At 72.1% G+C, this 455,134-nt stretch carries 334 protein-coding genes, 1 tRNA gene, 14 pseudogenes and 2 riboswitches (1 of these 351 running past the window's edge); of the genes and pseudogenes, 160 read left to right on the top strand and 189 right to left on the bottom strand.

Going from position 1 to position 455,134, the window contains the following annotated elements:
* From ACIGYR_RS16345 to ACIGYR_RS16335, 3 genes are all read right to left on the bottom strand, one after another.
* On the bottom strand, positions 1-434 hold a 434-nt coding region (locus ACIGYR_RS16345), incomplete at its 3' end, for a tectonin domain-containing protein (protein WP_400014233.1).
* Positions 435-959: 525 nt separating this feature from the next.
* Positions 960-2,492, bottom strand: coding sequence for a hypothetical protein (locus ACIGYR_RS16340; protein WP_399599785.1), 1,533 nt, complete (start codon positions 2,490-2,492; stop codon positions 960-962).
* A 73-nt stretch (positions 2,493-2,565) separates the two neighbouring features.
* The gene (locus ACIGYR_RS16335) at positions 2,566-2,751 is read right to left on the bottom strand and encodes a hypothetical protein (protein ID WP_399599783.1); all 186 of its coding nucleotides are present in this window, start codon (positions 2,749-2,751) and stop codon (positions 2,566-2,568) included.
* Positions 2,752-2,962: 211 nt separating this feature from the next.
* On the opposite strand from ACIGYR_RS16335, the gene ACIGYR_RS16330 reads away from it, so the two are divergent.
* The 8 genes from ACIGYR_RS16330 to ACIGYR_RS16295 all read left to right on the top strand — a co-directional run bounded on the left by ACIGYR_RS16330 (position 2,963) and on the right by ACIGYR_RS16295 (position 17,009).
* A complete protein-coding gene (locus ACIGYR_RS16330) occupies positions 2,963-3,658 on the top strand; it encodes an O-methyltransferase (RefSeq protein WP_399599780.1) in 696 nt (231 codons plus the stop codon).
* A gap of 539 nt (positions 3,659-4,197) precedes the next feature.
* A complete protein-coding gene (locus tag ACIGYR_RS16325) occupies positions 4,198-5,286 on the top strand; it encodes a hypothetical protein (protein ID WP_399599777.1) in 1,089 nt (362 codons plus the stop codon).
* Between the two features lie 65 nt (positions 5,287-5,351).
* Entirely contained in the window at positions 5,352-8,108 is a 2,757-nt protein-coding gene (locus ACIGYR_RS16320; RefSeq protein WP_399599775.1) for a hypothetical protein, read from the top strand.
* Positions 8,105-11,644, top strand: a complete 3,540-nt coding sequence (locus ACIGYR_RS16315; RefSeq protein WP_399599773.1) for a hypothetical protein — start codon at positions 8,105-8,107, stop codon at positions 11,642-11,644. The genes ACIGYR_RS16320 and ACIGYR_RS16315 overlap by 4 nt, the downstream gene beginning before the upstream one ends.
* Positions 11,645-11,792: 148 nt before the next feature.
* Entirely contained in the window at positions 11,793-12,851 is a 1,059-nt protein-coding gene (locus ACIGYR_RS16310) for a hypothetical protein (RefSeq protein WP_399599770.1), read from the top strand.
* A gap of 100 nt (positions 12,852-12,951) precedes the next feature.
* Positions 12,952-13,911: a hypothetical protein gene (locus ACIGYR_RS16305; RefSeq protein WP_399599767.1), complete on the top strand. Its 960-nt coding sequence runs from the start codon at positions 12,952-12,954 to the stop codon at positions 13,909-13,911.
* A gap of 430 nt (positions 13,912-14,341) precedes the next feature.
* Positions 14,342-15,229: a prohibitin family protein gene (locus ACIGYR_RS16300; RefSeq protein WP_399599764.1), complete on the top strand. Its 888-nt coding sequence runs from the start codon at positions 14,342-14,344 to the stop codon at positions 15,227-15,229.
* 427 nt (positions 15,230-15,656) lie between these two features.
* Complete coding sequence (locus tag ACIGYR_RS16295) at positions 15,657-17,009, top strand: MFS transporter (protein WP_399599762.1); 1,353 nt, start codon at positions 15,657-15,659, stop codon at positions 17,007-17,009.
* A 49-nt stretch (positions 17,010-17,058) separates the two neighbouring features.
* Here the strand turns inward: ACIGYR_RS16295 and ACIGYR_RS16290 are convergent.
* The 3 genes and pseudogenes from ACIGYR_RS16290 to ACIGYR_RS16280 all read right to left on the bottom strand — a co-directional run.
* Positions 17,059-17,571 (bottom strand): annotated as a pseudogene (locus ACIGYR_RS16290) (Tn3 family transposase); the annotation flags it as partial.
* A gap of 203 nt (positions 17,572-17,774) precedes the next feature.
* On the bottom strand, positions 17,775-19,526 hold the full coding sequence (locus tag ACIGYR_RS16285; RefSeq protein WP_399599760.1) for a DEAD/DEAH box helicase: 1,752 nt from the start codon (positions 19,524-19,526) through the stop codon (positions 17,775-17,777).
* Between the two features lie 87 nt (positions 19,527-19,613).
* On the bottom strand, positions 19,614-19,817 hold the full coding sequence (locus ACIGYR_RS16280; protein ID WP_362566005.1) for a cold-shock protein: 204 nt from the start codon (positions 19,815-19,817) through the stop codon (positions 19,614-19,616).
* Positions 19,818-20,272: 455 nt separating this feature from the next.
* On the opposite strand from ACIGYR_RS16280, the gene ACIGYR_RS16275 reads away from it, so the two are divergent.
* Positions 20,273-23,080, top strand: a complete 2,808-nt coding sequence (locus ACIGYR_RS16275) for a hypothetical protein (RefSeq protein WP_399599756.1) — start codon at positions 20,273-20,275, stop codon at positions 23,078-23,080.
* A gap of 312 nt (positions 23,081-23,392) precedes the next feature.
* On the opposite strand, the gene ACIGYR_RS16270 is transcribed toward ACIGYR_RS16275, so the two are convergent.
* The gene (locus ACIGYR_RS16270; RefSeq protein WP_399599754.1) at positions 23,393-24,523 is read right to left on the bottom strand and encodes an FAD-dependent oxidoreductase; all 1,131 of its coding nucleotides are present in this window, start codon (positions 24,521-24,523) and stop codon (positions 23,393-23,395) included.
* Positions 24,524-24,963: 440 nt separating this feature from the next.
* On the opposite strand from ACIGYR_RS16270, the gene ACIGYR_RS16265 reads away from it, so the two are divergent.
* Entirely contained in the window at positions 24,964-25,590 is a 627-nt protein-coding gene (locus tag ACIGYR_RS16265) for a TetR/AcrR family transcriptional regulator (RefSeq protein WP_399599750.1), read from the top strand.
* Between the two features lie 259 nt (positions 25,591-25,849).
* Here the strand turns inward: ACIGYR_RS16265 and ACIGYR_RS16260 are convergent, their stop codons facing one another.
* Positions 25,850-26,140, bottom strand: a complete 291-nt coding sequence (locus ACIGYR_RS16260) for a hypothetical protein (RefSeq protein WP_391842428.1) — start codon at positions 26,138-26,140, stop codon at positions 25,850-25,852.
* 39 nt (positions 26,141-26,179) lie between these two features.
* On the bottom strand, positions 26,180-26,425 hold the full coding sequence (locus ACIGYR_RS16255; RefSeq protein WP_399599747.1) for a DUF5133 domain-containing protein: 246 nt from the start codon (positions 26,423-26,425) through the stop codon (positions 26,180-26,182).
* A gap of 362 nt (positions 26,426-26,787) precedes the next feature.
* Between ACIGYR_RS16255 and ACIGYR_RS16250 the strand changes: the two genes are divergently transcribed.
* Positions 26,788-27,423 (top strand): AAA family ATPase, encoded by a 636-nt coding sequence (locus ACIGYR_RS16250; protein WP_391842432.1) that lies wholly within the window; start codon positions 26,788-26,790, stop codon positions 27,421-27,423.
* Positions 27,420-27,644, top strand: coding sequence for a hypothetical protein (locus ACIGYR_RS16245; RefSeq protein ID WP_399599743.1), 225 nt, complete (start codon positions 27,420-27,422; stop codon positions 27,642-27,644). Before ACIGYR_RS16250 ends, ACIGYR_RS16245 begins: the two co-directional genes overlap by 4 nt.
* Positions 27,645-27,856: 212 nt before the next feature.
* On the opposite strand, the gene ACIGYR_RS16240 is transcribed toward ACIGYR_RS16245, so the two are convergent.
* The 8 genes from ACIGYR_RS16240 to ACIGYR_RS16205 all read right to left on the bottom strand — a co-directional run bounded on the left by ACIGYR_RS16240 (position 27,857) and on the right by ACIGYR_RS16205 (position 33,956).
* A complete protein-coding gene (locus tag ACIGYR_RS16240) occupies positions 27,857-28,090 on the bottom strand; it encodes a DUF6253 family protein (RefSeq protein WP_399599740.1) in 234 nt (77 codons plus the stop codon).
* Positions 28,087-28,896, bottom strand: coding sequence for a maleate cis-trans isomerase (locus ACIGYR_RS16235; RefSeq protein ID WP_399599737.1), 810 nt, complete (start codon positions 28,894-28,896; stop codon positions 28,087-28,089). The genes ACIGYR_RS16240 and ACIGYR_RS16235 overlap by 4 nt, the downstream gene beginning before the upstream one ends.
* A gap of 28 nt (positions 28,897-28,924) precedes the next feature.
* Complete coding sequence (locus ACIGYR_RS16230) at positions 28,925-29,611, bottom strand: transglutaminase family protein (protein ID WP_399599735.1); 687 nt, start codon at positions 29,609-29,611, stop codon at positions 28,925-28,927.
* 25 nt (positions 29,612-29,636) lie between these two features.
* On the bottom strand, positions 29,637-30,782 hold the full coding sequence (locus ACIGYR_RS16225) for an acyl-CoA dehydrogenase family protein (protein ID WP_399599733.1): 1,146 nt from the start codon (positions 30,780-30,782) through the stop codon (positions 29,637-29,639).
* Positions 30,783-30,861: 79 nt separating this feature from the next.
* Positions 30,862-31,236, bottom strand: a complete 375-nt coding sequence (locus ACIGYR_RS16220; RefSeq protein WP_399599731.1) for an ectoine synthase — start codon at positions 31,234-31,236, stop codon at positions 30,862-30,864.
* Positions 31,237-31,330: 94 nt separating this feature from the next.
* Positions 31,331-31,588, bottom strand: coding sequence for an acyl carrier protein (locus ACIGYR_RS16215; protein WP_399599729.1), 258 nt, complete (start codon positions 31,586-31,588; stop codon positions 31,331-31,333).
* Positions 31,585-33,063: an AMP-binding protein gene (locus ACIGYR_RS16210; RefSeq protein ID WP_399599726.1), complete on the bottom strand. Its 1,479-nt coding sequence runs from the start codon at positions 33,061-33,063 to the stop codon at positions 31,585-31,587. Before ACIGYR_RS16210 ends, ACIGYR_RS16215 begins: the two co-directional genes overlap by 4 nt.
* A 446-nt stretch (positions 33,064-33,509) precedes the next feature.
* Positions 33,510-33,956, bottom strand: a complete 447-nt coding sequence (locus ACIGYR_RS16205) for a MarR family winged helix-turn-helix transcriptional regulator (protein ID WP_399599724.1) — start codon at positions 33,954-33,956, stop codon at positions 33,510-33,512.
* Between the two features lie 309 nt (positions 33,957-34,265).
* Between ACIGYR_RS16205 and ACIGYR_RS16200 the strand changes: the two genes are divergently transcribed.
* From ACIGYR_RS16200 to ACIGYR_RS16180, 5 genes are all read left to right on the top strand, one after another.
* The gene (locus ACIGYR_RS16200) at positions 34,266-34,754 is read left to right on the top strand and encodes a nucleoside deaminase (protein ID WP_399599721.1); all 489 of its coding nucleotides are present in this window, start codon (positions 34,266-34,268) and stop codon (positions 34,752-34,754) included.
* Positions 34,751-35,407, top strand: coding sequence for a DsbA family protein (locus ACIGYR_RS16195; protein ID WP_399599718.1), 657 nt, complete (start codon positions 34,751-34,753; stop codon positions 35,405-35,407). Before ACIGYR_RS16200 ends, ACIGYR_RS16195 begins: the two co-directional genes overlap by 4 nt.
* Positions 35,408-35,737: 330 nt before the next feature.
* A complete protein-coding gene (locus tag ACIGYR_RS16190; protein ID WP_399599716.1) occupies positions 35,738-36,058 on the top strand; it encodes a DMT family transporter in 321 nt (106 codons plus the stop codon).
* Between the two features lie 46 nt (positions 36,059-36,104).
* Positions 36,105-36,536, top strand: a complete 432-nt coding sequence (locus tag ACIGYR_RS16185) for a DMT family transporter (RefSeq protein ID WP_399599714.1) — start codon at positions 36,105-36,107, stop codon at positions 36,534-36,536.
* A gap of 507 nt (positions 36,537-37,043) precedes the next feature.
* Positions 37,044-38,099 carry a phosphatidylinositol-specific phospholipase C domain-containing protein gene (locus ACIGYR_RS16180; RefSeq protein ID WP_399599712.1) on the top strand — a complete coding sequence of 352 codons (1,056 nt, stop codon included), beginning with the start codon at positions 37,044-37,046 and terminating at the stop codon, positions 38,097-38,099.
* 268 nt (positions 38,100-38,367) lie between these two features.
* Here ACIGYR_RS16180 and ACIGYR_RS16175 read toward each other — a convergent pair whose 3' ends face one another.
* The 4 genes from ACIGYR_RS16175 to ACIGYR_RS16160 form a co-directional block, all read right to left on the bottom strand.
* On the bottom strand, positions 38,368-38,913 hold the full coding sequence (locus tag ACIGYR_RS16175; RefSeq protein WP_399599709.1) for a PP2C family protein-serine/threonine phosphatase: 546 nt from the start codon (positions 38,911-38,913) through the stop codon (positions 38,368-38,370).
* A gap of 192 nt (positions 38,914-39,105) precedes the next feature.
* Positions 39,106-39,513, bottom strand: a complete 408-nt coding sequence (locus ACIGYR_RS16170) for an STAS domain-containing protein (RefSeq protein ID WP_399599706.1) — start codon at positions 39,511-39,513, stop codon at positions 39,106-39,108.
* A 119-nt stretch (positions 39,514-39,632) separates the two neighbouring features.
* Entirely contained in the window at positions 39,633-39,947 is a 315-nt protein-coding gene (locus tag ACIGYR_RS16165; RefSeq protein ID WP_391842452.1) for an STAS domain-containing protein, read from the bottom strand.
* On the bottom strand, positions 39,947-44,116 hold the full coding sequence (locus ACIGYR_RS16160; protein ID WP_399599703.1) for a SpoIIE family protein phosphatase: 4,170 nt from the start codon (positions 44,114-44,116) through the stop codon (positions 39,947-39,949). Before ACIGYR_RS16160 ends, ACIGYR_RS16165 begins: the two co-directional genes overlap by 1 nt.
* A 388-nt stretch (positions 44,117-44,504) precedes the next feature.
* Between ACIGYR_RS16160 and ACIGYR_RS16155 the strand changes: the two genes are divergently transcribed.
* The 4 genes from ACIGYR_RS16155 (at position 44,505) to ACIGYR_RS16140 (ending at position 47,791) form a co-directional block, all read left to right on the top strand.
* On the top strand, positions 44,505-44,870 hold the full coding sequence (locus ACIGYR_RS16155) for an STAS domain-containing protein (RefSeq protein ID WP_399599701.1): 366 nt from the start codon (positions 44,505-44,507) through the stop codon (positions 44,868-44,870).
* Positions 44,871-45,016: 146 nt separating this feature from the next.
* Positions 45,017-45,580: a Dps family protein gene (locus tag ACIGYR_RS16150; RefSeq protein WP_399599698.1), complete on the top strand. Its 564-nt coding sequence runs from the start codon at positions 45,017-45,019 to the stop codon at positions 45,578-45,580.
* 318 nt (positions 45,581-45,898) lie between these two features.
* Complete coding sequence (locus ACIGYR_RS16145) at positions 45,899-47,302, top strand: DUF4157 domain-containing protein (RefSeq protein WP_399599696.1); 1,404 nt, start codon at positions 45,899-45,901, stop codon at positions 47,300-47,302.
* Between the two features lie 135 nt (positions 47,303-47,437).
* Positions 47,438-47,791 (top strand): VOC family protein, encoded by a 354-nt coding sequence (locus tag ACIGYR_RS16140; RefSeq protein WP_399599694.1) that lies wholly within the window; start codon positions 47,438-47,440, stop codon positions 47,789-47,791.
* Positions 47,792-48,182: 391 nt separating this feature from the next.
* Here ACIGYR_RS16140 and ACIGYR_RS16135 read toward each other — a convergent pair whose 3' ends face one another.
* Entirely contained in the window at positions 48,183-48,566 is a 384-nt protein-coding gene (locus ACIGYR_RS16135) for a VOC family protein (RefSeq protein ID WP_391842463.1), read from the bottom strand.
* 162 nt (positions 48,567-48,728) lie between these two features.
* On the opposite strand from ACIGYR_RS16135, the gene ACIGYR_RS16130 reads away from it, so the two are divergent.
* Positions 48,729-49,517: an SAM-dependent methyltransferase gene (locus ACIGYR_RS16130; RefSeq protein WP_391842465.1), complete on the top strand. Its 789-nt coding sequence runs from the start codon at positions 48,729-48,731 to the stop codon at positions 49,515-49,517.
* 132 nt (positions 49,518-49,649) lie between these two features.
* On the opposite strand, the pseudogene ACIGYR_RS16125 reads toward ACIGYR_RS16130, so the two are convergent.
* Positions 49,650-49,940: pseudogene (locus tag ACIGYR_RS16125) on the bottom strand (DUF4232 domain-containing protein); the annotation flags it as partial.
* 36 nt (positions 49,941-49,976) lie between these two features.
* Positions 49,977-50,219 (bottom strand): hypothetical protein, encoded by a 243-nt coding sequence (locus tag ACIGYR_RS16120; RefSeq protein ID WP_391842468.1) that lies wholly within the window; start codon positions 50,217-50,219, stop codon positions 49,977-49,979.
* 7 nt (positions 50,220-50,226) lie between these two features.
* Here ACIGYR_RS16120 and ACIGYR_RS16115 point away from each other — a divergent pair, with 7 nt between their 5' ends.
* On the top strand, positions 50,227-50,499 hold the full coding sequence (locus ACIGYR_RS16115; RefSeq protein WP_391842470.1) for a hypothetical protein: 273 nt from the start codon (positions 50,227-50,229) through the stop codon (positions 50,497-50,499).
* 303 nt (positions 50,500-50,802) lie between these two features.
* Here the strand turns inward: ACIGYR_RS16115 and ACIGYR_RS16110 are convergent, their stop codons facing one another.
* From ACIGYR_RS16110 to ACIGYR_RS16100, 3 genes are all read right to left on the bottom strand, one after another.
* The gene (locus ACIGYR_RS16110; protein ID WP_399599689.1) at positions 50,803-52,641 is read right to left on the bottom strand and encodes an acyl-CoA dehydrogenase; all 1,839 of its coding nucleotides are present in this window, start codon (positions 52,639-52,641) and stop codon (positions 50,803-50,805) included.
* Between the two features lie 476 nt (positions 52,642-53,117).
* Complete coding sequence (locus tag ACIGYR_RS16105) at positions 53,118-53,567, bottom strand: hypothetical protein (RefSeq protein WP_399599687.1); 450 nt, start codon at positions 53,565-53,567, stop codon at positions 53,118-53,120.
* A 226-nt stretch (positions 53,568-53,793) separates the two neighbouring features.
* On the bottom strand, positions 53,794-54,537 hold the full coding sequence (locus ACIGYR_RS16100) for a class I SAM-dependent methyltransferase (RefSeq protein ID WP_399599685.1): 744 nt from the start codon (positions 54,535-54,537) through the stop codon (positions 53,794-53,796).
* Between the two features lie 292 nt (positions 54,538-54,829).
* Positions 54,830-54,897, top strand: a riboswitch (guanidine-III (ykkC-III) riboswitch).
* A gap of 11 nt (positions 54,898-54,908) precedes the next feature.
* Between ACIGYR_RS16100 and ACIGYR_RS16095 the strand changes: the two genes are divergently transcribed.
* Complete coding sequence (locus ACIGYR_RS16095) at positions 54,909-55,790, top strand: MBL fold metallo-hydrolase (RefSeq protein WP_399599683.1); 882 nt, start codon at positions 54,909-54,911, stop codon at positions 55,788-55,790.
* A gap of 47 nt (positions 55,791-55,837) precedes the next feature.
* On the opposite strand, the gene ACIGYR_RS16090 is transcribed toward ACIGYR_RS16095, so the two are convergent.
* The 7 genes from ACIGYR_RS16090 to ACIGYR_RS16060 are packed head-to-tail and all read right to left on the bottom strand — an operon-like array spanning position 55,838 to position 74,744.
* Positions 55,838-59,944 carry an alpha/beta fold hydrolase gene (locus ACIGYR_RS16090; protein ID WP_399599681.1) on the bottom strand — a complete coding sequence of 1,369 codons (4,107 nt, stop codon included), beginning with the start codon at positions 59,942-59,944 and terminating at the stop codon, positions 55,838-55,840.
* A complete protein-coding gene (locus ACIGYR_RS16085) occupies positions 59,941-66,903 on the bottom strand; it encodes an amino acid adenylation domain-containing protein (RefSeq protein ID WP_399599680.1) in 6,963 nt (2,320 codons plus the stop codon). The genes ACIGYR_RS16090 and ACIGYR_RS16085 overlap by 4 nt, the downstream gene beginning before the upstream one ends.
* A 13-nt stretch (positions 66,904-66,916) precedes the next feature.
* Positions 66,917-70,231 carry an amino acid adenylation domain-containing protein gene (locus ACIGYR_RS16080; RefSeq protein WP_399599677.1) on the bottom strand — a complete coding sequence of 1,105 codons (3,315 nt, stop codon included), beginning with the start codon at positions 70,229-70,231 and terminating at the stop codon, positions 66,917-66,919.
* A 49-nt stretch (positions 70,232-70,280) separates the two neighbouring features.
* The gene (locus ACIGYR_RS16075; RefSeq protein WP_399599675.1) at positions 70,281-70,553 is read right to left on the bottom strand and encodes an MbtH family protein; all 273 of its coding nucleotides are present in this window, start codon (positions 70,551-70,553) and stop codon (positions 70,281-70,283) included.
* Positions 70,531-71,853 (bottom strand): MFS transporter, encoded by a 1,323-nt coding sequence (locus ACIGYR_RS16070; protein WP_399599673.1) that lies wholly within the window; start codon positions 71,851-71,853, stop codon positions 70,531-70,533. Before ACIGYR_RS16070 ends, ACIGYR_RS16075 begins: the two co-directional genes overlap by 23 nt.
* A 27-nt stretch (positions 71,854-71,880) precedes the next feature.
* Entirely contained in the window at positions 71,881-72,822 is a 942-nt protein-coding gene (locus ACIGYR_RS16065; protein WP_399599670.1) for a TauD/TfdA family dioxygenase, read from the bottom strand.
* Positions 72,819-74,744 carry a RiPP maturation radical SAM C-methyltransferase gene (locus ACIGYR_RS16060; protein ID WP_399600244.1) on the bottom strand — a complete coding sequence of 642 codons (1,926 nt, stop codon included), beginning with the start codon at positions 74,742-74,744 and terminating at the stop codon, positions 72,819-72,821. The genes ACIGYR_RS16065 and ACIGYR_RS16060 overlap by 4 nt, the downstream gene beginning before the upstream one ends.
* A 360-nt stretch (positions 74,745-75,104) precedes the next feature.
* On the opposite strand from ACIGYR_RS16060, the gene ACIGYR_RS16055 reads away from it, so the two are divergent.
* On the top strand, positions 75,105-76,007 hold the full coding sequence (locus tag ACIGYR_RS16055) for an amidohydrolase family protein (RefSeq protein WP_399599667.1): 903 nt from the start codon (positions 75,105-75,107) through the stop codon (positions 76,005-76,007).
* Positions 76,008-76,144: 137 nt separating this feature from the next.
* On the opposite strand, the gene ACIGYR_RS16050 is transcribed toward ACIGYR_RS16055, so the two are convergent.
* Both ACIGYR_RS16050 and ACIGYR_RS16045 read right to left on the bottom strand, forming a co-directional pair.
* On the bottom strand, positions 76,145-77,260 hold the full coding sequence (locus ACIGYR_RS16050) for an FAD-dependent oxidoreductase (protein ID WP_399599666.1): 1,116 nt from the start codon (positions 77,258-77,260) through the stop codon (positions 76,145-76,147).
* 160 nt (positions 77,261-77,420) lie between these two features.
* Entirely contained in the window at positions 77,421-78,392 is a 972-nt protein-coding gene (locus tag ACIGYR_RS16045) for a Clp protease N-terminal domain-containing protein (protein ID WP_399599663.1), read from the bottom strand.
* 69 nt (positions 78,393-78,461) lie between these two features.
* Between ACIGYR_RS16045 and ACIGYR_RS16040 the strand changes: the two genes are divergently transcribed.
* Complete coding sequence (locus tag ACIGYR_RS16040; RefSeq protein WP_399599660.1) at positions 78,462-78,821, top strand: excisionase; 360 nt, start codon at positions 78,462-78,464, stop codon at positions 78,819-78,821.
* A gap of 566 nt (positions 78,822-79,387) precedes the next feature.
* Here ACIGYR_RS16040 and ACIGYR_RS16035 read toward each other — a convergent pair.
* Positions 79,388-80,035: a hypothetical protein gene (locus ACIGYR_RS16035; protein ID WP_399599658.1), complete on the bottom strand. Its 648-nt coding sequence runs from the start codon at positions 80,033-80,035 to the stop codon at positions 79,388-79,390.
* 376 nt (positions 80,036-80,411) lie between these two features.
* On the opposite strand from ACIGYR_RS16035, the gene ACIGYR_RS16030 reads away from it, so the two are divergent.
* From ACIGYR_RS16030 to ACIGYR_RS16020, 3 genes are all read left to right on the top strand, one after another.
* Positions 80,412-81,386, top strand: coding sequence for an alpha/beta hydrolase (locus tag ACIGYR_RS16030; protein WP_399599655.1), 975 nt, complete (start codon positions 80,412-80,414; stop codon positions 81,384-81,386).
* Between the two features lie 357 nt (positions 81,387-81,743).
* Positions 81,744-82,235 carry a DUF2975 domain-containing protein gene (locus ACIGYR_RS16025; RefSeq protein WP_399599653.1) on the top strand — a complete coding sequence of 164 codons (492 nt, stop codon included), beginning with the start codon at positions 81,744-81,746 and terminating at the stop codon, positions 82,233-82,235.
* Entirely contained in the window at positions 82,235-82,456 is a 222-nt protein-coding gene (locus tag ACIGYR_RS16020) for a helix-turn-helix domain-containing protein (RefSeq protein ID WP_391842508.1), read from the top strand. Before ACIGYR_RS16025 ends, ACIGYR_RS16020 begins: the two co-directional genes overlap by 1 nt.
* A 107-nt stretch (positions 82,457-82,563) precedes the next feature.
* On the opposite strand, the pseudogene ACIGYR_RS16015 reads toward ACIGYR_RS16020, so the two are convergent.
* Positions 82,564-83,034, bottom strand: a pseudogene (locus ACIGYR_RS16015) (IS5 family transposase); the annotation flags it as partial.
* Between the two features lie 35 nt (positions 83,035-83,069).
* The gene (locus ACIGYR_RS16010; protein WP_399599650.1) at positions 83,070-84,290 is read right to left on the bottom strand and encodes an FG-GAP-like repeat-containing protein; all 1,221 of its coding nucleotides are present in this window, start codon (positions 84,288-84,290) and stop codon (positions 83,070-83,072) included.
* A gap of 365 nt (positions 84,291-84,655) precedes the next feature.
* On the opposite strand from ACIGYR_RS16010, the gene ACIGYR_RS16005 reads away from it, so the two are divergent.
* From ACIGYR_RS16005 to ACIGYR_RS15990, 4 genes are all read left to right on the top strand, one after another.
* Positions 84,656-85,363: a DUF4253 domain-containing protein gene (locus tag ACIGYR_RS16005; RefSeq protein WP_399599647.1), complete on the top strand. Its 708-nt coding sequence runs from the start codon at positions 84,656-84,658 to the stop codon at positions 85,361-85,363.
* Between the two features lie 308 nt (positions 85,364-85,671).
* Positions 85,672-86,124, top strand: coding sequence for a hypothetical protein (locus ACIGYR_RS16000; protein WP_399599645.1), 453 nt, complete (start codon positions 85,672-85,674; stop codon positions 86,122-86,124).
* A 423-nt stretch (positions 86,125-86,547) separates the two neighbouring features.
* Positions 86,548-87,060 carry a hypothetical protein gene (locus ACIGYR_RS15995; RefSeq protein ID WP_399599643.1) on the top strand — a complete coding sequence of 171 codons (513 nt, stop codon included), beginning with the start codon at positions 86,548-86,550 and terminating at the stop codon, positions 87,058-87,060.
* 59 nt (positions 87,061-87,119) lie between these two features.
* On the top strand, positions 87,120-87,665 hold the full coding sequence (locus ACIGYR_RS15990; protein WP_399599640.1) for a hypothetical protein: 546 nt from the start codon (positions 87,120-87,122) through the stop codon (positions 87,663-87,665).
* 568 nt (positions 87,666-88,233) lie between these two features.
* Here the strand turns inward: ACIGYR_RS15990 and ACIGYR_RS15985 are convergent.
* From ACIGYR_RS15985 to ACIGYR_RS15970, 4 genes are all read right to left on the bottom strand, one after another.
* Positions 88,234-89,427 (bottom strand): DUF6424 family protein, encoded by a 1,194-nt coding sequence (locus ACIGYR_RS15985; RefSeq protein ID WP_399600241.1) that lies wholly within the window; start codon positions 89,425-89,427, stop codon positions 88,234-88,236.
* Positions 89,428-89,885: 458 nt separating this feature from the next.
* A complete protein-coding gene (locus ACIGYR_RS15980) occupies positions 89,886-90,551 on the bottom strand; it encodes a M23 family metallopeptidase (protein WP_391842525.1) in 666 nt (221 codons plus the stop codon).
* A 26-nt stretch (positions 90,552-90,577) separates the two neighbouring features.
* Positions 90,578-92,086, bottom strand: a complete 1,509-nt coding sequence (locus tag ACIGYR_RS15975) for an esterase/lipase family protein (RefSeq protein ID WP_391842527.1) — start codon at positions 92,084-92,086, stop codon at positions 90,578-90,580.
* A 64-nt stretch (positions 92,087-92,150) separates the two neighbouring features.
* A complete protein-coding gene (locus ACIGYR_RS15970) occupies positions 92,151-92,867 on the bottom strand; it encodes a BTAD domain-containing putative transcriptional regulator (protein WP_399599637.1) in 717 nt (238 codons plus the stop codon).
* Positions 92,868-93,638: 771 nt separating this feature from the next.
* On the opposite strand from ACIGYR_RS15970, the gene ACIGYR_RS15965 reads away from it, so the two are divergent.
* On the top strand, positions 93,639-96,671 hold the full coding sequence (locus ACIGYR_RS15965) for a hypothetical protein (RefSeq protein WP_400014229.1): 3,033 nt from the start codon (positions 93,639-93,641) through the stop codon (positions 96,669-96,671).
* Positions 96,672-96,676: 5 nt separating this feature from the next.
* Complete coding sequence (locus ACIGYR_RS15960) at positions 96,677-101,155, top strand: hypothetical protein (protein ID WP_399599631.1); 4,479 nt, start codon at positions 96,677-96,679, stop codon at positions 101,153-101,155.
* A gap of 211 nt (positions 101,156-101,366) precedes the next feature.
* Here the strand turns inward: ACIGYR_RS15960 and ACIGYR_RS15955 are convergent, their stop codons facing one another.
* From ACIGYR_RS15955 to ACIGYR_RS15945, 3 genes are read right to left on the bottom strand one after another with little or no spacing between them, the layout of a single operon-like run.
* A complete protein-coding gene (locus ACIGYR_RS15955) occupies positions 101,367-102,023 on the bottom strand; it encodes a class I SAM-dependent methyltransferase (protein WP_399599629.1) in 657 nt (218 codons plus the stop codon).
* Complete coding sequence (locus ACIGYR_RS15950; RefSeq protein ID WP_399600239.1) at positions 102,020-102,526, bottom strand: hypothetical protein; 507 nt, start codon at positions 102,524-102,526, stop codon at positions 102,020-102,022. Before ACIGYR_RS15950 ends, ACIGYR_RS15955 begins: the two co-directional genes overlap by 4 nt.
* Before the next feature lie 2 nt (positions 102,527-102,528).
* Entirely contained in the window at positions 102,529-103,794 is a 1,266-nt protein-coding gene (locus tag ACIGYR_RS15945; RefSeq protein ID WP_399599627.1) for a molybdopterin-dependent oxidoreductase, read from the bottom strand.
* Between the two features lie 384 nt (positions 103,795-104,178).
* Here ACIGYR_RS15945 and ACIGYR_RS15940 point away from each other — a divergent pair, with 384 nt between their 5' ends.
* Positions 104,179-104,622, top strand: coding sequence for a GtrA family protein (locus tag ACIGYR_RS15940; RefSeq protein WP_399599624.1), 444 nt, complete (start codon positions 104,179-104,181; stop codon positions 104,620-104,622).
* A 451-nt stretch (positions 104,623-105,073) separates the two neighbouring features.
* On the top strand, positions 105,074-105,421 hold the full coding sequence (locus tag ACIGYR_RS15935) for a hypothetical protein (RefSeq protein WP_391842540.1): 348 nt from the start codon (positions 105,074-105,076) through the stop codon (positions 105,419-105,421).
* 240 nt (positions 105,422-105,661) lie between these two features.
* Here the strand turns inward: ACIGYR_RS15935 and ACIGYR_RS15930 are convergent.
* Positions 105,662-106,753, bottom strand: a pseudogene (locus tag ACIGYR_RS15930) (FAD-dependent monooxygenase).
* A gap of 62 nt (positions 106,754-106,815) precedes the next feature.
* Positions 106,816-107,880 (bottom strand): annotated as a pseudogene (locus ACIGYR_RS15925) (cytochrome P450); the annotation flags it as partial.
* A 236-nt stretch (positions 107,881-108,116) separates the two neighbouring features.
* On the opposite strand from ACIGYR_RS15925, the gene ACIGYR_RS15920 reads away from it, so the two are divergent.
* Positions 108,117-108,773 (top strand): TetR/AcrR family transcriptional regulator, encoded by a 657-nt coding sequence (locus ACIGYR_RS15920; RefSeq protein WP_399599620.1) that lies wholly within the window; start codon positions 108,117-108,119, stop codon positions 108,771-108,773.
* A 61-nt stretch (positions 108,774-108,834) separates the two neighbouring features.
* On the opposite strand, the gene ACIGYR_RS15915 is transcribed toward ACIGYR_RS15920, so the two are convergent.
* The gene (locus ACIGYR_RS15915; RefSeq protein ID WP_399599618.1) at positions 108,835-109,356 is read right to left on the bottom strand and encodes a hypothetical protein; all 522 of its coding nucleotides are present in this window, start codon (positions 109,354-109,356) and stop codon (positions 108,835-108,837) included.
* A 462-nt stretch (positions 109,357-109,818) separates the two neighbouring features.
* Between ACIGYR_RS15915 and ACIGYR_RS15910 the strand changes: the two genes are divergently transcribed.
* The 5 genes from ACIGYR_RS15910 to ACIGYR_RS15890 all read left to right on the top strand — a co-directional run bounded on the left by ACIGYR_RS15910 (position 109,819) and on the right by ACIGYR_RS15890 (position 115,717).
* A complete protein-coding gene (locus tag ACIGYR_RS15910; protein WP_383095055.1) occupies positions 109,819-110,028 on the top strand; it encodes a ferredoxin in 210 nt (69 codons plus the stop codon).
* Entirely contained in the window at positions 110,018-111,385 is a 1,368-nt protein-coding gene (locus ACIGYR_RS15905) for an NAD(P)/FAD-dependent oxidoreductase (RefSeq protein WP_399599616.1), read from the top strand. Before ACIGYR_RS15910 ends, ACIGYR_RS15905 begins: the two co-directional genes overlap by 11 nt.
* Positions 111,386-111,411: 26 nt before the next feature.
* Entirely contained in the window at positions 111,412-112,596 is a 1,185-nt protein-coding gene (locus tag ACIGYR_RS15900) for a cytochrome P450 (protein ID WP_399599614.1), read from the top strand.
* A gap of 567 nt (positions 112,597-113,163) precedes the next feature.
* Positions 113,164-114,186, top strand: coding sequence for a LacI family DNA-binding transcriptional regulator (locus ACIGYR_RS15895; RefSeq protein ID WP_399599612.1), 1,023 nt, complete (start codon positions 113,164-113,166; stop codon positions 114,184-114,186).
* 418 nt (positions 114,187-114,604) lie between these two features.
* The gene (locus ACIGYR_RS15890) at positions 114,605-115,717 is read left to right on the top strand and encodes a cellulose binding domain-containing protein (RefSeq protein ID WP_399599609.1); all 1,113 of its coding nucleotides are present in this window, start codon (positions 114,605-114,607) and stop codon (positions 115,715-115,717) included.
* Between the two features lie 137 nt (positions 115,718-115,854).
* On the opposite strand, the gene ACIGYR_RS15885 is transcribed toward ACIGYR_RS15890, so the two are convergent.
* The 20 genes from ACIGYR_RS15885 to ACIGYR_RS15790 form a co-directional block, all read right to left on the bottom strand.
* The gene (locus ACIGYR_RS15885; protein WP_399599606.1) at positions 115,855-116,280 is read right to left on the bottom strand and encodes a DUF6003 family protein; all 426 of its coding nucleotides are present in this window, start codon (positions 116,278-116,280) and stop codon (positions 115,855-115,857) included.
* 239 nt (positions 116,281-116,519) lie between these two features.
* Complete coding sequence (locus ACIGYR_RS15880; protein WP_399599603.1) at positions 116,520-117,338, bottom strand: ABC transporter ATP-binding protein; 819 nt, start codon at positions 117,336-117,338, stop codon at positions 116,520-116,522.
* A gap of 4 nt (positions 117,339-117,342) precedes the next feature.
* A complete protein-coding gene (locus ACIGYR_RS15875) occupies positions 117,343-118,305 on the bottom strand; it encodes a FecCD family ABC transporter permease (protein WP_391843123.1) in 963 nt (320 codons plus the stop codon).
* A 65-nt stretch (positions 118,306-118,370) separates the two neighbouring features.
* Positions 118,371-119,408 carry an ABC transporter substrate-binding protein gene (locus ACIGYR_RS15870; RefSeq protein ID WP_399599600.1) on the bottom strand — a complete coding sequence of 346 codons (1,038 nt, stop codon included), beginning with the start codon at positions 119,406-119,408 and terminating at the stop codon, positions 118,371-118,373.
* Between the two features lie 83 nt (positions 119,409-119,491).
* Positions 119,492-123,874, bottom strand: coding sequence for an amino acid adenylation domain-containing protein (locus ACIGYR_RS15865; protein ID WP_399599598.1), 4,383 nt, complete (start codon positions 123,872-123,874; stop codon positions 119,492-119,494).
* Entirely contained in the window at positions 123,861-124,118 is a 258-nt protein-coding gene (locus tag ACIGYR_RS15860; RefSeq protein ID WP_399600236.1) for a phosphopantetheine-binding protein, read from the bottom strand. The genes ACIGYR_RS15865 and ACIGYR_RS15860 overlap by 14 nt, the downstream gene beginning before the upstream one ends.
* Positions 124,119-124,287: 169 nt before the next feature.
* Positions 124,288-125,820 carry a long-chain-fatty-acid--CoA ligase gene (locus ACIGYR_RS15855; protein ID WP_399599596.1) on the bottom strand — a complete coding sequence of 511 codons (1,533 nt, stop codon included), beginning with the start codon at positions 125,818-125,820 and terminating at the stop codon, positions 124,288-124,290.
* A 19-nt stretch (positions 125,821-125,839) separates the two neighbouring features.
* Positions 125,840-126,367 (bottom strand): FcoT family thioesterase, encoded by a 528-nt coding sequence (locus ACIGYR_RS15850; RefSeq protein WP_399599593.1) that lies wholly within the window; start codon positions 126,365-126,367, stop codon positions 125,840-125,842.
* A complete protein-coding gene (locus ACIGYR_RS15845) occupies positions 126,364-127,254 on the bottom strand; it encodes a TauD/TfdA dioxygenase family protein (protein ID WP_399599591.1) in 891 nt (296 codons plus the stop codon). Before ACIGYR_RS15845 ends, ACIGYR_RS15850 begins: the two co-directional genes overlap by 4 nt.
* Before the next feature lie 22 nt (positions 127,255-127,276).
* Positions 127,277-127,516, bottom strand: a complete 240-nt coding sequence (locus tag ACIGYR_RS15840; RefSeq protein ID WP_391842574.1) for an acyl carrier protein — start codon at positions 127,514-127,516, stop codon at positions 127,277-127,279.
* A complete protein-coding gene (locus tag ACIGYR_RS15835) occupies positions 127,513-128,571 on the bottom strand; it encodes a beta-ketoacyl-ACP synthase III (RefSeq protein ID WP_399599588.1) in 1,059 nt (352 codons plus the stop codon). The genes ACIGYR_RS15840 and ACIGYR_RS15835 overlap by 4 nt, the downstream gene beginning before the upstream one ends.
* A 157-nt stretch (positions 128,572-128,728) precedes the next feature.
* Complete coding sequence (locus ACIGYR_RS15830) at positions 128,729-130,099, bottom strand: MFS transporter (RefSeq protein WP_399599585.1); 1,371 nt, start codon at positions 130,097-130,099, stop codon at positions 128,729-128,731.
* Between the two features lie 58 nt (positions 130,100-130,157).
* Complete coding sequence (locus tag ACIGYR_RS15825) at positions 130,158-130,913, bottom strand: aspartyl/asparaginyl beta-hydroxylase domain-containing protein (RefSeq protein ID WP_399599582.1); 756 nt, start codon at positions 130,911-130,913, stop codon at positions 130,158-130,160.
* 247 nt (positions 130,914-131,160) lie between these two features.
* Complete coding sequence (locus ACIGYR_RS15820) at positions 131,161-131,814, bottom strand: sigma factor-like helix-turn-helix DNA-binding protein (RefSeq protein WP_399599580.1); 654 nt, start codon at positions 131,812-131,814, stop codon at positions 131,161-131,163.
* Positions 131,815-132,045: 231 nt separating this feature from the next.
* A complete protein-coding gene (locus ACIGYR_RS15815) occupies positions 132,046-132,771 on the bottom strand; it encodes a hypothetical protein (RefSeq protein ID WP_399599577.1) in 726 nt (241 codons plus the stop codon).
* Positions 132,772-132,961: 190 nt separating this feature from the next.
* Positions 132,962-133,498 carry a copper chaperone PCu(A)C gene (locus tag ACIGYR_RS15810; RefSeq protein ID WP_399599574.1) on the bottom strand — a complete coding sequence of 179 codons (537 nt, stop codon included), beginning with the start codon at positions 133,496-133,498 and terminating at the stop codon, positions 132,962-132,964.
* Positions 133,495-135,789, bottom strand: coding sequence for a heavy metal translocating P-type ATPase (locus tag ACIGYR_RS15805; RefSeq protein ID WP_399599572.1), 2,295 nt, complete (start codon positions 135,787-135,789; stop codon positions 133,495-133,497). The genes ACIGYR_RS15810 and ACIGYR_RS15805 overlap by 4 nt, the downstream gene beginning before the upstream one ends.
* A complete protein-coding gene (locus ACIGYR_RS15800) occupies positions 135,789-136,031 on the bottom strand; it encodes a hypothetical protein (protein ID WP_399599569.1) in 243 nt (80 codons plus the stop codon). Before ACIGYR_RS15800 ends, ACIGYR_RS15805 begins: the two co-directional genes overlap by 1 nt.
* Before the next feature lie 134 nt (positions 136,032-136,165).
* Positions 136,166-136,903: a YcnI family protein gene (locus ACIGYR_RS15795; protein WP_399599567.1), complete on the bottom strand. Its 738-nt coding sequence runs from the start codon at positions 136,901-136,903 to the stop codon at positions 136,166-136,168.
* Entirely contained in the window at positions 136,852-137,535 is a 684-nt protein-coding gene (locus ACIGYR_RS15790) for a hypothetical protein (RefSeq protein WP_399599565.1), read from the bottom strand. Before ACIGYR_RS15790 ends, ACIGYR_RS15795 begins: the two co-directional genes overlap by 52 nt.
* A gap of 248 nt (positions 137,536-137,783) precedes the next feature.
* Positions 137,784-137,990, top strand: a riboswitch (cobalamin riboswitch).
* A gap of 29 nt (positions 137,991-138,019) precedes the next feature.
* Between ACIGYR_RS15790 and ACIGYR_RS15785 the strand changes: the two genes are divergently transcribed.
* From ACIGYR_RS15785 to ACIGYR_RS15750, 8 genes are all read left to right on the top strand, one after another.
* Positions 138,020-138,721 carry an energy-coupling factor ABC transporter permease gene (locus ACIGYR_RS15785; RefSeq protein ID WP_399600233.1) on the top strand — a complete coding sequence of 234 codons (702 nt, stop codon included), beginning with the start codon at positions 138,020-138,022 and terminating at the stop codon, positions 138,719-138,721.
* Positions 138,718-139,086 (top strand): energy-coupling factor ABC transporter substrate-binding protein, encoded by a 369-nt coding sequence (locus ACIGYR_RS15780; protein WP_391842594.1) that lies wholly within the window; start codon positions 138,718-138,720, stop codon positions 139,084-139,086. Before ACIGYR_RS15785 ends, ACIGYR_RS15780 begins: the two co-directional genes overlap by 4 nt.
* A 6-nt stretch (positions 139,087-139,092) precedes the next feature.
* Entirely contained in the window at positions 139,093-139,842 is a 750-nt protein-coding gene (gene cbiQ / locus ACIGYR_RS15775; RefSeq protein ID WP_391842595.1) for a cobalt ECF transporter T component CbiQ, read from the top strand.
* Positions 139,839-140,699 carry an energy-coupling factor ABC transporter ATP-binding protein gene (locus tag ACIGYR_RS15770; RefSeq protein ID WP_399599561.1) on the top strand — a complete coding sequence of 287 codons (861 nt, stop codon included), beginning with the start codon at positions 139,839-139,841 and terminating at the stop codon, positions 140,697-140,699. Before cbiQ ends, ACIGYR_RS15770 begins: the two co-directional genes overlap by 4 nt.
* Positions 140,700-141,174: 475 nt before the next feature.
* Positions 141,175-141,933 carry an SDR family oxidoreductase gene (locus ACIGYR_RS15765; protein ID WP_399599559.1) on the top strand — a complete coding sequence of 253 codons (759 nt, stop codon included), beginning with the start codon at positions 141,175-141,177 and terminating at the stop codon, positions 141,931-141,933.
* Positions 141,934-141,994: 61 nt separating this feature from the next.
* Positions 141,995-142,324, top strand: a complete 330-nt coding sequence (locus ACIGYR_RS15760) for a putative quinol monooxygenase (protein ID WP_399599557.1) — start codon at positions 141,995-141,997, stop codon at positions 142,322-142,324.
* Positions 142,325-142,451: 127 nt separating this feature from the next.
* Entirely contained in the window at positions 142,452-143,327 is an 876-nt protein-coding gene (locus ACIGYR_RS15755) for a PhzF family phenazine biosynthesis protein (protein WP_399599554.1), read from the top strand.
* Between the two features lie 199 nt (positions 143,328-143,526).
* Entirely contained in the window at positions 143,527-144,312 is a 786-nt protein-coding gene (locus ACIGYR_RS15750) for a hypothetical protein (protein WP_399600260.1), read from the top strand.
* Positions 144,313-144,605: 293 nt separating this feature from the next.
* Here the strand turns inward: ACIGYR_RS15750 and ACIGYR_RS15745 are convergent, their stop codons facing one another.
* Positions 144,606-145,958 carry a hydrolytic protein gene (locus tag ACIGYR_RS15745; RefSeq protein WP_399599551.1) on the bottom strand — a complete coding sequence of 451 codons (1,353 nt, stop codon included), beginning with the start codon at positions 145,956-145,958 and terminating at the stop codon, positions 144,606-144,608.
* 226 nt (positions 145,959-146,184) lie between these two features.
* Between ACIGYR_RS15745 and ACIGYR_RS15740 the strand changes: the two genes are divergently transcribed.
* The 8 genes from ACIGYR_RS15740 (at position 146,185) to ACIGYR_RS15705 (ending at position 156,101) form a co-directional block, all read left to right on the top strand.
* Positions 146,185-146,919, top strand: a complete 735-nt coding sequence (locus tag ACIGYR_RS15740; RefSeq protein ID WP_399599548.1) for a LuxR C-terminal-related transcriptional regulator — start codon at positions 146,185-146,187, stop codon at positions 146,917-146,919.
* Between the two features lie 381 nt (positions 146,920-147,300).
* A complete protein-coding gene (locus ACIGYR_RS15735; protein ID WP_399599545.1) occupies positions 147,301-150,483 on the top strand; it encodes a hypothetical protein in 3,183 nt (1,060 codons plus the stop codon).
* A complete protein-coding gene (locus ACIGYR_RS15730) occupies positions 150,480-151,187 on the top strand; it encodes a DUF4255 domain-containing protein (RefSeq protein WP_399599543.1) in 708 nt (235 codons plus the stop codon). Before ACIGYR_RS15735 ends, ACIGYR_RS15730 begins: the two co-directional genes overlap by 4 nt.
* An 8-nt stretch (positions 151,188-151,195) precedes the next feature.
* A complete protein-coding gene (locus ACIGYR_RS15725; RefSeq protein ID WP_399600230.1) occupies positions 151,196-153,271 on the top strand; it encodes an AAA family ATPase in 2,076 nt (691 codons plus the stop codon).
* A 140-nt stretch (positions 153,272-153,411) separates the two neighbouring features.
* Positions 153,412-154,974, top strand: a complete 1,563-nt coding sequence (locus ACIGYR_RS15720; protein ID WP_399599540.1) for a phage tail sheath family protein — start codon at positions 153,412-153,414, stop codon at positions 154,972-154,974.
* A 25-nt stretch (positions 154,975-154,999) separates the two neighbouring features.
* Positions 155,000-155,440 carry a phage tail protein gene (locus ACIGYR_RS15715; protein WP_391842610.1) on the top strand — a complete coding sequence of 147 codons (441 nt, stop codon included), beginning with the start codon at positions 155,000-155,002 and terminating at the stop codon, positions 155,438-155,440.
* Positions 155,437-155,946 (top strand): hypothetical protein, encoded by a 510-nt coding sequence (locus ACIGYR_RS15710; protein ID WP_399599536.1) that lies wholly within the window; start codon positions 155,437-155,439, stop codon positions 155,944-155,946. Before ACIGYR_RS15715 ends, ACIGYR_RS15710 begins: the two co-directional genes overlap by 4 nt.
* The gene (locus tag ACIGYR_RS15705) at positions 155,943-156,101 is read left to right on the top strand and encodes a DUF6760 family protein (RefSeq protein ID WP_237538843.1); all 159 of its coding nucleotides are present in this window, start codon (positions 155,943-155,945) and stop codon (positions 156,099-156,101) included. The genes ACIGYR_RS15710 and ACIGYR_RS15705 overlap by 4 nt, the downstream gene beginning before the upstream one ends.
* An 838-nt stretch (positions 156,102-156,939) precedes the next feature.
* Here the strand turns inward: ACIGYR_RS15705 and ACIGYR_RS15700 are convergent.
* Both ACIGYR_RS15700 and ACIGYR_RS15695 read right to left on the bottom strand, forming a co-directional pair.
* Positions 156,940-157,101, bottom strand: coding sequence for a hypothetical protein (locus ACIGYR_RS15700; RefSeq protein ID WP_391842614.1), 162 nt, complete (start codon positions 157,099-157,101; stop codon positions 156,940-156,942).
* Positions 157,102-158,834: 1,733 nt separating this feature from the next.
* Positions 158,835-159,242, bottom strand: coding sequence for a hypothetical protein (locus tag ACIGYR_RS15695; protein WP_399599531.1), 408 nt, complete (start codon positions 159,240-159,242; stop codon positions 158,835-158,837).
* Positions 159,243-159,402: 160 nt separating this feature from the next.
* On the opposite strand from ACIGYR_RS15695, the gene ACIGYR_RS15690 reads away from it, so the two are divergent.
* From ACIGYR_RS15690 to ACIGYR_RS15645, 10 genes are all read left to right on the top strand, one after another.
* Positions 159,403-159,732 (top strand): hypothetical protein, encoded by a 330-nt coding sequence (locus tag ACIGYR_RS15690; RefSeq protein WP_399599528.1) that lies wholly within the window; start codon positions 159,403-159,405, stop codon positions 159,730-159,732.
* Positions 159,733-159,827: 95 nt separating this feature from the next.
* Positions 159,828-160,253, top strand: coding sequence for a phage tail protein (locus ACIGYR_RS15685; protein WP_391842618.1), 426 nt, complete (start codon positions 159,828-159,830; stop codon positions 160,251-160,253).
* A gap of 81 nt (positions 160,254-160,334) precedes the next feature.
* On the top strand, positions 160,335-161,057 hold the full coding sequence (locus tag ACIGYR_RS15680) for a LysM peptidoglycan-binding domain-containing protein (RefSeq protein WP_391842620.1): 723 nt from the start codon (positions 160,335-160,337) through the stop codon (positions 161,055-161,057).
* A complete protein-coding gene (locus ACIGYR_RS15675) occupies positions 161,054-162,877 on the top strand; it encodes a VgrG-related protein (protein ID WP_399599526.1) in 1,824 nt (607 codons plus the stop codon). Before ACIGYR_RS15680 ends, ACIGYR_RS15675 begins: the two co-directional genes overlap by 4 nt.
* Positions 162,878-162,962: 85 nt before the next feature.
* Positions 162,963-163,283: a PAAR domain-containing protein gene (locus ACIGYR_RS15670; RefSeq protein WP_391842623.1), complete on the top strand. Its 321-nt coding sequence runs from the start codon at positions 162,963-162,965 to the stop codon at positions 163,281-163,283.
* Complete coding sequence (locus ACIGYR_RS15665; RefSeq protein ID WP_399599522.1) at positions 163,280-163,702, top strand: GPW/gp25 family protein; 423 nt, start codon at positions 163,280-163,282, stop codon at positions 163,700-163,702. The genes ACIGYR_RS15670 and ACIGYR_RS15665 overlap by 4 nt, the downstream gene beginning before the upstream one ends.
* Complete coding sequence (locus ACIGYR_RS15660; protein ID WP_399599519.1) at positions 163,702-165,660, top strand: putative baseplate assembly protein; 1,959 nt, start codon at positions 163,702-163,704, stop codon at positions 165,658-165,660. The genes ACIGYR_RS15665 and ACIGYR_RS15660 overlap by 1 nt, the downstream gene beginning before the upstream one ends.
* Positions 165,657-166,220 (top strand): phage tail protein, encoded by a 564-nt coding sequence (locus ACIGYR_RS15655; protein WP_399599516.1) that lies wholly within the window; start codon positions 165,657-165,659, stop codon positions 166,218-166,220. The genes ACIGYR_RS15660 and ACIGYR_RS15655 overlap by 4 nt, the downstream gene beginning before the upstream one ends.
* Positions 166,221-167,238: 1,018 nt before the next feature.
* Positions 167,239-167,748 (top strand): NADase-type glycan-binding domain-containing protein, encoded by a 510-nt coding sequence (locus ACIGYR_RS15650; RefSeq protein ID WP_399599514.1) that lies wholly within the window; start codon positions 167,239-167,241, stop codon positions 167,746-167,748.
* Between the two features lie 223 nt (positions 167,749-167,971).
* Positions 167,972-168,358, top strand: a complete 387-nt coding sequence (locus ACIGYR_RS15645) for a hypothetical protein (protein WP_399599511.1) — start codon at positions 167,972-167,974, stop codon at positions 168,356-168,358.
* Positions 168,359-168,560: 202 nt separating this feature from the next.
* On the opposite strand, the gene ACIGYR_RS15640 is transcribed toward ACIGYR_RS15645, so the two are convergent.
* Both ACIGYR_RS15640 and ACIGYR_RS15635 read right to left on the bottom strand, forming a co-directional pair.
* Positions 168,561-169,925, bottom strand: coding sequence for an alkaline phosphatase (locus tag ACIGYR_RS15640; RefSeq protein WP_399599508.1), 1,365 nt, complete (start codon positions 169,923-169,925; stop codon positions 168,561-168,563).
* Positions 169,926-170,248: 323 nt separating this feature from the next.
* Positions 170,249-171,028, bottom strand: a complete 780-nt coding sequence (locus ACIGYR_RS15635; protein ID WP_399599506.1) for an SDR family NAD(P)-dependent oxidoreductase — start codon at positions 171,026-171,028, stop codon at positions 170,249-170,251.
* Between the two features lie 540 nt (positions 171,029-171,568).
* Here ACIGYR_RS15635 and ACIGYR_RS15630 point away from each other — a divergent pair.
* The gene (locus ACIGYR_RS15630; RefSeq protein ID WP_399599504.1) at positions 171,569-172,804 is read left to right on the top strand and encodes a glycosyltransferase; all 1,236 of its coding nucleotides are present in this window, start codon (positions 171,569-171,571) and stop codon (positions 172,802-172,804) included.
* Positions 172,805-173,112: 308 nt separating this feature from the next.
* Here ACIGYR_RS15630 and ACIGYR_RS15625 read toward each other — a convergent pair whose 3' ends face one another.
* The 6 genes and pseudogenes from ACIGYR_RS15625 to ACIGYR_RS15600 form a co-directional block, all read right to left on the bottom strand.
* Entirely contained in the window at positions 173,113-174,459 is a 1,347-nt protein-coding gene (locus ACIGYR_RS15625; protein WP_399599502.1) for a VWA-like domain-containing protein, read from the bottom strand.
* Positions 174,456-175,814: an AAA family ATPase gene (locus ACIGYR_RS15620; protein ID WP_399599499.1), complete on the bottom strand. Its 1,359-nt coding sequence runs from the start codon at positions 175,812-175,814 to the stop codon at positions 174,456-174,458. The genes ACIGYR_RS15625 and ACIGYR_RS15620 overlap by 4 nt, the downstream gene beginning before the upstream one ends.
* A gap of 128 nt (positions 175,815-175,942) precedes the next feature.
* Positions 175,943-177,436 carry a hypothetical protein gene (locus ACIGYR_RS15615; protein WP_399599497.1) on the bottom strand — a complete coding sequence of 498 codons (1,494 nt, stop codon included), beginning with the start codon at positions 177,434-177,436 and terminating at the stop codon, positions 175,943-175,945.
* A 208-nt stretch (positions 177,437-177,644) separates the two neighbouring features.
* Entirely contained in the window at positions 177,645-177,914 is a 270-nt protein-coding gene (locus tag ACIGYR_RS15610) for a DUF6199 family natural product biosynthesis protein (protein ID WP_399600228.1), read from the bottom strand.
* Positions 177,915-178,123: 209 nt separating this feature from the next.
* Positions 178,124-178,299 (bottom strand): annotated as a pseudogene (locus ACIGYR_RS15605) (transposase); the annotation flags it as partial.
* Between the two features lie 66 nt (positions 178,300-178,365).
* A complete protein-coding gene (locus ACIGYR_RS15600; protein ID WP_399599494.1) occupies positions 178,366-178,728 on the bottom strand; it encodes a winged helix-turn-helix transcriptional regulator in 363 nt (120 codons plus the stop codon).
* Between the two features lie 96 nt (positions 178,729-178,824).
* Between ACIGYR_RS15600 and ACIGYR_RS15595 the strand changes: the two genes are divergently transcribed.
* Positions 178,825-179,706: an NAD(P)-dependent oxidoreductase gene (locus ACIGYR_RS15595; protein ID WP_399599491.1), complete on the top strand. Its 882-nt coding sequence runs from the start codon at positions 178,825-178,827 to the stop codon at positions 179,704-179,706.
* A 58-nt stretch (positions 179,707-179,764) separates the two neighbouring features.
* Positions 179,765-180,112, top strand: coding sequence for a hypothetical protein (locus ACIGYR_RS15590; RefSeq protein ID WP_399599488.1), 348 nt, complete (start codon positions 179,765-179,767; stop codon positions 180,110-180,112).
* 38 nt (positions 180,113-180,150) lie between these two features.
* On the opposite strand, the gene ACIGYR_RS15585 is transcribed toward ACIGYR_RS15590, so the two are convergent.
* Both ACIGYR_RS15585 and ACIGYR_RS15580 read right to left on the bottom strand, forming a co-directional pair.
* Entirely contained in the window at positions 180,151-180,909 is a 759-nt protein-coding gene (locus tag ACIGYR_RS15585) for a DUF2182 domain-containing protein (protein ID WP_399599485.1), read from the bottom strand.
* On the bottom strand, positions 180,906-181,520 hold the full coding sequence (locus ACIGYR_RS15580; RefSeq protein WP_399599482.1) for a DUF1326 domain-containing protein: 615 nt from the start codon (positions 181,518-181,520) through the stop codon (positions 180,906-180,908). Before ACIGYR_RS15580 ends, ACIGYR_RS15585 begins: the two co-directional genes overlap by 4 nt.
* 252 nt (positions 181,521-181,772) lie before the next feature.
* Between ACIGYR_RS15580 and ACIGYR_RS15575 the strand changes: the two are divergent.
* Positions 181,773-182,001, top strand: a pseudogene (locus ACIGYR_RS15575) (dipeptidase); the annotation flags it as partial.
* 643 nt (positions 182,002-182,644) lie between these two features.
* Positions 182,645-182,854, top strand: a complete 210-nt coding sequence (locus ACIGYR_RS15570; RefSeq protein WP_399599480.1) for a hypothetical protein — start codon at positions 182,645-182,647, stop codon at positions 182,852-182,854.
* Between the two features lie 112 nt (positions 182,855-182,966).
* Here the strand turns inward: ACIGYR_RS15570 and ACIGYR_RS15565 are convergent, their stop codons facing one another.
* The 5 genes from ACIGYR_RS15565 to ACIGYR_RS15545 all read right to left on the bottom strand — a co-directional run bounded on the left by ACIGYR_RS15565 (position 182,967) and on the right by ACIGYR_RS15545 (position 187,547).
* Positions 182,967-183,533 (bottom strand): TetR/AcrR family transcriptional regulator, encoded by a 567-nt coding sequence (locus tag ACIGYR_RS15565; protein ID WP_399599477.1) that lies wholly within the window; start codon positions 183,531-183,533, stop codon positions 182,967-182,969.
* A 250-nt stretch (positions 183,534-183,783) separates the two neighbouring features.
* Entirely contained in the window at positions 183,784-184,662 is an 879-nt protein-coding gene (locus ACIGYR_RS15560) for an SDR family NAD(P)-dependent oxidoreductase (RefSeq protein ID WP_399599475.1), read from the bottom strand.
* A gap of 307 nt (positions 184,663-184,969) precedes the next feature.
* Entirely contained in the window at positions 184,970-185,095 is a 126-nt protein-coding gene (locus tag ACIGYR_RS15555) for a hypothetical protein (protein WP_399599473.1), read from the bottom strand.
* 139 nt (positions 185,096-185,234) lie between these two features.
* Positions 185,235-185,513: a hypothetical protein gene (locus ACIGYR_RS15550; protein WP_391842666.1), complete on the bottom strand. Its 279-nt coding sequence runs from the start codon at positions 185,511-185,513 to the stop codon at positions 185,235-185,237.
* Between the two features lie 396 nt (positions 185,514-185,909).
* Positions 185,910-187,547, bottom strand: coding sequence for a TlrC/CarA/OleB/SrmB family ABC-F type ribosomal protection protein (locus tag ACIGYR_RS15545; protein WP_399599470.1), 1,638 nt, complete (start codon positions 187,545-187,547; stop codon positions 185,910-185,912).
* Positions 187,548-188,035: 488 nt separating this feature from the next.
* Between ACIGYR_RS15545 and ACIGYR_RS15540 the strand changes: the two genes are divergently transcribed.
* Positions 188,036-189,322 (top strand): phosphatase PAP2 family protein, encoded by a 1,287-nt coding sequence (locus ACIGYR_RS15540; RefSeq protein ID WP_399599468.1) that lies wholly within the window; start codon positions 188,036-188,038, stop codon positions 189,320-189,322.
* Between the two features lie 16 nt (positions 189,323-189,338).
* Here ACIGYR_RS15540 and ACIGYR_RS15535 read toward each other — a convergent pair whose 3' ends face one another.
* From ACIGYR_RS15535 to ACIGYR_RS15510, 6 genes are all read right to left on the bottom strand, one after another.
* Positions 189,339-190,508 carry an anhydro-N-acetylmuramic acid kinase gene (locus ACIGYR_RS15535; RefSeq protein ID WP_399599465.1) on the bottom strand — a complete coding sequence of 390 codons (1,170 nt, stop codon included), beginning with the start codon at positions 190,506-190,508 and terminating at the stop codon, positions 189,339-189,341.
* Between the two features lie 466 nt (positions 190,509-190,974).
* A complete protein-coding gene (locus tag ACIGYR_RS15530; RefSeq protein ID WP_399599462.1) occupies positions 190,975-192,540 on the bottom strand; it encodes a sodium:solute symporter in 1,566 nt (521 codons plus the stop codon).
* Positions 192,541-192,616: 76 nt separating this feature from the next.
* Complete coding sequence (locus ACIGYR_RS15525; RefSeq protein ID WP_399599459.1) at positions 192,617-193,831, bottom strand: XdhC family protein; 1,215 nt, start codon at positions 193,829-193,831, stop codon at positions 192,617-192,619.
* A complete protein-coding gene (locus tag ACIGYR_RS15520) occupies positions 193,824-195,962 on the bottom strand; it encodes a xanthine dehydrogenase family protein molybdopterin-binding subunit (RefSeq protein ID WP_399599456.1) in 2,139 nt (712 codons plus the stop codon). The genes ACIGYR_RS15525 and ACIGYR_RS15520 overlap by 8 nt, the downstream gene beginning before the upstream one ends.
* A complete protein-coding gene (locus ACIGYR_RS15515) occupies positions 195,959-196,951 on the bottom strand; it encodes an FAD binding domain-containing protein (protein WP_399599453.1) in 993 nt (330 codons plus the stop codon). The genes ACIGYR_RS15520 and ACIGYR_RS15515 overlap by 4 nt, the downstream gene beginning before the upstream one ends.
* Entirely contained in the window at positions 196,948-197,529 is a 582-nt protein-coding gene (locus ACIGYR_RS15510) for a (2Fe-2S)-binding protein (RefSeq protein WP_399599451.1), read from the bottom strand. The genes ACIGYR_RS15515 and ACIGYR_RS15510 overlap by 4 nt, the downstream gene beginning before the upstream one ends.
* 265 nt (positions 197,530-197,794) lie before the next feature.
* On the opposite strand from ACIGYR_RS15510, the gene ACIGYR_RS15505 reads away from it, so the two are divergent.
* From ACIGYR_RS15505 to ACIGYR_RS15490, 4 genes are all read left to right on the top strand, one after another.
* The gene (locus tag ACIGYR_RS15505; RefSeq protein WP_399599449.1) at positions 197,795-198,373 is read left to right on the top strand and encodes a TetR/AcrR family transcriptional regulator; all 579 of its coding nucleotides are present in this window, start codon (positions 197,795-197,797) and stop codon (positions 198,371-198,373) included.
* Between the two features lie 201 nt (positions 198,374-198,574).
* Positions 198,575-199,075 carry a GNAT family N-acetyltransferase gene (locus tag ACIGYR_RS15500; protein WP_399599447.1) on the top strand — a complete coding sequence of 167 codons (501 nt, stop codon included), beginning with the start codon at positions 198,575-198,577 and terminating at the stop codon, positions 199,073-199,075.
* Between the two features lie 559 nt (positions 199,076-199,634).
* Entirely contained in the window at positions 199,635-200,036 is a 402-nt protein-coding gene (locus tag ACIGYR_RS15495) for a PPOX class F420-dependent oxidoreductase (protein ID WP_399599445.1), read from the top strand.
* Between the two features lie 139 nt (positions 200,037-200,175).
* Positions 200,176-201,408 carry a cytochrome P450 gene (locus ACIGYR_RS15490; RefSeq protein WP_399599444.1) on the top strand — a complete coding sequence of 411 codons (1,233 nt, stop codon included), beginning with the start codon at positions 200,176-200,178 and terminating at the stop codon, positions 201,406-201,408.
* Between the two features lie 33 nt (positions 201,409-201,441).
* Here the strand turns inward: ACIGYR_RS15490 and ACIGYR_RS15485 are convergent, their stop codons facing one another.
* Complete coding sequence (locus ACIGYR_RS15485) at positions 201,442-201,801, bottom strand: 5-carboxymethyl-2-hydroxymuconate Delta-isomerase (RefSeq protein ID WP_399599442.1); 360 nt, start codon at positions 201,799-201,801, stop codon at positions 201,442-201,444.
* Between the two features lie 127 nt (positions 201,802-201,928).
* Positions 201,929-202,291 (bottom strand): hypothetical protein, encoded by a 363-nt coding sequence (locus tag ACIGYR_RS15480; protein ID WP_399599440.1) that lies wholly within the window; start codon positions 202,289-202,291, stop codon positions 201,929-201,931.
* 161 nt (positions 202,292-202,452) lie between these two features.
* On the opposite strand from ACIGYR_RS15480, the gene ACIGYR_RS15475 reads away from it, so the two are divergent.
* The 5 genes from ACIGYR_RS15475 (at position 202,453) to ACIGYR_RS15455 (ending at position 206,775) form a co-directional block, all read left to right on the top strand.
* Complete coding sequence (locus ACIGYR_RS15475) at positions 202,453-203,070, top strand: SUKH-4 family immunity protein (RefSeq protein ID WP_399599438.1); 618 nt, start codon at positions 202,453-202,455, stop codon at positions 203,068-203,070.
* A 223-nt stretch (positions 203,071-203,293) separates the two neighbouring features.
* Positions 203,294-203,932, top strand: a complete 639-nt coding sequence (locus ACIGYR_RS15470) for a hypothetical protein (protein WP_399599435.1) — start codon at positions 203,294-203,296, stop codon at positions 203,930-203,932.
* Positions 203,933-204,103: 171 nt separating this feature from the next.
* On the top strand, positions 204,104-204,286 hold the full coding sequence (locus ACIGYR_RS15465; protein ID WP_399599432.1) for a hypothetical protein: 183 nt from the start codon (positions 204,104-204,106) through the stop codon (positions 204,284-204,286).
* A gap of 472 nt (positions 204,287-204,758) precedes the next feature.
* A complete protein-coding gene (locus ACIGYR_RS15460) occupies positions 204,759-206,186 on the top strand; it encodes an alkaline phosphatase family protein (RefSeq protein ID WP_399599429.1) in 1,428 nt (475 codons plus the stop codon).
* Positions 206,187-206,337: 151 nt separating this feature from the next.
* Positions 206,338-206,775 (top strand): hypothetical protein, encoded by a 438-nt coding sequence (locus ACIGYR_RS15455; RefSeq protein WP_399599426.1) that lies wholly within the window; start codon positions 206,338-206,340, stop codon positions 206,773-206,775.
* Between the two features lie 121 nt (positions 206,776-206,896).
* Here ACIGYR_RS15455 and ACIGYR_RS15450 read toward each other — a convergent pair whose 3' ends face one another.
* The gene (locus tag ACIGYR_RS15450; RefSeq protein ID WP_391842703.1) at positions 206,897-207,547 is read right to left on the bottom strand and encodes a TetR/AcrR family transcriptional regulator; all 651 of its coding nucleotides are present in this window, start codon (positions 207,545-207,547) and stop codon (positions 206,897-206,899) included.
* A 124-nt stretch (positions 207,548-207,671) separates the two neighbouring features.
* Here ACIGYR_RS15450 and ACIGYR_RS15445 point away from each other — a divergent pair, with 124 nt between their 5' ends.
* Complete coding sequence (locus tag ACIGYR_RS15445; protein ID WP_399599422.1) at positions 207,672-208,703, top strand: medium chain dehydrogenase/reductase family protein; 1,032 nt, start codon at positions 207,672-207,674, stop codon at positions 208,701-208,703.
* A 173-nt stretch (positions 208,704-208,876) separates the two neighbouring features.
* On the opposite strand, the gene ACIGYR_RS15440 is transcribed toward ACIGYR_RS15445, so the two are convergent.
* From ACIGYR_RS15440 to ACIGYR_RS15430, 3 genes are all read right to left on the bottom strand, one after another.
* Positions 208,877-209,791 (bottom strand): phenylalanine 4-monooxygenase, encoded by a 915-nt coding sequence (locus ACIGYR_RS15440; protein WP_399599419.1) that lies wholly within the window; start codon positions 209,789-209,791, stop codon positions 208,877-208,879.
* Positions 209,792-210,118: 327 nt separating this feature from the next.
* Positions 210,119-211,534 (bottom strand): amidohydrolase family protein, encoded by a 1,416-nt coding sequence (locus ACIGYR_RS15435; RefSeq protein ID WP_399599416.1) that lies wholly within the window; start codon positions 211,532-211,534, stop codon positions 210,119-210,121.
* Positions 211,535-211,670: 136 nt separating this feature from the next.
* On the bottom strand, positions 211,671-212,603 hold the full coding sequence (locus tag ACIGYR_RS15430) for a helix-turn-helix domain-containing protein (protein WP_399599414.1): 933 nt from the start codon (positions 212,601-212,603) through the stop codon (positions 211,671-211,673).
* Between the two features lie 183 nt (positions 212,604-212,786).
* On the opposite strand from ACIGYR_RS15430, the gene ACIGYR_RS15425 reads away from it, so the two are divergent.
* Both ACIGYR_RS15425 and ACIGYR_RS15420 read left to right on the top strand, forming a co-directional pair.
* Positions 212,787-212,990 (top strand): hypothetical protein, encoded by a 204-nt coding sequence (locus ACIGYR_RS15425; RefSeq protein ID WP_399599411.1) that lies wholly within the window; start codon positions 212,787-212,789, stop codon positions 212,988-212,990.
* A 277-nt stretch (positions 212,991-213,267) separates the two neighbouring features.
* Positions 213,268-214,419 (top strand): glutathione-independent formaldehyde dehydrogenase, encoded by a 1,152-nt coding sequence (locus tag ACIGYR_RS15420; protein ID WP_391842717.1) that lies wholly within the window; start codon positions 213,268-213,270, stop codon positions 214,417-214,419.
* Between the two features lie 307 nt (positions 214,420-214,726).
* Here the strand turns inward: ACIGYR_RS15420 and ACIGYR_RS15415 are convergent, their stop codons facing one another.
* The 3 genes from ACIGYR_RS15415 to ACIGYR_RS15405 all read right to left on the bottom strand — a co-directional run bounded on the left by ACIGYR_RS15415 (position 214,727) and on the right by ACIGYR_RS15405 (position 217,148).
* The gene (locus ACIGYR_RS15415; RefSeq protein ID WP_399599407.1) at positions 214,727-215,686 is read right to left on the bottom strand and encodes a RimK family alpha-L-glutamate ligase; all 960 of its coding nucleotides are present in this window, start codon (positions 215,684-215,686) and stop codon (positions 214,727-214,729) included.
* 141 nt (positions 215,687-215,827) lie between these two features.
* Positions 215,828-216,577: an alpha/beta fold hydrolase gene (locus ACIGYR_RS15410; RefSeq protein ID WP_399599404.1), complete on the bottom strand. Its 750-nt coding sequence runs from the start codon at positions 216,575-216,577 to the stop codon at positions 215,828-215,830.
* 55 nt (positions 216,578-216,632) lie between these two features.
* Entirely contained in the window at positions 216,633-217,148 is a 516-nt protein-coding gene (locus tag ACIGYR_RS15405) for a TetR/AcrR family transcriptional regulator C-terminal domain-containing protein (RefSeq protein WP_399599401.1), read from the bottom strand.
* Between the two features lie 669 nt (positions 217,149-217,817).
* Here ACIGYR_RS15405 and ACIGYR_RS15400 point away from each other — a divergent pair.
* From ACIGYR_RS15400 to ACIGYR_RS15385, 4 genes are all read left to right on the top strand, one after another.
* Positions 217,818-219,059, top strand: coding sequence for an MFS transporter (locus ACIGYR_RS15400; RefSeq protein ID WP_399599399.1), 1,242 nt, complete (start codon positions 217,818-217,820; stop codon positions 219,057-219,059).
* Positions 219,056-220,897 carry an alpha/beta hydrolase family protein gene (locus tag ACIGYR_RS15395; RefSeq protein WP_399599396.1) on the top strand — a complete coding sequence of 614 codons (1,842 nt, stop codon included), beginning with the start codon at positions 219,056-219,058 and terminating at the stop codon, positions 220,895-220,897. The genes ACIGYR_RS15400 and ACIGYR_RS15395 overlap by 4 nt, the downstream gene beginning before the upstream one ends.
* A gap of 141 nt (positions 220,898-221,038) precedes the next feature.
* Positions 221,039-222,946 (top strand): RiPP maturation radical SAM C-methyltransferase, encoded by a 1,908-nt coding sequence (locus ACIGYR_RS15390; protein WP_399599394.1) that lies wholly within the window; start codon positions 221,039-221,041, stop codon positions 222,944-222,946.
* A 25-nt stretch (positions 222,947-222,971) separates the two neighbouring features.
* Entirely contained in the window at positions 222,972-223,640 is a 669-nt protein-coding gene (locus ACIGYR_RS15385) for a DUF5825 family protein (protein WP_399599391.1), read from the top strand.
* Positions 223,641-223,756: 116 nt separating this feature from the next.
* Here the strand turns inward: ACIGYR_RS15385 and ACIGYR_RS15380 are convergent, their stop codons facing one another.
* Positions 223,757-224,047: a DUF6355 family natural product biosynthesis protein gene (locus ACIGYR_RS15380; RefSeq protein ID WP_399599388.1), complete on the bottom strand. Its 291-nt coding sequence runs from the start codon at positions 224,045-224,047 to the stop codon at positions 223,757-223,759.
* Positions 224,048-224,500: 453 nt separating this feature from the next.
* Here ACIGYR_RS15380 and ACIGYR_RS15375 point away from each other — a divergent pair, with 453 nt between their 5' ends.
* The 4 genes from ACIGYR_RS15375 to ACIGYR_RS15360 all read left to right on the top strand — a co-directional run bounded on the left by ACIGYR_RS15375 (position 224,501) and on the right by ACIGYR_RS15360 (position 229,286).
* Positions 224,501-225,055: a DoxX family protein gene (locus ACIGYR_RS15375; RefSeq protein ID WP_399599385.1), complete on the top strand. Its 555-nt coding sequence runs from the start codon at positions 224,501-224,503 to the stop codon at positions 225,053-225,055.
* A 426-nt stretch (positions 225,056-225,481) separates the two neighbouring features.
* On the top strand, positions 225,482-226,651 hold the full coding sequence (locus ACIGYR_RS15370; RefSeq protein WP_399599382.1) for a glutamate--cysteine ligase: 1,170 nt from the start codon (positions 225,482-225,484) through the stop codon (positions 226,649-226,651).
* 208 nt (positions 226,652-226,859) lie between these two features.
* Positions 226,860-228,152, top strand: a complete 1,293-nt coding sequence (locus tag ACIGYR_RS15365) for a ThuA domain-containing protein (RefSeq protein WP_399599380.1) — start codon at positions 226,860-226,862, stop codon at positions 228,150-228,152.
* Positions 228,153-228,473: 321 nt separating this feature from the next.
* Positions 228,474-229,286: a maleylpyruvate isomerase family mycothiol-dependent enzyme gene (locus tag ACIGYR_RS15360; protein ID WP_399599377.1), complete on the top strand. Its 813-nt coding sequence runs from the start codon at positions 228,474-228,476 to the stop codon at positions 229,284-229,286.
* A 70-nt stretch (positions 229,287-229,356) separates the two neighbouring features.
* On the opposite strand, the gene ACIGYR_RS15355 is transcribed toward ACIGYR_RS15360, so the two are convergent.
* On the bottom strand, positions 229,357-230,457 hold the full coding sequence (locus ACIGYR_RS15355; protein ID WP_399600226.1) for a PP2C family protein-serine/threonine phosphatase: 1,101 nt from the start codon (positions 230,455-230,457) through the stop codon (positions 229,357-229,359).
* Between the two features lie 265 nt (positions 230,458-230,722).
* Here ACIGYR_RS15355 and ACIGYR_RS15350 point away from each other — a divergent pair, with 265 nt between their 5' ends.
* From ACIGYR_RS15350 to ACIGYR_RS15335, 4 genes are all read left to right on the top strand, one after another.
* Complete coding sequence (locus tag ACIGYR_RS15350; protein ID WP_399599375.1) at positions 230,723-231,439, top strand: FadR/GntR family transcriptional regulator; 717 nt, start codon at positions 230,723-230,725, stop codon at positions 231,437-231,439.
* Positions 231,436-232,830 (top strand): hypothetical protein, encoded by a 1,395-nt coding sequence (locus tag ACIGYR_RS15345; protein ID WP_399599372.1) that lies wholly within the window; start codon positions 231,436-231,438, stop codon positions 232,828-232,830. Before ACIGYR_RS15350 ends, ACIGYR_RS15345 begins: the two co-directional genes overlap by 4 nt.
* Entirely contained in the window at positions 232,827-234,683 is a 1,857-nt protein-coding gene (locus ACIGYR_RS15340; protein ID WP_399599369.1) for a GMC family oxidoreductase N-terminal domain-containing protein, read from the top strand. Before ACIGYR_RS15345 ends, ACIGYR_RS15340 begins: the two co-directional genes overlap by 4 nt.
* Positions 234,684-234,960: 277 nt before the next feature.
* Positions 234,961-237,747, top strand: coding sequence for a SpoIIE family protein phosphatase (locus ACIGYR_RS15335; RefSeq protein ID WP_399599366.1), 2,787 nt, complete (start codon positions 234,961-234,963; stop codon positions 237,745-237,747).
* Positions 237,748-237,870: 123 nt separating this feature from the next.
* On the opposite strand, the gene ACIGYR_RS15330 is transcribed toward ACIGYR_RS15335, so the two are convergent.
* A complete protein-coding gene (locus ACIGYR_RS15330) occupies positions 237,871-238,515 on the bottom strand; it encodes a dihydrofolate reductase family protein (protein ID WP_399599364.1) in 645 nt (214 codons plus the stop codon).
* Positions 238,516-238,599: 84 nt separating this feature from the next.
* Between ACIGYR_RS15330 and ACIGYR_RS15325 the strand changes: the two are divergent.
* Positions 238,600-238,758, top strand: a pseudogene (locus ACIGYR_RS15325) (FAD-dependent oxidoreductase); the annotation flags it as partial.
* Positions 238,759-238,766: 8 nt separating this feature from the next.
* Here the strand turns inward: ACIGYR_RS15325 and ACIGYR_RS15320 are convergent.
* Positions 238,767-241,019 carry an FUSC family protein gene (locus ACIGYR_RS15320; RefSeq protein WP_399599361.1) on the bottom strand — a complete coding sequence of 751 codons (2,253 nt, stop codon included), beginning with the start codon at positions 241,017-241,019 and terminating at the stop codon, positions 238,767-238,769.
* 577 nt (positions 241,020-241,596) lie between these two features.
* Between ACIGYR_RS15320 and helR the strand changes: the two genes are divergently transcribed.
* Positions 241,597-243,747 carry an RNA polymerase recycling motor ATPase HelR gene (gene helR / locus ACIGYR_RS15315; protein ID WP_399599359.1) on the top strand — a complete coding sequence of 717 codons (2,151 nt, stop codon included), beginning with the start codon at positions 241,597-241,599 and terminating at the stop codon, positions 243,745-243,747.
* Positions 243,748-243,829: 82 nt separating this feature from the next.
* Here the strand turns inward: helR and ACIGYR_RS15310 are convergent, their stop codons facing one another.
* The 3 genes from ACIGYR_RS15310 to ACIGYR_RS15300 all read right to left on the bottom strand — a co-directional run bounded on the left by ACIGYR_RS15310 (position 243,830) and on the right by ACIGYR_RS15300 (position 249,256).
* Positions 243,830-244,699 (bottom strand): C40 family peptidase, encoded by an 870-nt coding sequence (locus tag ACIGYR_RS15310; RefSeq protein WP_399599356.1) that lies wholly within the window; start codon positions 244,697-244,699, stop codon positions 243,830-243,832.
* A gap of 164 nt (positions 244,700-244,863) precedes the next feature.
* Positions 244,864-248,712, bottom strand: coding sequence for a helix-turn-helix domain-containing protein (locus ACIGYR_RS15305; RefSeq protein ID WP_399599354.1), 3,849 nt, complete (start codon positions 248,710-248,712; stop codon positions 244,864-244,866).
* A 175-nt stretch (positions 248,713-248,887) separates the two neighbouring features.
* Positions 248,888-249,256 carry a hypothetical protein gene (locus tag ACIGYR_RS15300; protein WP_391842763.1) on the bottom strand — a complete coding sequence of 123 codons (369 nt, stop codon included), beginning with the start codon at positions 249,254-249,256 and terminating at the stop codon, positions 248,888-248,890.
* Between the two features lie 373 nt (positions 249,257-249,629).
* Between ACIGYR_RS15300 and ACIGYR_RS15295 the strand changes: the two genes are divergently transcribed.
* From ACIGYR_RS15295 to ACIGYR_RS15285, 3 genes are all read left to right on the top strand, one after another.
* Positions 249,630-251,489, top strand: a complete 1,860-nt coding sequence (locus tag ACIGYR_RS15295; protein ID WP_399599351.1) for an MOSC domain-containing protein — start codon at positions 249,630-249,632, stop codon at positions 251,487-251,489.
* A gap of 142 nt (positions 251,490-251,631) precedes the next feature.
* Entirely contained in the window at positions 251,632-252,426 is a 795-nt protein-coding gene (locus ACIGYR_RS15290; protein WP_399599349.1) for an SDR family NAD(P)-dependent oxidoreductase, read from the top strand.
* 666 nt (positions 252,427-253,092) lie between these two features.
* Positions 253,093-255,879: an AAA family ATPase gene (locus ACIGYR_RS15285; RefSeq protein ID WP_399599346.1), complete on the top strand. Its 2,787-nt coding sequence runs from the start codon at positions 253,093-253,095 to the stop codon at positions 255,877-255,879.
* Between the two features lie 395 nt (positions 255,880-256,274).
* On the opposite strand, the pseudogene ACIGYR_RS15280 reads toward ACIGYR_RS15285, so the two are convergent.
* The 10 genes and pseudogenes from ACIGYR_RS15280 to ACIGYR_RS15235 all read right to left on the bottom strand — a co-directional run.
* Positions 256,275-266,957, bottom strand: a pseudogene (locus ACIGYR_RS15280) (SDR family NAD(P)-dependent oxidoreductase); the annotation flags it as partial.
* 110 nt (positions 266,958-267,067) lie between these two features.
* Complete coding sequence (locus ACIGYR_RS15275; RefSeq protein WP_399599343.1) at positions 267,068-278,464, bottom strand: SDR family NAD(P)-dependent oxidoreductase; 11,397 nt, start codon at positions 278,462-278,464, stop codon at positions 267,068-267,070.
* Positions 278,465-278,529: 65 nt separating this feature from the next.
* Entirely contained in the window at positions 278,530-279,810 is a 1,281-nt protein-coding gene (locus tag ACIGYR_RS15270) for a methylaspartate mutase (RefSeq protein WP_399599341.1), read from the bottom strand.
* Positions 279,807-280,256: a cobalamin B12-binding domain-containing protein gene (locus ACIGYR_RS15265; protein ID WP_391842776.1), complete on the bottom strand. Its 450-nt coding sequence runs from the start codon at positions 280,254-280,256 to the stop codon at positions 279,807-279,809. Before ACIGYR_RS15265 ends, ACIGYR_RS15270 begins: the two co-directional genes overlap by 4 nt.
* Complete coding sequence (locus tag ACIGYR_RS15260; protein WP_399599338.1) at positions 280,256-281,494, bottom strand: type III PLP-dependent enzyme; 1,239 nt, start codon at positions 281,492-281,494, stop codon at positions 280,256-280,258. Before ACIGYR_RS15260 ends, ACIGYR_RS15265 begins: the two co-directional genes overlap by 1 nt.
* Positions 281,491-283,017, bottom strand: a complete 1,527-nt coding sequence (locus ACIGYR_RS15255; protein WP_399599335.1) for a class I adenylate-forming enzyme family protein — start codon at positions 283,015-283,017, stop codon at positions 281,491-281,493. Before ACIGYR_RS15255 ends, ACIGYR_RS15260 begins: the two co-directional genes overlap by 4 nt.
* Positions 283,014-284,576 carry an AMP-binding protein gene (locus ACIGYR_RS15250; RefSeq protein ID WP_399599332.1) on the bottom strand — a complete coding sequence of 521 codons (1,563 nt, stop codon included), beginning with the start codon at positions 284,574-284,576 and terminating at the stop codon, positions 283,014-283,016. Before ACIGYR_RS15250 ends, ACIGYR_RS15255 begins: the two co-directional genes overlap by 4 nt.
* 22 nt (positions 284,577-284,598) lie before the next feature.
* Positions 284,599-284,850: a phosphopantetheine-binding protein gene (locus ACIGYR_RS15245; protein WP_391842783.1), complete on the bottom strand. Its 252-nt coding sequence runs from the start codon at positions 284,848-284,850 to the stop codon at positions 284,599-284,601.
* A gap of 25 nt (positions 284,851-284,875) precedes the next feature.
* Positions 284,876-285,811, bottom strand: coding sequence for an ACP S-malonyltransferase (locus tag ACIGYR_RS15240; RefSeq protein ID WP_399599328.1), 936 nt, complete (start codon positions 285,809-285,811; stop codon positions 284,876-284,878).
* A 37-nt stretch (positions 285,812-285,848) separates the two neighbouring features.
* The gene (locus ACIGYR_RS15235) at positions 285,849-286,745 is read right to left on the bottom strand and encodes a proline iminopeptidase-family hydrolase (RefSeq protein WP_391842787.1); all 897 of its coding nucleotides are present in this window, start codon (positions 286,743-286,745) and stop codon (positions 285,849-285,851) included.
* Between the two features lie 429 nt (positions 286,746-287,174).
* On the opposite strand from ACIGYR_RS15235, the gene ACIGYR_RS15230 reads away from it, so the two are divergent.
* The 4 genes from ACIGYR_RS15230 (at position 287,175) to ACIGYR_RS15215 (ending at position 290,450) form a co-directional block, all read left to right on the top strand.
* A complete protein-coding gene (locus tag ACIGYR_RS15230) occupies positions 287,175-288,407 on the top strand; it encodes a cytochrome P450 (RefSeq protein WP_399600224.1) in 1,233 nt (410 codons plus the stop codon).
* A gap of 102 nt (positions 288,408-288,509) precedes the next feature.
* The gene (locus ACIGYR_RS15225; RefSeq protein ID WP_391842789.1) at positions 288,510-289,745 is read left to right on the top strand and encodes a cytochrome P450; all 1,236 of its coding nucleotides are present in this window, start codon (positions 288,510-288,512) and stop codon (positions 289,743-289,745) included.
* Between the two features lie 26 nt (positions 289,746-289,771).
* On the top strand, positions 289,772-289,963 hold the full coding sequence (locus ACIGYR_RS15220) for a ferredoxin (RefSeq protein WP_391842791.1): 192 nt from the start codon (positions 289,772-289,774) through the stop codon (positions 289,961-289,963).
* A 202-nt stretch (positions 289,964-290,165) separates the two neighbouring features.
* A complete protein-coding gene (locus ACIGYR_RS15215; RefSeq protein WP_399599324.1) occupies positions 290,166-290,450 on the top strand; it encodes a Tn3 family transposase in 285 nt (94 codons plus the stop codon).
* 392 nt (positions 290,451-290,842) lie between these two features.
* Here the strand turns inward: ACIGYR_RS15215 and ACIGYR_RS15210 are convergent, their stop codons facing one another.
* A complete protein-coding gene (locus ACIGYR_RS15210; protein ID WP_399599322.1) occupies positions 290,843-291,460 on the bottom strand; it encodes a TetR/AcrR family transcriptional regulator in 618 nt (205 codons plus the stop codon).
* Between the two features lie 70 nt (positions 291,461-291,530).
* Here ACIGYR_RS15210 and ACIGYR_RS15205 point away from each other — a divergent pair, with 70 nt between their 5' ends.
* On the top strand, positions 291,531-292,865 hold the full coding sequence (locus ACIGYR_RS15205; RefSeq protein ID WP_399599320.1) for an alpha/beta hydrolase: 1,335 nt from the start codon (positions 291,531-291,533) through the stop codon (positions 292,863-292,865).
* Positions 292,866-292,960: 95 nt separating this feature from the next.
* A complete protein-coding gene (locus tag ACIGYR_RS15200) occupies positions 292,961-293,407 on the top strand; it encodes a hypothetical protein (protein WP_399599317.1) in 447 nt (148 codons plus the stop codon).
* Between the two features lie 266 nt (positions 293,408-293,673).
* Here the strand turns inward: ACIGYR_RS15200 and ACIGYR_RS15195 are convergent, their stop codons facing one another.
* From ACIGYR_RS15195 to ACIGYR_RS15175, 5 genes are all read right to left on the bottom strand, one after another.
* On the bottom strand, positions 293,674-294,429 hold the full coding sequence (locus ACIGYR_RS15195) for a thioesterase II family protein (protein ID WP_399599314.1): 756 nt from the start codon (positions 294,427-294,429) through the stop codon (positions 293,674-293,676).
* 113 nt (positions 294,430-294,542) lie between these two features.
* Positions 294,543-295,187, bottom strand: a complete 645-nt coding sequence (locus ACIGYR_RS15190) for a response regulator (RefSeq protein ID WP_391842799.1) — start codon at positions 295,185-295,187, stop codon at positions 294,543-294,545.
* Complete coding sequence (locus ACIGYR_RS15185; protein WP_399599311.1) at positions 295,151-296,449, bottom strand: sensor domain-containing protein; 1,299 nt, start codon at positions 296,447-296,449, stop codon at positions 295,151-295,153. The genes ACIGYR_RS15190 and ACIGYR_RS15185 overlap by 37 nt, the downstream gene beginning before the upstream one ends.
* A gap of 86 nt (positions 296,450-296,535) precedes the next feature.
* Positions 296,536-299,046, bottom strand: coding sequence for an FtsX-like permease family protein (locus ACIGYR_RS15180; RefSeq protein ID WP_399599309.1), 2,511 nt, complete (start codon positions 299,044-299,046; stop codon positions 296,536-296,538).
* Complete coding sequence (locus tag ACIGYR_RS15175) at positions 299,046-299,849, bottom strand: ABC transporter ATP-binding protein (protein WP_391842805.1); 804 nt, start codon at positions 299,847-299,849, stop codon at positions 299,046-299,048. Before ACIGYR_RS15175 ends, ACIGYR_RS15180 begins: the two co-directional genes overlap by 1 nt.
* 314 nt (positions 299,850-300,163) lie before the next feature.
* Here ACIGYR_RS15175 and ACIGYR_RS15170 point away from each other — a divergent pair, with 314 nt between their 5' ends.
* Complete coding sequence (locus ACIGYR_RS15170) at positions 300,164-300,430, top strand: hypothetical protein (protein WP_399599305.1); 267 nt, start codon at positions 300,164-300,166, stop codon at positions 300,428-300,430.
* A 122-nt stretch (positions 300,431-300,552) separates the two neighbouring features.
* On the opposite strand, the gene ACIGYR_RS15165 is transcribed toward ACIGYR_RS15170, so the two are convergent.
* The 5 genes from ACIGYR_RS15165 to ACIGYR_RS15145 form a co-directional block, all read right to left on the bottom strand.
* Positions 300,553-304,422: a type I polyketide synthase gene (locus tag ACIGYR_RS15165; RefSeq protein WP_399599303.1), complete on the bottom strand. Its 3,870-nt coding sequence runs from the start codon at positions 304,420-304,422 to the stop codon at positions 300,553-300,555.
* A gap of 26 nt (positions 304,423-304,448) precedes the next feature.
* The gene (locus tag ACIGYR_RS15160; RefSeq protein WP_399599300.1) at positions 304,449-320,150 is read right to left on the bottom strand and encodes an SDR family NAD(P)-dependent oxidoreductase; all 15,702 of its coding nucleotides are present in this window, start codon (positions 320,148-320,150) and stop codon (positions 304,449-304,451) included.
* Positions 320,151-320,217: 67 nt separating this feature from the next.
* On the bottom strand, positions 320,218-324,975 hold the full coding sequence (locus ACIGYR_RS15155; RefSeq protein WP_399599297.1) for a type I polyketide synthase: 4,758 nt from the start codon (positions 324,973-324,975) through the stop codon (positions 320,218-320,220).
* The gene (locus ACIGYR_RS15150; RefSeq protein WP_399599293.1) at positions 324,972-330,521 is read right to left on the bottom strand and encodes an SDR family NAD(P)-dependent oxidoreductase; all 5,550 of its coding nucleotides are present in this window, start codon (positions 330,519-330,521) and stop codon (positions 324,972-324,974) included. The genes ACIGYR_RS15155 and ACIGYR_RS15150 overlap by 4 nt, the downstream gene beginning before the upstream one ends.
* 608 nt (positions 330,522-331,129) lie before the next feature.
* Positions 331,130-332,134: a 2-dehydropantoate 2-reductase gene (locus tag ACIGYR_RS15145; protein ID WP_399599291.1), complete on the bottom strand. Its 1,005-nt coding sequence runs from the start codon at positions 332,132-332,134 to the stop codon at positions 331,130-331,132.
* 604 nt (positions 332,135-332,738) lie between these two features.
* Here ACIGYR_RS15145 and ACIGYR_RS15140 point away from each other — a divergent pair.
* From ACIGYR_RS15140 to ACIGYR_RS15100, 9 genes are all read left to right on the top strand, one after another.
* Positions 332,739-334,733 (top strand): AMP-binding protein, encoded by a 1,995-nt coding sequence (locus tag ACIGYR_RS15140; protein ID WP_399599289.1) that lies wholly within the window; start codon positions 332,739-332,741, stop codon positions 334,731-334,733.
* A gap of 73 nt (positions 334,734-334,806) precedes the next feature.
* Positions 334,807-335,688, top strand: a complete 882-nt coding sequence (locus tag ACIGYR_RS15135; RefSeq protein ID WP_399599286.1) for a diiron oxygenase — start codon at positions 334,807-334,809, stop codon at positions 335,686-335,688.
* Entirely contained in the window at positions 335,688-335,954 is a 267-nt protein-coding gene (locus ACIGYR_RS15130; RefSeq protein ID WP_399599284.1) for an acyl carrier protein, read from the top strand. The genes ACIGYR_RS15135 and ACIGYR_RS15130 overlap by 1 nt, the downstream gene beginning before the upstream one ends.
* Positions 335,947-336,768, top strand: coding sequence for an aminoacyl--tRNA ligase-related protein (locus ACIGYR_RS15125; protein ID WP_391842824.1), 822 nt, complete (start codon positions 335,947-335,949; stop codon positions 336,766-336,768). Before ACIGYR_RS15130 ends, ACIGYR_RS15125 begins: the two co-directional genes overlap by 8 nt.
* A complete protein-coding gene (locus ACIGYR_RS15120) occupies positions 336,765-342,110 on the top strand; it encodes an amino acid adenylation domain-containing protein (protein WP_399599279.1) in 5,346 nt (1,781 codons plus the stop codon). The genes ACIGYR_RS15125 and ACIGYR_RS15120 overlap by 4 nt, the downstream gene beginning before the upstream one ends.
* Entirely contained in the window at positions 342,107-343,027 is a 921-nt protein-coding gene (locus ACIGYR_RS15115) for a DMT family transporter (protein ID WP_391842828.1), read from the top strand. Before ACIGYR_RS15120 ends, ACIGYR_RS15115 begins: the two co-directional genes overlap by 4 nt.
* Before the next feature lie 7 nt (positions 343,028-343,034).
* Complete coding sequence (locus ACIGYR_RS15110; RefSeq protein WP_399599276.1) at positions 343,035-343,799, top strand: 4'-phosphopantetheinyl transferase family protein; 765 nt, start codon at positions 343,035-343,037, stop codon at positions 343,797-343,799.
* Positions 343,796-344,851, top strand: a complete 1,056-nt coding sequence (locus ACIGYR_RS15105) for a methyltransferase (protein WP_399599274.1) — start codon at positions 343,796-343,798, stop codon at positions 344,849-344,851. The genes ACIGYR_RS15110 and ACIGYR_RS15105 overlap by 4 nt, the downstream gene beginning before the upstream one ends.
* Positions 344,848-346,062, top strand: a complete 1,215-nt coding sequence (locus ACIGYR_RS15100; RefSeq protein WP_399599272.1) for a M20 family metallopeptidase — start codon at positions 344,848-344,850, stop codon at positions 346,060-346,062. Before ACIGYR_RS15105 ends, ACIGYR_RS15100 begins: the two co-directional genes overlap by 4 nt.
* Before the next feature lie 58 nt (positions 346,063-346,120).
* Here the strand turns inward: ACIGYR_RS15100 and ACIGYR_RS15095 are convergent, their stop codons facing one another.
* Together ACIGYR_RS15095 and ACIGYR_RS15090 are read right to left on the bottom strand one after the other, a co-directional pair.
* The gene (locus ACIGYR_RS15095) at positions 346,121-346,852 is read right to left on the bottom strand and encodes a pyridoxamine 5'-phosphate oxidase family protein (RefSeq protein ID WP_399599269.1); all 732 of its coding nucleotides are present in this window, start codon (positions 346,850-346,852) and stop codon (positions 346,121-346,123) included.
* 76 nt (positions 346,853-346,928) lie between these two features.
* A complete protein-coding gene (locus ACIGYR_RS15090; RefSeq protein ID WP_399599266.1) occupies positions 346,929-348,158 on the bottom strand; it encodes a glycoside hydrolase family 88 protein in 1,230 nt (409 codons plus the stop codon).
* Between the two features lie 173 nt (positions 348,159-348,331).
* Between ACIGYR_RS15090 and ACIGYR_RS15085 the strand changes: the two genes are divergently transcribed.
* The 3 genes from ACIGYR_RS15085 (at position 348,332) to ACIGYR_RS15075 (ending at position 350,478) form a co-directional block, all read left to right on the top strand.
* Entirely contained in the window at positions 348,332-348,856 is a 525-nt protein-coding gene (locus tag ACIGYR_RS15085) for a GNAT family N-acetyltransferase (protein WP_399599263.1), read from the top strand.
* A 200-nt stretch (positions 348,857-349,056) separates the two neighbouring features.
* The gene (locus ACIGYR_RS15080; RefSeq protein ID WP_399599260.1) at positions 349,057-349,713 is read left to right on the top strand and encodes a maleylpyruvate isomerase N-terminal domain-containing protein; all 657 of its coding nucleotides are present in this window, start codon (positions 349,057-349,059) and stop codon (positions 349,711-349,713) included.
* A gap of 234 nt (positions 349,714-349,947) precedes the next feature.
* The gene (locus ACIGYR_RS15075; RefSeq protein WP_399599258.1) at positions 349,948-350,478 is read left to right on the top strand and encodes a hypothetical protein; all 531 of its coding nucleotides are present in this window, start codon (positions 349,948-349,950) and stop codon (positions 350,476-350,478) included.
* 126 nt (positions 350,479-350,604) lie between these two features.
* Here ACIGYR_RS15075 and ACIGYR_RS15070 read toward each other — a convergent pair whose 3' ends face one another.
* Positions 350,605-350,949, bottom strand: a complete 345-nt coding sequence (locus tag ACIGYR_RS15070) for an ArsR/SmtB family transcription factor (protein ID WP_391842843.1) — start codon at positions 350,947-350,949, stop codon at positions 350,605-350,607.
* Positions 350,950-351,083: 134 nt separating this feature from the next.
* On the opposite strand from ACIGYR_RS15070, the gene ACIGYR_RS15065 reads away from it, so the two are divergent.
* On the top strand, positions 351,084-352,061 hold the full coding sequence (locus tag ACIGYR_RS15065) for a zinc-binding alcohol dehydrogenase family protein (RefSeq protein ID WP_391843134.1): 978 nt from the start codon (positions 351,084-351,086) through the stop codon (positions 352,059-352,061).
* Positions 352,062-352,242: 181 nt separating this feature from the next.
* Here ACIGYR_RS15065 and ACIGYR_RS15060 read toward each other — a convergent pair whose 3' ends face one another.
* Positions 352,243-353,139, bottom strand: a complete 897-nt coding sequence (locus ACIGYR_RS15060) for an NAD(P)-dependent oxidoreductase (RefSeq protein ID WP_399599255.1) — start codon at positions 353,137-353,139, stop codon at positions 352,243-352,245.
* A 321-nt stretch (positions 353,140-353,460) separates the two neighbouring features.
* On the opposite strand from ACIGYR_RS15060, the gene cpt reads away from it, so the two are divergent.
* The gene (cpt, locus tag ACIGYR_RS15055) at positions 353,461-354,048 is read left to right on the top strand and encodes a chloramphenicol phosphotransferase CPT (RefSeq protein WP_399599252.1); all 588 of its coding nucleotides are present in this window, start codon (positions 353,461-353,463) and stop codon (positions 354,046-354,048) included.
* 181 nt (positions 354,049-354,229) lie between these two features.
* Here the strand turns inward: cpt and ACIGYR_RS15050 are convergent, their stop codons facing one another.
* Positions 354,230-355,411 carry a lysostaphin resistance A-like protein gene (locus ACIGYR_RS15050; protein ID WP_399599250.1) on the bottom strand — a complete coding sequence of 394 codons (1,182 nt, stop codon included), beginning with the start codon at positions 355,409-355,411 and terminating at the stop codon, positions 354,230-354,232.
* 180 nt (positions 355,412-355,591) lie between these two features.
* On the opposite strand from ACIGYR_RS15050, the gene ACIGYR_RS15045 reads away from it, so the two are divergent.
* Positions 355,592-356,341: an SDR family oxidoreductase gene (locus ACIGYR_RS15045; RefSeq protein ID WP_391842876.1), complete on the top strand. Its 750-nt coding sequence runs from the start codon at positions 355,592-355,594 to the stop codon at positions 356,339-356,341.
* Between the two features lie 21 nt (positions 356,342-356,362).
* Here ACIGYR_RS15045 and ACIGYR_RS15040 read toward each other — a convergent pair whose 3' ends face one another.
* The 4 genes from ACIGYR_RS15040 to ACIGYR_RS15025 all read right to left on the bottom strand — a co-directional run bounded on the left by ACIGYR_RS15040 (position 356,363) and on the right by ACIGYR_RS15025 (position 360,110).
* Positions 356,363-357,427 (bottom strand): YihY/virulence factor BrkB family protein, encoded by a 1,065-nt coding sequence (locus ACIGYR_RS15040; RefSeq protein ID WP_399599246.1) that lies wholly within the window; start codon positions 357,425-357,427, stop codon positions 356,363-356,365.
* A 47-nt stretch (positions 357,428-357,474) separates the two neighbouring features.
* Complete coding sequence (locus ACIGYR_RS15035) at positions 357,475-358,074, bottom strand: hypothetical protein (protein WP_399599243.1); 600 nt, start codon at positions 358,072-358,074, stop codon at positions 357,475-357,477.
* 129 nt (positions 358,075-358,203) lie between these two features.
* Positions 358,204-359,103 carry a TIGR03943 family putative permease subunit gene (locus tag ACIGYR_RS15030; RefSeq protein WP_399599240.1) on the bottom strand — a complete coding sequence of 300 codons (900 nt, stop codon included), beginning with the start codon at positions 359,101-359,103 and terminating at the stop codon, positions 358,204-358,206.
* Positions 359,100-360,110 carry a permease gene (locus ACIGYR_RS15025; RefSeq protein WP_399599238.1) on the bottom strand — a complete coding sequence of 337 codons (1,011 nt, stop codon included), beginning with the start codon at positions 360,108-360,110 and terminating at the stop codon, positions 359,100-359,102. Before ACIGYR_RS15025 ends, ACIGYR_RS15030 begins: the two co-directional genes overlap by 4 nt.
* 587 nt (positions 360,111-360,697) lie before the next feature.
* Here ACIGYR_RS15025 and ACIGYR_RS15020 point away from each other — a divergent pair.
* Together ACIGYR_RS15020 and ACIGYR_RS15015 are read left to right on the top strand one after the other, a co-directional pair.
* Positions 360,698-361,513: a serine hydrolase gene (locus tag ACIGYR_RS15020; protein WP_399599235.1), complete on the top strand. Its 816-nt coding sequence runs from the start codon at positions 360,698-360,700 to the stop codon at positions 361,511-361,513.
* A 170-nt stretch (positions 361,514-361,683) separates the two neighbouring features.
* Positions 361,684-361,914, top strand: coding sequence for a response regulator transcription factor (locus tag ACIGYR_RS15015; protein WP_399599234.1), 231 nt, complete (start codon positions 361,684-361,686; stop codon positions 361,912-361,914).
* Between the two features lie 54 nt (positions 361,915-361,968).
* Here ACIGYR_RS15015 and ACIGYR_RS15010 read toward each other — a convergent pair whose 3' ends face one another.
* Positions 361,969-363,507: a hypothetical protein gene (locus tag ACIGYR_RS15010; RefSeq protein WP_399600222.1), complete on the bottom strand. Its 1,539-nt coding sequence runs from the start codon at positions 363,505-363,507 to the stop codon at positions 361,969-361,971.
* A gap of 174 nt (positions 363,508-363,681) precedes the next feature.
* Between ACIGYR_RS15010 and ACIGYR_RS15005 the strand changes: the two genes are divergently transcribed.
* The 9 genes from ACIGYR_RS15005 (at position 363,682) to hypA (ending at position 370,714) form a co-directional block, all read left to right on the top strand.
* Positions 363,682-363,879: a hypothetical protein gene (locus tag ACIGYR_RS15005; RefSeq protein ID WP_399599232.1), complete on the top strand. Its 198-nt coding sequence runs from the start codon at positions 363,682-363,684 to the stop codon at positions 363,877-363,879.
* 330 nt (positions 363,880-364,209) lie between these two features.
* Positions 364,210-365,706 (top strand): hypothetical protein, encoded by a 1,497-nt coding sequence (locus ACIGYR_RS15000; RefSeq protein WP_399599229.1) that lies wholly within the window; start codon positions 364,210-364,212, stop codon positions 365,704-365,706.
* A gap of 121 nt (positions 365,707-365,827) precedes the next feature.
* Positions 365,828-366,916, top strand: a complete 1,089-nt coding sequence (locus tag ACIGYR_RS14995; protein ID WP_399599226.1) for a hydrogenase expression protein HypE — start codon at positions 365,828-365,830, stop codon at positions 366,914-366,916.
* A 76-nt stretch (positions 366,917-366,992) separates the two neighbouring features.
* Positions 366,993-368,786 (top strand): nickel-dependent hydrogenase large subunit, encoded by a 1,794-nt coding sequence (locus tag ACIGYR_RS14990; protein WP_399599224.1) that lies wholly within the window; start codon positions 366,993-366,995, stop codon positions 368,784-368,786.
* Positions 368,779-369,333, top strand: a complete 555-nt coding sequence (locus tag ACIGYR_RS14985) for a NifU family protein (RefSeq protein WP_399599221.1) — start codon at positions 368,779-368,781, stop codon at positions 369,331-369,333. The genes ACIGYR_RS14990 and ACIGYR_RS14985 overlap by 8 nt, the downstream gene beginning before the upstream one ends.
* Complete coding sequence (locus tag ACIGYR_RS14980) at positions 369,330-369,926, top strand: DUF5947 family protein (protein WP_391842897.1); 597 nt, start codon at positions 369,330-369,332, stop codon at positions 369,924-369,926. Before ACIGYR_RS14985 ends, ACIGYR_RS14980 begins: the two co-directional genes overlap by 4 nt.
* 21 nt (positions 369,927-369,947) lie before the next feature.
* Positions 369,948-370,154, top strand: a complete 207-nt coding sequence (locus tag ACIGYR_RS14975) for a hypothetical protein (protein ID WP_391842899.1) — start codon at positions 369,948-369,950, stop codon at positions 370,152-370,154.
* Between the two features lie 61 nt (positions 370,155-370,215).
* Positions 370,216-370,365 carry a hypothetical protein gene (locus ACIGYR_RS14970; protein ID WP_399599218.1) on the top strand — a complete coding sequence of 50 codons (150 nt, stop codon included), beginning with the start codon at positions 370,216-370,218 and terminating at the stop codon, positions 370,363-370,365.
* 7 nt (positions 370,366-370,372) lie between these two features.
* Positions 370,373-370,714: a hydrogenase maturation nickel metallochaperone HypA gene (gene hypA, locus ACIGYR_RS14965; RefSeq protein WP_399599215.1), complete on the top strand. Its 342-nt coding sequence runs from the start codon at positions 370,373-370,375 to the stop codon at positions 370,712-370,714.
* Positions 370,715-370,762: 48 nt separating this feature from the next.
* Here hypA and hypE read toward each other — a convergent pair whose 3' ends face one another.
* The 14 genes from hypE to ACIGYR_RS14895 all read right to left on the bottom strand — a co-directional run bounded on the left by hypE (position 370,763) and on the right by ACIGYR_RS14895 (position 387,470).
* A complete protein-coding gene (gene hypE / locus ACIGYR_RS14960) occupies positions 370,763-371,854 on the bottom strand; it encodes a hydrogenase expression/formation protein HypE (protein WP_391842905.1) in 1,092 nt (363 codons plus the stop codon).
* Positions 371,847-372,992, bottom strand: coding sequence for a hydrogenase formation protein HypD (gene hypD / locus ACIGYR_RS14955; protein WP_391842907.1), 1,146 nt, complete (start codon positions 372,990-372,992; stop codon positions 371,847-371,849). Before hypD ends, hypE begins: the two co-directional genes overlap by 8 nt.
* Complete coding sequence (hypC, locus tag ACIGYR_RS14950; RefSeq protein WP_391842909.1) at positions 372,989-373,279, bottom strand: HypC/HybG/HupF family hydrogenase formation chaperone; 291 nt, start codon at positions 373,277-373,279, stop codon at positions 372,989-372,991. Before hypC ends, hypD begins: the two co-directional genes overlap by 4 nt.
* Before the next feature lie 3 nt (positions 373,280-373,282).
* Positions 373,283-375,637, bottom strand: coding sequence for a carbamoyltransferase HypF (hypF, locus tag ACIGYR_RS14945; protein WP_399599211.1), 2,355 nt, complete (start codon positions 375,635-375,637; stop codon positions 373,283-373,285).
* Complete coding sequence (hypB, locus tag ACIGYR_RS14940; protein ID WP_399599209.1) at positions 375,634-376,359, bottom strand: hydrogenase nickel incorporation protein HypB; 726 nt, start codon at positions 376,357-376,359, stop codon at positions 375,634-375,636. The genes hypF and hypB overlap by 4 nt, the downstream gene beginning before the upstream one ends.
* A gap of 59 nt (positions 376,360-376,418) precedes the next feature.
* The gene (locus ACIGYR_RS14935; RefSeq protein WP_399599206.1) at positions 376,419-376,997 is read right to left on the bottom strand and encodes a hydrogenase maturation protease; all 579 of its coding nucleotides are present in this window, start codon (positions 376,995-376,997) and stop codon (positions 376,419-376,421) included.
* Positions 376,994-378,703 (bottom strand): enoyl-CoA hydratase-related protein, encoded by a 1,710-nt coding sequence (locus ACIGYR_RS14930; protein ID WP_399599204.1) that lies wholly within the window; start codon positions 378,701-378,703, stop codon positions 376,994-376,996. Before ACIGYR_RS14930 ends, ACIGYR_RS14935 begins: the two co-directional genes overlap by 4 nt.
* Positions 378,704-378,769: 66 nt before the next feature.
* Positions 378,770-379,141 carry a hypothetical protein gene (locus ACIGYR_RS14925; RefSeq protein ID WP_399599202.1) on the bottom strand — a complete coding sequence of 124 codons (372 nt, stop codon included), beginning with the start codon at positions 379,139-379,141 and terminating at the stop codon, positions 378,770-378,772.
* A gap of 110 nt (positions 379,142-379,251) precedes the next feature.
* The gene (locus ACIGYR_RS14920) at positions 379,252-379,779 is read right to left on the bottom strand and encodes a hypothetical protein (RefSeq protein WP_399599199.1); all 528 of its coding nucleotides are present in this window, start codon (positions 379,777-379,779) and stop codon (positions 379,252-379,254) included.
* Positions 379,780-379,960: 181 nt separating this feature from the next.
* A complete protein-coding gene (locus ACIGYR_RS14915) occupies positions 379,961-380,407 on the bottom strand; it encodes a hypothetical protein (protein ID WP_399599197.1) in 447 nt (148 codons plus the stop codon).
* Positions 380,408-380,560: 153 nt separating this feature from the next.
* Positions 380,561-381,877, bottom strand: coding sequence for a hypothetical protein (locus ACIGYR_RS14910; RefSeq protein WP_399599195.1), 1,317 nt, complete (start codon positions 381,875-381,877; stop codon positions 380,561-380,563).
* A 242-nt stretch (positions 381,878-382,119) separates the two neighbouring features.
* Positions 382,120-383,739: an ABC transporter substrate-binding protein gene (locus ACIGYR_RS14905; protein WP_399599194.1), complete on the bottom strand. Its 1,620-nt coding sequence runs from the start codon at positions 383,737-383,739 to the stop codon at positions 382,120-382,122.
* A 5-nt stretch (positions 383,740-383,744) separates the two neighbouring features.
* The gene (locus ACIGYR_RS14900; RefSeq protein ID WP_399599191.1) at positions 383,745-385,856 is read right to left on the bottom strand and encodes a hypothetical protein; all 2,112 of its coding nucleotides are present in this window, start codon (positions 385,854-385,856) and stop codon (positions 383,745-383,747) included.
* Between the two features lie 336 nt (positions 385,857-386,192).
* On the bottom strand, positions 386,193-387,470 hold the full coding sequence (locus ACIGYR_RS14895; protein WP_399599188.1) for an FAD-dependent oxidoreductase: 1,278 nt from the start codon (positions 387,468-387,470) through the stop codon (positions 386,193-386,195).
* A gap of 196 nt (positions 387,471-387,666) precedes the next feature.
* Here ACIGYR_RS14895 and ACIGYR_RS14890 point away from each other — a divergent pair, with 196 nt between their 5' ends.
* Positions 387,667-388,158 carry a DUF1360 domain-containing protein gene (locus ACIGYR_RS14890; protein WP_399599185.1) on the top strand — a complete coding sequence of 164 codons (492 nt, stop codon included), beginning with the start codon at positions 387,667-387,669 and terminating at the stop codon, positions 388,156-388,158.
* 153 nt (positions 388,159-388,311) lie between these two features.
* On the opposite strand, the pseudogene ACIGYR_RS14885 reads toward ACIGYR_RS14890, so the two are convergent.
* A pseudogene (locus tag ACIGYR_RS14885) lies at positions 388,312-388,611 on the bottom strand (MgtC/SapB family protein); the annotation flags it as partial.
* Positions 388,612-388,799: 188 nt separating this feature from the next.
* On the opposite strand from ACIGYR_RS14885, the gene ACIGYR_RS14880 reads away from it, so the two are divergent.
* The 4 genes from ACIGYR_RS14880 to ACIGYR_RS14865 all read left to right on the top strand — a co-directional run bounded on the left by ACIGYR_RS14880 (position 388,800) and on the right by ACIGYR_RS14865 (position 393,320).
* Complete coding sequence (locus ACIGYR_RS14880; protein ID WP_391842932.1) at positions 388,800-389,234, top strand: DUF2267 domain-containing protein; 435 nt, start codon at positions 388,800-388,802, stop codon at positions 389,232-389,234.
* Positions 389,235-389,507: 273 nt separating this feature from the next.
* Positions 389,508-389,969 carry an ANTAR domain-containing protein gene (locus tag ACIGYR_RS14875; protein ID WP_399599182.1) on the top strand — a complete coding sequence of 154 codons (462 nt, stop codon included), beginning with the start codon at positions 389,508-389,510 and terminating at the stop codon, positions 389,967-389,969.
* Positions 389,970-390,808: 839 nt separating this feature from the next.
* Positions 390,809-391,987: an AI-2E family transporter gene (locus ACIGYR_RS14870; protein ID WP_399599181.1), complete on the top strand. Its 1,179-nt coding sequence runs from the start codon at positions 390,809-390,811 to the stop codon at positions 391,985-391,987.
* Between the two features lie 202 nt (positions 391,988-392,189).
* Positions 392,190-393,320, top strand: coding sequence for an aromatic acid exporter family protein (locus tag ACIGYR_RS14865; protein WP_399599179.1), 1,131 nt, complete (start codon positions 392,190-392,192; stop codon positions 393,318-393,320).
* Between the two features lie 77 nt (positions 393,321-393,397).
* Here the strand turns inward: ACIGYR_RS14865 and ACIGYR_RS14860 are convergent, their stop codons facing one another.
* Positions 393,398-393,946: a molybdenum cofactor biosysynthesis protein gene (locus tag ACIGYR_RS14860; RefSeq protein ID WP_399599176.1), complete on the bottom strand. Its 549-nt coding sequence runs from the start codon at positions 393,944-393,946 to the stop codon at positions 393,398-393,400.
* A gap of 127 nt (positions 393,947-394,073) precedes the next feature.
* Positions 394,074-394,472: pseudogene (locus ACIGYR_RS14855) on the bottom strand (PP2C family protein-serine/threonine phosphatase); the annotation flags it as partial.
* Between the two features lie 61 nt (positions 394,473-394,533).
* Between ACIGYR_RS14855 and ACIGYR_RS14850 the strand changes: the two are divergent.
* Positions 394,534-394,701, top strand: coding sequence for a hypothetical protein (locus tag ACIGYR_RS14850; protein WP_399599173.1), 168 nt, complete (start codon positions 394,534-394,536; stop codon positions 394,699-394,701).
* Between the two features lie 137 nt (positions 394,702-394,838).
* On the opposite strand, the gene ACIGYR_RS14845 is transcribed toward ACIGYR_RS14850, so the two are convergent.
* Entirely contained in the window at positions 394,839-395,666 is an 828-nt protein-coding gene (locus ACIGYR_RS14845) for an alpha/beta fold hydrolase (protein ID WP_399599171.1), read from the bottom strand.
* Between the two features lie 57 nt (positions 395,667-395,723).
* On the opposite strand from ACIGYR_RS14845, the gene ACIGYR_RS14840 reads away from it, so the two are divergent.
* Positions 395,724-396,212: a MarR family winged helix-turn-helix transcriptional regulator gene (locus ACIGYR_RS14840; protein WP_391842947.1), complete on the top strand. Its 489-nt coding sequence runs from the start codon at positions 395,724-395,726 to the stop codon at positions 396,210-396,212.
* Positions 396,213-396,225: 13 nt separating this feature from the next.
* Here ACIGYR_RS14840 and ACIGYR_RS14835 read toward each other — a convergent pair whose 3' ends face one another.
* The 12 genes from ACIGYR_RS14835 to ACIGYR_RS14780 all read right to left on the bottom strand — a co-directional run bounded on the left by ACIGYR_RS14835 (position 396,226) and on the right by ACIGYR_RS14780 (position 411,471).
* A complete protein-coding gene (locus ACIGYR_RS14835) occupies positions 396,226-397,068 on the bottom strand; it encodes a lysozyme (RefSeq protein ID WP_399599167.1) in 843 nt (280 codons plus the stop codon).
* A 94-nt stretch (positions 397,069-397,162) separates the two neighbouring features.
* Positions 397,163-399,019, bottom strand: a complete 1,857-nt coding sequence (locus tag ACIGYR_RS14830; protein WP_399599165.1) for a M1 family aminopeptidase — start codon at positions 399,017-399,019, stop codon at positions 397,163-397,165.
* Between the two features lie 254 nt (positions 399,020-399,273).
* On the bottom strand, positions 399,274-399,927 hold the full coding sequence (locus ACIGYR_RS14825) for a 1,4-alpha-glucan branching protein (protein WP_399599162.1): 654 nt from the start codon (positions 399,925-399,927) through the stop codon (positions 399,274-399,276).
* 38 nt (positions 399,928-399,965) lie between these two features.
* Positions 399,966-400,637, bottom strand: coding sequence for a spherulation-specific family 4 protein (locus ACIGYR_RS14820; RefSeq protein ID WP_399599160.1), 672 nt, complete (start codon positions 400,635-400,637; stop codon positions 399,966-399,968).
* Positions 400,634-401,533: an NAD-dependent epimerase/dehydratase family protein gene (locus tag ACIGYR_RS14815; RefSeq protein WP_399599158.1), complete on the bottom strand. Its 900-nt coding sequence runs from the start codon at positions 401,531-401,533 to the stop codon at positions 400,634-400,636. The genes ACIGYR_RS14820 and ACIGYR_RS14815 overlap by 4 nt, the downstream gene beginning before the upstream one ends.
* Positions 401,534-401,540: 7 nt before the next feature.
* A complete protein-coding gene (locus ACIGYR_RS14810; protein WP_399599155.1) occupies positions 401,541-402,254 on the bottom strand; it encodes an NDP-sugar synthase in 714 nt (237 codons plus the stop codon).
* Positions 402,255-402,294: 40 nt separating this feature from the next.
* On the bottom strand, positions 402,295-403,296 hold the full coding sequence (locus ACIGYR_RS14805; protein ID WP_399599153.1) for a GDP-mannose 4,6-dehydratase: 1,002 nt from the start codon (positions 403,294-403,296) through the stop codon (positions 402,295-402,297).
* Positions 403,297-403,337: 41 nt separating this feature from the next.
* Positions 403,338-404,732, bottom strand: a complete 1,395-nt coding sequence (locus ACIGYR_RS14800) for a hypothetical protein (RefSeq protein ID WP_399599150.1) — start codon at positions 404,730-404,732, stop codon at positions 403,338-403,340.
* Positions 404,729-406,240 carry a GT4 family glycosyltransferase PelF gene (gene pelF / locus ACIGYR_RS14795; RefSeq protein ID WP_391842965.1) on the bottom strand — a complete coding sequence of 504 codons (1,512 nt, stop codon included), beginning with the start codon at positions 406,238-406,240 and terminating at the stop codon, positions 404,729-404,731. Before pelF ends, ACIGYR_RS14800 begins: the two co-directional genes overlap by 4 nt.
* A 140-nt stretch (positions 406,241-406,380) precedes the next feature.
* Positions 406,381-408,513, bottom strand: a complete 2,133-nt coding sequence (locus tag ACIGYR_RS14790) for a hypothetical protein (RefSeq protein WP_399599145.1) — start codon at positions 408,511-408,513, stop codon at positions 406,381-406,383.
* Positions 408,514-408,911: 398 nt separating this feature from the next.
* Positions 408,912-409,436, bottom strand: a complete 525-nt coding sequence (locus tag ACIGYR_RS14785) for a hypothetical protein (RefSeq protein WP_399599142.1) — start codon at positions 409,434-409,436, stop codon at positions 408,912-408,914.
* Between the two features lie 418 nt (positions 409,437-409,854).
* Positions 409,855-411,471 (bottom strand): adenosine deaminase, encoded by a 1,617-nt coding sequence (locus tag ACIGYR_RS14780; protein ID WP_399599140.1) that lies wholly within the window; start codon positions 411,469-411,471, stop codon positions 409,855-409,857.
* Between the two features lie 297 nt (positions 411,472-411,768).
* On the opposite strand from ACIGYR_RS14780, the gene ACIGYR_RS14775 reads away from it, so the two are divergent.
* On the top strand, positions 411,769-412,026 hold the full coding sequence (locus ACIGYR_RS14775; protein WP_399599137.1) for a DUF5133 domain-containing protein: 258 nt from the start codon (positions 411,769-411,771) through the stop codon (positions 412,024-412,026).
* Between the two features lie 166 nt (positions 412,027-412,192).
* Positions 412,193-413,110: an SGNH/GDSL hydrolase family protein gene (locus ACIGYR_RS14770; protein WP_399599134.1), complete on the top strand. Its 918-nt coding sequence runs from the start codon at positions 412,193-412,195 to the stop codon at positions 413,108-413,110.
* A 43-nt stretch (positions 413,111-413,153) separates the two neighbouring features.
* Here the strand turns inward: ACIGYR_RS14770 and pgm are convergent, their stop codons facing one another.
* From pgm to ACIGYR_RS14755, 3 genes are all read right to left on the bottom strand, one after another.
* Positions 413,154-414,794, bottom strand: coding sequence for a phosphoglucomutase (alpha-D-glucose-1,6-bisphosphate-dependent) (gene pgm, locus ACIGYR_RS14765; protein WP_399599132.1), 1,641 nt, complete (start codon positions 414,792-414,794; stop codon positions 413,154-413,156).
* Between the two features lie 337 nt (positions 414,795-415,131).
* Entirely contained in the window at positions 415,132-415,971 is an 840-nt protein-coding gene (locus ACIGYR_RS14760; RefSeq protein ID WP_399599129.1) for a chitosanase, read from the bottom strand.
* A 167-nt stretch (positions 415,972-416,138) separates the two neighbouring features.
* On the bottom strand, positions 416,139-417,674 hold the full coding sequence (locus tag ACIGYR_RS14755; RefSeq protein WP_399600220.1) for an MFS transporter: 1,536 nt from the start codon (positions 417,672-417,674) through the stop codon (positions 416,139-416,141).
* A 205-nt stretch (positions 417,675-417,879) separates the two neighbouring features.
* On the opposite strand from ACIGYR_RS14755, the gene mgrA reads away from it, so the two are divergent.
* From mgrA to ACIGYR_RS14735, 4 genes and pseudogenes are all read left to right on the top strand, one after another.
* Positions 417,880-418,923: an L-glyceraldehyde 3-phosphate reductase gene (mgrA, locus tag ACIGYR_RS14750; RefSeq protein ID WP_399599126.1), complete on the top strand. Its 1,044-nt coding sequence runs from the start codon at positions 417,880-417,882 to the stop codon at positions 418,921-418,923.
* A gap of 138 nt (positions 418,924-419,061) precedes the next feature.
* Positions 419,062-419,244: a hypothetical protein gene (locus ACIGYR_RS14745; protein WP_391842982.1), complete on the top strand. Its 183-nt coding sequence runs from the start codon at positions 419,062-419,064 to the stop codon at positions 419,242-419,244.
* A 184-nt stretch (positions 419,245-419,428) separates the two neighbouring features.
* On the top strand, positions 419,429-420,049 hold the full coding sequence (locus ACIGYR_RS14740) for a DedA family protein (RefSeq protein WP_399599123.1): 621 nt from the start codon (positions 419,429-419,431) through the stop codon (positions 420,047-420,049).
* Positions 420,050-420,075: 26 nt separating this feature from the next.
* Positions 420,076-420,381 (top strand): annotated as a pseudogene (locus ACIGYR_RS14735) (sphingomyelin phosphodiesterase); the annotation flags it as partial.
* Here ACIGYR_RS14735 and ACIGYR_RS14730 read toward each other — a convergent pair.
* The gene (locus ACIGYR_RS14730) at positions 420,378-422,027 is read right to left on the bottom strand and encodes an MFS transporter (RefSeq protein WP_399600218.1); all 1,650 of its coding nucleotides are present in this window, start codon (positions 422,025-422,027) and stop codon (positions 420,378-420,380) included. The pseudogene ACIGYR_RS14735 and the gene ACIGYR_RS14730 sit on opposite strands and share 4 nt — an antisense overlap.
* A 152-nt stretch (positions 422,028-422,179) precedes the next feature.
* Positions 422,180-422,602, bottom strand: a complete 423-nt coding sequence (locus ACIGYR_RS14725) for a MarR family winged helix-turn-helix transcriptional regulator (protein ID WP_399599120.1) — start codon at positions 422,600-422,602, stop codon at positions 422,180-422,182.
* A gap of 222 nt (positions 422,603-422,824) precedes the next feature.
* Here ACIGYR_RS14725 and ACIGYR_RS14720 point away from each other — a divergent pair, with 222 nt between their 5' ends.
* Both ACIGYR_RS14720 and ACIGYR_RS14715 read left to right on the top strand, forming a co-directional pair.
* Entirely contained in the window at positions 422,825-422,998 is a 174-nt protein-coding gene (locus tag ACIGYR_RS14720) for a CsbD family protein (protein WP_391842988.1), read from the top strand.
* Between the two features lie 478 nt (positions 422,999-423,476).
* Positions 423,477-423,926, top strand: a complete 450-nt coding sequence (locus tag ACIGYR_RS14715) for an ATP-binding protein (protein WP_399599117.1) — start codon at positions 423,477-423,479, stop codon at positions 423,924-423,926.
* Positions 423,927-423,944: 18 nt separating this feature from the next.
* Here the strand turns inward: ACIGYR_RS14715 and ACIGYR_RS14710 are convergent, their stop codons facing one another.
* Together ACIGYR_RS14710 and ACIGYR_RS14705 are read right to left on the bottom strand one after the other, a co-directional pair.
* Positions 423,945-426,428 (bottom strand): SpoIIE family protein phosphatase, encoded by a 2,484-nt coding sequence (locus ACIGYR_RS14710; protein WP_399600215.1) that lies wholly within the window; start codon positions 426,426-426,428, stop codon positions 423,945-423,947.
* 55 nt (positions 426,429-426,483) lie between these two features.
* Complete coding sequence (locus ACIGYR_RS14705) at positions 426,484-430,743, bottom strand: HAMP domain-containing protein (RefSeq protein WP_399599114.1); 4,260 nt, start codon at positions 430,741-430,743, stop codon at positions 426,484-426,486.
* Positions 430,744-431,318: 575 nt separating this feature from the next.
* On the opposite strand from ACIGYR_RS14705, the gene ACIGYR_RS14700 reads away from it, so the two are divergent.
* Positions 431,319-432,308, top strand: coding sequence for a 4Fe-4S dicluster domain-containing protein (locus tag ACIGYR_RS14700; protein ID WP_399599111.1), 990 nt, complete (start codon positions 431,319-431,321; stop codon positions 432,306-432,308).
* 239 nt (positions 432,309-432,547) lie between these two features.
* Positions 432,548-433,444: an NrfD/PsrC family molybdoenzyme membrane anchor subunit gene (gene nrfD, locus ACIGYR_RS14695; RefSeq protein WP_399600212.1), complete on the top strand. Its 897-nt coding sequence runs from the start codon at positions 432,548-432,550 to the stop codon at positions 433,442-433,444.
* A gap of 67 nt (positions 433,445-433,511) precedes the next feature.
* Here nrfD and ACIGYR_RS14690 read toward each other — a convergent pair whose 3' ends face one another.
* Positions 433,512-434,102 (bottom strand): DUF4232 domain-containing protein, encoded by a 591-nt coding sequence (locus tag ACIGYR_RS14690; protein WP_399599108.1) that lies wholly within the window; start codon positions 434,100-434,102, stop codon positions 433,512-433,514.
* 297 nt (positions 434,103-434,399) lie between these two features.
* Here ACIGYR_RS14690 and fdh point away from each other — a divergent pair, with 297 nt between their 5' ends.
* The gene (gene fdh / locus ACIGYR_RS14685) at positions 434,400-437,660 is read left to right on the top strand and encodes a formate dehydrogenase (protein WP_399599105.1); all 3,261 of its coding nucleotides are present in this window, start codon (positions 434,400-434,402) and stop codon (positions 437,658-437,660) included.
* A gap of 42 nt (positions 437,661-437,702) precedes the next feature.
* On the opposite strand, the gene selD is transcribed toward fdh, so the two are convergent.
* Positions 437,703-438,716, bottom strand: a complete 1,014-nt coding sequence (gene selD / locus ACIGYR_RS14680) for a selenide, water dikinase SelD (RefSeq protein WP_399599102.1) — start codon at positions 438,714-438,716, stop codon at positions 437,703-437,705.
* A 37-nt stretch (positions 438,717-438,753) separates the two neighbouring features.
* Here selD and ACIGYR_RS14675 point away from each other — a divergent pair.
* Positions 438,754-438,846 (top strand) — tRNA-Sec (locus ACIGYR_RS14675).
* An 83-nt stretch (positions 438,847-438,929) separates the two neighbouring features.
* On the opposite strand, the pseudogene ACIGYR_RS14670 reads toward ACIGYR_RS14675, so the two are convergent.
* Together ACIGYR_RS14670 and selA are read right to left on the bottom strand one after the other, a co-directional pair.
* A pseudogene (locus tag ACIGYR_RS14670) lies at positions 438,930-440,618 on the bottom strand (GTP-binding protein); the annotation flags it as partial.
* A 281-nt stretch (positions 440,619-440,899) separates the two neighbouring features.
* Positions 440,900-442,183: pseudogene (gene selA, locus ACIGYR_RS14665) on the bottom strand (L-seryl-tRNA(Sec) selenium transferase); the annotation flags it as partial.
* Positions 442,184-442,400: 217 nt separating this feature from the next.
* Here selA and ACIGYR_RS14660 point away from each other — a divergent pair.
* On the top strand, positions 442,401-442,670 hold the full coding sequence (locus tag ACIGYR_RS14660) for a hypothetical protein (protein WP_399599099.1): 270 nt from the start codon (positions 442,401-442,403) through the stop codon (positions 442,668-442,670).
* Between the two features lie 265 nt (positions 442,671-442,935).
* Here the strand turns inward: ACIGYR_RS14660 and ACIGYR_RS14655 are convergent, their stop codons facing one another.
* From ACIGYR_RS14655 to ACIGYR_RS14640, 4 genes are all read right to left on the bottom strand, one after another.
* Positions 442,936-443,952, bottom strand: a complete 1,017-nt coding sequence (locus tag ACIGYR_RS14655; protein ID WP_399600209.1) for an MASE1 domain-containing protein — start codon at positions 443,950-443,952, stop codon at positions 442,936-442,938.
* Positions 443,953-444,123: 171 nt separating this feature from the next.
* The gene (locus ACIGYR_RS14650) at positions 444,124-444,954 is read right to left on the bottom strand and encodes a PP2C family protein-serine/threonine phosphatase (RefSeq protein WP_399599096.1); all 831 of its coding nucleotides are present in this window, start codon (positions 444,952-444,954) and stop codon (positions 444,124-444,126) included.
* Positions 444,955-445,052: 98 nt separating this feature from the next.
* Positions 445,053-445,373: a hypothetical protein gene (locus tag ACIGYR_RS14645; RefSeq protein ID WP_399599093.1), complete on the bottom strand. Its 321-nt coding sequence runs from the start codon at positions 445,371-445,373 to the stop codon at positions 445,053-445,055.
* 305 nt (positions 445,374-445,678) lie between these two features.
* A complete protein-coding gene (locus ACIGYR_RS14640) occupies positions 445,679-446,371 on the bottom strand; it encodes an alpha/beta fold hydrolase (protein ID WP_399599091.1) in 693 nt (230 codons plus the stop codon).
* A 324-nt stretch (positions 446,372-446,695) separates the two neighbouring features.
* Between ACIGYR_RS14640 and ACIGYR_RS14635 the strand changes: the two genes are divergently transcribed.
* Positions 446,696-448,150, top strand: coding sequence for a glyceraldehyde-3-phosphate dehydrogenase (locus ACIGYR_RS14635; RefSeq protein WP_399599088.1), 1,455 nt, complete (start codon positions 446,696-446,698; stop codon positions 448,148-448,150).
* A 75-nt stretch (positions 448,151-448,225) separates the two neighbouring features.
* Here the strand turns inward: ACIGYR_RS14635 and ACIGYR_RS14630 are convergent, their stop codons facing one another.
* The 4 genes from ACIGYR_RS14630 to ACIGYR_RS14615 form a co-directional block, all read right to left on the bottom strand.
* Positions 448,226-450,172, bottom strand: a complete 1,947-nt coding sequence (locus ACIGYR_RS14630; protein WP_399599085.1) for a collagenase — start codon at positions 450,170-450,172, stop codon at positions 448,226-448,228.
* 193 nt (positions 450,173-450,365) lie between these two features.
* The gene (locus ACIGYR_RS14625) at positions 450,366-451,730 is read right to left on the bottom strand and encodes an alkaline phosphatase PhoX (RefSeq protein WP_399599082.1); all 1,365 of its coding nucleotides are present in this window, start codon (positions 451,728-451,730) and stop codon (positions 450,366-450,368) included.
* A 158-nt stretch (positions 451,731-451,888) separates the two neighbouring features.
* Positions 451,889-452,842: a LysR family transcriptional regulator gene (locus ACIGYR_RS14620; protein ID WP_399599080.1), complete on the bottom strand. Its 954-nt coding sequence runs from the start codon at positions 452,840-452,842 to the stop codon at positions 451,889-451,891.
* 379 nt (positions 452,843-453,221) lie between these two features.
* Positions 453,222-454,109 (bottom strand): NAD(P)-dependent oxidoreductase, encoded by an 888-nt coding sequence (locus tag ACIGYR_RS14615; protein ID WP_399599077.1) that lies wholly within the window; start codon positions 454,107-454,109, stop codon positions 453,222-453,224.
* Positions 454,110-454,187: 78 nt separating this feature from the next.
* On the opposite strand from ACIGYR_RS14615, the gene ACIGYR_RS14610 reads away from it, so the two are divergent.
* Together ACIGYR_RS14610 and ACIGYR_RS14605 are read left to right on the top strand one after the other, a co-directional pair.
* Positions 454,188-454,538: a winged helix-turn-helix transcriptional regulator gene (locus ACIGYR_RS14610; RefSeq protein WP_399599075.1), complete on the top strand. Its 351-nt coding sequence runs from the start codon at positions 454,188-454,190 to the stop codon at positions 454,536-454,538.
* Between the two features lie 367 nt (positions 454,539-454,905).
* Positions 454,906-455,134, top strand: partial view of a TetR/AcrR family transcriptional regulator gene (locus ACIGYR_RS14605; protein WP_391843022.1) — the 5' end (the start) only. Its footprint extends 344 nt past the window's final position; the window shows 229 of its 573 coding nt (coding positions 1-229); the start codon lies at positions 454,906-454,908; its stop codon lies beyond the right edge, outside the window.

Here is a 455,134-nt window from a genome sequence, read left to right as displayed (position 1 = left end):
TACCCGCCGGAGTTCACTCCCCACACCGTGCCGTCGGCACCCGCGCCGATGTCCGTCAGCGCGCCCGGGATCTGCACCCACGGGCTGGCGTCGTTGTTCGTGTAGCGGTAGATGTTCCCGGCTGCGTTGACCCCCCACACGTTCGTCCTGGACCCCGCCGAGATCCGCACCAGGGCGCCGGGGATCTGCTTCCAGTGGCCGCTGTCCTGGTCGCCGGTGTAGCGGTAGATGTTCCCGCCGGAGTTCACTCCCCACACCGTGCCGTCGGCACCCGCGCCGATGTCCGTCAGCGCGCCCGGGATCTGCACCCACGGGCTGGCGTCGTTGTTGGTGTAACGGTAGATGTTCTGGGCCGCGTTGACCCCCCACACGTTCGTCCTGGACCCCGCCGAGATCCGTTTGAGTGCACCGCTGATCTGCTTCCAGTCGGACATGACGCCGACGCCTTCCGTCAGAGGATGTTGACAGACAGCTCCTCCCCAAGCGGAACGATTCGCCGGACATATGAACTTCAAGCATGATCAGTAACTTTGTCGCGAAAACAGCGTTTTGCGGTGAGAGTGGGCAGATGGGCTGCAACGGGCCCACGGCCACGCCCGCGGGATTGACGAGATCCGAAGTCACCCTCGCGAGGTACCCTCAACCCGCTTACACACAAAGGCGGGTCGGCGTCCGCCAGACGGCTTCCTGCCGCGCCGGCGCGTTACGGGGGTGCCGGTCGGACGGCAACACCGTGGTGACTCCGGCTGGTTGACAGCCTGCCGGTCTACGGTGACATGCGCAGCGGCGTAGGCCGCGAGGCCCACGCGCTGCGCATCATCACCACCCCGACGGCTCTCGGCGACCGGACGACAGTGGCAGGACGACAACGGACCCGAGCCGTCCTGACCGGCAAACCGGACGGGCCGAGCCTGCCTCATGCACTGGTTGTGCCGCGGCGGGAACGGGCGGGCGATGCCTCACGAGGCAGTCGACGGGGCCGGTGCGACGGCCATCGCCAGTTCACGGCTGGAGGCTTCCACCATCTCCCGCACCATCTCGTCGGCTGAGCCCGCTCCCCCGCCACACAGCGGATCCAGGCTGTACCCGTTCGGCGCGAGCCGCAAAAGCGTCTCCGCGATATGCCGCCGCCGCTCCTCGAACGCCGCGATGTGATCACACACCGACCCCGCGACCGGCGCGGCAGCCGCCCCGTCGGCCTGATCCTGCGCACCCACCACGGCGAGGACCCCGCGGAAGGCGTCCGCCTCGGCCGCGGTGAGCCTTTGCACGGTGCTCGTCAGCTCGGCGGACGGCGCAGCTGTCCGCAACTTACGTGCTTCCTTCAGATACCGGTCCAGCAAGAGGTGCAACGACGCTCCTGCCGGAGCGGGCGCCGGGTCCATGGCGTCCAGCAGGGAACTCAGCCACCCGACCAAGTACCGGCCCCCGACTCCGAGTTCCTCCCAGCAACGGCCCCGCAGGCTCTCGCCCAGATACCGGGCCCGTTCGAAGGCCGTACGACTCGAAGTCATCGGTCGAGGTGCATCCAACGGCCCATAATCCACGCCGAGTCGAGGGACGAGCTGTTCCGATAGCGAGCAGAACAACGCCAGGTGCACATACACATGGAAGGCCGCCACGGCCCGGTGCGTGTTCCACTGGTTCGAGTCGTCCCGGCCCGGTGCGTTCCACAGGGAGACCACCGTCGGCACTTCGGACGGTGATCTTTCAGGGACCGCTTCGAGATCCCTGGCCAGCATGGAATGGGCGTGCCGGAAGTCGTACAGCTTCTGATGCAGGGCCTCGTGCAACAGGTGCTCCGCGACCCACCAGGGGTTCGTCAGCAGCCTGCGGTTGAGGAAGATGGCGCCTGTCACCGTGAACTGGGAGGTGGACGCCTTGCCTTTCCAAGCTCCAGTACCCGAAGTGATCCCGATCAGGTGAACGTGGCTCAGCGCACTACGGGACGTCAGCGGCAACACCTCGTCCAGGAGGCGCGCAGCCGTGCGCAGCGCGGCGAGGTCGGCATCCGTGGCCGCGCACAGACCGGCGTCGAACTGCCATTCCACCAGCCGGCTGAACGCTCGCCCGAAGATGTCGTCGCGTTGTCCGGGAGCCCAGACCCAAGGGGTGCGCGACGGGTCACCCAGCCATTGGGTGGCGTCGATGCCACCTTGCAGCGGGCCGGTGGCGGCACCGGACCGGACACGTTGCTCTGCCGCGTCGAGCACTTGCGCGCACAGCTCCGGGGGCAACTGCCGTCGCGCACCCACGACCTCCTGGATCACGATCTGCAGGATGGCTCGGCGCACCATCGGATCGCCAAGAACCCTGTACTCGGTCTGAGGATCCGCCTGCTGCAACGTCGTCAGGAGCCGGCGGGCGGCGGGGGTCGAGGTTTCGACGCTTGCGAGCCTGCGCTTGAAGGCGGCATGCATCTGCTCATGCAGATAGGCGCTGTCGCCGAACGGTCTACGGGAGAGCAACGTGTCGAAGTCGCTCAACTCCATGGTCCACTTCCCGCCTGTGCGGTACTGCGCGGTTCGCGCACCGATTCAAGGGCTCGCAAGTGCCGGCGTGTCACTACTCCGGCTCCTCCTCGGGCTCCGTCTCCTCGTCATCGTCGTCATGGTGGTGATGTCCCCCGGCGGTCTCCAGAAAGGCGTCGGTCGCGTTGTGCGCCGCCTGCATTTCCCTGACCTGTTCCTCCGTCACCTCACGGTCGAATTCGAGAATCACGCGCTGTCCGGGCTTTTTCGCCTCAGCCATTGTTGGGCTTCCTTGTCGATGGAAGAGAGAAGACCGGGACACCTATCCGAGCGCAGCCGTTCTCGAATGGCATCGCCGTTTGTCCCGTGTAAACATCATTTGTACCGGGTGAATGTTCCCTACCAAGGCTCGACACAGAGAGACCACCCGATTGGCGCCCGCCGCGTCCGGGCCCATGAACCTGGCGGGAACGACTGAGAAGGCGATCAGGATGGACCGATCGAACACGGTGGGGGCGACGGGCACGGAGTCTGTCGTCAGCCTCTGCTTCGAGAGAGAGATGCCGTCGGCCGAGGTGGAGCGGATCAAACAGCGGCTGGGCGCGCGGGCGGCGCTGGTGGTGCCCGCCACCGTCGGCGCCGCCTGGGACCGGGCGCGGCAGCTGGGCTTCAGCAAGTCCTCCCGACCCGAGGTGGGAGCGCTGATGGCCACGCTGGCTGCGGCCGTGCCGGCATCCGGGCGAATTCTCGAGCTGGGCACGGGAGTCGGCGTGGGCCTTGCCTGGGTGGTGCACGGACTGCACGACCGCGCCGATGTCGAGGTGGTCAGCGTTGAGGTCGACAGGGAGAAGTCGGACCTCGTGTCATGTGCGGGGTGGCCCGAGTGGGTGTCCTTGGTGGTGGGCGACGCCCGTGAGGTCCTGCCGGATCTGGGGACCTACGATCTGATCTTCCTGGACATTCCCGGCGCACTGAAGGAAGCCGTCGTCAACGGAGCCGTCAGCGCCTTGCGACCCGGCGGGCAGTTGCTCATTGACGACATGAACCCCTACTGGCAACGGCGCATGCCGGGTGAGCATCCTGTCGACAGGCGTGATCCCGACGGGCTGGTGGATGATCCCCGAGTGGTGTGTGCACTGCTCCGCTATTCGAGCGGGATGATTCTTGCCACGCGTAAGAGCGCCTGACGCCCAGCACAGCGAGTCGGTTGCCGCAGCATACCGATAGTCACCCAAAGGAGTGCGTGGGTGCCGTAACTCCACGGCTGTGGCACCGGCTTTGTCTCCGTCGGACCGAGGTGCGGTACCCCGAGGCGTTGCGGCCGTTCCCTCGGGATGCATCTCGGCAGAAGAAATACTATCGTTTGAGTCGACGTATTTTCGGTACGGTGAAGACCGGCCGAAACGTCCACATCTCAACCATTCGGTTTCCCGCTGCTCGCCCCTGACGGGCTTCCCACACCCTGGTCGAGGTCACGCTCAGGACCAGCCGGTGATCTCGCGCGACCGAGGCGCCCCTCGGTTCCTCGCCCTGCTGAGCCGCAGGAAAGAAGTCCGAGATGTCACATCGCAAGATGACTCTTCATGGAGCGGCGGCCGGTCAGAACTGGACCAACACGAGAATCCACCTCCGTCACCACTCCCGCGTCGTCCCTTGATCGAAGGGGCTTCCGCGAGGACGTCCACGCCGAAGTGACCGAACTCCTCGCAATGGAGATGACTGGAACATGGCGCCTCAATTCTTCACCGAAGTGGTGGACGGACTCAACTCTGCAAAAGGCCAGGTCTCGTTGACCGTGGACGAGACCAACACTCCCTGGATCGCCTACGCCACGGGTACCGGAAACGTCGTACTCGCCAGGCGCGAAGAGGACAAGTGGGCAACGGAGGAACTGCCGGCCGAACCGGCGGCGCGTGACGACTACCGTATCGGTCTCGCGATCGATTCCACCTTGCGCCCTCACGTCGCCTACCAGAGCAGGGCCACCGACCACCTGATCTACGGTGTGCGGGACACGCAATGGCATTTCGAAGAGGTCCCCACGGACGCGGGCATCTTCCCGAGCAGAGTCCGCTTCGCCTGTCTGAAACTCAATCCCGGGATTTTCAGCCTGCCCGCTTTCAAGGACACTCCGAACTTCTCCTATCAGTCCGGCCTGACCCTTTGGCATGCCGCCAAGCAACCACCGAGGGCCAACCCGAACAAGCCCCCGCAGTGGCGAAAGAACGTGCGCAAGGTCGACGAGGGCGACCTGGTGGAGAAGGGATGGTTCACGTCATTGGACTTCGACGCGGAGGAAACGCTGCGCATAGCCTCCTTCGACGACTTGGAGCCCGCCGGGCAGTCCGTCCGCCGACTCCGTGTGGCGACCCTGGAGCCCGAGGAGTTCCCCGGCCAGCCGGAGAGTTGGCGGGTCGAGGTGGTGCACGGCGGCCAGATACTCGGGGAGCTGCCCTCCATGGCCCACTCGATCACGGGCGAGAGCATCATCTCGTACTACGAGCGGAACGGGCGGACGCTCAACGTCTGCATCATGGGAAATTTCCCCGAGTCGCCCGCGATAGAAGTGGTGAGTGACGTCGTTGGCGGCGACGACGTGTACTCGGCTTGCGGAGTGAGCAACGAATCGCGGATCTGTGTCGCCTTCGGCTCCGGAGGCCGGCTGAGATTCGCGACGCGGACCGGCATCAAAACCTTCAGCATCGAGGACGTGGAGGCCGGCGGGGCCTGGAGCGACATGGTCTTCGACAGCGAGGGCAGCGCCCATATAGCGCACATCGCCGACAGTGCGCTGCGGTACGGCGTGACGTCATGAGTGGGGGCAACCGCAACGCCCAGCGGCGCCGATTCACGGGAAGCAGTCAAGGCTGGTGATGCGTCATGGCGGCGCCGACCTTTCTCATCGTACGCAGTGAGGACTTCGTCGTACTGGCCGTCGACTGGGCGGGGTTCGAGGTCCGAACGGGCACCGGTCCCGGCACCACGCAGTTGGTGGCGACCGGGCCGCACCCGACCGTAACGCTCACCTTTCCTCCGCAGGCGATCCTTGAGCAGACGACGCCGGCCGCGTTCTACACCGCCGGTTTCGTGCAGAGCGACTCGCGCCTGTCCGGACCCAGCCAACTCGTCTTCGCCGTGACATCCGGCACCGTGATCGAACTCAGCGCACAGGGCATTCTCAAGGCGCTCACCGCCCACACGCATACGCACGTCGACGACCAGACGTCCGCGATCGAGTTGCCGTGGGGGCTCACGGTGCGCCCGGTGGCCCGGTCCTCGACCGCGTCAGTGGTGTCGCACCATGCCGAACGGCCTGTGACGTCGGAGCATTCAGGCGCGGTGGCGATGTGGAGGGCGCGTCTGCAAGCAAGTGACGCAACCGCCACGGACGCCTTCCTGCTCGTACGGCCCACATCCTTCTCCGAGAGCGACATTCATCCGCAGGATCCGTTCGGCTCTCCACCGCTGACTCACTGGCGCGACCTGATCGTGTCGTCGAGCGCACAACACTCCCTGCCGGTCGCGACGCGACTCGAGCTGAGTGCGCTCGGAGGTTCCCTGTCGGCGGCCGCGAAGTGGCCCTCCGTCTCCTGGACTCACCTGATGGCTCTGGGGCGCGACGACCAGGTCGATGTCACCGCCACGGGCAAACTCTGGCCGTTCGGCATTCCCGTGGTGTACCAGGAGTTCACCAAGCGGAACTTCCTTCCCGTGCACAGCCCGACGTCTCTGGGCTGTGTCGCCGCACTGCTGAAACATCGTGTTCTGGTGGTGACCGTGCCCTTGCTGTCGGGTGTTAGGACCTCGACGTTTCCGTTCGACGAGGTCGAGATACTCGGCCGCGAGTTCTCCCTCTCCAACACCCCCGAACCCGCGAACCCGCGGATGTTCCTGCCAGGAGGCGCCTCCTCGCCGGTGGCGTTCCCGATCCGCTGCCGCTCCGGTACCACCGACGTGCAGTTCCGCATCCCGCTGATCTTCGTCGCCGACACCGAGACAGGCCCCACCCCCGCGATCCTGAACGACTGGCGGCCTCACGCCTCGGTGCAGGTCCCCGGCGTGGAGCTCGACATGGTGGGGGCGGAAGGCAAACCTGGGGACGTCCATGAAGTGCATTCCCTGACTTTCTCCGGCAAGGACGACAGCACGGGGCCCCATCCGGACCTCGCCTCGTTCGACGTCGTCCTCTCCGCCCTGCGTTCCCTCCTTCCTGGACCAGAGCACGCACAGCCACAGACTCTGAGATACGCGGCAGAAATGCGCAGTCTCTCCGACGCCGCGGACGGTTTCTTGCGGACCTCCGTGCCGGCAGTGCCCCTGATCTTCGACGCACCGAACGGCGTGCCGGTGAACTTCACCAAGAGCGCCGACCGCTCGGGGGGCCTGGTGGCACCCAAGTTCAGCGCCGACGGGATCTCCCGTGACCTCGGGCCTGTCGCGACGAGCGTGCTCCCGGACAAGCCCAACCTCTCGGCGGCACTGAACCGTGCCTTCAGCGGGGCGACGCTGTTCGGATTCCCCTTGTCCGCCCTCATCGACACCACGGGCAACCCCAAGCCGAGCCCACCCAAGATCGTACAGAGGAAGGAGGGCACGGACACCCGGGTGGAGATGAGGTGGGAAGGTCTACGACTCAAGGCACACAGTGCTTTCCAGCCCAGGACGGCGGGGCAGTCTCCACAGTTGGACCTGTTCATCGGCTGTGGGCCGACGGCCAGCGGTGCTGCGACCCCGGCAGCCGTGGCACCACCGCCCACCTGCGCGCTGAAGAATTTCGCCCTCGTGCTGCCACCGCCCCCGGCCACCACTCGGCTGCTGCGGCTGTCGTTCGAATCTGTGGCGTTCACCCAGAGCCCAGGTCGGCCGGCGAGCCTCGACCTCAACGGGTTGAAGATCGAATTCGAAGGTGCGCTGAAACTACTGGGACAGCTCCAGAAGAAGCTGGAGTCTTTCCTCGGCGGTCGCGGCTTCACCAGCAAGGTCTCGACCAGCGGGATCACCGTGGGCTACGAGTTCGGGATACCCAAGACGGCGGCCGGCGCGTTCGTGCTGCAGAACATCGCCGTGCGAGTGGCCGTGACCGTTCCCTTCGCGGAGGAGCCGGTGACCGTGGCGCTCGGCTTCGCCAGCCGGGAGCATCCCTTCAGCGTATCCGTCAGTGCGTTCGGCGGCGGAGGGTACGCCGTCGTCGAGATCGCCGGCGCGAACGAACCGAGGGTGGAGATCTGCCTGGAGTTCGGGGCGATGCTCGCCGTCGATTTCGTGGTCGCGAGCGCCGAGGTGCACGCTCTGGGTGGCGTGCGCTTCGTGCGCCTTGCCAACGGTGCCGTGGAGTTGGAGGCGTTCATACGGATCGGTGGCAGCGTTCGGCTGCTCGGCCTGGTGACGGTCTCGATCGAGCTCCGCGTCGCCCTCACCTACCAGGAGGGGCCACCGCGTCTCCTCGGCCGGGCGAGTCTCGTCGTGGAACTGGACCTGACGCTGTACGCCGAGTCGGTCACCATCGACAGCGGGACCTTCGAGCTCGTCGGCGGCACCGCTCCGCGGCGGACCGCCGCCGACCGCAAGGCCACCGGGAAGCGCTCCGTGGCCGCCGTCGAGACCTGGCAGCAGTACCGAAGGGCATTCGCGCCATGACCGATCTGTTGTGGATCCCCGTACCCGGCGGCTTTGCCGACGGCCGTCCGCTCCTGCGCGTCCTCATCGTCCCCCGGCTCGACGGCGGTCCACTGGACCGGCACGGAATGGCGGAGTGGCCGCCGACCGCCCTCACGGGAGGCACCGTCCACGCCGAGCTGTTCGGCGCCCACGCGGGGCTTCACGACCCCCCGGGCAGGCAGCTGGACATCGCGCCGGTCATTCCCTTCCAGCCCGGTGTCTGGAAGCGGATGCTGGCGGGGCTGGCCGTCGAGGACGCCACCCGGAGACAGGGGTTTGTGAGCGGTGCTGACCTCAAGGTGCACGCCACCTCCGCGGACGCCGACGCGGTGGCGCGCACGTTCCAGGAGGTGGCCAAGGCTGATGTGACCCCGGAACTCGGGCCCATGTCACCGGACTTCGACGCCAAAGTACGGCACACGTTGGACGGCGAGCACTGGCAGCAACCTGATCCGCCGGCGCCGTCCCCCGCGCCCCTTCCGCCGCCCTCGGGCCCGCCTGGTTTCCACCGGGCCCTGTCGCTACTACGGGAACACCCGGCCGTGTTGCGGGCGTTGGGGCTGATATTCGAGTTGAGGCTCGGCCCGCACGACGCCTCCGACTTCGCCGGCGGGACCGTGCGCGTCACCTGGCCCGGCCGTCCCGCGTCGCTGCCCCCTGTCGTGTCCCCGAGGACGGTCTTCGGGCCGGAGTTCCGTCCGGGCTCGACATCTCGGGTGAGCGCCGGAATGGTCACCCTGGACCAGACCGACGCGGACGGATCACCCCTGTGGCGCATCGCGACCGTCGATGTGGACATCGCCGCTCAACGACTGCGCGAAGCCGCTCGCGCCCTCGACGCACGGCCGTCCGAACGCCCGACCCTGCCCGCCCTGCGCTCTGACGGCCTCCAGCTCGTGCTGCGCGGCCGCGGCGGGGAGATGCGGGAGCGGCTGAACAGAGCGGCTCGCTTCCGGCAAGAGGTGCCGGACGTGCTCACGGCTGACGACCTGGTGCTCGGCTACCGCATCGACGTCCTGCCCGAACTGGGCGGTGAGCACTGGTTCTCACTCCATCGGCGCAGAGCCACCTACACGGTTCACGAGCACCCCCGGGACAGAAAACGGAGCGAGGATTCCGTTGTCGTCGGTGTCGCAGGGGCCCCCGAGGAGGGCCACATCAAGACCAACGCCGCGGTCAGCGACTGGACCGGACTGCACGCCGACGAGATCGTGGCCGGCTGGCGAGGCTGGAGCCTTGCTGTACCCCGGCCGCCGCTCGACGGGACACCGGCGCCGGCCCCTCCGACGGACCCCGGGCTGAACATCGCCATGTCGTTCGAGGTCGAACCCGGCTCACTGCCCCGGCTGCGTTTCGGACACCACTACACACTCCGGGCCCGCGTGGCGGACATGGCCGGCGGCGGACTCGGAATCGACGACGACGCGGCCCAGCAGCACTGGAAGGGCCCCGAGTTCTACGCCCGCCACGAACCGCTGCTGTCGCCCGACGTCACCTACACCACAGCCGGCGATCCCGGCCAGACATCATCACCCGGCGAGTCGGTCGCCCACGTCGTGGTGCGCAGTGATCCCATGTCAGGGCTTGATGTCGACGCGTTCGCCGGACGATACAGCTACGCTCTCAACGACAAACGGCTGCTCCTGCCGCCAGCGGGCACACTCGCCCTCGCCGAGCAGCACGGGATGTTCGATCTCGACGGCGACGAGGCCGTGGCCAGTCATGTGACCTGGGAGTGGGTCAAGCGTCTCCTCACCGCTGTGGAGGCCGAGGCACCCGCGCCCGGAGAACCGCCGCTGCCCGATCCGGCGGCCGGTGGCATCGTGGTCGAGCAGGTCGAGCCCCACGCACACACGGTGCTGACGCGATCCTGGGAGGGGCTGGACGAGTGGCCCGATCTGCTGGGAAAGACGCTCCGGGTGACCACCCCGCAGCCCGGACGTCCCGCCCTGGCATGGGAGGGCGAACAACTGGTCGTACGACTCGCACCGGCGGGTGAACTCACCCTGCGTATCTCATCGTTCCCTCGAGAGGGCATCATCGACGAGTTCGCGGTGCACGGGGCCGACCCGCCGGAGAACGCGGTGAAGGCGCTTCGTCAGGGCCGCCACCCGCTGGTCACCCCGGCCCGGACGCTCACGGTCGTCCATGCTGTCCAGCGTCCGTTGCGCGTCCCCGACACGGTCCTGACCGTAAACCGGGACCGGAACGCGACCGTTGCCGCGTTCACGCCGCAATCCGCCGTGTTCGATCCGCCGAGCACGGCAGAGGTGCACATCACCGCCCACTGGGAGGACCAGGTGGACACTGTGCGGCGGGAGGTCACGGACGCCCCCGTCGCCACCCTCACCGTCGACCCGGACGGACCCGCGCAGCCGGGCACGCTCTTCCGACATGAGTTCGGCGACACCAGGCATCGCAGCGTGACCTACACGCTCAAGGCGGTCAGCCGCTTCCGGCAGTACTTCCGCGACCCTGCCATGGTGGATGAGTTCACTGTCACCAAGGAACTGCCGCCGGTGGTGGTGCCCAGCGCGGCTCGTCCGGCACCCCCGGTCCTCCTCTCCGCCCGGCCCGCGTTCCGCTGGCAGGAGACGGGAAGCCTGCAGGCGCCTTCGAACGTCCTCAACAGAGAGCGCCTCGGAGGACGGATACGGCTCGCGCTTCAACCGCCGTGGTACGACACCGGCGCCGGTGAACAGCTCGCCGTGGTGGTGCGTCCGGAGGGCGCGAACCTGGAGGACGGCCTCTCCGCCTACGTGTCGCTGGCCGGGAGCGACCCCCTGTATCCCTCCAAGGGCCTTCCCATCGGGTCACCGTTCGCCCCGCATATCTCCAGTGCCACGGCCCCGGACCGGCGTGTGCCGCTGGAGGAGGCCGGCACCGACGTCGTCGTCAAACCACACCAGCCGGAGTATCACGAGGACGAGGCATGCTGGTTGTGCGACGTGGCCCTCACCGGCACGGACACCACGTCCTTCGACTTCGCCCTGGTCCAGCTGGCCGTCGCCCGTTATCAGCCCGACAGTCTTCCCGGCCTCTGGCTTTCACCAGTGGTCAGGACGGACACCGTGCCCCTTCTTCCCGACCGGGCCTTGCGTGTGACGCGGCTGCCCGATCGGTTCGAGGTGAAGCTGACCGGGCTGGTCTCACCGGCGCCCGCGGTCAACAGGGTCGACATGATTCTCGAGCGCTGCCGCACTCCAGGGGGAGCACCAGCGGACCAGGTCGATCTCATCGGGTTCGACACGAGCCCCGCCGACGTGCCGGCCTGGCATCGCGTGGACCTGCGCAGTCCGCCGCCGCAGCGGGTCGGCCTGTCGTCGCGCGTCAAGTCGTGGACGTCCGAGTTCCGCCCGCCGCCCGCACCAGGGGCACTCCGCGTACGCGTGCGTGAAGTCGAACTCATCCCCAACAACACGCCCCGCCCGGGAGCGCACCTTCAGTCGGCCACACCGGGCGAGATCACGGAGCGGACCGTGTTCACCGACACGGTTCTGCTCCCCGGACTGTGAGCCGACGAAGCCTCCCGAGACCATTCCAGGTCGAGAGGGCCCGCACCGGTGAAGTGAACCGCGACCCGGTTCACCGCTTGGCTCGGCGCCCTCGGGAGCAGGTTGCGGGGTCCGGTCGGATCCCGCCCGAAGACAGGAGAGAACCGTCATGTCCCTTTTCACGGGCTCCTATGTGAACCCGCTCGACTCGTCCTCCCATCCCGCGATGCAAGCCGCCCTGCAGGCCACCAGGCAGGCCCTGTCGCTGGCCGGCGCGCCCAATGCCGGCAATCTGTCCGTCATCGTCGTCGCGCTTTCCGGTGACGCAGGCTCGTTCAATCACCCCTGGGCCGCGCTCCGCGAGCATGAGGAGCACTATTCGGCCAGTCTGCTCAAGATCGCGGCGATGTACGCGGCCTTCGATCTGCGCTCCAGCGCAGATCAGTTGGCAGCCCAGAGCGGTCTGACCACATGGCCTCAGATCGAGGCGGCCCTGAAGTCCTCGTTCAACCCGGAGATAGACGCACACACGCCTTCGCTGATCAGCGGAGCGACATCGCTGACCGCGCAGGACAAGGTCCGGAAGCCCGACTACTCGGCCGTGCTCCAGCTCAGCAGTGGCGCCGACTTCGTCGTCGACTTCACCACGGCGCAGAACAAAGCCTTCGAGGACATGATGGTGAACCAGAACGACCCGGGGGCCACCACGACCATACACGGGCTCGGTTACCCATACCTGGCCGGAAAGATCGCGGATGACGGCTTCTTCGACGGCACCTCGAACGGGGTGTGGCTGGCCGGCGACTATGCTCACCAGTGGCCGGCCGTGCGCATTCCGTGCGTGAACGACGTGGACACCGCCCAGGGGACGACGTCGTGGCAACTCGCATCGCTGTTGACCCTACTGGCGGACGACAATCTCGTCGGCCCGACGAGCAGCCAGGACATGAAAGGCCTGATGGCGAGGGCCGGTAACTGGTTCCATGAAGGGACTCCGCCGATCTGGCCCTTGGACGGGCGATTCATAGCCACTCACGGCAAGGTCGGCTTCGGCCCGCTGAAGGCCCCCGGGAAGACGGTCTACTCGGAGGGCCTCATCGTCCGGGACACGGACCGTAAGTCGGAATTCGTCGCCGTATGGCAGAACGTGATCAGCACCGGCCAACCGAAACGGCAGCTGTTCCAGCCGGTGGCGACACTGATGGAAGCGGCCATGAACGCATTTTAGCTCCGGACAGGTCGGAGGAATCATGGAAATTCCACTCGAACTGGTCGCGGCGAAGAACGCTGTCGAACCAGAGCTGTTCGCATTGCCTGGAGTCACCGGTGTGGGCATCGGACTGCGGGAGGAGCGGGGTCGTCTCCTGGACGAACTCGCGATCCGCGTCCAGGTCGACGATTCCCGATCGATCGGTCCCGAGATCCCCGACGAGATCGCGGGACTCCCCGTGTGCGTCGTCGTCCGGCAGATCCAGCCGTGCGTGGCGCCCGACACGCTTCGCTATCTCGATCTGCGCGGCGGAATCAAGATCAAGAATCCACTCGTCGCCGTAGGAACCATGGGCCTCATCGTCGAGGACGTCGACACGGCCGAACTACTGGGCCTGACCTGCTACCACGTTGCCGGAGGTCCCGAGAACGACTTCCCGCACACGGTCTGGCAACCGGACAACCCGCCTCTGGTGGTAGGTCTTCCGCCGGCGGACACTGACAATCTGGGAGCGGTGGATCGCGTCGACTTCCCCCGCACGCCTCCCCTGCCGGGCTCTCCCCTCCTCACCGGGCTTGTCGATGCCGCCGCCTTCCACCTGGACGTGGCGACCTCGAACGGTCCAGCGGGCTTGCGCCCACGAACGCTCTCCCGAGGGATCGTGGGCCAAAGCCCCGGGGGAGCGAATCTCGTCGACAAGGTGACCGCGACGGCCCGTTCCTTCGTCACACAGCCCGTCCGCAAACGGGGCTATCAGACGCTCGTCACCTTCGGAACGGTCATCGCCAACTTCTGGACCGTCCAGTGGCCGGTAGGCGGAACGAACACCTGGCTGATCGAGCAGGCCGAGATCCTCGCCGAGGCATCGAACCCGGCCCAGGGCATCAATCCGGACGGAGTGTTCGCCCTCCCCGGCGATTCGGGGTCTCTGGTCCTCGACAAGACCCAGCCGACTGCCGTCGGCCTGCTGTGGGGTGCGAACATGCCCGGCGAATTCGGTCTGCCCGCCGGGACGTTCGGCATGATGTCCGAGATCGTCAACGTCGAGAGTCAGCTGGGCGTGAACGTATCGCTCTGAACTGGCCTTCCTCCGATGGCAATCAGAGGCGCTCGCAGGCCCTGAAGCTGATCGGGGCGGGCGGTGGTGCCGTCGGTGATCGCGTCGGCGACGGCGCGAACCCGCTGCTTCGCCGTCAGCGGGCCAGGTTCATCCCACGCCGCCGGCCAACGTTCCTTCGGCAATGGCATCGTCGGGCTCTCGTCTTCGCGTCGCTTCCACCACATCCGGTACCCCCACCCTGTCTGTGATCGCGAGCTTGCGCGGGCCCTCACTCGGCCCCGAGGCCGAGGGCCTCACTGGTACGGTCGCCACCTTGGCACGAGCGGCTGGACGGCTTCCGTCGCTTTCGATTCAGGCTCTGTACGGCCCACCCGAAACCAAAGATCGCTACCATGCGCCGGGGCCCGCGCCTTGGGTGGTGCGGGAACGTTTCAGGAGGGGGATTCCTGTGCTCGTGCTGTCCATTCTGCTGCTGATAGCCGCGGTGGCGCTCTTTCTCGTCGGCCGCAGCCGCACCGAGGCGGGCTGGAAACTGGGGGCGGTGCTCAGCGCCCTGGCGGGCGTGCTGGCGGGCATCTTCGCCTGTGTCCATGTCGTGAGCGCCTCCGAGGTCGGCGTGCCGGTGACCTTCGGCAAGATCGGCACGCCGCTGACCTCGGGCTTCCACTTCACCTCACCGTTCACCGACGTCACGTCCTTCTCCACCCGCCCGGTGGACCTTGACCTCAACGGCAAGGAGACGGTCGAGGTCCGCTCCTCACAGGGCGGCGTGCTCTACGCGGACGTCACGGTCAAGTGGGCCGTGGTGCCGGCCAAGGCGGTCGCGCTGTACCGGCTGGCGGGCAGCAAGGAAGCCGTCGAGGAGCGGCTGGTGCTGCCGGACAGCCGTGAGATCATCCGCAACGTCTTCGCGAAGCACACCAGCGAGGAGGGTTACGCCTCCGCCCGCGAACAGATCGGCTCGCAGATCGCCGACCTCGTCAGGGAACGTCTGGCACCACGCGGGATCGACGTCACCTCCGTCAACCTGCGGAACGTCAAGCCGTCGGAGAAGCTGCAGGACCAGATCGACAAGAAGATCCAGCAGGAACAGGCCACCGAACGGGCCACCGAGGCGGCGCGTACGGCCAAGGCGGAGGCGGAGCGCAAGCGGATAGAGGCGGAGGGCACCGCTCGCGCCAACAAGATCATCGCGCAGTCGCTGAGCGACAAGGTGCTGTACAACCAGTGCCTGGAGGCATACAAGGAAGCCGCGAAAGCCCACCCGGTGTACGCGGTGCCCTGCGGTACGGACTCGAACGGCACCCCGGTCATCGTGGACGGCAGCAAGAACTGAGCCGTCCGCCCCGGGCGACACCCGGGGCGTACGGCCATGCTGTCAGGGACGCTCAGCATGTCGAGCAGACCTGGACCTGGACGCGAGGACGGGGTTCGCCGTGATCTGATCGGCGAACCCCGTCCGTTCTGATGCGTACGCCCCAGGCCCCGGTCTCCTTTCTCTGACCCACGGTGCAAAGTAGTGCCGCGTCCCTGCCGATTCCGGCGACGCGCGGCGGGGTCGGTCTCCGCGACGTGCCGGGCGACCGTCGACGCCGGGGCGGGCGTACCGCTCCAGGGAGCGGACTGAGGCATGGCATCCGGTATTTACTGCGGCAGGTGAACACCATCCGCATCCCGCCTATTGCAACACTATTGCTATTGCAAGTAAGAAGCGGAAAGCTAGATCAGTCCTTACTGTCGACTCGGGATGCGGAGCCGCCCTTATGCCCCTGATGCCGGAACCCGGACCGCAGCGCGTCCTCGCCGCCTCGAACTTCATCTACACCATCGGCAGCGGCCTCTATCTGACCGCTGGAGTCCTCTACTTCACCGAGGCCGTCCGACTACCGGCAACCCAGGTGGGCCTCGGCCTCGGCATCGCCGGTGTCCTCTCGCTGGCCGTGGGCATCGCTGTCGGTCATCTCGCGGACCGTCACGGGGCACGTGGTGTCTATGCGATCACCCTCGTCGTTCAGGCGTTGGCCACTGCCGGCTTCTTACTGGCAGACAGCTTCTGGCTGTTCGCCCTCGCGGTAGGCACGGCCATGGGCGCCAAAGCGGCCGGACTGGCCGCACGCAGTCCACTCATCAGGCACTACGGAGGGGACCGGCCGCAGGCGTTCCGCGCCTATCTCCGCGCCGTGACCAACGTGGGGATCTCCCTCGGCGCCCTGTTGGCCGGCTGGGCCGTCCAGGTGGGCACCCTCCCCGCCTACCGACTCCTGGTCATCGGCAACGCGGTCGCCTTCACGGCTTCCGCAGCGATCCTGATCCACCTGCCGTCGGTCACACCTGTCCCCACCACCGGCGGCCCCCGCTGGATCGCCCTGCGGGACCGCCCCTACCTCCTGCTCACCGCACTCGACGGCATCATGGCCGTCCAGTTCAAGGTGCTCACGGTGGCCGTCCCACTCTGGCTGGTCACAGCCACCACCGCCCCACGCTGGCTCATCTCGGGCACCATGCTCACCAACACCGTCATCGTCATTGCGTTCCAGATACGAGCCAGCCGCAGCATCGATTCCCCAACGGCAGGCGGAGCCGCATACCGTCGAGCAGGCGTGGCCTTTCTCGTCTCCTGCTCGCTGATCTCCCTGTCCGCGGGGATACCGGCGTGGGCCGCCGCCGCGCTGCTCATGACCGCGATGGTGATCCACACGATCGGCGAGCTGTGGCACTCCGCCGCAGGCTTTGAAGTGTCCTTCGCCCTCGCCCCGCAGCACGCCACCGGTCAGTACCTCGGTGTGTTCGGCCTCGGCGCAGGACTGGCCGAAGCCCTCGGCCCGGCCCTGCTCATCTCACTCTGCATCACCTGGGGCCGCCCCGGATGGTACGTCGCCGGCGCGCTGTTCACCCTGACGGGCCTGGCATCACCACTCGCCGTTCGCTGGGCACAACGCCACCAGCACAATCGGCAGGCACACCCACAAGCCGTGTGGAAGGAAGCAGCCGCCCTGAACGGCTCCGGAGGACGTTCAGCATCGACGACTGCCACAGGACAGACGCCGAGGCCTGTCGGCGTTTCGAAGATTGGAAAGGCTGGGACGGAAGGCGAGACGATTGGGGCCACTGACTAACCGCCTCGATCGGGGAGAGCGGTCAGTGGGCTACCGCGGCGGCGGCTTCGTTCGCGCTGTTCCAGTTCTCCACGACCTGGAGACCGCCGTGGATCTCCCGGCGCAGGTCGGGGCTGGCGAGGTAGTCGCAGGCGAAGACCGTGCGTACGGCGCGGCCGAGTTCTTCGAGGGCCTGGTAGGTGGGGTGCTTGGGACCGCCGCGGGTGAAGCGCCGCAGTATCTGCTCGGCCTCGGCCGTTCCCAGGCGGAGCGCGGTGGCGTACTTGACCATCTGGTCGTACTGCTGCTCGATCAGGTCCCAGCGGATCGGCCGGGTCAGGGAGCCGCCGAGCGCCGGCCAGCCGGGCGGGGCGTCGTCGGGGCGGTACAGGCGGATGCTGCCGATGTTCTTCAGCCTCGGCAGCAGGCGGAAGTTGAGCAGCTCGGTGAAGGCGAACCCGACCGCCGAGGCGCCGTGGGCGTCGACGTAGTTGGCCTCGATCTCAGCGTCCGTGCAGTGCCTCAGCAGCCCCTCGATCATCGCCGCGGCCCCGGACGACGAACAGCTCTTCCCGGGAGACCAACGCCGTCGGGGATCGCCCGGGAGAGCAACACCGCCGGCGCTCTTCCCGGCAGGTCAACGCCCGCCAGTCGGCGCATCGGCGCGGTCGGGACCGGGGCCGGGGCGGGCGGAACAACGTGGAGATCGAACCACCTGGAGATCACCTGTGCCCCGGCCGACAGGTTCTGGCTGGACCGGTTGGAGACCCCGTTCGCCGCCCCGCGTCACTTCGCCTGGGTTCGGCGGCCTCCCCGGCGGTCGGAGCCGCGGCCACCGGTCGGGGCAGCGCCGCCCGTGGCCTGACCGGCAGCCGCCCGTCGACCGGACCCACGGCCGGCCTTGCCGGAAGCGGCACCGGCCGCCCCGGCCGCGGACTGGCGCTCGGAACCGCGGCCGCCCGCCGTACCGGCACCGGCGCCGCCCGGGGCCCCGCCGGATGCCGTGCGGCGGGCAGGACCGCGCCCGCCGGACGCGGAGGTGCCGCCTGACGCTGTCGTCCCGGCTGCGGACCGGCGTTCGGGGCCCCGGCCCCGCGCCCCGTCGACGGCGCCCGTACCGTTGGCGACGCCCGTCGCCGTTTCGGCCCCGCCGCCGTTTCGGCGTCGGCGGCCCGATCGCCTGCCGGGCTTGGTGCCGGCCTTCGCCTCCGGGCGGGACGCCGCGGGGGTCGCCGGCTGGGGAACCTCGATGGTGACGGCCACGCCGGACGGCTCCCGGGCGCCGGTGATGGTGGCGAGTTTCGCGTCGCTGGAGGTGATGCTGGCCGTCCGGGGGCGGATGCCCGCGTCCGTCATGAGCTGGGTGACGTCCCGCTTCTGGATGGGCAGGACCAGCGTGACCACGCTGCCGGAACCGCCGGCGCGGGCCGTGCGACCGCCCCGGTGAAGGTAGTCCTTGTGGTCGCTGGGGGGATCGACATTCACCACGAGGTCGAGGTCGTCGATGTGTATGCCCCGGGCCGCGACGTTCGTCGCCACCAGCGCGGTGACCTGGCCGTTCTTGAACTGTTCCAGTGTGCGATTGCGCTGCGGCTGGGAGCGGCCTCCGTGCAGTGCCGCCGCGCGGACACCGACGGCCAGGAGCCGCTTGGTGAGCCGGTCGGCGGACCGCTTGGTGTCGAGGAAGAGGATGACCCGGCCGTCACGGGCCGCGATGCGCGTGGTGACGGCCTTCTTGTCGGTCTCGTCCTGGACATGGAGCACGTGGTGCTCCATGGTGGCCACCGCCCCCGCGGACGGGTCCACGGAGTGCACCACGGGGTCGGTCAGGAACCGCTGCACCAGGCGGTCGATGTTGCGGTCCAGGGTGGCCGAGAAGAGCATGCGCTGTCCGTCGGGCCGTACCTGCTGGATCAGCTTGGTGATCTGCGGAAGGAAGCCCATGTCGGTCATCTGGTCGGCTTCGTCCAGGACCGTGATGCGTACGTCGTCGAGTACGCAGTCCCCGCGTTCCACGAGGTCGATGAGCCTGCCGGGGCTCGCCACGAGGACTTCCGCGCCGCCTCGGAGCGCAGCGGCCTGCTTGGTGATGGACAGCCCGCCCACCACGGTGGCCAGCCGAAGGTCCACCGCCGTCGCATACGGGGCCAGCGCGTCCGTCACCTGCTGGGCGAGCTCCCGGGTGGGCACCAGCACGAGGGCGAGCGGCGCCTTGGGCTGCGCACGCAGTCCGGCCGTACGGGCCAGGAGCGCGAGCCCGAACGCGAGGGTCTTGCCGGAGCCGGTACGTCCCCGTCCAAGCAGGTCACGGCCGGCGAGGGAGTTGGGCAGGGTGGCGGCCTGGATGGGGAAAGGGGTGGTCACGCCCTGCGCGGTGAGGGTCTTCAGCAATCCCGCGGGCATGTCCAGACCGGCGAAGTCCTCGACGGCGGGAAGTGCGGGGGTCGTGCTTTCCGGCATCCGGAATTCCGTCGGCGACGACGCGGCCGGCCGGGGTGACGAGGCGCGCCGGTTCGGCTTCTGGGGCCTGCGGGACATGCAGTTCTCTGCCTTCCTGGAAACAGCACTCACCGGGGTCCGCACCATGACGGTGCGGACCCCGGTGAGCGGATACGCGTCCTGCGATCAGGCGGGGACGATGTTCTCCGCCTGCGGGCCCTTCTGGCCCTGCGTGACGTCGAACGAGACTCGCTGGCCCTCCTGGAGCTCACGGAAGCCCTGGGCCGCGATGTTCGAGTAGTGAGCGAAGACGTCGGGGCCGCCGCCGTCCTGCTGGATGAAGCCGAAACCCTTTTCGGCGTTGAACCACTTCACGGTTCCCTGTGCCATGATTTTCTCCTTCTGTAGGCAGAGGCCCCATCCGGAGACGCCGGTAAAACAACTAATGCGCCTGCAGGAGAAAGATTCCCGTCAGGCGCACATAGGTTCATGGGTACCACAACTGCAACAGCAGCAGTCTAGCACAACTCGGCGGCCCGTGGTGGATCATCGCGGCCCCTGATTCCTCAGAGCCGTCCGAGGGTCGTGACGTCCGCCTGGCCGCCACGCCGACCGGGCCGCCGACGTTCATCCGGCCGTCGGCTGCGCACCCGGCGCGGGGCCCGAACCGACCGCCGGCGACACCGCCGGCGACTCGCCGCCCGCAGGGGCAGGAACGATCGCCTTGCCGTGGGCAGCCACTCAGGCACGGTGCCGTGTTCCAGCCAGGTCCACATGTCTGCCTGCTGTCCGGGTCCGAGCGGCGCTAGCATCCGCGAGCTGACAACCGGGGGAGAGGGAGACGGATGCTGCTGTCCATACAGAACAAGCCCTGGCTGCGTCCTGTGGTGCAGGCCGTCCGGCTCTTCGCGGCACCGGACCGAGACGCGGTCTACCAACGGTGCGTCGACACCGCGCTCGATGAGCCTTCGCGCGCACGGAAGCTGGACAAGAGGCCAGGGACCTCACGACGCGACGTCTTCCGCGAGATGCACCGCTCGATGTACCGCAACGCGGCCTACACCCAGGCTGACGGCCCCGAACGGAGCGCGTACGACAAAGCCGTCGTCGACCTGGAGCGCGCACGCGCAAAGCAGCGGGCCGCTGCGGACGAGTCCGAATGGAACTGGAAAGTCGTCTGCGGCCTGCTGGCCGTCACCACCCTGATCGTGGCTGTCTCCCTCGGCCTCTTGGCCCTGTTGACAGCGGTTTTCAGCGCCGCCGTGCTGATTTTCGTCCTGTTCTGGTGCGGCACCGCGGTGTGGTTCAACCTCCGGCACTGCCTGCATGCCGCCGTACTCGGCATCTCGTGCGCCGCCGCACGAGCCGAGCTCGGCTATCGCGCCATGCTCTGGGGTGTGGTCCTCTTCGACGACGGCGTCGTTCCTGTGATGGACGGCATGATCCGCCACCTCATGGGCGAAGACCCCGACTCTCTGTTCGTTCCGCAGGGTACGTCGAAGGGCCTGCGCGCACCGCGGGCGCCGGGGTTCGTCGTCCAGACTCAAGCCATGGAGCAGCTGCACCGCAAGCTCAACCACCTGGACGAGGGCACCATCGCGGTCTGCGGCCCACGCGGAGTGGGGAAGTCCACTTTGTTGGAGAGCGCCAAAGAACAGGCGGACTTCGGCATCCTGATCCAGGCGCCGGCCACCTACGCCCCGCACGACTTCCTGGTCTCCCTCTCGGTGCGTCTCTGTCAGGACTACATCCAGCACGAGGGCTTCCAAGCACCGGATTTCGCGCGCCTCTCGCCTTTCCACCGGATACTGAAAAGCGCGCGCCGCAGAATCAGGAGACTGGTCCGCTGGTCGTCATTCGCGTTGCCCGCGGCCGCCCTGCTCGTCCTGGGGGTCTCCTCGGCTGCCCGCTCGCTGTACGCCCGGTACGAAGCTTCAGCCGCTGACTACGCCCACACCAGGGCACGTACGATCCAGAACTGGGTCCAGGATGTGTGGAGAGGCCAAGCCGTCGTCACCAGCGTCACGATCAGCATCGTCGGCATCGCCTGGTGGCTCTCACGCCGCGACCCATGGCTGCCCCGCACACTGGGGCGGCTATGGACCAAATCGGGAGCAACGCTCGGCATAGCCCTGGCCCTCGGAAGCTTGGCCAGCGCCTGTTTCGATCCCCAACTACGCCAGCTCGCACGCGAAGTGCCCGGCGAGACCGTTCTTGTGGCCGCGATGATCACTGTTGGATGGTTCTACGCCTTCGCGGGAACCGCCGCCGTGGAGGCACGGCTGGAGGTCGGGCGATGGACGGTGTACGCCAGCGACATCTGCAAAGTTATCGCCACCGTCCTGGGGACCTGTCTCCTCTACTTCCTCATCCGTACGCCCCAGACCTACGCGCTCCTCGCAGACCCGCAGAATCCTCTCCGGCTCGCCGGCCTGGTGGCAGGAACCCTCCTCGCACGCGCTGCCGGCTGGCGTCCTACCCCTGCGGAACCCCATCTCGTCGCCCGCTGCCGCAACCACCTCTACCGGCTGCAGACCGTCCAGACGACGACGAACACCCTGACCAACGGCACCGCCCAGATCATGACGCTAGGCGGCTCCCACGCCACGTCCATCGCGACTGTTCCGCCCAACTTCCCCGCCCTGGTCGAGGAGTTCCGCAACCTCCTGACCAGCATCGCCGACGCGCTGGCAGCCAGAAGACAGCGCGTCCTCATCGCCATCGACGAGGTCGACCGCCTCGGCTCCGACGCGCAGGCTCTGGCCTTTCTCGCCGAGATCAAGGCCATCCTGGGGGTTCGCCACGTCTACTACCTGATCTCCGTCGCCGAGGACGTCGGTGCCGCATTCGTTCGCCGCGGCCTGCCCCACCGGGATGTCACCGACAGCTCACTCGACGACATCATCCACGTCGAGGCATGCACCCTGAAAGAAGCCAACGCCATCCTCGGTAAACGCTCAGAACACCACACCCCGCACACCGCACTTCTGGCCCACAGCCTCTCCGGCGGCCTCCTTCGCGACCTGCTGCGCTACAGCCTGCAGATCGAGGAGATACAAGCCAAGACCGAGGCACACGAACTCGCCCACATCTCACGCCACCTCATCCTCGAAGAACTCTCCGAGACACTGGCCGGATTTCGCACCCTGTTGGGCAAACAGCAGTGGACCCAAGACACCAGCGGCATCCTCAGCGACTTCCGTACGCTCTGCGGACACCTCAAAACCTCGCAGTGCGCCTGCTCCGACGGGCCGCTCTTCCACGCGCTCGAGCATTTCGCCCACCAACCCGCCGGCAGGCAGCCGACCTACGGCGACATCACCGACGCCGCCCGCCAACTCATCGACGAAGCCGCTGCCTACAGTTATTTCTCTCTCACCTTGCTGGAGATCTTCACCGCTCCAGGACTCGACCGGCGCAGCGAACACGCCGCCGCGCAGAGCACCTACGGTACTCATGAACGACTGGCCGAGTCCCGCCTCGAACTCGGCATCTCCCCGTACAGCGCACGCACCTTCATCACGCACATACGCAAGGCATGGTCACTCAACGACAGCCCCAGCAGCGACGTCGTCGCAACCGCCCTGCGCCAGCTCTCCTGCCCCCTGCACGGATCACGACCTGACGCATTTGGCCTGAGGAGGAGCGGTTGAGGTGTTTGTCGCGTGAGGCCGGTGCCACGATGTGATCGGCGTTTGCTTCTCTGTACACGTGTGCCGAAGTCCGGTAGATCGTTACCGGACTGTCAACGCGGCCGCGGTGTTGAGCCGGAGCGGCCTGACCAGCGCGTCAACCCGGGCCACCACTCCCCCGCAGCGTTCATGACTGCCACGCCCCGGCCGCATCGCGGTCGGCGCGGGCTCCGTGGCCCGTGCTCACACGGGCCACGGCCAAGACGAGTTGCCGGCGCGCAGGAGGCTGTCTCCCGGTGTGCGGCGCACCGGGTGATCCGGTGGGCCGGTTCGTCAGGGTTGGTCGGTGGCGAAGTCGGGCAGTTCCGTTGAGAGCAAGTCGGTTGCGGCACCGTCGAGCAGGCGGGCCATCTCTGCTGAGCGGGGCAGCATGGTCTTCTCGTAGGTTCGGACGGCGTCGGCGATGGTGTCGGTGTTCGCCAGAGCGAGTGCCAGCTCGCAGGCGTCGAGCATGGCGAGGTTGACTCCGACACCCAGCGGGGGCATGAGGTGGGCGGCGTCGCCGAGCAGGGTGACGGTGGGACTGTGGTCCCAGGTGTGCGGGACGGGCAGGGCGTGGATGGGCCGGTCGACGTAGGGGCCGTCGTTGTCGGTGATCAGCCGGCGCATGCGTGGTGACCAGGCGGCGTAGCGCTGCAGCAGTATGCGGCGGATGCCGTCGGTGTCCGCGGGCGTCAGGCCGTCTGCGGACAGCCAGTCGGCGGGGACACGCTGGATGATGTAGACGCGAATGCGATTTCCGCTGTTGCGCTGGGCGAACAGGCCGCGTTCGCCGTCGGCTGCCGCGGTGCCGCCCTGGCCGACCAGTTCGGCGATGTCGGGATGCCGGTTGTCGACGTCGTCGAACCAAGCCTCGAGGAAGCTCACGCCGCTGTACTCGGGAGCGGCCGAGGAAATGGCTCGGCGGACCTTGGACCAGGCCCCGTCGGCACCGATGACGAGGTCGGCTTCAGCCGTGACTCCATGGGCGAAGTGCAGGGTCCGAGGTCCGTCGGCGGGTCCGCCGACTTCCTTGAGGGCATGGCCCCATCGCACCGTGCCCGGGTGCAGGGAATCGAGCAGCAGATCACGCAGGTGGCCCCGGTCGATCTCCGGCTTGAAGCGCTCGCCCTCCTCCGGAACGTGGTGGAAGAGGAGCCTGCCGGACGGATCCATCTGGCGCATTTCCTGCCCCTCGGGGCGGGCCAACCGGAAGAACTCCTCGAGCAGCCCGGCTTCGCGAAGGGCGATCTGACCGTTGTCGGCGTGCAGGTCGAGGGTGCCTCCCTGATCACGGGCGGCGGGACCGGCGTCACGGTCGTGGACGACGACGGTGACGCCGTGCTGCTGGAGGATGCGAGCGCAGGTCAGACCGCCTGGGCCCGCGCCGATGATGGCGATGCGAGGTGCGTGGGTGGTGCCCATGGTGGTGCTCCGTTCATGACGTGCAGCCGTGCTGCGGACGCTGGTTCGGCTTGTGAAGTTCGTTGGTCGTGGTGAGCCAGGAAGTTGGTCGTGGTGAGCCAGGGAAGAAGTTGGTCATGGTGAGCCAGGAAGAAGGGCCGACCGTGAGTGGACGGGCCGGCTCTGCTCGGTGGGATCGCCGTGGCCGAAAGGGCGGCCGGGAAAGGTGACAACGGCGGGGGCGCCGGCGGGACCGGCCTGGCGGGGCGGCGCTGACGGGACCGGTCCGCCGGAGGGCGCTGGTGAGCGTGGACCGGCGGAAGGCGCTGGGGAGAGTGGTCCGGCGACAGCCGCCGGTCCGGGTGGTGCCCCGTCACCGCACCGCAAGAAAAGCACATCGACTCAATAAGTGCAACGACTCAACTTTTGAAGTTGAGCAACCCTGAAGGTAGGGTTCGGGTATGTCCGAGACCCCCACCGACGCCCAGACGGCCGCTTCGCCGGCGCCCCCGGGGCGCCGCGAGCGCAAGAAGGCCGCCACCCGCCAGGCCATCGCGGACGCCGCGCTGCGCCTGTTCCTTCAGCGCGGATACGACGACGTCGGCATCCGGGAGATCGCGGATGCCGCCGACGTTTCCACCACCACGCTGTTCAAGCACTTCCCGGTGAAGGAGGCCCTCGTCTTCGACGAGGAGGCCGACCAGGAAGCCGCCCTGCTCACCGCGGTGCGCGAGCGTCCGGAGGGCCGGTCCATCCCCGCGGCACTGCGCGAGCACGCACTGCGCTCCCGCGTCACCGCCACGGACGGAGACCCCCGCTTCGCCGCGTTCCTCCGCCTGGTGAACGACACTCCCGCCCTGCGCGACTACCTCCAGAAGATGTGGCTGCGGCACACGGCAGCTCTGGCTCAGGTCATCGCCGAAGAGAGCGGACTCGCCGCGGACGATCCCGCATGTACCGCTCTCGCCCACTTCGCCCTCGAAGCGCCCCGCGCGGCGCAGGGGCATGACAACCCACGTCAAGCCGTCACCCGCGCCTTCGAGTTGCTGGAGAGGGGCTGGTCCGCGCTGCCGCCCGGCCACACATGACCGTCCTCGGCGAGTGACACGGTCGCTCGCCCGGTGTGGTCGGAAATGCCGTGCCGCCTAAGGACGTTGAGCTGCCCACGGCCGTTGAGCCGCAGCCGCCTACGACCGCTGAACCGTCTACGGCCGTGGAGACCCCTGCGGCCGTGGGCCTGCGTGGCCCGGGCCGTCTACCGCTATTACGCCTGATCAACTCCTCGGCGAGCGCCAGCCGTGGAGGACGAGGCGGAAGAATACGGGGGGTCTGGCGGTGAAAGCCGTTTCACTCGTCCGGGTTGAGTTCCGCGTACACCAGATCGACCAACTCGTCAGCCTCAGGCGTTCGGGAGTCGTCGGCAATCTCGTAGTACCCGCCGAGAGTCGAGATCACATTCTTCTGAGAGCTGTCGTACTCGTGTCGGCGGTCTTTCCGCTCGTGGGCGGTCTCAGGATCGGGTACCTGCCACCACCACACCTTGTTCCGGATCTCGTCCTTCGACAAGGGCCCGTTCAGGACTATGTCCCTGCCCTGGACCTTGCCCGTGATTCTGCGGGAGTTCGCATCGGCAGCCATGTGCTGTCTCTCCTTTCACCGAGAGGACACTCGTTCAGGTCAGGCAGCCAAGAGCTGGGTCCCTTTGGCGCCGGCAAGGCGGTCCGTTCGAAGCTGGTCCAGGAGGGCGTCGGCAGCGGTGAGGGCCTGGTCCACCGACTGGGTGCCGGTCATCACGCACAGCGTGTAGGTGGCGTCTTCCAGTTCCCGGCCTGACCGAGGAGTGGGCTGCAGGTCGTGGCGGAACCGGGCTTCGGCGAAGCGGGCCAGCACAGCGCGCAGGTTCTTCTCCGCAGGCAGCAACACAGCGACAACCTCTCTCGGAAGGCGGGCCGTCAGACCGGGCCCGCGTCATCGGCGAGCGCCCACCCGCCAGGTGGCCCAGTTGGAGCGGAGCAGCTAGCTGCTCCGGCGAGTCGTCTGCCCCGGCGAGGCCACCGTATGCAGGTACGCCACCGCCCGGTCCGGCGTGTTTCCCAGCCGGGGCGGGGCCGCAGGCCGGCGCTCCGGCGCGACCGGCACCTGCGGCGGCTACGGCCGCCGGCCAAGGGCTCGGGCGGAGCGGTCCTGGGCCATGGGAGTGATTCACCGGCTCCCCGGGGTGAACCGGGCAGGACGGCTCCGCGCCGAGGGCAGTCGGCCGCTCGCGTCCGTTAGCGTCGGCTCCTGTGTCGCTGAGCTATGCCTTCGTGAACCTCAAACCCGGCGTGGGAAAGACGACCAGCGCCGTCTGGTTGGCCCACGCACTGCACGCTTCGGGCTTCTCACCGTTGCTCGTGGACAGTGACCCCGCCTCTTCCGCGCTGCGTTGGAGCGAGCTCGCGGGTGGTTTCCCGTTCCCCGTGTTCGCCCTTCCGGTGGGCGACGTACACCTGCGCGTGAACGACTTCCTCGGCAATCGGCAGGCCGTGGTGTTCGACGCCCCGCAGATGGAGGACCACGCCCACATCACCCGGAGCATCATGAAGTACGCCAGTGAGTGGATCGTGCCCGTGACCCCGGCCCCGATCGAGCTCGACCGTATGGCGCCCATCGACCGCGAAATGGACGACATGCAGTCCCTGCGCCTCCAGCCGGCTCGCGCCGCCGTTCTGCTGAACCGCACGAACCGGCCCGATGCCACGCGTACCGGTCCCGACGCCGATGCCCGTGAGGCCCTCACCGAGCGGGGTTTCGACGTGCTGTCCACGCACATTCCGCGGCTCGACCTGTACGCCCAGTCGTTCGGCAGCTCCGTCGAGGTGAAGGGCACGGCATACATGGATCTCGCGGAGGAACTCATCAAGCGTCAGGACACGGTGTGAACCAGCGCAAGGACATGTACCGGGCCGCGCTGCAACGTCGGCCGGACACCGCCGCGGCTTCGTCCACCAAAGTCACGCCGCTGGACACCCGATACGTCAAAGTGGTCATCGAAGTCGATCCCGCCGTGCCGCGCGAGATCACCCGCTGGGTCGGACAGCCCGTGTCCGCACTCCTGCGGGTGGGTGCGGCGGTACTACGGCCGCTGCGGCAAGGACAGTGAGCAGGAAGCGCCCCTGACACCGACACCCGGGAACCCGACGGATCACGCAGACGTTCAGCCCGCCAGTTCCCCGGAGGGACGGGATTCCCTACCCGCCCGGAAGAGCGACGGCGCCGACGTCCCCGGTCTCACGGACACCGGGGGCGTCGGCGGACGTAGGCCCGCGCCGGTCACCGCCACGGTGGAACCGCGACGGCGCGTGACACGGGCGCCTATGAGGAGCGGGAGGGCGCGTCCGCGCGGCGCACGGGTGTGTCGTCCTCCAGGGGATGGGCGTAACGGCGGAAGCCGGGGACGTGCTCGGCCCGGTGCAGCGCGCCCCGGTACAGGACCATCCCGTGCACAGTGGTCCCGTCGTCGCGCCAGCACACCAGGGGCAGCCGACGGGCGTCCCCGTCGTCGGTGACGAACAGGGCCACATGCCCGTCGGCCGCCAGCAGGCTCATGCCGCTCCGCCCGGGGGTTCGGTGCCGAACAGCCGGCCGTACCCGGTGATCCCGCGGGCCGCTTCGGACGATCCGGCCAGGTACAGGGCGTGCCAGAACAGGACCTGGTTGGCGGTCAGGACCGCGAAGCCGAGTTCCTGTTCCAGGGCGTCGATGACGCCCACGGCGCGGATGCCGTTGCCGGCCACCAGGACGGCGTCGGGCCGGTGCCCGGCGACCGTGGCGCGGATCCACTCGGACAGCGCCTCGGGGGTGATCAGCTTCTGGTTGCTCGGCAGTCCGCACGGGCCGTGGTGGACGACCTCGAAGCCGTGTTCGGTGAAGTAGTCGGCGCCGAGACCGGAGAGCCGGTCGTCGAACCACGGCGGGTTGACGAGGGCGATCCGCCGGGCGCCCAGCGCCGTGAAGCCGGCCACGGCCGCCGTGGTGGTGCCGGTGAGCGGCAGGCCCCGCGTGTACCGCGCGAGCCGGTCGAACAGCTCCTTCTCGCCGCTCGCTCCGAGGACGTAGGCGGAGCTGGTGAAGCCGAGCGCGATCGCGTCGAGCGGGGAGGCCGCCAGCAGCTCCACCGCGTCGTCGATGTGCGGTGGCTCCACGAAGGCCCGCACCGGGTCGTGCGGGATCTTCGGGTCCATCTCGCCGCCGGCCCGCATCGCGCCGAAGTGGACGCGTGAGCCGTGCACGAACACGTCGTCGGGCGCGATCGCCTGGAACTCCGACTCCGGGCCGACGTCCGCGTGGGGTACGACCACGCCGATACGCGCCCGCGCCTCCCAGCCGTCCTTCTGCGCTCGGATGGTGCTCATCTCGGTGTCTCCTCGTCGTCGGGCGGAGTCAGGCGGACGCCTCGGCGGCCAGCGAGCCGCCGCGGACCGTGCCGGTGCCGGTGTCGTTCAGGAACCCGGGGTGCTTGCGGCGCATGTTCGCCATCACGAACTCATAGGGAACGTCGTCGAAGCCGCCGTGATCGGCCAGGAACTCCATGCTCTGGCGGCCCTGGTCGTCGAAGGGGTGATGCAGGCTGTCGGCGGTGCCGTCGAACTCCAGCGGCTGCATCCCGTACAGCCGGCACAGGATCTTGTTGAAGACCGGGGTGGCCTTGACCCACCTGCCTTCAAGATGGACGGAGTTGAGGCCGTGGAAGAAGACGTCCCCGCCGATGTGGGCGCGCAGCCGGTCGGAGGCGAGGTGGTTGCGTACGTCGCCGTAGTGGACCCGGGCGGGAATGCCCACGGCCCGGCAGGCCGCCGCGTACAGCGCCGACTTGTGCAGGCAGAAGCCCTTGCGGGTGGACGCGGTGTGGCTGGCCCGCAGCCCCTGGGGGGACAGGTCGGCCCCGTACACCTCGTAGAAGACGTCGTCGCGGACGGCGTAGTACAGCTCGACGGCCAGGCGGCGCTGGTCCGCGCCGCGGTCGGAGACCGCCTCGTCGACGAAGGACTGGACGCTGTCGCTGTCGTGATCGAGGAAGTCGGTGGGCGCGGTGAGCCGTCGGAGGTCGTCCGGCGTGAGTGCGTTCATGGTGACCCTTTCGTCAGCTCCCGGCTCACAGGCCCAGAAGGGAGGCGATGCGGTTGCGCTGGATCTCGCTGGTGCCGGAGTAGATGGTTCCGCCGACCGCGTTGCGGATGTCCCGCTCGATGCCGGTGGCGGTGAGATAGCCCTGGCCGCCGAAGATCTGGACGGCGTCGAGCGCGGTGCGCTTGTTGGCCTCGCTGACCACGGTCTTGGTCGCGGCGACGTCGATCGCGGCGTCCTGCCCGGCCTCCACCTTGGCGCCGGTGTCGGTGAGCCACTTACGGGCGGTCTCCACCGCGATCTTCATGTCCGCGACCTTGTGCGCCACGCCCTGGAAGGCGCCGATGGGTTCGCCGAACTGGCGGCGGGACTTGGCGTACCGGAGCACGCGCTCCAGCCGGTGCTCCATCTCGCCGAGCGTGAGGGAGAAGGAGAAGAGGATCTCCCGCTTCATCACGTGGTCGAGGATCAGGAAGCCGGCGCCTTCCTGGCCGATGCGACGGGCGGCGGGCACGCGCAGTCCCTCGAAGGTCACCTCGCTCAGCGGGGAGGTGCGCAGCCCCATCTTGCCGAGCGGCTCGCCGACCCGGAGACCGGGGGTGTCCCGCTCGACCAGGAAGACGCTCAGGCCGAACGGACCCGGCTTGCCGGTGCGTACGTAGAGCAGGAAGAGATCCGCGATCGGGGCGTTGGTGATGAACATCTTGCCGCCGTCGATGACGTAGTCGTCACCGTCCCGGGTGGCGGTGGTGGCGATGTTCAGGGCGTCGGAGCCGTTGCCCGGCTCGGTGATGGCGTGCGCGGTGATCAGATCGCCCGTGACGATCCCGGGCAGGAAGCGCGACTTGAGTTCCTCGGAGCCGAACGCCTGCAACGGCACGCCGACGCTGACGATCTGCGTGGAGGCGGAGAAGCCGAGGCCGGCGTCGCGGCAGGTGTGCCCGAGCCCCTCGAGGGCGCGCATCGTGTCGGTCAGGGTGCCGCCACGGCCGCCGTACGGTGTCTCGAACGGTACGGCGAGCAGTCCCGAGCGCTGGATCGTCTTCCACTTCTCCCAGGGGAACTCCTCGCGGGCGTCCCACCCCTCGACGTCGTGGTTGAGTTCGTCGGCCCAGGGGGCGGCGATGGCGTACGGGTCCGGGCCGGTGCCTGCGGTAGGCGGTGCGAGTGTCATACGTGTGCTGCCTTCCGGTACGTCGCTGGTCGGGGCCGGGGCCCGAGCCCGTGTCGGCAGGGGCCCCGGATCGCGGAACTCAGTACTGGGAGAAGCCGTCTGAAGACAGCGAGTGCTTCTCGTCGCCGCGCAGGGCCGGACTGAACACGGAGACCAATCTGAGGTCCTCGTAGTCGGAGGCTATGAGGTAGTGGGCGTCGTTCTCGTTGAGGGCGTACATGGTGCCCTCGGTGATCTTGTAGCGTTCACCGGAGGCGGTGACGACCTCGCCGGAGCCGCCCGTGCAGTAGCAGGCTTCGAGGTGACGGCGGTACTGCAGGGCGCTCGTGGTGCCCTTGCGGACCAGGGTCTCGCACACGGTGAAGCCCATGCCGTCGGCCTCGGTGAGCAGGCGGTGGCTGGTGCCGTTGCCCCACTCGACGGGGGCGAGTTCGCTGGTGCTGCGGACGATCATGGCAGTCTCCTTGTGTGAATGGGTTCTTCCGGGCGTTCTTTTGGAAGCGCTCCGGGAGGTGCTTCCGGCCTTCTTCGGTGATCCGGACGCCGGCTCAGACGGTGGTCTTCGTCGCGTCCTCGACGAACGCGGAAATGGCGCCGATGCTGCGGAAGTTGTCCGGGGTCAGTGGAATGTCGTCGATCGGGATCGCGTAGGTCCGGGAGAGGTGCGAGACGATCCGCACCACGCCCAGGCTGTCGACGACGCCGTTGTCGATGAGGTCGAAGTCGGCGGTCAGGTCCGCCGTGTCCTCTCCGTCGAGGAACTCGGCGATGACGTAGCCGCGAATCTCGTCCGCCAGGGAGGTCATGCGGGGTTTCCCTTCTGTCGTGCTGCCTTGATGAGGTTGCGGTCGGGCTTTCCGGTGGACGTGCGCGGCAGCGGGGCGTCGCCCACGTGCACGGAGGACGGGATGGCATGGCGGGGCAGGCGCTCGGCGCTGTGCGAGCGCAGCCGCAGCGAGGTGAGCGAGGTGCCGGGCCGGCGGGTCACCTGGGCGTGCAGCCGGTAGCCGGCCTCGGGGTCGGGGATCGCCACGACGGCGGCCTCGGCGACCTCGGGGTGAGCCGACAGGACGTTTTCGACTTCCTGCACATTGGTCCGCACCCCGCGGACCTTGACCTGGAAGTCGGTGCGTCCTCGCAGCCAGTGCAGGCCGTCGGCGTCCCGGGTGACGAGGTCGCCGGTGCGGTAGAAGACTTCGTCACCACCGTCGGGGGCGGGCACGAACACCCCTTCGTTGCGGGAGCGTTGCAGGTATCCGACCGTCTGGAACGGTGTGGTCACGAGAAGTTCACCGGTGCCGGGGCCGTCGAGGATCCGTCCCTCGCCGTCGAGCAGCAGGGCCCGTACCCCGGGAAGCGGCCGGCCGATGGGCGTCTGCTCACCGGCCTCGGCGGGGTCGGCGTCGTGGATGAAGCTGTCGTTGGTCTCGGTGCATCCGAAGACGTTGTGGAAGCCGGCGTCGGGGAAAGCCTCGCCGAGCCGCCGCAGCAGCGCCTGCGGCATCGCGTCCCCGGTGAAGATGACGGTGCGGACCGTCGGATGGACGGCACCGTCCTGGGTGAGCAGCCGGTGCAGCATGGGCACGCCCTGCACGAAGGTGACCTGGTGCCGGGTGACCAGGTCCCGCAGGTGACGTGCGTCCGCGCTGAACTCCTGCTCGACGAGGACGACTCGGGCACCCAGGCGCAGCGCGGTCCACACATCGAGCAGGGAGAGGTCGAAGTTCAGGGGGGCGTAACTGAGGAGGGTGTCCATCTCGGTGAGGCGGAACCGGTCGATGGCCCAGTCGGCGAACCGCTCGAAGGCATCGCCCGGGATGGGCACGATCTTCGGCGTTCCGGTGGAGCCGGAGGTGGTGAGCAGCAGGGATGCGGTGGCGGGGTCCACGGTGTCGAAGCCACCGGCGGTGTGTTCGTCCGGCGCGACCGGGATGGTGTCGAGCACTCCCTGATCGTCGACGGTGAGCACGTGGGAGCAGCGGGCCTGTGTGGCGAGCGCCGTACGGGCGGCGGAGCCCAGTTCGGGCGAGGGCGCCAGGACCGCGTAACCGGCCCGGAAGGCGCCGATGAGCAGGGCGATCGTCGCGGGCGTCTTGTGTGCGGGCACGCACAGCGGCTGTCGCCGGTCGAGCCCGAGAGTGTCCAGGGCGCCGGACAACTCCTCGGCGAGGCCGACCAACTGGCGGTATGTCACCTGCCGCTCGCCCCGGATCAGGGCCACGTGATCGGGCCGGCGCCGGGCGTGTGCGGCCAGCGCGTCGAGAAGGCATGGTAAGGGCACAGTCCCCCCATTCGTTAACCTGTCCATGTCAAACGACATGCCCATGGGGGTGCCGGCGCCCGTCTGGCGCCTACTGACTCGCGAAGCACGGCGGCCGCCTGTCCTGGCGACCCCGCACCTCACCCCCCGTGATCAAGTCGCGACCAACCGTACCGGCAGTGCATGCAGAGTCAAGCATGTAACTGGCCCAGTCATCAGTGATGCACATCACTGAAGCCGGACCGGGCGAGAGCGCCTCGTTTGCTTCATGAACTATGCGTTTCGCGTTGATGTAACGCCTTCCCTCAAGGTGTCGCAGCGTTTAAGGAAGGGAGCGCCGGGCGGCGTCGCGCGTTCACCCGGACATGCTCGGCTGTGCTCGGAAACGCCGAAAGCCGTCCCCCGGGTGGGACGGCTTTCGGCAGACGGTTTCCGCGGACGGAACCGGAGGGAGGAGAGGGTGCCGCTCAGAGGCCGCTGCGCAGCGCCTGGACCGTACCAGCCAGTTCAGAGGTGGCACCGGCGGTGTTGAGCGCCGCGCTGAGGACCTCGGAGTAGGTGCCGCGCGCGTCGGCGTAGCGCTGCCTGCCGTCGTCGGTGATGACGGCGTAGACACCGCGCTTGTCGTCGGGGCACAGGTCCCGGAAGGCGAACCCTGCCGAGAAGAGCCGGCCGACCAGCCGGGTCACGGAACTCTGCCCGAGCCCGACCTTGTCGGCCAGTTCCTGCATGCGCAGCTCGCCGTCCTTGGCCTGCTGCAGACACTCCAGAGCGCGGAATTCGGAGAGCCCTATCCCATGCTTGCGCTGCAGGGCCTGGGTGAGCTGGCGCTCCACATGCGCGTGCAGGGCCAGAACCCTCCCCCACATGGCCTGGTCGGACGAGGCGGCCGGCACATAGGAGATCGTGGTCATGAGGCAGCTTCCTCTCAGGCGACGCGTTGACAACAAGATACATGTTCATGCAAGCTTTATCTGCCGGCTTGACTCCTCCGTCGGATTCTATGAAATCAAAGAACATGCACGTACAAGCAAGGATTGAGGTTCCATGCCCACCAACCCGCCCCAGGGCTTATCCCAGCCATGGGCTTCCGTGCTGCCCCGGCCCGCCGTGACGGGTGGCGTCTTCACCTCCGCGGTGGCCCTGCGGCAGCTGGGCACGGGTGTTGATCACGTCGTCTCGACCGGCCCAGCTGCCGGCACGATCGGATCCGGAGAGTAAAGGTGTCCCCGCACGAGATCTCAGAGAGTGAGCTGACCGCGTACGCCCGTGAGGCGGTGCGGATCAGCCGCGAGCACGTCGCCAAGGGCGGCATCCCGTTCTCCGGTGTGGTGGTCAACGACGGTCGCATTCTCGGCACCGGCTTCAACCGGGTACGCGAGGACAACGACCCCACCGCGCATGCCGAGGTGGTCGCGCTGCGGGAAGCCACCGCCAGGTACGGGCTGCACGCCACCGCGGGGGCCACGCTGATCGCCTCAGGTGAGCCCTGCGCCCTGTGCTACATGGCCTCGCTGTACTTCAACGTCGGCCACATCGTCCACGTGGCCGACCGCAAGACGGCCGCACGGTACGGCTTCGACTACTCGGGGTCGTACTCGATCTTCGCCGAGGACCCGGAGTTCTGGCCGATCAGGGTCACCTCGCTGCCGATCCCGGAAGGGACGGAGCCGTTCGACGACTACCTCGCCATGAACCGGAGGCGGATGTGACCGGGACGGAAACCAGCAGAGTCAGCGTCAAGGTATGGTCGGACTACGTCTGTCCGTTCTGCATGCTCGCCGAGGGCCCGCTGCACGAGGCCACCCGCGACCTCGACGTCGAGATCGAGTGGATGCCGTTCGAACTGCGGCCTCACCCGACCCCGACGCTGCGGCCGGAGGACGAGTACCTGCCGGCCGTCTGGGCCAGTTCGGTCTATCCGATGGCCCGCCGGATGGGCGTGGACATCACTCTGCCCACCGTGTCACCGCAGCCCTACACGCGGCTGGCGTTCGAGGGCTACCAGTACGCGGCCGAGCACGGCAAGGGTGCGGAATACACTCCGCGGATGCTGCGGGCCTTCTTCCAGGAGGACCGGGACATCGGTCAACTGGACGTCCTCGCCGACATCGCATCCGAACTGGGCCTGGACACGAGCGATTTCACCGAGGCGCTGACGGCCGGGACGTACACCGACATCCACCGGCAGGCGCTGCGGACCGCCGAGGCGTACCGCGTCTCCGTCGTCCCCACGATCGTCGTCGGCGACAACCACCGTATAGAAGGTGTCCCCTCCACGGCCCAGATCCGCAAGGCCGTGCTCGACGCCCAGGCCGAACAGGCGGTCACCCGAGGTGCCGCCTGCGGAATCGACGGGTGCTGACACGACCCGAACGGTCAGGCACCGGGTGCTGACACGGCCCGAAACGGTCAGCCCCCCCATGCTCCTCCGTGTCCGGCCCATGGCGCTGTCACGGCAGGGCAACCCGCCCTCAGCCCAATGAAGTTCGCAGCGCTCGACACTGCGCAACCGGCTCAGGGTCGCATCGGCGACCGGACCGCGCAGGCCGGCCCTGGGCCGGAAGATCCCGACTCCGCCTGACGTCCTGGCGGACCACCGCTTCGTCCTACCCACCACCCTTCACGCGGTACGGCGAACTCCACGGCGGGCCGGCTCCGCAACGCCGGCCCACATCGAACGAAAGGACCACCCATGCAGTGGGTCTACCTCGCTGTCGCAGACGTCTTCGAGATCGCCGTCGCCATCGCGGCCGGCAAGGCAGAGGGCTTCAAGAACCGCCCGTGGACCATCGCGACCCTGGTCAGCGGCGCCATCGGGACCTTCTTCCTCAGCAAGGCCCTGCTGACCTTCAACGTCGGCGTCGGCTACGCCATCTGGACGTCCGTTGCCGGTATCGGCATCACCCTTCTCGGAGCACTGCTCTTCGGCCAGCGCCTGAACTGGCGTAAGGCACTCGGCATCGCCGCCATCATCGTCGGAGTCGTCGGACTCCAGCTCAGTGGTGCCGCCTGAGGATCCCGCCGTCACCTGTCCCGCCCTCACGAAAGGACTCACATACATGTCCCACACCGGCCGCTCCTCAGCCAACTCCTGGCTCACGCTTCTTCTCGCCGGAGGTTTCGAAATCGGCTACGCGCTCTCCGTCGGTGGAAGCCACGGCTTCACTCGGCTGGCGTGGTCGCTGGTCGCCGTCGTGTTCTTCCTTCTGACGCTCTGGGCACTGAGCGTCGCGCTGCGCACCATCGATGTCAGCATCGGATATGCCGTCTGGGCGGGAATCGGGGCAGCCGGTGCGGCGCTGCTCGGCCCCGTCTTCTTCGACGAGACGCTCACCCTGGTCCAAGCGCTGTGGCTGGGCCTGATCATCGTCGGAGTGGTCTGGCTCAAGCTCGCCGACAGGCCGCAGAGCACCCCGGAGCCTGCCGACGGGCCGCAGGGTGCCCAGGTGATCGCCGACAGGCCGCAGGAAGCGCAAGGCGCGGAACGCTGACCGGTGGTGAGCCCGGGCCCGCCTGAACACCGTCCACGACATTGGCCGGCCCGGGCCGCGGAGCTGATGCAGGGGCTGTCCACGGCCGGGATCGTGGTCGGGGCCGGAGCCGCGAACGGGTGTCGGCCGGCAGCGACTTGGGTGCGGCACGTGCACGACTCACCGAGAAGAGTGGCGGTTCATCGGGCCGTGTCTGCCGGTCGGCGGGTTCGGCCCGCAAACCCTGACGGCTGCGTCAAGTGGGCCTGCGTCGACTGACCTGCGCTGCTCGGCCAGGGCGAACCGTCGGCCCACGACCCGCCCGGGGTCTGGGCACAGCAGGCGGCGCGCATGTCTTGCCTCTGGATGAGGCATAGGGAATGCTTTGGCGGCCGCGATCCACAGATCCGGTAAGTGTGTAATTGGCATGTACCTGACAGGCATGGAAGATCCCCGGACATGCTCTTCTCGCCACGGCGTAGCCGACCCGCCCCCCGCACACTCCGGCGCCCTGCGGGCACCCTCTGCGTGCTCGGCGCTCTCGTCCTGACCCTGAGTCTGTCCGCCCTCTCCACGCCGGCGTCGGCCTTCGATCTGCCCTGGTGGCCGGGACCTTCGACGCCCGCGTTCAACAGTCTCACCGGCGCCAGCAACCCGGACTGGATGGGCCGGCTCCCCGACTCGACAGGGCTGGGACGGATGTCGATCCCCGGGACCCACGACACCATGGCCGTCCACGGCGGTGCCCTCGCGCCCTGGTACTACCAGACCCAGGAAAATCACGGCGACAGTGCGGACACCCTGACCGCACAACTGGACGCCGGCATCCGCTCCATCGACATCCGCGTCCGCATCGTCAACGGCAACACCGCGTTCGCCATCCACCACACGAACGTCTACCAGAACGCCAACTTCGACGACGTCCTCACCAAGACCCGGTCCTTCCTCGCCGCCCACCCGGGCGAGACCGTGCTCATGAGCCTGCACGGCGAGTGCGACGGCGACACCACCGAGGGCGGCACCGGCGGCCTGCAGATCGGCAAGTGCGTCGACGACCCGTCCAACGCCACGGGCCCCGACCGCATCCGTGTCTTCGACAGCTATCTGGCCCGCTACCCGGACCTCTTCTACGCCCCCACGGTGACCGGCACCAGCACGGCCGACACCCCCACCCTGGGGCAAGTACGCGGCCGTATCGTGCTCACCGGCTTCAGCGGCCCCAGAGGACAGGTGTACGACGGCTTCGGGCTCTCACGGTGGCTTTCCACGCCCTTCATCCCGTGGAATCAGTGCGATCTGGACACCAGGTGGTCGCTGGTCACGGCCAGTATCCAGCAGATCGCCGGCGATAGCACCAACACCATCGGCGGCACCGGGCTCTCCGCCAGCTGTCCCCCCTTCGGCGCGACCTACACCCAGGTGGCCAATGGCTACGGCGGCAAACAGGGCATGAACCAGCGACTGCTCGACTACCTGCACACGACGTCGGGTCACACCGGCGTGATCAGCATGGACTGGCCGGGCGGCCGTCTCATCGACGCCGTCATCGCCCGCAACCCGGCCGGAAGCCCCGCGGTGCCGTGACACGGACTGCCCGAAAACCCCACAGCTCCCGAAGCCCTCAGCCCATCGAGGACGGCGCAGCGGCGGAAGGCGGCCCGGGCGAGGGCGCGAGCGGTGCCAGGCCCGTGCCGGCACTGGCACCGGTGACGAAGGCGACCTGCTTGGTGTAGTCGTACGTGGGTTGATGGCGGTCTCCCCCGGCGAGGGTTGCGCGATGCGGACCGTCGAGGGGTGGACAACCGTGAAGAGGAAGCGACTCGCTGGACGCGGAAGTCGCGGCAACCGGTGGTCAGTTGGGGTCCGGCACCGGCTCGTCGGCAGTGATGACCAGCGCGGCCTGGTCGTCCTCCACGTCCCCGCCGTCCACGAAGCCGCGGACGTCCAGGGCCACGGCCCGAACGATGTCGGCCGCGGTCGGCCGGCGCGGGGTGGAGGCCAGCGCCTTGGCCAGTCGGATGTCACCGTACTGCTCGGTGCCGGTGGTCCGGCACTCGGTGATGCCGTCGGTGTACAGCAGCAGGCTCTCACCGGGACGGAGCGTGAAGCGACGAGCGGTGAGCCGGGGCGGGATGCCGATGCCGAGCAGCCCGCCGGACGCCTCGATCGTGTCGACCATGTGGTCGGTGTCCAGGAGCAGGGGCAGTGTGTGGCCGGCCCGGACGAGGTGGACGGTGAGTCCGTCGGTGGCCGGCGTGAGATGGCCGTAGACGAGGGTCACGAAACCGTTGTTCTGGTGGGCGTAGCGGTCGTTCAGGGCCTTGTCGACGGCCTTGACGACATCGACGGGGTCGTCGAGCAGGGGGGCGACGGCGCGGGCGGTATGTCGGGCCATCATCTCGCACAGCATTGGTCAATGCCTCATCCAGGGTCGTGTGCGCCGGGACGGCCGGTCCAAGCCTGTCGTGGCGGAGCCGGGCCGCACGGCGGTCGTTCGCGCGGCTCGCACCTGTTGAGCGGCCGGCCGGGGAGCGCGATCGGGGCGGTGCCGGTCGGCCGGTGGTTCCACGGGCCGCCCGCGGTCGTGTGGTCAGTCGAACAGGCCGGAGCCCGCGCCGGCATCGCCAAAGGTGCCGGCGGCGGTCCGGCCGGCCAGTGCGTCGGCGACCGTGGCGTGGACGGGCAGCAGCTCGGAGATGCCGGTCATGCTGATCATGCGCATGAGACGGTCGGGGACGTCGGCGAGGCGGAGTGAGCCGCCTGCCTCATGCGTCGCGTGCAAGAGGGTGATGAGGGCGCTGAGGCCGGTGGAGTCGACGAAGTCGACGCCGGCCAGGTCCAGGACGAGATCCGGAACACCCTCTTCGACGAGGGCCAGGGCGTGCGTGCGCAGGGTGGACGCGGTATGCAGGTCCACGTCTCCGGCGACGGCGACGACGGCGGTGCGATCACTGGTGGGCTGGACGGTCACGTGGAGGGTGTCGGACACGCTGGTCATCACTCCTGGCCGGAAGGCTCGGGCGCTGCGGTGGTGTGGGCATGGGCGGTGCCGCAGCCGGTGGCGGCGGGCTGCGGGACGGTGGCGGGCAGGGCCCGCGGGGCTCGCTGTGCCACCGGTCAGGGCTGCTGGGACGCGTCGTCGGGGCTGAGGCCGCGGACGGTGACCAGACCGGCGAGGCCCGAGACGGTGAGCACGGGCTCCAGCAGCGGCGGGACGATGAGCTCCAGTCTGTCGGCGTGGGTGAAGAGCACGCTGAGCCCGGCGCTGTCGAGGTATTCCACCTCGGTCAGGTCCAGGACGAGGGGCCCCGAGCCGGCGCCGAGGGCGTCGGCCAGGGATCCGGCATTGCTCATGTCGATCTCACCGCTGACCGCGAGACGCGGAGTACCGTCCGGACGCCGGCCGGAGGTGAGCGTGAGGGGGGTGGTCATCAGGCGATCCTCATCTGCATGTCGACGGTGGTGCCGGCCGGGCCGGGCGTGATGGTGACCTGCTGCATCATGGCCCGCATGAGGGCCACGCCCCGGCCGCGGTGGGTGTTGAGCTCGGGTTGCGGAGTCTTCCACCGGCCGCTGTCGGCGATCGTCAGGCGCAGGTCGTCGGCGAGGGTTTCGGCGCGCAGCCGCACGGCGTCCCCCGGGCTGTGCCGGTGGCCGTGCTCGATGGCGTTGGCGCACGCCTCCCCCGCGGCGACGAGAATGTTCTGCACGGTGTTCGGGGGCAGGTCGCACTGGGCGAGCCAGCTGCGCAACGCCTTGCGCACCGGTGCGAGCTGCGACGACTCGGCCGGGAAGGACACCTCCAGCGGCGCCGGGTGCCGGTACAGCAGCAGCGCCACGTCGTCGTCGTAGCCGCCGGCCGGGGCGAGACGCGACATCACCTCGGTGGCGAGAGCGTCGACCGGTGCGTTACGGCCCTCCAGCACGGCTTCGCTCGCCTGGTCGATCCCCTCGCTGAGCGGGCGCCGACGGCGTTCGACGAGTCCGTCGGTGTACAGCAGCAGCGTGGCCCGTGCGGGCAGGGCGCACGCGGCCTCCGGACGCTCCCGTCCCGGGCGCACGGCCAGGGGGAGCGAGCGCCCCTCGTCCAGCAGCCGGATGGTGCCGTCGGCGCACGCGAGGATGCCCGGCGGGTGTCCCGCGCTGGAGTAGGTCAGCTGTCCCGTGCCGGGATCGAGGACACCGCAGAAGACAGTGGTGCACACGGCGCCGGGAACGCTCGCGGCGAACCGGTCGAGGGCCATCAGCGTCCGGCGGGGGCTGGCATCCAGCAGCATCAGCGCGCGGCAGGCGCTGCGCAGCTGCCCCATCACGCTCGCCGCCTCCAGGCCCCGTCCGACGCAGTCGCCGACCACGATGCCGATCCGCCCGTCCCCCAGGACGACCGTGTCGTACCAGTCGCCTCCCACCTCCAGCGGGCGGGTGGCGGGCTCGTACCGGACGGCGAAGCCGTCGGGGAGGCTGGCCGGGCCGAGGATGGCGCGTTGCAGCGCGATCGCGGTCTCCCGCTGCTGGTCGATCTGGTGGGCCCGCACCAGGCCCTGCGCGAGGTGCCCGGCAAGCAGCGACAGCAGCAGCTGGTCCTCGGAGGTGAAGGGCCGGTGTACGCCCAGGTCGATCCACAGGGCCAGCGGGCCGTCGGGGTGTTCCAGCAGGACTCCGGCGCCGGTGTCCCCGGCCACCGGAGTGAGCGGTGACTGACGGCGCAGTCCGGAGAGCGCCTCCCGGCGCTCCGCGGGCAGCGCCTCCCACCGCAGGTCCGGGTCCGTGGAGGTGAAGGACGGCAGGTCGGTGCGCTCGAAGACGGCGGCCACCACGCTCCGCGCGCGCCACAGCGCCTTCAGCTCGGCCAGGGCACCGGACAGCGCCTCGCTCAGACTGACGGCGCGGGACAGGGAGGTGGTCAGCGCGGCCAGCGCCGTCTCCCGCTGCACGGCGTAGTGCTCGGCGGTCACGTCACGGAAGGTGCCGACGGTGACCCGGCGTCCGGTGTCCGGGTCCTGAGCCTTGTTGTAGGTGACGGCCACCCACAGCCGGTGGCCGTCCCGGTGGATGACGGGGATCGTGTAGGAGCCCTGGTCGCGGTCGAGCAGGTCGGCGAAGGCGTCACCGACCTGCCGATGTGCCCCGGGATCGGCGCCCGCGTCCGGCCACCACGGGTGGACCGGGGCGTACGGCAGGTTCTCGGGGCCGTAGCCGAGGATGTCGGTGAACGCGTTGTTGATCTCCACGACGGAGCCGGCCTCGTCGCAGACGAAGAACGCCTCCTGGAGGGAGTCGATGATGGCCGCCCGCCAGCGGACGTGATGGCTGCGCAGCCGGGCCAGTTCGACGTTCGCACGCACCCGGGCCAGGAGCTCGGCGGCGGCGAACGGCTTGACGAGATAGTCGTCGGCGCCCGCGTGCAACCCCTCGATCGACGCCTCCTGACCGGCCCGGGCCGACAGCAGCAGCACCGGCACGGAGGCCGTGCGCGCGTCTCCGCGCAGCCTCGCCACCAGTTCCAGTCCGTCCAGCCGTGGCATCATCACGTCGCTGACGACGAGGTCGGGGCTGTCGCGCCGGACGGAGCGGAGGGCTTCGGCGCCATCGGTGACGGCGGTCACCTCGTAGCCCGCCCCCGCCAGGATGCGCGTGAGGTACTCGCGCATGTCTGCGTTGTCGTCCGCCACCAGCACCCGGGCGCTGACCGCGCCCCCGGCGCTCGGCACCGTGGCGTTCACGTCGGCTCGCGCGAGCATGTCGTCGGCCGTCGCGTCGGTGTCACTTCCCGGCAGCCAGCGCATGGCCTCCTGGACGTAGGGATCGGTGGTGGCGGAGGCCGTGGTGCCGCCCGCTTCGGACACCACGGACCCGGCGGGCAGATGGGCGGTTCCGAACGGCAGCAGGATGGTGAAGGTGGTGCCTTCGCCCTCGGTGCTCTCGGCCGTGATGGTGCCACCGTGCAGGCCGACGAGTTCCTGCACGAGGGCCAGCCCGATCCCGCTGCCCTCGTTCGAACGTGAACGGGCGTTCTCGATACGGTGGAACCGCTCGAACAGGCGGGGCATCTCCGCCTCGGGCACACCGATGCCGGTGTCCGACACGGTCACCACGGCATGCGTGTCCGCGCACCGCATGCTCACCCGGACGGCACCGTCGAAGGTGAACTTCAGCGCGTTGCTGAGGAGGTTGAGAATCACCTTCTCCCACAGCCCGCGGTCGATGTACACCGGCTCGTCCAGCGCCGGGCAGTCCACGTCGAACAGGAGTCCGGCCTTCTCCATGGCCGATCGGAAGACACTGGCCAGCTCGGTGGTCACCACGGCCAGGTCGACCGGCTCGTAGCGGGCCTGCATCCGTCCGGCCTCGATGCGGGAGAAGTCGAGGAGCGTGTTGACCAGCTTGCCCAGGCGCAGGCCGTTGCGGTGGATGACGTCGATTTCCTGCCGTACGCTCTCCTCCGCGTCGGCGAGCCTGGTGCGGAGCTCCTCGACCGGCCCCATGATCAGGGTCAGTGGGGTCCGGAACTCGTGGCTGATGTTGGAGAAGAAGGCGGTCTTGGCCCGGTCCAGCTCGGCCAGTTCCTCCGCCCGCCGCTGCTGCGACTCATAGCTGCGGGCGCTGCCGATACCGGACGCGATGTGTCCTGCGGTCAGCTCGATGAAACCCCGGTACCCCTGGTCCAGGACGCGGTAGCGGTTGAGGGCCGCGACGAGGAAGCCGTACGGCGCGCTGCCCTGCTGCAGGAGGGGGACCGCCAGTGCCTGGACGGGCGGCTCGGGCCAGTCACCGGCCGGCAGCTCCGGGAAGGCGTCGCCGGCGAGCGGCACGAGTGTGGCCTCGCCCGCGGCCAGTGCCGCCACGGGCCACACACCGTCGGGGTCATCGACCGGAAGGACGGCCGGTGCGGCCGGGTGGCCCGCGGCGATGCCGGTCGCTCCGGCCAGCCTGGCGGTGTCGCCGTGGAAGAGATAGGTCAGCGTGAAGGGCAGATCCTGCCGGTTGCCGGTCAGCTGCCGGTCGACGAAGGCCAGCACCTCCTGTTCGGTACGGATCACGCTCGGGTCCGAGCCCAGGTCGCGCAGCGTGGCCATGCGCCGCTCGCCGATCACCCGGTCGGTGTCCTCGCTGACCACGCACAGCATGCCCACCACGTCACCGGCGTCGTCCCGCAGCGGGCTGTAGGAGAAGGTGTGGTAGGTCTCCTCGCTGTAGCCGGAACGCTCCAGGAACAGCAACAGCCCCTCGTCCCAGGTGGCTTCGCCGGTGCTGAGCACGGTGTCGATGCGCGGGCCGATGTCGTCCCAGATCTCCGCCCACACCTCGTTCGCGGGCCGGCCCAACGCCCATGGGTACTTGCGGCCGAGCGTGTCGCGCCGGTAGGCGGCATTGCAGAAGAAGGTCAGCTGTTCCCCCCAGGCCATCCACATGGGGAAACGGGAGGACAGCAGGATGCTGACGGCCGTCTGCAGGCTCTGCGGCCACTCCCGTGGCGGACCCAGGGGCGTGGCCGCCCAGTGCACCTCGGCGAGGTCCCTGCCGACCTCGCGGTCGGCGGCGAACACATCGCCGTCAGCCGCCGCCGGCGGCCTGTGTCCAGCGTTGTCCGAACTCGCCACGCGACACCCTTCCCCTCACGCCGACCCGACTCCGCGACCCTCACCGCGACGGCACGCGATCACCCCCTGACCTCGTGCCATATGCCTGTCTGCCCCCGGAACGGCCGCCCGACGCCGACCAATTTCTCCGCCTGCCCCCGCACGGGCGACGTCCGCTGCGTCGTGGCCAGAATTCTCTCAACGCTGCGAACACATGACCCGTTGCCGAAAATCGGTGTTTGCCCAGGGGCAGTCGCGACTCCGTAGGATAATCCAGGCGAGCGGGGAAACCGGTGCGGGTAGCACATGCCCATGCATGCGCAGGGACGGAGGAGGCGTGCTCGCCGCACGCGGGCAGCCGAACGACATCCGCTGCCCCGTCGTAATCGACTCCCGCACAGGAGACACGGTGAACGAGACAGAGGGCGTTCTCGGCATCAGCGCGCATCCCTCCCGGTCAGGGCCGGTGGTATTGCGCCTGGCCGGCGAGCTCGACCACTACACGGGCCCCAGCCTCCGTCAGGCCGTCGAGGACGTACTGCGGAGCCCCGGCGCGGGTGTCGTCGCCGATTTGTCGGGCCTGGAGTACTGCGACTCCACGGGGATGACCGTGATCATCACGGCCTACCACCGCGCCCTGGCCGCGGGCTCCTCCTTCTCCGTCGCCGGGCTCAGCCCTGCCATGGTCCAGCTTTTCCGGGTGGCGGGACTCGACCAGCTCTTCACGCTGCACTCCAGCGTTCAGGAGGCCGTCGACGCCTTGAACACGAGCTGAGTCGCGGCGCCCGGTGCCATGACCGCCACTCATCCGTGTCCGACCGGCCGGATCGGCGCGACCACCGCTCACCCAGGTCTGACCAGGCCCAATCGGGGCAAGCGTGCTGATGCAACGACGTCCCCCGACGAAAACCGAGGTGAGCCATGACGCAGGATCTGACCCCGAAGTACACGGTTCCCGGCATCGAGCGCGAGGCCGCCGGCCGGCTGATCGGTTCGCTCCGGCTGCGTCTGCACGCGCTGAACGATCTTCATCTGACGCTCAAGCACGTGCACTGGAACGTGGTCGGGCCGCACTTCATCGCCGTTCACGAGATGATCGACCCGCAGGTGGACCGGGTCCGGGAGATGGCCGACGACGTGGCGGAGCGCATCGCCGCGCTCGGCGGCGTCGCGCAGGGTACGCCGGGAGCGCTCGTCGCCGAGCGGACCTGGGACGACTACTCCCTCGGCCGGGCGGACGCGCTCGCCCATCTCGGCGCGCTCGACCTTGTCTACACGGGAGTGATCGAGGCCGTCCGCGCCGCGATCAAGGAGGCGGGGGACCTCGACACGGCCACCGAGGACCTGCTCATCGGGCAGTTGCGCGATCTGGAGCAGTTCCAGTGGTTCGTGCGGGCCCACCTGGAGAGTGCGGGCGGCACGCTCGCCACCGGACAGGCCCGGACGGAGGAGGAGGCCGCGGCCAAGGGGGCCGAGCTGGGCTGAGCGACTTCACACCACCGGCCGGCGGCGCACAAGATCACCAACACCCGCGGTGACAAGCCCGAGCGGATCAGCGGCTGATCCCGGGCGGGAGACGGGCAGGAGCCCTTGGCTCTCGGTCCGAGGGCTCCTGCCCGTGAGCCGCATGCCGGGCGGTACTCCGCCTCGCGGCCATCGGCGTTCGACACGAAGGCCGACGACCGTCCTCGGTCCCCCCTTCCGATGCGGCGACCCCGCCAGTCGCGGCACCTCGCGGGGCACGACGGTGCCCTTCAGGTTGCACCTACGGCCCTTCTCCGCCGCGTGGAGGGCTGATACGGCTTGCTTTCGGGCAACCGCGGTGGTGCGGTGCCGTGGCGGCAGGAGGAGCTTGTGCACGGTAGGACACATAATCCGCAGAACGACGGTGCGTCGCCACGCAAAGCGCCCGACTCCAGGACCACGCGCCCCCCGTCCGCGACGGATCAGGAGGTTCGGGCGGGCACACCGGTGACCCCGGCAACGGCCCTGCTCCTCCAACGCGCCGTCGGCAACGCCGCGGTCGCCCGGATGGTTCAGCTGCAGCAGCACGTCCAGCGGGCCTCCTGCGACCACCACGACGCCGCGGCCGAAACGGAGGCCGAGGCCGCGCCGGTGCAGCGCTCCAGCGTGCACGAGGTGCTGCGCTCCCCCGGGCGACCACTGGCCGAACCGGTGCGCACGGAGATGGAGGCGCGCCTGGGGTCGGACTTCAGGTCCGTGCGCATCCACGACGGCGCCTCGGCCGCCCGGTCCGCGACCGAGATCGGCGCCCGCGCCTACACCTCGGGCGACCACGTCGTGCTCGGCCGCGGCGGCTCGGACAAGCACACCCTCGCCCATGAACTCACCCATGTGATTCAGCAGCGTCAGGGCCCGGTGGCCGGCACCGAGACCGGATCAGGGCTCCGTGTGTCGGACCCCTCCGACCGCTTCGAGCGCGCGGCCGAAGCGAACGCCACAGAGGCATTACGTCGGCCTCTGCCCGCCACAGCGGACCACGTTCCGCCGCAATCCGGCGCGGTGTCGCTCGGGGGTGCGAAAACGGAAGGCCACTCACGAGCGCCGATTCAGCGTGCCCCCTCCACTGGCGGCACCGGCACCGGCGCGCCGGCCGCGTCGCAGGTCGCCCTCACGCATCTGGCGGCGGACGACAAGGAAGGTGAATGCGGTTATTTCGAACGCAGGCGGGAGCTGAGCGTCGATCCGCCCCAGCAGGGACTGATCATCCAGGAGATCAACCGGGTCTTCGCGGTGGAGAAGTGGGACGGCTCAGCGTGGGTCGCCCTGCCGAACACGGACATCGATTCCTACGTCACGGCCAAGGGTTCGGACGTGTTCGCCACCGTCGGACGCTACTGGGAGCTGTGGGAGGTGGACGCGCAGGGCAATGTCGCCGACGGCGGGGAGGACACCTTCTCCCTCGCTTCCATCATCCCGGGAAGGAAGCGCAAGGACACGACGCGGGGGACCTACACGATCACGGGTGACGCGGTGTTCTACCCGACCGCCGTGGCGCCGAGCACTCTGGGATTCACTCGAAGCGGAGCTGCTCCGGCCGGGGGTCTGTTCAGCACCCTGACCGATCCGTCGGGCGCCATCGCGACGAACGGACTGGCCGCGAGCGGCCGACGGGTCCGCTGCCGGGTCGACGTCGCGTGGGACAGTTCCGCACCGGACAGGTACTCAGTCGTCACCATGACCTGAGGCCGGCGTCGCGGTACTCGTCGCGCCGGTGTGGACATCCGAAAACGTCTCGACCCAGCCCGCAGGAGTCATGCGGCGCCACCGGCTCCGTTCGTGTGGCGGGCGACGCCGTGCGGGACCTGGCAAGATGGCGGCATGGAACGTGTGCTGGGAGTCGGCGGATACTTCATGCGGGCCGCCGACCCGGTGGCCCTGGGTGCCTGGTATCGCGATTGCCTGGGTCTGGACGCCGATGAGAACGGTTTGTGGCGTCAGGAAGCCGGGGTGACGGTGTTCGCGACTTTCGAGTCCGGGACCGACTACTTCGGCTCCCGGACCCAGCAGACGATGCTCAACTTCCGCGTTCGCGACCTGGATGCGATGCTCGCGCAACTGCGCGCCCGGGGAGCGGACGTGGCCGAGGAGACGCAGGACATGGAGGGTGTCGGTCGTTTCGGCTGGGTCACCGATCCTGAGGGCAATCGGGTCGAACTGTGGCAACCCAGCTGACAGGGTCCTCGCCCGGCCGGTGACGTGCTGGCAGCCCAGCTGACAGGGTCCTCGCCCGGCCGGTGACGTGCTGGCAGCCCAGCTGACAGGGTCCTCGCCCGGCTGATGACGTGCTGGTGGCCGGCTGGGCGCAAGCCCCCTGCTTCACCCTTCGCGACGTGCACTTCTCCGGAAGCTGTTCCGGAAGCCGAGTTCGGGCGTCAGATGCTGGGCCCCCTGCGGGGAATTCGACGAGGGCCGATCACACCTCGCCCGTGGCGAACAGCTCGAGGTGCCCGCACTTGGGGCAGCGGAACGCCTCTATCTGCCGCCGGGGCCGGCCCATCCGCTTGGCGCCGCCGAAGATCCCCCGCTCCAACGCACCCTCGGCTCGGCTCCGGGACGCACGCGGTCAGAGGGGCTGGAGCCGGGTGTGCAGGAGGCAGAATTCGTTGCCTTCCGGGTCGGCCAGGACGTGCCAGCTCTCGGTGCCGGTCTGGCCGACATCGGCGGGCTTGGCGCCGAGAGCGAGCAGCCGCTCCAGCTCGGCGTCCTGGTCGCGGTCGGTGGCGTTGACGTCGATGTGGAGTCGGAGCTTCCCGGGCCGCGGTTCGTCGCTGGGGCTGAGGACGAGGATGGGCTGCGGACCACCGAAGCCGACGCCGGGCGGGCCGATGGCGATGCTTCCGTCCTCTTCCCGCTCGAGTTCGACGTAGTCGAGGACCGCGCTCCAGAACGCGGCGAGCCGGTCGGGGTCGGCGCAGTCGATGACCAGCTCACTGATGCGGCATGCCATGCCGGTCAGTGTAACTGTGGGCGTACTCCACCCTGTTGGCTGAGGGCGGTGACGTCGTTCGCCGGCGCCGCAGTGCGATGGTGAGCCTCGGGTGGTCATTCCGTGGCCGAGTAAAGTGATCACGCACAGCTCTCATCCGTTCACCAGCGCCCTGGAGTTGCTATGACGACCGCCTCACGGCCGCCTGTGCCGGTTGACACCAGCAAGGCACACCCCGCGCGTGTCTATGACTGGCTGTTGGGCGGCAAGGACAACTATCCGGTCGACGAGGCGGTCGGGACCCAGCTGCCGCCCGAGGCGAAGAACGCGGCACGGCAGAACCGTCAGTTCATGCACCGGGCGGCCGCCTGGCTCGCCGGGCAGGGCATCGACCAGTTCCTGGACATCGGCACGGGCATTCCGACCGAGCCCAATCTTCACCAGATAGTGCAGAAGGTCCTGCCGACGGCGAAGATCGTGTACACCGACAACGACCCGATCGTCCTCCGGCACGCCGAGGCGCTGCTGATCAGCCGGCCCGAGGGCGCGACCGACTACATCGAGGCCGATGTACGACAGCCGGAGGGCATCGTCCAGCACGCCCGACAGGTCCTGGACTTCAGCCGTCCGATCGCGCTGTCCCTGATAGCGCTGATGCACTTCATCCCCGATGCGCAGGACGCGCACGGCATCGTCCGCGATCTGGTGGCCACCCTGCCTCCGGGGAGCTACCTCGTGCTGTCGCACGCTGCGTCCGACCTGTACCCGGAACTCGCCGCCCAGGTGACTGCCGAGTACGCCAAGGGGGGCATCCAGCTCGGCTTCCGGACCCGGGCGGAGGTGGGACGGTTCTTCGACGGCATGGAGCTCGTTCCGCCCGGCCTGGTGACGGCGACGGAGTGGGTCACCTCTCCCCCGGCCTCGGAGCCGGAAGGGAGCGGCATCTACGCGGGAGTGGCCCGCGTCTCCTGAACCGTTGCCGTTGCATGAAAGCCCCGGGCAGTCACCTTCGGCGGACGCGCACGGCCAACACTGCGGTTCGAACCGGGCGTTGACGGCTCTCCACCAGCCGGCCTGGCCGCTGGGGGTCGGTCCCGGCCGTCGTCAGTTCGCCGGCCGGGAACCGGGCGGACTTCCCGCGCCGGCTCCGGCCCCCGGCTTGTCCTTGGCCCAGGGCCGGACAGCGAGCTTGCCCGTCGTGCCGAGGTCCAGCTCCGGTGTCACCATCACGGGATCGGCGCCGGGACGTGCCCGGACCCGGACGTACGGCACGTTCACCGGCGTACCGAACTCGGTGGTGTTGCGCCACATCATGCCCGCGGAGGCGGACTCACCGTGGCCCAGCGTCAGGACCACTCCATCCGTGACGCACGCCGCACCTACCGTCGCAGGACCGCCACAGCCTCCAGCGGGGCCGGCGGTGCAGATCCTTCAGTAACGCTGGGCCTTGGCGAGAACCGGCGTCAGCTTCGGCTGCGGTGGCTGGTGACTGAACGCGATGGGTTGTTCCTTCTTCCCCGGCTTGAGGTGCTCCGCGCCGACGTACCGCGTCTCGACCACCTTGCCGGCCGAGTTCTTGAAGTCGACCTGCACGGCGTAGGAGGCTTCGCTCCTGGTCTTGTTGGTGATCGTGACCAGGACGGCGAGTACTCCACCGGTCTGCGCTCTCGGCATTCCCGTCATGGCGACCTCGGAGAGCGCGTTGCCCCGCCCCTTGACGCTTTTGAGCTCCTTTTCCGCTGCCGCGCTTCTGCGTTGGGTCTCGGCTTCCACCGATGCTTCGAACTCGGAGGCGCGCGCCGAGGCGGACGAGGCCGCCGCGGAGGCGGAACCCCTGGCCGAGCTGATCGCCGCCGAGGCCGAGGACGCCAGGGCCGGCGGCGGTGTGCCGGCGAACGACGAGGCGTTCGGCGTACTGGTGGTTCCGGCCGGGGGCGAGGTGGCGGCGCTCTGACCGTTTCCGTCGCCGCAGGCCGCGAGCCCGCCGGCCAGCAGGAGCCCGCCGAGTGTGCTTGCCGCGAGGATGCGCCGTCGGTCCTTTCCGAAGACTCTGAGCCGGGTCAGCGACATGTGCCGTCCAAAGGGGTCGATGGTCTGTTCTTCCATCCTCGGCACACGATCCGGCGTTCCGCGAGTCGGGCGCGGCCGCATGCCCGCCTTGAGCACGATGGGCGGCGCCGGCGCGGTCCGACCGTGGGAGGGGGGTGCCGCCGCGGGTGGGCAGCGGCGCCGACGAGCGAGTACGACAGCTGTTCGGCTACGCGGGCACCATGTCGACGGCGGGTGCGCGGGTGCGCAGCATCGGGTGCTCGCCGATGACGCCCTCCAGGACGGCGAAGCCCTCGGTCAGCTCCAAGGCAACCGGTACGAGTGCCTCGACCAGTGCCTCCTCCGTGTCGGGCAGCTGGTGAATGTGATCCGCGGTGATGTGTCCGGCGGCCAGCAGGTCGCCGCTGTGCGCTCTCACCTGACGCAGGCTGAACAGCCGGTGCAGGTGCCCGAGAGCTGCTCGGGCGCGGGAGTCGGACGCCTTGCCGACGGCGCCCAGCAGCGCCTCCGCCGCGAGGCGGTGCACGTGTGCTTCGACGAGCTGCAAGGCCGGCGTCACGGTTCCGTTCCACCGCGCGAGGGGGTCGCCGCGGCGTCCGTTCCGCAGTCGGCTGCGGGCCCTGCTGTGCCAGATGCGCTCGATGTCCGCGAGCAGCTCCTGCAGATAGCCCGGGTCGTCCAGGGAACGGCCGGCCGCAGGCGCCTCGGAGGGCGCCGTGGGGGTGAAGCCGCCCATGAGCATCTCGCCGGCCGCCTTCACCCAGATGACGCGGTTGTCGCCCTCCGCTGTCACCGTCCCCTCGTTCGCGGTCAGTTGGTAGGCGATGCCGTTCGAAAGCAGCAGGCCCTGCGCTCCGCAGCGCTCACGGCATTCGGTCATGACCGTCCTGGCCTGCCAGGTGATCCACGCCTTGGCCACGGCCGCCAGACGCTCGGTCTCCTCACGCTGCGCCTCTCCGCCTCGCGTCCACCGCCGCACCACGTCGCGGTGCAGCAGGGTCGCCGCGTAGGTGGTGGCGACCGCGGACAGGAGCGAGGCGTGGTGGCTGCGGTGCTCGATGAGGGGAACCTTGCGCCCGGTCGTCATACCGGAGGTGAGTCGCCGGTGAGCGTGCCGCATGGCGACGGCCAGGGCGTGCCGCGTCACGCCGAGGCTGTAGGCGCTCATACACATCTTGCCGGCGTGGACGCGGCTGACCGATCTGAGGAATCGTTTACGCGGATTGCCCAGCGTGCTGACGAAAGAGCCGTCACGGGACAGGCGTCCGTGTTCCCCCTGCAACATGGCTTCGAAGGGAAGCCGCACACCGTGGAAGGAGGTGGCGCAGTGGTCGACCGGCGCGCTGGCGGTCTGCGGGAGGGACCGCACCTCCACGCCCGGGTAGTGTCGGCCCTCGCCGTCAGTGAGCGGGGTGAGGAAGAGAAAGACGCCGTGGTCGACGTCGTCCACCATCAGGCGGGCCGCCACGACGGCGTTCTTGGCGCCACCGGTGCCGGAGGTGTTCGGCATCCACTTGCAGGCGCCCGGAGTCGGAGTGTCGAGGACGAAGCCGCTCGATCCGCGATCGAACCTGGCGGTGGTCTCCAGCGATGCGGCATCGTTGCCATGGTCTAACTCGGTGCACAGGAAGGTCCCGACGCTCTCCATACGGCTGTACGGGTACAGATCCCGTCCACCGGGGTCGTGGTCCAGGAGGCTGCCGATGTGCAGGTTCCAGTGGATGCTCGCTATCGTCGCCATACCGGGGTCCACGACTCCGGCCCACTCGTGCATCGCCGTGAGCGACTCGATGTCCGTGGCCAGACCGACCGGGTCCGCTGCCGCTTCGTTGATGAAGCGGAGTCGCTCGTACGACAGCGCCGTGCGCTCCTGCGGGCTGAGACCCTCCTGAAAGGCGAACCGAGGTCCGTCGAACAGGCGCCTCCAGGGCTCGTGGATCCGCTCTGCGTGAGGTCCGAACAGGATGCGGGTGAGGTCTGCGGATATCCCTTGTCCATACGGAAGTCGAGATTCGGTCACGACCGGAAAGATAGTGGAGTCGATCATTCACTCACAGTGTGATGATCAGCACGATTAGCTGCGAGCCGAGGGTGGAAGTAATCCCGAATGACGCTACGACGGCCCACCTGCGGATGATTCGAGCGGCGGACGCACCGGCGAGGACGTCGCCCACAGGAGTCGAGCCGATCACATGACCGAGTCGGCACTGATGGGGCGGCGTAAGGGGGGTGGAGCAACGGCACAACGTCTCCAGTCCCGAGCCGGCTGCCGGGGCCTGTCCGACCCACCCCCCATGGCCGCGAGTCCCCAACGATCTCCGTTCCGGCCCATCGGTTCACACCGTATGCCAAGCCACTGACGACACGGCGGGCGCACATCGCCCCCGGCGCTCGTGCTGCGGCGCTCGAAGCCGCGCACGAGACGGCGGGTCCGCACCAGGGGCGGCCCGCTCGGCTCGACGGCTGCCACGCCGCCCTGCATGGCAGCGGCCGGCACGTGCTTCGTCCGGGACGGGCCGCGCGTCAGATGGGTGAGCGGCTACGCGGCACCCGGGCCAACGGGCTGACCAGGCCGTACAGTTGGCGGAAGGCATCGCGCAACACGGGGCGGTCCGCCGGCGCGGCCGTCACCAGTACCTGCTCCAGGAGCTGTCGACGACGTTGGCGCGTCGCTTCCAGTACGCACTTTCCTGCGCCCGTGAGGCAGAACTCCCCCGACGGGACACGGCGCACCAGCGTGCGCTGCTCCAGTCGGTGGAACAGTTGCCTCATCGATGAAGGGCTGACGCCGATGTCCCTGGCGATCCGGTCCGGGTCCGCCTGCTCCCTTTCCAGGGCGAGCAGACCGCGCATCTGCTCCTCGGAGACCGTCGGGGCCACGTCTTCATGGGCCCGCTGCCACAACTCGATCATCGATTGGGCAACATGTTCCGCCGCCATCTTGGCTTCAGCAGGTTCGGGTTCCACTGACATGGCTTACCCCTTCCTTGAGGCCGTCGAGAACTGGCGCTTACCCACCTGACGGCGCATCAGCCCCGCTTGTACGTTCGAAAGCGCCTTGATCTGGGACAACAGGCAGGCACAGTGTGCAGATGGTGGGGCATTCGGGTGACGGCCCGAAGCGGGAGCTCTTCCGGGTCAGGGACGACAAGCCCGTCTCCCGGGCGTGGGCGCACTCGCAGGTGCGGCCTCCGGCCGGTCAGGAACGGCAGCGCAGCATCTCCAGCGGCGGGTGCGCGAGGAGGTCCGCCCAGAAGTCCTCGCCGAACTCACGGACGCCGGCTTCGGACACCCCCAGCGGAACCCACTCCACCTCACGGAATCCGGCCGCCCGCAGACACTCCTCGTAGACCTCACGCCGCGGGGCCGTGGTGACGATGCTGATCGGCTGCGGGTCGAGAAGAGCCGTGACCCGCACCCGCGGACCCGTCTCGGTCTCCTCGCCGGTCGGCTCGCAGCGGAACCCGTACTGGTCCAGGGACGCGCAGTCGAACCGGTAGTCGGGCCTCTGGGCGAGCACGAAGAACTCCCCACCCGGCACCAGGCTTCGGTGGATGTTGCGGCACATCCGCTCCATCGCCGCCACGTCCTCGGCGTAGTTGAGGCACTGCACTCCCAGCGCGATGTCGAAGCGCCGGTCGGCAGGCCGCAGCCCGGCCACGTCACCCACCTCGTAGAGCACCCCCAACGGGTCACGCTCCTCGATCTCCCGCGCGGCGGCGATCATCTCGACGGAGATGTCGACACCGAGGACGTCCGTGGCGCCGCGCCGCTTGAACTCCCTGCTGTAGAACCCGGTGCCGCACGCCAGGTCGAGAACGGACTTGCCGCGCACCTCCCCGACCATGCCCAGGAAGCTCGGCACCTCCCCGTGCCGTATCAGCGGCAGTGACTTGAACCCCTCGAATGCCTCGCCGATCTCGTCGTACTGCTGCACACCCATGTGCCGCCCCCTCGTGTGTGTCGTGCTGTACGCAGCCGCGCCGGCCCTCCGGATTCAGAGGTCCGCCAGATCGCGGTCGCGCAAGGAGTCTGCTCCGTCCGTTCGCCGTTGCCGTACTGGCAGATGGCACAGGAAGTGGACCGGGTGATCCTCCTAACACCCAAACTCCACCTCACCAGGCATGGGCGGCCCGTCAGACGCTCTCGTGTCTCCGCAGGTCACCGACGGTCAGCGGCTCGTACACGGGCGGCGATTTCGTTGAGGAGCCCTGCCCGGCCGTAGTACATTCCGCCCGGAGGCGCACGAGTGCCTGCCCCGGACGAGATGTGCGCCGTACCCGGCCCGACAAGACGACGCTCGCAGGAGGCGTCATGGGCGTACACGGACCATGGATCGACTTCGCGTCCGAGGCACCGCTGCCCCACGCCCTGGACGTCGACTGGATCCACGGCTCGCCGTCGGCGAAGCACAACACCGATCCCGACATCCAGGTGCACGCGTACGACGCGCACACGTTCATCCTTCGGCAGAACAAGGCGATCAACTATGAGGCGCCGTTCCTGTTCCTGATCTTCGGCAATGAGCGCGCCGTCCTCATCGACACCGGTGCCACCGAGTCGGCCGAGTTCTTCCCGCTGCGCCGGGTGGTCGACGAACTGGTAGGGCGCTGGCTGGCCGAGCATCCGCGCGACGACTACGCCCTGCTGGTCCTGCACACCCACGCGCACCACGATCACGTCGCGGGCGACGCACAGTTCACCGCCCGTCCCCGCACCACGGTGGTGGGAGCCGGTCTGGACAGTGCCTGGGCGTACTTCGGGTTCACCGAGGACCCCGACCGCGTGGCCCGGGTGGATCTAGGCGGCCGGGCGCTGGAGTGTCTGGCCACCCCGGGCCACGACAAGGCCGCCGTCACGTACTACGACCCGCACACCGGATTCCTGCTGACCGGCGACACGGTGTATCCCGGGCGGTTGTACGTGGAGGACTGGGCCGCGTTCGGCCGGACGGTCGACCGCTTGATCGCGTTCGCCGACACCCGGCCGGTCACGCATGTCCTGGGCTGTCACATCGAGATGACCGGCCAGGACGGGGTGGACTACCCGGTCCGCACCACCTACCAGCCGGACGAGCCACCCCTGGAGATGACCGTCGGTCAGCTGCGCGACATCCGAGCGGCGATCGACGAGATCGGCGACCGCCCCGGGCGGCATCCCTTCCCGGGCTTCGTGATCTGCCGCGAGGACGGCTGACGTCACCGACGCTGATCCGGGCCCACGACCGTCAACCACGCTCGTGATCAGTACAGACAGCCCGTCGTCCGGGCGATCAGGCGGGCGAGTTCGGTGACGTACGGTGACTCGAAGAGGGTCAGGTGGTCTCCGTCCAGGACGTGCCGGGTCAGTTGTCCGGGGGCGCAGACACGGGACCACGAGCGGGTCGCCGCCCGCAGGAGGTCCGGGTCCTGCTTGCCGGCCTGTACGAGGGTCACCGGGCCCGCGTACGGTGCCGGTCGGTAGGCCCGGGCGGCTCGCAGGTGGGCGCGGTTGGTGCGCCGAAGCAACTCCATACGCAGACGTTCCGCGGCGGTCGCCCCCGCCTGCGGGCCGTACAGGCCCGGTTCCTCCTGCTCGTCACTGTCGTCGGACTGCGGGAGCTGGTCCGCCGGATAGCTCTCGACGAGGAAGAGCATCCCCGGCGGCTCGCCCCGCTGTTCCAGCAACCGGGCCATCTCGAAGGCCACGAGACCGCCCATGGACCAGCCCAGCAGAAGGTACGGGCCGGTCGGCGCCACGGTACGGACGGCCGCCAGGTAGCGGGCGGCCAGCGCCTCGACGGTGTGCTGCGCAGTCTCCTCCCGGCCCTGCCCGCCCGGCGCGGCAGACGGACTCCGGAGGGCGAAGAGGGGGTGGCGCAGCTCCGTACGGGCGGCGAGATGACGGAAGCCGGTGACCTCGCCGCCCGCCGGGTGGACGCAGAACAGCGGGGCACCGTCGCCCCGTGACCGCAGCGCGACGACGTCGTCCGCAGCGCCCGGGCGAGCGGCAGTGCCCTGCTTCAGCAGGCGGGCCAGGTGCCGCACGGTCGCCGCCCTGCCGGACCGTTCCTGTTCCGGATCCGGCTCGGAGAACAGGACGGGTACCTGCAGTGCGGTGCCGAACTCCGCGTTCAGCCGTGCGATCAGCCGTACCGCGAGCAGGGAGTGGCCGCCCAGGGTGAAGAAGTCGTCCTCCGCTCCCACCGCGTCGATGTCGAGCAGTTCCCCGAAGTTCCGGGCCACGGCGGCCTCCACCGGGTCAGCCGGCGCCGTCCCGGAACGGCCCGCCGGGGGAAGGGCCGGGCCAGTGCCGTCCACCCGGGCGAGGGCCGCCCGCACGGCTGCCATGTCGACCTTGCCGTTCGGTGTGAGGGGAAGCGCGGCGACCTCGGCGAAGGCCCCTGGTACCAGGGGCGTGGGCAGCCGCTCGGCGACGAACGCACGCAGGTCCTGCGGCGCCGGGCCGGCCGGGCCGGTGACGACACACGCGGCAAGGCGGTCGCCGCGCGCCTCGTCCGCCACCAGGGCCACCGCCGCGTCGCGCACGCCCGGGTGACGCACCAGCACGGACCGGATCTCCCCGGGTTCCACACGGATCCCGTTCACCTTGATCTGGTCGTCCACCCGGCCCAGGTACCGGATCAGACCGTCCGGGCCGACACAGGCCAGGTCGCCGGTTCGGTACAGCCGGCTGCCGGGTTCCGGTCCGAAAGGGTGTGGCACAAACCGCTCCGCGGTCAGGTCCGGGGCGCCCAGATACCCCCGGGCGAGACTCGTGCCCCCGATGTAGATCTCTCCCTGCACGCCCACGGCCGCCGGTTCGAGGGAGTCGTCCAGCACCAGCACCTCGGCGTGGTCCATGGGCCGGCCGATCGGGACCGGGCCCGAGACGTCCGCGGCGCCCACCTCGTGCACGCACACGCCGACGGCGGTCTCGGTGGGACCGTACTCGTTGAAGATCCTTGTGTCCGGAGCGTGGGTCCGCCAGGCGGCCACCGCCTCCGCGTCCAGGGCTTCACCGCCGACGACGAGTGACCGTGTCGTACCGGCGAAGTCCCCCTCGGCCAAGGCGCGGTTCACGACCTTCAGATGCGAGGGGGTCAGCTTGAGCACATCCAGGCCGGACCGGTCGGCGAGGTTCGCCGAGAGGGCGAGAGCGTCGCGGCACGCGGGGTCGAGATGGACGGGACGGCCCGTGATCAGTGGCAGGAACAGACTCGTCACGGTGAGATCGAAGCCGATCGAGGAGTGCGCCATCGCGCCCCCGGCCGCGTCACCGCCGCCACGGCCGACGCCGTCACCACCGACACGCCCGTGACCGTCGCCGTCCCCACCCGCACGCCCGCGACCGTCGCCGTCCTCGTCCACAAGCCCACGGCCGTCGCCGTCGCCACGGCCGACGCTGTCGGCGTATGTGCGGGCGCTCCACAGCAGGTAGTCGCACACGGCCCGGTGCGGGAGCATGACGCCCTTCGGCTCCCCTGTGGAACCGGAGGTGAACATGATGTACGCGAGGTTGTCCGGCCCTGGCTCGCGCGGCGGGGCGGGCTCGGCCGCCGGACCCGTGTCCTCGTCCGGCAGCGCGCGCGGATCGACGCATTCGACCTCCTCGGCGACGGGCAGCTGCCGCGGCCGGTCGGTGAGCAGCAGCCGGCATCCGCCTCGCTCCAGCAGTTCCGCGACCCGCAGGGCCGGGAGTTCCGGATCGAGCGGCACATAGCTCCCGCCGGCCTTGAGCACGGCGAGCAGCGCCACGACCAGCGTCGCCGAGTGCGCGGTACTCACCGCCACCGGTGTCTCGAGATCGACGCCTCGTGCGCGCAGCGCCCGGCTCCACCGGTTCGCCCGCGCGTCGAGTTCCCGGAAGGTCAGCTTCTCGCTCCCCGCCACGACGGCCAGGGCGTCCGGAGTCCGGCGCGCCTGTTCTTCGACGAGCCGGTGCACCACCTGTCCCGCCGGCGGGGTACGGCCGCACCGGGGGCCGGCCCACCGCCCCGCACCCGCGGCCGGCGACCAGCCCGATCGGTCGCGGCGCGGGTCGGACGCGACCGCGGGCTCCAGGCGGGCCTCGTGCACGGGAGCGGCGGGCGCGGCGAGGAGCCCGGCGAGCAGCGTGGCGTACTGGCCGGCCAGGACGCGGATGTAGGTCTCGTCGAACTGCTCGCCGTCGTAGTGCCAGGCCGTCGTGGCCTGCCGGTCGGCGAGCACACAGGTCAGCCGCAGGGCGTGGTGCTCGGTCTCGACGTCGTCCCACAGCACGCCGAACGTCGCGCCGTGTCCCGGGTGGCCCGCCGCGGAGAGCGGCCCGGTGGTCTCGGCGCAGACGAAACCGATGCCGTGGCCCGCCGGGCCGGGGAGACCGGATGAGGGAGCATCCTGCAGGTCTTCCTCGGCGTCGGACAAGGCGCGTTCGGCACGGGCGGCGAGGGCGTCGAGGACGGGAACGGGGGTGAGCCGGGCCGTCACGTCGGCCCACTGGGCGAAGTGGCCGAGGCTGCTCGCCGTCTCGTCGAAGTCCCGGCCGGCGAACAGCGTGCCGACGGTGATGTCGCCCTCTCCGCCGATCCGCCACAGCAGTGTCTGCCAGCAGGCGAGCAGCACCGCGGCCGGGCGCACGCGGCGTCGGCGGGCATAGGCCCGGACGGCGGCTGTGAGGTCGTCCGGCAGGGACGCGGTGACGGTGCGGCGATCCGGTCGGCCGGCGCCGGGGTGGCGGCGCAGCGGCATGGCCGGCTGCCTGGCCGCAGCGCTGTGCGGTGCCGTGAGCGGGGGCGGAGCCCCGAACTCCTGATGCTGCCACTCGGCGAACTGGCTGTACTGGAGGACTTCTCCGGTGGGGGGACGGTCCGCGTACCGTGCGGCGAGCTCGTCGGCGAGCAGGCGCAGCGCGCGGCCGTCGGCGGCCAGCGGGGTGGTGGTGATCAGCAGCGAGTGCCGCCGGGGAGCGAGGGCGAAGAGGGTGGCACGCACGACCGGGTCTCCCGGACCGCCGTACGGCAGGTCCCGCAGGGCGCGGGCCTCCTCGTCGATCCGGCGCTCCTGCGCGGCCTCGTCGAGGTGGCCGAGGTCCTCCACCGACCACTGAGGGCGCAGCCGGTCCGCGTCCCGGACGACGAGCAGCGCGGTGCGGACGCCGGGCACCCGCTGATAGACCGCGCGGAGGATCTCGTGCCGGGTCACAGTCTCCTGCAACGCGGCCGCCAGGCGGTCGCCGTCGAGGTCGCCGCCGACGGCGAGGAGCAGCTGGGCCCAGCCCGGCGCGTGGAGTTCGGCGAGCCGCCACAGCCGCTGCTGCTGGTACGACAGCCGGTACCCCTCCACCGGTTGCCCCTGGCCTCCGGGTCCTTCCTGGCGGGTGTGCGTCGTCACCGGAACCTCACCATGCCGCCCATGGCGACGAGGAGCTCGCGTTCGCCTCGGAAGGGGTTGCGGGCGTGGGCGGTGAGGATGTTGTCCAGCAGCATCACGTCGCCGCGCTCCCAGGGGAAGCTGATCTCCAGTTCCTGGTAGACGCGCAGGATCTCGTGCATGGCCTCGTCGGGTATCGGGGTGCCGTCGCCGAAACGGCAGGTGCGCGGGAGTTCCTCCGGTGACATGGTGGCCAGCAGGGACTCGCGGACGCTCGGGCTGAGGCACGCGGTGTGCCAGTGCTGTGCCTGGTTGAACCAGGACCACTCGCCGGTGTGCGGGTGGCGCAGCACGGCGGGGCGCACGGCGGTGGTGCGCAGCCGGTCACCGTGCCACTCGTAGCGCAAGTGCTGACGGGCGCAGCGGGCCTCGGCCTCGGCTCGGTCGCCGGTGCGGAACACGCTGCGCCAGTCGAGCCCGAGTCCGGTGCCGTAGGTGCGGATGTACATGACTCCCTTGGCGGTGAATTCCTCCCGCAGTGCCGGGTCGAGCCGTCGGTGGACGGCGCGGCTGTCGACCACGGGGGTCTCACCGCCGGACTCGGCCGGCCGGGCGCAGCAGAACCAGATGCGGGCCGGTCCCTCGTCGTTGAAGGAGTTCTCGTTGTGCCAGAGCAGCTTCTCCTCCGGCGGGAAGAACACCGGGGTGTAGACCTTGCCGCCGAGCGCGGCGCGCGGGTGTTCGCCGTTCTCGCCGAAGAGGTCGTCGACGAAGACCGAGGCGAAACGCTCCAGTGCGTCCGCGTGCGTGATGCCGAAGCCGCGGAAGAGGAGGAGGCCGTGTCGTTCGAGGTCCGCCTCGAGCCGGCCGCGGTGAGCGCGGGCCCAGGTCACCGGATCGACGTCGGGATGGGCCGGTCGCAGCACGACCGGCAGGTCGGTGCCTTCCCGTAGCGTCTCCCTCACGACGACGTCGTCGGAGGCCATGGCCACCCGGGTGGGCGTGATGCCGCGCAGGGTCCCGGGACCGCGCCGCCTGCCGCGGCCCGGTGCGGTGCCGCCGGTGGCGGCGGATGCGGTCGTGGGCAGGGGGGCGTCGGCGATCGAGGCGTCGGGCCTGGCGGCCATGTCCGCGACCAGCGCGAGGTACTGCTCCCGCAGCTCCGCCATGGTGGAGGCGTCGAAGAGGTCGGGGTCGTAGTTGAGGAACCCGGCGATCCCCTCGTCGTCCTCTTCCAGGACCACGGTGATGTCGAAGCGGCTGGTGTCGATGAGGGCCGCGGAGAACGGGCCGAGCCCCAGTCCGGCCATGGTGTCGGCGGGTCGCCGGTTGCTGTTCAGCACGAACTTGATCTGGAACAGCGGGCTCTGGTTGCGGGTGCGGGGCGGGCTGAGGGCCTTGACGACCTCCTCGAAGGGGAGGTCCTGGTGGGCGTAGGCGTCCAGGGCCAGGGCCTTGGTGCGTCCCAGCAGTTCCCGCCATGTGGGGGCGCCGGTGAGGTCGGCGCGCAGCACGATCTGGTTGACGAAGAAGCCGATCAGCGGTTCGGCCTTGGTGTCGGAGCGGCCCGCGACGTCCGATCCGACCACGAGATCGGTCTCTCCGGTGCGCCGGTTGACCACTGCGTACAGGGCGGCGAGCAGCGCCATGAACAGGGTGCTGTCCTCCTGGCGGCACAGTGTGCGCACGCCGTCCGCGGTCGAGGCCGGGATACGGAACCGCACGCCCTCCCCCCGGTGCCGAGGAGCGGCGGGGCGGGGCCGGTCCAGTGGCAGCCCGGGCAGGTCGAGAATGCCCTGGAGGCGCTGGGTCCAGTGCTCCAGCAGGCGGTCGAAGTGGCCGGCCTCGGCGAGTCGGCGCTGCCAGAGAGCGTAGTCGGCGTACTGCACGGGCAGCTCGGGCAGCCGGTGCGGCCGTCCCTCGTGGGCCGCCGTGTACAGCTCGGCCAGTTCGTCCCGCAGCACCGCCGCCGACCAGCCGTCCAGCGATACGTGATGGGCGGTCAGCAGCAGGACGTGGTCGGTGGGACCGAGCCGGAGCAGGCCGGTCCGCAGCACGGGGCCGGCGGCCAGATCGAAGGGCTGCCCGTAGTGTTCCCGGGCCAGCCGGCGCGCCTCCTCCTCACGCTGCTCGGGCGGGTGGCCGGTCAGGTCCGTGACGGGCAGCGCGACCGGTTCGGCGGGCAGTACGGTCTGGTACGCCTGCCCGTCGCGGGAGGTGAGGACGGTCCTGAGGATCTCGTGCCGTCGTACGATCTCCGTCAATGACCGCCGCAGCAGGCCGACGTCGAGCTCGCCGGTCAGCCGCACGAAGACGGGGAAGTTGTACTGGGCCGTACCCGGGTCCAGTTGGTGGAGGAACCACAGGCGCTCCTGCGCGAAGGAGGCCGGCGTGCTCGCCTCCCGCTCAACGGGCGCCAGCGCGGGCAGTGCGGGGCGTTGTGCCTCGGCGATCAGGTCGTCGACGAGGGCGGACAGCGCGCCGAGGGTGGACGCGTCGAAGGGGCCGCGGACCGGTACCTCCACCTCGAACTCCTCCCGCAGCCGGAAGACGAGGCGGAAGGTCAGCAGGGAGTGGCCGCCGAGGTCGAAGAAGTCGTCCCGGGCTCGGATGCCGTCGCGGCCGAGCAGTTCGCTCCAGATGGCGGCCATCCGACGCTCGGTCGGGGTGAGTTCCCGCTCGGTCTCCGTTTCCGGGTCCCTTCCGGTGCCGTCCTCGGCCAGGGTGCCGGAGACGGCCAGAAGCGCCGTGAGCGCGGCACGGTCCACCTTGCCGTTGGCGGTGAGCGGTATCCGGCGCAGCACCACGTAGCGCGACGGGAGCAGGGGGTCGGGCAGCCGGTCGCGGAGCCGTTCCTCGACAGCGGGCAGCGTGGCGAGCGCGGCTGGGCGCCACAGTGGTGCGGTCGCCAGCCGGTCCGTGGGCGTGGCGGCGCCGGGCGGTGGCAGCGGCTCGGGGTCCATGCCTTCGCGGTGCAGCAGGACGTCGAAGGAGCCGTCCGGGTGTCCCGCGGCCCAGCTCGGTTCGACCTGGTACCCGTGGCGCTCGATCAGCGCGCACAGCTCTTCCGGGTCCACGCCCGGGGCGACGGCGTCGGGTGCGGCGCCGGAGAGCCGGGTCAGCAGGCGCAGGTCCCTGGCCAGGCGGGCATTGGGGACGCCGCGCAGCGCGAGCCGGTCCGGCCGTTCGGTGTCGAGCAGGACCGCCAGCGCGCCGAGGTCCATGCCCTCCGCCTGCCAGTCCCGCCACTCGGGCTGTGCGGGGGCGGCGCCGGTGGTGCGCTCGCCGGCGACGGTGACGACGACGTCGTAGCGGTAGCGGTTCAGCTCGTGGTCGGCCGTCCCGCGCTTCAGCAGGACACGTACGGACTCCACCCGCGGCCAGCGAGCCGGCAGCCCGGCGAAGAGCCGGGGGTCGAGGCAGAGTTCGTTCTCGGCCTCCATGCGCCAGGCGGTCTCCGCGCTCAGGACGGTGTCGGGGGTTCCCGGCTTCGTGCGGTGTGCGACCACCGAGGCGTGGAACGCCTCCAGCAGGCGGAGGCTGCGCACGTCGCCGAGGAACACGTGCCCGCCATCGGGCATCGCGGAGAGTGCCTGTTCAAGAACCTCGAACAGGTAGTCCACGGAAGGGAAGTACTGCACTACGGAGTTCAGGATCACCGTGTCGTACGTCTCGCCGGGGCGGACCGCGCGATGGGCGGGGCCGGCCCGCAGGCCGATCCGCTCGCCGCCGTCCGGCCGTGCGTCGAGTACCTCCCGCAGTTTGTCGATGACCTGCTCGGACAGGTCGACGCCCTGGTAGTGGGCGCAGTCGGGGGCGACCCTGGACAGAATCAGGCCGGTGCCGCAGCCGATCTCCAGGACCCGGCCGGGCCGCAACGACCTGATCCGGTCGACCGTGGCGTCCAGCCACTCCCCCATCCCGGCGGCGTCGATGGGCTCGCCGGTGTAGCTGCTGTTCCAGCCCGCCAGGTCGAACGACGGATCGGCGGGACGCCGGGCCGAGCCGTAGGTGTCCTCGTACAACGTCTGCCAGCGGTCCACCCAGTCGGCGGCGGCCGTGTCCGTGGCGCCCGCCTGCTCGTGGCGGGGGCTGACGAAGGCGACCAGGTGCCTGGACTCATGTGCGGTGCCGTACGCGAGCACAGCGGCGTCGCGGACAGCGGGGTCCTGGGCCAACGCGGCGGCCACCTCGTCCGGTTCCACTCGGTGGCCCCGGATCTTGACCTGGTCGTCGAGCCGGCCCAGGTACTCCAGGTCCCCGGTGGCGAGCCGCCGCACCCGGTCACCGGTCCGGTACAGGCGTCCGCCCGGCTCGTCGCCGAAGGGGTCGGGGACGAAGCGTTCCGCCGTCGGCCCTGGACGGTTCCAGTAGCCGTGGCAGACGCCCGCCCCGCCGACGTACAGCTCGCCGGGCACGCCCCACGGAACCGGGTTCATCGACTCGTCGAGGACATACAGCCGCGTGTTGTGAACGGGCGTGCCGATGGGTATCCGGCCGAAGCCGCCCACGGGGTGCGCGCTGTCGTAGGCGGCGCAGGCCACGGCGGTCTCCGTGGGTCCGTACTCGTTCACGATGCGCGGGCCGCCGGACGCCGTGCGCCACGCCGCGAGCCGCTCCTCGTCGAGTTCCTCGCCCCCGACGACCATGGTCCGGGTCCAGGCCGCCGCGCGGGCCGGCGCCGCCGAGTCCTCGAGCATCCTCAGGTGCGACGGGGTGAGCTTGACGAAGGCGAGGTCTGTGTCCGAGACCGCCGACGCGCGCAGGGCCTCACCGGGTGTGCCGGAGTCGTCGGCGAACAGCAGCCGCCGGCCCGCCAGCAGGGGTGCGAACAGGCTGGTCACGGTCAGGTCGAAGGACAGCGACGAGTGCACGGGCACGGCGCCGTCGGCCCCGGGCGGCAGATAGGTGTCGGCGGCCCACAGCAGGTAGTTGGCGACCTGGCGGTGGGTGAGCATGGCGCCCTTGGGTCCGCCGGTCGAGCCGGAGGTGTACATCAGGTACATCAGGTCGTCGGGGGTGGCGTCATTCTCGGGTGGCGTCCCGGCCGCCTCCCTTTCCAGGGCGTCCGGGTCGACGGTGACCACGCGGACGTCCGGGCTCTGAGCCAGGTCCCGCGGCGGCGCGTCGGCGAGGACGAGCGTGGCACCGCTGTCCCGCAGCATGTGGTCGAGCCGGGCCTTCGGGTACGCCGTGTCGAGTGCCACGTAGGCGGCACCGCTTTTCAGCACCGCGAGCAGCGCGATGACCGCCTCGGGGGCGCGCGGCAGCAGTACGGCGACGATGGTGCCCGGGCCCGCGCCGAGCGCGCGCAGCCGGTGGGCGAGTCCGTTGGCACGGCGGTCCAGGTCCTGGTACGTCAGATCGGCGCGCCCCGGGGCCGACGCGGCGACCGCGTCCGCACAGGTCCGCGCGCGTTCGGCGATGAGCCGCTCCACGCGTGCGTCCGCGGGCCGGCCGACGCGGGTGCCGTGCGCGGAGCGCAGCGTCCGCTCCGTCTCCTGCGGCGTCATCAGGGGCAGCTCGCCGATCCGCGTGGCCGGATCGGCGGCCACCGCGGCGAGCAGGACTGTCAGGGAGCGGGCCAGCCGCTCGCCGGTGACCGCGTCGAACAGGTCGGTGGCGTGGATGAGCCGGCACTCCAGACCGGCGTCGGTCTCCCAGATGTTCAGGTCGAGGTCGAAGCGAGCCGCGTCGTGGTCGAGATGGTCCAGCTCGGTGAGGGCGACCCCGCCGGGCAGGGTGCGGACCGGACGCGGCGGCGTGTTGTGCAGGGTGAAGTTGACCTGGTAGACGGGATTGCGGCCGGGAGCGCGCTCGGGGTTCAGCCGCTGGGCGATCAGGTCGAGAGGGACGTCCTGGTTCTCGTACGCCTCCAGACAGGTGGTGCGGACCTCGGCGAGGAAATCCTCGAAGGACGCTGCGCGGCGGATCCGGGAGCGCAACGGGAGCGAGTTGGCGAAGAAACCGACGAGGTCGTGGAAGCCCCGGTAGCGGCGGTTGGCGACCGGGGTGCCGACGACGACGTCGTCGTGGCCGCCGTAACGGGCCAGTACGATCTGGAACGCGGCGAGCAGCACCATGAAGAGTGTGGTGCCGGTGCGCGCCGACGTCTGCTTCAGCGCGTCGCGGACGGGGACGGGAAGCGTGAACACGGTCGACCCGGCCCGGCCCTCCGGCTTCTGTGGCCGGGGGCGGTCGGCGGGCAGCGGCATGGGGTCGGGGGCGCCCGCCAGCCGGCGCTCCCAGTAGTCCAGCTGACCGGCCGCCTCGGCGCTGTCGGCCCACTCGTGCTGCCAGCGGGCGTACTCGGCGTAGTCGACGGTGAGGGCGGGGTGTTCGGGCGTCCGGCCGTCGAGGCGTGCGCCGTACGCCCTGCCCAGGTCGCTCAGCAGGACGCCGAGCGACCAGCCGTCGACGACGGCGTGGTGCAGGACGAGCACGAGAAGCGCGTCGTCCACCGCGAGCCGCAGCAGCCGGAACCGCGTCGGCGGGTCGGCGGCCAGGTCGAACGGCTGCGCGGCGTCGGCCAGCGCGATCCGCTCGGCCCGCGCCAGACGCTCCCGCTCGGGAAGCCCGGTGAGATCGACGACCTCCAGCGGTCGATGCCGGTGCGGCAGCACTCGCTGGACGGCGCGGCCCTCCCGCACCGGCAGGACCGTGCGCAGTACGGCGTGGCGCTCCAGCAGGTCGTTGAGGGCACCTTCGAGGGCCGCGGCGTCCAGCGGTCCGGTGAGCCGGTGCACAACGGGACTGTTGTACGCGGGGCTGCCCGGGTCCAGCCCGGCCAGGAGCACCATGCGGCGCTGGGTGAACGACGCCGGGGCCTCGCCGGCGTCGTCGGTGCCGGGCAGTCCGGTGGCGGCACCCTTCTCCCACATCCGCTGGCGCAGCAGGGCCCGCTGCCCGGCGGGGAGCCGTGCTATTCGCTCCCGCAGGTCGTCGTCGACCGCGTCGGCCCTCTTCGTCGTGTGCGTCATACCGCTCCCCCGTTCATCCCTCGGCACGCCGGTTCTCGGCGTGCCGCTCCAGTTCGGCCAGCAGGCCGTCCAGTTCGTGCGCGGCGGCGTCGCGCGGACCGTCGAGCGCCCCGGTGGCCGCCGCCTCGCCGCCGGCGCGTTCGACCTCGACGGCGAGCCCGGCGATGGTGGGAACGTCGAAGAAGGTCCGCAGCGGCAGGGCGACGCCGAGCCGTTCGCGGACCGAGGCGCGCACCACCGAGGCGAGCAGTGAGTGGCCGCCGACCAGCAAGAAACTGTCGTGCACGCCGAAGGACCGCACCTGTAGCGCATCCGCCCAGATCTCCCACAGGGTGCGCTCCGTCGCGGTCCTGGGCGGCACGGCGGGCGTGTCCTGCGGGCCGGGGTCCCGGGCGGTGATGCCGGGCAGTGCCCGTGCGTCGATCTTGCCGCTGGGTGTCGTGGGCAGCGCCTGGAGCAGGACCAGGTGACCGGGCACCATGTGGGACGGCAGCCGGTCCCGTAGCGCACCGAGCACCTCGGACGGTGTGGGTGAGCACCCGGCCCGCGGGACCACGTAGGCGATGAGCCGCCGGTCGCCCGCGACGTCGGCCGCCCGCACCACGCACTCGCGCACGTCGTCGCGGCCCAGCAGCACCGCCTCGATCTCGCCCGGCTCGATCCGGTAGCCGCGGATCTTCACCTGCTCGTCCGCCCTGCCCAGGAAGTCCAGCGCACCTTCCGGCAGCCACCGCACCAAGTCGCCGGTGCGGTACATGACGGCCCCCGGGCGGGCGGCGAACGGGTCGGGCAGGAAGCGCTCCGCGGTGAGGTCCGGGCGGCCCAGGTAGCCGCGCGCGACGCCCGCGCCGCCGACGTACAGCTCACCGGTCACGCCGATCGGTACGGGACGCAGCTCCCGGTCCAGCACATGGAGGGTGGTGTTGGTGAGGGCACGGCCGATCGGCACGCTCGTGGCGTCGTCGGGCAGCCGCTCCACCCGGTGGGTCGTGGAGAACGTGGCGTTCTCGCTGGGGCCGTATCCGTTGTGGAGGTGCCCGGGCGGGGCGCCGCCGCGCAGCACCGCACGGGTACGGCGGGCGTCCATCACCTCTCCGACGACGAACAGGTGACGCAGGCCGCCGAAGGCGCGCGGATCGATGTCGGCCACCCGGTTGAACAGGGTGCCGGTCAGGGAGACGATCGAGGGCCGCAGATCGCGGAGCGCGGTCAGCACCTCGTCGGGGCCGAGCGGTTCGTCGCCGGGCAGGACACACACCCGGGCGCCGTTGCCCAGCGCACCCCACACCTCGAAGGCGGTGATGTCGAAGGCCGGGTCGCCGAGATGCAGCAGGACGTCACCCGGACCGATGTCCACGTAGTCGGTGGCGGTGATCAGACGGACGACCGCACGGTGGGGTATGCCGACGCCTTTGGGGCGGCCGGTCGAGCCGGAGGTGTGCACCACGGCGGCGAGGCTGTCGGGGTGACTGGTGGACGGCGGCGGCAGGTCGGCCGGCCCCCGCGTGTCACCTGGCGCGTCGGTGGGCTCGGACGGCTCTCCCGTGTCCCGTTCGGCGTCGGCCAGCCGGAGCAGGGGCACGCCCAGGCCGTGCAGCCAGGCCGGTGGGGTGTCCCGGCTCACTACGGCCGAGGTCCGCGCGTCGTCGGCCATGAGGCGGAGGCGTTCTTCGGGGTGGCCGGGGTCGAGCACGAGATGGGCGCCGCCGGCGAGGAGGACGCCGAGCATGCCCGCGACGAGGTCGGCGGAGCGTTCCAGGTGCAGGGCGACGGGAGAGTCGGGGGTGACGCCGGCCGCGACGAGCGACCGCGCGATGCGGGCGGCCCGCCGCCGCAACTCCGCGTAGGTCCAGGTTCCGGTGCAGTCGGTGAGGGCGACGGCCTGGGGGGTCCGGGTCGCCCAGGTCCGGAAGAGGCCGTCGACGGTGGCCGGTTCCGGCAGGGGGCGGGCGGTGGCGTTCCAGACGTCGATGCGGGCACGGTCCTCGGCCGGCAGCAGGGGGACGTCGCCGATCCGGGCGTCGGGGTGCTCGGCGAGGGCGAGGAGCAGCGTCCGGAGGGCGGCCGTCATACGATCCGCCGATTCCGGCAGGCACAGGTCGGACGCGAGCCGCAGCTCGACGTCCGGCCCGCCGTTCGTGCCGTCCTCCTCGGTGACCGTGCACAGCAGGTCGTACGGGGTGAGGTCGTCGTCCAGGACGAGCGGGGAGGTGGTGAGCCCCGGCACCGCGAAACCGGTGCCGAGAGGGGGTGTCGTGGTGAAAACCGCCTGGCAGAGCGGGTGACGGCTCAGGTCGCGCTCCTTTTCCAGGAGGGAGACGAGCCGGCCGAAGGGGACGTCGGCGTGCGGTTCGGCCTCGTCCCGCGTCGCCGCGAGGCGGCGGACCGCCTCCCGGAAGGTGGGACGGCCCGTCAGATCGGTCCGCAGGACCAGCAGATCCTCGTAGGGGCCGAACGCCCCGTGCGCGCCGTGCGGTGGGCGCCGGTCGGCCGGGCGGCCGAACACCACGTCGTACCGACCGGTCCAGCGGGCCAGCAGCACGGCGAAGGCCGCCGCCGGCACGACCCACGCGGCGACGCCCTCCTCGCGGGCCAGCCGCCGCAGACGCTCGGCGGTCCCGCTCTCGAACCGGAGCCGTCGGCTCGTGCCCCGGTGGCCCTGGACCCTGGGCCGGGGCCGGTCGACCGGCAGGTCGAGCGGCTGGAGCCCGGCCAACCGCCGCGTCCAGTACGCCAGAGCGTCGTCCAGGCCCTTCCCCTCCAGGGCGGCCCGGTCCGCGTACGCGAACGGGCGCTGAAGCCCCTCCCGCCCCGACTCCATGCAGCACTGGGCCAGTTCACGTTCCAGGACGGTGAGCGATGCCCGGTCGGCGATGATGCGGTGGGCGGTGAGCAGCAGGACGTGCCGCTCCCGGTCGGTGCGCACCAGGGTGGCGCGGAGCGAGGGAGCGGTGCCCAGGGCGAACGGGCGGGCGCTCTCCTCGGCGAGGAGGGCGCGCAGCTTCGCGTCGGGCCCGGCCTGGCCGCTCAGGTCCACCTGGCGCAGGGGGAGGTCGGCCACCGGACGAACGGTCCGGAACGGGCCGTCGCCCCGGTCATCGAAGGTGCTGCGCAGCAGGTCGTGGCGGGACACGCAGATCCGCAGGGCCACGGCCAGGCGGCCGGCGTCCAGCGGACCTTCGACACAGGTGGCGGAAGAGAGGTGATGGACGGGATGGCCTGGGGTGAGCTGCTCCAGGTACCACAGTCTTAGCTGGCTTTGGGAGAGCGGCTGCCGGACCGCTGGGCCCGAGGCGGTCGTCGGTCGTGTTTCCGGGTCGTCGTGCACGGTTGCCTTCCCTGTCTCGCGGTGCGGCGGTGCGATGACGGACCGGGAGTCAGCCCGCCCGGTCGGCTTCCCCGGTCGTCGGCTCGGCCGGGCCGCCCGGGCCGCCCGGGCCGCCCGACCGCAGCCGGCTGCGCAGGCTCAACGGGCGCATGTCGGTCCATACGTCCTTGATGTGCTCCAGGCAGTCGCTCTTCGGGCCGGTCCGGCCCGCGTCGGACCAGCCGGCCGGGTTCTCCCGCTCGGCGGGCCAGATGGAGTACTGCTCCTCGTGGTTGACCACGACCTTGTACAGCCGGTCGTCATCGTCGGGCGTCCGTGTCATCGCCATGACTCCCCTCTCTCGCCGCTGGCGGCTCGGTCCGTGGTTGCGCCGTTCGTACGGCGGTCCGCTCCGGGTGGCGCTGGCGGATCGGAGTGAAGGCTGCGACGGCGGTCACGGCCAGGAAGACGAGGGCCACACCGGTCAGCGGTCCTTGCGCCCCCAGCCGGCCGACCAGGGCGGTGAGCAGGGCCGCGCCGAGGGGCGCGAGGCTGCCGTGGATCGTCCAGAACGCGGAGGTGACACGGCCGAGCAGGTGGTCCGGCGTCACCTCCTGCCGCAGCGACATCGAGCAGATGCCGGCCAGCGCCATGCCGAAGGAGTACAGGAAGATCGTCGCGGCTGCGACCGGCAGCCGACCGGTGCTGCCGAGCACCAGCACCGACACCGAGCACAGTGCCATCGAGCCGAGCCAGCAGCGGCCGAACCCCCAGGACCGGCGCAGCCGCGCGGTGGCCGCAGCCGCCACACAGGTGCCGACTCCGGCCAGCGCCACCACATAGCCGACCGTCCGCTCGTCCCGCCCCAGCCCGTGCCGCAGGTGGTAGATGAACACGTCCGTCATGCCCAGACTGAGGAACGTGGTGACGGTCAGCATCACGGTGAGCGCCCGCAGCACCGGCGACTGCCACAGGAAGGCCGCGCCGGTGCGGAAGCCGGTGCGCAGCTCGTGCGCGGTGTTCGTCCTGCTCGCGGGACCGGTGGCGGCCGGGGCCGGTGCGGTGCGCCGGAGCCGGATGAACGCCAGGCCCAGCAGAGAGATCCCGAAGCTTCCCGCATTGATCGCGACGGCGGCCGTGGGTCCGAACAGCCCGGACACCAGACCGGCCAGTGCGGGCCCGGCGATGTAGGCGACCGCGTTGGTCGCCTCCAGACGGCCGTTCGCCGCGACGATCCGGTCCTTGTCGACGAGATTCGGTACGACGGTGACGTACGTGATCTGGAACTGCATCTCGAAGACCGCCGCCAGGCCCATGACCGCGTACAACAGCCAGACCTGCGGGCCCAGCACCGTCCAGCAGACCGGGATCGCGCCGTAGAGCACCAGGCGCGCCGCGTCGCAGAGCATCAGCAGACGCCGCCGGTCGAACCGGTCGGCCCAGGCACCCCCCACCAGACCGGTCAGCAGTGAGGTGGCACCGGCCACGGCGGTGAGCAGCCCCATCTGCGCCGCCGATCCGGTGGTGTGCAGCACCAACAGCGGCACGGCCACCAGCGAAAAGGCGTTGCCGACCTCGGACAGCGCCTGGACCGCCCAGAACACGCAGAAATCCCGGTTGGACCAGAGTGAACGCGCGGCCATGCGAGAGCGGACTCCCCTTCCTGAGGCTCAACGGTCACCGGTGTACGGCTCGGCCATGGCGACCGCGATCCGGCGGGGGCCGGTGAACGGCTCGCGGCCGTGCGCGACCAGCATGTTGTCGATCACCAGAATGTCGTCGGCACGGTAGTCGAAGCGGGTCGACGCGCCCCGGTAACAGGCCCGCAGATGGTCCAGCACGTCGTCCGGAATGGTGACGCCGTCGCCGAAGTACGTCTGGCTCGGCAGGTTCTCCTCGCCCAGCATCTCCAGCAGCCCCAGCCGTACGCTCTCCGGCAGGGTGGTGGCATGGAAGACGGTCGCGTGGTTGAACCACACCGCCTCCCCTGTGACCGGGTGCCGGTGCACCGCCTTGCGCACGGCGCGGGTGCGCAACCCACCGCCGGGCAGCCACTGCGCCTCGATGCCCTGTTCCCGGCAGTACCGCTCGACGTGCGCGCGGTCGTCGCTGCCGAACGCCTCCTGCCAGGGCAGCCCGACCAGATCGCCGTAATTGCGTACGACCATCCAGCCGCGCTCGGCGAACTCCTCGCGCACCTCGTCGTCGACGGCTGCGAGCACGCGCCGGGTGTCGGCCAGCGGGGTGGCGCCCTGGGTCAGCGGTGGCCGGACACAGTGGAAGTACAGCGTGAGTGGCCAACCCGCCTGGTACGAGTTCTCGTTGTGCAGGAAGATCTCTTCCCCGGGCGGATAGTCGGTGGACGTGTAGACGTTGCCCTTGATGACGCTGCGCGGTGAGGAACGCTCGGTGTAGGGCAGGGGCTCGCCGGACAGCGCGCGTACGGCGTCCGCGAAGCCGTCCGCGCCCCGGACGCCGAAGCCGCGCAGCAGCAGCGCGCCCCGTTCCCGCAGGGCGGCCCGCAGGGCCACCCGGTCGGCGCGCAGCCGCTCGGCGGGCGAGCCGCCGTCTCCCTCCACCACGACCGGCAGTACCGCCGTTGCACCGGTCATCGCGACGCCTCCGACAGCAGCGGCAGCAGGCGCCTGGCACCGGCCCCGGCGGCCCCCTCGTCGCCCGGCTCCTCGGGTCCGTCGTCCGCCTCGGTCAACACCAGACTCAGCACGCGGCCGTTCTCCGAGAAGAGAAAGCGCTGCTCGGTGAGGGCGGCGAGGCATTCCCGCAGGTCGTCGGGTCCCTCCGGCCAATCCCGGGCGAGTTGTTCGGGCTTGGCCGGTGACGACAGCCGGCGCAGCAGCCGGCCGGTCGACGCGTCGACCGGGTGCACCCGCAGGACACCGGAACGGGAGTCCCGGACGGCGAGCCGGCCGTCGTCCTCGGCGACCAGGCGCAGTTCCGCTTCCGTCTCACCGTCCCAGGCCGCCCGCCACTCGGCCACCAGCCGGCTCAGCTCATCGTGCCGCTCGACCGCGTTGAGCATGTACGGCGCGAGGTTCTGGTCGGCGAAGAAGTACGCGAGGTCGGTCAGTGCCGCCTCGTCGAAGGGGTAGGTGAGCGCGTAGTAGTCCACCGGCTCGAGCGAGAGCCCGTACTCGTCTCTCCGCTTGAAGTAGGGGCTGAAGCGGTCGAAGCGGACCATGTACACGCCGTGGGGTGGTATGAGATGGACGAAGTCCCGCAGCTCCTCGACGTACTTGCGGTAGACCGCGGGATCCTCGCCGGGGAAGCCGATCAGCAGGTTCCATTCCGGTCTGATGCCGAACTCCGCGCAGTTCTTCAGGAACTGGAGGTTCTGGAAGGCCGTGGTTCCCTTGCCCATGAGCTTCAGCGTGGACGACGCCAGCGCTTCGATGCCGGGCTGTACGACGGTGACACCGGCGTCCGTCATGGCCCGCAGGTCCTGACGGCTCAGGGGAAGTTTCACCTCGTAGAAGATCTCCGTGCCCGGTGGCGGGTCCAGCCGTGGAAAGACCTCGCGCGGGTAATTGCGCGGCATCACGTTGTCGGTGCAGAAGAAAGACGTGTACTGCGGGGCGAAACCGAAAAGCCACTTGAACTGTTCGACGGCCAGCTCGGGAGCCATGGCGCGAAAGGCCATGCTCTCACCGTTGAGCCCGCAGAACGTGCAGTGTGAACGCTGACCCCACCAGCACCCGCGGGACGTCTCGAAGAAGAGGACCGGTTCACTGGCCCCGGTGCGCCGCAGCTCCGAATGGTCGTCCAGCGCATGGAAAAAGCTATCGTAGTCGGGCAGGAAGAAGTCGTCGATGTCCCGTTCGGTACCGATGGCCGCGCGAAACCGGGGGTTCTGGAAATTCCGGTGGGAGAGGATGCCGGGAATCGTGTCGACCCGGTCCACGTCGTCGTCCAGCACGCACTGCACGAATGCACCGAAGGTGTTCAACGCCGGACCGGAGAAGACGAAGTCGACCGCCGGTACGTGCTCGGCGACCACCGCACCCATGGGTGCCTCGCAGTTGGCGCCGCCCAGGACGGTGAGGTTGTGCGGGCTGCGCTCCTTGATGAGCCGAGCCAGGGCCATGCTCGGGACGTGCTGGGCGAACATGGAGCTGAAGCCCACGATGTCGGCCTCGTCGAGGCGGTACCGGTCGATCAGTTCCTCGCAGAACGGCAGCAGGCCGTCGCGGGCCCGCAGGATCTGCGCCCGGAAATCCTCCCAGCGGGCGCCCCGGTAGTACCGCTGGAAGTACTCCGCGGTGGTGTCGGGCGTACCGGGAAAGGCGATATGCCGGAACAGCCAGTCCCCGATGCCGGTGTCGACGTGGTCGTGGCTCACCGACAGGGACTCGTAGAGACGTGCCCCGAAAAACTCGGCCATGTCCTGGTTGAGATAGCACACGTGCGCTCGCGCCCGGCCGTCGAATTCCCGCTGAACGAGAGTCGACAACTGCCCCAAGGCAAAGGAAGGACGATTCCAGTCGGCAAAAGGCATGTTGACCAGAGCGATCTGCAACAACAGAGACCTCCGTGGCGATTGCTTCGAAGTCTAGGTTGACCCTTGATCTGTACACAGGGGACTTTCAGGCCAACGGGAAAACTTGTCACCCGCCCCTTCCTTCCGTTGTTCGCCCCCGCTTCCGCCGAGGACGTCCGCCCTGGTCCCTCGGGCCGTCCGGGAAGATTCCGATCTTGGGCGGAAGGGCCGGAGTCCGCTGCTTCTCCGCCGGCAAGTGCACAGTCCCGGCCATCGGCATCAGGCGGGCGCTGTTGTTCCACCGCTGCCGCGGGAGGTGCCGCTGGACGATCGGGGGCATCCCCGCCGGCTCCTGGAAAGGGGTGGACCCGGCGCTCTGCCTGGACCGATCGTGGCAACATGAACGATCACCGCAAGGTTGGGGGCGAGGAGGCCGGTGAGGTCCGCCGCTTCTGGGACCGGCTGGGCCTTCCCGGACTGGTCGACGTCCACACGCACTTCATGCCCGAGCGCGTCCTGCACAAGGTCTGGGACTACTTCGACGAGCAGGGACCACTGACCGGCCGGCTCGAGTGGCCGATCACCTACCGCAAGAAGGAGGCGGAACGGACCGCCCTCCTCGGGGAGTTCGGTGTCCGGGCCTTCACCGCGATGCTCTACCCGCACAAGCCCGGCATGGCCCGGTGGCTGAACGGATGGGCGGCCGACTTCGCCGGCCGCACTCCGGGATGTCTGCACACCGCCACCCTCTACCCCGAACCGGGCGTCGACACGTACGTCCGTGAAGCCGTCGAAGCGGGCGCGCGCGTGTTCAAGGCGCATGTCCAGGTGGGGGCATATGACCCGGCCGACGAACTTCTCGAGCAGGCATGGGGGGTACTGGCCGAGGCGGGGATACCCGTGGTGATCCACTGCGGCTCCGGGCCGGCGCCCGGCGAACACACCGGCCCCGGGCCGATCTCGCGGGTGATGGCGCGGCACCCGAGACTGCGGCTGATCGTCGCGCATCTGGGGATGCCCGAGTACGAGGACTTCCTCCGCCTCGCCGAGCGGTACGGGGAGATGCGGCTGGACACGACGATGGCGTTCACGGACTTCGCCGAGGGCTTCATGCCGTTCCCCCGCCAGGCGCTGCCCCTGCTCGCCGGACTCGGCGACCGCATCCTGCTGGGCTCCGACTTCCCCAACATCCCCTATCCGTACGTGCACCAGCTCCATGCCCTGGAGCGGCTGGGCCTCGGGGAGGAGTGGCTGCGGCGGGTGTGCCACGACAACGCCGCGCTGCTGTTCGGAATCGACTGACGGACCGGCCCCCGGTTTCTGTCCGGGCACTGAGACTCATGTCGCGTGACGTCCCGTGAGACAACCGGGGAACGGAACTGCGGGTGATCGGGCCGGCTGGGCGGCACGGCGGGTTGCTTGGTCGTGTTCGGTTGCCTTCAGCCCGGTTGGAAGAACGCGAGCATTTTCCGGCCGGCGTCCGGCGACGCCAGGATCTCCTGGACGTAAGCGGACTGCCGACCGGCGGCGCTGGTGCGTTCGAACATCTCGCGTTCGTATTCTTCGACGGCGGAGGGAACGTCGTCCGGGTGCGCGGCCAGCGCGAGGCCGAGCAGGGCGCCGTCGAGCAGCGCCATGTTGGCGCCCTGCCCCACCGGCGGCATCAGGTGCGTGGCATCGCCGAGCAGCGTGACGTCCGGCGTCGACGGCCAGGTCAGGCCGACCGGCAGAGCAGTGATCGACCGCGGCAGGATCGTGTCGTCGCAGGCTGCGATCAGTGCGGTGAACCGTGAGTCCCAGCCGGCGAACAGGTCGATCAGCCGCAGCCGGGCGGCGGCCGGGTCGTCGAACGGGATCCCACTGGTCGCGAACCAGTCCTCGGCGCTGTTGTAGAAGCTGAGGTAGACGCGTACACGGCCGTCGCCGTTGCGCTGCGCCGACAGGGATTGTCCGTTGCCGAGCACCCAGTAGTTGCCGCGCCCGACCATCGCCGCGAGGTCGGGGTGGGTGCGGTCGATGTCGGGAATGCCGAGTTCGACGGCGTTGTGTCCGGTGTGCGCTGGTCGGGCGTCGGTGAGCAGCGCACGGACCCGGGATCCCGCACCGTCGGCGCCGACCAGCAGGTCGTAGGGCGCACTGCTGCCGTCGGCGAAGTAGAGCAGGCCGTCGTCGGCGGATTCGAACGCGCACCCCCAGCGCACCGCGTGTTCGGGGAGCGAGTCCAGCAGCAGGTTGCGCAGATCGGCACGGTCGACCTCAGGTCGCTCGAGCGGGGCGTCGTCGGGCGTATCCTCCTGCAACAGCAGGGTGCCGTCCGGCTCGAGAAGACTCAGGTCCTGGCCTTCACGACGGGTAATCGCGTGGAACCGGTCGATCAGGCCGGCCTCGCGCAACGCCCGCTGTCCGGTCCCGGAGTGCAGATCGAGCATGCCGCCCTGACCGCGCGCGTCGCGCGACGGTTCCCGTTCGTACACCACGGCGTCGATGCCGTTCATGTGCAGCACACGGGCGAGGGCCAGGCCGCCCAGGCCGGCTCCGACGATGCTGATCCTCATGGTTGCCTCCGATTGGCGGTATTGCCTGCTCGCGGGAGATCGGCCCGGGTGCGCGGCACCGGCGGGGCGCCGGACGCGATCCCGGACTCGCCCGTCATCTCGGCCGGAAATGTGGCCAGTTGGCCGGCCGCGGCAGGCTCCGGCCCGCTGATCAGCCGGGTCACCGGCGGAGCCGGGGCGCGAGGACCGTGCGCACGACCTTGGCCACGTTGCTCGCGGCGGATCCGTCCTCTTCCGCGGGTTCCGGTTCCAGCACACGCTGGATCTGCAGCAGCAGCTGACGGGTCGACCGCCAGAGCGGGACGAACATGCCGGCCACCGGCCCGACGCCCTGGATCGGGCCGGTCGACAGCTCGGTGACCTTCTTGGCAAGCGTGACCGTGGTCGGGTCCCGCAGGATCAAGTGCACCTCCTCGCCGACCACTCGGATTTCCATCTTGCGTGCGGCGGCCTCCTCCGGGTTCGCGTCCGTGGTCGTCTCCGGATCCAGTTCGTCGATCTTGGCGGCGACCGCGTCCGGATCGACCCCGAGTTCGCGCAGCACCCTGGCCGCCATGCTGTTCTCCGCCCGCAGCATCGCCTCGAGCAGGTGGTGGCTGCCGACCGGTGCGCCACCGGCCAGCGCGCTGGCGGCGGACACGGTGTCCTCCGTGGCGGATGTGCCGGCCGGCCATGGGCTGGCCGCGACGTCCTGCGATCCCTCCGGAGACGCCAGCACCGCGGCGCGGATCTTGCTGATCGGGTTGATCCGTCCGGCAAGTACCTTCGCGCCGACGCCCTCGCCTTCCCTGACCAGGGCGAGCAGGATGTGCTCCGTACCGATGGAGGTGTGGTGCAGTTGCAGCGCCTCGCGCAGGGCGAGGTCCAGCGCCTTCTTCGCGCCCGACGCGAACGGGATATGGCCGCTCAGTTCCTGCGTGCCGGGCTTGACCACCGCGGCGATATCGACCTGCGCCGTCTCCTTGTCGTACCCGAGCTGGTGCAGAACTCGCGCCGCCTTGCTGTCCGGTGCGTCGAGCAGCCCCAACAACAGGTGCTCCGTGCCGATGTAGGGGTGCTTGAGCAGCCTCGCCTCCTCCTGAGCCGTGACGACCGCCTTGCGGGCTTCCACCGTGAACCGTTCGAATGACATGGTTCTATGGTGACAACCCTGTCAATACACTGCTATTGACAGGGTCACCCTGATGAAAGGAGGGTGTTGATGGAGACACCGTCGGGCTGGGAGGACCGGCTCGCACGCTGGCAGAATGAGCTGGAACTGTTCGAGCAGCTGGACGAGAGCCCCTGGGTCACGCTGGCCAAGGCCGAAGCCGAGACCGGCGTTTCGCGCTCGGCCCTGCGGTCCTGGTACCGCAATGGTGAGATCCGGTCCCGGCTGGTGGACGGCCCGAACGGGCCGCAGCGCCTGGTCCAGCTGGACGCGGTGATCGAGCGCGCCGCCGCATCACCGCGCATTCAGCGCAGGGCGGAACGGGAAGTCAGCCTGGAAGCCCAAGTCGCCCTGCTCAGGCACCGAGTTGACCAGCTTGAGCTGCGGCTGGCCGCGCTGGAACGGAAGTGACCGGCGCGAACAGCACCATGCCGTCGGTCTCGTGGCGGTTTCGGGAGCGGGATCCGGATTTGCCGTCAGAACCTGGACCGTAGGACGCGTAGCTCCGCGCGTCCGCATGGGGAGGTCTGCCACGCCCGGTCCCGGCCACGGCGCGCTTTCGGGGTTCCCCGACCGTGCCCGCAGCAGCCCACACCCCCGCTCACGGGGGCTGAGGCCGCTGGGACAGCAGGGTTCGGGCCGGGTCAGACCGGCGGTGAGGACCGCTGTCACAGCGTGCCGGTGTTGAACGAACGCGGTGGTCTGCTCGCCGTGAACTCCTCACCCATGCCCGGCCGCTCACCGGCTCAGCCGCTCTCGGCACGCCCCCATGGAAGCGACTGCGGCCACCCTGAGCCGCTGGCTGTCCTGGCACCGCCGCACACTCATCCTCGACGTCCTCGAGGACCTCCCCACCACCGCCCGCCAGCCGGCCTGACGTCTCCCCCGCCGCACCGCACGCCCCCGGCCGCTCCGGGACCTCCTCATCCTCTGGGTGTCCTTGCCCATGGTGCTGAACAGACGCTTGCCCCTGGCTGCTATCGCACTGTGGCGCCGGCCAGGACCTCGTCGACCTCGCGGCTGTCGGTCGGTGCGGGTGACTCGGTGACGCCGAGGAGGAAGGCCGACTGCTCGCTGCTCCGTGCGACGAGGGTGAGACGTATCCGACCTGCCCTCCCGCTGTCGTCGCGCACGCTCAGCACCACCGTGTACGCGGAACGGCCGCTCACCTTCGTGGCCCGGGACTCCTCCACCCTCGACGTGCCGTCCGGGTAGAAGAACTCCGCGTTGGACCGCGCCGCTGTCTCCGTCCACTGCCGCAGCGCGGACTCGTCGACGGGCCTGCCCCGCCCGGCGAGCACGGCGGCTCCGCCTCGGCCCTCGGGCCCCTCCGTGGTGATCGAGGAGGTGAATGCCTGGATCAGGTCCTTGCTGTCGTTGCGCTTCCACCCCTCGGGTACGGCGTACGAAAGGCCGGCCGCGGTGTCCGTCACGCGCGGTCGCCCGGACAGCGGGGAGCTGCCGTCGTCCCGGGTCAGCCACCACCGCACCGCCCCGGCGAGAAGCGCCAGAACCAGCGCGCCGACGGCGGCGGTGATCCAGGCGCGCCTGGTGCGCCGCTGCCCGGACGGGAGCGGAGGCGTCGGCGGCAGGGGCGGCGGGCAGACGGAGGGCGGTGTTGTCATAGCCCCAGTTTCCGGCTGCGGCCGGGCGCGGACCTGAGCGGCCCTACTCAATTCAGTACTCAGGTACTCACGGGGACTCAGGCCGACCACGCAACGCTTCGACCTCGGCGTCGCCATCACGCGCTGGGCCGACGACGACAGGGACCACTCCCTCGCCGCTCTCGTCGACGAGGGATTCGCGCTCGTGCGGATCCCGTACCCGCCGGTCGACGCGCGACCTGGCGGTCAAGGGGGTACCGGCCGTCAAGGGAGCGCTCTGGCTTGCGCTTCACGGTGGGGCCACGACGATGGAGGAGGGCACCAGGGGGGACCAACGCGTCGCGGCCGGTGGGGCCGCGCGAACAGGGCACGCACGTGCTCGTGACATGGAGTGGACATGACCGAGCTTCCCCCGCCGATCCCCCCGTACCTCGAACCCGCCGCGAGGGACCTGGCCGAGGCCACCGACCCGCACCCCCGGCTCTACGAGGTCCCTCCGGAGAATGGCCGCGACATCCTGCTCGGCCTGCAGAGCGATCCCAGCGTGCCGCGTCCGGACGTCGACGAGGAGTGGGTCGACGTGGACGCCGGCGAGTGGGGCACGGTCCGCACCCGCATCATCCGGCCCAAAGGGGCGAGCGGGCCGCTGCCGGTACTGTGCTACATCCACGGCGCCGGCTGGGTCTTCGGCGACGACAAGACCCACGACCGTCTTTTCCGCGAACTCACCGTCGGCGCGAACGCCGCCGGCGTCTTCCCCGTCTACGACCGGGCGCCGGAGGCGAAGTACCCGACCCAGGTGGAGCAGAACTACGCCGTGGGCCAGTGGGTGAGGGAGCACGGCGCGGAGCACGGCCTGGACTCCTCACGCGTCGCCGTCGCCGGCGATTCGGTCGGCGGCTGCATGTCGGCCGTCTTCGCGCTGATGAGCAAGGAGCGCGGCGGCCTCGGCCTCAAGGCCCAGTGCCTGCTCTACCCCGTGACCAACGCCGACTTCGACACCCCTTCCTACCTGCAGTTCGCCGAGGGCTACTACCTCACCCGCGACGGCATGAAGTGGTTCTGGGACGCCTACACCACCGACCCCGCCCAGCGCGCCGAGGTACATGCCTCCCCGCTCCAGGCGTCCCTGGACGAGCTGCGGGGCCTGCCGCCCACCCTGGTCATCACCGACGAGGCCGACGTGCTGCGCGACGAGGGCGAGCAGTACGCCAACAAGCTGCGCGAAGCCGGAGTGGACGTCACCGCGGTCCGGGTGGCGGGCATGGTCCACGACTTCCTCATGCTGGACAGCCTGCGCGACACCCGCGCCGCCAACATCGCCCGCAAGATCGCCGTCGACTTCCTGAGGACAGCGCTGAACGGCGATTGAGGCAGCCGCACACCTCCCCGGCGAACGCGCCGGGTCCCACACGGGCCGGGTCCCACACGGGCCGGATCCCACACGGGCCGGATCCCGCACGGTCCGAGTCCCACACGGGCCGGATCCCACACGGGCCGGATCCCGCACGGTCCGAGTCCCGCACGGTCCGGATCCCGCACGGTCCGAGTCCCGCACGGGCCGGCCCTGCCGACGCCGTCACGGGGCCCCAGGCCCGGCCCCGTCGTGCCGGCGCACGCACCCACCAGGCCGCTCGGCGCGTTGACACCCGTCCGCCCTCCGCCCAGCCCTTGTGTGGCCTATCGAATCTCGATAGATTTCCATCGCAACTCGATGGGAGAATGGGTTATGGGGAAGCTGACCGTGCGTGCGCTGCGCGCCGTGCTCGTGGTGGTGCTCGCCGGCACCGTTTTGGTGCAGGCATTGATGGTGTGGACCTTGGTCAGCGGGAGCGACCCGGAGGACGTGGCGCTCCCGCTGACCGCGCTGCGGGTGATCACGATCCTGGGCATGGTGTCGGTCCAGGTCGCCCTGGTCTGCGTATGGCGGCTGGTGACGATGGTGCGACGCGGAACCGTGTTCTCCCACGCCGCCTTCCGGTACGTGGACGGCGTGATCGGCGCGATCGTGGCGGCTGCCCTCGTGTGGTTCGCGGTCACGGTCATCAATGCGCCGGGCCAGCGGGACGACCCGGGCGTCACCGTCATCATGGGCGGGGTCGGCGTGGCCATCCTGGGGGTCGCGCTCATCGTGCTCGTGCTGCGGATGCTGCTCGCCCAGGCGGTGGCGCGTGACGTCGAAGCGGCCCAGATGCAGGCCGAGTTGGACGAGGTGATCTGATGCCGATCGCCGTCGACATCGACGTGATGCTGGCCAGGCGGAAGATGTCCGTGGGCGAGCTCGCGGACCGCGTCGGGATCACGCCCGCCAACCTTGCGGTACTCAAGAACGGCCGCGCCAAGGCGGTGCGCTTCGCGACGCTCGCCGCGCTCTGCGAGGTGCTCCAGTGCCAGCCGGGCGACCTGCTTCGCTGGGAAGCCGAGGACGCCGCAGGCGAATGACGTGCCCTTCCAGGATCATGGCATTCTCGACACCCCGTCATCCGAGTGGACGACGGGGTCACGGCGCGCGGTCGACTTCCTGCGACGCTGACGTCGGTGACGGCGGGCGCACCGCCGGTTTGTCCGGCGGTGAGCACGAACGCCAGAGGCAGGCAGCGGGCGTCGGCCACGAGGTGGATCTTGGTGGGCGGTCCGCCGCGGGACCGGCCGACGGCATGGTCGGCCGGTTCGCCGACCGGGGCCGTTTTGCGGGCCCCGGCCGCGTGCTGGTGAGCTCGCACGATCGTGGAGTCCGCCGTCACGGCCCAGGCCGGGTCCTCACCGGCGTGGGCCTGGGCCACCGATGCGGTGAAGACCCGTTCCCGGGTGCCGTCGACGGCCCACCTCCGCAGCCGGTTGTCAACGCCCCGCCGGTTCCCGTACTTCTCCGGCAGATGAACCCACTGCGCTCCGCACGGGAACCGGAAGGCGATTGCGTCGATCGCCTCACGGTGATTCCGCCGGCGACCACCCCACTGCGGCGTCCACTCCGGGAGTAACGCCTCGATCCGCGCCCACTGCGCACCTGTTGACGGCACGCCGGACCAACGACCGACTGATCCAAACGAAACCGCTAGCTGAGACCGTTGAGGCCCCACCACTCGCCGTCGGTCCGCTCGCCGGCCGACAGCGTGCCGGTGTCCCGGCCCAGGTACTTGATCAGCCAGCCGGGGTTGCCCTCGTAGCCGTCGATCGCGTACTTCTCGTTGGTCACCGTGGCGAGGTCGGGACGCCCGTCGCCGGAGAAGTCGCCGACCGAGATCAGGTTCGCCATGGCGTTCCAGCCGCCGGAACCGACCAGCTTGCGGGTGCCGAACTTGCCGGTCGTGGTGCCCGGGTAGAGCCACAGTTTGCCGGTGGCCGCCTCGCGGGCGTACAGGTCGGCACGGCCGTTGTCGTTCACGTCACCCACGCCCACGAGGGCGTTCATACTGTTCCAGCCGCCCGAGCCGATCAGCCTGCGGGACCCGAGCGTGCCGGTCGTGGTGCCCGGGTAGAGCCACAGTTTGCCCGTGGACTTCTCGACCGCGAGCAGGTCCGAGCGGCCGTCACCGGTCAGGTCACCGAAGGCGGTGATCTTGCTCATGCTGTTCCAGCCGCCCGCGCCGATCAGCCGGCGGCTGCCCAGGGAGCCCGTGCCGGTGCCCGGGTAGAGCCACAGCTTGCCGGTGGCGGCCTCGCGGGTGATGAGGTCCTCACGCCCGTCGCGGCTGAGGTCGCCGTGCCGGGTGAGGATGTTCATGCCGTTGAAGCCGCTGCCGATGAGCCGGCCGGTGCCGTTGCCCGGGGTGAACCACAGCCGCCCCGCGTCGTCACGGGCGATGACGTCCGCCCGGCGGTCCCCGTTCATGTCCCCGAAGCCCTGGGCCTTCGGGGCGATCTCGGAGTACCAGCGCGGGTAGGCGGTCTGGCTGCACTCACGCTCGGTGCGGACGAACTTGATCGAGCTGGTGGTCGCGTTCGGGTACGAGCTGTACTCGCCCGCCGAGTTCGGGTCCTGGGGGGAGTAGCCGCCCCACGGCGAGTACTTCTTGTCCTCGTAGACACAGGCGATCACCTTCGTACGGTTCACGTACGAGCGGATCTTGTTGTCCCAGGCGCCCAGGTCCGCGACGCTCTTGCTGGTCTTCCACATCGATCCGGTGGCGCTCTCGCCGGACCAGCCGCAGAAGTAACCGGCCGGGCAGTCGTACGAACTCGCCACCGCCGGTGTGGCGCTCACGGCACCGACACCGGTGCCGGCGAGCACGAGGCCGACGAAGGTCGCCGTGCCCCGGGTCAAACGATTCTGCATGTGCTGCGTTCCCCTCCCATGTCCTACACGTGTCCTTCGCGGCCGGAACCCTTCCCTCAGCACCCCGGACTCCCCGGACGGTCACTGCTGGTTCTCGGCGGCTGTTCAACGCGAGCCAGGTGATCGTAGAACACATCCCCGCGGGCGCGGGGAGCACCTTGGCGTACTCATCTTGCGCTCACATCGCACCGGACCATCGGGATCTGGGAGTACGGCAAGGGGCGTCCGATGGCCGTCTCGATGTGGGCGGCGATCTGGACCGGAGTCAGTTGGTCGCCGGCCAGGGCCGTCGCCCGCCCGATCCACTCCCGGGGCCATCACCCGTGCAGATCCCCGCTGTCACACCCCCGACTCAGCATCCGCTCGTGAACCTCGAATCTCGTCTGCTCAACGGCCTACCACTGCCGCCTGGCCGCTTGATCACCTCGGATGAAGGCCACGGCGACCTGCAGCCGCTGTGGCTGAGCGATAGCCCGCCCTCCACCGAGCTGTGGCCCCAGTTGCGCGCTGAGCACGCCGCCTCCGGGCTCTGGCCACTCCTGCTCGAGCCCCTGGACCCGCACGACACCGCCTTCCGCCCCTGGGCCTGCGGTGACATATCCCCCGAACGCATGTCTTCCCCGGCAGACCACCATCCCCAGGCACTCCTCACCCGCTGGTGGCAGGACCACACCGCCACCGACGAGGATGACGACCAGCTCAGCGCAGAGGAACGCCTGGCCGTCACCGCCCCCTTCGGCCGGGCCTGGCCGGGGCCCGCACCCACCCCCACACCCGTCGAGGACCCCGACGCGACAGCCGAGCAGTACGCGCGGGCCTTTCTGGCTCAGCACCCCCATGCACGCCTCGGACTCGTCGCAGCACCTCGTGGAGCCGAGGCCCTGGCCACCGCCGGTTGGACCGGACCCTTGAACTACGACAACGACACCGCCACGTTCTCCGCCGTCGTCCGGGACTGGGAAGACCACAGCCCCCGAGAACAACCCCGAAGGAAAATCGCCGTCCCCTTTGAGACCAGAACTCAACACGCTGAATACAACTCACCCGAGGGCACCTCGAACAGCTTCGATTGACCGGCACACCGACGAGACGTTCCCGGAACTCGACACATTCCGGACCGCTTGATCAACAGGTGTCGCCCCCGAACTCGGCGTCAACCGTTCTCGGCTACACCGACGAAGCAGTGGGGCGAAGTAGAGCAGCCGCGCACCGCTCAGGCCCTCACTCGTGAGCAGTTCGGCTTGCGCGGTGACCTTACGGGTCAGCACACAGGGTCCGCCGGGTGTCGTCGGCTGCGGGGCGCACCACACCGTGGTCACCGGCCAGCGTCTGGCGTCCACCGGCGAATCACTGTGCGATTACGGGTCGGTACTCTACTGACATGTCATCGCCAACACCCCCCGCCTACAGCGCCCCCTTCGGCAACTTCGGCCCCACCCCGCCGCCGCCCCGCCGGTTGCGTCCTGTTTCGGTCGCCCTCGTCGCGGGCCTCGTCCTGGGCGCGGGCGGGGTCGGCGCTGCCTGGGCACTCAGTGGCGACGACAGTTCCACCGGCAGCGGCGCGGCCGGCGACGCCCACCGCGCCTGCGACGCCCTGGGGGGCTTCGAAGAATCTGACTACACGGCCAAGGGAGCCAAGGGAGACATCGCCCTCAACCGCTTCGGCGCCGCCGTTGTGCTGTCCACCGCGGCGGCCGCTGGTGACCACGAGTACAAGCCGTTGGCCGATGCCATGCTTCGGGTGCAGAACCAGCAGCTCCGTTTCGCCGACTTCTCCGAGCCCGCAGTGCAGAAGGATCTGAGGGCCGCTCGGTCCCTGTGCGCCGGCTTGTGACGTATGTCTGGCGCCGCCCGACCGGTCGTGACTGATCAGGGTTAAGGCTGGAAGCCCGGGACCGTCTGGTGTTCATCCTTACGCCGCCGAACGCGTGCGGGCCGACCGTCCCCGATAGCGATAAGCATGAGGCTAAGACCGTGTCCTACATTGTCAGTTGACGCGACGCCTGCGGTCAGCGCGAGCGGCGAGGGGAAAATGGACACGGCGCGAGACGTGTACGTAGATGCCGGGATGCGGGCAGTAGTGAGATCGCTCGGGCCGGGCGAGCCACCAAGCCGACGCTTCCTGACCAACGGATGACGCGGCAGGGTACGCCGGATTTCTCTCTCGCGCTGCTAAATTCGCGACTGAGGGAAGTCCGTATTCCCTGACGGGCGGACGACGCCAGGGAATACGGGACATCCCTCTCTCGGCAGCGGCATGGGCGCCCTGTACAACGCCTACCTGAACAAGACGCCGCTCATCGTCATCGCGGGCAACCAGCGTCGGACCATGCAGAATCAGAAGACACTCCTGACCAACGAGGACGCCACCATGGTCCCGCGTCCGTTCGTGAAATGGACGGCCGAGCCGGCCATCGCGAGCGAGGTACCCGCGGTCCTCGCCCGTGCCATCCACGTCGCGATGGCCCCGCCCACCGGCCCGGTCTTCGTCTCGGTGCCGATGGACGACGCGGCCTACGAGGTCAAGCCGGTCCTGATGCGGGGTCTTGTGGCCGTGGGCCATCTTCTTGAGCCGGTGGCGCTGGGAAGCGGTCAGGGCTATCGGGCAGGCAGCGGCAGCGGCAGCGGCAGCGGCAGCGGCAGCGGCAGCGGCAGCGGCAGCGGCAGCGGCACATTATCGCGATTATCCGGTAACGATGGCCGGCTGTGTGGCAGGCACGAGGCTGAACGTGGAGCGCGGCTCGGCGTGTGCGGCGCGGCGCGGACATGAGGCTCTACTGTGAGCACGGCGCTCGCTCGACCGGATCTTCCACCATGAGGGGAACTCAATTGGCTGTCCCATGGGACCTCCTGATATCCACCGCAGGTGGCGTTGCCGCCACCGTCGTGGGCGTTATCGCTGGCGGGATCGTCGGGCGACGCGGCCAGAATCGGCAGTGGCTGCAAGGGACACAGACTGTCGCCTACGAGAGGTTTCTGCAGGCGTTCGGCGCCGTGGAAGCTGAGCTGCGCGAAGCGTTCCTTGAGGAGCGCCAGCCTGCCCCTGCCATCTGGGGGCCGTTCAACGCCGGAGTGCAGTCGTTGAGCCTGGTCGCAACCCGTGAGGCCGCCGCCGCGACTTTGGAGCTCTGCGATGTCGTGGAGGATTTCACCCTCCTGTTCCACGGTCGCCACGGTCGCCAGCCCACCGACCTTGAGCAGCTTCGGCCGATTCACAGCGCGCTGGAGGAGGCACACCTGAAGTTCGTCAACGCGGCTCGACGCTCGCTCGACCCGTCGCAAGAGCGCCTTGACCAAACGCTGGGTGGCCCATCGCCGTGGCGCGGCATCATCTCCTTCTACGCCCTGGGAGCTGTCCCCGACAGGGCAGAGTAGAAGCACGCTTGTCGGCATCACGCGCCACCCAGCGTGCTCTGTGCTGAAGTCGGCGCTGGTCCACCGATGAGCGGTGAGGAATGAACGCCGTCTGTGCGCCGAGCTGGCTCGGCGTCAGGCGGAGTCAACCCCCGAAGGACTTCCGGAGCCGACCACTAAGCACGGCGTCCGTCGAGGGTGAACGCACCGCCTAAGGGTGTCGCACAGCTCTGTGATCAAGCGGCCTGAAGCAGCGGTCCGGGGCGTGATGGGTCATGCCGCGAGGGCGAGCTTGTGCATGCGGGCGACGGCTTGGACGGCGTGGCGACAGCACGTGGTCAAGTTGAGTAGGGCTCTGTGCCAGAAGAACCAGCGCGATCCGGTTCGGTGTCGGCTGCTCTTTCCAGGGTCTTGAGGCTGTCCTCCCGTACTGGTCCTTCGCGGCCTTGAGGCCGGGCGTCATATGGGTCTCGTCGTCCAGGCCCTTGCATGCGTCGTCCTGCTGGCCCGGTGATGTGGTCGAGCTGGGGCGCCCGAATCGCCCGGGCGATCGGCATCAGCCTGACGATCGACCGGGGCCCCGGCTCCGCTAGCCGGAGCTCCGGCCTGTGCGCCGTGGTGCGCGGGGCGACAGCGGGCCGGCCGCGGTGCGCCGGCCGGGGGCGACCTGCTCGGCGAATGCCTGCAAGGCCACATCGCTGTTCGCCGGCAGGACGGCCATCAGCCCCCGATCCTCGGCCTCGGCGATCGTGGGGGCGGCGGCGCTTCCCTCCGGGACGAAGGCCAGGCGGACATGCCCGTCACCGGAGCCGCGGCGGTCCACCGGCGCGACGGCGCCGTGGGTGCCGTCGGGCAGGGTCACCCACAGTTGGAAATCGTCGTACCGGACGAAGTCCGCGCCCTTCACCGGCCAGGGATAGTGGTGCTCACCGGGCACACTCGGAAGGATGCCCTGGTGGTTGGCGTGGCTCAGGGGCACGCACGAGTTGAACAGGGAGTCGGTCCACGCCTCGACGTCGTCGGCGTCCTTGATCGGCGTGCGCAGCAGGTCCTCGGCACGCTCGTAACCGATGTCCGCCAGCGCGGGCAGCGTGAGCGGGAAGGCGTCGACCAGTTCGGCGGCGTCCTGCCGGAGCCGGTCCACCTTCGCGGGGTCGGCGCAGAACTGCATGCTCCACTCGATGCCGACCCGGGCGCGGTACATGAGCCAGCCGCGGGATCCCTTGACCCACAGGCTGCCGCCGTGGTGCATCTCCCAGCGCTCGGAATTCTTCGCCCCCGTGCCGTCCACGGGCCTCGGCCCGTACGGCAGGTCGGCATCGTCCATGGCGTGCAGGATCTTGTGGGCTGTCTCTTTGGCGGCCCGGAAGTGTGACGATTCAAAGCGCTTCGGGTGCTCGACGAGGCGGATCCTCCACGGATGGTTCTCCGATTCGGTGCCGCCCGGCCGGGGTTCGGGGTGACCCATGGCTGACCTCCTTGGCTCGGCCTCACGGGCCGGCCGCCGGCGCGCGGGGCGGAATCCCCCTGCATCCAGCGTGCGCCGCCGACCCGCCGACCGCGACCTGGGCGGACGACCGTGATCGTGAGTAAACCCCCTGCGTGCACGACATGTTGACGGTGTGTGGTCCTGTGCGGCACGCGATCGTGGAAGCCCGGCCCGATCGGCGTCGGCAGTCCGGTTGCGGGGTGTTCCGGGCAGAGTAGCCTGGAGTTGATTCGGCCCTGCCTGATCTAAAGGTGGGCGATGTTTCTCCGATTTCTGCGGCGTCGTCAGTAGCACCGGCTGGTCCTTCCCGGCAACGGCCGTCTGATCCGCGGCTTCAGCGGCGGATTCTACGACGGTCACGGTTACCTGTCCTGACGCCGTTCACAGTTGAACGTTGGAGGAAATGCGGTGACAGAGGACTCCGATGCCATGGCAGCCATGGCAAGGATCCTGTCACCGTACTGCCGTGTCTCCGGGATGTCCGACGGAGTCTGATCGCGGACTGGAAACGGACGCGTTTCCTCGGGATGGCGACGGCGGACCTCCGTGAGTTCGCTGCAGGAACCCTTCGACCCGGTGCTCTCGAACGACGGCGGGGGACGGTGACATGGATGCCCTCCGCCGCGAGTGGGCGGGCGGCGCACCGAGGCTCCGGGCCGCCGACGCCATGGCGCGTCGCGTCAGGGACTCGTGACGACGGTCTCCTCGCCGGCCGAATTCCGCACGTGGGACCTCCCCGGCGCTCGCGCGGTTCACCAGATGGGTTTCGCGACCTTGCCGTAGGACCACCGGGGGCCTGTGGACATCTCGAAGTGCAGATGCGGCCCCGTGGCGTTGCCCGTGGCCCCGACCTTACCGAGCTGCTGGCCGGCGCTGACCCTCTGACCGTCGTTCACCTGCCGCTGTGACAGGTGGCAGTAGGTGTAGACGTGACCGTTGTCGGCGCTCAGCCCGATCCACTGGCCGTACGCCCCGCCCTTGCCGTTCGACCAGGCGACGGTTCCGTTGCGTACGGCGACCACGGGGGCGCCCGTCGGCGCGGCGAAGTCCTCACCCGTGTGGCGGCCGACGCCGTCCGGCTTCCAGGCGTACGGGCCCCGCGAGAAGAACGCGAAGGTGACCTTGTGCCCCGGCACGGGCGACGGCACCCGTCCGGCACCGGAGGCGTTCGGGCGGTCGACGGTGAAGCCGGCGCGTTTGCCGAGTGCGCTCAGGGAGGCGTAGCCGGGTATGCCGTCGGCGTCGGCTGCCGTGTAGCCCTGGGCGAGCTGTTCGGCGCGGTAGGCGGCCCTGGTCTGTTCGCCGAAGAATCCGGTGGGGCCGCCGGGGATCGGGTGGCCCTGAGCGATCAGGGCCTTCTGCACGATGCGGACGTCGTCGTTGTTCTTGCCGGGACGGACGTTGGACAGGGAGACCATGACCGGCTCGCTTCCGTTTCGTGTCGTCAGCCCCAGAGGGCCACGGTGAGCCTGATCCGCGCTTCCTCCCCCAGGATCGGAGCAGCGGTGGCGGGCAGGGGGACGTGGCCGACCCAGGAGCCGGGGGTGGGGTCGTCGTCGTGGAGGGCGTGGCCGTCGGGCCGGTAGGCGCTGATCGGGCCGGTGATGGCGGAGTTCCAGGCGGCCGAGACCGCGGGTACCGGGGCGGCGGGGTCGGCGCGGACATCGATCACGAGGATGTCGTCGAAGTCGGCGGTCTGCTCCAGATGGTCCTCGAAGCTCAGCAGACCGCCACGGCGCCGCAGCGACAGAATCCGCAGGTGCAGCGCGTACCGCATGCTGCCCGTGTCGTCCGGCCGGAGGCCGCTGCACAGGAACGTCTGCATCAGGGGGACCGTGGCCCCGTCGTCCGCGCCGCCGTCCGGCAACTGGAGGGGGCACCAGTGGGCACTCGTCCGCTCGTGCGTGACGATCTGCAGGCCGCGGACCGACAGCCGGACCTCGGCCTGCCACACCGTGTCGGCCCGCTGCGGCAGCCGGACACCGACGAGCGCGGCCTCCGCCTTGCAGTCTCCGAACAGGAAGCGCCGCAGATTCTGGTACCCCTCCTCGGAGTTGACCAGTCCGTAGCGTCCGCTGTGACTGCGGTGCACATACGCCTGGTGGGCGTCAGGAACGTACGCGTTGTCGATCTGCACCAGACCGTCGCTGCGCGGCCCGACCGTGGCCGCCGACAGGCCGTGCGCCACGTCGTAGTCGGTCGGGTCGGTGCCGATCAGGCAGAAGACGCGGTCGGGGGCGTGGAACGTCCCCTCGTCGGGCATCGCGCGGGCGTCCCATCCCGGCGGCGGACCGTCGGGGTCCGTCTGCGCTTTCGGCGTCAGGTACTCGTACATGCGCTCACGCCCGAAGATGTCCGCCCCGTTGATGCCGGTGACGTCACGCAGCCGCTCCAGCACGCCGAGGCCGACGTCGAACGCGATGCCACCGTGCGGGGTGCCGTAGGTGAAGAGCCTGCCCACGCAGTCGGCCGGATCGCGGCCGAGGTCCGGGAGGATCTTCTGGATCAGGCAGCGGCACACCAGGCCGCCCATGGAATGGGCGACCAGATGCACCCGCTCCGCTCCGGACTTCGCCCGGATCGTGTCGATCAGCCGCAGCAGGTCCTCCGCGGCCGTCTCGAGCCGGAACGCACGGGGGCTACCGCCCCAGGTGGTCGCGCACGCGTCGTAGAAACGGTGGATCCAGATGGTGTCCGGCGGGATGCTGTCATGGCCGGCGAGGTAGAGCGCCTGGCCGCCGTCGACGAGGATCCGATAGCCCTCGTCCAGGTGGAGACGGAGCAGGGGGCTTTCGAAGTCGTAGAAGCACGGAGCGTCGTCCGGTCCGATACGGATATGTGTGGAGCCCTCGTTGAACCCGTAGAAGGGGTCGGTGACCACCTTGTCGATGCCGGCGGTGTCGCCGGCATATCCCCGGACGTAGACGATCGGCAGTTTCGGGGTCGGTGCCATGCGGTCCTCCAGGATCGGCATGTCGAGGCTACGGACGTGCCGTCAGCCCGGCGTCAATCCGGCGTCACCCGCCCGGGAGGTGCCACCCGTGACGGGCCAGCATCCGTGTGAACCGAGGGGAGGGCTCCGCCCCCAGCTCCTCCCGCAACAACCGCCGGAACCAGCGATAATGACGGACCGCCTCCGTGAGATTGTCTTCCGCGAGGTGCGCGGAGACGGCGGCCCGGTGTGCGCTCTCCCGGAGCGGTTCCGTCCGCACGCTCTCCCACGCCGCCTCCAGGGCGAGCGCCGGCCTGCCCTCGCGTACGAGCGCCTCAGCCAGCGCGTCGAGGGCGTGCAGCCGCAACTGCCGCAGGCGTTCGCGCTCCAGCCGTACCCATTCCTCGTCCCAGCCCGGCAGCAGGTCCTCCCCCCGCAGCGTTCCCAGCGGGAGCCGGGTGGTGAGCGGCGGCCCGCAGCCCTGGACGACACCGAGTGCCGTCTCGGTGAAGGCGTCCACGTCGACCTGCAGGGCGTCGGCAGTCACGAGCGAGTCCCCGGAGCACCGGATCAGCGGCTGCTCACCACGCGACAGCTTCCACAGGGTGGTGCGCAGGCTGCCCCTGGCGTGCTCCTCGGTGACCTCGGGCCATAGCGTCCCGGCGAGGACCGTACGGGACACGTGTCTGCGCAACGCGACGAATGCCAGCAGACGCTGCCCGTTGCGGCACAGCGCGACGGGCTCGGCTTCGCATTCCAGCTGGAAACGGCCGAGCAGTCGCAATTCGGGAGGGGAAGTCACCGTGAGCCTCTCGACATCAGTCTCGGCCGACGCGACGGGACCGTGCAACTTCGCGGTTTGCGGACCCATCGACCGGCGACCAGACTCGAGACACGGGGGATCTCCACGGAGGAAGTGGTGCCCGACCTGATCAGGTGCGGCAGGGATCAGGCCGCCGTGAAGCTGGGCGCGACCACGCTGAAGCTCGAGCCGGCACCCGACTCGGGACGGTCCGTGGCGCCGGCCGCCAATACCCGCCAGGCCCGGCCAACGGAGCCACCGTTCCCAGAGGCACAGCGGTGAAGGTGACGTTTCCCTGACGTCCGACGGGGCCCTCGCGGCCGTCGCGGACTGATGTACCGACAGATTCGGTTGAACCGTCACCGGTTGACGTCAAAAATGCTGCTACCGCCCCGCGGCCCCAGTGGCAGGAGTACGCCACCCGGGTGAAAATCGAGGGAGAGGCGAGTGGCGTCGGCGCACGTCCGCACACAACTCTCACGACCTCGAACGAGGCGTTTCCTCATGGCTTTCCACACGACACGTCCTGTCACCCCGAGGCCCTTCGACGACTTGCCTGCCCTTCCCGTCGTGGGCCACCACGGCGGTGGCGGCGGCGGTGGTGGCGGTGGCTTCGGCGGGCGCCGCCCCTCCGGTGGCGGCCGGGGTTCCGACGGAGACCGGCCCCGCGGCCCGCACAGCCCCGGCCCAGGCCCGCACGGCCCCGGCCCGGAGAGGCCGCCGGACCCCGGTCCGGCGGACGTCGAGGACGTTGCCGAGGGGCCGTACCGGGTGGTGAGGCCGGCCGACATGCTCGTCGTCGACATCAGCCTGGTCAATCTGCACCTGGAGGGTCACCGTCTGGTGCCGGTGCACCCGGGTGCACCGGCGTTCGTCCTGGCCGTACTGCCGCCGCAGCACGTCGTGGAACAGTCCTTCCCGGTGGGGAGTGGACCCCCGTCCGGGCCTGTGAAAGCCTTCACCGCAGGTCCGACGACGCTGGCCTTCTCGGTGCCGACAGAGCTGAACGGCCTGGACCTGTCACTGGAGGCGCTGCTCGACTGGGAGCGACTCCTGCCGTTGAGGGTACCGACCGACGTGCAGATGCCGGACACCCCAGGCTCGCCGGTCTTCAGGGAAGTACCCAGAAGTGTCCTAGAGTTCCCCACCCGACTGTTGCTCACCTACGACGAGCAGGTGGGCTGGTTGAGCCGGCCGATGCCCCACCAGGCCAACGGACGCGCCGCGTTGTGGCACGCGCGACTGCACGGCACACAGGACGGAGACGTCCAGCTGCGGGCCTTCGCGGCGGTAGGGGACCGGGGGCCGCTCCTCCTGGACGGCCCGCTCAGCCCCGGCAACCTCGAGGACCTCGTCACTCTCACCGGCCCGGCAGAACTCCTTCCCCCGGGCGGCCCGTCCATCAACGTCCCGAGCGCACCGCTGATGTCCGAGCAGTTCATCGTGACACCGCTCGGCGCATCGGTCCACCTGCACGGCGCCTGGGCGGCACCGTCCCCAGGCGACGAGCCCGGCTACCTGAGAGCCGGGCGGCGCTTCCCGAGTCTGGAGGCGTACGACCACATCACGGGCCTGGGACGCGACCAGTACGTACGCGTCGTCACCCGGGGCCGCCTGAGCACTGGTCATCTCGCGTCCCACGTCCGGGAGTTCCGGCGGGTGTTCGCCGCGAGTCGGCACGACGAAATCGTCGCCTACCTGCGGCGGGAGGACCGCATCATCGTCAAGCAGCCGGAGGTGTCGTACGAGCAGGAGCGCCGTTACACGCACGCGGGACGGGAGATGCCCTTCCTCAGCCTGCGCATCACCGACCGCGTCACACCGCTGATCAAGCAGCCCTCCCCGAACGCGCAGCAGCCGCCTGATCCGAACGCGCCGATCAGGGACAACGTCGCTTTCTGGGTGCAACTCCTGAGCGACGGAAGCGACTACCGGTTCACCTTGATCGGCACGGACTGCGAGGGCAGGAAGGTCAGCTTCAAGATGCCGCTGGTGTTCGTGCCCGACGGACAACTCGTCGATCCTCAGCCACCGCTTCCGGCACACGGAGAACAGCCACCTCTCATCGACACCGAGACGCTGCTGAAGAGGCTGTACCGGGAGAAGCCCAGCCGTATGACATGCCCGCTGGACGGCCAGGTGATGGCCATGGCGCGACCACCGGCCGATGCTCCCGGCAGCACCAGCCACCCGGTCGGTGACCTGACCTTCGGGCTCGGCACCTTCGTACGCGCCGCCGACGCGGACAAAGGTCGCTACATGGTCGGCATGCCGTACGTGCAGGAGGCCCGGGTACGCGTCCAGGCCGTCGAGCAGTTCACCGGGAACGCCGGTGACAGGGCAGTCGTGTTCGACGACACGTACCTCGAGCGGACCATGGAGGCGCACCCGGCGGGCGCTTACCTCGCTCTCCTGAGCCCGGTCACGCTCGCACTCGGTGCGGAGAAGGCCGGTGGGGTCGCCAGCCCGAAGACCGTGCTCCAGCTGATCACCGCACAGGCGGGCGTCGTCCCGGACGTCTTCAAGAAGGACCAGGACGGGACAACCGTCCCCGGGATCGACCTGACCGGCATGAAGGCGGCGTTCGCCGGAGCGACGCTGCTCGGCGTGGTTCCCCTGGACCAGTTCCTGCAGGACATCCCGCAGGATCACCACGGCACGCTCCAGCAACTGGACGACGCGCAGATCGAAGCCATCCTGCACGACGCCAAGGGCCTGTTGCCCGCCCCGGTGCTGCGAGTCCGCGACCTGGTCGACGGCCAGGGCAAAGAACTGCGTTACGTATGGAAGACCAAGCTGGGCGAGCGGCCGGAACCACAGCCCGGCACAGTGCCGCTGCCGGTCATCCTGGACAAGGCCACGCTGACCCTGGACGCCCGGACCGTCCGCTCGCAGGACGCCGTGAACAAGGCCACCGTGCAGGGGACACTGACCGACTTCGCGTTGGACTTCTTCAAGATCGCCCAGGTGCACATCGACGAGCTGACGTTCAGGTCCGGCCCGGGGAGGAAGCCCGACATCACGGCCAGTGGTCTCGAGCTGAAGTTCGAGGAGAGCCTGGAGTTCATCAACACCTTGCGCAGCGCGCTGCCCGCTGATGTCTTCGGATCCGGTGCCTACGTGGACGTCGACGAGAAAGGTGTCCGGGCGGGGTACAAGTTCGCGCTCCCGGCCCTCGGCATCGGCATCTTCACCCTGTCGAACGTCTCACTGGCCGCCGAGCTGGACATTCCCTTCAACGATGCCGTGTCGTTCCGCTTCTCCGTCGCCGAGCGGAAGCACCCCTTCACCGTCACCGTGTCCCTGCTCGGTGGCGGCGGCTATTTCTCCATGCTGGTCGACACGCATGGCCCACAGCAGATCGAGGGAGCCATAGAGTTCGGCGGTGCCGCGGCGCTGAACCTCGGCATCGCGAGCGGTGGAGTCTCGATCATGGCGGGCATCCGCTTCATGCTCGGGAAGGAGAAAATTCAAGAGGGGGACAAAGTGAAGGAGATCGATGTGGTCTCCCTCACCGGCTATCTACGTTGCAGCGGCTTCCTGTGCGTGCTGGGCATCGTCACGGTGTCCGTCGAGTTCTCTCTCGAGCTCATGTACGAGAAGCACGGACACCAGTCGGTGGTCCGCGGCAGGGGCACGCTCACGGTCAGCGTACGGATCGCCTTCTTCAGCAAGTCCGTGACGCTCGAACTCGAACGGAGCTTCTCCGGAGCGCCGGGCGACCCGTCCTTCGCCGACTGCGTCCCGCTTGAGCCGTACTGGCGCGAGTTCTGCGCGGCGTACGCCCCCCAACCCCACGGGTGATGTCCATGCCCTTCGAACAGCAGATCAACTGGGCGGTCCTCCCGGAAAGGCTCTCGGACGACGGCACCCGGGCGCGGGTGTCGGTGTTCGTGGCCCCTCGGCTGCATACGCCCGGCGGGGCGAAGGGAACGCTGCACGACTTCCCCGACTTCCTCAGATGGCCGGAGAAGGTCATGGCGGCCACCTTCGAGTTCGCCACCGCGGACGCCATCACCGAAACCAACGCCGACGGCACCGCGCACGCCACCGTGTCGCCGCCCGTTCCCTTCACCGGTCCGCTCCGGCCGCAGGGGCCGGCACCGGACACGACGCTGTGGACGAGCCTTTTCCACGACGGCACCCCGCTGGAGCCCTACGCCGTCGATGCGCCCAAGCGGGGCTTGCGCAGCTACTCGGCCAAACGAGTCGGCAGGTACACCAGAAACGTCTATGCCGCGGCGGCGAGGAACTTTCCCGAGGCACCGGCCGGCACGAGACAGATGATGGGGCTGAAGGCCGGCCTCACCGGCGATGCCGTTCCGCCGGAGCTGGCGGACCTGGAGGCGTTCCACAGGCCCTCCAAGGCGTCCCGGTCCGCGACCGGCGGGTCGCCGACCGCGACGGAGCCGTTGGCCGCGGATCAGCCGGCCGACGGACAACCGACGGACGGCCGGGAGAAGAAGCCTCCGCCGCAACCGCTCGCCGACTTCCATACGATGCTCACCTCACTCGGTGACCACCCCGTGCTGCTCCGGCACCTCGGACTGGTGGTGGACTTCGAACTGTCCGGGCTCCCCGGCTCCGCGGGCAACCGGTTGCTGACCGTCGTTCCCCACTGGGACTCCGCACTGGGCCCCGACTCGTACGACGTCCCCTGCCTCACCCGCTACTTCTTCGGCGACGTGGACCCGCTCCCCTCGAATCCCCCGGGCCCCCGCCGCCGCGTCTTCCTCCCCGCGGCGCCGCCACCGTCCGACGGCGACCCGCCTGCCGACCCGCTCCCGACGCCGGCCCACGGCCTCGTCACGCTCGCGTCGGGCTTCTCCGTGGAGCAGGCGGACGTCGACGGCGCCGCGCTCAAGATGCTGGGGGTCCCCGACGATGCCGAGGGGCTGTCCCCGGTGCGGAGCCACGGCATCTCGCTGATCCGGGACGAGCGCATGGACGGCCTGCAGCAGGAGTTCGGGCAAGCGCTCAAGAACGACGACGACTTCAACGCGGTGGTCCGGCGACAGCGCGCGCAGGCGCAGGCGCAGCCACTGGCACCGGAGGACCCCGGTGACCGGCCGACCGCCCCCGTGCTCGCCGCCCGGCACCTGGTCCGCGGCCATCGGATGGACGTGTGGGACCAGCACCGGAAGCGTTGGTTCTCGCTGCACGCGCGCGACGTGGAGTACCGGCGTCCCGATGACGGGCGGCTCCTGCTGACGGCCTCCGACGAAGGTTTCTTCCAGGCCCACCTGGTCTCGCCGCCGAGTGATCCGACGCTCTACGTACCCGAAACGCTGGCTGTCTGGCGCGGATGGTCCCTGTCCGCGCCCCTCCCGGGCCTGGTGCTGGACACCGACGAGGGAGACCCCGACACCCAGAGGGCTCCCAACCCTCCGGTGCCACCGAGGAACCAGGCGCCGCCGGGTGTGCCGTTGGAGATCACGGTCAAGGCGGCCGGTGCTTCCCTGCCGACCCTGCGGTACGGCCACGCGTACCTGGTACGGCTGCGCACCGTCGACCTCGCGGGCAACGGACTCGACCTCGCACAGGCCGATGCCCTGATGGGCCTGCCCGGCGTGGCGGCCCCTGATCCGCCGCTCGTCTTCCAGCGTTTCGAGGCGGTGCCGGCGCCGGCGGTGGTACCGAGACTGCCGCTCGCCGAGGGCGCCTCCACCTTCCGGATGGTGATTCGCAGCAGCCCCGGGGACCAACCGCCCCCGGCTGCTCCTCCCGTCCCCGGGGAAAACGGGACGACGAGGGTCTCGCTGGCCAATGTCCGGCCCGAGCTGACGAACGCCGACATCGTCGTCGTCCAGAAGGCCCTGATGGCCGTGGGGCACCACCTGGTGGGCGGCGCGGACGGCAATTTCGGCGAGCGGACGAGGGCCGCCTACGCCGAAGAACAACGGGACCAGGGCTTCTCCGGGCGCGACGCCGACGGCACACCCGGCTGCCAGTCCCTGACCGAGCTGGGCCGCAAGGCCGGCTTCACCGTCGACTGCGGCCCCGGCTCGCGGCCGGCCCCGGCGACCGGCAGCACGGCGGAGCAGTACGCCGCGGAATTCAACCGGTCGCCGCTGGTCACCCAGCAAGGGCACGACCCCTACCAAGGCGTCGACGAGCGCCATGTGGTGGCGCCGAAGACATCGCTGCGGTGCGTGGAGTGGCACGGTCTGCTGGACGAAGCGATCGGCTCCACCGACCACGCCGTACAGAACGCGGTCTACGAACTGGCCGTACGCGAGAGGGACTCCCTGGACGACCCCGGTCCGGGCGTTCGTCTGGAGCCCGTCCCCTCACCGGCGGCGGACCCCAAGCATCCGGCGGTGACCGCCCTGCACACGGGGGAACAGGTCGAGATGCGCGGCCTCCCCGACCCTCTGGCCATCGGAGCCGTCCTGTTGGACCTGCCGGGGATGCCCGCCGGGAAGCCCTTCCTCGTCCCCTGGGACGGCGACGTCTGGCACCGCCCCAAGTCCTTCCGGCTGAGGCTGGCCGAGGGAACCGCGCCGCCCCACTTCGACGAATCGTCCCGGGTGCTGACCGTGTCGCTGCCCAAGGGCGCAGTGGCCACCGTCCGCGTGTGCTCCGGCATCGACTTCGACGCCGATCTCATGGGCATGGCCGCGTGGTGCAAGGAGCTCCCGGAGCCGGAGCCCGGATTCGCGCCGCAGTCGGCGGAGGAGGCCGAGGCGCAGAGGACGGCGGAGCTGCGGAAGGCCGAGCGTGCGCTGGAACTCGCCGCGGCCGGTCGTCACTGGATGTTCACTCCCTGGCACGAGCTGACTCTCGTGCACGCGGTCCAGAAGCCGCTGAGGACTCCCGTCCTGAACCTGTTCCCGGCGGCGACCGAACGCGCCGCGAAGGCGACGGCGGAACATCTCGCCGGCACCATCGCTCTGGACGAGGACAGCACGGGCCGGATCGATCTGGTCGCGCAGTGGACGGAGGTGACGGACGCGGGCCCCGACGGGCGCGCCACCCAGGAGCTGACCGCGCCGGTGTTCGGACTGCTGACGGCGAGGGCCCATCGGGCCGGCACCCCCGGCGCGGATCCCGACGTCCTCCAGAACGGCGTCCTCACCTTCAGCACCAAGGCGGCCGAGGACAAGGCCACGGCGGACTCCCCGCCCCTCATCGAGAAGCACGAGTTCGGGGACACCAGACACCGCGTGGTGCGCTACCGCCCCCTGGCGGGGACCCGGTTCGGCGACTACTTCCCGCCGGGGCTCGCCGAGCCCGGCGCGAGCGCGTTGACCGTCCAGGGCGCCTCACAGGAGCACTCGGTGCCCAGCAGTGCGGCGCCCACGGCACCGCGGGTCCTGTACTGCGTCCCCACTCTCTCCCTGGAGCAGGACCACGGGACGTCCGGCGCCATCGTCCGGCGCCGGCGCGGTGGAGGCATCCGGGTGTACGTGGGCCGCCCCTGGTACTCCTCCGGAGACGGTGAACTGCTCGGCGTGGTCCTCGGACAGCCGCCCGGCGGCGACCCGGCGTCCGTACAGGACGCCTGGGTCACGCTGATGGGCCGCGACCCCCTCCACCGTTCCGCGCCCGTCGTGGCCCCGCCCCCGGAGATGTTCACCAACGCGGTGGGCGAGCCCAGGCAGCTCTCTCTGCCCCTGCCCACCGGCCCGCTCCCCGTGACGGTCGTGGGCTTCGCCCCACAGTTCGACAAGGACGAGAAGGACGGCCGCTGGTTCTTCGACCTCGACCTGGACACCGGGGACACCTGTCTGCCCTTCGTCCGGCTCGCCCTGGTCCGGTACCAGCCCGAGTCGATCAGGGGAGCCGAGATCTCACCGGTCGTCCTCGCCGACCTGGTCCGCACCCTGCCCGACCGGGAACTGACGGTCCGGCCCGGCCGGCCGCTCTCGGTCAGCCTCACCGGCCCCTCCTGGGACCCGACCGGCTCCCTGCGCCCGCAGATCACCGCCACGCTGCAGCGCCGGCACGGCCTTGTCAGCGACAAGGACCTCGGCTGGGTGACCCTCGAGGACACCGTGACCCTGCTCACATCGGTCGAGGCGGAGTCGTCCAACAGGCCGTCCTACACGGGCTCGGTACCGGTCCCGCCCGTGCGGCGCGGGGTACCCCTGCGGCTGCTGGTCATGGAGACCGAGGGCATCCCGTCCGACGGCCCCACCCCGGCCGGGCCTCCCGGGCCGGTGATCTACTGCGACACCGTCGACCTCCCACCCGTGCGCGACGACCACGACGACGATGACCGGCGCGACGACCGCGACGACCGTGACCACCGGCACGGTCCCCACGGTGACGGTTTCCACCACTGACTCCCGCGAGGAGGTCTTCCCTGTCCATGGACCGCCACGCGTCTCCATCCGGCCCTGGTCGAGATCATCGGCGGCGCGCCGAACGGCACGTACCGGGGGGCGACCTGTACAAGCTGTTCCTGGGCACGGCCAGCACGGACATGGTCACCACGGTGACGTTCACCGAGGACGGCTCACCGCCGGTGGAGCTGGCCCAGGTGGTCCGAGGCGATCACCGGTGGGTGAGTGCGGCGAAGGACCGGTGTCCGCTCGTCCACTGGTCGGTGACGCTGAGGCCGATGTCCTCGGCGACGCTGCGGAGCGCTTGCCGTCCGAGCCGCGCCCACGGAAAGGGGGGACCGCTGTTGCCGTGGATGTCCTCGATCCAGGCGGTGCAGAACTCTTCGACGTCGTCGGGGTCGACCTCGACGACGAGGCGCCCCGTGGTGCTGACAAGCCCGCCACAGCGGCGCAGCAGACCACGGGGATCGCCCCCGATGCCGATGTTCCCGTCGATGAGCAGAACCGTCTGCCAGCCCGACTCGGCGGGCAGCCGGTCGAACACCGACCGGCAGAGCGCGAGTCCGCCCAGGGCGGTGGTCAGGGCGACCGCGCGAGGTGCGATGTCGACGCCGAGGGCGAAGACCCCCCGGTTCAGGAGTTCTCTGCACAACCGGCCCGGCCCGCAGCCGACGTCGAGGACGGGGCCGACGCAGCAGTCCAGCACCGTCTGGTCGGCCGCCGTGGGCGACGCGAACCAGCGGTGCACCGGCATCCGGATCCGGCGCCCGTCCGCCGATCGCAGGTACACCGGCCCGCGGCCGGGTCGCAGAGCCAGCGCGTAGGGGTCCTCGCCAGGACCGTACGCCGTGTCCTCGCCGGTCGTCACGGGGCGGTGCCCCGCCCGGGATCGGGCGGAGCGTCTTCGGCGGCGCTGCCTGCCCGGCGCACGCGGCGAAGCCTGAGTGCCAAGGCGGTCGCGGAGGCGGCGAAGAGCACGCCGGTGATCGCCAGCCACCGGCCGAGGTAGACGCCGTCGGACAGCCCGGTGTCACGGGAGTAGGGAGTCGCCAGCCGCAGGATGAGGGGGAACCAGACCAGCAGGAGGAGACAGGAGAGGAAGGTGGGGACACGCAGGTAGTTGATCCACGGCACCGTGGGTCCGCCGGCGGCACGGTGGCGCAGTACGGAGAGGGCCGACAGGTCGGCCAGCGAGTACAGGGGCAGCAGGATCAGGTCGTGGAGGACGGCCGCTCCGACGAACCAGAGCGCCACCTCCAGCGGCTGGACGTCGAACAGGCGCACCATGGTGTACCCGGTGAGGGCGAACGAGGCGATCAGGACCAGCAGGTGCAGGGGGCCGGAGCCGTACCAGCGGACGAATCGTGCCATGGTCACGCCCTGAAGGTGAGCCGGTGAACCCACTTGGTGTTGTTCACGCCGGGGTTGGCCGGGACGATGATGCGGGCCGGGTAGCCGTGGTCGAGCGAGAGGGGAGAGCCGTTGACGCGGAGGGCGAGCAGTGCCCGGGTGTCGCGGATCTGATTTCCCCGCAGCATGACCCTGGTGAAGGGTCCGGGCGGCTGGATGGATTCGACCAGCACGCTTCCGGCGTCGGGCAGCCCGGCCATGGCCGCGAGGTCGGCCAGCCGGGGCCCGCTCCAGTGCTGGTCGTCGGTGGACCACCCCTCCACGCAGGCGATCGGCAGGGCAGCGGTGTGCTGGGGCATGGACAGCAGCTGCTCGCGGGTGAAGATCAGTGGGGTCCCGCCTCCGTGCACCTCCAGCCGCCAGTCCCGGCCGACGAGCGCGGGCGTGACGCCGACGGCCGCCGCCGTCTTGTTGATCTGGAAGCCGTTCGGGCCGCCGGCCGGATCGCGGTCGTGCGGTGCCAGGAGGGCGGTGCCCCGCCACCAGCCGCCGACGCTCTGCCCGGCGGTCACGACGAGCAGGAGCAGCGATCCCGCGCCCACCATGCCCACCGCGCCACGGCGGGACATCGTCGGCGGGGCGGGGGCGGCCGCCACCAGACCGTCGGGGTCGGGGGGTTCGGGCACGGTCCCGGCGAGGCCGGTGCGCAGTTCGGCGCGCAGGCTGCGCGAGCGCAGGGACCGTGTCATCCGGCCGAGTCGGAGGCCGACGTGGACGACGAAGGCGGCGATGAACACCCAGGCGCCGTAGAAGTGCAGGCGGTAGAACGAGCCCGGGAAGACGTAGTACAGCTGGATGTTCAGGATGCCGGTGACGAACTCGAAGATGACCCCGCCGACCAGCAACAGCAGGGACAGTCTCTCCAGGCCGTGGGCGGCGGAGCGCACCGGCAGCCATTCGAACAGCTTGGGGATGACCGACCACAACTTGGCCAGCAGCACCGGTACCAGGATCACGCCGAGCGTCACGTGCAGGCCCTGGAGCAGCCGGTACAGCCAGTACGGGTGCGTGGGCCAGCTGAAGAGGTAGAAGCCCAGCACACCCTTGTCGGGAGTCTCGTCGTTGAGGGGGCTCAGCGCGGGGTTGTAGGAGGCGTAGGAGAGCAGCCCCGTGACGAACAGCAGGGGGATGCCGATCAGCAGCGCCAGGCCGAACACCGACGTCAGCCAGGGCCCGCGGATCGGACTGCGCCAGAACCCGGGACGGAACGGACCGGGCGGCGGAGGCATCCGGCCGATGCGTCGCGCGGCCGACCTGGTACGAGCGGCGACCGCCGCCGCAGCAGCCCCCGCGCCGGCGCCGACGCGCTCACGACGGGCGCCGGGACGCCCGTCTTCCGGTCGCCCGGGCTGTCGCCCACCCGGTGGAGCTGGCCCCGATGGCCGTCCGCCACTCGCCATCGGCCGTCTCCTCCAGTTCCCGAGTCGCTCTTACGTCGGGACAGCTCCGGTACCGCGCTCCCCGCCTGACGGCAGGACACCTACAAGCTGACACAGGCCGGGTCGGCTGCCCGTGGCGAGAGGTCCATCTGGGCGCCTGTGCCCAGCCGAATGGTCGAAGCGCCGGTTCCGGTGGTCCCACGGACCGCCGCGGCCGGGCTGCATGATGGTCGGGTGCGACGCCTCAGCACACGGCCCAGCGCCTCCGTCCGGCCCGGCCGCACCACGCTGAACCGACAGGCCGGCTGGTTCGTCGTCATCGGCGTCGCCTCGACCGCGGGGCAGGCTCTGCTGTACTTGCTGCTGCGGCACTGGGCCACTCCCCCGGTGGCCAACCTCGCGTCCCTTCTCGCCATCACCGTCCTCAATACCGAGGCCAATCGGCGACTGACCTTCCGCGACTCTCCGGTCCGGGCCCTTCGGGCTCATCTGGCGGCAGGCGTCCTGTTCGTCCTGGCCTACGTGGTGACCACCGGGGCGGTCCTGCTTTTCCGCCGCTCCCGGCCCACAGCCTCACCGGCATCGGAGGCCCTGGTGCTGGTGACGAGCTTCGCCCTGATGACGGTGCTGCGCTTCGCCCTGCTGCGGCTGGTCGTCTTCGGCCACCGTCGCCGCTGAACGGGTACACCGGCGTGTCCCACGAGCAGATGTGAGTCGGCCGCATGGCGCGGGGGGAGTCGGGAGGCCCGGCGGAGTGCCCGGTCGCGGCTGCTACGTCCTGGGCGGGTGGAGCGCGGGCCGGAGAGTTCGGGCGCTCGCGGTGTCGTATCGATGTCGCCGTCGCGACGGCCCATGACGACTTCGCCGCACAGTTGAGGCGTCAATTACGCACAGTAGGCCATAAGTGGACACCGCAGATGCCGCTCGTTACGGTCGAAGGGCAGACACCGCACGTGCAGGAGTAGTCAAGTCCGCACGGAGGAATTGGCGCCGCAAGCCGGAATCCACCGGCTCTCATGGTGCTCAGCGGATCACGCGTAATACCGCTCCGGACACCTCGCGCACGGGATGCATCCTGGCCGGGGCGAGGATCCCTGTGCGCGTCCCCTCACGAAAGCAGAGGATAACTATGCACGCGAAACGATGCATCGTGGTCCTGGCGAGCCCTCTCGCCGCAGCGGCACTTCTGTGCTCGCCGGCGCTGATGACGCAGGCGGCAGCCGCCGCCATCCAGGGTCCGGCGGTGTCCGCCCCGCAGGCCCCCGCCGCCAAGAGCCCTGGCGCACAGGGTGCGCTGGACGGGGAAAAGGCCGGGAAGAAGGACGGCAGTCACTGCAACTGGGGGAAGTCCGACAATCCTGAAGCAAAGAAGAGTAAGTACAAGCTGAAGGACTACCAGAAGTACAACGTCGCCTACGAAGCGGCGTATCAGAAGTCCTACGAGGCGTTCGACAACGGCTGCGACGAGGACGAGTAGCGTTGATCTCCCGCAAGGGTGGGAGGCCGTGGCCGTCCACCCTTGCGGGGTTCGCCATGGCGCGCGCGCATTCGAGTTGAACGCCCAGCCGGCCTCAGCGGCCACTGATGGCTGCTCCTCGCGTCGGGGAGGCCGGTGGTAGCCGGGATACCGCTGCCGGCCGCCGTCCGCGGGCCGGGCGGGTGGAACGGTTCTGGGCGCGGCGCGGAGTGCGGGGTGGTCGTGGCGGGGTGCTCCTCGTCAGAGGACGGGACCGGCAGCGGTGGGGCGGCGGGTCGTGTGCAGCAGCGGTGCCCAGGCTGTGGTGTCGGTGAAGTCGCCGGCGCCCGCGGGGACCGTGTCCAGTACGACGCGGTCGGGGCGCAGCAGGACGGCGTCCGCCCGGCCGCGTGCCAGCCACGCGGCCAGGGCGCCGTCGTCGCCCAGGCGTGGACGCGCCCAGTGCCGTGGCCACGGCCGTCATCCGCGGGCTGAGCGGCACAGCGGTCAGGACGGCGAAGGAGTCCCCGAGGACGTCGTCGAGGCGCACTCGCCTGCCGTCGTGCAGCACCCAGGGCTGCGGGCAGAAGGTGCCGGACAGCGGGCGGCCGGTCAGCCGGGGACGTCGCCGTACCAGGGGGCCGGTGGTCAGGGCGGGGCTGAGGTCGCGGCTCAGCGTCGCGGTCACGCCGGGGATGCGGCAGGCCGCGACGCGGATCACATGGCGGCCGTGCGGCTTGCGCTCACGCTCGTAGGTGTCCAACAGATCCTCGTTCGCGTCCTGTTGGAGTACCCGGGCGAGTTTCCAGGTGAGGTTGTGGGCGTCCCGCAGACCCGCGCACAGTCCCTGTCCGACGAAAGGCGGGGTGAGGTGGGCGGCATCGCCGAGCAGGAACACGCGTCCCCGGCGCCACCGGGTCGCCGCCGTCGCGGCGGAAGGCCACCCGTACCGCAGCCGCACCGTCGGCCGGTTGGCTGACCGACACGGCCTCCACCCCGCCCCACAGCTCGCACTCCGGGCGGCGCGCCAGGGCATCGCGCAGCAGGCGTTCCAGGTCGGGCTGGTCGAACATGCTGGTCTGCGGGAAGCCATGCTGTCCGTGCCGGGATCGCGAACTCGGCGATCACGCGGTGCTGGGCAGTCAGCAGCCGCAGTCCGCGGGCCGGGTGGGCGAGGGCGGCGAACTCCTCCTGGACTCCGACACGTTGCAGGATCCGGCGCACCTCGTCGTCCACGACGACGGCGCGCGGCAAGGGGTAGATGTCCCGGTGGCGTTCGAGGACGATGCTGCGCACGCCGCGCCGGGCGAGCAGGAGGGCGGCCGTGACCCCCACGGGCCCGGCGCCGATGATGCCTTGGGGTGGGAGTGCAGCGCGCCCATGAGGAGGTTGGCCCTGGTTCCCTTCTTCAGCTCGTACCGGCCGCCGATGACGGTGTCGTCGATCGGCGCCTTGGCGATCATCGGGATGGGAGCCCATAGGCGCAGGGTCTCCTCGAGGATGCGCGGGATGACGTCGAGCTGCATGATCGTGTCGTAGTCCGGAACCGTGTCGCCGGGCAGCAGGCCGTCCACCTCGGCGTACGCCTGGGCCAGGACGTGCGGGTTGCGCATCAGCGAGTACGTGGCGAACGACAGCAGGCCACTGGTGGTCTCGTGACCGGCGATCAGGAAGGTCACCACCTGGTCGCGGACGTTGTCGTCGGCGAGCAGCTTGCCGGTCTCCGGGTCGGTGGCCTCCAGCATCAGGCCGAGCAGGTCCTCCTCACCGGTGCCCTTCCCCTCGCGACGCTCCTTGATCACGCTCTCGGCCAGGTCCTGCATCTGCTGGACGTTGGCGCGGTACCTCCTGTCGTCCGCCTTGCGGAGCCTGGTCATCACCGGCAGCTCCTGGGAGCGCCGCATCGACTCGATCAGCGCCTCCAGCAGCGCGTTGAGGAAGGGGTGCAGCTCCTCCTTGTCGAAGGACCGGAACCGGTAGCCGAACCCCGACAGGGCGATGGTGTCGAGGGTGAGCCGGGTGTAGTCGTCGGTGATCTGCACCGGCTGTCCCTCCCGGCGCTCCCACTTGCCGACCAGGTTCTGGGCGATCTCCAGCATCTGCCCGCAGTAAGCCTTCATGGCGCGCTGGCTGAAGGCCGGCAGGAGGATCCGGTGCGCCATGGCCCACTCCTCCTCGTGCTGGTGGGCCGTGAACAGGCCCGCCCCGGTGAAGTCCCGCACATGACTCAGGGGCGTCTTGTCGATCTGCTTGAAGAACCGCGTCTCGTCGCAGACCTCGGCCACCAGGTCCGGGTCGTAGACGAAAACCTGCTCGATGCCGGCGATGTCCATGCCGTAGAGACCCTCGGGGAACTGCTCGGACAGCTCGTTGAAGTACTCCACCGGGTTGGTGTCGGGGATCTGCGGCGTGTGGCCGAGGAGGGGGATCGCGCGCGGGGAGCGGATGGGGCGAAGGTCGTTCGCCGAGTGCGTGGTCATGGCTCGCTCCTTGGTACGGAGAGGGGGAAGGGCAAGGGCGTCGGTTCTACCGCGCCGCAAAAGCGGAACCATACGGCGTATGGAATCATTACCATACGTCGCATGGAAAGCGGGACGTAACCACCGCGGCCGCGGGCGGGCGCCGCGGCCGAAGTCGCTTCCATACGCCGTACGGAAGTGCTAACGTACGGGGTATGGAAAAGCCGCATCCTCCGCGGGGAACGAGGAAGAGAGCCGTGCCTCTGACCGAGGCCGGGATCCTTGCCGCCGCCCTGCGGCTCATCGACGAGGACGGGGTCGAGGCGCTCACCATGCGCAAACTCGCGACCGCGCTCGATGCGAACCCGATGTCGCTGTACCACCACGTCTCGAACAAGGAAGCCGTGCTGCGCGGCGTGACGAGAACGGTCGGAGCCCAGTTCCGCACCGTGACGCTGGAGGACGCCCCCTGGCAGGAGCGCATCCGTCTGCTCGCCACGGACTTCCGTGCGCTGGCGCACCGTCACCCCAAGCTGATGGCTTACTCGTTCAGCCACCAGCCGGACTTCATCCAGCCCGACGACCCGTTCTGGACCGCGCTCACCGCGATCGTGGAAGCCGCCGGGGTGCCGCGGTCAGAGGTGCCGGAGATCGCCGCGCTGATGGTCGCCGTCGTCGTCGGTGTCCTGACCGCCGAACTCAACGGCTCGCTGCACCAGTGGGCGAAGCTCAAGCCCCCCGGCCCTGATGCCGGCGAGGGCGGCCCAGGGGAAGCGGACCGTGGCGCCACGGATGCGGGCCCCGACGGCCCCGACCAGGACCGCATGTTCCGCCTCGCCATGGACACGCTGATCACGGGCCTGGAAAGCCGGCTCACCGCCGATCGTGACGGCCAGGGCGTCGGCCGCCGGTGAGTCCGCGGTCCCGGGAAGGTGACCATCAGCTCCGGGGGCCGCTGGTTGAGCGGCGCGTTCTCTAGCGACCCGAACCGGCGTTGCCCTCGTCGCCTCCGGAGTCCCGCCGATCCCGCTCGTCCGGGGCGGACGCTTCCCCGTCCAGCAGCTCCGTGAGCGCGGCATCTGCCCTTTTCCGGTCCTCCTTCGTCAGTTCGAGGGGCGCGTTGTCGTAGACGGTGTACCGATCGGGATCAAGGATGTTGGCGGCCCTCAAGGTGAACGTCAGCAGGGGTCGCCACCCCTTGCGGTGCCCGACCCTCACTTGTATCTGGGCCTGGTAGTCCCGGGCCTCCGGGGTGAAGCCGGAAAACGGTGCCTCGAACTCGAGGAAGAGCTGTCGCGCTTCTCTGCCGGCCACGACGAATCCGGCCGGCAGCGTCACCTCCTCGTCCGGCCCCGGCTGGAGACGAGACGGGGAGGACACCCACAGGAGCGGCAGATGCGAGGCGGGCTCGTCGGGGAAGGTGAGGATGAGGTCCTGCACGACGATCGGCTTGGGACCTGTGTTGTGCAGCACGAGCGGAAGCCGCAGGCGTGCCATGGAGCCATGGACAATGGCCGCGAAGGAATGAGGCTCCCACGCCTTCAGGCGCCCCTGTCGGGCGTTGAGCCACCAGAACGACGCGACGGTGAAGACCAGTGCGCACGTCGACACGACACTGGCGCCCGTAAGTGATGAGGACGCGTTCTGATCCACCGCGACCATCAGCGGCACCACAGGTTCAGTGTGCCAGCCCCACCGTGGGCCCGCTGAGCGAGGTGGTCGGCGTCGTCCCCAAGGGAGCATCCCGTCGGCCCGGTCCGTGGACAACTGGGCGATAACGCCTGGGCGTTCGCCCTCTCGCCCTCGTGGGGACAGCCTTCGCCCCTGGGCCGTCCCGGCTGCGGCCCGGCGCCCTTCCTGATGTTCGGGGGCCGCCGCCCCCGGCGTTGCCGTGCGCACCGCGGGTCCTGCCTCCATGCTGGGAAGAGGGGGACGTGACAACGGAGGAAGTGGTGGACGATGCAGACCGTTGTCGACCTCACACGCTGCCAGGGCTACGCACAGTGCGTGTTCCTCGCGCCCGAGGTGTTCGAGCTGCACGGCGAGGAGGGACTGCTGTACGCCACGGCCGTCCCGGACGACCAGGTGGAGCGCGTGCGTCAGGCCGCGGCGGCGTGCCCGGTGCAGGCGATCCTCCTCGGGGAAGAGGTGAGCGGCGGTGCCCGATGACCTCAAGAACGGCCGGATCGTCATCGTCGGCGCGTCACTGGCCGGGCTGAGAGCCGCGGAGGCGCTGCGCGAGGAGGGCTTCACCGGCTCGCTGACCGTGATCGGCGACGAGCCCCACCCGCCCTACGACCGGCCCCCGCTGTCCAAGCAGGTGTTGCTCGGACAGGCGACGGCGGACACCACCGGGCTGCCGATGCGCCGGGATCCGGACGCCGAATGGCGGCTGGGCGTACGAGCCACCGGTGTGGACCCGCTGACGAAACGGGTGCTGCTGGAGGACGGCGAGTCACTGCCGTACGACCGGCTGCTGATCGCCACCGGCACCCGCGCCCGGCCCTGGCCCGATCCGGAGGAGGGCGCCCTGGACGGGGTGTTCACCCTGCGTACCCGTGAGGATGCCGGAGGGCTGGCCGAGCGGCTGGCCGCCGGGCCGGAGCGGGTGCTGGTGATCGGCGGCGGCTTCACCGGCTCGGAGATCGCCTCCGCCTGCCGGGAACTCGGACTGGACGTCACGGTCGCCGAACGCGGCCCGGCGCCGCTGGTGGGCGCCCTCGGCGGCACCCTGTCGAAGCTGGCGGCCGTCATGCACCGCAACCACGGGGTGGACCTGCGCACCGGAGTCACGGTGACCGCCCTGAACGGGAACGGCAGCTTCACCGGCGCGCAGCTGTCCGACGGCAGCCGTGTCGACGCCGACGTGTGCGTGGTGGCGCTGGGCGCGGTCCGCAATGTCGAGTGGCTGGCCGAGTCCGGGCTGGCGGCGGGCCCGCGCGGGATCGCCTGTGACGCCGGCTGTCACGCCTTCACCATGTACGGGATCGTCACCGACGACGTCTTCGTGGCCGGCGACGTCTCCCGCTTCCCTCACCCCCTGTTCGGCTACCAGATGCTGTCCCTGGAACACTGGGGCAACGCGGTCGAGCAGGCCGAGGTGGCGGCCCACAACATGGTCAACCCCGGACCGTTGCAGCGCCCGCACCTGGCCATCCCGACGTTCTGGTCGACCCAGTTCGGGCTCAACATCAAGTCCGTCGGCGTGCCCACCTACTCCGACCACGTGGTCATCGCCCAGGGCTCCCTGGAGGCACGCCGCCTGGCCATGGTCTACGGCTACCAGGGGCGAGTCACCGCGGCGGTCACCGTCGACATGGCCAAGTCGCTGGACTACTACCGGCACCTGATCGAGACGGCCGCCCCGTTCCCGCCCCCGCCCGGCGCGGCGGACCGGGCGATCGCCGCCGATGTGCCGATCCCGTCCGACGTGCCGGATCCGTCCGTGCTCTCCCACGGCCCCACCGTGGCGCTCACCGGATACCTGCCCGACCGCCGGCTGACCGTGGTGCGGCCCACGCGCTGACCCACCTTTCACGACGAGGAGCCACCATGGACTCCGAGACCCTGCTGGCACGGATCACCGACTACGCCAGCCGCCCCGACCCCTATCCGCTGTACACGGAGCTGCGGGAGGCAGGGCCCGTGGTCCCGCAGCCCGACGGCAGCTGCCTGGTCGGTACGTACCACGAGATCGCCGCCCTGCTCCACGACCCGCGGATGAGTGCCGATCCCCGCACCCGTGGCGCATTGACGCACAAGCCGCCGTTCCTCCGGCTCGACGATCCAGAGCACCACCGGCTGCGCACTTTGGCCATGCGCCCCTTCGGACCCCCGCACAGCCCGGCGCGGGTCGACGGCATGCGCGGCGAGGTCGACCGCATCACCAAGGAACTGCTGGAGCCCTTCGAGGCGGCCCGGCAGATCGACATCGTCGACGACTTCGCCTACCCGCTGCCCGTCGCGGTGATCTGCCGCCTGCTCGGCGTGCCGCGCGAGGACGAGCCGCTCTTCCGGGCGTGGTCGGACGCACTGGTCACAGCCGCCGACGTACGGACCGACGCGGACACCACCGAGACGGACAAGGCGGGCGACCGGGCGCGGGTCGAGATGGGCGGATACCTGGTGGGCCTCGCCGAGCAGCGCCGTGGCAAGCCGAGCGGCGACATGCTCTCCGCCTTCGTCAACGAACCGGACCCGGAGCTGCGCCTCACCCCCGAGGAACTCGCGGAGACGGCCGTGCTGTTGTTCATCGCAGGGCACGAGACCACGGTCAACCTCATCGCCAACGGCGTCCTCACCCTCCTGCGGCGGCCCGAGCACCTCGACCAACTGCGCCGCGAACCCGACCTGCTGCCGCGAGCGATCGAGGAACTGCTGCGCTACGAGCCCCCGGTCCACATGCGCGAACGGGTCCCCCACGCCGACATCGACGTCGCCGGCACGACGCTTGCGAAGGGCACCTCCGTCATCCTGGTCCTGGCCTCGGGCAACCGCGACCCGAAGCGATTCGCGGACCCCGACCGGTTCGACCCCACCCGACCGGACAACCAGCACTTCGGCTTCGGCAGCGGCATCCACCTCTGCTACGGCGCTCCCGTCGCCCGCCTCGAAGCCCAGGCCGCGCTCGGCGCACTGCTCCCCCACCTCGGCACGGCCCGCCTGGTCCAGGACCCGCCCCCGTACCGACAGAACGCCATGCTGCGCGGGCCCCGCCACCTGCTCATCCAGTGGTGAAACCGCCGTGACGCTGCCCCTTCTCCGGGTGCGCCTCGGCCCTGCGCGTGCTCAGCCGGCACACCGCCGCCGAGACGCCCGGCCGGATCGTGGGGGCCGTGCGGATCCGCGCCGGCCGCTTTCCTCAGCCACCGTGGGCGGTGCTGACCGCGCACTGATCGCCGAACTGGCCAGTACGACGGCGAGCTCGACGCCGAGGACACCGATGAGTATGCCGAGCCCGAGCCGTACGACGACGAGGGGCCGGAACCGTATGAGGAGGAGGCCCACACCACCGCTCACACCTGGGTCGCGGACTGTCACCGCCTGCGCACGACGGCCAGGGCGATTCCGATCGCCGCGAGCACCGCCACCAGGATCACGAACCATCTGGGCATCAATTCGAGGCCCTTGTAGGCGAAGAAGCGACTGCCGGACGCCCGCCCTCCCCTGATGGAACGTCTGCTCCGGGTACCCACTGCGGGGCCGAGGAGGCAACAGTCGGGCTGCTCGGCGATACGGTGGCCGCCGGGGGGCCGGCGTAGCGGAGCCCGTGGAAGCGGCGAGTTCGTGGGGGGGGAGATGGTCATGGGCAGGCGTCGCCCTGATACGCCGACGCTGGAGGAGGTGGCCGCGCGCGCCGGAGTGGGCCGGGGCACGGTCTCGCGCGTCGTCAACAACGCGGCAGGGGTGAAGGATTCGACGCGCCGCGCGGTGCAGCAGGCCATCGCCGAACTCGGGTACGTGCCCAATCTGGCGGCCCGGTCCCTGGCCGGGCGGCGCGCCGACGCCGTCGCACTCGTCATGACCGAGCCGGACTGGCGGCTGTTCGCCGAGCCCTTCTTCTCCGAGATCGTCAGCGCGCTCGGCGACGCGTTGGCCGACACCGGGATGCAGCTGCTGCTGACCCTGGTCCGTTCGGACACCGAACGGCGGCGCTTCCTGGAGTACGCCCGCGGCGGCCGGGTCGACGGTGTGCTGCTGATGTCCGTGCACGCCGGCGATCCGTTGCCGGACATGCTCGCCGAGGCCCGGTTGCCGACCGTGTTGCTGGGACGCCGCTCGGGCGACGAGCGCGTCAGCTATGTCGACGCGGACAACACCGGAGGCGCCCGCGGCGCGGTCGCGCACCTGCTGGCCACGGGCCGGCGGGCCATCGCCACGATCACCGGGCCGCTCGACATGTACGTCGCCCAGTGCCGGCTGCGGGGCTACCGCGAGGCCCTCGCGTCGGCCGGCCTGGACGCCGACGGGTCCTGGATCGCCGAGGGCGACTTCACCGAGGAGAGCGGTCAGCGTGCCATGGCCCGCCTCCTCGAACGGCATCCGGAGATCGACGGCGTGCTGGCCGCGTCGGACACCACGGCGGCCGGTGCGCTGCGGGCGCTGCGCGCGACCGGGCGCCGGGTTCCTCAGGATGTCGCCGTCATCGGTTTCGACGACTTTCCGCTGGCCGAGCGAACCGAGCCGCGGTTGTCCACGGTCCGTCAGCCGCTGACGGAGATCGGCCGGGTCATGGTCCGGCTGCTCCTGGAGGAGTTGGAGGAGCCCGCCGTGGCCTGGCGGCATGTCATCCTGCGGACCGAACTGGTCCTGCGCGAATCCGCCTGACCTTCAGTCATCCACGCCGCTCTTCGGCCGGGTACTCCGCTCCTTCCCTCACGACCGCCGCCCCTTCTGTCCCGCACACCATCCCTCCGGCCCCGACCGCCGCCCCTTCTGTCCCGCACACCATCCCTCCGGCCCCGTCCGCCGCCCCCTCGGTCACGAAGGCCGTCCCTTCGCTCACGCACGCCATCCCTTCGCCCCGTTCGCCGTTCCTTCGGGAGCGCTCCCAGAAGGCCGCCCCCAGGAATCACACCCCTGCGACCTGCTCCTTCGAAATCGCTTCGACAGGTCGCGTGCGCAACCCTTGTCAGGGCCATGACCCAGTCCCTACAGTCCCCGTGAAACCGCGCGAATGGGAGCGCTCCCAATCCATGCCGGAGAAGCTCCCACACCACTCCCCGCCTCACCGGAGAGGACCCGCATGCGACCGTCACAGCACCATGCCCGCCGAGCGCGTGGCTTGTTCGGCGCGCTGCTCGCCTCGCTCGCCACCCTGGCGGCCCTGCTCACCACCGCCTCGGCCGCCCAGGCCGACACCGCGATCTGCGAACAGTTCGGTTCGACGACGATCCAGGGCCGCTACGTCGTCCAGAACAACCGCTGGGGCACCAGCGAAGCTCAGTGCATCAGCGCCACCGACACCGGATTCCGGATCACCCAGGCCGACGGCTCGGTGCCCACCAACGGCGCCCCGAAGTCCTACCCGTCGGTCTACAACGGCTGTCACTACACCAACTGCTCCCCCGGCACCAACCTTCCGGCCCAGCTCAGCACCGTCTCCAGCGCGCCCACGGCCATCTCGTACACCTACGTGGGCGACGCCGTGTACGACGCCGCGTACGACATCTGGCTCGACCCCACACCCCGCACCGACGGCGTCAACCGGACCGAGATCATGGTCTGGTTCAACAAGGCCGGTCCTATCCAGCCCGTGGGCTCACAGGTCGGCAGCGCCACCGTCGCCGGGCGCCAGTGGCAGGTGTGGTCCGGCAACAACGGCTCCAACGACGTGTTGTCCTTCGTCGCCCCGTCGGCGATCACCAGCTGGAACTTCGACGTCATGGACTTCGTCCGGCAGGCCGTCGCCCGGGGACTCGCGCAGCGCAGCTGGTACCTGACGAGTGTTCAGGCGGGATTCGAGCCCTGGCAGAACGGCGCCGGTCTCGCCGTCACCGCCTTCTCCTCCACCATCAACACCGGCGGCCCCGGAAACCCCGCGGCTTGCGCGGTGACGTACGCGACGAACGTCTGGCCGGGCGGCTTCACCGCCGACGTCACCGTCACCAACACCGGTTCCACCCCGGTCGACGGCTGGCAGCTCGCTTTCGCCCTGCCCGCCGGGCAGCGCATCACCAGCGCCTGGAACGCGGCCGCCTCCCCCGCCTCGGGAACCGTCACAGCCAGCAGCCTGGCCTACAACGCCCAGATCCAGCCCGGCGCCAAGGTCACCTTCGGGCTTCAGGGCACCTACAGCGGAAGCTTCGCCAGGCCCGGCGGCTTCAGCCTCAACGGGGCCGCCTGCGCGACCGCGTGAGAACACGCCGCGGCCGACGGCAGCACCACCTTCGGCTTCACCGCCACCTCCACCGGCAACAACACTCCCGTGGGCTCGGCCGGCTGTGCGACGCCGTAGTGATGTTCCCGGTGCGGCCGGCCACGGGCCGAGGCCGCTCAGCGGGTCGCCGCGGCCCTGACCGCCCGCAGGTCCTCGCCGGTGAGTTCGGCGATGCGGTGGGGCGCGACGCCCGCGGCCAGCGCACGGGCGAGCAGCTCGTCTCGTCCGTGCGCGCAGTCCCGGTAGGCGAGCAGTTCGTCTTCGACCGCCGCCAGGGCCTGCGGAGCCGTCCGGTGGCGCAACCGGCTCAGTTCCTCCTCGCCCAACGGGACCGGCAGCCGTTCCGCCCCCTCTTCGATGGCCTCGGTCTCCTCAGGGGACACCAGCCGCAGCCGCGGGGACAGGGCCGACACTCCCTGGGCGTCGAGCCACGCGCGCACCGCGGGCGTCTCCATACAGGCCGGCGGTCCCACCTCGGCCGGTGGCACACCGAGCGTCTCAGCCGGATCGTCCACGAGAAACAGGTAAGCGTCATCGGTCATGTCTGGCTCCTCGTCACAGCTCGTCGGCCGGTCGCCGTCCCTTTACCCCGTTCGCGTCCACATAGCGCGCGGCTTCCCACCTGGCTGAGCCGGTTGTGCCGCCACTTGACCCAAAGGGGTGAACGAGGGGTCCGGCACGGAGATGACCGCGGGCCCGCGAGGGCTCGGCCGCGGGCCGGGGCGACGCCCGAAGTCAAAGGCCTCGGATCGCGCGCGGGCACGGCGCGGATCACGGCACGTCATTGTCCGGCGCGCACCGCCTCCCCGTCCTCGGCACCGCGGCCACGGGTAAGTGGCTGAGCCGCGTAGGTGATCCGGACGACGCCGTCGGCGTGGCGTTCGGCGTGGGCGCGTACGCCGAAGACGTCGGCCAGGAGCTGCGGGGACAGCACGACCAGGACCGGTCCGGCTGCCACCACGGAACCCTCGTGCAGGACGACCAGGTGATCGCAGAGGCGGGCGGCCAGGTCGAGGTCGTGCAGGACCGCCAGCGTGGTGACACCGGTGGCCCTGATCAGGTCCAGCAGCTCGAACCGGGCGCGGATGTCCAGGTGGTTGGTCAGCTCGTCGAGCACGAGCAGTTGGGGGTCCTGCGCCAAGGCCCGTGCCAGCAGCACGCGTTGGCGCTCGCCGCCGGACAGGGAGGCGTACTCCCGGTCCGCGTACGGTCGCACACCGCAGCGGTCGATGGCATCGGCCACGGCCCGGTGGTCCTCGGCGCCGTCGCGTCCCAGCAGGCCGTGGTGGGGTGCGCGGCCGAGCGCGACGATCTCGGTGACGGTCAGGCCGGTGGTGTTGCCGGTGGCGTCCTGGAGAACGGCGGCCGTGCGACGGGCCGCCGTTCGGGGGGACAGCGCCCATACGTCGTCTTCGCCGACCCGGACCGCGCCCTGCGCGGGGCGAAGTGAGCGGTACACGGCGCGCAGGAGGGTGGACTTACCGCTGCCGTTGGGGCCGACGAGGCCGACGATGTCGCCCTTGCGGGCCTCAAGGTTCACGCCGTTGAGGATCGGGTTGCGGTCCAGGGTGATGTGAAGTCGGTCGACGGTCAGTCTCATGGGTTCAGTCCAGGCCCTTGTTGCGGCGCAGCAGCCACAGGAAGAAGGGAGCGCCCAACAGAGCGGTGAGGATGCCCAGCGGGAGTTCGTTGGGACGGTTGAGGGTGCGGGAGAGCAGGTCGACGAGGACCAGGTAGAGCGCGCCGAGCAGAGCGGTCAGCGGCAGCAGCCGGCGGTGGTCGGCACCGCAGGTGAGGCGGACCAGATGCGGGATCATCAGGCCGACGAACCCGATGCTGCCGGCGACGGCGATGACGGTTCCGGTGAGCAGCGCGCTGAGCACCAGCAACGCCGCGCGCAGGCGGTCGACGTCGACACCGAGCGCGGTGGCGGAGTCGTCTCCGGCCAGCAGGACGTTGAGCCGTCGGCCGAAGAGGGTCAGGAGGACGGTGCCGGCCAGCACCACGACGGTGACCGTGGGCAGTTGGTCCCACTGGGCGCCCGCCACGCTGCCCAGCATCCAGAACATCACCGTACGCAGCTCCGTCGGCGTCGCCTGCAACTGGACGTAACTCGTCGCCGAGAGGAAGACATAGCCGACCGCGACCCCGGCGAGGACCAGCCGGGTGGGGGCCATCCGGCCGCGTCGCCGGCCGAGCGCGAACACCAGTGCGCCCGCCGCCACCGCGCCGAGGAAGGCCGCTGCCGACACCCCGAGTCCGGCGAGCGCCACGCCGCCGCCCAAGGTGATGACCAGCACCGCGCCGAGCGTGGCGCCGTGGGAGAAGCCGAGGACGACGGGGTCGGCGAGCGGATTGGCCACCACGGTCTGCAGCACCGCACCCGACACGGCCAGGCCCGCGCCGACCAGGGCCGCCAGAACGACGCGTGGCGTGCGGAAGTTCCAGACGATCTGGTCGGTCGCGAGGTCACCGGCCGTGCCCTGGCCGCTGACGTGGTGCCAGACGATGCCCCACACCTCGCCCAGCGGGATGGTGACCGCGCCGATGCTGATCGCCACGATCATGGTGGCCATCAGCGCGACGGGAAGGAAGGTGAAGGCCAGGATGGCCCGCAGTCGGGTCGGCCCGGTCAGAAGGCGTCCGGGTGCAGCAGCTTCGCGATCTCCTCGACCGCCAGGGCGTTGCTGGGGCCGAGGTACATCGAGTCGGACAGCACCACGTACTTGTTCTTCCTGGCGGCCGGCCACTGGGGGAACTCCTTCAGCAGTTTCCTGGCGTAGGCCGCCGGGTTGGGGTCGTTGTAGCCGATGACGACGAGCGCGTCGACGTCGGTGGCGGCCACCTTCTCCTTGCTCAGGTCGGCGAAGGAGGTCTTGGACGCCGACTCGAAGGCATTGGAGCCGCCGGCCTTGGCGAGGATGTCGTTGTAGATGCCGTGGGCGACGACGGAGCTGAAGGCGTTCCCGCCCATGGACATGTTGGAGAAGAGCACCATCACCTTGGGTGCCTTCCGGCCCTTGACCTTGGCGGCGATGCCGTCGATGCGCTTCTTGGCGGCCGCGATCAGGTTCTCCGCGCGACCGGGGACATTGAAGATCCTGCCCAGGTCGCGCAGCAGCGTGTAGCTGTCGGCGACGGTCATCTTCGAGGTGTCCTGCTCGCAGCCCTGCGGGGAGACGTAGGTGTTGGCCGCCACCTGCTTCAACTGGTCACGCGTGGCGAAGCCGTTCTTCTCGTCGAAGCCGTACGACGTCGTGGACAGCACCAGATCCGGGCGCAGGCCGAGCATCGCCTCGCGGGGGATGTCGTAGGCGTCGTTCAGTTCGATGTTCCCGGTGGGCAGCGCCTTGATGGCCTTGACCCGGCCCGGTACCTCGCTCATGCCATAGGACTGCTCGTTGGCGACGATTCTGTCGCCGAGGCCGAGGGCGAGGAGCGTGGAGACCTCGGCCACCGAGGCGCCGTTCATGACGACCACGCGGCTGGGGGGCTGCTCGAAGGTCTCGCTCCGTCCACAGTTGTCGATGGTCACCGGGTACCCGGTCTTCGAGGCGGCCCGGGCCGGCCGGCCGCCCGCCGCTTCGTCCGTCGAGGAGTCGGCGCATGCCGCCGTGACCAGACAGAGGGCCGCGGCCAGGGCTGTGGCGACCGGCCGTTCGTGGGACATGCTGGCTCCTTGCTCGCGGGGCTCGGTGGTGTTCCGGTCCAGTAGTCGCGGCGTCGGGGTCGTGAGTTCCCGGGGCGGGCCGACTACTTCGCGGGCGACGCCGACCGGCGTCCTCTTCCGGCCGGTACGGGCAGGTCACCCGTGGCCACGCACCGGTCGAGGTACCGGAACACCAGGTCCCGGCCGACCGGCGGACAGGTGATGCCGCTGTCCCGCAGTCCCTCGCGCACGTTGTCAGCGTGCACCCGCCCGAGGCGCAGGTCGTGGCCGTCGCTCCCGCTCACCCCGTGCGAGTCGAAGAAGGCGAGGGTGGTGGCGGCGACATCGGCCGTGCGGGGCAACTGAGCGCACCACTCGGGCAGCGGCAGCCGTCGTACGCCGTAGCCGTACTCCTCGACCCAGTCGTAGAGGTCACTCAGCCGCGTCCGCGGTACGGCCGCGTGGTTGAACACCGGCCCCGTGGCGTTGAGGCCGAGGTGCACCACGGACTTGGCGATGTAGTCCACCGGCGTCCAGATCTCGTCCTCGAACAACTCCGGCACGATGCCTGCCGGGATGCCGGCCCGCAGCACACTCCACAGGAAGTCGCCCGCGTTGACGTATCCGGTGCCGGCCGTCCCGATCACTCGGCCCAGGCGGTGCACGCTGACCGGCAGACCACGCTCGGCGGCCTGTTCGAGGAGGCGCTCGGAGGCCCACTTCGACTGCTGGTAGCCGTACCGCAGGCCGGGGTGGGGCGCCAGGAAAGCCTCCGGTACTTCCGGGCTGAGGCCCGCGGGCGGAGCCACCGACAGCGTGGAGACGTAGTGGAGGGGAATGGCGCGTGCCGCGGCGAGGCCCAGCAGGTGCCGGGTGGAGTCCGTGTTGGTGGCGCGCAGGGTGCCGTACTCACGCATGACGCTGACCGTCGCAGCGTTGTGGAAGAACGCGTCGCAGGTCTCGGCCAGTTCTCCGAGGGTGTCCGGTGCCAGACCGAGGCCGGGGCGGGCGAGGTCGCCGGGGACGGCGGTGACGCGCTGTTTCATCGCTTCCGGCAGCGAGAGGTCGTGGTGCTCCAGAGCCTGGCTGACGCGGGCCAGGGCGTGAGCGGTGGTGCGTGCGCGGACAGTGCAGACGATCTCGGCTTCCGTGGTGGCCAGGAGTTCCGCCAGCAGGTGTGCACCCACGAAGCCGGTGGCTCCGGTCAGCAGGATGCGCCGGGGCACGGCCGGGCTGCGGCCGGCCCCGGGCCGGATGCCGGGTTCGAGGGTGATGTCGTCCAGCAGGGGCGCGGGGACAGCGGCGGCGGCCGGCCGGTCGTCGAGGAAGCGGGCGAGTTCGGCAGCGGTGGGGTACTGGAAGAGCCAGGCGACCCGGATGTCTCGGCCCAGTTCGGCACCGAGGCGGTTGGCGACCTGGATGGCCTGGAGGGACTGGGCGCCCAGGTCGAAGACGTCGTCGTCGGCGCTGACGTCGTCGGCGCCCAGGATCCGCTGCCAGCAGCCGACGATCGTCCGCTCCAGCCGGCTGCCGACGGTGGGCCCCTGTGTCGCCGCGGGCGTGCTCAGCGCCCGTCGGTCGATCTTGCCGGATCCCGTGCGCGGCAGGCGGGCGTGGAATGCGACGGCGGAGGGGATCATCGCCGCCGGTAGCGTCGTCCGCAGATGTGCCCTCACCTCGGAGGCCGACGGAGCCGGAGAGCCGGTGACCAGGTGGGCCGTGAGGCGCCGGGTGCCGTCCGCGAGGGTCTGTCCGGCGACCGCGGCCTCCACGATCCGGGGGTGGGTCAGCAAGGCGCTCTCGATCTCGGTGGGGTGCACACGGTGACCGCTGATCTTGAACTCGTCGTCCGCCCGGCCGCGGAACCGCAGTTGCCCGTCATCGCCGATGTGCACCAGGTCGCCCGTGCGGTAGGCGCGCGGGCCGCCGGGCAGTGCGGCAAGGGAGGCGAACCGGGTGTCCTCGAACGCGCCGGCCCCGCGGTAGCCGAGGGCCAGGTTGTCGCCCAGCAGGTACAGCTCCCCGCCGACGACGGCGGCCCGGGTGCCGGGCAGCGGCAGCCCGATGGGGACGTCGCCGGGGGCGAGCCGGGGGTCGTGGAGGTCGGCGACCGTGGCGACCACCGTCGCCTCGGTCGGGCCGTAGGTGTTGAACAGCTCGACCGACGTGCCGACGGCCTTGCGCCAGCGTTCCACCCGTTCGGGGAGCGCCGCCTCACCGCCGATGACGACGGCCCGCACCCCTCGGGGCAGGGCCGTCGTGCCCGTCGAGAGCGTGTAGGCCAGTTCGTGCCAGTAGGCGGTGGGCAGATCCAGGACGCTCACGTCCAGCCGTGCGCAGTCGGCCAGGAACCGCGGGACCGACTGCGTCATCTCGTCGGCGCGTATGACGAGGGTGGCACCCACGCACAGGGTGAGGAACAGTTCCTCCACACTGGCGTCGAAGTGCAGCGGTGCGAACTGCAGGACGCGGTCCTCGCGACGCAGTCCGTAGCGCCGGGTGGCGCCCGCCACGAAGTGCGCGAGGGCGCCGTGGCTGATCTCGACGCCCTTCGGGCGACCGGTCGAGCCGGAGGTGTGGATGACGTAGGCGGGGTCCTGGGGTGCCGGCGGTGGTGGCGTCGGGCCCCGGGGCGACTCCGGCTCGTCGACCGCGAGGACGGGCGTGCCCGCGAAGAGGCCCGCACGGGTGCCGGTGGTGAGCACCAGAGCGGGTGGGGCCTCGCTCATCAGCCGCGCTGTCCGGCCGGCGGGGGCGGCCGGGTCGAGGGGGCAGTAGGCCGCGCCTGACAGCAGCACGCCGAGGACGGCGGTGACGGCCTCGACGCCCCGGGGCAGCGCCACGGCCACCAGGTCGCCCCGGCCGATGCCCCGGGCCGCCAAGCGGCGGGCTGTCTCACGGGCGCCGCCGAGGAGTTCGGCGTAGGTGACGCTGTCCCCGCCGTGCTCCACGGCGACGGCTCCGCCGCACCGGGCGGCGTGGTCGGCGATGAGGCTCAGCACCGGGTGGGCGGGGACGGGCAGCGGGCCGCCGTCCAGCACCGCCACGGCTGGCAGGGGATCGTCGTCCAGGGCCGGTACGGCGAGCAACGGGCCGCCGTCCAGGGCCGGTACGGCGAGCAACGGGCCGCCGTCCAGCGCCGGTGCGGCCGGCAGGGGATCACCGGACAGGGCCGGTTCGGCGGGCGGACGCAAGGGGCGGTCAGGGGCCGCCACCATCTCATCGAGCAGGGCGAGCAGTCCCTCCTGGAAGGCGGTGACGTCCGCCTCCTCGTACAGGTCGGGGTTGGCGTCCACCGCGATGCGCAGCCCGGTGCCGTCGGAGCGGTCGTACACGTTGACCGCAAGGTCGTCCACGGGGCCCGCGGACACGTTGTGGACGGTGCTGCGGTGCCCCGCGAAACGCAGGTCGTACGCGAACGGCATGATGTTCACGCCGGGGCCGGAGAGTCGCCGCTGACCGCCCACCAGCCGCAGGTCGCGCCGGAGTCGTTCGTAGCGGTAGCGCTGGTGCGGCAGACCGGCGCGCAGTTCGCGGGAGACGCGGGTGGCGAGGTCACGCGGACTGTCGTCGGCCAGGACGGCGACACGCAGCGGCAGGATGTTGCGGACCATGGCCGGTACGCGCAGCGACACGGAGCCGAGACGGCCCATGGCCGGCAGGCTCAGGACGATCTCCGGTGCTCCGGTGACCCGGTGCAGGTGGGCCACGGTCGCCGCGAGCAGCACCTCGGACCAGGTCACCGACAGCTCGCGGGCCACCGCGCGCAGGACGTCGGCCCGGGCGGCGTCCAGATCCCTGACGCGGCGGTGGACGGTGCGGGCGGGCAGCGCCGAGCGGCCGGCCGGGGTGGCCACCGGGGGGCGGTCCGCGTACCGGTCGGTCCAGTAGGCGCGGTCCTCGGCGTAGCGGGCGGAACGCCGGTAGGCGGCTTCCTCGGCGCGCACGGACTGAAGGGTCCCGTAACCGCTGCCGGGCACGGGTTCGCCCGCCATGAGGGCCGTGTAGACCTCGGCCACCCGGCGGGCCACCAGCGAGAGGCCGAAGCCGTCGAGGGCGATGTGGTGGACGCGGTGGTACCAGAGATACCGGTCACCGGCGGTTTTCAGCAGGGCGTGGCCGAACACGGGGCCCCGGGTGAGGTCCACCGGTCGGGCCATGTCAGCGGTCATCCAGGCGAGCGCGGCGGCATGCGGGTCCGGCTCGGCGGTGAAGTCGACCGTGTGCAACCGCCAGTCACCGGCCGGGGTCCCGACCTCCCAGGGTCGGCCTTCGCCGTCCACGGCGTAGGTGACGTTGAGGGCCTCGGTCTCGGCGACGACGTGGTGCAGTGCGGTGTCCAGGGCGCCGGCGTCCACCGGGCCTTCGACGCGCACGTACTCGGCCGTGTTGTAGGCGGGGCTGTCCGGGTCGAGTTGCTGGCCGGTCCAGATGCCTTCCTGGGCGGCAAGCAGCGGGTGGCGGGGTGGGGGCTCAGGTGTCGGCACGTGCCGTACCTCCCTGCCGCTCGGCCAGCAGCTGCCACCACTGGGCGAAGGAGGTGCACTCGCCGAGGTCCACGAAGCCGACGTCCGCGCCTGCGGCCTGCCACCGTTCGAGCAGGGTGACGATGCGCAGGGAGTCCAGGCCCGCGTCCAACGGGTTCTCCTCCAGGTCGATTTCGTCGGGCCGCAGGTACAGGAACTCCGCGAGGTCGGCGCGGAAGCTCTCCAGGGTGAGGGATTCAGGCATGTGGGTTCTCTCCACGACGGCGTTCATCAGGACGGTGTTCTTCACGACGGTGTTCTTCACGACGGTTGTTCACCGCGGCGGTGTTCTTCACGGCGGTTGTTCACCGCGGCGGTGTTCTTCACGGCGGTTGTTCACCGCGGCGGTGTTCTTCACGGCGTGCTCGGCGGCCTCAGTTGACCTTGCGGGCGGAGTCGCCCCAGAAGCGGTCTCGCAGTTCGCGGCGGAGGACCTTGCCGCTGGGGTTGCGCGGCACGCGGTCGATGAACTCGTAAGCCGAGGGCAGCTTGAAGGCGGCGAGCCGTGGGACCAGGAAGGTGTGCAGGTCCCGTGGGGTGGGTCCGGACCCGCCGGCCGGGACGACGAAGGCGTGGACCCGTTCGCCCCAGCGCTCGTCGGGCGCTCCGACGATCACCGCTTCGGCCACACCCGGGTGGCTCTCCAGCACGTTCTCGATCTCCGCCGGGTAGACGTTCTCGCCTGCGACGAGGACGGCGTCCTTGATCCGGTCCCGGATGAAGAGGTAGCCGTCCTGGTCGATGTACCCGGCGTCGCCGGTGTGGATCCAGCCGTCGACCAGTGTCTGCGCGGTCATGTCGGACAGCCCCCAGTACTCCACCATCCGGGCCGGGGTGTGCAGGCAGACCTCGCCGATCTCGCCGGACGGCAGTTCCCCGCCCTCGTCGTCGATCACCTTGACCCGGACACCCGGGTAGGGACGGCCCGCGGCCTGCATGCGCGGTCCTCCGGGAACATGGTCGTGCGGTGGGAGACAGACGGCGGTGTTGCCCGTCTCCGTGAGCCCGTAGATCTGCGCGAACTCGCAGTCCAGTACGGCGAGGCTCTTCTCCAGCAGGCTCTCGGAGATCGGCGATCCGCCGTAGACGGTCTTGCGCAGGGTGGTGAAGTCCTGGGCGCCGACTCCCGGTTCGGTGAGCATCATGCGGAGCATGGCGGGGACCACGCAGGCCGTGCTGATGCGGAGGTCGCGGATCAGGTCGACGGCCTGCCGGGCGGCGAAGGCGGGCATCACCACGATCGTCGTCCCGGCGTTGAGGTTCTGCGTGGCCCACCACAGGCCGCCGATGTGGAAGCCGGGGATGCCGACGAGGGCGATGTCGCCCTCCCGCCAGTCGATCCAGTCGAGCCCCTCGCTCGCCAGGGCCTCGCGGATGGCGAAGAAGCTGCGGTGCGCGAGCACGACACCCTTGGGGAGTCCGGTCGTACCGCTGGTGTAGAGCTGGGCGACCGGGGTTTCGGCGGTGACGTGCGTCGTCGTTTCGCCGTCCGGCTGTGCGGCCTTCCACTCCGCGAAGTCCGGGCCGAGGGGTACGACCGTCTCGGGCGGCGCGGTGGGCATGCGCTCGACGACGGGTGCGAACTCCTGCTCCAGGAAGAGGAGTCGGGTTCCGGAGTCCTGGAGGATGTGGCTCACCTCGGGTGCGGTGAGCCGCCAGTTGACGGGCACCAGGACGGTGCCGCTCTTGGCGCAGCCGAGGAGGATCTCGTAGTAGTGCTCGGACTCCTTGCCCAGGTACGCGACGCGGTCGCCCTCGGTGAGCCCGGCGGCCCGGATCGCGTGGGCCGTTCGGCCGCTCTCCCGGTGCAGTTGTCCGTACGTCAGGCTGCGGCCCTCGCAGAGCACGGCCGGGGTGTCGGGTCGGTGGTCGGCGTGGAAGCGGATGGTCTGGACGAGCGTCTCCATGGGCGGTCCCTTCGACGGCTCAGCGGACGTTGACGAATGCGAGCGTTACCCGGCCGTCGCAGCGGCCGCCGTCGGCGTCCCAGTAGCGGTAGGAGGTCTCGGCGTGGAGGAACGGTTCGCCGCCGCCGGGCTCACGCCGGGTGACGGACTGGAACGCCATCTCCCCCAAGAAAGAGCGCGGGTTGACGGGACGCCGGTAGGTGCCCTCGAAGCGGGCAATGAGGATGTCCGGGAGCTGGTGGCGCCAGAAGTCGTCCAGGGTCCAGTCGTCGAGCCCGGCGAGCAGTCCTTCCTTCACGGACTTGGCGACCAGGTAGTACATCATCTGGTTGTAGGCGATGTTCACCTCGACGGAGTTCAGGTGACCGGTGTCGTCGATGTAGCAGGACTCCGGGATGGCGAACTCGCAGCGGGCCGACGTGCCTTCGAGGCCGGAGGTGACGTGGGCGGACTGCAGGTACTTGCAGTGCTCCTTGTACGGCACCAGGACCCGTGCGAGCAGGTCGACGTCGGTGGTGTACGAGCGGTCGACGGCGGGTGTGGTCATGGCAGCCGTATCCCGTCGTGCAGCGCGTGCTCGTCGTGGACGGTGACGCGATAGGAGACGGTCGGTTCCGGGGTGGCCGTGTGCCGGGCGCGATGGATGAGGCTGCGGTTGTCCCAGATCAGCAGGTCGCCCCGCTCGAAGCTCTGCAGGTGGATGTTGTCGTGCCCGAAGGAGTCGTCGAGCTGGCCGGTGGCCTCGAAGAGGCGCTGGAGCAGGTCGTCGTCCAGCGGCTCGCCGTCCGCGTCCTCGATGCCGACGGTGAAGCCCTCGCTGATGTACAGGACCGTTTCACCGGTGAGCGGGTGGACGAAGGTGGTGGGCTGCCGGACGGCCGGCGTCTTGCGCTCGACCTCTTCGAGGATCTCCGAGAGCGGGCGGTAGACGTCGTGCGGGCGGATCTTGAAGTACTTGCGGACCGAGTGCCGGCAGTAGGTGCCGGCGATCTCCTTCTTCAGGTCCTGGGGGAGTCTTTCGTGGGCCCGGCCCATGTCGATGAAGTAGGTGCCGCGGTTCTTCCGGGGAACGACCTGGGGGTGGATCAGGGTGATGCCGAAGGGGTCGGGCATGAACTGGTAGTCGGCGTGCCAGAACTTGCCCGTCTTCGGCACACCTATTTGCTTGCCGTTCTCCGGGACGTTGGAGGAGACGAAGATCTCCTTGATCTCGGGGTGGTGGTACATCGGCTCGTAGTAGGTCTCGGGGCGGCCGAGACGCTTGCCGAGATCCAGGAACTGCCGCGGGGACAGGTGCTGCCCCTTCAGGACGGCGATCTTCTTCGTGTAGACGGTCCGCTTGAGCGCCTCGATGTCCGCGTCGGACGCGCCGGCGTGGTCGAAGTCCTCGACGGTGGCGCCGAGGGCCGAGCCGGGCTGGTCGGTGATCTTCATGGGGGTCTTCCTTCGTCGGAGGTCAGCGGGTCTTCTTGGCGTCGATCAGTGCCGCGGTGCCGCCGAGGGTGAGGGTGGGGCGCAGCTCGCTGTCGTGCACCATGACGCCGAGGTCGCGCTCGATGCGGATGCTGATCTCGACCATCGTGAGCGAGTCGACGTCGAGTTCGGCGAGGGTGGCATCGGGGCTGAGGCGGTCGGTCGGGATGCCGTGCGACTTCGCGAGGATCTCGGTGAGTCGGTCGTAGGTGGAGGTGTTCATGAGGCGGTCTCGTCCCCTTGGTCGTCCGGGTAGGCGGGTATGGGAGGAAGTTCGGGCCAGGTCAGCAGGCAGGAGCCCCAGGTGAGGCCGCCGCCGAAGGCGGTGAGCAGCAGCCGGTCGCCGGGGCGGATGGCCTGCCGGGTGAACGCGTCGGTCAGGGCGAGCGGGACGGAGGCGGCACCGGTGTTCCCGACGGAGTCGACGTGGACGACACAGCGTTCCCTCGGCAGACCGAGGTCGTCGGCTACGGAGTGCAGGATGCGCAGGTTGGCCTGATGGGGCACGAAGTGGTCGACGTCGTCGATCTTCCAGCCCGCCGTGCCGAGGACGGCCCGGGCGGACTCGGCCATGCGGGTCACCGCGTGGCGGTAGACCTCGTTGCCGCGCATGGCGAAGCGCGGGTCGGGGCGCTGCACTTCGCCGCCGGTGGAGTTCCGTCGGGAGCCACCAGCGGTGACCGTGATCAGGTCCTCGTGCGCGCCGTCACTGCCGAGGTCGAAGCGGCCGACCGCGCCGGGGTCGACGGCTTGTCCGGCTCGCAGCACCACGGCTCCCGCGCCGTCGCCGAAGATGATCGCGTTGGCCCGGTCCAACGGGTCCACGATCGTGGAGTAGGTGTCCGCGCCGATGAGGAGGACCCGTTCGGCGACGCCGGACGTGATCAGGCCGGCGGCGGTGGCGAGACCGTACACGAACCCCGTGCACACGGCTCCGACGTCGAAGGCCGCGGCCCCGGCCAGGCCCAGCCGGGCGGCCACGGCGGGCGCGGTGGCGGGGCAGGGGCGGTCCGGTGTCGTCGTGGTGACGATCACCGCGTCGACGGAGCCGCCTCCGGCATGACGCAGCGCACGGCGTCCGGCCTCCACGGCCAGGTCCGAGGTCGCCTGGCCGGGCTCGATGACATGACGGCGGCGGATTCCGGTGCGGGTGCGGATCCAGGCGTCGTCGGTGTCGAGCCGCTCGGCCAGTTCGTCGTTGGTGACGACGCGGGGCGGCACCCAGCCGGCGAGTCCGCACAGGACGGCGGCGGGCGGGCCGGGAGCGATGATGGTCACGGCGGTTCTCCAGGGGTGGGGCCTCCGGGGGTGCCCGGAGGGAGAGGACAAAGGTGGCTCGAGGCGCCCGGGAGTCGCCGGCGCCCGGACGGGACGGGAACGGCAGCAGCCGGGAGTTCCAAAGGCGCCCGGACGGAACGGAGTCGGCGGGAGGGGGCTAGGGGGCTGTGGTCGCTCTGCGTCGGGTGAGGGTCAGCGGCACGATGCAGGCGATTCCGGCCGCCGTCGCGAACACGGCGGCCCTTATGCCGGCCAGCGGGGTGCCGTCCGCGACCTGCGGGCCGGCCGCACCGGCCAGCGCCACCAGCACCGCGAGACCCACCGCGCCACCGACCTGGAGGCTGGCGGAGGCGAGCCCCGAGGCCACGCCCTGGTCGCCGGGTGCGACACCGGCCGCGGCGGTGATCCACATACCGGTCCAGGCGGCTCCCTGCCCCAGACCGAGCAGGACGATGCCCGGCAGCAACAGGGGGTAGGAGCCGTGCTCGGTGAGCGCGAGGCCGAGGGCTGCGGCTCCGGCCGCGCCGAGGGCCATGCCGCCGCCGAGCATACGGCGCACGCCTACTACGGCAACGGCCCGCTCCCCCACCTGGGTTCCGGCAGCGACCACCACGGCCGGGACGAGGAAGGCGAGTCCGGTCGCGAGCGCGCTGTAGCCGCGCACGTTCTGGAAGTAGAGCGTCAGGAAGTACGGGAGCGAGCCGAAGGTGGCGCTGTAGCCCGCGGTCACCGCCATCGCGACGAGGAGCCCGCGGTGCCCGAACAGCCGGGTGGGCACCAGCGGATCGCGCGAGCGCGTCTCGACAAGGGCGAAGAGCGCCAGCAGAGTCAGCGACAGCACCGCGCTCACAAGGACGGACGGGCTGCTCCATCCGGTCGCGGGCGCGTGGACCAACACGAACACCAGGAGGGTTGTGCCTCCGGTGCCGGTCAGCGCGCCCGTCATGTCGAATCTCCGCGCCTCGGTCCGCGGGGCGTCCGCGGGAAACAGCACGCGGCCCGCGCACGCGATCGCCACCGCCACCGGGACGTTGACGAAGAACACCGACGGCCAGCCGAACGCCTCCACCAACACGCCGCCGAGCAGGGAGCCGAAGCAGAGGCCGCCGGCCCCCGCGGCTCCCCATACCGCCAACGCCCTGTTCCGGGCCGGTCCTTCGGCGTAGATCGTGTTGATCAGGGCCAAGGTGGCGGGGAACAGCAGGGATCCACCGACGCCCTGGACGGCCCGCACGGCGACCAGTGCTCCCGGAGTCTCCGAGAACCCGCCCGCCAGCGACGAGCCCGCGTATGTCAGTGCCGCGGCGACGAACATCCGCCGCCGGCCCAGCAGATCCGCGGCCCGGCCACCCAGCAGCAGGAAGCCCCCCGTCGTCACGACGTAGGCGCTCACCACCCACTGCAGGTCGGGTGCCGAGAAGCCGAGGCCGGCACCCATGTCGGGGAGGGCCACGTAGACGATGTTGTAGTCGAGAGCGATGACCAGTTGAGCCAGCGCCAGGACGAGCAGGGGCAGTCGTGCCGACATCGCCCGGTCCCCCTCACCAGCGGAATGAAAACAGCGGTTGGTACGAATACGCGGGCGGTCAAACGTCTGCCATCAGTCGCCTCACCTCCGAGACGAGCACCACCAGCGCCCGCCGCTCCGCACGGGTCGTCTCCGGGTGCCAGAGGTCCACCAGGAGACAGGTGCGCGGCCGGTCTCCGTCATTGCGTGCCTCGTGTTCGAAGGAATAGTCGAAGAGCAGGCAGCGCCCTTCCCGCCAGCAGCGGGTCTCGCCGGCGACGGTGATGCCGCATCCGTCGGGGATGTCCACGGCGAGATGCAGATTGATGCTGAAGTTCCACAGATCGCAGTGCGGGGCGATGGACGCCCCGGGGAGCAGAGTCGAGAAGTGGGATTCCAGGAGAGGGCATATCGTCCCCGTGTCGACGGCGAACTCCTGGAGCACCTTGTGGGCGGTGGGCACGGTGGCGGCCGACTCCGCTACCAGCGCCCCGTCGCGGTAGACGTAGAGAGCCTGCCAGTCCTCCTGCCGGGTCAGGTAGTGCTCGTAGGCGGAGAACCCCTCCCGGTGAGCCGCCCAGGCCGAGTTCAGCTCGTCCTTGATGGCCGGATGAGCGTATTCCAGGGCCTCGACGACCGGGGTCAGTTCCGGATAGGCGTAGGGCTCGTGCCACGGGGTGGGAGACAGTCCGGGCAGGATCCACTTGGCTCCCTTCTGGAGCGGATGCCGGGGGCCGCCCCCTCCGGGTTCCAGCATCCGTTCCACCCTGCTGAGCGACTCAGCACCGTGTTCGCTTCTGATCACCGCGAACGCTCTCTCCATCTCGGGTGTCACGAGGCCCTCCTGACCGATGTCGCGGCCGTGCGTAGTGCCGCGCCGTCGCATCAGTAGTCGGACAGCGGACCGAAGGAGTTCCCGCGACTTTCGGTCAAGTGCTGTGGCCCGGTGCGATGCCATGCCGGCGGGGTGACGTGCCCGTGCGGACGCAAGGGGTGGACAGCGGGCGGTGACCGGCCCACTGGGGCGGGTGCCGACGTCGTCCCCCGCGTTCCCGCGGGGTCGTCGCCGGCACCCTTTACCGTCAGGCCGCCGTGGCGGCCGGTGTGGATGTGCGGCGGACGGGCTTGCGGGCGTCCACGCTCGGGGCGAGTCCCTCGGCCTCGGCGAGCAGGCCCATGAGGGTCATCCGGGCGCGGGCCACGCGGGAACGGACGGTGCCCACGGGACAGCCACCGAGCCGGGCCGCCTCCTCATAGGACAACCCCACCAACTGGGTCAGCACGAACGCCTCGCGACGTGCGTCGGGGAGCCTGTCCAGCAGGTCGAGAAGTGCGACGCCGTCGTCGAAGCCCGGCAGGCCGCACGGCTGGGCCCATTCGACGGCCAGCTGCCAGTCCTGGGTGTCCGCCGTCCGCGGCCGGACGGCGGCGCGGCGGAAGCTGTCGGCGACCGCGCAGCGGGCGATGGAGAGCAGCCACGTCCGGGCCGAGGCGCGCCCCTCGAACCTGTGCAGGCTGTCGAGCGCGCGCACGAAGGTGTCCTGGGCCAGGTCGTCGACGTTCTGCGGATCCGCGCCCAGGTGGGCGACGTAGCGCAGCACGTCGGCGTGCAGGGCGCGCGCGAAGCGTTCCGCCGCGTCCGGGTCACCGCTGCGGGCGGCCAGCGCCCAGGTGGTCGCCGAGGCGTCCGTCGAGGCCCGCTGCGTACGTGGAGCGGGCAGGACAGAAGTGATCACGAGGTGTCCTTCTCAGGTCATCCGGAGCCCGGCCCATGGTGAGGCCGTGGCTCTCCGGCGAGTGGGGTGCGGCCGTACGGGGGTACGGCGGTGCCCGGGGCTCGCGCAGGCTCGTGTGCGTGCGAGCTCGTCAGGAGCTGTCGGCGGCACGGCCGGTGTGTCTTCTCAGGCAGGGGTGAAGACACCCGCTGAGAAGGGAAGAAGAGGGGAGCCCCGGTGGATCCGGCTGTCTCAGACGACAGCGGCACCCACGGGTGGCCCCCGCGAGACGATCGCGTAACAGAGAAGGAGCTGTGCCAGGGGCGGGCGTCCGGCGTCGCGCCCCCTCCGCACGGACGGACGGCACGGCGGCACGGGCAGGGCGAGCAGCATCCGCAGGGGTGCCACCAGGCGAGCGGCCATGGCCCGCAGGATGCGGAAGACCGCGCGTTCGCCGTACGCGAGCCACAGGCCGCACAGGACGGCGGCGAGCAGGTGGGCGGCGAACATGCCGAACGTGGCGCCGCCTCCCATGCTGTGCGCACCGTGCATGCCGGGCCCCGTGTGCGTCATGGAGCCTGCCGCCAGGTGCCCGATGCCCGTCATGTCCATGGCGTCCATGTGCATGGAGCCCATATGCGTAGAGCCCATGTGCATGGAGCCCATGTCCATGGCGCCCATGTCATAGGCCGGGCCGGACGACCCCGCACGCGGCCCGGAGGCGCTCGACTGGGCCAGGGAGAAGGTCTCGTGGAGCACCGTTTGGGCCGCGACCACGGCGGCGACGATCAGCGTGCGTCCGCGCTCACGGCCGGCGAGACACCAGCCACCGACACCCGTCCCGGCGGCTCCCGCCGCCATGGCCCACCACGGCACCGGGACGCCCGACATCATCACGTGGCCGAGGGCGGCGAGCAGCACGCAGGCGGCGGCGAACACACCGGCCCGCAGCGTGCGGCACCACCCACTGACAGTCATGACGTGCCCATCTTCGCACCCGTGGTCCGGTCGTTGTCAGGGGGTACGTACGGATACCGGCCCCCGGACTCAGCCAGAGCAGGGTGACACAGGCCACACCTGTGAGGTGGGAACTCGACGGGCTCCAGCAACGACTTCTGGATAACCACCAGGTGACAGTGGATCGCGGCCACCGGAGGACAACTCGCTCTCAGAACGTGACCGTTCCAGGTCGGACCACGACAGCGGGCAGCTTCACCCGGCCACTCCGGCTGAACGTCAGTGTGAAAGAGACAAGGTCCCCCGCACGCCACTCCTCGGCCGGGACCGCCACGGTCAGATCCACCCCGTAGGGCGACATGGACAGGCCCTCCCCCGCCCGTATCTCGACCGAGTCGATCGGTGCCCGGTCGGCCGTCGCGCCGCCTCTCATACGGTGGCCGGCCAGGCTCACCCCGCCGGGAGCACCGGACGAGGTCACGCCCACCAGCCGGTCGGCCGAGCCGCCCTCATTGGTGATGCGGAAGAAAGCGGCCGTCTCGGCGGAGCCGGCGACCGGAAGGAGCACCCTTCCTTCGGTGACTCGTATGCGGGGCGGGCTGCCCGCGTTGCCCGTACCGACCCAGGCGGTCAGACCCGCCAGGGCCAGGCTCGACGCGGCGACGGGCACCAGAGCGGCGAGCAGGGTGTCGGTCAGCCGCCGGCGATCGGTGAACCGGTCCGGCAGACGGGCGAGGAGTTTGTTCACCGGTGGCCGTCCCTCCCCTGCCGCCGCCCGCGCGCCGGGGCGGGCGACGGCCGCCAGGCGCGCAGGCGCAGACTGTTGCCCACGACCAGCACGGAGCTGACCGACATGGCGGCCGCGGCCACCATGGGGTTGAGCAGACCGACGACGGCGAGCGGCACCGTGACGGCGTTGTAGCCGAAGGCCCACACCAGGTTGGCCCGGATGGTGCCGAGCGTGCGCCGGGCGAGCCGGACGGCGTCCCCCAGGGCCTCGATGTCCCCGCGCACGAGCGTCAGGTCGGCCGCGCCGATGGCCACGTCCGTCCCGCCGCCCATGGCGATGCCCAGATCGGCGACGGCGAGCGCGGCGGCGTCGTTCACGCCGTCGCCGACGACCGCGACCCGGCCGCCCTCCTCCTGCAACCGCCGTACCAGGGCGGCCTTGTCCTCGGGCGTGCAGCGGGCGTGCACTTCGTCGATACCGAGCGTGTCGGCCACGGCCCTGGCGGGTGCCTCTCGGTCCCCGGTGGCGAGCACCGGGCGGATCCCGAGCCCGCGCAGCCGGTGCACGGCGCGGTAGCTGCCGGGCCGGACGACGTCCCCGACGGCGATCAACGCCTCGGCCGTCCCGTCCACCCGCACGAGGACCGGCGTGTGTGCGGCGGTCTCCGCCACGGCGAGGGCGTCCGCCAGCACGGCCGGCAACTCGCCGTCGGGCACCACCACCTCCACCGTACGGCCGTCCACCCGGCCACGGACCCCCCGTCCCGGCGTAGCCGTGAAGTCGCGCACCGCCGGCAGCGGCTCCTCGGCCGCCGAGCGTCGGGCGTGTGCGGCGATGGCCCGCCCGAGGGGATGCTCCGAACCCTGTTCCACGGCACCGGCCAGGCGGAGGACGGCCTCGTGACCGGGGCCGTCCGGGGTGGCCGTGACCCGCGCGACGGTCATGTGACCGCTGGTCAGCGTGCCCGTCTTGTCCAGGACGACCGTGTCGACGTGCTGCAGTGCCTCCAGCGTCTGCGGACCGCTGACCAGTACGCCGAGCTGGGCCCCGCGGCCGGTGGCGGCCATCAGCGCGGTGGGCGTGGCCAGGCCGAGGGCACACGGGCAGGCCACGACGAGTACGGCCACGCACGCCGTGATCGCCGCCTGGGGATCGGCACCGGCGCCGAGCCAGAACCCGAGCACGGTCACGGCGATGGTCAGCACGACGGGTACGAACACACCGGCGACGGCGTCGGCGAGTCGCTGCGCCCGCGCCTTGCCCGCCTGGGCCTGTGTCACCAGGTGGGTGATGCGGGCCAGTTGGGTGTCGGAGCCGACCGCGGTGGCGCGGACGAGCAGCAGACCGCCGGCGTTGACCGCGCCGCCGACGAGGGCCGAACCGGGCCCCACCTCGACGGGCTCGCTCTCGCCGGTGACCAGTGAGAGGTCCGCGGCGGAGCTGCCCTCCACCACCCGGCCGTCGGTGGCGACCCGCTCGCCGGGACGTACGACGAACACCTGCCCCACCCGAAGCCGCCCGATCGGGACGGAACGTTCGCCGTGCCGGTCACGTACGGACACCTCCTTGGCGGCGAGTTCGGCCAGCGACCGCAGGGCCGCTCCGGTCCCCCGCCTGGCCCGCGCCTCCACATGGCGCCCGGTCAGCACGAACAGCGGGACGCCGACCGCGGCCTCCAGATACACATGTGCGGCACCGTCCGAGGCGGACGGCAGCGGACTGAACGGCATCCGCATGCCGGGCTCGCCCGCTCCCCCGAGGAACAGCGCGTACGCCGACCAGGCGAAGGAGGCCACGACGCCGAGCGAGACGAGCGTGTCCATGGTGGCCGCGGAGTGGCGCAGGCCGCGTACGGTCCGCGTGTGGAAGGGCCAGGCGCTCCACACGGCGACCGGAGCCGCGAGCATGAAGCACAGCCACTGCCAGTTGCGGAACTGCAGCACCGGGACCATCGACAGCACCAGAACGGGGACGGCCAGCAGCGCCGTGACCACGAGCCGCTCGCGTTCCTGCCGGATGGCCGCCTCGGCCCCGTCCTCGTCACCTGCCGTCTCCTGGTGCCCGCCGGGCGCGGGAGGCTCGGGCAGCGCCGCCGTGTACCCCGCCTGGGCGACGGCCGCGACGAGGTCGTCCGGCAGGACCACCTCCGGATGGCTGACCCGGGCGCGTCCGGTGGCCAGATTGACCGTCGCCGTGACCCCGTCGAGCTTGGCGAGCTTCTTCTCCACCCGCCGCACGCAGGCGGCGCACGTCATGCCGCCGACCGTCAGGTCTGTGACGACGAGCGGAGCCGGCGGTTCGGCTCCCATCACTCACCGCCCCCGTGCATCCCGGGCATGTCACCCGTGCCCCCGCCGCTCCCCGTACCGCCACCGGTTGCGGCCCCGGTGCCGTGCATGCCGGGTGCCACCGGTCCGGCGGCGGATCCCACGGCGTAGGACACCGAGAAGACCAGCACCAGCAGCAGCACGAAGCCCCAGAGGGCGGGCGGGGGCGTCAGCTTGCGGGGTACGAAGCCCGCGATGCGGGAGGGATGTCGGGACTCGGCCATGCTCGGCCTTCCTGGTCGCGTCGAACCGTCTTACGGCGGTGGGCTGTCGCAGCCGTACCGCTGTAGGAGTCGGACGGACCGGGGGCCGAGTTCCGGCACCGTTTCATGACGTGCGCCACATGACGGACGGCGTGCTACACGTCCCCGCTCCGGCTGGAGCGGGTGCGCACGATGGCGAAGACGGCCGCGGCGAGCCCCAGTACACCCACCACCAGACCGGCGGCGCCGAGAGTCCGGGCGGTCGAGTCGCCGGACGTGTCGGCGTCGGAGCCCGCGGCGTTCCCCGGACGTGCGGACGAGGCCGTGGCAGTGGCATCGCCGTCCGCCGCGTCCTCGGCGGTGAGCTTGAGGACCGGGGCCGGGTTCTCCGGTTCGTCGTCGCCCTGGGCTTCCTCGATCCACCGGACGGTGCTGCCGTCGGAGTAGGTCTGCAGCGTCTTGAAGGTCAGCTCGCCGGTGTCGTCCGGCAGTTGTCCGAAGGCGACGTCGAAGTCCTCGTAGTGGCCGGGGGCGATCTTGCCGCCGGTCCAGGTGATCTCCGAGACGGCGTCGGTGATGGTGCCGTCGTCGGTCTTGACCGGCGTCTTGAGCTTGGTGTCGGTGACCTTCGCGGTCCAGCCGTCCCGCGGGGAGACGAGCACGCCGAGGACCGGGTGGCCGGTGGGGAGGAACACCTGCACCTTGGTGGTGCTCGCGCCGTCCTCCTCGTTCGGCACACGGAAGGTCAGGACACCGTCCGTGGCGCCCTTGGCGTAACTGCCGGGGTGGACGGTGACGTGTGCGGAGGCGACGCCCGCGGCGGCGAGCAGCCCGGCGGCGGTCAGGGCCGTGACGGCGCCGGTGCGGCGCAGGGTGTTGCGGTTCGGGGACATGAGTGGCGGGATCTCCGTACTGAGAGGTGCGGCTGTCGGGGAAGGTTCGGTGGCACCGCCCCTGCCGGCGGCCCCCGCCGATGAACGGCGTACCGCAGCCGCACCCCTCTCAGTGACCATGACCCGGTGCCCGGCGACCGGACCTGCTTCGGTGCGCCCGGCAGGCGCCGTGTCCCTCGGGTCACCTGCCACCAGGCGGCGAGTCCCGGCACGCACGCGACCGCACGGCGCAGCAGCGACCACAGCGCGGCCTCTCCGCGCCGCAACCACCAGGTGAGCACGAGAGCCGCCGCGATGTGCGCGAGGGTCGCGTGAGGTGTCACCGCGTGCGCGTGACCGTGCGCCATCCGCACCCCGTGCACGACCATCGAGTCGTGCTGGGGGCGAGCGGCATGGAACAGAAGGTGCAGCTCGCTCTGGGCGACGAGCGTGGCGCCGCCGATGCCGGCGAGCGATACCTCACGGCCACCCAGCAGACACGCTCCGGCGAAGACGGGCACGAACCCGGCGGCCTGCGCCCACACCGAGGGAGCCGCGCCCGTGGCCAGGGCATGGCCGCCGGTGGCGAGCAGCACGCACAGCGCGGCGAACACGGCCGCGCGCACGCTCCGCACCGCCAGGGACACAGTCATGGGGACAGATGCTGCCATGCGTCCGGGCGACTGTCCTCGCGGCTGAGCATGCGCGTCTGCGCCCGAACGCCGTTCGATCATGTCGTGCCTCTCCCTACGGGCCGGAGACGCAGACCGTTCACTCCTCCGCCCTTCTCCTGTTCCGTCCGGCCGCGTGTCGGGGTGGCGCGAACAACCGATCGGGGCCCTCGGGGCCACGCGCCGGGCGCGAGCTGTTGTGTGCCCCCCGAGCGCCGCCGACCCTCGCTTGTCATCGCCGTTACCTGGGCATTACTGTCACCTTGCCTTGGTGAACGGGAAATCCGGTGTGATGCCGGTGCGGCCCTCGCCACTGTGATCGGGAAGTCCGGCTCCGGCCCTCGCGGGCAGCCACTGGGTCCCCGGACCCGGGAAGGCGGGGCAATGGGCGGTGGTACCCGTGAGCCAGGAGACCGGCCGAGGCACGTCAACCATCCACGAGGTGCTGGAGAGGGTCTGCCGAGCCATGCACATAGCCGAGGGCTTTCTGCCTCCGGCGCACGCGGTCGCCTGGGGCGTCGTGTCCGCGCCGTTCGTCGTCCACGGAGTCCGGTCACTCACCCGCGAAGTCAGGGAACATCCCGAGAGCACGCTGCTCCTCGGGGCTTCCGGAGCCTTCACGTTCGTGCTGTCCGCGCTGAAGCTGCCTTCGGTGACCGGGAGTTGTTCGCACCCCACCGGCACCGGCCTGGGCGCCATCCTGTTCCGTCCGCCGATCATGACAGTACTGGGCACCATCACCCTGCTGTTCCAGGCCCTGTTGCTCGCGCACGGCGGCCTCACCACGCTCGGCGCCAACGCCTTCTCGATGGCGATCGTCGGCCCCTGGGCCGGGTACGCCGTCTATCGGCTGCTGCGCCGCTGCGACGTGCCGCTGATGGTCACCGTCTTCTGCGGCGCCTTCGTCGCCGACCTGTCCACCTACTGCGTCACCAGCGTGCAGCTGGCCCTGGCGTTTCCCGATCCGAGCAGCGGATTCCTGGGCGCCCTCGGGAAGTTCGGTTCGATCTTCGCCGTCACGCAGATTCCCCTCGCGGTCAGCGAGGGACTCCTCACGGTGCTGGTGATGCGGCTGCTGGTGCAGTCCAGCAAGGGCGAACTGACCCGGCTGGGTGTGCTCGTCACCGGCGGCCGAGGCACCGCGGAGGCGGAGGCGGTGGCCCGATGAGCCGGAACGCGAAGATCAACACCTTGCTGCTGTTGTGCGTTGCCGCGCTGGCCGTACTTCCCGTGGCGCTCGGGCTGGGCGACCACAAGAAGGAACCCTTCGCCGGCGCGGACGCCGAGGCGGAGACGGCGATCACCGAGATCAAGCCGGACTACAAGCCATGGTTCTCGCCGCTGTACGAACCGCCGTCCGGTGAGATCGAGTCGGCGCTGTTCGCCGCCCAGGCGGCCCTGGGTTCGGGTGTGCTCGCCTACTACTTCGGCCTGCGCAGGGGACGGCGCCAGGGCGAACTCCGCGCCGTTGCGGCGCCGGACGGCGAGGCGACGGAGAGCACGTCCGACGAGTCCGCTGCCGAACGGACCTGAGCCGGGGTGCTGCCGATCGACGCGGCGGCGCACAGCAGTCGCTGGCGCCGCCGTCATCCCGTGGACAAGGCCGTGCTCGGACTGGGCCTCACCGCTCTCGCCGTCTCGCTGCCGCCCTGGCCGGGGGCAGCCCTCGTCCTGGTGACCGCGCTCACCGTCCTGCTGGGCCCGGCGGGAGTGCCCGGCCGCCGCCTGTGGCGTGCCTACCGCGTTCCCCTGGGCTTCTGCCTGACGGGAGCGGCCACGCTGCTGGTCCAGGTCGGCGGACCCGACGGGTTCGTCAGCCTGGCCGAGGACGGACCGGTCCGCGCCGGAGAGCTGCTGTTGCGCACCTCGGCCGCCTCCCTCGGCGTGCTGCTGTTCGCCTTCACCACTCCGATGTCCGACCTGCTGCCCTGGCTGGTGCGGGCCGGGGTGCCCGCGCCCGTCGTGGACGTCGCGATGGTGATGTACCGGATGAGCTTCCTGCTCCTGGACTCGGTCCGCCGCATTCGCGAGGCACAGGCGGCCCGGCTCGGCCACACCACCCGAACCGCCGCGTGGCGCTCTCTGGCCGGGCTCGGCGCCGTGGCGTTCGTCCGTGCCTTCGACCGTGCGGCACGGCTTCAGACGGGACTCGCGGGGCGCGGATACGACGGCACCCTGCGCGTTCTCACGCCCGAGGCTCGCGTCTCCGCCCGCTTCACCGCCGCGAGCCTCGCCTTGCTCGCGGCCTTGGCCGCCCTCACCTTCGTACTCGAAAGGCCGCTGACATGAGCGACCCCGCCCTCGTCGCCCTGCGGGGGGCGTCCTTCGCCTACGAGGACGGCCCCACCGTGCTCAAGGACGTCGACTTCGGCATCCGTGAGGGGCACGCGCTCGCCCTGCTGGGCCGCAACGGCAGTGGAAAGACCACGCTGATGCGGCTGCTGAGCGGCGGACTCCGGCCGCGCGCGGGGAAGTTGTCCCTCATGGGTCAGCCCGTCTCGTACGACCGCAAGGGCCTGACCTGGCTGCGTACGACGGTGCAGTTGGTGCTCCAGGACCCGGACGACCAGTTGTTCGCCGCTTCCGTCGCACAGGACGTGTCCTTCGGACCGCTCAACCTCAAACTGCCCGACGCCGAGGTCCGCGCCCGGGTCGAGGAGGCCCTCGCCGCCCTGGACATCACCGCACTGGCCGAGCGCCCGACCCATCTGCTCTCCTACGGGCAGCGCAAGCGAACCGCCATCGCCGGAGCGATCGCCCTGCGACCGCGCGTGCTCATCCTCGACGAGCCCACCGCGGGCCTGGATCCGGACGGCCAGGAACGCCTCCTCGCCACCCTGGCCGGTCTGCGCGAGAGCGGCACCACCGTGGTGATGGCCACCCACGACGTCGACCTCGCCCTGCGCTGGGCCGACGACGTGGCACTGCTGACTCCGTCCGGTGCGTACACCGGCCCCGCCGCCGCGACACTGGCGCGCACCGAGCTGCTGGCACAGGCGGGGCTGCGGCTCCCCTGGGGGATCGCCGCCGCCCGGTTGCTGCGCGCGCACGGGCTGGTGACCGACTCCGCTCCCGGCCCCCGGACCGCCGAGGAACTGGCGGCGCTCGTCCCGCCCGCGGCTTCCGGGATCCCGGTCGCCGACTGAGTTGCCACGGCGTCCGGCCGGCGGACGCACCGGCTCGCGTGCGATGCGGCTGGATCGGGTGCACGCTGGCAGTGGAGAAGACATGCTCGCCCGGCGCGCGGACACGAACATCAGCCTGTTCACCCGCACCGCTGCGTGCCGCAGCCGATACCTCCAGCCCAGGCCGGGGCAGTGGGTTCTTCCGCACGCCTCGCGTGGGGGCGTCGGCCGATCGACGCGGTGCGCGCAGGGCTGAGCCGAGTCAGGGCGTGCCCCTGCCGCCCACCGGGCTCACCCGTCGTCCGCTGCGGAAAGGAGGCGCGAAGGAGGGCTGCGCGGCGGGTGCGGGCTCCGGGGAAGCCCAGTCGTCGTGGACAGGTGCGCTGCGGACGAACCTCAGCGCGTGGGACGTCGTGGAGCAGACCGTGGAAGCTTCGGCGAAGGATCTGATCACTCCTGAAGGACCCGTCCGCGTTGCCGCCGCAGAGGAGTACTCATGAGTTCCGATCCATCTGCCGCCCCCGGCCCCCGCGATCCGGCCCTGCTCGGGCAGACCCTGGTCGTCATCGGGGGAAGCGCGGGCATCGGGCTGGCGACAGCCAGGCACGCCCGCGCCGAGGGCGCGACGGTGATTCTGACCGGACGGGACCCCGAGCGGCTGCGCTCCGCGGCCGCGGAGGTCGAGGCGCTGACCGCCTCCGCCTTCGACGCCGACGACCCGGCGCGGCTGCGGCGGTTCTTCGAGGATCTGCCCGGGCCGATCGACCACGTGCTGGTCACGGCCGGGCACCCGTCCTACGGGCACCTGCTGGACATGGACGCCGAACAGGCGCGCCAGGCGATCAGCGGGCACATCACGCTCGCGCTCGAGGTCGCGCGGCACGTGGCCGGCAGGGTACGACCGGGTGGCACTCTGCTGCTCCTGGGCGGCACGGGCGCCCGGCGGGTCCGTGCCGGCCTCGGGACCGCTCCCGCGGTGACCGCCGCGTTGCCCGCCCTCACCGCCGGTCTTGCGCTCGAGCTCGCGCCGGTCCGCGTCAACCTGATCGCCGCCGGCTTCGTGGACACGCCGCTGTCGGCCAGGCTACTCGGCGGCGAACTCGACGCCCGACGCGAGGAACTGCGCACCACGCTGCCGATCGGCCGCGTCGTCGTACCGGCCGACGTCGCCGCTCTCGCCGTACACATCATGATCAACACCGCACTCACCGGCGCGACCTACGACATCGACGGCGGCCAGCAGTTCGTCGGCTGAGAGCAGATCCCCGGGCGGCCTGGGCGCAGGTCGGGCCGACAGGGCAGACGAGGAGGTAAGGATGAGCCACGTGGCGCTATGTGTCCGCTTCACGCTGCGCGAGGGCGCGGGGGAACCATTCGACGACCTGGTCCGAGAGACCACCGCGGCGATCCGTGCGCATGAGCCCGGCACGCTGGTGTACGTGTGCAGCGAGGTCGAGGGGGCGCCGGAACTGCGCGTGTTCTTCGAGCTGTATGCCGACCACGGCGCCTTCGAGGAGCATGGGCGCCGGCCGCACATCCGGCACTTCCTTGCGGAATGCGAGAAGTACACGGAAAGAACCGAGATCGACCGCCTTCGGCCCTACGCCGGCCAGTACCCTGCCGGGTCCGCTCAACAGCTCGGCTAGCTCCCGGCTCGATGGCCCATCTGACGGAATGCGCCGAGCGGCGTCCAGGGCGGCGGAGCGCTCCCCAGGGCGGGCCGGCGGGCGGCCGGCAGGAATAGCCGCGGGCTCGCGCTACGTTGCCGCGAGCATGACGACGAATGCACCGCGTGCCGAAGTCCTGCGATACACCGCCTTCTCCAGGGACCCGGACGGCGGAAACCCCGCCGGCGTCGTTCTGGACGCCACCGCCCTGGACGATGACGACATGCTGGCCATCGCCGCCGACCTCGGATACTCGGAGTCCGCGTTCCTGACCGCGCCCCCGGAGGACCTTGACGGCACCGAGGGGCGGGCGTACACCATCCGTTACTTCAGCCCCAAGGCAGAGGTGCCGTTCTGCGGGCACGCCACCGTCGCCGCCGCAGTCGCCCTCGCCGGACGGACCGGCCCCGGGGAACTGGTGTTCGCGACGCGCGCCGGCACCGTGCCGGTGGAGGTGGCCGAGGAGGGCGGGACGGTCCGGGCCACACTCACCAGCGTCGAGCCACACATCGAGAAGATCGCCGACGCCGACGTCGATGAGGCACTCGCCGCGCTCGGCTGGCCGGAAACCGATCTCGACCCGGCCTTCCCGCCCCGTATCGCGTTCGCCGGTGCCCGCCATCTCGTTCTCGCGGCGGCGACACGCGCCCGCCTCGCGGATCTCGCCTACGACTTCGCGCGCCTCGAAGCCCTGATGCACCGCTTGGACCTGACCACGGTCCAGTTGGTGTGGCGGGAGTCGGCCACCGTCTTCCACGTCCGTGATCCGTTCCCCGTCGGCGGCGTCGTCGAGGACCCGGCGACCGGCGCCGCCGCCGCCGCGTTCGGCGCGTACGCCCGTGAGTTCGGCCTGGTTCCCGAGGACTCCGTCCTCACGTTGCACCAGGGAGAGGACCTGGGCCGTCCCGGCGAGCTCACGGTGACGCTGCGCGCGGGTGACCCACGCGTCCGAGTCAGCGGCACGGGAGCTCGCATCAGCTGACGCGCCGGCCGTCACGGCGGAGCGGGCACGGGTCACCGTGGCGCCGTCCGCGGGTCGGGCGGGAGGTCCCGGACACGGAGCTGCCCGCGGAGCGGGGGTGGCGAGCGGCAAGAGGACGGCCGGATGTCGACGTCCCCCTCCTGCACCTGGCCCGGCCCACGCGTCGGGGCTCCGCCACGCCGGTTACCTTGGACAGGCGATGACTCCCGACGACACGCACCTCCGTGCCCCCGACCAGGGCGATGCCGCCCGGCACACCCCCCACATCGCCTCGCGGTCACCGGACCGGGGGGCGCCCGGCGCCGTCTCGGCCGCGGAGGCGATCGAGGGCGCCGCCGCCCACCTGCTGGCCCTCCTGCTCGGCGACCAGCCGGCCACCCCGGCCGAGCACCTCGCCTCATGGCGTGCGGCGTCCGCCTTCACCGAGCTGGAGGTCACGCTCACCGAACTCGGCCGCTCCCGCAGGCGCCGGATCCAGGTCGAGATCAGCGCGTTCGGTGAGACCAAGAGCGCCGCCGCGTGGGCGGCGGACCCGCGTTTCTCCGTCACGGCACAGACGCTGGTCCAGCGCATCGCGGCCGGCATGCGCGTCACCGACGCGCTCACCCTCCCGGTCACGAGAACGCGCAAGCCCGAGGAGCGGGCCTCCTCGCAGGTGCGGCTTCTCGATCTGCTGCGCACCGGGAACGCGGAAGTGCCGCAGGTGCGGGACCAGTTGGGCATACCCGCCTCGACGCTGTCCTCATGGATGCGGAACAACCCGGCCTTCAGGGCCGCCGTCGCCCAGGCCGCGGCGCAAGGGACCGCCCGTGCCCAGCAGGCCGTGCTCGCCCGGATCCGCATGGGGTCGACGCTGGCCGGTGCGGCACAGCACACGGGCGTGCATCCGCGTCGCATCGCCGCTTGGCGCCGGGACGATCCGGCGTTCGCCCGCATGCTGCAGACAGCACTCGGCCGCGGTCGGGGGCGAGACCGACAGGGCTGACGCCCCAGCGCGCCGCGCGGCCCGCTCCGCTACGGCAGAATCCGCAGGCCGCGTACGTGGAGTCGTCCGCCCCGTGCCCGCGGGCAGCCAAAACGTACATCCGGCCAAAGTTCCGCCGACTCGAGTGCTGCCCTCGTGGCGCCGCGTCAGGGTATTTGGACGACGACACGGGAACATACAGCCGCAAAGGGGTCAGGAGTTCGAGTATCTTGATGGTCCACTTTCCGGACGCCGGGGAATCATGACCCTTTTGCATCCGAACGCCTCTCGTCGAGCATGTCCGTGACGCCGGGTCACCTGGTGCTGCTGAGCACGCCACTCACGTTGAGCACCTCGTGGCACTCCTGCGCACGACGGCCCGTTGCGGGTGTACCCGGCTTCGAGCAAGTGACCTGGGCGGTCACGGTGTCGTTCTCGGCGATCCTGATGGGGGTGACCCAGTGGTAGTCCTGGTTCCGGAACGTTTCCAGAGCGATCGTCGTGATCTTGCGTTCCCCGAAGTTGATGGTCAACACCCCTTCGTCGCCTTGAAAGTTGGCGACGACGATGTCGGTGATGCCGAACACCTTGCCCTTCGGCACCGTGTACGTGCCGGTCTTGTCCGACCCGCTGGGCGTCTGCAGGTCGATGGTGGCGGAACTCTGCTGACCGCCTGCTCCGCCACCGCCACCGCCGCCTCCGGTGTCATTGCCGGTGCCGGGGCCCGTTCCCTTGCCCGTACCCGGCTGCGTCCCCGAACCACCGCCGTCGGTCTGCCCGCCGGAACCACCGCCGGTGTCCTGCCCCGGCCGGTCAGGACTGCCAGGTGTGGGCCGCGGCTGGACGACCTCGTCGGCCGCCTCCTTCGCCGCGCTCCGCACGGCCGGTCGCACCAGCGTGAACCAGGCCAGCAACAGCGCGAGCAGTGCTGCGAGCACGGCGAGCAGCCACTTCGGAAAGATCGGGATCTGGACGAACTCGGCTTCCAGCGCCGTCCGGACGGTCCCGGCCTCGGTCCGCTCCCGCTGCTCGGCGTCCTCACCCGTCTCCGCGGCGGTCACGGTGAATGGCCAGACCACAGGACTGCCGAACCACACCGGCTTCCCGATGCGCACCCGCAGACCCACTTCCGCGGACTCACCCGGTTCCAGCTGTCGGGTCGTCGGCCGGAACGCGAAGGCCAGTTCCTCCCCGGGCTGCCCGGGCGTGAAGCCCAGCCCGACCGGACAGTTGCCCTCGTTGCGCAACGCCAGGCGGTACCGGCCACGCAGCCAGCCGCGGCGGCGCCGGGGGGTCAGCTCGGCGCGCAGCTGACGGAACTCCTCGACCCGCACGATGGTTTCGGGTACCCGCACCGCCTCGGGGTGCTCCGTGGGCAGCACCCGGACGGCGAGGGGCACCTCGCCGGCGCGTACGTCCGGGGAGCGCGGCGGCTCCAGACGGATCGTCACCGTCTCGGACGTGCCCGGGTAGAGGGAGACACGCGCCGGCTCCACCGTGGCCCAGGACGCGCAGTCGCCGACGACCTCCAGGCCGTATGCCTCGACGATGTCGCTGTCGTTGCGGACCGTCAGGGTGGTGGTGGCGATGGCGCCGGGCGTCACCGACACCGCGGGGATGTCGAGACCGGGTGCGCCAGGGCTGGGAGAGGCTGCTGGAGACGTCACACGGCGACGGTATGACGCGGCCCCGCTCGCTCGGAGAGGCGCGAGGGCAAGGCGCCGGGCAGCGCCGGTTCCCCAGACAGCGCTCACCGACTCCCGGCCGGATCCCCCTTGCCCCGACCGACAGTGACGGAGCGACGGCACCGCCGCCCTCGGTCACTCGCCGAGTTCCACCGCACGAACCGCCGTCGTCCCGACGCGCTTCACGAAAAGGGTTACTGAGGACCACATGACCTGCCCCCAGGCGAACAGCCCCGCCCCTACCACCTCCGCACCGCACTCCCGCTCCGCGCAGACGGTCACACACACCAACCGCTGGACGGCATCCGTCGAGCGCCCCGAGCGGGTGTCCGTCACCGTCTACGCCCCTGATCCCGTCCTCCACGTGGGCATCGTCCACCAGTTGCGCCAGCGCCCGGAGATCGAGTTAGTCGATGACGCCTCCGCGGGCAGCGCCCAGGTGTCGCTGGTGACCGTCGACACCGTGGACGACGAGACGTCCGCCCTGCTGAACCGGCTGCGCCACGATCCCGGCACCCGCACGGGCCTGGTGGTCGGCACCTTCGAGTCGGGGGACGCGCTGCAACGCGCGATCGACTCCGGTGTCGCGGCGGTGCTGCGACGCGCCGAGGCCGACCAGGACCGGCTGCTCAGTCTGGTCCTGGCGATAGCCAACGGCGAGGGCGTACTTCCCGGTGATCTGCTCGCCAAGCTGCTCAGCCATGTGGGCAGTCTGCAGCGCTCCGCCCTCGACCCGCGCGCGGCGTCGCTGTCCACACTGACCCCGCGCGAGGCGGAGATGCTGCGCCTGGTGGCGGAAGGGCTGGACACGGCGGAGATCGCCCGCAAGACCGCGTATTCCGAACGCACCGTCAAGAACGTGTTGCACGAGGTCATCACCCGTCTCCAACTGCGCAATCGCGCTCACGCCGTCGGATACGCGCTGCGCAACGGCCTGATCTGACCCGGCCGTTCACTCACCGGGGGGCCGACCGCTGCTCCGGGGGCCCATCCGCTGCCGGTGACACCCCTGTCGCCGGCACGCCCCCTGCCCATCCGGCACGTCCCCTGCCCGACCGGCGCCCTCCTGCCCGGCCGGCGCCCACCTGCCCGGCCGGCTCCATCCGCTGTCCGGTGGCCCGTCCGCCGCCGGCCGGCTCCCTCCACTGCCCGGCCGCCCATGCACCGCCACCGCCACTGCCACTGCCACTGCCACTGCCACTGCCCGAAAGCTCACCCGGTGCTTCCCCCGGATGCGTCCCGTCGGCCCTGCTGCGCCAGTGGCGGCGGCGCGCAGGATGGCGGGCGTATGTGCGAAGGAGGTAAGCGGACTGTGAGGTGGGCCGTGACGGGCACAGACGGATCCGGCGGGCGGCGGTACCGCCTGGGACGGATCGGCATGTCGTTGCTGCTGCTGGTCCCCCTTCTCGCGCTGACCGCCGCCTCCGGGCCCGGTACGGCCGAGGCGGGGGCCCGCGTCGCCGACACGGCCGACACCCGGGTCACCTACGCGGGCACCCGGCACCGCAGTCTGGGGCGCGTGGAGAGCACCACCTCCAGCACACCCCTGTTCGGCACCGGGCCGGCCCACTACGACGTACAGCCCTCCGCCCTCGGCGACCAGTTGGTGTTCGCCAGTCGGCGCGACGAGAAGAAACCGCAGATCTACCTGCGGGCCGCCGACGGTTCCGTACGCCGGCTGACCAGCGGCCGGGACGCGGCGCACCCACGGCTCACCCCGGACGGGAAGGCGGTCGTGTTCGACTCGGCCGAACCCCGCGGCGCCGGCGGCACCCAACGCGACCTGTGGCTGGTGCGCACCGACGGGACCGGTCTGACCCGGCTCACCGACACCCCCGAGAACGAGGAGTGCCCGACCGTCTCGCCCGACGGGCAGCGCCTGGCCTACTCCGACGATGCCGATCCGGTCGTGGGCCGGCAGATCTACGTACGCCCCGTGACGGGCGGGACGGCGAACCGTGTCACCGACCCGGCGAACGGCACGGCGGGCGAGCCGGCCTGGAACCCGGTGGACGACGAGGAGAACCGGGACGTCATCGCGTACACGGCCACCGCCGACGGCGTTCCCCGGCTGCGCTGGACCAGTGGCAGCGCGGGCGGCGGCGGGCCGCTGCTGGCCGGCGCGCAGGCCGGCTGGCGGACCCACGGGGCAGCGTGGTTGCCCGACGGGGACGGCGTGCTGTTCCTCAGCCCGGACCGCACCTGCGACTGCGAGGGCGACTGGGACCACGTGTTCCAGGTCCCGGCGCACTCCGAGCAGACCCCCGCCCTCGTACTGAGCGAGGACCGCGAGGTCGAAACCGTCACCTGGCTCGGGCCACAGACCGGCGGCACGGCCGTCGTGGACCGCACGACCGCCCCCGGTCCGCACGGACCGAACGTGGTGACGCTCCAGGACATCCGCATGGACGGCGCTGATCCGCGCGACCTGGGCCGGCCGATCCTCAAGGAGGATCCCGCGGCCGACACCAACACCGACCCGGCCAAGGACCCGCTGTTCCAGCCGGCCGCCGGGTTCGATCCGTGGACCGAGCGGCAGAACTACACGCCCGACGGCCGCCGGATCGTACTGACCCGCTTCGAGGACTCCGACGGCGCACGGATCGAACGCATCTGGCTCGCCGCCGCCGACGGCACGAACGCGCAGGCCATGCCACTGGCCGGACGCGGACCGCGGGACTGGGACACCGACCCGACGTTCTCCCCCGACGGCAAGTCGCTGGCCTTCACCCGGACCTCCCCCGGTGGCACCGGGGGCGCGGCCGGGCCCAGCCGTGTTCTGATCGCGGACGCCGCCAGCGGGGAGATCCGCGGCGAGATCACCCCGCCCGCCGGCCAGGCCCGGGGCAGCGACGCCCAGCCCACCTGGTCGTCCGACGGCACCACACTGGCCTTCACCCGCACCCAGGTGATCGACGACAACGGCGGCAACAAGCACATCTGGGCCGTGCCGGTGGACCACCTGGAGCAGCAGCGCGATCTGAGCGCCACGGACTGCCCCGGCACGTGCGACGTCATCGACGACAGTCCGGCCTTCTCGCCCGACGGCCGGACCATCGCCTTCAACCGCAAGAACGGCGGCGGCCGGGTCGACGAGCACAACGGCATCCTGCTCACCTCGCTGTCCGGCGGCGACTGCCGTGTGCTGCTGCCCGCCGCCGCACGCGGCCTGCCCGGCGCCTGCGGCCGGGAGTTGCCGGACACCTCGGCCACCGGCCCGTTCCAGCCCCGCGACGCCGCCTGGACCGCCGACGGCAAGAACCTGGTGATCAGTTCACGTGCCGCGCTGCCCGCCAACAGCCCGGAGAAGCTGCACCTGGTGGACGTCGGCACGGGCGCGCTGACGCCGCTCACCGACGAGCTGCCGGGACGTCAGAAGGAGCCGGGCGTGCAGCAGTCCGTCGACCTCGCGGTGCAGGCGCCGGACACCTCCCAGGACATCGTCGTCGGCCGCACCGGCACCGTCCGGGTCGACGTCGTCAACCACGGTCCCGCCGCGTCCCCCGGCACCCGGCTCACCGTCGCCCCGCCCACCGGTGTCACCGTCACCGGGCTGACCGCGCCCGGCGGCACCTGCGACGCCCGGGCCCTGACCTGCGACCTGGGCGTGTTGCCGCCCGGCAGCACCGTACCGGTGACCGTCACCCTCACCGGGGTCACACCGGGCGACCAGCCCGTCGACTGGTCGGTCACCGGGTCCGTCATCGACCCGAACCCCAGCGACAACGCCGACCGCACGGTCGTACCGGTGCGTGCGGCGCCCGCCCCGCCCGACCCGACGCCGACTCACACCATGACGCCCCCGAAGCCGCCGGCCACGCCGGCGCCACCACCGCCGCCGTCGGAGCCACCCGCCCCGAAGGCGGGCCCCGGGGTACGCGTCACCGCGGAGCCGAACCCCGGCTATGTGGGCGGGCGCGTCGTCGTCACCTACACCGTGCGCAACGGCCGCAACGCGCTGGCCACCGGCCTGCGGCTGCGCATCGGACTGCCCGCGGACATACCGGACAACGGGCCGCCCGCCGGCTGTGACGACACCTGGGTGTGCGCGCTGCCCGACCTGGCGCCCGGCGCACGCACCGTGATCCAGGTCGTGCTCTCCCCCGCGAAGGCGCTCACCACGCAGGTCACCGGCCGGCTGACCACCACCGGCACGGACGCCGACCTCGGCGACAACTCCGCCCGTCAGCGCCTGCGCATCCTGCAGCCCCGGATCGTCGCGGTACCGCCCATCGGCAAGCCCGGCTTCGTGACGTCGGTGCGCGGCAAGGACTTCCCGCCGGGCGTCCCGGTCCGGTTCCGCTGGAAGCCGGGCATCACCGCCGCCGCGGCGCCGACGGTGCCGAAGCCGGACGGCACGTTCATCGGCCAGCTGCTGATCCTCGCCAAGGACCAGACGGGTCCGCGCACCATCACCGCGAGCGGTCCCGGCTTCTCACCGGTGAAGACGGACTTCCTGGTCGTCAACGGCAGCGTGCAGCCGCCCGACGAGGTGACCCGCCGGTGATCCACGAGGTCGACGAGGGGCTGCGCCGGCTGCTCGACGGGGCCGGGCTCGCCGCGTCGGGCGTCGAGATCGTCTTCGACGCGCCGACGAGCGACTGGGCCGCGCGTCGCAGCGCCCCCACGGTCTGTGTGTTCCTGTACGACATCCGCGAGGACAACTCGCGGCGCAACAGCAGCGGCGGCGAGATCTACGACGAGGACGGCTTCGTCGTCGCCCGACGCGCCCCCGCGCGCTGGTTCGAGCTGACGTACCTGGTCACGGCGTGGGCGAGCCGCCCGCAGGACGAGCACCGGCTGCTGTCCCAGGTGCTGACCTGCCTGGTGTCCACCGACACGCTCGGACCGCACCTGCTGACCGGCTCACTCGCCGAACTCGGCCTGATCGTCGGTCTCGACGCGGGCGGCACCGGTCTGGACGCCCCGGCCGCCTCCGACGTGTGGTCCGCCCTCGGCGGGGAGCTGAAGCCGTCGCTCGGGGTGCGTGTGCGGGCGCCGCTGGCCGGTATCCAGCGGGCCGCGGCGCCGCCGGTCACCGAGGGGCTGGTCGTACGGTCCGTGCCGCGGTCCCTGCCGGACGAGCCGGATTCGGCCCGCCGCCTGCGCTACACCGAGGTCGGCGATCCGGGCCCGGAGGGCTTCGGCGGTACGAGGGAGCGGCGGCCCGCGCCCGCGCGCCGCCGCCGACGAGGGGACCGACAGCCGTGACGTACCTCATGGAGCCCACGGCACCGGCCGGGACGGAGGCCACCCCCTTCCTGTGGCGGCGGCTACAGACGGTGGAGGAGCGGGTGCGCCGGGCCGTGGCCGCCCGGCGGGCCGTCGACCCGGACCCGGACGACCCCTACCGGGGGCAGTACCTCACTCCCGAGGCGGCCGAGCGGATCCTCGACGAACCGGACGGCCCGGGTCTGCCGACGCTGCCGTCCGCCGACCCGCCGCCCGGCTCGCTCCTCGACCGGCTCGCCCGGGACTTCCGACTGTCACCGCTGGACGTGGACCTCCTCCTGGTTGCCGTGGCACCGGACCTGGACGCCCGCTTCGAACGGCTCTACGGCTACCTCAACGACGATCTGACGCGGCGCCGGCCCACGGTCGGACTCGCTCTCGAACTGTGCGGGCACTCGGGGGTGTCCGCGGGCAGGTTCCGGCTCTCGCCCGGCGCGCCGCTGCTCGCGGGCGGCCTGCTGGAGGTCATGGAGCCGGAACGGCCTCCGCTCTCGCGCGTGTTGGCCGTACCCGACCGGGTCACCGCTCACCTGCTGGGCGTCTCCTCGCCCGACGCGCGGCTGAGGGAGGTGCTCGGCGAGGACACCGTCGACCCGGCCGTCGACGCCGCGCTGGTCCGGCGGGCCGCCGCGGCGGCCGTCGGCGGCACCGGCCATGTGCACCTGCGGGCCCACGGTGGTGCCCCCGAAGGTCTCGCCGACGCGGCCCTGCGCGCGTGCGGCCGCCGTCCGCTCGTCCTCGACCCGGCGGCACTGGCCCGGCACGGCCGCGAACTGGCCGAGCTGGCGGGCACCGCTGCCCGCGAGGCACGACTGACGGATGCCGGAGTGGTCCTCGGCCCGCTGGAGGCGCTGCCGGACAAGCCGTCCGAGCGGGCCCACGCACTGCGCACGGTGTGCGCGGCGCTGTCCGGTATCCCCTTGTTCACCCACGGCTCGCAGGGCTGGGACCCGGCTTGGGCGGCTCGGACGCCGGTGACCCTGACCGTGACCACCGCCGCTCCCGAGCAGCAGGTGGCGCGGTGGCGGTACGCGCTGGAGACGGCCGCCGACGAGGACGCGGCACCGGTGGACTTCGACGCGCTCGCCCGTTCCGTGGCCGCGCACCGCCTGGATTCCGGGCAGTTGCGGCGGGCCGCCGAGGCGGCCGTGCGCACGGCGGCGCTGGCGGGCCGGCCGGTGGGCCAGGACGATCTGCGGGCCGCGGTGCGGGCACAGAACGGAGCGGGTCTGGCCCGGCTGGCCCGCCGGGTGGAGCCCGCCGTGGGCTGGGACGACCTCGTGCTGCCCCCGCAGACCCTGCGCGGGCTGCGCGAACTGGCGGTGCGTGCCCGCCACCGCGACCAGGTCCTCGGGCAGTGGGGCATGCGGCCCGGCGGTGGCCGGGGCCGTGGCGTCATCGCCCTGTTCGCGGGCGGGTCGGGCACCGGCAAGACCATGTCCGCCGAGGTCGTGGCCGCCGACCTCGGCATGGACCTGTACGTGGTGGATCTGTCCACCGTCGTCGACAAGTACATCGGCGAGACCGAGAAGAACCTGGAGCGCATCTTCACCGAGGCGTCAGCGGTCAACGCGGTCCTGCTGTTCGACGAGGCCGACGCGATCTTCGGCAAGCGCTCCGAGGTGAAGGACGCACGTGACCGGCACGCCAACATCGAGTCGGCGTACCTGCTCCAGCGGATGGAGTCCTTCGACGGCATCGCCGTGCTGACCACCAATCTCCGTGCCAACCTCGACGAGGCGTTCACCCGGCGCCTGGACGTCGTGGCGGACTTCCCGGTGCCCGATGCGGCACAGCGCCTGGCCCTGTGGGAACGCTGCCTCGGCGACCGCCTGCCGCGCGCCGACGACCTGGACCTCACGTTCTGCGCGGACCGGTTCGAGCTGGCGGGCGGTTCGATCCGGGCCTGCGCGGTGACCGCCGCCTATCTGTCGGCCGAGTCCGGTGCACCGCTGGCCATGCGCGAGGTGGTGACGGCGGTGGCCCAGGAGTACCGCAAGCTCGGCCGGCTGGTCCTGGAGGCGGAGTTCGGTCCCTACCTCGCCCAGGTCACCGGCCCATGAGCCTGCACGCGCGGTACGCGGCGACCGCCCCGGCGGGCAGGTCGCCTGCCCCCGGCCAGGGCCCGAAGTCCCCTGCGGCCGGCAGTGGGCGGAGGAAAGGGTGAGGGGGACCCGGACCACAGGAACGTGAAGGAGCGAGCATGCCGACGTACCTCACCCCAGGCGTTTACGTGGAGGAGGTGCAGTCCGGTGCTCGCCCCATCGAAGGTGTGGGCACCGCCGTCGCCGCGTTCGTCGGCTTCGCCGAGAACGGCCCGTTCCACGAGCCGACGCTGGTCACCAGCTGGGACCAGTACACCCAGCAGTTCGGCGGCTTCACCCAGGGCGCGTATCTGCCGCACGCCGTTTACGGCTACTTCGCCAACGGCGGCGGCGCCGCGTACATCGTCCGGATCGGCGGTTCCGCCGAGGACGCGTCGGCCCCGGCCGCCACGCAGGGCGGCGCCGCACGGCAGAGCCCGGTGGCGCCGACGGTGGAAGTGGGCGGCTTCCTCATCGCGGCCAAGCCCGGCGTGAGCGGCGTCTCCGTGGAGATCGCCGAGCCCGACGGGGAGAACCCGTCCGAGGACCGCTTCAGGATCCTGGTCCGCCAGGGCGACCAGGTGGCCGAGACGTACGACGCCTCGATCCGCAAGAACGTCAAGGGCTATCTGCTCAGCCAGGTCCGCTCCTCGAAGCTGATCGACGTCACCGAGCAGCGCGGTGCGAGCCAGACCCGGCCGGCCGCGCAGACGGTGGCGGTGCCCGACGCCCCGGCCGCGCCCGCCCCCGCCGCGTCCGGCGAGGTGGTCCGCCTCGACCCGGCCGAGTACGTCGGAGACGCGGGCGCCCGCACCGGGTTCGCCGGCCTGGAGACCATCGACGAGATCACGATGGTCGCCGTACCGGACCTGATGAGCGCCTACCAGCGCGGTGACATCGACGCCGAGGGGGTGCGCACCGTCCAGCTCGCCGTCATCTCGCACTGCGAGCAGATGGGTGACCGGGTCGCGGTCCTCGACTCGCCGCCCGGGCTGTCCGCGCAGCAGGTGCGTACCTGGCGCAACGACGAGGCGGGCTACGACTCCCGTTACGCGGCCCTCTACTACCCGTGGGTGCGCGTCTTCGATCCGGCCGCCGGGCGCAACACCACGGTCCCGCCGAGCGGTCATGTCGCCGGTCTGTGGGCGCGCAGCGACGCCGAGCGGGGTGTGCACAAGGCGCCCGCCAACGAGGTCGTCCGCGGCGCGGTGGACCTGGAGCTGCGGCTGAGCAAGGGCGAGCAGGACCTGCTCAACCCGATCGGCGTGAACTGCATCCGGGCCTTTCCCGGCCGCGGTGTCCGCGTGTGGGGCGCCCGCACCCTGTCCTCGGACCCGGCGTGGCGCTACCTGAACGTGCGCCGGCTGTTCAACTACCTGGAGGAGTCGATCCTCCTGGGCACCCAGTGGGTGGTGTTCGAGCCGAACGACGACCGGCTGTGGTCGAGCATCCGCCGCAACATCAGCGCGTTCCTCACCGAGGAGTGGCGCCGGGGCGCGCTGTTCGGGCGGACGGCCGCGGAGGCCTTCTACGTGAAGTGCGACCGCGACAACAACCCGCAGGAATCCATCGACCAGGGCCGTGTGGTCTGCGAGATCGGCGTATCGCCCGTCAAGCCCGCCGAGTTCGTGGTGTTCCGGCTGGCCCAGTTCTCCGACAGCACCAGCCTCGTCGACGAGTGATCCAAAGGAAAGGTGACAGACAGACATGGCAGAGGGCGATGCTCTTTCCACCCATATCTTCGGCGTGCAGCTCGGCGGTTACCTGGTCGAATCGATCCAGGAGATCAGCGGACTGACCGTCGAGGAAGAGGTCGTCGAGGTCCGGCAGGTCAGCTCCGAGGGCAAGCAGATCATCCGCAAGCAGCCGGGCGCCCGCCAGGCCGGCGAGATCACCATCACCCGGGGACTCGACCAGAGCAGCGAGTTCACCAAGTGGATCAAGGAGACCCTCAACAACGGCGCCGTGGACACCGCGCGGCAGAACCTCACCATCGAGATCAAGGACTCCACCGGCGCGACCGTACGCCGCATCCAGCTGATGCAGGGCTGGGCGTCCAAGTGGGAGGGGCCCTCGCTCAAGGCGGGCGAGTCCTCCGCCGCGACCGAGACCGTGACCATCGTGTTCGAGGAGATCGTCGTCGAATGAGGCGCCGTACGGTGACCGCGGGCAACCTGGAGGAGATCCTCCAGGTCACGGCGCCCGCGACGGACACGGGAGCGGGGGCCGCCCTTCCCCCCGCCGCCGCTCCCGCTTCCCCTTCCCCTCCCGGTCAGGAGCACGGGCTGCGCACCGAGTTCGAGTTCGAGCTGCCCCGCGGGTACGTGGACGAGGCGGGCACGGTGCACCGGCACGGCGCGATGCGCCTGGCCACGGCCCGCGACGAGCTGCGGCCCCAGATCGACCTGCGGGTCAAGGAGAACCCGGCGTACCTGAGCGTGGTGCTGCTCAGCCAGGTGATCACCCGGATCGGCACGATCACGGACGTGCACGCCGGGGTCGTGGAGCGGATGTACGCCACCGACGTGGCCTTCCTCCAGGACTTCTACCGGCGCGTCAACAGCGAGGGGCACACGCGCGCCGCCGTCACGTGCCCGCACTGCGAGGGCGCCTTCGAGGTCGACCTCTCGGGTGGGCGCCTGGGGGAATCGTGACGTACGCCCTCCCCCGGCTGCGGGAAGAGATCGCGTACATCGCCTACCACTTCCACTGGCCCCGCGAGGAGATCCTCGACCTGACCCACGGCGAACGGCAGCAGTGGGTCACCGAGATCGCCCGCATCAACACCCGCGTGAACGAAGGCGGTTGAGCACATGGCATGGCGGGACAGGTTGCGTCGTACGCGGCGTGCCGTCGAAGCGGCCACCCCGGCCGGACGGCCCGCCGCCGAGCCGGCGACGTCCGCCACCGAGCGGGGGTCGTCCGCCACCGAGCGGGGATCCGCCGTGCCGGCCGGCTGGGACGGCGGCTGGCGCTCCGCCTCCGCCCCGGCCCTCACCCTCTCGCGTGCCCCGTTGGCCGTCAGCGACGGCCTGGTCTTCCGTGCCGGCCTGGCGGCTTGGCGTGATCCGTCGTTCGACACGGGACTGGCCCACGGCGTGCTGCCGTCGGCGCCGTCCGGTGTGGTCCGTGGCGTAGCCCGGCCGCCGGCGTCCCCCCGGGCCGCGCGCGGCGGGGGCGGACCGCTGCTGTTGCGCGCACTGTCGCCTTACGGGGAGGAGCACATCTCGGGTGCCGGCGAGAGGAGTTCGGCGAGCCGGGGAGGTCCGGCCAGTGCTGGAGGACCGGAAGCTTCGGCGCGTCCGGGCGCCCGTGGCGAACTGACGGCTGCTGCGGGACCGCGTCGTTCCCCGGCCTCCCGTCCCGCCGACCGTGCCCGCCCGGCCGCGTCCCCTCGCGACGAAAGCACCCCCACGGTGGAACCGGCACGTACGGTGGCACAGCCGCGGCAGCCGCTGCCGCACGTCCAGCGCCGCACGGGGGGCGACGAGCCGAGCCCGGGCGCATCCGGTGCCGTCACGGACACCGGCCGGCCGGCGCGACCACGGCAGGACCCGCCGCGGGACCGTCGTCGTGCACAGGACGAGGGCCGGCCCGGCGGCAGCGGGAAGACCGCGGCCGAGGCTCCAGCAGCCCAGTCGGGCCCCTCACCCCGCCGGGAACGAGGCGGCGAGGTCCGGCCGCAGCCAGGTACGAGCCGGTCGTCCGGCCAGGACGCGTCCCGGGGCGGTGGCGACCGCACCCCGGGAGGGGTCGCCCGTGAGCAGCGAGAGAGTCCCCTGGTCCAGCGCCGCCCCCAGGCGGCGCACCGGTCGCCGACCACGCCCGGTTCGCGGGGCTCCGAGGGCACGGAAGGGCCGCCGAGTGGCGGACCTCAGGCACGCGGCGCACGCGCCGGTGGTCCGGGAGGGAACCGGAGCACCGCGGAAGCGGCCGACGAGTCCGTTGCCCCGGGCGGCCCTTCCGGCACCGACAGGGCACCGGGCGGCGCAGCACCGGCCGACGGACGGCACGGCCGCCCCACATCCCAGTCGTCCGGGGCCGACGGACGGCACGGCTCCGCGTCCACGGCGTCCCGGGCCGACCGGCAGCACGCTCCCTCGCCCACGAGGTCCCCGGCCGACGGACAGCACGTTCCCTCCTCCACGACGTCCCCGGCCGACGGACAGCGCGGCCTCGCCTCGGAATCGACTCCGGCCGTCCTCAAGCCCTCCACGCCCGCCGTACAGAGGGCCGGCACGGAGGGCGGTGGCCCCGCTCCCGCCGTACCGGCGCCCCCTCGGTTGCCGCTGGTGCGCCGAGTCGCGGTGCTGGGCGGCCACACCGGCGAGAGCGCCTCTCGGGCCGCCTCCCCCGGGGATCCCGGCCCCGCTCCCGGCCCCGCGACGCCCCGCGCCACGGCGACGACGCCACGGACCCACGCCGGACCGGCCGCGTCACCGGACGACTCCCGCACAGACCGCGGACCGGCGGTGCCCTCCGGCCCCACCCCACCACGCGCCGCGGCGAAGACGTCAGGAACCCCCGGCACCCGAGCGGACGACGGAACCGGCCGTGCCGGCTCGGCCGCCACGCACGCCGTTCACGGCGCCGTCCGCCCGCGCCCCGTGGGCCGCCCGCTGACCGTCGCCCGGCGCCCGGACGGACCGGTGCGTCGGCTGCCCGCCGTACGGTCCGCAGCGCCCGTGACAGCCGCTTCGGGCAGGCCGGTGAAGGCTCCGGACACGGGTGGGCCGCAGACGGGCGGGATCGAGGCCGGCTCTGTCGCACAGCGCCAGGGCACCCGTCCGCCGCTGGGCGCTCCGCTGCCCAGGCTCCCGGAGACGGCGGTGCCGATGGGCCCGTCCGGCACGGCCGCGGACCCGGCACACAGGCCCACGCTGCCTGTCGTCCAGAGCCGGGCGGAGGGGGCGGGCGACCGGCCGGTGGCGCGCTCCGACGGCGACGGTCCTACGGCGCCCACCGCCTCGCGGGCCGCCGAGGCGACGGCGCGGGAGACGCCCTCCGTGCGCCCCGGCACGACACGCGGCGGCGCCGAGCGGCCGTCCGGCCCACGCGCACGGACCGGCCTGGGAGCGCCTCTTCCCTCACTGCCGTCCACCGCCGACCTGCCGACGGCGGAACCTCCCGCACGTGCGGCGCGCCAGGACGGCCGGTCCAGCGTGCAGCGCTTCGCGGGCGCACCCACGTCGTACGGCGTCCCCCGTCCGGACCGGGCGCCCCGGCAGCGTGATCGGGCGCCTCTGTTGGGGCAGCCCGTCGCACCGGACACGTCCGCGTCGGGATCGTCCCCGGTGCCCGGTGGGCAACGCCTCGGGGAGGGGTCGGGCGCCGGTGCGCCCGGGGCTCTCGTACAGCGGCGCGCGGTACCGGACCCCGTGCCGGTGAGCGGCCATCCGGCCGGAACCGGGAGCCCGTCGGCCGCCGGAACACCGGGGGCCGGCGCCCGGCCGGCGACGCCGGGGGCAGAACGTCCCGGGCCGCCCGGGCCCGGACCGCATCCGTCCGGTCCGTCGGGCGGCACCCCACCTGGCGCCCTGCGTCAGGGCCCGGCTCCCCTGGTCATCGCCCGCGCGGTGGCCGCCCAGGGCAGGACCTCACCCGGCGGCACCCGCACGCCGCCGCCGACGCCCACCGTGCGGCTCCTGTCCGCGCGCCCGCTCGGCCTCAGCACCCGCGCGGCGGACGGCGTGTCCGCCGCCCCGCGCCACGGCGGCAAGCCCCCCGTGGTGGCGGCGCGCTGGGCGCGCGAGACCACGCCGCCGAACGGTGCCCGCGGGGGGCAGGGCGCGGCTTCCCGCCCCGGCTCGGAGCCGGGCGGCCGGGCCGTCCAGCGCTCCGCACGTCGTACCTCGGGCCTCCGTCCGCCGGGCACCGCCACGCCCGTGGGCGCTGTCGCCGCGCCCTTGGGCCCTGTCGCCACGCCGGTGGGGGCTGTCGACGCGTCCATGGGCCCTGCCGGAACACCGGTGGGCGCTGCCGCCACGCCCCCGCCCGTCCGCGTCGTACGCCCGGCCACGCCCGCGCCGTCGCACAGCGTGCCGGGACCCCGCGCGCGAGCACCGCTGCCCGTGACCGGGCCACAGCCGCCCACCGTGCAGAGGGCTCCGGTGAACCTGCCGGCACAGGCCCCTGCGGTCCGGGCGGCACCCCTGGTGCGACCCGTCGTCCAGCACGACACGGACGGGCCCGCGAGCGGCGGCCGAGGATCCGGGGCAGCGACCACCGAGACCCCGGCGCAAGGCGCCGCCACGGGGTCTGCCGCCTCCACCGGGAGCGGAACGGGTCACGGCCGGGGTGATGCGGCGGCCGCGCAGGACAAGGGACCCGACCTCGACGAACTGGCCCGGCGGCTGCTCGACCCGGTGTCCCGGCTGCTGCGCACCGAATTGCGGCGCGGCCGGGAACGGACGGGCAGGCCCTTCGACGGGCGCCGCTGAGACCGCCGGCAGGGACGGGCGCGCACGCGGACACGGGCGCACGAGGCGACGACCGCACGGGACCACGGGAAGCACGACGAACGGACGACGGACGCATGACGGACAACATCTTCGCGACGAGCGTGTTCTTCCGGCTCGCCATCGGCGGCAACGACCTCGGCGCCTTCCACACCTGCTCCGGCATGGGCGCCCAGGTCGAGATGGAGAGTTACGCCGAGGGCGGCAACAACGGCTTCACCTGGCAGCTGCCCGGCCGTGTGACCTGGTCGAACATCACCCTCACCCGTCCCGTGACGACCGACACGGCGAAGATCGGCCGCTGGCTGGACGAGACGCTGCGGCGGGTCGAGCCCAAGGACGGCGAGATCGTGGCGTTGCGGCCCGACCTGAGCCGCATCATCAGCTGGCAGGTGTACGGCATCGTGCCGGTGCGCTGGCAGGGGCCGTCGTTCGACCCGGCCAGCTCGCAGCCGGCGGTGGAGACCCTGGAGATCGCCCACGAGGGCCTGGTGCCCTCCTGAACCGCTCTCGGATGACGCACCGCGCCTGCTCCTCGACCCTCTCCAGCACCGCCCAAGCCGCTCCGGAAAGGAACGCACGCCATGTCCCCAGCGGTCCGCGCCAGCCGGGCCAGGGCCCAGCTCACCCTTAAGGAGCCGCCGGCCTCGGTCGGCGCCCGGCCCGGCGGCACGATCGCGCGGCTCGACCTCCAGTTCAACCCGTCGACGCTGGAGCTGCGCAAGTCCACGGAGTGGCGCCGCTCCCCGGCCCGGATGGCGGGTGAGTCCGCGCTGCCGGAGTTCGTCGGAAGCGGCCCGCGCACCCTGAGCCTCCAGGTGTTCCTGGACGCCACCGCCAAACACGACAACTCGGTGGAACAGGCCGTGGAGAAGCTGATGAAGGCGTGCGTGCCCACTCCGGCGAGCCTGGGGCGCAAGAAACCCGCCAGTCCCTGGGTGCGGTTCGAGTGGGGCACCGCGCGCACCACGTCGTTCGACGGGGTGCTGTCCAGCCTGTCGGTGTCGTACACGCTCTTCGACGTGGACGGGAAGCCGCTGCGGGCCACCTGTTCGCTGTCCATCGAGGAGGCGAGCGTGGACGCCCCCGGGCAGAACCCCACGTCGGGTGCGCGCACCGCGCGCAGCACCCACACGGTGGTGGCGGGCGACAGCCTGGCGATGCTGGCCTGGCGCGAGTACGGGGACGCGACGGCCTGGCGGACCATCGCCGAGGCGAACGGCATCGACGATCCGATGGCACTCCTGCCCGGCACCGAGCTGGTGGTGCCGGGCATGCGGGACGCCGGGGGCGAGGAGGAACAGTGAGCGGTTTCGAGGGAGGCGAGGCCCGGTCGTTCGCGGCCGACCCGGTCGTCGAGGCACCGGGCGAACTACCGCAGGTGTGGGCGACGCAACTGGTCAGCTGTGTGGTCGACGAGAACGTGGGGCTGCCGGACACCGCGGTGCTCACCTTCCGGGATCCGCAGCATGAGTTCCTCGCCGCGACCGGCATCACCATCGGCACGCCGCTGCGCGTGTCGGTGGTGACCGTGAAGGGGCAGGCCCGGGAGCGGCTGTTCAACGGTGAGGTCACGGCTCTCGAACTGGACCGGGACAGCACCGGCACCTTCACCGTCGTACGGGCCTACTCCAAGGCCCATCGGCTCCAGCGGGGCCGCAAGGTGGTGGCGTACCGGAACATGACGACGGCGGCGATCGTCCGCAAGGTGGCCACGGCCGCGGGTCTCGCCTGCGGCAAGGTGGAGGCGCCCGCCGTGACCCACAAGCAGTTGTCCCAGGCCAATGTCTCCGACTGGGACTTCCTGCAGTATCTGGCGGGCGAGAGCGGCGCGCAGGTGCGCATCGACGACAAGGGCGTCCTGCAGTTCACCCGGCCGTCGAAGGCGTCCGGTGCGCCCGCGCCGTCGACGCCCGCGACCCGCAGCCCCCTGGTCCTGGAGTACGGCCGGAACCTGCTGGCGCTGCGGGCCGCGCTGTCGACGGCCGACGCGGCGCAGAAGGTGCAGGTGCGTGGCTGGGACGTCACCACCAAGCGGCCGTTGGTCGCCGAGCAGCCGTCCGTGGTGAGCGGCACGGTGGTGCCTGGCCTCAGCCCCGCCTCCGTCAACCGGTTCGGCAAGGCCACCCAGCTCACCGTCACCGACACTCCGTACCGCACACAGGCGGAGACCACGGCGGTGGCACGCGCCATGGCCGAGCAGGTCAGCTCCGGCTTCGCCGAGCTGGAGGCCGTCAGCACCGGCAATCCGGTCCTGCGGGCCGGCAAGCCGGTCACGCTGGGCAATGTGGGCAAGGCGTTCTCCGGGCGCTACACGGCGACGGCCGTGCAGCATGTGCTGGAGCCGCACGGTGGCTACCGGACGACGCTGTGGGTGAGCGCCAGCCCGGACCGCTCGCTGACCGGCCTGGTGACCGGCGCCAACGCGCCCGGCCGCGGCCCGCGCATCCCCGGCCTGGCCATCGGGGTGGTGACGGACGTGCGCGAGCCGAACGGTTCGGAACGCGGCGCGGTGCGGATGAAGTTCCCCTGGCTGGACGACACGTACGTCACCGACTGGGTGCGCACGGTGCAGTGGGGCGGCAAGGGCGGCGGCGGTGTGGTCAGCCCCGAGGTCAACGACGAGGTACTCGTCGGCTTCGAGCAGGGGCTCCTCGACAGTCCGTACGTCATCGGCGGCCTCTACAACGGAGTGGACAAGCCGTCGCAGCACGACGTGCCGCTGATCGACAAGACCAGCGGGAAGGTCAATCGCCGTTCGTTCGTGTCGCGTTCGGGACACCGCGTGGAACTGCTGGACGCGGCGGCGCCCGGGCAGTCCGGGCTGCGCCTGGCGACCGGGGACAAGCGCCTGGAGGTACGGCTGGACGACCGCCGGGACCGGATCGAGGTCACCGTGTACCAGCGTCCCGGGCAGGTCGGCACCTCCATCGTCATGGACAAGAACGACATCACCCTGAGCGCCCCCAGGGGGGCCGTCACCCTGAAGGGACGCACGGTGAACATCGAGGGACAGACCGGCGTCGATGTCTCCGCCCGCAAGGTCGGGGTGACCGGGCGCTCGGAGGTCTCCGTCGACGGCGGGCTGCTCGGCATCCTCAAGGCGAAGCTCATCCGGATCAACTGAGCTCCCGCCCATGCCCGTTGCCCCCTTCGTCTCCGCGGTGCGCGTCACCTCCGTGCCGTCTCCCCCTGAACCCGAGGAGCCATCCATGCCAGCCGCAGCCCGTACCGGCGACCCCACCAGCCACGGCGGACGCATCACCACTCCACCGCCCATGGCGGCCCCGGCGGTGAACAGCGTGCTGATCGGCGGCCTTCCCGCCGCCGTCGAGGGCAGCCTGCACGTCTGCCCGATCGTGCCGCACGCGGCGCTCGGGCCGGGCAACGTGATCATCCCCGACCCGGCCGCCCTCGTACGGGGCGCGGTCCTCATCGGCGGGCTGCCCGCCGCGCGGATGCGCGACAAGACGGCGTGCGGCGCGCAGATCGTGATGGGTGCCATGAACGTGCAGATCGGAGGTGCGCTGTGAGCGAGCGGTTCATCGGGCGCGGCTGGGCGTTCCCGCTGCGGGTCGGCCCCACCGGGGGCATCGCCATGGTCGAGCGGGGCCGGGAGATCGAGGAGGCCATCCGCCTCGTCCTCGGCACGGCGCCCGGGGAGCGCCCGATGCGGCCCGAGTTCGGCTGTGGCATCCACGACTACGTGTTCGCGCCCGGCGACGGCGACACCGCCGGGCGGGTCGCCCAGCAGGTGCGCGAGGCACTGGAGCGGTGGGAGCCGCGGATCACGGTGGACGACGTGATCGTCGCCTTCGACTCGGTGGACGCGGGGACCCTCTACATCGACGTGCACTACACGGTGCGCACCACCAACGACCGGCGCAACCTGGTCTTTCCCTTCTACACGATCCCCTCCGAGGAGGGGGCCGAGGAAGCGGTCGGCAACTGATGGTCCTGCCCTCCCCGAACCTGGACGACCGGCGCTTCCAGCAACTCGTCGACGAGGCGAAGCGGTATGTGCAGCAGCGCGCGCCCGAGTGGACCGACCACAACGTCTCCGACCCGGGCGTCACCCTGATCGAGACGTTCGCCTACCTGGTGGACCAGCTGCTGTACCGGTTGAACCGGGTCCCGGACAAGAACTACCTGGCGTTCCTCGATCTGTTGGGCGTCAGCCTGTTCCCGCCGACGGCGGCCGGCGCCGAGGTCGACTTCTGGCTGTCGGCTCCGCAGCCCGAGACGGTGACGCTGACCGCGGGCACCGAGGTGACGACCGCGGCCGGGGAGAACGAGGACGCCGTGGTGTTCGCCACCACGGACGAACTCCGCATCGTGCCCAGCGAGTTGATCCGCCTGGTGACCGCGCCGCGCGGCGGTGAGCAGACCGACCGGACCGGCGCCCTCACCGAGGGCCGCGACGTTCCGTGCTTCCAGGCGGCGCCCGAACCGGGTGACGCGCTGTTGTTCGGGCTGCCGTCGGCGGTGCCGCGCTGTGTGGTCGCGGTGCGCCTGGACAGCCGTGTCGAGGGTGTCGGCGTCGACCCGCGCCAGCCGCCGCTGGTGTGGGAGGCGTGGGACGGCGGGCGCTGGCAGCGGTGCGAGACCGGCGAGGACACCACCGGCGGCCTCAACCGCCCCGGCGAGGTCATCGTGTACGTCCCGGCCGGGCACACGGCGTCCGTGATCGGCGGTGCGCGCGCGGGCTGGCTGCGCTGCCGGGTCGTCGAGGCGGAGCCCGGCCAGCCGTTCTACTCCGAGTCGCCCACGGTGCGCGAGGCGAGCGTGTTCACCATCGGCGGCACGATGACCGTCGCGCACGCCGAGACGGTGACCGACGTCCCGCTCGGGACCTCCGAGGGGGTGGCGGGGCAGACCTTCCGCCTGGACCGCCCGCCGGTGCTGCTCGACGGGGAACCGCCGGTGGTGGAGGTGTCCTCGTCCGAAGGCTGGGAGCGCTGGCACGTCGTGGACCACTTCGGGAGCTCGGGACCGGAGGACCGGCACGTCCGGGTGAACGCCACGACCGGAGAGTTCACGTTTCCTCCCGTGCTGCGCGAGGCCGACGGCACACTGCGCGCGTGCGGTGCCGTGCCGCCCAAGGGCGCACAGGTGCGCGTGGTCCGTTACCGCACCGGCGGCGGTCCGGCGGGCAACGTCGCCCGGGGCGCGATCAACGTGCTGCGCAGCTCCGTGCCGTACGTCGCCCGGGTCGACAACCGTGAGGCGGCTCGCGGCGGCGTCGCGGGTGAGACCGTGGACAACGCCAAGCTGCGCGCCCCGCAGGCGCTGCGCATGCAGGAGCGAGCGGTGACGGCCGAGGATCACGAGATCATCGCGCGGCAGGCGGCGCCCTCGGTGCGCCGGGTCCGCTGCCTGCCCGCCGCCGACGAGCCGGGCGCGGTACGGGTGCTGGTGGTACCGGACGCGGTCGCCGACGAGGGCGACCGGCTCCGCTTCGAGCAGCTGATCCCCTCCGACCAGGTGCTCGCCACGATCACCGGGGCCCTCGACGAGCGTCGGCTGATCGGCACGCGGCTCGTCGTGGAACCGCCGGACTACCAGGGCGTCACCGTGGTGGCCCGGCTCACCGCACCGGCCGCGGACACGGACCGGGTGCGCGACGCGGCGCTGGCCGCGCTGTTCCGTCACCTCAACCCGCTGCACGGCGGCCCCGACGGCACCGGCTGGCCGTTCGGGCGTCCGGTGCAGTACGGGGAGGTGTTCGGCGTGCTGCAACGCGCCGTCGGGGACGTACTGGTGGAGGACATCCGGATGTTCGCCGCCGATCCGATCACGGGCCGGCGTGGTTCCCCCGTCGAACGCATCGACATCGACGCGGCCACGCTGGTCTTCTCGTACCAGCATCAAGTGGTGGTCGCCGCCGCGGAGTCGGAGGCCCGCGGATGAGCCGCGCCGCGGTCCCCGGGCTGCCCAGCCGCTACCCCATCGGCGAGCAACTGCCCGCCCTGTACGCGGAGGACGACTTCGCCCAGCGGTTCACCTCCGGCCTCGACACGGTCCTCGCCCCGGTGTTCGCCACGCTCGACAACCTGCCCGCCTACCTGGACCCGCGGGTGGCACCGGCCGACTTCCTGGCCTGGCTCGCCTCCTGGGTCGGCGGCGTCGACGATCCGCGCTGGCCGGTGGAGCTGCGCCGGGAGGCCGCGGTCCGGGCGATGGAGCTGCATCGCAGGCGGGGCACGAAGCGCGGTCTGGTGGAGGCGCTGCGTCTGATCCTCGGTGTGCGGGCGGAGGTCAGCGGGGACGGCGGCGCGGTCTGGTCGCGCACGGCCGGTGCCGGACTGCCGCCCGCTCCGGCCGCCGAGATCCTCGTCCGGGTGTGGCCGGACCGGCAGGCCATGGTCGAGGCGGACCGGGTCCACGAACTCGTCCGGGTCCTGTGCCCGGTGCACACGGTGTGCCGGGTGGAGGTCCTCACCGGACCGCCCGCCGGCGAAGGGGAGTGACGTCATGCGCGAGTGTCCCGCCTGCGGGGCGTCCAACGAGGCGACGGACGACTTCTGCGGAAACTGCGGGGGGTATCTGGGCTGGTCCGACACCGCGGGACCGCCGTCGGCGCGGGCCGGCGGGCCGCTGCCCGGGACGCCCGCCGAACCTCTCGGTCCCGCGGACCCGGCGGAACCGGAGACGCCGGAACCGGAGACGGCGGAACCGGAGACGGCGGAACCGGCCTCGTCCCGGGCCCCCGGCACACGCACACGCACGCACGCCACGTCCCGGATGCCCGACGCACCCGCGCAGGACCCGGCCTCGGCCCCCGACGCACGTCCACAGGACACGGCCCCGGTGCCTGACGCGCGCGCACATGACCCGGCCCGGGTGCCTGACGCGCGCGGACAGGACCCGGCCTCGGGCCCCGGCGGACGTCCACAGGACACGGCCCGGATGCCCCACGCACCCGCGCCGGACACGGCCCCAGACCCCGACGCACGTCCACAGGACACGGCCCCAGACCCCGACGCAGGCGCACGCGGCTCAGACGGGGACGCCGGACGTCCGACGGACCGCACGGGCCCGGTCGCGCCCGCGCCCCGAGCCGGCCGGAACGCGCGCGCGACCGGCGACACGGGCCCGGCCTCACCGCCTGCCTCACCGACACCGTCGGTCCCAAAGACCCGTCCAGTCCCACCGGCTCATGCGGTTCCGCCCACGCGCCCGGTTCCGCCCGCGCGCCCGGTTCCGCCGACGCGCCCGGACGCTCCGCGGCCGGTCAAGCCGGCCAAGGCGGTCGCCCCGCGGCCGGTGGTCCGGCCCGTCACGTCGGACGAGGACTCCGCGGGTGTGCCGTGTCCGGTGTGCCGCACGCCCAACCAACCGCACCGCCGGTTCTGCCGGCGTTGCGCCGCGCCGCTGGGCTCTGTCGCCGGGCCGGCTCCGTTGCCGTGGTGGCGCACCATCTGGCCGTTCCGCCGTCGCACCCGTGCGGGCTCGGGCCGCCTGACACGGCTCCTGATCGTCCTCGCCGTGGTGCTGGCCCTGAGCGCCGCCGGATTCCTGCTGCTCCCGGCCGGCCGGAACCTCTTCGAGGACACCCGGGACAAGCTGGCCAAGGCCAAGGCGGTGACGCCCGCGCGCGTCACCGCCACCGACCAGCTGCCCGGGCATCCGGCGGACCTGACCACGGACGGGCTCAGCAACCGCTACTGGGCGGTGTCCCGACCCGGCGCGTCCGTGACGTACACCTTCGGCAAGCCGTTCCGGCTCGTCGACCTGATCATCACCAACGGCGCCTCGAAGTCCGCCGAGGAGTACGCCCGCCAGGCCCGGGCCCTCCGACTGGACATGGAGATCACCGCGCGGGACGGGAAAGTGCACCGGCAGGAGATCGACCTGAGTGACAAGCCCGGACCGCAGACGGTCCCCGTCGGTATCAGCGATGTCCAGACGATCCGGCTGACGCTCGGCGCCCCCGTCGGACTGACCCGCGGACGCCACATCACCCTGGCAGAGGTGGAGTTCTTCCAGCGGTCCTGAGGGAATTCCCGAGAGAAAAGCGCTGCCGTTCCACCACCGACCTTCCTACCTTCGGCGCATGCAACAGGGCAGCCACCGCCTGTCAAGTCCCGAGTATCAGGAACATGACCCGCCTCGAGCGATTCGGCGTAATGGAAGCAGGCCGGAAACACCAGCCAGCCCGACGAAAGAAGCCCTGAACCCTCAGGGACACGAAAGAGCCGATCCGCCAGAGGAGAAAATCATGACGCGTATTTCCAAGAAGCAGCGTTTCGCCATGCTGACCGCCACGGCGACGCTGGCCGCAGGTGGAGCGCTCCTGCCGTCCGGCGCCTTCGCCGCACCGGCGGCCCCTCACACGCAGGTCGTAGCCGCGGCCGAGGCGAGCAACCGCCAGCACGCGGACCAGAACAAGGTCACCACCATCACCAAGACCTCGACCAGGACGAACACCAAGCAACTCGCCGACGGCCGCCTCAAGATCACCATCACCAGGACCACGACCACCATCAAGGTCAAGAACGGGGATGTGGTGTCGAAGAAGGTCGTCACAGTCAAGCGCCAGAAGATCGTCGACCTGGATTTCCAGGACAACAACAACCACAGCGGAGGCGACATGAATGACCGATAGGAGAACAGATCCGCCCTTCCGATCAGCGATCGACCCGGCCGGGGCACGATGAAAACGCCCGGCCGGAGCGCGGAACTCACGAACGCCCCCGTACAGACATGATCGGCTTCCAGACGCCGAGAGAGCGTGCCGTCCACCGGACGGCACGCTCTTGGCGTGGCACGGAGCGGGGAAGGCGCCGGCCGCCCCCTGGTGCGCGCGATCAGCGAAGCCGCAGCGCCTCGCGGATGGTGGTGAACAGGCCGGTCTGGTTGGTCACGCCGAGGACGCGGTACGCCAGCGGGCCCTGGGCGGCGATGCGAACCTGCGTACCGGTGTGCTCCTGGGACTGGCCGGGGGTGTTGGTGGAGTAGTTGACCTTGAGCTGCTGGCCCTCGTTGGTGACGAGGGTGCTGGACAGCCCGGGCGGGGTGGCCTCCAGCGGGACGATCTGGCTGGTGTGGGCGTGGTCGGCGGTGGTGACCACGAGGGTGTCGGGGTGCTTGGCCGCGTAGGCGCGGGCCACCTTCACCGCACGGTCGAACGCGGCGGTCTCGCCGATCTGGCCGCAGGGGTCGGCGGCGTGGTCCTGCTTGTCGATCGAGGCGCCCTCGATCTGCAGGAAGAAGCCCTGCTTGGAGTGCTTCTGCTGCTGCTTGGCCTCCAGCAGCTGGATCGCCTTGGTGGCGGAGTCGGCGAGGCTCGGCGTCGTGGACGGGCGGTTCGGGTTGGAGGTGACGCACCGCTGCGGGCTGGTGCCACCGACCGCCGCCGCCTTGCCGGTCCATTCGACGGGCACGTTGCCGGACGCGAACAGGCCCAGCACCGGCTTGCCCGGCTTCGCACCCTTCAGGCCGGCCTTGTCGGTGACGACCTGGTAACCGAGCTTCCGGGCCTGCTGGGTGACGGTGAGACCCTTGTACCTGCCGTCCGTGACCTTCTGCTCGAAACGCTGCATGCCGCCGCCGATGAGAACGTCGACCTTGTGGTTGACCTCCTGCTCGGCGATCGAGCCCGGGCCGCCGGCGGCGATGGTGTCGGTGGGGCACTTGGTCATGTCGGCGGGCCCCTGGCAGGAGCGGTCAGTCGCGTGGGAGGCGAGCACAGCCGGTGTGGCATCGGTCAGTTCGGCGGTGGTGACGTTGCCGGTGGCGTAGCCGTTCTTCCGCGCCAGCTCCAGGAGGGTCTTCACCGGCTTGTCGGTGCCGGGGGTCTTGGAGATGCGACCGTTCACGGTCTTCACGCCGGTGGCCCAGCCGGTGCCGCTGGCGGCGGAGTCGGTGACGTAGTCGGGCGTGCCGTCGGGGTGGACCGCGTAGGTGGTGTACGCGCCGGTGAGCGGCAACTTGTCCATGTTCAGGCGGCCGTTGGCGCCGACGGTGTAGTCGCGGGCGAGGGTGATCTCCGAGTCGCCCATGCCGTCACCGATGAGCAGGATGACGTTCTTCGCCTTCCCGCCCTTGATCGCGTCCTTCGCCTGCTGCGCGTCGTCGAAGGCGCCGGCGGCGGTGGTGACGGCCACGGCGGCCGTGGTCGCGGCGACGAGGGCGGTGGCGACGGCGAGGTGACGGCGGGTGGGTCTGTGCATGAAATGACTCCTTGGAGCGTCAGATGGGCCGATGCGGGCACCAACAGCACTCACACCACCAGGCGTTGGCAAAGCGGAGGTAAACAGCTGATCGTTTGAATGCATCCATGACGTGACACACGTGTGGGCGGCCCAGGCCGCGCCGACGGAGAGCGCGGCGACAGTGGCCACGGGCACCGTCACCGTCGGCACCGTCGGCGCACCGGCCCGGGGCGCGCAGGCGTCGGCGCGGTCCCTGCCTTCGGGACCGAACGGAAGTGTCCGGTGAACGCCGTGACCGGTGACCGGCTGTTGCCGGGCCGGCCACGGAGGAGGACCACCGGTCACCAGGTGGGAACGAAACCGCCGTCGATGATCCAGTCGCTTCCGGTGATGTTGCGTGCGCGGTCACCCGCGAGGAAGAGGATCACCTCGGCCACTTCCTCCGGGGTGGAGAAACGACCGGTGGCGGTGGAGCCGGCGACCTGCGCGACCACGTCGTCGGGCTTCGTCCCGGCAGCCGTGGAGACGGTCTGTGCGACACCGCCCTCGGCCAGCCACAGGTCGGTCCGCACCGGTCCGGGACTGACCGTGTTGACCCGGACGCCCCTGGGGCCGACCTCCTTGGACAGGGCCTTGGAGAAGGCCACGACGGCGGCCTTCGCGGCACTGTAGTCGATCACCATGGGGTCGGGCAGGGTCGCGTTGACGGAGGCGACGGTGACGACCGCGCCCTGCCCTGCCTCCACCATGAACGGCAGGGCGGCACGGGTCACACGCACCGTGCTGAGCAGGTTCAGGTCGAGGATGTGCTGCCAGTCGGCGTCCGTCACGGAAACGAAGCCGCCGGTGCGGGCCGGGGCGCCACCCACGTTGTTGACGAGCACGTCGAGGCGGCCCCCTGTCGCCTCGACGAGCCGCTCCGCCTCGCCCGGCACGCCGAGGTCCACCGGCACCCAGGTGACCGGGCCCTGCTCAACCAGGGCGTCGAGGCCGGGGGTGGACGTGCGGGACCCCGCGACGACCGTGGCCCCGGCCTGGACGAGGGCGCCGACAGTGGCCAGTCCGATGCCTTTGCTGGCACCCGTGACCACGGCGGTGCGTCCCTGCAAAGGGGCGTTCATGCGTACTCCTTGCGACGGTGGCGCCGGACAGCTGCGCCGGGTGAGTGACTCGAAGGCGTCGACCGCATACGGCGGCGGACACGAACGACGAGAACCCGTGCACCCGGCATGGCCGACTCCCGGCAGTCCAAGAGCGTGGTGATGGTCCTTCGTGCTTCCAGGTTCCTGCCGCGGCCGTGCTCCCGCATCAGCGGAGTACGGCTCGGGTTCTCGCGAAAGAGACCTTCGCTGTGCGCTCGGACGCCGGAGGAGCGCGGCCTCGAGCGGAGCAAACGGGGGACGAACCGCTCCGGATGCGCGGGGCTGTCCGCGTACACGCTGGGAATTCCGCGACGGCATGCACCGCCGTACGCCGGGGGGCGCAGGCCGCTTCGCGGAGGACTCTGTCCTTCCCCGAGGGACGAGAAAAAGCAAAGGCAAGGAGATTCCACTCCTTGCCACTCTTAACTTATAGCGCACAGGGGGGCTTGCGGCAAGGCCCGGGTCGTACCGCACAATCGGCGGCCGAAAGCCAGGACCTGCAGGAAGAGGAGTCGCGAAGTGCGCGTGTTGCTGACGACGTGGGGATCGCGCGGAGACGTGGAACCGCTGGCGGGACTGGCGGTGGCGGTGCGGGAACTGGGCGCGGAGGCGCGGGTGTGCGCGCCTCCGGACGAGGAGTTCGCGGCGCTGCTGGCGCGTGTCGGTGTGCCGCTCGTGCCGCTCGGCCCGACGGTGCACTCGGTGGTGGCCGGCCCGAAACCACCGACAGGGGAAGACGCCTTCCGGCTCGCCCCCGAGCTGGTCGCCGCACGGTTCGACACACTCACCGCGGCGGCCGAGGGATGCGACGCGCTGCTGGCAACCGGCCTGATGCCGGCCGGCGCACGGGACGTGGCCGAGAAACTGGGCATCCCCTATGTGTTCGCCTGCTTCCACATCTACGGACTGCCGTCGCGGCACTTCCGCCCGGGGGCGCGGCCGGGCAAGCCGTCCCCGCAGGACGAGACCGACACCCGGGTGCTGTGGGAGCAGGACGCCCAGAGGGTGAACGCGTTGTACGGCGAGGCGCTCAACAGTCATCGGGCGGCGATCGGACTGCCGCCGGTGGACAACGTCCGCGACTACGTCTTCACCGATCAGCCGTGGCTGGCCGCGGACGCGACGCTGTGTCCGTCGCGGGGCATGACGGACCTCGACCTCGTGCAGACCGGGGCATGGTTGCTGCCCGACGACCGTCCGCTCCCGGACGGCCTGGAGACGTTCCTGGACGCCGGCGCACCACCGGTGTACGTGGGCTTCGGCAGCATGGCCGCGCATGCCCCGAAGAACATCGCCCGGGTGGCCATCGAAGCGAGCCGTGCGCAAGGCCGCCGTGTGGTCCTCGCCCGCGGCTGGGCGGACCTGGCCCCGATCGATGACGCCGCCGACTGCTTCGTCGTCGGCGAGGTCAACCAGCAGGCGCTGTTCCGCCGGGTGGCCGCCGTCGTGCATCACGGCGGCGCGGGCACCACGACTACGGCCACGCGGGCCGGCGCGCCTCAGGTGGTCGTCCCCCAGATCGCGGACCAGCCGTACTGGGCCGCCCGAGTGGCCGAGCTGGGCATCGGCTCGGCCCACGACGGCCCGACGCCGACCTTCGATTCCCTGTCCGCCGCGCTCAGCACGGCCTTGAGGCCCGAGACCCGAGCACGCGCACAGACCGTGGCGCGCACGATCCGCACCGACGGGCCGACGGTGGCCGCGAAGCTGCTGCTCGACGCGGCCGGCCGGGCAAGGCCGTCCGGGCGGGTATGAACCGCACGGAGTCGTCGAGCCCCAAGCCCGTCCCCGCACATCGCTGACGGCGGACAGCCCCGTCGAACTCCACGAGCAGGTCGACGGGGCCGCACAGAGCCCGTACGCGACCGCGACCGGTCCGCCGAGGAATGGCCCACCACGACGGCCTCCGGCACGCCGTGCGCGTCGAGCGCCTCCGCAAGGTGCCGCACCACGGCGGGGGACGGTGCGGGGAGAGATGCGCGGGCCCGCGGTCGGTGACGGCGGGACGTCGGGTGCGGTCAGCCGATGTCCCGCGGTCGGCGACGGCGGGACGTCGGGTGCGGTCAGCCGATGGCGACGACGCGTGCCCAGGGTGGGGGGCTGTCCGGGACGTAGTCGGGGTCTTCCTCGGCCCCGGCACGGCCCGGGCGTGGGAAGAGGCCGACGACGGTACGGCAGGACGGCTGTGAGGAGGGCCACGGTGTCTGGCCGTCCGTGAGGGCGACGATCACGTCCGGACGTGGCCGGGAGCGCAGCGCCCGGGCGAAACCCGAGCGCAGATCCGTCCCCCCGCCGCCGATCAGTTCGAGGCTCTCGGCGCGGCAGAGCGGAACGGCGATCCCGGCCGCCGCGTCGCAGGAGATCACCGAGACCAGGTCACGCCGCCCGCCCACGGCCCGTGAGATCGCCGCGACCTCCAGCAGCGCTCCGCCCAGCTCGGCGTCGCTCACCGACGCGGAGGTGTCGATCACGACGCAGACCCGAGGCGGCGTACGCCGCAGGCTCGGCAGCAGTACTCCGGGAAGACCGGCCGAACGCCGGGAGGGACGCCGGTAGCTGTGGTTCTCACCCACCCCCGGCGCGGCTGCCGCGGAGCGGACCGCCGCGCCCAGTAGCTGCCGCCACGGCTGCGGTGGATGAAACGCCTCGTCCGCCCAGCGACGCCACCCCTCGGGCGCGTCGCCCGGTCGGCCCTTGACGGCTTCGGCGACCCGGAAGCGGACCGCGTCCCGCTGCTGTCTGCTCAGCCCGTGCGCGCCGTCGGCTCCCAGCTCCCCCGGCCGGGTCTCGCCGTCGGCGCCGCTGCCGCAGTCCAGCCAGGCCAGGTCCGCGGCCGACCCGGACATCGACGCCGTCCGAAGGTACTCCTCCATCAGCAGTCCGTCGGGCAGCCGCAACAGGGACGCGCGCACAGCTCCGGCAGGCCGGGGGAGACCGTCACCGTAGATGTCGTCGTTGATCTCGAAGTCGGCGGCGATGTTCCGCCGCAGCCGCTCCCCCGGACCGTACTCGCCGTTCTCCCGGGCATACCGCTCGCCTCGGCCGTGGTGGTCCCGGATCAGGTGGGAGACCTCGTGCACCCAGACGCCCGCGAGCTCCTCCAGTGAGGTACGGGCCACGAAGCCGGGGGAAACGTAGCAGCGCCAGTGCACGTCCACCGCCATCGTGGGCACCGAGCGGTCCTCGACGACGTGCAGCGCGAAGAGCGCGCTGGCGAGGTAGGGACGTACCTTCACCGCGTGCAGCCGGGCGGCCAGCAGTTTTTCCCTGTCCAGCGGTAGTCCCGGCTGGTCTGCCGGCCGGCCGTGACCGGTCGGCGGCCCCGGCACGGTGGCCCGCACCGGGCGCGGTGGCGGGGGCGGGGGCATCGGGCGGGGCAGCGGGCGAGGCCGCTTGGCGGCTCCGGTCATCGGCGTGCCCCCCTCGTGCGCGCCGCGTCGGCCGCCGCGACCCGCTCCACGGACTGGTCCGCGCGTCGGGCGAGACCGATCACCCCGGCCAGCCGCTCCACCGCCCCCGGCACCTCCCAGTCGTCGCGCCGCAGCGAGGCGAGCGCTGTCGCCGGGCCGACCAGCAGGTCCGGGGCACCGGTTTCCAGGGCCCGCACCAGTACGGCCCAACCCGCCTCCCACCGTTGCCTGGACGGCCGTGTCCCGACGGCGGCCACCACCGCCTCCAACGCCGCCTGACGCAGGTCGCCGCGGTCCGGCAGTTCGGCGGAGGCAGGCCGGGCCAGCAGCGACTCCGGGTCCGGCAGATCCATTCGGTCCAGATGGGCGAGCAGTTCGAGCCCCGGCCCGTCCCCCACGGCGCCCCGCACCAGCAACGCCAGTACGTCCCGGGAGACAGAGGCCGCCGTGCCGAAGGCGAGCAGCGTCAACGCCGCCTCCCAACTGCGGGGCGAAGGCCAGGCCCCGCCGCGCCGCGTCTCGGTGCTCGGCAGCCGATGGATCAGCGTCGGCCGGGCCTCCAGGAAGCCGCAGACGGCGCGCCTGGCATGGGCCACCGCCTCCGGCAGCCGCTCCGCCACGAGCCGGGGCAGTTCCGCCCGGGGCCAGACCCCGCCCAGGCCGCGTACCACCACTTCCCGGTCGTGCACCCAGTACAGATGCACGAACCGGTTGGCCAAGGGCGGGCTCAGTTCCCACCCGTCCGCCGCCGACGCACGCGGGTTGGCGGCGGCCACGATCCGCACTCCCGGCGGCAGTTGCAGCGCCCCGACCTTCCGCTCCAGGACGACCCGGAGCAGTGCGGCCTGGACGGCCGGGGTCGCGGTGGAGAGTTCATCCAGGAAGAGCAATCCCCGCCCCGCGCGTACGAGTTCGACGGCCCACTGCGGGGGCGCCATCGGCACACCCTGCGTGGCCGGGTCGTCGCCCACGATGGGCAGCCCGGAGAAGTCGGACGGCTCGTGGACGCTCGCGATCACCGTGGTCAGCGGCAGGTCGAGGGAGGTGGCGAGCTGGGTCAGGGCCGCGGTCTTGCCGATGCCCGGTTCGCCCCAGAGCAGCACCGGCAGGTCGGCCGCGACGGCCAGGGTGAGTGCTTCGAGCTGCTCGTCGGGGCGCGGTTCTGTGGTGGTCGTCCGCAGGAGGTGCAGAAGGTCGTCGGCGAGGGCGAGCTGGCTGCCGGTTCCGGACGCGGCGACAGGGGCGGGGGCGGGCTCGCCGACGACCGAGGCAGGGGCGGGCTCGCCGACGAGCAAGGCAGGGGCGGGGTCGCCGGCGGCCGGGGTGGGGGCGGGCAGGAGGGCGCTGGAAGTCATGGGCATCACCTGTGAGGGGAGTAAGGGGACGGGGCAGGGCAGGACGGCCCGTCACGGATGTCGGGGGACGCGCAACGTGAAATGCGCGGTGGGGCGAGGCAGTTGGGAGCAGGGAGACGGGCGCGAGATCAACGGTGTATGCCGGTGCGGGGCCGGCCCCGGCTGCTCTGCTTGACCCGCATCGCGTCGGGCACCCGGCGATCGAGCCGGGGGCGGTGGCCCGCCTCCGGGTGCCCGACGCCTGAGGCGTCACCGTCTCGTCCCACAGCGGCCGCGGGATGTACGGCGACCAGGCCCGCGCGGAAGAGTCCGTGGTCGATACGGCGGGTCGCGGCCGACTCCAGTGCCTCACGGAGCGGCCCGTCGCGCAGGACCGCCCCGGGACCGAGCAACCCCTCGACCACGGCCAGCGCCCCAGCGATGTCTCCGTGGCCGAGCCGCTCCCGGACCGCAGGCAGCGCCTCCGGGCTGCGGTGCACCATGTCGATCGCCCGCAGGCAGGGCACCGCCGGTCCGCCGAGCGCCACCAGCAACTCCTCCCGGCGCAGTTCGACGGGATCGTGATCGGTCGCGGTCAGGACGCCGTTCCGCAGCGCGATCCGGTGGACCTCGCCCCGGCATTCCACCCGGTGCGGATCACCGGGCTCGGGGACGGGATCGGCCGCCGGTGCCGTGGCGAACTCGGCCAAGGCCCTGGCGACGAGGGGGTGCAGCCGATCGGCCGTGACCAGCCCGGCCCGCAGCAGTTCCAGATCCGGCAGGACCCGGGCCGCCGCCTCCGGCAGTACCGGCAGCGCGGCGACCTCCTGCTGGGGCAGCGTCTCCCGCAGCGGCCGGAACGTCGGAGCGTGGTTGTCGTCGGGGGCGACGAGTTCGAGCACGGCACGGCTCCGCGCACCGAGCCGTACGGTGAACGCGCCGCGCGGCCGCCCCTCGCCTCGTAGCAGCAGCTCAGCCTCGGCGGCCCAGCTCACCACCGCCCACGAGGCATCGCCGGCAGTGGATCCGTCCGGGATGTACGGAAGGACCACCGAGCCGGGAGCGTGGGATGACGCGGACGGCGCCATCGTGGGTGTTCCCCCCGCGCCGCATCGCCGCGCCAGTTCGCCGCTTCGGCTCCAGTCCCAGAGATGCCGGTGCAGGTCGAGGCGGAAACGCCGGTGGGGGTGCGGGTGCGGGTGGTGCGCGGCGGTGGCGTCGCCGGACCCCTCCCACAGGGCGAGGGACATCCGCTGGCCGGCGTCCGCCGAGACCGGCGGTGTCCGCACCACCAGTTGCAGCGGTGTGCCCTCCGAACCGAGGTAGCGGGACAGGGAGATGGTGAGACCAGGTCTCAGCCGCCCGTCCGGCGGGATCCGGGGCATGTGCCAGCGGAGCAGATCCGGCGCCAGTCGGCGCAGGTCCGCCCGAAGGCAGCTGACGACCTCGGTGCCGTGGCGGTCGCGCACGGCGCGCAGATCGAAATCGACGTCGACCCGGGCGGCGGCGCAGGCCCCAGCCCAGTCGCCTGCCGCACGCCGTGCGGTGGCGTTTTCGATCATGGACGGTGGCACGGCGTACTCGCGGACGCGCTGCCACATCAACAGGCGGGGTGGAATCCCGTTCGCGCGGTGATGTGCCATCAGCACTCACCTTGCACGAACGATTCCCCCAATCCGTACGAGGAGAAGTTCTTCATCCCGGGCATGGTAACCACACGGTCGACGATCTGTCTCCTGCTTACCGACCGTCCCGAGTTCCGGTGCCGCCGCACCATGCCCACTCGGGCGTGTCTTTCGCTTCGTCGTCTCGCCATCGGCCCCGCGTCCCCCGGAGCCTCTGCCGCCGGGGTCATGAGACCTGCTCGACCAGCATCCACGCCGCCAATCCCAGGAAGAGCACGCCGGACACCCGCTGCATCGCATATCCCCGTCGAGTGGGCTCCGTCGCGCCGGGATTGCTCACCCACCCTCGCTGCAGATTCCTGTTCGCCCGCCACAACCACTGAGGACGTACGACCTGAACCAGCCCCACGACGAGGAAGAGACACAAGACCACTACGGGCACGGGGCTACCGCCGTCGCCGCCGGAATCGGCCAGCACCACCGCACAGCGATTCATGCCTGTCCGGATGCCCTGACACCGCGTCGGAAAACTGCACACCGAGCACAGGGGCGCCGCCCCCGGCACCGCGCCGAACACGCCGGCGCCCTGGGCACTCCCCGCCCCTAGCGCTTGTCCGTCGGGGCGGCCGGGCGGCCGGCCGTGACCAGCCACGACGTGCTGCGCAGCCGAACCGTCGGCCTCAACGCCTGCTCGAACCGGGCGCAGTCGTTGACGCTGCCTGCGGTGGTCGTGAAGGCCAGGGGACGGCCTGGGCCGTCGCAGGCGAGGTGGATCTTCGTGGTCACCCCGTTCGGGGACCGGTCGATCGCCTCGCCCGGCACGAGCCCCCTTTTCGGGCTCCGGCCGCGTGCTGGTGTGCCCGCACGGTGGTGGAGTCGGCACACACGATCGTCCAGTCGACCGCCCCCACCGCGTCGGAGTACTGCTGCACGTGGGGCGGCACTCCTCAGCCCGCCTTCTCCTCCGGCCGGTGAGTGGTCGGCCGCTCGCGGCCCCAGGTGGCCAGCGGCTGGAGGGCGTCGTTGAGGCGTATGCCGTCCTCGGTCAGCGAGTACTCGACGCGGGGCGGCACCTCGTCGTAGGAGACGCGGTGCACGACGCCGTCCGCTTCCAGCTCACGCAGGTGAGAGGCCAGCACCTTTTCGGTGATCCCCGGAAGCAGTCGGCGCAGCTCGCCGAAGCGGCGGTGGGGACGCTCGTGGAGCGCCCAGAGGATCAGCACCTTCCACTTGCCGCCGATCACCTCCATCGCGGTGTCGATCCCGCAGACGTGTCCGTCTGGTGTGCCGGGTCGGTTCAGCGTCGTCATGCCGCACCCTTCTGACGTGCTCGCTCACCCCGAGGTAACCACCCACAACCAAGTGCGTACTTGATCACCTCCGGACCTGTGACCAGCCTAATCGGCATGACACAGAACACTGTTGAGAAAACTCCCGTCACGATGCTGGGCCTCGGCGCGATGGGCACCGCGCTGGCCCGCACCTGGCTTGCCGCCGGCCACCCACTCACCGTCTGGAACCGCACCCCGGCCCGCGCAGCGGCACTCGCCACCGAGGGTGCGAGGGTCGCGGACACCGCCGCCGAGGCGGTCGCAGCGAGCACCCTGATCGTCCTTTGCCTGTTGGACGACACCTCGGTCGATGAGGTGCTGGCCGGCATCGACCTGGCCGACAGGGACCTGGTCAACCTGACCACGAGCACCCCCGGCCAGGCCCGCGCCCGCGCCGAGTGGGCCCGCGAGCGCGGCGCCCGCTATCTGGACGGCGGGATCATGGCCGTCCCTCCGATGATCGGCGTCCCGGAAGCCGGCGGCTACGTCTTCTACAGCGGCTCGCGGGAGCTGTTCGAGCGGCACCAGGAGACTTTGAACGTCCCGGCCGGCACCACCTACGTCGGCGAGGACGCGGGCTTCGCGGCCCTGTACGACGTGGCCCTGCTCAGCGCCATGTACGGGATGTTCGCCGGTGCCGCGCACGCCTTCGCCCTGATCCGCAAGGAGGACATCGACCCCGCGGCGCTCGCCCCGCTGCTCGCCGACTGGCTCGTCGCGATGGCCCCGGCAGTTCACCAGACCGCCGCCCAGTTGCGGAGCGGCGACTACACCGAGGGCGTCGTCTCCGACCTCGCCATGCAGGTGGCCGGCACGTCGACCTTCCTGAGCACCGCCGAGCAGCAGGGTGTCAGCCCCGAACTGCTCAGCCCGTACTTCGAGCTGATGCGCCGCCGCCTGGCCGAGGGCAGCGGCGCGGAGGACCTGACGGGAGTGATCGACCTGCTGGTGAACTGACCAGTCACTTGCCGCCACAGCGACCGTACGGGTCACAGTCCTCAACGACCCTGAAGCCGTGACCGGTCCGGACGCCGTGACCGGTCCGGACGCTGTGCTGGGTTCGAGGTCGTGGAGGGCGCTCTCCACGGCCGCGTGGGGCCGGCGGTCGTCGAGACCGATGTACGCGCTCCCGGAGGACCGCTACGCCATCGACGCCCCCCGGCCGGCCGTCGTACTCGGCGGCACACGGCCCGATTCCCGTGTGTCCCCGTGGTTCGGTCACGTCCCGCTCGGCCCGGGCCGCCTGGCCGGGTACGACGGCATCGTCTTCGTCAAGGACGTACCCGGGAGGCGGCCCCGGCTGTCGGTGGCACTGGCTGAGCCGGCGCCGGGCGGCGGAACGGGCGGCCTTGAGGTGTCCTGACGTGCGAGCCTGTGGGCGGGGGGGCTGCGAGCGCGCGGTCACATCCCGGTCATGCCGCCCCCGGTGAGGCCCGGAGCGAGGGCCGGGACCCAGAAGACGGCGACGGCCAGGGCGATCGAACCAATGCCCACGGCACGGGCCACCACACGCCCGGCCGGAGCGAGCTTCTCGATGGTGATCACAGCGGCCAGGACCACCATGGCCCACAGGTTCATCACACCGAACGCCGCCAGCAGCACCATCAGCGACCAGCAGCAGCCCAGGCAGAAGGCCCCGTGGTGGGCGCCGGCCCGCAGATCGCGCGAAGGCCCCGGATACGAGGCGTAGCGCAGCATCAGGCCGATCGGCGAGCGGCACCTCGCCAGGCAGCGGTCCTTGAGGGGCGTGAGCTGGTAGAGGCCGCTGACCGCGAACACGGCCGCGGCCACGGCGGTTCCCGCCGTGGCCGGCAGGGTCGCCGCCCGGCCCAGACCGGCGGCCAGCGCGTAGGCAGGCAGCCCGGCCGCAGCCCAGACGAGCAGGTAGGCAACGGTGAAAACGACCATGCGCGACGTCCGGTGCGCGGTGATGGTCCGTGCGTACAGCGCGGCGACGGGCACCGTGGCGGGCAGCATCATCGCGGCCATCATGAGGGTCCACACGGCCAGGAAGGGCAGCGGTCCCAGGCCCATGGAGCCGGGCATCGCCGCCATGTCGCCACCGCGCGTCACCACCCACACCCAGGCCGCTGCCGCCGCGACCAGCAGGAGCCCGGCGCGGCCCGTCCCACGGCGGGCGGTGACCGGCCCACCGCTCACGCGGACCACGTGAAGGGCGCCGAGTGTCCGTTGCCACCGGTGAAGTCCCAGGACCGGCCGTACACGCCGGCGCCCGTCGCCCGGGTGGACCGGGCGATCGTCAGCGTGCTGTTCACCGGGTGAAACATGCCGGTCAGGCCCATGACCGGGCCGTCGCCGCCGAACTGCGGGGCGATCTGGTCCTCGATCTCGATGTCGATGGCGTCGCCGACCCGCACGGCGTGGCGGCGGCCGTCGTCGCGGTAGTCGATGGGGGCCCGTTCCACGCCGAGGACCTCGCCGACGAGCGGGGTCAGCGCCGCCATCGGCCCGCCGGCCTGGCCGGAGAAGACCTTGCCCAGCGCTTCCGCTTGGCCGGCGTCGGCCGAGGCGTCGACGTACAGCGCCACCTGCCAGCCGCCCTCGGCCATCACCCGGGGTGCGTCGATGAAGACGGCGACGCTGCGGTCGGAGACGTCCACGCCGTCCACGTTCCCGTTGTCCACGTGGAAGGCGAAGGTCACCTGGCAGCGCTCATGGTCGGCCGGTGCGGTCAAGCCGGAGGTGGTGCAGGGGCACACCACGTCGCAGTTGCAGCTTTCCAGGTAGGTGCCGTTCAGGTTCCAGGGCATGGATATACCTCCCGCTTTCACGTCCCCCACGGCGAAGGGAATGCATCGGGAGGGTCCGTCCCGCGCCGGTGCAGCTCCTTTCCAGGCTATTCCTCACGCCCCCCGCTGCGCAGATCCACCGGGCGCAGCCGACCGTGCCCGCTCAGGCAGGCACCCCGGCCGGCAGAGCCGTGGGTGAGGTGGTGCGGTGCGGCGCGTGCCGTCGGCCGGCCCCGGACAGAGCGGCACTACCCGCCAGGAGATGATCGCGTCATGACTGAGATCGTTCTGATGTCCGACCCCGAGGTCGCGGCCGTGCCGGTCCAGGAGTGCGGTGAACGGCTCGTGGATGTCCGCCGAGACAGCACTGTGCTGGTCGACGACCGGAAGTGGCAGGACTCCGCCGGCGCTTTCGTCCACCTGCGGGCAGGGAGTGTTTGGCCGACTGCTCGAAGCTCAGGCACGGTTGCCTCATGGGATGCGGCTGTTGTTCGCTACGGGCCCGTGGACCTCGGCTGACAGCCGACGCAGTCGTGCCGGAGCGCGTACGAGGGGCGCGTGACTCACCCGCCGGCTTCTACTGCCGTCGCTCCTGGACATCGGCTTTCGTCCTCAAGCGCCGCAGAGTCGAAGAGGTCGCCTCATTCGGTGAGTCTGCGGTAGCAGCCGAGGGTGCAGGCGATGACCGCCGGACGACCCGGCCCCTGACACGACGCACACCCCGTTCCGCGGGTCCTTCTCATGCCCGCCGCTCATCGGCAGGCAGGGCCATGCGAGTTGCATCCGCGGTGCGGACGAGCCGAAACCTGGTTCGTCATCGTTGTGCAGGACATCCACGACCACGGCAAGAAAGGCCCGCACGATGCACCGCCACCCGCTCCTGCTCTCCTTGTGCGCCCTCCTCACCGCAGCCGCGACCGGATTTCTCGCTACCACCGCCATCCGCAGCAGGTACATGCCGCAGTGATGACGCCCACCCGCACCGGCCACACGCTCCGGCGCTGCGGATCGCCTGTCTGCGTCGCTCTGGTGAGAGGTAGGGGTAGCGGTCCTGGCAGTTGCCCAGCAGCTATGCGAGATCACGGTTCGGTGCCGAGCGAACCCGCCGCCGTGCCCCGTCGGACACCCAAGGCGTTGACCCGCGCATGTACGACGAAGCGAGCTCGTCCAGCACCGCCCGCCTTCTGGGCTCCTACTGGCTGGACTCCCCCTATTGGCACGCCCAAAAGCCCTGCTGCTGCTTCACCTCACCCCCGCGCTGGCGAGTGCGCGGCGCGCTCATCGCCCGCACCGTCCTGACCGTGGCCTCATTCGCCCTCGTCCTCACCGCGCTCGCCCTCATCGTCACCGACTGACGACCGAGCGGCTCGCGGGATGCCTCCGAGGCGTCCGAGGCAAGAAGACGCCGATCGGCCCCGGCGGAACACCTGAGAACCGCGCAAGTCGGTCCGCGGGGCCGGTCGGTGCCTACGGGACGTACAAGCCCTCCAGCAGCGCGGTCAGATAGCGGCGGGCGGTGTCGACGCGGGCTGACGGGTCACCGTGCACGTTCGCGGCATACGCGATTCCGCACATCAGCGGGACGAGGTCGTCCGAGGTCAGGTCGGCGCGCACGACGTTGGCATCGCGAGCTCGTTCGAGCAGCTCCCGGCCGACCGACCATATGATCCGCTTCAGTTCTGTGGTGCGGGCCAGGGCGTCGGTGGGCGCGGCGGTGACCGTGGCCAGGGAAGCGTCGGTGACCTGCGCTTCGATGGTGTGGGTGAGGAATCCGGCGAGGGCGCGCCCAGGGTCGTCATCGGCAAGCGCCTGCTCACCGTGGGCGGCGAGTGCCTCCAGGCTGGGACTGGCGACGGTCTCCAGGAGCGCCTCGGCGGTGGGAAAGTGGCGATAGACGGTGCCGACGCCGAATCCGGCGCGGCGCGCGATGTCGTTGAGTTGCAGGGGTGTGCCCTCCGCCACGAGTTCGCGAGCCACGGCGACGATCCGTTCCCAGTTTCGGGCGGCGTCCTTGCGTAGCGGGGCGGTCGTCATGGAAGAAGTCTAATTGGATAGCTCATCCGCATCTCTGTCGAGCCTTCGACGCGGATGGCCTCCCCTCTCCCCTCCCCCGGCGCCGCCGCGCCGGGCCTGATCGATGGCGCGAGGTCACGGCGGTCGGCATGGTCGACGTCGTCGGGCCTTCGCGGAACTCGTCCGCCCCATCGAGCAACCGAACCGCCGCGCGGTCATGACGGATGAGCCGCCACTCTCGTCACACCATCGCGATGGTCCGCCGCTCTCGTCACACCGTCGTGACTGGCGCGAGGCGCTCGGTGAGGCGGCGGACGGCTCCGGCGATGCGAGGATCCGTTGCCGGACGGAAGGGGTCGACCGGAAGCGTCTGCGGTCCGATGACGACGCCGGTCCGACCGGCCAGGGAGCCGTCGGTCGCGGCGAAGATCGAGGACTTGGCCGCAAGGGACGCCGGACCCGCAGTCGAGCGCTCGAACTTGCGCCGGACCAGTGGCCAGAGCAGCCGCAGGCCCGGTGAGACGATCTTCGGGTCGCGCATCGTGCCGTTGGTCATATCGGTCGCGGCCCCGCCGGGGTCTGCCGCGAAGACCGAGACGCCCGCACCGTCGAGCCGGCCGGCCAGCTCCAGTGTGTAGGCGAGGTTGGCGAGCTTGGCCCGGCCGTACCAGTGGAAGCCGTAATAGCCACCGGGCGGCTCGACAGCGTCGAAGACACGCTTGGCGACACCGACAGCGCCCGAGGTGACGTTCACGATCCGGCTCGGCGCACCGGCTCGCAGTGCGGGCAGCAGCAGTTCGGTCAGCAGATAGGGCGAGAGGTGATTGACGGCGAACGCCGCCTCGATCCCGTCCACCGTGTCCTGCCGGTCCGGGAACATCGCTCCGACGTTGTTGACCAGAACCGTCAGCGGACCATCCTCACCGATCCGGTCGGCGAGACCGCGGACGGCGTCGAGTGAGGCGAGGTCGGCGGCCAGGAACCGGGCCGAATGCACCGGTGCCGTGGCGTTGATCCGTTCGACCGCACGGGCGCCGCGCTCGGCGTCGCGCCCGACCACGGTGACCGCGAGGCCGGCCTCCGCCAGCCCCAGGGCGGTCTCCAATCCGATTCCCGCTGTGCCTGCCGTGACCACCGCTGTCTGCTTCATCACGCCCCCCGTTCCGCATATATGGATAGGTTATCCGGTTCATGGTCACCATAGCAGATCCGGATGACCTATCCGGTTCGGGAAGAGGTGGGTGCTGTGCCGCAGCACCTCGGGCTCGGATTCGTCCCTCGCGTGCGGCCACCGCTGCCGGTCGTGGTCACGGAGACCGAGGCGGTGGCCGCGATCCGCATACCCGGCGGCCGTCTTGTTGTGGACGCGCCATGGGATGACGACGAAATCCTGGAGTCGAGCCGGGGTTGCCGACGCGGCCATCACGGAAGCCGGCGGCACACGTTCCGCCGGGCACCTACCGTGGAGAGATTGCGTGGCCGGTGGGGCCGTACGAGTTCTTCGGTGGCATGAGCCGCTCGGCACAGTGGACCGGGTCGCGGGCGCACTCCTCGATCGCGTGGGCCACTTCGTAGGCGCTCACGGGCCGAGGGCCTCATGTCAAGTGGCGCTCCGGAAGGCGGGAAGGCCCGTGATCACAGGCGTTCCGGCGTCACCGTCGATCCGGGCCGACCGGAACCCCTGCCGCTGGCACCGACCGCAAGGGGGAAGCCCCGCCCCGGTCAGCCGAGGAAGATGCTGTGCGTTCCGGGCACCTGCGCTGCCAGCCCAGGAGGGATGATCTGAACGATCCCGCCCGCGCAGCCCGGAACGTTGTGGACCAGGGCGGGTATGTCCGTGACGTTGAAGACGCTTGACAGTTTTGGGATCTCGATGCAGCCACTCGGGTGGGTGTGTACGACTCCGTCGATCACGATGAACCCGTTCGCGGCGTGCGCCGGGCTGGGCACGGCGAGCGCGAGTGCCCCGGCGGCGGCGAGGGTGGAGCTGATGCGACGCATGACGGACCTCCTGACGTGCAGACCAAGGCACTTCCCGGCCTTGCAACCGACCGTACGGAAACGCGCACGCACCGCATCCCGGCCTCCCCCAGATGGAGGACGACGGAGCCGAACGGCTGGGGCCGCGCCGACGCCGTACCCTCTCGGCGCAGCCCCGGCGGGTGGCCGCAGGTGCGGGCCTGATGGCGCTGGCAGCAGGCAACGGCGTCGGAGGCCGCGGTGGCAATCCGCGCCGGCCGCGGCTACGCGCGAACCCGGGCCGCCGATAAGCTGCTTCACCATGACGCGCCACCGACGACGAAGCGGTACGGCGCGTCAACGAAGCCTGGCAGGAGCCGTGCTCGGCGCATCCCCTTGTGCTGACGGATCGTCACCCCGCGCCCGCAAGGGGATGGATCACGCCGAAGTCACCGATTGTGGGCGGCCGTTCAGTTCCACGTGTCTGCCGGTGAAGCGGTTTCGCAAGCGGCGGTCGTGGGTGACGACGACGACCGCGCCCCGGTAGTCGGCGAGGGCTTGTTCCAGTTCCTCGACCAGGGCCGGGGAGAGATGGTTGGTGGGCTCGTCCAGCAACAGCAGGTCGACGGGTTCACTGACCAGCCGGGCCAGTTCGATCCGGCGCCGCTGCCCATAGGACAGTTCGCTCACTTTCATCCGCACCTCGGCGGGGCTGAACAGGCCGAGGGCCAGGAGACGGTCGGTGTGCTCGTCCTGGTCACCCCCACGGCCATGGGCGAACGCTTGCGCAACCGTCAGACCGGTCGGCCACGATGTCTCCTCCTGCTTCAAGTGCCCGACTCGGCCCCGCGTGCGCACCGTCCCCTCCTCGGGCCGCAGCTCGCCCGCCAGCACCCGCATCAGGGTGGTCTTGCCGGCCCCGTTGGGCCCGGTGACCAGCAACCGCTCATCGCCTCCGATGCGGAGTGACGGCACATGCAGCCGGCCCTCGACACGGATTCCGGTGAGTTCCGCCGCTGTCCGCGACGTCCAGCCGTCGGCGGTGGACATTCGTGCGGCGAAGACCAGAGGTTCGGGCGGCGGCGCCACAGGATGGTCCACCAGCCGTTCGACACGCTCCTTCGCATTGCGGATACGAACCATGGCGCCATGGCCACGGCTCCGGCTCCGGAAGCCGCCGTGGCCGAACACGGCGAACGGCAGCTTGCGCGGGATCGCCTCGAGCCGGGTCACGTTGGTGCCGGCCAGCTTCCGGTTGCGGGCCAGCTCCGTGCACCAGTCCGCGTACTCCCGCAGACGGCGCCGTCGTTCGGCGGCCTTGGCGGCGAGGTAGCCGTCGTAGCCGTCGCCGTAGCGGAGCACCTTGCCCTCGGCGACCTCCAGGATCGTGGTGGCGACCCGCTCCAGGAACACCCGGTCATGGGTGACCGCGAGCACGGTGCCGCGGTGCGCCCTCAGGTGTGCCTCCAGCCAGCCCACCGCCTGGTCGTCGAGATCGTTGGTCGGTTCGTCCAGCAGCAACAGCTCCGGCTGCGACGCCAGGGTCGCGGCCAGTGCCAGCCGTGACCGTTCACCGCCCGAGAGCGTGCCCAGGGCTCTGTCCCGGGCCAGACCCGGCAGCCCGAGTCCGTGCAGGGCGATGTCCACCCGGGCATCGGCCTCGTAGCCGGCACGCGCCTCGTACTGCGCGACCAGGTCGGCGTAGGCGTCCAGCGCGCCGGCGAGCCGCGCCCCCGCCATGCCTTCGAGTCCGGCTTCGGCGTGACGCATCCGTGCTTCCAGTTCGCGCAGCCCGGCGAGGGCCAGGTCGATCGCGTCCTGGACGCTGGCGTCGGGTGGCAGCTCCGACGACTGGGCGAGATGGCCCAGGCCACCGCGCGCGACCACGGTCAGTTCGCCGTTGTCGGGCTGGTCCTGTCCGGCGATCAGTCGCAGCAGGGTGGTTTTCCCGGCGCCGTTGTCGCCGACGACGCCGGCCCTCTCGCCCGGTTTGATGCTGAAGGACACGTCGTCCAGCACCACGTGGTCGTCGTAGCGGCGGGTGATGTTCTGAAGAGACAGCTGTGCGGTGAGCACGAAGCCCCCTGTTCTCGGCCTGACCGATCGGCACGGACGGACGCATCCGCGCACGCCTTGGCCGTCCCGGGGCACGCCGAATCGGCGGCATCCCGGGAGGAACGGAAGCGCGGATGAGAACGCGCGACGGCGGAGCCGAGCTCAACGCGGTCGCGCGGGGACTTTCACAGGGAACCCATGCGCAGCACCGTAGAGGCGGAACCAGTACGCCTGCAAGCCGTTAAAGGAGCCGCTGTCCGCCGCCGTGCATCGCGGCGCCGCTCCTGGCCGTCCGGTCGCTGCCGCCGAACAACTGGGGCATCGAGGGCGACTGGTCGGCCTTCGCCACCCGTGATCCGTGAAACGCACCTGCTCCGCTAACATGTTCAGACTTACAACGAGCATCTAAAAACCAACAAATCGGCTGAAAATTGATATCGAGAGCATCGCGGGTGTTTTCGCGAATAGACCTCAACACCTTGTTCACTGTGTGGCGTCGGCCACGGGCGGTGCTGTGGACCGCGGCGGGCGTGGCCGTCCTCGGATTCCTCATCGCGCTGGAGATCGCCGCGCGTCACTACGGTGTACCGGGGCCGATGACCAACCAGGCGCGAGAGCTGATATTTGCTCCTAAATCGGGGCCGCTGTTGTACGCCAGCATGGCGTTGATGATGGTGGTGCTCACCTGGCGGCAACGGTTCATCGCGACCGCCGTCGCTGTCGGCATCGATATCGCCTTCTTCCTCGTGCGGTGGGCGATCGACGCCAAGATGATGTTCGGGAACGGCGCCCTGTGGGTGATCTTGGGCTACGCGGTCATCGCCGTCACGCGCCGCACCGGACGGGAACGTGTCCTGCTGCTGAAGGGGGTCGCACTGGGCCTGCTGCTGGTGGCCGGCCGCAAGACCGGCGATGCCTGGCTCCTCATCACGTCGAAGACCCGACCGACCGTGCTCGACCAGTACGTGGCGACCGCCGATCACGCGCTGGGCAACCCGTCGTGGCTGGTCGGCCGGGTCGTGAAGGCCACCGGAACGATCGGCGCCCATGTTCTCGACTACGTCTACATCCAGCTCGCGGTGGCCGCGGTCGTCGTCGCCCTGTACCAGCTGCGGAACGTGGCCGTCGAACGCCGCTTCCCGCGCCACCATCTGGTGCGCACCTTCCTGGTCATCGGCCTCCTCGGGCCGGGCATCTACATGATCTTCCCGGTGGTCGGTCCGGTCTTCGCCTACGGCACCGGCGCGTTCGGCACCGGTGGCGAGCACTGGGCGATGGCCGACCTGTGGCCCCACACGCCGCCACCGGTCATCACCCCGCACGAGATGCCGTACGACGAGATCACCCCCCGCAACTGCATGCCCAGCCTGCACACCGCGTGGGCCACCGCGATCTTCATTCATTCCCGCAAGGGCCCGCGCATTCTGCGATACGCGGGCACGTTCTGGCTCATTGCCACACTCGGCGCGACGCTGGGGTTCGGCTACCACTATGGCGTGGATCTCGTGGCCGGCGTGGTGTTCACGGTGACCATCGAGGCAGCGCTGCGCTCGCTCGACCGCGGCTGGGACCGGACAGGAATGAAGCTGGTCGCATACGGGGCAACGGTCTTCGTCACACTTCTGGTGTCCTATCGTTTTCTGCCGATGCAGATGGCCACACATTCATGGGTGCCCGGGCCACTTCTGATTCTGGCGATGGTCTCGGTCATCTACGGCTACGTGCGCACCACCGAACTGTGGGAACCGAAAGCCGTACCCGCGCAGCGAACGGAACCGCAACCCGAACTGGTCTGAGGTTTGCCGCCGCGCGTCAGTAGGTGACCCGCAGCAGGCGCGGCGGCTGTGCGGCAGGCTCCGGCAGCCGCAGCGGCGACAGGCCGGGGGTGATGCTGCCGAGCAGCGCGGCCCGGCGGGCGCCCGTGCCCGAGGGGAGAGCGCCGGGCAGGCCGTGGGCGGTGAGGAAGCCCAGGACGGCGAAGGCCAGCGCCTCCTTGGCATCCGACGGCAGGCCCAGGGCGTCGCTGAGGCGCAGTGGCACACCGGGCAGTTCCTCGGTGATCGTGCGCATCAGCACCGGGTTGCGGGTGCCGCCGCCGGAGACGATGAGCTCGGTGACGCCGTGGGCGCGACAGGCGTCCGCCACGGTGACGGCGGTCAGCCGGGTCAGCGTGGCCAGGACGTCGTCCGCGGCCGGCACGGGCACGGCGTCGAGGGCCCGCCGCAGGTAGGGCAGATGGAAGCGTTCCTTTCCCGTGGTCTTCGGGGCGGGCCTGCGATAGTAGGCGTCATCCAGGAGGACCCGTAGCAGTTCGGGGCTGACCCGGCCCGCGGCGGCCCTGCGTCCGTCCTCGTCGTAGGCGGCGGCGCCGCCGGTGAAGTGCCGTACGGCCGCGTCCAGCAACGCGTTGGCCGGACCGGTGTCGAAGGCCAGCGGCTCAGCGCCGGGCGCGAGGACCGTGACGTTGGCGATGCCGCCGAGGTTGAGCGCGGCGGGAGTGCCGGGCCGGGCGGACAACAGCAAGGCGTCGGTCATGGCGACCAGCGGCGCACCCTGGCCGCCTGCGGCGACGTCCCGGCTGCGCAGGTCGGAGACGACCGGGAGCCCGGTCGCCTCGGCGATCCAGGCGGGCTGGCCGAGCTGGAGGGTGCCGCGGACCGTTCCGTTCTCGACCCAGTGGTGCATCGTCTGGCCGTGCGAGACCACGAGGTCGGCGGTTCCGTCGCACAGTTCCCGCAGAGCGCGCGCTGCGGCGTCGGCGAACGCCTGGCCGACGCCGGTGTCCAGGGCACAGACGGCCTGTGTGGTCGTGACGGCCGGCGGCAAGGTGGCGGCGATCAGGTCGCGTACCTCCTCCGGGTAGGGGGCGGAGAGGTGTCCGAGGGGCCGTAGGAGCAGGCTGTCGCCGTCCAGGACGAGGTCCGCCGCGGCGGCCTCGATGGCGTCGAACGAGGTGCCCGACATCAGGCCGATCACACGCACGGCGCCTCCTGGGACGGGCTCCGCCCGGCGGGCAGAGTGGTCGGCTGCGGCTCTGACTGTTGCTGTGGCGGTGACTGCGGCTCCGGCTGTCGCGGTGGCAGCGACTCCGGCTGTCGCGGTGACTGCGGCTCCGGCTGTTGCTGTTGCAGCGGCTGTTGCGGTTGCTGTTGCAACGGCTGCGACTGTGGCTGCGGCTGTGGCTGTGGCTGTGGTTGTTGCATGGCTCCTCCCGAGGCCGTCGCTTTCCGAAGGACGGCGTGGTACGGGACCGTCGTGGTGCGCGAGTGTCGTTGCAGGGAACCCTCGCTGCACGGAACCGTCGTCGTACGCGACCGTCGTCGCACTGGCGCGTCGCCGTACCGGAACCGTCGCCGTACGCGACCGTCGCTGCCTGGAACCCCGTTGCGGTAAGGGACTGTCTGAGCGGGCCCGCGAAGGTGCCGCGCCGCGGCGGACGCCTGCCGTGTCACTCCGGGGCGACGGCTGCCGCGGCAGGCTCGGGGCCGGACCCGGCGTCGCCCGCCAGGGCCGGCACGCTGGCGGGTGCCCGGTGGAAGAGGCTGGCCGCACCGCCCACGGTCAGCGTGATCACCACGCCGATGGGGACGAGCCACTGCGCGGCGATCGCGGTGGGCACGGTGGCGCCGGCCACGCCGACGTCGATCTTGACGCCGCGCACGATGTACGTCATGACGCCGACCGTCACCAGGAACGCGATGACGGCGTCGGCCTCGCTCGCCCGCCGGACGATCCGTCCGAGGAGGAACGCTCCGAGCAGCGCGCCGTAGGTGTACCCCGCGATGGTCAGACCGGCGAGGTACACGTTTCCGGTGCTGGTGCTGAAGACACAGGCGAAGAGCGCCATCAGCACCGCCCACACCAAAGTCATCAGCCGGGCCAGCTTGAGCAGGAACTCCTCGGAGGGCGCGCTGCGGAAGAGGCTGTGGATGATGTCGGCGACCGTCGAGTTCGACATGGAGTTCAGCGCCGAGGACAGCGAGCCCATCGCCGCACCGAGGATGCCCGCCACGAGCAGGCCGGAGATCACCACGGGCAGCCCGTGCAGGATGAAGTCCGGGTAGAGGTTGTCGGAGCTGCTCAGGCCCAGCTCGGTGAAGCTCTTGCCCTGGTTGTACGACCACAGCAGCGCGCCGACCAGGGAGAACGCGGCGAACTGCAGCGTGACGAAGACACCGGAGGCGATCATGGCCTTCTGACCGTCGCGCAGCGAGCGGGTGGCCAGGACACGCTGGACGATCAGCTGGTCGGAGCCGTGGCTCGCCATGGCGAAGATCGCGCCGCCGATGATCGCGGTGGGGAGCGCGAACGGGCTCGTGAGGATGTGCGCGAGGCCGAAGTCGGTGTCGAAGAGCTCGAACCGGCCCGCATGCGCAGCGCGTTGGAAGCCCTCGCCCCCCACATGGCCGGCGAGAACGCCGATCGCGAGGAGGGCACCGCCCAGGTACAGGCCCATCTGGATGGCATCGGTCCAGATGACCGCCTTGATGCCGCCGAGGTAGGTGTAGACGACGGTGATCACCGTGAGCACGATGATGATGACGCGGTAGCCCGCGTGCACACCGAACTCGTCGAGCAGCAGCTTGATCGGGATCGCGGAGGCGAACAGCCGTACGCCCTCGGCCAGCAGCCTGGTGAAGACGAAGGCCACCGAGGCGAGCCCTTGCAGCTTCGGCCCGAATCTGCTGCCGAGATACTGGTAGGCGCTCACGAAGCCGCCACGCTTGTACAGCGGGATCAGCGCGGTCGCCACGACGACACGCCCGATGACGTAGCCGAGCGCGAGTTCGACGTTTCCGAAGCCCTGCCCGCTGTACGCGCCGCCCGGCAGGCTGATGACGGTGAGCACGCTGGTCTCGGTGGCCACCACGGAGAACGAGACGGTCCACCATGGCATGTGGCCCTCGCCGACGAAGTAGTCCTTCGCCGACGTCTGCCGTCCGGCCAGTCGCAGTCCGATCACGGCGATCGCCACCAGATAGACGACGATCACCAACAGGTCGAGTTGGCGCACGCTCACTCCTGTACAACGGCCGCCGACGTCGATGGCGGGTGAGGACAGTGGGCGTCACCCGTCATACCCGGGCGACTTAGGAATCGTGCGCGGTCGACGCGTCCAGCGCGAGCAGGCGCGCGCCGTTCAGCCGGTCTCCGCGCCGGCGCTCTCGGCCCGCATCCCCGCCGCGTCCTGAGCTGTCCCGGTGGATCGGTGTCCTCGAGCCGGTCAGGGGCACGCCCGTCCCGCCCCGCCTGGCCGCGACGATCTCCGCCGCGATCGACAGGGCGGTCTCCTCGGGCGTCCGGGCGCCGAGGTCGAGGCCGATCGGGGAGTGCAGACGCGCAAGCTCCCTCTCGGTGACGCCTTCCGCGCGCAGACGCCGGTTGCGGTCCTCATGGGTGCGGCGTGAGCCCATCGCGCCGACGAACGCCACCGGCAGGCGCAGGGCCTCCGTCAACAGGGGTATGTCGAACTTCGCGTCGTGGGTGAGCACGCACAGGACCGTGCGGGCGTCGGTCGCGGTGTGCCGGAGGTAGCGATGCGGCCAGTCGACGACGACCTCGTCGGCGTCGGGGAAGCGGGCCCGGGTGGCGAAGACGGGGCGGGCGTCGCAGACGGTCACGTGATAGCCGAGGAACTTGCCGGCCCGTACCAGTGCCGACGCGAAGTCGATCGCGCCGAAGACGATCAGGCGAGGGGGCGGCACGTTCGACTCGACCAGCAGGGTGAGGCCCCCGGGGCAGTGTGTGCCGTCCTCGGAGAGGTCCACTGTGCCGGTGCGGCCCGCCTCCAGGAGGGCCCCGGCTTCGGCCGCCGCCGTCCGGTCCAGGTCGGGGTGGCCGCCCAGATCACCCTCGTACGTGCCGTCGGGCCGTACCAGCAGTGCGCGGCCGAGGTGGGCGGCCGGGCCCCGGGCGACCCGGGCCAGGGCCGCCGGTTCGCTGCGGGCAGCGGTCGACAGAGCCGACGCCAGGACCGTCCGGACGGATGCCTGCACGCCCACCGGCGTGATCAGCATGTCGATCGTCCCGCCGCAGGTCAGTCCTACGGCGAAGGCGTCGTCGTCGCTGTAGCCGAACCGTTCGACGACGCTCTCGCCCGTCTGGAGGACCTGTCGGCACAGGTCGTAGACCGCGCCCTCCACGCACCCGCCGGAGACCGAGCCGATGACGGTGCCCGCGCTGTCGACGGCGAGGGCGGCGCCGGGACCGCGTGGCGCACTGCCACCCACCGCCACCACGGTGGCGACGGCGAACTCCCGGCCCTCCTCGGTCCAGCGGTTCAGCTCTTCGGCCAGGTCAAGCATCCGGTGCCTCCGCGGAGGCGGACAGGACGCGATCCGGTCGGATGGGCAGGTTGCGGTGGCGTACGCCGGTCGCGTGCCACACCGCGTTGGCGACGGCCGCCGCGGCGCCCACGATGCCGATCTCTCCGATGCCCTTGATCCCGACCGGGTCGTTCGGATCCGGGTCGTCGATCCAGTCGGTCTCGATGCGGGGTACGTCGGCGTGCGTCGCCACGTGGTAGCCGGCGAGGTCGGCGCCGACATGGCCGCCCGAGGCCCGGTCCCGCACGGCCTCCTCGTGCAGGGCCATGGAGATGCCCCAGATCATGCCGCCCAGGAGCTGGTTGCGGGCGGTGAGCGGGTTGACGATCCGGCCCGCGGCGAAGATGCCGAGCATGCGCCGCACGCGCACCTCGCCGGTGGTGACGTCCACGGCGACCTCGGCGAACTGCGCACCGAACGAGTGGCGTTCGGCGGGGGCGAGAGCGCCGATGGCCGCGGTCGTGTCGGACCGTACCGTGATGCCCTCCGGCGGTATGTCGGCACCGAGGGCCACCCGTTCACGCAGTTCGCCGGCCGCGGCCGTGATCGCCCAGGACCAGGAGCGGGTGCCCATGGAGCCGCCGGCGATCATCGCCGGGCCGAAGTCGCTGTCGCCGATGCGCACCCGGACGCGCTCCGGGGGCACCTGGAGGGCGTCCGCGGCGACCAGGGTGAGTGCCGTACGGGCCCCGGTGCCGATGTCGGCCGCGGAGATCCGGACGGTGAAGGTGCCGTCCGGGTGCGCGGTCGCCGTCGCGGTGGACGGTGCGGCGCCGGAGGGGAAGGAGGCCGCTGCCGTACCCGTGCCGAGCAGCCAGCGGCCGTCCCGCCGCCGTCCGGGGCGCGGATCCCGGCCTTCCCAGCCGAACCTGCGGGCCCCCTCCCGGAAGCAGGCGGCCAGGTTGCGCCCGGTGAACGGCAGACCGGACACCGGCCCCTTGTCGGGTTCGTTGCGCAGGCGCAGCTCGATCGGGTCGATCCCGCACTTCTCGGCGAGTTCGTCGAGCGCGGCCTCCAGCGCGAACGAGCCCGGCGCCTCACCCGGGGCGCGCATGAACGTCGGGGACGGCACGTCGAGCCGTACGACGCGGTTGGCGGTGTGGTGGGCGTCGGCGTCGTACATCACCCGGGCCACCCCCGCGCTCGGTTCGACGTACTCGTACACCGTGGAGGTGAGGCTGACGGCGCGGTGCTCCAGGGCGCGCAGGCGTCCGTCGGTTTCGGCACCGAGCCTGACGCGCTGGGTGGTGGGGCTGCGGTAGCCGGCCAGGGAGAACATCTGTCGTCGGGTCAGGACTACTCGTACGGGGCGCTGGAGGACGGTCGCGGCCATGACGGCGGCCACCTGGTGGGCGCGGACGCCCTTGCTGCCGAAGCCGCCGCCGACGTGTTCGGAACGTACGCGCACCGAGGCCGGGTCGAGCGAGAAGAGGTTCGCGAGTTCGCCGACGACCCAGGTGGCGCCCTGGTTGGAGTCGATCACTTCGAGCCGGCCGGCGTCCCAGCGGGCGGTCGCCGCATGGGGTTCCATCGGGTTGTGGTGTTCTTCGGGGGTGGTGTATTCGGCGTCCACGACGACGGCCGAGGCGGCGAGTTCGGCTTCGAGGTCGCCCTTCTGCGTGACCGCCGGCATATGGCCGTCCACCGGGTAGGCGTCCGGGTGTTCGCCGATGAAGTCGACGTCGTGGGGCTCTTGTTCGTAGTGCACCACGAGGGCTTCGGCGGCCTCTCTGGCCTGCTCGGAGGTCTCGGCGACGACCAGCGCCACCGGCCAGCCCAGGTGCGGCACCCGGTCGTGCTGGAAGACGGCGCAGGTCGGGTCCGGGCGCATGCCCATCAGGCCGGTGTAGTCGGTCTCGAGGCGTGGGGCGTTGCGGTGGTCCAGGACGGCCAGGACACCGGGCATGGCGAGGACCGGGTCGGTGTCGAGGGAGCGGATGCGGCCGCGCGCGACCGTGGACAGCACCAGCCAGCCGTGGGCCAGCTCGGCGAACGGCACCTCGCCCGCGTAGCGGGCTGCTCCGGTGACCTTCTCCCGGCCCTCGACGCGGGTGTGGGCGGTGCCGACGGAGGGCGCCTGGGTGGGTGTTTCGGTGGTGAAGGCGGTCATCGTGCGGCCTCCTCAGCGAGTTCGGTCAGGACGGCCACCACGAGGTTGCGGATGAGGTCCACCTTGTATCCGTTGTGCGGCAGCGGCCGGGCCGTCGCCAGCTCGGCGTCGGCCGCGGCGGCGAAGGTCCCGGGGTCGGCCGGCGCACCGGCCAGGACACGCTCGGCGGCGACGGCCCGCCACGGTCGGGAGGCGACGGCGCCGAGGGCCAGGCGCGCGTCGCGGACCACGCCGTCACGTACCTCGAGCGCGGCGGCGACCGATCCGATGGCGAACGCGTACGAGGCACGCTCGCGCACCTTGCGGTAGCGGGAGTTGACCGCGGCCGGGGTGGGCGGCAGCGTGATGCCGGTGATCAGCGCGCCCGGCGGCAGTGCGGTCTCGCGGTGCGGGGTGTCCCCGACAGGGAGGTAGAAGTCGGCGAGCGCCGACTTCCCGGGGCCGTCACCCGCTTCGAAGTGGACGACGGCGTCGAAGGCGGTGAGGGCCACGGCCATGTCCGAGGGGTGGACGGCCACACAGTGCTCGGACGCGCCCAGGATCGCGTGGTTGTGGTGCTCACCTTCGATGGCGGGGCAACCGCTGCCCGGCACGCGCTTGTTGCAGGGTTTGGTGACGTCGGTGAAGTAGCCGCAGCGGGTGCGCTGCAACAGGTTCCCGCCGACCGTGGCCATGTTGCGCAGCTGTCCCGACGCACCGGCCAGCACCGCCTGCGCCAGCGCCGGGTAGCGGCGCCGGACCTCGGGGTGGGCGGCCAGGTCGCCGTTGGTGACGGTGGCACCGATTCGCAGGCCCCCGTCGGGCGTCGACTCGATGTCGTCGAGCGGGAGTTCGCGGATGTCGATGAGCCGGGCGGGTCGTTCGACACCGGCTTTCATCAGGTCGACGAGGTTGGTGCCGCCACCGAGGAACCGGGTGTCCGGCTCGGCGCCGAGCAGCGCGACGGCGCCTGCGACGTCGGACGCCCGCTGATAACCGAACTCCCTCATGCCACGGCCTCCTTCGCAACCGCCGCGGAATGCACACGTTCCTCGTTCTGCACGGTCTCGGCCGCGCGGGCCACCGCTTCGACGATCGAGACGTACGCGCCGCAGCGGCAGAGGTTGCCGCTCATCCGCTCGCGGATCTCGTCGGCGGTCAGCGACGGTGCTCCGGCTTCGGGACGGATGTCCTCGGTGGCGGCGCTCGGCCAGCCCGCCGCGTGCTCCTCGATCACCCCGATCGCCGAGCAGATCTGTCCTGGGGTGCAGTAGCCGCACTGGAAGCCGTCCAGATCGAGGAATGCCTGCTGCACGGGGTGCAGGCGTTCACCGTCTGCCACACCTTCGATGGTGGTGATCTCACGGCCCTCGGCCGCCACCGCGAGCTGGAGGCACGCGACGGACCGGCGGCCGTCCAGCAGCACGGTACAGGCTCCGCATTGGCCCTGATCACAGCCCTTTTTACTGCCGGTGAGATCGAGGCGTTCGCGCAGTGCGTCAAGCAGGGTGGTGCGGTGGTCGACGGGCAGCGTGTACTTCTCCCCGTTGATCCTCAAGGTGATGACACTGGACGTCGGTGAGGCCATGAGCTGCTTCTTTCGCGTTACCAGGACAGTAAGGAAGCTGGGTACCGCGCGGCGCGGAGAGTGGCCGTACGACCTGTGCCGCGTGGGCGAAGCAAAGGTGCGGGATGCTGGGCTCGAACAGGGACAGCTGGTGACTGCCGCAGGGCCGCATTCGTGGCTATGGTGAAAGTAAGCGGACAACTGTCCGCTACCTGCCAACGTAGCGGACAGTTGTCCGGTTAGCAAGGGTGGGGTTCGGTCACGAGCCCTTGATCGAGGAGGACGAGTGCCGCAGCAGCAGGACTCACCACGGCGCTCGGACGCGCAGCGCAACCGCGAGCGCATCCTGGAGGTGGCGCTCGCCGAACTGTCGCGTTGCGCGAACGCCCCGCTCAGCGTGATCGCCAGGAAGGCCGGCGTCGGGCAGGGCACCTTCTACCGTAACTTCCCCAACCGCGAATCACTCGTACTCGAGATCTACCGCCACGAGATGCGGCAGGTGGCGGACAGCGCGACCCATCTGATCGAGACCCGGGCACCCGATGAGGCCCTGCGCGCCTGGATGGACCGGCTCGCCGAGTTCGCCATGACCAAGGCCGGACTGGCCGCCGCGATCCGCCAGGTCACCGGCGCACCGGGCGGCCCGGCGAAGCCACCCCCGACGCCGGTGGCCGCCGCGGCCGAGCTCCTGCTCCGCGCGAACGTGGAGGCCGGCACCATTCGGCCCGGGATCACCGGGGACGACTTCCTCCTCGCCATCGCGGGCCTCTGGCAGCTCGAGCCCGACCTGGACTGGCGGCCGCGCGCCGCCCGGCTCCTGGACCTCGTCATGGACGGCCTGCGCGCGGGAGCGGACCGCGCGTGAACGGGCCGCGCGTGAACGGGCCGCGCGTGAACGCCGACACGGCGTCGGGCGAGGCCGAACGGGAGGGGTGCGGCGACCGCTGCTACCGGCCCGACGGCATGCCCTTGGGGCAGGACACCGGGTTTCGCCGCACCGGTGCCAGCCGCGATGGGTTTCGGGCGTAGCCACTTGGCTGTCAGACCTGCGCACTACCTTTGGCACATGACGTCTCTCAGCCTCGCGCAGTGGTCCGGTCAAGGGCTGGACCTGCTCCAGCGGCAGAACACCCTCGAGATGACCGAACACCTCGGCGGCCCGGAGACCGCCGAGCAGCTCCGGCGCCGTCACGAGCGCTATCTCACTCTCGCCGACGGGCAGATGTTCCTGGTCGTGCTGGATGACCAGGTGGTTGGCTCGGTCGGGTACTGGCCGCGGGAGTGGGGCGGCCAGCTGGTCTACGAGACGGGCTACGGCATCCTTCCCGAGCACCAGGGCCGGGGCTTCGCGGTCGATGCCGTGCGTCTGTGCGCTGAACGGGCCGGTCGGGACGGCTCGCGCCCGTGGCTGCACGCGTTCCCCTCCGTGCACCACGCCTCGTCCAACGCGGTGTGCCGGAAGGCAGGCTTCGAACTGCTGGGGGTGTGCGAGTTCGAATACCCCCCGGGAAATGTCATCCAGTCCAACGACTGGCGGCTCGCGCTCGCCCGGCCGAATGCCGGTTAGGGCCTTTGCTGGAGGTGTGCGGTGTGCGGTCTACGGGGGCGGATCAGGCAGAGGCGGTCAAGACATGGGGGCGGGACCGGACTCAGCCTGGACGCGGGCTGACTGACGGTCGACGACGAGACCGCGCTTCCAGATCGTCAGACCTCGACAGTCTTCCGGACGCACGCCATTCCGCCTCTACCGGACGCGTGCCGTTCCGCCCGTAAAGCCGGCACCTGAGGCAGGAGTCACGGAACCTGGCGACGTCCTCGTCGGCGGCGTGAGCCCGGCGACTGTCGCGGCGCAGTCACCGGCATGCATGTTCGGTTGTGAGCGGAGATTCTGGCCCCCGCGTGGCCCGCCGCCCCGGGACGGGCGGGCCCCGGCGTCTCGGAAGGCGCCGACGCGGGGTAGTCGGAACTTACGCTTCCGCCAGTCGAAAAGAAAGACCCTTCTGCCGTTGACCCTGGACGGGCTCTCACGCATCCTGAGCCCCACCCTCCTGGGCGGGCTCGTGCCACTGCCGGGCGGGAACATTTCCTGCCCCCTCCGGCCCCATCGACCCCCCCCGGAGCCCCCCGTGCCTGTCCCCCTTGGCGATGACGTGGTCGCTTTGCTGCGTCGCCCCAGCACCTGCTACCTCGCCACCACCATGCCCGACGGCTCGCCGCAGCTCACTCAGACGTGGGTCGACACCGACGGTGAGCACGTCTTGATCAACAGCGTCGAGTCTCATCAGAAGACCCGGAACATCGCGCGCGACCCGCGGGTCGCTGTCGCCGTGTCCGACCCTGCGGAACCGGCGTCGTACGTCCAGATCCGCGGGCGTGTGGTGCGCGTGACCACCGAGGGGGCGGTCGACCACATCGAGGCGCTCGCCAGGAAATATCTCGGCGGGCCCTACCCATGGTTCGGCGGCCGCGAGCAGGTCAGAGTGATCTATGTGATCCAGCCCGAACGGATCAGCAGCCCACGCGGCTGACAACGGCCCACAAGGGCCCGGCAGCTCAGGGCGCGGTCTGCGAGCAGGATGGCCACCACTACACCGCGGGACAAAATGGGTATACCGTCCACAAGTGCACGTAATGGGCACGTGGTCGCTGCCTGTCCCGGGAGGCGTGATGAGCCAGCAGCCGGTCCTTCTCCCCTACGCCGACCCGGCCTTCGTGGCGAACCCCTTCCCGCTGTACCGACGGCTGCGCGAGGAGGGCCCGGTCCGCCGCGCGGTCATCGCAGGCGGTTTGGACGCCTGGCTGGTCACGCGCTACGAGGACGGACTCGCCGCCTTGTCCGACCCGAGGCTGAGCAGCGATGTCCGTGACGCCTCGGACCCCCGCCTCATCGAGCAGCTGCCCGAGTTCGAGCGTGACTCGATGATGAGCAACATGCTGCGTTCCGACCCGCCCGACCACACCCGGCTGCGGCGCCTGGTGTCGAAGGCGTTCACGGCACGCCGGGTCGCCGAGCTTCGGCCTCGCGTCCAGGAGATCACCGACCGGCTGCTCGACGCGGTGGTACCCGCCGGCCACGCCGAACTCGTGGCGGACTTCGCACTGCCGCTGCCGGTCACCGTCATCAGCGAGCTGCTCGGCGTCCCGGTGGACGACCGGCACGACTTCCAGCGGTGGACCGGCGCCATGCTCGCGCGCGGGGAGAGGATGCCCGACCCGGTCGTCGTCGACGAGGCGTGGCAGCAGATGCACGCGTATGTGACGAAGCACCTCGAATCGAAGCGGGCCCGGCCGGGGGACGATCTCCTGAGCGCACTGATCAGCGCCCACGACGAGGAGCGGCGGCTCAGCCACGACGAGCTGATCGCCATGACCTTCCTGCTCCTGGCGGCCGGGTACATCACCACGGTCAACCTGATCGGCGGCGGCATCGCCGCGCTCCTCGCCAACCCCGACCAGCTGGCCCTGCTGCGGGACCAGCCAGAGCTGCTGCCCGACGCGGTCGAGGAGTTCCTTCGCTTCGACGGCCCGGTCAGCCCGGGCATCGCCCGGTTCGCGCGCGAAGACGTCGAGATCGGGGGCGTGGCCATCCCGCGCGGCGCGACCGTGCTCGTGGCGTCCGCGATCGCCGACCGCGATCCGGCGCGCTTCCGCGACCCCGACAGGCTGGACATCACCCGGCGTGACAACGGCCACCTGGCCTTCGGGCACGGCATCCACTACTGCCTGGGCGCGCCACTCGCCCGGCTGGAGGGCCAGATCGCCATCGGCACGGCCCTGCGCCGCCTTCCGGACCTGGCCCTGGCCGTGCCGCCGGCCGAGCTGAGCTGGCGGCCCGGCGGTCTCCGCGGCCCGGTGCGGCTTCCGGTCACGTTCACCGCCCCCGGCGACCGCGCGGGCTGACCACCGCCCCGCGCCCGTGCGGTGCGGACCGGTTCACCCCCCGGGGGACGACAGGCGGTAGGACCCGGCCAGCTCTCTCACCTCCACCGAGACGGTCGACCCCCGCTCACCGGCCGCACGCAGATGCCTGTCGAGCAGGGCCAGCATGCTCTCGGACAGCCGCGCCTTCTGCTCCTCGGAACGGTCGGGCATGAGACCCACCTCCAGGTGTACGAAACCGGCCTGTCCGCTCGACATGGCGCCGACGTACGTCTCCACCGGACGGACCAGTGTCTTGCAGACGCCCGCAGAGCCGGATTCGTCGAGGACGAGCCGATGCAACTCCTTCACCAGGACGCTCAGGTCGAAAACACCGGTCAGATGCGAGGAGTGGTCGATGGTGAGGTGCGGCATGCGGGACCTTTCACGGGCATTCTAGTTTCTTAAGGCAACCATTTTCCCCCATGGTCTCGCGACCGTGACGCCCGGTGCCCGCCGGGGCGGATCCGGCAGCCGCTGCCGCGCCGCCGAGGGGCGAAGATCATGAGAGTGGTTGCAGCCACCGCCGCGCGGCGGCGAGGTTCACCTCGGTGCTGTCGCTCCATGAGCAGACTTCCAGCGACGACAGGTACCCGTCGTATGCGAACACCAGGAGCTCACCCGGGCACTCGCCGGTCTCGGTGAAGAGTTGCGCCTCGGCGGCCACGACGACACCGGGGCCTGTCGGCGCGGGCTCGACGTCGCCGGGGTCGAGTGCGAAGTGGGCGGTTCCGCATCCGCAGGTGCAGCGGCTTCGCACCCTGAGGTGCGGAAGCTGCCTCTTCAGTGCGGAGCGAGCCGGCTCGTCCGCCTCCAGGATGAACCCGAGCACGTCGGCCACGTCGGCAGGCAGGTTCTCGGTCACCTCGTCACCGTAGCCGACCGGTGCTCTCGGCTCGGACCGCAGCCCGGTCGGTGTCGAAGTCGCCGGAAGCGCCGCGATTCCGCGACGCTTTGTCGTGACGGCTTCCGTCCACTGAGAGTCCCACGGCGCCCGCGCCGCCCACTGAGTTCGGAGTATCGGCAGTGCTTTTCGACGTCACTCGCAGGGAACTCGCCGACGTCTTCGGCGATGACCGGCTCGCGACCCTGCCCGCCGCCGCCTTCCCGCCGTCCACCGAGGACACCGAGGGCGCCCGCCTCCTGCAGACCGTCGGTGTCCCCACCGGGACGCTCCTGCTGCGTCAGCCCGGCGAGGACGACGGCCTGCTGCCCCTCGTCCAGGACGTCGTCCACATCGAGGACTTCGAGGACGCTGCGGAGGGCGCGGGTGACTGGCCCGTCATCGGCTGGCTGCTCAACGCCCACCTCGCCCTCGACCCCGGTTCCGGCAAGGTGCACGCCTTCGACTCCGATGAGGAGACCGTGCAGGAACTCCACACGGACGTCTCCTCCCTCGTCCAGGTCACCCTCCGGTTCCAGCGCCTGCTCGAGGAGTTCACCTTCAGCGGCGACGACGGCGACGAGGAAGCGGACTTCGAGCGCCTGGAGCGCGAGGTCGAGCGTGTCCGCCAGGAGACGAACAGCATTGACCCGCTCCCCTTCCAGGACGACGAGACCGTCTGGTCGGTGGTCGGCGAGGAGATCGCCATGGGCCAGCGCTTCAGGGGCGACAACCCGGGAGCCCGCGCGCTCTACGGCTGATCGCCGGCCGATGTCACCCACGCACCGAGCGGTCTGCCCGGTACGCAGCCGTCGGCGCGGCATCCGCCACGTGTCGCCCGTAAGGCCATCGAGTCTTCACATCGTCTCGGCCGGCACCGTCGGGTCGTCGTCAGGACGGTGCCTCCTGGCTGCCGCTGGTCATACCCGCACACTCACACGGCCGGTATCGTGCTGTGTCCCCGTCAAGAAGGGCGACGACGCCATGGACAGGTCTGCCTCCAAGAGCTTGGTCCGTGCGAGCCTCGTGCTGGGCGCGGTCCTGGTGTCGACCGTGCCGTGCGCTACGGCGAGTGGGGCTGCCCCCGAGGGCGCGAGGGGGGACACGGGATCGGTCGTCGCTGCACGTGCGAGCAGCGAACGCGGCTGTCCCGTCGTCTACTTCGACCTGGGCGAAACCCTTCTGCACACCGCCGACGACGGCAGCACCGACTACCGGCATGGCGCGGCCTCTTATCTGCGCGCCCTGCGTGCCCGCCACATCACAGTCGGCCTGATCACCAACGTTCCGCCCTCCTGGGGCGCGACCGACGCCGAGCGTGCCGCCAGGCTGAAAGAGGAAGTCGACGCGACGTGGCGGGGTCCGGTTCCCTTCGCCTGGGAGGATTTCGACGACCGAATCCTCACTCCGCGGGCCGAGAGCGAGCGTAAGCCGGCCCCGGTCCTCTGGCAGCGCGCGAAGGCCGAGTCGGGCCGCTGCCGAGTCGTCTACCAGGCGGAGACGGCCGAAGAGGTCACCGTGGCCTCCTCGCTGGGCTTCGTGTCGTACCAGGTCGGCCGGCCCCACCGGCCCGCGTTCCTGCCGGTGGGAGTGATCGACCTCCTCGGTCATCGGTCCCGCTGACCGAGGACCACGCGTGCATGGCCCGCTGGCGTACGCGTTTCCGCCCGCCGGGCCTACGATGCGGGCAAGCACCGGCCTACAAGCTCGCCCGGCAGTTCGCAGGCGGTCCACGTCCGCAAGCTCGCCGACAACAAGGGCGTCTCCGCCACGCGGATGCGAGGCTGCCGGCGAGTGCGCACCGCCTCGACCAGCGCACGTCCGGGCGACGGCGGTCAGCACGCCATCGCAACCGTGGCGGCCGCCAAGATTTCTCTCAAGCACGGCACCACACCAAGGGGCGTCCACGAGAACCGTCCCGAGGAGCTCCAGGAGACCGTCGCCGAACTCGGCGGATCAGACGGGCACATCGCCTGACCGCGCTCTGCCCCGCGTCTCGCCCACGTCGGTGCGCAGGGCGAAGCCCCTGCCGAGATGGTGAGGAACTCTGCGACAACCCGCCCCGACGCACCAACCGAGGCACTGACCTCCGCCGCCGAAGACGCCACTGTCCGGCCGGTCATACCGACCGGTGACGGCACCGCTTTCAGCGTCGGCCAAGACCTTGAAGAGCGTAGGACGGGCCATGACGACGGAAGGGCCGCACTCCCCGCGTGGCCGTCGCGATCCGTGCAGCAGCCGGCGTTTTCTCAACGGACGGCAACAACCAAGCGGCGAACGGGCATGGGATGTCACGGCTTGGTCAACCCCTTTCCGCGCGTTGGTCACCTGTTCACCGCCCCTGCCTGACGCGCCCCGACCTCACGGGCGAAGGTTGTCCGGTGGGCCCGTCCGATCGTCGGGTCGGCCGTCACTCCGGAGAGCTTCCCTCGCTCAAGAAGGGGCCAACATGGATGAGTTGACACGCCGTAGACTTCTGGGTTCCGCCGCGGGCGCGCTGGGGGGCGCCGCGGCCCTCTCCCTCCTCCCGCCGAGCGTCCAGAAGGCCGTCGCCGCAGGGCCGCCCCGGAGCGGCTCGCTGCGGGACATCGAGCACGTCGTCATGCTGATGCAGGAGAACCGGTCGTTCGACCACTACTTCGGCACCCTGTCAGGCGTCCGGGGATTCAACGACCCGCAAGCCCTCAGGCTCGACAACGGGCGCAGCGTCTTCTACCAGCCCGACGCCGTGAACCCCAGGGGCTACCTGCTGCCCTTCCACCTCGACACCCACAGGTCGAGCGCCCAGGCCATCCCGTCCACCAGCCACGCCTGGTCCGTGCAGCACCAGGCGTGGAACGGCGGCAAGATGGACCAGTGGCTGCCCGCGCACCGGAAGGCCGACGGCGCCAACGGTCCCTATGTGATGGGGTACTACACGCGCGAGGACATACCGTTCCAGTTCGCGCTCGCCGAGACCTTCACCATCTGCGACAACTACTTCTGCTCGGTGTTCGGCCCCACATGGCCCAACCGCCTGATGTGGATGACGGGCACGATCGACCCCGGCGGCACCCGGGGCGGCCCGATCATCAGCAACACCGCGCCCGCGCCGTACCGCTGGACGACGTACGCCGAACGGCTCCAGGCGGCCGGCATCAGCTGGAAGGTGTACCAGCAGGACGACGACTACGGCTGCAACATGCTGGAGCAGTTCGCCGCCTTCAAGAACGCGCAGCCCGGCTCCGACCTGTACGAGCGCGGCGTACGTCCGCAGCCGGAGGGCACCTTCGAGGACGACGCCCGCAATGACCGTCTGCCGGCCGTGAGCTGGATCATGCCGACGAGCCACCAGTCGGAGCACCCCGACTATCTCCCGGCGGCCGGCGCCGACTTCGTGGCGTCGAAGATCGAGGCGATCGCGGCGAACCCGAAGGTGTGGCGCAAGACCGCGTTCATCCTCAACTACGACGAGAACGACGGGCTGTTCGACCACGTGGTCCCGCCCACTGCGCCCGCCGGCACGGCGGACGAGTACATCAAGGGCCTGCCGATCGGTGGCGGCTTCCGTGTCCCGGCCATCATCATCTCGCCCTGGACCGTCGGCGGTTGGGTCGCTTCGGAAAGCTTCGACCACACGTCCGCCCTGCAGTTCCTGGAGCGGTTCACCGGGGTGGAGGAGCCGAACATCAGCGACTGGCGGCGTGCGACCTTCGGCGACCTCACCACCGCCTTCCGCTTCCGCGACTCCCGGCCTCGCGCGCCCCGGCTCCCCGATGACACGGCGGAGCAGCTGGAGAAGGCGCAGGAGGAGGTGGCGACGCTGCCGAAGCCGACGCTGCCGGGGGCGGACCAGACCTTCCCGCACCAGGAGCGCGGCCGCCGACCGCACGTGTGACACCTGTTGCCACCGCCCTGGCCCCCTGCGGTGGCACGGTCAACGCCGGTTCGCCGTCGGGCGGGTGGGTCCGGGCACCCAGGGTCCGTTCGCCCGGCCCCGCCCAACCTCCTACTGTAAGGAGCGATACGACGGCGAGGGGGCCAGGGACATGACCACATGGGGGCTAGTCATCGAGACGACCGTGGGTGCCGGGGACCGCAAGCACCTGGAGGCGTACGTGGTGGCGCACGTCATCGGCTCTCGTGCGGAGGCGCTCGCGGAGCTGGAACGGCGGGCGCGGAGCCACTCACCCGAGCACCCCAGAAGCCCCCGGCGCCGTCGGCTCCTGCGAAATGCCGACGGGTTCCTCCTCGTCATCGACGGAGTATGGCAGTCGTTCGTCACACGGTTCTCGGTGGCGGAACTGCTGGAGGACTCCGCCGCGCCCGAACCCGCGATGGAGGACTCCGCCGCGCCCGAACCTGTGGCGGAGGCGCAGACCGTGCCCGTCGCGCCGCCTCCCGAGCCCGTGGCGGAGGACGTCGATCGGTACGCGGACGGGGTACCGGTCAAGCCGGCCTGGCTGGGGCGCAGCGACCTGCCGTGAGCCGGGGGCCCAGCGGCCGGCGAGATCATCCCAGTTCGCCGCTGCTCCCCACGCCGCTGCTCCCGCCTCCCCGCTGCTCCGTGCAGCCGTCGCGCCGGGTGCCGCTGCCGCGCCGCCGTCGTCAGCTGCCCGCGACGGCCTCCGCCTCGGCGGTGTAGAGCTGGGCGGGGTCGAATTCCATGCCGGTGAAGTGGCCGGCGAGTTCGAGGGAGAGCACGCCGTGCAGCCGGCTCCAGAAGAGCAGGGCACGGCGCAGCGCCGACGGCGGCGCCGGGTGCTGCCGGGCCCAGACCCGGTGCTCCTCCAGGTGTGTCTCCAGCGCTGACGGCGGTGGGGCGGGGGGCCGTTCGGCGGTACAGGCGTCGAGCAGGACGGCCATGATCTCCGAGGTGATCCGGGTGGTGTCCGCGGGGGCGTGGTAGCCGGGCACGGGCGTGCCGTAGACGAGGAAGTACCGCTGGGGATCGTCCAGCGCCCACCCGCGCAGGGCCTGCGCCAGCCCGCCGAGGTCGGCGCCGGCCTCGGCCCGGGCGCGGAAGGTGTCGGCCAGGCTGCGGTAGGCGTCCTTGATGAGTTCGGTGATCAGTTCGTCGCGGTTGGCGAAGTACCGGTACAGGGCCGGGCCGCTCATCCCGATCTGTTTGGCGATGGCGTTGAGGGAGAGGGCGGATGCCCCGGCGGTGGCGATCTGCTCCCATGCGTGCTTCTTGATCTCCTCCCGCACCTGGGCGCGGTACCGCTCCCTGGGAGTGCTCGCATCCGGCGTGACCATGACCCGTCTCCCGCCCTCTCGCCCGCTGCTGGTTAGAAGGTATCACGAACGCTATTGACGGTCACGATGAAGTGAGTTACAACCTATAACGAAAGCGAGAGACTCTAGAGACAGGAGGGCGACCGTGAGCAGCGAACGCCTCGTTCAGGTGGTTCTGCCGGGCATCGTCGCGCCGGAGGACCTGCAGATCCGGCACGCGGCCGTGCCGGAGCCCGGCCAGGGACAGATCGTGATCGCCATGGAGGCGACCGGCGTCTCGTTCGCCGAACAGCAGATGCGCCGTGGCCGGTACTACGACCAGCCGCCGTTCCCCTTCGTGCCGGGTTACGACCTGGTGGGCCGGGTGTTCTCGACCGGCCCGGGAGTCGACCCGGGCCTGACCGGACGGCGCGTGGCCACGCTGCTCAAGGTCGGCGGCTGGGCCAGCCACGTCCTGGTCGACGCGCGGGACGCGGTCGAGGTCCCGGACGGCCTGACCGCGGCGGAGGCCGAGACGGTCGTGGTCAACGGCATCACCGCCTGGCAGATGCTGCACCGCACGGCCCGAGTGCGCGCCGGACAGACCGTGCTGGTGCACGGCGCCGGCGGCGGCGTGGGTTCCGTCCTGGTCCAACTCGCCCTTGCGGCAGGCGTGCAGGTGATCGGCACGGCCTCGCCCCGGCACCACGGCACGCTGCGCGAGCAGGGCGTCACCCCCGTCGACTACCGCGGCGGAGACGTACCGGCCCGGGTTCGGGAACTGGCCCCCGGTGGAGTGGACGCCGTCTTCGACCACGTCGGCGGTCGCAGCGTCGTCGACTCCTGGCACCTGCTCGCCCCCGGCGGCACCCTCGTCTCCTACGGCAGCGCCTCCACCCGCGACGACACCGGCTCCAAGCAGTGGCCCGTACTGAAGATCCTCGCCCGCACCTGGCTCTGGAACAGCCTGCCCAACGGCCGCCGCGCCCACTTCTACAACATCTGGGCCGGCCGGGCACTGAACAAGGACCGCTTCCGCGCCCGCCTGCGGAGCGACCTCACCGAGGTCTTCAGGGCAGTCGACCGCGGCGACGTCACCGCCCGCATCGCCGCCCGGCTGCCGCTCACCGAGGCCGCGAAGGCCCTGCGGCTGGCGGAGTCCGGCACCGTCACCGGCAAGGTCGTCCTGACTCCCTGACCCGCAAGCCCGCCGGCACCCACCCCGCAACCGACGGAGGAATCGCCATGTCCGCCACGCGCAACGCCGGTTGCCGCGCCGCCCTGTTGGCCGTCCCGCTCGTCGTCGCCTCTCTCGGCGCTGCCGTCGCACCGGCCGAGGCGGTAGGAAGCACGAACCGGCGGCAAAACGGGCTAGCGACCGTGATCCGGCTGACCGCCGACGGCGGAACCGGTGCTTTCCAGGGCGGGGCGTCGGCGCGGCTCACTGTCGTCGTCGAGTCCCTCCAGGAACCCGGCCAGGGTGTCGGCGACCTCGTCGAGAGAGCGCGCGCTGAAGAGGACCGGCTGGTATCCGCGGATGTCGTAAGGGGTGGCGAGCATGGCGTCGACGTCCAGCGGCCGGATGCGGGCCGCCGGCAACCGGCTGATCTCCCCGAAGGAGGAGAGCAGGGCCGCGCCGTACGCCTTCGGTGTGCCGTTCTCGTCGAGGACGCCGTACTCCAGGGTGAACCAGTACACGTCACTGATCATCTGCAGGACGTCCTCGCGCCGGACCCGCATCGCCGCCCGCCCGATCAGGCGGTAGATGTCGGCGAAGGCCGGCGAGGAGAGGTGGATTCCGTGGCCGAAGACGTCATGGATGACGTCGGGCTCGGGGGTGAACAGCGGTACGGCAGGATGGCGGACGAACTGTACGGCGTGGAAGTAGCCGTCGGCCATCGATCCCAGGAACCGCTTGTTCTCGACCACTCCCCCGGCGAGAGTGAATGCGAAGCCCGTCAGACGGCGCAGCCGCGCGCCTACCTCGGCGTGCTGCGGGATGTGGTCCGCGGGTACCGGGGCGTGGTCTCTGGCGTCGAGTGCGGCGCGGCACGCATACTCTCCCTGGGCTCTCCACAGTGCCCGGTGCACGGTGCGCCAGGTTCTCTCCTCGCTCGCGACGTAGTCCACCGGCGGGTACGGATCGCCGACCCGGCGACCGCGGGCAAGTGCCGCGATCGCCCTTCGCCGGGGCAGATAGTCCGGATCGCTGAGCCCGGGGTGTTCGGCAGCCGAGCCGAGTCGGCCGTCGGCCGCTACGGGCGTTCGCGCCTGGGTGCCGCTCATGAACCGATCATTCCTTCCCGGCCCTGGCGTCTCAGGTGGCAACCGGTCGAACCGGAAGCTGTGGTGCCAGTGGCGCCGGCCTCGTCGGCCGGCGCGCTGACCGGCCCGAAGCTGGTGGCACCGGACGATCCGCGGGGTCCGACTCCTGCGGGACCTTTCATGGCCAGTGTCCGAGCAGCGCCGCCCGTCGGCCACCGGACCGCTGCGGCGTACACGGTCGGCGCTTCGAGCGTCACCCTGGGTGTCCGACAGCAGGGACGGCGCCGGCCGAGCACGTCCCAGCCGTCTCCACGACCGGCGAACCGGCGGCGACATGACGCGGGACGCTCAGACGGCGGAGGTGGTGAGCACGTACTCGCGCGAGGCGCGGACTTCTTCGCGCAGCGCGGGCAGGTCCACGTCGAGGACACGGCCGTTCCACTTGCGGGGCTCGCCGTTCACGAGGACGGCACTGATGTTGCGGGCGTCGGAGCCGAGTACGACGGTGCCGATCGGGTCGTTGAGCGGCATGTTGTTGAGGTCCTCGGCCCGGATGACCAGCAGGTCGGCCTTCTTGCCCGGGGTGAGTGAGCCGGTGACGGCGGCCAGGCCGTTGGTGCGGGCGCCCTGGAGGGTGGCGAAGTCGAGGACGTCGTGGGTGGTGATGCGGGAGGGCTGCCGACCGGTGCCGTGGACGGCGTTGACCGCCCGCATCCGCTGGATGGTGTGCAGGGCTCGCATCTGCGTGAACATGTCGCTGGCCAGGGCGACTTCGACGTCGATGCTCAGGCCGGGGCGGATGCCGGCGGACAGGGCCTCGTCGACGGCGGGAATGGCGGTCTCCAGGCCGATCTGTGCGTCGGAGGTAGGGGCGAGCGCCACCGTGGTGCCGGTGTCCCCCATCGTCTTCCATGCCTCGAAGGTCAGTCCGGTGCAGTGGATGAGGGTGACGTCGGGGCCGAGGATGCCGTCCTCGGCCCAGCGCAGGACCGCCTCGGAGCCGGGGGTGCCGAATACGGCGTCCACGCTCACGCCGATTCCCATGTCTCCTGCCGCTCGGGCGAGTTCGGGGCCGTAGGCGAGCGCCGGCCCGGCGATCTCGTCGGTGGCCAGGGTCGCCAGGCGCAGGGTCAGCAGCTGATCGTCACTGCTGAAGTACCGGTCCTTGATACGGGCCAGATCGCCCGGCCACTGCTGGTCCCAGTCACCGAAGTGCGGGCCCATGGAGGCGTGCACGCCACGGATGCCGGCGTCGCGGAGGGCCTCGATCGCGGCGTCGGAGTGCTCGCGGGTGCGGGAGTTGTGGGAGAAGTCGAGCATGGTCGTGATGCCGCTGTCGATCGCGGTCAGTGCGGCCAGTCTGGTGCCGATGGACATGTCCTCGGGCCGGTAGACCGTGGCGTAGCCGGCCAGGGTGGCCATGACGTAGCCGCCGAGGTCGTCGACGTCCGGCATGATCCGGCGCAACTGGGCCTCCCAGGCGTGCCGGTGGGTGTCGACGAAGCCGGGGCTGAGGATCGTGCCGGTGGCGTCGACGACCACGGCGTCGCCGGGACTGAGACGGGGCCCGACGGCAGTGATCGAGTCGCCCTCGACGAGCAGGTCGCCGTGGTCGATGACGCCGAGGTCGGGGTCCATGGTGACGATGGTCGCGCCGGTGAACAGGATGCGCCGCCGGTCGGCGGGGCGGCGCCGGAGCTGTTCGAGGACGGCTGCGCCGGTGGTGTCGTCGACGGCGGCGTCAGTGGTTTCGTTGACGTTCACGAGGGTCTTCTCTCCGTACGCCGGCAGGGGTGAGTGGTGGGCTGCGGGGAGCGCGCCGGGCTGCTCCGCCTACAGCCTCGGCCCCCACCGTCACGGCAACCAGGTCGCCGTTACCCCGGGTGCCGCGCACCCAGGATCAGGAGGTTGCCCGGCGTGCGGCCCCGGATCCGGTCGGCCGGCCCGGGCGGCCACCGTCGCGACCACTGAGCACCCAGCGGGGCTCGTGCCGGTCGGTCAGGGTGGAATCACCGCGGTAAGCGTGGGTACGGAGTTGCGCGAAGGCAGCCGCGGCGGGACCGGCCGGCTCGGCCTGGTAGACGACCAGTTGCTGATGCGGGGCGTCGTTGACCGTGAAGGCCGAGAAGTGGATCTCCAGCGCGCCCACCGTGGGGTGTCGCAGGTTCTTCACCTGCCGCGTCTTGCTCCTCACCTCGTGCCGTGCCCACAGTTCGGCGAACTCCGGGCTCTTCGCGCCGAGCGTGCCGACGACCTCGGTGATCCGTGGGGAGCCGGGGTCGTGTCCGTAGGCCGCGCGGAGTTCGGCGACGCAGGAGTTCGCCGCCGCCTCCCAGTCCTGGTAGAAGCGGCGCCCGGCCGGATCGAGGAAGGCCATGCGGGCCAGGTTGTCGAACCGCTGGAATCCGCTGTGCAGGGCCGCGGCGAGCGTGTTGTGCGCCAGGACGTCCAGAGCGGGTCCGAGGACCAAAGCGGGTGTGCCGGGCCAGGTGTCGAGCAGTCGGAGGAGCTGGGGACTGACCCGGTCGTGACCCTCGGGAAGGCGGCGGCGCTCATGCGGTGCCCGGGTCAGTCTGCGCAGATGGCCGTGCGCCTGGGCGTCGAGCCGGAGGGCACCGGCGACCGCGTCGATCACCTGCGGCGACGGGCAGGTCTCTCGTCCCTGTTCCAGGCGCGTGTAGTAGTCGGCGCTCACGCCGGCGAGCAGGGCGACCTCCTCGCGACGCAGCCCCGGTACCCGCCGGCGGCCGTGCTCCGGCAGGTCCACGTCCTGCGGCTTGAGGGCTTCGCGCCGTGCTCTGAGGAATTCGCCCAAGGGAGTGCTGCCGCTCATGGCCCCAACCTAGTAGAGCCGCATGGGAGCTTGGCCTCACCCCTCCAGGCACGCACCTCATGAGGGCCGTGACATGTGGGCGTGCCGCTGATGCGCGGGTCGGAAATCAGCGTGTCCGGGGCCGCCCTCGGTGGTGTGGTGTCCCGGTGGCATCGAAAATCGAACACATGATTGAATTCGGTCATGAGCGCGATTCCCGACGACCTCGCCCGAGCTCAGCGCGAGTGGCAGGCGACCTACCGGCGGCTCGCCGCGCAGCCGCGCACCGCGCTGCGGCGGCGGCTCATCCGGCTGTCCTCCCAGGTGCTGTTCCACCCGTACTGGCAGGGCCGCCGCACGGGGGCCTGGCCCGCGCTGCACAGCGCGGGCCGGCGGGGAGGGCACTGACGGCGAGCCGGCGGAGGACGTCCCGGCCGGCACCCCGCTCAGCGCCCCGCACCCCCGGCCGGCACCCCGCGCCCCGGCATGGCTCCGCGCGGAGGGCCTCCCCGGCACCGAGGACGGGCGAGGAGGTTGCACCTCGGGACGTGCGGGCGTTACCTGGAAGTACCGGCGGTGAAGCGAGCGCACAGGCCACGGCACAGTCCGAGGGCCTCTTACGTGTGGCCTCGGCAGCGGCCTGTCCTCGCTGCCGTCTCCAGCGCTCGACGCGGAGGTGACACAGGTGAAAGCCGTTGTCTACGAGAGGCCCTTCAGCGTCACGGTGAAGGACGTCGACGATCCGCAGATCCAGCACCCCAACGACGTGCTCGTCCGGGTCACGTCGTCCGCGATCTGCGGGTCCGACCTGCACATGTACGAGGGGCGCACGGCGGCCGAGCCGGGCATCGTCTTCGGTCACGAGAACCTCGGAGTCATCGAGGAGACCGGCAGCGGCGTGGCCTCGCTCTCCGTGGGAGACCGCGTCGTGATGCCCTTCAACGTCGCGTGCGGATTCTGCAAGAACTGCCTCGCCGGGGAGACGGGATTCTGCCTGACGGTCAATCCCGGATTCGCCGGCGGGGCCTACGGATATGTCGCCATGGGCCCGTACAAGGGCGGCCAGGCGGAGCGGCTGCGAGTGCCCTTCGCCGACTTCAACTGTCTGAAGCTGCCGCCGGGAGAGGAGTTCGAGACCGACTTCGTGCTGCTCGCCGACATCTTCCCGACCGGGTACCACGGCTGCGAGCTCGCCCAGGTCTCGCCCGGCGAGACCGTGGCCGTCTACGGTGCCGGACCGGTGGGCCTGATGGCCGCCTATTCGGCGTTGCTGCGTGGCGCGGCGAAGGTGTTCTCGGTCGACCGGGTGCCCGAGCGACTCGCCAAGGCGGAGGAGATCGGGGCCGTCCCCATCGACTTCACCAAGGGAGATCCGGCCGAGCAGATCAAGGAACACATGAAGGGGGAAGGAACCGACAAGGGTGTGGACGCCGTCGGGTACCAGGCCCAGGCACACGACACCAGCCACGAGGAACCCGCCATCGTCCTCAACGAGCTGGTCGAGACGGTGCGGGCGACCGGCAGGCTCGGCATACCGGGTCTGTACGTACCCTCCGACCCGGGCGGTCCCGATGAACACGCCAAGCACGGCCAGCTCCTGGTCTCGATCGGCAGGATGTTCGAGAAGGGCCAGAAGATGGGCACCGGCCAGTGCAACGTCAAGCGGTACAACCGCCAGCTGCGCGACATGATCATGGCCGGCCGCGCCACGCCCAGCTTCGTGGTCTCCCATGAGCTGCCGCTGGACCAGGCACCGCAGGCGTACGAGAAGTTCGACAAACGGATCGAGGGCTACACCAAGGTCGTCCTGCATCCCGGTCACGCCCTCGCCGCGTAGACCACTGCCCCGGACAACCGCGAGCAGGACGCGGTGGTCCAGAGCCCCCGCGCGGGCGACATCGGCACCATCGTGCATGGTCCGGTGGCGCGGGGGCTCGTCCATCGCCTCGGCCGTCGAGTGTGCCGTCCGGCTCTGCGCGCTGTCGGCGGTGGCCCCGGGTACATGGTCGGACTCTCCCGGCGCGGGGGAAGGCCCTGTGCGGCCCCCGGCCGCGATCGGTCAGACGCGGGGGAGGTCCGTCGGCCACGAAAGCGCCCGGCTGACCTCGGGACTCACCCGCGCGAACCGGCCCGGGTACGGCCCCCTACGGCCGGCCTGGCTCGGCGCCGTCACGGGCGGACAGGCGACGGGCGATGGAGGCTGTGACGGCGGGGACGACCGCGCTCATCTCCGGACGCCAGCCCGGTACGGCGTTGACCTCGCAGATGGTGTAGGTGTCCGGGGAGGCGAACAGCAGGTCCACCCCGGCGATGTCGAGGCCCAGGGCGCGAGCCGCCCGCACCGCCAGTTCCTCCGCCTGCGGATAGCGGCCCGTGCACAGGGTGGCGGAGCCGCCCTTGGCGATGTTGGCGGCGAGGGTGCCGTTGCGGGAGGTGTGCAGCACGGCGTCCACCGGTGTGCCGTCGACCACGACCACCCGCAGGGTGCGGCCGTGCGAATGCGCCACGTGCTCCTGGAAGAGAAACGGCGTGTCCTGCGTGAGGCTGCCGGCCACCTCCCGGAGCAGGTGCGGGTCGGGGGCGAGGAAGACCTGGCCGCCCTTGGCGCCGCTGACCGACTTCACCACGCACGGCGTGGCCAGGTGCGGGCTGCGGACGACGCCTTCCAGGGGGGCGGTGGCGTAGGAGAGGGTGTCGGGCACCGGCAGCCCGGCCAGGGCGAGTTCCTGCACCTGCCAGATCTTGTTCCGGGACTTGAGCTGGGCGTCGACCGTGTTGACGAGGGTGCTGCCCATACGCGTGAGGTGCCGGAGCAGGGTCACCTCGCGGTCGCTGTGCATGGGCCCGGCCACCTGGCGTACGCACACCACCTCGGGAGCGGGCAGCTCCGCGCCGCCCAGGGTGTGGAGGGTCAGCCGTCCGCCCCGGACGCCGAAGAGCAGCTCGTCGGTGTGCCAGATCGCGAAGCGGGGACCATGGGCTTCGGTGAGCGCTGCCGCCAGTTCTCGAGTGGACCGGCGCAGGACGGTCGGCCGCTGCCGGACCAGCATCCACACATCGGCGGGTGCCGGGGTGCCCGGCAGGGCTTGGTGCTGTTCGACCAACTCCGGCTCCTCGCCTCTTCGCCGCCCACCATCCGCGGGCCTCCGGCGGAGCCAGTCTCGCAGTTCGGTGATCGTGGTGTCACCGTCGGTAGCCCATGACGCCCCGGGCACGGGGAGGTGCCGGTGACCGGGCCGGTACACCTAGTCCGCCAGAAAGGCGGCCAGTGCCCGCGCCGTCTCCTCGGGTGCTTCGACCTGCGGATAGTGGCCGACGCCGTGCAGTACGGTGAAGGCGGCGCGGGGGCGTCGGCGGCGGAGGCGGTCCAGGACGTGGGCTCCGCTGACCGGGTCCTCGGGTCCCCAGACGAACAGGAGCGGGCCCTCGTACTGTTCGAGGGAACCGGTCCAGCGGTGGAAGTGCATGCGGCGATCGTCGATGTAGCGGAGGAGGCGCGGGGCCAGCTGATGGCCGTTCGCGCGGGCGACGGACGTCCACATGTCGTGCAGAACCTCGTCCGGGACGGGTCTGCCCAGGACGCCGCGCAGGTTCGCGGTGAATCTCCGCTCGTCGGTGAGACGGGCCAGCAGCGGGCCCATGCGGCTGTGCAGGAGGCGCTGCATCAGGACCGGGCGATGGAGGTCGGCGTAGAGGCCGCCGTTCAGCAGAGCGGTGCGGGTGATGCGGCCCGGGTCACGGGCCAGCAGCTCCTGGGCGACGGAGACGCCGTAGTCGTGGGCGACCAGCGCGGTCTCACCGATACCCAGATGCAGCCAGACGGCCTCGACCAGGTCGGCCTGCTCATGGATGGAGTAGCGGTGGCGGGGCGGCTTGTCGCTCTGCCCGAATCCGAGCAGATCGACAGTGGTCACCCGGCATCCGGCCGCGACCAGGTACGGGACGGTCGCCGCCCAGTCGTGTGAGGAGGTGGGGAAGCCGTGCACGAGGGTCACGGGTCTGCCGTCACCGTCCTGACGGACGAAGAGACGGCGATCCAGTCGGCACGATTCATCGAGGGTCTCCAGCACCGTTGAGCAGGGCGGTCAGACCGAAGCCGAACTCCTGGTCTGCGTCAGGGAGGTTGAGCGGTTCGGCGAGCTCGCGGACCAGCGGGTACTGCGGCAGTCCCGCGAACAGTTCCGCCATCGCGGTTCGCTCCCCGGCGCCGCGCGCCGCACCTCCGGTGCCCAGCACCGCGGTGCCGATCACGAAGTGCGCGACCGTCAGGTAGATGTGGACCGCCCGCGACGGTTCCCATCCGGCCCGGATCAGCAGGCCGAGCCCGAATTCCCGGCCCCGTAGGGCGTTGGGCCCGAGCAGCTGGCCCATGGTCAGCAGCGGCACGATCGCGGGATGCGTGAGCAGCACCCGTCTGAACTCCCGGGCGGCCTGTTCCAGATCGGCCCGCCACCCTTCGCCGGTCGCCCGCGGCACCACCTCGCCCAGCACATGGTCGACGAGTTCCACCAGCAATTCGTCCCTGCTGGCCACGTGCCGGTACAGCGAGGTGTGCCGTACCCCCATCTCTCGGCCACCCTGCGCATGGTGAGCGCCGCGAGTCCTTCGGCGTCGGCGATCTCCAGCGCCACCTGGGTGATCCGCCTCAGCTCGAGTCCGCCCGCGCGCGGTCGCTGCCGTCCGCGTGCCGCGTACCGCGCCCGCCACCATTCCGCCGACCCCGCCGACCCCACTGATCTCGCTGACCCCGCCTGCACACCGTCACTATGCGTCCAGTGGACGCATATCGCAAGCTCCCCCGGCCGGGTCGCCGTCGGACCCCGGACCAGGACCGGTCCGCTACCGCACGGCGCCCGATCCGGTCCGGGTGCGCCGGGTCGACAGGGATCGAGGGGAGACGGCGAACGTTCTCGGTCGAAAGCGACGCCCCGCCGGCGCCCCCGCGTCGCCGGCGGTCACCCCGTCCTCCCCGCGCACGCATCCCGCCCTCCCGGGCGGGGCGCAGACCTTGGCGGGCGTTTTCGCTGGCGGAAAAGGGGCTCCATTTCGCCCTCACACGGAAGGATCAGCTCTGTTTGCGCCTGTGCCCGGCGCTGTGCCGCTCGCCACCTCACGATGCGAATCCAGCCATGCCCCTCCGGCTCTTGTGACGCCTCTTCGGGCCCGCCTAGGATCCCGCTCACTTCGCTCCCGCCACACTTCCTGCACAATTTCGCCACACCGGTGAGGTGCTTCGTGGAACGGCCAGCGTCAACCGCACGACCGTCCCGCCACCGGGCGGAATCACCTGACTTCCGGCTCCTGTGGTGGGCCGGCGCAGCAGACGGGGTCGGCAGCCAGGCCGCCGGTACCGTCCTTCCGCTGCTCCTGCTGGGACTGGGCAACTCGCCCCAGACCGTCGGCCTGATCGCCGGTGCCTCCACCGCCGTCGGCCTCCTCCTCGGCCCACTCGTCGCCGTGCCCGCCGACCGGGGCGCCCGCAAGCACGTGATGGCCGGGTCCGCGACCGTCTCCGCGCTCGCCATGGGCTGCGTGAGCCTCGCCCTGACCGCCGGACGTCCACCGCTGGGCCTGATCATCGCCGCCGTCCTGGTCGAGCGGCTGGCGACCGCCTGTTTCGAGGCGGCGGCGCGCGGGACGGTCGCGCTGATCTGCCCGGGACCCGAGCAGCCCCGGGCCATCGCCCGGCTCACCGCCGCCGACCAGGGTGCGCTGATCGCCGGCCCGGCGCTGGGCGGCGTCCTCTACCAGGCCGCCCGCGCACTGCCGTTCCTCGCCGACACCCTCTCCTACGTCGTCAGCGCCCTGTGTGTCTGCGCCATGCGCGCGGACCTCACCGCGCCGACGCCGCCGCAGCACGGCGAGGGAGTGCTGAGGGAAGGCGCGGCCGGGCTGCGGCTGGTGCGCTCCTCGCCGCTGCTGCGGCTGGTCCTGGTGTGGAGCACCACCGTCAACGCGGTCGTGGTGGCGCTGTACTACGAAGCCGTCTTCACCCTCCAGCGGGACGGCCACTCCGGCGCCGCGCTGGGGGCGATCCTCGCCCTCTCGGGCGCCGCCGGGCTGACGGGCGCGCTCGCCGCCCCGAGAGTGGCCAGGCGTGCCGGTGCGCCCCGGGTCGTGACCGGCGTGACCTGGCTGCTCGTCCCGCTCGCCGCCGCGCTCGCCGTCGTCACGGACGCGTGGGCCTACGGGCTGCTGTTCAGCCTGCTGTGCCTGCTGATGCCGCTGGCCTCCGTCGTGCTCCAGGCCCGGGCCCTGCAGGCCACCGCTCCCGCTCTGCAGGCCCGTACCGGCGCCGTCCTGGCCACCGCGACCACGGGTGCCGCGGCGCTGGCTCCCGTCCTCGCCGGCGCCCTCGCCGACCGGGTCTCGCCCACCGCGCCCGCGGTCTCGTGCGGTGTGCTGCTGGGCCTGCTCGCCGCCCACAGCTCCCGGCGGCCGGTGCGCGGCGTCCTCGCGGTGAAGGTCTCCGGATGAGCGGCGGCTACCAGGTGTACCGGGCGGCCCTGCCGGAAGTGTGCGCCGCGGACCCGGCAAAGATGGTCTTCACCGCCGACGCCGAGGGCCGTTGCGAGGTGTTCGCCTGGGACGCCGCCGCCCGTCGCGCCCGACAGGTCACCCGGCGCCCGCTGGGCACCCTGCACGGTGCCATCGACCGGGACGCGCACGTGTGGTGGTTCGACGAGGACGAACGCGGCCGGGGGTGCTGGCGGTTCCAGCCCTTCGCCGGCGGCCCCGACCGGCCCGGGCTGACCGGCGCCCCGCCCGGGCTTCCCCGGGGGCTGGCGGTGAGCGACCACGGCACCGTCGCCGTCGCGGCCGAGGACGGCGACGCCACCATCGTCCACGTGGGCCCGCGCGGCGGCACGGGACGATCGGTGGCCCGGATCCCGGGCCACGTCTCCCTCACCGGCATCACGCCCGGCGGCCGGCTGCTCGCCCTCGCCGACGCGCACGCCGTCACCGTGCTCACCAGCGAGGGTGCCGTACGGGCCGTCCTTCCCGGCGGCGGCGACGCGGGCCGGCTGTGGTCCCTGGGCTTCGCCCCCGCCGGTGCGGAACTCCTTCTCGTCCGCGCGTCCGAGGACCGTTACGTCCTGGCCTCCTGGCGGCCCGCCACCGGGCCGGCCCGCCACGACTGGTGCGCCTTCGACACGGAGATCACGGCCCGCTGGGACGGCGACGGCCGGTCCGTCCTGGTACGCCAGGACCGCCACGGCCGCTCCACCCTGCACCGCGCCGACCTCACGGCGCGTACGCTCACCGCCGTCCCCACCCCGCCGGGCACCGTGCTGGACGCCGCCACCCGGCCCGGGGGCGACCTGCACTACCTCTGGACGGCCACCGGCCATCCGCCCCGGCTGTGTTCCACCCGGGGCACCGCCCTGCCCGTACTGCCCACGCTGCCCGACCGGTTCCCCGGCATCCACCGGGATGTGTGGACGCCGGGGCCGGACGGGCCCGTGCACACCCTGCTCAGCCTGCCCGACGAACCGCGCGGTCCGGTCCCGGCGGTGTTCCTGGTGCACGGCGGCCCCGCCGACCACGACCGGGACGCCTACGACGGCGTCGTCCACTCCCTGGTCGCCTCCGGTTTCGCCGTCGCCCGCGTCAACTACCGCGGTTCCACCGGGTACGGGCCGCGCTGGCGGCGCGCCTTCCGGGACGGGGTCGGACTCACCCAGGTCGAGGACCTCACGTCGGTGCGCGCCGACCTCGTCGCCCGCCGGCTGATCCGCGCGGACGCCGTGGGCCTGTGGGGCACCTCCTGGGGCGGCTACCTGGTCCTGCTCGCCCTCGGCACCCGCCCCGGCCTGTGGCAGGCGGGGGTCGCGGTCAAGCCGGTCGCCGACTGCGTGGCCGCCCACCGCACCACCACCGCCGCGCTGCGCGCCTTGGACGAGCGGCTCTTCGGCGGCACGCCCGAGGAGGTCCCCGGGCGGTACGCGCACAGCTCACCCATCCAGTACGCCGCCGCGGTGCGTGCCCCGCTGCTGGTCGCGGCGGCCAGGCATGACGCCAAATGCCCGCCCGGTCAGATCCGCGGCTATCTCGCCGCGCTGCGCGCCGCCGGCGTCCGGCACGAAGCGCTGTGGCTCGACTCCGGCCACGACGGCTACGACGGCGGCGACCACGTCACCGTGATGCGCCGTGCGGTGGTCTTCCTCGACCGGGAACTGCGCGGCCCGGCACGCCGCGACCCCCAGACGCCCCGCTCCGCCCGGAGCGGGGAGCACCACACCGCCGTACACACCAGGGAGAGGAGAACGACCCATGCAGAAGGACATCATCCACAACGACCCGCTCGCGGGTGACGAGGAGAACCGCAAGCCGAGCGTCGGCATCACCGTCACCGTCCCGTTCCGCAACGCCGAGGACGCGGAAGAGGACTGACCCTGGCCGGCCGGCCCGGTGTCACACCGGGCCGGCCGGTTCCCGACATCCGAGGAGCCGACATGCGTGTCCTGCTGGTCAACATGCCCTGGTCGCCCATCGACCTGCCGTCCCTCGCGCTGGGAATCCTCAAACGGAGCGTGGACGAACGCGTGCCCGGCGCCGAGGCCGAGGTCCTGCACGCCAACCTCGAATTCACCGACTGGATCACCGCCCGTACCGAGTTCACCGGCGACGACTACGAGTACTACGCCCTTTCCTCCTATTTCATGGGCTGCGGCGACTGGGTGTTCTCCTCGGCCCTCTACGACGATCCGCACTGGCGCGAGGAGGAGTTCACCGCGGTGATGCGCGGGAAGCTCAAGAAGTCGCGCATGACCATGACCCACGCGCTGCACCAAGTGGTCCCGGAGTTCGTCGACGAGATCGCCCGGCGGATCGTCGCGTACGGGCCCGACGTCGTCGGTTTCACCTCGACCTTCCAGCAGAACGTCGCGGCGCTCGCCGCCGCCCGGCGGGTCAAGCGGCTCGCCCCGCACATCGTCACGGTCCTGGGCGGGGCCAACTGTGACGGAGCGCAGGGCGCCGCCGTGCACCGCAACTTCCCCTTCGTCGACCACGTCGTGCGAGGCGAGGGCGAGGCGGCCTTCCCGCAGTTGCTCACCGCCCTCACCGACGGCTCGGACCTCGCCGAGGTGCCCGGCCTGTGCCACCGGGGCCCCGACGGGCAGAGCGTGGCCCATCCGATGGCCACCCGTCCGCTGCCGCCCGCCGCGATCCTGCCGCCCGACTACAGCGGCTACTTCGAGCGTCTCGCGTCGTCCGCCGCCCGTCACTGGGTCGAGCCCAAGCTGGTCGTCGAGGGCGCCCGCGGCTGCTGGTGGGGCGAGAAGCACCACTGCACCTTCTGCGGACTCAACGGCTCCTTCATGGAGTTCCGCTCCAAGAGCCCGGACACCTTCTACCAGGAGATCATCGAACTGGCCCGGCGCCACCGGGTGCTGGACATGTACGTCGTCGACAACATCCTCGACATGGGCTACCTGACGACCGTGCTGCCCCGGATCATCGACAGCGGGTACGACCTGCGCCTGCACATCGAGATCAAGGCCAACATGCGCCGCCCCCAGCTCCGTACCCTCGCCGAAGCGGGGATGATCTACGTCCAGCCGGGCATCGAATCGCTCAACCACCGGGTCCTGGACCTGATGGACAAGGGCGTCAGCGGCTGCCAGAACGTCCGGATGCTCCGCGACGGAGCCGAGACCGGCCTGTCGGTCGCCTGGAACTACCTGCACGGCTTCCCCGGCGAGACCGACCAGGACTACGAGCCGGTCGTGGCCCAGATCCCGGCGCTGGAACACCTCGACCCGCCGGTCGACCTGTCGGCCCGGATCGCCATCGAACGCTTCAGCCCCTACTTCGAGCGCCCCGAACTGGGCTTCACGGGCCTCAGGCCCGAGGAGCACTACCGCTTCACCTACGACCTGCCGGAAACGGAGTTGTACGACCTCGCGTACGTCTTCGAGGCACCGGCGCGGGGCATCGGCGAACCGGCCGTCTCCGCACTGAACGACGCCCTGGCCGCATGGAAGAAGCACCACGCGGACGCCCGGCTGACCCAAACGGATCTGGGCGACCGGATCGTCCTGGTCTCCCGGCGCCGCGCCTTCGACTGGCGGACGACCGAGCTGACCGACCCCTTCGAGCTGGCCGCCTTCCGCCTGCTCGACCAGCCGCACAGCGTCGCCGCCCTCTCCCGCAAGGCCGCGGGCAAGGCACCCGCAGCCGCCCGCGACGAGGCCGCCGTGCAGCGGCTCCTCGACCTCTGGGTCTCGCTCGGGATCGTCTTCACCGACGGCGGCCAGTACGTGCACATCGCCCCGGCCGCCGTCAACGAGGACCTGCTGCGGCTCGACTTCATGCGTCACACCCACGCGGCACAGCCCGCCGAGCCCGTCCACGCGTGACCGCGTCCCGAGGAGGAGTACGCCCATGAGCACGTCGAGCACCATGAGCCCGCCCACGGTCCTCGCCTGGCGCGACTACGATCCCGCCGCCTGCGAACTCCCCGGCATGTTCCTGGGCGAACTCGCCCTTCCCGGACCGCTGGAAGGGGAGAGCGAGCGGCTCTGGCAGCTCGGCGCGCGGCGCGTACGGCTGGCCGCGGCAGTGGACCTCGGCGCCGGTGCGAGCGCCGAGCGGGCGGCCGATGCGGTGGCCGCGCTGAGCCTGGTGCGTGACCTGACCGCGCGAGCCGTCCTCGTCGAGTGGGACCTGTGTCTCCCCCCGGCACCGGCCGATGCCTGGCAGGTCCTCAGCCACCTCCAGCCGCCCCGGCGCATCGAGGGGCCCGCCGGAGCCGACGACACACTGCGCGCCTGGCGGCAGGGCCATTACCTGTGCAAGTGCCTGTGGCGGAAGGGACCGGGCTTCGTCCAGATCCGGGACCGCCGCTGGGGGGAACTGCGCCGGTTCACCGCCGACGAGCCGCACTACGAGCAGACGATCGAGCGACTGGCGTACGGAGCACCCGCCGACTCCGTGCCGGCGGCCGTCCTCGACGATTTCCGCGGCGCGCAGCTCGTCCTGGACGTCGGCCCGCTCGCCTGGTGGCTGCCGTACCGGATCAGCCGCTGGCTCCAGGAACCGATGACCATCTGACGGCGGACCCTCGCCCGCCGTCCGAGCCGACGCCCGATCACGGCGGTCGGCGCGCCGACCGGAGCCGGCCTTGTCGTCAGGGCGCCCCCGGTCGGCTACGGACGACGCGCTGTGTGTCAGCAGGTGCGGCCCACATAGTAGGCGCCCTGGATCTTGTCGGCGGAGCCCAGCCAGGTCCGGCCCGGGCCCACGCAACGCTCGTAGTCGGGCGCCAGGGCGACCTCGACCTTGATGACCACGTGGGAGCCGTCGGAGGTGCAGTGGTTGTAGTAGGCGTCGGAGCCGGTCTCGTAGAAACCGCACGGATCGGCGGCCGCCGGGGTCGCGGTGGCGGTGCCGGCACCGAGGAGGGCAAGCGCGAGGGAGACGGAACCGAAGGCACTGGTCAGCAGACGACGAACAGGCACAGCGAACTCCTCGTGAGGCGGGGGAAAGGAACGGTGCCGGGACAGCGACGTGGCCGCTCGGCCGGGCACGCGCCCATGATCACGGTTCCCGGTCGCCCGAGCCGCCGCCTGCCCGCCGTTTTCACCCGCCGAATCATTTCCTCGCTACGCCGAACGGATCACCAGCCTGGACGCGCGTGTGCGAGTGAGGTACGGCAACGCCCGCACCGCGCCGAGGCCGATCCGAAGCGCTGCCGCTTGGAACAGCGTCGCGATATCGACGGCCGGGCGTGCTTCGCCGAGGTCGTCAGCCCATGACGCCGCCGATGTGCGGACTCGCTGCTGTTGCGGAAGCATCGGAAGAGAGGTACGCACACAGCGGCGGCGCGCGGACGGACGCACCGCCGACCGGCGGACCGGCGCCTTTCCAGGCTGGGGGAAACGCACGTTTCTGCGTCCGCACTGGAGTTTCACATGGCGAAGCACGACACGGGTTGGTCTTCGGCCTCCCCGCAGCAGCCGGCCCGGCGGACCCCTGAGCGGTGGGTGACCGCCGGTGACTGCGGGCTGCTGCTCCTGAGGCTGACCTTCGGACTGTTCATGGCCGGACACGGCGCACAGAAGCTGTTCGGGCTGTTCGGCGGGCCAGGTCTGACCGCCACCGGCAAGGGATTCGGCGCCCTTGGCTACCACCCGGGGAAGCTCTTCGCACTGATCGGCGGGCTTTCCGAGTTCCTCGGCGGCCTGGGCCTGGCCGTCGGGCTGTTCACGCCGCTCGCTGCCGCCGCCCTGATCGGCGTGATGATCAACGCCATGGTCACCGTCACGGGTGCGCACGGCCTGTGGGAAACGGACGGTGGTGTGGAGTACAGCGTCGCCATCGCCGTCGTCGCCATCGCCGTCGCCGCCATCGGCCCCGGCCGGCTGGCCCTCGACCGGTTCTTCCGCTGGGGCGACGGGGGCTGGGTCGAAGCCGCCTTCGCCCTCGGCCTGGGCGGCATCGCCGCCGGGCTCTCCCTGGGCCTGTGACGCGCCGACGACGCATGACGATGCGGCCCGCCGAGGTGAGCCGCACCCCGTCCCGTCGTCGCTCCACGCCGTCGTCGATCATGTCCCCGGTCCTCATCCGACTTTCGGCCATGAGGAGCCCTTCTCCCCGGGAGCACCGTTGGTCCGCCCCGTCCCACGCGCTGTCCGCGAACAGCTGCCGGACCTGCGTCTGCGCGTATCCGGGCCGGTGCTCGTGGGACGGCCGAAGAGGTCACCGACGGCAGGCGCGCGCCGATGGTGACCGGGTACCCGCTTGCCGGGCCTGCGGCGCGGGACGAGCATTCTCCCACCCGCTGTTCGACAGTCGGTGGCCGATGCCCCCGAGTGCGACAGTAGTGATCGCGGGCCGCGCAGAGCCCGCGGCACGTGGATGCCGGTGCCCCGTGTCTTCCGAAAGGGCTGGACGTGCCAGAGCCGCTTGATGCCGTGACCCCTGCCGCCGCCGGTACGCCCCTGTCCCCGGCCGAGGTGACCGCACCGCCGACGGTCGGAGTGGAGGAAGAGTTCGTCCTCGCCGAACGGCACACCAGGGAGGTGGTGTTCCGCGCCCCTTCGGTGGTGCGTGCGGCGGGCGGACACATCGGCGCGCCGCATGTCACCGCCGAGGTCTCGCAGGCCCAGGTGGAGACCGTCAGCGCGGTGTGCCGCACCGCCGCCGAACTGGAGGCGGAGATCGTGCGATTACGTAGCGGCGCGGCCACGGCCGCGGCCGAGTACGACTGCTTACTGGTACCCACCGGCACCCCGGTCCTCGGCAGACCCGGCCCCCCGCCCGTCGTGGACAAGCCGCGCTACCTCGCCTTCGCACGCCGCTTCGGACCTCTGATCCAGGACCAGGGAGTGAACTCCTGTCACGTGCACGTCGGCGTGGCCGATCGCGAGGAAGCCGTACGGGCGGTCAACCACCTGCGGGGCTGGATGCCCTTGCTGCTGGCGATCACCGGCAATTCTCCCTTCAGTGACGGGACGGACACCGGATACGCGAGCTGGCGCTCCATGGTGTGGAGCCGGTGGCCCTCGGCGGGCCCTCCGCCCTACCTGCGGGGCGTGGCGCACTACGAACGGATCGTCGGCCAACTCGTGGCCACGGGAGCGCTGATGGACCCGGCGATGACCTACTGGCACGTCCGGCCCTCACCGCGCCTGCCGACCATCGAGGTGCGCGTCGCCGACGTCATGCCCGAGGCCGCGACCACCACCGCCTACGCGCTCCTCGTCCGCGCCCTCGTCAGCAGCGCCGTGGACGCGGTACGTGCCGGTGAGCCCGCGCCCGAGGTCCTCGATCCGCTGCTGCGGGCGGCGTGCTGGCAGGCCGCGCGGCACGGGACCTCCGGCACCCTGCCCGCCACCCACACCCGCGACTGCACCCCCACGGCCGTCGGCCGGCTGGTCGAGGAACTGTGGAAGCGGGTCGAGCCGTGGCTCAGCAGCTACGGCGACGACCGATGTGTGAGCGACTGGCTCACCGATGTCCTGCACCGGGGAAGCGGCTCAGCCCGGCAGCGGCGGATCGCTGAACGTCACGGAGGCCGTCTCCAGGCCGTCGTCGACGCGCTCGCCGTCGAACCTCCGTGAACCTTCAGCGCTTCAAGAACTCAACTCATCCGATGGCCAAGGGCGTTCGCTGACGTCACCTCTTGACGGGTCTGGTCCGGACCTTTAAGTTCACGGGCCAGCAGCTTCTACACATGCGCCTGGCAGTCATGTGTGTGAACACTTCGTTCACGCCCCTCCCCTCCCCCCACCCGGCCCCTCCCCGGACCGGTCAAGAAGGGAACATCGGATGCGACAGATGAGATCCGGTACGGCACGCGTCCCGCTGTGGCTGGCCTTCCTTCTGGCAATGCTGGTGAGTCTCGTGGCGCAGCCTCCCGCCCAGGCCGCGCCGGCCGCAGAGCCGTTCAGGGTGCTGGCGCTGTACAACGGCACCTGGGACGCCGCCCACATCAGCTTCGTGCACGAGGCCAACACCTGGTTCCCTCAGCAGGCAGCCGCCAACGGCTTCACCTACACCGCCAGCAACAACTGGGATCTGCTCGCCAACGGTGGTGTGAACGGCTACCAGGTCGTGCTCTTCCTCGACGATCTGCCGCAGTCGGCCGCCCAGCGAGCGGGCTTCGAGCAGTACATGCGCAACGGCGGCGCGTGGATGGGCTTCCACGTGTCGGCCTTCACCACCGACGCGCAGAGCTGGCCGTGGTACCACAACCAGTTCCTGGGCAGCGGGAACTTCCGGTCGAACACCTGGGGGCCGACCACGGCCGTCCTCCGGGTGGAGGACCGCACGCACCCGGCGACGCGGAACCTGCCCGCCACCTTCACCTCATCCGTCAGTGAGTGGTACAGCTGGTCCAACGACCTGCGCCAGAACCCCGACATCAAGATCCTGGCCTCCGTCGATGCCGGCAGCTTCCCGCTCGGCACCGACCCCGGCCAGACCTGGTACAGCGGCTACTACCCGATCCTGTGGACGAACACCAAGTACCGGATGCTGTACGCGAACTTCGGCCACAACGCGATGAACTACGACACCAATACGGCGCTGTCCTCCACGTTCGCCAGCGCGACGCAGAACCGGTTCGTCCTGGACGGGCTGAAGTGGCTGGGCGGGCAGTCGTCCTCCCAGCCGCCCTCGGACGGCATCTCCGAGACCTCCTGGTACACCGTGCGCAACAAGGGAAACGGATCGTGCGTCGACGCCCGCGCGGCCGGCACGGCCAACGGGACCGTCGTCCAGCAGTACGGCTGCAACTCCACCACGGCACAGCAGTTCCAGTTCCGGGCCACCGACAGCGGCTACCTGCGCATCACCAACCGCGGCAACGCGCAGCAGGTCATCGACGTGGTCGACCGCTCCACAGCCGACAACGCGCCCCTGCAGCTGTGGTCCTACGCCGGGGGCACCAACCAGCAGTGGCTGCCGGTACGGGAGGCCGACGGCCAGTACCGCTTCTCCGCCCGGCACAGCGGAAAGTGTCTGACCGCGTCCGGCGCCGCCAGCGACGGCGTCCAGCTCACCCAGCGGACCTGCGACGGCTCCGCCGCCCAGAGTTTCCAGCTGACGGCACAGCCCTGACCCCTGCCGACGGCTCGGCCCTGCCCCCTGCCCCTTGCCCCTTGCCCCTTGCCCCTTGCCCCTTGCCCCTTGCCCCTTGCCCCTTGCCCCTTGCCCCTTGCCCCTTGCCGACGGTCGGCGGCTCGGCGACCCGTGCCGTCGACTCGGACCTGCCCCCTGCCCCCTGTCGTCGGCTCTCCCCAGCCCCCTGCCGTCGGCCGGCCCGATGTCGTGTCCGCCCGAGAGCGGCGGACACGACACGTCGATTTGCCTTGGAGTGGACTCCAGCCTCCACACTGATCCCGACGGAGATCCGTGCCGAGGACAGAACGGCGGCAGCAGATGGCAACGACGAGCGGTGCGGGGCATCCCCTGCCGTACGACACCTACCGTGAGGCGATCGAGCGGGAGACCCGCCGCTTCGCCGAGACGGTGAGCGGCGCCGACCCCACGGGGGCCGTGCCCGCCTGCCCCGACTGGACGCTCGCCGATCTCACCCGGCACGTGGGAGCGCTGCAGCGCTGGTTCTGCACGCTGCTGACGCGGCGTGTGCAGGAGCCTCCGCGCAGCCGCGATGTGGAGCTGGGTCTGCCCGCGCATGTGCGGGCCTACGCCGACTGGGTCGCGGCCGGGGTGCCCGAAGTGTCGGCCGTGCTGCGGGACACGGATCCCCATGCGGCGATGTGGGCCTGGGGCGAGGACCAGCATGCGCGGTTCTGGGCCCGCCGGATGCTCTTCGAGACGCTGGTGCACCGGGTGGACGCGGAGCGCGCCGTCGGCCGGGAGACGGACGTCGACCCCGCCCTGGCGGCGGACGGCGTGGACGAGTTCCTCGTCAATCTCCCCTACGCCGGGCTCTTCGCTCCCGGCGTGAGCCGGCTGCGCGGCGACGGCGAGACCATCGCGTTCCGGTGCGCGGATACCGGCGGCGCCACCGGCGAGGAGTGGCGGATGCGGCTGGACCCGGACGGTTTCCGGCTGCTGGCGCACACCGACGGCGACACGGCGTCCCGGCCGGACACGGTGACGGTGCACGGGCGGGCAGCCGATCTCCTGCTGCTGCTCTACGGGCGGCGGTCGTACCAGGAGCCCGACTTCGACGTGTCGGGAGAGGCCGCGGTTCTCGACCGCTGGTTCGCCCACACGGCCTTCTGATCCGACGGGGAATGCTCCGCACCCGCTGGGAGCCGCGCGCGGCCGGGCCCGGACCTCGCTGCCCGCCGGCTCATCCGGCCGGTGACGAAGGCGGTACGTGCCGCTGGTCGGAGGGGCGGCGGACGGCGAGCGCCGCGATGTCGTCCTGCAGACGATTGCCGCTGTAGTCCAGCAGGTCGTGATGGAGGCGTTCGAGGAGTCCCTGGGGCGGGAGGGACCACCAGGAACGGAGGCGCTGGAGCAGCGGGTAGAAGGAGCCGCCCGAGTCACGCGTCTCCGTGATGCCGTCCGTGTACAGCAGGAGCTGGTCGCCGGGACGGAAGGCATAGCTCTCGACGTGGTACGGCTCCCCGACCAGCACGCCGAGGTTCAAAGGCGGAGCCGAACGCCCGCTGTCCAGTTCCCGCACCTCGCCCGCGCGGAGGAGGACCGGGGGCGGATGACCGCAGTTGACGACGCGGATCAGCGGGGCCTCGACGGGGATCTCCACGAAGACGGCGGTGACGAACCGTTCGCCCACCTCGCTTCCGCCCAGTTGCGTGGCCCTGCGGCTCATGCTCGTCTCGACCCGGTCGACCAGGGCGGGCAGGGCGGGCTCGTCGTGCGCCGCCTCGCGGAACGCGCCGAGCAGGGCAGCGGCGGTCTCCACCGCGAGCAGGCCCTTGCCACGGACGTCACCGATCAGCAGCCGGACCCCGTACGGGGTGGGGACGGCCTCGTAGAGGTCGCCACCGATGCGGGCCTCCGCGGCGGCGGACAGGTAGAGGCTCTCCAGGAGGAGATCGCCGATGCGGTGGGGAACCGGTCTGAGCAGGACCCGCTGGGCGATGTCGGCCACGAAGCGCACGTCGGCCAGCGTGCGCTCCCGGTGGGTGCGGTGCGCGGCCAGGACGGTGCCCAGGACGCCCACCAGAGCGGTACAGATGTAGGCGGCCACGTAGTGGCGTTCCCAGAGGTAGCCGACCGGACGGCCCGCACAGCACGGGGTTCCGGCCAGGACGCCTTCCATGAGGATCGCCAACACCGTGGCGCCGGCGACCACGACGGGTCCGTGGGCGAACGCGGTCACCAGGGGCAGGGCGATCAGCACGAAGCTCACCGGCCATTGCACGGGCGTCACGGGCTCCAGCAGCAGCACGGCCGCGACATACAGCACCGGCAGCCAGCGCATCCACGCGGGCGGCGCCGGCAACCGCGTCCGCGCACCGGCGCCGCTCTCCGGCTCTCGACCGGTATGTCCGGACTTCGGCATACGTGGTCTTCGCACACGGACTCCTGTCACAGGAACTCGACAAGACTCCCAGCCTGGCGCGGCGGGTCACGGCACGCCGGTGATTGCTCCATGCAACGGCATGTTCCGCAAAGACCATTGACTCCACGGGGCCGCATTGGTTGAGTGGCTCAGCCACTGAACCACTGTGTCATTGGAGGCCGGGGTGGAAGCACTGCCACGCGAGACGATCGTCGATGTACTGGAGAAGAGGCTGCGGGAGGACATCCTCGCCGGGCGCCATCCGGCCGGGAGCTATCTGCCGCCCGAGCGTGAACTCGCCGACGGGTTCGGGGTCACCCGCACCACGCTCAAGCACGCCTTCGGCCGGCTGGTGCAGTCCGGTCTGCTGGAGACGCGCCACGGGGTGGGGACGCGGGTACGGGACTTCCTGCGCCTGGGCGGAGCCGATCTGCTGCCCATGCTGGTGCGCCACAGCCCGGACTGGATCGGTGAGATCTTCGAAGTGCGCCGCAGCATCGGTGCGTTGATCGCGGAACGCGCCGCCTCCCGCGCCACACCGGCGCACGTCACCGAGCTGCGCCGGCTGCTGGCGGCCGTGGGCGACGCGGACGGCGGCGACCCGGCCCAGCTGGCGGACGCCGAGGTCCACCGGGCGCTGGCCCGCGCCACGGGCAACCGGGTGTACGTGCTGCTGACCAACACCTTGTTCAACGCGTACCTGCCCGTGCGCGCCGCGCTGGCCGGCCCCTTCGAGGACGCCCGGACAGCGCACGACCGCCTGGCACCGGTCGTCCAGGCCGTCGCGGCCGGCGACCAGGATGCCGCGCGCACCGCCGCGGGAGCCTACCTCTCGACGACGGAACGCCTGATGCTCGAAGGACTCGCCCGATCCGCCGCCCGACGGGGGGACGCCCTGTGACCGCACGCGGAACGCTGTTCCGGGAGACGATGCTGGGCCGGGTCCGGCTGACCGGTGAGGACGTCGATCGCCCGGTACGGCTGGACCTGCTGGCCCGTGCCGACAGCCTGATGCTGCCCCACCGCACGACCCGGGCACGGCTGACGGGACGCGTCCGTATCGCCGGACGGGCCGACGATCCCGAAGCGGCGGGCGAGTTGGAGATCTCGCCGCTGGCACGCCGCAGGATCCGCTACCGGCTCGGCTTCGGCCTGGAGGGCCGGCGTCTGCTGCTGGACGGCTGGAAGTCGGTGTCGCTCACCCGCCCGCTGTCCTCGATGACCGTGCTGCCGTACACCCTCCACGAGGACGGTGAACGCGTCGGCGAGGGCACCCTGCGCTTCCCCCTCGCCACCGGCCTGTTGCCCTTCCTCGCCGGCTTCCGGTTCCCGCGGGCTCCCGAGCCCGCCGCCCACCGGCACCTGGCGCCGCGCTGGGACGGCACACCGGGCCGGACCGAGGTCTGGTACACCACCTTGACGGACCCGGCGACCGGCAGCGGCCTCTGGCTGCACCACGAGGTGGTCGCGCCGCGCGACGGCACACCCGCCCACGCCCACGGCTGGATCGCCCTGTTCCCGAAGGACGGCCCGCCCGAGCACGCCCGCTTCGGCCCCATTGCCTGGACCGGCCCGGCGGACGGCTTCACCGCCGAGGACACCCGGGTCGCACCCGGCCGCCTCACCGGCTCCGCCGGGCCGTTCGGCTGGGCGCTCACCGAGCAGGCCCAGGGGCCGGCGCTGCACACCTTCCCGGGCTGGTCCTGGCGCCGCCCCTGGCTGCCCGCCTCGCACATGCTGCCGGCCGCCCGCGCCCGCTACAGCGGAACCGTGCGCCACGGCAGCGGCGAACTGCGGATCACGGCCGCGCCCGGCGCGAGCGCCCGCATCTACGGCCATGGCAACGCCCGCCGCTGGGCCTGGCTCCACGCCGACCTGGGCGGCGGTGACGTCCTGGAGATCGTCGCCGCGGTGTCGATGCGGCGTGGACTCGACCGGCTTCCGCCTCTGGTGTTCCTGCGGTTGTACCGCGACGGCCGGACCTGGCCCCGGCGAGCGGAGCGGTCGGCCGTGGGCTGGGCGGGCGTCGGCCGGTTCCGTGCGGACATCGGCCTTCCGCGATGGCGGGTCGAGGGCCGTGCGGGACTGCGTCGCGTCCGGGTGACGGTGACCCAGCCGCCGGGCGCGACACTCGCCCTCGACTACACCGATCCAGACGGTTCCACAGCGGTGTGCCGCAACAGCGAGAGGGCGGACGCGGAGGTACACCTGGAGCGCTGGTGGGGCCGATGGCGGCCGGAGGCGACCTGGCGGCTGTCGGGCACCGCGCACGCGGAGGTCGGCGACCGATGAGCCCAACCTCCCCAGCGCTGACGGGACTTGTCGCCGCGTTCCTCGCCGACGACGGAACGGCGGACTGGACCAGGGCCGTGCCCCGGCGCGCCGCGGCCCTGCTCGGCGCCATGCCGGTTCCGGTGCGCGCGGCGGTGCACGGAGCCGCCGCCGCGATCGACGCCTACGCCGTCGCCCGCACGGGCAGGCGACTCTCCGCGCTCGGCGCGGACGAACGCGAGCGCGTCATGAGGTCGCTCGCCGCACGCCGGGTCCTGCTGCCGCTCCTGGACGCGGTGAAGGTACCGCTCCTGCTGGCCGCCGGCACCGAACGGATGCTGCACCACGCCCCGGCGCCTTCGGTGTCCGCGCCCGAGGACCCGCCGCTGGACTGCACCCCCTCCCCCGACTGGCCCACGCGTTCCACCGCCGACGCGGTCGTCGTCGGATCGGGCGCCGGCGGCGCGATGGCCGCCCGGACGCTGGCCGCGGCGGGTATGAGCGTCGTCGTCCTGGAGGAGGGGGCGCACCACTCCACCGCGTCGTTCGGGCAGCGGGCTCCGCTCGACCGCTTCGCCGACCTGTACCGGGACGGCGGCGCGACCGTCGCCGTGGGCAATCCCCCGCTGGTCCTGCCCGTGGGCCGGGCCGTGGGCGGTACCACCGTCGTCAACTCCGGTACCTGCTACCGCACACCGGAGCGGGTCGTCGACCGCTGGCTGAGCCGGCACGGATTCGCCGCCGCCGAGGGCTTCGACACCCACCTCGACGAGGTCGAACGCGCCCTGCGGGTGGCACCGCAGCCGCTGGACGTCCTCGGCGGCAACGGGCTGCTCGCGCTCGCCGGGGCGGAGGCCCTCGGCTGGACGGCCGCACCCCTGCGGCGCAACGCTCCTGGATGCAAGGGGTCCTGCCAGTGCGTCGTCGGCTGTCCCACCGGCGCCAAACAGAGCGTCCAGCTGTCCGTGCTGCCCGAAGCCTGCGCCGCCGGCGCCCGCATCGTGACCCACGCGCGTGTGCACCGCGTCCTGACCGACCGCGACGGGCCGGCCGGCCCCCGGGCGGCGGGGGTGCTGGCCCGCCGTCCGGACGGCAGCGAACTGGAGATCCTCAGTCCGCTGGTCGTGGTCGCCGCCGGGACACTGCACACCCCGCCGCTGTTGCGGCGCTCCGGTCTGGGCGGCCACCCGCGGCTCGGCCGCAACCTCAGCGTGCACCCCGCCATCAGCGTCGCGGGACGCTTCGGCCAGCCGGTCACCGGCCGGCAGGGCGTCCTGCAGAGCGTCGGGGTGGAGCACCTGCGCGCCGACGGCATCCTGATCGAGGCCACCGCGGCGCCGCCGGGCATGAGTTCCTTCGTACTGCCGGGTGTCGGCCGCGAACTACGCCGTGAGCTGGAGGGGACGGAGCGGCTCGCGACCCTGGGTGCCATGATCGCCGACCGCCCCTCGGGGCGCGTCCTCGGCCGCGAGCGCCCGCTGCCGCGCTACGGCCTCGCGTCGCGCGACGCGGGCAGGCTGCTGCGGGCCCAGCGGGCCATGGGGCGCCTGCTGTTCGCCGCCGGAGCCGAGGAGGTGCTGACGGGCGTCGCCCGTCTCCCGCGCGCCCGCACCCCGGCCCAGCTGGAGGCACTGCTCGACCTGGTGGGCGTACGCGATCTCCATGTCTCCGCGTTCCATCCCACGGGCACGGTGGCGGCCGGCAGCGACCCGCAGCGGGCACCGGCCGACCCGGAGGGGCGGCTGCGAGGCGTGCACGGGGTGCTGATCGCCGACGGTTGCGTACTGCCGAGCTGTCCGGAGGTGAACCCCCAGCTGAGCATCATGGCCGCGGCCCTGGCCGTCACCCGGCGTTTCACGGCGGGGGCTCGGTGACCTGCCCGCCCCCGCGCCCCCGCACGCGTCACGCAGCCGGGCGTCCACCTGGTCGGCGTACCCAGCCGGCGCGCCGCCCGGCTGCCGCTGGACCCCATCGCCCGCGAGGTCGGCCACGAACGCGCCGCGCATCCTGCTCCACGAGCGCACCGGCGAGACGGCGAGTGCCCTGCGGCGACAATGAGCGGTGCCCCGCCAAACCGTCCCCGAGCCGTGACGCCGCCATCAGCGGGCATACCGGTCGCCGGTCACGGAGCTCCAGTGCTAGAAAAGGGAGATGAGCGGACGTTCCCGCCGGAGCCGGGCGAGAGCGGCGCCGCCGCCCGGCACACGGTGGTCATCAGGGCCGTACCGCAGCCGAAGGCCCTGGCCGCTGCGCGGACGCCGCCTCTCGCCGTCCCTGAGCGTCCGCACGCTGGCCGCGCAGGCCTTCCTGTTCCAGGCGCTGATCATGCTGTTGCTGGTGGCGGTGGGCGCCGCCGCCCTGGTGGTGCAGGGGCGGTACGACGCCGAGCGCAGCGCCGAGGACCGTTCGCTGGCCGCGGCCGAGGCGTTCGCCCATGCCCCCGGTACGGCACTCGCACTGCGCTCGCCGGATCCGACGGCCCTGCTTCAGCCGCAGGCGGAACAGGCGAGGAAAGGATCCGGCCTCGACTTCGTCACCGTTCTGGACCGACACGGGGTCCGGCTCACCGACCCCGACCCCGCCCTGATCGGCACGCCGGCCCAGGGCGTCGGCCGGGCCGCGGGCGGGGAGACGTTCACCGAGACGTTCCACGGCCGGCCGACCGACGCCGTGCGCGCGGTCGTCCCCGTGACCGATGCGAGCAGGCGCGTGGTCGGCATGGTCACGGCCGGGATCGAGTACGCCAACGTGGGCGACGTGCTGAACCGGCAGCTGCCGTGGCTGCTGGGCGCGGCGGCGGCAGCGCTCGCACTGGCGACGGGCGGCGCGGCACTGGTCAGCCGCCGGCTGCTGCGGCAGACCCACGGACTCGGCCCGGTCGAGATGACCCGGATGTACGAGCACCACGACGCCGTGCTGCACGCGGTGCGCGAGGGCGTGCTGATCGTCGGCGGCGACGGGTGCGTCCTGCTCGCCAACGACGAGGCGCGCCGGCTGCTGGACCTTCCCGCGGACGCCGACCGGCGAAGCGTTCGCGATCTCGGGCTGGGACCCGGGCTGACGCGGTTGCTGGAGGCGGGCGAGGCCGTGTCGGACGAGGTGATGCCGTCCGGGGACCGGCTGCTGGCGGTGAACGTCCGGCCCATCGCCCCGTACGGCGGCGCTCAGGGGCTGGTCGCCACCTTCCGGGACACCACCGACCTGAGCGCCCTGTCCGGGCAGGCCGAGCTGGCGCGGGGCCGGCTGTCGTTCCTGTACGAGGCGGGCATGCGGATCGGCACCACGCTCGATGTACGGCGTACGGCCGAGGAACTCGCCGAGGTGGCGGTCCCGCGCATCGCCGACTTCGTCACGGTGGAGCTCCTCGACGCCGTGCTGCGCGGCGAGGAGCCCACGAGCGCGGTGCACGAGATGCGGCGTACCGCGGTGCGCGCGGTGCGGGCCGGCCATCCGTTGCAGCCGGTGGGCGACGAGATCCGGTTCGTGATGGCCGACACCCCGATGGTGGCGGCCCTGCGCCGCGGCAAGGCGGTCCTGGTGCCCGACCTGCACACCGCCCAGGACTGGCGGGCACAGGATCCCGCGGGGGCGCGGCGGGCACTGGACTACGGCATCCACTCGATGATCTCGGTGCCGCTCCAGGCCCGGGCGGTGGTCCTCGGCATGGTCAACTTCTGGCGTGGCGCGGGCTCTCCCCGGTTCGAGGAGGAGGACGTCGCCGTGGCCGAGGAACTGGTGGCCCGGGCCGCCGTGGCGATCGACAACGCCCGCCGGTACTCCCGCGAGCACGCGATGGCCGTGACACTGCAGCGCAGCCTGCTGCCGCTGGGCCTCCCGGAACAGGATGTGCTGGAGATCGCCTCACGCTATCTGCCGGCGCGGTCCGGGGTGGGCGGCGACTGGTTCGACGTGATCCCGCTGCCCGGGTTCCGGGTGGCACTCGTCGTCGGAGACATCGTGGGGCACGGGATGCAGGCCGCGGTGACCATGGGACGGCTGCGCACGGCCGTGCTGAACTTCTCCTCTCTCGATCTGGCCCCGGACGAGCTGCTCGGGCATCTCGACGAGATGGTGACCCGGCTGGACGCGCAGACCGCGGCCGCCGCCGACGACCGGGAACCGCTGACCGGCGCCACCTGCCTCTACGCCGTCTACGACCCGGTCGACGGCCGCTGCACCCTCTCCCGCGCCGGGCATCTGGCACCCGCGGTGGTGGACACCCAGGGCGGGGTGGTCTTCCCCGACCTGCCCCTCGCGCCGCCCCTGGGGGTGGGCGGGCATCCCTTCGAGGCCGGCGAGCTGGAGCTGCCCGCGGACAGCCGGCTCGTCCTGTTCACCGACGGTCTGATCGAGAACCGCGGACGGGACGTCGACGAGGGCCTCGAGATGCTCTCCTCGACCATCGCGCGTGCGGACCGGACACCGGAGGAGACCTGCCGTGCCCTCGTGGAGACGATGCTGCCCGAGCACCCCCGTGACGACGTGGCGCTGCTGGTCGCCCGGACCCGGCGGCTCGACCCCTCGTGCGTCGCGACCTGGGACGTGCCCCCCGACGCGACGGCCGTGCCCCGGGTCCGCAGCGAGGTGAGCCGGCGACTTGCCGACTGGGGGCTGGAGGAGGTGTCGTTCGCCACGGAACTGATCCTCAGCGAACTCCTCACCAACGCGATCCGCTACGGCGCTCCGCCCGTGCGGGTCAGGCTGCTGCTGGGCCGCACCCTGGTCTGCGAGGTGTCGGACGGCAGCAACACCTCACCCCGGCTGCGCCAGGCGGCCACCACGGACGAAGGAGGCCGCGGCCTGTTCCTGGTGTCCCAGTTCGCGGACATGTGGGGGACCCGCTATGCGGCGCGGGGCAAGGTCATCTGGGCCGAGCAGAGCCTGGACCGCACCGTGGAACCGGACCCGGCGGCCCTGTTCGACGTCATGGGCCTCTGACCGGACCAGTGGCCGCCACTACGGCACGCGGGGCCGGCTCTCACCGGCCGGCCGTGAGCCGGACCGCCGGCCCTGGTCACGGCGGGCCGCCGAGCTCGCCGTCGGCCCCCGCCCGGGACGTCGTCACCTGCGCCAGAACAGATGGTGTGTCACGCCGCTCGGGCTGGGCACGACCTCCAGGTGGAACCGGTCGAGCAGTTCGTCGGGGGACTGCCAGAGTCGTACCCCGGACCCGAGCTTCACCGGCGAGACCGCCACATGCAGGGTGTCCACGAGGTCGGCGTCGAGGAACTGCCGGATCGTGGTGACGCCGCCGCCGAGCCGGACGTCCCTGCCGCGCGCCGCCTTGCGCGCCTGCGCGAGGACCGAGGCCGGGTCGCCGTCGACGAAGTGGAACGTGGTGTCGGACAGCGTGAACGAAGGGCGCTTGTGGTGGGTCATGACGAACACCGGTGTGCGGAACGGGGGTTCGTCGCCCCACCAGCCGCGCCAGTCATGGTCGTGCCAGGGCCCGCGCTGCGGCCCGAACTTGTTCCGGCCCATGATCTCGGCGCCGATGTCGCGCGCGAAGTCCCGCGTGAAGTAGTCGTCCAGGCCCCGGCTCCCGCCGGGATCGGTGCGCATGGGCCAGCTCGCCGTGGCGCCGGCCCAGGCGAACAGCCCCTCCGCATCGGCGTCACCGAACGGCCTCTCCAGGCTCTGGTTCTCACCGGCGCCGATTCCGTCGCTCGATACGTTGAAGTTCTGCACCCGCAGCAGCTGGGCCATGTGTGCCTCCCGTGTTGTCGACAACGGTGAGACTCCCCCCGCCGGGAAAACTCATCGGCGATTCCGCCGTGTCGTACCGCGCGGGGCTGGGCGGATCGGGTCGACCACGTCGTCGACGTCAGCGAGGAACTGGACGCGCCCGCGGTGCTGCTGCGGCCGGACGGCCACGCGGCGTGGGTCGGCGACGATCAGCAGGACCTGCTCGGCGCGCTGCCCCAGTGGTTCGGCGCCGCCGTCGGCTGAGCGCGCCGTCAACGCCCATCGGGGCCCGGCGCGTCGGCCTCGGAGGCGCGGTCGGCGTGCGCGATCCGGGTCAGGTCGGCCATGAGCGAGTGCAGCCACGCCACGGTCGCGTAGTACCGCCGTGGAGCGCCGGGCGACTCGGCGGCGAAGCTCGCCAGGGCCGGGTCGATCAGCGGTACCGGCGTGGCCGGGGTGTCCTGCCCCGGGTCCAGCGCCGCCGAGACCAACAGCATCCGTCCCGCAACCCGGTCCCCCAGTGTGCCCGCCGACTCGGCCGCCGCCGGCCCCAGCGCGGCGCACGGCGGCTCCAGCAGCCGAGCGGAGCCCCACAGGGTGTGGTGCCCGGCGATCAGTGTCGCCTGCCAGTCCATCACGGGCGGCAGCCGCACCCCGGGCGTCCGCCCGCCCAAGGGCGGCGGCTCGCTCTGCAATTGCGCGTACGCGGACTCCGCGAGGACGACGGCGCGTTCCAGCGACCGGTGACCGGGCACGCCCGACCGGACGGCCACGGTCGCGCCGCCCGCCACGGCGGCGCTGGTCGCCACCACGATCTCCGCCGACCTGCGCAGGAGTTCCGCCCCCGCGTGGCGCATCTCGTCATGGGCGCCCCGGGGCCAGGCCAGCACACCGAAGACGACGCCGATGGCACTGCCGACGAGCACGTCGAGGATCCTGGCCTCCGCCAGCCGCCACGTCGGCTGGGCCAGCTGAGCGAAGACCAGCGCCACCAGCACGGTGAACAGTCCCTGCGCCCAGCCCACGCCCCTGACCGGTCCCACCGTGAAGGCGGACAGCATCCACACCGGCAGCAGGACGGCGTAGACGGCGGTGTCGGGACCCACCAGGATCAGGATTCCGGCGCTCACCAGGGCTCCGGCCAGCGTGCCCGCGAGTGCCAGACGGATGGTGCTCCATGTCTCGCCCAGCGTGGTGCGGGTCAGGGTGAGGGTCGCCAGCATGGCCCAGAACCCGTGCGGCAGGGTGTCCACCCCGGCCACGAGCCGGACCGCGGTCAGGGCCAGGGCCATGCGCACCGCGTTCTGGAAGAACACCGACCTGCGCCCGGCGTGGCCGCGCATCCGGTGCCACCACAGGACGGGGGCCCGGCTCGTGGCGTACCAGAAACGGCCCACCGGCAACTCCACCGAGGCGTGCCGGCCCCGGACCGCCAGATCGGCCGCCGCGCCCATGGCCAGCGCCGCGTCGGCGATCTCCAGCACGGCCGCGTGGCGGCGCAGGACGACGGGCGGGAAGCCGGGCGCGGTCGCACCGGCCGGGCGGGCACCGCGAGCCCCGGTGGAGGCAGGCCCGGCCGACACGTCGAACAGTCGGGCGCGTGCCTCGGCCAGCGCGTTCTGCTCCGTCACGAGGGGCGCCCCCGCGCGCAAGCACGTTGCGGTCGCCACGGCCAGCCTCGCCACCGCGCGCAGTACGGCGGTCACAGCGGGCTCCGTTTCCCACCGCCGCCCGACGGCCACGCCCGGCGCCGTCTCCTGCCCCGGCCCGACGGCCACGCCCGGCGCCGTGTCCTGCCCAGGCCCGACGGCCGTACCCGGCACCGTCTCCTGCCCCGGCTCCGCGGAGAGCTGGGCCAGTCTGTTGAGGAGGGTGCGGGCGGCCAGACCGGTGTGGGCGAGGGCGCGGTCGTGCAGCCCGGGCCCCGCCGGGCGCTCCGCCTCCGGCACGTTGGACGGCCGAAGCGCCTGGCCCGCCTCCCTGGCCCCCCGGACGTCCGCTTCCGTCAGGGCGTGGGGAGGTGCCGCCAGGCCGGCCGCGCAGCGCTCGGCCGTCAGAGCCGCCCGGGCCGTCCGCTCCCGGTACGACGGCTGACCCGGCTCGCGGAAGAGCAGTGCCTCGGCCGCGATGAACAGGACCGCCCCCGTGGTCGTACCGATCAGCCGGTCGCCGAGCGAGCCGGGATCGTACGGCGGGAAGGACGGCAGGATGTAGAGAAGTTGAAGGCCCGGGGCGGCCCCGGCCAGGCGCGGTCCGCCCACGGCGGCGAAGGCCAGCGTGAAGCCGACCACCAGCATGCCGACGACCGCGCTCCAGGTCCGCACCGACAGATAGGTGCCGACGATCACCAGCACCCAGCACACCGGCAGCAGACGCAGCACCACCTCCGCGCGCTGCCGGCCGGTGCCGGGGATCCTGGACAGGCCACCCAGCGCCACCACGGTGAACAGCGCGTAGGTCGCCGCCACGGGGCGTTCGAAGCCGTAGCGGAAGAGGTAGAAGCCGGCTGCCGCGACGAGTGTCACGCGCAGCGCACGACGGCCAGAGGCGGCGTAGGCCGCCGCCGGCCGAGCACCTGGAACACCCCGCATCTCTTCAGAATCACTTACCACAGGGCATCCGGCACTTTTGCCGAACGGGTCCCCGGGCCGAACGGGTCCCCGGGCCGACCGGGCGAGCTCCCCCCGACAGCAGGAGGGCAAAAAACAGAGGCAAGGAGGTCACCCACTCCTTGCCACTTTCAACTTATAGCGCACCGGGGGGCTTGCGGCAAGGCCCCCGTCGTAGCGCAGAATCATCGGCCGAAGCCAGGAAGCTGCGGGAAATGGGGTTCTGCCTAGTGCGTATGGTGTTGTCGATGTACGGGTCATTCGGGAGCGCGGCGCCTTTCGGGCGCGCCGGCCGGGGCCGTGGCGGCGGGGCGCCGGTGGCCGCGCGGCCGCTGTACGCCGCCGTCAGCCGAGAATGCCGGTACGTCTGCGCGTGAATCACTCATGTGCGCGTGGACGCCCCGGACGCGCGGGGCCTCACCCGGACGCGTCGAGCCAGGACCCGGAACACCAGACCTGCGATGCCGCAAGCGGCCTCATCGGAGCCAATGACGTGACATCTTCCCTGACCACCAGCGCCTTCGACCTTCCCGAGCGTCTCTCCGCCAAGGCCGATCCGACGCTGATCGCCGACGACGAGAAACACTTCGCGGCGATCGCGGAGTGCCTTGAGCGGTCCATCGCCGAGCTGACCGACCGCCTCGCCGCCGAGCGCAGGGCGCCCGGCGGCGCGGGCCGGCAGGCGATGGACCGGGACGCGGAGATCCACCGGCTGACCGGCCGGCTGCGGGCACTGCGCCGCTTCGGTCTGGACCTGTGTCTGGGACGCATGGTCACCGCGGACAGCTCCGAGCCCGTGTACGTCGGCCGGCTCGGCCTCACGGACAGCACGGGCCGTCGGCTGCTGGTCGACTGGCGCTCGCCCGCGGCCGAACCGTTCTTCGGAGCCACCCACGCCAACCCGATGGGTCTGGCGAGCCGCCGCAGGTACCGCTGGACGGACGGCCGGATCGGCGACTACTGGGACGAGGTGTTCACCACCGACGGACTCGTGGGGCACGCCGCGCTCGACGACCAGTCCGCCTTCATCGCCAGCCTGGGCGACAACCGCTCCCCTCGGATGCGGGACGTGCTCGGCACCATCCAGGCCGACCAGGACGCCATCATCCGGGCGGGATCGCGCGGCGCTCTCGTCGTCGACGGCGGGCCGGGCACGGGGAAGACCGTGGTCGCCCTGCACCGCTCCGCCTATCTGCTCCACTCCGACCCCCGGCTCGGTCACCGCCGGGGCGGCGTACTGTTCGTCGGCCCCCACCGGCCGTATCTGACCTACGTCGCCGACGTCCTTCCCAGCCTCGGCGAGGAGGGTGTGCAGACCTGCACCCTGCGGGACCTCGTCGCCGAGGGAGCCGGCGCCACGGTCGAGGCCGACCCGCGGGTGGCCCGCCTGAAGTCGTCCGCGCAGATGGTGAAGGCGATCGAGACGGCCGTCAGGTTCTACGAGGAGCCGCCCGCCGCGGGAATGACGGTCACCACCCACTGGTCCGACATCTGGCTGAGCGCCGACGAGTGGGCCGTGGCGTTCGAGGCGGCGGAACCCGGGACCCCGCACAACGAGGCGCGCGCCCAGGTCCTGGAGGAACTGCTCACGATCCTGATGGACAAGCACGACGGCGACGCCCCACCCGAACTGCTGCGCCGCTCGCTGCTGCGGAACCGGGAACTGCTCACGGCCTTCAACCGCGCCTGGCCGCTGCTGGAAGCGGCCGACCTCGTGGGCGATCTGTGGACCGTGCCCGCCTATCTGCGGATGTGTGCTCCCTGGCTGGACCGCGAGGACGTCCGGCTGTTGCAGCGGGCGGACGCGCAGGCGTGGACCGTGTCGGACCTGCCGCTCCTGGACGCGGCACGGCAGCGGCTCGGCGACCCGGAGGCGGCACGGCGAAAGCGACGGCAGGAGGCCGCCCTCGCCGTCCAGCGCGAACGCATGGCGCAGGTCGTCGACAACCTGATCAGGGCCGATGACGACGGTGAGGGCCTCATGTCCCAGCTCGGCCGAGAGGACTTCCAGCGGAACCTGGTCGACGAGTCCGAACTGGCCACCGTCGAACCGGACCTGCTCGCCGGCCCGTTCGCGCACATCGTCGTGGACGAGGCCCAGGAACTGACCGACGCGGAGTGGCAGATGCTGCTGCTGCGCTGCCCGTCGCGGAGCTTCACCATCGTCGGGGACCGCGCCCAGGCCAGGCACGGGTTCACGGAGTCGTGGCGGGAACGGCTCGCACGGGCCGGGTTCGGCCGGATCGACCTGGCCTCCCTGACCGTCAACTACCGGACGCCGGAGGAGATCATGGCGGAGGCCGAGCCGGTCATCCGGGCCGCCCTCCCGGACGCCAACGTACCGACGTCCATCCGCAGCAGCGGCGTCCCCGTCGTGCACGGATCCGCCTCGGATCTGCACTCGGTCCTCGACAGCTGGCTCGGCACGCACACCGATGGGATCGCCTGTGTCATCGGCGATCCCACGTTCCGGGCGACGTCCCGCGTCCGGTCGCTGACCCCGCAGTTGGCGAAGGGACTCGAGTTCGACCTGGTCGTCCTCATCGACCCGGAGAAGTTCGGTGAAGGCGTCCAGGGAGCGGTGGACCGTTATGTCGCGATGACCCGAGCGACCCAGCGACTCGTCGTCCTGCGGACCTCCTGACATCCGGTGGTGCCGCTCGTCCGCCCGTCACGGCCGGGGACCGGACGGGCGGACCGGCGGTGCGGCGTCGGCGCGTCCCGTCTCAGGTCGTGCAGGCGGGTACGCCGTCCAGCCAGGCCGGACCCTGGATGTAGATGTTGGTGACCCAGGCCCGGTAGTCGGGCAGGTAGGACCAGGCGTCGTTGGTGTAACCCTCTGCGGTGACGACCTCGGCGTGCTTCTGGCAGGCGACCCGGATGGTCGTCGGGCCGGGGAAGGCGTAGACGCGGGCGGCCCTGACGGAAGGCTGGGCCTTGGTCCACACGCCGGTGCCCCAGGTGCGCAGGACGGGACCGGCGACGGTTCCGGTGTTCACACGGACGGCACCGAAGTAGTCCCCGCCCAGGCGTGCGTCACTGACCATCAGTTTGGTGCCGGACTGCCGGGCCTCCACCATCCTGCCCGCGCCGAGGTAGATGGCGATGTGGTGCAGGTCCGCCGAGGTGCCGTAGGCGAGCAGGTCGCCCGGGCGCAGCGGGGCGAGGCCGTCGGCCGCGGTGAAGCGCTCGGCGGTGCGGTGGGTGTAGTACTGGGCGCTCGCGTCGCCGTCGAGGATGTCGGCGCCGGTGGCCTGGGCGTAGGCGTGGCGGACCAGGCCGGAGCAGTCGAAGCCGAGGCGTTCGGGGTCGTGTTCGCTGGCGGGGTCGCTCGGATCCACCTTGCCGTAGGTGGGGCCGGGCTGCGGGCCGTGACCGCCGCCCCAGCTGTACCAGACGCCGGCCGCGACCTGTTGGCAGGCGGCCTCGACGGCCCGTTCGGCCGCCGCCGTGGCGCCCGGGGCGAGGACGCCGCAGCCGCCGTCCGCCGCAGCCGCCGGCCGGGCGGGCGGATCGGCGGCGGTCGCCGATGTCGCGAGGAGCAGAGCGGCCAGCAGGCCGATGAGTGCGCCGATGGCACCGGTTCGCCGGAGCATACCGGGACCCCCGTTTCTCGATGTGGTCGTCCGGTTGAGGGGATGAGAAGTGTGTGCGGTGCCCAGCCTGCCCGGCCGTGGTGCGCCGGTCCCGGATGCCGCGGAGCCCTCTTGGACAGGCAACGGGAAACACTCGGGAAACCCCGGTCGATCAGGGCGGTTGCTCAGCGCGCCGGACACGCTGACGCGCCGGGGGCCCGCTCACCGGGGAACAGGGACCGGCGCGTCGCCGGGTCCATCTCCCGGTCCAGGCGGCAGATCTCCGCCAGCCGTGCTCGGGTGTCCAGGCTCCACAGCCGTACCGTGCCGTCGTTGCTGCTGCTCGCCACCGTCCGACCGTCGGGTGCGAAGGCCACGCCCCACACCGCGTTGGTGTGTCCGGTGAGCGTGGCCCACGGCCGCCGTCCGGGCACGTCCCAGAGGCGAACCGTGCGGTCGTTGCCGCTGCTGGCCAGCAGCCGTCCGTCCGGTGCGAACGCCAGGCCGCGCACCGAGCCGGCGTGGCCCGTCAGGGAGACGAGGAGCCGGTGCCGTGCCACGTCCCACAGGCGTACGGTGCCGTCGTTGCCGCAACTGGCCAGTGTGCGGCCGTCGGGGCTGAAGGCGACGCCCCGGACCGCGCCGGTGTGGCCGGTCAGGGTGGCCGACCGGCGGCGCGTGCGCACATCCCACAGACGCACCGTCAGGTCGTCCGCGGCACTGGCCAGTGTCCGGCCGTCGGGGCTGAAGGCGACGTCGTTGACGAAGTCGGTGTGGCCGGTGAGGACGGCGAGCGGGCGACGGCCGGGGACGTCCCACAGCCGCAGGGTGCGGTCGGCGCCCGCGGAGGCGAGCGTACGGCCGTCCGGTGCGAACGCCAGCGCGAACACGGCTTGGCGGTGGCCGTGCAGCACGGTGTGCGGGCGGCGGGCGGCCACGTCCCACAGCACGATCGTGCCGTCGGAGCCGGCGGCGGCGAGGGTGGCGCCGTCCGGCGCGAACGCCACGGTGGTGACGCTCCCGCGCGTGCCCGTCAGGGTGGTGGGCGTGCCACGGCGCCGGCCGGGGTCCCACAGCCGCACGGAGTGGTCGGCGTCGGCCGTGGCCAGCAGCCGCCCGTCGGGGCGGTAGGCGACGCCCGAGACCTCCGTGACGGGGCGGGCGGCCAGTATCCGGCCGCGCAGGTCCCACAGCACCACGGACTGGTCGAAGCCGCCGGTGGCGAGCAGGGTGCCGGTGGCGTCGACCGCCACGGACATCACGTAGTCGGTGTGGCCGGTGAGGGTGGTGACGAGCCGTCCGCTGCGGACATCCCAGAGCCTGGTCGTGCTGTCGCCGCTCGCGCTGATCACGGTGGCGCCGTCGGGGGTGTAGGCCACGGCGTTGACGTCGTCGTTGTGCCCGGTGAGCGTCGCCGTGGCCCGGCGGCGGGCGACGTCCCAGAGCCGTACGGTCCGGTCCACTCCTCCGCTGGCCAGACCGCGGCCGTCGGGGGTGAACGCCAGGCCGAGCACCTCGTCGGTGTGACCGCGCAGGACGGCCAGCCCTTCGGCCCGGCGGGGGTCCCACAGCCGTACGGTCCGGTCCGCGCCGGCCGAGGCGAGCGTCCCGCCGTCCGGGGCGAACGCGAGCGCGTCGACCTGGCCGGAGTGTCCGGTGAGCCGGGCCGCCCGCCGGGGCGTTCCGGCCGTGTCCCAGAGCTGGACGGCTCCGTCGGCGGCGGCGACGGCGAGTGTGTGGCCGCGGGGGGCGAAGGCGACCGCGCGGGCCGCGCGGGTCTCCGCCGGCAGGAGGGTGACGGGTGCGGAGCGGCCCGGGGACCACAGCCGTACCGGCCCGGTGGTCGCCGTGACGGCGAGGGTACGGCCGTCCGGGCTGAAGGCGATGGAGCGGATCCGGCCCGGGACGCCGAGTCGCGCGGTCGTGCGGTGGTCGCTCAGGCGCCGCAGGCGGACCGTGCCGTCCGAGCTGCCGGTCGCCAGCAGGTGGCCACCCGGCGAGAACGCGACCGTGTTGACCGGGCCGCGGTGCCCGCCGAGCCGGGCCGAGAAGGGCTCGGCCTGGGTGCTCAGCAGAGCCCCTCGGGCCGTGGGTGCCGGTTCCGTGCGGTATGCCTCCGCGGCCAGCAGCATGGAAGCTTCGGGGCGCCCTCCTGCCAGCAGGGTGGACCGGACGGCGAGGGCCTGGGAACGGGCGAGGCGTTCCTGGACGAGTGCGTCGGCCCGTTGCCGGTAGGCGAGTCCACCGGCGGCCAGGGCGCAGCCGAGCAGCGTGACGAGGGTGGCCACCATCGCCTGCCGCAGCCGTACCTGACGCCGCGCCTGGCGCTGCCGGGTCTCCTCCTCCGTCCGGCTGGCGCGCAGGAACGCCGTTTCGACGGGCCCCAGCGGGCCGAGCCCGTCCCGTTCCCCGGCCCAGGACCGGACGGTGTCCAGGCGCGTGCCGCGGTAGAGCGCCGACGGGTCGCGGCCCTCGCGCTCCCACTGGGCGGCCGCGTGGGCGAGTTGCTGCCGGATGAGCAGGCCGGCCCGGTCGGCGGCGATCCAGGTCCGCAGCCGGGGCCAGCTGCGCAGCAGCGCTTCGTGGGTGATCTCGACACTGTCGCTGTCCACGGTGACGAGCCGGGCGCGGACGAACACGTCGAGCGCGGATTCGGCGCCCTCCGCTTCGGCCAGCTGTGTCATGAGTGCGGTACGGCCGACCCGGCGCCGGGTGGTGCCGGTGCCGTCGGAGACCTGCACGAGCCGGGACAGGATGCGCCGGATGGTCTGCTGCTCGGCGGGATACAGCTGGGCGAAAGCGTCCTCGGCCGTGCGTGCCACGGCTCCCTGGATGCCGCCGGTGCTCTCGTACCCGGCGACGGTCAGCGTGTCCGCCTCGCGGTGGCGCCAGGTGGCCAGCAGCGCGTGGGAGATCAGGGGGAGCGCGCCGGAGGGGACGCGCTGGGCGCCGGGTTCGCCGGTCAGTCCGGCGTCCCGCAGCAGCACGGGGATCAGGCCCGGTTCGAGGGCGGCACCGGCGAGTTCGGCGGGGCGCGTGATGGACTCGCACAGCTCGGCCGTGGTCATGGGCGGCAGTACGTGGAGACCGTCGGTGAAGACGGGGGCGAGTTCCGGGAGGTCGAGACATCGGCCGGAGAAGTCGGCGCGTACGCCGAGAACGACGACCGCGGGATCGTGTGCGGGTGACGGCGGTGGTGCGGCCAGGGTGCACAGCAGGCGGGCGTAGGCGTGCCGTTCGGTCTCGTCGGAACAGAGGGTGAACAGTTCCTCGAACTGGTCGACGAGCAGGACGAGCCGGGGCGGTGGCGGGGGCCTGCGGCCGGCCGGGGTCGTGTCCGCGCGGGTCCGGACGGCGGCCAGGAGGGCCTCGGGCCGTTCGCCGAGGCGGGCGGCGGTGAGGTCCAGGTCGCCGCCGAGGGCCTTGGCGGTGCGTTCGAGCAGCTCGTCCAGGGGGTGGGCGGTGGGGGTGAGGGTGACCACCGGCCAGCGGTCGGCGCCGGCCATCGGGAAGCCGCCGGGCCGCCGGAGCGCGGGTACCAGACCGGCGTTGAGGAGGGACGACTTACCCGCGCCCGAGGGGGCGACGAGCAGCAGCGGCCCCTGGCCGACTCTGCCGAAGACCCGCTCCACGAGCGCCTTCGTGGCCCGCTCCCGGCCGAAGAACCGGGCGGCGTCCTGGGTGGTGTACGCCGACAGGCCCGGGTAGGGGCAGTCGGGGCCGGTGACATCGTTGCCGTCGGCGGGCCGGGCCGGGCGCGGTGCCGCGACCAGACGCAGCAACTCGCCCTCGGCGCGCAGGATCTGGTCGCAGCGGCGGGCCACGTCGACGGTGGCACGCTTCGCACCGGTCTCGATCTTGCTGAGATAGCCCTTGCTGTAGTGGGTCTGTCTGGCCAGGTCGGCGAGCGACAGACCGCGTTGCTGCCTCAGTCGTCGTAGTTGTGTGGGGAAGGCCGGTGTGGTCGGCACCGTCCGGTCCCCGTCGTTCTCGTTCCGGTTGCCGGTGTCGGCACCCTGTTGCGGCTCCCCCAAGGCGTCCCCCATGGCAAGTGTGCCCAGGCCGTGAGACGGCGGGAGCCCAGGTTACTGCGGGGGTACGACCGGTGGTCCAGCCATCCGTGCACAGTGGCCGAAAACGAGCTTCCGGAACCGCGGTTGCGGTTCCGGAAGCTCTCCCCCGTGTGACCCTCGGTCAGCCGTGGTGGGGTCAGGGCCGGTTGAGGGTGATGGAATTGATCGGCGTGAGGTCGGCGTACACGCCCCTGCTCTCGGCGATGGGGGCGCCGCAGCCGACGCCGTTGTAGCCGGTGCACAGGCTCGCGGTCGCGCCGCCGTACTGGTTGTTGAGGACCCAGTGGCGGCCGACCTGGTTGCTGAGGTTGTGCGGGCCGTAGCTGTAGAGGACCAGGCTCGGCGACTGGGCCGGGTCCTGGTTCTGCGGGTAGACGCAGACCGCTCCGTCCGGGCAGCCGGCCCACGGGTCGCCCGCCGGCTCGGCGTGGGCCGCGCCGCTCATCGCCGTCACCGCAGCCGCCGCGGTCGCGAACGCGGCAGCGGCGCGCATCATCTTGCGCATGGTTTCCCCCTCGCAGTTCTCCTGCGTCGTCGCAGGTCGTGCTTGGCGTTGACGGCATCAGCGTTCCCGTCGCGACCGGCCGGCGTCGACGGGTTTCCCGTCGCCCATGGCCTCGGCCGCCGGGAAACCGGACCTGACCAGCGGGGCGGGAGGTCGTGGGCAACGGGGTGAGCGGCTCTTCCCGCATGTCCGCCCGCGGTCGGCCTGACCCGTCGGGACTGGTTCAGCGGTCACGTCGGGTCTGCCGCCCTCTGCCGGTGCGCTCACCGCAGGCGGAATCGCGGCGGCACCGGCGCGGAACTAGGATCGGCCCCGAGCGCACTAGCACAGCGTCACGCGGGGCCGCCCCGGCCGGCCACCCACAGGAGGCGCAATGGCGACGCTGCTGTCCGTCAACGTGGGGATGCCCAGGGACGTGCCCTGGCACGGGAGGACCGTCCGCACCGGAGCCTGGAAGACCCCCGTGCACGGCCGCCGGATGGTGCGACGGCTGAACGTCGACGGAGACGGCCAGGGAGACCTGGCCGGGCACGGCGGCGAGATCCGTGCCGTGCTCGTCTACCAGCTCCGGTCCTACCAGTACTGGCAGAAGCACCTCGGCCGCGACGACCTGGCCTTCGGGATGTTCGGGGAGAACTTCACCGTCGACGGACTGCCGGACGACGACGTGTGCATCGGCGACCGGTACCGCATCGGCGAGGCGGAGTTCGAGGTCACCCAGCCGCGCGTCACCTGCTACCGCGTCGGCATGCGCCTGGGCGAACCGGCCATGGCCTCCCTGCTGGTCGCCCACCATCGCCCCGGCTTCTACCTGCGGGTGATCACCGAGGGACACGTCCAAGCCGGTGACGAGATCACCCTGACCCGCGAGGGTCCCGGACGACTCAGCGTCGCCGACACCGACGCGCTGCTCTACCTCCCCGAACGCGACCCCGCGATGCTGCGCAGAGCACTGGACATCCCCGCCCTCAGCCCCGGATGGCAGCAGTCCTTCCGCGAACTGGTCGCCGCCCGGCGGCCCGGGGCCGAGCCCGGACGGACCGGCGAGCGCGGCGGCTCCCGGCGGCCCGGGGCCGAGCCCGGACGCACCGGCGAGCGCGGCGGCTCCCGGCGGCCCGGGGCCGAGCCCGGACGGACCGGCGAGCGCGGCGGCTCCCAGCGGCCCGGGGCCGAGCCCGGATGGACCGGCTTCAAGGCCATGCGCGTCGCCCGCGTCGTCCCCGAGACACCCACCATCTCGTCGATCTACCTCAGCACCACCGACGACATCCCCCTGCCCGCGGCCCGTCCCGGCCAGTACCTCTCCGTCCGCCTCGCCGTCGGTGGCGCCGCCCCCGCGGTACGCAGCTACTCGCTGTCCGCCACCCCCACGGCGGACACCTACCGCATCAGCGTCAAGCACGAGGCGCACGGGAAGGTCAGCGCCTACATCCACGCCACGCTCCACCCCGGCGACCTCGTGGACATCGCCGCCCCCCGCGGAACGTTCGTCCTGGAAGAGGGCACCCGTCCGGTCGTCCTCATCTCCGCGGGCATCGGCGCCACCCCCGTGCTCGCCATGCTCCACCAGCTCGCCGCCGTGCACGACCCGCGCCCCGTCTGGTGGATCCACGTCGCCCACGACCGCGCCCATCATGCCTTCGCGGACGAGACGCGCGCGCTTTTGGCCCGACTCCCCCACGCGCACGAGCACGTGTACTACACCGCCGAAGCCGTCCCGCCGGCCGACGAGCGCCACATCACCCAGGGACGACCGACCGCCTCGTCGCTCGCGGCCATGGGCATCCCCGCCGACGCCGACGCCTACCTCTGCGGGCCGTCTTCCTTCATGGACGACCTCGCCGCCCGCCTGCGCGAGAACGGTCTGCGCCCCGAGGGGATCCACACGGAGCAGTTCGGCGCGCTCCCCGCCATCAACCCCGGTGTCGCCCCCACTGCCGCCGTCAGGCCGCACCGGCCACCTGGCCCGCCGGGCGGCGGCCCCCTCGTCAGCTTCGCCCGCAGCGGCATCACCACCCCCTGGTCACCCGCGCACACGTCACTCCTCGACCTCGCCGAAGCCTGCGACATCCCCACCCGCTGGTCCTGCCGCACCGGCGTCTGCCACACCTGCGTCACCCCTCTCCTGGCGGGCGACGTCACGTACACCACCCCGCCCCTCGAACTCCCCGAGCCCGGCACCGTCCTCGTGTGCTGCTGCGAACCGGCCACCGAGACCGTCCTCGACCTCTGATCCGCCGGAGGAACCCGGGCCGCCCCGAGGGGTGCGGCCGAACGGCCGATCACGCTCGCGCCGCTCGCCTTCGGCACCGGCCAGGCCGTCACACTTGGCCGACCCGGCATTTCAGGCGCGCACGAAGGGAACCCGCCCGCCCATGCAGATCGATCTGACAGGACGCACCGCTCTGGTCACCGGCTCGACCCAGGGCATCGGCGCGGCCATCGCCGTCGCCCTCGCCCGGGCCGGGGCCCGCGTGGGCGTCAACGGCCGCGACGAGCGGCGGGTGGCCGCGAGCGTCGAGTCGCTGACGAGGGAGGCGCCCGGCGCGGAGCTGGTGCCGGTGGTGGCCGATCTGTCCGGTGACGAGGGCGCGGCCCGGGTGGCGGAGGTGCTGCCGCAGGTGGACATCCTCGTCAACAATCTCGGAGTGTTCGGCGCGGGCGACCCGCTGGAGATCACCGACGAGGAGTGGCGGCGCTACTTCGAGGTGAACGTCCTCGCCGCGGTTCGGCTCACCCGGCTGTATCTGCCGGGCATGACCGAGCGCGGCTGGGGGCGGATCCAGTACATCGCCAGCGACTCGGCGGTGGCCATCCCCGCCGAGATGATCCATTACGGGATGTCGAAGACCGCGCTGCTGGCGGTGAGCCGCGGCTTCGCCAAAAAGGCGGCGGGCACGGGTGTGACGGTGAACTCGGTCATCGCGGGCCCCACGCACACCGGCGGCGTCGAGGACTTCGTATACGGCCTCGTGGACCGGGATCTGCCCTGGGACGAGGCGCAGCGCGCCTTCATGCGCGAGCACCGCCCGCAGTCGCTGCTCCAGCGGCTGATCGAGCCGGAGGAGATCGCCCACATGGTGGTCTACCTCAGCTCCCCGCAGGCGTCGGCCACGACCGGCGGGGCCCTGCGGGTCGACGGCGGATACGTCGATTCGATCCTTCCTTGACGGGCCACGGACAATAGCCCTTGCCCGAACGGGCAGCGGAAGCGCTTTCCCGTGACCGATGCCCCGACCGGCCACGCCCGGTTTCTTTCTTTAACCATCCGGTAAATCAACGGACTGTAAAAGAACGTCTTGACGGACGGCTCCGACAGTAGGCAAGAGACCTCACCAGAACGGCAGTTGACAACGTTGGCCTGGACAGATAGCGTCTCCAAGTGCTATGAGCACCTAAACTTTGTTTTTGCGGCTCGACCAGAAAACCCGGCACTCGATCAGTAAAACCGCGGACGCCCCGAATAATCTCGGCCAGTAATTGGCTGAAACCGTTCGGTCCCAGGATTTCGGGCCGCTCGCGGTCGTACCGGCGGTAAGTATCGGCACGTCAATGCGGCGCAGCATTGGGGTGCGCCCGCGGTACGTGGCAAAAACGGGAGACCAGAGGATGCGACGCCTCTCGCGGGCTGCGGGGAGGGATCACGCCGACGGGCACGCGCACGCTGCGCCGCCGGTCAGGAGCCGTCCGCCAGCGCCCCGACCGTTTCGGCGCGCCGCCTTTGCGAGGATGCCGTCACTCTCACAGACTTTTCCCGCACCGTCGCGCGAGGCCGGCTCGGCACACGCAAAGCAGGCATGATCCGGCTCGGATAAAGAATCCAGGGGGGACTTACGATGCACCTTTTCGGCCGTTCACGAGAACTTCATGCACTGGCTGAGTCGTTCGCCGACAGCGCGCGGGGAAACGGCCGGCTCGTGATCATCACGGGCGCACCCGGATCCGGAAAGACCCAGCTGGTACATGAATTCCTCGCCACACTGAACACCACCGACGCGCACATACTGACCGGTACGGCCTCTGCGGCGGAACGAGATCAGCCGCTGAGCCTGGTGGGGCAATTACTGGGCAACGCCGAGACGGAGTGCGCGATATCACACCTCACGCCTCCGGCAGTGAACTCCTCGGCGGAAAAACGCCGCCCCCGGGACCCCGCGCCCGATGCCCCGTCCGACTCTCCCGGCGAGGGTGCGGCCGAGGCGCTCCTGCACCTCGCCCACGATCAGCGTCCCCTGGTCATCGCCGTGGACGACGCCCACGCCATGGACCCGGCCTCCCTCCGGACGATCGTCCACCTGATGCGCCGCAGCCGCTCCCGACGGGTACTCGTGGTGTGCGCGACGTCGGGGCATTTCGGCGAGATACGTTCGGCCGCGCACACCGAGCTCCTGCGCCAGCCGCACCGCCGGGTACGCCTGGCTCCGCTGTCGGAGGCGAGCGTCGGCGAACTGCTCGCCGCACAGGCCGGACGAGCCCTGCCGGACAGCGTCCGCAGCGCCTACCACCGGGCCACCGCGGGCAGCCCCCTCCTCGTGCACGCCCTGCTGGACGACAGCACGGGCTTCGGCCCCGAGATCGGCCGGCCCGTCGCGGGCACCGCCTACCGTCAGGCCGTGCTGTCGTTGCTGCACCGTGACGAGGCGGGCCATGCCCGGGTGGCCCGGGCCCTGGCCGCGCTCGGCAGCCTGGCCGAGACCGTTCCCGTCGGGGAGCTGGCCGGCACCACACCCGTCGGAACCCAGGAAGCCATCGACATCCTCAACTCCGCCGGACTGCTCGACGGTCACGCCTTCCGGCACCCGACCGCCGCCGCGGCCGTCCTGGAGGACATGGACGCCGCCGCGCGAACCCGGCTGCACGGCCGGATCGCCGACATGCTGTATCGTTCCGGCGCGCCCGCCGACGAGGTGGCACACCATCTCGCCGCCGCGGATCTCGTCCCGGCTCGATGGGGGGCGGGGATCCTGCGCGCCGCCGCGGAACAGGCGCTGGCCGCGGACGAGGTGGAGCGCTGCGCCGACTATCTCGGCCTGGTCCTGCGCGACTGCGCCGACGAGCGCGAACGCCACGCCCTGTCGGCGGCCCTGGCCCGCGCCCAGTGGCGCACCAACCCGGCGGCGGCCGGGCCGCATCTGGAACCCCTGCGCGAGGCAGCGCTGGACGGCGGCCTGAGCATGCGCGACACCGCCACCGTCCTGCGGTACATGCTGTGGCAGGGCGACACCGAGCTGGCCGCCCAGGGCGTGGCCACGCTCGTCCACGCGCAGTCGCCCGGGGACGCGCAGATCATCGCCGAGGTGGAATTCGTACGGCAGTGGTTCTACGGCGTCGCGCTCCCCGGCAAGGGTGCCCCGGTCGCCGGTCCGGACCCCCGGCACCGCCAGGTGCGCGCCGACGCCGGCGGACTGGCCGCGCGGGTCGCGGCGCTCATCGGCGGTGAGGCCACCGACGACTCCGCGGCGGCCGTCGCGCAAGCCCTCCAGGGACACCAACTGGACCACCTGAACCTGGAGTTGGTCGCGATGTCCCTGCTGGCGATCGCCCACGCGGACCGACCCGCCGTCGCCGCCGACGCCTGTGCCGCGCTGCTGGAGTGCGCCGTGGAACGGCGGGCGACGACCTGGCAGGCGCTGCTCGGCGCCATCCGGGCGGAGATCGCCCTGCTCCAGGGCGACGTGACCGCCGCCTCGCAGGGCGCCCTGGCCGCGCTCGGCACCCTGCGCACCCAGAGCTGGGGCATCCTCATCGGGCTCCCGCTGTCGACGGCGATCTCCGCGCTCACCGCCATGGCCTCCTACGCCGAGGCCGAGGAACTGCTCAAACACGATGTGCCCGAGCCGATGTTCCGTACCGTCTTCGGCATCCAGTACCTGCGGGCCCGCGGTCACCACTATCTCGCCACCGACCGGCCCTTCGCCGCGCTGGGCGACTTCGAGACCTGCGGGCGGCTGCTCCGGGAAGGCAACCCCAGCCTGCAGAAGGGCATCCCCTGGCGGTCCGACCTGGCCCTGGTCAACCTGCGGATCGGCAAGGCCCGCACGGCCCGGGAGTGGGCCGAGGAACAGCTGCGGCTGCCCGGCGGCCACAGTTCCCGCGCCCGGGCCATGGCGCTGCGCCTGCTGGCCGCGACCTGCAAGCCGCACCGCCGCGCCTCGCTGCTGCGCGAGTCGATCGACCTGCTCAAGACGTGCGGGGACCGGTACGCGCTGGCCCAGACGTACGCCGACCTGTCGGCGGCGCACTACGAACTCGGCGAGTACGACCGCGCCCGGCTGGTGGCGCGGCAGGCGGCGCGGGAGGCCGAAGCCTGCCACATCGAATCGCCGGTCGACGCACACCTGCTGGAGGATCCGGCCCGCCCCGAGACCGCCGAGTCCGAGGACGGCCCCGCCCTCCTGAGCGACGCGGAGTGCCGGGTCGCCGGCCTCGCCGCGCTCGGGTACACCAACCGTGAGATCAGTTCCCGCCTGCACGTCACGATCAGCACGGTGGAGCAGCACCTCACCCGGGTCTACCGCAAGCTGAACGTGGCCAGCCGTTCGGAGCTGCCGTCGAAGATGCTGGAGCACCGCATCCCCAAGCTGTCGGACCGCTGGGCCAGCACCCACTCGTCCGCCGGCTGAGCGGCCCGAGCCCCACGTCGTCCACGCCATCCACCGCGGCCCCGCCGAGGACACCGCCGGCGGGGCCGCGGCGTGTCGGCCGCGGGCACCCGGGGCGGCCATGGACGGGGCGCAGGGCTGTGCCGCCCGCGAGGCACCGGGGCGGGCGTCGACAGGGCAAGGCCACGTCGGTCGCGAACACCAGGGCGGCCACACGCAGGGCCGGGCCGGGCCGCCCACGAGACACCGCGACGGCCGTCGACAGGGCGGGGCCGCGCCCGCCGCAAGGTACCGGGGCGGCCATGGACGGGGCAGGGCCGGGCCGCCACGAGGTATCGGGGCCGCCGTCGACAGGGCGGGGCCCGGGGCGCCTGGTGGGTGCCCCGGGGCCGCGCGCCGGTCCACGGGCGTGGACCTCAGCCGAAGCTGCCGAGTTCGTCGTCCAGGATGCCGAACAGCTCGTCGGCCGTGGCCGTCTCCAGCCCCGTCCCGCCGGTGTGTCCGGTCCCCGTCTCCGGCGACCTCGCGGTGCCGTCCCACCGCGCGCTGAGGGTGCGCAGCCGGGCAGCGACCCGGGCCCGCTGCTCCTCGTCCAGCGCGGCCTCGTCGAACGCGGCACCCAGCACCGCCTCCAGGCGCACCACCTCGGCCTCGATGTCGACGAGGTCTCCGGGGCTGTCGCCGCCCAGCTCCGTGAAGAGGTACCGGGCGAGGGCGTCGGAGGTCGGGTAGTCGAAGGTGAGCGTGGTGGAGAGCCTGAGGCCGGTGTCGGCGCTGAGCCGGTTGCGCAGCTCCAGGGCGGCCAGCGAGTCCACACCCAGGTCGCCCAGGGAGCGCAGGGGGTCGACGGCGCTGCCGGAACCGTGTCCGAGGACGTCGGCGACATGTCCGCACACCGTGTCCACCAGCAGGCGCAGGCCGTCGGCCGGGCCCAGCCGGGCCAGCCGCCGCGGCAGCGGCTCGACGGACACCGGAACCTCGGCGACCACGCGGGCGGTACGCCGTACGGCCGATGGAGCGAGACCCCGCACCAGGGCGGGCGCGTCCGCGGTGACCTGGACCCGGACCGGCAGCAGCAGGGCCCGGTCGGCGGCGAGGGCGGCGCCGGTGGTCAGCGCCCGGTCGAACAGGGCCAGCGCCCGGTCGGCCGGCAGCGGCAGGATCCCGTCCCGGGCCAGGCGCCGCAGCTCGGTCTCGCCGAGTCCCGCCGCCATGCCCTCCCCCGTGTCCCACAGCCCCCAGCCGAGCGAGAGCGCCGGGAGTCCCTCGGCGCGGCGCCGTGCGGCCAGGGCGTCCAGGAAGGCGTTCCCCGCGGCGTAGTTGGCCTGGCCGGCCGCACCCAGGGTGCCGGCGGCGGAGGAGAACAGGACGAACGCGGCGAGGCCGAGGTCGCGTGTCAGCTCGTGCAGATGCCAGGCGGCGTCGGCCTTGGGACGCAGCACCGCCTCCAGCCGCTCGGGCGTGAGGTCGGTGACGAGCCCGTCGTCCAGGACGCCGGCGGCGTGCACCACGGCGGTCAGCGGACGCTCGGCCGGCACGGACGCCAGCAGGGAGACCAGTTGGGCGCGGTCGGTGACATCGCACGCGGCGACGGTCACCGTCGCGCCCAGTGCGGCCAGGCCGTCCACGACGCCGGGCTCGGGGATGCGCCCGCCGCGGCCGGCCAGCAGCAGATGGCGTACGCCGTGGCGGGTGACCAGATGCCGGGCCAGCAGCCGGCCGAGGCTGCCGGTGCCACCGGTGACGAGGACGGTCCCCTCGGGGTCGAGGACGGGCGCCGGGCCCGGCTCGTCGTCGGTGATCCTGGCCAGCTCGGGCACGTACACCGTGCCCGCCCGCAGGGCGAGTTCGGGCGCGCCGGTGGCGACGGCGGCCGGGAGGGCGGTGGCCGAGGCCGGGTCGTCGTCGGTGTCCACGAGCACGAACCGGCCGGGGTGCTCGACCGCCGCCGCCCGGACCAGGCCCCAGACCACGGCCTGCACGGGGTCCGCCACCGCGTCGGCGTGGACGGCGACGGCGGACCGGGTCAGGACCACCAGCGGCGCCCCGTCCGGCGCGTCGGCGAGGTGCCGCCGCAGCGCGGTGAGGGCCTGTACGGCGGTCTCCCGGGCCAGCGCGGGCGGTTCGCCACCGGGGCCTTGCTCCGCGGCCACGGTCAGGGTGTGGGGCACGGACGAAGTACCCGTTACCGTGTGCGGCGCGGACGAGGCACCCGTCGGGGCGTGGGGCACGGACGAAGCACCCGTCGGGGTGTGAGGCACGGACGAGGTGTCCGTCAGGGTGTGGGGCACGGACGAAGTGTCCGTCGGAGTGTGGGGCACGGACGAGGTGTCGGTCGGGGTGTGGGGGGTGGGCGTGGCGTCGGCGGCGCTGGCTGTCAGCTCGGTCCATCGCACGCGGAACAGGTCGCCGGGCCCGGAGGGCGCCGCGTTCAGCTGCTCTTCGGTCACCTGGCGGATACGCAGCGACGTCACCTCGGCCACCGGTGCGCCCGTGCCGTCGTACAGGCGCAGGGTCAGGTGGTCGGTGCCGTGCGGGGTCAGCCGCAGCCGCACGGCCGTGGCGCCGGTCGCGTACAGGGTGACGCCCTCCCAGGAGAAGGGCAGGGTCATCACGGTCGGGTCCTGGCCGTCGAGCAGGTCGATGGCGTGCAGCGTGGAGTCGAGCAGCGCCGGGTGCAGTGCGAAGCCGTCGGCGGCGTCGGTGTCCGGCAGGGCGAGTTCGGCGCAGACCTCCTCGCCGAGCCGCCACGCGGCGCGCAGGCAGCGGAACGACGGGCCGTAGTCGTAGCCCTGTTCGGCCAGGTGGTCGTAGGTGCCGGTGACGTCCACCGGCACGGCCCCGGCGGGCGGCCAGTCGGTCGCGGCTGCCGGTTCGGGTCCGGTGGGCGGGGCGAGGACGCCGGTGGCGTGCCGGGTCCACTCGCCGTCCGCGCCCTCCGGGCGGGCGTGCACGGTGAGTCGCCGACGCCCGTCGGTGTCCGGGGCGGTGGCGGCCACCTGGAGGTGGACGGCACCCTGTTCGGGCAGGACCAGAGGCCGTTCCAGGGTGAGTTCCTCCACCCGCGGGCAGTGCGTGCGATCGCCCGCCTGGACGGCCAGTTCGACGAAGGCGCTGCCCGGGACAAGGACGACGCCCGCCACGGCGTGGTCGGCGAGCCACGGGTGGGTGGCCGGCGACAGGCGGCCGGTCAGGGCCATCGTGTCGTCGGCCGCCAGGGCCAGGGCCGCACCGAGCATCGGGTGTCCGGCCGGTGTCTGGCCGAGACCGCCCGCGTCGGCGACCGCGCCGGGCTCGTCGTCCAGCCACAGCCGTCGGCGCTGGAAGGCGTAGGTCGGCAGGTCGGTGCGGCGGGCGCCGGTGCCGGCGAACACCCGCTGCCAGTCGACGGGCACTCCGCGCACCTGGGCGGTGCCGAGCAGGAGCGCGAAGGTCCGCTCCTCGTCGCGGTCGCGGCGCAGCGCGGGCACGAACGCCGACCGTTCGGCGTCGGCGAGGGCGTGCGCGCCCATGGCCGACAGGACGGCGTCGGGGCCGAGTTCGAGGAAGGTCCGCACTCCGTCGGCCTCCAGCGTGCGGACGCCGTCGCCGAAGCGGACCGCCTCGCGGACGTGCCGGACCCAGTACTCGGGGTCGCACAGCTCGTCCTCGCCTGCGCGCGCTCCGGTCACGTTGGAGACGACGGGAACGGTGGGCGGCGCGTAGCGCAGCTCGCGGGCGGTCTTCTCGAACTCCGCCAGCATCGGGTCCAGCAGCGGGGAGTGGAAGGCGTGGCTGACCCTGAGCCGCTTGGTGCGACGGCCGGAGAAGGCCGCGGCCACGGCGTCCACAGCGGCCTCGGTGCCGGAGACGACGACGGCTCGGGGCCCGTTGACGGCGGCGACGGACACCTCGGGGCCGAGGTGGGGCAGCACCTCGGCCTCGGTGGCGTCGAGGGCGAGCATCGCGCCCCCGGCGGGCAGCGCCTGCATCAGCCGGCCGCGGGCGGTGACCAGCCGGGCGGCGTCCGCCAGGTCGAAGACGCCGGCGACGTGCGCGGCCGTCAGTTCACCGATGGAGTGGCCGGCCAGCCAGTCCGGGCGCACGCCGTAGGACTCCAGGAGCCGGTACAGGGCGCTCTCCACGGCGAACAGGGAGGTCTGCGTGTAGAGAGTGTGGTCGAGCAGGGCGGCCTCGGCCGTACCGGGCGCGGCCCACATCACGTCCCGCAGCGGGCGGTCGAGGTGGGCGTCGACCGCCTGGAGGACCTCGTCCAGCGCCCGCCGGAAGGCGGGGTGGGCGGCGTAGAGACCACGTCCCATGCCCGGGCGCTGGGCGCCTTGTCCGGTGAAGAGGAAGGCGGTCCTGCCCTCGGCGGGCCGGCCCCGGACGACGGTGTCGGCGGCGGAGCCGTCGGCCAGCGCGGCCAGGCCGGCCAGCAGCTCCTCCCGGTCGCGGGCGACGAGCGCGCCCCGGTGGGTGAGGGCGGCGCGGCCCGTGGCCAGCGAGCGGGCCAGGTCCGGCAGGGGCCGGTCGGCGACCTCACGCAGTCGTGCGGCCTGGGCGGCCAGCGCCTCGGGGGTGGCGCCGGAGAGCACGAGCGGCAGCAGCGGGCCCGGTGCCTGACCGGAGCCGGTCGCCGGCTCCTCGGCCGGTGCCTCCTCGATGATCGCGTGCACGTTGGTGCCGCTGATGCCGAAGGACGACACACCGGCCCGGCGCGGACGGTCCGTCGCCGGCCAGGCCCGGTCCTCGGTCAGCAGGCGCACGTTCCCGGCGTCCCAGTCGACCTTCGTGGACGGCGCGTCCACGTGCAGGGTCCTGGGCAGGACGCCGTTGCGCATCGCCATCACCATCTTGATGACACCCGCCACACCCGCGGCTGCCTGGGTGTGCCCGATGTTGGACTTGACCGAGCCCAGCCACAGCGGCTCGCCGGCCGGCCGGCCTTGCCCGTAGGTGGCCAGCAGCGCCTGCGCCTCGATCGGGTCACCCAGCGTCGTACCCGTCCCGTGCGCCTCCACCACGTCCACATCGGCGGCCGACAACCGCGCCGCGGCCAGCGCCTGCCGGATCACCCGCTGCTGGGAGGGACCGTTCGGCGCCGTCAGCCCGTTGGACGCACCATCCTGGTTGACGGCGGAACCACGGACCACGGCCAGCACCGGATGCCCGTTGGCGCGCGCGTCCGACAGCCGCTCCAGGACGAGCATGCCGGCGCCCTCGGACAGGGCCGTGCCGTCCGCCGCGTCGGCGAAGGACTTGGCGTGGCCGTCGGCGGCGAGATTGCGCTGCCTGCTGAAGTCCACGAAGGTGTCGACGGTCGACATCACCGACACACCGCCGGCCAGCGCCAGCGTGCACTCGCCCTGCCGCAGCGCCTGCGCGGCCAGGTGCAGCGCCACCAGGGACGAGGAGCAGGCCGTGTCGACGGTGAGCGTCGGGCCCTCCAGGCCGAGGGCGTAGGCGACCCGGCCGGAGGCCACACTGCCGAGGCTGCCGTTGCCGAGGTAGTCGCGCACGGACTCGGGCACGCGGTTCAGCCGGCTGCCGTAGTCGTGGTACATGACGCCGGCGAAGACGCCGGTGCGGCTGCCGCGCACGGCGTGCGGGTCGATACCGGCCCGCTCCAGCGCCTCCCAGGAGGTCTCCAGCAGCAGCCGCTGCTGCGGGTCCATGGCCAGGGCCTCGCGGGGACCGATACCGAAGAAGTCCGGGTCGAAGTCGGCTGCGTCGTACAGGAATCCACCCGCCCGGGTGGTGGAACGGCCCGCCTTGCCCGGCTCCGGGCCGTACAGGCCGTCCAGGTCCCAGCCGCGGTCGGCGGGGAAGGCGCCGATGCCGTCACCGCCCTCGGCCAGCAGCCGCCACAGTTCCTCGGGCGTGCTGACATCGCCGGGGTAGCGGCAGGCCATGGCGACGACGGCGACCGGCTCGTCCGCTCCCCGCACGACCGCCTCGGCGGTGACCTCGGCCCGGGTGCCGAGGAGTTCCGCCCTCAGGTACCCGACGAGGGCGCCCGCGTCGGGATAGTCGAAGACGAGGGTGGCGGGCAGGCGCAGGCCGACCGCGTTGCCGAGGCGGTTGCGCAGTTCCACCGCCGTGAGCGAGTCGAAGCCCGACTCGCGGAACGAGCGGCGCGGATCGAGCGTCATGTCGCTGCCGTGCCCGAGCACGGCGGCGACGTGGGTGCGGACCAGTTCCAGCAGGGCCGCGTCGCGCTCGGCGGGGCCGAGGGCGGCCAGCCGGTCGGCGAGTGACGAGGAGTCCGCGCGCAAGGCCGCGGTGCGGCGGGCGCGGGCGGGCACCAGAGCGCGCAGTACGGCCGGGACGTCGTCGGCGCGGTGCAGGACGGCGAGGTCCAGGCCGACCGGGAGCAGCAGCGGCTCGTCGGCGGCCAGGGCGGCGTCGAGCAGTCGCAGGCCCTGCTCGGTGGGGAGGGGGCGGACACCGGCGCGCGCCATGCGTGCCAGGTCGGCGTCGGTGAGGTGGGCGGTCAGACCGGTGCGCTGTTCCCAGAAACCCCAGGCCAGGGAGTGGGCGGGCAGGCCGTGATGCCTGCGGTGGGCGGCCAGCGCGTCGAGGAAGGCGTTGGCGGCGGCGTAGCCGGACTGTCCGGCGCCGTCGACCGTACCGGCGGCGGAGGAGAACAGCACGAACGCGGCGAGGCCGAGGTCGCGTGTCAGCTCGTGCAGATGCCAGGCGGCGTCGGCCTTGGGGCGCAGTACGGCGTCCAGGCGCTCGGGCGTCTGGTCGGTCACCAGCCCGTCGTCGAGGACGCCGGCCAGATGGACGACCGCGGTCAGCGGGTGGCCGGGGGGCAGCTCGCCGAGGAGGCGGGCCAGTTGCTCGCGGTCGGCGGCGTCGCAGCGGGCCACGACGATCTCCGCGTCCAGGTCGGCGAAGTCGTCGCCGGCGGTGCCACTGCGGCCGGCCAGCACCAGTCGGCGCACCCCGTGCTCGGCGACCAGGTGCCGGGCGACGAGGGCGCCCAGCACACCGGTGCCGCCGGTGACGAGCACGGTGCCGTCCGGGTCGAGGGACGGCGCCTGGCCCCGTGCGGTGACGGGGGCCAGCCGGGGCACGTGCACCGTCCCGTCGCGCAGCGCGAGTTGCGGCTCCGCGCCGGCCGCGGCGGCGGCCACCGCGGCAGCGGCGTCCTCGCCGGCGCGGTCCACGAGCACGAACCGCCCGGGATGCTCGCCCTGTGCGGCCCGGACCAGGCCCCACACGGCGGCGCCGGCCAGATCGGTGACGTCCTCCTCCCCCACCGCCACGGCGCCCCGGGTGAGCACCAGCAGCCGTGCGGACGCGGCACGTTCGTCGGCCAGCCAGTCCCGTATCGCGGCCAGGACCCGCTCGGCCGCCCGGCGCGAGCCACTGAGCGGATCGGCTTCGCCACCGACCGGCAGCACCACCCAGGCGGGCACGCTGTCCAGGGCGGCCGGACCGCGCTCGTCCAGGACGGCGAACTCGGGGGCGGGCGCCTCGGGCACGGGCAGCGCCGGCCAGTCGAGGCGGTACAGGTCGTCGACGCGGGTACCGGCGTCGAGTGCGGCCGGGTCGACCGGCCGGGAGACCAGGGCCCCGACCTCGGCGACCGGGGCGCCCGTGGGGTCCGCCAGTTGGAGTGAGAGGGCCTCGCCGCCGTGCAGCCGGACCCGCAGTGCGGTGGCGCCGGCCGCGTGGAGCGAGACCCCGGTCCAGGAGAAGGGCAGCCGGGCGGTGTGCCGGGCGTCGGTGCCGAGGCCGTCGGCGTGCAGGGCGGCGTCGAACAGGGCCGGGTGCAGGGCGAAGGTGTCGGCGTCGACGGGCAGTTCGACCTCGGCGAAGGTCTCGTCGCCGCGCCGCCAGACCGCGCGCAGCCCCTGGAACGCGGGCCCGTAGCCGTAGCCGAGGCCGGCCAGGCGGGCGTAGGCGTCCTCGACCGGTACGGGCTCCGCACCGCGGGGCGGCCAGACCGTGAGGTCGAAGGCGGGGGGCGTGGTCTGCGGGGCGAGCAGGCCGGTGGCGTGCAGGGTCCAGGCGGTGTCGGCGGTGCCCTCGGGGCGGGAGTGGACGGTCAGCGCGCGGTGCCCGGAGTCGTCGGCCGCGGCCACGTGCAGTTGCAGCTGGACCGCGGCCCGGTCGGGCAGCACCAGCGGGGCCTGGAGGGTGAGTTCGGCGAGGTGCCCGCAGCCGAGGTCGTGACCGGCGCCGAGCACCAGCTCGACCAGGGCGGTGCCGGGCAACAGGGTGGTGCCGGACACGGCGTGGTCGGCGAGCCAGGGCGTGGTGGCGGTGGAGAGGCGGCCGGTGAACAGGGTGCCGCCCGCGGCGACCGGGACGGCGGCGCCCAGCAGCGGGTGGCCGGTGGCCAGGAGCCCGGCGGCGGTGACATCGCCGGTGGAGGCGGACCGGCCGAGCCAGTACCGTTCGCGCTGGAAGGCGTAGGTGGGCAGGTCGGCGGAGCGTACCGGCATGCCGCTGAACACGGCCGACCAGTCGACCGGTACGCCGGCCACGAAGGCTTCGCCCAGGGCGGCCAGGACGCGCCCGGGTCCGCCGTCGTCGCGCTGAAGGGAGCCGAGGCCGGTGATGTCGGCGCCCGTGGTGTCGGCGGTCTCCTCGATGCTGTGCAGGAGCACGGGGTGCGGGCTGCACTCGACGAACACCCCGTACCCGGCTTCCAGCAGGGTGCGCGTGGTCGGCTCGAACAGCACGCTCTGCCGCAGGTTGGTGTACCAGTAGCCGGCGTCCAGGCCGGTGGTGTCGAGCCGGGCGCCGGTGACGGTGGAGTAGAACGGCACCTCGGCGGGCCGGGCCCGGACGCCGGCCAGGTCGGCGAGCAGCCGTTCCCGGATCGACTCCACGTGGGCGCTGTGCGAGGCGTAGTCCACCGGGAGCCGCTTGGCGCGGCCACCGCCGGCCACGATGGTCTCGCGGAGCTCGTCGAGGGCGTCGGCGTCGCCGGACAGCACCACGGAAGAGGCGCCGTTGACGGCGGCCACCGCGACCCGGCCCTCGTGGCGGGCGACGAGGTCGCGCACCCGGGCCTCGGGCAGGGCCACCGACATCATGCCGCCGCGGCCGGAGAGTTCGTGGGCGATGGCCTGGCTGCGCAGAGCCACGATGCGGGCGCCGTCGGCGAGGGTGAGCGCGCCGGCCACGCAGGCGGCGGCGATCTCGCCCTGGGAGTGGCCGATGACCGCCGCGGGCCGGACCCCGTGCGCGCGCCACACCTCGGCGAGCGACACCATGATCGCCCACAGCACCGGCTGGACGACGTCCACCCGCTCCAGCGGCTGCCGCGCCCGCACGGTCTCGATGAGCTCCCAGTCGGTGACCGGCGCCAGGGCCGCGGCGCAGTCCGCCATGCGCGCGGCGAACACGGGTGAGGTGTCGAGGAGATCGGCGGCCATGCCGGTCCACTGGGAGCCCTGGCCGGGGAAGACGAAGGCGATGCGGGACTCCGCCGCCGGCCTGCCGCGCACCACGTTCGGCGCGGGCCGGCCCTCGGCGAGCGCGGTCAGGCCCGCGGTGAGCGCGGGCAGGTCGGCGCCGGTGACGACCGCCCGCTCGGCCAGTGCGGCGCGCCCGGTGGCGAGCGTGTGGGCGATGTCGGGGACGGGATCGGTGCCGGTGGTGAGGTGGTCGAGGAGGGTGCGGGCCTGGGCGGCGAGACCCTGTTCGCCGTGGCCGGACAGCACCAGCGGGAGCGGCCCGGTCCACGACGGCTCCTCGGGCCGGGCCTCGGGCTCGGGGGCGGCCTCGACGATGACGTGGGCGTTGGTGCCGCTGATACCGAAGGAGGACACGGCGGCGCGGCGGGGCTCGCCGTCGGCGGGCCAGTCACGGGCCTCGCCCAGCAGTTCCACGGCGCCCGCCTCCCAGTCGACCTGGGACGTGGGTCGTTCGGCGTGCAGGGTCTTGGGCAGCCGGCCGTGCCGCATGGCCATCACCATCTTGATGACGCCGGCGACACCGGCGGCGGCCTGGGTGTGCCCGATGTTGGACTTGACCGAGCCGAGCCACAGCGGTTCGTCGCGGTCCTGACCGTAGGTGGCCAGCAGGGCCTGCGCCTCGATCGGGTCGCCCAGCGGGGTACCGGTGCCGTGGGCCTCGACGGCGTGCACCTGGCGGGGTTGCAGCCGGGCGTTGGCGAGGGCCGCGCGGATCACCCGCTGCTGGGAGGGGCCGTTGGGGGCGGTGAGGCCGTTGGAGGCGCCGTCCTGGTTGACGGCGGTGCCGCGCACCACGGCCAGCACGCGGTGACCGTTGCGCCGGGCGTCGCTGAGCCGTTCCAGCAGGAGGAGGCCGGCCCCCTCACCCCAGCCCGTGCCGTCGGCACCCTCCGCGAAGGACTTGCAGCGGCCGTCCTCGGCGAGGCCCCGCTGGCGGGAGAAGTCGATGAAGGTGTCGGGGGTGGACATCACCGTCACGCCACCGGCGAGGGCCAGGCCGCACTCGCCGGTGCGCAGCGCCTGCACCGCGAGGTGGAGGGCGACGAGCGAGGAGGAGCAGGCGGTGTCGACGGTGACGGCGGGCCCTTCCAGGCCGAGGATGTACGACACGCGTCCGGAGGCGACGCTGCCCAGGTTGCCGTTGCCGAGGTAGCCCTCCACACCTTCCGGCACCTCGGTGAGCCAGCTGCCGTAGTCGTGGTACATGACGCCCGCGTAGATGCCGGTGCGGCTGCCCTTGAGGGTGTGCGGGTCGATGCCGGCGCGTTCGAACGCCTCCCAGGCGGTCTCCAGCAGCAGCCGCTGCTGCGGGTCCATCGCGACGGCCTCGCGCGGGCTGATGCCGAAGAAGCCGGGGTCGAACCGCGCCGCGTCGTACAGGAATCCGCCCTCGCGGACGTGGGTCCTGCCGGGGGCGTCGGGGTCGGGGTCGTAGATGCCCTCGACGTCCCAGCCGCGGTCCGCGGGGAAGTCGCCCACGGCGTCCGTGCCGCCGTCGACCAGCTGCCACAGCTGCTCGGGCGTGCTGACGCCACCGGGGTAGCGGCAGCTCATGGCGACGATCGCGACGGGCTCCTGCGCCGCCTCGGTGACCTCGGCGTGTTGCCGGCGCAGCCGCTCGTTCTCGAGCAATGACTCGCGCAGCGCCTCGACGATCTGCTCGACGGATGTGTCCACGGTCGGTGTCGCTCCCTGCTGGCTCGGCGGCGCTGGTGACGCGGTGGAGGGTGCGCCGGGGTCGGGGGGTGAGGTGCCGGACGCGGCGCGTCGTCCGGCACCGGGGCGGGTCACTGGGTGCCGTTGCGGTCGAGCGCGGCGCGCACCAGGTCGGCCACGGCCATGGACTTGATGTCCAGGACCCGGTCGGCGGGGGCGGGGTCCCGCTCGGACAGCTTCAGCAGGCTGTCCAGCAGGCCGGCCTCCCGGATGCGGGCGACGGGGATGCGGGAGATCAGACCGCGCAGTTCGTCGTCGCCGTGCCGCGTCGCGCTGTCCCCGGGTTCCCCGGTGCCGGGCACGAGCCGTTCCAGGAGGTGGCCGGCGAGGGCCGCCGGGGTGGCGTAGTCGAAGATCAGTGTGGACGGCAGACGCAGTCCGCTGACCGTGTTCAGCCGGTTGCGCAGTTCGACGGCGGCGAGCGAGTCGAAGCCCAGCTCGGTGAAGGCGCGGCGCGGCTCGACCGCGGCCGGCCCGGCGTGCCCGAGGACGGCGGCCACCTCGGTGCGCACCGCCTCCAGCACGGTGTGTTCGTGGTCGGCGGCGGGGAGTTCGGCCAGTCGCTCCGTCAGGGTGCGGGTGCGGTCGCCGTGGTCCGGGCGGGCGGTGACGCCTGCCAGGGTCCGCAGTACGGCCGGGAGATCGGCGCCGCGCCGGCGCAGGGCGGCGGTGTCCAGCCGTACGGGTACCAGGACGGGGCTGCCGGAGGCCACGGCGGCGTCGAACAGTTCCAGTCCCTCGCTGGGCTCGAGCGCGCCGATCCCGGAGCGTTCGATGCGCTGCACCTCGGCCGCGTCCAGGCCGGCGCCCATGCCGCCGCCGGACCACAGGCCCCAGGCGAGGGAGGTGGCGGGCAGTCCGAGGGCGGCGCGGTGCGCGGCCAGCGCGTCGAGGAAGACGTTGGCGGCGGCGTAGTTGCCCTGGCCCGACGCGTCGACGGTGCCGGCGGCCGAGGAGAACAGCACGAAGTGGGCGAGGTCCCGGTCCAGGGTCAGTTCGTGCAGGTGCCAGGCGGCGTCCGCCTTGGGCCGCAGCACGGTGTCCAGTCGCGCCGGGGTCAGCGAGGCGACCAGGCCGTCGTCGAGGACGCCGGCGGTGTGCACGACGCTGTCGACGGGGTGGGCGGTGAGCAGGGCGGCGAGCGCGGCCCGGTCGGCGACGTCGCAGGCGGCGATCTCGGCTTCGGCGCCCAGGGCAGCCAGGTCCTGACGCAGCCGATCGGCGCCGGGCGCGTCGGGTCCGCGCCGGCCGGCCAGCACCAGGCGGGTCACGCCGTGCCGTTCGGCCAGGTGCCGGGCGACCAGGGCACCGAGTCCGCCGGTGCCGCCGGTGACGAGGACGGTGCCCCACGGGCGGTCCGGGCCCGGGGAGTCCGTCGCGTGTGCCAGGCGGGGGGCGTGTGCCCGGCCGTCCCGCCATCGTGCCTCCGGCTCCCCGGAGTCGAGCAGGGCGGCCAGCGCGGCGCGGTCCGGCACGGGGCCGTCGGGCGCGGCCCGTCCGACGAGGAGGATCCGGCCGGGGTCCTCGGCCTGCGCGGCCCGCACCAGCCCGTGCACCGCGGCGTCGGCGAGGCCGCCCCCGGTGAGGACGATCAGCGTGGAGCGGGCACAGCGCTGGTCGGCCGACCATGCCCGCAGGGTCTCCAGGGTGCGGCCCAGGACGGTCCGCACGGCGCCGGGCAGCTGCCCGCCCTCCGCTCGCGGGGCGGTGACCGGCAGGATCACCACGTCGGGGACGGTGGCGCCGAGCGTGTCCAGCCCGGCGTGCGCGGGGGCGCCGAGGCCGAGGTCGTCGTCGCCGAGGACCGCCCAGGTACGGCGGTCGGGGCGCCCGGCGGTCTCGGGCAGCGGTTCGTCGGTGACGGTGTAGAGGTGGCGCCGCCGCCGGGTGAGCCGGTCGGCGGTGACCGGGCGGGTGACGTACGACTCGACGGTGGCGAGGGGCCGGCCCTCGGTGTCCGTCAGTTCGACCCGGATGCCGTCGGTGCCGGGGGTGACGCGGACACGGGCGGTGCGGGAGCCCCGGGCGTGTGCGGTGACGCCGGTCCAGGCGAAGGGCAGCGCGATGGCTCCGGCGCCGTTCTCGGGCTCGTCCTGAAGGAGGGAGGTGACGTGCAGGGCGGAGTCGAGCAGCGCGGGGTGCAGGACGTGCCGGGCGGCGTCCTGGCCGGCGCCGGCGGGCAGTTCGAGCTCGGCGAGGAGGGTGTCGCCGTGCCGCCAGGCGGCTTGCACGCCGCGGAAGACGGGGCCGTAGTCGTAGCCCTCGGTGTGCAGGCGCGGATACAGGCCGGTGACGTCGAGCGGGGTGGCGCCGGGAGGCGGCCACGCGCCGGGCGCGGTGCGGGGACCGGCCGGAGACGCGAGGGCGGGACCGGAGGGGCCCGCGGTGTCGGTGCCGGTGGCGGGACCGGTGAGGGTGCCGGAGTCGGTGGCGGGGTCGGTGAGGGTGCCGGTGGCGTGCCGTGTCCAGTCCTCGTCGGCGGGGGCGTTCTCGGCCCGGGAGTGGATCTCCACGGTACCGTCGGCGCCGGCGGCGACCTGGAGGCGTACGGCGGTGTCCGCGTCCAGCACCAGCGGGGCGTGCAGGGTCAGTTCCTCCAGGACGGGGCGTCCGGTGAGGTGTCCGGCGTGCAGGGCGAGGTCGACCAGGGCGGCGCCGGGCACCAGGACCGTGCCCAGTACGGCGTGTTCGGCGAGGACCGGGTGGGTGGCGGTGGAGATCCGGCCGGTGAGCAGCAGACCGGCGTCGCCGGGCAGATCGAGGCGGGCGCTGACCAGCGGGTGGCCGGCGGTGGCGAGGCCGTGCCCGGCGGCGTCACCGGCGGTGACGGCGGCCGTGGGGAGCCAGTACCGGCGGTGGTCGAAGGCGTAGGTGGGCAGTTCGACGCGGCGCCCCGCGTACGTCTCGTACAGCACCGCCCAGTCGACGTCCGGGCCGCGGGTGTGGACGGCGGCCAGAGCGGCGAGCAGACCGGGCAGCTGGGCGGTGTCCTTGCGCGCGAGGGGGATGAACGCGGTGCCGTCGGCGTCGGGCAGGCAGTCGGGGCCCAGGGCCGTGAGCACGGGCGCGGCGCCGAGTTCGAGGAAGGTGTCGGCGCCCTTGGCGGCCAGAGTCGCGACGGCGTCCGCGAAGCGCACGGTCTCCCGTACATGCCGTACCCAGTAGTCGGCGGAGCCGAGTTCGGCGGCGGTGGCCGGGGCACCGGTGCGGGTGGAGACGATCGGGACGGCCGGCTGCGCCGCCTCGATGCCGGTCATGACCTCCCGGAACGCGGCCAGCATGGGCTCCATGCGGGGCGAGTGGAAGGCGTGCGAGACGCGCAGCCTGCGCGTGGTCGCGAACCGGGCGGCGACCTCGGTGACGGCGTCCTCGTCGCCGGAGACGACCACGGCGCGGGGGCCGTTGACGGCGGCGATCGCGCACCGCCGCCCGTCCAGCAGCGGTGTCACCTCCTGCTCCGACGCCTGTACGGCGACCATCGCGCCGCCCTCGGGCAGGGCCTGCATCAGCCGGCCCCGGGCGGCGACCGCGGTGACGGCGTCCTGAAGCGACCACACGCCCGCGACGTGCGCGGCGGCGAACTCACCGACGGAGTGGCCGGCCAGCCAGTCGGGGCGCAGCCCGAAGGACTCCAGCAGCCGGTAGAGGGCGACCTGTGTGGTGAACAGCGCGGCCTGTGTGTAGGCGGTCCGCTCCAGGGTCTCGGCGTCGTCGCCGAGGACGACCTCGGCCAGGGGCCGTTCCAGGTGCTTGTCGAAGAGTGCGGCGGCACGGTCGAAGTGCTCCGCGTAGACGGGGAAGGTGTCGTACCAGTCGCGGCCCATGCCGGGGCGCTGCGCGCCCTGACCCGAGAACAGGTAGGCGAGGTCGCCGTCGGTGGTGGAGCCGGTGACGAGCAGGCCCGGCGCCTCGGCGCCGCGTGCCAGGGCGTCCAGCGCGGTGGCGGCCTGGTCGTCGCCCGTCGCCAGGACGACGGCCCGGTGGGGGTGGGTGCCGCGGGTGGTGGCCAGGGCCAGGCCGAGGTCGGCGGGAGCGGTGCCGGTCGGCTCCAGCAGGCGCCGGGCCTGGCCGCGCAGGGCTTCGGGTGAGCGGGCGGAGACGGGGAGGGCGAGCACCGGCGGCGTGGTGGCCGGGTCCGGCTCCGGCGGCTCGGGCGCGGCGAACTCCTCCAACAGCACATGGGCGTTGGTGCCGCTGATCCCGAACGAGGACACACCGGCGCGGCGCGGGCGGTCCGGGGCCCGCCACGGGCGCTGCTCGGTGAGCAGCGCCACCCCGCCGGTACTCCAGTCGACCTGGTGGGACGGCGCGTCCACGTGCAGGGTCTTGGGCAGGACGCCGTTGCGCATCGCCATGACCATCTTGATGACGCCCGCGACACCGGCGGCGGCCTGGGTGTGTCCCATGTTGGACTTGATGGACCCCAGCCACAGCGGCTCACCGGCCGGCCGGTCCTGGCCGTAGGTGGCCAGCAGCGCCTGCGCCTCGATGGGGTCACCCAGCGTCGTACCGGTGCCATGCGCCTCGACGGCGTCGACGTCGGCCGGGGTGAGCCCGGCGGCGGCCAGCGCGGCCCGGATGACCCGCTGCTGGGAGGGGCCGTTGGGTGCGGTCAGTCCGTTGGAGGCGCCGTCGGAGTTGACCGCGGAGCCGCGGACCAGCGCGAGCACACGGTGGCCGTTGCGGCGGGCGTCGGAGAGGCGCTCGACGACGAGGACGCCGACGCCCTCGCCCCAGCCGGTGCCGTCGGCCGCGGCGGCGAAGGACTTGCAGCGTCCGTCGGCGGCGAGACCGCGCTGCCGGGCGAAGTCCACGAAGGTGTCCGGCGTCGACATGACGGTGACACCGCCGACCAGGGCGAGGTCGCACTCGCCCTGCCGCAGCGCCTGGGCCGCCAGGTGCAGGGTGACCAGCGAGGAGGAACAGGCGGTGTCGACGGTGACGGCCGGCCCCTCCAGGCCGAGGGCGTAGGCGACCCGGCCGGAGACGACGCTGCCGAGGCTGCCGTTGCCGAGGTAGGCGGCGAGGTCCTCGGGCACCTCGGCCAGCCAGCTGCCGTAGTCGTGGTACATGACGCCCGCGAACACACCGGTGCGGGAGCCGCGCAGCCGGTGCGGGTCGATGGCGGAGCGCTCCAGCGCTTCCCAGGACACCTCCAGCAGCAGCCGCTGCTGCGGGTCCATGGCGGTGGCCTCGCGCGGACCGATGCCGAAGAAGCCGGGGTCGAACTCGGCCGCGTCGTACAGGAAGGCGCCCTCGCGGGTGTAGGTGCGGCCGGGGGTGCCCGGCTGCGGGTCGTAGAGCGTCTCGGTGTCCCAGCCGCGGTCCGCCGGGAAGCCGCCGACCGCGTCGACGCCGTCGGCGACGAGTCGCCACAGGTCCTCCGGGGAACGCACCCCGCCGGGGTAGCGGCAGCCCATGCCGACGATGACCACCGGGTCGTCGGCGGCCGCGGTGCGGGTGGCGGGGGCGGCGCTCTCCGGCTCGCCGGTGCCGAAGAGCGTGTCGCGGACGTGCTCGGCGAGCGCGCGGGAGGTGGGGTGGTCGAAGACGAGGGTGGCGGGCAGCCGCAGTCCGGTGGCGGTGCCCAGCCGGTTGCGCAGCTCGACGGCGGCCAGCGAGTCGAAGCCGAGGTCGGTGAAGGCCCGGCCGGGGTCGACGGCGGACGGCCCGTCGTGCCGGAGCACGGCCGCCACTTCGGTGCGGACCAGGTCGAGCAGGGCGCGGTCGCGGTCGGCGGCGGGCAGCTCGGCGAGCCGGCCGGCCGTGGCCGAGGCGGGGGCGGCGCTCGCCGTGGCCCGCCGGGTGACCGGGCGCACGAGGGTGGTCAGCAACGGCGGTATGCCGTCGGGGCGGCGGCGTACGGCGGCGGCGTCGATCTCCACGGGCACGAGGTGGGGTGCGCCGGAGCGGACGGCGGCGTCGAACAGCTCCAGGGAACGTTCGGCGGACAGGCCGGGGATGCCGTGGCTCGCGATGCGCTCCCGGGCGGTGTCGTCGAGTGCGGCGCCCATGCCGCCGTCGGTGGCCCACAGGCCCCAGGCGAGCGCGGTGGCCGGCAGGCCGAGGACGGCGCGGTGCTCGGCGAGGGCGTCCAGATAGGCGTTGGCGGCGGCGTAGTTGCCCTGGCCGGGGCCGTCGAGGACGGCGGCGAGGGAGGAGTACAGCACGAAGTGGGCGAGGTCGCGGTCCCGGGTCAGCTCGTGCAGGTGCCAGGCGCCCAGCGCCTTGGCGTGGAAGACCTCGTCCACCATCTCGTCGGTGAGGGTGTCCACGATGCCGTCGCGGACGGTGCCCGCCGCGTGGACCACCGAGTCGACGGGGTGCTCAGCGAGCAGACGCCGCAGCGCCTCGCGGTCGCCGACGTCGCAGGCGGCCACGGTGACCTCGGCGCCGAGCGCGGTGAGTTCGGCGTGCAGTTCGGGGGCCGTGCCGCGGCGGCCGACGAGCACCAGACGGCGCACGCCGTGGGTGCGGACCAGGTGCCGGGCGAGCAGCGCGCCGAGGCCGCCGGTGCCGCCGGTGACGAGGACGGTGCCCCAGTCGGCGACGGCGCCCTCCCCGGAGGGCTGCGCGGTCAACCGCGGCACGGTGAACATGCCCTCGGCGAGGGAGAGTTCGGGTTCGCCGGTGGCGAGGATCTGTCGCAGGTCGGCCTCGGTGGGCAGCTGCTCGTGCTCGACGAGGACGTAACGCCCGGGGTTCTCCGCCTGGGCGGAGCGGACCAGGCCGCGGACGGCCGCGTGGGCGGGGCCGGCCGGCGGGGTGACGACGACGAGCCGGGTGCCGGTGAGGCGTTCGTCCGTCTGCCAACCGCGCAGCAGCCGCAGTATGTGCCGGACATGGGCGCGTGCCTCGGCGGCGTCGGCCACCACCGGGCCGGGCACGCGGTGCACGACGGCGTCCGGGGCCGGGCCGGCGAGCAGGGCGTCGATCCCGTCGGCTCCGCCGTCCAGGACGGCGATCCGCAGGGGTGCGGTGGTCGCCGGTCGGGGGTACGGCGACCACCGCACCGCGTACAGGACGTCCTCGGCCTGTACGGGGCGGGAGGTCAGGGCCTCGATGTCGGCCACCGGGGCGCCGGTGGCGTCGGCGAGGTGCAGGGCGATGGTGTCGCCGCCGTCGCGGGTGATCCTCACCCGGAGCGCCGGCGCGCCGGTGGCGTGCAGCGTGACGCCGGTCCAGGCGAACGGCACCAGCACCTCGGGGCGCGGCGGGGCGTCGAGGTCGGCGGCGTGCAGCGCGGCGTCGAGGAGCGCGGGGTGCAGACCGAACCCGGCCGCGTCGGCCGCGGTCTCCTCGGGCAGGGCGACCTCGGCGTAGATGTCGTCTCCGTGCCGCCAGACGGCGCGCAGGCCCTGGAAGGCGGGACCGTAGTGGTAGCCCTGCTCGGCGAGGTCAGCGTAGAGGCGCGTGGTATCCAGCGGCTGGGCGTCCCGCGGCGGCCACGTGGTCAGGTCGGCTCCGGCGGCCGGGGTGGTGGTGGCGAGGACGCCGGCGGCGTGCTGGGTCCAGGGGGCCGCCTCGTCGGCGCGGCTGTGGACCGTGACGCCGCGGCGGCCGGTGTCGTCGGGTTCGCCGACGGCGACCTGGACGGCGACGTCCTCGTCGGCGCGCAGCACGAGCGGGGCGCCGAGGGTCAGCTCCTCCAGGGCGTTCGCGCCGACGTGGTCGCCCGCGCGCAGGGCGAGTTCGAGGAAGGCGGTGCCGGGGAACAGCACCCGCCCGGCGATGACGTGGTCGCCGAGCCAGGGCTGGGTCCGGGTGGAGAGCCGCCCGGTGAGTACGACGCCCTCGGCGCCGACGGCGACCACGGCCGCCAGCAGCGGGTGCCCCGCGGACAGTTGGCCGAGGCCCGCCGCATCGGTGGCGGTGCTCTGCTCCAGCCAGAAGCGGCGCCGCTGGAAGGGGTAGTGGGGCAGGTCGATGCGGCGCCCGCCCAGGCCGGAGAAGTGCCGCCGCCAGTCGACGGGGACACCTCGGGCGTGGGCGGCGGCGAGCGCCGCGACGGCCTCGCGTGCCTCGGGCCGCTCGCGCCGCAGCACGGGCAGGAAGGCGGTGCCGGGTGCGTCGGTGCAGTCCGGGCCCATGGCGGACAGCACCGCGTCGGGGCCGATCTCCAGGAACGTGCGCAGCCCGGCGTCGGCGAGCGTGCGCACGGCGTCGCGGAAGCGGACCCGGGCGCGGACGTGCTCCACCCAGTACTCGGGGTCGCACAGCTCGGAGGTGACGGGGCCGCCGGTGACGGTCGACACGACCGGCAGCCTCGGCTCGGCGTAGTCCAGGACGTGGGCGATCCGGCGGAACTCGGCCAGCATGGGTTCCATCAGCGGCGAGTGGAAGGCGTGGCTGACCCGCAGGCGCTTGGTGTCGTGGCCGCGCGCGGTGAGTTCGGCGGTGATGTGTTCCACGTCGGCCGCGTCGCCGGAGACCACGACGGCGGTGGGTCCGTTGACGGCGGCGATGCCGGTACGGGGTGTGAGCAGCGGCGTCACCTCGTCCTCGGCGGCGCGTACGGCGACCATGGCGCCGCCCTCGGGGAGTTGCTGCATGAGCCGGCCGCGGGCGGCGACCAGGATCGTCGCGTCCTGGAGGGTGAGCACGCCGGCCACGTGCGCCGCGGCGATCTCACCGACGGAGTGCCCGGCGAGCTGGTCCGGGTCGAGCCCCCAGCTCTCCAACAGGCGGTACAGGGCGACTTCCACGGCGAACAGGGCGGGCTGCGCGTACTCGGTACGGTGCAGCAGCTCGGCCTCGGGGGTGCCGGGCGCGGCGAACAGCACGTCCGGCAAGGGCCGGTCGAGCTGGAGGTCGAAGTGGGCGCAGGCGTCGTCCAGGGCGTTGGCGAACGCCGGGTGCGTGGAGGCGAGTTCGCTGCCCATGCCGGTGCGCTGGCTGCCCTGCCCGGTGAACAGGAAACCGACTTCGCCGTCGGCGCGCGGGGTGAGGGGCGTGGCGCCGGAGGCCAGGTCGTGGAGGGCGGCGCGCAGTTCCGCGCGATCGGCGGCGACGAGGACGGCCCGGTCGCGCAGGGCGGCCCGGGTGGTGGCCAGCGAGTGGGCGAGGTCGAGCGGGTCGGCTTCGTCGACCAGGGGCAGCAGGTCGGCGGCCCGCGCCCGCAGGCCGGCCTCGCCCCGGGCGGACAGGGCGAAGGGCAACGGCACCGCTACGGCCTGCGCCCCGCGAGCCCCGACTCCGCCCCCATCCCCATCTCGGACGTCATCTCCGGCTCCGGCTTCATCTCCGACTCCGGCTCCATCTCCGGCTCCGGCTCCGTCTCCGGCTCCGGCTCCGTCTCCGGCTCCGGCTCCGTCTCCGGCTTCATCTCCGGCTCCGGCTCCGGCTTTAGCTCCGGCTTCAGTTCCGGCTCCGGCCTCGGCTCCAACTCCATCTTCGGCTCCGGCTTCGGCTCCGGCTCCAACTCCGGCTGCGGCTCCAACTCCATCTCCGGCTGCGACTCCGACCCCACCCCCATCTCCGGCTTCGGCTCCATCTCCGGCTCCGGCTCCGGCCTCGGCTCCGGCCTCGGCTCCAACTCCATCTCCGGCTGCGGCTTCGGCTTCGGCTCCATCTCCGGCTGCGGCTGCGGCTGCGGCCTCGGGTTGAGTGTGAGCGTCAGCGGCCGTCGGCTCGCTTTCCCGCCCCGCGGGTGTGGTGCTGTCCGCGGGAGCCGGCTGCTCCGGCAGGCCGGTGCCCGTCGGCCCAGGCAGCTGACGGACGACGCTGGGCGCCGGCTCCGGCTGCTCGCGGACGCCCCGCACCGTCGGTTGCGGCTCTTGCGGGAGGCCGGTGTCCGTCGGTTCCGGCTGTTCCAGGATCACGTGGGCGTTGGTGCCGCTGACCCCGAACGACGACACACCCGCCCGCCGGGCCCGGCCCGTCTCGGGCCACGGGCGCTGTTCGGTGACGAGTTCCACGGCCCCGGACGACCAGTTGACGTGCGGGGTGGGCGCGTCGACGTGGAGGGTCGCCGGTATCCGCCCGTGCCGCATCGCGAGGATCGTCTTGATCAGGCCGGCGGCGCCCGCGGCGGCCTGCGTGTGCCCGAGGTTGGACTTGACCGAGCCGAGCAGCAGCGGAGCGTCGGCGGGGCGGCCCCGGCCGTAGGTGGCGAGCAGCGCGGTGGCTTCGATGGGGTCGCCGAGCCGGGTGCCGGTGCCGTGCGCCTCGACCACGTCGACGTCGGCGGCGGTGAGACCGGCGTCGGCGAGCGCCCGGCGGATCAGCCGCTGCTGGGAGGTGCCGTTGGGCGCGGTCAGGCCGTTGGAGGCGCCGTCCTGGTTGACGGCGGAGCCACGGACGACGGCCAGCACGCGGTGCCCGTGGCGGCGGGCGTCGCTCAGCCGCTCCAGGACGAGCACGCCGACGCCCTCGGCGAATCCGGTGCCGTCCGCCGCGGCGGCGAACGCCTTGCAGCGTCCGTCGGGCGCGAGACCGCGCTGCCGGCTGAAGGCGGTGAACACGCCGGGGCCGCCCATCACGGCCACGCCGCCCGCGAGCGCCAGCGTCGACTCGCCCTGCCTGAGTGAGCGGCACGCCAGGTGCACGGCGACCAGGGAGGCGGAGCAGGCGGTGTCGACGGTGACCGCCGGGCCCTCGGCGCCCAGCACATAGGCGACGCGGCCGGAGATCACACTGTTCGCGTTCCCGGCGAGCAGATAGGCGTCGAGCCCGTCCGGGGCGTCGTGCAGCCGCGGGCCGTACTCCTGTGTCTCGGCACCGAAGAACATGCCGGCCGGGGTGCCGCGCAGCGCCGTGGGGTCGATGCCGGCGTCCTCCAGGGCCTGCCAGGAGGTCTCCAGGACCAGGCGCTGCTGTGGGTCCATGCCGAGCGCCTCGCGCGGGCTGATGCCGAAGAACTCGGCGTCGAACTCGGTGGCGGTGTCGAGGAACCCGCCGGTGCGGACGTAGGCGCTGCCGGGCACCTCGGGGTCCTCGTCGTAGAGGGCGTCCAGGTCCCAGCCGCGGTCCTGGGGGAAGCCCGAAAGGACCTCGTCGCCGTCGGTCAGCAGCCGCCACAGGTCGGCGGGCGAGGAGATACCGCCCGGGAACCGGCAGCCGAGGCCGACGACCGCGATGGGCTCGTCGGCCGTGCCGTCACCGGCCGGCTCGGCGTGGTCGTCCGCCCGGCCGTGGACCTCGGCGAGCAGCCGGGCGGCCAGCTCGTGGACGGTCGGGCAGTCGTAGGCGAGGGCCACCGGCAGTTCGAGGCCGGTCTGCTCGGTCAGCCTCCGGTGCAGGTCGACCGCGGCGAGCGAGTCGAGTCCCTGCGCGGAGAAGGGGGCCGCCGGGTCGAGGGCGTCCACCGTGCCCGGCCGGGCCGCCTCGATCGCCTCGGCCACGGTGGTTCGCACCAGTTCGGTGACCAGCCTGCGGTGCTGGGACGGTACGGCCGTGGCGAGCCGTCGTGCCAGCGCTGAGTCGTGTCCGGGCCCGTTCATCCACGCATCTCCACTTTCGGCCGACACCGGTTTTCCTCACCTTTTTCCACACCGTAGTGACGGGCCCGGAAAGGCCACACCCTTAAGGACCCCTAGGGGCGGGCGGGTTCGTGGGCCCGCGTGTCCTCGGGGTCGTGCCGGTCGTAGGAACGGCGCACATAGGACAGGGATTCGAGCAGCCCCGCGGAGGTGATGGCCTGCGCCGGGCGTACGTCGGCGATACCGTTCAGCGGCATCTTTCCGATGTCGGCCCAGCGCAGCCGGCCGTCGGCGTCGATATAACTCCGGCTGAATCCGGCGTTGTCCGGATGCAGACAGTAGGGAACGTCGAGACGTCCCTCGGCGAACGCCGCCAGCAGCGCCGTACCGAGGTCGTCGTCCAGCTCCAGCACCGCGTTCACCAGTGCCGACGCCTCGGCGTACGTCTGGGAGCCGGTGCCGTCCTGCGGGGCGCGCGGGGTTCGCGCCGCGACCGCCGCCGCGTGTTCGAGGGCGGCGACGTTCTCCGCCACGGTCGGAATGCGGCGGGATTCCGCGACGGTTTTCACAATGAGCCGTTCGGAGCCGCTGGCGACGGCGAGTTCGGCCGCTTTCCCGAGCAGCCGGTAGGCGCCCTCTGCCGTTTCCGGATACAGCCCCATGTAGGCGTAGACGACGACATGCCATTCGGTGTCCGGCAGGAATCGCGCGCACAGGCTGCGCAACGCGGCCACCGCTTCGGCGTCCTGGCGCGGATCGGTCTGCTGGGCGTAGCTCACCGAAATGCTCCGGATGCCGTGCCGGCGGAAGAACAGCGCCTCCAGGAAACTGACGGCGACGAGCAGGCCGGGCGGGCAGAGCTGGCCGAGGACGCAGCCGCCGAAGGTCTCCAGATGCGGTTCGGCGCCCGACTCGCGCAGGGTGGCGAGCAGTTCGCAGGATGCGGCCCAGTGGGCGACGGACTCGCGCAAGGGGACGCGGCCGTAGGGCAGGCAGTAGGAGACCGGGCCGCCCTCGGAGGCGTCGAGCCCGACGGCCGTCAGCGCCCGGAAGATGTCCCGCGGCGTGGCCGAGCCGTGCCGGACCTGTACCGGGAAGCCGGGGCCGTGGATGCCGTCGAGCACGCTGCGGGTGGTGGTCCTCGTGTGGCTCACGATCGGGTAGCCGTTGAGGGCGACGCCTTCGAGGACGGCCAGTTCCGCCGACTCCAGGTCGCCGACCCGGGTGTAGCTGTCCAGGGTGATCGTGCCGACGGTGGTCGCCGCGGCGTTCCGGGTGGCGAGCAGCCCGGCCCGCATCCGTTCCGGGCTGCTCATCCCCATCCGGGGCTGGACCACCAGGTGGCCGGCGTCGTGAGCCCGGCGCACGAACGCGCCGAACCCGACGCCGGTCACACCAGGGCCCGCTGCGGCAGCGTCGAGAGCAGCTGCCGGAACGCGGCCACACCCTCGGCGCTGTCGTCGAACACCGCGTCGTAGCCGGCGGCGCGCAGCGCGGCCACCTCGTCGCTGCCGCAGGGACCGGCGATGCCGAGCTTGCCGCCGATGACGGCGGGCACAGCGGCGAGTTCGGGGTGTTCGCGCAGCCGGGTGACGGTCCGCATACCGTCGTGGTAGCCGTGGCCGTTGACGCTGCTGACCACGATGAGGGCCGGACGGTGGGCGAGGGCCTCGCTGATGAGCAGGTCCTCGGGCACGCAGGGGCCGAGGTTGACCACGCGGTGCCCGTGCTCTTCGAGGAGGAGCTGGAGGTAGACGAGGTTCCAGGTGTGGGAGTCGGAGATGCCGCCGGCCACGAGGACCGGCTGGTCACCGGGGGCGGGGATCGGGTAGGGGCTCATCACAGGGCCTGTCCGTGTTCGTAGGTTCGGGTGTGCTGGATGCGGGAGACGGAGACGAGGTCGGCGCCGCGGACCACGATCTCGGCGGGCGCGGGCCGGCCGAGGAACATCAGCAGGCTGGCCGTGGGGCCGTAGGAGCCGGCGTTGGGCACGGTGAGCAGGTCGCCCGGTGCCAGTTCGGGCAGCGGGACGTTCCGGCCGAGCAGGTCGCCCGGGGTGCACAGCGGCCCGGCGAGGCTCGCCGGGGTGCCGTCCGCGCCGACGGACTCCCGGGGTTCGACGGAGACCGGCATGATGCGGCCGAGGCCGGACATGCCGCCGAAGGTGTTGATGCCGGCGTCGAGCACCAGATAGCGCTGATCGCGGCTGTCCTTGACGTTGACGACGGAGGTGAGCAGGGTGCCGCTGTCGGCGACCAGGTAGCGGCCCGACTCGCAGGCGATCCGCGGGGCGCCCTCGCGCCAGCCGGGGAAGCTCTCGTCGAGCGTCTCGGTGAGGGCGTCGCGGAGCTCGCCGTAGACCGGTCGCTCGCCCTGCACGGCGTACGGCGCGGCGAATCCGCCGCCGATGTCGACGAAGCGGAACGTGACGCCGAGGGCGTCCTGGAGGGCCGCGGCGGTGGCGAGGGTGTGGCGGAACTCGGCGATGAGGCTCGCCTCGTCCTTGGCGTTGCTCAGCGGGAAGAAGTGCAGCCCCGCGATGCTCGTGCCGGGTACCTCGCGCAGTTCGGCGGCGAGGCCGGGCAGGGTCTCGCTGTCGAAGCCGAACTGCGAGGGCACGCCTGTCATGCGGATGCTGGTGGCCGCCGCGCCGGTGGCGTTGTTGACCCGGATCAGACAGTCGGCGGTGAGGCCGAGCTTCAGCGCCGTCTCGCCGACGCGGCGCAGGTCGCCGGGTGACTCCGTGGAGAACAGCCGGACGCCGCGCGTCAGCGCCTCGGTCAGTTCCCCGGTGGTCTTGCCGGGGCCGGTGTAGAGGATCCGGTCGCCGGGGAAGCCGGCCTCCAGGGCGGCGTCGAGTTCGCCGACGGAGCTGATCTCGGCGCGGCAGCCGCGGGCACCGCCGGAGCGCAGCTCGCGCAGCAGTTCCGGGTGCGGGTTGGCCTTGGCGGCGTAGAACACCTCGACCTCGTCCGGCAGCGCGGCGAACAGGTCGTCGCGGGCCGCCGCCACCCGGTCCAGGTCGTACACGTAGGACGGGGTGCCGAAGCGCTCGGCGAGCTCGGTGGGGCCGGTCACGGGGCGGTTCCTTCCAGGAGGCGGGCGAGCCGCTTGCGGTCGTGCTTGCCGTGCGGGGTCAGCGGCAGCTCGGCCACGACGCGGCTCACGCCGGGCACCTTCGCGGGCTCCAGCCGCAGCGACAGTTCCTTCAGCAGGGCATGCGGGTCGATGTCTCCCTCGGCGAACACCGCGAGGGCCCGGCCCTCGGCGGGCGGCAGCACGGCGGCGGCGCGGACGCCGGGGACGTCGGTGGCGGCGGCCTCGATCTCGGTGGTGCTCATGCGCACGCCCTTGTGCTTGAACATGTCGTCGCGGCGGCCCTCGTAGTAGAGGAAGCCGTCCTCGTCCACGTGGCCGAAGTCGCCGGTGTGCAGCCTGAGTCCGCCGTCGGGGGCGGGGCGGAAGGCGCGGGCGGTCTGCTCCGGCGACCGCCAGTAGCCGGGCATGACGTGCGGGCCCTCGACCACGATCTCGCCGGTCCGCCAGGGCGGCAGCTCCTTGCCCTCGTCGTCCACGACGAAGGCGCGGGTGCCGGGCAGCGGGCGGCCCACGGAGTCGGGCTTGGCGTCCTGGCAGGCGGGCGGGAGCACGGAGACGCGCTTGCACTCGGTCTGCCCGAACTGGATGACCACCTCCGCCCCGGGGAACGCCGTGCGCAGCCCGTCGGCGGTGGTCTTCGGCAGCGCGGCACCGGTGTTGGTGAACAGGCGCACCCGGGACTGCTGGCTCGGTTCGCGGTCCGCGAGGGCGCAGATCATGGTGGCCAGGGACGGCACGACCGGGACGACGGTGGCACCGGTCTCCCGGATGCGGCGCAGCAGGACCAGGTCGGACTCGCCGTCGGCGAGGACGATCTCGCTGCGGCCGGCCGCGGTGAGCAGCACCTTGTACAGGCCGTAGTCCCAGGAGATGGGGAAGCGGCAGAAGACCACGTCGTCGGGGCGGTAGCCGAGTTCCGAAGCGATGGCCTCGGTGGCGAAGACCATCCGGCCGTGCGGGCAGATCACCGCCTTGGGGGCGGCGGTCGAGCCGGAGGTGTAGACGAGGACGGCGATGTCCTCGGGGCCGACCTCGGCGCCGCCGGAGCGGGCCCCCCGCACCCGCAGGGCGGTGATCTCTCGCCACGCCGCGCCGAGGCCGAGGACCGGGACGCCGCCGGCGAGGGCGGTGATGCGGTCGACGGCGGGGTCGGTGACGACGACCAGCGAGGGCTCGGCGTTCTCGACGACGGCCCGCAGGTGGTAGTCCTTCATTCCGGTGTTGACGGGGACGAGGACGGCGCCGCGGCGGGCGGTGCCGTACAGCAGCGCGACGAGTTCGCGGGTGCTGGGCAGCTGGACGAGGACCCGGTCGCCGTGGCCGATGCCGTGTTCGTCCAGCCAGGTGTCGACGGCGTGGCTGTGGGCGGTGAGTTCCCGGTAGGTCCAACGGCCGGCGCCGTCGGTGACCGCCGGGGCGTCGGGGCGCTCGGCGGTGGCCTCGTCGAGCAGGTCGTGCAGCCGGGCGTCGGTGCGGGCCTGCGCTGTCGGTTGACCGTTCACTGCGACTCCTGCCGTCTTTCGTGTGTGCGTCCCGCTCCGGCCGGCTGCCGCATGGCCGTGGCCCGGGAGGCGAGCTTTCTGCGGTCGGTCTTGCGGTTGGAGTTGAGCGGGAGCGCGTCCAGGTGGTGGTAGGCGCGCGGGACGACGGCGGCCGGCAGCAGCTCCCGCAGGTGCCGCGCGAGCCGGGCGGGCGGCAGCGGCCGGCCGGTGTGGAAGACGGCCAGTTCCACCGTGCCGTCCACGGGCACCGCCACGGTCACGGCGTCCTCGACGCCCGGGCAGCTGCGTGCGGCGGCGTCGACCTCGGCCAGCTCCACCCGTACTCCGTGCACCTGGACCTGTGCGTCCTGGCGGCCCAGGTAGAGCCAGCCGCCGCCGTCGGCGCGCCGGACGCGGTCGCCCGTGCGGTAGAAGCGGTGGCCGTCCTTCGCCAGGAACCGTCCGCTGTCGTCGGCCGGATCGAGATAGCCGGACGTCAACTGGGGTCCGGCGATGCAGAGTTCGCCCTCGTCACCGGTGGCGGGCGTGCCGTCGGGGCCGAGCAGCAGCGTCTCGTGGCCCGGGTGGACGGCGCCGATGGGCACCATGTCGTTCAGATACCGTCCCGGCGTCCAGCGGTGCGCGGTGATGGTGATGGTCAGTTCGGTCGGACCGTACAGGTTCTCCAGCGTCGCGCCCGGCGCTGCGGCGGCCCAGTCCTCGGCGTCCTTGCAGCTGAGCGCCTCCCCCGCGAAGAAGCTCCACCGCAGCGACGCCAGCGCGCCCGGGGTGAGGCCGCCGGTGCGGCGCACCAGGGTGATCGCGCTGGGCGTGGAGAACCACACGGTCATGCGCTGTTCGTCCACGAACTCCGGGAAGTGCGCGTAGGCCCGGGCCGGTACGGGGACGACGGCGGCGCCGGCGCCCCAGGCGCAGAACAGGTCGAACATCGCGCAGTCGAAGTTGAGGTCGAAGGTCTGCGAGAAGACGTCGTGCGGGCCGAAGTCGTAGCGCTCGTCGAGCAGCCGGAAGTAGTGGGCGGTGTTGGCGTGGGTGACCGGCACGCCTTTGGGCCGGCCGGTGGAGCCGGAGGTGAACAGCACGTAGGCGGTGTCGGAGGGCCGGGCGGGCATGGGGGCCTTCAGGGCGCTGTCCGTGTCGACGGTGAGCGCCGGCAAGGGGTGCCCGCCGGGCGCGAACAGGGTCGGCAGGGTGACGCCGTCCGCGTGCAGCGCGGCCAGGGCGGGCAGAGCGTCGTCGTCGGCGAGCAGCGCGCCGACCCCGGCGGCCTCGATCATCTGCCGGGTGCGGGCCGCGGGGAAGGCCGGCTGGAGCGGTACGACGTTGACGCCGCTGTACAGGCCGGCCAGCAGGGCCGCGTACGCCGTGGGTCCCTTGCCGGCCAGTACGCCGACGGCGGACGGCTCGTCGGGGAGCCCGGCCAGCAGCGAACCGGCCAGGACCAGGGCGCGTTCGTGGAGTTCGCGGTAGCTGAGGTCGACGCCGTCGGCGCGCAGCGCGGGCCGGTCCGGTGCGAGGGCCAGGCCGCGCGCGAACCGGCCGGACAGCGTGCCGTCCATGGTGGGGTCCACGGTGCGCCCGTCAGCTCGCGGTGCTCTGCAGCATGCTCTGCACGGTGTCCCACAGCACGCCCGCGGTGCGGAAGGTGTCCATGGTGAGCGCGCTGTCGCGGAAGCGGACCTGGTAGCCCTCCTCGAGCGTGCCGAGGAGCTGGACCGTGCCGAGCGAGTCCAGGCCGAGGTCCGTCAGGTCGGACTCCGGCGTCAGTTCCTGCTGCGGCGGAAGGAACGGCAGGAAGGGGCGGAGTATCTGTTCGAACTGGTCGTCCCACATGAGGACCTCCAACGGGTCGAGAGGGTCAGGCGGCGCGCGATGGGCGCCGGGGGGTCATCGCCAGCCGCGGCTGCGCGGCGAGGACGTCGAAATTGCGGGTGGTGCAGGGCACCCGGCCGAAGAGGCTGTCCGGCCCGGCGACGCACAGGCGGCGGGCGCCGGCGTCCTTCAGAGCCGTGGTGACGCTCGGCCAGTTCATCGGGTGGTCGAAGCCGTCGAGCAGCATGGTGCGCAGTTCCTCGCCGGTGCGCAGCAGCCTGCCGTCCTGATCGGCGACCACGGGCAGCTTGGGGTCGGCGAAGGAGTAACGGGACACCACCTCGCGGGCGGCCTTGTCGCGCAGGGACCGGAAGGCCGAGGCGTGCATGGGTGGGCGCATCGTGTACAGCGGGAGGCTGCCGATGGCGCGCAGCCGCTCCTCCATCCACGCCACCCGGTGCTCGGAGAGCGAGACCATGTGGAAGCCGTCGTCGATGTGGCAGGAGATCTCGTGCCACTCCCCCGCCTCCGCCAGCTCGGCGAGGATGGCGTCGAGTTCGTCGCGGGGGGCGCGGACGAAGGACAGGGTGACGATGTCCCGGTGCTCCTCGGCGAAATAGTCCTCGAGGCAGCGGGCGATCTCGGCGGTCAGGGTGACGGCGTCGGACAGTTCCAGGGCGCCGGTGTAAGCGATGGCCGCCTTCTCACCGAAGCTGGGTCCGGCGACGATGTCCGGTTCGACGCCGAGGTGGTCTTGGGCCCAGTGGGCGCAGGCGAGGCAGTTGACGAAGAAGGCGACCTGGGCGGCCTCGGAGTAGTCGCCCGGGGAGGTCCGGAAGGCGTCCACGAGGGAGTAGCCGAGCGCCTCGTCGGCGACGGCGACCAGGTCCCGGGCGAAGGGACTGGCCACCATGAACCTGCCCACCTCGGCGAACGGGACGGGTCCCATACCGGGGAAGACGAGTGCGGTGTCGTGCGCCATGGCGGGATCCCCGCCCCCTTTCACAGGCTCCGGAAGGTCACAGGCTCTTGAGGAAGTCGGTCATCACCTGGAAGAACCGCTCGGGTTCCTCCAGGTGCGGAAGGTGGCTGGAATTCTCGAAGATCTCCCAGCGCGCGCCGGGGACGTGGTCGTGGTAGGGCTGGACGACGGCCGGCGTGGCCTCGTCGTGGCGGCCGCTGACCAGCAGGGTCGGGGTGCGGATCCGGTGCAGTTCGTCGACGATCGACCAGTCCTTCAGGGAACCGATGACGTGGAACTCGTTGGGTCCGTTCATCGCGTAGTAGACGGTCGGGTCGTTGTAGATCTCCATGAAGGAGGACAGGAAGTCGCGGGGCCAGGGCGTCAGACGGCACACATGCCGGTCGTAGAAGACCCGCATGGCGGCCAGGTACTCCTCGCTGTCGTAGGTGCCGGCCGCCTCGTGCCGCAGCAGGGACTCCCGCGCCTCCTGCGGCAGTTCGGCGCGCAGCCGGGCCATCTCCTGGAGCCAGACCGGGTAGGAGGCGGGCGCGTTGGCGACGACCAGTCCGCGCAGACCGGGCGGCCCGGTCATGGCGTGCCGGGCGCACAGGGGGCCGCCCCAGGACTGGCCGAACAGTACGTAGTCGTCGGCGATGCCCAACCGCTGGACCAGGTTCGCCAGTTCGTCCTCGAACAGCTCGACCGTCCAGAAGCCGGGGTCCTTTCCGGGCAGGTGGGTCGAGCCGCCGTTGCCGAGCTGGTCGTAGTGGACGACGGGCCAGCCGTCCTCGGCGAGGCGGGCGAGCGGCAGCAGATAGTCGTGGGTGCTGCCGGGGCCGCCGTGCACGGCGACGACCGCCGGGCGTCCCGCGCCGAGTTCACCGGTCACCCGGTACCAGGTCCGGTACTCCCGGAAGGGGACGGTGCCCTTCGCGCTGGGTTCCGGGGTCACGCTGATCACCTCTGCTCGGCTGCGGGACGCGGCGACGGCCGGGGGGGAAGGGACGCCGGCCGGGACCGGACAGCGGGTGCTGAGAGCGCTCCGCACCCGCGGTCCGCAGCCGACGCTAACCGTCCCCGCGTCGCCACCAGACCCCTAACCGCCCCTAGGCGGTGCGGGACCGGCAGGGGCACCCGGGGCCGCCTCCCCTCGTCCGCCGTCGTCGCCGCACTCCCGCGCGGCCGCAGCGAACAGGGCACGTCCCGACACCGGCCGGGGGCCGCCGAAGCCTCACCGACGCCTTAGGGGCGCCTAGGGGTTGGGGTCCTCGACCGCGGCTGCCTAGCGTGCGGGGGACGGCCGACCGCGCCGCTCCGGCGCCGAGCCCGGACCCGCTCCGATGCCGGCGCGTCCCGTTCCCTCCCGTGCGAAGAGGACATGATGACTGCACCTGCCGAACCGGCCGACGAGGCCGCGCTGCCGGAGTTCCCGATGCGGCGGGCCTGTCCCTTCAGCCCGCCGGCCGCCTATGCCGAGCTGCGCGAGAGCGAGCCGGTCTCCCGGGCACAGCTGAAGGTCAACGGCAAGCCCGCCTGGCTGATCACCCGGCACGACCTGTACAAAAAGCTGCTGGGTGACGCGCGGGTGAGCGCGAACCTGAAGCTGCCCGGGTATCCCCTGCAGGTGCCGGTGCCGGAGGAGACGCTCCAGTCGGTGCCGCTGACCTTCCTGTCCATGGACCCGCCGGACCACACCGTGCAACGCCGGATGCTGGCACCGGAGTTCAGCGTCCGGCGGATGCGCGAGCTGCGCGGCCGGGTGCAGCAGCTCGTGGACCAGCAGATCGACCAGATGCTCGCCAAGGGCGCCGACGGTCCGGTGGACCTGGTCACCGCGCTGGCGCTGCCGGTGCCGTCCTTCGTCATCTGCGAACTGCTCGGCGTTCCCTACGAGGACCACGGCCGGTTCGAGGAGTGGGCGTGGGCCATCATGAACCACGACATCAGCGAGGAGGACCGGGGCCGCGCCCACTACGAGCTCGACAGGTACGTGGACGGGCTGGTGACCGCCAAGGAGAGCGAGCCGGGCGACGACATGATCAGCCGGCTGATCGAGTTCAACCGGCAGGCACCGGCGGTGGAGCACTCCGACATCGTCAGCATGTCCAAGCTGATGCTGGTCACCGGGCACGAGACGACCGCCAACATGATCGCCTTGGGTGTGCTGGCCCTGCTGGAGCACCCCGACCAGCTGACCGCGCTGCGCGCGGAGCCGGAGCTGATGCCGAAGGCGGTGGAGGAGCTGTTGCGCTTCTTCTCCATCTCCGACGCGGGCACCGCGCGCGTCGCCCTGGAGGACATCGAGCTGGGCGAGGTGACCATCCGGGCCGGCGAGGGCATCCTGCCGCTGAACAACGCCGCCAATCACGACGCGCGCGTCTTCCCCGACCCCGACCGCCTCGACGTACGGCGCGAGGCCCGCAGCCAGCTGGCGTTCGGCTACGGCGTCCACCAGTGCATCGGCCAGAACCTGGCGCGCATGGAGCTGGACGTCGTCTACTCGACGCTGCTGCGACGCGTCCCGACGCTGCGCCTGGCCACGCCGGTCGAGGAGCTGCGGTTCAAGGACGACGCCATCGTCTACGGCCTGTACGAGCTGCCCGTCACCTGGTGACGGGGGCCACCACCCCACGCCGCCCGCGGCCCGCCGCGGGCCGACGTCACCGGCATCGCTGTCACCGACAGCGCCGTCACCGACCCCGTTCGAAAGGCAGTCATGACCCAGTCCGCCGACGCCGCGCCCGAGACGGGATCTCCGCTTCCGCGGTTCCCGATGCGGCGCACCTGTCCGTTCAGCGAACCGCGCGAGTACGCCGAGATGCGGGCGGACAACCCCGTCTCGCGCGCCGCCCTGAAGGTGAACGGCAAGCCGACCTGGCTGGTCACCCGGCACGAGCACGTCCGGCAGGTGCTGGGCGACAGCCGGGTGAGTTCCAACCTGAAGCTGCCGGGCTACCCGCACCAGTTCCACATCCCCGAGGAGATGCTGGCGCAGGTCCGGCTGATGATGCTCAACATGGACGCGCCGGAGCACACCGCGCAGCGGCGCATGCTGATACCGGAGTTCACGGCACGGCGGGTGAAGGAGATGCGTCCGCGCATCCAGCAGATCGTGGACGAGCACATCGACGCGATGCTGGCGCGAGGGGGCCCGGTGGACCTGGTCGCCGCCCTCGCGCTGCCGGTGCCGTCCCTCGTCATCTGCGAACTGCTCGGCGTCCCCTACGAGGACCACGCCCAGTTCGAGGAGTGGTCGGCGGCGATGATGAACCACGATCTGAGCCCGGCCGAGTACGGGGCGGCGGTGCAGGCCCTGGACATGTACCTCGACAAGCTCGTCACCCTCAAGGAGACCGAGCCGGGCGACGACCTCATCAGCCGGTTCCTGGAGAAGAACCGCGCCGAACAGGTCGCCGACCACGTCGACGTGGTGACGATGGCCCGGTTGATGCTGGTCGGCGGCCATGAGACGACGGCCAACATGATCGCCCTCGGTGTGCTGGCCCTGCTGCGGCACCCCGGCCAGCTGGCCGAGCTGCGGGCCGACCCCACGCTCCTGCCGGGCGCCGTCGAGGAGTTGCTCCGCGTCTTCTCCATCTCCGACTCCGGCACCGCGCGGGTGGCGGTGGAGGACATCGAGGTCGGTGGCGTCACCATCCGCGCCGGTGAGGGCATCCTCGCCCTGAACAACGCCGCCGACCACGACGAGTCCGTCTTCCCGGACCCGGGCACCCTCGACATCCGCCGCAAGGAGGCCCGCGGCCACCTGGCCTTCGGTTACGGCATCCACCAGTGCATCGGCGCCAATCTCGCGCGGGCGGAGCTGGAGGCCGTGTACGGCACGCTGCTGCGCCGCGTCCCCGGCCTGAGGCTGGCGGCCGCACCGGAGGAGCTGCGGTTCAAGGACGACGCCATGGTCTACGGCGTCTACGAACTTCCCGTCACCTGGTGACGGCCGATCCGATGGGAGTCCCCCTCATGCGTGTCACCGCCGAACGCGACCGGTGCGTGGGGTCCGGGCAGTGCGCGATGCTCAGCCCGGAGGTGTTCGACCAGGACGACGACGGCCTTGTCCTCGTCCTGCGGGAGGAGCCGGCCGAGGCGTTGCGCGAGGAGGTCCTGCGGGCCGCCGACTTGTGCCCGGCCCGGTCGATCCGCGTGCACGACTGACAACCTGAACGAAGTGCTGCGGGCCGCCACGCCTGCGCGCCCGAGCGCGCCTGTGGCGGCCCGCATGCGTCAGCCGCGACCACCGCGGGATCGGCGGTGACGGAGCGTCGTCGGTGACGGCCCTGTTCTCCCGAAGCTGCCGCGAAGTGACAAGTAGCTCTCCGTAGCGGATCAGGGGTGGGCTTGTCAGGCTTTTCGATCGGTGCTGTCGACCAAGACGATCGATGGGGACCTGATCCGCCAGCAGGACGACCAGATCGTGAAGTACACCACCGCCCTGCGCTTGGGTACCGGCAAGGACGGCGATCTGACCGGCTCCGACAAGGAGTCCCAGGAGGTCTCGATGCTGGTGCTGCACCTGCTCCAGTCGGCGTTGGTGCACGTCAACACCCTGCTCCTCCAGGAGATCCTGAGCGAGGAGAAGTGGCAGAAGAGGCTCACCGACGCCGACAGGCGGGTCTGTCCCCGCTGTTCTGGACGCATGTGAACCCGTACGGCCGGTTCGAGCTGGACATGGATTCCCACCTCGAAGTGGCCGCAACAGCGGCGGCCAGGGTTCCCGGCCCTCGTACCGCGCCTGGAACGCCCACTGCCCAGTCGGCGGGGGGCTGGCCGGGTTCGGCCTGAAGTCTCCAAGCCCGGCCGCCCGGCTCTCCCCCGCCAGTACGACCACATGAAACTTCCTCGGGCGCTACTCCTTCACCGCGCTTCTGGCACGGGGCCCAGGATCAGTCTTATCGACGTCGTTTCACTTGGTGAGTCGGCGGTGGTTGATGCGGCTGAAGGCGGTAGCCGTGAGCGGCTGTGTGCCAGCCGGGGCCCGCACGTATCGACTCGACCCTCTGTCGGTCGCGTTCGTGTGCCTGCGGAGTAACCGCTTCACTGCGCCGGGTCTGTGCGTCGAAGGCCAGGGAAGGCGGCGGGGGTTGCCCAGCCGCGTAGTACGGCATCAATCGTTGACCGGAACGCGGTATCGGCTGCGGTGCCATCGAGGCCGCCGGCGAGTTCGAGGGTGACGAGCCCGTGCAGGGCGACCCACAACGAGACGGCGATCAGTGTGGTGTCGCCCGCGAGGATATGGTCCGCCACGGCGCGGTCGATCGCCGTGACAAGCGGCCGCACCGGGTCGCGGTCGCCGACCCAGGCCGACGGGACGAAGGACTGCGCGCCACCGAACAACACCGTGTACAGGTGGCGGTGTTCGCGTCCCCAATGGCGATACGCCGCAGCCAGGGCGCACAGACCCTCCAAGGCGTCCTCCGAGCCAGGAACAGCCGTCAGGTCCTGGAACAGGCCGGCGACCGCCTGGTCGCGCACCTCACGGATCAGTCCGTCCTTGCCCTGAAACAGCGTGTACACCGCCGCCGTCGACGTACCGGCGGCGGCGGCCAGCGCGCGGACTGTGACCGACTCCTGGGGACGGGTGGCGAACATCTCGGTCGCGCATGCCACGAGCCGTTCTCTGACGGCGGCGTCGTTCGTTCTCGGCCTTCCCACGAGGAAGAGTTTACCCGCTCTGATAACATCGTTTCAAAACGACGTTTTAAAAAGCTGGGGGAGAATCGCCATGCCACCGTCCGTCATACGTCCCTTGCGCTTTGTCGGCCGCCTGCTGGCAGCTACAGCCGCGGCGGTGGGGCTGGTCGCCTTCTTCCTGGCGCTTATCGTCGCCACCGACGGCGCGGGATCAGGGTTCGCCGCATGGTCGGTGACTGTCGGGGTCGCGGTCGTCGCGGCACTGTTGCGGGGACGCCGCCGGTCCTGGCGGGGACGGCTGGTGCCATTTCTGCCGGTGCTCGTCGCAGCCGCTCTGACGCTGTCGGTGTGCGTCCCGACCGTTCCCACGACGCGCCGCTACCCGCCCGCCCTGGCGTTCGTGACCACCGAGCACTGGCGTCTGTCCACCGGCAGCCGGGTCGCGGTCTACCACTATCCGCCCACCGGCAACGACCCCCGGCATCGCGTTCCGCTCGTCTACCTCAACGGCGGGCCGGTGCGCGGCATCTCGGTGCTCGACCACCACTTCCTGCAGCGGCTCGCGAGGCAAGGCTACGACGTGTACGCCTACGAGCAGGCCGGCGGTGGACGCAGCGACCTGCTGCCCATGGACCAGTACTCGATCACCCGGTCCGTCCATGACCTCGGCGCCTTCGTCGGCAAGCTCGGCAAAGGCCGCGTCGACGTCCTGGGATTCTCCTCGGGCGCGGCCGTGCTCACCCGCGCCCTAGCCGACCCGGCCACCGCCGCTCACCTGCGCCGGGCGGTTATCGCCGAGCCAGGCCCGATGGACGGCCCCACCGCCCGGATCACGGGGCAGAAGGGCCTACCGTCGGCCCGCGGCATCGCACCGGCCATGACCGGACCACGCTCCACACACGCCCCGCGGTACGCGGTCGCGTTCGGCCTCATGCGGTTCGGACTCCTCAGCCCGGACAACGGGCTGGTAGGACAGGCGGAGGGCGACAACGCCTTCACCGCCGCCGATCTCGGCAGCGACACCGCGTCCGCCTACTGCGCGCAAGACGCGCACCGTATCCCGGTCGAGGACACGGCACGCAACTTCTCCTTCAGCGCCGCCGCCAGCCTCCGCGTCCAGCAAACAATCAAAGACTCCCCCTCCATCGCCCCTCAGCTGAGGCGCTCCCGGACACCCGCGATGCTGATGATCGCCGAGTGCTCCTCCCAGGTCCGGCAGTGGGCGACAACCATCCTCGCGAACGACCCCGCCATCCAGCGCACGCAGTACATGCCCGGCGTCGGCCACCACATGTGGAACGGCCTGGATGACAACGACCAACGAGCAGCAGCCGTCATCACCGCATTCCTCCAAGACAAGCCCGCACCGCTGCCCGACTACCCGATCCGAGCCGACATCCCTGCCTTCCTCCGTGACCACAAGTAAGCGGGCAGCTCCGGGGCGACGCAGCCGGGTTGCAGAGACGAGTTGGCAAGATCCGCCGGACATGCCTTATCGGTAGCGGCGTCGATGCTAGTGCTGTGGCCGGCAAGGTCTGCCGGAAGGCTCGCGGCGTCCGGTGCGGTGCATCGCAAGGCGGAGCATCACCCGCGTACTGGATGTACTGGGCGGAGACCGAGCGGGAGAACATCCGGGAATCGACGCTCGAAGGGCTCGACACTGCGGCCCGCAAGGGCAAGCACGGCGGTCGGCCGCCGGTCATCACCGACGACATGCTCCACACCGTTCTCCGCCGCAGGGCTCTTGGTGAGTCCGTCGAGCAGATCCAGCCAGACCTCATCATCCCCACCGGCAAACGCAAGGGACGGAACCCCTCGGTGGCGAGCATCTACCGGGCCTTGGCCGAGCATGCCAAGCGCGAGGCGTATCCCGAGGCCGTCGAGCAGGCGCACGCCGACTTCGCCGCCCTCACCGGCCGCGAAGTACCTGACCCCCGCACAGAAACCAAGGCCCTAACACCACGCTGAGTTACTTGTCACTTCGCGGCAGCTTCGGGAGAACAGGGCCGTGACGCCCAGCCGGGGGACGTCGAGGCTGAGGTCCCCCGGCGCGGGCGTGCCCGAGCAGTTCCTCCGCGCGGGCGGGCCGGCGTACGCAGGCGGGCACTCGGCCCCCCACCGCGCGAACGCCGGCGCCGTGTCCGGGCCGGTGCCGTGTCCGGGCCGGTGCCGTGTCCGGGCCGGTGCCGTGTCCGGGCCGGTGCCGCTGACGCAACCGGTGACGAGGACCGCCGTCACGCCTGGACCGCCCTTCGCGCCAGCAGTGCGAGCACCTGCTTCCGGTGGGCCGTCAGGTAGAAGTGTCCGCCCTGGAAGACGTGGAACTCGGACGAGGTGTCCGTGTGGCGCGACCAGGCGCGGGCCTCGTCCACGGTGACCTTCGGATCGTCGTCGCCGACCAGGCTGACGACGGGGCACCGCAGGTTGGGGCCCGGCTCGTAGACGTAGGTCTCGGCGGCCCGGTAGTCGGCGCGGATCGCGGGCAGGGCCATGCGGATCAGCTCGTCGTCCTCGAGGATCGCCGAGTCCGTTCCGCTCAGCTGCCGCATCTCCTCGATGAGTCCGTCGTCGTCGCGCAGGTGGACGCTCTCGTGCCGGGGGCAGGAAGGGGCCCGGCGGGCGGAGGCGAACAGCGCGGACAGGACGACGCCGTGGTCGCGTTCCAGCCGGCGGGCGACCTCGAAGCCCAGGGTCGCGCCCATGCTGTGGCCGAACAGGAGCAGGGGACGGTCCGTCCACGGCAGCAGTACGGAGGAGACGTGGTCGGCGAGTTCGTCGAGGCTCGTGGCGCACGGCTCGTGGCGGCGGTCCTGGCGCCCCGGGTACTGCACGGCGAGCACGTCCACCGACACCGGCATGCCCGCCGACACCGGGCGGTAGAAGGTCGCCGAGCCGCCCGCGTGGGGCAGGCACACCAGCCTGGCCGCCGCGTCCGGACGGGGGTCGTAGCGGCGGATCCAGCGGCGCTCGTGCTCGGTGAGCGTGGTCATGGGGTGGGCGTTCCCTTCCTGACGGTGGCCGCGCGACGCGGGGCACGGCGGCACCGGCAGTCTCACCCGCGGCGCGTTCCGCCGGCCACCCCTACCCGCCCCAGAGGACCTGCTCAGGCGTTGAGGTAGGCGAGCACCGCGAGCACCCGGCGGTTGCTGTCGCTCGACGGCGGCAGCATCAACTTGGTGAAGATGTTGGAGATGTGCTTCGCGGCCGCGCCCTCGGTGACGGTCAGCCGCTGGGCGATCGCCGTGTTCGAGCAGCCCTCGGCCATGAGTTCCAGCACCTCCCGTTCGCGCGCGGTGAGCGCGGCCAGCGGTTCGTCCCGGGCGTGGCTGGTCATCAGCTGGGCGACCACGGCGGGGTCCATGGCCGTTCCGCCGGCCGCGACCCGGCGCACGGCGTCGATGAACTGCTCGTCGTCCAGGACGCTGTCCTTCAGCAGATAGCCGATGCCGCCCGTGCCGTCGGCCAGCAGCTCGCGGGCGTACATCTGCTCGACGTGCTGGGAGAGGACGAGGATCGGCAGGCCGGGTCGTTCACGGCGGGCGCGCAGCGCGGCCTGGAGGCCCTCGGTGGTGAAGGTGGGCGGCAGCCGTACGTCGACGATGGCCACGTCGGGCCGGTGCTCGGTGATCGCGGCGGCGAGATCCGTGCCGTTGTCGACCGCGGCGGCCACCTCGAATCCGTACGCCTCCAGCAGTTGGATGATCCCCTGCCTCAGGAGGAAGAGGTCTTCGGCGAGGACAACGCGCACGGCAGCTCCATCTCGATCACGGTCGGACCACCCGGAGGACTGTTGATCTCCAGGACCCCGTCAAAGGATGCCAGCCGCCGTCGGATGCCCTCCAGACCGCTCCCGGCCGAGACGTCCGCGCCACCGCGGCCGTCGTCGGTGACCCGGGCGTGCAGGATGTCCTCCTCGCGCCAGGCGACGACCTCCACGCGCCGGGCGTCGGCGTGCTTGAGGGCGTTGGCGAGCAGCTCCAACACCGCGAAGTAGACGGCGGACTCGACCGGGTCGGGCAGCCTGCCGGGCAGGTCGACCACCACGGTGACCTGCAACGGGCTGGCCAGGCCCAGGGCGCGCAGGGCGTCGGCCAGGCCCCGTTCCGCGAGGACCGGCGGGTGGATGCCGTGGACCAGGTCGCGCAGTTCGCGCAGGGCCTGCACGGACGAGGTGCGCGCCTGCCGCAGCAGTCTCCGTGCCTCCTCGGGGTCCTGGTTCATCTTCCGGTCCACCGCGCCGAGTTGGAGGCCGAGGCTGACGAGCCGGGCCTGTGCCCCGTCGTGCAGGTCGCGTTCGATGCGGCGCAGTTCGGCGGCCTGGATGTCGAGGGCGCCGGACCGGGTCTCGGACAGGTGCTGTACGCGGGATGCCAGTTGGGCCTGGCGGGTCGGGCCGAGCAGGAAGCGGACGAAGTAGGCGTATCCCTTGAGCACCAGCGGGCCGAGGAACACCCAGCCGGCGAACACGACGACCGCCAGCAGGCCCGCGGCCAGCGCGGCCGGCCAGCTGTCGACCGTGACGGAGGCGTACCAGCGGCCCTGTCCGCCGTCCGCGATGGGCCGCCACAGGCCGCAGGCCAGGAACAGCCCCTCCCCCGCGTAGTAGAGCAGGGCGGCCGGTACGAAACCGACGAGGCCGACGAGGCAGTTGAGCAGCAGCCACAGCAGGTCCCGCCAGGTCGCGGGGTCGGCGAGGATCCACTTGCAGCGGCGCGTCCAGCCGACGATGTCCTTCTCGATCTCCTCCGGTTCGGGCCGGTAGGGCCGTTCCACGGGGACGCCGGCGCGTGCGGCGGCGCGCCGGTTGAGATCGCACAGCCGGCGCACCGCTCGGGTCAGGTAGGGCAGCGGGAGAAAGCCGATGCCGATCAGGCACAGGATGATGAAGTAGGCGGTGGTGACGAAGAGGACGATCGACAGCAGGGCTCCGGTGGCGATGGCCACGCCGACCAGGGTGTCCTGGGTGGCGCCGCCGAGTCGGCCGCGCCAGGTGACCGGCACAGTCTTCATGGGCTCATGCTCCCATCCCCGGCCACCGGTCAGGGAGGGGCCGCCCCCGCTCGGGGGAAGCGGGGACGGCCCGGTCAGGGGGTGGCTCACGCGGCCTTCACCGTGTCCACGGCGGGGCTGCGCATACCGCGCCAGGAGGGCAGCAGCGTGGCGCCGAACACCAGCAGCAGCGACCCGCCGACGATGGCGAGGTAGGTGCCGATGGACCCGGAGGGCAGGTACGAGTCGCTCTTGACGAGGCTGTAGGGGACGATGGTGGTCGCGGAGGCGATCGTGCCGAGGACGGTGGCGATGACCGCGATGAGGACGCCTTCGACGGTCAGCATGCCGAGTACCTGGGCGCGGGTCGCGCCGGTGAGCCGCTGGAGGCCGAACTCCGCCTGTCGTTTCCGGGTGACCGCCACCAGGGTGTTGACGACGGTGATCGCGGCGTAGCCCACGATCATGGCGACGATGGTGTAGTTGGCGGACACCAGGATCTGCTGGATCTGGTTGTTCCGGCCGGCCAGCGAGGAGCTGTCGTCCAGTTCGGTGCCGGGTACCCGGTCGGCCAGCGCGGCGAGGCGGTGGTGGACGTCGGTGCCGTTCGCACCGGCGGCGCGGACCAGGATCTGGTGCGGCAGTCCGTCACCGGTGTGCGGGGCGAGGGCCGCCGCCGGCAGCGTCAGGTACTCCTGCTTGGGGTTGTCGGTGTAGAGGGCGACGACGGTGGGGCGTACGGCGGTGCCGTCGCCCAGGTGCATCGGCAGCCGGTCACCGACCTTCACGCCGTACTCGCGGGCCTTCTTGTCGGACAGCGCCACGGTGTTCCCGCGTAGTCCGGTGAGGGCGCCGGCCACGGTGGGCAGGTCGAGGCTGCGGCGCACGCCGTCGGCGGAGACGCCGCGCAGGTCGACCTGGGCCGGCCCGCCGGGCCGGTCCACGAAGCCGCGGCTGGTGACGAACTCGGAGGCCGCGGTCACACCGGGCGTGGCACGCACCTGGTCCAGGACGCCGGGGGCGAATCCGCCGGTGGTGGAGTCGAGGACGTAGTCGGCGAGGATGTTGCGGTCGTAGGAGGTCCGGGAGACGTGGTCCTCGGTGGACTGCATGTAGAGCGTGCCCGTGGCGATGCCGATGAGCAGGACGATGGGGGCGATGGCGCCCGCCATGCGGACGTTGGCGGTGGCGGCGTTGCGCAGCGCGAGCTGACCGGAGAGGCCGGAGAGGACGCGTACCGGCAGCCGCAGCAGCGCCACCATGGCCTTGGTGATGCCGGGGGCGAGCAGGGCCAGGCCGATGCAGAAGAGCACGGAGGCGGGTCCGGCGGTGCTGGCGAGGGTGGGGCCGTCCTCCATCACGGTCGCGGTGGCGACGGCCAGGCCGATGCCGTTGGCGAGGAAGAACAGTGCGAGCAGCAGCCGGGTGACGCTGAACCAGCTGTTGGCGGCGGTGGATTCGGCCAGCGCGGCGACCGGTTCGGTGCGGGCGGCCTTCCGTCCGGCGAATCGGGTGGCGCCGGCCGCGGCCAGGACGGTGACGACCGCTCCGACGGCCATCGGGAGCCGGCCGGCGTGGTAGACGATCTCCGACGACACCACGCCGCTGTTGGTCAGCACCGCGAACAGCAGCCGCCCGATGGCCCAGCCGGGCAGCAGGGCGAGCAGCACGGATGCCACCGACAGCACGGCCGTCTCACTGAGGATCATGCGGCGCAGTTGCTTCGGGGTGGAGCCGACGGCGCGCAGCAGGGCCATCTCCCGGGCGCGCTGCTGGAGGGAGAGGCCGAGGGTGGAGGCGACACCGAACATGACGATCAGCACGACCGACGAGCCGAAGACCGCCGCGAGGATGACGACCGTGCGCTTGCTGGGCAGGGTGCCGGGCAGCTCCGCCAGGCCCCGGCGCTCCCCGGTGAGCACCTCGGCGCGGTCACCGACCGCCGAACGCACCGCGTCCGCGACGGTGGCGACGCTCGTGCCGGATGCGGGCAGAACGCCGATGGAGTCGATCCGGCCGCCGGCGAGGGCGCGTGCCTCGTCGTCCGTGAAGAACACGGCGGCGTCGGGGTTGTGGCCGCCGTGCTGTTCGGCGATGCCGGTGACCCGGAACCGCCGGGTGGTGCCCTGGACGACGATGTCGACCGTGGACCCGGGACGGGCGCCGGCGCGCCGGGCGAGTGCCGAGTCGAGGACGACCTCGCCGCCGGCGGCGGGGGATCCACCGACGGCGAGGGTATAGGGGGTGAGCCGGGCGCCGGCCCAGCCGTGGCCGTACGAGGCGGACTTGCCGGTGAGCGGCTTGCCGTCGTGGAGGACGGTGGCCGGGAACGACACGTCGGGGACGGCCGCGCGCACGCCGTCGGCCTTGGCCACCGTGCCGACCAGGCCGGGGTCGATGCGGTGACGCTCGGTCAGTGCGGTGGACTCGTAGGTCTGTTCACCGGTGACGACGACCGGGGCGCCCCGCAGTCGCTGCGGTTCGGCCGCCATGCGGACGCCCGTCTCCATCAGGCCGCCGCAGCCGATGACGATCGCGGCGCCGAGGAACATGGCGAGGAAGGTCGCGACGAAACTCGTCCTGCGGAACTTCAGGGTACGCAGTGCCAGGCGCCACATCAGTGCCGTCCCCCCGAGGGCTGCGGCATGGTCTGCCGGTGGGTGTCGTCCTCCCAGGCGCCGAGCCTGGTCATCCGGGCGGCGACGGCGTCGGCCGTCGGCCGGTGCAGTTCGCCGGCGAAGGTGCCGTCGGCGAGGAAGACCACGCGGTCGGCGTAGGAGGCGGCCACCGGGTCGTGGGTGACCATGACCAGCGTCTGGCGGGCGGTGTCGACGGACTCGCGCAGCAGAGTGAGCACGGACGCGGCGGTGCGGGTGTCGAGGGCGCCGGTCGGCTCGTCGGCGAAGACCACGGCGGGACGGGTCACCAGGGCGCGGGCGATGGCGACGCGCTGCTGCTGGCCGCCGGAGAGCTGGGACGGCAGGTGGCCGAGGCGCTCGGACAGGCCCACACGCTGCACCACGGTGCGGATCAGGGCCTTGTCGGGCCGCTGTCCGGCCAGTTGCAGGGGCAGGGTGATGTTCTGCATGACCGTCAGCGCGGGCAGCAGGTTGAAGGACTGGAAGATGAACCCGATCCGGTCCCGGCGCAGCTTGGTCAGCTGGGTGTCGTCCAGGCCGGCGAGGTCGGCGCCGCCGACGGTGACCGTGCCGGAGGTGGGCTGGACCAGTCCGGCGGCGCAGTGCAGGAAGGTGCTCTTGCCCGACCCGGACGGGCCCATCACGGCGGTGAAGGTGCCGTCGGCGAAGCTCATGGTGAGCCCGCGGAGCGCGGCCACCTGGCTGTCTCCTCGGCCATAGGTCTTCGACACGGCGTCCAGCCGTACCGCCTCCGCCCGGCGGAGGTCCTGTGAAGTGTGCACTCGGGCTCCCCAATGAGATAACGCGCTTCTCACGCGGTGTCTGCGGACCACATTAGGAACGATGCGGCCGCGGCACATTGGCATTGTCCGGCCGGTTCGAGGTAGAGGTTTCTCCACCTGGCCACGACAGGTTTCGACAGGAGCCCGGCGATACTCTGTGGTCTCGCTGTCAAGGGCGAGGAATCTTCCCTTACCCGGATAACTGGCACCACCCTGTCCGAATATCTGGTCCCCCTGCGAACAGATCGGTTAGCACCAGTGCCGTCAGGCGTGTTGGCGGGTACCGTCGGAGACGTCGGAATAATCTTCGGAAGATGGGAAGCCGCATGACCAGGAGGCCTGACCCCGAGCTGACCGTGCAGGTCCGGCCCGACGGATTTCTGGAGCTGTTCTCCCGGCGTACCGGCAAGCGGCACCGGTGCGGCCCACGCGGCACGACGATGTGGCTGGCGCTCCAGCGGAGCGGATGGGAACCGGAATCGGCGGCGGACGAAATCGCTGTGCATTTAGGTGTCGATCCGGACAGTATTCGCTGCGATATCGAGGCGTGGTTGGCGCATTTCCGCGAGGCCGGTAAGTGAATGAAGCCGCAGGGCGCGGACGGCCTTTCGACCACCGCGCCCCGCGGCATGTTCGGCCCGGTGCCGTACCAGGTCCGCCACCGGTTTTCCGTCACCGCCGGATCTGCCACCGGGTCTTGCCGTCAACCGGTCACCGCACGGGTCAGCCACGCGTCGACCGCCGCGGCGGTGGCGTCCGCGAAGTCCTCCAGGATCGTGAAGTGCGTGCCGGGCACGTCGGCCGGTTCGTGCTCCGCTGGCCAGTCGGCCCGCCAGTCGTCGGTGCCGGTGCCGGTGGCGAAGGACTCCTCGGGCCGCACGAACAGCACCGGCGCCGCCAGGGCGCCCGGCAGGCAGTCCTGGATGAGGTCGCTGTAGCGGCTCATCGCGGCGAGGCGGGCGGTTCCGAAGCCGCCGAGGGACGACTCTCGGTCCAGCATGCCGTCGAACATCTGCCGCCACAGCTCGTCCTTGCCGTCGTCCCCGGGCAGATAGGTGTCCAGCAGCACCACGGCCGAGGCCGGCTGTCCGGCCTTCTCCATGATCTCGGCCGCCGCGTGGGCGAACTGGCCGCCGGAGGAGTAGCCGACGAGCACATACGGCCGCCCGTCCGGGCAGGCCCGGCGTATGCCCTCGACGACCACCTCCACCACCGCGTCCACGGACAGCGGCAGTGCCTCGCCGGGACCGAAGCCGGGCACCGCGGGCACCAGGACGTCACGGTGGCCCTGGAAGTGCCGGGCGAAACGGGCGTACTGGTGAGCGCCGCCGAGCGCCATCGGCGAGGGCAGGCACACCAGCCGCGGGGAGCCGTCGCCGCCGGCCAGCCGCACCGGGTCGGTGACGTCGCCGAGTTCGGCGAGGGAGGAGAAGCCGGGAAGGATCCCGGCGACGGTGCGCAGCAGTTCGACGGCCTGCGCCATCCGCCCGTCCGCCGCGGCGCGGCGCACCAGCCCGCTGATCGATTCCAGGTCACCGGCACCGCCCGCGTCCGGACCACCGTCGGCCAGCCGTCCGCGCAGGGCGGCGGCGAGGGCGGCCGGGGTGGGGTGGTCGAAGACGGCACCGGCCGGCAGGGCGGTGCCCAGGGCGTTGCCGAGTGCGCCGCGCAGCTCGGCCGCGGAGACGGAGTCCATGCCGAGCTCCAGGAAGACGGCGTCGGGGGCGACGTCCTCCGGTCCCGCGTGGCCGAGGATCGCGGCGGCCTGCGCCCGGACCACGTCGGTCAGCAGCGCCTCCTGCTCGGCCGGTGAGACACCGGCCAGCCGCCGCCGCAACGGCTCGGCGTCGGCGGGTCGGTGGGCTCCGGCGGGCCCCGGCCCGGCGAGCGGTCCGGCGCCGAGGGCCACGTCCGCGTCCAGCCAGTAGCGCGCGCGGTGGAAGGCGTAGGTGGGCAGTTCGGCGCGGGTCGTACCGGGGAAGAGCGCGGCCCAGTCGGGGGCCAGGCCGTCGGTGTACAGCTGGGCGAGGCCGGAGACCAGGGTGGAGGGCTCGCTGCCGTGGCGCCGGCCGAGGGCGACGAAGACGGCGCCGTCGGCCTCCACGCACGCGCGCGCCAGGCCGGTCAGGACGGCGTCGGGGCCGAGTTCGACGAAGCGGCCGGCGCCCGAGGCGGTGAGGGCGGCGACGGCGTCGGCGAACCGGACCGTCTCCCGCACATGCCGCACCCAGTGGTCCGGGTCTCGCAGCCGCTCAGCCTCGGCGGGGCGGCCGGTGAGGGCGGACACCAGCGGAATGCGCGGCTGATGGTAGGTCAGTTTCTCGGCCACGGCTCGGAAGTCGTCGAGCATTCCGTCCATCAGCGGCGAGTGGAAGGCGTGCGAGACGGCGAGTCGCCTGGTCTTCGCGAAGCCCTGCGCGGCGGCGAGCACCGCCTCCTCATCCCCCGAAAGCACCACGGAGTTGGGGCCGTTGACCGCGGCGAGCCCGACGCGCCCGTCCAGCAGCGGCCGTACCTCGTCCTCGGTGGCCTGTACGGCGACCATCGCGCCGCCTTCCGGCAGTGCCTGCATGAGCCGGCCGCGGGCGGCGACCAGCGTGCAGGCGTCGTCCAGGTCGAGGACGCCCGCCACATGGGCGGCGGCGAGTTCCCCGACCGAGTGCCCGGCCAGGATGTCGGGCCGCACACCGAAGGACTCAAGCAGCCGGAACAGGGCCACCTCGAAGGCGAACAGTGCCGTCTGGGCGTACTGCGTGCGGTGGACGGCGTCGGCGTCGTCACCCGCCAGCACCCCGGCCAGGTCCAGGCCGAGACGGTCGTCGATCGCGTCGAAGGTGTCGGCGAACACCCGGTAGTGGGCGCGTAGTTCGAGACCCATGCCGAGGCGCTGGGCGCCCTGGCCGGTGAACAGGAACGCCGTACGGGTGCCGGACCGGGCCCTGCCCTTCGCGGCTGTGGCGGCGGGCGCACCGGTGGCGACGGCGCGCAGGCCGGCCAGCAGCCGGTCCCGGTCGGTACCGGTGACGGCCGCGCGGTGGTCGAAGGCGGTGCGCCGGGTGCCGAGGGCCCGGGCGACGGCCGCCGGGTGCAGCTCCGGCCGGTCCGCCAGGAACGCGTGCAGACGCTCGGCCTGCGCGGGAAGGCCCTGCGCGGAGCGGGCGGACAGGGGCCATACGACCGCCGGGGCGTCGGGTTCGGTGTCCGTCGGCGGGCGGTCCTCGGCGGGCGGCTCCTCGATGACGGTGTGGGCGTTGGTGCCGCTGATCCCGAAGGACGACACACCGGCCCGGCGCGGACGGTCCGTCGCCGGCCAGGCCCGGTCCTCGGTCAGCAGGCGCACGTTCCCGGCGTCCCAGTCGACCTTCGTGGACGGCGCGTCCACGTGCAGGGTCCTCGGCAGGACGCCGTTGCGCATCGCCATCACCATCTTGATGACACCCGCCACACCCGCGGCTGCCTGGGTGTGCCCGATGTTGGACTTGACCGAGCCCAGCCACAACGGCTCGCCGGCCGGCCGGTCCTGACCGTAGGTGGCCAGCAGCGCCTGCGCCTCGATCGGGTCACCCAGCGCAGTACCCGTCCCGTGCGCCTCCACCACGTCCACATCGGCGGCCGACAACCGCGCCGCGGCCAGCGCCTGCCGGATCACCCGCTGCTGGGAGGGACCGTTCGGCGCCGTCAGCCCGTTGGACGCACCGTCCTGGTTGACGGCGGAACCACGGACCACGGCCAGCACCGGATGCCCGTTGGCGCGCGCGTCCGACAGCCGCTCCAGGACGAGGACACCCAGTCCCTCGGAGAACCCGGTGCCGGCCGCGTCGTCGGCGAAGGAGCGGCAGCGGCCGTCCGGGGAGAGGGCGCCCTGCCGGCTGAACTCCACGTAGGTGCCCGGCGATGCCATCACCGTCACTCCCCCGGCCAGCGCCAGGGTGCACTCGCCCTGCCGCAGGGCCTGGGCGGCCAGGTGCAGGGTCACGAGCGAGGAGGAGCAGGCGGTGTCGACGGAGAGGGTGGGGCCCTCCAGGCCCAGGGTGTAGGCGACCCGGCCGGAGACGATGCTGCCGGAGCCGAAGCTGCCGAAGTAGTCGTGGTACATGACGCCCGCGAACACACCGGTGCGGCTGCCGCGCAACGAGAGGGGGTCGATGCCGGCGTTCTCCAGCGCTTCCCAGGATCCTTCGAGCAGCAGCCGCTGCTGCGGGTCCATGACGAGGGCCTCGTTGGGGCTGACGCCGAAGAACGCGGCGTCGAACTCTCCCGCGTCGTGCAGGAATCCGCCCTCGCGGGTGGAGGAGCGGCCGGGTGCGCCCGGTGTCGGGTCGTACAGGTCCGGGTCCCAGCCGCGGTCGGCGGGGAACTCGGTGATGCCTTCCCCACCGTCCGCGACCAGGCGCCACAGGTCCTCGGGGGACCGGACACCGCCCGGGTAGCGGCAGGCCATGCCGACGATCGCGACCGGTTCGCGGGCCGCGGCGGTCAGCGCGCGGTTGCGTTCCCGCAGCCGCTCGATCTCCTTCAGCGAGGCGCGCAGCGCCTCGACCATCCTGGTGTCCGGCTTCTCGGACTCGGCCATGGTCCTCTTCCTTGTCGCGGGCGTCGTCACAGGGCGTCGTCGTCCCCGACGAGATCGTCGAGCGCCATGCTGATCAGGCTCTCGGCGTCCATCGCGTCGATCGACGCGCGGCCGGGCTCACCGGCCGGGGCCGGCTGGGCCGCGGACCGCAGTCCGGCGAGTTCCAGCAGGCTGTCCAGCAGGCCCGCCTCGCGCAGCCGCCCCACCGGGATGGCGGCGAGCGCCGCCCGCACGGAGTCCTCCTCGCCACGCGGGCCGTCGCCGGTGCGCGGGGCCAGCTCGGCGGCGAGGTGGTCGGCGAGTGCGGCCGGGGTCGGGTGGTCGAAGACGAGCGTGGCGGTGAGCCTCAGGCCGGTGGCCTCGTTGAGCCGGTTGCGGAACTCGACGGCGGTCAGCGAGTCGAAACCGAGGTCCTTGAAGGGCAGTTCGTTCTCGAACTCCTCGGTGCCGAGCACCGAACGAGCCTCGTCCCGCACCAGCCGCAGCAGCCGTTCGCCGCGGTCCCCGGGCGCGAGCCCGGCCAGTTCGTGGCGCAGCGCCGACGCGGCGGCCGACGCGCCGGGCCCCGTTCGGCGGGGCGCCCGCACCAGGGAGCGCAGCAGCGGGGCGACGCGGGCGGCCTCACGCGGGGCGAGGTCCAGACGGGCCGGCAGCAGGACCGGTTCGTCGCGGCCCACCGCCGCGTCGAACAGGGCGAGTCCGGCCTGCGCGTCGAGGGCGAGCACACCGCCGGAGGCGAGGCGGCGGGTGTCGGTGTCCCCGAGCCGGTCGGCCATGCCGCCGCTGCCCGCCCAGGCGCCCCACGCGAGGGACACCGCGGGCAGGCCGAGCGAGCGGCGGTGTGCGGCGAGGGCGTCCAGGAAGGTGTTGCCGGCGGCGTAGCCGGACTGGCCGGGGCTGCCGAGCAGGCCGGCCGCTGAGGAGAACAGCACGAACGCCGTCACAGGCCGCTCGCGGGTCAGTTCGTGCAGGTGCCAGGCGGCGTCCAGTTTGGGTCGCAGCACCGCGTCCAGCCGCTCGGGTGTGAGCGAGGTCAGGACGGCGTCGGCGAGCACGCCCGCGGTGTGCACCACCGCGGTGACCGGGTGTTCGTCCAGGACCCGGGCGAGCGCGGTGCGGTCGGCGGCGTCGCAGGCGACGACGCTCACTCGTGCGCCGAGCGCGGTGAGTTCTTCGCTCAGCCCGGCCGCGCCGGGTGCCGCGGGTCCGCTGCGGCTGAGCAGCACCAGCCGCTCGGCGCCGTGCGCGGTGACCAGGTGCCGGGCGACCAGCCGGCCCAGGGCGCCGGTACCGCCGGTGACGAGGACGCCACCGGAGAAGTCGGCCGGTGCGGGGCCGGCCCGGCGCGGGGCACGCAGCAGCCGCGGGACGCTCACCGCGCCGCCCCGCAGAGCCAGTTGCGGCTCACCCGAGGCGACCGCGGACGGCAGCAGGCGCCGGGAGGCGTCGGTGTCGTCCAGGTCGGCGAGGACCAGGCGGTCGGGGTGCTCGGACTGGGCGGAGCGGATCAGGCCCCACGCCGCGGCGGCGCCGGGGTCGGTGACGGCTCCCGGGCCGGTCGCTCCGTGCGTCGCCACCACCAGGGTGCTGTCGGCGAACCGGGCGTCGGCCAGCCAGTCCTGGACGCGGGCGAGGAGCCCGCCGGCGCCCGCCCGGATCTCGTCCGCTCCGGCACCGCCGGCGTGCACCACGACCAGGGTGTCGGGGGCCTGTTCCGCGGCCTCGGCCAGGTCGGCGGCGACGCCGACCTCCGCGACCTCGCCGGCCAGGGCACCGGCCAGCTCGTCGCGGCCGGGGCCGAGTACGGTCCACCGTCCGGCCTGCGGTGCGGCGGGCACCGGGACGGGCGCCCAGTCGAGGGCGAACAGGTCCTCGTGTCCGCCCGCCGCGACCGCGGCGATCCGCTCCGGGTCCACCTCCCGCAGCGACAGCGACGCCACCCGGACCACCGGCCGGCCGGTTCCGTCGGCGGCCTCGATGCGCACCGCACCGGTGCCGGCCGGGGCGATCCGCACCCGCAGGGCCGTCGCGCCCCGCTCGTACAGCTCCACGCCGTTCCAGGCGAAGGGCAGCGTCATGCGCTCCTCGGCACCCGCGCGCAGCCCGATGGTGTGCAGGGCGGCGTCGAACAGCGCCGGGTGCAGGCCGAACGCGGTGCTGTCGGCGGGGACGGCGACCTCGGCGTACGCCTCGTCGCCGTGCCGCCAGGCCGCACGCAGCCCCCGGAAGCGCGGACCGTAGTCGGCACCCAGCTCCGCCAGCCTCTCGTACACGCCGTCCACGCCGACCGGTTCGGCGCCGGGCGGCGGCCAGGCGGTGAGGTCGTGGCCGGGGGCCGCCCCGGCGGGGCGCAGTACGCCGGTGGCATGGACGGTCCACGGCTCGCCGTCGGCCGCGGCGGCGTACACGCGGAAGGCGCGGGCGCCGGTCGCGTCCGGTTCGCCGACCGTGCACTGGATGCGGACGGAACCGTCCTCGGGCAGGACCAGCGGCTCGGTGACGGTCAGGTCCTCCACCGTGCCGCAGTCGACGCGGGCCCCGGCGGCGAGGGCCATCTCGACGAAGGCGGTGCCCGGCAGCAGCGGCACGCCGCCCACGCTGTGATCGGCCAGCCACGGGTGCTCGGCGAGGGAGAGCCGGCCGGTGTACAGGGTGCCGTCGGCGCCGGCGAGTTCCACGGCGGTGCCGAGCAGCGGGTGGTCGGCGGCCGGGCGCGGCAGGCCGAGGTCGCCGGTCATCCAGTAGCGGGCCCGCTGGAAGGCATAGGTGGGCAGGTCCGAGCCGTCGCGGTGGGGCAGCTGGGCCGTCCAGTCGACGGCACGCCCGTGCACGTGCAGGGCGGCGAGCCCGGTGAGCAGAGCCTCGGTCTCCTCGCGGTCCTTGCGCAGCAGCGGTACGACGGCCGTCTCGTCGGGCAGGCACTCGCCGGCCGCGGCGGTCAGCGCGCTGCCGGGGCCGACCTCGGCGAAGTGCCGTGCGCCGGCGTCGTGCAGGGCGGTGACGGCGTCGGCGAAGCGGACGGCCTCGCGGGCGTGCCGCACCCAGTACTCGGGCGTGGACAGCTCGTCGGGGGCTGCCGGGGCCCCGGTGAGGGTGGACACCAGCGGGATGCGCGGCGTTCCGTACGGCACCGACGCCGCGATCTCGCGGAACTCCTCCAGCATCGGTTCCATCAGGGCCGAGTGGAAGGCGTGACTGACGGCCAGCTCCTTGGCGCGCTCGAAGCGGGCGGCCAGCGCGCGGGCCGGTCCGGCGGGCCCCGATACGACGACGGATGCGGGCCCGTTGACGGCGGCGATCCCCACGCCGTCGCCCAGCAGGGGGGCGACCTCCTCCTCGGTGGCGCGGACGGCGATCATCGTGCCGCCCTCGGGCAGGGCCTGCATCAGGCGTCCCCGGGCGGCGACGAGGGTGCAGGCGTCCTTCAGGTCGAGCACGCCCGCGACATGGGCGGCGGCGAACTCGCCGACGGAGTGTCCGGCGAGCAGGTCGGGCCGGACGCCGAACGACTCCAGCAGCCGGTACAGGGCCACTTCCACGGCGAACAGCGCGGGCTGGGTGTACTCGGTGCGCTCCAGCAGATCGGCGGAGTCCAGGACCTCCGCGAGCGGCCGGTCCAGCAGCGCGTCCAGGTGGGCGCGGACCTCGTCGAAGGCGGCGGCGAAGGCGGGGAACGCGGCGGCGAGGCGGCTGCCCATGCCCGGCAGCTGCGAGCCCTGACCGGAGAAGAGGAAGGCGAGCCGGCCGTCGGCGGCGGTGCCGAGGACGCCGGAGCGGGGTGTGCGGCCCTCCGCCACGGCCCGGACGCCCGCGGTCAGTTCGTCCCGGGTGCGGCCGAGTACGGCGGCCCGGTGGCCGAGCCGGGTGCGGGCGTGGGCGAGCGCGCCGGCGAGGCGGTGCGGGTCGGTGTCCGGCGCGGCGGACAGGTGCTCCAGCAGTCGGGCGGCCTGGGCGCGCAGGGCGTCCGGGGTGTGGCCGGAGAGCAGCCACGGCACGATGTCGGTCGGGGGGGTGCCGGTCTCGTCGGCGGGTTCCTCGGCGGGCGGGGCCTCGACGATCACGTGGGCATTGGTGCCGGAGATGCCGAAGGAGGAGATGCCGGCGCGGCGCGGGCGTCCCGGGTCCGGCCAGGGGCGGTTCTCGGTGAGCAGCCGGACGCCCGCGCCGTCCCACTCCACGTGCCGGGAGGGCCGGTCGATGCCCAGGCTGGCGGGCAGGGTCTCGTTGCGGATGGCCTCGACCATCTTGATGACGCCGGCGACACCGGCGGCGGCCTGGGTGTGGCCCAGGTTGGACTTGACCGAGCCGAGCCACAGCGGGTGGTCCTCGGTGTGCTCCGCGCCGTAGGTGGCGATCAGCGCCTGTGCCTCGATGGGGTCGCCGAGGGTGGTGCCGGTGCCGTGGGCCTCGACCACGTCGACCTCGGCCGCCTGGACTCCGGCCGCCGCCAGGGCACGGCGGATGACGCGCTGCTGGGCGGGGCCGTTGGGGGCGCTGATGCCGTTGGAGGCGCCGTCCTGGTTGACGGCGGTACCGCGCAGGACGGCCAGGATGTTCCGGCCGTTGCGGCGGGCGTCGGAGAGCCGTTCCAGCAGCAGGACGCCGGCGCCCTCGCCGAAGCCGGTGCCGTCGGCGGCGTCCGCGAAGGGCTTGCAGCGGCCGTCCCGGGACAGGCCCCGGTGCCGGCTGAACTCCACGAAGGTGCCGGGGGTGGCCATGACGGTCACTCCCCCGGCCAGCGCCAGCGAGCAGTCGCCCTGGCGCAGTGCCTGGGCTGCCAGGTGCAGCGCGACCAGCGACGAGGAGCAGGCCGTGTCGACGGAGAGGGTGGGGCCCTCCAGGCCCAGGGTGTAGGCGACGCGGCCGGAGACGACGCTGCCGGAGCCGAAGCTGCCGAAGTAGTCGTGGTACATGACGCCCGCGAACACACCGGTGTCGGAGCCGCGCAGGCCGGCGGGGTCGATGGAGGCGCGTTCCAGTGCCTCCCAGGAGGTCTCCAGCAGCAGCCGCTGCTGGGGGTCGGTGACCTCGGCCTCCTCCTCGTCCATGGCGAAGAACGCGGGGTCGAAGTCCGGGGCGTCGTACAGGAAGGCGCCGTGGCGGGTGTAGCTGGTGCCCGGCCGGTCCAGTGTCGGGTCGTGGAGGTTCTCCACGTCCCAGCCGCGGTCGGCGGGGAACTCGCCGACGGCGTCCCGGCCTTCGGCCACCAGCCGCCACAGGTCCTCCGGTGAGGCGATGCCGCCGGGGAAGCGGCAGGCCATGCCGACGACGGCGATCGGTTCGTCGTCGGCGGCGGCCCGGGGAGCGGTGCGGGCGGTCGTCTCGGTGAGGGTGCCGGTGAGTTCGCCGAGCAGGTGGCGGGCGAGTTCGGCGGGGGTGGGGTGGTCGAACACGAGGGTGGCGGGCAGCCGGAGGCCGGTCGCCGCGGTGAGCCGGTTGCGCAGTTCCACGGCGGCCAGGGAGTCGAAACCCAGTTCCCGGAAGGCCAGGGTGCGGCCGACGTCCTGGGCGGACCGGTAGCCGAGGAGGGTCGCGACATGGCTCCGCACGAGTTCGGTGAGGAACGGTTCGCGCTCCGCCCCGAGCAGTCCGGCGAGCCGGTCACGCAGGGCGTCGGCGCCGCCGGTCGCGCCCTGTCCGGTGGCCGCACCGGCCCGGCGTACGGGTACGAGACCGCGGAACAGCGGGGCCAGAGCCTCGCCCTGGGCACGCAGGGCGGCCATGTCGAGCTTCACCGGCAGCACGGCGGGGTCGGCGCCGCGCACGGCGGTGTCGAACAGGGCGACACCCTCCTCGGTCGCCAACGGGGCGACACCGCCGCGGGCGATACGGGTGAGGTCCGTCTCGTCGAGCGTGCCGGTCATCCCGCCGGCCTGCGCCCACAGCCCCCAGGCCAGGGAGTGCGCGGGCAGCCCGAGGGACCGGCGGTGCACGGCGAGCGCGTCGAGGTAGGCGTTGGCGGCGGCGTAGTTGGCCTGGCCCGGCGAGCCGAGCGTGGCGGCCGACGAGGAGAACAGCACGAACGCCGACAGGTTCAGGTCCGCGGTGAGTTCGTGCAGGTGCCAGGCGGCGTCGACCTTCGGCCGGAACACCGTGTCGATCCGCTCCGGGGTCAGGGAGGTGAGCACGCCGTCGGCGAGGACGCCGGCCGTGTGGATCACGGCGGTCAGCGGCCGGTCGGCCGGTACGGCGTCCAGCACGGCGGCGAGCGCGGCGCGGTCGGCGACGTCACAGGCGACGCTGGTCACCTCGGCGCCCAGGGCGGTGAGTTCGGCGCCGAGATCGTCGGTGGCGCCGCTGCGGCTGAGCAGCAGCAGGTGCCGGACGTTCCGCTCGGCGACCAGGTGGCGGGCGAGGATCCGGCCGAGGGCGCCCGTGCCGCCGGTGAGCAGAACGGTGCCGTCACCCAGACCGGTGCCCGCACCGGTGCCGACACCCGGGTCGGTGCCGGTGCCGGTACCCGGGCCTGTGCCGGTACCCGGACCGGTGCCGGTACCCGGACCGGTGCCGGTACCCGGACCTGTGCCGGTACCCGGACCTGTGCCGGTACCCGGACCGGTGCCGGTACCCGGGTCGGTGCCTGTACCGCCTCCGGTGCCGGTGCCTGTACCGATGCCCAGACCCGTGCCTGTACCTGTACCGACACCCGCACCGGCGTCAGCACCGGTGCCGGCACCCAGACCGGTGCCCGTACCGGTGCCGGTGCCCGCGCCGTCGCTCGCGCCGGTGTCCGGTACGTCGTCGGTGATGCGCGTCAGCCTCGGTGCCCGCCAGGCACCGTCACGGAAGGCCAGGTGCGGCTCTCCGGTGGCCACCGCCTCGGTGAGGCGTTCGGCTCCCGGATCCACCTCGGCCTCGACCAGCACGATGCGGCCGGGGTTCTCCGACTGGGCCGAGCGGACCAGACCGCCGGCCGCGGCTCCCGCCGGGTCGGTGCCGGTGACCACGACGAGGGTCGTGCCGGCAAGGCGTTCGTCGGCGAGCCGGACGCGCAGCGCGTCGAGGACCGTGTCGACGGCCGCCCGGGTCTCGGTGGCGTCGACCCCGGCCGGTGCGCGCAGCACCTCCAGTGGTGCCGCAACGGCCGTCGCGGACGCCGGGGCCGGCACCCAGTCGACCCGGTACAGCGCGCCCGCGCGGGCCGGGCGGGCTGCCGCGGCGAGCGTCTCAGCCCGCAGGGGCCGCAGGGTGAGCGACTCGACGGCGGCGACGGCCGCGCCCGTGGGGTCGGCGAGGGTGAGCGAGACGGTGCCCTCGCCGGCGGGCCGGACCCGGACGCGCAGCGCGCTCGCACCGGTGGCGTACAGCCGTACCCCGGACCAGGCGAACGGCAGCAGGGCCTCGTCGCCCGCGGCGTCGGTGAGGCCGACGGTGTGCAGGGCGGCGTCCGACAGGGCCGGGTGCAGTCCGAAGCCGTCGGGCGTGGCGTCGGTGGCGACCTCCGCGTACAGGCCGTCCTCGGCGCGCCAGGCGGCACGCAGGCCCTGGAACAGCGGCCCGTATCCGAGGCCGAGGGCGGCGAGTTCGTCGTACAGGCCGTCGAGCGGGACGGGTTCGGCGCCCCGCGGGGGCCACACGGTGAGCGGGTCGGCGGTCGTCGGCAGGGTGCCGGTCGGGGCGAGCAGGCCGTCGGCGTGCCGGCTCCACGGCAGTTCCTCGTCGGGGCTCTCCGGACGCGACCAGATGGTGACCGGGCGGGTCTCCCCCTCGGGCGGGCCGACGACGACCTGGAGCTGTACCGCGCCGTGGTCGGGCAGCACCAGCGGCGCGTGCAGGGTGAGTTCGGCGATGTCGCCGCAGCCCACCTGGTCGCCCGCGCGCAGCGCGAGTTCCAGGTGCCCGGTGCCGGGGAACAGCAGCCGGCCGCCGACCCGGTGGTCCTCCAGCCAGGGCTGGGTGCCCGGGGACAGGCGTCCGGTCAGGACGGCGCCCTCGCTGTCCGCCCGTACCATCGCGGCGCCGAGCAGGGCGTGGTCGGTGGGGGCGAGGCCGGCGGAGGTGACGTCGGCGGCGCTCGCGGTGCTGTCGAGCCAGTACCGGTCGTGCTGGAAGGCGTAGCCGGGCAGCGGGACCCGGCGCGCGTGGCGGCCCTCGGCGACGGCGCTCCAGTCGACGTTCGCGCCCCGGGTGAACGCCTCGCCCAGCGCGGTCAGCAGCCGGTCCCGGCCGCCCTCGTCGCGGCGCAGGGAGCCCACGGCCGCCACGGCGTCGTCGGTCTCCTGGATGCCGGGCGTCAGCACCGGGTGCGGGCTGGACTCGATGAACAGCTGGTGCCCGTCGGTGACGGCGGCGCGCACGGCCTGCTCGAACAGCACGGTGCCGCGCAGGTTGGTGTACCAGTAGCCGGCGTCGAGTTCCGTGGTGTCGATCGGTCCGCCGGTGACGGTGGAGTAGAACGGCACCTGCGTGCCGCGCGGCTCGATGCCCTCGAGGGCGTCGGCCAGTCGCTCGCGCAGGGTCTCGACGTGGGCGCTGTGGGAGGCGTAGTCGACGGGCAGGCGCTTGGCGCGGACCTTCTCCGCGCGCAGCCGGGCGAGGAGTTCGTCGAGGGCGTCGGGGTCGCCGGACACCACGGTGGAGGCGGCGCCGTTGACGGCGGCGACGGACAGCCGGCCGTCCCAGGGGGCGAGCCGGGCGCGGACCGCGTCGGCGCCCTCGCCGACGGACATCATGCCGCCGGAGCCGGACAGCAGCTCGGCGATGGCCTGGGAGCGCAGGGCGACGACGCGGGCGCCGTCCGCCAAGGTCAGGGCGCCGGCCGCGCAGGCGGCGGCGATCTCACCCTGGGAGTGGCCGATGACGGCGGCCGGGGTGACGCCGTACGCGCTCCAGAGGTGCGCCAGGGACACCATGACGGCCCAGAGCAGCGGCTGGACGACGTCGACGCGGTCCAGCTCGCCGCGCAGCTCGGTGGGGAAGTCCCAGTCGGTGTACGGCTCCAGGGCGGCGGCACACTCGGCCATGCGGGCGGCGAACACCGGGGAGTCGTCGAGGAGCCGGGTGGCCATGCCGGGCCACTGCGATCCCTGGCCGGGGAAGACGAACACCGGCCGGGCGCGGCCGGCCGCGGTGCCCTGGACGAGGTTGCGGGCGGTGGTGCCGTCGGCCAGCGCGGCCAGGGCGCCGCGCAGTTCGGCCGGGTCCGCTCCGGTGATCGCGGCCCGCTGGGCGAAGCGGGCGCGGGTGGTGGCCAGTGACCAGCCGACGTCGCAGGGGTCGAGCCCGGGGTGGGTGTCGAGGTGGCCGAGGAGGGCGGCGGCCTGGCCCGCGAGGGCGGCGGGCGTCTTGGCGGTGAGCAGCCACGGGACGGCGGGGCCCTGGGGTCCGGTGCGCTCCGGCTCGGCGGGGGCGGACGGTGCCTGTTCGAGGATGACGTGGGCGTTGGTGCCGGAGATGCCGAACGAGGACACACCGGCCCGGCGCGGACGGTCCGTCGCCGGCCAGGCCCGGTCCTCGGTCAGCAGGCGCACGTTCCCGGCGTCCCAGTCGACCTTCGTGGACGGCGCGTCCACGTGCAGGGTCCTGGGCAGGACGCCGTTGCGCATCGCCATCACCATCTTGATGACGCCCGCCACACCGGCGGCTGCCTGGGTGTGCCCGATGTTGGACTTGACCGAGCCCAGCCACAGCGGCTCGCCGGCCGGCCGGCCTTGCCCGTAGGTGGCCAGCAGCGCCTGCGCCTCGATCGGGTCACCCAGCGTCGTACCCGTCCCGTGCGCCTCCACCACGTCCACGTCGGCGGTGGTCAGGCGGGCGTTCTCCAGTGCCTCGAGGATGACGCGTTCCTGGGAGGGACCGTTGGGCGCGGTGAGGCCGTTGGAGGCACCGTCCTGGTTGACGGCGGTGCCGCGGACGACGGCCAGCACCTCGTGGCCGTTGCGCCGGGCGTCGGAGAGCCGTTCCACGACCAGGACGCCGACGCCCTCGCCCCACACGGTCCCGCCCGCCGCGTCGGCGAAGGCGCGGGTGCGGGCGTCGGCGGCGAGCGCGCCCTGCCTGCTGAACTCGATGAACGTCTCCGGGGTGGCCATGACCGCCACGCCGCCGACCAGCGCGAGGCCGGACTCGCCCTGTCGGAGGGACTGGGCGGCCAGGTGCAGCGCCACCAGCGAGGAGGAGCAGGCGGTGTCGACGGACAGCGACGGGCCCTCCAGGCCCAGGGTGTAGGCGATCCGGCCGGAGATGATGCTGCCGGAGCCGAAGCTGCCGACGTAGTCGTGGTACTGGACCCCGGCGAACACGCCGGTCCGGCTGCCCTTGAGGGTGTGCGGGTCGATGCCGGCGCTTTCCAGTGCCTCCCAGGACGCCTCCAGCAGCAGCCGCTGCTGCGGGTCCATGACGAGGGCCTCCTTCGGGCTGATGCCGAAGAACGCGGCGTCGAACGCGCCCGCGTCGTGCAGGAATCCGCCCTCGCCGACGTAGGAGGTGTCGGGCCGCTGCCGGGTGGGGTCGACGATGCGGTCCACGTCCCAGCCCCGGTCGGCGGGGAACGGGGTGATGGCGTCGGTGCCGTCGGCGACCAGCCGCCACAGGTCCTCGGGGGTGCGGACGTCGCCGGGGTAGCGGCACGCCAGTCCCACGATCGCCAGGGGTTCGTCCGCACGCGCGGTGCCGCCGCGACGGCCGCTTCGACGCGCTGTGGTCCGGGCGCCGCCGATCAGGGTGCCGAGGTGGGTGGCGAGCGCTTCGGGCGACGGGTGGTCGAAGACCAGGGTGGCGCTCAGCCGCCGGTCCAGTTCGGCGGAGAGGGAGTTGCGCAGTTCGATGGCGGCGAGCGAGTCGAAGCCGAGGTCCTTGAAGGCGCGGTCGGTCTCCACGCTGCCGGGGTCCGCGTGCCCGAGCACGCCGGCGACGTGGGCGCGGACGGTGTGCAGCAGCGCCTCGGCGCGTTCCTCCTCCCCCAGAGCGGCCATGCGCTCGGCGAACGTCACGTCGGCCCCCTCCGCGGCGGCCTCGCGGCGCATCGGGCGGCCCGCCAGCGCGCGGAAGACGGGCGCGAGAGCGCTGCCCTGGGCGCGCAGCGCGGGCAGACTGAGCCGCACCGGTACCAGCGCGGGCCGGCCGGCGCGCGCCGCCCGGTCGAACAGGGCGGTGCCCTCGTCGGCCGACAGCGCGGTCATGCCGCCGCGCGCCATACGGGCGCGGTCGGCCTCGTCGAGGGAGCTGGTCATGCCACCGGACGGGGCCCAGGGTCCCCACGCCAGCGACAGGGCGGGTGCCCCCTGGGCACGGCGGTGGGCGGCGAGAGCGTCCAGGAGGGCGTTGGCGGCGGCGTAGTTGCCCTGACCGGGGGCGCCGACGGTGCCTGCGACGGACGAGAACAGCACGAACTCCGCGCGGTCGCCGATCAGTTCGTGCAGGTGCAGGGCGCCGAGTGCCTTCGGCGCGAGGACCGTGTCGATCCGCTCGGGGGTGAGCGAGGAGACCACGCCGTCGTCGAGGACGCCGGCGGCGTGGACGACCGCGGTCAGTGGACGGTCGGCCGGGATGGCTGCCAGGACGGCGGCGAGACTGTCCCGGTCGGCGACGTCGCAGGCGTGGGCGGTCGCCGTGGCACCGAGGGCGGTGAGTTCGGCGATCAGTTCGCCGGCGCCGCCCGACCGGCTGACGAGGGCGAGGCGACGGACACCGTACGCGGTGACCAGGTGCCGGGCCAGCACCGGACCGAGGCCGCCGGTGGCGCCGGTCAGCAGCACCGTGCCCTCGGGATCGAGGGCGAACCCCGTTGTCCCGGCAGGTGGTTCGGCGCGCACCAGCCGGGGGGCACGGGCGGTGCCCGCGCGCACCGCGATCTGCGGTTCCCCGGAGGCGAGAACGGCGGGCAGTACGGCGTCGGCGTCCGCGCCCGGTTCGAGGTCGAGCAGCACGAACCGGTCCGGGTTCTCCGACTGCGCGGATCGCACCAGGCCCCATACGGCCGCGCCGGCCAGGTCCGGCACGTCCTCGCCCGCGGCGCTCACCGCGCCCTCGGTGACGACGGCGAGCGGGCGGGGGTCGTCGTCCTGGAGGGCCGCGAGCGCCCTGTGCAGCGCCTCCCGTACGGCGTCCCCGTCCCTCCCCGGCGTGGTGCGCAGCACCCGGTGGCCGGTGTCGGGGGCGTCGGTGTCCAGGGGCAGCGGCTGCCAGTCGAGGGTGAACAGGGCGTCGGCGCTTCTGTCGCGGCCGGCGCGCAGGTGGGTGAGCGGGCGGGAGGTGAGGGAGGTGACCGTGGCGACGGGGGCGCCGGTGGCGTCGGCGAGGTCGACGGCGAAGGCGTGCGGCCCGGTGGGCACCAGCCGGGCGCGCAGCACCGAGGCGCCGACGGCGTGCAGGGTGACGCCCGCGAACAGGAAGGGCAGGCGGGCGGTGTCGTCGGCGGATCCGTCGCCGAGCAGGGCCAGGGAGTGCAGGGCCGCGTCGAAGGCGGCGGGGTGCAGACCGAAGCGGGACGCGTCGGCGGCGGGCCGCTCGGGCAGCCGTACCTCGGCGAACACCTCCTCGCCGCGCCGCCAGGCGGCCGTCAGGGCCTGGAAGGCGGGCCCGTACGCGAGGCCGGCGGCGGCGTGCCGCTCGTACAGGCCGTCTGTGTCGAGGGGTTCGGCGTCCTCGGGGGGCCAGACGTCCAGGCGGGCGCCCGGGGTGCCGGTGCCGGCGGCGAGCAGGCCGGAGGCGTGCGGGGTCCAGGGTTCGTCGGCGGGCAGGCTCTCGGCGCGGGCGTAGATGTGGACCGTGCGGGCGCCGGACGGGTCGGGCGCCCCGACGGCGACCTGGACGCGCACGCCGTCGTCCGGGGGCAGCACCAGCGGTACTTCCAGGGCGAGTTCCTCCAGCCGGCCGCAGCCGACCTGGTCACCGGCGCGGACGGCGAGTTCGACCATGGCGGTGCCGGGGACGACGACCGAGCCGCTCACGACGTGGTCGGCGAGCCAGGGGTGGCTGCGCACCGACAGCCGGCCGGTGAGCACGGCGCCGTCGGAGTCGGCCAGCATCGTGGCCGCGCCGAGCAGCGGGTGGTCGGCGCAGTCCAGTCCGGCGGAGCCGACGTCGCCGGCCGGTGCGGCCGTCTCCGGCCAGAACCGCTCGCGCTGGAAGGCGGTGGTGGGCAGGTCGACGGTGCGGGCGCCGGTGAACAGCGCGGTCCAGTCCACGGGCGCACCGCCGGCGTACATCTGCGCCACGGCGGTGAGCAGCGTCTCGGTCTCGTCGCGCTCGCGGCGGCCGGCGGCGGCCAGCACCGCGTCGGTGTCGGTGCCGTCGGCGGCCAGGCACTCGCGGGCCATGGCGGTCAGTACGGCGTCCGGGCCGATCTCGAGGAAGCGGGTGACGCCCTCGGCGGCGAGGGCGCGTATCCCGTCGTGGAAGCGGACCGCCTCGCGCACGTGCCGGACCCAGTAGTCGGCAGTGGCGATGTCCTGGGTGGCGAGGGCGCCGGTGACGTTGGAGACGACGGGGACGCCGGCCCGGTGGAAGGTCAGGGACTCCACGACCGACCGGAAGTCGGCCAGCATCGGCTCCATGAGCGGGGAGTGGAAGGCGTGCGACACCTTCAGCCGCCGGCTCTTGGCGAAGCGGGCGGCCACCGCCTCGGCCTCGGCGGCGTCGCCCGAGATCACCACGGAGCCGGGGCCGTTGACGGCGGCGATGCCGACCCGCGCGGTGAGCAGCGGGCGGACCTCGTCCTCGGTGGCGCGTACGGCGATCATCGCGCCGCCCTCGGGCAGCGCCTGCATGAGCCGGCCGCGCGCGGCCACCAGCCTGGTGGCGTCCTTCAGGTCCAGCACGCCCGCGACATGGGCGGCGGCGATCTCGCCGATGGAGTGTCCGGCCACGTGGTCGGGGGTGAGGCCCCAGGACTCCACCAGCCGGTACAGGGCGACCTCGAAGGCGAACAGCGCGGTCTGGGTGCGGGCGGTGCGGTTCAGCGGTTCGACGTCGTCGCCGAGGACGAGGTCGCGCAGGTCGTCGTCGCCGAACAGCGCGCAGCTGTCGTCGAAGGCGCGGGCGAAGACCGGGAAGCGCGCGTACAGCTCCCGGCCCATGCCGGCGCGCTGTGCTCCCTGCCCGGTGAACAGGAAGGCGGTCTGTCCCTTGCGGACACGGCCGAAGGCCACGCCCCGGCCGCCCTCGGCGACACCGCTCAGGGCCGTGACGAGCGCGTCGGTGCCGGCGCCGAGGACCACGGCCCGGTACTGGTGGGCGGTGCGGGTGGCGGCAAGGGAGTGCGCCACGTCCACCGGGTCCTGTTCACCGGCGACGGCGACCAGGCGGGCGGCCTGTTCGCGCAACGCGCGCTCGGTACGGCCGGAGACCACCCAGGGGACGAGCGGCGGTGCCGTACGCGGTTCGGCCTCGTCCGGTTCTTCGGCGGGGGCCTCCTCCAGGATGGTGTGCGCGTTGGTGCCGCTGGCGCCGAAGGAGGAGACGGCGGCCCGGCGCGGGCGGCCGGGGTCGGTCCAGGGCCGGTTCTCCGTCAGCAGCCGGACCTGGCCCTGGTCCCAGTCGACCTTGGTGGACGGCTCGTCGGCGTGCAGCGACTTGGGCAGCACGCGGTGCCGCATCGCCATGACCGCCTTGATGATGCCGGCGACGCCGGCCGCGGCCTGGGTGTGCCCGATGTTGGACTTGACCGACCCGAGCCACAGCGGGGTGTCCGCGGGCCGGTCCTGCCCGTAGGTGGCGAGCAGCGCCTGTGCCTCGATCGGGTCGCCCAGCGTGGTGCCGGTGCCGTGCGCCTCCAGCAGGTCGACGTCGGCGGGGCCGAGCCGCGCACCGGCCAGCGCGGCCCGGATGACGCGCTGCTGGGAGGGCCCGTTGGGCGCGGTCAGTCCGTTGGAGGCACCGTCCTGGTTGACGGCGGAGCCACGTACGACGGCCAGTACCTGGTGGCCGTTGCGCCGTGCGTCGCTGAGCCGCTCCAGCACCAGCATGCCGGCGCCCTCGCTCCAGCCGGTGCCGTCGGCGGCGTCGGCGAAGGACTTGCAGCGGCCGTCCAGGGCGAGACCGCGCTGCCGGGAGAAGGCGACGAAGTTGCCCGGGGTGGACATCACGGTCGCGCCGCCCGCCAGCGCGAGGGTGCACTCCTTGTCGCGCAGCGCCTGTACGGCGAGGTGCACGGCGACGAGCGCCGAGGAGCAGGCGGTGTCGATCGTGACGGCCGGGCCTTCCAGGCCCAGGGTGTAGGAGATGCGGCCGGAGATGACGGCGGCCAGCACGCCGGTGCCGAGTGCCGCCTCGCTGTCCTCCGGCATCTTCGCCAACAGGTCTTTGTAGTCCTGGCCGTTGGTACCGGCGAACACGCCGATGCGGGCGCCGTGCGCCGAGTCGGGGGCGATCCGGGCCCGTTCCAGGGCCTCCCACGACACCTCCAGCAGGAGCCGCTGCTGGGGGTCCATCGCGACCGCCTCGCGGGGGCTGATGCCGAAGAAGTCCGGTTCGAACCCGGCCGCTTCGGTGAGGAACCCGCCGCGGGTGACGTAGCTCTTGCCGGTGGCGTCCGGGTCGGGGTCGTAGAGCGCGTCGACGTCCCAGCCCCGGTCGTCGGGGAAGTCACCGATGGCGTCGGTGCCGTCGTGGACGAGCCGCCAGAACTCCTCCGGGGTGGTCACGCCGCCGGGGAAGCGGCAGCTCATCCCGACGATGGCGATGGGTTCCCGGTCCTGGGTCTCCACCTCGCGCAGCCGCTGGCGGGTCTGGGCCAGATCGGCGGAGACCCGCTTGAGGTAGGAGAGCAGCTTTTCGTCGTTGGTCATCGGGTGTCGCCACTCCTGTGCGAAGAGGTGGACTGCGGTGGGGCCGGGGTGTCGTGGGAGGGTCGCCTCACGCCGAGCCGAGTTCGTTGTCGATGAAGGCGAAGACGTCGTCGGCGGAGGCTTCCTCGAGCCGTCCGGCGACGGTGGCGGCGTCCTGGCCGAGGGTCTTGTTCAGGTCGGTGAGCAGTGACTGGAGGCGGGTGGTGATGCGGCCCTGTTCGATGTCCTCGGCGGTGAGGTCGCCGAGCCGGGCCGCGACCCGGTCGAGTTCGGCGACGACCGAGTCCACGGTGGGGTCGGCGCCCGCGAGTTCGCTGCCCAGGTGCTTGGCGAGGGCGGCGGGGGTGGCGTAGTCGAAGATGAGGGTGGCCGGCAGCGGCACCCCGGCGGCGCTGCTGATCCGGTTGCGCAGGTCGACGGAGGTGAGGGAGTCGAAGCCGAGGTCGCGGAAGGCGGTGGTCGGCTCGACCGCGCCGGCGTCGGCGTAGCCGAGGACGGTGGCGGCCTGGCCGCAGACCAACTCCTGCAGGGCCCGCTCGCGTTCGCCGCCGGTGAGGCCCGCGAGCCGCTCGGCGAAGCCGTCGACCGTACCCGCCTCGGCGCCGCCGCCCGTGCCGCGCCGCGCCTCGGGCAGGGAGGAGAGCAGGGCGCTCGGCCGGGACGAGGTGAACGCGGGCGCGAACACCGACCAGTCGACGTCGGCGACGGTGACGGTGGTGTCGCCGCCGTCCAGGGCGCGTTGCAGCGCGGTGAGCGCGCGGTCGGGGTCGAGGGGGGACATGCCCATCGCGCGGGCCGCCGAGCGGACGGTGCCGTGGGCGGCCATGCCCTCGCCGCCCCACGGGCCCCAGGCCACCGAGGTGGCGGGCAGCCCGGCCGCGCGCCGGTGCTCGGCGAGGGCGTCGAGGTAGGCGTTGGCGGCGGCGTAGTTGGCCTGTCCCGCGCCGCCGACGGTGGCGGTCAGGGAGGAGAACAGCACGAACGCCGACAGGTCGCGGTCCGCGGTCAGTTCGTGCAGGTGGCGGGCGGCGTCGGCCTTGGGGGCGAGGACGCCGGTGAACCGTTCGGGGGTGAGCGCGTCCAGGACGCCGTCGTCGAGGACGCCGGCCAGGTGCAGCACCGCGGTGAGGGGGTGCTCCTCGGGTACGGAGTCGAGCAACGCGGCCAGCGCCCGGCGGTCGGTGACGTCGCACGCGACGAGGGTCACCTCGGCACCGCTGCCGGTGAGTTCGCGGACGAGGTCCGCGGCGCCGGCCGCGTCCGGGCCGCGGCGCGAGGTCAGCAGCAGGTGGTCGGCGCCGGCGGCGGCCAGCCACCGGGCGACGGCCGTGCCGACGGCACCGGTGGCGCCGGTGACCAGCACCGTGCCGGACGGCTTCCAGGGGGCGCCGGCGCGGGCCGGGGCGTGCTCCAGCCGCCGGCCGTAGGCACCGGACTCGCGGATGACGACCTGGTCCTCGCCACCGGCGTCGCCGAGGAGCGCGGCCAGCCGGGCGACGGTCCGCGGGCCGACCTCGGCGGGCAGGTCGACCAGTCCGCCCCAGCGGTCGGGGTGCTCCAGGGCGGCGACCCGGCCGAGACCCCACACCGGGGCCTGGGCGAGGCCGGTGACGGTGGCGGAAGTGCCGTGGGCGACGGCATCGCGCGTGACGCACCACAGCGGGGCGGTGAGCTCGGCGTCCCCGAGGGCCTGTACGAGGGTGGCGGTGGCGGCCGGTTCGGTGCCGGGCGCCAGCAGGGACAGGACACCGTCGACCGCACCGTGGCCGGTGAGCAGCCCGGCGAGTTCCGTGCGGTCGGCCGTGTCCGGCACCGTGCGGGCGTCGACGGTGAGGCCCCGGTCGGTGAGCCCGGTCAGGACAGCGGTCGTCCAGGCGTCGCCGGTGGCGGGGACGACGGCCAGCCAGTGCCCGCCGAGCGCCGGGGTGGCGGCGGGCGCCAGCGGCTCCCAGGTGACCCGGTGCCGCCAGCCGTCGGCGGCGGCGTTGGCCTGCCGTTGCCCGTGCCAGGCCGCGAGGGCCGGTACGACGGCGGCGACGGACGACTCGTCGGCGACACCGAGCGTGGCGGCGACCGCGGTCACGTCCTGGTCCCGGACCAGTTCCCAGAACGGGTCGGCCGCGTCACCGCCCGCGCGGGCCGTCGCCGAGCGCTCGGCCTGGAGGATGGGGGCGTCCTCCCAGTGCCGGTCGCGGCGGAAGGGGTAGGTGGGCAGGTCGACCCTGCGGCCCCCGGCGAACAGCACCGTCCAGTCGGGGCCGGGGCCGGTCAGGTGCAGCCGGCAGACGGCGTCGACCAGGGCGGCGTCCTCGGCGCGGTCGCGTCGCTGGGTGCCGATGACGTCGGGCACCACGTCCTGCGCCAGGTTGGTGAGCACCGAGTCGGGGCCGACCTCCAGGAAGCGGGTGGCGCCCTCGGCGGCCAGCGCGGTGACTCCGTCGTGGAAGCGGACGGCCTCGCGGACGTGCCGTACCCAGTAGTCGGGCGAGGTGAGTTCGCCGGCCAGGGCGCCGGTGACGTTGGAGACGACCGGCAGGGCGGGCTCGTGGAAGGTGAGGCCCGACAGCACCTCGCGGAAGGCGTCGAGCATGGGGTCCATGCGGTGGGAGTGGAAGGCGTGCGACACCTTCAGCCGGGTGGACTTCTCCACCTGTGCGGCGACCGCGAGTACGGCTTCCTCGTCACCGGAGACGACCACCGCGCGCGGGCCGTTGACGGCGGCGATGTCGACGCCGTCGGTGAGCAGCGGCCTGACCTCGGCCTCGGTGGCCAGCAGGGACACCATCGCGCCGCCGGCCGGCAGTTCCTGCATCAGCCTGCCGCGGGCGGCGACCAGGGCGACCGCGTCCGGCAGTTCCAGGACCCCCGCGGCGTGCGCGGCGACGACCTCGCCGATGGAGTGCCCGGCGAGCAGGTCGGGGCGGACGCCCCAGTGCTCCAGCAGCCGGTACAGGGCGGTCTCGAACGTGAACAGGGCCGCCTGGGTGTACATGGTCCGGTGCAGCGGCGATGTGGCGGGGTCGGGGTCCTCGTCGAACATGACCTCGCGCAGCGGACGGTCCAGGTGTGCGTCGAAGGCGGCGCAGATCTCGTCGAAGGCGGCGGCGAACACCGGGAACGCGGCGTGCAGGGTGCGGCCCATACCGGGCCGCTGGGATCCCTGGCCGGAGAACAGCATGCCGAGCCGGCCGGGTTCGGGCGCCACCACGACGGGCGCGCTGCCGTCGGCGACGGCACGCAGACCGGCCAGCAGCTCGTCCCGGTCGCGGCCGGTGACGGCGGCCCGGTGGGAGAACACGGTACGCGTGGTGGCCAGTGAGTGCCCGACGTCGTACGCGTCGAGACCGGCGGCGACCGCGAGCAGCCGCTCCGCCTGGCGCTGGACGGCGTCGGAGCCCTTGCCGGACAGCACCCACGGTACGACGGGCAGCGCGGCGCGCTGCGGGGCGGGCGCGTCCGGCTCGGCGGGCGGCGCCTGCTCGAGGATGGTGTGGGCGTTGGTGCCGGAGATGCCGAAGGAGGACACGCCGGCGCGCCGGGGACGTCCGTCGGGGGTGTCCCAGGGGCGGGGCTCGGTGAGCAGCCGGACGTCGCCCGCGCTCCAGTCGACGGCGGTGCTGGGCGTCTCGGCGTGCAGGGTGCGCGGCAGGATGCCGTGGCGCATCGCCATGACCATCTTGATGACGGCGCCGACGCCGGCCGCGGCCTGCGGGTGACCCATGTTGGACTTGATGGAGCCGAGCCACATGGGCTGGTTCCCGGGCCGGTCCTGCCCGTAGGCGGCGATGACGGCCTGGGCCTCGATGGGGTCGCCGAGGGTGGTGCCGGTGCCGTGTGCCTCGACCACGTCGACGTGGTGCGGGGCGAGCCGCGCGTCGGCGAGGGCCTGCCGGATGACCCGGATCTGGGCCGGGCCGCTGGGCGCGGTCAGGCCGTTGGAGGCGCCGTCCTGGTTGACGGCCGAGCCGCGGACGACGGCGAGCACCTCGTGGCCGTTGCGCAGCGCGTCGGTCAGCCGCTCCACGAGCAGCATGCCGGCGCCCTCGGCCCAGGCGGCGCCCGCGGCGCCGTCGGAGAAGGAGTGGCAGCGGCCGTCGGGGGACAGCGCGCGGCGCTCGCTGAACTCGATGAACATCTCGGGGCTGGCCATGACGGCGGCGCCGCCCGCCAGCGCCAGGGAGCACTCCCCCTTGCGCAGCGACTGGATGGCCGAGTGCAGCGCCACCAGGGAGGACGAGCAGGCGGTGTCCATGGTGACCGCGGGGCCCTCCAGGCCGAGGGTGTAGGCGATGCGGCCGGAGACGATGCTGCCGGAGATGGTGCCGCCGATGTAGTCGTGGTGCATCAGGCCGACGAAGACACCGGTGGAGGAGCCCTTGACCGTGGTGGGGTCGATGCCCGCGCGCTCGAACGCCTCCCAGGTGACCTCCAGCAGCAGCCGCTGCTGCGGGTCGGTGCCGGGGGCGTCCTTGGGACTGATGCCGAAGAACGCCGGGTCGCACTCGGCGGCGTCGTGCAGGAAGCCGCCGTGGCGGACGTAGGACTTGCCGGGGGCTCCCGGCTCGGGGTCGTAGATCGCCTCGACGTCCCAGCCGCGGTCGGTGGGGAACTCGGTGACGACGTCGGTGCCCTCGTCGACGATCCGCCACAGGTCCTCGGGCGTGCGCACCCCGCCGGGGTAGCGGCAGCCCATGCCGATGATGGCGACGGGCTCGCGGTCCCGCTCCTCCAGCTCCCGTACGCGGCGGCGGCTGCGCTCCAGCTCGGTCGTGGCCCGCTTGAGGTAGTCGCGGAGCTTGCCGGCCGTGGCCGAGTCTTCCATCACAGGGCTCCCAGTTCGTTGTCGATCCTGGCGAAGAGTTCGTCGTCGCTGGCGTCCCGGAAGTCCTCCGGCGCCTCGGGCGCGGTGGGACGTCCGTGGGTGTCCTGCCAGCTGCGCAGCAGCGCTTCGAGACGCGCGGTGACACGGGCGTGGCTGCCGTCCTGGTCGGGCAGGCCGCGCAGGGTGGTTTCGAGGCGGTCCAGTTCGGCCAGCGCGGACCGGGCCCGGTCGGCCGGTGCGGGCACGAGCGCGGTCTTGAGGTGGGCGGCGAGGGTGAGGGGCGTGGGCTGGTCGAAGACCAGCGTGGCCGGCAGGGTGAGGCCGGTGGCGCCCGCGAGGTGGTTGCGCAGTTCGACGGCGGCGAGCGAGTCGAAGCCCATCTCCTGGAAGGCGCGTCCGGGGTCCACCGACTCGGGTGAGGGGTGCCCGAGGACGCCGGCGACGTGGGTGCGGACCAACTCGAGCAGGGCGCGGTCGCGGTCGGCGTCGGCCAGCGGCGCCAGCCGGTCGCGCCAGGAGCCGGCGGGTGTGCCCGCGCCGGGCTCGGCACCGCGCCGCCGGGCGGGCCGTACCAGGCCGCGCAGGAGCGCGGGTACGCCGTCGGGCCGGGCGCGCACCGCGGCGGCGTCCAGGCGGACGGGCACCAGTACGGCGTCCTCGCCGCCGAGGCCGGCGTCGAAGGCCCGCAGTCCCTGGGCGGGGGTCAGCGGCGGCAGGCCGAGCCGGCGCAGCCGTTCCAGGTCGGCGGCGCCGATGCCGGCGCTCATGCCGCCGGAGCCGGACCACAGACCGTAGGCGAGGGAGACGGCGGGCAGGCCGAGCGAGCGGCGGTGGGCGGCGAGGCCGTCGAGGAAGGTGTTGGCGGCGGCGTAGTTGGCCTGGCCGCCGCCGACCAGCAGACCCGCGGTGGAGGACAGCAGGACGAACGCCGACAGGTCGTTGTCGCGGGTCAGTTCGTGCAGGTTCCAGGCGGCGTCCGCCTTGGGCCGCAGCACCCGGTCGACCTGGTCCGGGCCGAGGGCGGTCAGTACACCGTTGTCGACGACGCCGGCGGCGTGCACCACGGCCCGCACGTCGTGCTCGGCCAGCAGCGCGGCCAGCTCGGCGCGGTCGGCGGCATCGCACCGGGCGAGGGTGACCTCGGCTCCCGACTCGACCAGGCCGTCCCGCAGTTCGGCGGCTCCGGGGGCGTCCGCGCCGCGCCGGCCGGCCAGCAGCAGGTGTCGTACGCCGTGCTCGGTGACCAGGTGACGGGCGATCAGGGCACCGAGGCCGCCGGTGCCGCCCGTGATCAGAACGGTGCCGTCCGGGTCCCAGGCGAGCGAACCGCCTGGCTTGGCGCGGGCCAGCCGCGGCACCCGCACCTCGCCGTCCCGCACCGCGACCTCCGGTTCGCCGGAGGCGATCGCGGCGGCGAGGGCGGGGCCCGGTGCGGCACTGGTGTCGCTGTCGACGAGCAGGAACCGGCCGGGGTTCTCGGCCTGGGCCGCGCGTACGAGTCCGTAGAGGGGGGCGTGGGTGAGGTCGCCGGTGCGCAGCAGCACGGCGAGCCGGCGGTCGGCACAGCGCTCGTCGGCCGACCAGGCGCGCAGTGTGTCCAGGGCGGCGTTCACCCGCTCCCGTATCAGGCCGGGCAGATCCGTCACGACGGCGGGGGCGGCCGGTACGGCCAGGACCACCACGTCGGGCACCGGACCGGCGGCGGTGAGGGCGGCCAGGTCGGCGTGACGGGGCGCGTCGACATTGGTCTCGTCAGGGCCGGTGTCCACGGGGCCGGTGTCCGGGAGGCCGGCGTCCACGCGGTCGGTGTCCGGCAGACCGGTGTCCACGCGGCGGGCGTCCGGGAGGCCGGCCCCGACGAGACCGGTGTGCACGCGGCCGGTGGCCCGGAGAGCGGTGTCCGGGAGGCCGCACACCGCCAGGGTGGGCGGGTCGGTGGCGGTCGCCGGGGCGGGTGCCGGGACGAGGTCCACCCGGTACAGCGGGTCGTCACCGTCCCCGGCGAGCTGCTCGGCGGAGACGGGGCGGGCCACCAGGCTGCGCACGGTCGCGACCGGCGCGCCGGTGCCGTCGGCGAGGGCGAGGGTGACGGCGTCGGGGCCGGACGGGGACAGACGCAGGCGCAGGGTGTCGGTGCCGGCCGCGTGCAGGGTGACACCGCCCCAGGCGAACGGCAGCACCGCCTGGCCGCCGGGCAGGTCCAGCAGGTTGACGTGCAGGACGGCGTCCAGGAGCGCCGGGTGCACGCCGAACGCGGCGGCGGTGGCACGGGCGCCGTCGGGCAGGGCCGCCTCGGCGAACAGTTCGTCACCCCGGCGCCACATGGCACGCAGGCCCTGGAAGACCTCGCCGTAGCCGTAGCCGGTGCGGGCCAGGCCGGGGTAGAGGCCCTCCAGGTCGACGGGTTCGGCGCCCTCGGGCGGCCAGTCGGCCAAGGAGGTCGGGCTCCCCTCGTCCGCCCCGGTCACGACGCCGGCCGCGTTGCGTGTCCACGCCGCGTCGGGGGTGTCGGCGCGGCGGGACCAGACGGTCAGCTCCCGCCGTCCGTCGCGCTCACCGCCGACGGCCACCTGTACGGCCAGTGCGCCCTGCTCGGGCAGGATCAGCGGGGCGTGCAGGGTGAGTTCGTCGACGGTGTCGCAGCCGGTACGCTCCGCCGCCTGCAGCGCCATCTCGACGAAGGCGGTGCCGGGCAGCAGCACCGTGCCGTGCACGGCGTGGTCGGCGAGCCAGGGGTGAGAGGCGCGGGAGAGCCGGCCGGTGAGCACCGCTCCCCCGGTGTCCGGCAGGTCGGCCGCGGCGGTCAGCAGCGGATGGCCGGTGGCGCTCTGCCCCAGGCCGTCGGCGTCGCCGCTACCGCCTGCGGTGGCCTCCAGCCAGAGCCGTTGGCGCTGGAAGGCGTAGGTGGGCAGGCCGGTGTGCCGGGCGGCGTGCGGGGCGAAGAACGCCGCCCAGTCCACGGCGGTGCCGGCCGCGTGCAGCCGGGCCACGGCCGTGACCAGGTCGCGTTCCTCGTCACCGTCGCGGCGCGACCCGGCGACGGTCACGCTGTCCCCGGGCAGGCAGTCCGCGGCCAGGGCGGTGAGGGCGGCGTCCGGGCCGACTTCGAGGAAGGCGCGGACGCCCAGCTCGTGCAGGGCGGCGATGGCGGGGGCGAAGCGGACGGGCCGGCGGACGTGCTCGACCCAGTAACCGGCGGTGGCCATGCGGCCGGGATCGGCCAGCACGCCGGTGAGCGTGGAGACGATCGGGATCCGCGGCGCCTCGAAGGAACACCGGGCTGCGGCCTCGGCGAAGCCGGCCAGCATCGGCTCCATCAGCGGCGAGTGGAAAGCGTGCGAGACCTTCAGCCGCTTGCTCTTTTCGAAGCGGGCCGCGAGGGCGTCCACGGCGTCCTCGGCACCGGAAACGACCACGGAGCGGGGGCCGTTGACGGCGGCGAGGCCGACCCGGTCGTTCAGGTGGGGGGCGACCTCCTCCTCGGTGGCGCGCAGCGCCGCCATGGCGCCGCCCGCGGGCAGGGCAGCCATCAGGGTGCCGCGCGCGAGCACGAGCCGGACGGCGTCCGGCAGGGACAGCACCCCGGCGACATGGGCGGCGGCCAGTTCGCCGACGGAGTGTCCGGCCAGGTAGTCGGGGGTCACGCCCCAGGACTCCAGGAGGCGGTACAGGGCCACTTCGGTGGCGAAGAGGGCGATCTGCGCGTAGTCGGTACGGGTCAGCAGGTCGGCGTCGGCGTCGATCACCTCGGCGAGCGGCCTGTCCAGGCTCCGGTCGGCGAGCGCGCACACCGCGTCGAACGCCTTCGCGTACACCGGGAAGGCCCGGCGCAGGGCGCGGCCCATGCCGGGCCGCTGCGCTCCCTGGCCGGTGAACAGGAAGGCAGTCCGGCCGCCCACCTGGGTGAGCGGTGGCGCGGCGGCGAGTCCGGCGAGCAGTTCGGCGGTGTCCCGGCCGACCGCGACGGCGCGGTGCTCGAAGCGGGCGCGAGTGGTGGCCAGCGACAGACCCAGGTCGGCCGGGCGGGTGCCGGGGTGCCGGTCGAGGTGGTCGCGCAGACGCGCGATCTGTCCGGCGAGGGCCTGGCGGGTACGGCCCGAGACGATCCAGGGAAGCCAAGCTCCGTCCCGCCCGGTTCGGCTGTCCTCGTCCCCGGCCGGGCCCGGCTCGGCGGGCGCCTGTTCGAGGATGACGTGGGCGTTGGTGCCGCTGATGCCGAAGGAGGAGACGGCGGCGCGTCGGGGCCGTCCGGTGCCGGGCCACGGGCGCCGCTCAAGGGCCAGTTCGACAGCGCCCGTGCTCCAGTCCACCTGGTCGGTGGGGGCATCGACGTGGAGCGTCGGCGGCACTTCACCGTGCCGCATGGCCAGCACCGTCTTGATGACACCGGCGACGCCCGCGGCGGCCTGGGTGTGCCCGAGGTTGGACTTGACCGAGCCCAGCAGCAGCGGCTGCGTACGGTCCTGGCCGTAGGTGGCGAGCAGGGCCTGGGCCTCGATGGGGTCGCCGAGGGAGGTTCCGGTGCCGTGTGCCTCGACCACGTCGACGTCGGCGGCGGTGAGCCCGGCACCGGCCAGCGCCTGCCGGATGACGCGCTGCTGGGAGGGGCCGTTGGGCGCGGTCAGGCGGCTGCTGGCGCCGTCGGAGTTGACGGCGCTGCCCCGGATGACGGCGAGCACCGGGTGGCCGTTGCGCCGGGCGTCGGCGAGCCGCTCCAGCAGCAGCATGCCGGCGCCCTCGCCCCAGCCGGTGCCGTCTGCCGCCGTCGCGAACGCCTTGCAGCGGCCGTCCGGGGCGAGTCCGCGCTGTCGGCTGAAGTCGATGAACGTCTCCGGTGTGGACATCACGGTGACCCCGCCGGCGAGGGCGAGCGAGCACTCGTCCGACTGCAGCGCGCGCACCGCCCAGTGCAGGGCGACGAGCGAGGAGGAGCAGGCGGTGTCGACGGTGACCACCGGGCCTTCGAGGCCGAAGGTGTAGGCGACGCGTCCGGAGGCGATGCTGGCGGCGCTGCCGTTGGCGAGGTAACCGTCGAGGTCGTCGGGTACGGAGGTGAGGCGGGTGGCGTAGTCGTTGTACATCACGCCTGCGAACACGCCGGTGCGGCTGCCGCGCAGGGAGGCCGGGACGATGCCGGCCCGCTCGAGGGCCTCGTACGAGGTCTCCAGCAGCAGCCGCTGCTGCGGATCCATGGCGAGGGCCTCGCGGGGGCTGATGCCGAAGAAGTCGTGGTCGAAGTCGGCGGCGTCGTGCAGGAATCCGCCGGTGCGGGCGTAGGTCCTGCCGGGCCGCTGCGGGTCGGGGTCGTAGAGGGCGTCCACGTCCCAGCCCCGGTCGGCCGGGAAGTCGGACACCGCGTCGGTCCCGGACGCGACCAGGTCCCACAGTTCCTCGGCAGTGGTGACGCCGCCCGGGTAGCGGCAGCCGATGCCGACCACGGCGACGGGGCCGTGTGCGCGTTGCTCGTTCTCGCGCAGCCGTCGACGGGCCTCCCGCAGTTCCGCGGTGGTCCGCTTGAGGTAGTCGAGCAGTTGCTCTTCGTTGTTCACCAGCGCGCCATCCGATCGAGATCGAAGTGAGGGCCTGGGCCGTGCGGATCGCCTCCGGACGGTTTCCGGTCCGCTTCCCCTCCGTTGTCGGAGGCTAGGCAGGCGGCGATGACGCAAGACACCCCTACGGCCCCCAGGGGCCCCTGCGGCCGGGTAAGGGGTCCCGGGAAACGATCGCCTTGTGGCACGGTGGCCGGCAGTGCCGACGGGCACGGTGGTTCAGCGGCCCGACGGGCACAGTCGTCAGCGGCCGCGGTGGTCAGCGGCCCCGACACGCACGGTGGTTCAGCGGCCCGACGGGCACAGTCGTCAGCGGCCGCGGTGGTCAGCGGCCCCGACACGCACGGTGGTTCAGAGGCCCGACGGGCACAGTGGTCAGCGGAGCTGACGAGCACGGTGGCCGGCATCCCCGACGGGCACGGTGGTCAGCACCCCTGACGGGCGCGGTGGTCAGGCGCCCCCGACGGGCACGGTGGTCAGGCGCCCCCGTCCGGCTGAGCCGTCCAGGCCGGCCCGTCCAGGCCAAGACCGCACGCGCTCCGAGCGGGTCATGCCGTACGTGCGCCCATGGCCTGCTCCGGCCCGGCGCATCGGCGCCGGACCGCCGTTCAGCGCGCCGCACGCAGCTCGGCGTAGAGCTCCGGTCCGCTCCAGGTGCGCGGTGTGGTCTCCGCCTCGCGCACCAGGGCCACAAGACGCGCGTTCGCGGCGGCGGTTCGTCCGTGGGCGGCGGCGAGGGAGACGATCTCGCCCTGTAGCGCATCGATCTCCGTGGACCGGCCGCGCTGGAGGTCCTCCCACATCGAGGAACGCGCGTGGGCGTCGATGCGCAGGGTCGCCGCCGCCACCCGGCGGAACAGGGCGTCGGGCAGCCCCAGCACATACGGGGTGACGCCGGGCGCGGTGGGGCCGAGGCGGGCGGGTGCGACCCCGGCGGCGCGGTAGGCGGCGAGGGCCTCGCGCTGGCAGAGGGCGAGGCAGCGGCGGTACGCCCGCCGGCCGAGCTGCTCGCGCAACGGCATCCCCGAGAGGGCGTTGATAGCGTTGTTCAGGTTCATCAGCAGCTTGGCGTGCTGCACTTCGGACATGTCGGTGCGGGACTCGATGTCCAGGCCCGCCTCGCGGAAGGCGGCGCCGAGCAGGTCGTCGGGCTCGGTCATGAGTCTGCCCGGCATGCCCTGGTGCACGACGCCCGGCTCGGACTGCACCACGTTGTAGGGAACCATCCCGGCCAGCACGGTGTGGCCGGGGAGCGCGGCGCGCAGAACGGCGGGGTTGTGCAGCCCGTTCTGGAAGCTGACCACGACGGCGCCGGGGGCGAGATGAGGGGCGAGATCCTTGGCGGCGGCCTCGGTCCCGGCGCTCTTCACGGTGACGAGCACATAGTCGGCGCCGGCGGCGGCTTCGGGACCGGTGGCCGGCGTCAGCTGCTCCGGCGTGAGGTGGACGGGCGGCCGGACGGAGGTACTGAGGGTGAGACCCCGCATCCGCAGCACATCCATGGCGGCCGGCCGGCCGATGAATGCCACGTCATGCCCGGCGGCGGCGAGGTGGCCGCCGAGATGACAGCCGATACTGCCGGCGCCGAGGACGGCGAAGCGGGGCTTGGGCATGGGTGTCTCCCGGGAAAGGGCAACGGCGGCCAGGGGCCAGCATGGACCAGTGCCCGGCCGGCCGGCCAGGCCCGGTCTTCCGCCCACGCCCCGGAGCCCGGCGCGGCCGGCCAGGCGTCGCGGGAGCGGGACACCACGCCGCGGGAGGTCGCCCGCCAAGTGTGCGAGCAGGGCCGCCTGTGAGTCGGGGCAGGACCCCCGGGGCTCCTGTCATGTTTCAGACATGACCCGAGCCGGGGTCCGGCGTGCGGACCGCCTCTCGCACGGGCTCCGCCGGGCCGTGCGGTCACGGCGCGGAGGCGGGTACGGCGCCCGCGCCATGGGCCGGGGCCGTCGACCCTGCCTGCAAAAACGGTACTTCGCACCGCCGGACCCATCAGCCGCTCCGGAAGCCGGTACGACCCCCCGCACCGGCCCTCGAAACATTCGGGCAATGTTCCAGCAAGATCTATACGTCGGCTCCGGTGGCAGAATATCGGCGACCGCCCCACGCGTCCCCGGCCATCGGATTGACGTGGCCTGGACCTGGTTTTAGTGTGGCCCCTCGTGCGGCCAGCAGGTAGCTGAACGAAACATCCTTATCACGTCCGGAGGGGCGGTCAGTATGCCCGCAATCCCGTCGCCGACGCCTCCTACTCTTGTTCATATACTCCGGGACAGAGCATTAGAGAATCCCCATGGCACCGCTTACGTTTTCCTTGCCGACGGCGAGGACGACGAACGCGAGATCAGCTATCGGCGGCTGTATACCGCGGCCGCCGAAGTGGCGGGCGCGCTGCGCGCGAGGCACGAGCCGGGCGAGCGGGCGCTGCTCCTCTTCCCTCCGGGCCTCGACTACATCACCGCGTTCTTCGGATGCCTGCTCGCGGGCGTCGTGGCCGTACCGGCCTATCCGCCGCAGGACACGCGTAGCCTCGGCCGGCTGAACGCCATCGTCACCGACGCGGGGGCGAGCATCGCCCTGACCACGAAGGATCTGCTGCCGCTCACCCGGTCCGCGCTGGACGCCCCACTCCGGTGGATCGCGGCGGACGCGCCGGGGCCCGACGCCCCACGGGCGGGCGCGCCGGGCCCGGCCGGCACCGACCCCGTCGCCGTGGCGCCGGAAGACCTCGCCTTCCTCCAGTACACCTCCGGCTCCACCCGCCTTCCGCGCGGTGTCATGCTGACGCACGCGAACCTCATCCACAATCTGCGGGCCATCTATCAGTCGTTTGCCGGGACCGCTCGCGACGTCATGGTCAGCTGGCTTCCTCCGTATCACGACATGGGACTTATCGGCGCGATACTGGAGCCTCTTTACGGCGGATTTCCAGGCGTTCTCATGTCTCCGCTGCATTTCCTCCAGAAACCGTACCGCTGGCTGAAGGCAATCTCCGTCCACCGGGGCACGATCAGCCCGGCTCCGAATTTCGGATACGAACTGTGTCTGCGAAAGATCGACGACGAGCGGCGGGCGTCGCTCGATCTGTCCTCCTGGCGTGCGGCGGTGAACGGCGCGGAGCCGGTGCGCGTGGAGACGATCGAGCGGTTCACGGAGCGGTTCGCCCCCGTGGGCTTCGATCCCGCCGCCTTCCGCCCCAGCTACGGCCTGGCCGAGGCGACCCTGCTGGTCACCGCCGACCCGGTCGGCGAGAGCGTGCGCCGATTCCCGGTCGAGGGCGTGTCCAGGATCGCCTGCGGGACGGCTCGCGGCGAGCAGTCCGTCGTCGTGGTGGACACCGCCACCCTGGCCCCGGCCAAGTCCGGGCAGGTCGGAGAGGTCTGGGTCTCCGGTCCCAGCGTCTCCGCGGGCTACTGGGGTCGGCCCACCGAGAGCACGGCGCTGTTCGGCGCCACCCTGCCGGACGGGCGCGGCCCCTATCTGCGCACCGGTGACCTGGGCGCGCTCGACGGGGAGGGCGCGCTCGCGGTCACGGGCCGGCTGAAGGACCTGCTCATCCTGCGGGGCCGCAATGTGTATCCGCACGACGTGGAGGAGGCCGCCGAGCGGAGCCACCCTGCTCTGCGGCCCGGCTGCGGCGCGGCCTTCACCGTTCCCGTGGACGGCGAGGAACGGTTGGCCCTGGTGTTCGAGGTCGCGGACGGGGCGGACACCGAAGCCGTCGCCCTCGCCGCCCGCCGCGCGGTGCGGGAGGAGTGCGAGGCCGACCTCCACGAACTGGTGCTCATACCGCCCCGCACCCTTCCCAAGACCTCCAGCGGCAAGATCCAGCGGCGCGCGACGCGCGAGGCGTATCTGTCCGAGGCCCTGTCGCGGGTCGGCGGCTGGCGGTCCGACGGCGCGACGGCACCCGGCGCACAGGCCGCCGTTCCCCCGCGGACACCCCTGGAGTCGCTGATCGCCCGCATCTGGGCGGAGTTGCTCGGCCGGGCCGAGGTCGGCATCCACGACGACTTCTTCGCCTCGGGCGCGCAGTCCCTCCTCCTCTCCCAGCTCGCCGTACGCATCGAGGCGGAGCTGCCGGTACGCGTCACGGCCGGCGACCTCTTCCAGGCGTCGACGGTCGCGAAGCTGGCCGAGCTGCTGGAGAGCAGACCGCTCACCGTCGACGACGAACAGGTCACCGGCCTGATCGCGCGGAGTGACAACGGCTGAACCGCGCACGCACCGCACGCCTTCGACCGAGGGCTCACCGTTCCCGACGCACGCTGATCCGGCAGGGGAGCACATGGATATCACGGACGTGGTGGAAACGCTGGACAAACTGGTCGCCGACTCAACCGACCACCACTACAGCCCCTACACGCGCTTCGACTGGGTCGACGAGCTGGCCGAGGAGCAGTGGTGGATGACACCCGACCTGCTGACCGTGGCGGGAACCCGGCACGCTCAGGAGCTGGACGACAAAGTGCTCATGCGGCTGAGCAAGTGGGAGAGCATCAACTTCTTCAGTCTCAACATCCACGGCATACGTGAGCTGCTCATCGAGGTGACCCGGCGTATCCACACGCGGGGCTTCGAGCTGCCCTCCGAGTTCTTCCATCGCTTCCTGGGCGAGGAGAACGGGCACATGTGGTTCTTCGCGCAGTTCTGTCTGCGCTACGGCGGCAAGATCTACCCGGACAAGTCGCTTCCGGTCGCCACGGCCGAGGAGGAGGCCGCCGTCGCCAATTTCCTCGTCTTCGCCCGCATCCTCATCTTCGAGGAGCTGGTCGACCACTTCAACATCAGGATGGGCCGCGACGCCCTGCTGCACCCCCTGATCAGGGAGGTCAACCAGGTGCATCACGACGACGAGTGGCGGCACATCATCATGGGCCGCAAGCTCGTGGGACTGCTGTACGAACCCCTGCGGGCGCGCGGCGACCGGGAACTGCGCGAGCGTCTCGACCACTACCTCCGGCGCTACATCACCGCGAGCGTGCAGTCGCTCTACAACCCCGCGGTGTACCGGGACGCGGGGATTCCGGAGGCTTTCGCGTTCCGTGAGGAGCTGCTGCGGGACCCGGCACGTGCCGGCTACCACGAGACGTTCTTCAAACGCATCACCCGGTTCCTGGTGAGCCAGGAGATCATCACCGAGTCTCCGTTCCAGGGGGCAGTGGCCTGATGGAGTCGGACGTGATCGAGCAGGTGCGGTCATGGCTGCTGGCGCGCAACCCGGACGTCACCGCGATCGGCTGGGACGAGGACCTCATCGACAGCCGTCTCATCGACTCCCTCGACTTCCCGCAGCTGCTGCTGCTGTTGGAGGAGCTGGCAGGCCACGAGCTGGAACTGACCGCGGAGAACGTCGTCGCCTTCCGGACCCTGCGCGGCATACGCGACCGGGTCCTGGCGGACTCCCCCGGCGCGGACACGGTGAGCCATGAGTGATCTCTACACGGCGCGGGACGGACTCGTCGCGCTCGGCCCGGAACTCGTCCGCCTGATGGACCTGCTGGACGAACGCTTCCAGGGCTGGGCCCGGGAGTGCGGCGCCACCCCGATGCTCTTCCCCGCGGTCATCGGTACCGCGGACCTGGCCGCCATCGACTACTTCGACAACTTTCCCCAACTCGCGCTGATGACAGCACCGTTACGGCTGCCGGCGGAGGAGGTGCGGGGCGATGGGGCACTGCCTGCGGACCGCCTCGGCGAGAGCCGGTACGGGCTGGTCTCCGCGGCCTGCTACAACGTCTACCTGCACCACCGCTCCGCCACCCTGGCCGGCCCCCGCCATGTCACCACCGTCGCCAAGTGCTTCCGCAACGAGGACCACTACGACGGGCTGCGCCGACTGCACGGCTTCACCATGCGGGAGATCGTGTGCCTGGGCCCCCGGGAGGCCGTCCTGGACCACCTGGCCGCGTTCCGGCCGAAGGTGGTCGAGTTCGCGGCCCGGCTGGGGCTCACCCTCGCGGTCAAGCCGGCCTCGGACCCCTTCTTCGAGAAGGGCGGGGGCCGGGCCCTGCTGGCTCAGCTCTTCCCGGTCAAGGAGGAGTTCGTCCACGGGGGCGAACTGGCCATCGGGTCCTTGAACTTCCACCGCAACTTCTTCGGTGAGCGCTGCGGCATCTCCCTGGCCGACGGCACAGCGGCCTACACCGGGTGTGTCGCCTTCGGTCTGGAGCGGTGGATCGCGGCACTTCTGGAGACGCACACGAACATCGACGACATCGTGGAGCGGGTGGCGGAGGCGGCTTCGTGAGCGATCTGCTGGGGCGCCTGGCGGAGTTGTCCGGGCCGGAGCGCGCGCAGTTCATGGCCCGGCTGCGGCAGAGTCCCGCCGCCCGGCCCGCCGATCCCGGCGCCCTCTCCGACGCGCAGCAGCGACTGTGGCTGCTCCAGCGCCTGGCCCCCGGCAGCCCGGCCCACCACCTCTCCGCCGCCCTGCACCTGGAGGGGCCGCTCGACGTCGAGGCCCTGCGCACCGCCTTGACCGAGATCACCGCACGGCACGAGTCGCTGCGCACCGCCTTCCGCGAGCGCGACGGCCGCCCCGTCCGGCACGTCATCGCGCCCCGGCCCGTCGAACTCCCCCTCGTCGACCTCGGTGACCTGCCACCGCCGGAGCGGGAGCGCCGGGCACGCGCCCTGCACGCGGAGCACGGCAGGCGCCCGTTCGAGCTGGAGCTCGCCCCGCCGGCCCGCTTCACGCTCTACCGGCTGGCGGCCGAGCGGCACGTCCTCGCGGTCGTCGCGCACCATCTGATCTGCGACGGCCGGTCGATGGGTGTCTTCACCGCGGAACTCCGCGCGCTCTACGAGGCCCTCTCCCAGGGCCACCCGTCCCCCCTGCCGCCTGCGCCCGCCCTCCCGGCCGGTGAACGGCACCCCGGTGACGCGGAGCGCGACCGGTCGGTCGCGTACTGGCGCGGCGAGCTGTCCGGCACCCTGCCGGTCCTCGAACTGCCCACCGACCGCCCACGGCCCGCGCAGGAGGCGTTCCAGGGCGCCCGCCACGGCTTCCGGCTTCCCGCCGGCCTCCACCAGGAGCTGCGCGCGGCGGCCGGCCGTGACCGCGCCACCGTGTACGGCCTCCTGCTCGCCGCCTACGCCGTCACCCTGCACAAGGTCACGGGCGGACTGGACTTCGTCATCGGTGCCCCCGTGGACGAGCGCCGGGGCGCCGCCGAGGAGGGGACGATCGGATTCTTCGTGAACACCCTGCCGTTGCGGTTGCGGCTGCGGCCCGGCCGGACGTTCGCGCAGACGGCCCGGCACGCCGGTGAGGTGCTCAGCGGTGCGCTGGCGCACGACATGCCGTTCGGGGACATCGTCCGGGAGACGAATCCGCCCCGGGCGCCCGGCCGCACGGTGCTGCGGCAGACCGCCTTCTCGCTCCAGCCGTCCGTCACCGGAGGCCGGCGCGCAGGGCGCCTGACCGTCACACCGGCCGCTCCGGACGACTTCGGCCTCGGCGTGTCACCACTCGACCTCAGCCTGCACCTACGCGAACAGGACGAGGAGCTGCTCGGCTGCTTCGAGTACCGCGCCGACCTGTTCGACGCCGGCACCGTCTCCCGGTGGGCCGACGAGTTCCAGGAGGTGGTCCGCCAGGCCGTCCGCTCACCGGACACGGTCGCCGTGACCGGCGGCCCCACGCTCCAGACCAACCTGACGGACAGTCAACTCGCGTTGTGGTTCGGCAAGAAGACGGCCGGCGACGTACGGCTGTACTACGAGAACGTCACCGCTCTCTACACCATCACGGCTCCGCTCGAACACGACCGCTTCCAGCGCGCCTTCCAGCGGCTGGTGGACCACAGCGACGCACTGCGCAGCAGTTTCCACGAGGTGGACGGCATCCCGGTGCGCCGGGTGGCCGAGGCACTCCCGGCGCCGGTGGCGCTGGTGGATCTCACCGACGAGCCGGACCCCCGCGAGGCCGCCCTGCGCTGGGCACGACGGCGCAGCGCGTCGGGACTGGACGCGGAGCGCTCCGTCTTCGACTCCGCGCTGCTGAGGCTGAGCGGCACCGCATACGCCTGGTACCTCAACGTGGACCATCTGGTCTGCGACGCCTGGTCGATGTCCCTGTTCCTGCGCACCCTGTCCGAGTACTACGACCTCGACCGCCGCGGAAGCCTCGCCGCTGCCGCGCCGCTGCCGCCGTTCCAGGCGTACGTCGAACACCGGCGGGCGTCGAGCGGCTCCGTCCGCCACGGCAGGGCAGAACGCCATTGGCGCAGGACGCTGGCCGAACCGGTCGAACGGCTGGCGTTCTACGGCAGGGAGGACGACGTGTCGGGCACGACCCGCACCGCCCGGCTCACGCTCGACCTCGACACCGAACGCAGCGCCCGGATAGCCGACTTCGCCCGCGAGGAGGGCCACGCCTCGCCCGCCGTCGCGTTCGCCACCGCTCTGTTCGCCTACCTCCACCGCATCGGCGGCGGCGAACTCCTGCGCATCGGAACACCGTTCGCCAACAGGCCGGCCGAGTTCCGCGGCACTGCCGGCCTGTTCATGAACGTGCTCCCGTTACAGGTGCGGGTCACCGGCGACACCCCGCTGCGCCTCCTGGCCCGGGAGACACAGAGGTCCTTCCTGGAAGCGGCCCGCCACCAGGACCACGTGCCCCGGCACCGCGGCGGCGCCCGCCTCTACGACGTCTACCTCAACTACCAGAACGCGGTCTTCGAAGGCTTCGGAGGCACGGTCGGCTTCGACCTCCTCGACACCGGGCACTCCCCCGACCGGCTCACCCTCCAGGTCCGTGAGCTGCGCCAGGGCCCCACCGCCGCGCCCCGCTTCGTGCTCGACTTCGACTTCAACACCGCCTGCTTCGACGAGACACAGCGCGAACGCACCGCAGGCCACTACCTCGCCCTGCTCGACGCCCTGCTGACCCGCCCTGACGCGGCGGTCTCGGCCCCCCGGATGCTGTCGGACGAGGAGCTGAAGCAGCTCGACTCCTGGAACGACACCTCCCGGTCCTACGACCTCGGCACGCCACTGCATGTGCACGTCGCGCGGCAGGCACGCCGTACCCCCGAGGCGACCGCCCTCGTCTTCGAGGGCCGCGCTCTCACGTACGCGGAGCTGGACGCGGCAGCCGGCCGGCTGGCCCGGCGGATCCGCCGGGCCGTCGGGGACGGCCACCTCACACCCGGGGCGACCGTCGCCGTGCACATGGAACGCTCCCTGGAACTGGTGGTCAGCCTGCTGGCCGTCCTCAAGGCGGGCGGCGCCTACCTCCCGCTCGATCCGGCGGGCCCCGCCGAGCGCCTGGCGTTTATGCTCTCCGACGCCGGCACCGAGCTGGTGCTCACCACCGGGTCGCCGGACGACGTCCCGGGCGATGTCCCGGTCCTGCGGGTCGACGCCACCGAGGCGGCGGCGCCGGAACCGGAGGACGAGGAGCCCGAGCCGGTGGTCGAACCCGGCCAACTGGCCTACCTCATCTACACGTCGGGCTCCACGGGCACCCCCAAGTGCGTCATGCTCACCCACCGGGGGATCTGCAACCGTCTCCTGTGGATGCAGGAGACATACGGACTCACCGCGGCCGACGCGGTCCTGCAGAAGACGCCGTTCACGTTCGACGTGTCCGTGTGGGAGTTCTTCTGGCCGCTCATGACCGGGGCGCGCCTGATCGTGGCACGCCCCGGCGCCCACCGGGACCCTGGCCGGCTGGCCGAGGTGATCCGCCGCGAGTCGGTGACGACCGTGCACTTCGTCCCGTCCATGCTGAGGATCTTCCTCTCCGACCCGGCGGCCTCCCGCTGCGGTTCGCTCCGCCGGGTGATCGCCAGCGGTGAGGCGCTGCCGCCGGACCTCGTCCGCCGGTTCTTCGAGGTCTTCCCGCCGCCCGCCGTCGAGCTGCACAACCTGTACGGCCCCACCGAAGCCTCCGTCGACGTGTCGGCCTGGCAGTGCGGGCCAAAGGACGCCACGGGCTCGGTGCCCATCGGCCGCCCGGTCGCCAACACCACGCTGGACGTGCTCGACGACCGGCTGGCCCCGCTGCCCCTCGGCATCGCGGGTGAGCTGCACATCGGCGGGGTGCAGCTCGCGGCCGGATACCGGGGCCGCGACGCGTTGACCGCGGAGCGGTTCGTGCCCGATCCACGCCGGCCCGGTGGCCGGCTGTACCGGACCGGCGACCTGGTGCGCCAACGGTCCGACGGCGCCTTGGAGTTCATCGGCCGCGCCGACGGCCAGGTCAAGCTGCGCGGCTACCGCGTCGAACTCGGCGAGATCGAGACACGGCTGGCCGCCCACCCGTCCGTGCACGCCGCCGCGGTGCGCCTGGCGGAGGACCGCCTGGTGGCGTACGTCGTACCGGCGGCGGGTACCGAGCCGCCCGGGCCGCGGGAGCTGCGCGCCTTCCTGGAACGCTCTCTGCCCGACTACATGGTGCCGCCCGTCTTCGTTCCCCTGACCGCCCTGCCCGTGAGCGCGAACGGCAAGCTCGACCGCGCGGCACTGCCGGCGCCCGGCCCGGCATCCGCCGCCGGCGCCCCGGCCCGCTCGGCACGAACCGGCCTCCAGCGCACCGTGGCCGGGCTGTGGGCAGAACTCCTCGGGCGTGAGCCGGACACGGTCGGGCTCGACGACGACTTCTTCGAGCTCGGTGGTCACTCACTGCTCGCGGCGCGCCTCATGGCGGCGGTGGCCCGCCGTTTCGGGGTACGGCTGCCGCTCACCGCGCTGTTCGAGGCGCCCACGGTGGCCCGGTTCGCCGAGCTGATCGCGGCGGGCTCCGAGCACTCGCTGATCCTGTCGCTCCGGGCGCCGGTCACGCCCGCGCCGCTCTTCCTGCTGCACCCCGCGGGCGGCGACGTGATGGCGTACCGGCAGCTGGTCACACTGCTGCCGGAGGGACGGGAGGTGCTGGGCATCCGCTCCCGTGCGCTGTCCGGCGAGGCCGAGGCCGACAGCCTCGCCGCGATGGCCGCCCAGTACGTGGACGTCATCCGGGAACGCCGGCCGACCGGGCCGTATCACCTCGCGGGCTGGTCCATGGGCGGTGCCCTGGCGGTCGAGGTGGCGGCCGGACTGGAGGCCGCCGGCGAACAGGTCGCGCTGGTCGCACTGCTCGACTCCGCCGTCCCCGGGGAAGGCGAGCCCGACCCGCTGCTCGCGCCGGCCGTCGCCCTGGCGGACTCCCTGCCCGGACTCGACGTCACCGCCGAGGACACCACCGCACTGCGCCACCGGGTGCGCGGACTGCCATTGGCGGAACGGCTGAAGCTGCTGATCACCTGGGCGGAGGAGCGCGGCTCGCGGATACTGCCCTCCGAGGCCCTGCTACGGCAGGCGGAACTGGCCGAGCGGCACGAGCACCTGGTGCTCGCCCATCGGCCGTCGGTCGTCGACGCCCCGCTCACGCTCTGGTGGGCCCGCGACCGGCTGCGCGAACACCGCGCCTCATGGGCACGGCAGACCAGGGGCGGTGTCCGTGCGGAGGCGACGCTCCCCGGAAACCACTTCACCCTGCTGCGCCCACCCCACGTCGCCCATGTCGCACAAGCGCTGGCGGCGGCCCTGGACACATCTGAGCGAACCGTCCCCGTAGACCGACAAGGAAGTGAACATCCGTGACCTCTGCGCAAGCCAATCAGGGGACCGCTTCACCGGAGACTCCCACCCCGTCCTCGGGCACGCCACCCCTCGCGGTCGCGGCCGGGCTGCTCACCGTCTTCCTGTGGGCTTCGGCGTTCATCGGCATCCGCGCGGCCGGCAAGGACCTCGATCCCGGCGCCCTGACCCTGGCACGGCTGTTCATCGGTGCGGTGCTGCTGGGTGCCGTCGTGCTGATCCGCAAGGTCCCGCTGCCGCCCCGCTCCGACCTGCCGCGGCTCTTCCTGTGCGGTCTGCTGTGGTTCGGCATCTACAACGTCGCCCTCAACGCCGCCGAGCAGCGCATCGACGCGGGCACCACATCCATGATCATCAGTCTGGGACCGGTACTGATCGCCGTACTGGCCGGTTTCCTGCTCAGGGAGGGCTTCCCGCGCCCGCTGATCGTCGGCGGCGTCGTCGCCCTGGCCGGTGTGGTGCTGATCGGCTTCGCGACCTCCAGCAAGGGCCTGGAGGCCGGCACGGGCAGCGCGCTGGCGCTGCTGGCCGCCGCCGCGTACGCGGGCGGCGTCGTCACCGAGAAGCCTCTGCTGGCCAACAGTTCGGCGCTCGTGATCACCTGGCTGGCCTGTGTCGTCGGTGCCGTGCTCTGCCTGCCGTTCCTGCCCCAGCTGATCGACAACCTCTCGCACGCGAGCGGCAAGGCGATCGGCTGGACGCTGTACCTCGGTGTCTTCCCCACCTCGGTCGCCTTCACCACCTGGGGGTACGCGCTGGCCCGCTCCACCGCGGGGAAGATGGGCGCGCTCACCTACCTCTCCCCGCCGATCGCGGTGACCCTGGCCTGGCTGATCCTCGACGAGACACCGCCGTGGCTGGCGGTGGTCGGGGGCGCGCTGTCGCTCGCCGGGGTCGTCTACAGCCAGCGCAAGAAGTGAGGAACCCGTGACGACGGCCCTGACCGTCGCGGTCGCGGAGACGGAGCGGCTCCTGGCCCTGCCGGGTGCGGACGCGTCGGTCCTGACAGCCGCTGAGCGCCGTCGCCTGGCCGCCGCGCGGAGCGAGCGGGCGCGGGCGGACTTCCTCGCCGCGCGCTTCCTCGCCCGGCTGTGCGTGGCGCGGCGAACCGGCGGTTCCGCCCGGGACGTCGTACTGGAACAGCGGTGCCCGGTCTGTGCGGGCCCGCACGGCCGGCCGCGTGTCAGGGACGCCCGGTGCGCGGTCAGCTTCTCGTACGCGGACGGGGTGGTGGCGGCCTCGGCCGCCGACCACCCCGTCGGCATCGACGTCGAGCGGTTGTCCGGGCTGCCCGCCTGCGGCGGTGCGCCCGGCCGGGACGGGTCCGGGCACTTCCTGACCCGCGGCGAGATCGACCGCGTCCGCGGCTCCCCCTCTCCCCGCTCGGTGTTCCTGCGCACCTGGGTACGCAAGGAGGCACTGGTCAAACTGACCGCGCGGGGCCTGCCCGGCATGGCGGACGTGGACCTCTCGCACCTCCCGCCGCACCCCGCTCACCGGGACCGGCCGCACCGGCTCGGCCGACACCTCCTGTACGACCTGTGCGACGTGCCCGCCGACGTGATCGGCGCGGTCGCCGTCACCGCTCCCGATCCGCCGGCCGGCCCCGGCCCCGCCGCCGCCTCCGGCATGCAGTCGCTCACGCTCGACGACCTGATCGACACCCTCTCAATCCAGGGAGAAGAACCATGACCGAGGTACAGCCCCAGCCCGAGAGCGTCGTCCCGGACGCCCTGACCACCGTGCTGCTCGGACACAACGCCTTCCAGTTCACCCGCGCCGGGGTCGAGCTCGGCCTCTTCGACCTGCTGGAGCGCAGCCCCGGTACGCCTCGTGAGCGGATCGGCGCCGAACTGGGGCTCGCGGAACGTTCCTTGGACATCCTGCTGCTCGGTGTCACCTCGCTGCGGCTGGTCGAACGCGCCGAGGAGGGGTACTCCAACGCCAAGTCGATCTCGGACCTGTTCACCGGCGGACACTGGGAACTCGTCAAGGCGGTCATCGGGTTCGAGGCGTACGTCACCTATCCCGGCCTCGTCGACTTCACCGAGTCGCTGCGGGCCAACAGCAACATCGGCCTGCGGCGGTACCCGGGGGACGGCGCCACGGTCTACCACCGGCTCAGCGAGGATCCCGAACTGCTCAAGGTCTTTTACCACTTCATGGGCACCTGGTCGGCCGTCGCCAGCAAGCACCTGATCAAGTACGCCGACTTCAGCTCCTCCCGGCGCATCCTCGACGTCGGCGGCGGGGACGCGACGATGGCCATCGCGGTGGCCAGTGCTCACCCGGACGTCGAGGTCACGGTCCTGGAGATACCGAAGGTGGTCGACCTCGCCCGCAAGCGGGTCGAGGAGGCGGGGCTCAGCGACCGCGTGACGGTCGTCGAGGGCGACATCTTCGCCGGTGACTACCCCGAGGGGCATGACACGGTGATGTTCGTGCACCAGCTCCAGATCTGGCCGCAGGACCGCATCCGCGTGCTGCTGGGCCACGCCCACGCCGTGCTGCCCACGGGCGGCCGGGTACTGATCCTGAACTCCATGTCCGAGGACAACTACGACGGTCCCCTCATGGCCGCCCTGGCCAGCCCCTTCTTCGCCGCGGTGGCGGGTGAGGGCGGGATGATCTACTCCTGGGAGGGCTACGAGAAGTCGCTGAAGGAGGTCGGGTTCGACCAGGTGCGGCGCACCCGCTGCACCGAGGCCATCACCCCGCACGGCATCATCACGGCGGTCAAGTGACCGCCCGCGAGCCCGACCCGGGCCTGGTGGAGGATCTCGTACGGCTGCGCGAGGACCTTCACCGGGAGCCGGAACTCGGGCTGGACCTCCCGCGGACCCAGGCCAAAGTGCTCGCGGCGCTCGACGGGCTGCCCCTGGAGATCACGACGGGCACCGGTCTGTCCTCCGTCACCGCGGTGCTGCGCGGTGGGAGCGCGGACGCGGACCACGGCGACCGGCCCGTGGTGCTGCTGCGCGCCGACATGGACGCGCTGCCGGTGACGGAGACCAGCGGCGTCCCCTACGCCTCCAAGATCGAGGGCCGGATGCATGCGTGCGGGCACGACCTGCACACGGCCATGCTGGTCGGCGCGGCCCGGCTGCTCGCCCGGGACCGGGACACGCTGCGCGGGGACGTGGTCCTCATGTTCCAGCCGGGTGAGGAGGGGCACCACGGTGCGCGGCTGATGATCGAGGAAGGGGTACTGGACGCCGCCGGCCGGCGCCCGGACGCGGCCTACGCGATACACGTTGCCTCCTCGATGCTGCCGACCGGGTGGCTGCTGACCCGGAAGGGTCCGCTGATGGCGGGAGGCGACGTGCTGACCGTGACCGTCCGGGGCCGGGGCGGTCACGACTCCCAGCCGCACCTGCTCAAGGACCCTGTGCCGGCCGCGTGCGAGATGACGCTGGCGTTGCAGACGTTCGCGAGCCGGGGCTTCGACCCCTTCGACCCGGTACTGCTGTCGGTCGGCAGTATTCACGCGGGTACGTCGGCCAATGTCATCCCGGACGAGGCCGAGTTGAAGATCGGCATCCGGACTTTTGGTCCGGCCGCCAAGGCGAAGGTCCTGGACGGGGTGACCCAGGTGCTGGAGGGGGTCGCCGCCGCCCACGGGGTCACGGTGACGGTTGATCACTCCATGGACTACCCGGTCACGGTCGTCGACCCGGCCGAGGCGGACTTCGCGGCCGGCACGGTCGAGAGGCTGCTGGGACCGGGCAGGCTCATCTGGGCACCGAACGCGCTGAGCCCCTCGGAGGACTTCTCCTTCGTCCTCGACGAGGTGCCGGGGGCCATGCTCTTCCTCGGTGCCTGCTCACCCGACCGCGACACGGCGAAGGCGAGCTTCAACCACAGCCCCGACGCGGTGTTCGGCAACGAGGTCCTCGGGGACGGCGCGCGGCTCCTCGCCGCCCTGGCCGAGGAACGGCTGGCCGCGGCCGGCTGACCGGAGCCGGACGGGCCGGACGGCACCGGAACGGACGCCTTGCGGCTCGGGGTGCGGTTCAGTCCCGCATCCCGAGCCGTGAGCGCAACGCGCGGTTCTCCTCCTCCAGTTCCCCGACGCGTTCGTACACCCGCTCCAGGGCGCCCGCGAGTTCAGCCTCGGAGAACCGCGGCGTGATGTGCTTGGCACAGTTCCAGGCGAAACCCTCGACACGCACCACGAGCAGCGACTCCGCATGCCCCTCGGTGCGCGCGCCCCCTGACCGGCCGCGCAGGTCCACGAATTCACCGGGATCGCGGATCTCGGCCCGGCCGAGGACTTTCAGCCGGGTGCGGCGTGCGTAATCCATGAAGAACAGCGATACCCGGTCATTTCCACGAACGTTTCCGGCCGTGATGTACTGGCGATTTCCGCGCACATCGAGGAAGGCCAGCGTCGCCTCGTCCAGGACGTGCACGAAACCCGGCGGACCGCCGCGGAACTGGATGTACGGCCAGCCTGTTTCACTCACGGTGGCGAGGTAGAGTCCGTCGCGGGCGCCGATGAATTCGGCCTCGGTGGCGCCCATCCGGTCGGCTCGCCCGGGGTTTCCGGCGAGAAGCCGCTCCATGGCGTCAGCGCTTCCCCGCTCTTCCTGGACACGTCGGACGTTCTGCGTGAAGGCCACCTGGGCGTATCGGCTCATGCGGCGCTGCCTCCATTCCAAGAAAAACAGCTCGGCACGCGGGAAGAGCAGTACGCGGCAGCCTAGTTCAGATCTCCTGGCGGTCTCCATGAGTTCGGTGAACACCACGTGTGTGTCCGGCGGCATCCGCCCCGGCGGTCCTGCGGACGACCGCCGCACCACCCTCCGCCCTCGGCCGGCGTCACCCGTGCTGCGACAGATCGATCGCCCGGTCGACCTCGGCGAGGCGGAGCACACGGAGAATTCCTTCGAGCAGGTAGTAGTCGGCATAGGGCAGCGAGATCTCGATCCCGTCCTCGGCCGGACGGTTGCGGGTGCAGCGGGCCACGACCGCCTCGGCCCGGGTCGAGTTCCTCGTCAGACAGGTCTCGGACAGTGCGGTGAGCAGACGCAGCGCCACATCGCGGTAGGTACGCCGGCCCGTCGCCGCGTGCAGGTCGAGCAGACCGCACGCCATGACGGCCCCGGCGGAGGCGTCCTTGACGTCGTGGGGTTGTTGTGGCGCGCGGTAGTCCCAGACCGGGACGTGATCCGGGCTCAGTGCCGCGATGGCGAAGTCGGCGAGTTTCCGCGCGGTGTCCCGGAACTGCGTCTCACCGGTCCTGCGGTACATCGTGGTGAAACCGTAGATGCCCCACGCCTGTCCGCGCGACCAGCAGGAGGTGGGGCTGTAGCCCTGCACCGTATCGGGACCCAGGGGGGCGCCGGTGTCCGGGTCGAAGTCGAACACGTGCGGGGTGGATCCGTCCGGGCGGGGGAAGACGCGCTGGGCGGTCCTCGCGTGCTCCACGGCGATGTCCAGGTACCTGTCGTCGCCGGTCTGCCGGCTCGCGAAGGCCAGCAGATCGAGGTTCATCATCGTGTCCATGATGACCCGGCCCGCGTTGGCGGTGTCCGTCAGCGCGCCCCACGCACGGATGAACCTGCCGCGCGCGTTGTACCGCTGTATCAGGGACTCCGCCGCCCGTATCGCGCCCGTCCGCCACTCGTCGTCGCCGGTCAGGCGCCAGGCGGTGACCCAGGAGGGGTAGAAGAGGAAACCGAGGTCGTGCGTGCTCGTGTCGTACTGACGAGGGGCGAGGTTCCGGGCCGACTCGACCGCCCACGCGCGGAAGGAGTCGTCCTTGCTGTGCAGCCACGCCATCCACAGCGTTCCGGGCCAGAAGCCGCCCACCCAGTCACCGTTGCGCGAGTACGTCCACTTCTCGAACTTGGTGCCGACCGGGAAGCCCGTCACGCCGGGCGCGACGGCACGGACCTTCTCCACGGCGTAGTCCGCCGCGTCGCGGAGCGTCCGCAGGGTACCTCCCGCGTCCTGCCGGTCCGTTGCCCCCGCAGCCGGCACCGCGGACCCGCCCACGGCCGCCGCACCAGCCGCCGTGGCCAGCAGCACACGCCGGGAAACACTCATGCTCGCCCTCCAACTCCGCTGTGTACGCCAGAAGTTGGCTGAGCCTTGCACACCGCCCCCGACCATGTACACCCACATGAGCAGGGTTCATCATCGTGAACGACGAGGGTGTCGATCTTCCCCTCCCCTCGACCACGCGACAGGATGAGGGGGTCGTACAACGGAGGGGAAACATGAACGGTCTGTGGGTGAGGCTCGAACTGGATGTCACCGCGTTCGACGCGACCCGGTTCGAGGAGTACGTGGCACGGTGCAGCGCGGCGGGCATTCGCCTGACCACCCTCGCCGAGCTGGGTGACACGCCGGAACACCGTCGCGCGCTGTACGAACTGAACAAGGAGTGTTCAGCGGACATCCCCGAGCGTGGCGAGTTCTACTCGTTCGAGGAGTACACCGAACGGCGATTCGCCGCCGCCGGCTACGACCCGCGTGGCGTCGTGATCGCCCTGGACGGCGACGCATGGATCGGCATGGCGGCGACATCGGTCCACGACGGGTTCGTCTTCAACGAGATGACCGGTGTGCGGGCCCCCTACCGGGGCCGCGGCATCTCGATCGCCATGAAGACCGTGGGTCTGCGCTTCGCGCGGGAGTGCGGAGCCACGCGGGTACGGACCTTCCATCACCCGGCGAACGCGAACGCGATCGCCATGAACCGCAGGATGGGATTCGTGGACGAAGGCGTGCTCAACCGCTAGGCAGACAAGCCGGGACGCCGCTCCTGCCCGCCCGGGCGCCTCGCGGGACCGGTGGTGAAGACCCTGCCCTGCTCGACGACGTGGTGGGTCGGCCCGGAGCCGTTGTACCGGAAGCCGGATCGGTCCGCAGACGGGCGTCGAGTGTCCCGGGGCCGGGGAAATCGGTCGAAGCGCCGGGTGGGCGCTGCTAGTTTGCGGCCGTGGATCTCTTCTCACGCTCGTGGACGGCTCTGCGCACGGCGGTGGCCGAGCTCCCCGACGAGGACTTCGCGCGCCCGTCCGGCTGCACGGGCTGGCTCGTCCGGGACCTGGTGTGTCATCTGGTCGTCGACGCTCAGGACGTACTGATCACCCTCGTGACGCCCGCCACGGCGGAGCCGACGCGTGACGCGGTGACCTACTGGAACGTCTCGGACACGCCACCGGCCGGCGACGACCCGCTGGACGCGCTGACCGTCCGGCTGGCCGCCGCGTACGAGGAACCGCGGCTGCTCAAGTTCCACCTGGACGACGTCGGTTCCGCCGCCGGACGCGCGGCCGAGCTGGCCGACCCGGGACAGCGGGTCAGTACGCAGGAGATGGTCCTCACCGCGGGCGACTACCTCTCCGCCTACGTGCTGGAGTGGACCCTGCACCACCTGGACCTGATCGCGCACCTCCCGGGTGCCGCGCGACCGCCTGCCGAGGGTCTCGCCCGGTCGCGCGCGATGCTGGAGGAGATCGCCGGGGCGGTCTTCCCCGCGTCCTGGTCCGACCAGGACACGCTGCGGGTCGGCACGGGGCGCCGTGCCCCGACCGACGCCGAGCGGGCGGAACTGGGCCCCCTGACCGGCAAGCTCCCGATCGTCCTCGGGTGAGCGTGCGCGTGCGGGCCCGTCGGCCGGTGGGGCCGGGCTGTCGAGCCAGGACACTGCCGAGCGGCCGGGTACCTGGGCTGGAGTGGACCGTCGGTCGGTCGTTCGTACCTCATCAACGGTGAAAACCGGTCGACCCGCCCGTATCATCCAGGTGTCGCACCGTCAGGAGCGGAGGGAAAGATGCCGGAAACTGCTGGACCCGTCACCGAATTGGCCTCTCAGTACGTGAGCCAGGTGAGCAATGACCTCGAACACAACCTCAAGGAACAGGAACGCATCACGACCGAAATCGCGTCCCTGCAAGAACAGTTGACCGCACTGCAGCACGACCACTCCATTCTACTGAACATGCAGCAGGCGCTCGGCATCGCCGCGCAGGCCGGCAGCGCGGCCGTACCCTCTCCCCGGAAGAAGAGCGCCGGCGCACGGCGCAGCGAGGCCGAGAAGCCCGCGGACGGCAAGGCCGCGGCGAAGAAACCGGCGGCCCCCAAGGCGACTTCCGAGCCCGCCCCGCCCACGCTCATCGAACTCGTCCGCCGGCACCTGGCCGAGCAGAGCGAACCGCGCTCCGCCGCCGAGGTCACCGAGGCGCTGGGCCAGGCGCATCCCGACCGCGGGGTCCAGACCAAGGTCGTCCGCACGACCCTGGAGAATCTGGTCGCCCGGAACCTCGCCCACCGCAGCAAGCAGGGCTCGTCCGTGTTCTACACCGTGCCGGGGGAATCCACGCGGAAGAAGCCGGAGGGCACCGACACCGCCGAGTGACACCGACCGCCTCTCGCACGCGCCGGTGGGCCGTCGTGTCGTCAGCCCGGTGAGCCGGGAGTGGACATGCTCCGGGCGGCCGTCCCACCGGGCGGCGAGGTCAACGCCGTGGCGTGAGGCGGTCGTTCAATCGGCGGCGACGTCGTCGAGGATCAGGGCCAGCAGTCCCGGGAAGCGGGCGTCGAACTCCTCACGGCGCAGCCGGTTGACCCGTCTCGGGCCCTCGTCGCGCTGCTCGACCAGCCCGGCGCCGCGCAGGACCGTGAAGTGGTGGCTGAGCGCGGCCTTGCCCACCGGCACGTCGAAGCCGCCGCAGCCGCGGGTCCACTCCGCGGAGGCCGCCAGCTCGCGGATGAGCTGGATGCGCACCGGATCGGCGACCGCGGACAGCGCGGTCAGCAGGGAGACATCCGCCGGATCCGTGTGGACCGGCGCCGCACGGTGACCACCGCTCTCCGCCTGCTTCGGCATGCTCTTCTCCCCGCGCCGCCCTTGCCGGCCGGGGCACTTGGAGGTGTCCGGCCCTTGCCTAGTGTTCGACGGACATCATACAGTCCTGGTGTTCGCTTTCCATTGAACACTTGGCGGAAGGGCGCGTGCTGCTCATGCGTGCGGTGGAGTTCCAGGAGTACGGCGGTCCCGAGGTGCTGAAGGTCGTGGACGCCGAGGTCCCCGCGCCGGCGCCCGGGCAGGTGACCATCGACGTGGCCTACACGGGGGTGAACTTCGCGGATCTCAAGGCGCGCGCCGAGGGGTACCGGGTTCCGTCGCTGCCCTTCCGTCCGGGCCTGGAGGTGTCCGGACGTGTGCGGACCGTCGGCGAGGGAGTCGAGGGACTGCGGCCGGGGCAGGACGTCGTCGCGCTCGTCGGCAGTGGTGCCTACGCGGAGGTGGTGGCCGCCGACGCGACCACCGTCTTCCCGCTCCCGCACGGACTGGACCTGCGTACCGCCGCGGCGCTGCCCACCGTTCTGCCGACGGCCCATGCCCTGCTCCATGAGGTGGGGCGGTTGCGCGCGGGCGAGACGGTCCTGGTGCACGGCGCGGCCGGCGGTGTCGGCACGGTGGCCGGACAACTGGCCCGGGCGGCGGGCGCCGGTGCCGTGTACGGCGTGGTCTCCTCACCGGACAAGTCCGGCCACGCCCTCCGGCACGGTTACGACGAGGTGTTCCCCACCGGCACCTTCGCCTCCGACGTCCGCCGCGCCACCGGTGGCCGGGGCGTCGACCTGGTGCTCGACCCGGTCGGCGGCGAGACCCTGCGCCGTGGCCTCGACGCACTGGCCGTCTTCGGCCGCCTGGTGTCCTTCGGCAACGCGAGCGGGGCCGAGCCGTGGCACGTCGGACAGCCGGAGCTGTACGCGCAGGGCCGTTCCGTCGCGGGCTTCTCCGTCCTGAGTCTCGCGCAGTCGGCGCCCGGCGCGCTGCGCTCGCTCGTCGAACGTGCCTTCCGCACGGTCACCGACGGCACCGTGCACCTGCCCGTCACCGCGGAGTTCCCACTGGCGGACGCGGCCGAGGCACACCGGCTGATGGGCGGGCGCGCGTCGACCGGCAAGCTGCTGCTGCGGACCGCCGGCTGAGCACCCCCGCCACCGCGGAACAGGAACGTGAGCGGGCGAGGAGCGACAGGGCGGCATCCCCCGCGCGTACGCGGAGGCCGTGGGCAACGGTCCCACTTCGGGCCGGCACGGCTCCCGGGCGGCAGCAGAAGCGCAGCGACGGCGGTGACGGCCGTGACGGCCCGGACGTACGCCGGCTCGCTCAGCCGGCCGGCCGGTCGGTGGAGTCGAAGCTGGCGAAGTAGGCGGCGGCCATGTCCTCCTCGGCGTGGCCCTGCGCGGCGGCCCGCTCCAGGCGCTCCGCGCTCGCGGTGGCCACGTCCAGGCGTACCCCGTTCTCCTCGCCCGCCCGGACGATGAGCCGGGCGTCCTTGGCAGCCGTGGCCACCGCGAACTGCGGCGGGGTCAGCCGGCCGTCGAGGATGAGCTGCGACTTGGCATGCAGGTATCCCATGTCGAGCGGGCCGCCGCCGATGGCGTCGAAGAAGCCCTGCGGGTCCACGCCGAGCGCCTGCGCCAGGGCCAGCACCTCGCCGATCGCGGCCGTGGCCGCGATGACCCAGCTGTTGGCGACGAGCTTCAGGCGGGAGGCGGTACCGGCCGCGCCGTCCTCGCCGGTCCACACCGTACGGGCACCGACCGCGTCGAAGACCGGGACCACGGCGGCGCGGTGCTCACTCGGGCCCGCGGCGAGGACGAGAAGCTGACCGGCCTCGGCCGGCTGACGGGTGCCCAGCACCGGCGCGTCGAAGAAGACCAGGTCGTGCTCGCGGGCGAAAGCGGCCAGTTCACTGACGCCCTCGAGGCCGGCGGTGGTGGACTGCACCCAGGCGGCGCCGGAACGCAGCGCGGGGGCGGCCTCGCGCATCACGTCCAGCGCGGCCGGGCCGTCGTAGAGCATGGTCAGGACGACATCGGCGCCCTCGACGGCCTCCGCCGGGGTGCCGGCGACATGCGCGCCGTCGGCGGCGAGCGGTTCGGCCTTGGCACGGGTGCGGTTCCAGGCGCGGACGGCGTGTCCGGCGCGCACGAGGTTGCGGGCCATCGCGGCGCCCATGATGCCGGTGCCCAGGACACTTACGGTGAGCTTGTCGGTCATGATGTCAACTTCCTTGCTGCTTCGAAGCTTTGTGTGGCCGGGAGCGCGAGCCGGCCGGTCTGCGGTTCCCTGGTGAGCATACGGATCCGGGCCACCGGACAGATCTTCCCCCCGGCCGGCCCGCGGTGGTACGTCGGGCCGCTCCTCCGGCGTGCCGCGCTGCCCGGCCGCCCGGGGCAGCCGTCCCGGAACGCCGGGGGCCGGAACCGAACCGCCTGGGCGTCCAGCGGAACGCCACGGCCGAGGGGGATGGCCCACCGGATCGGTAACGGGCGGCGAAATGCGTTACCGGCAGGCCGGAAGGCTCCGTACCGTGGCACGGTGACGACTCAGGTGATCATTCTCAACGGTGGTTCCAGCGCGGGGAAGTCCGGGATCGTGCGCTGTCTGCAGGCCGTACTGCCGGAGCCGTGGCTGGCGTTCGGGATCGACTCGCTCGTCGACGCCCTGCCTCCGAAGCTGCGCGGGCCGGACGGCGGGATCGAGTTCACCGCGGACGGCGGGGTGCACGTCGGGCCGGGCTTCCGGGCGCTGGAGGCGGCCTGGATGGAGGGCATCGCGGCGACGGTCCGCGCGGGCGCCAAGGTCGTCGTGGACGACGTCTTCCTCGGCGGAGCGGCCTCCCAGGAGCGATGGCGCAAGGCCCTGGACGGACTGGCCGTCCTCTGGGTGGGCGTCCGGTGCGAACCGGCGGTCGCCGCGGGACGTGAGATCGCCCGGGGAGACCGGGCCGAGGGCATGGCCGCGTCCCAGGCCGACCTGGTCCACGAGGGCGTGTGCTACGACCTTGAAGTGGACACGACCCACGCCGAGTCCCTGGAGTGCGCGCGGACCATCGCCGCCTCGGCCGACACGCCGACCACCGCCGCCTCGGCTGACACGCCGACCATCGCCGCCCACCCCGGCTGAGCCGGCGCGCGGGCACGAGCCGCCCGGCGTCCGGCGGCGCCCCGCGCGCCCGGGCCGGGTGCGCGGGGCGTTCCCGCCGTGCCCCGAGTGCGGTGGCGGGCCATCCCGTGCGCTGTGGGCAGGTGGGCGGTGGCGCTCGTGGGCACACGCCCCGGGCCCGTTGGTTCTGTCCTCGCGGGCCCTACGGGGCCGCGCCGTCCTCCCCGCTGTCCGGGGCCGCGGGCGGACGGCCCGTCCCCGGCACCGGCCGCTCACCCCAGGGCGCCGGTGCGGCCGTGCCCGGTCCGTGCTGTCCCGTCAGCGGCGGGGCGACGGCCGTTCCCTGCCCCGGCTGCGCCGCCCAGGGCGCGGGTCCCGGAGCGCCGGGGGCCGGGTGGCCCGGCCACTGCGCGGGCACCGGGACTCCGCCGACGTACGGGTGACCGATGGCGAACGCCGGTGGCTGCGCGGGGGGCTGCGGGGCCGGCGCCGTGCGGTCCAGCCCGCGGCGGCGCAGCCACCACGCCACGGCCGCCGTGTACAGGGCGATGCTCAGGACGTCGAGCGCGACCACCTGCCAGTCCGCGTCGGCCGCCGTCTCGTCGCTCGCGAGCCCGTCCACGACGGCGGCCGAGACACCGAAGGCGAAGAGGTTGTTGACCGCGTGCAGGGCGATGGACGCCTCCAGTCCGCCCGTCCGCCAGGTCAGCCAGCCCGCGCACGCACCGAACACGACCAGGTCGGCGAAGCCCCAGGGCGTACCCCAGCCGTGGGCGGTGGCGAACAGGACGGCCTGGGGCAGGAGCGCGGCCCACGGCGAGCGCAGGAACGCCCCGGCGGTCTGCGTCAGCCAGCCGCGGAAGACGTACTCCTCGGCCGCCGCCTGCAAGGGCACCAGGACCAGCAGCATGGCGAGGGCCCGCCCGAAGGCCGCCCATCCCACCCACTGGCTCGCCGACTCGCCGGCCTCCGCGGGCAGCAGGACCATGCCGCCCATGGACAGCGCCACGATCGGCGCGGCGGTCAGCACGCACAGCATGAGCCAGCGCCATCTCAGCCGCCCGGTCACGGACGAGACCGTGCCGGCCCGGCGTCCCCCGATCCAGCGCACGGTCAGCAGCAGAACGGGGATGACCGCCGCGATCGCGAGCAGGTCCGTGGCGGTCTCCTGGACGGGGCCGAACTTCGGCCAGCCGTCGGCGTCTTCGGGGTATCCCATGGCTGATCCCAGGGCCAGGAGAAGGGCCATGAGAACGACCAGGGTGATCATGTACGCCACGGCCAGGACCAGGGTGCCGACCAGGGGGCGCCACCACCCGTAGCGCGGTGCGAGGCGGGCCAGGCGGTGGTACGGGAGCTGCTCGGCGAGCTGGGGCTGTGTCATGCCGTCAGCCTGCACAAAGACCCCTCCTCGCGCCATCAGCCTGCGGCAAGACGGGAGTCTCCATCCTGGTTGGTGTCTCCCCCCTGTCGCTGTCTCCCCGCGTGCCGGTCCGCGGCAGCCGCCGAGGTCGACGTCGGTTCCCCGCCGGTGTTCCCCGCTCGCCTCGGGTGGGATGGGGCCATGACTTCACGAACGCAGTTGAACGGCAGGACGGCCCTGGTCACCGGCGGCAGCCGGGGCATCGGCGCGGCGACGGCACGGCGCCTGGCCCAGGAGGGCGCGGACGTGGCCGTGACCTATGTGCACGGCAAGGACGCGGCCGAGGCCGTCGTACGGGACATCGAGGCGCTGGGACGACGGGCGGTGGCCCTGCGCGCGGACTCCGCGGACGCGGCCGAGGCGGCGGACGCCGTGCGGCGCGCCGCCGACGAACTGGGCGGGCTGGACGTGCTGGTGAACAATGCTGCCGTCGGAGTGATGGAGCCGCTGGCGAACCTGTCGCTCGCCGACGTGGACCGGCTCCTCGCCGTCAACGTGCGCGGCATGTTCCTGGCCGCCCGGTCCGCCGCCGCGCTCATGGCGGCCGGCGGACGGATCATCACCATCGGCAGCTGCGTCACCGCGCGCGTACCGGGCCCCGGGGCCACGCTCTACGCGATGACCAAGTCGGCCGGGGTCGGCCTGACGAAGGCGCTGGCCCGCGAGCTGGCGGGGCGCGGGATCACGGCGAACATCGTGCATCCGGGCCCGACCGACACCGACATGAACCCCGCGGACGGCCCTTACGCACAGGACCAGGCCGCCATGACCGCACTGGGCCGCTACGGGACGGCCGGGGAGGTGGCGTCCATGGTGACGTTCCTCGCGGGGCCGGAGGCGGCGTACGTCACGGGCGCCGAGTTCTCGGTGGACGGCGGATACGCCGCCTGACGGAGGCGGGGCGCGCGCACGTCAGGTGCCGTCCAGGCGGCGCACGTCCTCCTCGTCCCACTTCCGGGTGTCGCGCGGCCGGGCGTAGGGCTCGGCCTCGGGCGGATGGCCGCCGGCGATGGCCCGCTGTCGCACGGCCTCCGCGTCGAACTCCAGGCCCAGCAGGATCGCCAGGTTGGTGATCCACAGCCAGACCAGGAAGACGATGACGCCGGCCATGGTGCCGTAGGTCTTGTTGTAGGAGGCGAAGTTGGCGACGTAGAAGGCGAAACCGGCGGAGGCGGCCATCCAGATCAGCAGGGCCAGGACGCTGCCCGGGGTGACCCACCTGAAGCCCTTGACCTTGGCGTTCGGGCTCGCCCAGTACAGGATCGCGATCATCACGACGACGAGCAGGACCAGCACCGGCCACTTCGCGATCGACCACGCCGTCAGCGCCGCGTCACCGGCCCCGATCGCCTGCCCGGCACGCCGGGCCAGGCCGCCGGTGAAGACCACGATCAACGCGCTGGCCACGGCGAGGACCATCAGCACGACCGTGACGCCGACGCGCACCGGGAGGATCTTCCACACCGGGCGGCCCTCGGGCATGTCGTAGACGGCGTTGGCGGCGCGGATGAAGGCGGCCACATATCCGGACGCCGACCACACGGCCAGCACGATGCCGACCAGAGCCACGATCGAGCCGGTTCCGGCGCTGCCCTGAAGCTGCTCGACGGACCGGGTGATGATGTCCCGCGCGGGGCCGGGCGCCAGGTCCTGCAGGTTGGCCAGCACCCGGTCGGTGACCGACTTGCCGGCGACCGCCAGCATGGACACCAGTACGAGCAGTGCCGGGAACAGGGACAGGACGGTGTAGTAGGTGAGTGCCGCGGCCCTGTCGGTCAGCTCGTCGTCCCGGAACTCGCGCAGTGCGCCCTTGAAGGCCGCGGCCCACGCCTGCCGGGGCAGTTTCGCCGGGCTGTCCGGCGCCCGCCGCTCGACGTCCTCGGCGGGTCCGGTCTCCTCCGGCGCGGGTATGGGCCGCGCCGGTGTCTCGTCGGCGGCCTGCCGGTGACGTCGCAGTGGTAGGTGCAGTTTCGCCATACCGGCCGGGTATCCCCGCAGGGCGTCCTCAAGCACCCGGGCTGCTGTCAGCCCCTGCCTCCGCTGAGATTCCCCCACCGGGGACCGATCTGCTTCCACTCCGCGTCCCATTCGGCCAGGCGCCGCCGGATGAGCCGGCCGCGGACCAGCCATCCCGCGCCCCAGACGAGCGCGCCGGCGGCCGGGGCGACGAGGGCGCCGGTGAGGGCCGCCTGCAGATCGGCCGCCGCGCCGGTGACGGGGGCGGGTACGACCCGGTCGGCCCGGTCCGTCCACACCGTCACCCGGCTTCCGGCGGGGACGCCCGGGGAGACCTTCGCCCGGTCGGTGTGCGCCGAGCCGTCCGAGTCCGTCCACCGTACGGCGGCCCACACCCGGCCGTCGCCGTAGCCGCTCCCGGCCGGGGTCCGCGCCGCGCCGTCGGTGATCACGGCGGACACGGGGTGCACCCGCGCCTGCCGTGCCGCGAACCCCGACTCGGAGATCCGGGCCGCCAGCAGGCCCGCGAGAACCCCGACGACCAGGGCCAGCACCCAGCCGGCGAGGACGATCCAGGCTTCGACGACATCGCTGTGCCGCCGGAGCGCATTGCGCCGCCATCGCCACAGCCGCAGCCGGGTGACCGTCGTGGGAGGTGTCCGTGTCATCGTCACCGCCTCCTCTCGCGCACCGGCCGGCCCGAAACAGGGGCGGCCCCCGCTGCGTCCTGGCCCCGGTCCCGGAGCGAGCGTCACCACACCATCGTGCACCTCTCCCGGCCGGTCGTCCGCCGCAGGCTAGGACGGGGTCAGCGGCAGGTCGTCGGTGTAGGCGTTCACCGGCGGAGCGATGGGTCGGGCGTCCTCGACGTCGAGTGCCGGTTCCGCGTTCCTCGTGCCCAGGTTGCCGCGCGGGTGCCAGGTGCCGGTCACCGCCAGCCACGTGTCGGCGGGCGGTGCCTCCGTGCCGTACATACGCACCTTGACCGTCTGCGAGTCCGCGGCGCAGCAGGAGAAGATGATGCGGGTCAGGTACCAGCCGCCGTCCTCGCCGTCCGGGGTGACGAAGCCCGTCAGCCGGACGGTACGGCCCTGGACGGCCCGGCTGCGGTCCTGCTGGACGCGTCTGGTGAAGTCCGTGAGGGTCAGCGGCACGGGTGAGACCGCGGGCAGGGGGGCGAACCCCTTCTTCTGCACGGCGACCGGCTTGCTGTTGGCGCGGGCCGCGGTGTAGGCGCCGAGGGCGGGCGGGGCGTAGCAGAGCAGGCTGAGCGCGGGCAGGAACAGCAGCCAGGCGATGCGCGGGGTGACGGTGTGGTCGTGCCCGTGGTCGTGGGCGTACACGTGGGGGTGATCGTCCCCGTGGGCGTGGCCGCGGCCGTACGCGTGGAGGTGATCGTCCCCGTGGGCTTGGCCGCGGGCGTACGCGTGGGGGTGATCGTCCCCGTGGGCGTGGTCGTCGACGTGGTCGCGGTCGTTTCCGCGCGGGTGCTCGTCAGCGTCGTGGGGTTTGGTCCGCCGTCCGCCGCGGGTGACCGCGGCCGCCAGGCCGAGCAGCAGCAGGACGACCCCGGACACGATCAGCAGCGGGCGCAGTCCGGCCCTGACGTAGCGCAGATAGGTGTCGGTGAAGAGTGCCACGTGCAGCAGACCGGTGCCGGTCAGCGCCAGGAGCAGGGCCTGGACAGGGCGTCTCACAGCAGCGCGCCTCCGATCAGGACGCTCGCGGTGACCGCTACGACGGTGGTCGCCGTGCAGAACCGCCAGGCGAAGGCGCGGCCGAAGGTGCCGGCTTGCAGCGCGATCAGTTTCAGGTCGACCATCGGGCCGACCACCAGGAACGCCAGCCGGGCGGTCGGCGAGAAGCCGGTGAGGGAGGCCGCGACGAACGCGTCGGCCTCCGAGCAGACGGCGAGCAGCACGGCGAGGGCCGCCAGGAAGAGCACCGAGAGCCAGGGCCGGCCGGAGAAGGTGCCGAGGACGGAATCCGGCACGCTGACGTTGAAGGTGGCGGCGGCCATGGCGCCGAGCACGAGAAAGCCGCCGGCATGCAGGAAGTCGTGCTGGAAGCCGAGCCGGAACTCGGTCCAGCGGCTGTGGCCGTGCCGGTGTCCGGTGTTCCGGTGGCGCAGCTGGGGGCGCAGCCACTTCTCCTTGCCGAGCCAGAGCCACAGCCAGCCCATCACGGCCGCCGTGCCGAGGGAGGCGAGCAGCCGGGCGACGACCATCGCGGGGTTGCCCGGGAAGGCGACGGCGGTGGCCACGAGCACCACGGGGTTGATCGCCGGCGCGGAGAGCAGGAAGGCGAAGGCGGCGGCCGGGGTCACCCCGCGGCGGATCAGGCTGCTCGCGACGGGGACGGAGGCGCACTCGCAGCCCGGCAGGATCGCGCCGGCGGCACCGGCGACCGGTACGGCGAGGGCGGCCCGCGTCGGCAGCACCCGGGTGAACAGATCGGCCGGCACGAAGGCGTTGATGGCACCCGACAGGGCCGTGCCGAGGAGCAGGAAGGGGAGCGCCTGGACGGTGATGGCCAGACTGACGGTGCGCCATGCCTGGACGGCCGGATGGTTCAGCCACTGGGTGCCGGTCAGGAGCAGCAGGGCCGTGACACCGGCGGTGACCGCGAGGGCGGCGCCGAGCGGCCACGGCCGGACGCGGCGCACGGACGGACCGAGGGGTACGGCCGCCACGCCGTTCGTCACACCAATAAGGTCATCCGTTTTTTCCATGATCACTCCGGATGTCGGTGTCCGGCCGACGATAGGCGAGCAGAACGGCCCGGGCGCGCGTACACGCCGCCGGGGAGCCGACCCGCCGACACAATGCGCCCCATCGGTCGCTCATCGCGGTCCAGGGCCCCCACCGGTCGCCCGCCCCCACCGGTCACCCAGCCCCACCAGCCATCCACCCCCCGTCGGTCACCCAGCCCCACCAGTCACCCACCCCCGTCGGTCGCCCAGCCCCACCAGTCACCCACCCCCGTCGGTCGCCCAGCCCCACCAGCCATCCACCCCCGTCGGTCGCCCAGCCTCCACCCGACACACACCCCCCGGCCGCCCACGCCCCTCAAGTGCCCGTCCCCCTCCCCCACCGCTCCGGTCGCCCCCGCCCCCGGCCCCTCCGATCCCCCGGCCCTCCGGCTCCCGTCCCCTCAGCGCCGCGCTCCCCGCGCTCGCTCGGCCCCGGTCGGTGCTCCGTCGGTGGCTCTTCTCACAAAGCGGGGCGAACAGGGGCCGGAGGTGACGGGTGCCACGTCGCCGGGCGCACTTCTTGTCTACGTTCGTGACCCATGTCGTCCCGCTCCCCCCACACAGCACGGACCAAGGCCGGCGCCCTCGTCGTCTCGGCCGCCGCCCTCCTGTCCGCCGGCCTTCTGCAGCCGTCCCAGGCAGCCGCCGGCTCCGCACCGCCCAGGAAGAACTCGGCACACGCCACGGCGGCCGTGCTCGACCTGGACGCCACCGGCCGCACGCCCGTGGTCCACGGCGCGGACCGGGCGTACGACACCGCCAGCATCGTCAAGGTCGACATCCTCGCGACGCTGCTGCTCCAGGCGCAGGACGCGGGGCGGCATCTCTCCGCGCGGGAGCGGGACCTCGCCGAGCCGATGATCCGGCGCAGCGACAACGCCGCGGCCAACGCCCTGTGGCGGCGGATCGGCCGGGCCTCCGGGCTCGCGGCCGCCAACAAGCGGCTGGGACTGACCGCCACGAAGGGCGGCCCGGGCGGCAAGTGGGGACTGACCCGGACGACCGCCGGTGACCAGATAAAGCTGCTGCGGGCCGTCTTCGACTCCGGCGGCGCGGCCCACGCGGGCTCCGGCGGGCTCGACACGGAGTCCCGCGCCTACGTCCGCGCCCTGATGAGTCATGTCGTACCCGAGCAGACCTGGGGTGTCTCCGCGATCGGGGGCCCGGGGTCCCGGAAGGTACTGAAGAACGGCTGGCTGCAGCGCGACACCACGGGCCTCTGGGACGTCAACAGCGTCGGCCAGGTCACGGCCGGGGGGCACCGGTATCTCGTCGCCGTCCTGTCCGACGGCAGCGCGTCCATGACCGACGGTGTGCACCTGGTGGAGCGGACGGCGCGCTCGGCGGTCGCCTGAGGGACTCGTCGGCCGGGCGCGGACCAGGTGGACCAAACCGCTCCCCGGCCCCTGTGACACGCCCGTGACAGTCGGCGGACAGTCCGATGAAGTCGGGCGAGCAATCTGGTGGAACAAGGGCAAAGTACCCCAAACGGACAGCCCCGAGCCGTTCCGCCGGAGGAAATACCATGAGCGCCACCCTCGCCCCGTCGCCCATCGAAGCCCCCGCCCCCGCGCTGGCTCCGCGTGAGCGGGAGACGCTCCGGCACATCGCCGCCGGCCGCACCTACCTGCAGACCGCCCGCCACATGGGACTGTCCACCCACACCGTGGACGCGTACCTGCGCCGCATCCGGGCCAAGTTCAACATCACCAACACGGCCGAGCTGACCCGCGTGGCCATCTCCATGGGCCTGTGACCCCGGCGCCGCCGTCACCGCGCTCACGGGGCGCCGGCCGGCCGTTGCGGCGGGTCAGTACCCGGAGCCCAGCCGCTGGGTCGAGTAGGCACACTCCGTGTAGACGTAGCCGGACCTGAGCCGGGCGGTGTCCGACGCCGGGGTCGCGGTACTGCTGCCGTTCGGCCTGTGCACGAAGTACGTGGTGCCGACGGGGAGGGCGATGGTGCGCTGCGGGTAGTGCCTGCCGCTGTCGTTGCAGGGCTTGAAGCCGGAGAACAGCGTGTCGGCCGGCGAGTACGCCTTGCAGCCGCCGCAGCCCTTGAGGGTGAAGCTGCCGGTGACCGGGCCGGTGTACAGGACGGTGACGTCGTCCGGGCTGTCGTTCTTGACCGTCACGGAGATGCTGCCGCCGGAGGCCGTGGTGGGCAGCTTCCGGCCGGCCGCGGGGACCGTCTGGGCGACCTCGGCGGCTATGGCGATCTTCTGGGCGCGGGCCCGGTTCCTGTCGTGCCCGTGATCGGCGGCGAACTGCTCCATGGTCTTCCGGGCGGCGTCGAAGTCGCCGTCCTCGTACTGGTCGACGCCGCAGGCGTACTCGCCCGCGCCGCCGCTCCGGCCGGCCCGGCTCGCGGCCTTCGCCAGTGTGCCGTCCGGGTCACCGGACGAGGTGGACAGGTCACCGATCCGGGTGTCCAGGGTGCGCAACCGCTCTACGGCCGCGCAGGGTTCGTCGCCGCCGACGGCCTTCTCCGCATCCTTCACCGCCGTGTCGACGACGGGTGCCACCTTGGCCGCCGCCGCGGACCGCGGGAAGGTGTCCAGCAGGTCGCCGAAGCGGGTCACCCAGTCCGCCTCGCCGGCCGTCAGGTGCTCGGCCCCGCACTCGTACAGGGAGACGGCGAGCCGGTCGTCGGGCCAGCCGGCCAGCGAGCCGAGCCGCGCCCTCGGCACCGTGCCGGGCACGGTGCGGAGATACTTCAGCGGCTCTATGGCGTCGCAGTACTCGTGATGGCCGTAGGCGGCGGCGACCGTCGTGTAGTAGGTGCGCAGCCTGTCGGGGACTTCGCGGGCCGCGCGGGAGCCGGAGTGGTGCACGGCGATGTCGCGGTAGACGTCCAGGGCCCTCCGGTAGTCCGGTACGGCGGTGCTGAACGACTGCCGGCCGTTCGCGGCCACCAGCTCGTCGGCACGCTCCAGCCGGGCGAGGAGCGCCTGCTCCACGGCTTCGTCGTGGGCGTCCTCGTACCAGAGGGCGCCGCCGGCCGGAACCGCGAGCAGCAGCACGCCCAGCAAGGCCGCCAGCGGTGCTCTGCCCGGCCACGCGATCCGGGTGCGCCGTCCGGCGAGGCCGCCGTGGACGGCGGCCACCAGCAGGAGTACGGCGTAGCCGACGAGCGCGGCCCCGGGGACGCCGTCGGCGTCCGCGGGGAGCGCGACCAGCAGGAGCGCGCCGGTCGCCGCGCAGCAGGCGGCCATCAGCACCCAGCGCCGCAGCAGGGCGTACCCCAGCCCGAGACCGCTCAGGTTGAGCAGGGCGACGGCGACGGCCCGCCAGGTGTCCGGCGGCACGGGCGGCGGGCCGGCCGGTACGGGTGGCGGACCCGGCGGCATGGGCGGCAGCGGCGGTCCGTCGAACCCCTGGCTCGGACCGTACGGACCTCCGGACATGACGGCTCCCCCCGGTCAACTGCGCCCGCCTGTCTGTGGATCCGCAGTGTACGGGCGTGGGCGCGAACCCGACAGAGGACCGTACCCCGGCCCCGGCCCGAGCCGCAGAATCGCCATGTGCCTCATGCGACCGACGTGGCGCAGCAGCTCACCGCCACGGGCCGGCTCCTCGACGTGCACCCCGGGGCGGCCGGCACGTGTGGCGCGGCTTTCGCGCGGCCGTACACCCGACTGCTGCGGACGACCGCCCTGTGCGCCTACGACGCGGCGCTGGTCGCCCTGGAACGGCTGCCCGAACCACCTAACGCGCCGTGACCGATCGCGGGCGCCCCCGACACCCCCGCCGCCGCGGTTGTCGCCTGCGGGGTACGGCGTGATGGAGCCGGCACATGGCACTGTCCACGGTTTCGGTCGGCATCTCGAAAGATTCGGCATCCCATCGGCACAGTGAACTGCCGGTTTACCTGCCGTAGTTCGACAGTCGAGAAAGGCTGAGGGGAGGACCTCTCCGCTCTTCTCGAATGTTTCGACGTGGTGGGCCGCCTCCCCTGTCCGGCCCAATGACGGTGCGCCGGAGGGGCGGGCCGGCGTGACGGGTGTGACCGTGGGGAGGGAAGCGTGGATCACGAGTGGCGAGGAGCGAGCGTGGTGAACGGAGCCGGCGAGGGCTGTGCGCAGCTGAGCGCCGTTGCGGATGCCGTGCTGTACGAGGGGTATCTGCTGTATCCGTATCGCCGGTCCTCGGCGAAGAACCGGGTCCGCTGGCAGTTCGGCGTACTGCTGCCCCGGAACTGGGTGGAGCGGGACGGACCGGTCACACCCGGGATCTCCGGCTCCGCCGACTCCTGGTACCAGCGGACCGAGTGCCTGCTGCGGGTGCGGCGCGGCGACGCGGCCGTACGGGTGCGGGTGCGGTATCTGCAACTCCAGCACAAGCAGGTGGAGGCGGCCGACGCGGACGGGGGGCATCGCCCGGTCGAGTCGTTGCGGACGGCGGACGGGATCACTCAGCTGTCGTTCGAGGAGGCGGTGCCCCGCGAGACCGAGCTGGTGTTCACCCTGGAGGAGCTGCTGTGGGGCGGGCGGACCGCCGCCGTGGGAGCACCGGCCGGGGCCGAGTACGAGCCGTTGCCCGCCGGGGCGGGGCGGACGGTGCGGCGCCGCCGGGAGGTGCGGGCCGAGACGACGGTCGTGGCCGAGCCACTGGCCCCGGAGCTGTACCGGTTGCGCGTGCGTACCGAGAACTGCGCCGAGGCGCCGGACCCGCAGGCCCCGCGGAGCGCGGTGCTGGGACAGGCACTGCTCGCCACGCACACCCTCCTCGCCGGCGACGGCGTCGAGTTCGTGTCGCTGATCGATCCGCCGGCCGGTCTCGCGGAGCTGGTGCGCGGCTGCCGTAACGCCTTCACGTTCCCCGTGCTCGGCGGGCGACCGCCGGAGTCCGACAGCGAGGACGGGGCCACGGGCTCGCTCCTGCTCTCCGCGCCGATCATCCTGCCGGACCATCCGCAGGTGGCGCCGGAGAGCCCCGGCGATCTGCACGACGCGGCGGAGATCGACGAGATCCTCACGCTGCGCACGATGCTGCTGACCGACGAGGAGAAGGCCGAGGCGCGGGCCACCGATCCACGGGCCGCCCGGATCGTCGATCGCGTGGACACCATGCCCCAGGAGGTCTTCGCCCGGCTGCACGGCACCATCCGCTCCCTGACACCCGTTCAGGCACCGGCCCCGGGCCGGCCCGCCTGGTGGCAGGAGGGCGGCGACGAGGGGTTGTCGCCCACGACGGACACCGTGCTGGTGGGCGGGGTGCCCGTGGGCGGCGGCAGCCGGGTGCGGCTGCGCCCGCGCGGCCGGGGTGCCGACGCCCAGGACATGTTCCTGGACGGGCGGACCGCGCAGGTCTCCGCGATCTTCCACGACGTGGACGGCAGCGTCCACCTGGCCGTCACCGTGGACGACGATCCCGCCGCCGAACTGCACGGCTGGTACGGCCGGTTCCACTACTTCCGTCCCGATGAGGTCGAGCCGCTCGAGGTCACGGACGCACCGGGCCAGGTCCGCCCGCCCCGGCCGCAGTCCCCACGGCCCGCACGTCCGGCCGACCGCCCCGAGAAGGGACGGTCCGATGCCCACGCCTGAGGCGCCGGCGCACCACCACCGAACGGCCGCCGCCCCCGACGAACCCCCCGCACCGACCCTCGCGGCCCCGTTGGCCGCGGCCTAGACGGTTTTCGAGACCGGCTGCAACGGAGGCCCAGACATGACCACACAGAGCGGTACCACCGAAGTCAGCGGCGAGCCCAGCAGGGCGGAGGCGCGCGAGGGCTTCGACGAGATCACCATCCTCTGGATCTCGGAGGGCATGAGCTGCGACGGCGACACCGTGTCGCTGACCGCCGCGGGCCAGCCGTCCATCGAGGACGTGGTGCTCGGGCTGATCCCGGGCCTGCCGAAGGTGAACCTCGTCAACAAGGTGCTCTCGCCGAGCCTGGGCGGCGAGGACTTCCTCGCCCCCTACCGGGCGGCGGCACGCGGTGAGCTGGAGCCGTTCATCCTCGTCATCGAGGGCTCGATCCCGAACCAGAACATCATCGAGGGCGACGGCTACTGGACGTCGTTCGGCAACGACCCGGAAACCGGTGAGCCGCAGACGCTGAACGAGTGGATCGACCAACTGGCGCCCAACGCGTGGGCGGTGGTCGCGGCCGGCACCTGTGCGACGTTCGGCGGCATCCACGCCATGGCCGGCAACCCGACCGGCTGCATGGGGCTCGCGGACTACCTGGGCTGGGAGTTCAAGGCCCGCTCGGGGCTCCCGATCGTCAATGTGCCCGGCTGTCCGATCCAGCCCGAGAACTTCATGGAGACCCTGGTCTGGGTGCTCCAGCACGCGGCCGGTGCCGCTCCCCCGCCGCCGCTGGACCACATGCTGCGTCCGCAGTGGCTGTTCGGGAAGACCGTGCACGAGGGCTGCGACCGGGCCGCGTACTACGAGCAGGGCGACTTCGCGAGGGACTACAACTCCCCCAAGTGCCAGGTGAAGGTCGGCTGCTGGGGTCCGGTCGTCAACTGCAACGTGCCCAAGCGCGGCTGGATGGCCGGCATCGGCGGCTGCCCGAACGTGGGCGGCATCTGCATCGGCTGCACCATGCCGAGCTTCCCCGACGCCTTCATGCCGTTCATGGACGAACCGCCGGGCGGCACGCTGTCGACGATGGTGATCAGGCCGTACGGCGCGGTCATGCGCCGACTGCGCGGTCTGACCAACGACATGGTGAACCACGAACCCAAGTGGCGCCACAACAAGCGCAAGCTGACCAGCGGCTACGACCCGCACTGGCGCGCGTGACACGCCCGGTGACCGCGCCCGCCCCGCATCCCGCCACCCGACAGCCGAACCCGAACAGCAAGGGACAGTACCGCAGATGACCACCACCGAGTCCCGGGGCACGGGACGCAAGCCCGCCCAGATCGTGGACATGTCCTGGGATCCGATCACCCGGATCATCGGCAACCTGGGGATCTACACGAAGATCGACTTCGCCAACCAGGAAGTCGTGGAGTGCCACAGCACCTCGTCGCTGTTCCGCGGCTATTCGGTGTTCATGAAGGGCAAGGACCCGCGGGACGCCGGGTTCATCACCTCACGGATCTGTGGCATCTGCGGCGACAACCACACCACGTGCTCCAACTACGCCCAGCAGATGGCCTACGGCGTCAAGCCGCCGAAGCTGGCCGAGCACATCACCAACCTGGGTGAGGCGGCGGAGTACATCTTCGACCACACGCTCTTCCAGGACAACCTGGTCTTCGTGGACTTCTGCGAGGCGATGGTCAAGGCCACCAACCCCGGTGTCCTGGCCCGCGCCGAGCGCACCGACGCGCCCCGCGGTGACATCCACGGCTACCGGACCATCGCCGACATCATGAAGGCCTTCAACCCCTTCGAGGGCGAGGTCTACAAGGAGGCGCTGAAGGTCAGCCGGATCACCCGGGAGATGTTCTGCCTGATGGAGGGGCGGCACGTGCACCCCTCCACGCTGTACCCGGGCGGGGTCGGCACGATGCCGCAGCCCAACACGTTCACCGACTACCTCAGCCGGCTCATGCACGTCATCGACTTCATCAAGAAGGCGGTGGCGATGAACGACGACGTCTTCGACTTCTTCTACGAGGCCCTGCCGGGTTACGAGGAGGTCGGCAGGCGCCGCATCCTGCTGGGCTGCTGGGGTGCTTTCCAGAACCCGGACGTCGTCGACTACCGCTACGCGACGATGAACGAGTGGGGCCGGGCGATGTACGTCACCCCGGGCATCATCGTGGACGGCAAGCTGGTCACCAACAACCTCATCGACATCAACCTCGGCCTGCGCATCATGCTGGGCAGCTCCTTCTACGAGGACTGGGTCAACGAGGACCCCTTCGTCACCCACGACCCGCTCGGCAACCCCGTCGACATGCGCCACCCGTGGAACCAGACGACGGTGCCGGTGCCGCAGAAGCGGGACTTCGAGGGCAATTACAGCTGGGTCATGAGTCCCCGCTGGTACCACCCGGAGACCGGCGACCACCTCGCCCTGGACACCGGCGGCGGCCCCCTCGCCCGGCTCTGGTCGACCGCCCTGAGCGGCCTGGTCGACACGCCGTACGTCAAGGCGACCGGCGGCGGCATCCGCATCACCCTGCCCAAGGGCGAGAAGCTGCCGGAGACCACCCTGGAGTGGCGCATCCCGAAGTGGAGCAACACCCTCGAACGGGACCGCGCCCGGCCGTACTTCATCGCCTACGCCGCCGCCATGGCCCTGCAGTTCCTGGAGGAGGCCATGGGGATGCTCAAGAGCGGTGACACGAAGGTCTTCGAGAACTTCGAGGTGCCGGACGAGTCGATCGGCTGCGGCTTCCACGAGGCGGTGCGCGGTGTCCTCTCCCACCACCTGGTCATCCGGGACAAGAAGATCGCCAACTACCACCCGTACCCGCCCACCCCGTGGAACGCCAGCCCCCGCGACATCTACGGCACCCCGGGCCCGTACGAGGACGCCGTCCAGGGCCAGCCGATCTTCGAGGAGAACGGGCCCGACGACTTCAAGGGCGTCGACATCATGCGCACCGTCCGCAGTTTCGACCCCTGTCTGCCGTGCGGCGTCCACATGTACATGGGCAAGGGCAAGACCCTGACCACCGTCCACTCGCCGACGTACGGCGCCAACCATGGCTGACGCCGCCGTACGGCTGCCGGATGCGGCGGTGGAGGCGCGGCTCGCCCGTCTCGACGAGGTGCTGGCCGGGCTGGAGACCGCTGGGGGGCCGGCCCTGGAGGCGGTGCGGCTGCTGACCGAGGTCTACGGCGAGGCCCTCGCCCGGGTGCTGGACCAGGCGGCGGAGCCGCTGCGGGCGCAGCTGGCGGAGGACGAACTGCTCGGCCACCTGCTGGTGCTCCACGACATCCACCCCGAGCCGTGCGAGCGCCGGGCCGCGCGCGCGGTGGAGAAGCTGCGTCCGGCGGTGCGCGAGCGCGGCGGTGACCTGACCTGGGCCGGCGTCGAGGGACAGGTGGCCCGGGTCCGGCTGAGCAGCGGCGGCGGCTGCGGTTCCGGGTGCGGCGGCGGGTCGGCCGACGTCCTGGAGGCCGTGCGGGCCGCCGTCCTCGCGGTGGCCCCGGAGCTGGAGTCGGTCGAGGCGGTCACCGAGGAGCGCAAGGCGACTCCGGCGTTCGTACCGCTGAGCACGATCAAGCGCCGGGCCACGCCGCAGGAGGCGCGGTGAGCGTGGACGGGGCGCTCGCCCGGGTGATCCGCTCCACCGCCGGCCGTGCCGAGAGGGCCGAGGCCGAGACGTGCGAGCTGTGCGCGGCCCGCGTGACCGAGGAGCACCCTCATCTGTACGACACCGGTGCCGCCGAGGTGCGGTGCGTGTGCCGGCCCTGCTCGGTGCTGTTCGCCGACGCCGGGGCGGGTGAGGCCCGCTACCGGCTCGTGCCCCGGCGCCGGCTGCGGCTGCCGCCGGTCGACACCGGGGTGCTCGGTGTCCCGGTGGGGCTGGTGTTCTTCGTGCCGCGCGCCGACGGCACGGTCACCGCGCAGGGGCCGAGCCCGGCCGGGGCCATGCGCTGGGAGGTGGACGCGGCGGCCTGGCAGCGGCTGGCCGCCGCGGTGCCGCAGCTCGCCGCCATGACACCGGATGTGGAGGCCCTGCTGGTGAACACCGTGCGCGGCCTCGACGAACACTGGATCGTGCCGGTCGACGACTGCTACCGGATGACCGCCCTGGTCCGCCGCGAGTGGCGGGGCCTCTCCGGTGGCGGCCGGGTCTGGCCGGCCGTAGAACAGTTCTTCAGGGAGCTGACCGAGCGGTCGTGAGGACCCGGAAGGAGATCGGACATGGGAAGCATCCGAGTGGGCCGTCCCCAGGCCAAGCCCGACACGCCCTCCCACGTGCGCGGACTGCACCAGGGCAACAGGGGCCCGTACAAGCACCAGACCGGACATCACCAGGACGGCAGCTCCGACGCGCGCCGCTCCACCGGTATCCACTGGAAGCGGCATGACGCCCTGGTGAAGGACATGCCGAACATCTCACCGGGATGAGAGAGCAGGAAGTGACGCCATGAACCTGGCCATGCGAAGAAGAAGGACCGTGCGGAAGGGAATGTCGGGACGACAGCTGCTCGCGGCGCAGGCCGCGCTGGCCGGCAGTGTGGCCGCGGCCCTGTTCGTCAAGGAACTCCCGGGTATCGTGCGCGAGTTGCGGATCTACCGGATGACCGGGGGACTGCGCGCTCACCACCGGTACCCCTGAGGCCGGCGTGCACGAGCTGTCGATCGCGACCGCGATCGTGGAGCAGGCCGGGGAGATCGCCCGGGCGGACGGCGCCGACGGTGTCTCGTCGGTGACCGTCCGCGTCGGAGAGCTCGCGGGTGTGGTACCGGACGCGCTGCACTTCGCCTTCGAGGTGGCCCGCGACGGTACGGCCCTCGCGTCGGCCCGGCTCGTGGTCGAGCAGGTGCCCGCGCACGCCTGGTGCGGGGAGTGCGCCGAGGAGTTCGCGCTCGGCATGCCCCCGTTCTTCTGGTGCCCGAGCTGTGACCGGCCGTCGCAGGAGCTGCGCAGCGGACGCGAACTGGAGATCACCGGCGTGCAGACGTGACCGGCCCCGCCTTCGCGGCGGGGCCGGTCACGGTCATGGTCCGGGCCTTCAGCAGATACGGGGCAGCTGCTCACCCAGCGGCAGGTCCACCACCCGGGTGCCGCCGAGACCGGTGGCGACGACCACCATGCCCGGGTGGTCGGCCACGCACTCGCCGATGAGGGCGGCTCCGGCGCCCTGCGGGTGGGCGTGCATCGCCGCCAGCACGGCGTCGGCGTACTCCGGGGGTACGAAGGTGACGAGCCGGCCCTCGTTGGCGACGTACAGCGGGTCCAGGCCGAGGAAGCCGCAGGCGTTCGCGACCTCGTCCGGGACGGGGATGGCCCGCTCGCGCAGCCGGACACCGGTCCCGGAGGCGCGGGCGATCTCGTTGAGGGACGCACCGAGGCCGCCGCGGGTGGGGTCACGCAGGACGTGGATGTCCTTGGTGACCGAGAGCATCGCGGCCACGAGGTCCGCCAGGGGCGCGGTGTCGGAGGCGATCTCGACCCCGAACTCCAGGCCCTCGCGCACGCTCATGATCGCCACCCCGTGCAGGCCGATGGGCCCGCTGACGATGACGGCGTCGCCCGGCCGGGCGCGCTGCGGGCGGATGTCGACCCCGTCGGGTACGAGGCCCACGCCGGCGGTGGTGACGTAGACGCCGTCGCCGTGCCCGGACTCCACGACCTTGGTGTCGCCGGTGACGACGGTGACGCCCGCCGCCTCGGCCGCCGCGCCGACGGCCCACGCGACACGTTCCACCACGGCCAGTTCCACGCCCTCTTCGAGGATGAAGGCGGTGGAGAGGTAGGCGGGCCGGGCGCCGCTCATCGCCAGGTCGTTGACGGTGCCGTTGACGGCCAGGTCGCCGAGGCTGCCGCCGGGGAAGAACAGCGGCCGTACCACGTAGGAGTCGGTGGAGAAGGCCAGCCGGGCACCGCCCAGGCCGAGGACGGCCGAGTCGGTGAGGGCGGCCAGGGTGGGGTTGCCGTAGGCGGGCGCGAAGATCTGCTCGATCAGTTCGGCGGACAGGGCGCCGCCTCCGCCGTGGCCCATGACGACGACCGGCTGGTCGCGCAGGGGGGCGGGGCAGGTCCAGTTCGCGGGGTCGACGACCGGTCCGGTCGCTTCCACCGCTTCGGTGGCGAGGTCAGCCAACGGGGTTCATCTCCTCGCGCGGGATACGGGATCCCTGCTGGGCCGGGCTGTCGGTCATGCGGCGGTAGAGGTAGTAGGCGGCGCAGGCGCCCTCGTTGGAGACCATGGTGGCGCCGAGCGGGGTGCGCGGGGTGCAGGCCGTGCCGAACGCCTCGCACTCGGTCGGCTTGATCAGCCCCTGCAGGACCTCTCCGGCCCGGCACACGGCGGGCTCCTCGGTACGGATGCCGGTGACGTCGAAGCGGTGCTCGGCGTCGTAGGCGCGGAAGGCGTCGGTCAGCCGCCAGCCGCTGGCCGGGATGGGGCCGATGCCGCGCCAGTTGCGGTCGGCGACCTCGAAGACCTCCTCGAGCATGCGCAGGGCCGCCGGATTGCCCTGGTCGCGTACGGCCCTGGGGTAGGCGTTCTCCACCCGGTGCTCGCCGCGCTCCAGCTGGTGGACGGCGCGGCGGATGCCCTCGAGGATGTCCAGCGGCTCGAAACCGGTCACCACGATCGGCACGCGGTGCTTCTCGGCCAGCTCCGGGTACTCGGCGGTGCCCATGACGCTGCACACGTGCCCGGCGGCGAGAAAGCCCTGCACCCGGCAGCTGGGGGCGGTCATGATGGCCTCGATCGCCGGGGGGACCCGGACGTGGGAGACCAGCAGGCTGAAGTTGTCCAGGCCGAGCCGGCGGGCCTGGTGCACGGCCATGGCGTTGGCGGGCGCGGTCGTCTCGAAGCCGATCGCGAAGAACACCACCTGGCGGTCCGGGTTCTTGCGGGCGAGGTCGAGTGCGTCGAGCGGTGAGTACACCACGCGGATGTCGCCGCCCGCGCTCTTGACCCGGAACAGGTCCCGGTCGGTGCCCGGCACGCGGAGCATGTCACCGAAGGAACAGAAGATCACGCCGGGGCGGGCGGCGATCTCCAGAGCCTTGTCGATGACCTCAAGGGGCGTCACACAGACCGGGCAACCGGGGCCGTGGATCAACTCCACTTCTTCCGGCAGGAGTTGGTCGATGCCGTGGCGGATGATGGAGTGGGTCTGGCCGCCGCAGACCTCCATCAACGCCCAGGGCCGGGTGGCGGTGGCCCGGATCTCGTCCAGCAACCGGCGTGCCAGATCGGGGTCGTTGAACTCGTCGATGTACTTCACTGGACTTCACTCCCGCTCTCCTGCCGGGCCGCCTGCTCCCAGGCGTCACCGAACTCCTCCTCCAGCAGGCCCAGCTGCTCGAACAGCTCCAGGGACGCCCGGGCCGACTCCTCGTCGAGGCGCTGCAACGCGAATCCGACGTGGACGATGACGTACTCCCCCACCTGGACGTCGGGCAGGTACTCCAGGCACGCCTGTTTCTGCACTCCGCCGAAGTCGATCAGCCCGGTGAGGGGGTCGGCGCGCTGGTCGATGGACACGACCTTGCCGGGGACTGCCAGACACATGGGTCACTCCGTCTCGTGGTTGTTGGCTGTTCCCGCGACCATCAACTGGCCGAGCGCCAGACCCCCGTCGTTCGGGGGGACCTCGCCGTGCCGCAGGACGGTGAAGCCGTCCCGCGTGAGCAGGGCGGCGCACTCCTCCTCCAGCAGGGCGTTGGCGAAGACGCCTCCGGTGAGGGCGACGGTGGTCAGGCCGGTCGCCGTGCGGGCGCGGTGGCAGATCTCCGTGACGGCCCGCGCGACACCGCGGTGGAAGCGGGCCGCGAGTACGGGGGCGGGGGTGCCGCGGGCCCGGTCGTGCTGAAGAGCCGTCAGCATCGGCGTGGGGTCGCAGGCGAGGCTGTCCGTACCGCTGAGGCCGAAGGGATAGGCCACGGTGTCCGCGCCGCCGGCCTCCAGCGCCACCGCCTCCAGTTCCGTCGCGGCCTGTGCCTCGTACCCCGCCCGGTGGCACACGCCGACGAGTGAGGACACGGCGTCGAAGAGCCGCCCCATGCTGGAGGTGGGCACACAGGCGACTTGTCGTTCCAACTGCCGGCGCAGCACCGCGCGTTCGGTGTCCGAGCAGGCGGTGACGCTCGGCAGATCCGGCGTCCACGGCAGCCCCGCCGCCCACAGCCGCGCGAGCGCCAGCCGGCACGGGTTGGCGACACCGGCGTCCCCGCCCGGCAGCGGCGCGGGGAGAAGGTGGGCGAAGCGCCGGTACCGGCTGTAGTCGGCGAGCAGGATCTCCCCGCCCCACACCGTGCCGTCGTCGCCGTAGCCGGTGCCGTCGAAGGCGACGCCGATCACGGGTGTGCCGCCGTCGAGGCCGTGCTCGGCCATCGAGGAGGCGATGTGCGCGTGGTGGTGCTGGACGAACACCGGTTCCCGCAGACCGAGCCGGACGGCCCGGCCGCGGGCCCGTCGCGTCGAGTGGTAGCCGGGGTGCCGGTCGGCCGCCACCTGACGCGGGGTGACTCCGGTGAGGCGGGTCAGGTGCCGTTCGGCCCGTTCGGCGGCCTCCAGGGTGGCCAGTTCGCCCATGTCGCCGATGTGCGGGCCGAGCCAGGCGTGCTCGCCCTCGCCGAGGCAGGGCACGTTCTTCAGGTCTCCGCCCACCGCGAGCGTGGGCCGGACCGGGAGCGGGAGGCGCAGCGGGCGGGGGACGTACCCGCGGGAGCGGCGCAGTACCTGTTCGGTGCCGTCGGGACGGACCCGGAGCAGGGAGTCGTCGCAGAAGGCGGCGATGGGCCGGTCGTGGCCGAGCCAGGCGTCGGCCAGGCCGGCCAGCCGGGTCAGGGCCTCGGCGTCGTCGGTGACGATGGGCTCGCCGGAGCGGTTGCCGCTGGTCATGACCAGCGCCCGGGGGCCGGGCGGATCGCCGGGCAGCCCGAACAGCAGGGTGTGGACCGGGGTGTAGGGCAGCATCACGCCGACGCGTGGGCTGCCCGGACAGACCTGGTCGGCGAGGCGGAGGCCGTCCGGGGGCGTGCGCCGGCGCAGCAGGACGATGGGGCGGCGGGCGCCGGTGAGGGCGGCCCGTTCCGCGCCGGAGAGGACCGCGATCCGCTCGGCCGTGGCCAGGTCCGCGCACATCACCGCGAACGCCTTGCCGCCCCGCTCCTTGCGGTGGCGCAGGGCGGCGACCGCCCGGGGGTCGGCGGCGTCGCAGGCCAGGTGGTAGCCGCCGACGCCCTTGACGGCGATGATCCGCCCGTCGGCGAGCAGCGCCCGTGCCGTCGCGAGGGCCTCCGCGTCCCGGGCCGGGCGGACGCCGAGGCCCGCGGCCGGGGTGAGCACGAGGCGCGGGCCGCAGTCGGGGCAGGCGACGGGCTGGGCGTGGAAGCGCCGGTCGGCCGGGTCGTCGTACTCGCGGGCGCAGGCGGGGCACATCGGGAAGCCGGCCATGGTGGTGGCCGCCCGGTCGTAGGGCATGCCGGTGGCGATGGTGAAGCGGGGGCCGCAGTGGGTGCAGGTCACGAAGGGGTGGCGGTGGCGGCGGTCGCCGGGGGCGGCCAGTTCTCGCAGGCAGTCGGCGCAGGTCGCGGTGTCCGGCGGGAGCTGGGTGCGGCCGGGGGCCCGTTCGGTGGAGCGGATGGTGAAGGGGCCCGTCTCGCCCGTGGGGGGCAGGTGGACGCCGTCGATGCCGGTGACGGTGGCCAGGGGCGGCGGCTGTTCGGCCAGCAGGGCGCAGAAGCGGTCCACCTCGTCCGCCGGTCCCTCGATCTCGATGAGCACGCCGTCGCCGGTGTTGCCGACGAACCCGGTCAGGCGGAGACCGGCGGCCAGGCGGTGCACGTGCGGGCGGAAACCGACGCCCTGGACGGTGCCGCGCACGGTGAGCCGACGGCGGACCAGTCCGGCGGCGGGGGCGGTCATGCTACGGGGGCGGACGGGGCGTGGTGGTGGCCGTGGGGGTGCGGGGCGAGGGGCGGCCGGTGCGCCGGGGCGCCGTCGCGGGCGGCGAGGGCACGTTCCAGCAGGGTCCCGACACCGGCGCCGGTACGGGCGCAGGACCGCACGATCTCCACGCCCGGATTGACCCGGTGCACGTTCTCGTGGAAGAGGCTCTCGTCGAAACCGGCCGGGCCGGCGAGGTCGGTCTTGGTGATGACGACCAGGTGCGCGGAGCCGAACGCGGTGGGGTACTTCAGCGGCTTGTCCTCGCCCTCGGTGACCGCCATCAGCACGATCCGCAGGGTCTCCCCGAGGTCGTAGGCGGCCGGACAGACCAGGTTGCCGACGTTCTCCACGAAGAGCACGGAGGTGTCCGGCGGCAGCCAGCCCTCGAGCCTGGCCCGGACCTGGCGGGCCTCCAGGTGGCACAGCCCGTCGGTGAGCAGTTGCTGGACGGGGGCGCCGGAGCGGGCCAGCCGGGTGGCGTCGTTCTCGGTGGCCAGGTCGGCGGTGAGCGCGGCCACCGGGACGCCTTGCTCCACCGCCCGGGCCAGGACCCGGCCGAGCAGTTCGGTCTTGCCGCTGCCCGGGCTGGACAGCAGGTTGACCACGGTCACGCCCTGCCGGGCGAGGTCGCCGCGCAGGTTCGCGGCCAGGTCGTCGTTCTTCGCCAGGACGGCCTGTCTGACGTCGGACCGGCACATGGGCGCTGCTCCTCGGATGCGGTGACGGAGGCCGGGCCGCATCCGTGCGGCCCGGGGTCTCACCGATCTTCGGCCCCGCCGGGCACGATGCCGGGCAGCGCAGCCGGGCGGGGGGTCCCTGATTCCATCGGGCGGCCCAACGGGGGCAGGAGCCCGGCGGGGTCGTCGAGCAGCGCGGGGACGAGCGTGTGCAGCGCCTCCACGGCCCGGCCGACGGCTTCCCGCACCGTCGTGCTGAGTCCGGGGAGGATGTCGTCGTCGCCCGGCAGGACGGCGGGTTCGCAGGCCAGGACGAGGACCCTGGGCAGCGGCTCGTCACCCAGATGGGTGGCCAGGGCCAGCACCTTCGCCGGGTCCATGCCGTGGGCCTCGGGCGGGACGGTGCCGTCGGGGGGTTCGGCCTCGATCAGGGAGAGGGTGCCGGGGCGGTGCCCGCGCGGGGCCGCGTCGACCAGGACGGCGGTGGCGTAACCGGACAGCAGGTCGCAGGCGAGGTCCATGCCGCGGATGCCGTAGTCGCGTACCCGTACCTCGGTCGGCAGGGGGCGGTCCTCCAGGGCGCGGATCACCTCGGGGCCGAAGGCGTCGTCGGCGAGGAAGATGTTCCCGACGCCGGCCACCAGCAGTCGCGGCGTCAACGGAGGTCTCCGAGGGCCGGGGCGAGGGGGCGGGCTGAGCCGCCCGGCGTCTTGCGGACGAAGGCCGAACGCAGGGCGTGGTAGGGGGCCGCGGGGTCGAAGAAGATGGCGTGCATGCGGGCCAGTTCGTCCTCGCGGTAACGGGCCAGGGGCCGTTCCTGTTCGTCGGCGGTGCGGGCCGCGGCCTTCTCGGCGAGGCGCCGGTCCAGGTCCGGGTCGGCGGCGAGTCCGGCCGCCAGTCGCTCGACCTCGGCCGCGAAGTCCCGTGGTGCGGCCGGCACCAGCCGGTCCACGAGCCCGAGCCGTGCGGCGGTCGCGGCGCTGACCGGCAGCGCGTCGGTCGTCAGCCGGCCGGCCTGCTCGGCGCCGACGCGGCGCGGCAGGGTGTACGTCCAGTACTCCGAGCCGTACAGGCCCATGCGCCGGTAGTGCGGATTGAGGACGACGCCCGTCCGGCACCACACCTGGTCGGCGGCGAGGGCGAGCATGGCGCCGCCGGCCGCGGCGTTGCCGGCGAGCGCGGCCACCACCAGCCGGTCGGTGGTGCGCAGCACGGCCTCCACGAGGTCGTCCATCGCGTTGAGGTTCGTCCAGGATTCCTGGGCCGGGTCGGGGGCCGCCTCGACGACGTTGAGGTGGATGCCGTTGGAGAAGAAGTCGCGCGTCCCGCCGAGGACGAGGACACGGGTGGGACGGGTGAGCGCCTCGGTGTAGGCGGCGAGCAGCCTGCGGCACTGGTCGGTGCTCATCGCGCCGCCCGGGAAGGAGAAGGCGAGGAAGCCGACGTCGCCGTGCTGCCGGTAGCGGATGTCGCTCCAGGTGTGCCTGCCGGGCGGGAGTTCCAGTGGGGCGGGGTCCTCGGGGAGCCCGAGGCCGGGCTGGTAGGAGGCGAGTACGGAGGCGGCCGGCCGGCGGAAGGGCGCCGGGTCGCCGGAGTTCTTGCGGGGGCGCAGTTCCGGGATCCAGACGGCGCCGTCCCGGGTGGCGCGGCAGACGGCGCCCGCGCGCTGGGCCAGCAGGGTGCCGGGACGGCCGCGCAGCCGGTCCTCGGGGTGTCCGCCGTGCAGGAACACCTCGTGGCCGAGGAGTTCGTCCAGGACGCCGGGCTGGGAGTCGGCACCGCGGAGCGTGCGCAGGACCGTCTCGGTGTCGTCCCGCTCCCAGTCGATCCGCCGCCGTTCCTGCCGGAAGAGGTCGCGCCAGACGACCGTGACCGACTCGTCGGTCTGTGCCAGCGGCTTGTGGGAGCCTTCGGCGTAGCGCCGTACGGCCGTCAGGACGGCGGTGACGGCGGCGTCGGACGCCTCGTTGCGGTAGAGGTCGCTCTTGCCGACGGGCGGGACGGGGAAGGGCTCGGCCGCCCAGATCGCGCCCGCGTCCATGGCCGCCTCGGCCTGGAGCACGGTCACGCCCCACTGCTGCGCCCGGCCGGCGATGGCCCAGTCCAGCGAGGAGGGGCCGCGGTCACCGGGCGGGCCGGGGTGGACGATCAGGCAGGTGTGCTCCCGCCACACGTCCTCGGGCAGGGCGGTCCGGAGCATCGGCGCGATGATCAGGTCCGGGCGCATCTCGCGCACGGCCGCCCGGACCGGCTCGGGGCCGTGCGCGGCCAGGACGACATCGACCTGGTGCCGGTGATCCGACAGTTCGGCGTACAGACGCTGGGACAGACTGTTGAACGCGCTGGCGACGAGCAAAATGTCCATGACACGGCATGCTCGTCCTTCCTCGGGGTGCCGGGAAGGACCGTGTCGGCGTTTCGCTTGCCCGGGTCAGGTCTCTTCCTCCATCCGGATCGCATTGCGCAGATCGTCGAAGGGCCGGCCCGGCTCGTCCCGGTGCGCCTCCAGCAGGGCCGCGGCGATCGCGTCGAGCTTGCGTTGGATGGCGTGCTCGGCGCGCACCTCGGCGTTCTTCAGCAGGGCCAGGAGGAGGAGGGTGACCGCCGTCATGGATTCGCCCGCGAGCAGCAGCAGCTCCAGCGGCAGATGGGCGACGTGGGCGGCGGCGAAGAAGCCGACGAGCAGCAGGCAGAAGAGGAAGAACGCCGGGGAGCTGGTGAAGTTCGAGGCGTACTCGGCGAACTGCTCGAACCGGCCGCGGCGGCGGGGGCCGCCGCGGTGCACGGGATTCTTGAAGGTCATGACCGAGCCTTTCCCCCCGGGGGGCGTAACTCGGCCACCGGCGCCGTCCGGGTGTCCCCGTGCGGGGGCGTACGCCCGCGGACCCCGTCGGCGGGGGCCCGTGCTCGGCCTCAGGCCGCGAGGGCCCGCCCCGGGGTGAGGCGGTCGAGGAGCTGGCCGTGGTGCAGTTCGGCCACGGGGGCGAGCAGGTCGGGGTGGCGGAGCAGGGCCGCGGCGCGGCGGTCGCCTTCGTCGGGGGCGAGCAGCCGGCGGAACTCGGCCGCGGTGTCCGCGGTGTGGTCGCCGTCGGCGAGTGCGACGACGGCGAGGCCGGCCAGGTCGGCGTCGGTGAGCAGCGCGGCGGCCCAGCTGGCCACGACCTCGTCGACCCAGGTGCGCCACGCCCACTCCTCGGCCGGGTGGTCGCCGGCCGGCTCCGCGCCGGTGATCCAGTCGAGGCGGGCCGCGCCCCCGGGGCCCGCCATGGTGACCAGGCCGGCGTCGAGGGCGGTGGGGTACCGCAGCCGGGCGGCGACCGTCACCGCCTGCCGGGCCTGTGCCTCGCACAGCGCGGAGGCCAGCGCGCCGCCCGAGGGCGGGTAGGCGCCTGTGAGCCAGCGCGCTGTCGCGGCGATCAGGGGGGACAGGTCAGTGAGCACAGCCGGGCCGTCCGAGGTGCGAGGGAGTACAGGGGCTCCACGCAACGGTAGTCCGGCGTCCGGCCCGCCCGGGAGAGGATGCGAATCAGGTCATATGTGACCTGACCCACCCCGCTGTCCCGGGGGTGTCCGGTCGGACAAGCCCCGCCGCGTCGGGGGCGTCCGACCGGACGGCGGGGCGTCAGCGGCGCGCGGTGTCCGGCTGGTAGGCCGCGAGTGCCCAGATGACGAACACGTCGATGCCCATCGTGATCACCGACCACACCGGCGCGTACGGGAGGAAGAGGAACTGTGCCAGCAGGCTCAGGGAGGCCAGCACGATGCCGACCGCGCGGGCCCATGCGGCGCCGGCGAGGATGCCACCGCCGGCGAGAACGGCGATGACGCCGAGGACGAGCAGGATCCAGCCCCAGCCGGTGAGGTTGATCTTGTAGACGTAGGTGTCGATGCGCGGGTAGACGTCGTCCGCGGCGATGGCGGAGATGCCCTCCAGGACGGCCAGGATGCCGTTCAGCAGCAACAGCACGCCGGCGAAGGTAGTGCCGCCGGTGGCCCAGGGGCCGCGCGGGTCCGGCGGCGCCGTACGGGTGCCGCCGGAGGGCGATTCCGAGTGGGGCTGTGCGGTCATGGCGACGCTCCGATCTCGTGTGGCGGACGGCGTCCGGGACGTCCCTCCGACTGTTTCGACCCTCGGTTCGGCAGCGGGTTTCCGCCACATGGGTGCGGCCGACCGGGTGACGGACGGCAGCGGCGGCCGAGGTACGACGGGCGCCGATGCGGGTCAGCCGGGCGCCCCCGCCGAGGCCCGTTCGACGGTGTCCGGTGCCGCCGCCAGGAACTCCGTCACGGCCAGCAGGAACAGCAGGCACAGGGCGATGCCGACGACCACCCAGCCGGTGGGAAACGGCCACAGCAGATAGACCAGCAACGACAGGGCCACCAGGATCCAGGTGAGCCATGTGCGGTAGCGGCGTACGAGGGGACCGACCGGCCCGGTGCGCAGACCGGCGCGGTCGGCGGTGGCGCGGACCGCTCCGATCCCGGAGGTCCACAGCCGCCGGACGAGCCCGGCGTGCCGGCCCGGGCCGGTGAGCCAGGCCCCCAGGGCGACGACGACGGCGAGGGCCACGACCATGCGCACGGAGGTCCGCAGGAAGTGGGTCAGTGCGTCGTAGACGGCGCCGGCCGCGTCCTGGGAGACGTCGGCGGGCAGCCGGTCGAGGTAGAGCACCCGGAACACGCGCAGTGCGACACCGAGAACGCCGGTGGCGACGGCGACGCCCAGACAGCCCGCTACCAGGGCCCGGCGTCGCCGCACCGACAGCAGTACGCCGGCGGCGACCAGCAGCACGGCCAGTACCGGCAGCCAGTTTCCGGCGATCTGGAGCAGCCGCACGTACGTCTTGGCCTTGCCGATCTGCTCCGACCTGACCAGGGTGAAGTCGGTGTGCACCGCGGGGATGCGCCCGGCGGCGGTCATTCCGGCGGCGACGAGACGCTGCTTGACCCGGTCCACGAGGGGGCCGAGATCGAGGGCGACCGTGTCGCCCTTCAGCTGTACCGCGCCGCCGCCGGCACCGGTGAGGGCTTTGTCGAGGGAGCTGTGGATCCCGCGGTTGGCCTGTGTCCAGACCGTTCTGAAGGCGTCCGACGCGGTGACCGCCCGCGCCTTGTCGTGGACGAAGCTGCGTACGGCTCCTTCGAGGGAGTCGCCCAGCCTGCCGCCCAGCGCCTTCCGCAGGCGGGGCCGGTCCTGGGGGGCCGCGTCGGCGAGCAGGGCGGGCAGGTCGATACGGGTCATGAGCGCGTCGGTGACCCGGTCGGCGACGGCGTTCTGCACGGCGGGGTCGGAGGCGAGCGGGGCGACCGTGGCCACGTAGCGGTCGGTGTCGCCCACCTCGCCGGCCGCCCAGGCGGCGACGACGGCGAGCGGTGCCAGGAGGCAGCCGAGGACGATGAGCACGGCCGCGGCCAAGGCCCTGAAGCGATGGCCGGGTGGCGGACGCCGTGCGCTCTCGAGCGCCACCACCCGTTCCCGCAGTGCCTGTATCTCCGCCCGTTCCGGCTGGTCGTCCGAGCGTGCGCTGCCGTCCGTCACCGTACCTCCTGGCCGATCGCGTCCCGCTGTCTGCCAGCCGACCCGTGACGGGACGAAAGCGCGAGCGGGACTACGCCGTCCGGGGTATCGGCACGGACGGCCGAACCGGGTGCCCGGCGTGCGGCCTCGAGCCCTTGGCCGGCTCCCCGGGCCGGCTGCGGACCGGCGCGGACCGACGTGCCGTCACCACGATTGCGACGGCGCCGGGGACAGCGGCGTGGATGGCGTGGACGGATTCGGTCTCAGGGGGTGTGGCTGGGGATGACGCAGTTCTTCGGCTGTTCCCGGCCTATGGGCCAGCCGAGGCCGACGAACTTCAGCTTGCCCCGGCCCTCCTGGCCCGGGTCCAGCTCGACCACCGCGACCGGCTTGTCGTACGCGTTTCCGCCGCTGGTCAGGCAGATCAGGCCGCTGGTGCCCCGCACCCGGTGACGGGACTGCAGTTGCGACCACTCCCTGCCGACGTCCTCGAGGCCGGGCACCTTCGTGGCGTCGCCGCTCTGCACCTGGTGCAGCGCCGTGCCGATGGTGACCATGCCGTCGTACACGAGCGGCGTCCGGGAGTCCTCCAGGCTGGGGGCGGAGCCGAGATCCGTCCCCTTGCGGCGCGTGGTCTCGATCAGCTTCTTCAGGTCGTCCAGGGCCGCCTTGGGTTCGGTGAGGTACTGGGGCAGCTCGTCCCGGGTGGGTTCGCGGTCGTGGCTCGCCCGCCACTTCTTGTGCCAGGCGGTCAGTTCGGTGCTCCAGGCGTCCGGGTGCGCGGGCGCGGCGTACTGCACCGTCACCTTCGCCCTGCCGTCGGCGCCGCGCAGCTGTTCCCAGTCCTTCGCCGTCAGGTTCTGCCGCAGCGACGCGGCGTCCGAGCCGCTGATGACGGTGTAGTGCCGCTTCTCGCAGCCCACCTGGGCGAGCTTGAGCGCGAAGAGCCGCAAGTGCAGCGTGCGCCCCGCGAAGTAGACGGTGTCGGCCTGGGTGTCGCAGATGTTGTTGGCTATCTGGGTGAACTGGTTGCCGGTCGAACCCGCCTCGTCGATCGCCGGGGACGCGAAGGACATCGCGGCGGGGCCGGGCGGGCCCTTCTCCTCGATCCCGCTGAACGCCTTCGCCAGCGACTCGTCGTAGCTGTCGGGACGGGAGTCGTAGACCAGCACCGTCCTGCGGTTCTCCCGGCCCCGGTCCCCGTTGAAGTCGGCCAGCGCCTGGGCCACGTCGTGGTTGGTGGGGATGATCCGGGCCAGGCCGGGGAACCGCGACTTCGCCATCCCGTCCGCCCCGTCCTCGTTGGCGATCCGGTCTCCGGTGATCCGGGAGGCGAGCACCGGGATCTTGTTCTCCGTCAGCCGGCCGACGGCCTTCTCCGTGGCGTCCAGGCTGAGGTTGAAGCCCGTGACGGCGCGCAACCGGTCCTTGGACGAGGCGGCCATGCGCAGCAAGGTGTCCACCACCTTCGACTGCTGTGCGTAGTCCCGCCCGGGGTTGGCCAGCACCAGCCGGATCTTCGGCGGCTCCCCCTCACCCTCGTTGGCCTGCAACTGCCCCAGGTAGGCCCCCTGGAGGTCGCTGCGCATCTGCCGCCGCAGTGCCGCCTTGTCCGACTGGAACGGCATCATCATCGCCACCGTCACATGGGGCTGGCCCTCGATCCTCTTGTTCTCCTGCCCGATGGCCCGGGCCACGGCGCTGATCTCCGGTGTGCCGAAGTCGTAGCCCGAGCCGTTGACGCCGATGCACTCGCCACCGATCCGCTCGATCCCCCCGGTACAGGTGTCGGGCCGCTGGAGGAAGGTCCAACCGAACAAGCCCCCGGCCACGAGCGCCGCGGTGATCAGCAGCGAGTAGAGGATCTTCTTCCATCTGGGCATCCCCGTTATCTCCTTCGCCCGAGCTGGTCGGTGCAGGCGCAGCGCAGCAACGGCCGGTCGTTCTCCGCGAGGCCGCTCCACTCGGTGGCCGTCCTGCCGAGCCGGCCCGCGCCGTCGAACTCCATGATCGAGAGGAGGTCCAGCAGCTTGGCGAGCGTGCGGGCCGTCTCCCTTCCGGTCGGCCTGGTGCGCTCCTCGCACAGCCACACCGCGTGCAGCAGTTGGTCGACGGTGCGGCGCAGCGCCGGTCCGTCCGCCGTCACCAGGCCCTGGGCGCGTTCCCGACGGCTGTCCGTCCCGCCCGGATACGGCGCCTGGGCGATCTCCAGCAGCTCCGCGCACCATTCCCGCGGACGGCCGGGCAGCGTGGCGGCCAGGTGGCGGACGACGTCGTCCACACCGCCCGACACCAGGTGGTGGTTCATCCGGTGCGCCATGACCGAGCGGAACGCCCCGCCGCTCGGTGCCCCGTCCTGCGCGACGCGTCCGGTGTAGTGGTCCCGCAGCAGGTGGTGGTCGGCGTACCAGGCGGCGCCGTCGGGCAGCAGCCCGTACAGCCGGTGCACCAGCAGTTGGCGCAGCCCGAAGTCCCCGATGAAGTGCCGTTCGCAGCCGGGCCACCCGGTGTCGGTGAGCAGCTGTGCCACCTGATGTGCCGTCAAGCGGTGGACTCGGGCCGACTGGTGGTGGCGGAGCAGGACGTCCGCGCACTCCTTGTCGTGCGCCACGGACAGATGGGTGAGCAGATCGAGCCAGTGTTCGTGGTGCTCGGCCGGCAGCCGCACCGGCAGCTGATCCAGGACCAGCTCCCGCAGCAGTACGTCGGCCACCGGCCGCTCGGCGGCGCCGTCGGCCGGGAGGCGCAGCGGGGCGTTCAGGATGTCCCGGTCGTTGGCGTCCGCCGGCATCCGGAAGGCGGCGGCAGCGGCGGCCAGCCGGATCACCGTGTGCGGTCGTCCGCCGCTCAGCCGTGCCACGGCGGCGTCGACGCGGCGCCGGTTCGTGCCGCTCTCCGGCTCCGCGCGCCGCTGCCTGCACTCGGTCTCCGCGCGGAGCTGGTCGCCGGTGAGGAGGGGCATGCGCAGCAGGAGCACCCCGTCGGCCAGCGGTGCCCGGTCTCCTCCCGGCTCCGCGCGCCGGGACCACACGGGCGGCACCCCGTCGGCGGGCCGGAACTCCGCCGGGGCCGGCATCTCCTCGGGCGGAAGCCCCCCGTACAGGAAGGCGCCCCCGTCCGCCCGGCGCGCGGTGGCGACGATCACCACGCGGTCGCGCTGACCGCCCCGCCGGTCGGTGAGCACGGCGCGTAACAAGCGTTCCCCCAGCGGGGTGTCGGCGCGGTCCAGCAGCACCGCCGGGCGGCCGACCCGGCGCAGCCAGCCCACGGCCCCCGTGTAGGCCGCCTCCAGGTCCTCGCGCAGCGCCCGGAAGAGGAAGCTCTCCGCCAGCTCGCGCTCCTCGCCTCCGGCCTGGAAGTCGGCGGCGAGGTCGCGCAGTCCGTGCTCGGGCTGACCGGCCGCACCCGGATAGGCACCGTAGATCCGTGCCAGTTCCGTCCGGCCCCGGGGCGCCAGGCTCGCGAAGAGGGCGTCCAGCAACGCGGTGCTCACCGAGGCCGAGTACGGGTCGAGCGCCTGCCCGGACAGGGTCGTCAGCAGGTTCCGCATGGCTCCGCGCAGCGCGCCCCGCCAGAAGTCACCCGCCGCGAGGCCGCGGAGGCGCTGCCTCTGGGGTAACTCCTCGTACCGTTCGATCTCTGTCGCGACCGCGTCGGGGGTGCCCTCCGTGACGCCGGTGGCGATCATCGCCAGGCCCGCGAAGAGCCGTGGGAAGGTGAACGAGCCCCCCGTCCCCTGCCAGGTGGACAGCCGCCGGGCGGCCTCGACCAGGACCTCGGTCGCGGCCGAGCGGGCGCCCGGCTCCGGCTCCGCCCGGTCCGCGTACACGGGCGAGCCGCAGTCCAGGTAGATCACCGGCACCTTGGCGGCGAAACGGTCCCTCACCGCGCGCAGCAGCCGCCCCTTGCCCATGCCCGGACCGCCGGTGAGCAGCACCAGCGGCAGGTCGGGGCCGTACAGGGGTTCGCGGCCGCCGCCCGAGGGCGACCGGCCGAGCAAGCGCGCGAAAAAACCTTCGTCACCGAGGAGTCTTTCGAACCCCAGGTCATCACACACGGATCCCTCGTGGCTACTCCCCCGCCCGGGAGCGGGTGCTCGTTGTGGCGGAAGGAGATTAGTGGAACACAGAGAGTTCCGTTCGGACAACGGTGCTTACGCGAAAGAGAATTGGCGATGTTGCGCACGGGGGGCCGCGGTGACCGGAAGCCGGGTCGGACGGGCGGCTTCGCCGTGTGACGGCCCCGGCCGGGAACGGTGGAACCGGTCATCGGCCCCGCTCCGGTGCGCAGCGGTCGTGGAGTGGTGAGGTCTTTCCGCGACGGACGCGGCATGTCCTCACGGACGCGGTCGGCCCGTGGCGGTTTCCGCGCCCGGGGCCCGTTGCCGGACCGCCTCGGCGGGGGGACGCTCCCGGAGAGCGCCGTACGCGACGAAGTACGCGGGCAGACGGCGCAGCCAGGGCGAGCCCGCGACCAGGTTCGCGACGCGCCGGGCGCGTTCCGTGCCGCCCAGGGGCGGCCGGCCCCGCAGGACCGGGGCGATGAAGCGGGCGTGGGCCGCCCGCTGGAGTGCCTGGGTGGCGACCGTGGTGGGACGGCGGCGGCGCTGCACACCGCGCACGTCGCGCAGCCGCACGGTGCCGCGGCGCAGGGGCTCGGCCAGGTGACGGGCGGCGGCCACGGCGTCCTGGACGGCGAGGTTGATGCCGATGCCGAAGACGGGGGACATGGCGTGCGCGGCGTCGCCGATGCACAGCAGGCCGGGGCGGTGCCAGCGGCGCAGGCGGTCCAGGTGGACATCGAGGAGCTTGACGTCGTCCCACGACCGCAGGGCGTGCGTGCGGCCGGCGATCCAGGGGACGGCGGCGGCATAGGCGGTCCGGAAGCGGTCCAGGCCGGCGGCGCGGCGCTCGGCGTCGGTGCCCTTGGGGATCAGCGCGGCGCACTGCCAGTAGTCACCGCGGTCGATCATCGCGGTGAGGAAACCCTCGCCGGCGCCGCCGACGAGCCCGGACGGATCGTCGTCCTCCCGGGGCAGGCGGAACCACCAGGCGTCCATCGGGCAGGTGAAGTGGTGCAGTCCCAGTTCCGGCCGGGAGCGGGCCAGTGACCCGCGGCCGTCGCAGGCGACGGTGAGGAGGGCGCGCAACTCACCGGTGCGGCCGTCGGAGGTGCGGTAGCGCACCCCGGTCACCCGCCCCGATTCGACCAGGAAGGAGGTCGCTTCCGTGTTCATCCGCAGCTGGAAGGACGGTTCGCGTCGCGCCTGCTCGGCGAGCAGGTCCAGCAGGTCCCACTGGGGCACCATCGCCACGTAGTTGTAGGGCCCGGGCAGGACCGACAGGTCCGCGACCGTGACGGGTGAACGCCCGGTGCCGACCGGCAGCTGGACGGTGCGGACGCGACGCTGCGGCAGCCGGGCGAAGGGCTCGGCCAGCCCCAGCTCGTCCAGCAGCGCCAGGGTCGACGGGTGGACGGTGTCGCCGCGGAAGTCACGCAGGAAGTCGGCATGCTTCTCCAGTACGGTCACCGCGATCCCGGCCCGTGCCAGCAGCAGGGCGAGCACCATGCCCGCAGGGCCGCCTCCCACGACGCAGCACGTGGTCTTCTCCATCGCTGTCCTGCCCTTCTGAACAGCAGTAATTCATCACACGGTGAATATTATACCTCTCCCATCCGGCCCACAAGGGCACGTGTCGCCCCCGCACACGGGGGAACTCGTCGCGCGCCCGGGGCAGGGCCGGTGACAGCGAGGGTCCGTCGCACGCCCGGGGCAGGACCGGTGACATCGACGGGATCCGGGAGGTCTCATGACGACGGACGCCGCACGCTACGACGAACGGGGCGACGTCCCCCTGGGAGGCTATGCCGCCCTCGCCTCGGTTTTCGCGGGGAGCGTGGGCACCTTCGCGCTGCTGGCCCGGCGCCGGGGTGTACGGCTGCCGCAGGAGGTGCCGCCGTGGGACGTGGCGCTGATGGGCGCGGCGACGTACAAGGCGTCGCGGCTGCTGACCAAGGACAAGATCACCAGTTTTCTCCGGGCACCGTTCACCCAGCGCACGGACGAGGGTGAGGCCGGCGAGGTCATGGACGAACCCCGGGGCAGCGGATTCCGGCGTGCCGTCGGCGGCCTGGTCACCTGCCCGTTCTGCACCGCGGCCTGGGCCGCCGGCGCGCTGGTGTGCACCTACGCGGCGGCGCCCCGGCTCACTCGGCTGGTCTGCGGCGGCCTCGGCGCGCTGACCGTGGCGGACTGGCTCCAGTACGCCTGGACGGCGACCCAGGAGAAGGTCGAGGGCTGAGCCGCCGACGGGACCGCCGGCGCGGGTGGCCTTTTCGTCGTCGCGCGGGCTGTCCGGGGGCCGCATGCGGGGTCCGTCGTGGCGGGCGCGGGCTGCCGCGGAGGTTCGCGGGCTGCCGCGGGGGCTGTATGTGGGCCGTCGCAGCGGACGCCGGAGGCCGCCGCCGATGGAACCGATGCCGGAGACGATCTGCGCGCGACGCGGGAGGGGTGGAAGGAGACGTTCTCCAGCCCGAGCATGGCGGTGAACCCGTGCTGAGAGACCTCCATCATCAGGGCGCTCGCGATACCGACCAGCGTGTGGGTACGCATCCCCGCGGTCTTCTGCTGCTGCCGCGCGTTCCCAGCCGATCAGGCTCAACAGCAGCAACGCCGGTCCCAGCTCGGCCGGCTGCCGCGGCCCCTGCCCGTTGTGGAGGTCCCACAACGGTGCCGCCGGCTCCGCGCCTGCCACGCACACCTCGCACGTCGCTCCGCCGATGTTCCGCTGCCGACGCGTACCCCCCGCGACGGGCGATCGACGCCAACGCGGCCGGAACCCGGCCGACGGTGACCGGGTGCGGGCGCGGGGTACTCGACCGGGGCCGCCACGCCCGCGGGACGGGCGTACCGTCAGCACTTCGTCCGGAAGGGACCGGTCCCATGCGGCACGACGAGATGATCGGAAAAGTGCAGGCGCTGGCCCAGCTGCCCGACCGGGGAACGGCCGAGCGGGCAGCGCACGCGGTCGTGAGCACGCTGTCGGAGCGACTGCCGGCCGGGCTGTCCCGGCACGTGGCAGCCCAGCTGCCGCCGGACATGGCGGCGGCCATGCGGGAGGCGGCCGACCTGACCACCGGGCACGACTCCGGTACCGCGGCCGAGCGGTTCGGCCTGACGGCCTTCGCCGGACGCGTCGCCGCCCGGGCCGGCACCGACGAGGACACGGCGCTGCGGGACGCCGCCGCGGTCATGGAGGTGCTGGACGCCGCCCTCGCCCCGGAGCTGACCGAGCGGATGGCCGGGGCGCTGCCGGCGGACATCCGCGAACTGCTGCCGGTGGGCCGCGCCCTTCAGGAGACGGAGGGCTTCGGCTGACCGAGCGACCTGGCTGACACCGGGAACCGAGCGTACGGCTGACGCGGTCGCCGGCTGACGTCGGTGCAACCGGGCGTTCGGTGCGGCGTTCGGTGCGTTCGGTGCGGGGGCTCACCTCCGGGCCGACGGTGGTGGGAGGCGGGCGTCGGGTGCGAGGGCTCACCGCGCGCGCCGCACAGCGTGACCGGGATCGGCGATGCTGGTTCAATGCGAGTGCAAGCGCCCACTGGGGGCGGGCGAGTCGTGACGCCCCCCACCTCGCAAAGGTGGTCCATGGCCTTCTTCGCACTCTCCCGGCAGCAGCCACTGGCCCTGCTCTCGGTCACCGACCTGGCGTCCGAATACCACCGGCTCCAGGACGAGAACGGGCAGCTGCGGCGCGCCGTGACCTCCCACGCCGTGATCGACCAGGCCATCGGCGCCGTCGTGGTGCTGGGGCAGATCGCGCCGGAAGAGGCATGGCGGGCCCTGCGGGACGTCTCCCAGCGAACGAACGTCAAGCTGCGAGCGGTCGCCGAGCATGTGCTGGCCTATGCGCAAGGCGGCACGCTTCCCGAGCCCGAGCGGCTCGAACTCGCACGGGCGATCACACGCTATCGCCGGTGCGGTGACACGTCCGCGGTGCTCAGCGACGGACCGCCCGCGCCCGCCGGCGATGCCGGGAACGACGAGCCCGGGAAGGCCGCAGCACCCACCGGTCCTCGACCTGGTCCAACCCGAACAGCAACGCGCTGAGGACCGGAAGCAGCAAAAGCGCGACGATGATCACTGGAGGCCCCCCTCCCTGCCGACGACACCGGGCGGGTGCCCATACGTCGTGTGTCGACCCTCGGCCGGTGTGAAGGTCCTGTGACCCGTGTCCCGTGTCCTGTGACCGGCGTGCCCTGTGACCCATGTGCCGTGTCCCGTGACCGACATGCCCCCTGACCCCTGACCCGTGCCCCGTGCCCCGTGCCCTGCGCCCTGTGACCTGTGCCCTGCGCCCTGTGCCCTGCGCCCTGTGACCTGTGCCCTGCGCCCTGTGACCTGTGCCCTGCGCCCTGTGCCCTGCGCCCTGTGACCCATATCCCCCGGGTCCCGTGCCTCCTCGTGGTGTCGTCGCGTCGCCGAGCATGTTCTGACGCGTGGGTGGGGCCCTGGTGCCGGGCCCGTCCGGTCCGTCCCGCCGAGCCGGGTGCTCGACGCCGCGCGGTCCCACGGCACGGTCGTCACCCGTCCGGCTCCGTCGGGCAGTGCCGGGTTCTCCTCACTAAGGGGCCGTCCCGCTCGGTCGGCGCCCCAGGCCGTCCGGGCCCACCGGCTGCGGGCGCTGTCGCACCGGGCGTCGCGGGGCAGGGGCGCCACCGGGCGCACCTTGGAGTCACCAGGCGTCACCCGTTCGTTCACCTTCCGCGGCGATGACGGTGTGGTGCGGATGAACCCCGAGTCGACATAGCCGGCAGCGGTGACCGCACGGGCCGCGACGGGCGGGGCCGGGTGCGGACGCGTTGCGCGCGCCCCTCTCACGCCTTGTGCTTACGGTGCTGTGGGGGTGACCGACCGTCACCCGGGTCGGCGGAGAGGAGACGGGAGCCGTGGTGGGCGATGCGCGCCGGCGGACGACCGGGCGGGCCGGCCGACGCCGGGCCGGGGGCGCGGTGCTGGGCAGCCGACCGGCGTATTCCGTGCGCCTGCCCGCCCCACCCCGTCCGGAACCGCCCGTGCCGCCGGCCGAGCGGACGGTGCCCTGGCTCCGGGTGGCCGCGGCCTACGCCTGGCGGCTCATTCTCGTCGGCGTCGTCGTCTACGGCGTGTTCATCGTCCTCGGCAGCTTCCAGCTCATCGCCGTCGCGCTGTTCCTCGCCCTGGTCGTGACCTCCGTGCTGCGCCCGTTCACCGATCTGCTCGGCCGGTTCCTGCCGAGGCCGCTGAGCGTGGCCGTGGCGCTGGTGGGCAGTCTGCTGCTCCTGCTGGCCCTGTTCGCGCTGGTGGGCACTTCGGTGGCGGGCGAGTCGGCACAGTTGGCGGGCGAGTTCCGCGGCGGTGTGCACCGCATCGAGGAGTGGCTGCGACGGCCGCCCTTCCGGCTCGGTCCCGACGCGCTCTCCGCACTGCAGCGCCAGGTGACGCAGTACATCTCCGCACACCGGGCGGCTCTGCTCAGCAGCGCGGTCGACGAGCTGGGCCGGGTGGTGGAGCTGGTCACGGGTGGCGCGCTGGCCCTGTTCGCCTCGGTCTTCTTCCTGCATTCCGGTGAGCGACTGTGGAGCTGGGCGCGTGACCGGCTGCTGCCGAGCGACGCCCGCCCGGTGTGGGACCAGGCGGGGCGGGCGGCCTGGCGGACCTTCGCGGGGTACACACGCGGCATCATCATCGTGGCCGCCACGAACGCGGTCCTCGTGGGCGTCGGCCTGCTGGTGCTGCGGGTGCCGCTGGCACTGCCGCTGACGCTGCTGGAGTTCTTCGCCGCGTTCGTGCCGTTGGTGGGCTCGCCGGTGGCGCTCGGGGTCGCCACGGTCGTCGCGCTCGCCGGGCGGGGTCCGTTGACGGCGGTGGGTGTGCTGGTACTCATCGTGGTGATCGGCCAGGTGGAGGGGCATGTGCTGCATCCGCTGGTGATGAGCTGGGCGGTGCGGCTGCATCCGCTCGTCGTGGCCGTATCGGTCATCGCGGGCAGCATCGTCGCGGGAGTGATCGGCGCCGTCGTGGCCGTGCCGCTGGTCTCGGTCGTCTGGGCGGTGCTGAACGCCTTACGTGGGATGCCATCGCGATAGTCCTCGCCAACTCCCCCGCGGTACGTCTCCCCGTCCCCCACGCCGCCCGCGTACCCCGAACTTTGGCTCACCCCCCTCCGAGGACGCCCTTTTCCCTGGCTGCCAGGCGTGTGCCGCTGGTCACCCGAGGGGCGTGGGAGACGGAAACCCGGCATGATGTGGCGCCGCTGGTGGCACCCGGGTCGGCGTGCGTGGAATACGAATGACCTGGCAAGGCGTACGGCGGGACGTTTCGGCCGCGGCGCAAGCGGCACGGCGGGCCTGGGCGGAGCCCGGCAGGGAGCGGGACCTGGTCGTGCAGGCGCTGAAGGCGGCGCTGGCCGCGTGGGTGGCCTGGGCGGTGGCGGGCTGGTGGCTGCGGGCACCGGTGGCGTTCGTCGCGCCATGGGTCGCGGTGGTGCTGGTCGAGTCGACCGTGTACCGGTCGATCGCGCACGGCCTGCAACAGCTCGCGTCGATCGCGGTCGGCACGGTCGCGGCCACCGCGGTCGGACTGCTCCTGCACAACACGGTGGCCGCCATGGCGGTCGTCCTCCCCGTAGCGATGCTGCTGGGCCAGTGGGGGCGCCTGGGCAGCCAGGGCATCTACGCGGCCACCGGCGCCCTGTTCGTCCTCACCAACGGGACGGTCAGCGTCACGACCTCCGCGGCCCGGCTCGGCGAGGCCCTGTTCGGAGCGGCGGTGGGCATCGCGGTCAACGCGCTGATCCGGCCGCCGCTCTATCTGCGCGACACCGAGGCGGTGCTGCGGGACGCGACCGAGGAGGCCCACGACATCCTGCGGGACGTGGCGGAGGGGCTCGTCGCGGACCGCTGGGACGCCGATGAGGCCGGCGCCTGGCACGAGCGCGCCCTGCGGCTGCACCAGCAGGTGGGGCGGGCGCGGTCGGCGGTCGAGTGGAGCCGGGAGAGCCTGCGCGGCAACCTGCGCCGCCGCACCGGGCTCGCACCCCTGCCCGGCAAGGGCTACGACGACGCGCTCGTGGTGCTGGACTACGCGGCCGTGCACACCGCGGGAGTGACCCGTACGGTGCTGGAGGCCGCCGCCGAGGACCGTTCGGCGCGCCGGCCGCACTCCGAGCTCGCCCGGCGGTACGCGGAGTTCCTGTGCCAGACCGCCCGCGCGCTACGGCTCTACAGCCACAGCCGGTTCGCCGACGCCCGTGAGGACGAGCTGCGCGAGGCCGTGGCGGACCTGCGCGGCACGCTCACGGACCTGCGCCGGGACCTGGTCCGCTCCACGACGGACGATCCGGACGAACTCGCCACCTACGGCGCGTTGCTCGCCCAGGCCCACCGGCTGGCAGGCCAACTGCTCGCCTCGGGAACCTGAGCGCGGCCCCGGCCGGACGGCCGTGGCCCGGGCGAGGACGGCCCCGGCACCCTCGCCGGCCGCCGGGTCGGCGCCGGTCAGGATCTCGGGAGTACGGCGCCCGAGTCGTCGTATCCAGGGGCCGCGGACGGTGTGTCCGCCGGTTCCCGGATCCCGAACACGGCGGGGCCCACGGCGAGAACACCGTCGGTCAGCGGTCGACAGCGCACTCCCCCACCACCGCGCAGGACTCGCTGGGCACCGGGGCCGAGGGTGGTGTCCATCCAGCCGCAGGGCCGGGCGGCGCGGCGGACCTCCAGGTCCACCGGCCCGAAACCACAGTCGAGGAAGACCGTCGCGCCGATGCAGGCGTCGATGTCGACCCCGCGCAGCAGGACGTTGCGCCGGGTCCGGAGCAGGTCGGCGGGATACGGCTCGGGCAGCCGCTCGGCCGCCATGAGGGTGATCGACGCGTTGCGGTGGGCGGGCTGGTTGAAGTACCGGTCCCCGACGATGCCGAGGCCCGCGCGCACCTCGGCCCTCGTCACCCGTTCCCCGGGCGGCAGCTCGGGCAGACCCTCGCCCGGCCGGCCGGCGAACCGGTGCACCGGGGAGACCAGCAGCTGAAGGACCTCGACGTGCGGCACGCGTCGAGCCTAACCGGCGTTTCCCGTCGCCTCGCCGCCGGTGGCACTGCGGGCCACCATGACGATCAGACGTTGCCCGGGCCCCGAGGCCCGCCACTCCTCGCGCGCCCAGGACCAGCTCGATGACGCCGTCGGTGTAGAGCAGCACGCGGTCCCCGGGCTGGAGCCGCATCTCGTGCACCCGGCGATCCCGTGCGGAGAGCAGGGAGCGCAGCCCCATGGGCGGGTCGGCCTCGCGGGCCATGGCGTCCACGATCAGCCGCTGGTCGCGGATCAGGAGCGGCGCGGGATGGCCGCAGTTGCTCCATTCCGGGACGCCGGTGCTGAGGTCGAGCTGGGCGAGGATCCCGGTGCAGAACTGGTCCGGCAGCCACTGGCTGAGCGCCTGGTCCACGTTGTCCACGAGGGCGCGCAGGTCGGCGTCGGTGCGCCGGGCGTTGCGACAGGCCGCCAGGGCGACGGCGCTGGTCAGTCCGGAGAGCAGGTTGTGCCCCATGGCGTCCAGGACGGCGGTGTGCAGGGACATGGTGGTCAGGGAGTGGTCGAAGGCGTCGCCGCCGATGTCGTAGGCGGGTTCGAGGACGGCCGTGGAGACGACGTCGCGGTTGCCGATGGTGCGCGGCGGCAGGAAGGCCCGCAGCATCTCGGCGGGCAGGTGCATCGGGGCGGTGCGGGTCTGCCGTACGAAGGAGTCCTTGTACGCGCGCTTCGAGGTGATCATCATCGCGAGCAGGGCGGCCAGCGCCCGCCCCTGACGCAGGGACTCCACAGTGATCGCCTGGGCGTGGACGGCCAGGACGCCGAGCCGCTCGGCGCCGCCCAGCAGCGGGTACCACGCCGTCATCCCGTCCCGGTCGGACGCCTCCACCCGGCCGTCCGGATCCTGCCGGGGCTACCCCAACTTCTCCAGGAAGGCCGCCAGTTCGGCGTTGAACCGGGCCGGGTTCTCCATGTTCGGGTAATGGGCCGCGTCCGGGACGCTCACGGTGCGGCCGTCCTGGACCAGCTCGACCAGGCGGGCGGCCATGGCCAGGTGGTCCGCGGAGTCCAGGGCTCCGTTGATGGCGATCAGGGGGACCTCGATGCCCGCGACGCGCTCCCAGGTCTCGGTGACGGGGACGTGATGGTCGGGCTCGTCGGGCGTGTGCTTGCTCAGGGTGCCCAGGCCCGTCTCCCGCAGCAGGCGCACCACTTCGGGATCGACGTCGGCCGGGTCCCGGTGCGGACCGGCTGCCCACAGCACGTAGGCGTCGGCCCAGCCGGCGAGGTCACCGGCGGCCAGGGCGCCGTTCTGGGCGGCAATGACCTCCAGCACCCACCGGTCCTCGAAGACCGGCTCGCTGGTGCCGGCCCCGCTGATGACGAGGGCGCGGACCAGCTCGGGGTACTCCAGCGCGCAGTCGACGGCGATGCCCCCGCCCATGCACAGTCCGACGAGCACGGCGGGGGCGGCGTCGAGCCCCCGCAGCAGCGCGGCCAGGTCGTCGACCTGCCGGAAGGGACGGGTCGCGTTGTCGGAGGCGCCATGGCCTCGGGCGTCCCAGGCGATGACGCGGTGGCCCGGTGCGAAGGCCCGGAGTTGCTCCTCCCACATGCGGTGGTCGGTGAAGCCGCCGTGCAGGAGGACGAGGGGTGCGCCGGAGCCGGCCTCGCGGTAGGCGAGGCGGCCGTCGGTGGTCCGGAGCGAACGGACGGGCAGGGATGTCAGGTCGACAGTCATGACAACTAAGGTGTCATTTCTTGCGCATGTTGGCAACCAAGGTGTCATCCTGGTCGCATGAAGGACGACCGCGCCGCACCCACTCCCGCCGAACCGTCCCAGGACGAGTTGGCCGAACGCCTCACCGAGGTCTTCGACCTGGTCGGCCCGCTCTACCGGCGAGTGCACCGCAAGGTGGAGGAGGCCGCGCCGATCGAGGGCCTGCCGGTCGGTGTCCGCGCGGTGCTGGACCTGTTGCGGGCCCGGGGGCCGATGACCGTGCCGCAGATGGGCCGCGCGCAGGCGCTCAGCCGGCAGTTCGTCCAGCGCATGGTGAACGACGCCGCGCGGCAGGATCTGGTGGAGAGCGTGCCGAACCCGGCGCACCGCCGGTCCTCGCTCATCCGGCTCACCGACCAGGGCCGGGCGGCGATCGGGGCCGTGCGGGCCCGCGAGCACGAGGTGCTGCGCCGGGTGGGCGGCGACCTGACCATGTCGGACGTCGACGCCTGTCTGCGGGTGCTCGGGGCGATGCACGCGCTGTTCGACGACGTCGACGTCGACTGAGGACGGCCGGCACTCAGCCGCGGGCGAAGTCCTCCAGCTTCTCCTGGGAGCCGTTGAAGCGGTCGTGGTCACCGACCGCCTTGCCGGTGGAGGTGTACTGCCACATCGTGTACGACGACCAGCCCGCCGGCAGGGTGCCCACCGTCGAGGCGTAGCGCGCGACCCACAGCGGGTTGGCCGAGCCGAATCCGGCGTGGTTGCCGGTGCACTCGGTCCACCAGCTGGTGGCCGTGTAGATGACCGCGTCCCGGCCGGTGCGGGACTTGTAACGGTTGAGGAAGTCGCGGATCCAGCTGACCATGGCGCTCCGGGACTTGCCGTAGCAGGCGTCGCCGTAGGGGTTCCATTCGATGTCGAGGACGCCGGGGAGGGTCTTGCCGTCCTTCGACCAGCCGCCTCCGTGCGCCACGAAGTAGTCGGCCTGGGCGGCGCCGCCGGCCGTGTCGGGGGTGGCGAAGTGGTAGGCGCCACGGATCATGCCGCTGCCGTACGAACCGTCGTACTGCTGGGCGAAGTAGGGGTTGGTGTAGTACGTCCCCTCCGTGGCCTTCGTGTACGCCCACCGGATGCCGTCGCCCCACAACGCGGGCCAGTCGACGTCGCCCTGGTGGCTGGAGACGTCCACGCCCTCGGTCTGGGAGGCGCGAGGGGGCGGGGGCGGGGTGCCGGAGGCGCCGTCGTGGGCGAGGACGCCGATGCCCATGTAGGCGCTGCCGCGGGCGAGTGCGCCCCCGGTCGGCTCGGGTGCGGCCGGGGAGCCGGACACCAACAGGAGCAGGCCGGTCAGGGTGCCGGTGAGGAGGCACCGGCGGGACCGGCGGGACCGGCCGCGGATACGGGATATGGAGTTTCGCATGAGGTCCATCTGACCCGGGACCGGCTCGTCGCGCACTCCGGGTTCGGCCCAACGAAGCCGTCCGCGGCCGGTGTCTAGCCCATGTGGGTGCTCCTCACCCCTCGATACGGTGCTGGGTCCAGAAGGAGGTCAGGTCCGTGCTCGTGGCGCCCTGGGCCGCCGCCTTGAACTCGGCCGTGGTGGAGACGCCGTACCAGTGGGCGGTCGCGTAGTCCTTCAGGAGCTTGGCCATGGCGGTGTCGCCGAGCACGCGCCGCAGGTCGTGCAAGGCGCACTTGCCGTAGCCGTAGACGACGGTGGAGTACCGGGAGGAGTGCGCGTCCCAGTACGCCATCGAGTCGGTGATCTGCTCGGCGCTGGAGGCCCAGGAGACGCCGCTCCAGCAGTTCGCGCCGGTCTTGCCCTGGGCGAGGTCGGTGGCGTAGTCGGTGAACGCCTCGTCCAGCCAGGGGCTGGTGTACTCGTCGTCGCCGACGATGCCGTACCACCATTGGTGGGCGATCTCGTGGGTGAGCGCGGTCGTGCTGACCACGTCCAGGACGAACCCGGGATACTCCATGCCGCCGAACCAGTAGTTGTTGTCGATGACCGCGTCCAGCTCTCCGTACGGGTAGGCACCGAAGCGGGCGGCGTGGGCGTCGACCGCGGACTTGGCGGTGCTGAGCATCGACTGGGCGCTGGAGGAGCTGATGCCCGACACGGAGTAGACGTTCACCGGTACGCCGGCGGCCGAGGTGCCGGAGATCTTGGTGAAGGGCCCGGCGGCCCAGGCGAAGTCACGCACCTTCGAGGCGGTTGCCGTGGTGACCGTACGGCCGCTGGAGCCGGGGGTGTCCGTGGAGGTGCCGGTCGCCGGTACCAGCAAGGCGCTGGGGTGGTCGAGGCCGACCTTGAAGTCGGCGGCCAGGGAGTAGAAGGACTCGCCGTTGTCCGTGTACGGGTCCAGGTGCCAGCCCGCGCCGTCGCGGACGGCGAGGACGGGCAGGGCGTTGCCGATGAAGCTGAACGCGCCGTCGTGGCCGAAGCGGTCGGCGCCGCTGGGCACGGTGATGCCGAGGTCGAAGCCGATGGTGGCGCTCTGGCCCTGGGCGAGCGGGTTCGGCAGGTCGATCTTCAGGGCGGTGCAGGCCACGGAGAGGGCTCCGGCGGTGCCGCCGGTGACGTTGCCGACCTTGATCGGCATCGCGTCGCAGGTGCCGTGGTAGTTGTCCCACAGCCGCAGGTACACCTCGCCGAGCGCGGTGGCGGAGGCGTTGGTGAAGGTCACGCTCTCGTGGCCGGTCCAGACGGTGCCGCTCATGTCACTGCTGAGGTTGACGGTGTAGGCGGGCGCGGCCGGGGTGCGGGTGGCGTCCGGGCCGGGCGGGGTGGTGCCGCCGGAGGTGTCGAGGGCGATGTCGTCCAGGACGAAGCTCGTCCGGAGGCTGGAGTCCTCGGTCCCGGTGAAGGACAGGTTCACGGTCTGGCCCGCGAACGACGACACGTCGAGGGACTTCTGGACGTAGCCGGTGTTCTTGTCGAGGTTCGAGTAGGTGGCCAGTGCCGTGCCGCCGACCTTGGCGGTGAGCTTGTCGTAGGCGACGGACGACGTCGTCTCGGCGGTGTCGATGTGCAGCCAGAAGGTGAGGGTGGCGGTGCTGCATCCGGCGGGGATCGTCACGCTCTGGGTGAGGGTGTCGGTGTGGGTGCTGCCGACGCCGTCCAGCCAGGCGTAGGAGCTGCCGCCGTGGGCGGTCTGTCCGGAGCGGCTGGTGATCACGGTGGACGAGGAGGCCGTCCACGGTGATGTCCCGCTCTCGAAGCCGCCGTTGGTGACCACCTGGGCCGGGGTGCAGGCGGCGGGGGCCATGGCCGGGCGGGCGGCGGCGGGGGTGCCGGGGAGGACGAGGGCGGCCACCGCGGCGACGGTGAGCGCACCGGCGCCGAGGGCCTTGTGGGGGGTCGGTCTCACACGCTACTCCTTCTGCGGCGGCCGGGGTCCCGGCCTGCTCGAAGGCCGCCGGTCGGCCTGGGTGCGCCGGGGGCGGCCGGGATGGGGCTTGCGCGTTCGCTGTACGGAGGAGCCCGTCGCCCCCTCCTGGGGTCAGGGCGGCGACTGCCGAAAGAGTGACAGATCTGACGGGTTCATGCCAGGCGCGTGCGCGAGGGCGTGCGTTCCGGCCCGTGTGGTGGGCGCCGCCCCCCGGTCGGCGGGCGGCGCCGACATCACGCGGAGCGCAGCGTCGTCAGCACGGCCCGCAGACGGGTCTCGTCCGGGCCCGGCCAGCCGGTGGCGACATGGCCGAGGGCCCCCGGGGCGGGCAGCGGCGGATTGTCCGCCACGGGGGTGAGGACACGGTGCACGTGGAGGGTCGCGCCATGGGGTGTGGCCAGCCGCGTGCCGTCCGCGTCGTCGGCCGGCACGGGCGGGAAGCCGTCCGGCGCGAAGGGGGCGCCGGTGTACGAGCGGCTCACCTCGTGGTCGGCGGTGTCGCTGACGCTCTGGGCCATCGCCTGCGCCCGGCCCGCGATCAGCGACAGCAACTCGGTGACCAGCACCGGGTCGTGGCAGCCGTCGTAGACCCAGCGCGTGCCCAGCACCCCGTGCTCGATGGTGCCGAGGAGGCCGTGCTCGGCGCCCTCCAGCGGCGCTCCGCGGTAGGTGAGCGGTACCAGGTAGGCCGTCCGCTCGGGACCGGCGGTGTCGGTGGCCACCATGAACTCGATGCCCACCTCGCCCTCGGGGTCGTCCAGCCGGAAGCCGCCGGACTTCTCCAGCACCGGATCCGGGCCGCCGCGGTACCAGGGGCGGGTGGGGAGCCAGCCGGTGAGCAGTTCGATCTTGGTCGGCTTCAGGGTGGTGTGGTGGATGACGGCCATGCCCGTTGCTGCCTCCCGTTGCGCGGATGTGGATCTCCTCAGCCTTCCACACCGTTCCCGCCGCGCAGCGCCGGGGTCAACAGCGCCCAGGGGTTGGGCGGTTCGCCCGTCACCGGCCCGCAGACCGCCGCGCCCCGCTGGTGCGCGGTGCGGACGGCGAGCGGGACGAGGACCTCGGGCACGCCGTAGACGAGGTGGCAGAACCGGTCGGGCGGGTACCGGGCGGTCCAGACCGGCCGGGTGAACGAGGAGACGTACGTGGTCCAGTGCCCCTCGAAGGTGACGGTCAGGTCGGCGAGACGGACATAGCCGGGATCCGGATGGACGCCCGGATTGAGGACGACCGTCCCGGCGCCCGAGCGCCGCAGGTCCCGCATCAGCCGGCGGCAGGCGGGCAGCCCCTCCGGGCCGGCGGTCACCCGGTCCAGGAAGCAGCCGTCGGCCGCGTACCAGTCCTGGTGCCGGCGCACGTCCTCCATGATCAGGGACCGGTCCCGGACGCCGTAGTCGGTGTCGACGTAACCGAGCAGGCGGGCCCCGGCCGTGCGCAGGGCCCGGGCCGCCGCCGTGAACGCGGGATCCGGAGCGGTGCCGGGGCCGCTCGCCGGGTTCAGCACGACCGCGTAGGTACGGTCCGCCGCCGCGATGAGCCGGTGCCAGGCGCCCGGATCCTCGGCCGGGTGCACGTACAGCGGTACCAGCAGGCTCACGGCACCCGCTCCAGCGTGGCCGCCCACAGCGCGGCGAGGGCGTCGTCAAGGCTGTGCACCGGCCGCCAGCCCAGGGCCCGGGCCGCGGCGGAGATGTCCGAGCACTGCCAGGACACCTGCGCCGAGCGCGCCGAGCCGCCCGCGCTCTCCTCCAGCCTGCCCCGGAATCCCGCCTGCCGGGCCAGGCCGTGCGCCAGCTCGCGCACCGGTACGGCGGTTCCACTGCCGATGTTCAGCACGGACGGAAGCGGTCCGGGTGTCGTGACGGCGAACTCGACCGCCCCGGCCACGTCACGCACGTCGACGAAGTCGCGGTGGGCGGAGAGGTCCCCGAGGCGCAGTACGGCCTCCGGGTCCCGGGCGGCCGGACGGAGCAGCCCGGCCAGCCGGCCGGGCAGGCTCGCCATGGGCGCCCCCGGACCGACCGGGTTGCCGACCCGCAGCACCACCGCGTCCAGGGCGGCGGAGGTCACCGCGAGCGTGCCGGCCAGCTTGGTCGCTCCGTAGGACGTGACCGGGCAGGCGGGTGCCGACTCGGTGACCGGTACGTCCGGGGTGCCCGGTCCGTACTCGGCGGCCGAACCGAGGTGCACCAGGCGGGCCGTGGGGGCCGCCTCGCGCAGCGCGGCGCAGAGCGCGGCGGGACCGCGGGCGTTGACCTCGGCCAGGGTCACGGCGTCGCCGCCGGTGACGCCCGCGCAGTTGACCACGGCGTCGGGAGCCGCCGCCACCAGGGTCCGGGCGAGCCGCTCCGGCCGGTCGGCCGCGAGGTCGACGGCGAACGCGGCGGTGGCGGAACGGCCGGCGCCGAGGACCTGCGCGCCCGGCAGGGCGCGCAGCCGCTCGGCCACATGGCGGCCCAGATACCCGGAACCGCCCAGGACAAGAATGCGCATGTGGTACTCAGGCTCCCTTGAGCAGCAGGGACTTACGGCTGGTGAACTCGGCGTTGGCCCGGTCGTAGTCGTCGGGCCGGCCGATGTCCAGCCAGTAGCCGTCGAACTCGTAGGCGTGCGGCGGGTTCTGGTCCCTCAGCAGGTCGAGGACGAGTTCGTCGAAGCCGAGCGGCAGACCCGCCGTGTAGCTGTCCAGGGCCGCTCGGGTGAGGCCGTAGACGCCCATGGAGACCCGGTAGTCCATGCTGGGCTTCTCGGTGAACGCGACGACCTTGCTCGCGTCGGTGGTGAGCACGCCGAAGTCGATGTGCACCTTGCGGGCATAGGTGGCGATGGTGAGCGGCGCGCCCGACTCCCGGTGACGGTGCAGCACGTCGGCGTAGTCGAGGTCGGTGAGGATGTCGCCGTTCATCACCAGGAACGTCTCGGGCAGCCGGTCTCTGAGGTTGAGCAGCGGGCCCATGGTGCCGAGCGGACTCTCCTCGGTGGCGTAGTCGATGCTCATGCCCCACTGGGAGCCGTCGCCGACATAGGCGCGGATGATCTCACCGAGGTGACCGATCGCGATGGTGCAGCGGGTGAAGCCCGCGGCCGACAGCTGGCGCAGCACGATCTCCAGGATGGCGTGCTGGTCGCCTATCGGGACGAGCGGCTTGGGCAGCGCGGTGGTGTAGGGCCGCAGCCGGACGCCCTTGCCTCCCGCCAGGATCACTGCATGCATGGGGCTCCTCCTTCGTTGGGTCGAGACCGTGCCGGACGGGTCAGATGTTGTAGATGCCGGTCTTGTAGCGGGACAGGTTGGCCGGGTCGCGGAAGAACTCCACGGTGTCGGCGAGGCCCTGCTCCAAGGTGTGGGCGGGTCCCCAGCCGGTGGCCGCGGTGAGCCGGGTGGCGTCGGCGACGAGCCGCATGACCTCGGAGTTGGCGGGGCGGATGCGTTCGGGGTCCGCGCGGACGTCGAGGGCGGTGTCCATGACCTTGCCGATCAGCGCGACGAGGTCTCCGACCGAGATCTCGCCGCCCGTCCCGGCGTTGAAGGTGCGGCCGACGACCTTCTCGGCGGGCGCGTTGCCCACGGCGAGGAACGCCTGGGCGGTGTCCTTGACGAAGGTGAAGTCCCGGGTGGGCCGCAGGTCGCCGAGGGTGATGGTCCGCTCCCCCGCCGCCACCTGGCCGATGACGGTCGGGATGACCGCGCGCATCGACTGGCGCGGCCCGAAGGTGTTGAACGGCCGGAGGGTGACGACCGGGGTGCCGAAGCTCGCGTGGTAGCTGTCGGCGAGCCGGTCGCCGCCGGCCTTCGAAGCGGCGTACGGCGACTGGGTGTTGATGGGGTGGTCCTCGGTGATGGGCACGGTCCGGGCGGTGCCGTAGGTCTCACTGGTGGAGGTGTGCACCAGCCGGGGCGTGCCCAGCGCCCGCACCGCCTCCAGCACGTTGAGCGTGCCGGTGACGTTGGTCTCCACGTAACTGTGCGGCGCCTGGTAGGAGTACGGGATCGCGATCAGGGCGGCCAGGTGGTAGGCGACGTCGGCACCGTCGAGCAGGCCGCGGACGGAGCCGGGGTCGCGGACGTCACCGAGGACGATCTCCACCTGGTCCAGGACGTCCGGGGCGAGGGTCTCCAGCCAGCCGTACGAGGAGAAGGAGTTGTACTGGGCCATGGCCCTGACCCGGTACCCGGAGGCGACCAGCGCCTCGGTGAGGTGGGAGCCGATGAAGCCCTCGGCTCCGGTGACTGCGGCGAGCTGTGCGGAGGTCAACTCAAGGGTCCTTCCGGTGGGTTGGTCGAGCGGAGTCGGCATCAGGCGTGCCGGGCGGGCCGGCCGAGCAGCAGCAGCGCGTACGCCACCAGGCCCAGCACGGCGGCGCCGCAGCACAGCGGCAGGACGGTGGGGCCGGCCGGCAGGCCGAGCGCCGCCGCCGCGCCGGCCACCGCGGCGGCGGCCAGGCAGATCACGGCCGGCGGCCAGGCGGCCCCGAACGCCTGGAGGAGCAGCGCGGTCCACAGGGTGGCCGCGAGCAGCAGCAGGGTGGCCGGCGCGGCGCCGGTGAGGTAGGCGGCGGGCAGCAGGGGCAGCACATAGGCGAACAGGCAGCCGCCGAGGACGGCCGCCGAGCGCAGCAGGAATCCGGCGGGGGTCGCGGTGGCACGCAAGGCCGCGACGGACAGGCCGCGATAGCGGTACAGCAGCCATTCGGCGGGACCCATGCTGACCGTCAGCACGATCACCGCGTACGGTTCGAGCCGCCCTTCCAGCAGCACCAGCACGCCCGCGGCCAGCCCGAAGAGCCCGTACGGCAGGGACCACACCAGCCGGGGCCGGGCGCCGCCGGCCGCGGCCGGGGCGGCGAGGGCCCCGCGCAGGGCGTGACCGGTGCCGGCGAGGGTGGCGAGCAGTGCCAGCAGTGGCAGCCCGGTACGCAGGGAGGTGCCGGGGTCCCACCAGGGGAGTACGGCGGCCCCCGCGACGAGCGGGGTGAGCGCGGCCAGCAGCAGCCGTTCACGGGCCAGCACGAGCAGGACGCCGGCCGCCGCCAGGTACAGCGACTGGGCCGCCGTCGCCAGGAGCACCGGGCCGCCGCCGGTGAGCGGGGCCGCGGCGCCCGTGGCGAGGGCCGCGCCCAGCGGCGCGCCGGTCAGCAGGGCGCGGCCGGCTTCCCGGCGGCCGGTCGCCATCCGCAGGTGGGCGCGGTGGCCGAGCGCCTGGCCCCAGCCCCACGAGACGAGGCCCGCGAGGATCAGCGCGGCGGCGTGCCGGCCGGGGTGCCACAGGGGTGCGGTCAGCAGGTAGGCGAGGCCCGGCAGGGCGAACAGCACCCCGCGCAGCAGGCAGCGGAAGGTGTCCGGGCGCCAGGGGTCGGCCGCCGGTGCGGGTTCCGGGAAGGTCCGGGGCACCTGCTCGTAGAGCGCGGCGGCGAGGGAGAAGAGGTTCGGGTGGCCGTACCGCTGTTTGATCTGCTCGGCGGTCAGGCCCTCGGCCTCCAGCAGGGCGGCCACCTCGTAGGGGTGGACGGCGGGTCCGATGCGGTCGGCCAGGTCGGCGGCCAGCCGGCTCACCGCCTCCGGGTCGGGGGCGAAGCCGGGCAGCCGCAGGGCCAGGGTGCGGTCGTCGCCGCGGGCGGGCGTCCCGGCGAGGCGCAGTGCGAGGGTGTCCTGCTCGGCACCGCCCGGTTCGAGCGCCATGGGCCCGCTCATCCGGCCAGGCTCCCGGCGGCGACCCGGAGTTCCTGGCTCTGCGCGGCCGGTACCGCGAACGGCCGGGCGTGGGAGGGCAGTTCGAGGTATATGGCGCGGAAGGTGTCGATGGTCTGGCGCAGGGTGAACTGGTCGATGACGCGCAGCCGGGCCGCCTCCCCCATCGCCCCGCGCCGCCCGGCGTCGCCGAGCAGTTCCAGTGCCGCCGCCGCCATCCGGGACGGGTCGCGCGGCGGGACGACGAGGCCGGTGTCGCCCACGGCCTCCCGTACGCCGCCCACGTCCGTGGACACGGTCGCCCGGCCGCAGGACATGGCCTCGATGAGGGTGAACGGGAAGCCCTCGCTGATACTGGAGAGCATCACGACGTTCCCGGCCGCGTAGGCGTCCTTGATGTCGTCGACCCGGCCCTCGAAGGTGACGGCGTCCGCGTGCCCCAGTTCGGCGGCGAGGGCCTCGCAGCGTTCCCGGTACGCCTCCCCGCCGCGCGGTGTGCCGCCGAAGAGCCGCAGCCGGGCCTCCGGTATCTCCTTGCGGACCAGGGCGAAGGCGCGGATGAGGGTCTCCAGGTCCTTGATGGGGTCGACGCGGCCGGCCCAGCTGAGCGTGGGCACGTCGGGCTCGGGTCCGGCGGGCGGGAACGCGGTCGGGTCCACGCCGTTGTAGACGGTGCGGATGGCCTCGGGGTCGGCGCCGCCCTGTTCCTCCCAGAGCCGGTTGTAGCGGTTGCCGGGGGTGATCAGGGCGGCCCGGCGGTAGCTCTCCTCGGCCAGCAGCCGGAAGAAGCCGAGGACGAGGGCCTTCACCGGCCAGCGGTAGGGCGCGGTGCGGTAGCCGAGGTACCGTTCGCGCAGGTAGACGCCGTGTTCGGTGAGCAGCAGCGGGACCCCGTGCCGCTCCAGGCCGGCAAGGCCGGGCAGCACCGCCACCCCGCCGCTGACGGCGTGGGCCACGCCGTGCCGGGGCAGGGGTGCGGCGAGCGGACGCAGGGCGTGTTCCAGCAGGGCGGTGGCGGTGACCGCGTCGTGCAGGGTGGGCCGGGCCTCGCGGGCGGCCAGCCCCGGGCGGTTCCAGACCCCGGCGAGGATCGTGATGGCCCGGTCGCCGCGGAGGAACGGGCTGAGCGTGCCGTCGGCGGCGGCCCTGGCCATCGTGTACAGCGCCGGCGGGAACTGGCCCTCGGCGTGCGGGTCGAGCAGCGCGGTCAGGAAGCGTTCGTAGGCGGCGGCGAGCCGGCCGAGGGCCCGGCCCCGGGGTGGCCGGCCCTCGGGCGGGGCTCCCCACATGGGCACGGAGAGCACGTCGTGGACGTGGGCGGGCAGGTCCCAGACGACGGGTTCGCGTCCGGTGCCGGTGACGGCGATGACGTCGAAGTCGAGGTCGGGCATGCCCTGGACGAGTTGGTCGCACCAGACACTGACGCCGCCATGGCTGTGCGGGTAGGTGCCTTCGGTGAGCAGGGTGACGTGCGCCGCGCCGGTGCGGCGGGCGCCGTGGTGAACGTGCATCGATGGGGCTCCACGGCCGAGGTGTGGGGTGGTCGTGCGGGTGCCGGCGGCCGATGGACGGCCGGGATCCGGGCCCGTCCGAGCGCCTCCCGTCGACTACGGGCGGGAGGTGCGGGCGGGCCCTGGGATCGGTGCGCCGTTCAGCTGTCCGGGGTGTACGGCATCTGCTCGGTCACGCCTGCGGGGACCTCGGTGTCCGGGGCCGGGGCGGTGGCCGCGGCGGCGTTGTCCGCGGTCACGGCCGGTGCCGCGGCCGGGGGCGCCGGCAGGGTGAAGGTGAGCGCGGTGCCGGAGGAGGTGGTCCAGCCGGACAGCGCGCCGGCGTAGGCCGTGCCGAAGGCGTTGCCGCCGAAGGTGGTGCCGCTGGGCAGGGTCGCCGGGACGGCGGTGCCGGTCGGCCCCTGCACGGTGACGGTGTCGCCGATGCGGTAGGCGGTGATCCGGTCGGCCTGCACGGCGCTCTTCCAGGCGGCGCGGTGCTGGAGTTCGGCGCCGATGTCCTTCATCCGCAGGTTCACGACGGGGGTGTCGGTCGCGAACAGGGCGTCGTAGCCGTCCAGGACGCCGTCGAGGACGGGGTAGGCGATGCGGTCCTCGGCGAGGTTGGACTGGTGGATGAAGTGCGGCTTGGGATCGTTGGACAGCACGTGTCCGAGGGCGATCCGGGTCTCCAGGGGCACGATGTAGCCGCTGTAGCCGGTGCCGGTGTTCAGCGGGGCCGGCAGGCAGGTGGTGGTGGCCGGGTTGTCCTCGCAGATGCCGCTGCCACCCTGGGCGCGGCTGGTGTAGAGCCAGTTGTACTCGTCCACCTGCTCGGCGGCCCGGCCCGCGTTGTAGAAGACGTTCATCGGGTAGCGGGAGACCGTGGTGGCCGGGCCGACCTGACGCTGCTCGGGGTCGCGGGAGTTGTCGGAGGCGAGCCACTTGACGCCGTCGTCGGCGAGTGAGAGCGCCAGATTGGGGTTGTCCTGCGGCTGCTGCGGCAGGATCTTCAGTCCGGAGTGCTCACCGGTGACCAACTCGTCTGTCTGCAACGGGAGTCCGGCGGCCTGGCCCCAGGCGCGGTTGGTGGCGATCTCGTAGTCGATCGTGGCGCGGCTGACCCACGCGGTGCTGCCGTCGGCGTTGGTCCGGCACGTCCACGGAACGACGGTGACGTTCTGCTCGCAGCCGAGGAAGGCATGCGTGTAGGTGTGGTTGACCCAGCGGAACCGGTCGCGGTCGGCGATCAGCTTGTCGGCGAGCTGGTCGACGCCGTTGTTGTCCTCACGCTGGTCGATGCTGCCCGCGCCGTTGTAGACCAGGTCGAGGGTGAAGCCGTGGCTGTTCTGCCAGGCGGTGGCGTGGTCGACGTCCGCCGGGGTCATCCGGATCGGGTTGGGCGTGCCCGCGCCGACCGCACAGTCGACGTCGCCGGGGGTGCAGTTGAGCTGGGTGTCCCAGCGGTCGTCGGCGGCGAACACGTCGTCCACGTGGACGGCGAAGTAGTTGCGGGAGGCGCCGAGGTGCACCCCGCCGGTCATCCACTCGACGATCCCGCGGGCCAGCAGCCGGAACTGCTGCTGGTACTGGTTGTAGACGAAGGTGACGACCAGTTCGCGCCGGCTGTCGTGCCGGTACTCGCCGACCAGGGAGCCCTGCTCGGTGGTGCCCGGGACGGCGGCCTGCACGTAGGGGGTGAAGTCGGCGCCGGCGGCGGGCGCCGACAGGTAGGCGTAACTCTCGCCGACGGTGGGCGAGTTGTCCTCGAACGGCACCGCCCCGTCGAGGTAGCCGAAGGGCCCGGACTTCCCGGCCGCGGTGACCTGGGCCTGGACGCCGTCGATGCTCCCCGAGTAGCCGCCGGAGGTGGGGACCTGGAGGCCGACCTGGGGCCGGGCGTAGGTGTAGGCGTCGACCTGCGGGATCGCGTACGTCTTCTCGTAGGCGGTGAGCGCGGCCATCTCGCTCGAACCGGCCGAGAACGGGTTGTCGTTGGGCAGGACGACGGCCTGGAACTTGGCGCGCGGCCGGCCGCCGACGGTGTCGGCGAGGAATCCCGCGTCGATGGTGGGCCGGTCGGAGCGTGTGAGGTCGACCTTCGTGTACGGCGTTCCGGCGGCGTCGAGTTCGGCGGCGATGGCGTCGGTGGCCGGACCACCGTCGCTCACCACCAGGACTCTGAGGTCGACGCGCGGTGCCGTGGCGTCGGCCTGTGCCGGGCCGGCCTGAAGGCCGAGCGCGGCGATCAGCGCGCCCACCGTCAGCGCGGTGGTGCGTATGGTCCGCTTCATGCGGTGAAGTCCCCTCCCCGGGCAGGGGTGAGTACGGCTCCCATGGAGCGGACGCACCCCCTGGCGTGACGCCGGCGTCCCCCTCAGAAGCCGGTCGTCGACGCATTCGTCGCGTCACACATGGTGAGGCATCTGTGTAGCTTTTGTGGTCGAGTTACGAAACCTGACGGAAAAGCGCAGGTGTCCAACCGCATCCCGAGGCAACCTGGAAGACCGTTTTCACGTCCCCGGGGCATCGGGGTTCGCGACGAAAGGCCGGGTCCGGCCGGGTTCGGCCGCCCTACGACGAACCGGCGGACCGTGACGGTCCGCCGGGCGACGAGTCGTGATCCGTTCCGCGCGGGACATTTGTTCGGAAATCGATTCCGGTCATCCGGGCCGCGGAACCAGCAGGTCCGTCAGGCGCAGAGGACCCGGGTCTCAGGGGTGTACACGGGCCCGCCGTTGGTGTTGGTGCTGTCGCTGAACTCGGCGTAGAAGTACGAGTAGAAGCCGATGTTGCCGTTGCAGCCGGAGTCGGCGGCGACCTGGAGGGTCAGCGTGACGGTCCGGCTCTGACCGGGCGGGATGGTGGCGCCGTAGTTGCCGCCGAGGTTGCTCGGACCGGTGCCGGAACAGGGGGTGCTGCCGCTCGCCGTGGCCAGATTGCAGCCGGTGAAGCTGTACTTCAGGTCCGGGCGCTGGGTGGTCAGCCAGGTCGGGTCGATGGTCTGGTACACGAACCAGACGTCGTAGGTCTTGTTGTTGGTGATCGTCATCGACAGGTTCACCGTGCCACCGGGGGTGGTGGTGGCACTGTCGGTGGCGAAGGTCAGCGCGGCCGGCGCGGGGTCGGCGCTCGCGCTCGGGGCGAGGCCGAAGACCGCGAGGAGGAAGGCGAGGGCGGCGGTGAGACCGAGGCGTCTCGGCAGAGAAGATCGCATGGCCCGGGAGGCTAGGCACGCGTCCGGCGCGGCGTCTGCACCGCCGCGTCGGACGCGAACCCGGGACGGCCGAAAGTGATTGCCCTGTGAAGAACCTGCGGAGTTGTCGTGACGGTCCGTCACCCGTCGCATACGCGCACGCCCGGGCCGGGTGACGGAGGGGAGCCACGGGCTGAGCCGGACCCCTGGAGCGCGGCACGGTATTGGCTCGGAGGAGACCTCCCCACCGCGGCGGAATCAGGGTGTCCGCTTGTGGTGAGGGATCATTGTCGGCCAAAGAGTGTCTTCCGGCCGGGGTGCCCTGCACCGGCCGCCCGGTTCGGCCGGGGTGCCGGGAGGACATGGCCGTGGATTCCGCGCAGTCGCGGCCCCGCCGGGAGGGACCGTGGGCCGGCCGTCCCGGCGTGGCCGGGCGCGGTCAGCGGGCCCAGCGGGCGTGGGCCCGTTCGAAGGCGGCGAAGGCGGCCTCCTGGTGCCATTCGAGACGGGCCCTGGCGCTCTTCGCGAGCAGGTGCCGGCAGGCCGCGCCGCGCACGGGCAGTCCGGGGTGTTCGGCACGGCACGCGGAGACCGGGCGGTAACCGGCGGCCGTGGGGTTCCCCTGCCACAGGCTCGCCCCGGGCAGGAAGCCGTACTCCAGGGACGCGCGGGCCAGATCCTTCAGCTCGGGATACCGCAACCCGTAGGTGGCGGCGGCGTACCGGTACTCGTGGCTGATGTCGATCCGGGAGACCCCGGGGTCGTCCGTGGCGAGGACGACCGGGACGCCGTAGCGCCGGTAGGTGCCGAAGGGGTGGTCGGCGCCCTTGACGCCCAGGATCTGGGCGTTGCTGGAGAAGGGCACCTCCACCGCCACCTCGCGGTCCGCCATGGTGCGTGCGGTGCGCTGCCAGTCGTCCTCGTGGACGAGGTCGACGCCGTGTCCGACCCGCTCGGTGCGGGCGACGCCCACGGCCTCCTTGACGTGGAACTTCAGGTCCTCGGGCTTGACCAGCCCGGGCCACAGCTCGCCCGCGTGCAGGGTGACGTGGGCCCTCGGGTACTGGGTGCGCAGATAGCCCACCATGCGCATCTGCAGGCTGTAGTCGCGCAGGGAGCTGTCCCAGTCCTCGGGCTGCACGAGGTTCACGGCGACGAACCGCGGGTCCGCCTCGGCCAGCCGCATGCCGAGGGCGAGCTGGGTGAAGACCCGCTCCGGCGCACTGCTCCGGGACGCCTGGGAGATCCAGCGGACGGTGAGGCCGCAGGCGGGCCGCGCCGACGGGGTGCCGCAGTGCTCGGTGGCGCGGAACTCGGCGTCGCCGTCGTCGGCCTCCTCGCGGGCCTCGGCGACCAGCCTGTCCAGCTTGCCGCCCGCGACCAATTCGCGGTGCAGGGCGGCCAGGTCGTCGTCCCAGCCGACCTGCGCGGCGAGCTTCTTCGCGCCGTCGGAGGCGGGGGTGACCATCGTCTCCAGGTAGAACTGGTTGTTGCGGACGACGGCGTCGGCGACCTCGGCGAGCAGCTTGCCCCGGTGCCGCCAGGTGACCTCGCCGAACTTGCCGAAGGTGTCGAAGAAGTGGTCGTGTCCGTTCTGGCCGGGCGGGAAGTCCTCCATGGACCAGGCGCGGATCAGCGCGGCGCGGAAGACGCGGTCGGTGCGCGCGTCGGCGGCGGGGCGGGTGCCGGCGCCGCAGGGCGGGGCGACGGCGGTCAGCGTCGCGGTGTCGACGCACAGGCCGTCCTCGGCGGCCAGCTCGATCAGGTACTCCGTGGACACCGCGCCGGAGAGGTGGTTGTGCAGGTCCCCGCCCTTGGGGAGCTGCCGGAAGAAGTCGCGCAGGGCCGCGGGCCGGTCGCGCAGCGCACGCAGGTAGTCGTCCGTGCGCGCCTCCGCCGCGGTGATCTGCCGGGGCGGCGGCGCGGCGGGCCGGTCGTCCCGGTGGGCGGGCTGGGCGGAGGCGGGCAGGGCGGACAACAGGGACAGGACACTGAGGGTGCCGAGCACGGTCGGAACGACGCGTTGGCTCAGGGCACCTCGACGTTGCAGACTCACAGGGGCATGATCACGGAAAGATCACGACGACACGCCCGCTCGGACGGATACCGCGCGGAGAGCACCCGACCGGGTGACACAGAGCGGCGCGCCGTCGTCGGCCCGGCTCCCCGGCACCGGTCCGCCCGGTCGGCCGGGGCCGGACGGACGGGGCGGACCTGGCGGACCGGGCGGACCGGGCGGCGCATGGGGGTGGGACGCCCGCGTGATCGACCGAGCGGGGCATGCGCGGCGTCGATGCGGGTATTCGCGCAGCGATTTCGTACATCGGCGCGACGCACCAGGGAGGCGGAACGCATGCTCATGGCACACCCCGCGGTACTGAAGGACCTCATCGCTCAGTACGAGGCCCTCACCCTGCTGGGGGCCGAGGAGAGCACTCCTCAGGCCCGGCAGCGGCTCGCGGACATCTCCTATACCCTGTGCGTGGCCACCGGCACCCGGGATGTCGACATGGCTCTGATCGCCGCGCGCCACCGCCTGTCCGGCGCCCGGCCGGAGGACGACTCCCTGCTCCTGACGTCCGCCTCGGCGGAGCAGGTGCCCGTGGTCTGAACCCCCCGCTCTCCCCGAGCAGTTGACAGCACCCTCCCCCTGAACTCGTTGCTTCCCGCTTCTGGTCGGCGAGACCTACCGGACGGTATACAGGCCCAGTCGAACGCGCGACGGCCGCCGTCCCATGGCCGCCACCGCGCGATGCAGCGGGTCAGGGGGAGGATTCATGACGCACCAGACGCGTCCGGCGGACCGGGTGAGAGGACGGCGGCGGGCCGCCGTGCTGGGGGCCGCGCTGAGCGGATGCGCCCTGGTCGCGGCCGGCACGACACCGGCCGCGGCGCACCCGGCCGGACCCGGCCGCGACGTCGCCTACGTCGCGCTCGGCGACTCCTACACCTCGGGCCCCGGCATACCTACGCAGGTGAACGCCGAATGTGCCCGCTCGGACCACAACTACCCCTCGCTCGTGGCCGACCGGCACAGGACGGCCGCGTTCACGGACGTGAGCTGCGGCGGGGCCACGACCGCCGAGATGTGGCGGGCACAGGGCGGCAATCCGCCCCAGCTGGACGCCCTGGACCGGCACACGGACCTGGTGAGCCTGCAGATCGGCGGCAACGACGTCGGTTTCGGCACCATCATCGGCACCTGCGCCCGCCTCGCCGCCCAGGACCCGGCGGGCAACCCCTGCGAGCGCTCCTACCAGGCGTCCGGCTATGACCGGCTGACCCTGGACATCGCGCGGACCGCGCCGAAGGTCGACCGGGTGCTGCGGGAGGTGCGTGCCCGGGCCCCGCACGCCCGGGTGCTCGTCGTCGGCTATCCGGACCTGCTGCCCGACGACGGCAGCGGCTGCTTCCCGCAGGTGCCGTTCGCCCGGAAGGACTTTCCCTACCTGCGGGACACCGAGAAGCGGCTGAACCTGATGCTGCGGCTGGTGGCCGCTGTGAACCGGGCCGAGTACGTGGACACCTACGGCCCCACGGTCGGCCACGACATGTGCAAGGCGCCCGCGGACCGCTGGGTCGAGCCGCTCCAGCCGGCCTCGCCCGCGGCCCCGGCACACCCCAACGCCAAGGGGGAAGCGGCCATGGCGGAGGCGGTGCTGGCCCGGCTGGAGCGGGGGCACGGAAGCGGCTGAGCCCGCGGGCGGCCCCCGGGACGGGGACCGCCCCACGGTCCGGTCAGGAGCCGAGCGCTGCCAGCACCACCGCCTGGGCCTCCTCCTGTACCCGGGCGAGGTGGTCGGCGCCGAGGAAGGACTCGGCGTACACCTTGTAGACGTCCTCGGTCCCCGACGGCCGGGCGGCGAACCAGGCGTTCTCGGTGGTGACCTTGATGCCGCCGATCGCGGCACCGTTGCCGGGGGCCTCGGTGAGGACGGCCGTGACCGCCTCCCCGGCCAGCGTGTCCGCGGTGACCTGGGCCGGCGACAACTTGCCGAGCAGGGCCTTCTGTTCGCGGGTGGCGGGAGCGTCGATGCGGGCGTAGGCGGGGGCGCCGAAGCGGGCGGTGAGGTCGGCGTAGTGCTCCGAGGGGGTCTTGTCGGTGACGGCCGTGATCTCGGCGGCGAGGAGGGCCAGGAGGATGCCGTCCTTGTCGGTGGTCCACACCGAGCCGTCGCGGCGCAGGAAGGACGCGCCGGCCGACTCCTCGCCGCCGAATCCGAGGTCGCCGCCGGCCAGTCCGTCCACGAACCACTTGAACCCGACCGGTACCTCGACCAGCCGCCGGCCGAGATCGGCGGCGACCCGGTCGATCATGGTGGAGGAGACGAGGGTCTTGCCGATGCCCGCGGTGTCCGGCCACTGGTCGCGGTGCCGGTAGAGGTAGGAGATGGCGACGGCGAGGTAGTGGTTGGGGTTCATCAGGCCGGCGTCCGGGGTGACGATGCCGTGCCGGTCGGCGTCGGCGTCGTTGCCGGTGGCGATGCGGAAGCGGTCGCGCTGCTCGATGAGGGAGGCCATCGCGTACGGCGAGGAGCAGTCCATGCGGATCTGGCCGTCCCAGTCCAGCGTCATGAACCGCCAGGTGGGGTCGGTGTGCGGGTTGACCACGGTCAGGTCGATGCCGTGCTGCTCGGCGATCCGGCCCCAGTAGGCGACGGAGGCCCCGCCGAGCGGGTCGGCGCCGATGCGCACGCCGGCCCCGCGGACGGCGTCCAGGTCCAGCACCCCCGGCAGGTCGGCGACGTACGTGCCCAGGAAGTCGTACCACTGGGTGGTGTCCGCGGCGAGCGCGCGGGCGTAGGGCAGCCGGCGTACGTCCTTCAGGCCGCCGGTGACGATCTGGTTGGCGCGGTCCTGGATCCAGGAGGTCGCGTCGGAGGCCGCCGGGCCGCCGCTCGGCGGGTTGTACTTGAAGCCGCCGTCGGCGGGCGGGTTGTGCGACGGGGTGACGACCACGCCGTCGGCGAGGCCGGAGGTACGGCCCCGGTTGTACGTCAGGATCGCGTGCGAGACGGCCGGGGTGGGCGTGTAGCCGTCCGCGCTGTCGACGAGCACGGTCACCTCGTTGGCGGCGAAGACCTCCAGCGCGGTGGCCTTCGCCGGTTCCGACAGGGCGTGGGTGTCGGCGCCGAGGAAGAGCGGGCCGTCCGTGCCCTGGGCGGCGCGGTATTCGCAGATGGCCTGGCTGGTGGCGGCGATGTGGTCCTCGTTGAAGGCGCCGGCCAGGGACGAACCGCGGTGCCCCGAGGTGCCGAACGCCACCCGCTGCCCCGGGTCGGCCGGGTCGGGGTGCAGCGTGTAGTACGCCGTGACCAGCCGGGCCACGTCGACAAGGTCCTCGGGACCGGCCGGCCGGCCTGCTCGCTCGTGCGGCATGAGTCCGTTCCTCCGCATCGGTGGGGTCGTTCGCTCACCTCATCTTTCCTCGTCAGGGGCGTGTCATGCGAGTGCGCCCCGCCCGGCCGGGTGCAGCCGGCCCGGCTGCCCTGTGATCCGCTCATCCGCTGATCGCCGCGGCACCGTGTCCCTGCGTACCGCCTCATGACAGGCAGGTCCGTCGCCGTGTCCGAACCCACCGTCAGAGCCCCCCGGCCTCGTCCTCGCCGTCCGGCGCGCGAGCGGCGCCTGACCGCACGGCAGGCCGGGGGGACGGGCTCCGGGGGCCCGGTCGCCGCGCCCTCCGGCCTGCCGCACGCCTCGTGAGTCCGCCGCGTCAGCCGATGTGATAACTGTCCCCGTACACCTGCCAGTCGAGCGGGGTGTTCAGGTCGAGGTTGCCCTTGCGCAGGAAGACCCGCTGCTCGGTGTCGACCCTGCTGGTGTCGCTGTGCGCCTCCTCCTGCTTCATGGCCCACACCCGGGCGTCCAGGAAGGCGTTGAGGTACGTCGTCTCGTTGCCGCCCTGGGCCGGCGGCTTGGCGCTGCGCAGGGCGCGCTTGCGTATGTTGCGGAAGCTGGTCGGGTCGTCGCCGTCGCCGTGCATGACGATGGCGTCGTAGTAGGTGAACTGGCCGAGGGCGCGCAGCCCGTCGGCCCTGCCCTGGGCGACCGCGGGGTTGAAGTACACGCGGTCGCGCTCGTCGTTCTGGGCCTGCTGGAAGGCGGTGTCCTGGGCGGCCGTGCGCCAGTCCTTGGGGAAGTTCGGGTCCAGGCCGGAGTGCGAGTCGGTGCCGTCGACCCTGCGCAGGGCGGGCAGGTACTTGGCGAGGACGTTGCCGGGCTTGCGGTCGGTGTAGAGCTGGACGAGGTCGAGCATGTCGCCGGTGCCGGAGCAGAAGCCGATGATGCCGGCGGTGTAGCCACGGCCGTCGCCGATGTCCTCGATGTACTTGTACTGGGCCTTCCAGTCGAGCGAGGAGTTCTCCGCGCTCGACACCAGCTTCATGGCGATCTCCTTCTTCGCCGGGTCGTCCAGGCCCGGCGCGGCGGCCCGGGCCGCGGTCGCGGGGGCGACGCCGAGCAGGACGCCGGAGGCGGCGGCGCCCAGCGCGGCCACGACGGCCCGGCGTGAGAGGTGGGCGGGGGTCGCTGTTGCGCGGTCTGCGTGCACCACAGGGGCTCCAAGTGGGAGTGGGGGGTGGCGAGTTGGTCCGTACCGGTACTGGTAGGAAAGTTTCCTATCAAACACGGTGGGCGCCGGTAACCCGGCAGGCGAGAAGTTCGTAGGATCGGACAACTCCCCCTCGGGCCCCCCACTCGGACCCCGGAAGTCCCCGCGGCTCAGCCGCGCCGGGCCTCCTCCCGCTCCTTCGTGAAGGCGTACAGCTCCTCCGACGTGGAGATGAGCTGGCCCCGCTCCTCCCGGGAACCCACCATCGGCTGGGAGCCCTTCAGCGGCACCTGGGCGCTCTCCGGCAGGAACTTGACGGTGATCAGTCCGATGACGCCGGCCAGCATCAGGTAGTAGGCGGGCATGAGGTCGTCACCGGTGAGGTCGACCAGCGCGGCGGTGACCAGCGGGGTGGTGCCGCCGAACGCGGCCACGGCGATGTTGAAGCCGATACCCATGGCCGCGTAGCGGACGGCGGTCGGGAAGAGGGCGGGCAGCGTGGCCGCACTGGGTGCGGCGAAGCAGGCCAGCAGGGTGGACAGGAGCAGCACCCCGAGGATCGGCGGCCAGGTGCCGTGCACCTTGATCAGCAGGAAGGCGGGGACGGCGAGCACGATCATCGCCACGGCGGCGACGGCGTAGAGCGGCCGTCGGCCCACGCGGTCGCTCAGCCGGCCGAGGAAGGTGATCAGGACGACGATCCACAGCATGCCGACGAGCACCAGCAGGTCCGCGGAGCCGCTGGAACGGTGCAGGGTCTCGGTCTGATAGGTCGGCAGATAGCCGGTGACCATGTAGTTGGTGACGTTGTAGAGCAGCACCAGGCCCATGCAGACGAGCAGGGCGGGCCAGTGGTTGCGGACGATGTCCTTGAACTCGCTGCCCGCGGACTCCTGCGCCAGGGCCTTCTCGTGGTCGTCCAGCTGCTGCTGGAAGGCCGGGGACTCCTCCAGTTTCATCCGCATGTACAGGCCGATCACGCCGAGCGGGCCGGCGATCAGGAACGGCACGCGCCAGCCCCAGGAGAGCATCTGGTCGTCCGTCAGGGCCAGGTTGAGCGCGGTGACCAGCGCGGAGCCGAGGGCGTAGCCGACGAAGGTGCCGAAGTCGAGCCAGCTGGAGAGGAAGCCGCGCCGGCGGTCCGGGGAGTACTCGGCGACGAAGGTGGTCGCCCCGCCGTACTCGCCGCCGGTGGAGAAACCCTGGACCATACGGGCCAGCAGGAGCAGCACGGGCGCGGCGATGCCGATGGTGGCGTACCCGGGGATGACTCCGATGGCGAAGGTGCCCAGCGCCATCATGATCATGGTGGTGGCGAGCACCTTCTGCCGTCCGATCCGGTCGCCGAGCGGCCCGAAGACCAGCCCGCCGAGGGGGCGGACGACGAAGGCGGCGGCGAACGTCGCGAACGAGGAGATGACCTGGGCGGCCGGAGAGGCGCCCGGGAAGAACACCTTGCCGATGGTCGCGGCGAGGTAGCTGTAGACACCGAAGTCGAACCACTCCATGCAGTTGCCGAGCGCGGAGGCGCCGACGGCGCGCCGGAGCAGCGGAGGCTCGACGACCTGGACGTCGTCCGTGCGGAAGGCCCCACGGTTGCGGCGGAGCCTGCGGGTCAGCTCCTCCCGGACCTGGTGCGGCAGCCGCGCCACCGCCTTGGGCACCCGCGACCTGCTCCGGGCGTTCGGTTCCTGACCGGACGTCACGTCCCCACCGGGCGTCGCACCGCTCACGAGCGCCTCCTTCCTCTCGCTCCGTTGATCACCGCCTGCCCCACTGCTCGATTCAGAAACGGAACCACTCAATCCCATCCGGGACGGCGGTTGGACTTGCGAAGCGCCGGGGAGCAGGGTGGACGGGCCCGTGCGCACACGCAGGGGCACCCCTACGGCACCACCCGGAGAAGACCCGATGACGTACGTCGCGGACCCCGCTCGCTACGACGGCAGCATGCGCTACCGGCGCACCGGCCGTTCCGGACTGGATCTGCCGGTCCTGTCCCTGGGCTACTGGCACAACTTCGGCGACGACCGCCCGTTCGAGACACAGCGCGAGATCGCGCTGCGCGCCTTCGACCTCGGAATCACCCATCACGACCTGGCCAACAACTACGGCCCGCCGTACGGCGCAGCCGAGAGCAACTTCGGCCGGCTCATGCGGCGGGACCTGGCGCCGTACCGGGACGAGCTGGTCGTCTCCACCAAGGCGGGCTGGGACATGTGGCCCGGCCCCTACGGGCAGGGCGGCGGCTCCCGCAAGTACCTGCTGGCCTCGCTGGACCAGTCGCTCAGCCGGATGGGCCTGGACCACGTGGACATCTTCTACTCCCACCGGCTGGACGCGAGCACGCCGCTGGAGGAGACCATGGGCGCGCTCGACACCGCCGTCCGCCAGGGCAAGGCCCTGTACGTGGGCATCTCCTCCTACGACGCCGAGCGCACCCGGCAGGCCGCCGCGATCCTGCGCGACCTCGGCACCCCGCTGCTGATCCACCAGCCGTCGTACAGCATGCTCAACCGCTGGATCGAGACCGACGGCCTGCTGGACGCGGCCCGGGACGAGGGCTTCGGGGTCATCGGATTCACCGCGCTCGCCCAGGGACTGCTCACGGGCCGCTACCTGGAGGGCGTCCCGCAGGACTCCCGGGCCGCACGCGGGACCTCACTGGACGCTTCCTGGCTGACGGACGAGATGCGCGGCCGGCTGCGCGCCCTGAACGACATCGCGGCCCGGCGCGGGCAGAGCCTGGCCCAGCTGGCGCTGGCCTGGGCGCTGCGGGACGAGCGGGTGACGTCCCTCGTCATCGGCGCCTCCCGGGTCGAGCAGCTGGAGCAGAACGTCGCCGCGCTGGAGAACCTCGACTTCACCGGCGAGGAACTGGCCGAGATCGACACGTACGCGACCGACGGCGGCGTGGACCTGTGGCGGGACGCCCGGCTGGGAAACCTCGACTGAGGAAACCGTGACCGCTCCGCCCAATGTGACCCAGGTCACAGACATAAGTGAAAAGTAGGACATAATGGAAGCCATTCGGACAGCGTTGTCATCCCTTCCCTCGCGACGTCCCCGCGATATCAAGGAGCCGCTCCCCGTATGGCTTACGCAGCCCACCGCAGCCACCTGCTGCCTCCCCACCCTGACCTGGGCCTCGCCCGCGACTGCGAGCAGTGCCTCGGCTGGGGCACCGTCGTCACCCGCGACGGGGAACACGAGCTGTGCCACGCGTGCCAGCCCGACCCCGCCGACGACGAGGGCATCGCAGGCTCCCCCTCATAGGGCCTCGGTCCGAGGCGCCGCACGCCGGTCCGAGCGGCCGGTCATCCGCTGGACGAGCCGCTCGGTGTCCCGGGCGGCCAGGATCGGCACGGGGGCGGTGAACGTCGCCGCGCAGGACGAGGCCCCGGTCCCCCGGCCTGACGCAGGCCCGGGTGACCCGGCGCCCCCGACGTACGGTGGAGGCATGTCGCCTCCCCTCCCGGGACCGCTGGCCCACCTGGAGCCGCTGCTCGGCCACTACGGCTACTGGGCCGTCGGGGCCGTCGTCCTCGTGGAGGACTTCGGAATCCCCGCGCCCGGCGAGACCATCCTCCTCGCGGCGGGTGTCTACGCGGGCACGGGACGGCTGGACATCGCGGCCGTGGCGGTCATCGCCTTCGCCGCGGCCGTCGCCGGGGACAACATCGGCTATCTCATCGGCCGGGCCGGCGGACGGGCGTTCGTCAACCGTTGGGGACCCTACGTCTTCCTGACGCCCAAGCGGTTGGCGGCCGCCGAGGCGTTCTTCGACCGGCACGGCGGCAAGATCGTCACAGTGGCCCGGTTCGTGGAGGGCCTGCGGCAGGCCAACGGCATCATCGCGGGCACGACCGGCATGCGCTGGCGCCGCTTCCTCGCCTTCAACGCCCTCGGCGCGGCCCTGTGGGTCGGCCTGTGGACGACCCTGGCCTACCTGGCGGGCAGCAACATCACCGCCGTCTACGACGAGATCAGGCGCTACCAGCTGTACGTCCTCGTCGCAGCCGCCCTCGTCGTCGCGGGGTTCGTCGCCCGGCACCTGGTACGGCGGCGCCGCGAGCGCTGAACCGCCGGTCCCCCCACCCTGTTCCGGACTCGCGCGGCGGTGAGTACGCCTCCATGCTCGCCGACGCGGATCTGGCCGGCGCCGACGCGCGCACCGGGCACCCGTACTCGTTCGACATGCAGGAGAACTCCATCGCCCACGACCGCTGTCCGGACGACCCGCGCGCGGACCTGGACTACGTCCTCGCCCGCGCGGGTCACGCGCGTCCGGCGCGCTGGCACAACGAGGTCGTCGAGGAGCGGCCGGCCCCCTGGACCGTGAGCAGTTGGGGGACGTCGTACACGTACACCGACCTCTCGGACCACTATCCGCTGCGGGCGTACGCCGGCTAGCGCGAGGCCCGCGTCGGCCGGCCCTCGGCCGACGGGGCCGGTCCGCGCGGTGGGCCGTCGACGGCGCGCTCGTGGCCGCCCCGCAGGGCGGAGGCGAGCGCGGACACCAGGGCCATCCCGGCGGCCACACCGAAGACGATGCTCAGGCCGTGGTGGAAGGGGCCGGAGACCAGTTGCGGGAAGAAGCTGTGTCCGGTCAGGGTGGCGCGCTGGGCCTCGCTCAGGTGGTCCAGGGCGCCACCGCCGAGCAGATGGCCGATGGGGTTGTCGCCCAGGAAGGTCGCGAACAGGGTACTGACGGGCGGCAGCGAGGCCACCTGGTGGGCGGTCGAGGCGGACACACCGTGCGCCTGGAGGCCGCTGCCGAGCGTCGACGGCAGGGAGGAGGCCAGCCCGGAGACCATCAGGGAGAAGAAGACACCGATGGACAGGGCCGTGCCGGAGTTCTGGAAGGTGGAGCGCATCCCGGAGGCGACGCCCCGGTACCGGGCGGGCACGCTGCCCATGATGGACGAGGTGTTGGGCGCGGAGAACATGCCCTGGCCCAGCCCGCTGAGCAGCAGCAGTGCGGCGAAGGCGGTGTAGTCGAAGTCCACCGGTAGCGCGAGCAGTCCGACGAAGGACGCGGCGACGAGGAGCAGTCCGGCGGTGGAGAAGAGGCGGGCGCCGAACCGGTCGGACAGATAGCCCGAGACGGGACCGGCGATCAGGAAGCCCAGAGTGAGCGGCAGCATGAAGATGCCGGCCCACAGCGGGGTGTCCTCGAAGTCGTAGCCGTGCAGGGGCAGCCAGATGCCCTGCAGCCAGATGATGAGCATGAACTGCAGCCCGCCGCGGGCGATGGCGGTGAGCAGGGCGGCCAGGTTGCCCGCGGCGAACGCCCGGATCTTGAACAGGGACAGGTGGAACATGGGCTCGGCGACCCGGCTCTCGACGACGCAGAACGTCAGCAGCAGGAAGGCACCGCCGAACAGCCCGGCGAGCACCCAGGGGTTGGTCCATCCGGTGGGGTGACCGCCGTAGGGCTGGATGCCGTAGGTGATGCCCGCCAGCAGGATGCCGGCGCCGGAGGCGAAGGTGAGGTTGCCGGGCCAGTCGATCCGGCCGCGTGCACCGGCCGAGGTCTCCCGCAGGCTCAGGTACGACCAGATGGTGCCGGTGACGCTGACGGGGACGCTCACCCAGAACACCGCCCGCCAGTCGACGGCCGCGAGCAGACCACCGGCGAGCAGACCGAGGAACTGCCCGGCGAGTGCGGTGATCTGGTTGATGCCGAGGGCCATTCCGCGCCGGCGGGCCGGGAAGGCGTCGGTGAGGATGGCCGCCGAGTTCGCGGTGAGCATGGAGCCGCCGAATGCCTGCACGACGCGCCACAGGATCAGCCAGAGCGCGCCCGCCCCGGCCCGGAACGGATCCAGGGACAGCGCGACGGAGGCGACCGCGAAGACGAGGAAGCCCAGGTTGTAGATCCGGACCCGGCCGAACATGTCGCCGAGCCGGCCGAGGACGACGACCAGCACGGCCGAGACCAGCAGATAGCCGAGGATCATCCACAGCAGATAGCCGATGTTGCCGGGCGCGAGCGGGTCGAGGCCGATCCCGCGGAAGATCGCGGGCAGCGAGATGATCACGATGGAGGCGTCCATCGTGGCGATCAGCACGCCGAGCGTGGTGTTGGACAGGGCGACCCATCGGTAACCGGGGCCCGGGGGCGTGTCGCGCAGGCGGGCCGAGCGGGCGAGCAGCCGGGCCCGGAGTTGTCCGGCGGCCGGCGTACGGGGTGCGGGTGCCTGGCCGGTCACAGGTGTTCCGCCAATCGGTCGAGCAGGGGCAGGACGTCGTGCAGGGCCTGCCGTTCCCGCGGGGTGAACTCCTCCAGTGCCCGGGCGAGACGGCTGACGGACTCGGATCGGCGCTGTTCCAGCACGGCCCGGCCCTCCTCGGTGAGGGACACGACGACCCGGCGCCCGTCGGTCGCGTCCGGGCAGCGGCTCACCAGCCCGCGGTGTGTGAGTCCGGCGAGCGTACTGGCCATCGCCTGGGGCCGCACCCGCTCCAGCTCGGCGAGCGAGCCGGGTGAGTCCGGGCCGGTGCGGGCCAGCCGGGCGAGCACCGAGACACCGGACAGGGACAGGTCCCCGACGGCGTGTGCCTGGCGCAGTCGGCGCACGATCCGGCCCATGGCCAGCCGCAGCGCACCCGCGAGTGCAGTGTCGTCCACGTTTGATGACAGTAGGTTTATCAGTCTGGACTGTTCAACCAAGACTGGGTAATGCCGTGCGGGCACCCGGCCGCGGGCCCCGGCTGCACAGCCGGGGCCCGCGGAGTCGACCTGGGTACACCTCTCCCCGGATGCCGGGTGCGGCTTTCGGGTTTGGGCGGCCGGAGAGCGGCAATTCGAATGACGACCAGAGACCGCGTCGATGTTGGGATGTGACACGCGATGGCTGGCAGCAAGAAGGCCAAGGGCAAGGTGGAGCAGGCCAAGGGCAAGGCCAAGGAAGCCGTGGGCCGCGCCGTCGGAAACGAGCGGATGGAAGCCGAGGGCCGTATGGAGGGCGCTCGTGGAGACGCCCGCCAGGCCAAGGAGAAGGCGAAGGACGTCTTCAAGCACTGAGGTATACGCCGACTCGGCAGGGAACGGGTCCGGAAATCCAGCGGCAGCGGATTTCCGGACCCGTTCCGCTGTGTGCGGGTGCCGGTGCCAGTCCGGATGCCGATGCACGTCGGGGTGCCGACGTATGTCCGGGCGCCGGTGCCTGTCCGATGCCGGCGCCTGTCCGATGCCCATGCCTGTCCGATGCCGGCGCCTGTCCGATGCCCATGCCTGTCCGATGCCGGCGCCTGTCCGGTGCCGGCGCGCGTCCGGTGCCGGTGCGCGTCCGGTGCCGGTAGGTGTCGGGGTGTCCCGGTGCCGCCGCCCCCGGCTGTCACCGCGTGGTTCGCGCCACCCCTCAGCAGGCGTTCGCGGACATCCGGAGGATTCCTCCCGTACCGCCCCTTGACCGACGGTCCAGCGGGTAGCCGAGCAGGGACGGCACGACCCCCTGTGCACAGGAAGGGACCCTGACCCCGGAGGAAAAGGGCAACGAGGTATGGACATCCCGCTCAGGACCCACGCGACGACGCAGGACCGCCCGGCGCTCCTGCGCTACAGCCGCACCTGGCACACCGGCGTATCCGGCATCGCGGAGGCGAGAGACGCCGTCGCCGCCCTGCTCGCCCGGGCCCGGCCCGCACCAGGGCGGCGCCCGGTGCAGGACGCCCAGCTCGTCGTCAGCGAACTCGTCACCAACGCGGCCAAGCACGCGCCCGGCCCCTGCGCGCTGGCCCTGGAACTGCTGCCCGGCGCGAACGCGCTGCGCATCACCGTCACCGACACCTCCCCGGAGCCGCCGCGCCGGCGCCCGCCCGACCCCCGGCGGATCGGGGGACACGGCCTGCATCTCGTGACGATGCTCTCCCACGGCCTGGACGTCACCTGGCTGTCCCAGGGCAAACGGGTCACCGCGACCGTGCCGCTCGCCCCGGCGGCAGCGGGCTGAGCGTCCGGGCGTGACCGGTCAGGCGACCCTGATGCCGACGATGCAGGTGTCGTCGTCGGTGTCCGACCTGCTGTACGTCAGCAGCCGGTCCAGTTGCTGGTCCAGGGTGCTGGGCGCCGCCCGCGCGGTGTCCAGGAGGTGGGACAGCGACTCCTCCACCGAGCGGTCCCGGCGCTCGATGAGGCCGTCGGTGTACATCAGCAGGGTGTCCCCCGCGGCCAGCTGGACTTCCGTCTCCTCGTAGCGCGCTTCCGGCACGGCGCCCAGCAGCAGCCCCTTGACCGGGGGCAGCGCGGTGGCGTCGGCCTCCCGCACCAGCACCGGCGGCAGATGGCCGGCCCGCGCCCAGCGAAGGATCCGCCGCTCGCCGTCGTACAGGCCGCAGACGGCGGTCGCGGTGACCGCGCCCGTCAGATGGTGGGCGACGATGTTCAGCCAGGACAGCAGCTGCGCCGGACCGGCCCCGGTCACCGCGAGACCGCGCAGCGCGTTGCGCAGGACGACCATGCTGGTAGCCGCCTCGATGCCGTGCCCGGCGACGTCGCCGACGCACAGCAGGACCAGTCCGGAGGGCAGCACGACCGAGTCGTACCAGTCGCCGCCGACGAGGTTTTCGGTCTCGGCGGGCCGGTAGCGCACCGCGATCTGGAGGCCGGGCACCCGCAGCGGCGCCTGGGCCGGGGGCATGATGGCGTGCTGGAGCTGAAGGGCCAGCCGGTTGCGTTCCACGGCCTGCTGCTCGGTGTGGGCGAGCTGGTCGCGGGTGGCGGCGAGGGCGACCTCGGTCCAGTGCTGCGACGAGATGTCCTGGTAGGCGCCGCGGACGCCGAAGAGCTGCCCGTCGGTGTCGAGCACGGGTTCGGCGACCACCCGCATGTGCCGGGTCACACCGTCCGGGCGCAGCAGCCGGAACGCGGCGGAGGCGGGCCTGCGGTGGTGCATCAGAGTGCGCAGGAAGCGGCCGAGGGTGACGGCGTCGTCGGGATGGGCGTGGGCCGGCAGGTCGTGCAGGGCGACCGCGGGGCTGCTCATCGGGCGGCCGTAGAGGCTGAACAACTGGCCGTTCCAGGTGATCTCGCCGGTGAGCAGGTTCTCCTCGAACCCGCCGATCCGGCCGAGCCGCTGGGCGTGCTGGAGCAGGCTGGCCAGGCGGGCCGTCTCGTCCTCGATGCGCCAGATCAGCAGCACCGCGGCGCCGTGCCGGCTGATGCTGATGTCCGCGACGGCGGACAGCGGCACCTGGTCGACCAGGGCGGTCAGCCGCATCCGGCGGGCGCGGAACGGTTCACCGGTGGCGTGCACCCGCTCCACGCGCTGGAACAGCTCGCTGGCACCGGCGGCCATCGGGTATGCCTCCAGCAGCAGGGCGCCGCCCACGACGGCCCGCGGCCGGCCCGCGGGGTCGAGGAAGCGGCTGTTGACGTGCTGGATGCGGAAGTCGACCAGCTGACCGGCGCCGTCCAGGTGCGGCACGAGCACCAGGGCCGGGTCGTGCAGCCCGTCGGCCAGGTCCATCAGCTCGACCACGTCGGGCAGCAGCCCCTGCTCCGGTCCGGCGCCGGGCGGCGGTCCGAAGGTCTCCAGGGTGTGCGCGCACAGCTCGGCCAGGGCCTCCACCTGCCGGACGACCGGGCGGGGCAGCGGGCCCTCCGGCTTGGGCCAGGCGATCTCCAGGACGCCGTGGATCCGGCCGCCCGTCCCGGACGGTACGGCGATCCGCGCCCCGTCGGCGTACTCGCGCCGGCCGATCGTGGGCAGCCCGGACTCGGCGAGCTTGGGCAGCCATTCGCCGTCGGGCTCGGTCAGTCCGCGCCGGGCCACCGTGGCCACGTCCGGCGGCACATAGCGCCAGCGGGCCGCCTCCCCGGGAGGGAAACCCGCGCTGCCCGCGAGGGTCAGCGAGCCGTCCGGGCCGGCCGACCAGATGGCCACGGCGGCCGCGCCCAGCGGACGCAGGGCGTGGGCCAGCAGCGAGTCGGCCATCGCCTGGGCGTCGGGCGCGGCCAGCACGCCGCTCTCGGCGGCGCGCAGCCGCACGGCGGCGGAGTCGGCGACGGGCCCGGCCTGGTCCGCGGCGACGGACAGGAACGCCTCGGTGATCTCCGAGACGCGGTCCTGGGCAGCCTGATTGATGACGTCCACCGCGAACTCCAGCGGAGTCACCTGCGCCTGCTCGGTGAGTTCGGCGAGCTGGCGGGCTGCCTGGGCGGGGCCGCAGCCGAGGCGTTCGACCAGGATGCCCTTGGCCAGCTCGATCAGCGCCCGGCCCTCGGCCTCGGCATGCGCCATCCGTACCTCCCGGCGCAGCCGTTCCACCGTGGCGGCGAGCCGGCCCACCGGGGTGGGGGCGGACACGTCGGACCGCACGGCCGGGGTCGGGTCCGGCACCTCGGGCCGCACGGCCGGGGTCGGAGCGCCCACGTCGGGCCGCACGGCTTCGGCGGACGGGAGCCGGGCGGGCGGGTCGGCCGGCGCGTCGGGCCCGGCGGGCGGTTCGTGCATGTTCACCGGGTCCGTACTCCTCGGCCTGCGGGCGGGCGGGCGCGCCGTGCCGTGCTCATGCGGGGAGCCAGCGCCGGACACAGGCGATGAGGTCATGGGTGTCCACCGGTTTCGTCACATAGTCGCTGGCCCCGGAGGCCAGACTCTTCTCCCGGTCGCCCTGCATGGCCTTCGCGGTCACCGCGATGACCGGCAGGTCGGCGTACTGGGGCATCCTGCGGATCTCGGCCGTGGCCGTGTAGCCGTCCATCTCCGGCATCATCACGTCCATCAGGACGAGTTCGACGTCCGGGTTGTTCACCAGCGTCTCGATGCCCTTGCGGCCGTTCTCCGCGTGCAGGACGCGGAAGCCGTGCAGTTCGAGGATGCCGCTGAGCGCGAACAGGTTCCGGGCGTCGTCGTCGACGACGAGAACGGTACGGCCACGGGTGTGCTCGTCGATCAAGTGGGGTGCGGTACGCGGGAGTTCCTCGCCGCGGACCAGGGTGAGCACCTCGCCGGGCTCCTCGGCCGACAGGTGCAGCGCGATCCGCTCGCGCAGCTCGTCCAGGCTGAACAGATACTCCAGCGCAGCGCCCTCGGTGTCCCCGGTGAGCGGCTCGGTGCGCTGCGAGCCGTGCACCAGTATCGGGACGCTGGTCAGGGCCGAGTCGCCGCGCAGGGCCTCCAGGAAGCGGGCCGACTCCCCGTCGGGCATGCCGAGTTCCACGACGACGCAGTGGCAGGGTTCGGCGGCCAGGGCGCCGGCCGCCTCCTGGGCGCCGACCGCGGTGATGATGTCGACGGGTGTGCCGCCGTCGGCCCGGGTGTGCTCCAGGTCCCGGACCACGCTCTCGGCGACCAGGGTCAGCAGCCCGCGCGGGCGCTCCTCGACGACGAGCAGGCGGCGCGGGCGCTCCCGCCGCTCGGTGGCCGGCGGCAGCTCCTGGTGCAGGTCGTGCCCGAGCGTGCCGTCCGTCCGTTCCCGCTCGGCCTTCGGGACGGGGCGGCCACCGCGCATGTGTTCTTCGAAGTCGGGCCGGGCGACGGGCAGGTAGAGGGTGAAGGAGCTGCCCTTGCCGGGAGTGCTGTCCACGGTGACGGCGCCGCCGAGCAGGTGCGCGATCTCCCGCGTGATGGACAGACCGAGCCCGGTGCCGCCGTACTTGCGGCTCGTGGTGCCGTCCGCCTGCTGGAACGCGCCGAAGATGGTCTCCAGTTGCTGTTCGGGGATGCCGATTCCGGTGTCCTTCACCCGGAAGGCGACGATCGCACCGCCCCGCACGACACCGGCGGGCACGTCGTCGTCGGCGGCGGGTTCGACGCTCAGTTCGACGCCGCCCTGCTCGGTGAACTTCACCGCGTTGGACAGCAGGTTGCGCAGGATCTGCCGGAGCCGGGAGTCGTCGGTGAGCAGGTCGGCGGGGGCGCCGGGCGCCGTGGCGACGGTGAAGTCCAGGCTCTTCTGTGAGGTCATCGGCCGGAAGGTGGCCTCGACGTATTCGATCAGCTGCCGCAGCGAGACCCGTTCGGGCGTGACGTCCATCTTGCCGGCCTCGACCTTGGACAGGTCCAGGATGTCGTTGATGAGCTGGAGCAGGTCGGAGCCGGCCGAGTGGATGATGCCCGCGTACTCGACCTGCTTCGGGGTGAGGTTGCGGGAGGGGTTCTGGGCCAGCAGCTGGGCGAGGATGAGCAGGCTGTTGAGCGGGGTGCGCAGCTCGTGGCTCATGTTGGCGAGGAACTCGGACTTGTACTTCGAGGCGAGCGACAACTGCTGGGCGCGCGCCTCCAGTTCCTGCCGGGCCTGCTCGATCTGCAGGTTCTTCGCCTCGATGTCCCGGTTCTGGTCGGCCAGCAGCGACGCCTTCTCCTCGAGTTCGGCGTTGGAGCTCTGCAGTTCCTCCTGGCGCGCCTGCAACTCGGCCGAGCGGGACTGCAGTTCGCTGGTCAGGCGCTGCGACTCCTGGAGCAGCTCGTCGGTACGGGCGTTGGCGACGATCGTGTTGACGTTGACGCCGATGGTGTCCACCAGCTGCTGGAGGAAGTCCCGCTGGATGGGCGTGAACGGCGTGACGGCGGCCAGCTCGATGACGCCGAGGACCTGCTCCTCGAAGACGATGGGCAGCAGCAACAGCGCGGTCGGCTCGATCTGTCCGAGCCCGGAGGAGATGGTGACGTATCCGTGCGGCAGCTGGTCGACGGCGATGGTACGGCGGCTGCGCGCGGCCTGGCCGACCAGGGAGCGGCCGAACGCGATGCGAACGGGCCGGGTGTCATCCGCGGGCCGGCCGTAGGAGCCGACGAGCCGCAGCTCGGGCCCGGACGCGCCGTCCTCCGCGAGGTAGAAGGCGCCGTACTGCGCGGACACCTGGGGCGCCAGCTCGTCCATGATGAGTTCGGCGACGACGGGCAGGTCGCGGTGTCCCTGCATCAGCCCGGAGATCCGGGCGAGGTTGGTCTTGAGCCAGTCCTGTTCCTGGTTGGCCATGGTGGTCTCGCGCAGGGACTCCACCATGGAGTTGATGTTGTCCTTGAGGTCGGCGACCTCGCCGGAGGCGTCGACGGTGATGGACCGGGTCAGGTCGCCCTCGGCGACGGCGCTGGCGACGTCGGCGATGGCGCGGACCTGCCGGGTGAGGTTGCCGGCGAGTTCGTTGACGTTCTCGGTGAGCCGCTTCCAGGTGCCGGAGACACCCTCGACCTCGGCCTGGCCGCCGAGCCGGCCCTCGGTGCCGACCTCGCGGGCGACACGGGTGACCTCGTCGGCGAAGGCGGAGAGCTGGTCGACCATCGTGTTGATGGTCGTCTTCAGTTCCAGGATCTCCCCGCGGGCGTCGACGTCGATCTTCTTGGACAGGTCGCCCTTGGCCACGGCCGTCGTCACCAGCGCGATGTTGCGCACCTGCCCGGTGAGGTTGTTGGCCATGGAGTTGACGTTGTCGGTGAGGTCCTTCCAGGTGCCGGCCACGTTGGGCACGTGCGCCTGCCCGCCGAGCCGGCCCTCGGTGCCCACCTCGCGGGCCACCCGGGTCACCTCGTCCGCGAACGCCGACAGGGTGTCGACCATGGTGTTGATCACGTCGGCCAGCGCGGCGACCTCGCCCTTGGCCTCGACGGTGATCTTCTGGGAGAGGTCGCCCTTGGCCACGGCGGTGGCGACCTGGGCGATGGAGCGGACCTGGCCGGTGAGGTTGGAGGCCATCACGTTGACGTTGTCGGTGAGGTCCTTCCAGGTGCCGGCGACGCCACGGACCTGTGCCTGTCCGCCGAGCCGGCCCTCGGTGCCCACCTCACGCGCCACTCGCGTGACCTCGTCGGCGAACGCGGACAGCTGGTCCACCATCGTGTTGATGGTGTTCTTCAGCTCCAGGATCTCGCCCCGCGCGTCCACCGTGATCTTCTGCGACAGGTCCCCCTGCGCCACGGCGGTGGCGACCTGGGCGACGTTGCGCACCTGGGCCGTGAGGTTCCCGCCCATGAAGTTGACCGAGTCCGTCAGGTCCCGCCAGGTGCCCTTGACCCCCTTGACGTCGGCCTGCCCGCCGAGCCGGCCCTCCGTACCGACCTCGCGCGCCACCCGGGTCACCTCGTCGGCGAACGCGGACAGCTGGTCCACCATCGTGTTGATGGTGCTCTTCAGCTCCAGGATCTCGCCCCGCGCGTCCACCGTGATCTTCTGCGACAGATCGCCCTGCGCCACCGCGGTCGTCACCTGGGCCACATTGCGTACCTGCGCCGTCAGGTTCCCGGCCATGAAATTGACCGAGTCCGTCAGGTCCCGCCAGACACCGGCGACGCCGGGCACCTGCGCCTGACCCCCCAGGCGGCCTTCGGTGCCCACTTCGCGCGCGACCCGGGTCACCTCGTCGGCGAACGCGGACAGCTGGTCCACCATCGTGTTGACGGTTTCCTTCAGCTGGAGGATCTCGCCCCGCGCGGGCACGTCGATCTTCTGGGAGAGGTCGCCCTTGGCCACGGCGGTGGCGACCTGGGCGATGTCGCGTACCTGTGTGGTGAGGTTGCCCGCCATCGCGTTGACGGAGTCGGTCAGGTCGGCCCAGGTGCCGGATACGCCCGGCACCTGTGCCTGTCCGCCGAGGGTGCCCTCCGTGCCCACCTCGCGGGCCACGCGCGTGACCTCCGAGGTGAATACGGACAACTGGTCGACCATGCCGTTGAAGACGGTGGCGATGTCGCCCAGGAGCCCGGTGGAGTCGTCCGGCAGCCGGGTGCCGAAGTCTCCGTCGCGCACCGCGGTCAGACCCGCGAGCAGTCTTCTCAGTTCGTGGTCACCCGGGACCGCCTCGGTCGTCCCGGTCGCCTTGCCGGCCATGCGCACCCTCGATCCGCTCCCCAGGAGCCCCCGCCGCGAGGACCCCGGAACCGCGGCCGGGAGCAGACTGCCCCCGACCGTTGGTGTGTGCATTTCCGCAGTTCACGGATTTGCATGATGAGAAAATACGCCGCAGATTAACCCACCCTCGCGGACTTGGACAAAGCAATCGGCCATCCCCGGGCGCTCATGGAATTTTCTGTCCGAGACCGGTGTGAGACGGCTTCAACCGGGTAGCCGTAGCGGTTTGGCCAAGGGCTCGGGCAGGCGTCCCAGCCGGCTCGGCCCGGGGCCCGCGAGCGCGTCCGGGCGGCGGGGGCGCATGCCGGACCCCGTTTCGGGCGCGCGGAGCGGGGGCACCCGTGCCAGGCTCGGAATAGGGCACCAGAAGTGGGAGAGCGAGCACGGGGCGGCAGGCGTGCCGCGCACGTCCTCTCCAGGCCGGGCCCGCGCCGTACAGCCCGCTCGTCCGGGTGCCGACGGGCGTCCGGCCGACGTTCCTGTCCCCTCCGGACGTCGACGGAGCGGTCGTGGCGCCCGAGAAGGCCGGGCGGTCGTGTGCGAGGAGGGACGGCATGAGCGACGCCGAGGACAAGCGCGGGAACGCGCTGTACGGCCCGCAGCCGGACGTGTCCGGGGCGTCGGGCTACCCGGATGCCCCGCCCAGAGTGGGCTTTTTCACCGACACCTCCGTGTGCATCGGCTGCAAGGCGTGCGAGGTGGCGTGCAAGGAGTGGAACGCGATCCCGGAGGACGGCCTCGAACTGACCGGCATGTCCTACGACAACACGCGCGGTCTGGGCGCCGACAGCTGGCGGCACGTGGCCTTCGTGGAGCAGCGCAAGCCGTCGGGCGGGCAGGAGGCCGGCGTCGCGCACGACGACGTGGACGTGTTCGCCGCCGCGTCGCGGCTCGGCACCGACGTCTCCTCCCCCGGCCCCGCGGCGGCGGGGACGCCCGCCGGGCAGATCTCCCCGCTCGCCCCCGAAGGCCGTACCGAACTGCGCTGGCTGATGTCCTCGGACGTGTGCAAGCACTGCACGCACGCCGCCTGCCTGGACGTGTGTCCCACGGGGGCGCTGTTCCGCACCGAGTTCGGCACGGTCGTCGTCCAGCAGGACGTCTGCAACGGCTGCGGCTACTGCGTGCCCGCCTGCCCGTACGGCGTCATCGACCAGCGCAAGGACGACGGCCGGGTGTGGAAGTGCACCCTGTGCTACGACCGCCTGGGCGTCGGTCTGGAGCCGGCCTGCGCCAAGTCGTGCCCGACGGAATCCATCCAGTTCGGCCCGCTGGAGGAACTGCGGGAGCGGGCACGGGCGCGGGTGGCGCAGCTGCACGCGGCCGGGACGACCGACGCCCGCCTGTACGGCGAGAGCCCGGACGACGGGGTCGGCGGCGCCGGCGCGTTCTTCCTGCTGCTGGACGCGCCGGAGGTCTACGGACTGCCCCCCGACCCGGTGGTCACCACCCGGGACCTGCCCGGGATGTGGCGGCACGCGGCCGTGGCCGCCGCCTCCCTGATGGCCCTGGCGGCGGGAAGCTTCGTGCGGAGGCCACGATGACAGCGGACGGTTCCACGGGAGGCCACGACCGCTCCGGACGGTTCCACAGGAGGCCACGACGGCTCCGGACAGGTCCGCGAGAGAACCGCGACGGCTCCCGGGTGTTCCGCGAGGAGGCCGCGCCGAGCGGATCGGACGTCACCCGGGACGGTGTGCGGGGCCTGCGGCCGGGCCGGGAGGCGGTGACCGGTGCCCACAGGGGCCACCGCAGGGGCCGGCGCCGCAGGGGCGAACAGCCGATGGTTCCGGATGCCGAGTTCTCGTCGTACTACGGCACACCCGTGCTCAACAAGCCGACGTGGAAGCCGTTGGACATCGCCGGATACCTGTACCTGGGCGGGCTGGCCGGGGCGTCCTCGCTGCTGGCGGCCGGGGGTCAGCTGACCGGCCGGCCCGGGCTGGCGGTGCCGGCGAAGCTCGGCGCGGCCGGGGCCATCTCGCTGTCGCTGGCGGCGCTCGTCCACGACCTGGGCCGGCCGTCCCGGTTCCTGAACATGCTCCGGGTGTTCAAGCCGACCTCCCCGATGAGCGTCGGTTCATGGCTGCTGGTGGGGTACGCGCCGCTGACGCTGACCGCCGCGGCCACCGAGGTGACGGGGCGGTACCGGCTGCTGGGCTCGGCCGCCACGGTGGCCTCCGCCGTCCTCGGCCCGGCCGTGGCGACGTACACCGCGGTGCTGCTGTCGGACACGGCGGTGCCGTCCTGGCACGAGGGCTACCGTGAGCTGCCGTTCGTCTTCGCGGGCTCGGCCGCCACCGCGGCGTCGGGCCTGGCCCTGGCCGCGGCTCCGCCCGCTCAGGCGGGGCCCGCCCATCGGCTGGCCGTCCTCGGGGCCGCCCTGGAGCTGGGTGCCTTCCGGGTGATGAAGCGGCGGATGGGCCTGGCCGCCAAGCCCTTCGGGCAGGGCGGCCCGGGTGCGCTGTTGCGCGCCGCGGAGCTGCTGACGGCGGGCGGCGCGGCCCTCGCCGTGTCCTGCGGGCGGGACCGGCGCCTCGCCCTGGCTGCGGGAGCCGCGCTGCTCACCGGTTCGGCCGCCCTGCGCTTCGGCGTCTTCCACGCCGGGGTGGCCTCCGCCGAGGACCCCGCCTACACCGTCGCGCCCCAGCGGGAGCGCCTGACGGCGCGAGGCCGCTAGGTCACGCGCCCCGCCCCGCGACCGTCACGGGGCGCGGCACGCAGGCGGCCGCACGCGTCCACCGCGCTCAGGGGGTGACGTGGATCCGGTACGCGAGCGCGGTGACCCGGAGATCGCCGTGATCGACCCACTCCGGGAACTCGAGCGTCTTGTGGCTGGTCGCCGCGGGCGGCGTGACCTGGAGGTAGGCGGCGTGGACGGCGCCGGAGGACCCGGTGTTGGCGTGCGTCCACGATATGACCGCCTCCGCGCTCTGGCCCTTGCGGAGCGTCAGGGTGGTCTTGGGGGGGCTCTTCGCGTACCAGGTGTCACCCCAGTGGGTGGTCGAGGGGAGCGTCCGGTGGGCGGCGTTCTCCAGGCCGAGGCCCGGGTAGCCCCGCAGCAGGCAGGTGCGAGCGCTCGTGTTCTTGAGCTTCACCACCACGCCCTGGTGATTCATGCCGCCGGCCAGTGTCTCGCCGAACGAGGCGCTGAGCTGCGACACGGAACAGGTGGGCGTGGCGGACGCGGCACCGGCGGCCCGTGCCGTTCCGGCACCGGCGATCCCCAGTCCGGCCACGCAGGTCACGGCGAGCGCCGCCCGCGCGAGGCGCCTGCGTCGATCGGACCGCCGGACAACGGAGGTTCCGGTCGTGTGGGTCTGGTCCTGATGGGTCATGGTGAGCGTTCTTCCCTTCGGTCTGGGCTCCATGGCTCGCCTTGCACATCAGGTGAGATGCGGGACGTACCGGAAAAGTTCGCGGCCGGCGGGAATCGGGAGCCGTCTGTCTCTTTCTGCTCTGTCCGCCAAGAGTCGCCGTCGCGCTCCCCGCACCCTCCGAGGGGCGAGGGGTACCCGGCCCCGGCGGGGCTGTTTGGCCACACCCGGCGGGGGTACTCCCGGTCCGTCCGCGGCACGAGATGCCATGGCCGCGGGGGTGGGGGAAAATCGAGGAACAGAGCGGGAGGAGGAGCCGTGGGCGTGCGCACATGGATCGACTCCTGGCCGGTGTACCGCCAGCTCACCGGCACGGATCCGCTCGGCCGCGGTGCCGCCGCCAAGAGCGGGCGCAGCGCGCGGCTGACGCCCCGGGTGGCCACGGCGGACCGAGTCGTGAAGTCCGTCTGCCCGTACTGCGCGGTCGGCTGCGGCCAGAACGTGTACGTCGAGGACGGCCGGGTCACCCAGATCGAGGGCGACCCGGACTCCCCCGTCTCCCGCGGGCGGCTGTGTCCCAAGGGCGCGGCCAGCCTCCAGCTGACCACCGGGGACGCCCGCGAGCACCAGGTCCTGTACCGGCGCCCGCACGGCACCGAGTGGGAGCGGCTGGACCTGGACACGGCCATGGACATGATCGCCGACCGGGTGATCGAGGCCCGCCGGGCCGGCTGGCAGTGGCAGGTCGACGACACCCGCACCCGCCGCACCCTGGGCATCGCGAGCCTCGGCGGGGCCACGCTCGACAACGAAGAGAACTACCTGATCAAGAAGTTGTTCACCGCGCTGGGAGCGATCCAGATCGAGAACCAGGCGCGCGTTTGACACTCCTCCACCGTTCCCGGTCTGGGAACCTCGTTCGGCCGCGGCGGCGCGACCACCTTCCAGCAGGACCTGCAGAACGCGGACTGCATCCTCATCGAGGGCTCGAACATGGCCGAATGCCATCCGGTCGGGTTCCAGTGGGTGATGGAGGCCAAGGCCCGCGGCGCCAAGGTGATCCACGTCGATCCGCGCTTCACCCGCACCAGCGCGCTCGCCGACGTGCACGTGCCGCTGCGCGCGGGGACCGACATCGCCTTCCTCGGCGGGATCGTCAACTACGTGCTCCAGCACGAGAAGTACTTCCGCGAGTACGTCGTGGCCTACACCAACGCGCCGGTGATCCTGCGGGAGGACTTCCGGGACACCGAGGACCTGGCCGGTGTCTTCTCCGGCCTCGACACCGACAACCGCACGTACGACAACACCAGTTGGCAGTACGAGGGCATCGAGATGCAGGCGGCCTCCGGTGAGCGCGACGAGGAGTACGCGCAACGCACCGGCGACGACGGCTCCCTGACCGAGGCCGCGCGCGGCGAGGCCCACGGCTCCGGCGGCGCGGTGATCGGCGAGGGCGAGCCGGAACGGGACGAGACCCTGACGCACCCGCGCTGTGTGTTCCAGGTGCTCAGGCGGCACTACGCCCGTTACACGCCGGAGCTGGTGGAGCAGGTCTGCGGGGTGCCGCGGGATCTGTTCCGGCAGGTGTGCGAGCTGGTCACGGAGAACTCCGGACGCGAGCGGACGACGGCCTTCGCCTACGCGGTCGGCTGGACGCAGCACACGGTGGGTGTGCAGAACATCCGGGCGGCCTCCGTCCTGCAGACCCTGCTCGGCAACATCGGCCGGCCGGGCGGCGGCATCCTGGCCCTGCGCGGGCACGCCTCCATCCAGGGCTCCACGGACATCCCGACCTTGTTCAACCTGCTGCCCGGCTACATCCCCATGCCGCACGCCCACCAGAACGAGGACCTGGACGCCTTCGTCCGGGCCGAGGCGGCGCACAAGGGCTACTGGGGCAACATGCGCGCGTACCTGGTGAGCCTGCTCAAGGCGTACTGGGGTGACGCGGCGACGGCCGACAACGACTTCTGCTTCGACTACCTGCCCCGGCTGACCGGCTCCCACTCGACGTACGAGACGACGATGGCCCAGCTGGAAGGCGTCTGCAAGGGCTACTTCCTGGTCGGCGAGAACCCGGCGGTGGGCAACGCCAACTCGAAGCTGATGCGGCTCGGCATGGCCAATCTGGACTGGCTGGTCGTCCGCGACTTCTCGCTCATCGAGTCGGCGACCTGGTGGAAGGACGGCCCCGAGATCGAGACGGGCGAGCTGCGCACCGAGGACATCCGCACCGAGGTGTTCTTCCTGCCGGCCGCCGCGCACACCGAGAAGGACGGCAGCTTCACCAACACCCAGCGGATGCTCCAGTGGCACCACCAGGCGGTGGAGCCGCCCGGCGAGGCACGCAGCGACCTGTGGTTCGCCTACCACCTGGGACGGATCATCCGGCACAAGCTCGCCGGGTCCGAGGACGAGATGGACCGGCCGGTGCTCGACCTGGCCTGGGACTACCCGACCAAGGGCAGGACCGCCGAACCCGACGCGGAGGCGGTCCTCGCCGAGATCAACGGCCGGAACGCCGACGGCGCCCCGCTCTCCTCCTACGAGGAGCTGAGGCCCGACGGCTCCACGGCCTGCGGGTGCTGGATCTACTGCGGTGTCTACGCCGACGGTGTCAACCAGGCGGCCCGCCGCAAGCCCGGCCGGGAGCAGGACTGGGTGGCGGCCGAGTGGGCGTGGGCCTGGCCGGCCAACCGGCGGATCCTGTACAACCGTGCCTCCGCCGATCCCGACGGCAGGCCGTGGAGCGAGCGCAAGGCGCTGGTGTGGTGGGACGCGGAGACGGGCGAGTGGACAGGGCACGACGTCCCCGACTTCAAGAAGGACAAGGCGCCCGACCACGAGCCGCCCGAGGGCGCGACCGGGCCCGAGGCCCTGTCCGGCACGGACCCGTTCATCATGCAGGCCGACGGCAAGGCATGGCTGTACGTGCCGTCCGGGCTCACCGACGGGCCGTTGCCCGCGCACTACGAGCCGCAGGACTCGCCGTTTTCGAACCTCGTCTACGAGCAGCAGCGCAACCCCGTACGGCACTTGCTGCGACCGCACCCCGACAACCGCTACCAGCCCAGCGGCGACGAGCCCGGCTCCCAGGTGTTCCCGTACGTCGCCACCACCTACCGGCTCACCGAGCACCACACGGCGGGCGGTATGTCCCGCTGGCAGCCGTACCTGGCGGAGCTCCAGCCGGAGTTCTTCTGCGAGGTGTCCCCGGAACTGGCCGCCGAGCGGGGTCTGGCCCACACCGGGTGGGCGACGATCGTCAGCGCACGAGGCGTGATCGAGGCGCGGGTGCTGGTCACCGACCGGATGGCCCCGCTGACCGTGCAGGGGCGCCGGCTCCACCAGGTGGGGCTGCCGTACCACTGGGGCCCCAACGGCTACAGCACCGGGGACGCGGCCAACGAGCTGCTGCATCTGTCCCTGGACCCGAACACGCACATCCAGGAGACGAAGGCGTTCGCGGTCGACATCCGCCCGGGACGACGTCCGCGGGGCCCGGCGAGCGTGGCGCTGGTGCGGGCGTACCGCATCCGGGCGGGCATCGACGAGACCACCGGGACGGAGCCGTGAGCGGTCCTGCCGACGAAGCGGAGTGCGGGGCCGTGAGCCCGTCTACCTGAGCACGACGGAGTGCGTTCCGCGCGGTACCAGATGCCCCACCACCGGCGCTCCGGGCACCTCCCCGACGACGAGCAGCCCGCCGGAGGTCTGCGCGTCGGCGAGGAGCAGCCGGGTGTCCGCGTCGGTGTCCCCGAAGTCGGTGAACGGCGTGACCCACTCCAGATTGCGCCGGGTGCCACCGCTGACGTATCCGTCGCGTACGGCTTCCCGGGCGCCCTCCAGGTAGGGGACGGCGGCGGTGTCGACCACGGCGGTCACACCGGAGGCGCGGGCCAGCTTGTGCAGATGGCCGAGGAAGCCGAACCCGGTCACGTCGGTGGCGCACTCGGCGCCGGCGGCCAGCGCGGCCTCCGACGCCTGCCGGTTGAGGGCGGCCATGGTGGCGACGGCGTGCTCGAACCACTCGCCGGTGGCCTTGTGGCGGTTGTTCAGGACACCGAGGCCCAGCGGTTTGGTCAGGGACAGCGGCAGCCCGGGCCGGCCGGCGTCGTTGCGCAGCAGCCGCTGCGGGTCGGCGATGCCGGTGACGGCCATGCCGTACTTGGGCTCGGGGTCGTCGACGCTGTGCCCGCCACCGACGTGGCAGTCCGCCTCGGTGGCGACGTCCAGTCCACCGCGCAGCACCTCGCGGGCGAGGTCGAACGGGAGCCGGTCGCGCGGCCAGGCGAGAAGGTTGACGGCGAGCACGGGCCTGCCGCCCATCGCGTACACGTCCGACAGGGCGTTGGCGGCGGCGATCCGGCCCCAGTCGTAGGGGTCGTCGACGACCGGGGTGAAGAAGTCGGCCGTGCACACCACGGCGGTCCCCCGGTGTGTGACCACGGCCGCGTCGTCGCCGGTGGCGAGGCCGACGAGCAGCGGGGTGTCACCGCCGGTGAGCGGCGGCACGGTGAGTCCCGCGACCACGTCCTCCAGCTCGCCGGGCGGGATCTTGCAGGCGCAGCCGCCGCCGTGGGCGAACTGGGTGAGCCGTACGGCGGTCTGTCGGGCCGGTGTGGATGTCATGGCGGCGGTCTCCTGGGGCAGTAGCCTGGCGAGCGGTGGAGGCGTGTGGGTGCCTGGTGGCCCTCCCGGTCTTCAAAACCGAGGTGCCCGAGGATCTCGGGCAGGCGGGTTCGATTCCCGTCCGCCTCCGTTCTCCTCCTTCGTACGGCAGCGGCGGCGCCGGTCGTCGACGCGCTCCGTGTGTCCCTGGGCGTCCAAGAACTCCAGCAGCGGTACGGCCACCCGGCGGGTGGTGTCCAGCGCGTGCCGGGCCTCGCTGAGCGTGAACGGCTGGGGCAGGGTGCGCAGGACGGCGGCGGCCTCCGTGTCCGCGCCGGGCAGCAGCACGATCCCGTCGGCGATGCGCAGCAGGGCCCCGGTGGCTGCCGCGGCGGCCAGTGCCTTGCGGTCGAGCCCCAGTTCGGCGAGCCGCCCGGCCTCGGGGGCCCGGAACGGGGTGCGGGCGAGGTCCCGGCGCAGAGCGTCCACGGCCGCGCCGACGGGTGCGGGCAGGGCCGGCCGGGGTCCGGCCGCCGGGTACAGGCGCCCCTGTCGGGCGTGGAGCCGGGGCTGTGCCGCTGCGAGCGCGTCGACCAGGGCGCGGTCGGGCAGGCCGAGCAGCCGGCGGGCCGCCTCGGTGGGCAGGCCGGGCTCGAGCGGGTGGGCGCGGGCGTGTTCGGCGACCTGGGCGGCGAGCCGGTCCTTGAGATCGCTCCAGTGCGCCGTGTCCGCCAGCCAGTCCCCCGCGACGGGGTCCCCGGGCGCCGGGATGCCCATCGCCCGCAGCTCGGCGCGGCGGACGAGTTTGCGTCGGCGCAGTTCGGCGAGGCCGTCGGGGCGGCCGTTCATGGCGTCCAGCTCGGCCGCCCGGGTGCGGCCCGCACCTCGCCGGGTCAGCCGGGGCGGCCGTACGTCCAGGACGGTGACTGAGCAGGGTGTGCGGCCGCCGCCGGGCTCGCGGAGCACCGCACGGTCGCCGACCCGCAGCGGCAGCCCGCGGCGCAGGGTCAGCCGGGCGGTGTCCTCGCCGAGCGGGCGGACCGTCACCGGGACGGCGGCCGTTCCGATGTGCAGGGTGACGCACCGGGGCAGGTCGGCCACGGGCTCCCCGGTGATCCGTACGTCGGCCACCTCGGTGCACAGCCAGCGGCCCGGGGTCAGCAGCACCTGCCCGCGGCGCAGGGTGCCGTGTCCGTGTCCGTGCACGTTGACGGCGACGCGGGCCACCGCGCCGACGGCGGTCCGCTCCTCGTGCAGGCTCTGCAGGCCGCGCACCCGCAGCGCCGCCGGGCCGTCCGCGGTGACCAGCCGGTCGCCGACGCGCAGCGTGCCGGCGCCGAGGGTGCCCGTCACCACGGTGCCGTGGCCGCGGACGGTGAAGGCCCGGTCGAGCCACAGGCGGGTGTCGGCCTCGGTGTCGGGAGCGGGCAGTCGGGCTGCCAACCCGGCCAGTGCGGCGCGCAGTTCGTCCAGTCCCGCACCGGTGACCGCGCTGACGGCGACCGACGCGACCGTGCCGAGGGAGGTGGCGGCCAGCCGCTCCACGGCGTCGGCGCGTACCGGTTCCGGGTCGGCGAGGTCGCTGCGGGTCACCGCGAGGACGGCGTGCCGGACGCCGAGCGCGTCGAGGATGGCGAGGTGCTCCTGCGACTGGGGCTGCCAGCCCTGGTCGGCGGCGACCACGAACAGGACGGCCGGGACGGGCCCGACGCCGGCCAGCATGGTGGCGACGAACCGCTCGTGCCCGGGTACGTCCACGAAGGCGAGCCGGTCCCCGGCGAGGCTCGTCCACACGAAGCCCAGGTCCAGGGTGAGGCCCCGGCGGCGCTCCTCCTCGTGCCGGTCGGGCTCCATGCCGGTGAGGGCGCGCACCAGGGCGGACTTCCCGTGGTCGACATGCCCGGCGGTGGCGAGAACGCGCATCACGCCCGCCGTTCCGCGGGGGCCCGGTCCACCGACGCGCACCGCGCGGACCGCTCACCCGCACCCTCCACCGACACCGGCACCGCCACCGCCACCGCCTCTGCCCCTGCCCCTGGCAACTGCTCGCCACCCTCCGGCGACCCGCCGTGGTCATCCGCCGGGGCCGTGCCACGCGCGGACCGCTCGCCACCCTCCGGCGACCCGCCGTGGTCATCCGCCGGGGCCATGCCACGCGCGGACCGCTCGCCACCCTCCGGCGACCCGCCGTGGTCATCCGCCGGGGCCGTGCGCACGGCTTCCGCCAGCCGGTCGTCGTCCTCCGGCGGCACCGACCTCAGGTCCAGCAGGCAGCGGCCCGTCTCCAGGCGGCCGACGACCGGGATGCGGCCGGTGCGCAGGGCGGCGGCGTACGGCTCGGGCAGGGACAGGGCCGCGCTGGGCAGGGTGACCCCGGGCGCTCCCCCGCCGCCGACCGTGGCGGCGCTCTCGACGGCCCGTACGTCGATCCCGTCGGCGGCCAGAGCGGCGGCGAGCCGGTCGGCGCGGGACCTGAGCCGGTTCGGATCCGCGGTGAGGGCGAGGGCGGTCGGGGTGGGCGGCCCGGTGAGCGTGGCCTCCAGCGCGGCCAGGGTCAGCTTGTCGACGCGCAGGGCGCGGGCCAGCGGGTGCCGGGCCAGGGCGCGCACCAGCTCCTCCTGGCCCAGCAGGAGTCCGCACTGGGGTCCGCCGAGCAGTTTGTCGCCGCTCGCGGTGACGAGCGCGGCACCGGCGCGCAGCTGGGTGTCGGCATCGGGTTCCCCGGGCAGGGCCGGATGCGGGGCGAGCAGACCGGAGCCGATGTCGACGACGACCGGGGCACCGAGGCCGGTGAGGTCAGCGACCTCGGCGGACCGGGTGAAACCGGTGATCCGGAAGTTGGACGGGTGGACCTTCAGCACGAACCCGGTGTCCGGCCCGATCACGGCCGCGTAGTCGGCGGCGGTCGTCCGGTTGGTCGTACCCACCTCGCGGAGCCGGGCGCCGGTCGAGACGAGCAGGTCGGGCAGGCGGAAGCCGTCGCCGATCTCCACCATCTCGCCCCGGCTGACGACGATCTCCTTGCCGGCCGCGAGAGCGGTGGCGGCCAGGACGAGCGCGGCGGCGCCGTTGTTCACGACGTGCGCGGCGCCGGCGGCCGGCACCCGATCGCGCAGCGCGGCGAGCGCGGAACGTCCCCTGCGTGCCCGTACGCCGGCCGTCAGGTCGAGTTCGACGTCCGTGGGGCCGGCCGCTTCCTGGACCGCCTGCCGAGCGGCGGCGGACAGCGGGGCCCGGCCGAGGTTGGTGTGCAGCAGTACCCCGGTGGCGTTGATCACCGGGCGCAGACCGCTGGCGGTGCCGGGCAGGAGGTTCAGGGCCGTCTGCGTGACCTGTTCCGGCGCGATGCCGCCCGCGCGGGCCCGCTCCTGCGCCTGCCGTACGGCGGCCTTCACCCGGTGCACGCCGAGCCGGTCCACGGCGGCGGACAGCCGGGGGTCGCGCAGCAGCGCGTCGGTGCGTGGGATGCGGCGGCGCGCGTCGGTCATGTCCCGCTGCGGGGGCGGGTTCCCGGGCACCGCCGGGCTCCCCGTCGTCTCCTCGGCTGTCCGTCCTGGTACCGGCCGCTGCTCCATGGCGCCCCGTCCCTCCGGTCCGGCCCCGTGCCCGTGCGGGTCCGTCCATCGTCTCCCAGTGCCCCCGGCGCGCCGTCCGACACGCCGGGGCGCGCGTTGCCGCGGCCACCGCCCGGGTACCCGGCGCCGCATGAGCGATCACGACCGCGACCGACAGGACGAGAACCCGACGGGGGCCGGGCGCGGCGCGCCCCCACAGCGCGAGGCGGAGAGCGAGCGTGCCACCGCCGATCCGTTCGGCCGCGCGTACCCGGAGCGCCGGACGGGGGGCCGGGCCAGGAACCGGATCAGTGAGGCCGCGGCTGTCGCGGACACCCCGCCGGGGCTCCTCGGGGGCTGCCGCGGCCTGAACGACGACGCTGACACCGAGACCCGATCGGACCGTCGCCCGGACCGCTGACCGGCTGATCCGACCACCGGTCGAACCGCCGATCGGGCCTGCGGTAGGCCGCCGGTCGGACGACCAGGAGGACCGGCGGTCGAACCGCCGGTCGGACCGCTGACAGCACCTCCGGTCGAACCGCCGGTCGGACCGACGAGGGGACCGCTGGCGGCGACGCGGGAAGCCGGTCACGACGCCCGACGTGGAGCCGCCCCCTCGATCGGGCCCCCTCGATCGGTCCCCCCCTCGCTCTCGCCCCCTCGGTCGGGCCCCCTCGGTCGGTTCACGGGGCGCCGGTCGGCCAGGGCCGGTCCTCGGTGTCGTCGCCGGCTTCCGCGTGCGGCCGGGGCGGCGGGGCCTCGCCGGCGGTGAGGTGTTCCAGCACCTCCACCAGCTCCTGGCACGCCTTCTCCACCGAGCGCCGGGTGTTGCGCTGTTCGGTGATCACTGCGGACAGCAGCAGCGCGGTCAGGGCCATGGAACCGTTGAACGCCTGAAGCTTCACCATGATCTGGATACGGGTCAGGTCCGCGAACGCCCCGACACCGTCCGTGGCGGCGACGGTGGCCAGCACGGAGGTGAACAGCGCGCACAGCACGCTGCCCACCAGCTGGAAGCGCAGGGCCGCCCAGATGATGAGCGGGTAGACGAGGAAGAGCATGCTGTACGAGCTGTAGACGGCCGGCGGTACGAGGAGGCAGGAGACGACGACCAGCGCGGTCGCCTCCTTCCAACGGCGCAGGGGCAGCGGCCGACGCGCCTGGTGCAGCATCAGCAACAACGGGGTGATGATCAGGACCCCCATCGCGTCACCCACCCACCAGGCGAGCCAGACGGGCCAGAAGCTGTGGGCGGCCAGGCTGCCCTTGAGGACGAGGACGCCGACGCCGACGGTCGCACTGACCAGCGTGGCGGTCAGCGCGGCCAGAAACACCAGCGCGAGGCCGTCGCGCAGCCGGCCGAGGTCGGTGCGGAAGCCGGCCCGGCGCAGCAGGAGCACCGCGCACAGGGGTGCGGCGGTGTTGCCGAAGAGAACGCAGAGCACCCAGATGTCGGGCGTGGTGAGGGAAAGGACGGAGAAGAAGGCGCCCAGCGCGATGCCGGGCCAGTAGCGCAGTCCGAGGATCAGCAGGGCGGCGAGGGCGACGCCGCTCGCCGGCCAGAGGGGGGTGACGACGGCTCCCTCGACGGTCAGCTCGCGTATGAGGCCGAGCCGGGCGACCGCGTAGTAGCAGGCGGCGACGGCCAGTACCTGGACGACGTAGCCGCCCGGCCGGCGCAGCTCCTCGTTACCCACCACAGGAGCCATCTCACACCGGTGGCCGCCGGTCGGCGAGGCGAGCCGCGCTCCCGTCCGGCCCTATGGCTGAACCGCCGACCGCGTCGGCCGGGGCCCGTCGTGCCCGGCGGGCTCCGAACGGTCCGGCGCGGGACGACGCCAGGGCGAGCGCGGTTCACGGGCGAGGGCGGTTCAGGGCGGGGTGCACGTTCCGTCGAGGCCCACGACCAGGACGGCGGCGTCGTCGTCGTGTCCGACGCTCTCCGCGCCCTTGATCACGGCCGCCGCGAGCGAGTGGATCGCCAGCCCGGCGACGGCGGCGATGCCCGCGAGCCGCACCACCTGGTCGAGGCCGTCCTCGATGTTCAGCGACGGCCCCTCCACCACCCCGTCGGTGAGCAGGACGAACACCCCGCCGGGGGTGAGCCGGTGCCGGGTCACCGGGAATGCGGCGCCCGGCTCGATGCCGAGCGGTGGCCCTCCCTCGTCGTCGACGACGCCGGACTTTCCGTCCGCCGTGGCCCACACGAAGGGGATGTGGCCGGCCCGGGCGCTCTCCAGCACTCCGGTGGCCGGGTCGAGCCGCATGAAGGTGCAGGTGGCGAACAGCTCGCTGCCCAGCGAGAGCAGCAGGTGGTTGGTGCGGGCGAGTAGCCCGCCCGGATCGCCGGTGACGGAGGCGAGGGCCCGCAGCCCGGCCCGGACCTGGCCCATGAAGGCCGCTGCCTCGATGTTGTGCCCCTGTACGTCACCGATGGCCAGCCCGATCCGGCCGTCCGGCAGGGTGAACGCGTCGTACCAGTCGCCGCCCACGTTGAGACCGAGGTTGGCGGGCGCGTACCGCACCGCCAGACGCAGGCCGGGCGCGCTGGGCAGATCCCGGGGGAGCATGCCTCGTTGGAGGGCGATGGCCAGCTCGACCTGGGTGCGCTGAAGCTCCGCGCGCCGGCGCGCCTGGGCGGTGAGCGAACCGAGACGGGCCAGCAGCGCGTCGCCTTCTTCCGTGGGCCGCTTGCGGGGCATCGATCACTTCCGGCAGGGCGGTGGCCTTCGGAGGGCCGCTGCCTGAATGTTCGGCAAACGCCTAGATTTTACCTGTTCAAGGTGATCCCGCCCGTCGGTCAGCGGATCTCCGAGTCGATGCCGGTGATCACCGCGGGCCCGAGCGGTGCGCTCCGTTCGTCCAGCCCCGCGTCCCGGAGCGCGGAGCCCGCGAGCCGGCGGGCCTCCTCCTCGGCGTGCGGACCGGTGTCCGCGTCGACGGTCAGGCGAAGCGTGAAGGTGTTGTCCTCGTTGACGCTGAGCACGTCCAGGTCCTCGGCGTCGCCCAACCGGGTGCCGTGCGGATCGGCGGGCCGCAGCGCACGGGCCAGCCGGCTCCGGGTGCCGGCCTCGGCCCCGGCGGTGAAGGTGCCGGGGACACTGATCACGTAGGTCGTCATGAGACGGTCCTTTCCTTCCTCGGGCGTCCCCTCGTCTACCCCGATTCCCGGGCTTCGCACAGCGGACGGTGGCGGGGCAGGTCAGCCCGCGCCTCCGCCGCCTTCCCCCGGACGGTGGACATGGCCCGTGCCGGCTCCGGGGCCGGGCGGGTCGGGGGTGGCAGATTACGGACGCGGCCTTCGCCCGCCTCCCCCTGTCTCCGCTCGCCGTGCCCGCCGCCCCCTGTCTCCGCTCGCCCGCTTCGCCAGTGCGGTCTTCAACCCGCGCTGACCGTCCACCACGACGCCGGGGGCGTGAGGCCCCCTCAGATCCAGCCGTCCAGCGCGCCCATGAAGCCGTCGAAGTCGTCCCGGTACAGGCTGTGCCCGGCCCCTTCGACCGTACGGACCTCGAAGCCCCGCCGCACCAACTCCTCGCCGAGGCCGGGCCGTACGAGTTCACCCGCGCCGGCCAGCACCACCAGCGAGGGCACCACCGGGCGCGCCGGTGTCCGGCTGACCGCGTAGATGCCCGGGAGGACGCGGGCCGTGGCGGGGTCCCAGGCGGCGAGTGTGGCCAGCTCGACGTCCAGGTCGTCATCGTCCCAGCGCGGATTGAGGCTGCTGATCATCGCCCGGTGTGCGGTCTTGAAGACGGTGAAGTACGCGGAGACCTCGACCAGTTTCTCGCGCATGTCCCAGGCCGGGTCGCAGTAGACCGCCCGGGCGGGCGCCAGCCGTTCGACGGCACCGGCCAGTGCCATCGCCCCGAGTGAGTGGCCGATCGCCAGCTCCGGGCGTTCCGGGAGGGTCTCGACGAGGTCGCCCGCCCAGGTCTCGGGGGTGTACTCGCCCCGGCCGCTCGCGCCGTGCCCGCGCAGGTCCACGCCGATGACCCGGTATCCCTTGTCCGCCAGGACGGGAGCGACCCGGTGCCAGGTGCGGTGGTCGGACATGATCCCGTGCACGAGGACGGCGATCCGGTCGCCGGTACCCCACTCGTACGTGTGCAGCCTCATCGGCAGCCTCTCCCCCGTCGGACTCCGTCCGATCATGCCATCGCGGCCGGATCCGGTTCCACTTCCGGCGGTCGGCGGGTCCGTCCGCCCGGGACCATCGTCACGGTCGTCGTCCGGCCCGGACGCACCGGCCTCGCTGCCCGGCCGCCTGGCGGGCCTCGGCATCCCGGTACCGCATCGCTGGACCTCCCATGCCCGTGCCGCATCGCTGGACCTGCGCATCCCGGTGCCGCATCGGCCGGAAGTGCCCGCGGGAGGGGGCCGCCGGGCCGCCCGACCGGTGCGGTTACCATATGAGCGCTGCCTAGCTCGAAAGATGGATCTGTGACTGTCAACGACGACTCGTTCACCAACTGGAAGACCCGCGAGGAGATCGCGGAGTCGATGATCCCGCTCATCGGAAAGCTGCACCGCGAGCGGGACGTGACCGTTCTGCTGCACAGCCGCTCGCTGGTGAACAAGTCGGTGGTCAGCATCCTGAAGACGCACCGCTTCGCCCGGCAGATCGCCGGCGCCGAGTTGTCGGTCACCGAGACCATGCCGTTCCTCGAGGCCCTGACCGCGCTCGACCTCGGGCCGTCCCAGATCGACCTCGGCATGCTGGCCACCCAGTACAAGGCCGACGACCGCGGCCTGAGCGTGGCGGAGTTCACCGCCGAGGCGGTCGCCGGCGCCACCGGGGCCAACAAGATCGACCGCCGTGAGCCGCGCGACGTCGTCCTGTACGGCTTCGGCCGCATCGGCCGCCTCGTGGCCCGTCTGCTGATCGAGAAGGCCGGCTCCGGCAACGGCCTCAGGCTGCGTGCCATCGTCGTCCGCGGCGGCGGCGGCCGGGCCGCCGAGGACCTCGTCAAGCGCGCCTCGCTGCTGCGCCGCGACTCCATCCACGGCCAGTTCCAGGGCACGATCACCGTGGACGAGGACAGCAGCACGATCGTCGCCAACGGCAACGAGATCAAGGTGATCTACGCCGACGACCCGTCGCACGTGGACTACACCGAGTACGGCATCCGCGACGCCATCCTCATCGACAACACCGGCAAGTGGCGCGACCGCGAGGGGCTGTCGAACCACCTGCGCCCCGGCATCGCGAAGGTCGTGCTGACCGCACCGGGCAAGGGTGACGTCCCGAACATCGTGCACGGCGTCAACCACGACACGATCAAGCCGGACGAGCAGATCCTGTCCTGCGCCTCCTGCACCACCAACGCCATCGTCCCGCCGCTGAAGGCGATGGACGACGAGTACGGCGTGGTGCGCGGCCACGTGGAGACGGTCCACTCGTTCACCAACGACCAGAACCTGCTGGACAACTACCACAAGTCCGAGCGCCGGGGCCGCTCCGCCCCGCTCAACATGGTCATCACCGAGACCGGTGCCGCCTCCGCCGTCGCCAAGGCGCTGCCCGACCTCAAGGCGAAGATCAGCGGCAGCTCGATCCGCGTCCCGGTGCCGGACGTCTCGATCGCCATCCTCAACCTCCAGCTGGCCCGCGAGGCCACCCGCGAGGAGGTCCACGACTACCTGCGCGAGGTCTCGCTGACCTCGCCGCTGAAGCGCCAGATCGACTTCACCACCGCCCCCGACGCGGTCTCCAGCGACTTCATCGGCTCGCGCCACGCCTCGATCGTGGACGCCGGGGCGCTCAAGGTCGACGGCGACAACGCCATCCTCTACCTCTGGTACGACAACGAGTTCGGCTACTCCTGCCAGGTCGTCCGGGTCGTCCAGCACGTGTCGGGCGTGGAGTACCCGACGTACCCCGCGACCGCGGTCTGATCCCGCGGATCCGCGTACGCGTACGGCCGCCGACCGGGTTCCGGTCGGCGGCCGTCTCGCTGGGCGCGCGTGCGGTCAGGCCGCGGCCGGCCTGGCGCAGGCGCCCGCGGCGCACGCCGTGAGCCACTGGTCGAAGTCGGCGTCGTAGCGGGTGCCGATGCCGTCGTGGTAGACGGCGTATCCGCCGGCGTAGTCACCGGTGCGGAAGCGGGCGAGCATGCGCTGGACGTCGTCCGGGTGCCGCTCGACCATGTAGCGCACGGCGAGGTAGCCCCACGGGTAGACGCGAGTCGTGTCGCTGTTGTCGTAGGTGCTCTCGAACAGGGTGCTGAGCCGGTACGTGTGCTTTCCGGCCTCCTGGGCCGCCTGGTCGTCGGCGAGGCCGCGGTAGCTGTAGGACACGTACTCGGCGACGCCCTCGATCCACCACACGTCCGGGACGGAGATCTGCCGGCCGAAGTCGCCCTTCATGTCGTCGCGGCCGTCCAGGAAGTGCGTGTACTCGTGGTTGAGGTTCCAGATCCGGGCCGGGAAGCCGTCGTCGTAGTCCTTCTGGTACATGATCGACATCGGCTGGTTGGCCGGGTCCGACGGGTCGCCGCCCAGTGTCATGCCGCCGTTGTCGGTGCTGATGCCGTACATCGCGCCGGCGTACATCTGGTAGTCGGCGCGGTCGGCGAAGACCACCAGCCGGAGGGTGGAGGCGTACTGGCCGGGTATCGCACCGTCGGCTCGGGCGACCGAGCGGAAGTAGGCGTCCTGACGGAGCACGCTGGTGCAGGCGGCGTCGAGGTCGGCGGCGGTCAGCGCCTGGGCGCGGACGGTGACGTGGGCGTCGCAGCGGTGCGTGACGGGCAGCACGGCCCTGTCGAGCTTGTCCGGCAGGTCGCAGACGTCGTAGTACGCGCAGTCGGCGCTGTCGTAGTAGGCGGCCTGCGTGGCCACCGCCACCCACAGCCCGGCCGTCGGACCGGTGATGTGACTCCGGTCCAGCAGGTCCTTGGTCAACGGCTGGACATCGTCCCGTAGTTCGGGGTGTTCCAGGTAACGGGCCACGTTCATCCCGGCGTTGGAGTCCAGGAACGCCAGGTCGGTACCGAGCTGGTCGGTGTTGGCCAGCGCGAAGTCGTAGAGGGTGTCGATGACGCGCGGGTCGGCCGCCACCGCCTGCACGTACTTCGGGTTCCAGTTGCCGCGCCACAGCGGCGTGTAGACGTCGTTGACGGCCCTGATCATGCTGTCCACGGAGTCGTACGAGCTGTCGTAGCCGTTCAGCAGCCGTCGGTAGACGTACAGGTACCGGCCCTGCTGGTCGGCGCTGTCGGTGAGGATCACCGTCTCGCCGAGGATGTCGCCGTTGGCCGCCGTGACGTCACGGGAGTGGGAGCGGGCGAAGAAGGCGTCCATGCCGCTCGTGACGGCCGTGGTGAGGCGCGCGGTGTAAGGGCCCACGTCCTCGGGGTGGTTGAACTGCACGTAGTAGCCGGCGCGCAGGAAGAGGACCAGTTGCAGCAGGCTGCCGGAGTTGTCGCCGTGGTACTGCCTGGCGGTGCCGGTGAACGCGTTGGCCACGGTCAGCATCTGCGCCTGCCGGAAGATGTCACGCGCGTCGGTGCCGGTGACCGAGAAGAGGGTGTTGACGCAGTCCGGGGTCGCGGCCTTGACGTAGGAGACGAGGGCGGAGCCGGACCGGCTGCCGAAGTCGGCCGGGGTGCAGGAGGCCGCTTTCGCCGCGGCCGGGGCCGGCCGGCCGGACCTCGGGCTCTGTGGCGGGAGTTGGGCCGGGCTGAGCCGCTCGGCCTGGGTCGCGGGGCGCTCGGTGGTGGCGGTGGGCGCCGCGGCCGGCGGCGGCACGGGGAGGTGCGCGCGGGGCGCGGTGGCCGTGCCGGGGTGCGGCTGGGGTGCCGCCAGCGCGGGCGTGGACAGCAGCCCGGCCAGGGTGGCGCAGACGGCGGCGGCACCGGCGATCCGGCCTGCCGTGCCCCTCGGCACGCGTCCGGGCAGCGCGAAGCGATAGCGCATCGGGAATTCCTCCACGAAGGGATGCGCCTCTGTGGGGTGTTGAGGCGTGTGAGGCACTGTCTCAGCGCGCCTCCCGCCCAACAATGGCGTGTGACATAGCACATGGCGCTGACCGCTCATAACATCACCGCGGTGTCACCGTTCATGCCGGGGCGCACGCCGCCGCCCCGGCATGATCACTGCTGCCCGCCGCCTACCTGCGCCACGGGCCGGTCACCGCGAACGTGGTGCCCGGGGTGTAGCAGTTGACGAACATCGTCTCCCCGTCGGGAGCGAAGGTGACCCCGGCGAACTCGCCCCACTCGGGCTTCGTCGCCGTCCCGATGTTCTGCCGGCCCCGGGCCATCGCGTACACCTGGCCTTGGCGGGTCAGGCCGAAGACGTGCTGCGCGCCGTTGCCGTCCTCGCACACCATCAGGCCGCCGCCGGGGGCGAGGCAGATGTTGTCCGGGGATTCGCCGGGCAGTTGCACGTCGGTGTCCGGGCCGAACACGACGACCAGGGTCAGCCGGCGGCGCGCCGGGTCGTAGCGCCAGATCTGGCCGTAGTGGTCGGCCGCCGAACCGTCCGCGCTGCGGGCGAAGGACGACACGAAGTACACGCAGCTGCCGCCCCGGTAGCAGCCCTCCAGCTTCTGCGCGTGGGTGATGCCGCCGGGGCCGTAGTCCTGGAACCGGGTCGCGGTGGAGGTGGCCAGAGGGTCGGGCACATCCACCCATTCGATGCCGTCGAAGCGCGCGCCGGTCTCCTGGATCGTCGACAGATCCGGCACTCCGGGCACCCGCATGGCCTGGAGCCGGCCGCCGGCGCGCAGCGAACCGACGCCGCCCAGCGGCCTGTCGGGCAGGAAGCGGTAGAAGAGGCCGAACGGCTTCTCGAAGGCGTCCTCGGTCTCGTAGACGATGCCCCGCGAGTCGATGGCGATCGCCTCGTGCTGGAAGCGGCCCATCGCGGTCAGCGGGACCGCGCCGGTGAGACGGGGTTCGGTGGGGTGGACCTCGAAGATGAAGCCGTGGTCCTTGGTGTAGCCGTTGGTGCCCGCCCTGTCCTCGGTCTCCTCGCAGGTCAGCCAGGTACCCCAGGGGGTCCGGCCGCCCGCGCAGTTGACCGCCGTACCGGCGATGGCGACCCGCTCGGAGAGCACGCGGTGGTCCGCGTCGAGGGTCAGGGCCGTACAGCCGCCCTTGCCCGCCGGGTCGTAGGTGAGACCGCTGACGGTCGGGACCGGGATCTTGGCGGTGACGCGGTTCTCGTGATTGCGTACGAGGTGGGTGCGCCCCCTTCTGCCGGCGAAGGCGGCCATGCCGTCGTGGTGGGAGGGCACACGGCCCTCACCCGAACGGAGCTGGTCGCCCTCACGGGAGAGCACGGTGTAGCGGAAACCTTTCGGCAGGTCGAGCAGGCCGTTCGGATCGGGGACGAGCGGACCGTAGCCGGTGTGCCCCAGGTTCTGGGCGGCTGCGGTGCCCGCGAACACCTCGGACAGGGCCCCGGTGAAGGCGATGCCCACTCCCAGGGCACTCGCCCGGGACAGGACCTGACGGCGCGTTGCAGACATGCGGCGACAACCTTCCTGCTGGCGGACAGGAACTGTGACCCGCCGTGTCTATCACCTGCCGCGGGCCGCGGGAACCACGCGTGGAGCACGTGTCACTCCCCGGCGCAGCGGTTCCGCCACGCCCCCACGCCTGTCGTGCGCACACGGCACCGGTGCTGCTACGCCCCGGCGACGCTCCAGGTACGCGAGGCCCAACTGCGCAGGTGCGGGGCCTGGGCGACGAGATCGCGGTACGCGTCCGTGGCGGACCGGAACACCGTCTCCACGATGTCGTCGGTCACGGTGTCCGGCCGCCAGGCCAGTACATAGCGGCACCACAGCGGCGAGCCCACCAGCGGCTTGACCACGACGTGCGGGATCGGCCGCAGCGTCGGCTGCACGAGTGACACCCCGAGCCCGTCGGCGATCATGCTCTGCAACTGCGTCTGGTCGCCGAGCCACTCGTGCACGGTGACCGGCGTGAACCCGGCCGCCGCGCAGGCGTCGTAGAACACCCCCGGCCAGCCGGCACCGTCGTCCGGGGTCACGAACCAGGCGTCCTCGGCGAGCTCGGAGAGCTGCACCTGGGGGCTCTGCCGCAGCCGGTGCCGGGCGGGAAGGGCGACGAACGTGGGCTCGGTGACGATCCCCCGGTGCCGTACGGCGGTCGAGTGCCGTAGCTCCATGCCCGGGTAGTCGGCGGCGATGGCGGCGTCCACGGTGCCCTCTTCCAGCAGCTCCACGATCCGGGAGGACGCGTAGACGCTGGTGACCGCGATCGTCAGTTCCGGCAGCCGGGCTCGGACACGGGAGACGGTGCCGGACAGCACGGGCGAGTTGGTCGCGGCCACCCGCAGGGTACGGCGGGGATGGTCGGCGGGCGGGCGGTGCCCGATCGCGGCGGCCCGCGCGAGGACGTCCCGGGCCTGTTCGACGACCTCGGCGCCGTACCGGGTGGGCCGGACCCCGCTCGGCCCGCGTTCGAAGAGCGGCTCGCCCAGATGGCGCTCGATGCGCCGGAGCTGGGTGCTCACTGCGGGCTGCGAGTAGCCCAGCTGCGCGGCCGCGCGGCCCACGCTGCCGGCGTCGGCGAGCGCGCACAGCACCCGCAGGTGCCGCAGCTCAAGCTCCATCGGTCCACTCCCCGTTCGTCCCCACCGTCGGCCCGTCGCCTGGTCCGCGGCCCGTGCGGGGCCGGCGTCCGCCGTCCGCGACGGCCATGGCCGGGACCGGCGGACCGAAGCGTTCCATGGCCTCCGCCGCGGCACAAGTCGCAGGTCCGCCAGGGTACGGCCGCTCACGTCCGCCGCCCGACCAGGCCCTTCGCCGACGTACCGGCCGGCGCACCGCCGCGTCAGCTCAGCGCCGGCCGGCGCACCGGCGCGTGGACTCATTCCCGGCCGTGCACCGGCGCCTGGACTCAACGCCGGCCGCGGCACCGCGCGTGGACTCAATGCCGGCCGGTGCACCGCCACGTGGACTCAGTTCCGGCCGGTGCACCGCCGCGTCAGCTCAGCGCCGGCCGAGCATCTCCGCCACCCGGATGAACCCGTCCGTGCCGTGGCCGAGGCCGATGACGCGGCGTGCCATGCCCTCCACGGCCCGCATCACGCCCGCGTCGATGCCGTGGGACTCGGAGACCTCGACGACATGGGCCATGGTGGAGACGGCCGAGGTGATGGGGTTGAGCTCCCCGGAGTAGGTGCCGCTGTCGGCGTCCTCCGCGAACCTCTCGAACAGCGGCGGCAGGATCGCGCCGATGCCCTGGGCGAAGGGGGCCAGTTCCCGGGCGGTGACTCCCTCCGCCCGGGCGATCGCCACGGCGTGCGCGTACCCCGCCATCGCGGTCCAGAAGAGGTCGAGCAGCGCGATGTCGAAGGTGGCGGCACGCCCGATCTCCTCGCCCAGGTGGGTGTGCGTCCCACCGAGCAGCTCCAGCACCGGCCGGTGCCTGTCGTAGAGGGCGCGCGGACCGCTGTGCAGGAAGACGGCCTCCGATGTGCCGATGCTGGGGGCCGGCGTCATGATCGCCCCGTCCAGGTAACCGATCTCGTGGGCCGCCGCCCACCGGGCGGTGTCCCGGGCGCGGTGCGGGGTGTCGGCGGTGAGGTTCACGACGGTACGGCCCTTCAGCGCGCGGGTGACGTCGTCGCGGCGCAGGATCGCGTCGCAGGCGTCGTGGTCGACCACGCAGACGACGGCCAACTCTGCGGCGGCGACGGCCTCTTCGGCCGTCGCGGCGCCGACCGCCCCCTGCTCGGTCAGCTCGCGGTCCTTGCCGGGCGTGCGGTTCCAGACCGTGGTCCGCAGGCCGGCCCCGAGGAACGCGCCCGCCAGTGAGCGGCCCATGGGGCCGAGTCCGAGGACGGTGACGGCAGGAAGATTCAGCTCCGTGGACATGTTGTGACTCCCGTAGGTGATCGGTGTGTGACGAGGAAGAGCGGCCGGAGGGCCGCCGGGAAACCGAAGAGGACGACGATGACGCGCAGCCGTGCCCAGGATCCGAACGTCTGCGGAGTGACCGCCGCGATCGCCGTGATCGACGGCAAGTGGAAGACGTCGTTGCTGTGGCTGCTGGAGTCCGGCCCGCAGCGGCCCGGTGAACTGCGCCGCCGGCTGCCCGGGCTGAGCGAGAAGGTGCTGACCCAGGCGCTGCGCGAGATGACGGAGGACGGTCTGGTGCACCGGGAGGCGCACGACGTGCTGCCGCCCAAGACCGTGTACTCACTGACCGGCTTCGGCCGCGACCTGGCCATGGCGTTGGACCCCTTGGCCGCGTGGGGCCACCGGCGTCTGGGCCGGCTCCGCGAGCACGGAACGGCGTCCTGACCCGTTGCCGCCGCCACCTCCCGTCCGTTCTTCGGCAGCCCCTGACCTCGTCAAACAGCGTCTCCCGACCCGACGGGCGCTGCCAAGTACCCACAAATAAGTGGGTGTTCGGCCCTGCTGAGCGGCTCCGCCGGGCGGGGACCCACGGGACCGCGCCGGTCCGATGGCGGGCACCTCGCGGCGCCCCGGGAGAAGCCCCCGCCGCGGGCCACCCGTCGCCTGCCCGCACCGGACCGTCCCGTCCGCCGCCGACGGTGGTGCCGCGGTCTCCTCGGCGGGTGGCCGGGCAGATCTCATGCTCATGCCCCCATTTGGCTAAAGCCTTTAGGAAGTTCCATAATCAGTTAAGGCAGATGGGAGATGGACGATGGTGCGTGCGGGACTGACCACCGAGCGCCTGGTGCACGCCGGTGCGGAACTGGCCGACGAGGTGGGCTTCGACCAGGTCACGGCCTCCGCGCTGGCCCGGCGGTTCGACGTCAAGGTGGCGAGCCTGTACTCGCATCTGAGGAACTCCCAGGACCTGAAGACACGGATCGCGCTGCTCGCCCTGGAGGAGCTGGCCGACCGGGCCGCCGAGGCGCTGGCCGGGCGGT

Source organism: Streptomyces sp. NPDC053076 (assembly GCF_044546845.1).
Taxonomy (GTDB): domain Bacteria; phylum Actinomycetota; class Actinomycetes; order Streptomycetales; family Streptomycetaceae; genus Streptomyces.
This window is presented reverse-complemented; position numbering and strand designations above follow the sequence as displayed.

Coding starts and splice junctions, on each gene's coding strand:
- ACIGYR_RS15385 (WP_399599391.1), top strand. CDS start 222,972: ATGAGCACGTCGAGCACCATGAGCCCGCCCACGGTCCTCGCCTGGCGC.
- ACIGYR_RS15900 (WP_399599614.1), top strand. CDS start 111,412: ATGGACTCCGAGACCCTGCTGGCACGGATCACCGACTACGCCAGCCGC.
- ACIGYR_RS16070 (WP_399599673.1), bottom strand. CDS start 71,853: ATGGCCGCGCGTTCACTCTGGTCCAACCGGGATTTCTGCGTGTTCTGG.
- ACIGYR_RS15830 (WP_399599585.1), bottom strand. CDS start 130,099: ATGTCGGCACGACTGCCCCTGCTCGTCCTGGCGCTGGCTCAACTGGTC.
- ACIGYR_RS15375 (WP_399599385.1), top strand. CDS start 224,501: ATGGCGAAGCACGACACGGGTTGGTCTTCGGCCTCCCCGCAGCAGCCG.
- ACIGYR_RS16115 (WP_391842470.1), top strand. CDS start 50,227: ATGGCGACCTCGGAGAGCGCGTTGCCCCGCCCCTTGACGCTTTTGAGC.
- ACIGYR_RS14895 (WP_399599188.1), bottom strand. CDS start 387,470: ATGGAGAAGACCACGTGCTGCGTCGTGGGAGGCGGCCCTGCGGGCATG.
- ACIGYR_RS15565 (WP_399599477.1), bottom strand. CDS start 183,533: ATGACGACCGCCCCGCTACGCAAGGACGCCGCCCGAAACTGGGAACGG.
- ACIGYR_RS15845 (WP_399599591.1), bottom strand. CDS start 127,254: ATGAAGATCACCGACCAGCCCGGCTCGGCCCTCGGCGCCACCGTCGAG.
- ACIGYR_RS16000 (WP_399599645.1), top strand. CDS start 85,672: ATGTCATCGCCAACACCCCCCGCCTACAGCGCCCCCTTCGGCAACTTC.
- ACIGYR_RS14775 (WP_399599137.1), top strand. CDS start 411,769: ATGCTCATGGCACACCCCGCGGTACTGAAGGACCTCATCGCTCAGTAC.
- ACIGYR_RS15310 (WP_399599356.1), bottom strand. CDS start 244,699: ATGCTCCGGCGAACCGGTGCCATCGGCGCACTCATCGGCCTGCTGGCC.
- ACIGYR_RS15815 (WP_399599577.1), bottom strand. CDS start 132,771: ATGACTGTCAGTGGGTGGTGCCGCACGCTGCGGGCCGGTGTGTTCGCC.
- ACIGYR_RS15870 (WP_399599600.1), bottom strand. CDS start 119,408: ATGTCCCACGAACGGCCGGTCGCCACAGCCCTGGCCGCGGCCCTCTGT.
- ACIGYR_RS15560 (WP_399599475.1), bottom strand. CDS start 184,662: ATGAAGCAGACAGCGGTGGTCACGGCAGGCACAGCGGGAATCGGATTG.
- ACIGYR_RS15050 (WP_399599250.1), bottom strand. CDS start 355,411: ATGACACAGCCCCAGCTCGCCGAGCAGCTCCCGTACCACCGCCTGGCC.
- ACIGYR_RS15570 (WP_399599480.1), top strand. CDS start 182,645: ATGTACGACGAAGCGAGCTCGTCCAGCACCGCCCGCCTTCTGGGCTCC.
- ACIGYR_RS16265 (WP_399599750.1), top strand. CDS start 24,964: ATGTCCGAGACCCCCACCGACGCCCAGACGGCCGCTTCGCCGGCGCCC.
- ACIGYR_RS15060 (WP_399599255.1), bottom strand. CDS start 353,139: ATGACCGACAAGCTCACCGTAAGTGTCCTGGGCACCGGCATCATGGGC.
- ACIGYR_RS15045 (WP_391842876.1), top strand. CDS start 355,592: ATGACTTCACGAACGCAGTTGAACGGCAGGACGGCCCTGGTCACCGGC.
- ACIGYR_RS15105 (WP_399599274.1), top strand. CDS start 343,796: ATGACCGAGGTACAGCCCCAGCCCGAGAGCGTCGTCCCGGACGCCCTG.
- pgm (WP_399599132.1), bottom strand. CDS start 414,794: ATGCCGCACGAGCGAGCAGGCCGGCCGGCCGGTCCCGAGGACCTTGTC.
- ACIGYR_RS15230 (WP_399600224.1), top strand. CDS start 287,175: ATGACTGCACCTGCCGAACCGGCCGACGAGGCCGCGCTGCCGGAGTTC.
- ACIGYR_RS14800 (WP_399599150.1), bottom strand. CDS start 404,732: ATGAGCGGGCCCATGGCGCTCGAACCGGGCGGTGCCGAGCAGGACACC.
- ACIGYR_RS14835 (WP_399599167.1), bottom strand. CDS start 397,068: ATGCGAAACTCCATATCCCGTATCCGCGGCCGGTCCCGCCGGTCCCGC.
- ACIGYR_RS15960 (WP_399599631.1), top strand. CDS start 96,677: ATGCCCTTCGAACAGCAGATCAACTGGGCGGTCCTCCCGGAAAGGCTC.
- ACIGYR_RS15425 (WP_399599411.1), top strand. CDS start 212,787: ATGAGCGCGATTCCCGACGACCTCGCCCGAGCTCAGCGCGAGTGGCAG.
- ACIGYR_RS15225 (WP_391842789.1), top strand. CDS start 288,510: ATGACCCAGTCCGCCGACGCCGCGCCCGAGACGGGATCTCCGCTTCCG.
- ACIGYR_RS15525 (WP_399599459.1), bottom strand. CDS start 193,831: ATGCTTGACCTGGCCGAAGAGCTGAACCGCTGGACCGAGGAGGGCCGG.
- ACIGYR_RS15245 (WP_391842783.1), bottom strand. CDS start 284,850: ATGTGGGACGACCAGTTCGAACAGATACTCCGCCCCTTCCTGCCGTTC.
- ACIGYR_RS15580 (WP_399599482.1), bottom strand. CDS start 181,520: ATGCCCTGGAACCTGAACGGCACCTACCTGGAAAGCTGCAACTGCGAC.
- ACIGYR_RS16225 (WP_399599733.1), bottom strand. CDS start 30,782: ATGACACTCGCACCGCCTACCGCAGGCACCGGCCCGGACCCGTACGCC.
- ACIGYR_RS15950 (WP_399600239.1), bottom strand. CDS start 102,526: ATGGCACGATTCGTCCGCTGGTACGGCTCCGGCCCCCTGCACCTGCTG.
- ACIGYR_RS16220 (WP_399599731.1), bottom strand. CDS start 31,236: ATGATCGTCCGCAGCACCAGCGAACTCGCCCCCGTCGAGTGGGGCAAC.
- ACIGYR_RS15695 (WP_399599531.1), bottom strand. CDS start 159,242: ATGGACGCGTCGACAGCCCCCACCGGCGTGGCGACAGGGCCCAAGGGC.
- ACIGYR_RS15490 (WP_399599444.1), top strand. CDS start 200,176: ATGAGCCAGCAGCCGGTCCTTCTCCCCTACGCCGACCCGGCCTTCGTG.
- ACIGYR_RS15600 (WP_399599494.1), bottom strand. CDS start 178,728: ATGACGACGCTGAACCGACCCGGCACACCAGACGGACACGTCTGCGGG.
- ACIGYR_RS15500 (WP_399599447.1), top strand. CDS start 198,575: ATGACGTCTCTCAGCCTCGCGCAGTGGTCCGGTCAAGGGCTGGACCTG.
- ACIGYR_RS15765 (WP_399599559.1), top strand. CDS start 141,175: ATGAGTTCCGATCCATCTGCCGCCCCCGGCCCCCGCGATCCGGCCCTG.
- ACIGYR_RS16190 (WP_399599716.1), top strand. CDS start 35,738: ATGCAGTGGGTCTACCTCGCTGTCGCAGACGTCTTCGAGATCGCCGTC.
- ACIGYR_RS15550 (WP_391842666.1), bottom strand. CDS start 185,513: ATGCGTCGCATCAGCTCCACCCTCGCCGCCGCCGGGGCACTCGCGCTC.
- ACIGYR_RS15850 (WP_399599593.1), bottom strand. CDS start 126,367: ATGACCACACCCGCCGTCGACCGCTCGTACACCACCGACGTCGACCTG.
- ACIGYR_RS15010 (WP_399600222.1), bottom strand. CDS start 363,507: ATGCCGCCGGGTCCGCCACCCGTACCGGCCGGCCCGCCGCCCGTGCCG.
- ACIGYR_RS16175 (WP_399599709.1), bottom strand. CDS start 38,913: ATGATGGCCCGACATACCGCCCGCGCCGTCGCCCCCCTGCTCGACGAC.
- ACIGYR_RS14705 (WP_399599114.1), bottom strand. CDS start 430,743: ATGGCCGGCAAGGCGACCGGGACGACCGAGGCGGTCCCGGGTGACCAC.
- ACIGYR_RS15035 (WP_399599243.1), bottom strand. CDS start 358,074: ATGACACGGACACCTCCCACGACGGTCACCCGGCTGCGGCTGTGGCGA.
- ACIGYR_RS15125 (WP_391842824.1), top strand. CDS start 335,947: ATGAGTGATCTCTACACGGCGCGGGACGGACTCGTCGCGCTCGGCCCG.
- ACIGYR_RS15440 (WP_399599419.1), bottom strand. CDS start 209,791: ATGAGCGGCACCCAGGCGCGAACGCCCGTAGCGGCCGACGGCCGACTC.
- ACIGYR_RS16335 (WP_399599783.1), bottom strand. CDS start 2,751: ATGGCTGAGGCGAAAAAGCCCGGACAGCGCGTGATTCTCGAATTCGAC.
- ACIGYR_RS14815 (WP_399599158.1), bottom strand. CDS start 401,533: ATGCGCATTCTTGTCCTGGGCGGTTCCGGGTATCTGGGCCGCCATGTG.
- ACIGYR_RS15740 (WP_399599548.1), top strand. CDS start 146,185: ATGACCTGCCCCCAGGCGAACAGCCCCGCCCCTACCACCTCCGCACCG.
- ACIGYR_RS14890 (WP_399599185.1), top strand. CDS start 387,667: ATGACGACGGACGCCGCACGCTACGACGAACGGGGCGACGTCCCCCTG.
- ACIGYR_RS16185 (WP_399599714.1), top strand. CDS start 36,105: ATGTCCCACACCGGCCGCTCCTCAGCCAACTCCTGGCTCACGCTTCTT.
- ACIGYR_RS15390 (WP_399599394.1), top strand. CDS start 221,039: ATGCGTGTCCTGCTGGTCAACATGCCCTGGTCGCCCATCGACCTGCCG.
- ACIGYR_RS16270 (WP_399599754.1), bottom strand. CDS start 24,523: ATGGGCACCACCCACGCACCTCGCATCGCCATCATCGGCGCGGGCCCA.
- ACIGYR_RS15750 (WP_399600260.1), top strand. CDS start 143,527: ATGACTCCCGACGACACGCACCTCCGTGCCCCCGACCAGGGCGATGCC.
- ACIGYR_RS15520 (WP_399599456.1), bottom strand. CDS start 195,962: ATGACCGCCTTCACCACCGAAACACCCACCCAGGCGCCCTCCGTCGGC.
- pelF (WP_391842965.1), bottom strand. CDS start 406,240: ATGCACGTTCACCACGGCGCCCGCCGCACCGGCGCGGCGCACGTCACC.
- ACIGYR_RS15205 (WP_399599320.1), top strand. CDS start 291,531: ATGCCACCGTCCGTCATACGTCCCTTGCGCTTTGTCGGCCGCCTGCTG.
- ACIGYR_RS16295 (WP_399599762.1), top strand. CDS start 15,657: ATGCCCCTGATGCCGGAACCCGGACCGCAGCGCGTCCTCGCCGCCTCG.
- ACIGYR_RS15300 (WP_391842763.1), bottom strand. CDS start 249,256: ATGCGCAAGATGATGCGCGCCGCTGCCGCGTTCGCGACCGCGGCGGCT.
- ACIGYR_RS14845 (WP_399599171.1), bottom strand. CDS start 395,666: ATGACTGTCGACCTGACATCCCTGCCCGTCCGTTCGCTCCGGACCACC.
- ACIGYR_RS15935 (WP_391842540.1), top strand. CDS start 105,074: ATGCACGCGAAACGATGCATCGTGGTCCTGGCGAGCCCTCTCGCCGCA.
- ACIGYR_RS16010 (WP_399599650.1), bottom strand. CDS start 84,290: ATGCAGAATCGTTTGACCCGGGGCACGGCGACCTTCGTCGGCCTCGTG.
- ACIGYR_RS15855 (WP_399599596.1), bottom strand. CDS start 125,820: ATGGAGACGCTCGTCCAGACCATCCGCTTCCACGCCGACCACCGACCC.
- ACIGYR_RS14660 (WP_399599099.1), top strand. CDS start 442,401: ATGAGCGATCACGACCGCGACCGACAGGACGAGAACCCGACGGGGGCC.
- ACIGYR_RS15655 (WP_399599516.1), top strand. CDS start 165,657: ATGAGCCGCGCCGCGGTCCCCGGGCTGCCCAGCCGCTACCCCATCGGC.
- ACIGYR_RS15885 (WP_399599606.1), bottom strand. CDS start 116,280: ATGACCGATGACGCTTACCTGTTTCTCGTGGACGATCCGGCTGAGACG.
- ACIGYR_RS16330 (WP_399599780.1), top strand. CDS start 2,963: ATGGACCGATCGAACACGGTGGGGGCGACGGGCACGGAGTCTGTCGTC.
- ACIGYR_RS16230 (WP_399599735.1), bottom strand. CDS start 29,611: ATGAACGCACTCACGCCGGACGACCTCCGACGGCTCACCGCGCCCACC.
- ACIGYR_RS16095 (WP_399599683.1), top strand. CDS start 54,909: ATGGGCGTACACGGACCATGGATCGACTTCGCGTCCGAGGCACCGCTG.
- mgrA (WP_399599126.1), top strand. CDS start 417,880: ATGACGTACGTCGCGGACCCCGCTCGCTACGACGGCAGCATGCGCTAC.
- ACIGYR_RS14625 (WP_399599082.1), bottom strand. CDS start 451,730: ATGTCTGCAACGCGCCGTCAGGTCCTGTCCCGGGCGAGTGCCCTGGGA.
- ACIGYR_RS14650 (WP_399599096.1), bottom strand. CDS start 444,954: ATGCCCCGCAAGCGGCCCACGGAAGAAGGCGACGCGCTGCTGGCCCGT.
- ACIGYR_RS16140 (WP_399599694.1), top strand. CDS start 47,438: ATGGAACGTGTGCTGGGAGTCGGCGGATACTTCATGCGGGCCGCCGAC.
- ACIGYR_RS16285 (WP_399599760.1), bottom strand. CDS start 19,526: ATGTCCCGCAGGCCCCAGAAGCCGAACCGGCGCGCCTCGTCACCCCGG.
- ACIGYR_RS15670 (WP_391842623.1), top strand. CDS start 162,963: ATGCCAGCCGCAGCCCGTACCGGCGACCCCACCAGCCACGGCGGACGC.
- ACIGYR_RS15805 (WP_399599572.1), bottom strand. CDS start 135,789: ATGGGAGCCGAACCGCCGGCTCCGCTCGTCGTCACAGACCTGACGGTC.
- ACIGYR_RS15485 (WP_399599442.1), bottom strand. CDS start 201,801: ATGCCGCACCTCACCATCGACCACTCCTCGCATCTGACCGGTGTTTTC.
- ACIGYR_RS15640 (WP_399599508.1), bottom strand. CDS start 169,925: ATGCACAGACCCACCCGCCGTCACCTCGCCGTCGCCACCGCCCTCGTC.
- ACIGYR_RS14640 (WP_399599091.1), bottom strand. CDS start 446,371: ATGAGGCTGCACACGTACGAGTGGGGTACCGGCGACCGGATCGCCGTC.
- ACIGYR_RS16110 (WP_399599689.1), bottom strand. CDS start 52,641: ATGATCGACTCCACTATCTTTCCGGTCGTGACCGAATCTCGACTTCCG.
- ACIGYR_RS16130 (WP_391842465.1), top strand. CDS start 48,729: ATGACGACCGCCTCACGGCCGCCTGTGCCGGTTGACACCAGCAAGGCA.
- ACIGYR_RS14700 (WP_399599111.1), top strand. CDS start 431,319: ATGAGCGACGCCGAGGACAAGCGCGGGAACGCGCTGTACGGCCCGCAG.
- selD (WP_399599102.1), bottom strand. CDS start 438,716: ATGACATCCACACCGGCCCGACAGACCGCCGTACGGCTCACCCAGTTC.
- ACIGYR_RS15290 (WP_399599349.1), top strand. CDS start 251,632: ATGCAGATCGATCTGACAGGACGCACCGCTCTGGTCACCGGCTCGACC.
- ACIGYR_RS14810 (WP_399599155.1), bottom strand. CDS start 402,254: ATGCATGCAGTGATCCTGGCGGGAGGCAAGGGCGTCCGGCTGCGGCCC.
- ACIGYR_RS15875 (WP_391843123.1), bottom strand. CDS start 118,305: ATGATCGTGGCGATCAGCATCGGCGCGGTCACCATCCCGCTGGGCGAG.
- ACIGYR_RS16340 (WP_399599785.1), bottom strand. CDS start 2,492: ATGGAGTTGAGCGACTTCGACACGTTGCTCTCCCGTAGACCGTTCGGC.
- ACIGYR_RS15890 (WP_399599609.1), top strand. CDS start 114,605: ATGCGACCGTCACAGCACCATGCCCGCCGAGCGCGTGGCTTGTTCGGC.
- ACIGYR_RS14610 (WP_399599075.1), top strand. CDS start 454,188: ATGACGCGCAGCCGTGCCCAGGATCCGAACGTCTGCGGAGTGACCGCC.
- ACIGYR_RS15620 (WP_399599499.1), bottom strand. CDS start 175,814: ATGACTTCCAGCGCCCTCCTGCCCGCCCCCACCCCGGCCGCCGGCGAC.
- ACIGYR_RS14985 (WP_399599221.1), top strand. CDS start 368,779: ATGGCTGACGCCGCCGTACGGCTGCCGGATGCGGCGGTGGAGGCGCGG.
- ACIGYR_RS16075 (WP_399599675.1), bottom strand. CDS start 70,553: ATGACACGGACGCCCGACGATGACGACCGGCTGTACAAGGTCGTGGTC.
- ACIGYR_RS16120 (WP_391842468.1), bottom strand. CDS start 50,219: ATGCCGAGAGCGCAGACCGGTGGAGTACTCGCCGTCCTGGTCACGATC.
- ACIGYR_RS14990 (WP_399599224.1), top strand. CDS start 366,993: ATGACCACCACCGAGTCCCGGGGCACGGGACGCAAGCCCGCCCAGATC.
- ACIGYR_RS16325 (WP_399599777.1), top strand. CDS start 4,198: ATGGCGCCTCAATTCTTCACCGAAGTGGTGGACGGACTCAACTCTGCA.
- ACIGYR_RS15330 (WP_399599364.1), bottom strand. CDS start 238,515: ATGGCCCAGCTGCTGCGGGTGCAGAACTTCAACGTATCGAGCGACGGA.
- ACIGYR_RS16040 (WP_399599660.1), top strand. CDS start 78,462: ATGGAGACACCGTCGGGCTGGGAGGACCGGCTCGCACGCTGGCAGAAT.
- ACIGYR_RS15595 (WP_399599491.1), top strand. CDS start 178,825: ATGACACAGAACACTGTTGAGAAAACTCCCGTCACGATGCTGGGCCTC.
- ACIGYR_RS14905 (WP_399599194.1), bottom strand. CDS start 383,739: ATGCCCAGATGGAAGAAGATCCTCTACTCGCTGCTGATCACCGCGGCG.
- ACIGYR_RS14995 (WP_399599226.1), top strand. CDS start 365,828: ATGACCACACAGAGCGGTACCACCGAAGTCAGCGGCGAGCCCAGCAGG.
- ACIGYR_RS15510 (WP_399599451.1), bottom strand. CDS start 197,529: ATGGCCTCACCGACGTCCAGTGTCATCACCTTGAGGATCAACGGGGAG.
- ACIGYR_RS15910 (WP_383095055.1), top strand. CDS start 109,819: ATGCAGACCGTTGTCGACCTCACACGCTGCCAGGGCTACGCACAGTGC.
- ACIGYR_RS16320 (WP_399599775.1), top strand. CDS start 5,352: ATGGCGGCGCCGACCTTTCTCATCGTACGCAGTGAGGACTTCGTCGTA.
- ACIGYR_RS15220 (WP_391842791.1), top strand. CDS start 289,772: ATGCGTGTCACCGCCGAACGCGACCGGTGCGTGGGGTCCGGGCAGTGC.
- ACIGYR_RS15360 (WP_399599377.1), top strand. CDS start 228,474: ATGGCAACGACGAGCGGTGCGGGGCATCCCCTGCCGTACGACACCTAC.
- ACIGYR_RS15800 (WP_399599569.1), bottom strand. CDS start 136,031: ATGGCCGAGTCCCGACATCCCTCCCGCATCGCGGGCTTCGTACCCCGC.
- ACIGYR_RS15710 (WP_399599536.1), top strand. CDS start 155,437: ATGAGGCGCCGTACGGTGACCGCGGGCAACCTGGAGGAGATCCTCCAG.
- ACIGYR_RS15135 (WP_399599286.1), top strand. CDS start 334,807: ATGGATATCACGGACGTGGTGGAAACGCTGGACAAACTGGTCGCCGAC.
- ACIGYR_RS14770 (WP_399599134.1), top strand. CDS start 412,193: ATGACGCACCAGACGCGTCCGGCGGACCGGGTGAGAGGACGGCGGCGG.
- ACIGYR_RS15790 (WP_399599565.1), bottom strand. CDS start 137,535: ATGACTGTGTCCCTGGCGGTGCGGAGCGTGCGCGCGGCCGTGTTCGCC.
- ACIGYR_RS14710 (WP_399600215.1), bottom strand. CDS start 426,428: ATGCACGAACCGCCCGCCGGGCCCGACGCGCCGGCCGACCCGCCCGCC.
- ACIGYR_RS15660 (WP_399599519.1), top strand. CDS start 163,702: ATGGTCCTGCCCTCCCCGAACCTGGACGACCGGCGCTTCCAGCAACTC.
- ACIGYR_RS16105 (WP_399599687.1), bottom strand. CDS start 53,567: ATGTCAGTGGAACCCGAACCTGCTGAAGCCAAGATGGCGGCGGAACAT.
- ACIGYR_RS15090 (WP_399599266.1), bottom strand. CDS start 348,158: ATGAGTGTTTCCCGGCGTGTGCTGCTGGCCACGGCGGCTGGTGCGGCG.
- nrfD (WP_399600212.1), top strand. CDS start 432,548: ATGGTTCCGGATGCCGAGTTCTCGTCGTACTACGGCACACCCGTGCTC.
- ACIGYR_RS16025 (WP_399599653.1), top strand. CDS start 81,744: ATGGGGAAGCTGACCGTGCGTGCGCTGCGCGCCGTGCTCGTGGTGGTG.
- ACIGYR_RS15635 (WP_399599506.1), bottom strand. CDS start 171,028: ATGAACGCCCCTTTGCAGGGACGCACCGCCGTGGTCACGGGTGCCAGC.
- hypF (WP_399599211.1), bottom strand. CDS start 375,637: ATGACCGCCCCCGCCGCCGGACTGGTCCGCCGTCGGCTCACCGTGCGC.
- ACIGYR_RS15645 (WP_399599511.1), top strand. CDS start 167,972: ATGACGCGTATTTCCAAGAAGCAGCGTTTCGCCATGCTGACCGCCACG.
- ACIGYR_RS14745 (WP_391842982.1), top strand. CDS start 419,062: ATGGCTTACGCAGCCCACCGCAGCCACCTGCTGCCTCCCCACCCTGAC.
- ACIGYR_RS15460 (WP_399599429.1), top strand. CDS start 204,759: ATGGATGAGTTGACACGCCGTAGACTTCTGGGTTCCGCCGCGGGCGCG.
- ACIGYR_RS15515 (WP_399599453.1), bottom strand. CDS start 196,951: ATGAGGGAGTTCGGTTATCAGCGGGCGTCCGACGTCGCAGGCGCCGTC.
- ACIGYR_RS15020 (WP_399599235.1), top strand. CDS start 360,698: ATGTCGTCCCGCTCCCCCCACACAGCACGGACCAAGGCCGGCGCCCTC.
- ACIGYR_RS14715 (WP_399599117.1), top strand. CDS start 423,477: ATGGACATCCCGCTCAGGACCCACGCGACGACGCAGGACCGCCCGGCG.
- ACIGYR_RS15180 (WP_399599309.1), bottom strand. CDS start 299,046: ATGTGGCGCCTGGCACTGCGTACCCTGAAGTTCCGCAGGACGAGTTTC.
- ACIGYR_RS15085 (WP_399599263.1), top strand. CDS start 348,332: ATGAACGGTCTGTGGGTGAGGCTCGAACTGGATGTCACCGCGTTCGAC.
- ACIGYR_RS16165 (WP_391842452.1), bottom strand. CDS start 39,947: ATGACCACCCCCCTCACGCTCACCTCCGGCCGGCGTCCGGACGGTACT.
- ACIGYR_RS16100 (WP_399599685.1), bottom strand. CDS start 54,537: ATGGGTGTGCAGCAGTACGACGAGATCGGCGAGGCATTCGAGGGGTTC.
- ACIGYR_RS15130 (WP_399599284.1), top strand. CDS start 335,688: ATGGAGTCGGACGTGATCGAGCAGGTGCGGTCATGGCTGCTGGCGCGC.
- ACIGYR_RS14865 (WP_399599179.1), top strand. CDS start 392,190: ATGACCTGGCAAGGCGTACGGCGGGACGTTTCGGCCGCGGCGCAAGCG.
- ACIGYR_RS16170 (WP_399599706.1), bottom strand. CDS start 39,513: ATGACCAGCGTGTCCGACACCCTCCACGTGACCGTCCAGCCCACCAGT.
- ACIGYR_RS16205 (WP_399599724.1), bottom strand. CDS start 33,956: ATGACCACGATCTCCTATGTGCCGGCCGCCTCGTCCGACCAGGCCATG.
- ACIGYR_RS15430 (WP_399599414.1), bottom strand. CDS start 212,603: ATGAGCGGCAGCACTCCCTTGGGCGAATTCCTCAGAGCACGGCGCGAA.
- ACIGYR_RS14730 (WP_399600218.1), bottom strand. CDS start 422,027: ATGGACGCCTCCATCGTGATCATCTCGCTGCCCGCGATCTTCCGCGGG.
- ACIGYR_RS15015 (WP_399599234.1), top strand. CDS start 361,684: ATGAGCGCCACCCTCGCCCCGTCGCCCATCGAAGCCCCCGCCCCCGCG.
- ACIGYR_RS16065 (WP_399599670.1), bottom strand. CDS start 72,822: ATGACCGGTGCAACGGCGGTACTGCCGGTCGTGGTGGAGGGAGACGGC.
- ACIGYR_RS14620 (WP_399599080.1), bottom strand. CDS start 452,842: ATGGAGCTTGAGCTGCGGCACCTGCGGGTGCTGTGCGCGCTCGCCGAC.
- ACIGYR_RS15250 (WP_399599332.1), bottom strand. CDS start 284,576: ATGGACGGCACGCTGTCCGGCCGGTTCGCGCGCGGCCTGGCCCTCGCA.
- ACIGYR_RS15170 (WP_399599305.1), top strand. CDS start 300,164: ATGGGAAGCCGCATGACCAGGAGGCCTGACCCCGAGCTGACCGTGCAG.
- ACIGYR_RS15795 (WP_399599567.1), bottom strand. CDS start 136,903: ATGTCCCCGAACCGCAACACCCTGCGCCGCACCGGCGCCGTCACGGCC.
- ACIGYR_RS16135 (WP_391842463.1), bottom strand. CDS start 48,566: ATGGCATGCCGCATCAGTGAGCTGGTCATCGACTGCGCCGACCCCGAC.
- ACIGYR_RS14825 (WP_399599162.1), bottom strand. CDS start 399,927: ATGGCCGTCATCCACCACACCACCCTGAAGCCGACCAAGATCGAACTG.
- ACIGYR_RS15340 (WP_399599369.1), top strand. CDS start 232,827: ATGAGCCCAACCTCCCCAGCGCTGACGGGACTTGTCGCCGCGTTCCTC.
- ACIGYR_RS16055 (WP_399599667.1), top strand. CDS start 75,105: ATGAACGATCACCGCAAGGTTGGGGGCGAGGAGGCCGGTGAGGTCCGC.
- ACIGYR_RS15145 (WP_399599291.1), bottom strand. CDS start 332,134: ATGCCCAAGCCCCGCTTCGCCGTCCTCGGCGCCGGCAGTATCGGCTGT.
- ACIGYR_RS16030 (WP_399599655.1), top strand. CDS start 80,412: ATGACCGAGCTTCCCCCGCCGATCCCCCCGTACCTCGAACCCGCCGCG.
- ACIGYR_RS14875 (WP_399599182.1), top strand. CDS start 389,508: ATGGCCTTCTTCGCACTCTCCCGGCAGCAGCCACTGGCCCTGCTCTCG.
- hypC (WP_391842909.1), bottom strand. CDS start 373,279: ATGTGTCTGGCAGTCCCCGGCAAGGTCGTGTCCATCGACCAGCGCGCC.
- ACIGYR_RS16150 (WP_399599698.1), top strand. CDS start 45,017: ATGACGCAGGATCTGACCCCGAAGTACACGGTTCCCGGCATCGAGCGC.
- ACIGYR_RS14630 (WP_399599085.1), bottom strand. CDS start 450,172: ATGCGCTATCGCTTCGCGCTGCCCGGACGCGTGCCGAGGGGCACGGCA.
- ACIGYR_RS14785 (WP_399599142.1), bottom strand. CDS start 409,436: ATGCGATCTTCTCTGCCGAGACGCCTCGGTCTCACCGCCGCCCTCGCC.
- ACIGYR_RS16045 (WP_399599663.1), bottom strand. CDS start 78,392: ATGTCATTCGAACGGTTCACGGTGGAAGCCCGCAAGGCGGTCGTCACG.
- ACIGYR_RS15945 (WP_399599627.1), bottom strand. CDS start 103,794: ATGCCTCCGCCGCCCGGTCCGTTCCGTCCCGGGTTCTGGCGCAGTCCG.
- ACIGYR_RS15185 (WP_399599311.1), bottom strand. CDS start 296,449: ATGAAGACTGTGCCGGTCACCTGGCGCGGCCGACTCGGCGGCGCCACC.
- ACIGYR_RS15725 (WP_399600230.1), top strand. CDS start 151,196: ATGGAGCCCACGGCACCGGCCGGGACGGAGGCCACCCCCTTCCTGTGG.
- ACIGYR_RS15070 (WP_391842843.1), bottom strand. CDS start 350,949: ATGCCGAAGCAGGCGGAGAGCGGTGGTCACCGTGCGGCGCCGGTCCAC.
- ACIGYR_RS15995 (WP_399599643.1), top strand. CDS start 86,548: ATGGGCGCCCTGTACAACGCCTACCTGAACAAGACGCCGCTCATCGTC.
- ACIGYR_RS15615 (WP_399599497.1), bottom strand. CDS start 177,436: ATGGCACATCACCGCGCGAACGGGATTCCACCCCGCCTGTTGATGTGG.
- ACIGYR_RS15625 (WP_399599502.1), bottom strand. CDS start 174,459: ATGACCGGAGCCGCCAAGCGGCCTCGCCCGCTGCCCCGCCCGATGCCC.
- ACIGYR_RS15240 (WP_399599328.1), bottom strand. CDS start 285,811: ATGGCGCACGACACCGCACTCGTCTTCCCCGGTATGGGACCCGTCCCG.
- ACIGYR_RS15755 (WP_399599554.1), top strand. CDS start 142,452: ATGACGACGAATGCACCGCGTGCCGAAGTCCTGCGATACACCGCCTTC.
- ACIGYR_RS15980 (WP_391842525.1), bottom strand. CDS start 90,551: ATGGTCTCCCTGTCCAACGTCCGTCCCGGCAAGAACAACGACGACGTC.
- ACIGYR_RS15610 (WP_399600228.1), bottom strand. CDS start 177,914: ATGAATCGCTGTGCGGTGGTGCTGGCCGATTCCGGCGGCGACGGCGGT.
- ACIGYR_RS14720 (WP_391842988.1), top strand. CDS start 422,825: ATGGCTGGCAGCAAGAAGGCCAAGGGCAAGGTGGAGCAGGCCAAGGGC.
- ACIGYR_RS15455 (WP_399599426.1), top strand. CDS start 206,338: ATGACCACATGGGGGCTAGTCATCGAGACGACCGTGGGTGCCGGGGAC.
- ACIGYR_RS15470 (WP_399599435.1), top strand. CDS start 203,294: ATGGACAGGTCTGCCTCCAAGAGCTTGGTCCGTGCGAGCCTCGTGCTG.
- ACIGYR_RS15715 (WP_391842610.1), top strand. CDS start 155,000: ATGGCAGAGGGCGATGCTCTTTCCACCCATATCTTCGGCGTGCAGCTC.
- ACIGYR_RS14925 (WP_399599202.1), bottom strand. CDS start 379,141: ATGACCTTCAAGAATCCCGTGCACCGCGGCGGCCCCCGCCGCCGCGGC.
- ACIGYR_RS14930 (WP_399599204.1), bottom strand. CDS start 378,703: ATGGACATTTTGCTCGTCGCCAGCGCGTTCAACAGTCTGTCCCAGCGT.
- ACIGYR_RS15780 (WP_391842594.1), top strand. CDS start 138,718: ATGAGCCGGAACGCGAAGATCAACACCTTGCTGCTGTTGTGCGTTGCC.
- ACIGYR_RS16275 (WP_399599756.1), top strand. CDS start 20,273: ATGCTGCTGTCCATACAGAACAAGCCCTGGCTGCGTCCTGTGGTGCAG.
- ACIGYR_RS15335 (WP_399599366.1), top strand. CDS start 234,961: ATGAGCGGACGTTCCCGCCGGAGCCGGGCGAGAGCGGCGCCGCCGCCC.
- ACIGYR_RS15365 (WP_399599380.1), top strand. CDS start 226,860: ATGCGACAGATGAGATCCGGTACGGCACGCGTCCCGCTGTGGCTGGCC.
- ACIGYR_RS15770 (WP_399599561.1), top strand. CDS start 139,839: ATGAGCGACCCCGCCCTCGTCGCCCTGCGGGGGGCGTCCTTCGCCTAC.
- ACIGYR_RS16280 (WP_362566005.1), bottom strand. CDS start 19,817: ATGGCACAGGGAACCGTGAAGTGGTTCAACGCCGAAAAGGGTTTCGGC.
- ACIGYR_RS16020 (WP_391842508.1), top strand. CDS start 82,235: ATGCCGATCGCCGTCGACATCGACGTGATGCTGGCCAGGCGGAAGATG.
- ACIGYR_RS16260 (WP_391842428.1), bottom strand. CDS start 26,140: ATGGCTGCCGATGCGAACTCCCGCAGAATCACGGGCAAGGTCCAGGGC.
- ACIGYR_RS16240 (WP_399599740.1), bottom strand. CDS start 28,090: ATGAGCCTGCTGGCGGCCGACGGGCATGTGGCCCTGTTCGTCACCGAC.
- ACIGYR_RS15840 (WP_391842574.1), bottom strand. CDS start 127,516: ATGAACACCTCCACCTACGACCGACTCACCGAGATCCTCGCGAAGTCG.
- ACIGYR_RS15785 (WP_399600233.1), top strand. CDS start 138,020: ATGCACATAGCCGAGGGCTTTCTGCCTCCGGCGCACGCGGTCGCCTGG.
- ACIGYR_RS16050 (WP_399599666.1), bottom strand. CDS start 77,260: ATGAGGATCAGCATCGTCGGAGCCGGCCTGGGCGGCCTGGCCCTCGCC.
- ACIGYR_RS15165 (WP_399599303.1), bottom strand. CDS start 304,422: ATGGCCGAGTCCGAGAAGCCGGACACCAGGATGGTCGAGGCGCTGCGC.
- ACIGYR_RS14690 (WP_399599108.1), bottom strand. CDS start 434,102: ATGACCCATCAGGACCAGACCCACACGACCGGAACCTCCGTTGTCCGG.
- ACIGYR_RS15295 (WP_399599351.1), top strand. CDS start 249,630: ATGGCGACGCTGCTGTCCGTCAACGTGGGGATGCCCAGGGACGTGCCC.
- ACIGYR_RS15895 (WP_399599612.1), top strand. CDS start 113,164: ATGGGCAGGCGTCGCCCTGATACGCCGACGCTGGAGGAGGTGGCCGCG.
- ACIGYR_RS14915 (WP_399599197.1), bottom strand. CDS start 380,407: ATGACCGCACAGCCCCACTCGGAATCGCCCTCCGGCGGCACCCGTACG.
- ACIGYR_RS14975 (WP_391842899.1), top strand. CDS start 369,948: ATGGGAAGCATCCGAGTGGGCCGTCCCCAGGCCAAGCCCGACACGCCC.
- ACIGYR_RS15160 (WP_399599300.1), bottom strand. CDS start 320,150: ATGACCAACGACGAAAAGCTGCTCTCCTACCTCAAGCGGGTCTCCGCC.
- ACIGYR_RS14970 (WP_399599218.1), top strand. CDS start 370,216: ATGTCGGGACGACAGCTGCTCGCGGCGCAGGCCGCGCTGGCCGGCAGT.
- ACIGYR_RS15355 (WP_399600226.1), bottom strand. CDS start 230,457: ATGCGCTGGCTGCCGGTGCTGTATGTCGCGGCCGTGCTGCTGCTGGAG.
- ACIGYR_RS14615 (WP_399599077.1), bottom strand. CDS start 454,109: ATGTCCACGGAGCTGAATCTTCCTGCCGTCACCGTCCTCGGACTCGGC.
- ACIGYR_RS16315 (WP_399599773.1), top strand. CDS start 8,105: ATGACCGATCTGTTGTGGATCCCCGTACCCGGCGGCTTTGCCGACGGC.
- ACIGYR_RS15680 (WP_391842620.1), top strand. CDS start 160,335: ATGTCCCCAGCGGTCCGCGCCAGCCGGGCCAGGGCCCAGCTCACCCTT.
- ACIGYR_RS15195 (WP_399599314.1), bottom strand. CDS start 294,429: ATGACCACGCTCACCGAGCACGAGCGCCGCTGGATCCGCCGCTACGAC.
- ACIGYR_RS15450 (WP_391842703.1), bottom strand. CDS start 207,547: ATGGTCACGCCGGATGCGAGCACTCCCAGGGAGCGGTACCGCGCCCAG.
- ACIGYR_RS14740 (WP_399599123.1), top strand. CDS start 419,429: ATGTCGCCTCCCCTCCCGGGACCGCTGGCCCACCTGGAGCCGCTGCTC.
- ACIGYR_RS16215 (WP_399599729.1), bottom strand. CDS start 31,588: ATGACCTCCCTGGCGGACGAGATTCGCGGCTACGTCATCGCCGAGTTC.
- ACIGYR_RS15065 (WP_391843134.1), top strand. CDS start 351,084: ATGCGTGCGGTGGAGTTCCAGGAGTACGGCGGTCCCGAGGTGCTGAAG.
- ACIGYR_RS15395 (WP_399599396.1), top strand. CDS start 219,056: ATGAGCGGCGGCTACCAGGTGTACCGGGCGGCCCTGCCGGAAGTGTGC.
- ACIGYR_RS16035 (WP_399599658.1), bottom strand. CDS start 80,035: ATGACAACACCGCCCTCCGTCTGCCCGCCGCCCCTGCCGCCGACGCCT.
- ACIGYR_RS16310 (WP_399599770.1), top strand. CDS start 11,793: ATGTCCCTTTTCACGGGCTCCTATGTGAACCCGCTCGACTCGTCCTCC.
- ACIGYR_RS14790 (WP_399599145.1), bottom strand. CDS start 408,513: ATGAAGCGGACCATACGCACCACCGCGCTGACGGTGGGCGCGCTGATC.
- ACIGYR_RS14645 (WP_399599093.1), bottom strand. CDS start 445,373: ATGACGACCTACGTGATCAGTGTCCCCGGCACCTTCACCGCCGGGGCC.
- ACIGYR_RS15040 (WP_399599246.1), bottom strand. CDS start 357,427: ATGGCGAAACTGCACCTACCACTGCGACGTCACCGGCAGGCCGCCGAC.
- ACIGYR_RS15975 (WP_391842527.1), bottom strand. CDS start 92,086: ATGGCACCGACCCCGAAACTGCCGATCGTCTACGTCCGGGGATATGCC.
- ACIGYR_RS15265 (WP_391842776.1), bottom strand. CDS start 280,256: ATGAGCCCCTACCCGATCCCCGCCCCCGGTGACCAGCCGGTCCTCGTG.
- ACIGYR_RS15720 (WP_399599540.1), top strand. CDS start 153,412: ATGCCGACGTACCTCACCCCAGGCGTTTACGTGGAGGAGGTGCAGTCC.
- ACIGYR_RS16085 (WP_399599680.1), bottom strand. CDS start 66,903: ATGACGCACACGACGAAGAGGGCCGACGCGGTCGACGACGACCTGCGG.
- ACIGYR_RS14880 (WP_391842932.1), top strand. CDS start 388,800: ATGCGGCACGACGAGATGATCGGAAAAGTGCAGGCGCTGGCCCAGCTG.
- ACIGYR_RS15685 (WP_391842618.1), top strand. CDS start 159,828: ATGACGGACAACATCTTCGCGACGAGCGTGTTCTTCCGGCTCGCCATC.
- ACIGYR_RS16235 (WP_399599737.1), bottom strand. CDS start 28,896: ATGAGCACCATCCGAGCGCAGAAGGACGGCTGGGAGGCGCGGGCGCGT.
- ACIGYR_RS15140 (WP_399599289.1), top strand. CDS start 332,739: ATGCCCGCAATCCCGTCGCCGACGCCTCCTACTCTTGTTCATATACTC.
- ACIGYR_RS15860 (WP_399600236.1), bottom strand. CDS start 124,118: ATGCCTGAATCCCTCACCCTGGAGAGCTTCCGCGCCGACCTCGCGGAG.
- hypB (WP_399599209.1), bottom strand. CDS start 376,359: ATGTGCCGGTCCGACGTCAGACAGGCCGTCCTGGCGAAGAACGACGAC.
- ACIGYR_RS15405 (WP_399599401.1), bottom strand. CDS start 217,148: ATGGGGGTACGGCACACCTCGCTGTACCGGCACGTGGCCAGCAGGGAC.
- ACIGYR_RS15880 (WP_399599603.1), bottom strand. CDS start 117,338: ATGAGACTGACCGTCGACCGACTTCACATCACCCTGGACCGCAACCCG.
- ACIGYR_RS14840 (WP_391842947.1), top strand. CDS start 395,724: ATGAAGGACGACCGCGCCGCACCCACTCCCGCCGAACCGTCCCAGGAC.
- ACIGYR_RS15760 (WP_399599557.1), top strand. CDS start 141,995: ATGAGCCACGTGGCGCTATGTGTCCGCTTCACGCTGCGCGAGGGCGCG.
- ACIGYR_RS15285 (WP_399599346.1), top strand. CDS start 253,093: ATGCACCTTTTCGGCCGTTCACGAGAACTTCATGCACTGGCTGAGTCG.
- ACIGYR_RS15915 (WP_399599618.1), bottom strand. CDS start 109,356: ATGGCACGCCTGCGGCTTCCGCTCGTGCTGCACAACACAGGTCCCAAG.